This window comes from Pseudomonas sp. W4I3 (assembly GCF_030816195.1).
Classification (GTDB): domain Bacteria; phylum Pseudomonadota; class Gammaproteobacteria; order Pseudomonadales; family Pseudomonadaceae; genus Aquipseudomonas.
On sequence record NZ_JAUSXS010000001.1, the window covers coordinates 4,656,152 to 5,117,524 of the forward strand.

Consider the following 461,373-nt stretch of genomic DNA (forward strand, 5'->3'; position numbering starts at 1 on the left):
AACGGATGATTCGCCTGCAGCGCTGGCTCGGCCTGCCTTTCGCGCAGTTGGACACGTTGCTGGTCAGTGCCATGCGCTGCGAAGGCGCCAGCAACCCCACGCTGCTGATCACCCATAACACCCTTAGGGCGCTGGGGGTCTTTTGCTATCTGAGCAAGCGCTACAGCGTACAAGCCGAAGAGTTTGCCGCCTGGCTCCATCAGTTGCCCGTTCACGCCTCGGGTGAGCGCGTGTCATTGTTCGATCAGGTCTTCAACCGCGCAGGTTCCGCCCTGCCTCCCCTGTATCTGGACGGCCGCGAATTCGACGCAACAACCGGGCAACAAGTGTGCGCCGGGCTGGGCCTGCAAGACACCCACGATTCGCTGCAGTTGCTGATCGCCGATAAGCCTGCAACCCGTACGATCAAGACCGTCAGCGCACTTTATCGGCAAGCGCGAATCGCTCGCCTGTTCGGTTTGTCAGTCATGCATTGCCAGCAGCTGGCGCAATTGCTCGGCAAGAAAAACTTTCTTGAGCAACTGCGTCACCCAACGCTGCGCAGCGCGCCGCACGGCGCGACTGACTTTCTCGATATGCTGATGCACTTGGAGTGGGGCAGCCGTTGGCTCAAGGAGAATGGCAACAGCCTGCCACTGTTCAGGCGCCAACTGTTACTCGATCAGCAGGTCCAGGACCCGACCATCAACCAGCTGTTGAAACAGTTCGTGGGCTATGACCAGGCTTCTCTCTCCAAACAGTTGCACGCGCTCGAACTTCCCCAACAACTCGATGATGAAACAACTCGCTTGCCCGCGGTGAACTGGGAACTCCTGGCCCAGCAAGTACTGCAACGGATGCGCCTGGGCATGCGTATCGACGAGGCGCTCGATGAGCTGCTGCCGTCCGTTGCAATCAGCACGGATCTCAGACGCGGAGCCAGCATCATCAAACAAGAGAGACCCAAGCTCGAGACACTGATGACCGCGGTGAGTACAGAGTTATGGCTGCTGTATAAGCGCCTCAGACAGATCATCAGCGACGTACCCCAGCCGCCAGGCAATGCCATCGATCATAAAAAATATGATGGTTACGGCCATTACCTGCGTTTATACGCGCCCGCTGCCCCACCCCTGCAAACCCTCGGCTACTTGATATTACTGCTGCCTCACGCCGTCGATGTTCTGCAATTGCCGCTCAGCCGCCAGGCGCTTGATCAGTTTCTGATAAACCCGCACTGGCTGGACAGTGACTATCAAACCTCTTCGTTACTTGAATTGAACCCGCACACCCTCTACCTCATGCAGCAGTTCAACCATTGCATTGACCGCTTTGGCCTGACGGAAGGACAAATTCTCGATGTCTTCAGGCAGGCCAACACACCGCCCAGTAACGCTGCACGAAACAACAGTGACGAAGTCAACGAGCATCTGGCCCGTCTTTGTGGCTGGAGTGCCAGCGAAATAGACGTCTTCAGCAGCCAACTGAACCCGCCACGCATTACCTCCATGGATCGCCTGGACTGGCTGCTGCGCTGCCGCCAAGCCAGCACCGCAACCGGCCTGTCGGCCACCCTGCTGATCGCCGCCAGCGAACTTAAAACCGACTCCACATTCGCTCAGTGGAAAGCCGTCGGTGAAGCGCTCACAAGCGTGCATGCCTCCCCGGCCAACGAACCTTCCACGCCCGACCTGCTCAAGGATTGATCATGTCTCACTCGCTTGACCAACAGCTTAATGAAAGCCTGCGCGACGCCATGCTCGCGTACTACCTCACCCATAAAGTGCCTGCGACCCTGAAGACAACAATCAGCACGGCCGATGACCTTTACGCGTATTGGTTACTTGACGTGCAAGTCAGCCAAGCCGTGCCAACCAGCCCGTTAGCCTGCGCCGTTTCCAGCCTGCAGCAATACATCAGCCGTATTGAATTGGGCCTGGAGCCGGGCTATGAGCACCAGGGCATGACCGCGCAACAGGGCAAGCTCTGGCGCGAACAGTTGCACACCTACCCGCTGTGGCATGCCAGCCAGCAACTGCGCTATCACCCGGCCAACTATCTGGACCCGACGTTACGACGTGACAAGACTGACAGTTTTCAACAGTTGGAAAACGACCTCAGCCAATACCGGATTCAAGCGGACACCGTCGCCACGGCGGTTCAGCATTATCTGGCCAGGTTCGAGGAAACCGCCAACATACGCACGATCAACGGCTATATCGACGCAGACTTGAGCAACCTGCATAACGGCACCTATTACTTCGTCGGTAAGTCGAGCTCCGAGAACACCTATCACTGGCGCACTCTGGACCTGTCCAGGCGCTCCGGCGCGGTGCTTTTACCGGGCGCCTGGTCAGACTGGAAAAAAATCAACCTGTCGGTCTCCGACGCCACCGCCGAGCAGAGTATCCGCCCGGTGTATTTCAATGGCCGGCTGTTTTTCATCTGGGCCGAATGCATCAAACCCACCCCGTCGAGTTCGCTTAAGGCGGCGCAACGCAATTCAAGGAAAAAGGAAAATCAGGCCGATTGGATCAACACCCATTACGTCAAATTCCGGCTCAATTTCTCGTATAAAAAGCACGACGGCAGTTGGAGCGTGCCCCAAGCGTGCATTGAGCAGCACTGTGCGACCGAAGACGTTAACGCATCGACCTCCGAGCTGCTCAAAAGCATTACGCAAACGGTGGCAATCGTCGACAGCAGCAGCACGCCTGTGCTTTTTTTAAGCGTGCTCGCCACCAGCCGTAAAGATCCTAAACAGCAGGATCATTTTATCGGCAAATTTTTCCAGGCGGTTCATCTCGACCAGTCCTTCAATATCACCACTGTCGCTGATGGCGGCAGCCCGGAGCGCTATAGCGTGCTGCCTGGTTCAAAGGTGGCCGAAGAAATAAACCGTCTGCTGCAACCCTTCGATCCCTCCCAGAAAACCAAAGTACAGGCTCAACTCAAGGGTGAGGCGCGAAGCACGAACGGGTATTACAGCGAGTTGCTGCCCGACAGCGCCCGACAATTCCTTACGCTCTTTGCTCACAAAAACCAGGGCAACTTGCAGTTCAAAATAGCGCCGGCAGCCGAGCAAACAATTAGCATAACGTCGGAAAAGGTTTTCGAAAGCGAAGAGCACTGGAATTTTGAACAAAAACAAGCAAACATAAAAGACACAGACGACACTAACGTTTTCTTCGATTCAAGCACCCAAGAACTTGTGTTCTCTTCTACCCTCAGTGACAGCTTCAGCCATCCGTACACCGTCACATTATCCAGACCGCTGAGTATGCTTATCACGTTGACGACTAATGACGCGCTGGATGACCCGAAAACGACACGAATGAAACTGAGCCAGGGTTCTATCATCGAACGTGCCGAAACAGGCCTGAAAACTAATCTTTACTCAATATATCTAAGAAATTCTAACACGTTGGAGGAATTCCCTAACGCTGTACATCATGCTGACGGTCCACTCTTTTCCCATAAATTAGAGCAGGGCGACGCAGGCAAGCTCTCGTTGGAAGGTAACTTCATCGAGAAGAACGCTTTCGTGGATTTATACACAAGCAAACATTTCCATTTCGCTCTTGCCCGTTACGGCATTACCAAGCAACCGGGTGAAAAAGACAGGCTACATGCACAAAATTATACGTTTACCCAAAGGGCAGACGTGACCACGCCTAACTTACGCGCCTACAAACACGTCATCATGAGCGCGAACTTCGAAGACTACCCATTTACCAACGAGGTCAATGCCAACACTCATCGGATCATCAACTTTCAGGACACAGCTCACGAGAGCCTCACCGGCTCAAGTCCCGAATTACCTAAAGGGCACCGCGTCACGGCGCGCCTTCCGGTAACACAGGAGCAACTAATGTCCGGCATTACCCTGATACATGGGGTGGTGGTCCTTGAGCCTGGGGAAGATGGCACGAACATCCTTGGCTATGCATTGAATACGGCAACCCTGAAGCTGACGGCAACTGTTTCTGACCCCTCCCCCACCCAGCAATTGGCGCCGACAATCAAGAGACTCGTATCGGACACAATCGGCACCGCCGAATTCATTGACTTTTCCAACAGCTCGGCAAGGTTGCCTGGGGACATGTCCACCGCCCTGCGCATGAATACCTGTTTTGCCGCAAAGCTGGTCCAGGCGGCCAATGTCAGTCTTGACCGTTTATTCTCGTTGATGCCAGAAACATGGCAAGAGCCTCCACTCACAGCTGGCGGCACAACAGAAGGCATCGACTTCAAGGGTGCCAATGGCAAGTACTTCTGGGAACTGTTCCTGTACTTGCCCTGGCTGATAGCCCATCGCCTCAATCAAGAGCAACAGTATGCCGAAGCGCAAACCTGGCTCGGCTATCTGTTCGACCCTGGACGAGCCGCCGACGCTTCCAGCAAGCGGCCTGCCTTTTGGGGATTACGCGAACTTGTCCGTGAAGAACGGCTGCCCGGTTACACCAACCACGATCCCCACGAACTGGCGATACGCGCCCCTGTGTATTTTCGCAAGGCGATCTACCTGTTTTATCTGGACCTCCTGCTCAATCGCGGCGATGCGTACTATCGCCAGCTGACCCCGGACAGCCTGACCCAAGCCAAACTCTGGTACACCCGGGTCCAGCATTTTCTTGGCGCTCGGCCCAAGGTCACCACCACCGAACCGTGGGCGCAAATCACCCTTGCCGCGTTGGCAATGGAGGGTTCTCAAGCCCTGGCGAACTTTGAGCAAACAAACCCGACAATCGACGTCAACCTGCCGGTCGACGTCGATGCACGGTCTTGGCTCACCCACTCCGATAATCTGCGCCTGCCCTTCAACGCCGAGCTGGTGACGCGCTGGGACAAGCTTGAAAGCCGTCTGCATAATCTGCGGCACAATCTCGACATCACCGGTAAACCCTTGCGCCTGCCGCTCTACGCGGCCCCGCTGTCGCCTCTCAAGCTGATGGCCAGCCAAGGCAAAGGGGCGTTCGGCGAAAACCCTCCAGCGGATCACATCAACACGCAGGTTGGCCATTATCGCTTCCAGTCGATGTTGAGCCACGCGCTCACGGCCACCGAAGCGGTGATTCAGTTCGGCAATACGGTACTGACCCTGATTGAACGCAAGGAACAGGCGCAATACCTGGAGTTACAGCAACAACAAGCGTGGGACCTGGCCAATATCATCGTGACCCAGCAAACGCAGGCGTTGAAGGTTGACAGGAAGAACCGCCAGGCACTCGACGCCAGTCGGCGCATGATCGAGTCGCGGATGCATTACTACACACACCAGCTCACCGAAAGCATCAGCCCCGGCGAACTCCAGGCAGGCGTGCTCTACCTGATCAGTACCGGGTTCGACACCGCCGCTTGCGCCGCCGCCTCAGGGGCCGGCATCGCGATGGTGGCACCGAATATCTTCGGTACAAGTGTCGGCGGCTCGCGCTGGGAAGGGCCGTTCTACGCCGCCCAAGCCATCGCGCAAGGCGTTGCCACGGCGCTGCGCGGCACCGCCGCAGACCTGGATCGTTCCGAGCAATTCAACCGCCGGGCGCAAGAGTGGGCCCATGCCCAGGACCAGGCCAGACTCGAACTGGCCCAGGTCGATGCCCAATTGGAAGCCTATGCCGAGCAGGAAAAAGCCACGCGCCTGCAATTGCGCCTGGCCGAGACCTCCCTTGCCCAGGCCTGGTCCAACTATCAGTTGCTGGCCAAGCGCTATTCCAAGGCACAGCTGTATGGCTGGCTCAATGCTCAATTGAGCACGTTCTATTATCAGGTCTATGACCTTAGCCTCTCGCTGTGCCGCACTGCCCAGGCATGCTGGCACTACGAAATAGCGGACGATTCGCGCACGTTTATCCAGCCCGGCGCCTGGAACAACAACTACCGTGGCTATCTGGCGGGTGAAGCCCTGAAGCTCGCGCTGTTGAACATGAACCAAGCCTATCTGAACCATAACGTGAGGGATCTGGAGATCGTCAAGACCATTTCCCTGCGTCATCGCCTGAACGAGTGCGAGATATCCTCCCGCTCAACCGACACCTCCCAGACGCCGCCCTCCTCTAACGAAGAGAAGTGGGCCGATCATAAACGGCAACTGGTGAATAAAGGCACGCTGTGCTTCAAGTTACCCGCGGCACTGTTTGAAGAGGATTACCCCGGGCACATCCTGCGGCGGATCAAAGGCATCAGCGTATCGTTGCCCGCGACCCTGGGCCCCTATGAAGACATCAAGGCGATACTGACCCAGACCCACAACGAAATCAGACTGCCCACGGGCGGGGTGCACACGGACAGGCGCGCTCATCAGCAAATCGCACTGTCCACCGGGCTGGATGACAATGGCCTGTTCACCCTCACGTTCGACAGCAACGAGCGTTATTTGCCGTTCGAATACACCGGGGCTATCTCCGACTGGACGCTGGAGTTTCCCAACCCGGACCGGCAAAAAGCCGTCCTGGAATCGATCAACGATATCGTCATCCACCTGCGCTACACCGCAAGGGCAGCCGCTGTCAGTGGGGGCCAGGCATGAGTGACGACACCCTCAAGCTTCAGATCAATACGCCGACATTGCCCAAAAGCGGTGCGGCCATCCAAGGTACCGGCAAGGGCTGGGGCGACATTGGTTCCAGTGGTACGGCAAGCTTTGAAATTCCGTTGCCCGTCTCTCCCGGGCGCGGCTACGCGCCGGCCCTGTCACTGACCTACCAAAGCGGCGCGGGTAACGGCCCCTTCGGCCTGGGCTGGGGTATGCCCCAGCCTGCCGTCAGCCGACGCACCTCCCATGGCGTGCCTGGCTACACGATGCACGATGTGCTGGTGGGCCCCGACGCGCAAATCTGGCTACCGGAACGCGACGCCGAGGGCGCAATCAGCAGTCGCCGCCTCGCCTCGTTCAATGGCTTGCCGCTGCCCATTACGTATACGGTTACCCGCCACTTCCCCAGGGTCGAGAGCCGTTTCGACCGTATCGAACATTGGCAATCGGCAACCGACACGGCCGGCTTCTGGTTGATACACAGCGCCGATGGTAGCCAGCACTTTTACGGAAAAACCTCGCTGGCGCGGATTGCCGATCCGGACCAGACGCACCATGTGGCCCAGTGGTTGTTGCAGGAAAGCCTGAATGCCCGCGGCGAGCACATTTATTATCACTACAAAAAAGAGACCGACACCACGCGCTACCCCAGGGACTGCCGCGCCCGGCACTACCTGGAAAGCGTCTGCTATGGCAACTTCATCGCCACAGAGCAGGAGCAGCTCTACCTCTGGCAGACCGACGATAAACCGGACGTGGGTTGGCACTTTCAACTGGTCTTTGATTACGGCGAACGCGCCCTTGAACTGGACCAGCACCCGACGTATCGGAAAACCCGGGAATGGCCGGAACGGCCCGACCCCTGCTCGGACTTTGCCTTTGGCTTCGAGTTACGCACCCTGCGCCGTTGCAGCCAGGTCCTGATGTTTCACCACTTTCCCAAAGAAACGCAAATGGGCACCGACCCGGTGCTGGTCAAGCGCCTGCTGCTGGAATACCGCACATCCAGGGATGTCAGCTTGTTGGGCGCAGTTCATGAGCAGGCCTTCGATAACCTGGGCAATAGCGTGAGCCGCCCGCCGCTGGAGTGCTTCTACCATTCGAGGCAACTCAAGATTGACCAAAGCCACTACCAGCCATTCAGCGCATTGCCCAGGCTGTATGACGGCGCTCGTTATCAACTGGTGGATCTCTATGGCGAAGGCCTGCCCGGTGTGTTGTACCGCACAGACAAAAGTTGGTATTACCGTGAACCGCTCAGGCCGCCACACTCGCCCACCAGCGACGAGGTGAGCTACGCCGCGCCAGTGGAGTTGACGCGGGTGCCGGTGGCCGACAGCACCCGGCCCTTCCACCAGGCGCTGGCCGATGTGAGCGGCGACGGGCGTCTGGACTGGCTGGTGGCCGGGCCCGGGATGAGCGGTTTTTTCAGCCTGGATGAACAGCGCAACTGGTCAGCCTATACGCCGTTCGATGCATTCCCGTCGGAGTTCTTCCACCCCCAGGGCATGCTCGCAGACTTGATGGGAACAGGCCGTCATGACCTTGCGATGATCGGCCCGCGTAGCGTGCGCCTGTATGAAAATCGCCGAACATCCGGCTTCGCACCCGCCACCGAGGTACCGCATAGGCCCGACGATGAGTTGCCGATCATTTCCTCCTCATCCCACGAACTGGTGGCGTTCAGCGATGTACTCGCCACGGGCCAACAGCATCTGGTGCGTGTCCGGCATAACGAAGTCAAATGCTGGCCGAACCTGGGTCGCGGCCGTTTTGGCCAGGGCTTTGTATTGGCCACACTGGCGTTGCGTTATCAAACGTTCAACGCGGCGCATGTACGGCTCGTCGACCTCGATGGCGGTGGCGCCGCGGACTTGCTGTATTTGAGCACCACCCACCTGATGATTTTCCTCAACAAAGGCGGCAACGGCTTCGAGACACAGGCGATCAACGTGCCGTGGCCAGAGGGTATGCAGTACGACGACCACTGCCAGGTCAGCATTATCGACGTGCTCGGCCTGGGCTATCCGAGCCTGATCCTGACCGCTGCCCACCAGACCCCCATCCATTGGCGTTACGACTTCTTCAGCCACAAGCCCTGGCTGCTCGCGCGCACCGACAACAACCTGGGCGCCCAGGCGTTGATCAAATACCGCAGCAGTGCCCAGGAGTGGCTGGATGAAAAACGCGAGCTGCATGCCACGGGCCAGCCTGCGATCAGCCAGTTACCCTTTGCGCTGCTGCTGGTCAGCCAACAAACCCAACGGGACGAGATTACCGGCAACCAACTGACCCAGCGTGTGAGCTATCGCCAGGCTTACTACGATCGTCTGGACCGTGAGTTCCGTGGCTTCGGGCTGTTGCTGCAAACCGACACCGACAGCCGCAAGGGCTCCCCGCCCACGCCCGGTTCCAGCGCCCCCGTGCTCAGCAAGACCTGGTTTCACACCGGGCGATCCCTGGACATGCCCACCCTCGGCCACAGCCCTCACGACCCGCACGCCAAGGCTTGCGGGCCCACCCTGGTCAGCCGCCACAGGGCGGCGGCTCAGGCACAGCCGCTGGATCATCATGACGACGTGATCAGCGATCCTGCGCCAGCGCTGGCACGCGAAGTGGCGCGTGCACTCAGTGGCGTGGTGCTGCGGGTTGAGGTGATGCCGGCGGACCCGGCGCACGGCGTCGTGCCCTACTCGGTCACCCACCATCGGTATCGGGTCCGCGAACTGGCGCCAGCCAGTGCTCATACGCCCTACGCCCGGTTACTGCCATTAGCGCTGGAGTCGATCAGCTATCAATATGAAGGTGTAGCGGACGATCCCGTCTGCCAACACCAGATCAACCTGCGCTGGGATGCCTATGGTTGCCTGGTGCACGGCGTGACCCTGCATTATGCCCGCCGTACCACCGCCGACGACACGCCACCCGCCGTGCTGGCGGATGAGCACCCGCAGCGCTGGTGGCGCGATACCCATGACAGCGCGCAACAGTTCTATTACCTGAGCGAAACGCTGGCGCAGCCGATTCACCTGGACACTGCACAGCAGTGGTGCCTGGCCTTGCCCTACCGTCAACGAAACAACGCCCTGGTGCTCGGCAAGGCGCCGGCCCCTGGCGGACTGGACCCTGCACGTATCGCCTATGAGCTGTTCATCGACACCCGCGACGGGCCGTTGGCCGCAGGGGCCAGGCGCACACTGAGCGGCTTGTCGGTGCAGCGCTACCGGCAGGCCGGCGGCCGCGGTCTAACCTTGGAGCCCGGCGTCGCCACGGCCCAGGCATTGACCGATTACCTGGAAACCGCCGAGCTGGATGACCAGGCCCTAAATGCTTATAACGACATTCCGGCCATGCCCAACCAACCCACAGTGGATCTGGTGCAAAAGCTCACCGACAGCGGCTATCGCACCATGGCGATGTTTTTTCTGTTCGACGGCGAGGCGCCGCCCGGGGAAAACCGCCTATGGTCGATTCGCCGCCACTTTCCCCGCTATGACAAGGCCGACCGGTTTTGTCGGTTGAGGGCGTTGCGGGCCACCGAGGCCCACGGCGAAACGAACATCCAATACGACCCCTACTTGCTGCAAACCGTGCAGGTAAAAACGCCCGACGGCTGCGTGACCAAAGCCGACTACGACTATCGATTGCTGCTGCCGACAAAAATCGTCGACCCAAACGGCACGGTGCAAGAGGCGCGTTATGACGGTTTTGGGCAGTTGCTTGCCAGCAGTTTTCATGGCCATGAACAAGGCCTCAGGGTGGGCTTCACCGCGCTGGACAGCTACCGCCCGCTCACCAATGTGACGCCCGCGTTTGCCATTGAGCAGGCGCAAAGCGTGTTGCAAGACATGGCCAGCGCGCACTGCTACGCCCCGTTCAGTTGGATGGGCAGCATCGACGTGGCCCAGGTCAAGCCCGAATGGATTACCGAAGGCTATCTGCTCCCCGGCGGGCATATCCGCATGAGCGCGCGAGCGCGCCTGAGTGGCGTTCGCCAAGCGCTCAGCGACAGCGAAAAACAACTCAAGGCTTTGATCGATACGGCCAGCCGGACGCCGGTACATGGGCTCATGCTGCAAGCCGACCGCTACCCCGGCGATGCCGAACGACAGGTGCGCATGACCTTGACCTGCTGGGATGGCTTTGGCCGTTCATTGCAGACCAAGCAGAAGACCGAACCCGGCCTGGCCCACGCGGTCGACGAGAAGGGCAACCTGTTGGTCGACAAGCTGCCGGACGCATCCGGCATCCTGAAGCGGCAGCTGCGTCAAGTGCATGCCGACCCCCGCTGGCGCGTCAGCGAGCGTGTTGAATACAACAACAAGGGCTTGGTGATACGCCTCTACCGCGCTTACTTCGCCAACAGCCACGCCTACGTCAATGATCACTCCATGCGCAAGCTGGGCCACAGCGATCGGCAATTGTATGACCCTCTCGGACGCCCGACCCAGACATTCACCGCAGGGGGATTCATGCGGCGTACCACCTATTGGGCCTGGTATACCGTCAATGAGGACGAAAACGACACCTATGGAGAACTGACCCCCGCCCCAATACTGGCTGACGAATCCTGAGGGCTTAGGGATCGACGCGAAACGGGTACGAATGAGCCGCGACGGCGGCCCATTCATGTGCTCGTCAGCGTCGCCGGGCTGTGCCCCAGTTCGAGGCAAGGGTGGTGTACCCGCGCCTGGCGAACGCGACGAAAAAGCCGCGCCATTCGGTCAGTGATGCAATCAGGCCGCGGGCCGCCATGACCATCGTGCGGGTGCCCCGGCTTTGCGCGGCCTGGGGCAGGCCGGTCAGCGCAACGGCCAATGCTTCGACCCCAGTCGCGGCCCAGTACGTCCACACCTGATTGAACATTCTGCTCAGCCCGCCGTGCATCATCGCCGCAGGGTCCGGCGCCTGCACGGTCAGGCCATGGGGATCGTGAACGGCCATGGGGTGGCCGCTGCGAATCATCGTTCCCATCGCCCCGCCGTAGGCTTCAACTGCGGGTGACACATTGGGTTGCATCAGCGCAGGCACTTCCCCGCCGTACACCGCACTGGCGACGGTTGCAACCGCGTACGCCGCCGTCGAGCCGGCGGTGCGGCCGACCCTGGCCCGCAGGGAAGTGTTGCCCCAGGACACGCCGGTGCCGTGTCCACGCATGATCTGCTGCACCAGTTCCCTGGAGAGCGAGCGGACATGCCCGCCCAACCGCTGCACCGCAATGGGGTCCCAGCGTTCCTCGCCTTGAACGCTCAACACGTCGACCTGGAGGGCATAAGCACTTCCCACGAGGCCTGCCGAAATAGCACCGATCTGTGGCGCAAGGCGGGTCCAGTTACCGACGATACCGGTGCTCATATGCATCGTGGCCAGGGCATCAAGCGCCGCGACGCTATAGCGCAAGGCCTGATTGCGTTGCGGCGTGGGCTCGATGCTGCTGAATAGCGCCAGATCGATGCCCGTCGCGACCGCATTGGCAATATAGGTGGATAAACCATCGCGAATCGCGGCCGACGCGGCCGCTTGTACCCTCGGGCGCATGATCCACCCGATATTCGCAAGACGGCGGGTAATGGAAAGCCGGCGCATTGGGTTGCCCCGAGGCGCCTCCAGAGCCGGTGTTGCGGCCAACCCTTGCGCATCGACCTGGGTGACCGGGTTACCGCCCACCATGGCGTACAGATTCAAGCCATCGGCATCGTCGGTCGGGTCGGGGCTGATCCAGCGGCACAACCACGGTGCGTAATACCTGAAGCCGTAGTAGGACAGCCCGCTGGCATCGCGCTCCTTGCCCGAATAACGGATGAACCTGTAACTCGCCTCGCTGGCGTTTTTCGCCGCCCACCACGCGGTCCCGCCATAGGGGTAATAACTTTCCTGGCTGAGCCGTTGCGCCTGCTCGCCCAGTTCCAGGCTGCTGCTGCCCAAGTGGTCCGACAAGCCGTAACGGATCTGCGCGTCCTGGCGCACGCCCGAAGGGTGGCGATCCCAAAGCAGGACGCGGACGGTGGTCGTACCGGCATCGAGGTTGAGTACATTGAGCTGCTCACCCGTTGCGCTGTCATGGCGAATTTCCAATCCAGGCAGGTAGCGCACCTCGGCCGTATGCGCCACGCCCCGGGCCTGGGAGACCCGGCGTTTGAGGATACGCTGGCCCGTGGCATCGTAGGCGTAGCGTTCTTCATCGTCGTTGCCCCCCTCGCGCCGCACCTGCGTGAGGCGCACCAGTTGATTGCGCACATCCCAACCCATCGTGTGGTCGCCTGCCAACGCTTGCAGATTGCCGTTGCGGTCAAAGCCCTGGCCCAACCCCGGCACGGCCTGGCCATCGGCCTGCGGCAGAAAATGATTGCTGCCTGCGGCCACGTTCATCTGCCGCGTGTAGCCCGTGCCGCTGCTGGGCACGTGTTGCAACGCGAGTAAATTGCCGGCGGCGTCATAGCTGAACCGCTGGGTGTAGCGACGCCATACGCTGTCGTCAGTCGAGCCAAACGCTACGCTCGCCGGTAACGCCGGGCCTGCAGTGTTGCCGGCGGTTTCGCGGCCGGTGGCCTTGGTCAGTTGCGATAACGTGTCGTACTCATAGACGCTGGCCGAACCGATTTGGGTATTGCTGGACCACTGCGTCGGCTGGGCAAGGTCGTCGATCCGCACGACGTTGCCAACGCCGTCATAGTCGTAGCGCAGGTCTTGCAGTGCTGCGCCCGATTGCCCGGGCAGGTGCGCAGTCATTTGCCGCAAGCGGCCATCGAACGTGCGGTATTGCATCGCGCGCACAACGCCATTGCCAGCGCGTTCGCTGAGCACCTGGCCTGCGGCGTTGTAACGGCGCTCGCCCAGCACCTGCTGACGGGCGCCGCCTCTGGGCGTCACACCGATACTCGCCGGTTGGCCGTCAATGCCGTAGGCGTAGTCGAAGCGATTGCCCTTGGCGTCAGTGTGATGCAGGCGCTCACCCAACGCGTTAAAGCCAACGGATGTCTGGAACGCCTCGGGTTCCAGACGCAGCTCGCGTTGTGCATCGGGCTGCGGCCAATCCAGCGCGGCACCTGCGCGCCTGAAACGTCGGGTCTGTTGCACAACCTGCGTGTGCAGCCCATACACCTCGTGGAACAACGAGCCGCCGCCGTCATCGTGGCGAATCACCCGGCCACATCGGTTGCGTGCAGCTTCTGCATCGGAGGATGAAGCATAGGCAAGACGCTCGACGCACAGCGCTTGGGCGTCACCGGCCGCCTGCTCGAAGACCGCCACCGGCCGCAGGTATTGATCGTAGTGATGAACCTGGTGAGCGCCCCGCCCATCCCATTCTTCCAGCAAATGCCCGGCTTGCCCCATCAGCGTCAGCCGCCAGCCGGCATCCACGCTGTTGGTGCGCAACGCGTGTCCGCCAAGGCCATAAACCGTGCGGAGATTGGGCGCAGTGTCGGGCTGTGAGCGTGACAACTGCAACAAACGTGGGTCCCATTGTTCAATCATCAAGCCGGTACTGCCAAACACCTGGCGATGAATGCGCACCTGCGGTTCAACTTCTGCACTCACGCGGTGGTAGCCGATGTTACGAACAATTAACCCACGCGGGTCGACCGCGGCCAGGGACGGCGTGTTTCGATGGACGGAATCAGGCATGAGCTCAAGACCTTATTGCTGAATAAGTAGTCTTGAAAGCCTAGGGAAGTGGGGGTGGAACACGGTGGTGCTGGGGGATGTTTTGTGTATCCGGGTACTGGCATCGCCTCGACCCGCTCGCGCGGGTCGAGGCTGCGCTCAATGCCCGCCGGCGCAGGTCGGCGAGGCCGGCGCTGCGTCGATGTTCGCCCATTCTTCAGGCGTGTAGGTATGCAGCGCCAGCGCATGAAACTCGCTCATCAGGTCACCCAGGGTGGCGTAGACCTTCTGGTGGCGCTTGACGCGGTTGAGCCCCTCGAACTGCTGGCTGACCAGCACGGCCTTGAAGTGGGTCTGCAACCCACGGCTGTGCATATGACTCTCATCCAGCACGCTCAAGTGTTGCGGGCTCAGGGCGGCGAGTGCCGTTTCAATACGCTGTTGCATGGTCATTCCTGTTTACTTCTTCTTGGCCGGTGCGGCTGCCTTGGGCGCCAGCTCATTGGTCATGTCTTCCAGCAGCTTGTTCACTACCGGCACGGCGCTTTCCAGTTTGGCCTGGGTCATCTGGGCCGATTGCTGGGTCAGTTGCGGCATTTTCTCCAGGACTTTCTTGCCCAGTGGCGACTGGTAGAAGGCAACCAGGTCCTTGAGCTCCGATTCGCTGAAGTTGGTGGTGTAGAGCTTGACCATGTCCGGCTTCAGCTTCGGCCAGCCGATAGCCTGGTCCAGGGCAGCATTGGCCTTGGCCTGGTAGCTGTCGAGGACCGACTGCTTGGCGGCGGGCGCCTTGGTCTGTTCGAAACGCTGGGCGAACATTTGTTGCACTTGCATGTACACCGGGGTACCCAGCTTGTCAGCGTGGGCCAGGGTAAGGAAGGCTTCGGCACTGGCGTTGTGGCTGGCGGTATCGGCAAAAACCTGGCCGCTGGCGCAAACCAGAGCAACCGCGGTACAGATGGCACGAAGACGAGTCATCGAGTTTCCTTTTCTAGCAGGCGAGGTAAGACCCCAAGGGCGACCATTCTGCGCCTAAAAAACCTCGCGGCTCAACCCCAGGCCTTGTCGGGCCTGGTTTTGCGCGCTGCAAATCCGATGAAGCGTGTTTTTTGGAACCCGCTGGGCCGATCAGAGCCTAAACTGCGCAAACGAACCTGAAGGAGTGTGCCCGATGAGCCGTATCGAAACCGACAGCCTGGGAGACGTCCACGTCCCGGATGACGCTTACTGGGGCGCCCAGACCCAACGTTCGCTGGTGAACTTCGCCATCGGCGAACAGCGCATGCCCCTGGCGGTGCTGCATGCCCTGGCCCTGATCAAGAAGGCCGCCGCACGGGTCAACGACCGCAACGGCGACTTGCCCGCCGATATCGCCCGCCTGATCGAACAGGCCGCCGACGAGGTGCTGGACGGCCAGCACGACGACCAGTTTCCACTGGTCGTGTGGCAGACCGGCAGCGGCACCCAGAGCAACATGAACGCCAACGAAGTGATCGCCGGCCGCGCCAATGAACTGGCCGGCAATAACCGCGGCGGCAAAAGCCCGGTACACCCCAACGACCATGTGAACCGCTCGCAGAGCTCCAATGACTGCTTCCCCACGGCCATGAGCATTGCCACCGTCAAGGCGGTCTACGAGCAGTTGCTGCCGGCCATCACCGTGCTGTCCGGTGGGCTGGCGGAGCTGGCGGCGCGGCATATGAAGCTGGTCAAGACCGGCCGCACGCACATGATGGATGCCACGCCGATCACCTTCGGCCAGGAACTCTCGGCGTTTATCGCCCAGCTGGACTATGCCGAACGCGCCATCCGCAGCGCCCTGCCCCCCGTGTGCGAGCTGGCCCAGGGCGGCACCGCCGTCGGTACCGGGCTGAACTCCCCCCATGGCTTTGGCGAGGCGATTGCGGCCGAGCTGGCGGCGTTGTCGGGCTTGCCGTTCGTGACCGCGCCGAACAAGTTCGCCGCCCTCTCCGGCCATGAGCCGCTGGTGACCTTGCACGGCGCGCTGAAAACCCTCGCCGTGGCCCTGATGAAACTCGCCAACGACCTGCGCCTGCTGGGCTCCGGCCCGCGCGCCGGGCTGGCCGAAGTCAAGCTGCCAGCCAACGAACCGGGCAGCTCGATCATGCCCGGCAAGGTCAACCCCACCCAGTGCGAAGCGCTGTCGATGCTGGCCTGCCAGGTAATGGGCAACGACGTGACCATCGGCATCGCGGCCAGCCAGGGGCACCTGCAGCTGAACGTGTACAAGCCGGTGATCATCCACAACCTGCTGGAATCGATCCGCCTGCTGGCCGATGGCTGCAACAACTTCCAGGAACACTGCATCGCCGGCCTCGAACCGGACGCCGAACAGATGGCCGAACACTTGGAGCGCGGGTTGATGCTGGTGACCGCGCTAAACCCGCATATCGGCTATGACAAGTCCGCGCAGATCGCCAAGAAGGCCTATGCCGAAGGGCTGACCCTGCGTGAAGCGGCACTGGCGCTGGGTTATCTCACCGATGAGCAGTTCGACCAGTGGGTACGCCCGGAGAATATGCTGGAGGCCGGGCACTAACAGCTCAAGGCACGTGTAAATGTGGGAGGGCAAGCCCTGATGCCAGTCAGCTAAGGCTTTTTGTAGGAGCGAGCTTGCTCGCGAAGAATTCAGAGCAATCGCGTTTATCCTGAATGAACGCGTTGCCTGGACGTTTTTCGCGAGCAAGCTCGCTCCTACAGACGGGCATAGAGCAAGCCCCCTCCCACATTTAATCATGAAGCCATGCGCAATCGCCGGGCCCTGAGCCCGGCCATCAATGACGGCGCCAGCGCCACCATCGCCGAGCCGGTCACCACCACCAACGCACCGAAATACCCCAGGGCATTGATCTCCTCGGCCCGCACAAATTCCGGCCACAGCCACGCCGCCAAGGCCACCGCGACAAAGGTCACCAACGGCGTCAGGGCCAGGGTCGCACTGACCCGCGATGCCTCCCAATGGGCCAGCGCCTCGGCGAAGGCGCCGTACGCCACCAGGGTATTCATGCAGCACGCCAGCAGCAGCCAGCCTTGCAGCGGGCTCAGTTGCAGCGCCTCCAGCGGGTGCGCCCAAGGCATCAGTAACACGGCGCACGACAGGTAGATCACCATCATCACCTGCAGCGAATTCCATACCGTCAGCAACTGTTTCTGGCCCAGGGCGTAGAACACCCAGATAGTGGTCGCCAGTAGCACCGTCAGTACGCCTGCGGTGTAGCTACCCATCGATGTGAGCAGTTCCACCAGGCGCTGGTTGAAGAACAGCCCGAAGCCAACGATCAATATCATCAGCCCTACACCCTGCCCCAGGCTGAAACGCTCCTTGAACACAAACACACTGGCAACCATCAGAAAAATCGGCCCCATCTGCACCACCAATTGCGCCGTGCCGGGGCTGAGCATTTTCAGGCCCACCAGGTACAACACGTAGTTACCGACCAGCCCGCACACGGCCATCGCCACCAGCCAACCGCCCTTGGGGCCGAGCACCTTGCGACTGGGCAAGCGCCTGGTCGCCGCGAGATAGATAAACAGGCAACTGCCGGCCACCACCAGGCGAAACCAGGTGACGGTAATCGGGTCCATCACCTGCAGTACTTGTTTGAGCTTGATCGGCAGAATGCCCCAGAGCAGCGCGGTCAATAGGGTCAGGAAAAAACCGTAGACCCAGCGGCCGGAAGAAATGTGCATGAGTGCCCCAGATGCCAGAGGAAGTGGAACCGGCATTCTAGGGGCATGCACTGGGCTTTGGGTACAACGGTGTTCAAGGCACGCCCATCACCAATACCCCGCTGCCGCTGATGGGGCCGGCGGCCGGCAACGAGCCCGCCCGACGTACCAGGGAAAACGTCACATCGTCCGCGCCCGTGCTGTTGGTGATACGGGTCAGGAACGAACCGTTGACCGGTACAGCCGACCCGGCGTGCACCAGGGACGTGCCCACGTCGGCATTGGTCATCATCAACAACCGTGAATCGAACGCCGAGCGGGTGCCTTTGTAGGTAATGGTGATCGGTGTATTGATGCCGCCATCCGGGCACGAATAGGCCAGCCTGCGGTGGCTGACAATGGCGGATGTCAGTGGGTCAGTACCTATGGCCCGCTGGTGCACGTTGCCGAAGTTGATCTCGATCGGATTGTTGTTATTGATCGTGCAGGTTGACGGGGAGACGGTGAAATTGTTGGCGGCGGTATACGTGACGGTCAGTCGCGGTCGGGTGCCGTCGTAGTTGTTCGAACTGGTCAGACGCAACAGACCGAGGTTGTCGCCGATGCGCACATCGAACGGGTTGGATGGATAGTTACGCAGCAGAATGTAGGGCGTGACATTGATCGGATAAAAGGTCCCGTTGTTGGGGATGGTGACTATCCGTATGCCCGACGGTACCGGCGTGTTGTGAAAGGCGCCATTGATGCGTAATCCGGTTCCTTCGTTTACGAATTTCGGGCCGGGCGTCCAAGCGGTTCCCGCCGCACTCCCACTGGCCCAATAGTCAGCGTGCCAAGCGGGACCTCCGCTGTAGGTGAATCGACACTCCAGTCTTGCGCCTTCCAGCATGATCCTGCTGCGGTCTGCACTCAGGGTGACGGTAACGGGAACCTGTAGGTTCGGGTTGCCATTTTGCCAGGGGCCCCCGTTGACACGGCAATCGACCGCGTGCGCGGTCGTGGTCATACCCGTCAAAACGAGAAGCGCCAGGGCTCCAAATAGTCGTTGCATCTTGAACTCCATCAAACCTCTAAAATAGAGCACGTCCCTTCAAGGGCGGGCTTGCTCGCGAATGCGGTGGGTCAGTTAGAGGGTTATCAACTGATACACCGTATTCGCGAACAAGCTCGCGCCTGCCTGTGGATCTGCATCCGCACCAGGCCAGCTTGGCTTACGCATCAGGGCACCCCCATAACAAGCACACCGCTCCCGCTCAGGGCCCCGGCGGACGGTAGGGACCCGGTGCGCCGAACGAGCGAAAACGTCACATCGTCCCCGCCCACGCTGTTGGTGATATGGGTCTGGAACAAGCCGTTCACAGGCACCGCTGAGCCCGCGCGAATCAGCGCCGTGCCCACGTCCGGATTGGTCATCAGCAGCAGACGTGCGTCGAACGACGATGGGCTGCCTTTGTACGTAATGGTGATCGGTGTAGTGATACCGCCGTCCGGGCACGAATAGATGAGCCTGCGGTTGATGACGATGGACGATGTCAGCGGGTCCGTGCCGATGGCCCGCTGATTCACGGTGCCGAAGTCGATCTCGATGGGGTTGTTGTTGTTGATCGTGCAGGTTGAGGGCGAAACGGAGAAGTTATTGGCCGCAAGGTACGTGAGCGCAAGCACCGTGCTGGTGGCGTCGTAGTTGTTTGTCTGACGCAGGCGCAACACGCCCAGATTATCCCCAATCCGCACGTCGATAGGGTTCGTCGGGTTGTTGCGTATCAGAATGTAGGGCGTGACATCGATGGGGACGCCCACACCGTTATTGGGCATGACCGCCAGCTGGATCCCATACGGGACCGGGGTATTGAGGTAAGCACCGTTTATTCGCAAGCCGGTGCCTTGGTCAGTGAATTTAGGGCCGGGCGTCCACGGAGGGCCGGCCTGTATCGCGGTCCACCATATGTCCCGGTACGTGGGAAAAACCTGACCCGGCGTAAATCGGCATTCCAACCGAGCCCCTTCGAGGTAAATACGCGAGCTGTCCGAACCCGTTTGCACCATGACGGGCACCTGCAGGTTCAGCGTGCCGCCTGCCCCCACATGCACCCACCCGCCGCCATTCACACGGCAATCGGCTGCTGACACAGCGGTACTGACACCGGTCGATACAAGAAGCACGGTGGCTCCAAATAATCGTTTCATCTTGGTCTCACTCCTCTGTTCTACCCAGAAACAGCGTTATGGATAGTCCAGCGTAAAAGTTGAGGTCACCGTGTACCCACCGTGCCCGATGGTCTGGTTCTGCAGGGCTTTCGGCTCGCCCCGCACATACGCCTTGAGCTCAATGACATTGCTGCCGTCGCTTAACACCTGCTTGTCGCTGACGGTATTGAGGGGCAAGGGTTTATCGCTCAACGTCTCGATGCCGACGCCAATGCCAGAGGCGCCGCTGCCACTGTCCAGCGCGAGCAAACCGGGAAGCTCTCTGTTCTGCGCGCCGCCGAAGGTGATGGTCACCGAGTTGCCAATCGTGGTGTCGCAGTCTTCCAGGTGCAGTTTGAAACGCTTACCCACCGAGCGCGTGTTGAGATAGAGGTACTTGCTGGTGAGGTCCCAGAGTTCCAGCGCGATGGCTTCGTCGCCGGGTCGAAGGGTGCAAGCCTCTTCAACCAGGTTGCCTTTGAAACTCAGATTGTCTGCCGCGTGCGCCATGGGTATCAGGCCGAAGATGAACAGCAGCGCCAGGCCGTGCTTTTGAATCCTTTGATATCGCATCGATCAGCTCCCTACTGGTATTCGGCCAATAACGTGGCCACCGCCGTGAACCTGGCAGGAGGCAGCGTTGCACCGGGCTGTTGCACCGGCACTACCTCCAATGTCGGCGGTGACGACAGGCTGATATCCAGGGCCGTATTGAGTGGAAACGGCACATTATTCTGAAAGACTCGAATGCCCAGCGCAGGCACGCTGGTCTGCACCGCTGAGCCGTCAAACGCCGTGGGTGTGCCGTTGACGCTCAATTTCAGCTCCCACGGCAGCGTGTTGGCACCGCAATTGATCGCGTAGCCGACCCCTCGGCGGTACCTCACGCCATCGACGCGTTTCACCCCGACATCGCCAAAGTCGACTTCAATGGTATTGCCTGCGTCGATCGTGCACGGTGGCGGCTCATTCAACGTCCCGCTGAACGTCAAGTTGGCCGACGCGCCACTGCACAGGCCAATGGCCCATAGGGCGAGCAACGCTCGCGGCTGCCAAGCTGTCATGGGTGGTTCCTCTTGTTATCAGTAGCCGTTCTGTCGCTGGCGCTCATTGGTAATCGACCACCAGCGTCGCGGTGGCATCGAAGGCCCCGCCGGTCAGCTTGCTGCCCGCACGCTTGACGGGCGCAGCCTGCACCACGGGAAAATTGGGGTAGGTAAAATTCACCATCGTGTTCACCGGCCAGTCAGCGCCATTCACAAACAGCCTGACCCCAAGGTCCGCCTTGCGGGTGGAGAGCGCACGACTATCAAACGACGCCGCGGTGCCCTTGAGTTCGAGGGTCAACGCATTGCTGAACGGAGCGTCGCAGGTGACGGTGTACGGCACATCGCGACGGTAATTGACCCCATCGACCCGTGACGTCAGCAGGTCATTGCCAAACGGCACATCGAGGGTGCTGCCACCGTTGATGACGCACGGCGGGGGCGCAATGATCACCGCGCGAATGGTCAAACTGGTCGCGGCCTGTACGCCCTGGCTGAGCGCCAGCAACACGCCGGCGGCGATCACGCCGATTGATTTAGCCATCGTTGCACCCTTAGTCATAATTGAGCCTGACATCCACCACGGCCCTGAATGCCCCGCTGGTCAACGGCGCGACAGTGCGCGTGGGACGTACATTCCAGGTCTGGGTATTGCGGCCCACGGGCAAAAACAGCGGCTGACCCCGTGAGCCCAGTTGCACGTCTCGGCCGAGGGCATCGGTCAACTGCAGGCCCATGCCGGTGATGCCCTGTACCTTGACCAGACGCGAATCATCGGCGTCGGCCGGCGCGCTGAACGTGACCGACAGCACCGGTTGGTAGGCACTCCAGGTCAAGTTCCCCGTACGTTCATTGCGCATACGGCCGGCGGTGCGCAGACAATCGGTAAACCGCAACTGAAAGGCCTTGGCGGTCGCCTGGTCGCCGGGGCGTTGCAACTGGCTGGTCGACACGGCGTCCAGGTCGACGGTCTGGTGCAGAGACGTCATGTCCAGACTGCAAGGCGACTCGTGCATGGAACCAAGCACATTCAGCATGCCGCTCATGCCTTCGATATCTTCCTCGTCCGCGGCATGTGCGCTCACCGCCAAGACCCACAACAGGCCGCCCAGGGCCTTCACTTTTTGCGATTTCATGGCGTTCTCCAGCAGCATTACTCATTCGCCGGCGCGGCCTGGGGGTTTACTTGGCATGTGTCACCGGTGCAACTGAAGGCCAGCACCGGGCGCCCGCCATAATCGTTGACATAGGCCAGATAAGGGCTAGTACCCAACGCCTTGGCCGTGGCCCCCAGCGTCAGCGCGCCCTTGGGCGGCACCATCAGCGGCGTAAAGCCGGGCACGGTCTTACCGTCCTTGCTGCTGCGCGCATCCACCAGGGTCACGTAGTAGGGCGTCGGGTTATTCACCCGGTATTGATCGCCTTCACGGGTCAGGGTCAGCTTCTCCTGCCAGGGGTTGGACAAGTCCTGCTGGCTCGGCGTGATGGCTTGCGGTCGGTAGAACAACTTGATGCGGGTTTGCAGGGCAATCTGCAGGGTGTTGGACTTATCGCTGCGCGGCGGGATCTCCCTCAAGTTGAAGTAGTACACCGTTTCCCGATCCTGCGGCAGCGCCTTGGCCGCCGGCAACGCCTGGACTTTCACCTGGCTTTGTTTGCCCGGCTCCAGTCGTTGCACCGGTGGCAGCACGATCAACGGTGTGGTGATTTTTTTACCGGCTTCATCCTCGATCCAACCCTGGGCCAGATACGGCAGCTGGGTATTGTTGTTGGTGATGTTCACACTGGTGGCGTCTTTGCCGCCGTCGAAAATCACCCGGGTACGGTCCAGACCCACCGCCGCATTGGCACTCTGGCTCAAGCCCAGGGCCAACAGCGCAAAGGCCGGGAATGTGGAACCTGTGGTCGATCTCATGATGCTGTGTTCTCCGTATCGGTAGGCTTGCCGGTCAGCCCGGCGGGCTCGGGCAAGGATGGGTCAGCGACTACCGTCTGGCAGCGCAATTGCAGGGCGTCGGTCAAGCCATCGGCGGGCAAGGTGGCCGGCAACGTGAGCAGGCATCGCTCGCCGCCACCCCAACTGACGGACATCTGCTCGCCGGCCTGGATGCCGCTCAGGTAGACATGGCCGCCGTCATTCACGATGCCGGTGTCCTGTTGCTTGAGGTTTTTCACCGTCGCGCCGAAGGGCGGCGAACCGCCATCGGCCAGGCGTAACACCGCCATGGCCTTTTCACCGGCGATCACGTCCAGCGAGCGATAACCGATCGCGCCTTCGGTGAGTGTCAATTGGGTGACGGATTGAGTGGCTTCGATGTTGCTCGGCAAGCGCTCCAGATCAACACTGGCGGCAGTGCGCTGGTAGCTGCTGATGTCCGAGATGACGGCCTTGCCGAAGGCATTACTGCGGGTCGGCGCGCCGTAACCGCGTACGGGCACATCGGGCACACCCGCGGTATCGACCATCAGGCGGGTGCCGCCGGTGCTGGTGGTTCGATGCAGCGCGGCGCCGTAGGCGGTGAGCGTGGCACCGCCGCGCGCCGAGACACCGAGGCTGCTGGAGCCGCCCTGCTGCCGACTGGCGCTCACATCGATGTCGGCGTAGTCGCCCATATGGCTCAGGTAACCGCTGGCAGACGTGTCGCTCGCGCTGAGCTGGTAGCTGTTACGCTCATCGAGGCGATCGCTGTAGCGCGTTGCAACGTTGTTTTTGCCGGCGGCTCGACTGGCATCCAGCGAGAGTGTGCCGGTACGCCCCAACGGCAGGCTGACGGTCAGCGCCATGCCGTTATCCTTATAGTTATATTCCTGGGTGCGGTACGTGTTCAGGGACAGGCTCATGTTCTTGACCGTGCCCACATTGAAGTAGCGCGACAGCGACAGGTTCCAGCGATGGGTGTCCGGCCGATCCCAGTAGGTTTGCTTGTTGTAACTGGCGTAGACGGTGGCGCCCAGGTCACGAAACTGCTTGTTGACCGTCACCGTGTACAGCGCCTTGCTGCCGCCGATAGGCTTCCAGCCCTCATCGGGGTCGCGATAGTCCCCACGCCCGCCGAGTTCGCCGTTCAGCCCGTAATACCGGGCATCCAGGTATTCGCTCATGCTCAGGAAGTTCTTCTCGGAAAAACGGTAACCGGCGAACGTCACCTGGCTGTCGTACTGTTCGAAGTTCTTGGAGTATTGAAGGCGGTAGGATTTACCCGAGAGCGTCTCGTTCCACACGCTGGCATGGGACTGCGTGACATCCAGCGAGACGGCGCCAAACGCCAGCAAATCCCGACCGGCCCCCACGGATAAGGCCCGGTAGTTGTTATCGGTGATGCCGCCACCGAACAACGACCAGCCATTGCTCACGCCCCAGGAAAACTCTCCGGTACCGAAGACATTGCCATCGGAGCCGTTCTGAAGGTTGGACGGTCGCCCAGTCGCCAGCTTGTAACGGACCTGGCCTGGGCGCGTCAGGTACGGCACACCGGCCGTGTTGAGCTGGAAGGTATGGACCGAACCGTCCTGTTCTTCCACGCGCACATCGAGCTTGCCGGTCACCGCATCATTGAGGTCCTGAATGCGAAAAGGGCCCGCCGCGACCAGCGTCTCGTAAAGCACACGCCCCTGCTGGCTGATGATCACTTTTGCATTGGTCTTGGCCACGCCGACCACTTCCGGCGCGTAACCACGCAAGTTCGGTGGCAGCTGGCTTTGATCCGAATTGAGCGAAGCACCGGTGAAACGGAAGCTGTCGAACAGGTCCGAATACAGGTAACTCTCCCCCACCACCAGGCGCGCCTTCAACGCCGCAATAGCGCGGTACGCGTAGTAACGGCTCCATTCCAGCTTTTGCGGCCCGGCCGCTTCCTGCCGGCCATCTTCCACGCGTCCTTGCCAATCAGCCCGCAGGCGCCACGCGCCGGCATTCGCGCCGACGGTGCCGTTGCCACTGAGGTTTTTGCGCTGGCCGTCGTTCTTCTGGTAGTTGGACTGCGCCGTCAGGCTGTAGTCCACCAGTAACCCCGGCACCCCTTCGTCCCAACGGGAAGGCGGGTCCCAATTGATGGCGTTGTACTCAAGGTACGCCTGGGGCAGATTGATGCTCAGGGTCGAGGTGGCCAGGTCGCCACTGACTTCCATGCCCGGCAAGCTGGCGATATCCAGGCATTCGCCGTCCCTCCACCAGGCAAGTTTGCCGGCTTCGGAGACTTTCAGGCCCAATTGCTCGACAAGACTGTGCGACAAACAGGCCTGGCTGCCTTTGGGATCGTTTTCGGGGGGATAGAACGCCACCGCTTGTTCAGGAATAGGCTGGGCGTTCAGTTGCACAGCCATCGAGTAAGTGCCTGGCAGAATGAATCCGCTGCGCGCAAATTGAGACAAGTCAATATTGGTGCGATCACTCAGATCGAGAACGTCGGTATTGAACTCGATATCGCCGGCGCCCATTGCAGTGCCCGCCAGTGACATCAAGCCGCCTAACAGTCCGGGGCGAAGCGTATTTTTGATCTTCGACGTATTCAACATGCAAGCCTGTCCATCACTGTTCAAAAGTATTCCAACTTGAACCGCACCGCGGCACTGTGAGCCCCAACCACCAATGGCAAGCCGTTGCCGACCAGGTAAAACCGGTAGTTGAGTGTCATGTCGCCCTCGGCCAGCGGCACCGGGGCCATGCGTTGCCCCGGCAGACTTTCTTCGCCGGCGGCATCCACGATGTGCAGGGCAACCCCCTGCGAAGCGCCAAAGACCGCGAAGGAAAGCCCGGCCCTGTCGGTGGGGCCATCGAACGTCACGCGCATGTGCTCCCAGTCAGGCAGGGTTGCACCCGGGCGCGACGGGTCCGGGCGGGTCAACGAGCAATTGACCAGACGCAACTGGAACGGGTGGTCTTCGCCCCGCGTGTTGCGCAAGAGCCGGCCAACCGGTTCGGGCGGCATTTCAATGGTTTGATCGATACTGCCCAGTTCCAGCCCGCAGGCGGAATCAATCACTTCGCCTCCCAGCAGCACGACCCCATCGCCTTGCGTTGACGCCTGGGCGACCACGCAAGGGCTGATGAACGTCGTCAATGAAGAGGCGAAAGCCAAACGTATGAATGTTTTCACCTGGATCTCCTGTCAGCGTTCCCCCGCCACACCAGGTGGCGGGGGAAAAACTTACTGATAAGCCAAGGTGAAATTGGTGACCGCGCTGAAGTCGCCAGGAACGATGGTGCCGGTGGCGGCGCCTTGTACATAGGCACCGAACTCCAGGGTGTTATCGCCGACGGCAATGATTTGCGGTGCGGTAGGGACACCCAACTGAACCTGGTCGCCGCCGTGGGTCATCATGATGCCCACGCCGCCGGCACCGCCGACCGTACCGATCGCGCCCGGTACAACGGTGGATGGCGCGCCGGTGAAGGTCGTGGTGACCGTATTGTCAGTGAGGCCCGTCAGATCGCAACCTTCCAGCTCGATCAGCACGCGCCGGGCTTCGGATTTGCCCCCCGATTGCAGCTGATGCTTGGCTATCGCCCCCAGGCGAACGGTTTGATCAACGGAGTCAGGCTTGATGGAGCAAGCCCCCGAATGGACCGACCCCAAAAACGTCACCGTTCCGTCCGCCGCGTGCGCCATCGACATCGAACCCGCCAGCAGACCGACAGACAACAGCACAGTTTTCATTTTGGTTTTCATCTACAGATTCCCACTTAACAAGTGTCATTAAGAAGCCTTGCTACCAATAGGCACAGGGCTGATTAAAAGAGCGGTATGACCAATGCTTCGAGGGGTTGCTCCTGCCGTGCTTTCCAACTTTTTGTATTGCATTTCAGGACCACGCTCAACGCCGGGCAAGTGTCCGCTTCACACTTGAAGAAGTAAGCCAGCTGTTTCTTCTAACGATGTAGCCTTTGCATATCAAGGCTTGCAGGAAAATTATGGCCATTTGCCAAAACTAATAAATTGGCTGAAGGAATTGGACTACATGCACGTTAATGCTAATAATTCAGAGCCAGATATAACCGTAAGAATATGACTACACACCCGTTTAAAACAATAAACCTTACTGGGGTTTTGCAACTAAGAAATTCAACCGACAGGGCAAGTTGCATTCACGAATGGCCGATACAAACAGGGGGAGCTAAGCTCCCCCTGTGACACGCGCTGCAACCGTCAATCCCTCTAGCGCACCGCTTCAAACAACCCGGTTGCGCCCATCCCGCCACCCACGCACATGGTGACGATGCCGTAGCGTAAACCCCGCCGTTGCAGCTCACGCACCAGGTGCCCCACCTGCCGCGACCCGGTCATGCCGAACGGATGGCCGATGGCGATCGAACCGCCGTTGACGTTGTACCGGGCATTGTCGATGCCCAGGCGATTACGCGCATACAGGCACTGCGAGGCAAACGCTTCGTTGAGCTCCCACAGGTCGATGTCCGCCACCTGCAAGCCTTTGGCCTTGAGCAACTTGGGCACCGAGAACACCGGGCCAATGCCCATTTCGTCCGGCTCGCAGCCGGCCACGGTAAAACCACGGAAGAACGCCTTGGGCTTGAGCCCCAGCGCCAGGGCTTTTTCCAGGCTCATCACCAGGGTCATCGACGCGCCGTCGGACAGCTGCGACGAGTTACCCGCGGTCACCGAACCGTCTTCGGCAAACACCGGCTTCAAGCCACTGAGGCTGGCCAAGGTGGTGTCGGGGCGATTGCAGTCGTCGCGGTCGACCACGCCGTCGAGCACTTGCACCTGGCCGGTGGCTTTATCTTCGACGCGGTACTTGACCGCCATCGGCACGATTTCATCATCAAACAAGCCATCGGCCTGGGCCTGGGCCGTGCGCTGCTGGCTTTGCAGCGCGTACAGGTCCTGGTCTTCGCGGCTGACGTTGTAGCGCCGCGCAACGATTTCGGCGGTCTGGCCCATGGGGAAGTAGATGCCCGGTACCTGCTCTTTAAGCAGCGGATTGATCAGGTGATCGGTGTTGACGCTTTTCATGGTCAGGCTGATGGACTCAACGCCGCCGGCGACGATGATGTCGCTGCACCCCGAGGCAATCTGGTTGGCGGCAATGGCAATCGCCTGCAAGCCCGACGAACAGAAACGGTTGAGCGTCATGCCCGCCGTACCGGTGCCCAGTTGGGACAGCACCGCCACATTGCGCCCGATGTTGTAGCCCTGGGCGCCTTCGTTGGAGCCAGCGCCGACGATGCAATCCTCCACCGTTGTCGGGTCGATACCATTGCGGCTCAACAGCGCGTTGACGCAATGGGCCGCCATGTCATCAGGGCGGGTCTGGTTGAACTTGCCCCGAAAGGATTTGGCCAGGCCGGTTCGCACGCTGTCGACGATCACTACTTCACGCATGGGGCTACCTCGATCTTGTGGTTGTGGACCGAGGATAGAGCGGGCCCTGGGCGACCGCGATGATCATTCACTGCATGGATGCAAAAGCATGAGGCCGGTATGCGGTCTATCGGATGCATGGGAATCCAATGTGGGAGGGGGGCTTGCCCCCGATGGCGGTGTATCAGTCAGCACATTCGCAGCTGACCCACCGCTATCGGGGGCAAGCCCCCTTCCACCTTTGATTTGCGGGGGCAGGTATCACGCGCCAGGCAATGCCAGCTGCAGGTTGGCGAAGTACGGCCACTGGCCTGACTGAGTGAATGAGCCAACCTGTGGGAGGGGGCTTGCTCCCGATGGCGGCCTGACAGCCGACCAGGATGTTGGATCAGAGCGCGTACATATCCGTTGCTGCGGTAACGGCGGCTTAGGGTTCCGCCCTTACGGCGGGTCACTTTTGGAAAAGAGCCCCAAAAGTAACCAAAAGGGCTCCTGCCCCACCACTCGGCACCTCGCTCACGCTCGGTGTGCCCGTAATCCGACAGTGATTTGGAGGGCCGCCGCCACGCGCCATCCATGGCGCGGGGCGGCTAAACCGGCATCCCTGCCGGTTTACCCCCCAAATCACTGTCGAATTGCGGCCAGCGTGGTTTAACGGGGCGCCTAAGATCAAGATCAAGAGCGGCTCGCTTCGCATCGTGGTTACCGTAGGCTGCTACAAAGTTGTGTAGCTACCTATGCCCCGATGGCGGTGTATCAGTCAGCAAATTCGCAGCTGACCCACAGCTATCGGGGGCAAGCCCCCTCCCACATTGGACGGTGGTTGACCAGCAATTCGCGATCAACCTTCAAAGGTCATTTCTTTTTCTTCTTGTCGTGCTTGTCGCTCTTGGCAAACGCGTCCTCCAGCGCCCGGTTGAGGGTACGCAGTACCTTGACCCGCGCCCAGCGCTTGTCATTGGCTTCGATGAGGGTCCACGGCGCAATTTCGGTGCTGGTACGGTCGACCATGTCGCCGACGGCGGCACGGTAGTCGTCCCACTTGTCGCGGTTGCGCCAGTCGTCTTCGGTAATCTTGAAGCGCTTGAAAGGGATTTCTTCGCGCGCCTGGAAACGCTCCAACTGAGTGTCCTTGTCGATAGCCAGCCAGAACTTGACCACGATCACCCCGGCATCGCGCAGTTGCTCTTCGAAGTCATTGATCTCGCCATAGGCGCGCATCCAGTCGGCCGGGGTGCAAAAGCCTTCGATGCGCTCCACCAGCACACGGCCGTACCAGGAGCGGTCGAACACGGTGAACATGCCGCGGGCCGGGATCTTTTGCCAGAACCGCCACAGGTACGGCTGGGCGCGCTCGTCTTCGCTGGGCGCGGCAATCGGCACGATGTGGTACTGGCGCGGGTCCAGCGCGGCCGCCACGCGTCGAATCGCCCCGCCCTTGCCGGCCGCGTCGTTGCCTTCGAAGACACTCACCAACGCGTGCTTGCGCATGCGTTTGTCGCGCATCAGGCCGGAGAAGCGCGCTTGTTCGGTAATCAGTTGTTCTTCGTAATCGTCCTTGTCCAGGCGCAGGGACAGGTCGAGACTGTCGAGCAGGCTTTTCTCGTCCACCGACGCAATCAAGGGCGCCGGGTTCATGCCGCTGGCCTTGCCCTTGGGCAGCTTCAAGGCATTCTGCAAGCCCTCGAGCAAAATCTTGCCCACGGTGAGCCCACGGTAATGGGGGTCGACACCTTCGATCACATGCCACGGCGCGTAGTCGCGGCTGGTGCGGCGCAGCACGCGTTCGCCGAAATGCACAAACTTGTCGTAGGTCGCCGACTGCTGCCAATCCAGCGGGCTGATGCGCCAACTGTGCAGCGGGTCATCGGCCAGCGCCTTGAGCCGCGCTTTCATCTGCTTCTTGGACAGGTGGAACCAGAACTTGAAGATCAGCGCCCCTTCATCGCACAGCATCTTTTCCAGGCGCTCGGCCCCGGCAATGGCCTGGTCCAGACGCGCGTCCTTGATGCGCCCGTGGACCCGGCTCTGCAGCATCTGGCTGTACCAGTTGCCGAAGAAAATCCCCATGCGCCCCTTGGCCGGCAGATGCCGCCAGTAGCGCCAGGCCGGTGGGCGCGCCAGTTCCTCGTCGGTCTGCTGGTCGAAGGTACGCACTTCGATCAGGCGCGGGTCCATCCACTCGTTGAGCAGCTTGACCGTCTCGCCCTTGCCCGCGCCCTCGATGCCGTTGATCAGGATGATCACCGGGAAGCGCTTCTGCTGTTGCAGCTCGTACTGCACTTCCAGCAAGGCTTCGCGCAGGGCGGGCACTTCGGCCTCAAAGGTGTCTTTGTCAATGGCGTGACCGATTTCGGCGGATTCGAACATGGGCTGCTCCGTTTCAAGATGCTCAAGACTAGCGGATTGGGCAGCAACGCGCGGAGGGAAATTCCACCGATGCTTGCCATGGGTCAATTCCAGGCCTGTCGATCGGCTAGAATGGCCGCCTAGTGTTTGCCCGCTGTCTATTTATGAGCCGCCCATGACCCCCATCGCCCACGCCCAGCTCGACTGGGACGACCACGGTCGCCCGCATTCGCGGATGTTCGACGACGTGTATTTCTCCGACCAGTCGGGCCTTGAAGAAACCCGCTATGTGTTCCTGCAACAGAACCGTTTGCAGGAGCGCTTCGCCGCCTTGCCAGCGGGTGGGCGGCTGGTCATCGGCGAAACCGGCTTCGGCACCGGCTTGAATTTTTTATGCGCCTGGCAGCTGTTCGATCAACACGCGGTGGCCGGGGCACGCCTGCATTTTGTCAGCGTGGAGAAATACCCGCTGAGCCACGACGACCTGCAACGCGCCCTCGCCCTCTGGCCCGAACTCCAAACCTACGCCGAAGCGCTGCTGGCCCAGTACGTCGCCATTCACCAAGGCTTCCAGCAGCTCGTGCTGGACCATGGCCGCGTGACCCTGACGCTGTTGATCGGCGATGCCCTGGAGCAATTGCCGCAACTGGATGCACAGGTTGACGCCTGGTTTCTCGACGGCTTCGCCCCGGCGAAAAACCCGGACATGTGGACCTCCGAGCTGTTCGCCGAACTGGCGCGCCTGGCGGCACCGGGCTCGACCATCAGCACCTTCACCAGCACCGGTTGGGTACGGCGCTTGATCAATGCCGCCGGCTTCAAGATGAAACGCACGCCGGGCATCGGCCACAAATGGGAGATCCTGCGCGGCGAGTTTCTCGGCTGGCCCGAACACACGCCACCGCCCGCCGTGACCGCGCCGTGGTTTGCGCGGCCAGCCCCTGCGACCGGTGAACGCCGAGCCCTGGTGATCGGCGGTGGGCTGGCCGGTTGCTGCACCGCAGCCAGCCTCGCGGCGCGAGGCTGGCAGGTGTGCCTGCTGGAACGCCACGACGCCCTGGCCCAGGAAGCCTCCGGCAACCCCCAGGGCGTGCTGTACCTGAAGCTCTCGGCCCATGGCACGGCGCTGTCGCAATTGATTGTCAGCGGGTTTGGCTACACGCGCCGGCTGCTTGAACATTTGCAGCGTGGGGTGGATTGGGACGCCTGCGGCGTGCTGCAACTGGCGTTCAATGCCAAGGAGACCGAACGCCAGGCGCAACTGGCCGAGGCGTTCACGCCGGACCTGCTGCACCGCGTGGATGCCGCCCAGGCGCAGGCCCACGCCCAGATACCACTGGACACGGGCGGGCTGTTTTTCCCCGAAGGCGGTTGGGTCCATCCGCCTGCGTTGTGCCAGTGGCAGGCCCGCCATCCCGGCGTGCAAGTGCGCCTGCATGAGGAGGCGCTGACGTTGCAACGCATTGACGGCCAATGGCAGGCCTACAACGGCGAGACGCTGGTGGCCAGCGCGCCGGTGGTGGTTCTCGCCGGCGCCGCCGAGATCAAGCGCTTTGCCTTCAGCGCCGCGCTGCCGCTCAAGCGTATTCGCGGGCAAATCACCTGCCTGGCGCAAACCGCTGCCAGCCAAGCGTTGAGCACGGTGGTCTGCGGCCAAGGCTACGTCGCGCCGGCACGGCTGGGCGAACACACCCTGGGCGCCAGTTTCGATTTCAAAAGCGACGATCTCACGCCCACCCTCGCCGAACATGCCGATAACCTGGCCATGCTGCGGGAAATTTCCCCGGCCTTGCTGAACGCCTTGCATCCGGAAGGCGAGTCGCTCGACACCCTGCAGGGCCGCGCTGCATTTCGCTGCACCAGCCCCGACTACCTGCCCATCGTCGGCCCGCTGGCCGATGCCACCGCGTTTGCCCAGGCGTACGCCGTATTGGCCAGGGATGCACGCCAGGTACCCGCTACGCCGTGCCCGTGGCTCGACGGTGTGTACATCAACAGCGGCCACGGTTCTCGCGGGTTGATCACCGCGCCGTTATCGGCGCAACTGCTGGCGGCATGGCTGGATAACGAGCCCTTGCCCGTGCCCCTGAGCGTCGCCCAGGCCTGTCATCCGAACCGCTTCGCCTTGCGCGAATTGATACGCGGCAAACCGCGCACGGCATCCTGAGCGCCAAGCGACGAATGCGGCGTGCGCCATTAATAAAAGTCCACTTATAACTTATCGTTCTAAAACTCCGGCGTTGTGCCTGGGGTCAGTTTCTGAGTAAGCGCCCTTTTGGTGCGTATTGAGTATTGACCCCTCCCCAACGGAAAAACCGGTAAGGAACTTATGTGTGGATTAGCTGGCGAGTTACGCTTTGATCATCAACCTGCCGACCTGGCAGCTGTGGAACGCATCACGCATCACCTCGCCCCTCGTGGCCCCGACGCCTGGGGCTTCCATGCCCAAGGGCCGATTGCCCTGGGCCATCGCCGCCTGAAAATCATGGACCTGTCGGATGGCTCTGCCCAACCGATGGTTGACGCCCAACTGGGCCTGTCCCTGGCGTTCAACGGCGCGATCTATAACTTCCCGGAACTGCGCCAAGAGCTCGAAGCCTTGGGCTATGCCTTCTATTCCGGCGGCGACACCGAAGTGCTGCTCAAGGGCTATCACGCCTGGGGCGAAGCGCTGCTGCCCAAGCTCAACGGCATGTTTGCCTTTGCCATCTGGGAACGCGATGCCCAGCGTCTGTTCATCGCCCGCGACCGTCTCGGCGTCAAGCCGTTGTACCTGTCGCGTACCGGCCAGCGCCTGCGCTTTGCTTCGGCGTTGCCCGCGTTGCTCAAGGGCGGCGATATCAACCCGATTCTCGACCCGGTCGCGCTCAACCACTACCTCAATTTCCATGCGGTGGTGCCGGCTCCGCGCACGCTGCTGGCGGGCATCGAAAAGCTGCCGCCAGCCACCTGGATGCGCATCGAGGCCGACGGCAAGACCGAACAGAACACCTGGTGGACCCTGCGCTATGGTCCCCATGAGGACGAGAAAAACCTGACCCTGGAAGACTGGACCGACCGCGTGCTCGACAGCACCCGCGAAGCCGTGGCCATCCGTCAACGTGCGGCCGTGGACGTCGGCGTGCTGCTCTCCGGCGGCGTCGACTCGAGCATGCTGGTGGGCCTGTTGCGCGAAGTGGGCGTCGAAGGCCTGTCGACCTTCTCCATCGGCTTTGAAGACGCTGGCGGCGAGCGCGGCGATGAATTTCAGTATTCGGACCTGATCGCCAAGCACTACGGCACCCATCACCACCAGTTGCGCATCGCCGAGAGCGAAATCATCGAGCAACTGCCGGCGGCCTTTCGCGCCATGAGCGAGCCGATGGTCAGCCATGACTGCATCGCCTTCTACCTGCTGTCGCGGGAAGTGGCCAAGCATTGCAAAGTGGTGCAAAGCGGCCAGGGCGCCGACGAATTGTTCGCCGGTTACCACTGGTACCCGCAGGTGGATGGCGCCAGCGACCCGTATGCGGCGTACCGCGAAGCGTTCTTCGACCGCAGCTACGACGACTACGCCGCCACCGTTGCGCCGAAATGGCTGACCGCCAACGACGCCGCCGGTGACTTCGTGCGTGAGCATTTTGCAATGCCCGGTGCGGACGCCGCGGTGGACAAGGCCCTGCGCCTGGACAGCACGGTGATGCTGGTGGACGACCCAGTCAAACGCGTCGACAACATGACCATGGCCTGGGGCCTGGAAGCGCGTACGCCGTTTCTCGACTACCGCCTGGTGGAGCTGTCGGCCCGCGTGCCGGGCAAGTTCAAGCTGCCCGACGGCGGCAAACAGGTGCTCAAGGAGGCCGCGCGCCGCGTGATCCCCAGCGAAGTCATCGACCGCAAGAAAGGCTACTTCCCGGTGCCCGGTCTCAAGCATTTGCAGGGCAACACCTTGAACTGGGTGCGCGAACTGCTGCTGGACCCCAGCCAGGACCGTGGCTTGTTCAACCCCGCCATGCTCGATCGCTTGCTGACGGACCCACAAGGCCAACTGACCCCATTGCGCGGCTCCAAGCTGTGGCAACTGGCAGCGCTGAACCTGTGGCTCAGCGAACAAGGAATCTGATCCATGAAACCTAACGCCGCGGCGTACAGCCAACGCTTACTCAAGGGCCAGGCGCCGACCTACGAGCGCCTGCAGGCGCGGCTTGCCGAAGACGGCAGCGCCCAGGGCCCGGAACCGATTGCCGTGCATTGCGGCTGGGGCCGCCTGCTGATCGGGCATACCTTTGCAGACCCTGCCAGCCTCGCCCAGGAGCTGCTCAAGGAGCAGTCCGGTGAGCGTGATATTGCGCTGTATGTGGCCGCGCCCCAGCAGATCCTCGGCATTGATCCGCAAAAACTGTTCCTCGACCCTTCCGATACGCTGCGCCTGTGGTTCAGCGACTATCGCCCCGCTACACGGGTGTTTCGCGGCTTCCGGATCCGTCGGGTGCAGAGCGAAGCCGACTGGCACGCGGTGAACCTGCTGTATCAGGGGCGCGGCATGTTGCCGGTCGACCCCGAGCGCCTGACACCGCGCCATCAAGGCGGCCCGGTGTATTGGCTGGCGGAGGACGAGGACAGCGGCGCGGTCATCGGCAGCGTGATGGGCCTGAACCACCAGAAAGCCTTTCACGACCCGGAAAACGGTTGCAGCCTGTGGTGCCTGGCGGTGGATCCGCAGTGCACACGGCCGGGCGTGGGTGAAGTGCTGGTGCGCCACTTGGTGGAACACTTCATGAGCCGTGGCCTGAGCTATCTGGACCTGTCGGTGCTGCACGACAACCGCCAGGCCAAAAGCCTGTACGCCAAGCTGGGCTTCCGTGCATTGACCACTTTTGCGATCAAGCACAAGAACGGCATCAACCAGTCGCTGTTTCTGGGCCCTGGCCCACAGGCCGGGCTCAACCCTTATGCGCGGATCATCGTTGAAGAAGCCCACCGACGTGGCATCGATGTGCAGGTGGACGATGCCGATGCCGGCCTGTTCACCCTCTGCCTCGGCGGGCGTCGCATACGCTGCCGAGAGTCATTGAGCGACCTGACCAGCGCCGTCAGCATGACCCTGTGTCAGGACAAGAGCCTGACCCACAAGACGCTCAAGGCCGCCGGCTTGAATTTGCCTTCGCAGCAATTGGCGGGCAGTGCCGACGACAACCTTGAGTTTCTCGACGAGCATCAGCGCATCGTGGTCAAGCCGCTTGACGGCGAGCAAGGCCAAGGCGTGGCGGTAGACCTGCAGACCATCGAGGAGGTCCAGCAGGCGATTGATACGGCGCGCCAGTTCGACAGCCGGGTGTTGCTCGAAAGCTTCCACGAAGGCCTGGACCTGCGCATTCTGGTGATCGGTTTTGAAGTGGTCGCCGCTGCGATTCGTCGCCCCGCCGAAGTGACAGGCGACGGTCAGCATTCAATCCGCGCCCTGATCGAGGCTCAAAGTCGGCGTCGCCAGGCCGCTACCCATGGCGAAAGCAAGATTCCCCTGGACGCCGAAACCGAGCGCACCCTCAAAGCCGCCGGGTATGACTACGACAGCGTGCTGCAACGCGGCGTGCACTTGGCCGTGCGCCGCACCGCCAACCTGCACACCGGTGGCTGCCTGGAAGATGTCACCGCGATCCTCCACCCGACCCTGGTCGATGCCGCCGTGCGTGCCGCCCGCGCCTTGGACATTCCCATGGTCGGCCTGGACTTGCTGGTGCCTGCGGCCGATCAGCCCGAATACGTCTTCATTGAAGCCAATGAACGGGCAGGCCTTGCCAACCATGAACCGCAACCGACCGCTGAGAAGTTTGTGGACTTGTTGTTTCCGCACAGTCAGCCGGCCGCTTGAGGAATGTGTTGAATGTGAAACCGCTATCGGGGGCAAGCCCCCTCCCACATTTGACGGTGTTCACCTATCAAAGGTGGGAGGGGGCTTGCCGCCGATGAGGCCGGTGAAGGCAACTACATTCCCCCTTAACTCATCGAAACCATCGATGCCCTCCACTCATCAGGAGTTTCCATGACCCGAACCATTCCCGAACCGGATCTCGCCTACCTGCAAAAAGTCCTGCTGGAAATGCTCGCCATTCCCAGCCCCACCGGGTTTACCGACACCATCGTGCGCTACGTCGCCGAACGTCTGGAAGAGCTCGGCATCCCGTTTGAAATGACCCGGCGCGGTACCATTCGCGCCACCCTCAAGGGCCAGAAAAGCAGCCCTGACCGCGCCGTCTCCGCGCACCTGGACACCATCGGTGCCGCCGTCCGCGCCATCAAGGACAACGGCCGCCTGACGCTGGCACCGGTCGGCTGCTGGTCCAGCCGCTTTGCCGAAGGCAGCCGCGTCAGCGTGTTCACCGACAGCGGCGTGATTCGCGGCAGCGTGTTGCCATTGATGGCCTCCGGGCACGCATTCAACACCGCCGTGGATGAAATGCCGGTGAGCTGGGACCATGTTGAATTGCGTCTGGACGCCTACTGCGCGACCCGCGCCGATTGCGATTCCCTGGGGATCGGCATCGGCGACTACGTGGCATTCGACCCCTTGCCGGAGTTCACCGAAAGCGGGCACATCAGCGCGCGTCACCTGGATGACAAAGCCGGCGTCGCCGCCCTGCTCGCCGCGCTCAAGGCGATCATCGACAGCGGCGAACCGTTGCTGATCGACTGCCACCCGCTGTTCACCATCACCGAGGAAACCGGCAGTGGCGCGGCTGCGGCCCTGCCCTGGGATGTGAGTGAGTTTGTCGGTATCGATATCGCCCCGGTCGCCCCCGGCCAGCACTCAAGCGAGCACGCAGTGAGCGTGGCCATGCAGGATTCCGGCGGGCCGTATGACTATCACTTGTCACGCCACTTGCTGGGCCTGGCGGCGGATAACGAACTGCCGGTGCGCCGCGACTTGTTCCGCTATTACTTCAGCGATGCGCATTCGGCGGTGACCGCCGGGCATGACATCCGTACCGCCCTGCTGGCGTTCGGTTGCGACGCCACCCACGGCTACGAGCGCACCCATATCGACAGCCTGGCGGCCCTCAGCCGCCTGCTGGGTGCGTACATCCTCAGCCCACCGGTATTTGCCAGCGACGCGCAACCTGCCCAAGGCTCCCTGGACCGTTTCAGCCATCAGATCGAACATGAGACGCACATGGAGAACGATACCCGCGTGCCATCGGTAGACAGCCTGGTCGGCCATAAGTCTGATGCCGGCAACAGCTGATACTGGCAACCAAGGTCCCGGCACAGTAGCATCGCCGGGACCTGACACCCGAGGCTTGTATGCTGATTCCCTACGACGCGCTTGAAGTCGACACCCTGACCCGCCTCATCGAAGATTTCGTCACCCGCGACGGCACCGACAATGGCGACGACACTCCGTTGGAAACCCGCGTATTGCGCGTGCGCCAGGCACTGACCAAGGGCCAGGCCCTGATCGTGTTCGACCCAGAAAGCGAGCAATGCCAATTGATGCTCAAGCACGATGTGCCCAAGCATCTGTTTGACTGACGGCAATATTAAGGGTTGGGGACCGGCACCGGATAAGTCGCGCTGGCCTCGCGTTCGCGGATTTTGCGGTAGACCTCGGCGCGGTGCACGCTCACCCCGGCCGGCGCTTCGATGCCGAACTTCACGTGGTGTGCGCTGACTTCAAGAATGTGCACAGCGATGTCATCGCCGATGGAGATGCTTTCGCCTACAGCGCGACTTAAGACCAGCATGATGGTTGTCCTTTTCCAATATCAGGACCCCGACCATCCTTGTTTGCCGCGCAACTCACAATAACCCGCGGCCAAATCAGGCACTACCTACACAGATAGGTAATTTACCTGACAGACCGCACCCGATCAGCCTTTGTTGGCCTGCGCCTTGGCGCGCATCTTGTCGGCCATCAGGGTCATCTCGTCATACAGCAACTGCGGGTTTTTCTGTTTCAAAGCCCAGGCCATCCGCCCTTGTTCATGGGGCAGAATCATGAACTCGCCTTCGGCCACGCGCTGGTAAATATAGTCGGCGATATCGGTCGCCGAGATCGGTGAACTCTCGAGCAACTTGCCCACCTGCGCCTTCATCGCCGGGGTCGGCCCACGGAATGAGTCGAGCAGATTGGTCTGGAAAAACGACGGGCATACCACATGCACGCCGATTTCCTGCTGCTTGAGTTCCACCAGCAGGCTTTCCGATAACGCCACCACACCGGCCTTGGCCACGTTGTAGTTGCTCATGGCCGGCCCCTGCATCAGCGCAGCCATCGAGGCGATGTTGATAATGCGGCCCTTGCTCTTTTCCAACAGCGGCAGGAACGCCTTGCAGCCCTTGACCACGCCCATCAGGTTGATTGCGATCTGCCAGTCCCAGTCCTCGAGCGACAGCTCGGCAAAGAAGCCACCGGACGCCACACCGGCGTTATTGACGATCACATCAATGCCACCCAGCTTCACTTCGCACGCTTGCGCAAACGCGGTGAGCTGGCTGTAGTCGCGCACGTCACAGCGCTGGGTGAACCCCTCGCCACCGACTTCGCGCACCAACCTGAGGGTTTCCTGCAAGCCGGGCTCGCTGACATCCGACAAGGCCAACTGCCAACCCTCACGGGCCCAGCGCAGAGCAATTTCACGACCCAGGCCGGACCCGGCGCCAGTGATCATCATGCGGTTTTGCATAGAGAGTAGCCTTGTGGTTCACCAGAGGAGTGACCGGCAGTGTAGCGAAGGTTTTTGCCACACCCACGCACCATCAGAGTGATGAATGCCCCAGGCAAACCGCGGGATCGGTCGGATGCGCACACATAAACTAAGTTCAATCTTTTTCAACTAAGTGGTTGCACTTGCGTAGCGGTTAAAAGAAATAAGCAAGCGAGCAAATTGCTTTAAAAAAATACGGAATTTTTTGTGAAGGCGCAGAGTCGGAGTTAGTAAGCCGTCCATCATCAAGTGGACGAGACTCCCGCTGAATAACCGGTCTTTACAGAAGGCCTATAAGGAATAAAACCATGAGCCTGATTCTGATCATTATCCTGATCCTGTTGCTGGTCGGTGGCCTGCCAGTGTTCCCGCACTCGCGTAACTGGGGCTATGGCCCGTCGGGTATTCTGGGTGTGGTGCTGGTCGTTCTGCTGGTGCTATTGTTACTCGGCAAGATATAAACCCGCTTTTACGAACAAAAAAAAGAGGCCTCGATGAGGCCTCTTTTTTATTGCCGATCGGTTAATCCGGCTTGCCGTCTACAACGCCTGCGGTGTTATCCAGCAGGCTCTTGGTGGCGGTCTGCAGGAACGACTCGAGTTTCTGCTTCAGCGCTGCTTCGTCAGGCGACTCCGCAATCACCTTGCCGGTCGGGTTGGCGCCCAGTTCGTATTGCCACAACTTGGGTGGCATTTCCTTGGGCAGGACCAGCACGCGGTCAGCGGTGAGCAAGGCGACGGTCTGGTCGCTGCCCGACGGTTTGATCACGCCGAAGCCCTTGTCGCCTTCCGGCAGGTTGAGCAAGTCACGGCCCCAGCACTGGTGCAGGGTGTCACCGCCCAGGCGGCCCATGATGGTCGGGACGATATCGATCTGAGTGCCCACGGTGTGGTCACGCTCGCCGAACTTCTCCTGCACGCCCGGCGCGATCATCAGCATTGGCACGTTGAAGCGGCCCAGGTCCATTTCGGTGATCTGCTGCTCGTTACCGAAGCCGTGGTCACCCACCACCACGAACAGGGTTTCCTTGAAATAGGGCTCCTTGCGGGCCTTTTCGAAGAACTGACCCAACGCCCAGTCGGAGTAACGCATGGCGGTCAAATGCTCGTTGAGGCTGCCACGGTCGGTGACTTTCTCAACCGGCAATGGCGTCGGCAATGCGTATGGGGTGTGGTTGGACAAGGTCTGCAGCAGCGCGTAGAACGGCTTGCCGCCCTCGCGGGCCTTCAGTTCTTCCAGGCCACGGTTGAACATGTCCTGGTCGGACACGCCCCAGGTCGGGTCGGAGAACACCGGGTTGACGAAGTCATTGCGGCCAATGAAGTTGGTCATGCCCTGGTTGCTGAAAAAGCCCGACTGGTTGTCCCAGGCGAAGTCGCCGTTGTAGACATACACATCGTCGAAATCACGCGCGCTGAGCAACTGCGGCAGGCCCGATAGTTTGTGGCTGCCTTCCGGGGTCTGCATCAGGTATTCGAAGCCCGGCAGGTTCGGGAAGCAGGCCATGGTGGCGAACATACCCTGGTGGGTGTGGGTGCCGTTGGAGAAGAAGCGATCGAACAGCAGGCCTTCCTTGGACAACTTGTCGAAGTACGGCGTGATATTGCCGGGACGGCCCAGGGCGCCTACCGAGTGACCGGCAAAGCTTTCCATCAGGATCACGACCACGTTCTTGATCGGCAGGGTCTTCTCGGCCGGCGGCGTGTAGTCACGGCGCACGGCAGCGGTGTCGGTATCCACCAGCTTCTCGCTCGGCAGTACCAGCATGTCACGCACGGTCTGGGTGGCCAGCGGTTGCTCCAGGGTGGCTTTCCAGATGTTGGAACGCTCTTCGGAGAAGCGCGACTTGGCGGCGGCGATCAGCGACAGCGTGCCATTGAGGCCCAACTGGTTGGCGAAGTTCGAATCGGTGGTGTACACATCACCCCAACGCAGCGGCGGGCCCTGGCGCAGGGTGCCGCGGATGGCGACCACGGCGACCAGCAGGCACACCACGAACACCGCGATGCGGCTGTACCACGGCGCCACCTGACGCGTGCCGATGCTGCCGCCACTGAACGGGCCACGCGGGCGCGTTGCGCGGTCGGCGCCCTTGAAGGCCATGCTCAGGATCAGCGTGCCCACGGCCCAGGCCAACAGGTAGCGCACTACCGGGAAACCGTACCAGAGCATGCTCATCACGGTTTTCGGGTCTTCCTTCACATACTGGAAGACCAGGCCGTTGAGGCGCTGGTGGAACTCGCGGTAGAAGTCCATCTCCATCAGGCCCAGGAACAGCGCGATGCTGGACGCGACGGTCAGCCACAACCGGAAGAACCCGCGCGCCGCCATGGCCCGTACGCTGAACAAGGCCAGCAGCAGCGGGATCAGCAGGTACATCACCAGGCGAATATCCAGGCGCAGGCCGTTGGCGAACGCTTCGAGGAAGGTCGAGGCCGGCGTGTCGAGGATCATCTCGCGGTTGTAGACCAGCAACGCCAGGCGCAGCAGGGAGAACATCACCATCATGACCAGTGCGCAGAGCAGCGTGTACGCCAGATGGGATTTGACGGTCGGTTGCAGCAGGCGATTTGAAGCTCGCTGCTGATTCAGGGCGTCCGGGTTTGCCATGTCGTTTTAGGACCCATTGGAAGTTGAAGTTGCGAAATAATGCGGTGGCGTGCGCCCCTCGCCCAGGCTGGCCGGGGTGGGCGGTTAACGCGGTGGGGCAAATGGTGCCCGATCAACGGCATCAACGCTATAGATTACTGAACGTGCGCCGCCGCCCTGCCTTCATAAGCGCCAGGGGATAGAGCCTCGGCAGGGGAACAAAGCGGGGGGAATTGTCTTGGATGGGATGTGAAAAATTCGTGCAGCGAATCGTTTCGACACACAAATCCAGACGTATTGAAAGCAAATGTGGGAGGGGGACGAACCCTGATGCCAGTCAGTTAAGGCTTTTTGTAGGAGCGAGCTTGCTCGCGAAGAACTCAAGGCCCGTGCGTCTATTCAGAATGAACGCGTTGCCTGGATGTTTTTCGCGAGCAAGCTCGCTCCTACAGGATTTAAAGTGAGCGAACGATCAGATCCGCACGTTACCGCGCGGCCCGGCGATCGCCCAGATGATCAGGCCCAGTACCGGCAGCAGCAGGATCAACAAAATCCACAGCACTTTGGCGCCCGTGCTCGCGCCGCTTTTGAACACGTTGATGATCGCCCAGATATCCAGCGCGAGGATGATCAGGCCAATCAGGCCATTGAAAGTGGAACCCATGGTGTCGCTCCTAAGTGAGGGCTTGCCCTTGTAGGATAGTCAGCCCTGGCAGGGGTTCCGTATTATTTCAGACGTGAACGGCAATCTTCAGCGCTTCCAGCGACGGCTCGGCCCGGATGCCGACTTCGGCGCACAGTTGCAGCACGCGCGGCAGGTCATTGCCGAACACCAACACGGCCTGGATTTCGTCGTCGAGCAATTGGCTGAAGTTGAGCAGTACATAACCGCCGTCTTCCGGGCTCAGGGCGCTCATCTGGATCTGGATGCGATTGAGCGCGGTCAGGTCTTCGGTCTTGGCCAATTGCTTGGGCTTGAGGTTGAAGGCCACACCCGTGCCGAACGAGGCGACGATCTGGGCAAACAGGTCGGCGTAGGTATCGGCCTGGAACAGCACCGTGTCCGGCAGGCTGCCGACCACCACCCACTCCCCCAATGGAATCGGGAACGTGTCGTCGTAGTTGATATCCGGATTGGCCGCCAGGAACGCCGCAGGGTCTGCGTAGGCCTGGGCCGCCTCGTCGGCGATACGCGCCACTTCGTCCGCGCCCATGACGCCGGCGCTGATTTTACTGATGAGTTCGACGAGAGCGGTTTTCATGGGCAGTCCTGTGGCGGGCGGGTTTTCGAGGGCGCGTAGCCTACACCAGTTTTTGCAACAACGCCGCCGTATCCACGGCCCCCATGGTCTGCGCCGCCGCCAGCGCCGTCGCGCCCTGGGCATCGGTGGCCTTGGGGTTGGCACCCTGGCCGAGCAGGTAGTCCACCATGTCGACCCGGTTGAACATGGCCGCCATCATCAAGGCCGTGCGCCCATCCGAGGAAGCCGCTTCAACCGGGGTTGCGCCTTCGATCAGTGCCTTGACCACGGCCAGGTGGCCCTTGAACGCCGCACCGGCAATCGGCAGTTGGTTCTTGTCATTGGCAATCAAGGGATCAGCCTTGAACTCCAGCAGCACTTTTACCGCCTCGGCATGACCGTGGTAAGCCGCCAGCATCAGCAGCGTGTCGCCATTGTGATTGCGAAAGTTGGCCGGCAAGCCTTTGGTCAGTAAGGCTGCGAGCATGGCAGCGTCGCCCTTGCGGGCGACGTCGAAGACTTGCTCGGCAAATTCGGCGGCTTCGTCTTCTGTCATTTGTTTGGGCTGGGTCGACATGGAGGGGCTCCTTTGTGATGCTGTATATGGCGCCCAGTGTCGCGATGGAGTTCCCCGCTGTCATGGCTTTTTTGCCAAAAGCGTCCATAGGCACAATCAATAGCGAAAATGTCCGCCTTGTATCTGCGCAAGCAGTTGCGCGGTTACCGGCACGTAGCTGTCTGAGCCCGGCAACCAGGCAAACAGCGGATCATGCCCGACCTTATCCGGGTCGAACGCCTCTTCCTTGAGCCGCACCTTCTGATACTTGAAGGTGCCGGTGGTTTCCATCTTCACTTTGATCCGCAGGAATAACGGTACCGCATAAGATGGCAACTTGCCGTGGGCGAACTGCAGCAACTCGCGCATATCCAGCGCGGCCAGGGACTCGCGGGGTGTGATCGCGACCATCCCCGCACGCCCGTTGGTGTTGTCGATCTCAACCCCATAGGCCACCACTTCGGCAATTTGCGGGTGCTGCAGCAGGATGTTCTCGACCTCGGTGGTGGACACGTTTTCGCCCTTCCAGCGGAAGGTGTCGCCCAGTCGGTCGACGAATTGCGCATGGCCGAAGCCGATACTGCGCAGCAGGTCGCCGGTATTGAAATAGCGGTCGCCCTTTTCGAACACGTCGGTCAGCACCACCTTGCGATTCTTTTGCGGGTCGGTGTAGCCGTCGAACGGTGACTTGTCATCAATTCTCGCCAGCAACACACCCTGCCCGCCCGTGGGCACCTTGTGCATGTACCCGTCGCTGCCCCGCAGCGGCTCACCGCTGTCGTGGGTGTAATCCACCAGCGCCCAGTGCTGCAGGCAAAAGCCGATGGTGTTGTCGAAATTCAACACGTTGGTAAAGCCGATATTGCCGTCGCTGGCCGCGTAGAGTTCGCAGATATGCTCGACCCCATAGCGCTGCTTGAACTGCGTCCACACGCCTGGGCGCAGGCCATTGCCAACCATTTTGGTCACGCTGTTATGGCGATCCTGCTCGCTGGGCGGCTGCTCGAGCAGGTAGCGACACAGCTCGCCGACATAACCCAGGGTGGTCGCGTTGAACGTGCGCACGTCGTCCCAGAACTGGCTGGCGCTGAACTTGCGGCGGATGGCGAAGCCGGACGCGCCAATGATTGCCGAGCCCCAGCACACACACAGCCCGGTGGCGTGGTACAGCGGCAGCGTGCAATACACAACGTCCTGCGGGCCCATGTCCAGGGCGATGCTGCCGAAACTCACGGCGGTCTTGGTCCAGCGCCCGTGTTTCATGATGCCGGCCTTGGGCAAGCCGGTGGTACCGGAGGTGTAGATATAAAAGCAGGGGTCATCGAAGAACACCTGGGCGGAGCTGGCGGGGTTGTTCACGGGGCACTGCGCGCTGGCGGCCATCAAGTCGATAAACGCCTCGGGCCGCCCACTCACGTGCTGATCGGCAACGAACCAGGTGCGTTCAGCCGCAATCTCCACCTGGTTGCGCACTACCGCGTAGGTGCCTGCCAATTCCTCGCCCACCACAATCGCCACCGGGTTGACCAGGCTCAGGCTGTGCACCAGCGCCGCCTGGGTCTGCGCGGTATTGAGCATGGCGCAGATCCCTCCGAGCTTGGCCACGGCGAGTACGGTCAGCAGCAACTCCGGGCGATTTTCGATGAACAGTGCCACCACTTCACCCTTGCCGATGCCCTGATCCTGCAGGTAATGGGCGATGCGATTGGCACGCCGGTTGGCGTCGTGGTAGCTGATCACGCTGTCGCCATAGAGCAAGGCGGCCCCGTGCGGGTTGCGCAGCGTGGCTTGCTCGAAGTGCCAGCCAAGGCCACAGGGTTGTGTGGGGTCGGTAACGTTGGCAGCGCGCATGCCGCGCAACACCCGCGGCAGCGCCCGCACGATAGTGGGCACCTTTCGCAGCAGCATGCGCCAGGTGATCATGTCGTTTGGATGATGAGCCATGGCGGGACGTCCTGTTCTTATTGTTTATCGGGTGCGGAACCATCGACGGTGACCGAGTGAATTCGCCTTACCCCTCAAAGGAAAATACGTCAGCCCTTCTCAGGCTGTACACGCACGATTTGAAATGTTTTGTATCCCGAGGCTCGGATGGGATTTATCGGTCAAACACGCGGTCAGAATCGTTAGGAAAGGAACATTGTGTGTAGGAAATAGCCGCGCAGATAACGCAAAATGCAGGATGCACGATGGCCTTTCATGCAATTTGCACGAAAAAGAAAAATCCTTAAATTTATAACTAGCTGTTTTATAAGGGTTTTTTACAAGACTCAATACTGGCACAAACGCTGCACCTATCACTCCATGCTTGCCAACTTGAGCCAATGGAGCTGATAGACATGAGCCTGATCCAAGATAAATTCGCTTCGGTATTTTCCAACTACGACGTCACCACCCAACCGCGTCCAGACGGCGGCATCCTGTTGACCCTGCGTAACAGCGAAGGCAAGCAGGTCAAACGCTCGATCTCGTATCAGCAACTGCACACCGCCGACCAACTCACTTGGGTGATCAGTGCAATTCGCCGTGACCTGGCCGAACAAGCCAGTGAGCTGCCGCAGATTTCGATGCTGCAAAGCCAGAATCGCTTTGCCCTGCCGACTTACCATTCGGCATAAGCAGTACCCAATAAAAAGGGCCGCAACGCCGTTGAGCGTCGCGGCCCTTTTTTATGCCGTCAGCAAAGCCCCCGCCGCCCCGCTTCATTCATCGCCTGCACGCGGTTGGTTACATCAAGCTTGCTGTAGATATTGCGCAGGTGGAATTTGACCGTGGCCTCGGAGGTGCATCGGATCTTGCTCATCTCCCAGATGGTCTTGCCTTCGGAGGCCCACCGCAGGATCTCCAGCTCCGTCCTGGTCAGGGGCTTACCGAGTAAACTCAAACGTCTTCTGATAGCCGTCGGCACACTGTCCAACGGCTGAGACAACTCCTCGGGGCGACTCATTGATTTCTCCTTTTTATATGCCGATGCGCTGCCCACCTTCGGATTGCTCCTATTGACAGGCAACATAAACATCGAATTAAGGAGAGAGTTACATAATGTGCACAACGAGAGGACAAGGCCGAGAATAAACAGCCAAGCCTTACAGGTGATTAGGCTTCTTCCCACAGCACATTCCAACGTGCCGGGGTTGAACATTTAAGAAACTTGCCTTAGTCGTCCAACTTGCCAAAGTCACGAGCAATGTCATTACCCGTCAAGGTGGGCGCCGAACCCTCCTGCGTGTTGAACAGATGCAGCACTACCATATGCGGGTTCTCGCCAATGTCGAACCAATGGGGCACGCCGGCGGGTACGATCAGCAGATCGTACTTCTCACACCGCACGCCGTAGACGTGATCGCCTATGTGCAACGAGAACAACCCCTGACCCGCGATGAAGAATCGCGCCTGGTCTTCACTGCAGATTCGCTCCTGGAGCCCTTCAGCGCGCAACGTGTCGTGTGGGGGATGCTCACCGGTCACGCTGATCACCTTCACTCCGGCATAGCCCAGCGCGTCAATCTGCGGCTGATACGCGGCAATCATCTGTGCCTCGCTGGCACCCTTTTCGAGAGGGCTGGGCTGCCAGCGCTCAAAGCGCACGCCGTTTTCGGCCAGGGTCGACTGGATGTCGTCGAAGTGGGTCAGCACTTTGTTCGGGGTGTCCGGTGTAGTGATGTGATAGACAGCGACGTAACTCATTGCACGGCTCCTTGGTTCGGCTCTTGCAATCGAAAGCCAATGATAACGGCGGCAGCCAGGGCCGCGATGCTGGCGATACTGAATGTGAGGGTCGGGCCCAGCAGGTTCCAGCTGTAACCGGCATACAGCGCACCCAGCGCGCCGCCGGTACCGGCCAATGCCGCGTACAGCGCCTGGCCCTGGCCTTGCTGGTGATCACCGAAACTGCGCTGCACGAAGGCGATGGCCGCTGCATGGAAGCTGCCGAACGTGGCGGCATGCATCACCTGCGCCAGCAACAGCACCCAGAAAAATTCGGCAAAGCCGCCGAGCAGCAGCCAGCGCAGCGCCGCCAGCAGGAAACTGGCCAGCAGCACCCGGCGCACCGAAAAGCGCGCCAGGATGCGACTCATGCCCAGGAACATCAAGACTTCCGCCACCACCCCGAGGGCCCAGAGCAGGCCGATCACGCCTCGGCTGTAGCCCAGGTGTTCAAGGTGCAACGTAAGGAAGGTGTAATACGGGCCATGACTCATCTGCATCAGCGCCACACAGGCATAGAAAGCGAGCACGCCGGGGCTGCGTAATTGCCGGATGAAACCGTCGCCGACCCGGCGTTGGCCGTGGCTGGCGGGCTGGGCATTCGGCACCCACAGGCTGGCGCCGATGATGCCGGCCATGATCACCACGACCACCACCGGGTAGATCGCCACGCTCAGCCAGTCAAACAGCCGGCCCATGATCACCACGGTGAGGATAAAACCGATGGAGCCCCACAACCGTATCTGGCTGTAGCGCGACGTCTGCTGGTGCAGGTGGGCCAGGGTGATCACTTCGAACTGGGGCAGCACCGCATGCCAGAAGAATGCGTGCAAGGCCATGACCAACGCCAGCCAGGCATAGGTCTTGCTGACGAATATCAGCGAAAAACTCAACAGCGTGCACACCGCCCCGAACCGCACGATGGCCAGGCGCCGGCCGGTGTAGTCGCCCAACCAACCCCAGAGGTTGGGCGCCACGCAACGCATCAGCATCGGAATGGCCACCAACTCGCCGATACGCGCACTGGAAAAGCCCAGGTGATCGAAGTACAGCGCCAGAAATGGCGCCGTCGCCCCGAGCAGGGCGAAGTAGAACAGGTAAAAGCTGGAGAGGCGCCAGTAAGGGAGAGCTGTCACCTTCAGCGCGTCACAGCTGGCCCAGCACAGGCGTACTCACCTGCACATCCGCATTCTGCCCACGGTTGCGCAGCAGGTGGTCCATCAGCACGATGGCCATCATCGCCTCGGCAATCGGCGTGGCGCGGATGCCGACGCATGGGTCGTGGCGACCCTTGGTGATCACGTCAACCGCGTTGCCGTGCACATCGATCGAACGGCCCGGGGTGGTAATGCTCGACGTGGCCTTGAGCGCCAGGTGCGCCACGATCGGCTGGCCCGACGAGATGCCGCCGAGGATGCCGCCGGCGTTGTTGCTGAGGAAACCCTGCGGGGTCATCTCGTCGCGATGCTCGGTACCGCGCTGGGACACACAGGCGAAACCGGCGCCGATTTCCACGCCTTTGACCGCGTTGATGCTCATCAGCGCGTGGGCCAGTTCGGCGTCGAGGCGGTCGAAGATCGGCTCGCCCAGGCCCGGCTTCACGCCTTCGGCCACCACGGTGATCTTCGCGCCGACCGAGTCCTGGTCGCGGCGCAACTGGTCCATGTAGGCTTCCAGTTCCGGGACTTTATCCGGGTCGGGGCAAAAGAAGGCGTTGTCTTCGACGCTGTCCCAGGTCTTGAACGGGATTTCAATCGGGCCGAGCTGGCTCATGTAGCCACGAATGACGATGCCCTGGGTCGCCAGGAACTTCTTGGCAATGGCACCGGCCGCCACGCGCATCGCGGTTTCGCGGGCCGAGCTGCGGCCGCCGCCGCGGTAGTCGCGTTCGCCGTATTTGTGGTGGTAGGTGTAGTCGGCGTGGGCCGGGCGGAACAGGTCCTTGATCGCCGAGTAGTCCTTGGACTTCTGGTCGGTATTGCGAATCAGCAGGCCGATGGCGCAGCCGGTGGTGCGGCCTTCGAACACGCCGGAAAGGATCTCGACTTCGTCGGGCTCCTGGCGCTGGGTGGTGTGACGGCTGGTGCCGGGCTTGCGGCGGTCCAGATCGCGCTGCAGGTCTTCCAGAGACAGCTCGAGGCCGGGCGGGCAGCCATCGACAATGGCGACCAACGCCGGGCCATGGCTTTCGCCCGCGGTGGTGACAGTGAACAGCTTGCCGAAGGTATTGCCGGACATGCAGGGCGCTCCGTGAAGTCAGTTGAAACACGTCAACCGTAATAACTTAAGGCGGCCAGTATACGCAGGCTAACCGACTAGTTCATCCTCGAAACCTTACCGGTAGACGTTGGTCCAACCGGCACCTCTCCAATGATGGCGCTATGATGCTGCGAGTTCTGCTGTTCACCCTCACCCTCTTCACCTTCGTGGCCCAGGCCGCCTCCCCTGTCGTGCTGCAACGGCCCATCAGCCTGGACACCGGCAGCGGTGAGCTGTTTGGCTCGCTGCTGTTGCCGCAGTCCGACCAGCCCGTGCCAGTGGTGCTGATCATCGCCGGCTCAGGCCCCACCGACCGCAACGGCAACAGCGCCGACGGCGCGCGCAACGACAGCCTCAAGCGCCTGGCCTGGGTGCTGGCCCGGCACAATATCGCCAGCGTGCGCTATGACAAACGCGGCGTGGCGGCCAGCCTGGCCGCGACCCCGGACGAACGCAACCTGACCCTCGACGCCTATGTGTCCGACGCCGTGGCCTGGGGCAAATTGCTCAAGGCCGACGCGCGCATGGGCCCGCTGATCGTGCTGGGCCACAGCGAAGGCGCGCTGGTAGCGGCCCTCGCCGCGCCGCAGTTGAATCCGGCCGGGGTGATTTCCTTGTCCGGGAGTGCCCGCCCGGTCGACCAGGTCATTCGCCAGCAACTGGCCGATCACCTGCCCCCGGCCCTGCTCCTGCGCAGCAACGAAATGCTCGACCACCTTAAGTCCGGCCAGGTGGATGCCGATGTACCGCGCCCGCTGGAAGGTATTTTCCGACCCAGCGTACAGCCTTATCTGATCAGCCTGTTCCGCGCCGATCCGTCGGCGGCCTTTGCACGGCTGACCATGCCGGCCCTGATCATTCAGGGCACCAACGACATACAGGTCGGCATCGGCGATGCCCAGCAACTGAAGAAAGCCAAGCCCGACGCGCAGTTGACCGTGATCGAAGGCATGAACCATGTGATGCGCATCGTGCCCAACAACGTCGAGCAGCAACTGGCGTCCTATAACGACCCGAAATTGCCCCTCGCCGCCGAACTGGGTGAGCGGATAGTGGGTTTTATCGACGGACTTAAACCCCGTTAAGCGGCAATTTGCCTCCAGTCCTGAAGAAAACGGCCGATAAGCCCAGAATCGACAGTAAAAAGACTGTCGGCTCGCAGGGCCTGGACAGGATCGCGCCGCATGACAACCACTGAAGCAACCCCAGAATCCACCGCCGACATCCCGGCTGACACCGAGGCGGCCGCCGCAGCGGCCCTGCCGTGGGCGGACGTACACGCCGAACATTTCAAGATGCTGCGCCTCGCCCCGCTGGCCATAGACCGCGCAACCGGCGCGCGACCCTTGCGGTTTGTGCAGTTTGGTTATGCCGAGCGCCATGACCCGCACCACAGCCTGTTGCGCCTGGTGATCCAACTGCCCGGCCAGCGCGTACGGCGCGAGCAGAACCAGCTGGATGTCTGGGTGGATCACGATAAACATCGCGTGCATTTCGGCCCGGGCAACAGCCTGGAAATCGAACCGGCCAACCGTGGTATTGGACGTTTCCTGGTGGCCCAGGCAGCCGCATGGGCCAAGAAAAAGTGGTCGCACTACCGCGTCGATGGCGTGGACCTGGCCAACAAGGACGCGCTCAACGAAGCCACGCGCCTGCGCCGCGATCACTTCCTGCGCATCCAGGGTTTCGATGTGGCCTACGCCGACGTACAACACCTCAAGGGCAACGTGCAGCCGGGCAAGGTCAGCGATGTGCTGGACAGCTGGAACACCGAGAAGGTGCAATTCGTGGAAATCCTCGAAGCCGCGCAAATGCTGCAGCAGGCCGAGAAGAACTTGGCCGAGCAGGAAGTGAAACTGCGCAAGGAAGAGGAAAAAGTCACCAAGTTCAAGCGCGAGGACAGTGGGTTGCGCTTTACCATCACCTGCCTGGTGGCGTTTACCGTGTTTCAGGCGGGGTTGTTGATCTGGATTGCCACCCATCGCTAGCAGATTGAAATGCGATCAAACGGTGGGAGGGGGCTTGCTCCCGATGAGGGTGTGTCAGTACTGCATCTGTAGCTGACACACCGCTATCGGGGGCAAGCCCCCTCCCACATTGACCCCACCGCTCCCGTTATACCCGGGCGGCGAACACCGCCTGATGTTCCCGGCACTGCTGCGCCGTGAGCATGAACACGCCGTGCCCACCGCGCTGGAAGTCCAGCCAGGCAAAGTCCACTTCCGGGTACAGCGCTTCGACGTGTACCTGGCTGTTGCCCACTTCGACAATCAGCAAGCCTTTATCGGTCAGGTGGCTTGCCGCCTCGGCCAACATGCGTCGTACCAGGTTCAGGCCGTCATCGCCGCAGGCCAGGCCCAGCTCCGGTTCATGCTGGTATTCATCCGGCATGTCGGCAAAATCTTCGGCATCCACATACGGTGGGTTGGACACGATCAGGTCGAAGCGCTGACCCGGCAGGCCTTCAAAGCCGTCGCCCTGCACGGTATACACGCGCTCATCCACGCCGTGACGCTCAATGTTCTGGTTGGCCACTTCCAGGGCTTCGAAGGACAAGTCGCCCAGCACCACCTCGGCGTCCGGGAACTCGTAGGCACAGGCAATGCCGATGCAGCCGGAGCCCGTGCACAAGTCGAGAATGCGCGCCGGCGGTTGGGCCAGCCAAGGCTCGAAGCGGTTCATGATCAATTCGCCAATCGGCGAACGCGGGATCAGCACGCGTTCGTCAACGATGAACGACATGTCGCAGAACCAGGCTTCTTTGAGCAAGTAGGCGGTGGGCACGCGCTCATGGATGCGACGGTGCAACAAACGCTGCACATGGGAGATTTCCTCTTCTTCCAGATTGCAGTCCAGGTAGCTGTCGGCAATTTCCCACGGAAGGTGCAGCGCGCCGAGCACCAGTTGCCGGGCTTCGTCCCAGGCATTGTCGGTGCCGTGGCCAAAAAACAGGTCTTCCCCATGGAAACGGCTGACAGCCCAACGGATATGGTCGCGCAAGGTGCGCAGGCGGGAAGTGATCACGGGGGGCAGACTCCTGGAAAAAACGACTGGCGATTCTAACAGCGTTCGCCTGTACCGACGATGTACGAAACGCCTTTGCCATCCGTCGGATTTCATCCAATTTGCCACTATTGGGTTAAACAAGCGGCCCACTTGACATGGCTGCACGTCAACAACGGCGTACCTTACGATGGTAGCGATTCACAGAACCGCTCAGCCAGTGGACAATGTCGCAAAAGCCCCCCTGACAGGAGCCCCAGAATGTCCGTTCCAAAGACGATGTTTCAACTCAGCGGTCGTGGTTACGCAGCTGCCAACCTTGCCCATGCGACGCTCGTGATCATCGACGCCCAGAAGGAATACCTCAGCGGCCCACTCGCCCTCTCGGGCATGGACGCGGCGGTCGGCAACATCAAGCAGCTGGTGAGCGCTGCGCGCAGCGCCGGACGCCCGATCGTGCATGTGCGCCACTTGGGTACCGTTGGCGGCCTGTTCGATCCGCAAGGCGAGCGCGGCGAGTTCATCCCCGGCCTGGAACCCGAAGGTGACGAAACCATCATCGGCAAGCTGCTGCCCAGCGCCTTCCACGGCACCGGCCTGGAAAAACACCTGCAGGACCTGGGTTCGCTGGACCTGATCGTCTGCGGTTTCATGAGCCACTCCAGCGTCAGCACCACCGTGCGCGCCGCCAAGAACCTCGGCTTTCGCTGCACTCTGGTGGAAGACGCCTGCGCCACGCGCGACCTGCCGTACAAAGGCGGCGTGCTGAGCGCCGAGCACGTGCAGCAGACTGAAATGGCCATCATGGCTGACAACTTCGCCACCCTGGCGCTGACCAAAGACCTGATCTGATCGCCTCCCAGATGAGCGGTGCGCCAATGTTGATCGCCCCGCTCATCCGCAAAGCACGCTCATTTCACGCATTTACCTGGGGCACAGGAACAACCTGTGTATCTTCCGGTCGAAGGGCCGATACCCTGGAGGAAAGGTCGGAATGAAGATATCCGATGGTTTTGATGCTCGTCGCTTGCGCCCCAAGGGCCCGAGCAATTGGCGTCTGCGCCTGGTAGCGGGCATTGCCGCGCTGCTGGCGATTGTAGGTCTGCTGTTGGCGGGCGCTGGTGGCGCCGGTCTGTTTGGGCACTCGCCGGCACTCGGCGAACTGAATGCCAGCCCTGGCGGCTCGGCTATCCTGCTGGGCATCGGCCTGCTGGTGGTGTGGCTGGGCGTGTGGTTATGGCGCCGCAGCCGGCGCAAAATGCGCCAGCCGCTGTCGTTGAATATCGCCTCGCACCTGATGAAAAAGCACGACTGATGGCGCTTGGATAGCATTTGCTGCGCCGCGGCCGCCGCGATTTAGGTAAACTGCCCGCCCTTCGCGGAGGCTGACATGCAAGACGACGACTTTTCCCTGTTCAAGAACGAGCTGCGCGGCGTCAAGCCGATCAAGCACGACCGCGCCGACACCGGCAAACCCAAGGCTGATCGGGCGCAGATCGCCAAGCTGCGCCAGGCCGCGACCGTGCGCACCGATGCCACCACCGTCGATGGGCTGTCTGACCAGTTCGTGATCGACGTCGGGCCCCGAAGATGAGTTGATGTGGGCTCGCGACGGCGTGCAGGAAAGCCAGATACGCAAGCTCAAGGCCGGCCAGATCCCGTTCGAAGGCAGCCTCGACCTGCATGGCATGACCGTGGAAAAAGCCCGGGAAACCCTCTGGGCCTTTCTTGCCGAAGCGACCAAATTCGAAATCCGCTGCGTGCGCGTCACCCACGGCAAGGCCGTGCGGTTGGACGGCAAGCGGCCGATGATCAAGAGCCACGTCAATACCTGGCTGCGCCAGCATGCCCAGGTGCTCGGCTTTACGTCTTGCCAGGCCCGCCACGGCGGCGCCGGCGCGGTGTATGTGATGCTCAAGCGCACCATGATGGAAGGCCGCGACGAGTAACAAGTGCCATCGTCAGGCTTGCAGCGATGTGTCCGCCCCCGTAACCTTGCGCTTTGCGAAAATCCCACAGGTAGTTTCATGTCCCTGGAACAGAATTACACAGAGATTCTCGGCCAACTCGGCGAGGACGTCTCCCGCGAGGGCCTGCTCGACACGCCAAAACGTGCCGCCAAGGCGATGCAGTACCTCTGCCGCGGTTACGAACAGACGTTGGAAGAAGTCACCAACGGCGCCCTGTTCAGCTCCGACAACAGCGAAATGGTGCTGGTCAAGGACATCGAGTTGTACTCGCTGTGCGAACACCACCTGCTGCCTTTTATTGGCAAGGCCCATGTAGCGTATATCCCGAGCGGCAAAGTGCTGGGCCTGTCGAAGGTCGCACGGATCGTCGACATGTATGCGCGTCGCCTGCAGATTCAGGAAAACCTCAGCCGCCAGATCGCTGATGCGGTGCTGGAAGTGACCGGCGCCCTGGGTGTGGCAGTGGTCATCGAGGCCAAGCACATGTGCATGATGATGCGCGGCGTGGAAAAACAGAATTCGTCGATGATCACTTCGGTGATGCTCGGTGAGTTCCGCGAAAACGCGGCCACCCGCAGCGAATTTCTCAGCCTGATCAAGTAAATGGCTGCGTAGGAAAAGACCGGCGTTCATCGTCGGTTTTTTTTCGCCTGCAAAATTCAGGTAAGCTGCGACCCCTTCTTCATGGGCAAGAGGTTTTCAGCCATGTTCGTCAAAGCACTTCGAGTGGGCCTCGGCCAGATCATTATCGCCGGCGACTTCCTGACCCGTCCGCGCAAAAAGCAGCGCCCCGCCGAACACCAGGCCCAGGTCAACGCAGCGGCCAAGAACCTGACCCTGTATCAGTTCCACGCCTGCCCGTTCTGCGTGAAGACCCGGCGCACCCTGCATCGCCTGAATGTACCGGTAGCCCTCAAGGACGCGAAAAACAACGCGCAAGACCGCCAGACCCTGCTGGAGCAAGGCGGCAAGATCAAGGTGCCGTGCCTGCGCATCGAAGAAAACGGCCAGACCACCTGGATGTACGACTCCAAGGTCATCATCGATTACCTGGACAAGCGCTTCGCCGCGATCTGATCAACACGAAAGTACTCTGTAGGAGCGAGCTTGCTCGCGAAAAACGTCCAGACAACACGTTCATTCTGGATACACGCGGGGCCTTTGAGTGCTTCGCGAGCAAGCTCGCTCCTACAATCAGGGCAAGCCCACCACATTCAGTCTTGCAGTGTTGCTATCACGTTAAGATCGAGCAGCGCCGAACCCAGGCACTTGCCATGGGCATCCAGCGCCAGCGAACGGGTCACGCCGCCGCGCAGGACGCCTGGCAACACAAAATTGAGCGCCTGCACGTTGGGCAATGCGTAACGTCGCACCGGTGCCGCGCCGGGTTCCAGCAGGCCTGCGAAACATTCGGCGACGCGCTCGGCGGTGAGCTGTTCACACAGCAACGGGAAATCCTCGGCGCGGTAGGCAATGATCGAAATGTTTGAGGTATCGCCCTTATCCCCGGTGCGGGAGTGGGCCAGTAAGTGCAACTTCATCCTTCTATCCTCGGTTTGGCCTTGTCGCGGGGCAGCAGCAGCGACGCCACCGCCACCACTTGCCGGACACTTTTACTGGCCCCACCGCCGCCAGACGGACCGTTGGTGTAGAGCGTTTCCACTTCATTGCCGACGCGTACGGCGTCGCTGCGTTCTTCACAGCGAGCGGCAACGCGCAAGCGCACTTCCCAGGGCTCGACGCTGCTGCGAGGGCCGTGCAATGAATCCATGCCGATCAACTCGGCGCGCACGTCCTGCATCTTCACGCCGATCAGTTCCAGACGCTTGAGCACCACCTCCCGCGCCAGCTGCGCCCGTGCGACAGCGCCGGGACCGCCGTAGGACATCTGCCCTTCACCGATCCAGCCATCAAGGTATCCAACGCTGACTTTCAGCTGTTCGGGCCGCGCCCGCCCCTCGGCGCCATGGGCACGCACCCGGTCAACGCCCTCTTCGACAAACCCCACCGCTGAAAAATCGGCCGTGACGTCCGGGGTCAAATACGCTTGGGGGTCGTGCACTTCATAGATCAACTGTTCGCTGCAGGTGGCGCGGCTGACCTGCCCCCCAGAGCCTGACACTTTGGTGATCAAGGCATTGCCGTCGGCATCGACCTCGGCCAACGGAAAGCCCAGGCGGGCCAGGTCATCCACATCCTTGAAACCAGGATCGGCAAAATAACCACCGCTGACCTGCCCCGCGCATTCGAGCAAATGCCCCACCAGCGTGCCCCTGCCCAGGCGCTGCCAATCGTCGGCGGCCCAGCCGAACTCAAACATCTGCGGCGCGAGAAACAACGACGGGTCGGCTACCCGACCCGTAATCACCACATCGGCGTCAGCGCGCAGCGCCTCAAGGATGCCGTCGACGCCCAGGTAGGCGTTCGCCGAAATCAGCCGTTCACCCAAGGCCTCAACCGACTGGCCGTTATCCAACAGTTGCTGGGGATTCAACACGCTGAGCACGTCATCCCCAACCACAGCGACAACCTTGAGGCTCAAGCCCAACTCAGCGGCAATCCGCCGTACTTCAACAGCCGCCGCCATCGGGTTGGCTGCGCCCATATTAGTGATCACGCGCAGGCGACGACGACCTGCATGCCGCCCGACAAAGGGCAGCACGCGGCGCATGCGCTCACTTAACAGCGGATCGTAGCCACCGCTCGGTTCACTGATCCGCGCCTGTTGGGCCAGGGCAATCGTACGTTCGGCCAGGCATTCGAACACCAGATAATCCAGGTCGCCCTGTTCGGCCAGCTCCACGGCGGGTTCGATGCGGTCACCGGAGTAGCCGGCACCGGCGCCGATGCGCAAGGTTTTCATCTTAGATAACTCCCAGAAGCAGCGCGGTCAGGGTCATCAGCACCGACGCGGCAAACAGAAAAGGAATGGTAAAGCGCTGGTGATCGGCCAATTCGATCTTGCACAAACCCACCAGCAGAAAGGTCGCGGGGGTCAGCGGACTGACCGGGAAACCCGTGGTGTGCACGCCCAGCAGCGAGGCCTGGGCCACTTGCAGCGGGTCGACGCCCAGGGCCTTGCCGACTTCGGCGATCACCGGCATCACGCCGAAATAGTAGGAGTCGGGGTCAAACAGCATGCTCAACGGCATGGAAATAAAACCCACCACCGCCGGGATCAGCTTGCCGTGGCCCGCTGGAATCTGCGCCACCGCCACTTCGGCGATGGCCTTGAGCATGCCGGTGCCTTGCATGATGCCGGTGAACACGCCGGCGGCGAGCAGGATGCTGGCCATGGTCAGGGCGGTTTTGGCATGGGCATCGATGCGCGCACGCTGGGCGTCGACGTTGGGATAGTTGATACACAGCGCGACCACGGTGCCGAGCATGAACATCACCACCGGGTCGACCCAGCCGGCGATCATCACCACCATCACCAGCACGGTGAGGATCAGGTTGACCCAGAACAGCCGTGGACGGCGCAGCTTGATGTCATCGTCACTGAGCACCCGCTGCGGCACCGCGTCCACGCTGGAACCAGCGCCCAGGCCCAGGCGTTTTTCTTCACGATGGCCCAGCCACCAGGCGCAGGCGAACACAAAGATCAGCCCGACAATCTGCACCGGGATCAGCGGCTGGAACAGGTCCGCCACCGGCACGTGCAGCGCTGCCGACGAGCGCAGCACCGGGCCGGTCCAGGGCAGGAAGTTGACCCCGGCGGCCATCGCGCAGACACAGGCGAGGATGCGCTTGTCGATGCCCAGCCGGGTGTACAGCGGCAACATCGCCGGCACCGTCACCAGGAAGGTCACCGCGCCGGAACCGTCCAGGTGCACCAGCAGCGCCAGGGTCGCTGTGCCGACGACAATGCGTGTAGGACGCGTGCCGACCGTGCGCAGGATGCGATCAATGATCGGGTCGAGCATGCCGGCGTCGGTCATGATCCCGAAGAACAGGATCGCAAACACAAACATGCCCACCACGGGGGCGACGTTCTTGATGCCGGTGATGATGAATGCACTGGTTTGCAGACCGAAACCGCCGAGCAGCGCGGCGATGATCGGCAGGGCAATCAGCGCGACCAGAGGCGAGAGGCGCTTGCTCATGACGGCGGCAAGCAGGCAGAGGATGGTGATGACACCCAGGGTTGCGAGCATGGGGACTCCAGGGCGGCCTTGTGGCCGGTTATTGTTTTCCCTGGAGTATTGGAATCGGGTTAGGCTTTGTAAATTGGAATATTCAGGCACCCGCATTCGGAAAAACAAAATGAAGCTGCCGTTATGAAAAACAGCATCCAACACATTCAGGCGTTCCTCGCCGTCGCTCGCACGGGCAGCTTCACCAAGGCCGCCAACGAGCTGAACCTGTCCCCCTCGGCGCTGACCGTGCAGGTTCAACAATTGGAAGACTGGCTGGGCGTTGCCCTGCTCGACCGCAGCCCTCGTCATGTGACCATCACCGCCGCCGGCCAGGATGCCCGTGGCCCCATGGAAAAACTGCTGCTGGACCTGGACAACATCGTCACCGGCTCGCGTGACCTCGCGGCCCTGCGCCGTGGCGTCGTGACCATTGCCGCCCTGCCCTCGGTATGCGCCGGCAGCCTGCCGCCGGTGTTGCGTCTGTTCCGTGAACGCTTCGCCGGAATCGAAGTGCGCTTGCACGACCTGGTGGCCCACCGCATCCATGCCCAGGTGCGGTCCGGCGAGGTGGACTTCGGCATCGGCGTACGTGCGCGCCTGAGCCACGGCCTGGATTTTGTGCCGGTGCTCAATGATCGCCTGTGTGCGTTCGTGCCGCTGGATCACCCCCTCGCCCACCATCGGCAGCTGAGCCTGGCCCAACTGGCCGACCAGCCGATCATCCTCACCGGGCGCGACAGCAGCGTGCGCGAGCAAGTGGATACGCTGTTTGATGAGACGCGGTTGACGCTGAATGCGGGCATGGAGGCCAACTACATGTCCACGGTGCTGGCACTGGTGCGCCAGGGGTTGGGGATCAGCGTGCTGCCGGAATCGGCGGCGGACAGCCTCCAGGGGTTGAAGCGGATCAACATCGATCATCCCGGGGTGAACAGGGAAATTGGCTTGATCAGTCGCAGCGCGATGGCATTGAGCCCGGCAGCGCAGCGCTGTTTCGACCTCCTGAGTGAGCGGCTGGCCAGTGCTTAGTTGCGTGTAGTGCAGGAAAAAACTCGAGGCTACACCGCCCGCACACGCCTTAGTTGAATAAAGAGCAAGCGGCGAGTGCCGTTGCAATTTGAAGCAAATCCGGCCAAATGCCATGTATATGATCACGCCTACGACGTTTAAAGGGTTATCACATTCATGAGCAACTCACCTACAACAGCTCGGGCTTTTATTCTCGCATCGCTCAAAGACATAGGCATTGCCCAGGACAAGTTGACGTCTATCAACGACGGTGCAGAAATGTATGGTCCGCAGGGGCTACTGGATTCTGTGCATTTAGTTGGGCTTATTTCAGCCATTGGTGAGCGGATCGACAACACAGCCGGCGACGCCGAGAGTTTTTTCGACGTTCTCGATGACGACCTGTTCGACAACTTCAAAGACATCAATCGCATCGAGTCGTTATTGAACGGGAAATTCAGCCATGTCAGCTTTTGCTCCTGATAGTCACTACATCCACACCGACAAGATTGAAGACATTCCTTATCACTTGCTGGCCGATAAAGTACCCACGCCTTTCTATGCGTACAGCGCCACACAAATAAGAACCGATTTTGCAGAACTTAAACGCAGGCTCCCCCAAGACATTGATTACTTCTACTCGCTGAAGGCCAACCCGAATAAGGCACTGGTGGGGTTATTGCATCAGGCCGGCACGGGCTGCGAAGTATGCTCTCTGGCGGAACTTGAAATTGCACTGCGCCAAGGTGTGCCACCGAACGAAATCATCTTTGTCGGGCCGGGAAAGCATATCAACGAGTTAACGCAATGTTGCATCGCCGGCATTAAAGCCGTGGTGGTGGAATCCATTGAAGAAATGCTTCTGCTCAATGATATTGCCGCAGGCCTGGAAGTCACTCAGCGTATCGCCCTGCGCATCAACCCCGATTTCACCGGCGAAAAAGCCAAGCTGGTAATGAGCGGCAAACCCCGGCAGTTCGGTATCGATGAACAGCTGCTGCCGCAGGCATTCGGCGTACTTGCACAACTGGGGCACCTGCGACTGGCAGGTATCCATATTTATCTGGGCACGCGCATTCTTGACTGGCAGGCCCTGGCCAACAACACGCAGAACATCCTGGCATTGGCCGCCACGCTGCAGCAGACCCATGGCGTGAACTTCGAGTTTGTCGATGTGGGTGGCGGCTTCGGCGTGCGCTACTTCGACAAGGAAAAAGCACTCGACCTGGCCGCCCTGGGTGAAGCGTTGATGCCGGTAGTCGACGATTACCGCCGACGTTTTCCACAATGCAAAATCGTGATCGAACTGGGCCGCTTCCTGATTGCGCGCGCGGGTATCTTCGTCACGCGGATCAACTACCTCAAACCGTCCCGAGACGAGTGGTTTGCCGTGTGCGATGGCGGTGCCAACTGTCACGGCAGTGCGGCCGGCATCAACTCCCTGATCCGCCGTAACTTCCCGATGGCGCGTCTTGGCCCATCCCGGCAGAACGCCCAGCGTCGTTATCAAGTGACCGGTCCCCTGTGCACGCCCACCGACTTGCTGGGCGAGAACGTGATGCTCGACGAGCTTCGCTCGGGCGATCTGATCGGTATCGGGCATTCCGGTGCCTATGGGGCCAGTGCGTCGCCGGTGGGTTTCTTGAGCTTCGGTCACCCGGCGGAAGTGCTTGTCGAGCGCGATCAGGCTTTCCTGATCCGCACCGCAGACAGCGTGGACACTCTGTTGGCGCCGCAGGTGTGCCAGCGTTTGCCTCTGCCCAACGCCTGAAGGAGTCGCCATGTCGCTGGAATTCACGACTTCTCACATCCGCTGGCGCCAGTTCGAGCGGCAAGACGATGCGCCTGCCCCGGACGGCGCTCAAATGAAACTGGTGACGGACTTCGTCAACGGCTTTTTCGATTCGCATGGGCGTGAGGAACGGGCACAGGAACAGCATGCACGGCGCTGGTATGCCTCACAAAACCAGGCGTTCAGGGTTATGCTCAAGCAGGTGGTCGCAGCGCTGCAAAACCAGGTTCGACTCGATGACCTGGACCTGCTGGTGCTCACCCACTGGACGCCGGACGTTGAGGTCGGTTGTTCGGTGACCAATGCCATCATCCATGAGACGGGCTGCCACGACGCCTTTGGTATTGCCATCAGCGATCACGGCTTGAGCAGCCCGTTTCTGGCATTGCAAGTCATTGAGGATTACCTCGATGGCGGGATCCATAGCGACCGCGAAAAAAAGGCCCTGCTGCTGATCGCAGACCAGGACGCCATCCTGTATGACAGCCCTGCCCTCGCCCGCCTGAACCCGGAGCCCAGCGCCTGTGTGGTGATGTTGCGCAGCCTGCCGAGCGGCCCCGCCGCCGAACCCCGCGCGGGCATCGCGTTCAAGCACTATCGCAAAGTGGCCTTCCCTCAGGCATTGGATACCCTGCTGCCCATTCTGGATATGTTTACCTCCACGGAAGACTTGTTGCCCCTGCTGATCCTGACCACGCCGGGCTTTGCCGAACAATTGCGCCAGCACGCGCCGTTGGCTGCTCATCGCATCGAGAGCTGGGACGAGTCATTACTGTCCTGCGCGCCCTGGGCGCGGCTGGCCCAACTGGCACCGACCCACCTGCGTATCCTGCTGATGCTGCCGGAGGGTGAGTCCCTGGCCTGCGCGGGCTTTGTGGCGGGGGCCTGACGTGTATATCCACACGATAACCAGCCTGGTCGCCGAGCACCTTACTGCGCTTCCCGCCATGGCACAAAAGTATGCCTGGGGTGAGCGAAACACCAAGATTTTTGGACGCTTCCATCGCATGGAGTCGGCCAGCCTGTTTGCGCACGAGACCTTGCCTGAGTTGATCATGAAGCTGCTGCAGCGACTGCGCGCCGAGTGCGACCCGGTGCTGTTCGGGCGCATTGGCTATGTGGCCTGGGCACACTCGCTCAATTGCCCCAGCCCGTTTGACCTTGGCTGCGACCTGGCCGATGAGATACGTCGGTTCATGGATCGACCGCAGGTTGAGTTTTTCTCTGTCTCCCAGGCTTCATGTGCCTCGGCACTGGTGGGGCTGAAGTTTCTCGACGCTAAGCTTTCTGCGGCCCAGGCCAGGCAGGAAGACGTCTGCGGCCTGTTGATCACCGGAGAAAAGTGCTTCCACGACACCGTGCAGTACGTTGATCAGAATGGCTATTTCGGCGAAGCCTTCTGCGCCACATTGGTCAGCGCGCAGCCGATCCCTGGCGCCGTGCGCGTGGGTGCCCTGCATGTTCAGCAACTGGCCGCCTACGCGACGCGCACCCACTCGACGGATCGTGCCAGTGAAAACGCCTATGACCACGCGTTTATCCCGACGATGCTCGAGACCGTGCAAACCGTATTGCAACAAGCGGGGCGTCGTCCTGACGAACTGCGCACGCTGATCCCCTACCACATCAGCCCACCCACCTTCGACAGGATTGCCGACGGCGCCGCTTTCGCCCGCGACATCATTTACCGCCGCCATCTCTACCAATTGGGACACTGCTTTTGCAGCGACGCGTTCCTCAACCTGCAAAGCCTGCTGGCGCAGCGCGACAAGGCTGTCGCCGTTCACCCTATTCTGGCCGTAGCGTCCGGCATTGCGGGCACGTTTGCCGCCATCGTTCTTGAAATGAATCCAGAGGAGCAGACATGAGCACGAACCATTTGACCCAGTGGCTGGTGCAGGCTGCAGAGCGGTTCCCCGAAAAAGTCGCGCTGATCGAGGGTGAGCAGGCCGTGACGTGGGCCGCCCTTTATCAGCGCGTAATCAACACCGCCACATACTTGGCCCAGCAGCAGGTCGATCGCGGCGATCGCGTACTGGTGTGGCTGCCGAACGGGGTGGATTTCGTCGTCTGCTTCTGGGCCGTGCAATACCTGCAGGCGGTGTTCGTGCCGGTCAATCCGGATACGCCGTTGGCACGGGTCGGCTGGTTACTCGATAACGCAGAGTCACACCTGCTGATCGCGCAGGCCGGGCAAGCCACGGCGCTGGCTGAAACGCTTGGCGAGCGTGACGTACACGTCCTGTTCGATCAGCCACTCAGCGCGCCAGCGTGCGGCTCTTCACCCCTGTCCCTGCAGCAGATAGCGCTGTTCCCGCCGGCGCAGCCTTCGCATTGGCAAGGTGCGTTGGACATTGACCTGGCTTGCCTGATCTACACCTCGGGTTCGACGGGCGATCCCAAGGGCGTGATGCTGACCCAGCGCAATATGCTCAGCGCGGCGGACTCCGTTGCCACTTACCTGCAGTTGAGCGCCGCTGACCGGATCTTTTGCACGATTCCCATGAGCTTCGACTATGGGCTGTACCAAGCGATCATGACGGCCAAAGTCGGCGCAACGCTGATTATCGAAAAGGATTTCAGCCGCCCGCTGTTTGCGCTCAAACAACTGGTGAAGCACAAAGCGACTGTGCTGCCGATTGTTCCCACGCTGCTGGCGATCATCGCGCCCCTGGCCAAGCGCTACGATTTTTCCAGCCTGCGCAAAATCACCAATACGGCCGCGGCCCTGCACCCCAGCGATATCGATCTGCTGATCTCGCTGTTCCCGCAAGCCCAGATCTACTCCATGTACGGGCTGACCGAGTGCCATCGCTGCACCTGGCTGCCTCCGGCGTTGTTGTCACAACACAAGGACAGCGTGGGCTACGCCATCCCCAATACCGAGCTGTGGGTGGTGGATGATGACGGTGTTGCACACCGCAGCAATGCCACTGGCGAGCTGGTCATTCGTGGCGCGACCGTGATGCGCGGCTACTGGCGCAACCCGGAGCAAACCGCGAAAAAGCTGCGCCCCGGACCGTTGCACGGTGAGTCGCTTCTCTACACCGGCGACATTTGCCGGCTGGATGAACAAGGCTTGCTTTACTTCCTTTCGCGCAGCGATGACATCCTCAAGACCAACGGCGAAAAGGTCGCGCCCCGGGAAGTCGAAGGCGTGCTCAAGCGTATGCCTGGCGTACTCCAGGTCGCGGTGATTGGCATTGCCCATCCGGTCCATGGCGACGAAATAGTCGCGTGTATCGAATGCGTCGCGCCCCTCGATGAAGCGTCGCTCAAAGCGTTCTGCCAAACCCACCTGGAAGCCTACAAGCGGCCCCATCGCTATTACTTCAGCCAAGCATTACCCAGGAACAACAACGGCAAAGTTGACCGTGGCCAGCTATCCACCCTTATGCCGCGCCGCGAAAACAACCTTAACGTCGGCTGCACACAACAAACGGGGAGCCACCATGTATACGCCAACCATCATTGAAGCCATCGGACTGGTCCTGGAAACCTCAAACCTCTCGGAACTCAATGCCGCAACCCATCTGGAGCGCGACCTGGGGTTTGAGAGCGGCTTGTACATCGAACTGATCATGTACCTTGAGGAAAGTATCGAGGACCTGGTCCTCGACCCGGCCACGCTGGAATTCCAGCACTTCGAAACCGTGGGCAGTCTGTCCAATTTCATTGAGCTGCAACTCGCCAGCCGGGCGGCATGAATGGACGCCTGGTCTGCGCTCATAAGCGTGTTCATGCGCTTTGGGGTTCAACCCGCTGCCGCCTGGCACCACCAGTCAGTGACGCACAGCTACGCGGCGCTGAGCCAGCGGGCGCAGGATATCGCGCATGAAATAATGCGCCAGCATGCCCATGGCGAACTCCCCATGGCGCCGGTTCTGGTGTATGGCCATAAGTCTTTCGATTTTCTAGCCGCCTGGTGGGCCTGCCTGCTGTGCGGCTGTCCCATCGTGCCGGTGGAGTCGGACAACGCACCTGAGCGCCTGGAACGAATTGCCCGCACTGTCGGCGCAAGCCTGATCCTGAACACGGACGGCCCTGCGCTGTTCGCGGCCGATGCCCGGGTGGTCGCCCTCGCTGACCTGCCCTGGCTGCACCATGATCAAGCGGCACTGCGGCAGTTGCTCGACGCCACCCGCCGACGGCTCGACGACGCGGTCATCGCCCCGCTGGCCTACATCATGTTTTCCTCAGGCACCACCGGGGAGCCCAAGGGCATTCAGATCAGCCTGTCCAACCTGGCTGATTTCGTGTCCTGGGTGCGCAACGATTTTGCCCTGGAGGGGGCTGTCACCGGCAATGTGCGGTATTGCTTCGATGTCTGCCTGTTTGAAATCTGGCTCGCCTGGACATTTGTGCAACCGCTGTCGGTACTCGACCATCGAGAGTTGATCAACACCCGCAAGATGATTGCCCAGCACGCGCACATGGCGCTGACCTGCTGGGTCTCCACGCCGTCGATGGTGCGTCTCTACCTGCTGGATCCGACCTTCAACGCCGGAACGCTTGCACAGCTGCGCCGGTTTATCTTCTGCGGTGAAACGCTGCCTAAAGAGATCGTCACGCAGTTATGGGCACGCTTCCCAGGTTGCGAGGTGATCAATACGTATGGCCCCACTGAATGCACCGTGGCGGCCTCGCAGGTGCTGATCACTGTGGAGATGGTGGCGTCGTCATTGCCGCTGCCGATTGGGCGCGCCCGCCCGGGCGCGGCATTGCGCCTGGCCCATCCGCTGGACGCTTCGGGTCGCGGACAGATATTGATCAGCGGCGCGTGCGTCGGCCTCGGTTACCTCAATGCGACGCCCGCGCGCCAGGCCAATTTCAGTCGACAGGCGGGGCACGCCACTTACGCCACCGGGGATATCGGACTGTTTGATGGCCACTGGTTTTACTTCCTTGGGCGCGAAGACGCCGAGGTCAAGGTTCAGGGCCACCGTATTGACCTGCACGAAATCGAGCATTTCCTGCGTGACCGTAACCTGGTCGCCGATGTGGTGGTCGAGCCGTATTGGCGCAAGGGCAACGCTGAGGCGATCCAGGCCTGCGTCATCCTCAATGCGGGCGGTGATCTGTCGCAACTGGGCACTGCCATGCAAGCCCATTTCCCCCCGTGGGCCATTCCACGTTACTGGTACAGCACCCCGCGCACCGTACTGAATCACAACGGCAAACTGGATCGCTCGGTTGCCTGGCAATTGGCGAAGGACCATGGAGAGAGATATGTTTTCATCGCAAATCAAACCGCTGTTTGAGCGCCTCAAAAATCAGCACCCGACTGTCGCGCTGATCAACCAGGAGGGCAGCTACAGCTTCGCGGAACTGGGCCTGCGCACGGCCGCGATTGCCCGTGCACTCGCCCCCTGGGCAGGCCGCAACGTGCTGGTCCATGGGCATAAGCAACAAGATGCGGTAGCGGCCATGCTGGCGTGTATCAGCCAGGGAAGCTGCTTCACCTTCGTCGACCAGTCCAACCCGGTTGCGCGGGTTGAAAAAATTGCCGACCTGATCCGCGCCGAGGTGATCGTCACTGCGACGCCGCAACGGCTGGAAGGCCTGGATCGCTGGCCACAATGGGTCACGTCATCCCTGGACAATGGCGACCCGGCGACACTGCCGCTCGAGCCTGAACTGACCCAGCCGGCCTTTTATATTCTTCCCACCTCCGGCAGTACCGGTGAACCCAAAGGCGTGGTGGTCAGCTATGAGAACTTCGCCGCATTCTCCACGTGGTACAGCCCGATGATCAGCGACGGGATTGCACAGGGGTGCCATGTGAGCCACGCCTGTTTCTCCTTCGACATGGGCTTGCTCGATCTCTTCCCGGTGCTGTGCGCGGGCCGAGCGCTGCTGATGCTCGATCACCGCCACAATATGCTGCCCAGGCAGAATATTCGTTTGATGTCGCGTTACCCGCAATGCCCTGTCACCAGTTGGTTTTCCACGCCGAGCTTTGTCGATCTGATGTTGAAGGACCCGTTGTTCGGGCGCGAACAGTTTCCTGACCTCAAGCGGTTCTTCATGGCCGGCGAGCGCGCCGCACTGGGCCTGGTGACGCAGTTGCAGGCCCGCTTTCCAGGCCTTGAAGTGATGCACGGATATGGCCCTACCGAAACCACCGGCATGACGCATACGTTCGCGCTGGGCCAGCCGCCCGAACACAATGCAGGCCTGCTGTCGCTTGGCAGACCCTGCGGGTTGACCCAGGTCAGGATCGTGGACGCCGATGGCCGCAGCCTGCCGCCTGGAGAAATGGGTGAAGTGCGTTTGTACGGCCCGCAAGTTGCACTGGGCTACCAGCCGGAGGACGACCCGCGTAACAACGCCTTCAGCCATGACACATTCGGACGTTACTACGCCACGGGCGACCGCGGTTTTGTGGATGACGATCAGTCGCTGTTTATCCACGGCAGGGATGACAACCAACTGAAGCTGAACGGCAATCGGGTGGAACTGGGCGAAATCGAAAGCAGCGTGTGTCGCTACCCGCAGGTGATCCAGTGTTGCGCCGTTCCGATCAGAGAAGAAGGCAAGGTCATCGACCTGCAACTGTTCATACAGCTGCATGACGACAGTGCGCCTCACCGCGAAGCCCTGCGCCAGTTCCTGGCGGAGCAATTGCCGGGCTACATGATCCCCAAGTCCCTGTTCTTTTGTCAGACCTTCCCCGTCACGTTGCACGGCAAGATCGATCGCCAGCAACTGGTACAGGCGCACAAGGCAGCGCCGGGGGTTACGGGATGATGGGCTGCAAGCACATATAAAAAACTTTGCGCCATGCCGGCGAAAATGCTCGCCACGCTGTAAGCCGGTACCGCACAGGTGCCGGCGTCAAACACTCTCTTCAAGGATAAAGGGCGGCGCGATGCGTTTCAGTCATATCGGTTATGTGGTGTGCGACAGCGATGCAACGGCTGCTGCGGTCAAACCGTTTTTCCCGGTGGTCGTCCGATTCAGAGAATACATGGCCGCACAAAAAGTCTTCATCACGCTGATGGCGACGGCTGAAGGGAACAGCCAGATCGAGTTGGTAGAACCTTCGCAAAACAACCGGCCGTTATGCGAGCTACTGGACAAATCCGGCAAGTCGTCACTGCCCTACCACATCTGTTTTGAGGTCAGTGACTTCGATCAGCAACTGCAGACCATGAAAGCGGCTGGCTGGATGGTGTTGACGCGCCCATTCAACGCGTTCGATGACCACCATCGCTCCAGCCACCTCTATCACCGGGATGCCGGGATTATTGAAATCATGTCGGGCCCGCTATGAATCGAATCTACGATGAACTGTTCGCTCGCTCATCCAGCCCGCTGGGCGCAGACGCCGAGCAGGTGGCGGACCAGTTGCGTCATATGGGCGATACGCGACAGGTCCTGGGGCAGTGGTCGTTCGCGGCGACATTGAATCAGCTCGGCGTGCCGCAACGCTATCTGGCCTGTGCCAATGACCAGGCAGTCAGCCTGGCGGCGCGCTTTGAACTCTACGAGCAAATTGGCTTCGTTTCACCGGCACTCATCTTCAGTGCGCCAGGCCCCAGCATGGCGGCCTATGTGGTGGCCGGGCTGGGCAGCGAACAGCAGCAGGATGCATTCTTCGGCCAGTTTCAACGGGCGTTGTGCTGGTCGTGTTTTGCCATGACCGAACCCACCCAGGGCAGTGATGCCGGGGCCATGCAAACCACCGCAACGGCGGTTGACGGTGGCTACCTGATCCGCGGCAGCAAGATGTTCATCGGCAACGGCGTGGTCGCCGACACCGGCGTCGTGTTTGCGCGCACCGCACCGGGACAATTGGGCATCAACGCCTTTGTGTTTTCGCCACAAAACCCGGCGGTGACTCGCCAGCGCCTGTCGCTGACCGGGCTTGACGGCACCAACCTGGCGTTGATGCATTTCGACGATCTGTTTATCCCGACTGCGGATCTGCTTGGGCAGCACTTGAAACCTACTCAGCGGTTTGCGCAATCAGCGATGGCCACCTTCGATGCACTGCGTCCCTGTGTCGGCGCCCTGGCCCTGGGTGTGGCGCGACGCGCCTTGCAGGAGTGGCACGCCTGCGTCACACCGACCCCGGACCAGTCGCAACGGCTGGCGGTGCTGAAGCGGCGCTGGAGTACCGCTTACCGTGACGCGTTGACGGTCTGCCAGCGGGCGGACGCGCAACAGGCGTCAGGCAAAAGCCCCGGCATGGTCAAAACCGCGTGCGTCGTCCTTGCCGATGAGATTGTCAGCCATCTGATCCACGCGTTCCCCAAAGGCGCACAGCCTGTTCCGACAGCCCTCTGGCAGGCTTTTCGCGATGTAAAAGCCTTTGAGTACACCGAGGGCACACGGCAAGTCCACCAACTGGGCATGAGCTTCTCCCCTCCACCCTCCAGCCTGGAATGCCGATGACCCTCGCCCCTCTGCTGCAGGGTCAACTGGACATCGTCAGTACCTGCGAACCCATTACACTGGACAGCCGACACTTTATTGCCGGCATTGTGCAAACTGCCCAGGCCCGCTGGTATCAGCACTGGCCCCAGGTCGACTGCGGCGAGCGCTTGCACGCCATGGACGCTGTGCAGCTGTGTCGTCGCATCGTCAGCGAGCCTTTTCCCACACAGTTGGTGTATCACAGCGTTCACCCAGCCGCGCGTGGCGCCACGCCACTGCTGCAAAGCCTGATATCCCAATGCCCAGGCTTTGTCGAAACCTGGGGCATCAGCACCGGGCAATTCGAGCCGCAACGCGTCGGCACGCTGGCAAGCACGCTGCTTGAACCCGGACAGCGCCTGCTTTACCTGTATGACCCGCTGCAGCGCCTGAGTGCCGATGCCACGCCCCAACGGGCAACGCTGCACTACCTGCTGTTTTGCGCACAAGCCTAGGGGGCGCTATGGACACCCAGCTTGTTTCATTGATTCAGCGCCTGGCCAACCCGGCCGTGATGCCGATGCGTTCAGCCGAACTGCAACAACTGGCCCGCATGAAAACCGAGGTTGTCACCTGCGGTGCCTACCGCAGCCGGGTGCTGATCAACGACACCGCCAGCCCCCAGGCCAAAAGCGTGCTGTTGCTGCACGGTTGGGGCGGTCATCCGATGATGCTGTGTGCGCTGCAAAGCGTATTGCACGCCTGCGGCTATCGGGTGTACACACCCTTCCTCCTGGGCCATGACCCCGAAACACCCGCCGGTTGCGAATTACCTGCCCAACCGCCGTTATTGCTGATGATGCAGGCCAGATACGGCGCGTTCGACAGTGTTGTAGCCCATTCGGCCGGCGGGATCATCACGGCAATGGCCCATAGCCAGGGGTTTATCCTCAACCAGGTAGCGTTGCTCAATGCCCCCGCCTCATTGGCAAACCTGTTGCAGCGTTACCTCGTACTGCATCGTGCGGCCGAGCACTACCTGCCATTGCTTGGCGCCGACTTCCAACGCCGCTACCCCATGTTTGCCGACTTGCAAACCTGCAGCCCCTACGCGTTCAGCGAGGCACGGGTGCTGATTATGCAAGGCCTGCGGGACCAGCGAATCAGTCCGGCCAACGCCAGGCAAATCCAGTCTCAGTTGCCCGGCAGCCAATTGCACATGATCGAGGACACAGGGCACTTGGGCATTCTTTCGCATCAACCGGCGCTGCAAACACTGGCCCGGTTTCTGTGCGCGAACCAGGCTGACACTGCAAAAGGGAACACCCATGCTTGGGCACATTGAATCCATTACCCTGCACATTCCCGAGCAGCGCAAATCACTGGCCGAGGTTGCCCACCCCCTTGGGCTGAGCGCGCTGGACGTGCGGATGTTTTCGCGGTTCTACGGCCTTGAGCATTTCCCGCGCCAGCCCGGTACGGTGGATGATCTGATACGCCCGTTGCTGGAGCAGTTCGTCGCCGCTCATTCCCACCTTGTCTCGCGCATCCGCCATGTGGTGCATGCGCATACGGTGCCCAGCCTGCGCCCGTTTCACGAAACCGGCAGGGCCTTGCTCGACGGCTGCGGATTCGCCGAAGACACCCAGTACTGCAGCCTCACGATGGGCCACTGTGCGACCTCGCTGGCTGGCGTGGAATACCTCTGCAGCCGTCTCAGGGACGGGGAATACGCCTTGATGCTGATCGGAGAAAAAGCCTTCCATCCCAAAGTCGAGCTGCTGGACGACACCACCATCATGGGTGAAGCCGGCTGCGCCGTGCTGCTCAGCCGGTCCGGCGATCGCGCCAGGGTCATCGCGCGGTACAGCGAGCAAGCCGGCGAATTCAGCCAGCACAAGGGCAACGAGCCACGCACCAACCCGGCCTTCGCCGAGGCCTATTTCGCATTCGTCAGCAATGCGATGCGTAACGCCGCCGAGCATTTTGATTGCGCCCTTGACACCGTGGACTGGATAGCCCCGCACAACGTCAACCTGTCCTCCTGGCAGAAAGTGGCCGACGCGCTGCAGATCCCTCGCAACAGGGTTTTCCTGCGTAACGTTGCGCGCTTCGGGCACTGTTTCGGTGCCGATCCCTATCTGAACCTGGCGGCACTTATCCGTGGGCAACAGCTTTCCCGTGGCGCCAAGGTGATGCTGGCCAGCGTGGGAATGGGAGCGACCTTTTCCTCGCTGTTGCTGGAGGTGCCGGCGGGCAACGAAATCCCGGTGTTTTGCAACCTCAAGCAATACCCGGACGTTGGGGCCCACTAAGTTAACGCTCAGTTCTTTCTCTACGCGAATGCACATTTATGAGCGATATCACCCGCCGCTATCCACAACTCTATGCGCTGTCAGAACGACTCCTTGCTGCCGGACAGCTCGCGGAAACCGACGTTCATCAGGCGATTACCCATCTGGACCACGCGGACCTCAAAAGCGTCGCCTGTATTGGCATACCCTCGCGGTTCAACTGCTGGGAGACACCGGCCTTTTCGACGGTGAGTTATTCCCAACACCTGCAAATCATCGAATACCTGAGCCGCACGGACGCCAGCGCCATGATGTTAATGCCGGGCGCTTCGCTCACGACGCGTGCCATCCTGACCCTGGGCGACGAACAGCAGCAGGCACGTTTTTTTGCCTGTTTTACTGAACGCCCGGCATGGACATTCTTCGCCGTCACCGAACCCCAGACCGGCTCGGATGCCGGAGCCGCCAGTACTGAACTCACGCACAACGAGAAGGGCTGGCGCCTCAACGGCACCAAAACGCTGATCGGCGGTGCGCTGCGGGCCAGCGCAGGCCTGGTGTTCGCGCGCTATCGAGAAAGCCAGCGGCTGGTGATGGTGTTCCCTGACCAAGCCGTACCAAGCTTGCAACGTGAGTCGCTGGACACCCTGGGCCTGGCCGGTGCGGGCTTGACGCGCCTGACGTTCACCGACCACCGCGTCGCGCAGGAAGATATTCTGGGGCACGAGCGCCGCGAGCTCCTGCAGGGGCTCAACGCCCTGAGCCTGGTGTTCGAACGTCATCGGCCCATGGTGGCGGCCATGGCCCTGGGCACCACGTTCGGCCTGCTCACCGCGCTTGATGTGCGCCCGGTGTCGGCTGCGGTAAAACGTTGGTCGGCAAGGCAGTGGCGCACCTATCGCGCCGTCTACCAACAGATGCTGAACGTCGCCCAGGGCTATGGCGACGGTCAGCACCAGCATGCACTTACCAGCCAGCTCAAACGCAACGCCACGCGCCTGCTCGAGGAGACCGCGTGCCACCTGCCCCATTGGCTGGACCGCGATGACTGGCTGGAAGATCACATGCTGCGCAGGCGCTATCGCGACAGTTTTGCGTTTGAGTACATGGAAGGCACCAGCAATATCCATCTGCTCAACAGCTTCCGTCCACCCGCCGCTCAGGGGCAAAGCCTGTGACACTCTGCCTGGATCCCGCCGATATTGTTTTCCAGTCGTTTCATCAAACCGAAGCGGCCATGCCCGCAGACGACCTGGACATCCCTCACTGGCGCTCGTACGTACAGCATTTTTTCCGCGCCAACGGTCAGACGCTCAGCCCACAGGATGATCAGGTAGACGCCTGGGTCACCAGCGCGGGACGCGCATCCTTCAGCGACATGATCGCCGTCCTGCTGCCAAGGCTGGCCACGGTGATCGACCCGGCCCGGGTGAAAACCGTGCTGATGGCGCACTGGACGCCCGACCTGCATATGGGCAGCTCGGTGGTCAATGCCGCCATCCATCAACTGGGTCTTAGCGCCTGCCTGGCATTGGCGATCAGTGACCGCGGACCGGACGCCGGCCTATTCGCGCTGGACGGTATCAATGATTGCCTGGCCGGAAAAGACGAGGACGGCCTTTTGCTGATCGCCGAGCAGAAAAGCCTGATGTACGCGTCGCCGTTGATGACGGCGCTGCAACCGCAAAACAATGCCTGCGTCTGCCTGCTGAACAAACAGCAACGCGGCCTGCGCTACCGAGGGTTCAGGCGCACGACGCTGACACACTGGTCCGCCGAGTGGCTGTTGCACGCCGTTGAGCAATTGGGGCTGACCAGCGAGCGCCTGAGCCTGATCGGCCCCGCACCGTTGCTGGAAGCCGCGCATGCGAGCACCCATTCGTATGCCGTGAACCCCCAGTTACTGTGCGCGGCGCCCTTCGTGGCACTGCGCACCCTGTGGGAGCCACAACGAGACTACCTGCTGATCAGCGAATCCGCGAACGGGATCAGCCTGTGCGGCTTCGCGGCCGAGGAGGGTCCACGATGAACATCGCTTCGCTGGCCACTTACATTCCGCCCGCCAGAGTGCAGCTGGACCAAGTCGTTGCACATCGCGGGGGGCCTCCATCGGAGGCGCGTACGTTCAGTCAACTGTTCGGCATGCGCCAAGCGGCTACGCTGGCCGATGGAGAAAGCGCCGAAGGCTGTTTCCACACGTTGTTGCAGCAACTGGGCGAGAGCCTGGAGCAAGGCGAGAAGGTTGATGCGGTTATCCTGGTGCAGGGCTTGCCCTCGCCCTCCCCGCGCCAAAGCGTCAACCTGCCCTCCTTGCGAAAACGGTCAAGCTTCATCAATGCGGATGCACCGCTGCTGACCCTCAACCAGCAAAACTGCGCCACGGTGTTCTGGGGGCTGCGCCTGGCTGAACGCTTGCTGGCAAGCGGTAAGCATCGTTGCGTGGCGCTGCTGGCGGGCGACACGCTGGCCGACTTCGACCTTGCCGAGCGCTATATCCCCGGTTGCACGATGATTGCCGACGGTTTCGTGGCCGCCCTGCTCAAACCCGGCGGTGGCCAACGCAGGGTGTCGGGCATCCAGTGCTTCTATCATCCCGGATTCTGGCAAGGCCTGGATGGCACACGCGAAGATATCAAGCGCTTCTACCAGTCCCATAACCAGCTGGTGGATCACGCACTGGCAGGCTACTGCGACACCCTGCGCAAGCAGGCCTGGCTGCTGCCGCACAATATCAACCGCCTCAGTTGGCAGACCTGGCTGCGTCACCGGCAAAACCGTGATCGCGCAGTCGCCACCGACCTGCTGGGCGAGTGCGGGCACTGTTACACCGCAGACCCCCTGCTGCTGCTGGATCGTTACGCCCCCGAGCAAACCGGGCGCCCTGCCCTGCTGCTGTCGGTGGGCCTGGGCGGCTGGGTCGGTAGCGCCGCCGTTACCTCGGACGCCTTATCGGAGACTGCCCATGCTCGATAATCCTGCTGGCATCGCAACCGTCAAACCGTCAGCCATCAAGTTCGCGCAACTGGGCTTCCTCAAAGTTGCGGAAAGCGCTTGTCGCCAGCACGGCGACAAAGTCTGGATCGGCGAAGGGCAGGAAGCCGTGCTGCTGCTCGCTGGCGCCCGCCATATTCGGTTTTTTCTCGAGAACGAAAGCAGCTTTCACAAAGAGCTCGAAAATGACCACACCGCCCGGCGGTTGGTACTGGGGCAATCACTGATCACCGCCCGGGAAGGTGAAGAATGGCACCTGGCCAGAAAACTCACCGCGCCGTTGGTCAATCCCAAATCAGCATTGCTCAAACAGGGCACTCAAGGCGCCGCACAGTGGTTAGTGGACCGGCTCCAGATCGGAGGAAACCACTCGATACAGGAAATGTGTCTGCAGTGGGCCCTGCGCTGCGTTGCCGACGGATTTGTCGGTTCCGCGCTCAGCCCTCTGCAGCTTGAAAGCCTGATCGATCACTTTCGCAGGATCTACCTGCAACTGATTGTGGCCGCGCCGGCCGCCGACTATGCCGTGCTGTGCCAACATCCGGCCCTGGTCGCATTCCGTGAAGAGCTTGAGTCAATGGTCGGGCCATTGATCAAGGGGGGCGCAGGCGGCGCGGATATGCTGCAACGCTTTTGCCAGGCCCTTGATGTCGACGCCCACCCGCATGAGCGGGAACGGGCAATCAGCATGTTGCTGGGTAACCTGGTGGCCAGCGTGGACAACACCGGGGTCGCACTGCTGTGGTGCCTGACTCACCTTTCCCAGCACGCCCACTACCAGCACCAGGTCCGTGACGAGTCCCGTCTGGGTACACACGAGCTGGCCAGTGCCATCGTCAAGGAATCGTTGCGCATCACACCGGTTACGGCGTTCTTCGAGCGCTTCACTCAGGGCCCGCTGGAGATCGACGGAGTGAGGATCCCGCCCGGTACCAAAGTGCTGTTTTCCCCCTGGCTGGTCCAGCGCAATGCCGCTTACTGGCCCGAGCCCCTGAGCTTCAGGCCAGAACGTTTTCTGCAGGGGAGAAAGATTCCACGGGAACACTTTGTGCCGTTCAGCATCGGTAAGCGCAACTGCGTAGGCATGGCACTGGCCATGGACCAACTCACCACGGCCATTGAAACGCTGTGCAGCCATTATCTTTTCGCATTGGCACCCTCGACGACGCCCGCCGCACTCACGCCGCTTTATGGGTTGAATGTGCTGCCCAGGGGGCCTATCTGCTTCACCATTGAATCGGCAGCCGAGGCCAATGCGCATGAATGCATTGCCTGATTCGACGCCGGATGCCATCCCGCAACTCAGCGTGTTTTGCTTCGCTGACGTAGCCCGGGACAGCTTCGCTGAGAAGTACGAACAGCTGATGAGCACCGCCAGGCTGGCGGATGAACTCAACTTTCATGCTATCTGGACGCCTGAACGCCATTTCCACACGTTCGGTGGGATGTTTCCCAACCCCTCGGTGATCAGTGCCGCACTCGCCGTCGTCACGCGACGTATCCGGATTTGTGCCGGCAGCGTGGTGCTGCCCTTGCATGATCCGTTGCGCGTCGCCGAAGAATGGGCGCTGGTGGATAACCTCTCACGCGGCCGAGTGGGTGTGGCGTTTTCCGCCGGCTGGCAACGTAACGATTTCGTCCTGCAAGCACACAACTACCGTGAGCGTCATGAGGTGCTCTTTCGCGCGCTGGAGCAGGTTCAAGCGCTGTGGCGCGGTGAGCCGGTGACGCGTCACGAACTGTCCAGGCCCGATCAACCGGAACCGCTGAAGGTGCAAACCTGGCCGCCGGCCTACCAAAGCACCCTACCTGCCTGGGTCACCACGGGAAGCAATCCGTTGTTATTCAACGAGGCCGGAAAACGCGGCCTGAATGTGCTGACGCACTTGGTCTCACAGACTCGCGAACAGCTGCAGGAGAACTGCGCCAGCTACCGCCTTGCACGCCAGGAGGCGGGGCTGGACCCAGCGGGCGGCAAAGTGACGCTGATGATGCATGCCCAGGCGGGAGAAGAGCGCCAGGCGCTGCTGCCGCACCTGCGGCCAGCCCTCACCGGCTATCTGCGTGCGTTTATGCAGTTGTCCGAAAACCTCAACGCACCCTCTGCGAACGATCACCAGACCGCGGACAAGAAGCACGACTACGCGCTTAAGTGGGGCGTGGAAAAGTACCTCAACCACTACGGTTTGTTCGGCTCTGCTGCAGAGTGCCGCAAACAGCTGGAACAGCTCAAGCGTGAAGGCGTTGATGAAGTGGCGGGGCTTGTGGACTTTGGCATGCCCCAGGAAAGTGTGGAAACAACGCTGCGTACACTCGCGACATTACTGTGAAAAACGGAGGCTCTATGAACAAGATGAAACTGATGCTGGCGCTGCTGGCCGGCACGACTGCCTGTTCTGCGCTGGCGGCAGAGAAAACCGTGGCATTGAGCGCGTTCAACAGCGTCGAGGTCCGACAAGGTATCAACCTGACGATCAAATGCGCTGCAACCTCATCGATGGTAGTCACAGGCTCTGCCGATACGCTGAAAAAGCTCCAGGTGACGACCAACGGCAACGCCCTGTTGCTCGTCAACGATGCAGGGCAGACCGATCGGCTGTTCTCCAACGCGCTGGATATCACGCTTTACACCAGTGGGCCGCTGACAGCGCTGACGGGCACGGCGGGAGTCGAAATCCAGGCGCCTGCCTGTGCGATCGATGAGCACAAACTGGCGGTTACCGGCAGCATGGGCGCCAACATTGAGGTCCAGGGCAAGACGGCTGAGCTGGTGCTCGATTTGGCAATGGGCGGCACCTTCAACAAGAAACCGTTGCCTTTTACGGCGCAGGTGGCGACCGTGCGCATGAGCATGGGTGCGCAATCCTCCCTGTGTCAGGTTCCGCGGATCAACGGCAGTCTGTCGGCCGGCGCGCGCATGTCTGTCAGCCCATCGGCTCAGGTCGATACCGGGGCGGCGGCCGCTTTCGGCAGCGATATCTCGACCTCCGATTGTTCGTGATCCACGGGCGCCAACCCATCGATCGGCGTTTCATCACAGACCAACTGCCAGTGCAATGATGGTTGATGCGGGGCAAGGATCGCCCCGTAGGCCAGGCAAAAAAGCTGCGCGGCCTGAACCTGACCATAGTGAACCTGCCCAACGCTCACGGGCGGGTTCACCATGATCTCGGCCACCCCGCTTGCGCTGCTTTGCGGTACCGCACAAAAACCTGCGAGCGATTGGGTCAGCCCGGTGCCCCGGGCCTTGAGCCAGGTTTCCTTGATGCTCCACAGTTGCGTAAAGCGCGACAGGTAGTTGGCTTCATCAAGCGCCAGCCAACACTGCTCGTGCGGATGGAAAAAACGCCGGGCGATGGCTTTTTTCACCGCCACTTTCCCGCTGATTGCTTCCAGGTCAACGCCCACCTCGTGGCCCCGGCACAGAGCGATGGCAGCCGAACGACCGCTATGGCTCACGTTGAAACGCAACCAGGTGTGCTCAGGCAGCCAAGGCTTACCCGCGGCGGTTCGCGCGATACGCACTTGATCGACCGGGATGCCAAGGTAGACGGCCAGCACGTGGCACAGCCAACGGTGTGCCAGTTGACGAACCGGCATGTGCCCCGGTTCATCGTCAAAGTGGCGCAGCAGGCAGAGGCCGTGGCCTTCGATCAACTCAGGCAGAGCGTTGCAACGGTAAATTGATGGTGACCTTGCAACCGGTCTGCTCATGACGATTTTCCAGAGACAAGTAGCCGCCGTGGCTTTCGACAATCTGTCGGCAAAAGATCAGGCCAATGCCGGTGCCATTGGGTTTGGTGGTGTAGAACGGCACGAACAGGTTCTTCGGGTTGGTCAGCCCCACTCCGCTGTCGAGGATGGTGATCCGCAAGCGCCCCTTCTCTTCGGCCCATTCGATGTCGATGCCCTCAGCGCTGCTTTCCATCGACTCATCGGCATTCTTGATCAGGTTGATCATTAACTGATGGATCTGGGCCCGATCAAGGCTGGCCATCAGCGGGCGCGGTCCGTGCAAGCTCATCACGCGGTGAGCGAACAGCAGTGGCAACTCGGCCATCACGGCGGCCAAATCCAGAGGCTCCTTGCGTGCCGGCGCCAGTTTGCTCAGTTGCCTGTAACTGCTGATGAACTCGATCAGCTCGCGCGCCCGTCGGCTGATCAGGTCGATACCCTCGGCAAAACCTGGCGGTAAGTTTTCAGCGTTATGCCGGTAATGCTGCTGCAGCATCTGGCTGATGGAGGCAATGGGGCTCAGGGAGTTGTTGATTTCATGACTGATCACGCGCAGCAGATCCTGCCAGGCTTTCTGCTCCTCCTGACGCAACATGTCGTCGACGTCGCTGACAAACAACAGCACGTTCTGCACGCCATCCACCATGTAGGTGTCACTGGAAACCTTATAGCGCCCTGGTCGCCCTTCATGCTCGGAGACCACCGGCTGCTGCGTATTGGCGTTGAGCAGCAGGGTATCCAGCTGCCAGCGACTGGCGGGATCGCCAATCAACTTCTCCAGCGAGGTGCCCAGCATTCGTGACGCTGCCGCATTGCACCAGATCAGGCGATGGTTGGCGTCCAACGCATAGATCGCGACCGTGATGTTGGAAATCACCTTTTGCAGCAGAAAGTCCATCTCTCGCTGCTGTTGACGGTGGCGTGACAATTGGCTGGAAATATCATTGATCTGTGCGATAACGCCTTCAAAAGCCCCCGCCCCGGTCGACACCCCGCGCAGGCTGAAATCCTCCTGTTCCACGGCTTCGAGCAAATTGGATATGACGTTGATTTTGTAGATCAACTGCTGAAAAAAGTGATAGCAGAAATAAACCATCGTCACGCACAAGACGAACAGCGTGAAAAGCTTCAGGTAAATGGACTGGTGCGGAAAAAACCATAGCAGCAGATAGGCAATGATGGCGCCCATTGGCGCCAGGCTGCACAACAGCAAGTGACGTCTTTCAAATGCGTAAAAAAATTTACTCATGGCAAATTTTTAGTTTTTCAAGCCGGCGATAAAACGCGCTGCGGCTCAGGCCCAGCGATTCGGCAGCCTTGACCGCGTTGCCGTCGTACTGACGCAGGCGTCGCAGCAGCAAGGTTTCTTCGACCTCGGCCAGGGTGCACGCATCGCTTATCCCTGCCGACGCGTCGGTGACCGGACGCGCCGTGCTCTGCGACAACACCGAAGGCGGCAGGCAAAGGTCTTCCAGGTCAATCACACTGGCGCGACACAGCAACACGGCACGTTCCAGCAGGTGACTGAGCTCACGGATATTGCCGGGCCAGGAATACTCAAGCAGGCCCTGTCGCGCTTGCGGCAATAACACGGGCCGGGGCTTGTTGTACTTGCGCGCAAAACGCTTGAGGAAACGCTCGGTCAACGGCTCGATGTCTTCCAACCGCTCTCGAAGCGGCGGCAGCTGAATCTGAATCAGGTTCATGCGATACAGCAGGTCCTGACGAAAACGCCCCTCGAGCACGGCCTTTTCCAGGTCTGAATTGGTGGCGGCGATAATTCGGCACTGCGTGGTCTGCGTACGTGAAGATCCGACGCGCTCAAACTGCCGCTCCTCCAGCACCCGCAGCAACTTCACCTGCTGGGTCAGGGGCAAGTTACCGATTTCATCGAGAAACAGCGTGCCTTTGTCGGCCAATTCGAATCGACCGATTCGATTTTCCCGCGCATCGGTAAAGGCGCCCTTGATGTGGCCGAACATCTCGCTTTCAAAGAGCTGCTCGTTGATGCAGCCCATGTTCACTTCGACAATGCTGTGTTCGCAGCGTGACGAAATCTGGTGGATGTAGCGCGCGAGCAGGCTTTTACCGGTACCGTTTTCGCCCAGGATCAGCACGCTGGTATCCGTGACCGCCACCTTTTCCACCAGGCTGATCAGACGTTGCATCGCCGGCGATCGGACAACCCATTCGCTGTCCATGTCATCTTCGAGCGCCAGCTTGAGCAGCTTGTTTTCTTCACGCAGGCAATTGCCCGAACGACGCGCCTGGCTCAGCGTGATCTGCTGTTGGACGATGCTCAGCAAACGCTCGTTATCCCAGGGCTTCTGAATAAAGTCGGCCGCCCCCGCACGCATGGCGTTGACGATGATGTCGACGCTTCCCCACCCGGTCATCGCCACAGCCGGCAAGCAATCATCGAATTTCTTCATTTCGGCCAGCAGTTGCAGCCCTTCCACGCCTGACGTCGTGTCCTTGCGAAAATTCATGTCCATCAACACCAGATCAACGGGCCTCGCATACAAATGCGCAAGCAGGCGATCAGCGTGGGTTTCCATCGTCACGTCGTAGCCGTGCATGCGTAGCAGGATATCGAGGCTGGTCAGGATGCCGGCGTCGTCGTCTATAACCAGGATGTGTTTCTTATCGTTCATGTTAAGCATCCAGCTTGTACTACCGTGCGTGGAAGCACGGCAGTCGTTTATTCATAACGAATCGCATCGGCGGGCGACATATTGGTCGCCCGGCGGGAAGGAAGCCAGACCGCCAAGGCCACAACCAGCGTAATCATCAGTGCCACCATCCAGAAGAGCAGCACAAACGGGGTGTTTCCATTACCCAGGATACGCGTCAACTTGGGCGCCACGAAGAACGCCAACGGCAAGCCAATCACAAGTCCAGCCAACAATTGCTTGCCACCCTGGAGCATCAACATACGTAACAAATTGCTTTCAGTGGCGCCCATGGCCATGCGCAGGCCTATTTCCTGGGTACGCTGATTGATCAGATTGCACATCACTGCGTAAATACCCGTTGCGGCCAATATCATCGCCACCAGGCCGAACAACATGAAAAGGTTGGCGATAAAATGCAAGCCTGCAGTGTTGCGGGCCAGGCGTTCATCCAGCGTCTGGATCTGATTGACCGAAAGATTGTTATCCACCTGACGGACCGCATCGATCAGCGCCGGGCCCACGCCTTCCGGCTGTTGGGTGCGCAGCACCAGCATCAATGAGGAAGAGGGTTGCTGTTCCAGGGAACGATACACCGTGGCGCGATGGCGAAATGCACTGAAAGGCCGCCCATGAATAACGCTGGGCACTACGCCTACGACTGAGTACCAGCGCTGGTCATCGTTATCACGAAACCGCAGACGCTTGCCGATCACATCCCGTTGCCCGGGCCAGAACTGTTCGGCAAAGGACTGACTGACGACAACGACCGGTTCTGAGCCCTGGGTATCACCATGGGAGAACTCCCTGCCCGACGTCGGCGTGATTCCCATCGCGGACAGGCTGCCGGGCATGACCTGTACATCGTTGACTATCGGGTAAGACCAGCGCTCATTGGTGTTGTTGGTCGACGAGTCGACATCCACCTGACGCGGCAGGGTGAATTGCCCGACGGCACTGGTGGTCAATGCGGCACGTTCGACCCCTGGGATCGTGGCGACGCCGTCATGCAAGCGCTGATAAAACAGGATACGGCTGGCATCGTCGGGGTAACTGTTGGGGTTGAGGTGGATCTGTGCGGTCAGGTAGCCATCAGTATCGACACCGTAGTCCGCGCGTGTCGCCTGGTAGACCAGGACTGCGAATAGCGCGCTGATACACAGAATCGAGCAGGAAAGCCCGACTTCGAAGATCACCAGAATCCGTGACATCCGGCCCGCACCACGACTTTGCGCGCCACGGGTACCGTCGCGCAGCACGTCATTGAAGTTGCCATGCACGATTTTCCAGGCCGGTAAGGCGCTGGTGAGCAACGCCGTGATGGCTACCAGCGCCAGTGCATTGAAGATCAGCACATTGTCGAGGGACAGTTGCCACCAGAAAGGGATCTTGTTGGGTACGAAACCAGGCAGTATCTGGTTGGTGACTTCCAGCCCCCATGCAGCCAGCAAGACCGCCACGACACCGGACAGACAACAGATGAATAAGCTTTCGAGCATCATTTGAAGCACCAGACGGCCCGCGGGAGAGCCCAGCGCCACGCGAATCGCGATTTCCTTGGAACGCTCGGTGGTCCGTGCCAGCAGCAGATTCCCGACATTGCAGCACGCCAACAGCAGCACAAAACTGACCGCGAACAACATGACGATAAAGATCGGCCGGGTCTCCTCGCCCATGAAATTTTCCTGGAAGGTCAATGCTTGCGCAGAGAGCCCCTTGTTACTTTCCGGGTGCTCAAGCGCGACGGCCTGCATCACCCTGTTGAGGTCGCGATTGGCATCCTCAACGCTCGTGCCGGGCTTCAAACGCGCGTACACCGACACTTCCGGAGCGCCCTTGCGCACCAGGTACCGCGAAGGTTCAAGCTGCGACGGCAGCCATAAGTCATGGAAGAAAGGAAAGGCGAAATTTTGCGGCATGATGCCGACAATGCGCGTAGGGACGCCGTTGATCCTGATATCGCGACCGATGACCTGCGTGTCCTGAGCAAAGTAGTTTTGCCACATGGCATAGCTGATCACCGCGACGGGCTCGGCACCTGCCTGTACATCTTCCTGATTCAGGACTCTTCCTTGAAATGGCTGAACGCCTGCATACGAAAACATCTGTGGGGTGTTTCTGATGGCCATATAGGAAACTGCCTTGCTGCCATCACTGATATCCGCGCGCTCGGCATAGAAATACCCCACCTCTTCAAGCTCGGTAACGCGCGCCTTGATGTCGCTGTAATCCATGAAGTTCAAGCCCGAGTCACTCAGGCTGACGCCATTCACGGTCGGATTGATCAGGACCATGTTCTTCCCGTCCGGATAAGGGAGCGGCGCGAACATAATGGTGTTGATCACCGAGAACATATACAGGGTCAACGCCAGTCCACAGGACATGATCAACACGGTAATAAAGGTAAAACCAGGACTCTTCAGGAGTAGACGCAAGGCGTAGCGAATGTCAAAAAGCATCTTATGCTTCCTTCACCAGAGTCAGTTGCCGCACCTGTTCTCCATCACCGACAACCTTTCCGTCAGACAGGACAATGCTGCGCTGTGCACGCTCTGCCGAGCGTGGATCGTGAGTGACGATGCAGATAGTGGCTCCCTCACCATGCAATTTGTCGAGGATGTTGAGTACCGCCTCGGCATTGTGCGAATCCAGGTTGCCGGTGGGTTCGTCCGCGAGAATAATCGAGGGGTTGCCGACAATCGCCCGGGCAACCGCGACGCGTTGCTGCTGGCCGCCTGAGAGTTGTGACGGGTAGTGGCGACTGCGATGAGACATATTGACCTTGGCCAGGGCTTCGACGACCCGCTGATGCCGCTCGGCTTTGGAAATGTCTGCGCGATACGTCAGTGGCAGCGCGACATTTTCTTCGATGGTCAGGTCGCTGATAAGGTTGAACGACTGAAAGATGAAGCCGATGTCTCGGTTACGCACCTGGGCACGCTGTTTTTTGGAAATACTGTCGACGTTGTGGCCGGCCAACTGATAAGTGCCGCTCGAAGGCGTATCCAGCAGCCCCAGCACCGAGAGGAGCGTCGATTTCCCACAGCCAGATGGCCCGGAGATGGCTACATACTCACCTTTTGAAAGGGTGAAGGTGATCTTGCTGAGCGCATGAGTCTCGATTTCGTCGGTCAGGAAGATTTTGTTTACGTCAGTCAGTTTTACCAGCGGTTCCATGGTTGCTGTCTCCTGGGCATTGTTGCGAAGGCCGGCGCGAGCGGTATCAGTTGACGATTTCAATCTGGTCGGCCCCCTGCCACGCGGTGCTGTCACTTAGAATTATCTTGTCGCCAGCCTTGAGCCCGGCGGTGATCTGGATGTAATCAGCAGACCCTTGCCCGAAATTGACTTTCATTTTGGTAGCCGAGCGGTCCTTCTCATCCAAGCGGTAGAGCATAGAGGGTAGGTTATTCTGCGCGAACGGAGGACGCTCGACATACAGCGAATTATTGATTTTCGTCACGGCGATCAAGCCGTCGACACTCAGGTCAGGACGTGCCTCCTGAGGCAACGGCTGATTGAACGTGACATCCACTTTGACCGTCCCGTTCGTCACTGCCGGGTCCACCCTGGACAACACGCCGGTAAAACGACTGCGCCCTGTGTTGATCGTGACAGCCTGCCCCACCGCAAGATCGCGTGACTGCAACTCGGGGACCTTAAGCTCGGCGTACAGCTCTTTTTCCTTGGCGAGGCGGGCAATATCACTGCCCACCGTCACCCGCTGGCCGACCTGCACCTTGACGTCCTGCAGGATGCCATCAATGGGGGATTTGACCTTGAGCGAATCAACTTCCTGCTGACTCAATGCCACCTGCGACTCCATCTTGTTGAGGCGCATCAAGTTCGCCTTCACATCCGCCTGCACGCTGAGTTTGAGTGTCTTTAACCGCCGCTCTTCAAAGCCGACCTGCTGCGTGTACTGTTCAGTCAGAATGCGCGTCGTTTCATATTCCAGCCTGGGCACCGCAGCAATATATTTTTTCTGGGCCGCCAGGCGCAGGGTCGAACCAAGCAGTCGACTCTTTGCATCCAGCATCAACGCTTCCTGGTTCAGAATCTTGTTCTGCAGCTCGGCATTCTTTGCCTCCGTCTCCGCGCGACGCGCATCCAACTCCAGCCGATTTTCCTGAAGCCGCTGTTCAAGTGTCGGATTGCTCATGACCACCAGCAATTGACCTTTGCTGACTTTCATTCCCGCTTTATAAATGACTTCCTCTACCCGAGCGTCAACGTTCGCGGCCACCCAGTTGATGTCCCAAGGAAGAAGCACGCCATTGCCCCTTACTTCAACAGAAAAATCACCGTATTTGACTTCCGCAATGGCCACGCTGCTGCGAACTACCTGGTAGGGCGAAAATCGGTAGTTATAGATAAGCAACAGCAGCACGAGTAGAAAAACACCACCGGCAATAATATTACGGTGCTTTTTCCATTGACTCTTGTTTCCCTCGTTTGAAATCGAGATATCCATAACCGTACCAATTCAAAAAAGCTCAAGCAGGCTTTAGCACGCATCGTGCCAATTTAAGCTAAAACTCATAACGTGCTGATAATAAAATGATTTATCCGCCTCGTCGTCTTTCAAAGCCAAACAGCAATGGCCGACAGTCTCACTTCCGGAACCACCGTATAAGTATTTTCGAGACACTGATTGCGCTGCCTTCCCCACACGCCGCTCAGCAATCCCATTAGCGGGACGAACAACAACGTGGTTTTCAAAAATATTTCGATAATGGGACTGAGCGTTTCTGGTAGTGCGAAACATCTAAAAAAACATTGAACAAACAGCCACTTAAATTCGTTAAATAGTGGCATAGCATTTGCCTGTTCATTCGCGAGTCAACGCCAACACCATAATAATGCTACGCCATCGAGCGCTGCAGAACGGAGTCTGTATGTGGGAACGTAAAATTACTTACGCGGGACAGTCATTATTTACACAACAGATAATGGACGACCTGAATAAGCGTCACTTCGAGATCTATGGGAAATATGCACACACCGATAAAACGCTGTGCATTGTCAGAGTGATTAACCACATGGTGGAAAATATTTCAGAGGAGATCACCCTGGAAGACCTGGAGAAAGTCTGTGGCAAGTCCCGCTTCGACATCTGTCGAATGTTCAACCTGTTTTACAACGTCACACCGATCAAGTGGATGTGGAAAGTCCGACTGGCACTGGCGAAGGAATTTATCCTGCTGGCGCCAGAATGGTCATTGACCGATATCAGCTATGCCTGCGGCTTTTCCTCACTGCCACACTTCTCACGAAGTTTCAGCAAAACCTACAATGAAACCCCGCTTAAACTCAAACAATGCATCATGAAGTCAACACGACAGGACCCCAGAAAAGAAGCTTGCGAGTATGACTTTATTTTTGGGATACAGCGTAATGACTTCTCGCGCAACATGCTGATCAACAACATCAACTCCTTATAACAAGTCACCCAACCAACGACGCACTAACCTCAGGCCACTCGCACGCTGTGTATAGCACGGACTTTTCCCATTAGTGCCAGGCTGTCGTCTTCCTGTTGCCGGGTAACAGCAACAATGGCAGTAACGGTATTATTTCGGTCGGGCTGTATGTCAGGTGAGTGGGGCCTGAGGGGAAGGCCATGACGCGGGATGCAACGCATTAACGCTTGAAACGTACATCAATAGTTGGGCGCAGGCGCAATACGGGATTGGCCATGCGGGTAGCGTCTTCCTGCGCGGTAGGCTCCAGAAAAGCAGAGATACGCTTGAATACACTGGCATCACGCAAAGCGCCATTGTGGCCCTGGCCCGCTGTGACGATCAGTTTGCTTTTTTCCAGTACGTGGGTAAGCACCATCGCATCTTCCAGGTCGATGCTGATATCCCCCTTGTCATGCACAATCAAGACCGGCTGTTTTATCTGTGCAATCCATTCAGGCCCAATCTTGTCGGGATGAACACCGTAACGCAGCTGATAAAGTTTTTTCATCGCGCTGGCGATATGACGAGGCAGTTTATGGCTGAGTACATAATTATCCACTACCTCGCCGAAGCAGCACGGACTGCTGATCAGGATCATGCGCTTGAAGTGCAGCCCTTGCATGGCGGCCATACAGCCCACTAACCCTCCGGACGAGTGGCCGATCACTACCGAAAACGGACCATACTGTCGCTCGATATCAATCACAGCGCTGGAGAGGTCGTAAAAAGACACGCCCCTGCCCGGGGACGCTCCATGTGCAGGCAGATCAGGCGCATGCACACTGTACCCTGTTGCCTGCAGGCGCTGGGCAAGGTGCCTGAGCATGATGCTTCGACCGTCCCAGCCGTGCAGCAGCAAAACTTTCTCTGCTTGCTGATCTGATTGCGGGTAGATGAACATGTTGACGAGAGCATGTCGCCACGTGAAGTTTTCCTGCCGGCACTGCTTGAGCAACATCATCTCTGCGGGCTTGTAGGGCAATGGCCGGGTCTTTTCAAACAAGTACATGGCATACAGTGCGGACAGGTAGGACGACATCATGTCCAACGAATACAAATCAAATAATCTGATTGAACGACACACTCGAACGTAGTGCGTCGTCGGCCTGACTTTAGCTTTCATCAGCAATGTGGGCCGCCGGTGCATCACCACCAATATACGAAGGTAATTCTGGTGGACCAGCGACACGATCAGCAGCAGCGGATAAATAACACTAAAGAACATGCTCGCGCCCTAGCTTGTTCGCGAGCCGCCAGTATTCATTGGCAAACGCCAGAAAATTGATGGCGCTGAATACAATAATGGTCGCCATGATTGGCTTCACGCTGGAGAAGTGCTCCCAACCCGCCCATAAAACTATCGCCATCGTCAACTCGATGATGACCGTCAGTATCAACACACGTCGCGCCTGATCCAGTTGCTCGAGCAGCGCCTGCAACGACGCTACAAACGCTGTCAGAAAGAACGTCGGCAATAAAACCAGCATCATCTGGCTACTCGCCTCCCTGATCGCGCCGTCGCCGGAAAGTAGACCGATCAACGTACGCTCGCTGAAATAGACCCCGGCAGTGAGCACCAGATAGAGCCCAGCGATAAACATTAACCCGCGGTGCAAAAGCCACTTCAGCCCTTCACCGCTGGTGACTGTCAATCGCTGGTTTATCAGGATCGCCAACGCGGAGCCGCAGGCCACGGCAGGAATGACAATGAACATCCTGATCTTGGTAATGATCAGGAACGCGGCCACATACTGTTCGCCGGCCTTTGCTATCAGGGGAAATACCAGCAGTGAACTGAGAAACACCACGATGAACGATATGAAAATCGGCAAGCCAACCTGCTGAAGCAAACCTTTCAAGCGCGCAGTGAATGCGTGGGGGCGATCATCCTGTGCCTGGCGACCGACATGCCACACCAGCCATGTGGCAACGGGAATCAACAAACAGGACGCCAGCGCGTTAGCCACGATAATGGAATAAAAACCCAAGCCGTACACGTGGTAGCTGGTATAGCAAATCACGCCGTTCAAGAGGATGAAGGCAATCACCAGTAGCATGCTCGACGCGCTTCTGCCCTGCCCGCGCAAGGCGCTGTTGCACATTTCCAGCTGAATGAACGGCACCATCGAAAGGAAATACAGGGGAAGCGCCTCTTGATAAAAATGTTCCCCCGCGACAGGAAGCACTCTTTCCAGCCACGGCGCAGATAAGGCCACCGCCGCACTTAGCAAGGCAATGACCACAACCCCCAACACGGCTAAAAGAAGGGTGGCGCGCAACACTTTCTGTTTTGACCAGAGGTTCACTGACCTGGCGCTGAACACTTGATTGCTGATAGCCAGACATTCCAGAATCGCCAGGAACAGAAAACTGAACGGTTGAATCATCGACAACCAATAAATCGAGGTGGTCTCGGCGCCGTGTCCCAGAATGGCGGTCTGCATGTTTTGTGAAAAAGACACCGCAACGGCAACCACAATCATGGGCCAGGCGAGCTTCAACAGGTCTGCGATGTCCCGTCCAGCCCCGCGGCGTTGCGACAGAACCAAGCTGGGTGATGTGTTCACACACCCTCCCCCAGGCTATCGCGCTGTGGCAGGCCGTGATGACGGGTAGTCTTGCCATACAGGCTGTAAATCATCATCGAGAGATAAGACAGCGTGTGGGTCGCGCCAAGCAGATAGCCATGGCCTCCCATCAATTTTTCCGCTCTGTTGGTCAATTGGGTGATGTGCCAATGGTCCTCTTCAGCGTCCTGGAAATCCTGCGCCTCGATCCGCATGCCCCACTGCAACGACAACAGGCTGCAGTGGCTGCTCAGATCCGCGAACTCGGCTTTGATCAGCTGATGCCGGGTGGCTTTCACGCCAAAGCTTCTGCGAGCGGACAAGTGTGTCCAGCTCATGCCCAGCATGCGGGTCAACAGGCCCAGGCGGGCAGCGACAGAGACCATGAGCGGGGTGTCGTCGGCAGCGATCACTTGCTCTTCTCCCAGCCAGCGCAGGTCCAGGCCAAGGGAGGCAAGCACCCGGTCTACCTGCGCTGATGGGTCGGCCAGTGCCACATGCTGCTGGGGCACCAGTTGATAGCCCTGACTGAACGTGCGCCGGGTCTGGGGCGGCAATTCCAGGCGCAACTGCCGCACTGCCTCGGCAGGCTCATTGCCCGCAAACAGCTGATAAATCCTGTTGAACGGACGGTCAGGCATATGCACGCTCCGCCTGCAGGTGCTGCTCGATCCAGGCAATCAACTTACCGACCGAGGTGAACGCGTCCTGACTGATTTGATCAGGCTCAAACATTAATCCAGGCACTTTCTCTTCAAGCGTCAGCAAGAACTGCACAAACAACACCGAATCTAGATCGAGGTCTTCGTTAAAGTCCGTTTCCAGGCTGACCGTCACCGCCGAAGCCATGACTTCGTTAAGTGCTTTATTAATCGCCACAAGAAGATCTGACATGTAAAACCTCACTGGATTGGTGTCTTTCGATTAGCACGCATGAAAGCGTAACGCCCATGCCCATGGTCAGGCAGAGTATTCTTTGCCCTGTAAACTTCTTCAGCAGCGCGGACAGATTAAATAGAATATCGGCGCAGTAAGCGTGCCCATACTCGGCAATATGCTCGGTAAACAGAATGCCTTTGAACTGGAGTTTCTCCACCACGCGTTTAAGCATCGGCAGGTCCAGATTACACGGGACGATCGCGTCGATACTCTCTAGCGGAACATTGAACTGGCGCACGGCATAAAGATAAAAGTCGTGGTAATCATGTTCCAGCGACGCATATAACTCGCGTCGGCGCGCGGGTGTCTGCTTGCGGTGATTATCATAGAAGCCGGCCATGTGCCGGACGGCGGTATGTGTCACATTCCACTGGGCAGGCCCCGCGTTGAGCAGCATCACCGCGGGCACTTCGGCCAGCACGCTGTTATCGAGCCGATTGATAGCGCTGTGAAAGGCTTTTTCTCCCGTCAACAGCAACATCGGCTCGCCACGTTTGATTAATCTGTTTTTCAGCAAGTGAACGGCCGACAAGGCGGACGAACAATGATTCAAGCTGACGCTAAGCACTTCCCAATGACCAAGCCCGCACACGTCGGCGACTTCGTGCAGCCAATCATTATCAAAAAACGTGTTATGCGTCTGGGTCTTGGCATACACCAGACAACCTTTGCGCGCTTTCAAGTGCGGGTTGGCAACGATCAGCGATTCCAGTGTTTCCACAAGCATATGTGCGTGTGTGCGGGAAGACAGCGCGACGGCATTCAGAAAATAATAACGTTGCAATACCTTGCACGCGCCCGACTTGAGGTCGTGCGACTGTTCAAGGGTATCCAAGGGGTTTAATGAAATACGATCCGGCAACCAACATAAATAATTAAGTGGCAGCATAACGTTCCCGCGTGGCGTAATTTTTAGTTCATCTAATTACCCACATCGTCCCAGAAACGGTTCGTGCTTTTTGCCTCAAATTGCTTAAAACCAAGAATTTCCCATTTGCAGGTCCCACAAACGGAATTTTCCAACCACTTGATCGACTCGTCGTCTGCCGACGCGGGCATTTCAGGAACGCCAACGCCAGCAGAGAGGCTGCTTGTTGTCAGTCCATCATCGGGACATGTCCTGGATGGCCGGCCACCCGAGCCAGCCATGCCTGTACACCCGGATAGCCCGCCAGATCAAACCCACCTTCGTGGGCCACATGGGTGTAGGCATACAACGCGATATCGGCAATCGAATACTGCTCGCCCACCAGATACGGCGTGGCTTGCAGCTGCCGCTCCATAACCTTCAGCGCCTTGTAACCGCCCTTGTGGGTGGTCTTGTATTCGTCCAGCCGGTCTGGCGGCATGTTCAGGTAAAACTGAATGAACCGCGCCACCGCGATGTACGGTTCGTGGCTGTATTGCTCGAAGAACTGCCACTGCAACACCTGCGTACGCAACCGCGGCTCGCTCGGCAGAAACTCGCTGCCATCGGCGAGGAAGTTGAGGATCGCGTTGGACTCCCACAGGCAGGTACCGTCTTCCAGTTCCAGCACCGGGATCTTGCCGTTGGGGTTCTTGGCAAGGAATTCAGCAGTTTGGGTGTCACCCTTGAGGATATCGATATCGATCCACTGATACGGGATGCCCAGTAGGTTGAGCATCAGTTTGACCTTGTAGCAGTTGCCCGACCTGTAATCGCCATAAACCTTGTACATGGGCTCCCCTTATGCCGCTGTGTGCGCTCTGACCGAACGCTTGCGCCAACAAAGTGAGGGTAGCGGCGCATTGTTTCAAGGCGTATTGCGCAATAAACACGCTCTCCGGTCGTGGAAGCGGCCTTTCATCCCCTTGCGCCAAGATAATCGAAAACATTATTTGCTTTATTTGTATACAAAAGCATAATTCGCTTCGTGCGAGTTCCTGACCTACTGGTCAACAAACCCGCCAGTACCTCAAAGCGCTGTTGCCCACTCTGTGACCGGCGCTGGAAATAACAATAAAACGATTGAGGAGTACTCGCTGTGGATAGCCGCAAAACCGAAGCCCCAACCCTGGACCTCAGCCCGCCGCAGCACGGCTGGCTGGAACGCCTGTTCAAACTGCGCTTGCATGGCACCACAGTGAAGACTGAGCTGATCGCCGGCCTGACCACCTTCATCACCATGGCCTACATCATTTTCGTCAACCCCAACATCATGGCCGACGCTGGCATCGATCATGGCGCGGCCTTCGTCGCCACGTGCATCGCCGCCGCCTTGGGCTGCCTGTTGATGGGCCTGTACGCCAACTGGCCGGTGGGCCTGGCGCCGGGCATGGGCCTGAACGCCTTTTTCACCTACACCGTGGTCGGCACCATGGGCTACCACTGGGAGACCGCGCTGGGCGCGGTGTTTATCTCGGGTGTGCTGTTCATGGGCCTTACCTTGTCTCGCGTTCGCGAATGGCTGCTCAACAGTATTCCGGTGAGCCTGCGCCACGCCATGGGCGCGGGCGTCGGGTTGTTTCTCGGGGTGATCGGCCTGAAGACCGCCGGCATCATCGTCGACAGCCCCGCCACGCTGATCAAGCTCGGTTCGCTGCACGAACCCGCACCGCTGCTGGCGGCGGTGTGCTTCTTGCTGATTGCGATCCTCAGCTACCACCGGGTATTCGGCGCGATCCTGATCAGCATTATCGCTGTGACCCTGGCCGGCTGGGGCCTTGGCCTGGTGCACTACAACGGCATTCTTTCCACCCCGCCAAGCCTGGCGCCGACCTGGATGGCCATGGACGTCAAGGGTGTATTCAATGTCAGCATGATCAGCGTGGTATTTGCCTTTCTTTTTGTACACATGTTCGATACAGCCGGTACACTGATGGGCGTTGCGCAACGCGCCGGGCTGGTCAATGCCGAGGGCAAGATCGATAACCTGTCCCGCGCATTGAAAGCCGACAGCGCGTCCAGCGTGTTCGGGGCCATGGTCGGCGTGCCGCCCGTGACCAGCTACGTGGAAAGCGCCGCCGGGGTTGCCGCTGGCGGGCGTACCGGGCTGACGGCCGTGACGGTGGGTGTCCTGTTTGTGGCGGCGATGTTTTTTGCTCCATTGGCGGGCATGATTCCGGCCTATGCCACGGCGGGCGCGTTGATTTACGTGGCGATGCTGATGATGGCGAGCATGGCTCATATCAATTGGGACGAGGCCACCGACAGCATTCCGGCCATCGTCACCGCGATCATGATGCCGCTGACCTTCTCGGTGGCCGACGGCATTGCGCTGGGCTTTATCACCTATGTTGCGTTGAAGGCTGGCACCGGTAAGTACAAGGAAATTTCCGCCAGCCTGTGGGTACTGTGTGTGATTTTTATCGCCAAATTTGTATTTCTATGAAATAGCAGCAAGTTTTCAGCGGCAAGCTACAAGCTTTTAACTTGCGCCTTGAAGCTTGCCGCTGACTACTGGAGCAATGAAATGACGATTGAAACCTGGCTGCTGTTCAGCGGCGCGGCGCTGGTGGTGATCCTGATCCCAGGCCCCCTGTCCCTGCTGATGATCAGCAACAGCTTGAACTACGGCCTGCGCCGTTCCTACCCGGCGTTCCTGGGCGGCGTGTTTGCCTCGATCTGCCTGCTGAGCGCCTCGGCCCTGGGCCTGGGCGCGTTGTTGCTGGCTTCCGAACAAGTGTTCAGCGCACTGAAGATCGTCGGCGCGCTGTACCTGTTCTACCTGGCCTGGCAGAGCTGGCAGCAATCACGCCAGCCGGCCGAGGGCGCCAGTGTGCCGCAGGTGGCATCCACCCCGCGTTTTCGCGTGCTGTTCGGCCGCGCCTTTGTACTGGGTGCCAGCAACCCCAAGGACATCCTGTTCTTTGCCGCCTTCCTGCCGCAATTTCTCAGCGCCGAGCAGGCATTCCTCCCGCAGTTGCTGACCATGATCGCCACCTGGACCGTGCTCGACCTGCTCTGCAAGCTGGGTTACGGCCTGGGGGCACAGGGCGCCGCGCGGTATTTGCGCAGCGGCTCGGGCCAGAGCTGGTTCAACCGCATCAGTGCCGCCTTGTTCGGCTGTGCCGGCGTGGCGTCGCTGATCAAGGTTCGAGTGACAATTTGACGAAGTAAATAGAAGGAGGGAGTTGCCCCGCAGTAGGCCATTGGATGCCTCCAATAATCCGAACCAGGCGATTATTCCTAAGTGCACGGTTGATATCGTCTGTCATCTCCGTGTCTATGGGAGCCCGGAATGCACGAATCCAGCTTTGCTTAGTCTTGGACCCTCTTCTGATGGACGCCTTTTCAACCCACTCGCATGTCAAATAGTAGAGTTGGCCAGGAGAGTTGGGATGAGTGGCGATAAATTCATGGGCGGGCTTGGAGTAGCGTGTCCCGCTACGCTCCACGACAGTGAAACCCTGCTGCTCAAGCACCGTCCTGACGGCCGTACGCTGCGCGGTCTCTCTCTGTGCCATCACCGCTTTGCCGCCGTGCTGGAGCTGCACGTCCAACGTGGGCGGCGTGTAGTCGACACGCGTGAAACCAGGCGCCTTACCATCGTAGCCGATGTATATCGACCTGGTGGAGATTTCAGTGGGCCGCAACATTCTCAACAGATCGTCCGTTTGCCCAGGCCTTGCGGGTAACGGTGGTATCCAATCATCCAGGGTTGCACGGATATTGAGCAGATGAGTGGCCGTTGCAGGGCGGTCTGGACCGCTCAATTCGATCATCCTTGACACGGCAAATTCCCGGCTATGGCTTGTCAGGTTGGGAAAGGCCGTCCTTGTATAGTCCACCAAAGGCCTATCAAACAAGCGGTCATGGACCATCCATCCGCCTGCCGGATTGCGAGAGACAGGGATAGGTTGTTGGTCCATCGCCGTGCTTGTCCAACGCCTGATGTCGAGCCAGGCTGCTGATCCCGACACGTTATCCGGTTGGATAAAAATGATCCCGTCCAAAGGCGCTCGGTCCCCCGCAGGAAGCAACCTGTAATAAGCGAGCGTATCCGGTGTGGTTATAAGCAGGACATTATGGGGCGTCCCGGCGGCGTCCGCCGGAACATAAAACACGTCTGGCGCTACAGCACTCATTCGCGGGTCCATCTGACGTTGAATGTTCCACTCCAGCCATTGGTTAGACGTCGAGGATGAATGGGTGATCCGGCTCTCCGTCATGGCCCGTACAGTGGGCGGTTGCCAGCCCGGCGGCTCTGGCGTGGGCGTACGCCACGGTCGAAGCGTCCCCGAACTCGTTCCCGCCACCGGCTGAGGCGCGTCCGCGCCGAGCAACCATTCCCTGGGCTGATAAATGTCCAAAATCAACTCATCCTGCCCCGGCGTCTCCGGATTTTTCATGCGATACGCCGATTCACCTTCGCGCCGGTAAAGCGGGTAATGGTCTGCGCCGTCCGTCACAAACGGCTCGCCATTTTTCACGTAGATCCCCTTCTCATCCGGCGCTTTCAATGCCACCGCCCCTTCAGGCACGTCGTTGATTTTGAAACGACTCAAAGCGTCGAGTTGAGGCGCGGGTGAGGGTGAGGGTGCCGAGCGCGAAGTCCCGCGAGTCGTCATACGCAACCGATGCATGCGCGCCAATGCGGCCTTCTGGGCGGGACGTGCAACACTCGTGGCGACCTTGCCCGCCTTCTTGGGGCCAGGTAAAAAGTTCAGCAACAGGTCTATCGCCATGAAGGCGCTCATAAAGCCCACATCGACCGCATTGTTGGGATCGCCATACCGGTGATATTGCCGCGCGACCAGCAGCAATTCATAGAAGTCATTGAGCATCCCTAACAACGGGGATATAAGCCCCACCAACCGCCTTGGAATGGACGAGTGATGCTCTGCCAGACGGCGGGTTCGAAAGGCTTTAAGCGCCTTGCCGGAATGACTGGCAGCTTGGGTCTGGCGTTGCAACTCAAGTACGTTGGCGTGGTACAACAATGCCTGGGCGTCAGAGTGGGAAGTGGCCACCACCGCCAGCCAGCCCCGCGCGTCACTGGCAATCTGCTCCAGGGTTTGTCTTTCGATTTCATCAGGCGCCGGTGTCGGCTCCAGATGCGTGATCTTGAATGAGCGAATGAACTCAATCCCCCGCCATACCCCGTTCACCAGGACAAAGGAAGGCATGAGTTCAAGCAAATTGGAAAGCTCGTCGAGCTTATCCGGATGGTGGGTGATTGCCTCGAATGCCCAGCCGGGTGCGACTTGGCTCGCGAGCACTTTGACGTTTCCTGGCAATGCGCCAATACGGTTCAGGGCATCCTGGGCCTCTGGCAAACTGCTGTACGCGGTAAGGACCAAGGCAGGCGCAGCCTGCGGCCAATACACCACGCAAAGCCCGGAGGGTTTGTCCTGCACCACCACTATCCCGGCGATATAGCGATCATGCTGCATCGTATGGCCCACCAGATGCACCACATGCAATTGCAAATCGTGGTGGTTTTTCAGAAGGTCCTGGGGCGTGCGTGCCGCCATCGCCGTGCTGAATATACTCTGCGCATTTGCCGTCAGGCCGCGCTGTATTGCCAGAAACAGATGATGGTTGACGCCTGCGCTTAACGCGCGTTTCAGTAACGCGGGAATCCGTCCTTCGCTGAGCCTGCGGTCAGGCGTCATCGGCGGATAAAACACTTTATTGATCAAGGCGTCGTAATGTCCGCCTATATCCAGCGACGACACCAGTTGGGTCAGAACATCGGCACTGAGCTGTTGCTTCCACGCAGGTTGCAGGAAAACCGCGTAATGGAATCGCCACGCCGTCCAAGGCGCCAAGGGGTCCAGGTTATGCAGCGACAGTTGCAGCAAGCTGAAGGTTGTACGCGTGGTCGTCGGAGTAAATATGACGTTGCGACCGCCTACGGGGCAGCGACTTTCCCAGCCGCAATAGCTGGCATCGACATTATCGGGCATATCAATCAAGGGCTGATCAATGTCCAGCGCAGCGAAGACACCGTCCTGGCGCAAACGCGCGGTCAAGGTGCTGCGGGCGAAGGCGTGCAGGTCGGGCAGGAAGTCATCAAGGCGGGCTTTATAAGCGAACGCGCCACTCAGATAAAGGCGTTGCGAGCGTCTGAACTGTTTGCGCCGGACACGTGTGGCAGACGCCAACCATACCGGCATTTTTTTCGCTTCAGACGTGGCCTTGCGCAAAAACTCGATATTGGCCTGAGCATGGCTCAGGGCGCTATTGACGGGGACTTTCAGCTGCTCCTCCAGCTCAATCGCCAGCAACGCGCGGCTCAACTCTGCACTCTTCACCTCAGTGAAAATCTGGGTGATGCCCTCGGTACTTTTGTCCAGGCGATCGTGGTAACCAAGCAGGTTCTTGAGTGTGACCAGTGCAGGCTTCCGGTCGACGGGCAAGTAGCGCACGGCCAGTGTGTCCCGCACAGCATGCGCGCGCAGGTCGTTGCGTTTATCGCGTTCGACACAACCCCATAGCACGGAATCATCCCGACCGCCCAAGCTTGCCTTGATGCCCAGGGTCAAGGCATCCAGCCCCGCGAAGGCCTGCAGTCCGCCCTCCGTCCCGAACATGTACAGCACCACCGCAAGCTGACGTACCGGAACCCTCACCGCCGCCGCTGTGGTGACCACCCACGCATTATGGAGTGGGTAGAAGGCGTTTGGCTCGCTGCCCACGGCGATCGACAGTACACGGGTTTGGCTATCGGGACGTCGGGCTGGCCAGTGGGTGCTCCAGCACCTCGATCATCAGGTCACGATGAACCGTACTCAGCAGCTTGAGCCGGTACTGCAACTGAACCTCGTCGCGCAGCGCCTCAGCTTGAGTGTTCAAAAACAAGGAAAGACGCCTGGGCGTTCCGATGCCGCCGGGCCGTTCGCGCCAGAAATCCAGATTGCGCAAGCGTGGCCGCGCGCCGCACACCAATGCACTCAACGCTTGCGCATGGTCTTTCAGGCCAGTGGCCAGTGACATGAACTCCCCATATGCAGGCGTTTGAGCGGTGAGATCCTGCGGATCCAGCAGCGCAAGCACGCCTTTTTCATAACGCTTGATCTGGTGCGTAGCGGTCTGCAAGGCCAAGCCGGGCGAGGTGCTGGCGAAGATTATTTCCGTGCGTCGTCGTTGCCGGTCCCATTTGAGCAACGGCTCACGAAGCTCGCCGAGCCGAGCGCTGCCGATCAGTTGCTTTCTGGTCCCCTCTATATAGGAGAGAAACGCGGCGGCATTTCGTGGTGGAGGTCGAGGTCGTTCTTCAGAGAACACGTGGGAGGAATTGATCATCACCGCGCAGGCCAATTCGTTTCCCCATTGCTCACTCAGCAATGCCTGTGCGCCGAAGGCCAGTGCGTCGCCCATGACCTGCGCGCCCCGAGTCGCACCGGACGCAGGGGACAACTCCGCTGGTCGGCATAACTGACTGCGACGACTCAATGGCAAGCAGTGCCAGAGGTCGTGAAACAGGGAGCGGTTCAACTCCATCAAACCGCAGTGAAGAACGGCAAAGGATGGATACTCGTAGAAATTGCGGGTTACGCCAGGCAGGTAAACAATGTGAGGCACATCGATGGGGTCATCCTTACGATAAATATGCAATGCGCCGGGGATGGCGATCGAAGGCGTACCGGGCCACATCAACCGGGCCACTTGCACAGTGGCCCACTCACCACCCGCACGTTCGCGTGTTTCGGCGTCGGGAGCATCGATCACGGCCTTGATCATGGTCATTCCCGCACTCGATAGCTCGTCCAGTTGCCGCGCCATGAACGCCCGCTCCGCGAAGAGATCCTTATGTAATTCGACCCAACGTTCCCGACGCGAACGCCAGGAGCCCTGCGCCAGGGAGTCCCAGTATCGGTTTGTCGCCTGAGCCAGCCGTTCAAACAGCCTCAACTCGATAACGCGCCGGAGGGCTTCCAACGGTGTGTAGGGCAAGCGCCGGTCCGGATCGCCCTTGATACTCAAGGCCGTAAATTGATTGATGTTGATTGACACACTCGGCAGCACCAGCAGGGCCAGCGCGCGGTCAGTCAAACTGTTGACCTTTTCGGCCACGCGGGGTGGCTTGGGCTCGGTAAACAGCAGGCTGTCCGGGTCGATATCGAACGCTTTGCGCAGCTCGGTGCGGATCACCGAGAGAATCTTTGGCGAGCGGCCTGTCAGGCGTAACAGTGCCTTTACCGACTCACTGCACCGCAGGTCAGCCAGGCAGATCTGATTGACCAGGCGGCTTGGATGGGTGGCGGCGTTGATCCGCGCTTCCAACTGGTCGCGAATCTCTCGGAGCTGTGCCTCGGCCACAACGTCCGGCGCCTCGGCCTCGGCGGGTTCGAAGGTGGGACTGGAGGCGGGAGGCGTATCCGGCTGATCGGGCGACGAAGTCATAGGGCTTCTTCTCTATGGGGAAAAAGCCCAGCCTAGGCACCGGCGCTGTTTAAAAGGGGCTAGATAGTTGAATGCGCAGCCGAAAAAAAGCCCGCAGTGTGGGCGGGCGAAAAACCAACGAAGAGCTTTGGGGGTATGAAGCGAGGTGACGCTCAGCTACCGCGATAGGTGGAGTAGCTGTAAGGCGAAATCAGTAGGGGGACGTGGTAATGATCCTGCTCGGCGCTGATGCCGAAACGCAGCACGACGACGTCGAGAAACGCCGGTTCCGGCAATTGCACGCCACGGGCGCGGTAATAGTCGCCGGCGCTGAACTGCAATTGGTAGACACCGCTGCGGTAGTCGTCGCCCTGCAACAATGGCGCGTCGCAGCGGCCATCGTCGTTGGTCACGGCCGTGGCGACCAAGGCCAACTGCGCGCCTTCGACGCGGAACAGTTCAACCTTGATTGCGCTGCCGGGGCAGCCGTGTGCAGCGTCCAAAACATGTGTAGTCAAGCGTCCCATGGCGTCTTCGCGCCTCCCGAAGTCAGTAGTAGAGAACCCGCACTCTTTCAGGGCATCAAAAAAGCCGGCGATGGCTGATTAAGACATTTTCCAAAAAAATTGTACACAATAAAAATCACAAAACTTCGGATTTACCCGTGCGTGTTGCTTGACGGGCCAATTCCTGAGTAATCCTTGCTTTTAAACGACCTTTTGTCCATTAGCTGACCAGTCAGGCAAGTTTCTTGCTACACCCCTTATGACGAGCCCCAGCGAAAAAATGCAGAAATCCGGGCTTACAAAGTTCGCGATAAGTTGTATACAATCACTCATCGCTGTGACGCCACCCCAGTCTTTCCACTGCCCGGCCGCCACACACACTTGCTACCACGAACAAGAAGGAAGACTGCAGTGAGCGCTGACTACCCACGCGACCTGATCGGTTACGGCAGTAACCCTCCTCACCCCCACTGGCCGGGCAAGGCACGCATTGCGCTGTCGTTCGTACTCAACTACGAAGAAGGCGGCGAGCGCAATATCCTGCACGGCGACAAAGAGTCCGAAGCCTTCCTCTCGGAAATGGTCTCGGCGCAACCGCTGCAGGGCGCGCGCAACATGAGCATGGAGTCGCTGTATGAATATGGCAGCCGTGCCGGGGTGTGGCGCATCCTCAAGCTGTTCAAGGAATTCGACATCCCGCTGACGATTTTCGCCGTGGCCATGGCCGCCCAGCGCCATCCGGATGTGATCCGCGCCATGGTTGCCGCCGGCCACGAGATCTGCAGCCACGGCTACCGCTGGATCGACTACCAGTACATGGACGAGGCCCAGGAACGCGAGCATATGCTCGAAGCGATCCGCATCCTCACCGAACTGACCGGTGAACGCCCGCTGGGCTGGTACACCGGCCGCACCGGCCCCAACACGCGGCGCCTGGTGATGGAGGAAGGCGGCTTCCTGTATGACTGCGACACCTACGACGACGACCTGCCCTACTGGGAACCGAACACGCCCACCGGCAAGCCGCACCTGGTCATCCCTTACACCCTGGACACCAACGACATGCGCTTCACCCAGGTGCAGGGTTTCAACAAGGGCGATGACTTTTTCGAGTACCTCAAGGACGCCTTCGACGTGCTGTATGCCGAAGGGGCCGAGGCGCCGAAGATGCTTTCCATCGGCCTGCACTGCCGCCTGATCGGCCGCCCGGCGCGCCTGGCCTCGTTGAAGCGCTTTATCGAATACGCCAAGAGCCACGAACAGGTGTGGTTCACCCGCCGCGTCGACATCGCCCGGCACTGGCAGCACACCCACCCCTATACGGGAGCGGCGAAATGACTGCGTTCCAAACCCTGACACCGTCGAGCCTGAGCCGCGATGAATTCGTCGCCGCGTTTGCCGATATCTACGAACACTCGCCATGGGTGGCCGAAAAGGCCTTCGACCTGGGCCAGGACGCGTCGATCGACCAGATCGAAACCCTGCACCAGCGCATGAGCGATATCCTGTTGAGCGCTGATCACGCCAGTCAACTGGCACTGATCAATGCTCACCCGGACCTGGCCGGCAAAGCCGCCGTCCAGGGCCAACTGACCCAAGCCAGCACCGATGAACAAGCGGGCGCGGGTATCCACCAATGCACGGCCGAAGAGTTCTCGCGCTTCACCGAGCTGAACGAGGCCTATAAAGCCAAGTTCAAGTTTCCCTTCATCATGGCGGTAAAAGGCAGCAACCGGCACCAGATCCTCGCCGCGTTCGAAACGCGCATCCACAACGACACCGACGTCGAGTTCAAGTGCGCGCTGGACGAGATCAACAAGATCGCGTTGTTCCGATTACTGACCCTCTAAAACGACCATCCCCAGCCACTCCATCTAAGGCAGACAAGAAGAATGAAAGCTTACGCCGTACCTTTCGAAAAGTTCGTCAACCTGGCCGATGCCCGCCTGGGCACCAAGATCATCGAAGTCACCGATGACTGGTTCGCCGACGCCAACCGCCTGTTCCAGCCGACCCCGGCCGTGTGGAAGGAGGGCGTTTTCGATGACAACGGCAAGTGGATGGACGGCTGGGAGTCGCGTCGCAAGCGCTTCGAAGGCTACGACAGCGCGGTGATCCGCCTGGGCGTACCGGGTTCGATCAAAGGCGTGGACATCGACACTTCATTCTTCACCGGCAACTTCCCGCCATCGGCCTCCCTGGAAGCCTGTTTCCTCGCCTCGGGCGAACCGGATGCCAACACCCAGTGGGTGGAAGTGCTGTCGGCCGTGGAGCTGCAAGGCAACAGCCACCATTACCACGAGATCAACAACGCGCAGGCGTTCAGCCACCTGCGGTTCAACATCTACCCGGATGGCGGCGTGGCCCGTCTGCGTGTGTACGGCGTGCCGTTCCGCGACTGGTCCGCAGTGGGCGACAACGAACAAGTCGACCTGGCAGCAGCCTTGAACGGCGGGCGTGCCCTGGCCTGCTCCGATGAACACTTCGGGCGCATGAGCAACATCCTCAACCCGGGCCGTGGCATCAACATGGGCGATGGCTGGGAAACCGCGCGTCGCCGTACGCCGGGCAATGACTGGGTAATCGTCGCGCTGGGCCACCCTGGCGAGATCGAGAAAATCGTCGTCGACACCCTGCACTTCAAAGGCAACTACCCGGACACATGCTCGATTCAGGGCGCCTTCGTCAAGGGCGGTACCGACAGCCAGATCGAGACCCAATCGCTGTTCTGGCGTGAACTGCTGCCGGCACAGAAACTGGAGATGCACGCCGAACACACCTTCGCCGAGCAGATCAAGGCGCTGGGGCCGATTACCCACATCCGCCTGAATGTGTTCCCGGATGGCGGTGTGAGTCGCCTGCGCGTATTGGGCAAAGTATCGAAGTAATGCTGAGGCTGTAGGAGCGAGCTTGCTCGCGAAGATCGTCAACGATAACGCGCCCATCCTGGATAAACGCGGTGTACTTGAGCTTTTCGCGAGCAAGCTCGCTCCTACAAAGATTCAATAACAACTCCAGATTAAGAAGACAGCCATGCGCACATTGATGATCGAACCCCTGACCAAAGAAGCCTTCGCCCCCTTCGGAGACGTTATCGAAACCGATGGCAGCGATCACTTCATGATCAACAACGGGTCGACCATGCGCTTTCACAAACTGGCGACGGTCGAAACAGCACAGCCTGAAGACCACGCCATCATCAGCATCTTCCGCGCCGACGCGCAGGACATGCCGCTGACCGTGTGCATGCTGGAGCGACACCCGCTGGGCAGCCAGGCCTTCATTCCGCTGCTCGGCAACCCCTTTCTGATCGTGGTCGCGCCACTTGGCGATGTACCTGTATCAGGCTTGGTCCGCGCCTTCGTCACCAACGGCAGGCAGGGCATCAATTACCATCGCGGCGTCTGGCACCACCCGGTGCTGACGATCGAAAAGCGGGATGACTTCCTGGTGGTTGATCGCAGTGGCACAGGCAATAACTGCGATGAGCATTTTTTCAAAGAGGATGAGCGGTTGATCCTCGCCCCCCACCAATAAGAGAAGGTCTGATCACCCGACAACAAGGGTGACAGGCGAGAGGTAAAGACTGTGGAAGCACATTTGATGGAATGGCTGAACCTGAGCGTGCGCTGGGTTCACATGATCACCGGCGTCGCCTGGATCGGCGCTTCTTTCTACTTCGTCTGGCTGGAAAACAACCTCAATCGCGTCAACCCCAAGAGCGGCCTGGCCGGTGACTTGTGGGCGATTCACGGTGGCGGCATCTACCACCTGGAAAAGTACAAACTGGCCCCGCCGACCATGCCGGACAACCTGCACTGGTTCAAATGGGAAGCCTATTTCACCTGGATGTCGGGCATTGCGCTGCTGTGCGTGGTGTTCTACTGGAATCCGACCCTGTACCTGCTCGCCCCTGGCAGCAGCCTGAGCGGCACTGAAGGCGTACTGCTGGGCATCGGCTCACTGTTTGCCGGCTGGTTCATCTACTCCTTTCTCTGCGACTCGGCCCTGGGCAAGCGCCCTGCCCTGCTCGGTTTGATCCTGTTCGTGCTGTTGATTGCGGCGGCCTACGGCTTCAGCAAGGTATTCAGCGGCCGTGGCGCCTACCTGCATGTGGGGGCGGTGATCGGTACGATCATGGTCGGCAACGTGTTCCGCATCATCATGCCCGCGCAGCGCGCACTGGTGGCGGCCATCGCCGAGAACCGCACACCCGACCCGGCGCTGCCGGCCAAGGGTTTGCTGCGCTCGCGGCACAACAACTACTTCACCCTGCCGGTGCTGTTCATCATGATCAGCAACCACTTCCCGAGCACCTATGGCAGCCACTACAACTGGCTGATCCTGGCCGGGATCGCCGTGGCGGCGGTGTTGGTGCGGCACTACTTCAACACCCGGCATAACAGCCAGAAGTATGCATGGACCTTACCGGTGGGCGCGCTGGCAATGATCAGCCTGGCGTACGTGACCGGGCCAAAACCCGCCGAGCCGATCGCCAAGGCACCGGCGGCCATCGAGTACCAGCCGTTGCCGGAAACCGCGCTGGGTGGTGGTTTGAAAAAACCGGCCGAGCCTGCCGCTCCTGCGGCCGAACCGGCACCGGCCCAGGCCAGCACCGATTTTGGCCAGGTGCACAACGTGATCGAACAGCGCTGTACCGTGTGCCATTCGGCCAAGCCCACCAGCCCGTTGTTCAGCACCGCACCAGCGGGGGTGATGTTCGACACGCCGGAGCAGATCCAGCAACAAGCGGCGCGCATCCAGGCGCAAGCCGTGGCCAGCCAGATCATGCCGCTGGGCAACATCACCCAGATGACCCAGCAGGAGCGGGATCTGATTGGCACCTGGATCAACCAGGGGGCGCGTACCAATTAACTGATTCACAGAGATCCAATGTGGGAGGGGGCTTGCTCCCGATGGCGGTGGTTCAGTCACAGATACGTTGAATGACACACCGCTATCGGGAGCAAGCCCCCTCCCACAGGGGATCGGCAGTGTTTTGAACATTGCGCTCCACACAACACAAAAATAAAAAAGATTCGAGGTGTTGCATGTCCCAGTTAGAAACGCAGAACCCTGCCGCGCCCGCCATGGTGCGGCTGCCCCTCTTGCAACTGATTCTGGTAGGCCTGCAACACGTCTTGCTGATGTACGGCGGTGCCGTCGCCGTGCCCCTGATCATTGGCCAGGCCGCCGGGCTGAGCCGTGAAGAAATCGCCTTCCTGATCAACGCCGACCTGTTGGTCGCCGGCATCGCCACCATGGTGCAGTCGTTCGGCATCGGCCCGGTGGGTATTCGCATGCCGGTGATGATGGGCGCCAGCTTCGCCGCCGTCGGCAGCATGGTCGCCATGGCCGGCATGCCCGGTATCGGCTTGCAGGGGATCTTCGGCGCAACCATCGCCGCCGGGTTCTTCGGCATGCTCATCGCGCCGTTCATGTCCAAGGTCGTGCGTTTTTTCCCGCCGCTGGTGACCGGTACCGTGATTACCGCCATCGGCCTTTCGCTGTTTCCCGTGGCCGTGAACTGGGCCGGTGGCGGCAGCGCCGCCGCTACGTTCGGCTCGCCGGTGTACCTGGCGATTGCCGCGCTGGTGCTGGGCACCATCCTGCTGATCAACCGCTTCATGCGTGGCTTCTGGGTGAATATCTCGGTGCTGATCGGCATGGGCCTGGGCTACGCACTGTGTGGCACCCTCGGCATGGTCGACCTCAGCGGCCTGGCCCAGGCGCCGTGGGTGCAGGTGGTGACGCCGCTGCACTTCGGCATGCCCACGTTCGAGTTGGCGCCGATCCTGTCGATGTGCCTGGTGGTGGTGATCATTTTTGTCGAATCCACCGGGATGTTCCTCGCCTTGGGCAAGATCACCGGCCAAGACGTCACGCCGAAGATGCTGCGCCGTGGTTTGCTGTGTGACGCCGGCGCGTCATTCTTTGCCGGTTTCTTCAATACCTTCACCCACTCCTCGTTCGCGCAGAACATCGGCCTGGTACAGATGACCGGCGTGCGCTGCCGCTCGGTCACGATCATGGCCGGGGCATTCCTGATTGTACTGAGCCTGTTGCCCAAGGCCGCCTACCTGGTGGCCTCGATTCCACCGGCGGTACTGGGCGGTGCGGCGATTGCGATGTTCGGTATGGTCGCGGCGACCGGCATCAAGATCCTGCAGGAAGCCGACATCGCCGACCGGCGCAACCAGTTGCTGGTGGCGGTGAGCATCGGCATGGGCCTGATCCCGGTGGTGCGTCCGGAGTTCTTCGCACAATTGCCGTTATGGATGAGCCCGATCACCCACAGCGGCATCGCCATGGCCACCCTCAGCGCCTTGTCCCTGAACATCCTGTTCAACATTCTCGGCGGTGCAGAACGCCCTGCCGTTGAGCACGCCCACAGCTGAAGCTGTGCCCCATCGTCGCCTGGTGCGCGCTGTAACGGCGCACTTGAGCCCAGACGTGGGAGCCAGTATTCTCCGCGCCCGCTTGAATCGACGGTTTTTTATCGCCTTGGCGCGGCTTTTGCTACAGGCATAAAGTTGACCAGTCAGACGAGTTCTTCAGCAAATCCAAAGGCGCCACACCAGAGCGCCAGATTACAAAAAACATAAAACTTTAACTCGGGAGCACCGAATGAAACCTATGTTCAAAGGCCTGATGCTGGCGGGATCCCTGCAGGCCGGTGGCCAAGCCGTGGCCGGCGATTTGTTGCAGTGGCAGAACAACAGCCTGACGTATCTGTGGGGCAAGAGCTTTACCGTCAACCCGCAGATCCAGCAGACCGTCACGTTCGAACATGCCGACGCGTGGAAATACGGCGACAACTTCTTCTTCCTCGACCGCATCTTTTACAACGGCAAGGAAGACGGCAACGTCGGCCCGAATACCTACTATGGCGAGTTCAGCCCACGGTTGTCGTTCGGCAAGATTCTCGACAAGGATTTGTCATTCGGCCCGATCAAGGATGTATTGCTGGCCTTCACTTACGAGTTCGGCGAAGGCGACAACGAGTCGTACCTGCTGGGCCCGGCGTTTGATTTGAATATTCCGGGCTTCGACTACTTCCAGTTGAACTTCTACCAGCGCCAGACCGAGGGCAACCGCCCGGGTGACGGCGTGTGGCAGATCACGCCGGTATGGTCGTACACCATTCCCGTGGGCAACTCCGATGTGCTGATCGACGGCTTCATGGACTGGGTGGTGGACAACGACAAGAACGCCCGCGGCACTTACCACGCCAACCTGCACTTCAACCCTCAGGTTAAATACGACCTGGGCAAGGCGCTGCATTGGGGCGACAAACAGTTGTATGTGGGCTTTGAATACGACTACTGGAAAAACAAGTACGGGATTGAGGATTCGGGTGCGTTCAAGACGACTCAGGATACGGCGAGCTTCCTGGTCAAGTATCACTTCTGATTGAACACCGCAGGTCAAAATGTGGGAGGGGGCTTGCCCCCGATAGCAGTGTGTCAGTCAACATATCAGTGACTGAACCACCGCAATCGGGGGCAAGCCCCCTCCCACATTCAGTTCAGCGTCAGGCCGAGGAATCGCGACAGTTCCTCGCGCTTGGCCAGCGCATCTTTGCGCCCCAGCTCGATCAGCTCGCTGCAGTACCCCGCCTCGAACAGCAAGTAACTCAACACCCCTGCCCCACTGGTCTTGGTCGCTCCAGGCCCCCGCAAGAACATGCGCAACGCCGCTGGCAGTTCCTGCCGGTGCCGCGCCGCGATTTCGTCGATCGGCTGGCTGGGCGCAATCACCAACACGTCAACTGCCGCCACGCCGGGCGAGGCATGGCTGAATTGATTCAAGCGTTCCAGCAATTCGATATCGCTTTCCAGGCTGTCGATGAATGTGCTGTTGAGCATGTGCCCACCGATTTGCGCGAGTGTCGGTTCCTGACCGGTGTAGGTGCGCGGTGCCGACGGTTCATTGCCGCGTGGGTTACCGCTGACGCCCACCACCAGCACGCGACTCGCGCCCAGGTGCAAGGCCGGGCTGATCGGCGCCGACTGGCGAACGGCGCCGTCACCGAAAAATTCCTGGTCGAGTTTCACCGGGGCAAACAGCAAGGGAATCGCCGAACTGGCCAGCAAGTGTTCGACCGTAAGTTGGGTCGGCACGCCGATCCGCCGATGGCGCAGCCAGGGGTCGATGGTTCCGCCGCCTTGGTAGAAGGTCACCGCCTGCCCGGATTCATAGCCGAACGCGGTGACCGCCACGGCCTGCAGATGCTTGAGCCGGATGGCTTCGTCGATGCCCGCCAGGTGCAGTTTGTCCTGCAGCAGCTCGCGCAGCGGTGAACTGTCGAGCAAGGCCACCGGCAACTGCCGGCCCAGGCCCAACAGGCTATGAATGAAGAAGCGGCTCGCCTGGCGGATCACGCCCGGCCAGTCGCTGCGCAGCACCCGATGGCTGCGAAAGCCTTGCCAGAATGCCGTAAGGCGTTCGATAGCGGCGGTGAAATCAGTCGCGCCACTGGCCAGGCTGACCGCATTGATCGCTCCGGCCGAGGTGCCGACGATCACCGCAAATGGATTCGGCGCCCCCGGCGGCAGCAACTCGGCAATCGCCGCCAACACCCCCACCTGATACGCCGCTCGCGCCCCGCCGCCGGAAAGAATCAAGCCTGTGACCGGTTCAGCTGGGCGCATTGCATCACTCCATGTGGGAAAAGGAAGTCTTACCGACGGCGTTTTTCGTACAGCTTGGGTTCACCCGGTGGCCGGCTCTTGAAGCGGCGGTGGGTCCACAGGTACTGCTCGGGGCACTCGCGAACCGAGGCTTCGACCCACTGGTTGATGCGCAGGCAGTCGATCTCGTCCGTCTCGCCGGGAAAATCGGTGAGCGGCGCATGGATCACCAGACGGTAGCCGCTGCCATCGGCCAGGCGCTCCTGGGTGAACGGCACCACCAGCGCCTTGCCCAGGCGCGCAAACTTGCTGGTGGCCGTGACGGTGGCGGCCTGGATGCCGAACAGCGGCACGAAGATACTTTGCTTGGCGCCGTAGTCCTGGTCCGGCGCGTACCAGATCGCGCGACCGGCGCGCAGCAGCTTGAGCATGCCGCGCACGTCATCGCGCTCGACAGCCAGGGAATCGAGGTTGTGGCGCTCCCGGCCACGGCGCTGGATGAAGTCGAACAGCGGGTTGCCGTGCTCGCGGTACATGCCGTCGATGGTGTGCTTTTGCCCGAGCAGGGCGGCGCCGATTTCCAGGGTGGTGAAGTGCAAGGCCATCAGGATCACACCCTTGCCTTCCAATTGCGCCTGGGTGAGATGCTCCAACCCTTGCACATGGGCCAGCCGCGCCAGGCGCGGCTTGGGCCACCACCAGCTCATGGCCATCTCGAAGAAGGCGATACCGGTGGAGGCAAAGTTTTCCTTGAGCAGGCGTTTGCGCTCCTTGGCGGACTTCTCCGGGAAGCACAACTCCAGGTTGCGCGCGGCGATGCGGCGCCGCTCGCCGGCCACGCGGTACATGCCCGCCCCCAGCAGGCGACCAATGGTCAGCAGTACGCGGTACGGCAGCTGGGTGACCAGCCACAGCAGGCCCAGCCCCAGCCATAATGGCCAAAAACGCGGGTGCAGAAATACAGCTCGAAAACGCGGGCGATCCATTACAGATTCCGGTAAAGACAAGGGCCGCGCATTCTACAACGGTTCGACTCGGCTTGCGGCGGGTGAGTGTTCTCGTTATAAGTCTCGACACTTTTCGTGACAAGCCGCTTTTGCCGACCATGAGCCAAACCGAACCGCTAGACCAAGATCCCGTGTTCCAGCTGAAGGGCAGCATGCTCGCCATTACTGTGCTGGAACTGGCCCGCAATGACCTCGACGCCCTCGACCGCCAACTGGCCGCCAAGGTCGCCCTGGCACCGAACTTTTTCAATAATGCCCCGCTGGTGCTGGCCCTGGACAAACTCCCGGCCGGCCAAGGCGTCATCGACCTGCCCGGGCTGATGCGCGTGTGCCGCTCCCACGGTCTGCGCACCCTGGCGATTCGCGCCAGCCGGATCGAAGACATCGCCGCCGCCATCGCCATTGAACTGCCAGTACTGCCGCCGTCCGGTGCACGCGAGCGTCCACTCGAACCGCCGGTCGGTGAAGAGAAGAAAAAACCGGAAAAACCACCTGAGCCGACGATCAGGCCGACCCGGATCATCACCTCGCCCGTGCGCGGCGGGCAGCAGATTTACGCCCAGGGCGGCGACCTTGTGGTGGTCTCCTCGGTCAGCCCGGGCGCGGAACTTCTCGCCGACGGTAATATCCATGTATACGGCCCGATGCGCGGCCGTGCACTGGCCGGCATCAAGGGTGATACCAAGGCGCGTATTTTCTGCCAGCAGTTGACCGCTGAGCTGGTTTCCATCGCGGGTCAGTACAAGGTTTCCGAAGATTTGCGCCGTGATCCGCTGTGGGGGGCTTCGGTGCAGGTCAACCTGTCGGGCGATGTGTTGAACATCATCCGTCTTTAACGGATACTGCCGCATTTTCCAAGCATCTCTAGACTCTGATAGCAAAGCGAAACTGGCAATACTTGCGTAGGACTATTTGAAAGTAGGGTGTTTCCCCTGGGGAAAACCTGGCTTTCCCCTACACAGGCTGTCCGCCTGCAGCGAGTTTCAAGAGATGTTTTTCAGGGACCGAAAGTCCTTTTTCCTTAGGGGTGAAACACCTTGGCCAAGATTCTCGTGGTTACATCCGGCAAGGGTGGTGTGGGTAAGACCACCACCAGCGCCGCTATCGGTACCGGCCTCGCTCTGCGCGGCCACAAGACAGTCATCGTCGACTTCGACGTGGGTTTGCGTAACCTCGACCTGATCATGGGCTGCGAACGCCGCGTGGTGTACGACTTCGTCAACGTGGTGAACGGCGAAGCCAACCTGCAACAGGCCCTGATCAAGGACAAGCGCCTTGAGAACCTGTACGTGCTGGCCGCCAGCCAGACCCGTGACAAAGATGCGCTGACCAAAGAAGGCGTAGGCAAAGTCCTCGCCGAGCTGAAAGAAACCTTCGAATACGTGGTGTGCGACTCCCCGGCCGGCATCGAAACCGGTGCTCACCTGGCGATGTACTTCGCCGATGAAGCCATCGTCGTGACCAACCCGGAAGTGTCCTCGGTACGTGACTCCGACCGTATGCTCGGCCTGCTGGCCAGCAAGTCCAAGCGCGCCGAAGAAGGCCAGGACCCGATCAAGGAACACCTGCTGCTGACCCGCTACAACCCTGAGCGTGTCAACAACGGCGAAATGCTCGGCGTTGAAGACGTCAAGGAAATCCTCGCAGTGACCCTGCTGGGTGTGATTCCGGAGTCCCAGGCCGTCCTGAAAGCTTCCAACCAGGGCGTGCCGGTTATTCTCGACGACCAGAGCGACGCCGGCCAGGCGTACAGCGATGCCGTTGATCGCCTGCTGGGCAAGACCGTGGAACACCGCTTCCTCGATGTGAAGAAGAAGGGATTCTTCGAGCGTATCTTTGGAGGCAACTAAACAATGAAATTTCTCGACTTCTTTCGTGCCAACAAAAAGCCAAGCACCGCGTCGGTCGCGAAAGAGCGTCTACAGATCATCGTGGCGCACGAACGCGGCCAACGCAGCACACCGGACTACCTGCCAGCCTTGCAGAAGGAACTGGTCGAGGTGATCCGCAAGTACGTCAATATCGGCAACGATGACGTGCATGTCGCCCTGGAAAATGACGGCAGTTGCTCGATTCTGGAACTCAATATCACCCTGCCTGATCGTTAATCGAACAGGCGGCCGCCACGGCGGCTCGCTCACCTGATCCCTTTACGGGAACCAGGTGGGCGAGCCGCCGTTGGCGTTTGTTACGAGGCTGTTTAATGCCGCTGTCCAATATCCACATCCTGCATCAGGACGACGCTGTCCTGGTGGTGAACAAGCCGACCCTGTTGCTCTCGGTGCCCGGCCGGGCCGACGACAACAAGGACTGCCTGATTACCCGCCTGCAGGAAAATGGCTACCCCGAAGCCCGCATCGTTCATCGCCTGGACTGGGAAACCTCGGGCATCATCCTGCTGGCGCGTGACGCGGACACCCACCGCGAACTGTCCCGCCAGTTTCATGACCGTGAAACAGAAAAGGCCTACACCGCGTTGGCCTGGGGCCAGCCGGAACTGGACAGCGGCAGCATCGACCTGCCATTGCGCTATGACCCGCCGACCAAGCCACGTCATGTGGTGGACCACGAATTCGGCAAGCACGCGCTGACCTTCTGGAAGGTGCTGGAACGTTGCGGCGACTGGTGCCGCGTGGAACTGACGCCGATCACTGGGCGCTCGCACCAGCTGCGCGTACACATGCTGTCCATCGGCCATCCGCTGCTCGGTGATGGCTTGTATGCCCACGAACACGCCCTCGCCGCCTGGCCGCGCCTGTGCCTGCACGCGAGCATGCTGAGCTTTACTCATCCGCAAAGCGGCGAGCGCTTGCGTTTCGAGTGCCCCGCGCCCTTTTAAGCAGCGCACAGAACCAAATGTGGGAGGGGGCTTGCCCCCGATAGCAGTGGGTCAGCTAGACATTGGCTGACTGATCCGCAATCGGGAGCAAGCCCCCTCCCACATGAGTTCTGCATCAGTTCTCGCCACCGAGTTAAACCAATACGGTAAACTCCGCGCATTGCTGTCTGGAGCTAATTATGCGCGAAGCGTTGAATCAAGGCCTGATCGACTTCCTCAAGGCCTCCCCTACTCCCTTTCATGCCACCGCTGCCCTGGCCCAGCGCCTGGAAGCAGCCGGTTACCAGCGTCTCGACGAGCGCGACACCTGGGCCACCGAAGCCAACGGTCGCTATTACGTGACCCGTAACGACTCCTCGATCATCGCATTCAAGCTGGGCCGCCACTCGCCGCTGCAAGACGGTATCCGCATGGTCGGCGCCCACACCGACAGCCCGTGCCTGCGGGTCAAGCCTCAGCCCGAGCTGCAACGCCAGGGGTTCTGGCAGTTGGGCGTGGAAGTCTACGGCGGCGCATTGCTGGCCCCGTGGTTCGACCGCGACCTGTCCCTGGCTGGCCGCGTCACGTTCCGTCGCGATGGCAAGGTCGAAAGCCAACTGATCGACTTCAAGCTGCCGATCGCCATCATTCCCAACCTGGCCATCCACCTCAACCGTGAGGCCAACCAGGGCTGGGCGATCAATGCCCAGACCGAACTGCCGCCGATCCTCGCGCAATTTGCCGGTGACGAGCGCGTGGACTTTCGCGCTGTACTCACCGAGCAACTGGCTCGCGAGCACGGGCTGAACGCCGATGTGGTGCTCGACTACGAGCTGAGCTTCTACGACACCCAGAGCGCTGCGGTGATTGGCCTCAATGGCGACTTCATCGCCGGTGCGCGCCTGGACAACCTGCTGTCGTGCTACGCCGGGTTGCAAGCCCTGCTCACCAGCGACACCGATGAAACCTGCTTGCTGGTGTGCAACGACCACGAAGAAGTCGGCTCCTCCTCGGCCTGCGGCGCCGATGGCCCGATGCTGGAACAGACCTTGCGCCGCCTGCTGCCGGAAGGTGAAGAGTTCGTGCGCACCATTCAGAAATCGCTGATGGTGTCTGCAGACAACGCCCATGGCGTGCACCCCAACTACGCCGAGAAACACGACGCCAACCATGGCCCCAAGCTCAACGCCGGCCCGGTGATCAAGGTCAACAGCAACCAGCGCTACGCCACCAACAGCGAAACCGCCGGATTCTTCCGTCACCTGTGCATGGCTCAGGAAGTGCCGGTGCAGAGCTTTGTGGTGCGCAGCGACATGGGCTGTGGCTCGACAATCGGGCCGATCACCGCCAGCAACCTGGGTGTGCGCACCGTGGACATCGGCCTGCCGACGTTCGCCATGCATTCGATTCGTGAACTGTGCGGCAGTCATGACTTGGCGCATCTGGTCAAGGTACTGGGCGCGTTCTACGCCAGCCGCGACCTGCCCTGATCTCAGGGCTGAATGCGATCAAAACATGTGGGAGGGGGCTTGCTCCCGATGGCGGTGGACCAGCCAATACATCTGTTGACTGACCCGCCGCAATCAGGAGCAAGCCCCCTCCCACATTGGTTATGCGTCCAGCTGACCTGCATCACCTGCATTTCCCATAATCCGACCTAGACTTGTCAGTATTCCCACTCTGACAAGGCCGTCACACCATGATCTCCATGTCCTCCTTCCACGCCATGCTGATCCCCATCCTGATCGGCATGATCATGCTTGCCGTCGGCTTCAACTTTCGCGACAAACCCGTTGGCGTGTTCGGCATGTGGGTCGGCATGCTGCTGATCCTCGGCACCGTGGTGTACAAGATCCTCGCTAAATTGGCGGAATGACAAATGCGCTCGCATCTGGCATAGCGGCCTCGTACACTCGATCAATTCGTCGTTTTCAAGGTTGACCGCCTCGTGCTTTCCCGTCTGCTTGCCCTGCCCTGCTACCTGCTCATCGCCCTGCTCACCCTGCTGCCGCTGACGTCCGCCCAAGCCGTGGGTCTGCCCGGACTGCTGGGCAGTTCCACCAAGGCGCAACCCCAGGCCGAGGTACCATTGGGGCAGTCGCTGGACGAGGTGATCAAGACCCTGGAGAACGACCAGCAGCGCACCCAACTGCTGAGCGACTTGAAGAAACTGCGCGCGGCCACGCAAAAGGCCCAACCGGCTGCAGAGCTTGGTGTGCTGGGCCTGATCGGCAGCACGCTGTCGGGCTTTGAACAGCAGTTCTCCGGCGCCGACAGCCCGCTGGGGCGCTGGTCCAATGAGGTCGACCTGGCCAAGGATGAACTCAGCGCGCTGATGCTGCCGGCCAGCGAATGGCTGCCGATCATCTTTGGTTTTGCCGTGATCCTGGCGGTGTGGAGCCTGTTGGCCGCGGCGCTGATCTGGCTCAGCCATCGCGTGCGCGAACGCTTCGGCCTGCCCGAGGAGCTGCCGCAACACCCACGCACCTGGGACATGCTGCGCTTCGCCCTGCGCAAGCTCGGCCCATGGTTGATCGCCTTGGTCATCACTGTTTACCTGAGCTACGCCCTGCCTTCGTCCCTGGGCAAGTCGCTGGCGATGGTGCTGGCTTACGCGCTGGTTGTCGGCACCTGTTTCTCGGCAATCTGCGTGATTGCTTTTTCTCTGCTGGACGGCCCGCACCGCCACCGCGCCCTGTATATCCTGCGCCACCAGGCCTTCCGCCCGCTGTGGTGGATCGGCAGTTTCGCCGCCTTTGGCGAAGCCTTGAGCGACCCGCGGCTGGTCGCGGCGCTCGGCCAGCACCTGGCCCACACGGCCGCAACCGTGGCCAATGTGATGGCGGCGCTGTCCACTGGCGTATTCATCCTGCGGTTCCGTCGACCGATTGCCCACCTGATCCGCAACCAGCCGCTGTCGCGTCGCCTCACCCGCCGCGCCCTCACCGATACCCTGTCGATCATCGGCACCTTCTGGTACTTGCCCGCACTGTTGCTGGTGGGCATCTCGCTGTTTGCCACCTTCCTGTCCGCCGGCGACACCAGCACTGCCCTGCGCCAGTCGCTGCTGTGCACGGTGCTGCTGGTGTTGTGCACGGTGATCAATGGGCTGGTGCGGCGCCACGCGCTCAAACCGCAGCGCGGACACAAGCGCCATGCGTTGTACTCCGACCGCCTGAAAAGCTTCGTCTACACCCTGGCGCACCTGCTGGTATGGCTAGTGTTCATTGAACTGGGCCTGCGCGTGTGGGGCCTGTCACTGATTCGCTTTACCGAAGGCGACGGCCATGAAATCAGCGTCAAGCTGTTCAGCCTCGGCGGCACCTTGCTGTTTGCCTGGCTGATCTGGATTCTCAGCGACACCGCGATCCACCACGCCCTGACCCGCTCGCGCAAAGGCCTGGCCAACGCACGTGCGCAAACCATGATGCCGCTGATCCGCAACGTGCTGTTCGTGACCATCTTCATCATCGCCGCCATCGTCGCCCTGGCGAACATGGGCATGAACGTCACGCCATTGCTGGCCGGTGCCGGTGTGATCGGCCTGGCGATCGGTTTCGGTGCGCAGTCGCTGGTGGCCGACCTGATCACCGGCCTGTTCATCATTATCGAAGACTCCCTGGCCATCGATGACTACGTCGATGTCGGTGGCCACCTCGGCACCGTCGAAGGGCTGACCATCCGCACCGTGCGCCTGCGCGATATCGATGGCATCGTGCACACCATTCCCTTCAGCGAGATCAAGAGCATCAAGAACTACTCGCGCGAATTCGGCTACGCGATCTTCCGCGTGGCAATCCCCTACAACATGGAGATCGACAACGCGATCAAGCTGATACGCGATGTTGGCCATGCCATGCGCAATGATCCACTGCAACGCCGCAATATCTGGTCGCCACTGGAGATTCAGGGCGTGGAGAGTTTCGAATCGGGCAGTGCCATCCTGCGCGCGCGGTTCAAGACGGCGCCGATCAAGCAGTGGGAAGTGTCGCGGGCGTTCAACCTGTCACTCAAGCGGCACCTGGACGAAGCCGGGCTTGACCTGGCGACACCGCGCTTGAGCGTGCAGGTGGTGACGGGGGGACTGGAGAAAGACAAACCGCAAGCTAACGCAGATTAACGGTGGGAGGGGGCTTGCTCCCGATGGCGGTGTGTCAGCCAGTTCATCTGATACTGACACACCTATATCGGGAGCAAGCCCCCTCCCACATTGGATCCGTGGTGTTTAAGCGAGTGCCGCGCCATCCATCTTCTGCCGCAGACTCAGCGGACGCATGTCCGTCCAGGTCTCTTCGATATAGGCCAGGCACTCTTTCTTGAAGCCGCTCTTGCCCACGGTGCGCCAGCCCTCCGGCACAGCCTTGTAGTCGGGCCAGATCGAGTATTGCTCTTCGTGGTTGACCACTACCTGAAACAGGATGTCGTCGCGGTCAAATACTGAGGTCATTGCTGTTCTCCGTCGTTCAAAGGCTGGCTGTGCACCATGCACAGCGCTGATATCTGTAGAAACGTACCAAGGGCCACGAAAATTAGAGGCCGGCGAGCGCTGCCGCCAAGGCGCGCCCGAAGATTTCGGCGACCTGGTCGACCTCAGCGGCAGTGATCACCAACGGCGGCAAGAAACGCACCACGCTGCCATGCCGCCCGCCCAGCTCGAGGATCAAGCCACGCTTGAGGCACTCACGTTGAAGCAGCGGTGCGAGCAGACGATGCACGGGCGGGTGGCCCTGGATGTCGCGCTTGCCATCCGGGTCCACCAGCTCCACGCCAAGCATCAGCCCACGCCCGCGAATATCCCCCAGTTGCGGGAAGTCGCGCTGCAGCAGGCGCAGGTGTTCGCCCAGGCGCTCGCCCATGGCCGCCGCATGACCGGCCAGATCGTGCTCCTTGAGGTAGCGCATCACCGCAGAACCTGCCGCCATCGCCATCTGATTGCCTCGGAACGTCCCCGCATGGGCCCCCGGCAACCAGGTGTCGAGCCAGTCGCGATACACCACCACCGCCAGCGGCAAGCTGCCGCCAATCGCTTTGGACATCACCACCACGTCCGGGATGATACCCGCGTGCTCGAAGGCAAACATTTTGCCGGTACGGCCAAAACCACTCTGGATTTCATCGACGATCAGCGCGACGCCCGCCTGCTCGGTGATACGCCGCAGGCCGCGCAGCCAGTCGAGGTCTGCCGGGACTACGCCGCCCTCGCCCTGCACCACTTCAACGATCACCGCCGCCGGCGGCAACACGCCCGCTTCGGGATCGTTGAGCAGGTTTTCCAGGTAATGCAGGTTAACCCGCACCCCCTCAGCGCCACCCAGGCCGAACGGGCAGCGGTAGTCGTAGGGGTATGGCAGAAATTGCACGCCACTGCCGAGCAATGCGCCCAGCGGTTTCTTCGGCCCGAGGCTGCCCATCAGGCTCAACGCACCCTGGCTCATGCCGTGATAACCGCCCTGGAAGGACAGCACCGTACTGCGCCCGGTTGCGGTGCGTGCCAGCTTCAAGGCGGCTTCCACCGCGTCGGTCCCCGTGGGACCGCAGAACTGGATTTTCGCCTCTCGCGCCAGCTCCGGCGGCAACAGGCCGAACAGATCTTGCACGAACTGGTCCTTGACCGGCGTGGTCAGGTCCAGGGTGTGCAACGGCAGCTCATCGCTCAGGACCTGTTGAATGGCCTGGATCACCACCGGGTGGTTATGGCCGAGCGCGAGGGTTCCCGCACCGGCCAGGCAGTCAATGAAACGGCGACCCTCCACGTCTTCCACATAGATCCCCTTGGCACGCTTGAGTGCCAGGGGAATGCGCCGAGGATAGCTGCGGGCATTCGACTCCTGCTGGCGCTGGCGGGCCAGCAGCGGGCTGTCGTCGAACTGGTAAAGCGTTTCGCTGACGTGCACAGGCGCGGCTTCGATGGGGCTGGTGGCGACTGACATCTCTCGATCCCTCAATACGCGGGTGATGGTGGTCATCCGTGGGGGTGGAGAATGCGCACGGACTTCATGTTCTGAAGACGCATCTGGACCGAGGCGATTTAGGGGCCTGGTCGGATTTAATGTGGGAGGGGGCTTGCTCCCGATAGCGGTGTGTCAGCTAAACATTGGCTGGCTGATACACCTGTATCGGGGGCAAGCCCCCTCCCACATTTGACCGGTGTTCGGCTTAAAGCCCGCGGTATTTTTCATTCAGCGCGTACAGGATCGCGCAGGTCTCGGCGTCCAGAAGCCCACTGTAATCGCGCGCCCGAAAGTGCATTTGAAATGCCCGGGTGCGCTGTTCAAAGGCCTGGCGACTCCATGCCGGCTTGTACCCATACCGCTGAAACGCCCGTTCGACCTCCACCTCCGGCGGCAAGCCCATGTAAAACCTGCGTTGGTACATCGCTCGGGTCGCTTCGTCGAACCAGGCTCCTACCCCGGCTTCATGCAGGTATCGCCAGGGCAGCCGAGGCCCAGGATCGCTTTTGCGCCAGTACGCCACATCCGAGTGCCCGAGAATACCGACCGGGCCGATGTGGGCGTAGCGCTCAAGAATGTCGCGCATAAGCGTAATCAAGACTTCCACCTGTGCCTCGCGATACGCCGGGAAGGTAAACACCCCTTTGTCATCACGCGCCAGGTTGACGATTTCGATGCCAATCGCACGGCTGTTGAGGTTATCCCGCCCGTCCCAATGGCTGGCCCCGGCATGCCAGGCGCGCAGGTCCTCGCTCACCAGGCGAAACACGCGCAGTTCGTCATAACCGGCGGCGCGGTAGCCGGGCTCATCGGGATCGGGCAGCAGATAATGAGCGCTGACCCCGTTCTGCGTCAGGGTGCGCAAGGACGATGTAAAGGGCGCCGCGGTGTAATGCAGGATCACCTGCCCGACGGGCTCGCCGTTACGTTCGTTGAAATCCCTGGCAGGGAAACTGGTATCGATGACCAACATAAGATCCGTCCTTTCAGTACGGGCCGAATCATTCGGCCCTTTCAAGCGCAAAAAAATTACCGCCATCCTGAAGTCTTGAGCCTCAGGGGGGCGGTAACTATTTGGCACGTGCAGAAAAGCGATCAGCGTCGCAACGGCATACCCAATTCAACCCGCAGGCCATCCACCTGGCTGTCGAACGTTAACGAGCATGAGCAGCGCTGGACGATCGCTTGAACGATCGCCAGGCCCAGGCCACAGCCTTCACTGCTGCCATTGCGCCAGAAGCGCTGGGTCAGGTATTGCAGGTCATCACTGGAGATCTGCGGGCCATGATCCCGCACGCGAAATACCACGTTGTCAGCGCTGGAAAATACCTTCAGCTCCACGCGGGTGTCGGCCGGGGTGTGGCGCAAGGCGTTGTCCAGCAGGTTGCGCAAGGCCGCGACGGCCAGGCCCACGGGCATGTCCACCGGTGTGTCGGCCAGGCTGTCCGCCAGGATCAGGTCGATGCGCGAGTTGTCCCCGGCGTTGGCATCCTGGATCGCCAGCCTGGCGACTTCCTCGGCGCTGGACTGCAAACCATCGTCAAACGACAGACTGCCCTCCACCCGCGCCAGCAGCAACAGTTGCTCCAGGGTGCGATGCAGGCGGTCGGCGCCTTCCTCGGCGTGAGCCAGGGACTGGTCACGGGCTGCGCCCTCGGTCATGCGGGCCACCTGCAAGTGGGTCTTGATTGCCGTCAACGGGCTGCGCAGCTCATGGGCGGCGTCGCCGGTCAGGCGGCGTTCGCGCTCGATGGCCTTGGCGATGCGTTGCAACAGTTGGTTCTGGGTGTCGAGCAACGGCTTGAGTTCGCTGGGCAGCGGGTGGATCTGCAACGGCTCAAGGGAGTCGGCGCTGCGGCGCATCAAGGCGTCACGCATGCGATTGAGCGGCACCAGGCTCTGGCCGATGCCCAGCCACAACAGGCACAGGCAACCCAGCAAGGCGACGCCGACCGGCACCGACGCCGCGAGCAGGATCGACAGGTTCAACGCCTCGCGCTCCACCTGACGGTCGGCCGTGGTGATCAGCAGGTCACCACGGGACAGGGTGAAACTGCGCCACCCCACGCCATCGATCACCTGGTCGCGAAAACCGCTCTTGCGCGACTCCAGCCCCTCATCCGGCGTGGTATGGCTGCGCGCGAGGATTTCGCCGTGCAAGGAACTGACCTGGCAGGCCATGCCCCCCGGCACGTTGAGTTGTTCGGTGCGTAAACGGGTGCCAGCGCCGACGCTGGCCAGGCCCGGCATCTGTTCGGTCAGACCCGCCACCATGCGCGCCGACGCCACCAAGCGCTGGTCGAGGGAGAACATCATCTGATTGCGCAGGTCGTTGAGCATCCAGGCCGCCGCCAGGGCCCAGATCAACACAAAAGCGGCGCCGAGCTTGAACGTCAGGCGCAGGCGCAGGCTCATCACGAAGCGTCCTCTCCCGCATCGGCCGGGCCCAGGCGATAACCGAGGCCGCGTACGGTCTCGACGATGCCATTGCCCAATTTGCGCCGCAGATGGTGGATGTGCACGTTCAGCGCGTTGCTCTCGAGCTCGTCGTTGAACCCGTAGACGCTGTCCTTGAGCTGTTCACTGGACAATACGCGGCCCTTGTTGTGCAACAAGGCCTGCAACAGCGCTTGTTCACGGCGCGACAGGTCCACCGGCTGGCCACCCAGGAAAGTCTCGCGGCTGCTGGGGTCATAGGCCAGGCGGCCATGCTCGATCAGGTTGACGCTGCGCCCCGCCACCCGGCGCAACAGGGTTTGCAGACGGGCGGCGAGTTCGCGCAGGTCGAAGGGTTTGAGCAGGTAATCATCGGCGCCCGCCTGCAGGCCGTCGACACGGTTGGTCACCGAATCGCGCGCGGTGAGGATCAGCACCGGAATCTCCAGGCCCTGGCTGCGTTGTTGTTGCAGCAGTTTCAGGCCGTCTTCGTCGGGCAGGCCGAGGTCGAGCACCATGATGTCGAAGGTCGCCGCCCTGAGCATCGCCCTGGCCGCCGCGGCCGTGCCCACGCGCTCGACCGTGAAACCCTGGGCGGTGAGGCCGGCCACGATGCCGCTGGCGATCAGTTCGTCGTCTTCACAGACCAGTACGTGCATGCTGAACCCTTCATGAAAGATGCGGGTGATTAGAAAAGGCACGGATTAAGCGCGCATTATGCCGCTAACTTCGCAACACCAGATAATCCCTACGCTCTAGAATAGCTCCCGGTTAATCATCGGTTAATCAACGCCACACATTGTGTGCCTCACTTGCATCGAACTAAGGCTGGACCATGCGGCATCTATTGACCTTTCTGCTGGTGTTGTTCGCGGGGTTGGCCCAGGCCGCGCCGGGCAACCCTTTCGAGACCAAACCCGATTTTCTGCCGGTGGGCAAAGCCTTTACGTTTACCTCCGAGCGTCTTGAAAGTGGCGAGACCCAGCTGTATTGGCAGATTGCCGATGGTTATTACCTGTACCAGCAGCGCATGAAATTCGACGGCCTGGCCGAGAAGCCCGTGTTGCCCCAGGGGGAAGCCCACAGCGATGAATTCTTCGGCGAACAGCAGGTGTATCGCCAGGGCCTGGAAGTGAAGATCCCGGCCGGCGCCACCGGCCAGGTCAAGCTGGGCTGGCAGGGCTGCGCCGATGCCGGCCTGTGCTACCCGCCGCAATCGATCACCGTGGACCTGGGCGGTAACCCGGCGGTCGCCGCCACCGCCCAGGCCCAGGACCAGAGCCTGGCCAGCGACCTGCAACAGCGCAGCCTGGGCTGGAGCCTGCTGATCTTTTTTGGCCTGGGCCTGTTGCTGGCATTTGCCCCCTGCTCGCTGCCGATGCTGCCGATCCTTGCCGGATTGGTGGTGGGCAGCGGCGCCAGCCCGCGTCGCGGCTTTGCCCTGGCCAGCAGCTACGTGGTGTGCATGGCGCTGGTGTATGCCGCGCTGGGCGTAATGGCCGCGTTGCTCGGCGGCAACCTCGCCGCGCTGCTGCAAACCCCGTGGATCCTCGGCAGTTTCGCCGCCTTGTTCGTGATTCTCGCCCTGCCGATGTTCGGCTTCTTTGAACTGCAACTGCCGGCCTTCCTGCGTGACCGCCTCGACAACGTCAGCCGCAAGCAAAGCGGTGGCAGCCTGATCGGCGCCGGCGTTCTCGGCGCGTTGTCCGGTCTGCTGGTGGGCCCCTGCATGACTGCGCCCCTGGCCGGCGCGCTGCTGTATATCGCCCAGAGCGGCAACGCGCTGCACGGTGGCCTGATCCTGTTCGCCATGGGCATCGGCATCGGCATCCCACTGTTGCTGCTGGTCACCGTGGGCAACCGTTTCCTGCCCAAGCCGGGCACCTGGATGAACATACTCAAGGGCGTCTTCGGCTTCCTGTTCCTCGGTACCGCCGTGCTGATGATTCGCCCGGTGGTCGGCGAAAGCCTGTGGATCGGCCTGTGGGGCGCGCTGGCACTGGTCATGGCCTATTGCGGCTGGACGCTGGCCCGTGAACACGGCCTGGCCGCCAGGGTGTTTGGCGCAGGCTCGGTGGTGCTGGGCCTGTGGGGCGCGGTACTGGTGGTGGGCGCGGCGGGTGGCAGCGATGAGCTATGGCAACCGCTGAAGGTCTACAGCGGCTCGCGGGTTGCTGCGGCAACCAGCACGCATGATGCATTCATGACCATCAATGACCCCGCCGCACTGCAAGGCCAACTCGACAGCGCCAAGGCACAGGGCCAATGGGTACTGGTGGATTACTACGCCGACTGGTGCGTGTCGTGCAAGATCATGGAAAAACAGGTGTTCGGCCAACCTGAAGTGATGGACGCCTTGAAAGAGGTGCGCCTGCTGCGCCTGGACGTTACCGCCGACAACGCCGCCAGCCGCGAGCTGCTCGGCCGCTATAAAGTGCCTGGGCCCCCGAGCTTCGTCTGGATCGGCCCGGACGGTGAAGAGCGTCGCGCCCATCGCATCACTGGCGAAGTGGATGCCGCCGCCTTCCTGCAACGCTGGACGCAAACCCGAGACGCGCGCTGATGCTGACCCTCACCATCGGCACCTTCGCCATCGCCCTGAATCACATCCTGCTGATCAGCGCGCTGATCCTCGCCACCCTGGTGGGCTGGCGCGTGGCCAAACGCGGCGGCGAAAACCCGGAGTCGGTGCTGTTCAGCCTGTTCCTGCTGGGCATGCTGACCGCCCGCGTCAGCTTTGTGCTGATGTACTGGAGCGAGTACAGCAACGACTGGCTGCAGATGGTCGACCTGCGCGATGGCGGCTTTCTCGCCTGGCCCGGGATTATCGCCTTGGTGCTGGGTGCGCTGGCCTACGGTTGGCGACGCCCGGCCCTGCGCAAGCCGCTGAGCGCCGGGGTGATCAGCGGCCTGCTGTTCTGGGGCATGGCCAGCCTCTCCCTGAACCTTTACGACAAGGGCTCGCAACTGCCGGATATCACCTTGCGCGACGCCAACGGCAACGTGGTGCAACTGGCCGACTACAAAGGCGGCCCGCTGGTGATCAACCTCTGGGCCACCTGGTGCCCGCCGTGCCGTCGAGAAATGCCGGTGCTGGAACGCTCCCAGCACCAACGCCCGGACGTCACCTTCCTGTTCGTCAACCAGGCCGAGAGCATGCAAAGCGTCAGCACTTACCTGGCCACTCAGGGCCTGAACCTCGACAACGTGCTATTCGACGCCAGCGGTCGCCTCGGCCAGGCCGTCGGCTCCATGGCTTTACCCACCACGCTGTTCTATACCGCCGACGGACGCCTGATCAACAGCCACCTTGGCGAGTTGTCCCAAGCCAGCCTGGCCCGTGCCATGGAACCCTTCGACACCGCCCCACAAAGGAAACCCACATGCCTCGCCTCCGCCACCTGCTGACCCTGCTGCCTTTGACCCTGGCCGCCACGCTGGCCCAGGCCGAAGACTGGCCGGCCCCGATCAAACAGATCGAAGCCAAGGGCGCCAAGATCCTCGGTAAGTTCGACGCCCCCAGCGGCCTCACCGGTTACGCGGCGCAATACCAGAACCGCGGCATGGCGCTGTACCTGACCGCCGACGGCAACAGCGTGCTCGCCGGCAACCTGTACGACGCCCAGGGCAATGACCTGAGCAGCGCGCCCCTGGAAAAACTGGTGTACGCGCCGATGGCCAAGGAAGTCTGGGCCAAGATGGAGAAGAGCAGCTGGATCCAGGACGGCGACAAAAACGCCCCGCGCACCGTCTACCTGTTCAGCGACCCCAACTGCCCGTACTGCAACATGTTCTGGGAACAGGCGCGGCCATGGGTCAAGGCCGGCAAGGTGCAACTGCGCCACATCATGGTCGGCATCATTCGCGAAGACAGCCCCGGCAAATCCGCCGCGCTGTTCGCCGCCAAGGACCCGCAAAAGGCCCTGGAAGCACATGAAGCCGCCGGCAAGGGCAGCAAGTTGCAGGCACTGGCCAAGATCCCGGCGGATATCGAAGCCAAGCTCGATGCCAATATGAAGTTGATGGAGGAGCTGGAGTTGTCGGCGACGCCGGCGATTTTCTATCTGGATGACAAGGGTGGTTTGCAGCAACAGCAGGGGGCGCCGTCGCCGGAGAAGTTGGTGAAGATTCTGGGGCCGAAATAGAACGCCCTAATATCTAACGAAAGAGGCCTCCATTACTGGAGGCCTTGTTTTTGATACGCCTCAACAGCGCCAGATCAAATGTTCTCCTTCACCGTGAGCTGAGTCACTTCAAAATCATTAATCGGGTCTATCCCCATCACCGCATTGTGGAAAGCGAGCCTCATGGTACTTGAGGAGGCGACGAAACCGCCCTCTAGTAACTGCCAGGCTTACCGACAACATTGCCCACCGGGTCACGATCCAGGCGCTGAATGTATAGCGGCGCCCTGCTTACACCCGGTAGCACATGCTGAAGTTATCGATAAACGAATAGTCCTCTACAAGTATCGTCATCCACGCCACCGTGGTCCCAGGCGACGTGACCAACTCGACCCAAAAACCGCCTCGCCAATCATCGGGATAAGTCTCTTGCCGGACCATATTTCCGGCTGGGTCATAAAAGGTGACTGTCGCTGGGCGTTGTTTCCAGGCCCAACTGAACCTGACAGATTCCAGTTCACGACTGAAATCAAATCGATGCAGTTGCGGTGGAATTTGATGATCAGAATTTTGGCACATGACAAAGTGCTTACCCGAGTAGTAGCTGTCATTACCATAGGTACCTATACCCGCCAAACCCGCCCCCGAGGTAAAGGTTATTTTCATCAAATCCGTCTGAATACTGCCGCCTGCGGCAAACATCCCCAACGCCAGCCCTTCAAAGCGCTCCACCTGGCAGATCAGTTGCCGCTTCACTATCAGGTTCAATACTGGGAAAGTGATGGAACTCCTTTCTGGTTCATTGCTATCTGGCGCTGCCATACAGGTGACCGTCAGGGGAGAATCATGTTTTAGCAGCAAAAGATCTGATCGACTCAGCGTTTGAGAGAGCCCCGCTTGGGCCTCCTCCGGGGTAAGCGGGCGGCCCTTCACCACGTAGAAAGTATGCTCAGTTCCATCCTTTTTAATACCCGTGCATTTGAGCCAGACACATTGTCCGGCCAACGCAAACCACCAGGGTTCAACTGTGATTAAAGCATCTGCGGGGAAGGTAGCCAGATCGAGAATGCCGTATTGAGTAGCACGTGGCGTAGCCTGCTCCACCACTGGCGTCGGCAGGCGCACCGGCACGCTGATGTGCAGGTTGAGATCCTTTGACGTCTGCACCTTGCACGCACTGGTGACGGTGTAGTTGATCTTCACCGTTTTGCCGATGCTTTCGATCACCGCCTCTCGAGGGACCAGAAAAGTAGTGGTTCCACTGGCGCTGCCCGGCTGGGACTCCAACGGCCAGCACGTTCCGTTTGGCTGCGTCCAACACAGACTGAGGGTGTGGGTGGGATGGTTGCCGAGGTAACTCGCCTCGACATGCACGCCATCTCGTCCATTCCACACGGTCAGCTCGTTGCCCACGGCTTCTGTGACTGTTGGGGCCAGTAACTCAAGAGGCTCCTGCTCAATGGTGAATGTCTGTACGGGAAACGCGTGTGCACTCTCGAACGTGTCCTTCTCACAGAAACTCAACGCAAAATGCAGTTCGAACGTACTGCAATCAGCCAGTTCCTGCAGCGCGGCCCTGGGGATAGGTGCGATCACACCCTGCGCTTTCCAGGCATCCGTCATCGTTGCCCTTTCCAGGATATCGAAGCGGTAAGCACGGCCATCTTCATACTTGCCCACGAACCACATCCAGCAATAACTCGAACACACGCTGTAGGCCGGTACCGGCACCCTCGCCGTGGCATCCCCTTTGAACGTAGTAAGGCTAAGGATTGTTTTAGTCGCTTCCTCTATCTGCGCAGGGGGGAATGTTGGGGTAAGGACGTTGATGACGCGTACAGGTGAAGATTGTTCATTGTCGTTGAAGCCAAGGGTATAGCTAAGCGTCATAGCCTGGGTGAAAAAGCACGCCACCACGCAGGCCGACAATTTGATACACGGCAGGTCCCCGTCCTGCTCAAGCGTTACATGGCCTAGCAGCTTCTTCGCGTAACCGGGCCCGCTTACATAAAACTTCACCTCGTCGCCTTTATAAGCATCAAGGCCGGGAATGATGACCTCCCCTCCCTCTCGGGTGTTCTCAGGGTTAAGGCACCACTCATCGTTGTATTGCACAGACTGCCTCAGGTGCGGAGGCGGCAGGTCTAAGCCTGGTGCCACGATCAACGCAGCAGTACGGCGCCGCTGAACTTCGAGCGCATTTCGCGGTAGGCGCGTTTCAAGATGCGGATCAATGTCAGCAGGGGGTTCAGCCGGTAAGCCGCTGGTGATCCAGGCAGACTGAAGTGTGATGGACCTCCATGGTTTGCGCCGTGACAGCCAGCCCCGTGCAATCTCGGGTCGCAGCGCATCACCGCTGGCGACCTCTTCTTCAGTCAACCTATGGTCGTAAATCACGGTGTAGAACTCATGCGGAGGAACGTCTTGCTCAGTGACCGCTGTGCAGTACACCTTATCGCCCGCCTTCGCCAGCGGGTGGAGCGGCACAATAACCGTCTCGTTCCCTTCATGGTCCTTCATGTCATAGGTAGGCGTGTTATGCAGGATTTTTTCGTGAAGCAGTCGAGGCGCAAGCGCTTCACTTTCACTTGCCGGGTAGAACGATATGCCCACTTCCTTGACCAGAGAAGCGGCGAGCTGACCTTGCGATCTGCCTGTATATGAAAAAAGGGCAGTGAACCCCATAAGCCTCGTCAAGTAGCTCAAGGGAATTTCAATCTCCCTGGCCCCTGTCTCACCGCTCGAATCCACCAGATTCTCAAGTACAAGTTCAGGCGCCTCCTTTGCGCTGAACGTGACGGTGATGTCTGATCCGTCCATACGTGGATCGACAGTCAGGTATGAGCCTTTCATTGCGGACGGAACAACAATCCCGTGGACCTCGCTGGAAATCAATGGGGCGTTGACTTCCATCGCACTGGGCTGAGCCGCTTTCGATTCAGGGTTCTGTGGCTTTGGCGCGCCGTCGGCGCTCGCTGAGATCTTGGGGGTTGCAGGGGGTGTTTGCTTAGCCATGATAAAAACTCCGTGTTCAGGGTGCTTTTATATTTGGCCAATCCAAACGGCCAAGTCGTGCCCTGTAGTAGGTCTTTTTTTCTGGCCTGCATCTACTGTCAGAATCGACAGTTCTCACTGAAAAAGAGGCGCTACCCGACCAACGGACAGCGCCCTCCCTCCTGCATTGGCTGTGTACTTGAACAGTCCGTCAGGAGAATACCCGCACTCGGCGGGCACTCTTCTAGAACAACGACTCATGGGATTCGCTGACTGTGTATCAGCGAACACCGCTTACTCCCGGTAGCACATGCTGAAGTTATCGATAAACGAATAGTCCTCTACAAGTATCGTCATCCACGCCACCGTGGTCCCAGGCGACGTGACCAACTCGACCCAAAAACCGCCTCGCCAATCATCGGGATAAGTCTCTTGCCGGACCATATTTCCGGCTGGGTCATAAAAGGTGACTGTCGCTGGGCGTTGTTTCCAGGCCCAACTGAACCTGACAGATTCCAGTTCACGGCTGAAATCAAATCGATGCAGTTGCGGTGGAATTTGATGATCGGAATTTTGGCACATGACAAAGTGCTTACCCGAGTAGTAGCTGTCATTACCATAGGTACCTATACCCGCCAAACCCGCCCCCGAGGTAAAGGTTATTTTCATCAAATCCGTCTGAATACTGCCGCCTGCGGCAAACATCCCCAACGCCAGCCCTTCAAAGCGCTCTACATGGCAGATCAGTTGCCGCTTCACTATCAGGTTCAATACTGGGAAGGTGATGGAACTCCTTTCTGGTTCATTGCTATCTGGCGCTGCCATACAGGTGACCGTCAGGGGAGAATCATGTTTTAGCAGCAAAAGATCTGATCGACTCAGCGTTTGAGAGAGCCCCGCTTGGGCCTCCTCCGGGGTAAGCGGGCGGCCCTTCACCACGTAGAAAGTATGCTCAGTTCCATCCTTTTTAATACCCGTGCATTTGAGCCAGACACATTGTCCGGCCAACGCAAACCACCAGGGTTCAACTGTGATTAAAGCATCTGCGGGGAAGGTAGTCAGATCGAGAATGCCGTATTGAGTAGCACGTGGCGTAGCCTGTTCCACCACCGGCGTCGGCAACCGCGTCGGCCTGCTGATCTTCAACGCAAAGGTTTTGGACGGTGCAAATTTACAGTCGCTGGTAACGGTGTAATCGATAAGGACTGTTTTCCCCGCGCCATGAATCACCGCTTCACGAGGGACCGTAAACTCGACATAGCCACGATCGCTGTCGCCGCCTTTGGAGCCAAGCGGCAGGACTGTACCGTTCGGGTTGATCCAACGTGCTGTAATCGTATGATGGTGACTCATGCGCGCGTAGGCTACCTGTACAGTCACACCATAGCGACCGTTCCAAATCGTCAGGTCTGAGCCATCGGCCTCAAGCACGGTCGCGGCTTTGAGATCCAAGTCTTTCTGGGTGACGTGCAGCTCCAATCGCCGGAAGTGCGTCGCGCTGTCCTTATCGGACCGGCCATTGAAATTCACGGCAAAATGCACCTCAAGGTCGCTGCAATCCGCCAGTTTTTCCAACTCGAGCCGCGGCAACGGCGTATTGACGCCATTGGTTAGCCACTCACCCGTCACGGGCACGCCTTCCAGCACCTCAAAGCGATAGAGCGTGTCATCCTCTAACTTCCCAGTCACCCAAAGCCAGCACGGTTGACCCAACGCAATGTAGGGCCAGCGGTCCACGGTGGCGGTGGCGTCACCTGTAAAATGATTGAGGTTCAGCGTACCGTTGGTGGCCTCCATGACGACCGGCTTTGGCAGCCCGCTGATCTCCAGCACTTTGACTGTCCGCGGCGACGGCGAGAACCACTCACTGCCATCGCACCGAATGACGCGGTACTTCAGCGTAATGTCTTGCTCAAAGTTCGCGCTGATCGCCGATGGCGGTACCGTAAACACCAGACTGCTTTCACCTTCGGCCGGTTGTCGACATTCCAGCAACGGCGAGCCCGGCCCAGGGGTGCCGGAAAATGTCGGGCACACCGTGTCCCCGCAGCACATGCCCTCGTAAGTCACGACTATATGTGCACCGTCAACCGTGTTCACCGGGTTGACGACCCAAGCTTGGCCCGTGTGTACCGCCTCCCTCAATTCAGGCTCTGGGAGATCCAGATGGGGTTGCGTCAACAACTTGATTGATTTACCAGGAAACAGCCTGTAAGCCTGGTCGCCAGGGCCGTTAAACGCGACGAAAAAAGAAAAGAACAGTTTGCTGCCATGGGGAAAATCCATTAACTCACTCAGCAGCAAAGGTCTCTTCCAGCCACCGAGCGCTTCTGCTTCAGTCACCCGCTCCCCGTCAACCAACCATCTGTAGACGTTAGAGCCATCCGGCAGGGTGGCCGTGAGGCGTAACTGAACGATCTGAATGGGATCAATAAATACCCAAGCTGGCACAACAACTTCGGGGTCTTTGCAGCACAACCTTGAGAGATCCAGCTCGTCGCCAACAGCCTGGGGTATATAGGGGGCGTGCAGGTCGTTGAACGGCAGCGTGACACGGATAAGCGCATCTGCGCTTTTGACTTCCTCACCCCCTCGCTTTATCAGGCAGTGAAACTCTGCGAAACGGTTGATACGCAACCCAAGGAAATAGGGCGAAATGTGAAAGTCGACGAACCCCTCCTCCACTCCGTGTTTCGGCCCAAAAGGCTCATATACCCCGAACGGTCTGCTGGCCCAGAACATCCAGATCTCATCGCCTTCGTCCATGCCTTCGTACGCGACGCGAACGGTAGCACCCGTTTCGTGCAACCCCGTAGGGTCAAGACGCCCGTCCCGCGCTTCGAGCAGTGTCAGCTCGGGCACGATCGCAGCAGATTTTTCATTCATAGCCATAACTCCCTTACGTGGACTCATCGGCACCGAGACATCCGGTCACCGTCGAGTCTCACTCGCAAAGGAAGTGATTTCCTACTGTCAGAATTCACAGTTCGGACCCGAAAAATGGCGCTACCGGACCAACGGATAGCGCCTCTTTCTCCCTAAAACCCCTCCAACTGCGCCATCAAATCACTCAACCGATCCACCTTCTCTACGCTGATCTCATTAGCCGCCAACCCCTCGATATACCCGGCCAACTGCGCCACCGTGCTGCACTCGAACATCGCCCGTAGCGGCACGTCCCGTTGCAGGGTTTTCTGCACCCGCGAGGCGATCTGCGTGGCCAGCAGCGAGTGCCCGCCCAGTTCGAAGAAGTTGTCCTGCACCCCTACCCGCTCGACCTTCAGCACCTCGGCCCAAATATCGGCCAGGGTGGCTTCCAGCGCGTTGCGCGGCGCCAGGTAATCCTGGCTGTGCAACTGGCCAATCTCCAGGGCCGGCAGGGCCTTGCGGTCGAGTTTGCCGTTGGCGTTGAGCGGCAGGCGCTCGAGCCATAGCCAGTGCAGCGGCACCATGTATTCCGGCAGCTCGCTGCGCAGGCGTTGTTTGATGCGGTCCAGGCGCTCGCTGGCATTCAACGCCTGGTCCGCGGCGACGAGATAGCCGACCAGGTGCTTGCCATTGATCCCTTCTTGCACGCCGACCGCCGCATCGCGCAGCTCCGGCTGTTCGTGCAGGCGCGCTTCGATTTCACCCAATTCGATGCGGTAGCCACGAATCTTCACTTGATGGTCGATGCGCCCGACGTACTCCAGCACGCCGTCGCAGCGCCGCCGTGCCAGATCGCCGGTGCGGTACAGCCGCTCGCCCGGTGCGCCGAACGGGTTGGGCACAAACACCGGCGCGGTGCGCAACGGATCGCTGACGTAGCCGCGCCCGACACCGGTGCCGGCCACGCACAGTTCACCGACAGCGCCTTGCGGCACCAGCTCCAGTGCGCCGTCGAGCAGGTACAGACGGTTGTTGTCGGTCGGTGTGCCAATCGGCAGGTAAGTACCGCGCGTCGAGGCCAGGTCGACCCGGTAGAACGCCACATCGTCCGAGCACTCCGCCGGCCCGTAGGCGTTCACCAAGCCAATCTGCGGGTAGCGCAACAGCCATTGGTGCGCCAACTCCGGCGGCATCGCCTCGCCGGTCGGCAGCATCCAGCGCAAGCCATCGAGGCTGATACGGTCCTGGGCGAGCATGCCCTGAATCAATGACGGCACGCTTTCCAGCACCGTAATGCCTTGTGCCTGGACGTGTGCCAACAAGCCCTGGGGATCATGGGCAATGGTATTGGGCACGATGTCCACACGCGCGCCGAACAGCGGCGCCGCGAGGAACTGCCACACGGAAATATCGAAGCTTTGCGAAGCGGTCTGCGCGATCACGTCCGCCTCGCTCAGGTGCAGGTACGGCACCTTGCTCAACTGGTTGTTGAGCATGCCGCGCTGTTCGACCATCACGCCTTTGGGCAGGCCGGTGGAACCCGAGGTGTAGATCACATAAGCGAGGTTGTCCGGGGCACTGTAGACGCCTGGGTTCTCGCCACGGGCGGGGACTTCTTCCCACACCAGCAACTGGCAGTCGACACCGTCGAGCAGTTCGATCGCCTGCTCGCGACAGGCTTCGGTGCACACCAGCAACGGCGTACGGCTCAGTTCGATGATGCGGCTCAGGCGCGGGCCCGGCAGGCCCGGGTCCAGCGGCAAGTAACCGGCACCGGCCTTGAAGCTGCCGATGATCATGCCGAGCAGTTCCAGGTTACGCTCGGCCAGCAACGCCACCGGTTGGTCCGGGCCGACACCGGCCGCGATCAGCGCATGCCCCAGGCCGTTACTGCGCCGGTTCAACTCCTCATAGCTCCATTGCCGGTCGAGGCAGCTCGCGGCGATACGTTGCGGCTGCTGCGCCACCTGCTCCTCGAACAGCTCGACATAGCTGCGCTGCAGCGGGTAGTCATGGTCGCTCTGGTTGCAACCGTCCACCAGGAATTCACGTTCCTGCGCGCCAATCAGCGGCAAGTCGGCCATGTCGCCATGGAAGCCCTGCACCAGGGCCAATAACAGGCGCTTGAACTCGCCGAGCATGCCTTGAACGGTGGTTTCATCGAAATAGCGCTGGTCGTAGGACAGGTGCAAACCCAGGTCATCGCCCGGATAGCACACGGCGGTCAGCGGGAAGTTGGTGTGGGTACGGCCGGAATCCGAGGTGGCATTCAGGCTTTGCGCATGGCTCAGCACCGAGGTTTCCACCGGGGCGTTCTCGAACACGAACAGGCTGTCGAACAGCGGCTGGCCCTTGGGCAGTTCGCTGTGCTCCTGAATGGTCACCAAGGGCAGGTATTCGTACTCGCGCAGTTGCATGTTGCTGTCGAGCAGGCCGCTCAGCCAGTCGCGCACGCTGCAAGGCTGGTGGTCTTCGGGCAGTTTTACCCGCAGGGCGATGCTGTTGATGAACAGGCCCACGGTGCGTTGCATCTGCGGCATGTCGACCGGGCGGCCGGCCACGGTGACGCCGAACAGCACGTCGCGATCACCGCTCAAGCGCCGCAGCACCAGCGCCCATGCCGCCTGGGCAAAGGTGTTGACCGTCAATTGGTGGGCCTGGGCCAGCTCGCGCAATTGCGCGCCATCGCGGGCATCCAGGCGGGTGTAGCAGTCGCCCACCAGCATGCCGCCGCTGTGGCCGGCGTGTTCGCGCAGAAACGGCCGGTCGCTGGGGATCGGTGTGGTGCGTTCAAAACCTTGCAGGTTGCGCTGCCACCACTGGCGCGCTTCGTTCAGGTCTTGGCGTTGCAGCCAGGCGATGTAGTCGCGGTAACGCGGTGGCGTGGCCAGTTGCGCCTCGCGCCCTTCGCCCAGGGCCAGGTAGATTTCGAAGAAGTCATTCATCAACAGCGAACGGCACCAGGCATCGATGAGGATGTGGTGGTTGCTCATCATGAACCAGTAACGCGCCTCGCCCACGCGGATCAGGCGCAGGTGGAACGGCGCCTGGTTGAGCAGATCGAAACCGGCCTCACGTTCGCGCTTGAGCAAGGCTTGCAGACGCGGTTCCTGCTCGCTCTCGGGGTCGGCGCTCCAGTCCAGGTACTCGATCGGCGTGCTGCCCGGCGTGTGGATCACTTGCAGCATGTCTTCGCCGACGTTCCAGCAGAACGAGGCGCGCAAGGCTTCGTGGCGGGCAATCACCGCCTGCCAGGCCTGGGCGAAACGCTGCGGGTCCAGGGCGCTGTTGATGCGGTAGCGGTCCTGCATGTAATACAGGCCGGTGCCCGGTTCCAGCAGGGTGTGCAGCAACAGGCCCTCTTGCATCGGCGTCAGCGGGTAGACGTCTTCGATGACGCTGGCCGGTACCGGCAGGCTGTCCAGTTGCGCCTGGCTCAACTGCGCCAGCGGGAAGTCGGACGGCGTGAGGCCGCCGGCATCGTCCTTGAGGCAATGGGCGATCAGGCTGTGCAACTCAGCCAGGTACGCCTCGGCCAGATCGCGAATGGTCTGCTGGTCGTGGCGCTCGCGGCTGAAGGTCCAGCGCAGCACCAGTTCGCCGCCGTATACCTGGCTGTCGACACTCAATTCGTTGGGCAGCGGTGCGTCGGGGTCGTGGGCGAGACCGGCGGATTCATCCAGTGGATGGAACAGCGCATCGGCGCCGAAACTCTGGTCGAACTGACCGAGGTAGTTGAAGGTGATATCGGCGCTGGGCAGCGCCGCCAGGGTGCGTTGACACAGGTCGTCCGCCAGGTAGCGCAGCACGCCATAGCCCAAGCCTTTGTGCGGTACGCCGCGCAGTTGCTCCTTGATGGCCTTGATCGAATCGCCCTGCTCTGCCTGCGGGGTCAGGCGCAACGGATAAGCGCTGGTGAACCAGCCGACGCTGCGGGTCAGGTCGATGTCATCGAACAGGTTTTCACGGCCGTGGCCTTCCAGTTGGATCAACGCCGCGTCGTGGCCGCTCCAGCGGCACAGCACGCGGGCCAGAGCGGTCAGCAGCAGGTCGTTGACCTGGGTGCGGTAGGCGCTCGGCGCCTGTTGCAGCAACTGCCGAGTGCGCTCGGCATCCAGGCGCACGCTGACTGTCTCGGCGTCCCGATTGCGCCCTGCACCGTGCACACGATCTACCGGCAATGCCAGCGCCGGCCCCGCCAGTTGCGCTTGCCACAGGCTCAGTTCTTCGCGCAGCGATTCGCTGTGCGCATAGGCCTGCAAACGCGCCGCCCAGTCGCGCAACGCGCTGGTCTTGGCCGGCAAGCTGACGGCCTGGCCTTCGCTGAGTTGGCGATACACATTCTGCAAATCTTCCAGCACCACCCGCCACGACACGCCGTCCACCACCAAGTGATGGATGGCGATCAGCAGGCGCTGCTGGCCTTGGGGGCCGTCCACCAGCAACGCGCGCAGCAGCGGGCCGTGTTGCAGGTCGAGGCTGCGCTGGGTGTCGGTGAACAGCGCGGTGCAGTCGGCCATGTCGCGCACTTGCGCCTGCATCAACACGCCACCTTCGGGCACCGCCAGGTGTTCGGCATGCCACTGTGCATCGCGCTGGGTAAAGCTCAGGCGCAGCGCGTCATGATGCTCCAGCACCGCCAACAGGGCCTGCTCCAGGCGATGCGGGTCCAGCAGTTGCAGCGGTTTGAGCAGCAGCGCCTGGTTCCAGTGCTGGCGCGCCGGAATGTCGCTGTCGAAGAACCAATGCTGGATCGGCGTAAGGCCCGAAGCGCCAGTCAGTAAACCCTGCTCGGCGCTGACCTGCTCGGCGCGCGTGGCGACGGCGGCCAGGCTCTGCACGGTCTGATGCTGGAACAGGTCACGCGGGCTGAAGTGAATGCCCGCCTGGCGCGCACGGCTGACCACCTGGATCGACAGGATCGAGTCGCCGCCCAGCTCGAAGAAGTTATCGTCCAGGCCGACTTGCTGCACGTTCAGCACCGCGCACCAGATCGCTGCCAGGCTTTGCTCCAGCGCGTTGCGCGGCGCCACGTACTCTTGGCGATTGGCCTCGGGGTCCGGCTCGGGCAAGGCGCGGCGGTCGAGCTTGCCGTTGGCGGTCAGCGGCATGCTGTCGAGCACGACGATCTGGGCCGGCACCATGTAGTCCGGCAAGTGCGCTTTGAGGTAAGCCTTCAGCGCGTCACGCAAGGCGCCGTGCTCAGCGTCGCTGACCAGGTACGCCACCAGCTGTTTGCCGCTCGGCGACTCCAGCGCCAGCACCACCGCTTCACGCACGGCTGGATGCTCCAGCAGGCGGGTTTCGATTTCGCCCAACTCGATGCGGAAACCACGAATCTTCACTTGATGGTCGATACGCCCCAGGTACTCCACCTGCCCATCGGCGCGTTGGCGCACCAGGTCGCCGGTGCGGTACAGGCGACCGCCATTCGCTGCAAAGGGGTCGGCGACAAACCGCTCCGCGGTCATCCCCGGACGCTGGTGATAACCCTGGGCCAGGCCCGCACCGCCCACGTACAACTCGCCGGTCGCGCCTTGCGGCACCAGCGCCAGGTCGGCGTCGAGAATATACGCCACGCGCGCGCCGATGATGCTGCCGATCGGTACGCTGGCGGCGCCCTCCTCCAGTTGGTCGGGCGCCAGGCTGGCCAGCGGCATGACCACGGTTTCGGTCGGGCCATAGGCATTGAAAAACACCTGGGGCTGAAACGCGGCGCGGATGCGTTGCAGGTGCTCGCCGGTCAAGGCTTCGCCGCCGGTGATGCACATGCGCACCGCCAAGGTCCGGTGTTGCGTGGCCAGCCACTGCGCCAATTGGCTGCCGTAGCTGGGGGTGAACCCGAGGATGGTGATGCGATGGGTGCGGATCAGCGCGCAGATTTCCTGCGCGTCCCACTGGCCCTGGGCGCGCAATACGACGTGGGCGCCGCTGAGCAACGGCACCAGCAAGCGCTCGGTGGCGGCGTCAAAATTGATCGAATAGAAATGCAGTTCGCAGTCGTCCGGGCGCATGCCGAAACGCTCGATCACCGCCTGGCAGTGCATGGCGATTTCGCCATGGGACACCACCACGCCTTTAGGCTTGCCGGTGGAACCGGAGGTGTAGATCAGGTACGCCTGGTGTTGCGCCAGGCTGATCAACGGCAGCGCGCTGGCCGGATAAGTGTCCAGCAGCGGCAGGTCGTGTTCCAGGCACCAGGTCGCGACGGTTGCCGGCAGCGGGCCGAGGGCTTCGAACATCGCGGCATCGCTGAGCAGCAGGCCGATGCCGCTGTCTTCGATCATGTAATGCAGGCGGTCCAGCGGGTATTCCGGGTCGAGCGGCACGTAGGCGCCGCCGGCCTTGAGGATCGCCAGCAGGCCGATGACCATTTCCAGCGAACGCGGCAGCGCCAGGCCGACGCGCACCTGCGGGCCCACACCACGCTCGCGCAGCATCCAGGCCAGGCGATTGGCGCGGGCGTCGAGCTCGGCATAGGTGAGCGTGACGCCGGCAAAGGTCAGCGCCGGCGCATCGGCACGCGTGCGCGCCTGCTGGCTGAACAGGGGGTGAATGCACTGGTCGAGCCGATGCTCACCGGCTTCGATACCGAGGCTGTCCTGCACGGCGCGCTGCTCGGCGGCGCTCAGCAACGGCAGCTCGCTGAGGCGTTGCTGCGGATGCTCGATCAACCCTTCGAGCAGGTTGCGCCAATGCGCGGCCATGCGGGCAATGCGCGGCTCGTCGAACAAGTCGGTGCTGTAGGTCAGGCAGCAGCCCAGGCGATGGTCGAGGTCGGTGACTTCCAGGTTGAGGTCGAACTTGGTGGCACGGGCGTCGTTGGCCAGGTACTCGACCGTCATGCCAGCCAGTTGGCGGCGCTGCTGGAACTCCCAGCGCTGCACGTTGCACATCACCTGGAACAGCGGGTTATACGCCGCACTGCGCGGCGGCTGCAGCGCCTCCACCAGATGGTCGAACGGCAGGTCCTGATGGGACTGACCTTCGATCACGGTGTGACGCACCTGCTCGAACAGCTGCGCGACCGTCATCTGCCCATCGAGCTGGCAACGCAGCACCTGGGTATTGAGGAACGCCCCGATCAGCCCTTCGCTTTCCGGACGAATGCGATTGGCCACCGGTGCGCCGATGCGCAGGTCGGTCTGGCCGCTGTAGCGGTAGAGCAACACGGCCAGGGTGGCGGTCATGGTCATGAACAGGGTCAGGCCATGCTCGGCGTTGAACGCGCGTACGCGGGCGGCCAATGCGTCGCTCAGGTCGAAACGGTACAGCTCGCCCCGGTGGCTTTGCACTGCTGGGCGCGGACGGTCGGCAGGCAGTTCCAGCAGCGGATGTTCATTGCCCAGCTGCGCGGTCCAGTAATCCAGCTGGCGTTGACGTTCGCCGGATTCGAGCCACTGGCGCTGCCACACGCTGTAGTCCAGGTATTGCACCGGCAGCGGCGCCAGCGGTGAGTCGCGCTCGTCGATGAACGCTTCGTACAGCGCGCTGAGTTCACGGGCAAAGATGTCCATGGCCCAGCCTTCGGTGACGATATGGTGCAGGGTCAGCACCAGATAATGGTCCTGCTCGCCAGCCTTGACCAGGCAGGCGCGCAACAGCGGCCCGGTCTCCAGATTGAACGGCGTATGCGCGTGCTGATCGGCCAGTTGCTGCACGCGCTGCTGGCGCTCGGTTTCATGCAGTGCCGAAAAGTCCTGCCAGTCCATGCGCAGGCCGGTCTGTGGCGAGACGTGCTGGCAGGCCACGCCATCGACGCTCGGGAAGGTGGTGCGCAGGGTTTCGTGACGCATGATCAAGGCTTGCAACGCCGCCTCGAAACGCCCCACGTCCAGCACCCCGCGCAAGCGCGCCATGCCACCGACGTTGTAGGCCGGGCTGTCCGGTTCCAGCTGCCAGAGGAACCACATGCGCTGCTGGGAATAGGACAGCGGCACCTTTTGGCTGCGGTCGACCTTGGCGATGGCCGTCTGTTGATTGCGTTGGCCCGACGCCTGGATCAACCCGACCTGCTCGGCAAACGCACCCAGCTCACTGGCGTCGAACAAGGTGCGCAGTGGCAGTTCGACGTCGCAGGCCTGGCGGGTGCGGGAGATGATTTGCGTGGCCAGCAATGAATGGCCACCGAGGGCGAAAAAGTCATCGCGCAGGCCGATACGTGGCAGGCCGAGCACTTCGCGCCAGATCGCCGCAATCTGCTGCTGCAACGGCGTCTGCGGTTCGACGTGTTCGCGGGTTTGCCACACAGGTTCGGGCAGCGCACGGCGGTCGACCTTGCCGCTTGGGCTCAAGGGCATGGCGTCCAGGCGCATCAGGTAGGCGGGCACCATGTACTCGGGTAATACCAGGGTCAGCGCGGCTTTCACCGCCTGTGTGTCGAGTTGGGCAGTGGCGGTGTAGTAACCGATCAACTGGTGGTCACGCACCAGCACCACGGCGTGGGCGACGCCTTGCAGGGCCAGCATGCGCGCTTCGATTTCCTCGGGTTCCACCCGGAAGCCGCGCAGCTTGACCTGCTGATCGAGACGACCCAGGTATTCCAGAACCCCCTCGGCGCTCCAGCGCGCACGGTCACCGGTGCGATACAGACGCGCCCCGGCACTGCCCAGCGGGTCGGCGACAAAGTGCTCAGCGGTGAGCCCCGCCCGCCCAAGATAACCGCGCGCCAGGCCGATGCCGCCGATGCACAATTCACCCGGCACACCGGCCGGCAGCGGATTGAGGTGTTCGTCCAGCACCCGACAGATCACGTTACCCAAGGGCCGGCCAATCGGCGAGCGTTCACCATCCTCCACGGCGCAGTGCCAGTGGGTGACGTTGATCGCGGTTTCAGTCGGGCCATAACGGTTGTGCAGTTGCACCGCCGGCAGCCGCGCCAATACGCGGTTGCGCAGTTCGGCGGGCAAGGCTTCGCCGCCGGAGAACAGACGCCGCAGGCTGGTGCATTCGGCGACCAGAGGTTCGTCAATAAACAACTGCAACAGCGGCGGCACGAAGTGCAACGTGGTCACGCCATGGGCCTGCACCAACTGGGCGATGCGATGAGGATCACGGTGCTCACCCGGCCCCGCCAGCACCAGCCGGCAACCGCTGATCAGCGGCCAGAAGCACTCCCACACCGACACATCGAAACTGATCGGCGCCTTTTGCATCAGCACATCGGTGGCGTCAAGACGGTAGGTGGCTTGCATCCACTGCAAGCGCTCGGCCAGCGCCGCATGGGTAATGCCGACGCCCTTGGGCTGGCCGGTGGAACCGGAGGTGTAGATCACGTAGGCGAGGTGGTCACCGTGCAGGTGCAGGCCCGGTGGCTGGGTCGGCCAACTCTCAAGGTGCAGGCTGTCCATGGCGATCACGCACACGCCCGCGCTCGTCGGCAACCGATCCAGCAGCGAGGTCTGGGTCAGCAGCAGGTGCACGCCGCTGTCTTCCAGCATGTAGGCCAGGCGTTCGCTGGGGTAGTCCGGGTCCAGCGGCACATAGGCGCCGCCGGCCTTGATGATCGCCAGCAGGCCGATCAGCAACTGTGGCGAACGCTCGGCGGCGATGCCCACGCACACGTCCGGGCCGACGCCCTTGTCGCGCAGGTAATGCGCCAGGCGGTTGGCCTGGGTGTGCAACTGGGCGAAGCTCAGGCTGGCGTCGGCCCAGACCAGCGCGGTGGCGTCCGACGTCTGCTGCTGGTTGAGCAACTCGGGCAACCACTGCCGGGCCGGCGTGCACGGCGCCTGGCTCCACGCCTGCTGCTCGTCCACTGCGGTTAATTCCAGCTCGGCCAAGGCTTGCTGCGGTCGCGCGCAGACCGCGTGCAGCAGGTTGACGTAATGCTCGGCCAGGCGCTGCAGGGTTGCCGTGTCGAACAGCTCATCGGCGTAGTCGAAGGCCAGGCTCAAGCGCCCGTTGCGATCCTCTTCGCTGTGCAACTGCAGGTCGAACTTGGCTTCACGGCTGTGCCACGGCAGTTCATCGGCGAGCATGCCCGGCAGGCGGCGCAAGGCGCTGAGGTCACGTTGCTGATGGTTGAACATGACCTGGAACAGGCCCTGCTCACGCGCCTCGGGGAAAGCCTCCAGCAGTTGTTCGAACGGCAGGTCCTGATGCGCCTGGGCGTCCATCGAAGCCTGGCGTGTGGCGGCCAGCAGTTGGTTGAAAGGCTGGCGGCCGTCGAGCTCGGCACGCAGCACCAGGGTGTTGATAAAGAACCCGACCAGCCCTTGGGTTTCCTGGCGCGGACGGTTGGCATTGGGCACGCCGATGCGGATATCGCGCTGGCCGCTGTAGCGATACAACAGCGTCTGGAACGCGGCCAGCAGCAGCATGAACGGGGTGGATTCATGGGCCTGTGCGGTCTGGCGAATCGCCTCGCTGAGCTTGGCGCTCAGGCGTACGGTGTGCCGCGAGGCGCTGTTGAGCAGCTGCGCCGAACGCGGGTGGTCGGTGGCCAGGTCGAGGGTCGGGTGGTCGCCGCCCAGCGTTGCTTTCCAGTAGGCCAACTGGCGCTGGCCTTCACCGGCGGCCAGCCATTGGCGCTGCCAGCTGGCGTAGTCGGCGTAGTGCAGGTGCAGGGGCGGCAACTCCAGGGCCTGGCCCTGGGAGGCTGCGGCGTAGAGACGCGAGAACTCGTCGATCAGAATGTTCAGCGACCAGCCATCGGCGATGATGTGGTGCAGGGGCACCAGCAACTGGTGGTCTTCGTCATCGAGGCGCACCAGGGTCACCCGCAGCAGCGGGCCTTTTTCCAGGTCGAAGCCGGTGCGTGCCTGGTCTTCGCGGATCTGCTGTGCACGGGCTTCGCGCTCGGCGCCGGGTAAGTCACTGAGGTCGATGACCTGCAGGTCGAACGCCACATGGGGCTCGATGCGCTGGAACCCCTGGCCGTCACGTTCATAGAAGCGCGTGCGCAGGGCTTCGTGGCGCTGGATCAGGTGCTGGAAGCTTGCGCGCACCGCGTCTTCGTCCAGCTCGCCACGCAGGCGCAGGCCACCGGGGATGGTGTAGGCGCTGCTGTGGGGGTCTAACTGCCAAGTGATCCACAAGCGGTTCTGGGCCAGGGATTGCGGCAGCTCGTCCTGGCGCGACAGCGCGGGAATCGTGCCTTGCGCAACGCCACCGTCCTGCTGCAACTGCGCGACGCTGGCGGCGAAGCCTTGCAGCGTCGGCGCCTCGAACAACAGCCGCAGGTTCAGCTCCAGGCCCAGGGTTTCGCGCAGGCGCGCGACCACTTGAGTGGCGCTGATGGAGTTACCGCCCAGCAGGAAAAAGTGATCGTCGGCGGCAACCGCTGCCACTTGCAGCTGCTCACACCAGATCGCGGCGATCTGGTTGTGCAGGGCCGACGCCAGCACTGCCCCGCTCGGCTGCGTGTGCAGGTCGGGGAACTGCGCGTAGTGGTCGAGGCTGCCATCGGCATGGCGCAGCGCACACGCCGCGCGTTGCAGCTTGCCGCTGGAGGTTTTCGGCAGCGCGCCCGGATTGAGCAGCAGCACCACGCACGGCGCCTCCTGGTAAGCCTCGGCCACCGCTTGGCGAATCGCCTTGATCAGCGCTTCGGGCGGCAGGATTTTCTGCACGCTGCGGCTGATTTCCGCGGCAATGCCGATGCCCTCCAGGCCCTGATCATTCACCGCAAAAGCCGCCACCCGGCCCTTGCGCACCACTTCGACTTCGCGCTCGATGGTGTGCTCGATGTCTTGCGGGTACAGGTTGTGCCCGCGGACGATCAGCAGGTCCTTCAGGCGCCCGGTGATGTACACCTCGCCGTCACGGACGAACCCCAGGTCGCCCGTGCGCAGCCAAGTGCGGCCGGCATGCTGAACGAAGGTCTTGGCGCTGGCTTCGGGGTTGCGCCAGTAACCGTGGGCGATGCTCGGGCCGCTCGCCCAGAGCTCGCCTACGCAGTTGTCGGCCAACTCGCTCAGCGTGTGCGGGTCGGCGATCAGCACGGCGTGGTCCGGCTGGGCGGTGCCGCAGCTCATGATCGCACTGCCCTGCCCCGGCTCGGCGCGGTTGGCGGCCAGCGCCTGCTCATCCACGCGCAGCGCCGGGATGCCCTGACCACGGCTGCCACCCGCGACGAACAGTGTGGCTTCGGCCAGCCCGTAGGAAGCGAAGAAGTTGTTCGAGGTGAAACCGCAGGCGGCGAATTTGTCGGCGAAGCGTTCCAGGGTGTCCAGGCGGATCGGTTCGGAACCGGAATAGGCCACGCGCCATTGGCTCAGGTCCAGGCGGTTCAGGGCCGACTCGCTGATCCGTTCGCTGCACAGGCGATAGGCGAAATCCGGGCCACCGCTGATGGTGCCGCCGTATTCGCTGATCGCTTCCAGCCAGCGCAACGGGCGCGCCAGAAAGTAGGCCGGTGACATCAATACGCACGGCACGCCGCTGAAGATGGGTTGCAGCAGGCCGCCGATCAGGCCCATGTCGTGATACAGCGGCAGCCAGCTGACGATTACATCGTCCGGGTTGAGGTCGATGCCAAAGCCGCGACGAATCAACACTTCGTTGGCTACCAAATTGCCATGGCTGACTTGCACGCCCTTGGGCAGCGCGGTGGAGCCGGAGGTGTATTGCAGGAAGGCGATGTCGTCGGGTTGCAGCTCGGGCGCGACCCAGTGGTCGGCCAACTGTGCGTCGAGGGTATCCACGCTCAACACCGGTGGTGCGTTTTCAATCTGCGCCAGGCCATCGGCAAGGCTAGCGATGGTCAGCAACCGGCGCGGCTCGGCGTCGCTGATGATCGACAGCAAGCGCTCCTGGTGATGACGCTTGGTGGATTCCGGCGGGTAGGCCGGCACCGCGATCACCCCGGCGTACAGGCAACCAAAGAACGCCGCGACATAGTCCGGGCCGCTGGGGAACAACAGCACCGCGCGCTCGCCCAACGCGACATCGGCTTGCAAGGCGGCGGCGATGGTGCGGGCGCGCAGGTCCAGGTCTCGGTAGCTGAGCACCACGCTGTGCTCGGCGGACTCGGCCAGAAAGCGCAGGGCTACCTGGTCCGGCGTTTGCGCGGCACGCTGTTGAAGGGACTGGACCAGAGTGCGGGGAAGTTCGAAGGCGTCCATGATGGGTTCCTGCCTGAAATCGGCTTACGGGAAATACGGAAAGTCGGTGAGGGTCAGCCGGCGACGCGTTGCCGCGCCGCGCCACTGCGCCAGCGCGTCAGGTGCTCGTCGGCATAGCGGCGCAGGCAGCGCAGCACGGTGCTTTCGTGCTGCACGAGGAAGAAGTGGTGACCGTCGAACATGTCGAGGGAAAAACCGCTGGCGGCATCGAGCTGCCAGTCAAGCAATTGGTCGGCACGCACGCTGTCCTGCTTGCCGCCGAACACATGGATGGGTAGGCCCAGCGGCTCGCGCTCGCCATAGGTGAAACTGCCGCACAGCAGGAAATCGGCGCGCAGGATCGGCAGCATCAACTGCATCAATTCAGCATTGGCCAATGCGGCGTCGCAGGTGCCCTTAAGTTCGCGCAGGCGGGCGATCAGTTGTGCGTCGGTCTTTTCGATCGCGTATTCGCTGACATCGCGCCGCGCCGGACCGGCGGTACCGGAGGCAAACAAGGCCAGCGGGGCCGGCGCGTTGCGCGCTTTCAACGCGTGCGCCAGTTCGAACGCCAGCAGGCCGCCGAGGCTGTGGCCGAACAACGCATAAGGGCCATCGAGGTCGCGGCTGATTTCAGCGGCGAGTTGGGCCGCCAAGGCCTTGATATCGCGCTGCAGCGGCTCGCCCATGCGCATGCCGCGCCCCGGCAGTTCCAGCGGGCAGACCTGCAACCAATCCGGCAGCACTCGGCGCCAGCGTGCATAGACCGAGGCGCTGGCGCCTGAATGGGGCAGGCAGAACAGGCGCAGCGGCGCAGGCGGACTCATTGAGCGAGGCCCCCAAGCTGAAACACGCTGCGTGCACGATAAAAACCCATTTCGCCCTCCTGCGGGTGCTGATCCTTGGCCGCTTGCTAACGGACCTGTCACCCAAAAGAACGGACGGCTGCGGTAAATAATTAGTCGCCGGGGTGGAGCGCGACGTGCTTCACACCTTCCTGAAAGGCATAAGATTAGTTCGCCTTCTCATTTGACAATCATTATCATTAAGCATAATTTGTTGCCCGATGTGTAGGAGGCCTCAGCAAGGACGCCCTCCCCTAACCTCTTTTGCAACAAGGTGATTTCCATGACGGAACAAGTATCCACAGGCAGGTGCGACTCACCACTTCTCCAGGCGTTCGTCGACAATCGACTGATTCTGGTGAAGATCGCGGCACGTATTACCGGCTGTCGTTCCCGTGCCGAGGATGTGGTGCAGGACGCCTACTTCCGGCTGCAGTCGGCACCGACCATCACCTCCTCGTTCAAGGCCCAGCTGAGTTATCTGTTCCAGATCGTGCGCAACCTGGCGATCGATCACTACCGCAAGCAGGCTCTGGAGCTCAAGTATTCCGGGACCGAAGAGGAAGGCTTGAATGTGGTGATCCACGGCGCTTCACCGGAAACGTCCCACATCAATTTCAACACCCTGGAAAACATCGCCGACGCCCTGACGGAGCTGCCGCAGCGCACCCGCTACGCGTTCGAGATGTATCGCCTGCACGGCGTACCGCAGAAGGATATCGCCAAGGAACTGGGGGTTTCACCGACGCTGGTGAACTTCATGATTCGCGACGCGCTGGTGCACTGCCGCAAGGTGTCGGGCAACCATAGCGACACCTTTGCACGCAGGGTCTGAAAACAGCAGAAATAGATGTGGGGGGAGCAAGCTCTAATGCCAGTCAGTTAACTGTAGGAGCGAGCTTGCTCGCGAAAAACGTCCAGGCAACGCGTTCATTCTGGATAAACGCGGGGGCCCTGAGTTCTTCGCGAGCAAGCTCGCTCCTACAAAATGGCATTAGGGCAAGCCCCCTCCCACATTTGACCTTCTGCAACCTCAGGGGACAGGTGTTACATCAATTCGATACGGCTCGAAAATCTTCAGCATCTGGCCATTGTCCCGCAGTTGCTTGAGCATCCCCGCGAACACCGGCCCGCTGATCGGGGCCTTGGGCCGTAGCAACGCGTAATGGTGATAGACCTGGTCGGTGCGCTCCGACACCAGGAATTTATCCGCCATGTCGGCGTTGCGCACCATGAAATCACTCAGGTACGAACGCGTCACCAAGGCGATGTCGGCACGCCCGCGCGCCACCATCAGCAAGTTGCTGTCGTGGGAATAGGTCAAGGTGGCGTGGAAGTGCTCGGCCAGGTACTTGGGGTCGGGGTTGAAGTTGGCGAAGGCGTAGTGATAACCGCTGAACACCGCCAGGCGTTTGCCGGCCAGGTCGTTGAAAAAGCTCTGGTCGCGACCGGGCTCACGCTCGGCGACGAAGATTTCAGCGTCTTCCAGGCCCATGTCGACGCTGGTGTGGGCAACCTCTTTCCAACCCCAGGACGGGTTTTCGAAGATCGCCATGTCGACGCGGCCTTGCTCGAAATCGCGGAACCGCCGGGGGATCGAGGTAGGCACCAGCACAAACTGATAGTCGCTTTGCACGGCGTTCAGCGCTTCAACCAATTGCGGCAGTAAACCGGTATCGGCGCCTTGTTCAGGGCGTACGGTATACGGCGGAAAATGCGCGGCGCCGACCCTCACCAACTGCGCGGCGCCGGCCTGGGTCCAGACTGCGGTACCCAGTGCCAAACATGTAAGTCCTGCAGCCAGCCGCCATGGCGAAAACATCTAGGCACACACCGTCGAATTCTATGATGGCGATAAGCTAGGCGTTTTTCCCGGCAGAGACAACTTTCGCCAGCAAATTAATAGCTTGCGCCTCAGTCCGCCTTGAGCACCATCAGCAGGGCCTCTTCGGCCAGTTGCTCGAGTGTGAGGCTGCCTTGGGTGCGGAACCAGGTGGTGGTCCAGGACAACGCGCCGGTCAGGAAGCGTCGGGTGATAAACACGTCGCCCCTGATGTAGCCGGCGGACTTGGCTTCAGCCAACACCTGCAGCCAGAGATCTTCATACACGTCACGCAAGGCCAGTACCTGGGCCTGACCTTCAGCGGACAGCGAACGCCATTCGTACACCAGCACCGCCATCGCCTCCCCGCTGCCCCCCATGATCGACTGCAATTCGCAGCGGATCAGCGCCAGCACGCGCTCGCGCACCGTGCTCGCCTCTTCCAGCGCAGCCCGCATCATCGCGGTGTTGTAGAGGATGGTTTCTTCCATCACCGCACGCAGGATCTCGTCCTTGCTCTTGAAGTGATGAAAGATGCTGCCCGACTGGATGCCCACCGCGCCGGCCAGGTCGCGCACGGTGGTGCGCTCGAAGCCCTTGTTGCGAAACAAGTGCGCCGCGGTTTGCAGCAACTTGCCCCGGGCACTCTCGGGGTCGGTCAATTGTCCACCGTCGACCATGGTGCGCATTACCCGCAGGGCCTGGGGGTCATCCATGCTGCTTTCCCTCATGTCTACTATCGTCTTGGGCGGCAATTTAGGCCGTGGTCGCCAACCAAGCAAGCGCTCGGGCAAAACTTGTGCACGGGGTTTACAAACCAAGCGCTTGCTTGGTAGCCTCGCCACCAGCCATTCGAGGAAGGATTTCTCATGAGCAAGACCGTTCGCATCGGCTGTGCCAGCGCCTTCTGGGGCGACACCTGCACCGCCGCCGCCCAATTGGTGCACGGCGGCGCCCTGGATTACCTGGTGTTCGACTACCTGGCCGAGGTCACGATGTCGATCCTGGCCGGGGCGCGCATCAAAGACCCCAAGGCCGGTTACGCCACCGATTTTGTCGAGGTGCTCACGCCGCTGCTGGCCGATATCCAGCGCCAGGGCATCCGGGTGATCAGCAATGCCGGCGGCATCAACCCCGAGGCGTGCGCGGCGGCCCTGCAGGCGGCCTGCGATAGCGCCGGGGTTGCCCTGAAAATCGCCGTCCTGCTCGGCGATGACCTGCATTCGCAACTCCAGCACCTGCCGGACGTCACCGACATGTTCAGCGGCGCTCCGCTGCCATCTGCGTGCGTGTCGGCCAATGCCTACCTCGGCGCGCCAGGCATCACCGCGGCGCTCGAGCTCGGCGCCGATATCGTCATCACCGGCCGGGTGGTCGACAGCGCCGTGGTCAGCGCGGCGCTGGTGCATGAGTTCGGCTGGTCGTGGCAAGACTATGACCACCTCGCCCAGGCCGCCCTGGCCGGGCACATCATCGAATGCGGCGCACAATGCACCGGCGGCAACTTCACCGATTGGCGCGACGTGCCGGACTATGAGCACATCGGTTTCCCCATCGTCGAAGTCAGCGCCGACGGCCAGTTCACCGTGAACAAGGTCGAAGGCAGCGGCGGGTTGATCAGTGAACTGAGCGTGGCCGAACAGCTGTTGTATGAGATTGGCGATCCCCGCGCCTACCGGTTGCCTGACGTGATCTGCGACTTCAGCCAGGTCAAGGTGCAGCAGCAAGGCAAACATTGCGTGCGCTTGCACGGCGCCAAGGGGCTGCCGCCGACCGATCAATACAAGGTCAGCGCCACTTACCTTGACGGTTTCCGCTGCACCGCCACGTGTCTGCTGGCCGGCATCGATGCGGTGGCCAAGGCCGACCGGGTCAGCCAGGCCATCATCCACAAGACCTCGGAACTGTTCAGCCAACATGGCTGGGCACCCTACACCGAGGTGAACATCGAATTGCTCGGCAGCGAAGCCACCTATGGTGGTCATGCCCAACGCCAAGACTGCCGGGAGGTGGTGATCAAGCTGGCGGTGCGCCACCCCAACAAGCAGGCACTCGTGCTGTTCGCCCGCGAAATCGCCCAGGCCGCCACCGGCATGGCGCCGGGGCTGACCGGGATCGTCGGCGGCAGGCCCACGGTGTATCCCCTGATCCGACTGTTTTCGTTCCTGATCGATAAACCTGCCTGCGCCGTGACCCTCGACTACCAGGGCGCACACCACGCCGTGGAACTCCCCACCCCACGGCCGCCGCTCACCCCTGCCGCGCCCCTCGAACCGCCCAAGCCCCAGGGCCGCGCCGACGCCAGCGTGCCCCTGGTGAAACTCGCGGTGGCGCGCTCTGGCGACAAGGGCAACCACAGCAATATCGGCGTGATTGCCCGCGCGCCCGAGTACCTGCCGTGGATCGCCGAAGTGCTCACCCCCGAAGTGATCGTCGACTGGATGAGCCATGTGCTCGACCCAGTGTACGGGCGTGTCGAGCGCTGGTATTTGCCCGGCAGCCACAGCCTTAACTTCCTGCTGGAAAACGCCCTGGGCGGCGGCGGCATCGCCAGCCTGCGCATCGACCCCCAAGGCAAGGCCTTCGCCCAGCAACTGCTGGAAATTCCCATCGCCGTGCCGCAACACATCGCCGATCAACTCACTTAAAGGACCGTCGCCGTGGCCTTCGACTCGATCTTCAAAGCCGACCTGTTCCAGGGGCAAAGCGTTATCGTTACCGGAGGCGGCAGCGGGATTGGCCGTTGCACCGCCCATGAGCTGGCGGCGCTGGGTGCGCACGTGATCCTGGTGGGGCGCAAGCCGGACAAGCTGGAAAAGGTCGCGGCGGAAATCGCCGAAGACGCTGGCAACGCCGATTGGCACGCCTGCGATATCCGTGATGAAGACGCGGTGAAGCAACTGGTCGCACAGATCGTTGCCGACCACGGCCCGATCCATGGCCTGGTCAATAACGCCGGTGGCCAGTACCCATCACCGCTGGCATCGATCAATCAGAAAGGCTTCGAAACCGTGCTGCGCACCAACCTGGTCGGCGGCTTCGTGATGGCGCGTGAAGTGTTCAACCAGTCGATGAGCACCCACGGTGGCGCCATCGTCAACATGCTCGCCGATATGTGGGGCGGCATGCCCGGCATGGGCCATTCGGGCGCGGCGCGTGCGGGGATGGACAACTTCACCAAGACTGCAGCGTTTGAATGGGGCTATGCCGGCGTGCGCGTCAACGCGGTGGCGCCGGGCTGGATCGCTTCCAGCGGCATGGACACCTACGAAGGCGCGTTCAAGGCGGTGATCCCCACCCTGCGCGAGCACGTGCCGCTCAAGCGGATCGGCACCGAGTCGGAAGTCAGCGCGGCCATCGTGTTCCTGCTCAGCCCCGCCGCCGCGTTTATCAGCGGCAGCACCTTGCGCATCGACGGCGCCGCCAGCCTGGGCAGCCGCGCCTGGCCGCTGCACAAAGCGCAAGCACCAAACGAAGGGTTCAACGGTTTTCACCGCGCCTACCTGCCCGATGTGCTCAAGGCGGAGCACTAGGCCATGCCCGTGATCGAGAGTCTGATCGACCCCCACAGCCCGCAATTCGCGCAAAACCGCGAAGCCATGCTGCACAGCCTTCAGCACGTGCGCCAGCTGGAACACACCCTGCTCGCCAAGGCCGAGCAAGCCCGGCCCAAGTTCGAGCAACGCGGCCAACTGCTGCCACGCGAACGCCTCAACCTGCTGCTCGACCCCGGCGCGCCGTTTCTGGAACTGGCCAGCCTGGCCGGCTACAAACTGCATGACGACAAGGACGGCAGCGCCGCCGGCGGCGGGCTGATCGCCGGCATCGGTTATGTCAGCGGCGTGCGCATGCTGGTGGTGGCCAATAACAGCGCGATCAAGGGCGGGACCATCTCCCCCTCCGGCCTGAAAAAATCCCTGCGCCTGCAACAGATCGCCATGGACAATAAACTGCCGGTGGTGACCCTCGCCGAAAGCGGCGGCGCCAACCTCAATTACGCTGCCGATATTTTCGTCGAAGGCGCGCGCAGTTTTGCCAACCAGGCGCGCATGTCGGCCATGGGCCTGCCGCAGATCACCGTGGTGCACGGCTCGGCCACCGCCGGTGGCGCGTATCAGCCGGGGCTTTCGGATTACGTGGTGGTGGTGCGCGGCAAGGCCAAGCTGTTCCTTGCCGGGCCGCCGCTGCTCAAGGCGGCCACCGGCGAAGTCGCCACCGATGAAGAACTGGGCGGCGCCCAGATGCACGCGCAAACCGCTGGCACCGCTGAATACCTGGCGCAGGACGATGCCGACGGCGTGCGCATCGTGCGTGAGATTGTCAGCCTGTTGCCCTGGAATGATCACCTGCCGCCAGCGCCGCAACGGGCCTACAGCGAGCCGCTGTATGCCGCTGAAGAGCTGCTGGGGCTGATCCCGGACGACCCGAAAAAACCCTACGACGTGCGTGAAATCCTCGCGCGCCTGGCCGACGGCTCGCGCTTTCTTGAGTTCAAGGGCGAGTTCGATGCGCACACGGTCTGCGGCCACCTGCATATTCACGGTTACGCCGTCGGCGTGATCGGCAATAACGGCCCGATCACCCCGAAAGGCGCGAGCAAGGCCGCGCAGTTCATCCAGCTGTGCGACCAGAGCCGCACGCCGCTGCTGTTCCTGCACAACACCACCGGTTTCATGGTGGGCACTGAGTCGGAGCAGCAAGGCGTGATCAAGCACGGCGCCAAGATGATCCAGGCGGTGGCCAATGCCCGCGTGGCCAAACTCACGATGGTGGTCGGCGGCTCCTACGGTGCCGGTAACTACGCGATGTGTGGTCGTGGCCTGGACCCGCGCTTCATCTTCGCCTGGCCCAACAGCCGCACGGCGGTGATGGGCGGCGCGCAGGCGGGCAAGGTGCTGCGCATCGTCACCGAGGCCAAGCAGTTGAAGGAGGGCCTGGTACCCGATCCCAAGGTGCTGGACATGCTGGAGCAGGTCACCGCGCAGAAGCTCGACAGCCAGTCCACCGCCCTCTACGGCACAGCCAACCTGTGGGATGACGGGTTGATCGATCCACGCGATACGCGAACTTTGCTCGGGTTTCTACTGGATATCTGTCATGAGGCCCAGGTGCGCTCATTGCAGCCCAACAGTTTTGGTGTGGCGCGGTTCTAACAGGAGAACGACAACCATGATCTTCACCCAGGAACATCAGGAACTGCGGCGCACCGTGCACGCCTTCGTCGAGCGCGAGATCAACCCCTATGTGGACGAGTGGGAAAAAGCCGGGCGCTTTCCCATCCATGAGATTTTCCGCAAGGCCGGCGACCTCGGCCTGCTGGGCATTTCCAAGCCGCAGCAGTTCGGCGGCATGGGCCTGGACTACAGCTACTCGATCGTCGCCGCCGAAGCGTTCGGCAGCATTCGCTGCGGCGGCATCCCCATGTCCATCGGTGTACAGACCGATATGTGCACCCCCGCCCTCGCCCGCTTCGGCTCGGATGAACTGCGCGAGGAGTTCCTGCGCCCGGCCATCAGCGGCGAGCAGGTCGGTTGCATCGGCGTGTCGGAAACCGGCGCCGGTTCCGACGTGGCCGGGCTCACGACCCATGCGCGCAAGGACGGCGACGACTACGTGATCAACGGCAGCAAAATGTGGATCACCAACTCGCCCAGCGCCGACTTTATCTGCCTGCTGGCCAACACCTCCGACGACAAGCCGCACATCAACAAATCGCTGATCATGGTGCCGATGAACACCCAGGGCATCAGCGTCAGCCCGCCCCTGGAAAAGCTCGGCATGCACAGTTCCGAAACCGCCCAGGTGTTCTTTGACGACGTGCGCGTGCCGCAGCGCAACCGCATCGGTCAGGAAGGCGCGGGCTTCATGATGCAGATGCTGCAGTTTCAGGAAGAACGCCTGTTCGGCGCGGCCAATATGATCAAGGGCCTGGAATACTGCATCGACAGCACCATCGACTATTGCCGGCAACGCCACACCTTTGGCAAGGCGCTGATCGACAACCAGGTGATTCACTTTCGCCTGGCCGAGTTGGCGACCGAAATCGAATGCCTGCGCGCGCTGGTGTACCAGGCCACCGAGCAATACATCAAAGGCCAGGACGTGACCCGCCTGGCGTCCATGGCCAAGCTCAAGGCCGGGCGCCTGGGCCGCGAGGTCAGCGACAGCTGCCTGCAATATTGGGGCGGCATGGGCTTCATGTGGGACAACCCGGTGGCCCGTGCCTATCGCGACGTACGCCTGGTGTCGATCGGCGGCGGCGCCGATGAAATCATGCTGGGCATCATCTGCAAACTGATGGGCACCCTGCCCGGGAAAAAGCCATGAACACCTTGCTGCTGGAGGCGCATAACGGTGTGCTGCACATCACCCTCAACCGCCCGCATTGCCGTAACGCAATGAGCCTTGAGATGGTCAACGAATTGCGCGCCGTGCTGGCGCAACTGGACAGCCAAGTGCGCGCCATCGTGATCAGCGGCGCGGGTGGGCACTTTTGCGCGGGGGCGGATGTGAAGGACCTGGTCACCGCCGGTGATCAACTGGCCGCGTTGAATCGGGCGTTTGGCAGCTTGCTGCAAGAAGTGGAGGCGGTTTCGCCGGTGGTGATCGTGGTGCTGCAAGGCGCCGTGCTGGGCGGCGGGTTTGGCCTGGCCTGTGTGAGTGACATTGCGATTGCACAAGGCACAGCGCAGTTCGGCTTGCCGGAGACCAGCCTGGGGTTGCTGCCCGCGCAGATTGCGCCGTTTGTGGTCAAGCGCATCGGCTTGACCCAGGCGCGTCGGCTGGCGCTGACGGCGGCGCGGTTTGATGGGGTTGAAGCGGGCCGGTTGGGGGTGGTGCATTTTGTCGAGCACGACGGGCAGGCGTTGGCCGAGCGCCTGGATGAGGTGCTGGGGCAAGTGCTGCGCTGCGCGCCCGGCGCCAATGCGCGCACCAAGGCGCTGTTATTGGCCAGTGTGGAGCAGCCACTGGAGCCGCTGCTGGACCAGGCCGCGCAGTGGTTTGCCGAAGCGGTGGTGAGTGAAGAAGGGATTGAGGGGACGCAGGCTTTTGTGCAGAAGCGCAAGCCTGGGTGGTGCAAATGACGCCATCGGGAGCAAGTTCCCTCCCACAGGTGGGACGCATTTCAAAATGTGGGAGGGGGCTTGCCCCCGATGAAGCCAGCCCAGACACCCCATCAGCCAAGGGATAAACCAATGCCCGCCTTCACCAAGATCCTGATCGCCAACCGCGGCGAAATTGCCTGCCGTATCCAACGCACGGCCCAGGCATTGGGCTACCGCACCGTGGCCATCTACAGCGACGCCGACGCCCATTCCCTGCACGTCGCAATGGCCGACGAAGCCGTCAATATCGGCCCCGCCCCCGTTCACGCGTCCTACCTTGATAGCCAGGCGATCCTCGATGCCGCTCACCGCACGGGGGCCGACGCGATTCACCCCGGTTACGGTTTCCTCTCGGAAAACCCTGCGTTCGCCACGGCCTGCCTGAAGGCGGGCATTACCTTCATCGGCCCCAGCCCCGAGGCCATCGAACTGATGGGCAGCAAGCGCCTGTCCAAACTCGCCATGCTCCAGGCTGGCGTTCCCTGCATCGCGGGCTATCAAGGCAGCGCCCAGGACGACGCGACCCTGCACCACGAAGCCCAGCGCATCGGTTACCCGCTGATGATCAAGGCCAGCGCGGGGGGCGGCGGCCGCGGCATGCGCCTGGTGCAGCACCAGGACCAACTGCTGGAGCACCTGCGCGCGGCGCGCTCCGAAGCGCTGAACGCTTTCGGCAGCGACGAACTGATCCTCGAACAGGCGCTGATCAATCCACGCCATGTGGAAATCCAGCTGTTCGGCGACCAGCATGGCCAGCTGATTTACCTGGGCGAACGCGATTGTTCGCTGCAGCGCCGCCATCAGAAAGTCATCGAGGAAGCGCCCTGCCCGGTCATGACCGACGCACTGCGCCACGCCATGGGCGACGCCGCGCTCAAGGCGGGTCGCGCGGTGAATTACGTCGGCGCTGGCACGGTGGAATTCCTGCTCGACGGCAATGGCCAGTTCTACTTCCTGGAAATGAACACACGCCTGCAAGTCGAACACCCGGTGACCGAACTGATCACCGGCGTAGACCTGGTCGACTGGCAACTGCAGATCGCCGCCGGCCAGCCATTGCCGTTGACCCAAGCCGAGGTGACGCTCAGCGGCCACGCCATGGAAGTGCGTCTGTACGCCGAAGACCCGGCCAACGACTTTCTGCCGCAAACCGGCGCGGTGCTGCGCTGGGAGCCGGCGCCGGGTATTCGCATCGACCATGGCCTGCGCGAGGGCGACACCATCAGCCCGTTCTACGACGCGATGCAGGGCAAGCTCATCGCCCATGGTGCCACCCGCGAAGAGGCTCGGCGCAAGTTGCTGCGGGCAGTGCAAGATACGGTGTTGTTCGGTGTTGCCACCAATCAACGCTTGTTGGCCGACCTGCTCAGGCACCCGGGCTTCGTCAGCGGTGATTTCGGTACCGGTTTTATCGCCGAGCACTTCAACCACATTCCCCGCCCGCCGGCATCCGCTGAGGAACTCGCCGTGGCCGCCGCGCTGTTCTACCAGCACAGCGCCAACGCCCATCGCCACGGCCTCGCAGGTTGGCGCAACAACGCCACGGTGCCCTGGGCCTGCCGCCTGGAGGTCAACGATGTGGTTCACTCGGCCAGCGTCGGCGTGATTGCCCACGACCACTTGCACGTCAACGGGATCGACATTCAGCACCTCGGCAGCGACGGGCGCTGGGCGACTCTGGTGCTCAACGGTATCCGCCGGCGCGTCGCCTATCACCTCGACGGCAACCAGTTGTGGCTACCGGGCCTGCGGGTCATCAACGGCACCCAGCCCATCGCCAACCACCAGGCTGATGCCGGCAGCGGCACGCTGAAGGCGCCGATGGCGGGGGCGGTTGTCGAGGTGCGGGTGCGCGTCGGCGAAAACGTCAGCAAAGGCCAACTGCTGGTGGTGCTCGAAGCGATGAAAATGGAGCACCCGCTGAAGGCCGGTATCGACGGCATTATCAAAGGTGTGCAGGTGGTGGCCGGCGATCAGGTGCGCAATCGTCAGGTTTTGCTGGAGATCGAATAAGCCCCTGGGCGGAACTACAAGGCCCGGCTACGCTCTATCCCCATCAGGACAGGAACAGTACGGGAACCTGCGCATGCCTCATTGGCTGATTATTGACCTTGAAGCCACAACGGATGACGGCGGCTGGCCCGTGACGGAGATGGAAGTCATCGAAATCGGTGCGAGCCTGGTCAACCGCCAGGGCCGCGAGCTGGATCACTTCCAGCGCTTCGTGCGACCGCTGCGGCGGCCACTGCTGACGCCGTTTTGCCGCAAATTGACCCACATCACCCAGGCCAATATTGACGCGGCAGCGCCCATCACCGAGGTGTGGCCGCTGTTCGAGCGCTGGCTGGGCCAGCATCAACCACGCCTGGAAGGCTGGGCCAGCTGGGGAGATTACGATCGCGTGCAGCTCGAGCTGGAATGGCAACGCCATGGCCTGGCCAGTGCGCTCGGCCAGACGCCCCATGTCAACCTCAAGCAACGTTTCGCCAAGGCCCGACGCCTGGACAAGCCGCTGGGGCTCAATAGCGCGCTGCAATTGGCGGGGATGCAGTTCAATGGCCAGCAGCATCGAGCCCTGGAGGATGCGCGCAACACGGCACGCCTGCTGCCACTGACTTTGCCGGTCTAGGCAGCTCCCCTGCCCTTGGGCATACTGGCTGACCTTTCCAGACCCTTTTCCGAGGATTCACCCATGTTCAAAGTCAATGAATACTTCGACGGCACCGTCAAGTCGATCGCTTTCGGCACCGCGGAAGGTCCGGCGACCATCGGCGTGATGGCCCCGGGTGAATACGAGTTCGGCACCGACCAGCGTGAAATCATGCACGTGGTCTCCGGCGCGCTGGTCGTCAAGCTGCCAGACAGCAGCGGCTGGGAAACCTTCGCCGCCGGCAGCCAGTTCAACGTACCGGCCAACAGCAAGTTCCAGTTGAAGGTCGCCGTAGACACCGCTTACCTGTGCGAATACCGCGGCTAAGCGTCACGTGGCAGAAAAAATGCCCGTCTCTTGCGAGACGGGCATTTTTCATTCCAGCACGGTCACCGGCATGCCGACTTCCAATCGCCCTACCCCATCGTTGACCAGGTTCTGGCCGAACATCGCGCCCTTTTCGGTGCCGCGGTAGGCCTGCAAGGTCGCGAACGGCTCGCGGTCCGGGCTGCGCTCGCCGGTCTGCGGGTCGACGGTGGTGAGGACGCAACGTGAACAGGGCTTGACCACCCGGAACTCCACATCGCCGATGCGCAGGCGTTTCCAGCCATCCTCAGCGAAGGCCTCGCCGCCTTCGATCACCAGGTTGGGACGAAAGCGCAACATCTCCATCGGCCGGCCGATCTGCGCGCACAGATCCTCCAGGGAAGCCTGGCCGATCAGCAGCAGGGGGTAACCGTCGGCGAACCCGACCTTGTCGTCATCCAGGCCATAGCCGGCTTCGGTTGTGCGCGCGCGGTCGATCGGCATGTGCACCAGGCGGGTGGGCTTGCCGATAAAGGCGCTGACCCAGGCCGCTGCGGCATCGCCCGCGTCCGGCACGCGCAGGCTGTCGTGCCAGAGGGTGACACCGCGCAACGCGTCGGTGCCGGGCAAGGCCACGTCCAACGTCGGATAACCGGGCGAGCTGAGGGTCAGGCCGCCCGCCGTATTCCACAGTGCCGTCAGCTGGCTCATTTTGGCCACGGCGCGTTGCGTCAGGAAACGCCCGCTGGCTTCGTCCACCAGCATCCAGCGTCGATCCCCCTCCAGCCCGAGCTTATCCAGGCCAATCTGCTGCAAGGCTTGAGCCTTGCCGGATTTCAAGGGGTAACGGTACAGCGCGCTGAGACGGAGCATGAGCCTGCGTTCCTAGGAAACAAAGTGTCATAGACTAAAGTCAGGCGGACACTTCGTCCAGCATCAGTCGTTGACGCACCACATCCACCAGCTTGTCCGGCTGGAATTTGGAGAGGAAATTATCGCAGCCGACCTTCTTCACCATCGACTCGTTGAAGCTGCCCGACAGCGAGGTGTGCAGCACCACGTAGAGACCACGCAGACGCGGGTCGTTGCGAATTTCGGTGGTGAGGCGGTAGCCGTCCATCTCGGGCATTTCGGCGTCGGTGAAAATCATCAGCAGCTTGTCGGTCATCACCTGGCCGCTGTCGGCCCAGGCCTTGAGCATATTCAGCGCCTTGAGGCCGTCACTGGCGATGTGCATTTTCACGCCCAACTGGCCCAGGGTGTCACGCAACTGCGACAGCGCCACGTTGGAGTCGTCCACCAGCAGCACTTCGCGGCCACGGGCGCGTTCCAGCACTGGGTCTTCGAGTTTTTCACGGGAAACCTTGGCGTTATAGGGCACGATTTCAGCGAGGACTTTTTCCACATCGATGATTTCCACCAACTGGTCCTCGACCTTGCTGATGGCGGTGAGGTAGTGCTGGCGCCCGGCGCTGGCCGGCGGCGGCAGGATGGCTTCCCAATTCATGTTGACGATGCGGTCGACGCCGCCCACCAGGAACGCCTGTACCGAGCGGTTGTACTCGGTGACGATAATCGTGCTGTTAGGCCCCGGCACCAGCGGGCGCATGCCGATGGCCTGGGACAAGTCGATCACCGGCAAGGTCTGGCCGCGCAGGTTGACCACGCCGCAGACAAAGGGATGGCGCTGGGGCATCAGGGTCAACTTGGGCAATTGCAGTACTTCCTGCACCTTGAACACGTTGATCGCAAACAGCTGCCGCCCAAACAGACGGAACATGAGGATCTCCAGGCGATTCTCACCCACCAATTGCGTGCGTTGATCTACCGTGTCGAGAATGCCGGCCATTAAAAGCTCCTGATGTGCACGTTGGTTTCGCGCTGAGAGGGTGTGCAGTTCATATAGGCAAGTTATCGGCGGCAAGCGCCAGACCTTGACCCCAGTAAAATGCCATGTAAAACCATTGATGTCACACTGACATCATGCTTTACTGATTCAGCGCTCTCACAGCGCTTGAAACGACTTCGCCCGACACTCCAATCGTCGCGCGGTTCCCCCGCATAGGGGATTCCCCTATACGCAATCAGGCCCGACCTGATATTCGCGATATCTAATAGCCATTAATGTGACGCCATTCTCATTGCATGAATGGAGTCAGGCTTTTGTTTGCCATCCCAAGCCCTAGGTCCGCAGGCCTTCCAGGCACTCTCGTATCGGCAACTGAAGTCGTGTCATCCCACTCAACTGGGGCTACACGCGACTTTCGTGGGCATTTCAATAAACGTCCTACAGGAATATCGGAAGCAGCCTACAAGCCTCAATTATATTTCAGCGCTAGTTTTAAGCCTCTCACCCGGTGCGACAACTCATCACCCGAGCTTAAGTTGTGGAGACTTGCATGATGAACAGCGCGAAAGAATGGCAAACGGCACTTCCCGAATTTCTGATGGAAGCCGAAATGCTACTGATCAAGTCGCAAGAATGCTTGAGTCATCTGCATTTGATCCGTAATGACAGCGACGCCATCGACTGCATGAAGAGCAGCCTCGCCAAACTGGCTGAAAAGGCCGACAGCCTGGCGCTGCAGGCAATCAGCGAATTCTCGAGGCACCTTCAACACCTGATCGCCAATGCCCAGAGCCCCATGCAATTGCATGACGACGCGCTGGATGCCTTGCATAACTGCCTGACACTGCTGGCCTGGCAATTGGAACTGATTGACGCACGCACCGGCGAACTGGGCCTGGATGAAACTGAGCAAACTTCGCTGATTGCGACGGTCACCCTGCAAATTCCGCAAAAGGACTTCGGGCATAAGCCGCAGCAGCGTTTGCATCATGCGTCCTGAGTTAGTCGTAGTTAATCGCCGAGCTTTTTGAAAACGACCTGCTCGCTAATAACGTTACAAACCTACCCTGACGGTACAACTTTTCCTTTTAAAACTCTGGGGTTACCCACCCAGAGTATTTACGTGGGCCGTAACCAATCAGGCGACCAGCGGTAACAGGGGTGGTACTATGCCTCCCCTCGAAGTGACACAACTTCATCATGTCCAGAAACGATTCGGCAGTGCATTCCAAACAGAGCCCGGCCAACCGGTCTCCTCGCAGCGAACCCTCAGTGGCTCCATCCGCTATGTACGCCAACCTCAAGCCACTGTTCACAAGGTCTGTGTCGCGCGGCAGCGCACGCCGCATCGTCCTCGTGCTGTGCCTGTGTTCGTTGTCTGCCAGCGTGTGGGCCTACATGCACGCGTCTCCCTGGTCACTGCTGATGCTGCTGCTCAACCTGGCCACGCTGGCGGTGGTGTGCCTGCACCAATGGCGTTCGCGCAAAGCCATCAAGCTGCAGCCCCAGGAATTGGCCGATCGCCTGTTGCAGGTCCAGGAAAACGAACGCCATCGCCTCAGTCGCGAGCTGCATGACGACATCGGCCAACTGCTGACTGCCGCCAAGCTGCAAAGCGAATGGCTGCAGCGTCGCCTGCCGCCTGAGCTGCAAGCCCCCTGCACGGCGCTGTGCAACACCCTCAACGAAACCCTGGCCAAAGTGCGCGACGTGTCCGCCATTCTCCACCCGCGCCAGCTGGCCAGCCTGGGCCTGGAGGCCAGCTTGCGCGCGCACCTGCTCAAGACCCTGGAAAACACCCCGGTGCGCTGGAGCCTGGAGTGCCAGCAACGCCTGGCCGCCCTTCCGGAAGAAATGGCCGTGGCGGCATTTCGCATCACTCAGGAAGCGGTGACCAACATGCTTCGTCACGCCCAGGCTCGCAACCTGCTGGTGCGCCTGCAGCGCCTGCCCGAAGGTTTGTCGCTGATGATCTGCGACGACGGCCTGGGCTTTTCGCCCGCCCTCGATCCGGGCCTTGCAGGCCAACGCGGCATGGCCGGCATGGCTGAGCGGATAGACCAATTGGGCGGCACGCTGTCCGTCAGCAGCCAGCCAGGTGAGGGCACGCGGATCGAGGCACTTTTCCCCTGGGCGCCCCGTGCCCTCGAACGGGCCCGAGCGCCTAAGGGTGTCGCGTGACCTGCAGTTTACTTCTGGTGGATGACCACGCGCTGATTCGCGCCGGCGTAAGGGCGTTGATCCTGGATATCCCCGGCTACGACGTCATCGGCGAAGCCAGCGATGGTGCGCAACTGCTGGAGCAATTTCGCGCCCTGCAGCCGGATATCGTGCTGTTGGACCTGTCGATGAAGCACACCGGTGGCCTGGATGCCTTGCAACAACTCAAGGGGGCCTACCCCAAGAGTAAAGTGCTGATCTTGTCCATGCACACCGACCCCGAGCTGATCATGCGCGCGCTGGAATCGGGGGCCCATGGCTACCTGCTCAAGGACATGACCGCCAGCGAGTTGGAACACGCCCTGCGGGCCTTGCGCAACAACGAGCGCTACCTGAGCCCGGCCATCGCCCATACCGTGATCAACCAGGCGCTGATCCGTGCTCACGGCCCTGCCTCGTCCGCTCCCCACAGCCACAACCTGACGGCGCGCCAGTTGGAAATCCTGCGCTTGATCGTGCGTGGCAAGTCCACCCGGGAAATCGCCCACGGCCTGGGCTTGAGCATCAAGACCGTGGAAGCGCATCGCTCGCAAATCATGAAGCGCCTGCAGATTTTCGACGTGGCAGGCCTGGTGCTATTCGCGGTGCGCGAGCAGATCATCAGCCTGGACGACTAGGGGCGAACCCAGCGGCAGGTGCACGCGCAGGGCCTTGGGCAAGGCTTCGAAATGCAGGTCGTCACCTTCCAGCGGCTCGCCATCGAGATTGATGTACAAGCCTTGCGCGACCTTGATATTGACCCACGGCAGGCGCGCGCGGACGAACATGGTGTCCAGGCCCCAGCCGTTGCTCATCAATTCGCGCAAGGTGCCGACCACTTCCTGAGGTGCTGGCAGGATGCTGATGTCCAGCAGCCCGTCATCGGCCAGCGCGCCAGGGCACAGCACATGCCCGCCCCCGGCCTGGCGCCCGTTGCCGATACCCAAGGCGAGCAGCTCGCCTTTCCAATGGAAATCCGGGCCTTCGAGCTCACCGTAGGCGGCCTTCAACTCACTGAAACGCGACAAACCGGTGAACAGGTAGGCGGCGCCGCCGAGGATTTTCTTCAAGTCTTCGGAGGTGTTGGCGGTAACCTGGCTGCCGAAACCGCCGGTGGCCATGTTCAAGAAGATCTGCCCGCCGACCTGACCAAGGTCGATTGCGCGTGGCTCGACGTCGAGCAACGCCAGGGCACCGGCCGGTTCCAACGGCACGCCGGCAGCCTTGGCGAAGTCATTGGCGGTGCCCAGGGGCATCAGCACCAGGCTGGCGTCGGTGCTGGCCTGGGCCATGGCTTCGGCCACATCGCGCAAGGTGCCATCGCCGCCACCGGCAATGATGTGGGTGTAACCGTCGGCCAGGGCTTCATTGACCAGACGCTGGGCATCACCGCCTTCCCAGGTGACCCGTACCGCCAACTCCCACCCCTGCTCACGCCGCGCCGTCACGGCAGCACGCACGTCCTCGTTGAGGGCTTGTTTGCCGTGGAGGATCAACAGGGCTTTGGGGCTGGTCATCGGGAAATCTCCTGGGTCGAAGGTGCTTGCAGGATGTGGACCTTAGGGCAAGGAGAAAAGTCTGTGACGGGCGAAAATTGACTGATGTACGCAAATCAAAATGTGGGAGGGGGCTTGCCCCCGATAGCGGTGGGTCAGCTATAAACAAGCTGACTGATACACCGTCATCGGGAGCAAGCCCCCTCCCACATTGCGCCAGGCGCTAATCAGCTCTTGTGCAACTTACTCATCAACTGCGCTTCAGCCTGGGTCAAGCCGCAGGACTGGGTCAGCTCATCCACCGTCGCGCCCATGCCCACCAGCCTCGCGGCCTGAGCGAACGACAGATTCGAAGGATCACGCTGTTCCAACTGCACCAGCTTGTCCGGCAACGGCGCAAGAATGGCGCGCAGTTCATGCACTTCATCCCCGACCCGCACGGCGCTTTGCTGGAAATGGTCGACCCGCTTGACCAGCTCAAGCAGGCGCCGATCACGCACCGCATCGCGCTCGGCCTGTTGCAAGAGCAACTCCCGCTGCTGGCGCATATAGCGCAGCACGAACGCCAAAGTCCCAGCCCACAACAGGGCCAGGACAATCACCGCCGCCTCAAGGAACAAATCAGATGCTCTCCAGTTCCGACCACTCTTCTTCGCTCATCATTTTGTCCAGCTCAACCAGAATCAACAACTCCGCTGTTCTTGTTGCACACGCCCTGGATAAACTTGGCGGATTCCTCGTTGCCCACGTTCGGCGCGGTTTCCACTTCCGACTGACGCAGGTAGACCACTTCCGCCACGCTGTCGACCATGATCCCGACCACTTGCTTGTCGGCTTCGATGATGACGATGCGCGTGTTGTCGCTGACTTCGACCGCGCTCAGGCCAAAGCGCTGGCGGGTGTCGATCACCGTCACCACGTTGCCGCGCAGGTTGATGATGCCCAGCACGTAGCTTGGCGCCCCCGGCACTGGCGCAATTTCGGTATAACGCAGTACTTCCTGCACACGCATCACATTGATGCCATAGGTTTCGTTGTCCAGTTTGAAGGTAACCCATTGCAGGATCGGATCATCCAAACCTTGTGCGGACGCTGACTTGTTCATGCTTGTGACCCCTTCAAATGCCGCTAATCGACGGCGTGTGTGCTAGTGGGCCGCGCAACCGCACGACCTTTATTGTTCAATCAACTGCGTTTGTTTTGCGCCATCGTCTTGACTGCGCCACTGGCGATCAACTCGGCCAGCTCGGCGACGTCGAGCAATGCGCACATGTGTTCAATCACGGTGCCCGCCAGCCACGGCCGTTGGCCGCGCTGGCTGCGCCATTTGATTTCGTTCGGGTCCAGACGCAACGAGCGGCTGACTTGATGCACCGCCAGACCCCACTCGTAGCCCTGCACGGAAATGACGTACTGCAGGCCCTGGCGGAAGTCGTCGCGGTAGCGGTCGGGCATTACCCAGCGCGCAGTGTCCAGCACCTTGAGGTTGCCAGCCTGGCTGGGCAGGATGCCGAGGAACCATTCCGGTTGCCCGAACAGCGGCGTCAACTCCTGGCCTTCCAGGGAATAGATCGAGCCCAGGCACACCAGCGGCACCGCCAGGGTCAACCCGGCGACGTCGAACAACAGGCACTCGAACGGCTCGGCGGCCCACGACGGGCGACCATCGCCGCTCACCGGCGGCGGCGTGATACTCGGCGGCAGGTGCACTTGCACAATCGGCTCAATCACCCTCGGCACCGGCACCACGACGTCAGGCGTTATCGGCACGACTACGGGCACCACCACGGGCGCCGCCTCGACATGCGCATCGCGGGCCTGCTCTTCGAGCACCGCCAGCTGGAACTCATCCAGCGAAGTTTGGGGCTCGACGACGGGCTCCAATAGCAGGATCGGTTCAGGCAACTCTTCGGCAGTCGCATCCTGCAGCAAGGCATCCAGGTAGGATTCCAGCGCCAGTTGCGTCCGGGTCTTGAATTCCAGGGGACGGTTCATCACGCCACCTGCGCCACGAGCTGCTGGGACAGCAGGTGTTTGAGCAATGCCCGATACGCCAGCACCCCGCGGCTCTTGCCGTCGAATTGCGACGGCGTGAGCCCGGCGCGGCTGGCGTCACGCAGGCGCGTGTCCACCGGGATGTAGCCATTCCAGATGGTGTCCGGGTAGGCATCGCGCAGTACGCGCAGGGTGCCCAGGGACGCCTGGGTACGGCGGTCGAACAAGGTCGGCACGATGCTGAACGGCAGCGCCTGCTTGCGCGAACGGTTGATCATCGCCAGGGTGCTGACCATGCGCTCCAGGCCTTTGACGGCCAGGTGCTCGGTCTGTACCGGGATCACCAACTGCTGGCTGGCCGCCAACGCGTTGACCATCAGCACGCCCAGCAACGGCGGGCTGTCGATGATTGCGTAGTCGAAGTCCTGCCACAGTTGCGCCAGGGTCTTGGCGATCACCAGGCCCAGGCCGCTCTGGCCCGGCGACTGGCGCTCCAGGGTGGCCAGCGCGGTGCTGGACGGCAACAGCGAAATACTTTCGCTGCTGGTGGGCAGCAGCAGTTGCCCAGGCAAATCGCTCGGCACGCTGCCCTGATGCAGGAACAGGTCGTAGCAACTGTGTTCCAGCGCATCCGGGTCGTAGCCGAAATAGCTGGTCATGGAGCCGTGGGGGTCCAGGTCGACCACAACCACGCGCTTGCCCGCCTCGGCCAGCAAGCCGGCTAAAGCGATGGACGTGGTGGTCTTGCCGACTCCACCCTTTTGATTGGCTACTGCCCAGACTCTCATTCGGTTGATTCCTCCCGGTGGGCACAAACGCGACCGAGACATTGCATAGGTTATTGAGCCGGTGACGGAGAATTGACGGAGCTTGCCCGCACCGACGGCTTTGCAGGGGCCGGTGCAGTTTGTGTGCCAGCGCGCCTCAACGCCGCATCCGGTGTTGCATTCGCCGTGCCGGTGCCGGTCAAGCTGCGGCGTACATCCAGGTTGCGCGACACCACCAGCACCACCCGCCGGTTGCGCGCACGGCCTTCGACCGTGGCGTTATTGGCCACCGGCTGGAACTCACCGTAGCCCACCGACGCCAGGCGCTGGGGGTTCACGCCCTGCATCGCGAGCATGCGCACGATGCTTGACGCACGGGCCGAGGACAGTTCCCAGTTGGTCGGGTACTGCGCGGTGGCGATCGGAAAATTGTCGGTAAAGCCTTCGACATGGACAGGGTTCTCAAACGGTTTGAGAATCGCCGCCACCTTGTCGATGATGGTGAACGCCTGGTCGCTGGGCAGCGCATCGGCGCTGGCGAACAACAGGCTGGAGTTAAGCTCGATCTCCACCCACAACTCATTGCCACGCACGGTCATCTGGTTGGAACGGATCAGGTCGCCAAACGCGGCGCTGATATCGTCGGCGATGCTTTTGAGCGGGTCGCTGGTGCCACCGACGCCGGCAGCGGTTTCATCGCTGTCGTTGACCAGCGGCTTGGCTGGGGTCACGGTCTTGGGCCGTTCTTCGCCAATAGGGATCGGCTTGAGCGCGCGCTCGGTATCGTTGAACACGCCCACCAACGCCTGGGAAATGATCTTGTACTTGCCTTCGTTGACCGACGAGATCGAGTACATCACCACGAAAAACGCAAACAGCAAGGTGATGAAGTCCGCGTAGGACACCAGCCAGCGTTCATGGTTGACGTGTTCTTCAGGCTCGCGACGGCGACGACTCACAGGCACTCCCCTCCACAAACCAACCCCACTGTAGGAGCGAGCTTGCTCGCGAAAAACGCGAGGCCGACGCACTCATCCAGGATGCACGCGTTATCGTTGACGATTCTCGCGAGCAAGCTCGCTCCTACAGGGTTCATGCCCATCAATCCATGAAGCCCTGGAGCTTCAGTTCGATGGAGCGCGGGTTTTCGCCCTCGGCAATCGACAGCAGGCCTTCGAGCAGCATTTCGCGGTAACGGGACTGGCGCATGGCAATCGACTTGAGCTTGCTCGCCACCGGCAGCAACACCAGGTTGGCGCTCGCCACACCATAGATGGTGGCGACAAACGCCACGGCAATGCCGCTGCCCAGCTGCGAAGGGTCGGCCAGGTTACCCATCACGTGGATCAGGCCCATCACCGCACCGATGATGCCAATGGTCGGTGCGTAGCCGCCCATGCTTTCAAACACTTTGGCGGCGTTGATATCACGGCTTTCCTGGGTGTAGAAATCCACCTCCAGAATGCTGCGGATCGCTTCCGGCTCGGCGCCATCCACCAGCAGCTGCAAGCCCTTGCGGGCGTAGCTGTCGGGCTCGGCATCGGCCACGCCTTCCAGGCCCAGCAAGCCTTCCTTGCGCGCAGTCAGACTCCAGTTGACCACGCGGTCGATGCCACCTGGCAAGTCGACCCGTGGCGGAAAAATGATCCAGACCAGAATCTGCATGGCGCGCTTGAACGAACTCATCGGCGACTGCAACAACGCCGCGCCCACGGTGCCACCGATCACGATCAGCGCCGCCGGGCCGTTGGCCAAGGCGCCCAGGTGGCCGCCTTCGAGGTAGTTGCCGCCGATGATGGCGACAAACGCCAGGGTGATGCCGATCAGGCTCAAGACATCCATCAGAGACAGGCCTCCACCAGATGCTTGCCAATGTCGTCCAGGCTGTAGACCGCATCGGCCAGGTCAGCCTTGACGATGGCCATCGGCATGCCATAGATCACGCAACTGGCTTCGTCCTGGGCCCAGACGGCGCTGCCGCCCTGCTTGAGCAGGCGCGCGCCTTCACGGCCGTCGGCGCCCATGCCGGTGAGCACCACCGCCAGAACTTTGTCGCCGTAGGACTTGGCCGCCGAACCGAAGGTGATGTCCACGCACGGCTTGTAGTTGAGACGCTCGTCACCCGGCAGGATTTTGATCGCGCCACGCCCGTCCACCATCATCTGCTTGCCACCCGGAGCCAGCAGCGCCAGGCCAGGGCGCAGGATGTCGCCGTCCTCGGCTTCCTTGACGCTGATGCGACACAGCTTGTCCAGGCGCTCGGCGAAAGCCTTGGTGAAGGCGGCGGGCATGTGTTGCACCAGCACGATCGGCGCCGGGAAGTTGGCTGGCAACTGGGTCAATACACGCTGCAAGGCCACCGGCCCGCCCGTGGACGTACCGATTGCCACCAGCTTGTAGGCCTTACGCTTGGGCGCGGGCGAGTGGGCGCTCGGGGCAGCTGCGCGGGTGGGCGCAGCGGGCGCAGGCCGTGTGACCGGCGCGGGTGCGGGGCGGCTGAACGACGAGGTCGGCGCAGCGGCGGGCGCGGGCACGGGTGCAGGTGTCGGCGCGGGGGCGCTGAACAGGCTGCGCCGGTTACTGCGCGAAATGCTGTGCACCTTCTCGCACAGCATCTGCTTGACCTTCTCGGGGTTGCGCGAGATGTCTTCGAAATTCTTCGGCAAAAAATCCACCGCGCCGGCATCCAGCGCATCCAGGGTGACCCGGGCGCCTTCGTGGGTCAGCGAGGAGAACATCAACACCGGTGTGGGGCAGCGCTGCATGATATGACGCACGGCCGTGATGCCATCCATCATCGGCATTTCGTAGTCCATGGTGATCACGTCCGGCTTCAACGCAATGGCTTGATCGATCGCCTCTTTGCCGTTGGTGGCCGTGCCGACTACCTGGATCGTTGGATCGGCGGAAAGAATCTCCGAGACGCGGCGGCGGAAGAAACCCGAATCGTCCACCACCAGGACCTTGACTGCCATAAACACTCCGTTAGACGGGGCGGGCGCTACCGCCCTGCCCCGCCAGAATCAAATACGCCGTGCGGCGTAACGCTTGAGCATGCTCGGAACATCAAGAATCAGCGCGATGCGGCCGTCACCGGTGATGGTGGCGCCCGACATGCCCGGGGTTCCCTGCAGCATTTTGCCCAGCGGCTTGATGACCACTTCTTCCTGGCCCACCAATTGGTCGACCACAAAGCCGATGCGCTGGGTGCCCACCGACAGAATCACCACATGGCCTTCGCGCTGCTCTTCATGCTTGGCCGATGCCACCAGCCAGCGCTTGAGGTAGAACAGCGGCAAGGCCTTGTCGCGCACGATCACCACTTCCTGGCCGTCCACCACATTGGTGCGCGACAGGTCGAGGTGGAAAATCTCGTTGACGTTGACCAGCGGGAAAGCGAAGGCCTGGTTGCCCAGCATCACCATCAGGGTCGGCATGATCGCCAGGGTCAACGGCACCTTGATGACGATCTTCGAGCCTTGGCCCTTGGTCGAGTAGATGTTGATCGAGCCGTTGAGCTGGCTGATCTTGGTCTTCACCACGTCCATGCCGACGCCACGGCCGGACACGTCGGAAATCTCGGTCTTGGTCGAGAAGCCGGGGGCGAAGATCAGGTTGTAGCACTCGGTGTCGGTGAGGCGGTCGGCGGCGTCCTTGTCCATCACGCCGCGCTTGACCGCGATATTGCGCAAGATGGTCGGGTCCATGCCTTTGCCGTCATCGGTGATCGACAGCAGGATATGGTCGCCCTCTTGCTCGGCCGCCAGGATCACCTTGCCACCCCGTGACTTGCCCGAGGCTTCGCGTTCTTCCGGGGTTTCCACGCCATGGTCGACGGCGTTGCGCACCAAGTGGACCAGCGGGTCGGCCAGGGCCTCGACGAGGTTCTTGTCGAGGTCGGTTTCTTCGCCGACCAGTTCCAGATTGATTTCTTTCTTGAGCTGACGCGCCAGGTCGCGCACCAGACGCGGGAAACGGCCGAAGACCTTCTTGATCGGCTGCATGCGCGTTTTCATCACGGCGGTCTGCAGGTCGGCGGTGACCACGTCCAGGTTCGACACGGCCTTCTGCATGGCCTCGTCGCCACTGTTCAGGCCCAGGCGCACCAGGCGGTTACGCACCAGTACCAGTTCGCCGACCATGTTCATGATGTCGTCCAGGCGCGCAGTGTCCACGCGCACGGTGGTTTCGGCTTCACTGGCAGGTTTGTCGGCAACCGGCGCAGCGGCGGCACGCGCCGGGGCGGGGGCGGCGGCCGGAGCCGGAGCAGGCTTGGCGACTGGCGCGGCGGCTTTGGCGGCAACCGGTGCGGGCGTAGCCACCGCTGCGGCGGCAGTGGCAGCGGCAGGGGCCACTTCGGTGAACTTGCCTTTGCCGTGCAGCTCGTCGAGCAACGCTTCGAACTCGTTGTCGGAGATCAGTCCATCAGCGGCCGGTTCAGACTTGGCGGCTGGAGCGGCTGCGGTGGCCGCAACGTTCGGCAGGGCTTCGGCGACGAACGTCCCTTTGCCATGCAGTTGGTCAAGCAGCGCCTCGAATTCGTCGTCGGTGATATCGGTGCTGGCGCTGGCGGCTGGCGCCGGCGGTGCAGCGGCCGGTGCCACGGCGTCGGCCGCGAACTGGCCCTTGCCATGCAGCTGATCGAGCAGGGATTCGAATTCCGCGTCGGTAATGTCTTCGCTGGTCGGCGCGGCAACAGGCGCGGCTGCAGCCGGAGCCTCAGCTTGAGCCTTGACTGCATTGAGCGAATCGAGCAGCTGTTCGAACTCGCTGTCGGTCACGTCCGGCTCGGCTTCTACCACCGGCTCGGGCTCGGCTTGCGCAACCGGTGCTTCGGCGGCGGGTTCCGCCAGGCGCGCCAGGGCGGCCAGCAGTTCCGGAGTGGCGGCGGTAACCGGTGCACGTTCACGCACCTGGCTGAACATGCCGTTGACCGCATCGAGTGCTTCGAGAATCACGTCCATCAATTCCGAGTCAACCTGACGCTCACCCTTGCGCAGGATGTCGAAGACGTTCTCGGCGATGTGGCAGCACTCCACCAGCTCATGGAGCTGGAGGAAGCCGGCGCCCCCTTTTACAGTGTGAAAACCGCGAAAAATTGCATTGAGCAGGTTCGCATCATCCGGACGGCTTTCCAGCTCGACCAGTTGTTCGGACAGTTGCTCTAAAATTTCGCCGGCCTCTACAAGGAAATCCTGAAGGATTTCTTCATCGGCGCCGAAGCTCATGTGGGTGCTCCTTAGAAGCCTAAACTGGACAGCAAATCGTCTACGTCATCTTGACCGGATACGACGTCTTCACGTTTATCGGCATGAATCTGCGGACCTTCACCCTTGGCGAGATGTTTTTGTGGATCTTTTTCAGAGAGGATCGCTTCGCGGTCATGTTCGATGCCGGCAAAACGGTCGACCTGGCCGGCCATGAGCACCAGTTTGAGCAGGTTGCTTTCCACTTCGGTGACCAGTTGGGTCACGCGCTTGATCACCTGACCGGTGAGGTCCTGGTAATCCTGGGCGAGCAGAATGTCGTTGAGATTGCTGGCCACCGTGCGGTTTTCCTGTTCGCTGCGCGACAGAAAACCGTCAACCCGGCGGGCCAGCTCACGGAACTCTTCAGCCCCCACTTCACGGCGCATGAAGCGGCCCCAGTCAACGCTCAAGGCTTGGGCTTCGCTGGCCATGCCGTTGACCAGAGGCGTGGCGTTTTCCACCAGGTCCATGGTGCGGTTGGCGGCCGCCTCGGTCAGCCTGACCACATAGGACAGGCGTTCGGTGGCATCGGTGATCTGCGAAATTTCTTCGGCCTGGGGCATGCGCGGGTCAATCTGGAAATTGACGATCGCACTGTGCAGCTCACGCGTGAGCTTGCCCACTTCCTGGTACAGGCCGCGGTCACGGGTCTGGTTAAGCTCATGGATCAACTGCACCGCATCGCCGAACTGGCCTTTTTCAAGGCTGTCGACCAACTGGTGAGCATGTTTTTTCAGGGTCGACTCAAAATCGCCCTGTGACGTTTCGTTATTCTCCATAGCTCCCCCGCGATGGCTTTAGCCGTGGATGCGTTCGAAGATTTTTTCGATCTTCTCTTTCAAGGCCAACGCTGTGAATGGCTTGACCACGTAACCGTTGACCCCGGCCTGGGCGGCTTCAATGATCTGTTCACGCTTGGCTTCGGCGGTCACCATCAACACCGGAAGGCTGCGCAGTTTTTCATCGGCACGCACGTGGCGCAGCAAGTCGATACCGGTCATGCCAGGCATGTTCCAGTCGGTTACCAGAAAGTCGATGCTGCCGCTGTTGAGGATCGGAATGGCGGTAATGCCGTCGTCCGCCTCGACCGTGTTTGTGAACCCAAGGTCACGCAACAGGTTTTTTATGATCCGCCGCATCGTTGAGAAGTCATCAACGATGAGGATTTTCATGTTCTTGTCCAAATTCGACCTCCAAGCAGTCTTAAACGCGCCCAGCACCTGGACGCGCCACTTCAATCAACAGGCGTTACACAAAAAGGACTGCCCAGGGCACCACGCAACGAAACCGCGAAGGCTCATACCCCCGCGGTAGCGTCTGCAGTGTCCCCACACTGCCTGTCAGCGCGCGCGCCACTCTCCCAACCGCCCCCGCAAGCGGGCCGCGCACTGGCTATGCAACTGGCTGACACGCGATTCGCTGACCCCCAGGACCTCACCGATTTCCTTGAGGTTCAGCTCTTCGTCGTAGTACAGCGCCAACACCAGGCGCTCGCGCTCCGGCAAATTGGCAATGGCCTCCGCCAGCGCTCCCTGGAAGCGTTCATCTTCCAGATCGCGCGACGGTTCCATATGCGCGCTCGCGCCGTCCTCGTGCAGCCCTTCGTGTTCGCCGTCCTGCAACAGGTCGTCGAAACTGAACAGGCGGCTGCCCAAGGTATCGTTCAAAATCCCGTAGTAATCATCGAGACTCAATTGGAGTTCGGCCGCAACTTCATGATCTTTAGCGTCACGACCGGTTTTTGCTTCAATTGCGCGAATTGCGTCACTGACCATTCGCGTATTGCGGTGTACCGAACGCGGCGCCCAATCCCCTTTACGCACCTCATCGAGCATCGCACCACGGATACGAATACCCGCATACGTCTCGAAACTCGCGCCCTTGCTCGCATCGTATTTGGTCGACACTTCGAGCAGGCCGATCATGCCGGCCTGGATCAGGTCTTCCACCTGCACGCTGGCGGGCAGGCGAGCCAACAGGTGATAGGCAATACGCTTGACCAACGGCGCATAGCGCTCGATCAACTCGCCCTGGCTGTCACGTGCCGACTTTTTGTAAAGGTTGTAGCCGCTGGATGTCATAGCACCGGTCCTGCGCTCGTCTGATGCACCAATCGTTCGACAAAAAACTCCAGATGCCCCCGAGGGTTGGCAGGCAACGGCCAGGTATCGACCTTCTGGGCAATGGCCTTGAACGCCAGTGCGCACTTCGAACGAGGAAACGCTTCGTAGACCGCACGCTGCTTTTGCACGGCCTTGCGCACACACTCGTCGTAGGGAACCGCACCGACGTATTGTAAGGCGACGTCGAGGAAGCGATCCGTGACCTTGGTCAACTTGGCGAACAGGTTGCGTCCTTCCTGCGGGCTCTGGGCCATGTTGGCCAGCACGCGGAAGCGGTTCATGCCGTAGTCACGGTTAAGCAATTTGATCAGGGCGTAGGCGTCGGTGATCGAGGTAGGCTCGTCGCAGACCACCAGCAGCACTTCCTGGGCGGCGCGCACAAAGCTGACCACCGACTCGCCGATCCCGGCGGCGGTGTCGATCACCAGCACGTCGAGGTTGTCGCCGATATCGCTGAAGGCCTGGATCAGGCCGGCATGCTGCGCCGGGCTCAGGTGCACCATGCTCTGGGTGCCCGAGGCGGCCGGCACGATGCGGATGCCACCGGGGCCCTGGAGCAGCACATCGCGCAGCTCACAGCGGCCTTCGATTACATCGGCAAGCGTGTGTTTGGGTGTCAGCCCCAGCAGAACGTCCACGTTCGCCAGGCCCAGGTCAGCATCCAGCAGCATGACGCGACGGCCAAGCTCTGCCAGGGCCAGGGACAAATTCACTGACACGTTAGTTTTGCCGACGCCACCTTTGCCGCCGGTCACCGCGATCACCTGTACGGGATGCATGCTGCCCATTTTATTTCTTTACCTTGTCTTGCTTAGACGCAGGCTACATGGCTTGGCCGCGTGTATCGCTTGCAGACCATCGATGTAGGTACATTTCACGGTGTTCATCCTGCCTTACCCCACCCGCTTTGCCGGGTTGTGGTAAAGGTCGGCGAACATGTCGGCCATCGCTTCCTCGCTAGGCTCGTCTTGCATTTGCACACTGACAGCACGGCTGACCAGCTGATGACGGCGCGGCAGATGCAAATCATCCGGAATCCGCGGCCCGTCGGTCAGGTAGGCGACCGGTAGTTCATGACTGATTGCCAGGCTCAGCACTTCGCCCAGGCTGGCGGTTTCATCCAGTTTAGTCAGGATGCAACCGGCCAGGCCACAGCGTTTGTAGCTGTGATAGGCAGCGGTAAGAACCTGTTTTTGGCTGGTGGTTGCGAGCACCAGGTAATTTTTTGACTTGATGCCGCGTCCGGCCAGGCTTTCGAGCTGCATGCGCAGGGCCGGGTCGCTGGCTTGCAGGCCGGCGGTATCGATCAACACCACGCGCTTGCGCAGCAATGGGTCGAGGGCGTTGGCCAGGGACTGGCCCGGGTCGACGTGGGTCACCGGCACATTGAGGATGCGGCCCAGGGTCTTGAGTTGCTCCTGGGCGCCAATGCGGTAGCTGTCCATGCTCACCAGCGCGATATTCGCAGCGCCGTACTTGAGCACATAACGCGCGGCCAGCTTGGCCAGAGTGGTGGTTTTGCCCATGCCGGCTGGGCCGACCATGGCGATCACACCGCCTTCTTCCAGGGGTTCGATTTCCGGAGTGGCGATCATCCGCGCCAAGTGCGCCAGCAGCATGCGCCAGGCTTGGCGCGGCTCCTGCACTTCGGCGGTCAGCGCCAGCAGGTCGCGGGACAACGGACCGGACAGGCCGATGCGTTGCAGGCGACGCCACAGGTTGGCTTGTTGCGGCTTGCTGCCTTGCAGTTGAGTCCAGGCCAGCGAGCCGAGCTGCACTTCGAGCAGCTCGCGCAGGCCGTTGAGTTCAAAGCGCATCGAATCGAACACGCGCTGGTCGACCGTGGCGGCCGGGGCTGGCGCGGCGGGACGTGGCGGTTCGACAAAGGTAGGTTCAACCAGCGGCTCGGCGGCGGTCAGGGGCAGGCCGGCGAACAGCTGGCGATTGGTGGTGGCATCGCTGTCGCCACGCATGCTCAGTTCGGCCTGGGCCGAGACGATGCGCGAAGCGGTCTTGCGCAGCTCGTCCTCGAGTTCCATGTTCGGCACGCGCGGAGCCAGAGCCTGTGGCGTGTAATCCAGGGCAGCCGTCAGCTCGACACCGCCGGCAATACGACGGTTACCGATAATCGCGGCATCGGCGCCCAGCTCATCGCGGACCAACTTCATGGCCTGACGCATATCGGCGGCGAAAAAACGCTTCACTTGCATAACCCACTACCCTCAGCCGTTGGGCCCTACTGTCGCGACGATAGTCACTTGCTTATTGTCAGGAATTTCCTGGTAAGCCAACACGTGCAAATTCGGTACTGCCAGGCGTCCAAAGCGCGACAACATCGCGCGGACCGGACCGGCCACCAGCAGAATCACTGGCTGGCCCTGCATTTCCTGGCGCTGCGCGGCTTCGATCAACGAACGCTGCAGCTTTTCAGCCATGCTTGGCTCCAGCAGAACGCCCTCTTCCTGGCCTTGTCCTGCCTTCTGAATACTATTGAGCAATATCTGTTCCAACCTTGGCTCCAAGGTGATAACAGGCAGCTCAGACTCAACGCCTACAATGCTTTGCACGATTGCGCGGGACAAACCGACGCGCACCGCGGCCACCAGCGCGGCAGTATCTTGACTCTTGGCGGCATTGTTGGCGATGGCCTCGGCAATGCTGCGAATGTCCCGGACCGGCACCTGTTCGGCGAGCAAGGCTTGCAGCACCTTGAGCAACTGCGACAGCGAGAGCACGCCCGGCACCAGTTCTTCGGCCAGTTTCGGCGAGGCTTTGGCCAGCAAACCCATCAATTGCTGGACTTCCTCGTGGCCGATCAGCTCGTGGGAGTGCTTGTAGAGAATCTGGTTGAGGTGGGTGGCGACCACGGTACTGGCGTCGACCACGGTATAACCGAGCGACTGCGCCTGGCTGCGCTGGCTGACTTCGATCCACACCGCTTCCAGGCCAAAAGCCGGATCTTTGGCGGTGATGCCGTTGAGCGTGCCGAACACCTGGCCTGGGTTGATCGCCAGTTCGCGGTCCGGGTAGATCTCCGCTTCGGCCAGGATCACCCCCATCAGGGTCAGGCGGTAGGCGCTGGGGGCCAGGTCGAGGTTGTCGCGGATATGCACGGTGGGCATCAGAAAGCCCAGGTCCTGGGACAGCTTCTTGCGCACCCCCTTGATCCGTGCGAGCAACTGGCCGCCCTGGTTGCGGTCCACCAGCGGAATCAGGCGGTAGCCGACTTCCAGGCCAATCATGTCGATTGGGGTCACGTCATCCCAGCCCAGCTCCTTGGTTTCCTGGGCGCGGGCCGGGGACGGCAGCAGCTCCTGCTGGCGGGCGATTTCCTGCTGGGCCTGGACCTTGACCGCATTCTGCTTTTTCCAGAACAGGTAGGCCGCGCCGCCAGCCATGGCCGCCATGCTCAGAAACGAGACGTGGGGCATGCCCGGCACGAGGCCCATGATCGCCATGATGCCCGCCGCCACCGCCAATGCTTTGGGGGAAGCGAACATCTGCCGGCTGATCTGCTTGCCCATGTCTTCGGAGCCCGAAGCACGGGTCACCATGATGGCTGCAGCTGTGGATAACAACAGTGATGGCAATTGCGCCACTAAACCGTCACCAATGGTCAGCAGGGCGTATACCTTGCCCGCATCGCCGAAGGTCATGCCGTGCTGAAAGATACCCACGGCCATGCCGCCGATCAGGTTGATGAACAGAATCAGCAGGCCAGCGATGGCGTCACCGCGCACGAATTTGCTCGCACCGTCCATGGAGCCGTAGAACTCGGCTTCCTGGGCGACTTCGGCACGGCGCGACTTGGCCTGGTTCTGGTCGATCAGGCCGGCATTGAGGTCGGCGTCGATGGCCATCTGCTTACCGGGCATCGCGTCCAGGGTAAAGCGCGCGCTCACCTCGGAGATACGCCCGGCACCCTTGGTCACCACCACGAAGTTGATGATCATCAGGATCGCGAACACCACGATACCGACCACGTAGTTACCGCCGATCACCACTTCACCGAAGGCCTGGATCACCTTACCGGCGGCGGCGTGACCGTCCTGGCCGTGCAGCATCACCACGCGGGTGGACGCCACGTTCAGCGCCAGGCGCAGCAGGGTCGCCACCAGCAGAATGGTCGGGAATACCGCGAAATCCAGCGGCCGCAGGGCATACACACACACCAGCAGCACCACCACCGACAGCGCGATGTTGAAGGTGAAAAACACGTCGAGCAGGAACGGCGGCATTGGCAACATCATCATTGCCAACATCACCAGCAACAACAATGGCACACCCAGATTGCCCCGCGACAAGTCAGTCAGGGTGCCACGGGCCGTGCTGAGCATTTGAGAGCGATCTACCACCGGTATTCCTCGTGTCCTTGAAGCAAAGTTTTGACGCTGAGAAGCGTCCTGAAGGCGGTGTTGCAAGAAGCCTTCCAACTTTGCTCTGGAGCCCGTACGACGCCATGCAGGACCCAATGTGGGAGGGGGCTTGCCCCCTCCCACATTTGGATTGGTGTGCGATCAGAACTCTCGAAGAAATTTCCAACAAGTAGGGTGATGTCCCACGCGGAGCGTGTGAACGATCAGAATGCTCAACAACCACCATCGTTGCGCGCCTTGATCGGCAACGCATACACACCCTGAGGCCTGTGGACCAATTGGAACCTCATGTGCTTGCCCACCCAAAGCTCAGTACAACACCAATCATGGCAATTGATAAACACCTCCTCTGCCCCGTAATCCAGCTGGATCAACCACTCTCCCCGGGTCCAGAGATAGGCGCTGACAGTCCCCGTAATCACCTTCAATACCGCTCTCCCTGCATCTCGTCTACTACATGCGCGCAGTGTCTGCAGGGTGATCAAATCGTGATAAGCGCCGCTTGGCTACTGTCAAAGTTGACAGGTAGACGCCCGCCGCCATGAGTGGTAGGCGGCAGGCACGATGGCGAGGCTGATCGCTGGATCAAGCATCCGGTGATTTTTTTCGCTTGCGGGGTTTGGGCGGTGGTTGCGGCGCTGCGGCGTCACTGCGTTCAGTGCTTGCCGACTGAATGAAAACCGGCGTTGCCGTCGCGATCCAGAGCCCTGAAGCCAATGCCCTTGACCGCATCGCACCACTTGACCGTGCCCCTGCCCATCACCGCCTCCCGAGCTGCGCATGGCTGCGCGCCTCATCGCTCTATCAGACAGTGAAGGCGGCATATTGACTACTGTCAAAGTTGACAGGTCAGCGCAGATTTTAAGTGTCGCGACGCAGATCCGGCGGAATCGGCAGGTCCTTGAGCGGATCCGGCCGCTTGCCCTTGCCCGCTCGGTACTGGCGGATCTGGTAGACGTAGGCCAACACCTGCGCCACGGCCAGGTACAGCCCAGCCGGGATTTCCTGGTCAAGGTCGGTGGAATAGAAAATCGACCGCGCCAGCGCCGGCGATTCCAACAGCAGAATGTCGTTGGCCACAGCGATTTCGCGAATTTTCAGCGCGGTAAAGTCGCTGCCCTTGGCCAGCAACATGGGCGCGCCGCCCTTCTCCGGGTCGTACTTGAGGGCGACGGCGTAGTGGGTCGGGTTGGTGATGATTACATCGGCGTCGGGCACCGAGGCCATCATCTTGCGCTGGGACATTTCGCGCTGCAGTTGGCGGATGCGTTGCTTGACCTCCGGGCGCCCTTCCTGATCCTTGTGTTCGTCGCGCACTTCCTGCTTGGTCATCAGCAGTTTTTTGTGGCTTTCCCACAGCTGGATCGGCGCATCCACCGCCGCAATGATGATCAGCCCGGCAGACATCCACAACGCACTCCACCCCACCACTTGCAGGCTATGGATGATCGCCGACTCGAGCGGTTCATGGGCGATGCGCAATAAATCGTCGATGTCGGACGACAGCACCGACAACGCCACAACCAGAATCAGGATGAATTTGGCCAAGGCCTTGAGCAGTTCCACCAGGGCCTTGGTGGAAAACATGCGTTTGAGCCCGGCCGCCGGGTTCATGCGGCTGAACTTGGGCGCCATGCTGCCGGCGGCAAACAACCAGCCGCCGAGGGCCACCGGGCCGATCAGCGCGGCCAGCAGTAACGTGATCAGAATCGGCTGCACCGCCAGGATGGCGATCTTGCCCGAGTGCAGCAGGTATTGCCCCATGGAATCGGGGTTGAGCAGTACCTCGCGAGGCAAACTGAAGTTGTGCTTCATCAGTTCCAGCAAGTCCAGCGCCAGGCCACCGCCGTAAATCAGCAGCGCGCCGGCACCCGCCATCATGGTCGCAACGGTATTGAGCTCTTTGGAGCGTGCGATCTCGCCCTTTTCCCTGGAGTCCTTTTTACGTTTCTCCGTGGGGTCTTCTGTTTTGTCCTGACCACTCTCGCTCTCAGCCATGGCTCAGCGCGCCCGTGCCAGATCACGTAAAAACTGCAAGGCGTCGGTCGCCAGCGGTTGATACTGATTGAGAATGTCAGCCAGGCCGATCCAGAAAATCCCCATGCCCAACACCAGGGTCAACGGAAAACCAATCGAGAAGATGTTCAGTTGCGGCGCCGCGCGGGTCATCACGCCAAACGCGATGTTGACCACCAGCAGCGCGGTGATCGCCGGCAGCACCAGCAACAGCGAAGCGCCCAGCACCCAACCGAGGCGCCCCACCACTTCCCAGAAATGGTTGACCACCAGCCCCGAGCCCACCGGCAAGGTGGTGAAGCTTTCGGTCAACACCTCGAACGCCACCAGATGGCCGTTCATGGCCAGGAACAGCAGAGTCACGAGCATGGTCAGGAATTGCCCGATCACCGCCGCCGACACCCCGTTGGTGGGGTCGACCATGGACGCAAAGCCCATGCCCATCTGCACCGAGATGATTTGCCCGGCGACCACAAACGCCTGGAAGAACAGGCTCAGGGAAAAGCCCAGCATGGCGCCGATCAGGACCTGTTCGGCGATCAGCATCAGCGCACTGAGGTCAAGCGCGTTGACCGGAGGCATCGGCGGCAGCCCCGGCACGATGACCACGGTGATCGCCACCGCGAAATACAGCCGCACACGCCGCGGTACCAGGGTGGTGCCGAACACCGGCATGGCCATCAACATCGCCGTGACGCGAAACAGCGGCAGGATGAACGAGGCCACCCAGGTACTGATCTGGGTGTCGGTCAAGGCCAGCAAGGATTGCATCGGCTCAGCCGATCAACTGCGGAATACTGCCGTACAACTGCAGGATGTATTCCATGAAGGTTTGCACCAGCCACGGGCCGGCGACGATCAACGTGATCAGCATCACCAGCAGGCGCGGCAGGAAGCTCAGGGTCTGTTCGTTGATCTGGGTGGCCGCCTGGAACATCGCCACCAGCAGGCCGACCAGCAGGCTCGGCACCACTAGCACGGCGACCATCACGGTGGTCAGCCACAGCGCTTCACGGAACAGGTCGACGGCAACTTCTGGGGTCATGGCGCTATACCCCTCCGAAACTGCCGGCCAGGGTGCCGATAATCAGCGCCCAGCCGTCCACCAGCACAAACAGCATGATCTTGAACGGCAACGAGATGATCAGCGGCGACAGCATCATCATGCCCATTGCCATCAACACGCTCGCCACCACCAGGTCGATGATCAGGAACGGGATGAAAATCATGAAGCCGATCTGGAACGCGGTCTTCAATTCCGAGGTGACGAACGCCGGGACCAGGATGGTCAACGGTGCCTGGTCGGGGGTGGCGATGTCGGTGCGCTTGGACAGGCGCATGAACAGCTCGAGGTCGCTGGAGCGGGTCTGCGACAGCATGAAGTCCTTGATCGGACCCTGGGCCTTGTCGATCGCGTCCTGGGCGGTCATTTTCTCAGCAAGATAAGGCTGCAGGGCTTGCTGGTTCACCTTGTCGAACACTGGCGCCATGATGAACAGCGTCAGGAACAACGCCATCCCGGTAAGGATCTGGTTCGACGGCGTTTGTTGCAGGCCCAGGGCCTGGCGCAGGATCGAGAACACAATGATGATCCGCGTAAAGCTGGTCATCAGCATGACGAACGCCGGGATAAAACTCAGCGCAGTCATGATCAACAGGATCTGCAGGCTGACCGAATACTCCTGCGCCCCCGCCGCGTTGGTGCCCAGGGTGATCGCCGGGATCGACAACGGGTCGGCGCCCAGCGCCATCGGCGCGGCCAGCAACAGCATGAGCGTCAGGAACACGCGCATTACTTCTTATCCTTCTGATCCTTGCCCAGCAACTCCATCAGGCGCTGAGCGAATTCTGGCGTGGCGGCCTCGGTCTTGGCCGCGTCCACCGGTGTCTTGAGTACGTGCAACGGGGTGATGCGTCCAGGTGTGATGCCGAGCAGAATCTGCTCCTCACCCACCTGCACCAGCACCAGGCGATCGCGCGGGCCCAGGGCGCGCGAGCCGATCATTTCGATGACCTGGGCGTTGCCCGGGCCAATACGCTGCACGCGGCGCATCAGCCAGGCCAGCACGAAAATCAACCCGACCACCAGCAACAGGCCGAGCATCAGCTGCGTCAATTGCCCGCCGACGCTGCCGACCGCAGGCGTGGCAGTCGCAGCCGCTTGCGCGACCGGTTCAGCCGCCAGCGCGCTCAATGGCAGCGCCAGTAACAGTCCCGCCATCGAATACTTCATTTCAGCGCAACTTCTTGATGCGTTCGCTCGGGCTGATCACGTCCGTCAGGCGAATGCCGAACTTCTCGTTGACCACCACCACCTCGCCATGGGCGATCAGCGTGCCGTTGACCAGCACGTCCAATGGCTCGCCGGCCAGGCGGTCAAGCTCGATCACCGAGCCCTGGTTGAGCTGCAGCAGGTTGCGGATGTTGATTTCGGTGCTGCCCACTTCCATGGAAATCGACACCGGAATGTCCAGAATCACATCCAGGTTGGGGCCGTCGAGGGTCACCGGGTCGTTGTTTTTCGGCACGCTGCCGAATTCTTCCATCGGCAGGCGCTTGCCGGCCGGCGCAGAGGCGGCGTCGGCGGCCAGCAGCGCGTCGATGTCGTCCTGGCCGACATCGCCGGTTTCTTCCAGGGCAGCAGCCCACTCGTCAGCCAGGGCCTGGTCTTCGGCGGATGTGTTTTCGTGTTCGGTAGCCATTACATGTCCTCGGCGCAGCAAACAATCAGAAATAGGGGATGCAGCTTGGGGTCGGGTCAGCGTCGGTTGATCGGCTCAACCACTTGCAGCGCCAGGTTGCCCTTGTGGGAACCGAGCTTGACCTTGAACGACGGCACACCGTTGGCGCGCATAATTAATTCTTCCGGCAACTCGACGGGGATCACGTCCCCCGGCTGCATGTGCAGGATGTCGCGCAGGCGCAGCTGGCGACGGGCCACGGTGGCGCTCAGGGGCACGTCGACGTCCAGCAGGTCTTCGCGCAGGGCCTTGACCCAGCGTTCGTCCTGGTCGTCGAGGTCGGACTGGAAGCCCGCGTCGAGCATTTCGCGCACCGGCTCGATCATCGAGTACGGCATGGTCACGTGCAGGTCGCCGCCGCCGCCATCGAGTTCGATGTGGAAGGTCGATACCACAATGGCTTCGCTCGGCCCGACGATGTTGGCCATGGGCCGGGTTCACTTCCGAGTTGATGTACTCGAAATTGACTTCCATGATCGCCTGCCAGGCTTCCTTCAAATCGATGAAGGCCTGCTCCAGCACCATGCGCACCACGCGCAGTTCGGTGGGCGTGAATTCACGGCCTTCGATCTTGGCGTGACGACCGTCGCCGCCGAAGAAGTTGTCCACCAGTTTGAACACCAGCTTGGCGTCGAGGATGAACAGCGCGGTGCCGCGCAACGGCTTGATCTTGACCAGGTTGAGGCTGGTGGGTACGTACAGCGAGTGCACGTATTCACCGAACTTCATCACCTGTACGCCGCCCACCGCCACATCCGCCGAACGGCGCAGCATGTTGAACATGCTGATGCGGGTATAGCGGGCGAAACGCTCGTTGATCATTTCCAGGGTCGGCATGCGTCCACGGACGATGCGATCCTGGCTGGTCAGGTCGTAACTTTTGACGCTGCCGGGTTCGGCAGCCATTTCGGTCTGTACCAGACCATCGTCGACGCCATGCAACAGCGCGTCGATTTCATCCTGGGACAGCAGGTCTTGCACGGCCATGTCGTGGTCCTACTGCAATACGAAGTTAGTGAAGAGCGCCTGCTCGACCACGACTTTGCCGAGCTCTTTCTGGGCCACTTCCTGCACGCTGGCAGTGACCTTCTGGCGCAGCATTTCCTGGCCCACCGGAGTGGCCAGGCTGTCGAAGCTCTGCCCGGAGAACAGCATGACCAGGTTGTTGCGGATTACCGGCATGTGCACCTTGAGCGCGTCCAGGTCCGCCTGGTTGCGCGCCAGCAAGGTGATGCTCACCTGCAAGTAGCGTTGGCGACCGTTCTGGTTGTAGTTGGCGACAAACGCCGGAAGCATCGGCTCGAAGATTGCCGGTTGCTTGACGTTAGTGGCGGTCTCGGCGGCGGGGGCCGGCTTGCTGGCGCTGCTGTGCATGATGTACCAAGTGCCACCTACCGAGGCGCCAATGGCCAGGAGCAGGCCCAGCACAATCAGCAGGATCAGCTTGAGCTTGCCTTTGCCTGCGGGGGGAGTTGCTGCGTCGTCGCTCTTCGCCATGCCAATAATCCGTCACTATTCTGGGATTCATAGATCTACGCAAAGGCAAGAGCAAGTGTTATGCCAGAGTTGTCTGGCATCAGGGCAACATTAATCAAATGTGGGGGGGGGCTTGCCCCCGATTGCAGTGTGTCAGTCAACCAATCGGCTGCTGATACATCGTCATCGGGGCATAGGTATCTACACAACTTTGTAGCAGCCTACAGTAACCCAGTAACCACGATGCGAAGCGACCGCTCTTGATCTTGCTCTTGATCTTTGGCGCCCCGTTAAACCACGCTGGCCGGAATTCGATATTGATTTGGAGGGTAAACCGGCAGGGATGCCGGTTTAGCCGCCCCGCGCCATGGATGGCGCGTGGCGGCGGCCCTCCAAATCAATGTCGGATTACGGGCACACCGAGCGTGAGCGAGGTGCCGAGTGGTGGGGCAGGAGCCCTTTTGGTTACTTTTGGGGCTCTTTTCCAAAAGTGACCCGCCGTAAGGGCGGAACCCTAAGCCGCCGTTACCGCAGCAACGGATATGTACTCGCTCTGATCCAACACCATGGTCGGCTGTAAGGCCGCCATCGGGAGCAAGCCCCCTCCCACATGTTGAGCGCTGATCGGCTTGGATCAGGCGTAGTAGTCGACTGCGCTGGAGCCGATCACACTGCTCACCACGGGCGCGACGGCGGCTGCCACGTCGACGGGGTCGGCGACGTCGCCACCGTTACCCCTACCGCCACTGCCACTCACGCCCCGTGCCTGGTTCTGCTGCTGTTGCTGCTCCTGCCCCCGAGATTGGTCGGACACATTCACGTCCACCTGGCCCATGCCCTGCTGAGCGAACATCTCGCGCAAGCGGCCGGACTGGCTTTCCAGCGCTTCACGCACCACCGCATGCCCGCTCATGAAACTCACCTGGGCCTGCTGATCGGGCGTCATGTTGACCTTGATGTCCAGACGCCCCAGCTCCGCCGGCTGCAGCTGGATTTCGGCCGACTTGAGGTTGGCGCTGGAGAGGTACATGACGCGGTTGACCACTTCTTCGGTCCAGCCGCTCTGGTGCATGGCCAGCGGCGCATTGATCACCGGCGGCAAGGCGTTGGCGGTTTTCGGCGTGGCGGCCTGAGTCAGCGCGGCCAGGCGGTTGGCGAAGTCATCCACACGGGTGTCGCTGCTGGCGTCCTTCAAATCCTTGAGGCCGTCATCGATCAGCGCGCCGAAGGCTTTGTCGCCGCCCTGGTCAGTGCTGTCCTTGGTGGCTTGCTGATCGACCATGGTCGCGAGGCCCGTCGCGAAGTTCTGCGCGGCGGTCGGCTGATCCTGCGCGGTAGTTGGCGCGGTTTTCTGTGGCGCCTGGCTGCTGGCAGACACATGACCGCCCTGCTCCATCGCCAAACGTACGGCGGGCATCGCATCCAGGGGGTCGGCTTCAGGGTCGAAGGCCGGTTGCTTGGCCTCATCGATCACCGCGACGGGGGCGGCGGCGACCGGCGCAGGCTTGTCATCTTCCACCGCTGCGGCGGGCGCTGGGGTTTCTACCGGTACGGCAGCGGGCGTGACCGCAGCGATCAACGCGGGGTCGACCGGCGCATCTACTGGCGGCTGTTGCGCCAGGGATGGATCGGCGGGCGCGTCGTCAGCCGCGTCGTCGGCCTTGGCCGGCGTGGCAGGCAAGGGATTGCCGCTATCGGCAACCGCTGGCGTGCTGGCGGCAGACTTCTCGTCGCCCGCTGTCGGCGTCGACTTACCTGGGGTGTCGTTGGTTTTCGACGCCGGCTTGGCGCCTTGGTTGGCGAACACTTGAGCGAAGCCAGGGCCCTTGTCCCGTGGTTCCGCAGCCGCTACCGCAGGGGTGGCGGCAGGCGCTTGAGGCTTGGCCGCGGGGGCAGCCTGAAGGAGCGAATTGGGGGCGACTGGCATAGATAAAGGTCTCCACTGCATGGGGGATCGGGGATGCAGTATGCAGAGGTACAGCAAGAGTCGGGCCAAGTTGCCCAGCGCTGGTACATTACGCTTCAGCGGAACTCAGAGACTGAAGCGCTCACGCTCGGACTCATACAACGGCCGAACCAGCGCAAACTCGTGATCAATCTGATCGACCAGGGCACCGAGGCCTGCCTGCGCCCCTACGGATTCCGCTTCCAGCCGCTCACACAACTGCGCCAACCGAACCGCCCCAAGGTTGCCACTGCTGCCCTTGAAGCTATGCGCGATGCGCCCCAGCGCCTTGGCATCATCGCGCGCCTTGCGCAGCGCGGTGACGCGTTCTTCAGAATCATGCAGAAAAGTCTCCAGCAGCCGCGGGTACTCGGCCTCCATCACCTCTTGCAAGCCCGACAGCACATTGGGGTCCAGATGAATCTCAGCCACTTGCTCGCTCCTTGATCAAGAATCGGCGGATTATGCCAGAGCCTTCCAGCAAAACTCCACGCAGACACTGCGCCCGCCGTCGGACCAGCGTACATCGCTGCTCAGTTGACGCACCAGGCTCAAGCCGCGACCGGACAGACGGTCGATGTCCAGCGGCTGCGCGAGCACTTGCTCAACATCGAATCCAGGCCCGCTGTCGTCAATACGCAAGGTCATCGTGCCGCCCGTCGCGGTCGGCACCACCTGTACCTGCACGCGGATGTACCCGTGATCCAGGCGCGCCAGCCGTTCGTTGCGCTGTTGATAATACTGCGCGAAGCCCTGGGCATCGCGTTTGATCCGCGAGTCCAGGCCCAGCACGCCATGCTCCAGCGCATTGGAATACAACTCCGCCATGACGCTGTACAGCGCCCCGCTCTGCTCACGCAGGCCATGGACTTCCAGCAGCAGTTGCAGCAGGTAGGGCAACGGGTTGTAGCGCTTGAGCGTCTGCGCGCGAAATTCGAAACTCACCGACCAATCCAGCGGGCAGGACTGCCCGCTGTCGGTATACACGGGCTGGACCGTAGGCAACGGCGGGTCGGCCTGCAAGGTGATCTCCACCAGGCTGACGTCATCCCTGGCCCGACCACGGAAGGCCGCCAGCGCCTGCTCGATCTCTTCGAATAAACGGCCGGGCTCGCGGTTGGCGTAAAAGACCTGCTGCAAGCGCTCGACACCGAATAGCTGATCGTTGGCGTCGGCTGTTTCCAGCACCCCATCGGAAAGCAGGAAGACCCGGTCGCCCAGGGCCATCGGCCAGACCTCGGTACTGTCATCGAACGCCTGCGCCGACAGCACGCCCAGCGGCAGATGTCGCGATATCAGCGCGGTGCGCTTGCCCGTGGCGATGGCATGCACATACCCCTCGGGCATGCCGCCGTTCCACACTTCCACCACCCGCCGCTGGGAACTCAGGCACAACAGCGTCGCGCAGCAGAACATGTCCACCGGCAGGATGCGCTTGAGCTTGGCATTCATTTCCCGCAGGGTCTGCGCCAGGCCGTAGCCCTTGGCGGTCATGCCGTAGAACACCTCGGCCAGGGGCATCGCACCGATAGCGGCCGGCAAACCATGGCCGGTGAAATCGCCGAGCAGCACGTGCATGTCGCCGGACGGCGTGTAGGCGGCCAGCAGCAGGTCGCCGTTGAACAGCGCATAGGGCGATTGCAGGTAGCGAATATTCGGCGCTGCATTGATGCAGCCCGAATGCGCGACTTTGTCGAACACCGCCTTGGCCGCGCGCTGCTCGTGCAACAGGTAGTCGTGGTGCCGGGCGATCTGGTCGCGCTGCTGCAGCACCGTGGCCTGCAGCCGGCGCAGACGGTCCATCGCGTTGATCTTGGCCGCCAGGATCAACGGGTTGTAGGGTTTGGGCAGGAAGTCATCGCCACCGGCATCCAGGCATTCGGCCAGGTCGGCGCTTTCGCTCAAGGAAGTCAGAAAGATAACCGGGACCAGTTCTTCCCCCGCCAGTTGCTTGATCCACCGCGCAGCGAAAAAACCGTCCATCACCGGCATCAGCGCGTCCATCAGCACCAGTTGCGGACGCTCGCGCGCAAATACCTCCACCGCTTCCTCGCCGTTGGTCGCGGTGAGTACGTGGTGCCCCTGGCGCCGCACGATGGTCGTCAGCAACAGCAGATCGGCGGCGCTGTCTTCGGCGATCAGAATCGTCAGCGGTTCAAAAGCGGCGGTCATGGCGCTCAACTGATGTCGAACAATTTGTCGAAGTTGGAGATGGCGAGGATCTTGCGTATGTCTGAGTTGCTGTTGACCACGCGCACGTCTGAATTATCGCTACCGGCATGGTCCCGCAGCAGCAAAAGCATGCCCAGGGCGGAGCTGTCCATATACGTGGTTTCTTTAAGGTCCACGATGTACGACTCAGGCACCTTATAGAACCGCTCGTAGGCATCACGAAATGCCTGGTGGCTGCCGAAATCGAATCGGCCCTTGATCGTGATCGTCAACTTCTTCCCATCCAGGGATACATCTGGCTCGATCGACATGTGACTGGTTCCTTGTCATTGGCACTAGTCACAAGGTGTAGCAGCTGAACTGGATGTGAGCAACACAGCAATTAAATGTGGGAGGGGGCTAACCTCCTCTCACATTGGTTAGAACTGCTCTTGGCGGGGAAGACGCTGCGACAGCTCATCGAGCAGTTTCTGCTCACGCTTGTCTTCGATGGCCCGTGCTTCGTCGATGTAGCGCTGCACCAGCTTGCGCAACCCTTCGACGCGGGCGAACGCCGCTTGCCAGCTTTCGCGGGCCTTATCGAGGTTGTTCTGGTGCCAGGCCAGGCTCTGGCGCTGTTGGCCGACGGCGGTTTCCAGTTGATTGAGAAAGCCCTGGTACCCCATCAGCCACTGCCCCGACACGCCCTTGCTGCCGCGTTCGATCCACTGCTGTTGGTATTCGCTGCGAAAGCGTTCGAGGTCACCCAGCTTGCTTTCCGCCAGGCGCACCTGGCCCTGGAAATACCCCAGGCGCTGAACGGCGGCTTTTTCGGCCTTTTCGGCCATGTCCACCACCGGGGCCAGGCGCGCGGCGCGGCTGTTGGCCATGGCTTAGCCGCCTGGCGCCGGGGCGAAGATGGACTGCAGATGCGCTTCGCTCTCGCCCATGCTGATCTTGTCGTTGAGCCCCTGGCGCAGGTAGGTGACCAATTGCGGTTGCAGGGCAATCGCCAGATCGGTCTCGCGATCGCCACCGGCCACGTAGGCGCCCACGCTGATCAGGTCGCGGCTCTGCTGATAACGTGACCACAGCTGCTTGAAGTACTGCGCGCGGGCCATGTGCTCCGGCGTGACCACCGCTGGCATCACCCGGCTGATGGATGCCTCGATGTCGATGGCCGGGTAGTGACCTTCTTCGGCCAGGCGGCGCGACAGCACGATGTGCCCATCGAGCACGCCCCGCGCCGAGTCGGCAATCGGGTCCTGCTGGTCGTCGCCTTCGGACAACACCGTATAGAACGCGGTGATCGAGCCGCCGCCGGCCTCGGCATTACCGGCCCGCTCCACCAGCTTGGGCAGCTTGGCGAACACCGACGGCGGATAACCCTTGGTCGCCGGCGGCTCGCCGATGGCCAGGGCGATCTCGCGCTGGGCCTGGGCGAAACGGGTGAGCGAGTCCATCAGCAACAGGACATTCTTGCCCTTGTCGCGAAAATATTCGGCGATGCGCGTGCAGTACATCGCCGCGCGCAAGCGCATCAGCGGGGCGTCATCCGCTGGGGAGGCGACCACCACCGAACGCTTGAGCCCTTCTTCACCGAGGCTGTGCTCGATGAACTCCTTGACCTCACGGCCCCGCTCGCCGATCAGCCCCACCACAATGATGTCGGCCTCGGTAAAGCGCGTCATCATGCCCAGCAACACCGATTTACCCACACCGGTACCGGCGAACAGGCCCAGGCGCTGGCCGCGACCGACCGTCAATAAACCGTTGATGCTGCGAATGCCCACGTCCAGCGGCACGCTGATGGGGTTACGGTTGAGCGGGTTGATGGTGGGGCCGTCCATCGGCACCCAGTCCTCGGCCTTCATGCCGCCCTTGCCGTCCAGCGCGCGACCGGCGCCGTCGAGCACGCGGCCGAGCATGCTCATGCCCATCGGCAAGCGCCCGGTGTCGGCCAATGGCACCACGCGGGCACCGGGGGCGATACCGGCGAGGCTGCCCACCGGCATCAGGAATATCTTGCTGCCGGAAAAGCCCATCACTTCGGCTTCGACCTGCACCGGGTGATAGCTGTCGTCGTTGATCACCATGCAGCGGCTGCCCATGGCGGCACGCAAGCCCTCGGCTTCGAGGGTCAGGCCGACCATGCGCAACAGGCGCCCTTCCAGGATCGGTTGGCCGGGCAACTCAGTGGCCTCGGCGTAGCTGTCCAGGCGCTTGGCGAAGCTGGTGCGATCAAGGCGCATCGCTGGCGTCCAGGTCAACACTGATATCGGCTTGGGACGGATTCAGCGCCTGTTCGTGCTGTTGGTCCAGCAACTTGGCCATGATCTGGCTGATGCGGGTTTCCACCGTGGCATCGATGCGGCTGTGCTCGGTCTCGACGCGGCAGCCGCCCGGCTGCAGCGACGCGTCCTCGACGATGCGCCAGGTTTCTTCATGGCGCTCGCGCAAGGCTTTGACCTGCTCGAAATCCTGCGGGTTGATGTACAGCCGCACATTACCGACACCCAGGGGCAGCAGCTTGAGGGCTTCGCGCATCACGCTTTCGATCTGGCTCGAATCAAGCACCAGTTCGCGCTGGATCACCTGGCGCGCGATGTGCTGCACCAGGCCGACCATGGACTTCTCCAGTTGCGAATCCTGTTCGGCAATCGGGTCGAACAGGGTACCCATCAAGCGCTCGAGGCTGGCCAGCTTGCCGCTGAGGGCTTCTTCGGCTTCCTGGCGGACCTTGAGGGTGGTGCTGCGAAAGCCGTCTTTTTCACCGGCCGCAAAGCCTTCGTTGTAAGCCTCCTGGCGGATCGCTTCCAACTCTTCAAGGGTCAGCGGCTGGACTTCTTCCAGCGGCACTTCTTCCATCTGCGCTGGAGGCTCTTCCACCGGCTCAGGCTCAGGTTCCGGCACGTGGGGGTCGAAGCTGGGCAACGACCAGATGTCGAACCCGCCGACATCCCGCGCGCGAATCAGATCGCTGGGCGTCTCATCTTTGTTCGACATGCAGGGCGCCTTAGATCATTTCTTCGCCGCCCTTCCCGCCGAGAACGATTTCTCCGGCTTCGGCCATACGGCGGGCAATGGTGAGGATTTCTTTCTGCGCGGTTTCCACGTCGCTGACGCGCACCGGGCCCTTGGCTTCCAGGTCGTCGCGCAACAGTTCGGAGGCACGCTTGGACATGTTCTTGAAGATCTTTTCCTTGACGCCCTCGTCCGAGCCCTTGAGGGCCAGCACCAGCACGTCGGACGACACTTCGCGCAGCAACGCCTGGATGCCGCGGTCGTCGACATCGGCGAGGTTGTTGAACACGAACATCAGGTCTTCGATCTGGCCGGACAGGGTGTCGTCGATCTCGCGGATCGAGTCCATCAACTGGCCTTCGACCGAGCTGTCGAGGAAGTTCATGATGTCGGCGGCACGCTTGATCCCGCCCAGGGTGGTGCGCGAGGCATTCGAGTTGCCCGAGAACTGTTTCTCGAGAATCGTGTTGAGTTCTTTCAGGGCGGCCGGCTGCACGGTGTTCAACGACGACACACGCAGGATGATGTCCAGGCGCACTTTATGGTCGAAGTGGCCAAGCACTTCGCCGGCCTGGTCCGGGTCCAGGTAGGCCACGACGATGGCCTGGATCTGCGGGTGCTCGTAGCGGATCACGTCAGCGACCGCGCGCGGTTCCATCCATTTGAGGCTGTCCAGGCCACTGGTGTTGCCGCCCAGCAGGATGCGGTCGATCAGGCCGTTGGCCTTGTCTTCGCCCAGGGCCGAGGTCAGCATCTTGCGGATATAGCTGTCGGAGCCGACGCCCAGGCTGGTCTGGTCGCCGACGATCTCGACGAACTCGCTCATCACCTGCTCGACTTGCTCGCGGTGCACATTGCGCATCTGCGCCATGGCCACGCCTACGCGCTGGACCTCTTTGGGGCCCATGTGGCGCAGCACTTGGGCAGCGTCGGTTTCGCCCAACGACAGCAGCAGCACGGCGGCCTTGTCGACCCGGGAGAGCTTGGCAACAGCGGCTCGATCATTCATCAGCGTTAATCCACTCTTTCACGACCTGGGCCACACGGCCCGGGTCTTCTGCCACCAGACTCTTGATTGCGTTCAACTGAGCGTCATAGCCTTCGCTCGGGCTTGGCAACAGGATACTTTGCGGGCCGCCCAGGCTGACGCGGTCGTTGGCCAGCTCGCCGTCCAGACCACCCATGCCGCCCAGTTCCACGTCGCCACCGGCCAGGGCCAGTTGTTTCTTGCCGTTACCGGTGATGTTGTTGAGCACCGGACGCAGCACGCCGAACACCAGCACCAGAATGAACAGCACACCCAGCACTTGCTTGACGATGTCCCAGAACCACGGCTGGGTGTAGAACGCCGGGTCGGCGATCACTTCGCCGCGCTCGGCGGAGAACGGCATGTTGATCACACTCACGCTGTCACCACGGCTGGCGTCGAAGCCGACGGCGTCCTGCACCAGGCGGGTGAAGCGCGCCAATTCATCGGCGGTCCATGGCGCGCGGGTGACGGCACCGTCAGCGGCGTTGACCTTGACCTGGTCATCGACCACCACCGACACCGACAGGCGATTGATCTTGCCCTGCTGCTGCTTGGTGTGGCTGATGGAACGGTCGAGCTCGAAGTTCTTGGTGGACTGGTTACGCTTGTCCGCCGGGTACGGCGCGAGCATTGGCTGGCCGGTGGCCGGGTCCATGATCTGCTGGCCGTTGGCATCCAGCAATGGCTGCCCAGGCTGGATCGCACCCGCGGTCGCCGCAGCGCCACCGGTGGTTTGCGGGGCCGAAGCCGGCGCCGGTGGCTGGTTGCTCAAAGCTCCCGGCACACCTTGCGGGCCGTTGCTGGCAGTGCGTTGTTCGCTGGTGGACTGTTCGCTGCGCAGGGCGGGCTGGTCCGGGTTGAATTGTTCGGACGTCGATTCGACAGCGCTGAAGTCTACGTCGGCGGACACTTCAGCCTTGTAGCGGTCATTGCCCAGCACCGGCTGCAGAATATTGTGCACGCGCTGGGTGAGCATGCTTTCCATGCGACGGCTGTAGTCGAACTGCTTGCCGGCCTGGGTCAGCGCGGAATTTTCGGCCATGTCCGACAGCAGGTTGCCCTTCTGGTCGACCACGGTGATTTGCGACTTGCTCAACTCCGGCACGCTGGTGGCCACCAGGTTGACGATTGCCAGTACCTGGCCAGGCTCCAGGGAGCGGCCGGAAAACAGCTCGACCAATACCGAGGCGCTTGGCTTGCGCTCGTCACGCACGAACACCGAGCTTTTCGGAATGGCCAAGTGCACGCGGGCACCCTTGACGTTGTTCAAGCTGGAAATGGTGCGCGCCAGTTCGCCTTCCAGGCCGCGACGGTAGCGGGTGGCTTCCATGAACTGGCTGGTGCCCAGGCCCTGGTCCTTGTCGAGGATTTCAAAGCCGATATTGCTGTCGGACGGCGTCACGCCGGCCGCGGCCAGTTTCATCCGCGCACGCGCCACATCATCGGCCTTAACCAGCAAGGCACCCGAGTTGGGCTCGACCGTGTAGGCAATGTCGGCGGCGGCGAGGGTTTCCATGATCTGCTTGGAATCCATGCCCGCCAGGCTGCCGTACAGCGGCCGGTAATCAGGTTGCTGCGACCACAGCACCACGGCAAAACCAATCGCCACGCTGGCCGCCAGGCCGACCATCAGGCCCACCTGACGCAGCATGGTCATTTCCGAGAGGTTTTCCAGGAACGACAGGCCAAACAGCGGCGGCTTGCCTTCTGTCTTGGCGGGTACGTTGTCCACGACTGCTTCTGCCATGAGTTAAATCTCGCCCTTAAACCGGCATCTGCATGATGTCTTGATAAGCCTGAACCAGCTTGTTACGCACTTGGGTCAAGGCCTGGAAGGAAACACTGGCCTTTTGCGAGGCGACCATCACATCGGTGAGGTCCACGCCGCTTTTACCGATCTCGAACGCGGTCGCCAACTGGCTGGAAGCCTGCTGGGTATCACTGACTTTATTGATTGCCTGACCGAGCATGTCGGCAAAATTGCTTTGGCCCAATTCCGGCGCTGGCGCGACGGATTTCGGCTGAGCCATGGCATCCATTTGCATGGAGCGCATATCCAACATCAACCGATTGAACTCAATACCCTGGCTCATTAACTTCTCTCTCCGACGACCCGCAATTTTTTGACACTACGCAGCGGTTACTAGGGGTGGTAGCAACAAGGGTGCCAGCTCCGTGGCGATTCGTAAGAAAAGGCGACAAACCTTGTCAGCCCAGGTTTTGCTCAGGTGGCGAAAAGATACGCTTCCACGTCCATCCCGGCGTCGCGCATCTGCGCCAGCTTGTAGCGCAGGGTGCGCGGGCTGATGCCAAGGCGTTCGGCCGCCTCTTTGCGGCGGCCGCGCTCGGCGCGCAGGGTGTCGATGATCATCTGGAATTCGCGGCGGCGCAGGTCATCGCCCAGGCCGCCAGCCGATTCGGCTTCGGCCAGCACCGGTGCCGGCGCCAGGCTCGGCAACGGCGCCACGCCATTGCCCATGGCCAGACAGAAATCCTGCGGCTGGATCAGGCCGCCCTGCTGCAGGATCAGCGCGCGCTGGATGGCGTTGTCCAGCTCGCGCACGTTACCCGGCCATGGATAACTGACCAGACAGGCCTGGGCCTCGGCCGACAGCCGTGCCTGGGCATGCTTCATTTTTTTGACGTGGTTGTTCAGCAGGCGCTCGGCCAGCGGAATGATATCGGCCGGACGCTCGCGCAACGGGCGCCAGGCCAGCGGGAATACCGATAGCCGGTAGAACAAGTCTTCGCGAAACCGCCCCGCCGCCACTTCGCCCGCCAGGTCGCGGTTGGTCGTGGCGACCACGCGGATGTCCAGCTGGATCGGCTTGCGTGCGCCCACCCGCTCCACTTCGCGCTCTTGCAACACGCGCAGCAGTTTGGCTTGCAGGCCCAGGGGCATTTCCGAGATTTCGTCGAGCAGAATGGTGCCGCCGTCGGCCTGTTCGAACTTGCCGGCCTGGGCCGCGATGGCGCCGGTGAACGAACCCTTCTCATGGCCGAACAGCGTGGCTTCGAGCATGTTGTCCGGGATCGCCGCGCAGTTGATCGCGATGAACGGTTGCCGGGCTCGGCTCGATTGTTGATGGATATAGCGCGCCAACACTTCCTTGCCGGTGCCGGACTCGCCGGAGATCAATACGGTGGAGTCACTGCGCGCCACGCGGGCCGCCAGTTCCAGCAATTGCGCGCTGGCCGGTTCGAAGGCAATCGGACCGTCACCCTCGCCCGCCGAAATCACCCCCAGGGCATGCCGGGCGACCAACTCGATCAGCGCCTTGGGCTCGAACGGCTTGACCAGATAATCCGCCGCCCCCTGACGCATGGCGTCCACAGCCCGCTCCACGGCGCCATGGGCGGTCATCAGCAGCACCGGCAATTGCGGCTGGCGCGCGCGCAGCAGGCCGAGCAACTGGTGGCCGTCCATGCCGGGCATGTTCACATCGCTGACCACCAGGCTGAAGGCTTCCTGCTCCACCGCCTCCAAGGCCTCCTCGGCTGAGCCGACCGCACGGTAGTCATGGCCCGCCAACAGCAGCGTGTCAGCCAATGCCTCACGCAGGGCGCGATCGTCTTCAACCAATAAAACCTTGATAGTCATGATCCTTCTACTCCGCGCTTGCCGCGCTGGAAAACAGCGGCAAGGTCATCAATGCACAGGTGCCGCGCCCCAACCGGGAGCGCAACTGCAATTCTCCCTGATGCGCACGCGCCACGGCCTTGACCACGGTCAGGCCCAGGCCAGTGCCGTTGGTCTTGGTGGTGAAAAAAGGTTCGCCCAGGCGCTCCAGCACGGCCGGGGCTATACCGCTGCCGCTGTCGCTGATGCACAGGCGCAGGGTTTGCTCGCGGCTATACAGATGCACCTTGAGCCGCGCACCGGGGCCGCTGGCCTGGGTGGCGTTTTCGATCAGATTGAGCAGCGCACCGACCAGCGTGTCGCGGTTGCACAGCAACTCGCCGTGGTGGCTGTCGCATTGCCAGCGCAGGTTCGCGCCCTGAATATGCGTGGCCGCCGCCGCTTGCAGGGCCTGCATCAAGCCGGCCGGGGTCAGGCGGTCAGTCAACGGTAATTCGCCACGGGCAAACACCAGCATGTCGCGCACTTGGTGTTCCAACTCATGCAGGCGCTCCTTGAGACGCCCGGCAAAGCGCTGGTGGGTGGCCGTGGGCAATTGCTCATCAGTCAAATGACTGGCGTAGATCAACGCTGCCGACAGCGGCGTGCGGATCTGATGCGCCAGCGAAGCGACCATGCGCCCCAACGACGACAAACGCTCGTGGCGGGCCAGTTGGTCTTGCAAGTGACGGGTTTCCGTCAGGTCGTTGAGCAGCACCAACTGGCCTGGCTCAGCGTCCAGGGACCGGGTGGCAATGGACAGGCGGCGCCCATCCTTAAGGGACACTTCGTGGCCGTCATCCTCACGCGGCGCGAAGCAGCGGGTGATGACATGGCGCCACAGCTCGCCTTCCAGCGGCAGGCCAAGCAGGTCGCAGGCGGCCGGGTTGGCTTCGCGCACACGGCCCTGGTCATCGATGACGATCACGCCACCGGGCAACAGTGAGAGCAGATTCTGCAGGCGGTTGGCCAAGCGTTCTTTTTCGGCCAGCTCCTGCATGCGCTGAGCGCTGACCACTGCGAGCTCGCCTTTAAGCTCGGACACCCGGGCTTCAAGCAGGCTGTAGGAATCGGTCAGCTGGCTCGACATCTGGTTGAAGTGCGAGAACGCCTGCTCAAGACCCTGGCGGGTCGGCGGCTCTACAGGCGGAACCAGCCCCTGGATCACAGGGGCCGTAGATAGTTGGGCGGCGTGGGGCATCATGCTCTCTCGCTTGGCTGACCGTCAGTTAAACGGAACGTTGCGAGGGCTGTAGCAATACCCGTGCCGAAAAAAATCTACCTAAAAATCAATCAGTTGAAAAACAGGCGTCAATCATCCGCCTGTTCGTCACCTTCTTTGCGGCTCATACCGTACTTGCGCATCTTCTCCACCAGGGTGGTGCGACGAATGCGCAGGCGCTCGGCGGCGCGGGCAACGATGCCATTGGCGTCGTCCAGGGCCTGTTGGATCAGGCCTTGCTCCAGGTTGCCGAGGTAGTCCTTGAGGTCCAGGCCTTCGGGCGGCAGCATGGCCGATGCACCGAAGTCCGGCGTATGGCCGTTGATCGCCACGCGCTCTTCCATGTCACTGCGCAGGCTGTCGACCATCTGTTCGTCTTCGTCATCGACGTAACGGAATTTCTTCGGCAACTCGACCACGCCGATCACCCCATAGGGGTGCATGATCGCCATGCGCTCCACCAGGTTGGCCAGCTCGCGCACGTTGCCCGGCCAGCCGTGGCGGCACAGCGACATGATCGCGGCGGAGTTGAAACGGATGGAGCCGCGCTTTTCGTGCTCCATGCGCGAGATCAGTTCGTTCATCAGCAACGGGATGTCTTCCACGCGCTCACGCAGCGGGGCCATCTCGATCGGGAAGACGTTGAGGCGGTAGTACAGGTCTTCGCGGAAGCTGCCGACCTCGATCATGCTTTCGAGGTTCTTGTGGGTGGCGGCAATGATGCGCACGTCCACGCTCTGGGTCTTGTTGCTGCCCACGCGCTCGAAGGTGCGTTCCTGCAACACGCGCAGCAACTTGACCTGCATCGGCAGCGGCATATCGCCGATTTCGTCGAGAAACAGCGTGCCGCCGTTGGCCAGCTCGAAGCGCCCGGCACGGCTGGTGATCGCCCCGGTAAAGGCGCCCTTCTCGTGGCCGAACAATTCGCTTTCCAGCAGCTCTGCCGGGATCGCCCCGCAGTTGACCGGCACGAATGGTCCGTCGCGGCGCTTGGAGTGATAGTGCAGGTTGCGCGCGACCACTTCCTTGCCGGTGCCGGACTCGCCGAGGATCAGCACGCTGGCGTCGGTGTCGGCCACTTGCTGCATCATCTGGCGTACGTGCTGGATCGCCCGGCTGGTGCCGACGAGGCTGCGGAACAGGTTGGGTTCACGGTGACGGCCGCGCTCGCGGGCCTGGTCGTACATCTCGCGATAGACCTGGGCGCGGTGCAGGGAATCAAGCAATTTGCTATAGCTGGGCGGCATTTCCAGAGTGGAAAGCACGCGGCGGCGCTGGTCTTCAGGCAGGTCGACAGAAGAAATATCGCCCATCAGCAACACCGGAAGGAACTCATCCCAGGTTGACAGTGTCTTTAACAAGCCCAAAACAGCGCCTGGAGCGTTTACCGTCCCGATCAGCACACAAATGACTTCACGGCTCGACGCCAACGAGCTGACCACCTGCTGCCAATCATGGCTACCGCAGGGCAAATTTTCTTCACCAAGAAAATTTAAAATCACCGCTAAATCGCGGCGGCGGACGCTATCGTCATCGATCAGCAGAATTTTGGTTTCACGCCACATGCAATAGCAACTTCCCTAGTAAAACTTCCTGCCCCGGAATGAGGGCAATCAAGACGTCAGTAAGACTTATCCTCTACTAGACGTCTGAAATCTGAAAACAGCACTAGTTAAGTCAAAAATGCTGGCACAGTCAAATATATGACGCACCGTTCGGACTAACCGAGCCCTTATCAGCCGAAAAGATGGTAAACCTTTGACGCATTTTTCGCTTGGTTGATCTGCGCCATCTCTTCGAAAATCGCCTGGCGCTCGCCGGTCGTCACCTCAAGCAACTGCTGATACACCCCCAACAGAGCCTCGAGCTTTTCGCGCAACGCATCCTCGTCCACCGGCGCTTCGCTGAGCACGTTATCGATCACGTTGCGGCAACCCAGGTCCAGCTCGCCAATGGCGTCCCAGTTGCGCGCAGCCAGTGCATCGACCAGGGCTTCGCGGGTTTCATCAATGCGTTGCAGTGCGTGGCTCATGACGATTTCCTCAGGGCCCAGTGGCCTTATTGTGCGGCGCCTTGTGGCACGGCAATGGCATCCCAGCCTTCTTTCACGGTAATCAGCAGACGAGCGACTTCGTCGATCATGTCGGCATCATTGTGCAGATTGGCTTCCATCAGGCGATTGGTCATGTACACGTACAGACCTTCCAATTGCTGGACGTATTCCTTGTTGTCGCTTTTCTCGGCATTGAGGCCGTCACGCAAACCTATGAGGATGTCGGCAGCCTTACCCAGCATCAGGCCCTTCTGAGCGATATCACCGCGCGCCAGGGCACCTTTGGCTTGTGCCATACGGTCCAGGCCGCCTTCCATCAGCATCTGCACCAGGCGATGCGGGCTGGCTTCGGAGATCTGCGCATGGGAATTGACCTTCTGATATTGGCGAAGGGCTCTCATGGGATTCATGTTTCTACCTCGTGACAGGCAACAGCGATAAGGGTTGCAGTAACCATTATGTCGACTGGATCGCAAAAAACTTTAACCCGCCGACGCTAGAAAGAACAAAGCCCAGGTCAACGGACCTGGGCTTTTTCATGTGTATTCAATCAGCTATCGCTGCTTTGAGATTTACTGATCGCACTGAGCGTACCGAGGATGCTGCTGCTCTGCTGGCGCAACTGCGCCACCAGCGTATCCATGGCGGTGTATTTGCGGGTCAGCGCGTCTTGCATGGTGGTCAGACGTTCATCCAGGGAAGTCTGTTGCTTGGTGAGGTCCTTCAGGCTGTCGGCCAAGGAACTGGTGCGCGTCGCCAGTATCCCGGTGGTTGGCTTGGCATAGGCGTCGGTCGCAGCGGTAAGGCGCGCCAGCAGACCAGTCTTGCCACTGAAGATACTGTTGATATCGGCGGGATTGCTCAGCACCGCCTTGTCCCACTGCTTGCTGTCGATGCTCAGTGCGCCGGTGTCCTGATCGGTCGTGACGCCGAACTGCGCCAGGGACTTCAAGGTACCGTTACCGGACAGCGCGTTGAACTCGTTGCGGATCGCCGACTGCAAAGTGCGCATGGTCGAGTCGCCGGTCAGGGTCGCCGATACGGAGTTACCGGCAGCATCCTTGGTCACCTTGGTTTCGGCGTTCATCGCCTTGAGCAGGGCGTTGTAAGTATCGACGAAACCCTTGACCCCGGACTTCAGCGAAGTGCTGCTGGTGGTCACGGAAATGGTCAAGGCCGTACGCACCGGGTTTTCAGTCTGATCGTTGGCAACGGCGGTAGGCGATACAGTGAGCAGCTTGATGCTCACCCCACTCACAGCATCGGAGATGCTGTTGGACTTGGATTCCGCAGCGATGCCATCAATGGTGTATTTGGCGTTCTGAGGTACGTCGACGACCTTGTAACCGGTATCGATCCCGGAGTTACCCGACATTGTCAGATCCGAGCCCACACCGCCGGTGGTAGACGTCAGAATCAGACGCGAACCGTTGGAGTCGGTGAGAATGTTGGCGCTCAAGCCCGCAGTGCCGAACTGGCTGTTGATCGAGTCGCGCACCTGTTGCAGGGTGGCGCCCGGTGGCACGCTCAGGTCGAAGTTCTTGCCCGACTGGCTGATGGTGAGTGTCGTGGCCTTGTTCGTCGCGTTGACAATCGTCGACTGCCCACCGGCGAAACTGGTGGTCGACAGCTTGGAAGGCTTGGCCAGCTGATTGACGACCAGAGAGAAACTACCATTCGCAGCGCCAGGGTTGGCCGTCATGGTGGCAACCTTTTCATCCGAAGACGTACCAGTCAACCCCGTGAAGCTGTTGTCCGTCCCCATGCTGGTCAAGGCACCGCGAAAGGCGTCCAGGGCAGCCTGGATCTTGCCGATCGACGACAGCTGAGTGGTTGCCTTCTGCGACTGAACGTTGATCTGCGCCTGCTTCGGCGCTCGTTCGGCATCCACCAGGGACTTTACAATTGCCTGAGTGTCGAAGCCCGACCCCACGCCAGTAATCGTTGTACCCGCCATCATCTTTCTCCTAGTGCGGTGGCTGCCGTTATCTTGACGACTATCGCTTCAAGCCGAAACGGCAACAAGTTTCATGCCAGCTCAGACCTTGTCGTCAAACAACACGTGGCTGGCGCTGGACAAGCTCTGCGCCAGCTTCAAGGCCGTTTCCGAAGGGATCTGGCGGATTACTTCACCGGTGTCGGTGGCAATAACCTTGACCACAACCCTGTGGGTGGAATCGTCAATGGAAAAATCCAGATTGCGCTGGGCCGCTTGTACGAATTCTTTAATATCAGTGACCGCTTTTTCCAGATCGCCCTTCTGGGACTGATCTGCGGCTGGCGCGGCCAGCTCAACCTTGCTCTTGTCTTTGTCGGCCACAGGCGCCATGGAGGCTTGAACGGCCTGCGGCGGATAAGACGAGTTCAGTTTTACACTCATGTCCATGTCCAATCTCCTCTAACGGGAAAAGACGAAAGGGCACGTAAACGCGCCCTTCCGTCAATTACCAAGCGCTGTGATTACTGAAGCAGTTTCAGTACAGCGGATGGCAGCTGGTTAGCCTGCGACAGGATCGCAGTGGAAGCCGACTGCAGGGTTTGCTGCTTGGTCAGTTCAGCGGCTTCGGAAGCGAAGTCGACGTCCTGGATGGTGGAACGAGCAGCGGTGGTGTTCTTCTGGATGTTGGACAGGTTGTCTACAGTGCTGGTCAGACGGTTCTGTACAGCGCCCAGGCCCGAACGGGAGCTGGAGATAGTAGCGATAGCCTGGTCGATTACCGAAACAGCGTTCTGAGCCTTGGTGGCGTCAGTCACGTCAGTTTGCGATACCGAAGTCTTGGTCGAAGCAGCCGAGGTAGCGGCGCCGAAGATACCGGTCACACCAGCGCCTTCCAGGGAGTAGCCCTTCGAGGAGTTCATGTTCACAGCACCCGTAGCGATCAGGCCGTCAGCCAGAGCCACGCCTGCACCGTAAGCGCCTGCGCCATCTTTGGTAGCGACGGAGATGGTGCCAGCAGCGGTCGAAGCGCTGAACGCCAGGTTCTCACCGGTATCGGATTTAACCGACAGGGTGCCTTTGGATTCGTCGTAGTTAACGCTGATACCCAGTTTGGCAGAGTTCGACTTCAGCTGGTCAGCCAGGCTGGCGGTATCCTTTACACCAACGAAGGTGGTGGCTTGGCCGCCAACAGTCATGGTGAACGAGGCCGGAGCAGTAGCTGCGCCTGCTGCTACAGTGAACTCAGCTTCGGTGCTGGCGGTAGCGCCCAGGCCACCGATGGCGCCGTTAAGCTGTGCAGCGATGGTTTTAGCCGAGGCAGCAGCTGCAACGGTTACGGTGTTGGTTTGGCCGTTGCCGGTAACCGCGATTGCGCCGCCAGCGACGCCGGTGGTGCTTGGAGCGATCGCCAGGCTGTTGATCTGCTGCGAACCAATGTTGTTGGCTGCAACGTTGTCCAGGCTCAGGTTGATGGTTTCGTTAGCGTTGGCGCCAACCTGGATGGACTTGGTGCCGTACGAACCGTCCAGCAGCTTCTGGCCACCGAAAGTAGTGGTTTGCGAAATACGGGTCAGTTCCGAAGTCAGAGCCTGGTATTCGTCGTTGTTCGACTTACGGTCGTCGGTGCTCAGGGAGCCGGTAGCCGAGGACAGAGCCAGGGTACGCATTTTTTGCAGAATGTCGGTCGAAGCCTGCATTGCGCCTTCAGCGGTTTGCGCGATGGAGATACCATCGTTGGCGTTCTTCACTGCTTGACCCAGGCCGTTGATCTGGCTGGTCATACGGTTGGAGATACCCAGGCCGGCTGCGTCGTCTTTAGCGCTGTTGATACGCAGGCCGGAAGACAGGCGCTGCATGGAAGTGGCCAGGGCGCCGCCAGCTTTGTTCAGGTTGCCCTGAGTAGTGATCGAAGCAATGTTGGTGTTTACTGTTAAAGCCATGACGAAATCCTCGATGGATGAATACTGCGGCTTCCGGCCCTGGCAACCGCCGGGTGTGGCCTGAGAACCTACGTAATAGTTATCGTCGTGGTAGCCGGTTGCTTGAGGGTTTTTTTGATTTTTTTTACTAGCCCTGTGCCAGCCCTTGCAATTCAAGGGGTTACCACTGCCGAAAACCCAGCGTTTGTTGGCTTTTCTGGCGCCAAATAAAAAACGCCGATGATCTTTCGATCATCGGCGTTTTTTATGCAGCCACTAAAGCATCACGGGCGATAGAGAATCGCCGACCCCCAGGACAGGCCCACACCGAAGCCACTGATCGCCACACGCTTCCAGGTGGCGTCCATCACATGCTTTTCCAGCAGCAACGGAATGCTCGATGACACGGTGTTGCCGGTCTCGACCATGTCCTTGATGAACTTGTCCACCGGCGCCTCTTCAAAACGTCGCGCCACGGCGTCGACAATCGCCGCACTGCCCTGGTGAATGCAGAACGCATCGATGTCATCGGCCTTGAGGTCCGACTCATCGAGCAGCTCGTGCAAATGCGCCGGCACCTTGAGCAAGGCGAAGTTGAAGACCTGGCGACCGTTCATGAAGAACACGCCATCACTGACCTTCAGGTGCGGTGCGCCCGAACCGTCTGTGCCAAACTTGGATTTGCCCAGCAACCACGGCGCGTCTTCGCCCATCCAGGTGGCGGTGGCGGCGTCGCCAAACAGCATGGTGGTGTTGCGGTCTTCCGGGTCGACGATTTTCGAGTATGGGTCGGCGGTGATCAGCAGGCCGTTTTTCAGGCCGGTGGCTTCCATGAAGCCCTTCATGGCGTAGATGCCATATACGTAACCGGAACAACCCAGGGAAATATCGAAGGCGGCCACGTGGGTGGGCAGGCCCAGTTTGTCCTGCACGATGGCTGCGGTGTGGGGCAGCCCTTCTTCATCGCCGTTCTGGGTGACCACGATTACGGCGTCGATGGACTCGCGCTTCAAGTCCGGGTTGTTGGCAAACAACGCGTTGACCGCCTCGACACACAGATCGGAGGTTTCCTGCGCGGCTTCCTTGCGCGGCAGGAACGCCGAACCGATCTTGCCGATGATGAATTCTTCATCCTTGGCGAATTTGGCACCCTGGGCGTAGTTATCGATACCGTCCGCCGGCACGTAACTGGCGATGCTTTTTATGCCAATCATTGTGGCTTCCCAATACTAAATAGCTGGAGAACACCCCAGGGCCTGCGCCCGAAGTGCTGACAATAAAGGGGATAACCCCATAAAAATTTCGCTGAAAGCCGCGCAATAACAACGGCAACGCGACTTATCCTTTTCACACGATACAGTGAAGATGCGCTTTATGACTCACAGGTCACTCAATTTTCAATGGATCTGTGCAAAATCTGCAAACAAATCAGCCGCAAAAACGACAACGGCCCACCCCGTTTCCGGGATGAGCCGCTGGTCTACCGCCAGAATTTACATTTTATTGAACAGGCTCAACTGGGAGATTTTCACAAAGGCCAACTGCGACGCCTGCAACATGGTCTGCTGCAGCGTCAGGTTGATTGCCGCCTCGCCCATGTCGATATTGGCCAGGTCGCTCATGGTGCTGGTATTGGCGATACCTACACTGGTGTTCTCACTGGACTGGATATCCAGTGCGTTCTCCCGCGCACCGATGGAACCGCGCACATTGGTGATCTGGGAACTCGAATTGGCGAGGTTGCTGATGGACGCATCCAGCACGTCCTTGAGCTTGATCGTCGCCGCAGGATTGCCGTCCGCCGGCAGCTCCAGGGCTTTGCGCAGTTGACCAAGGGTGTCCAGCGCGTTCTGGGTTTTCTGGGTGTTGGCCCCTACGGAAAACTGATCACCCGGCTGCGGTGGCCCGGCGCTGACATCAAACGTCACGCCAGCGGCCGTTACCGTGGTACCGCCGCCAGTATCGCCGGTGGCGATGGCCTTGCTGTCGGTCGTATACGGCTGGGCGTACACCTCATAGGCGGTCGCACTGCTGAACTTGATCAGCGCCCCGCTGTTGGTGGGAAACGTGCTGGCGTAGTCCGCCTGGCTGGATACGCGAGCGCCGGTCAGTTGCGCGGTGGACGCATTGCTCGGCGTACGCGAAACGCTGAAGGTATCCGGCTTGGCTTCAAGGCTGAAGGAGCGATCCTTGACCAGCGCATCGGAGTTGGCGCCTGGGGCGACATCCCCCAGATTGAGGGTGATGTCGAACTTCACCCCGCGCAATGCCACGCTGGAACTGCCTTCCTTGGTCGGATCGAACGTGCCGTTGCCCGGAATCTCCGAGGTCACGTCATTGCCGTTCTTGTCGGCCACCTTGTATTGGGTGCTGCTGGTAAACGTCAGCTTGTACGGCTGGCCATCAGCAAACTTGTTCGAATAATCGGAGCTCGACGTCACCAACCCGGCCGACAGGGCAACTTTGTTGTCGTTGACCGTCGGCGGCACCGTTTGCGGCACCGGCGCTTGCCACGTGGCCTGCGTACGACTGGAATTGGCTGCGCCTTCCAGGATGGTTTTACCGGTATCACCGGCGCTGACCGTCAGCGTATTGGAAACCTGCAGGCTCAGCGGGGTCTCGTCGCCCTGATAGCTGTAGGTGCCGTCATTGTTGCGCGCGTACGGCGGCGTCTGGGTCTTGGAACCGGAAAACAGGTAATTGCCGGAAGAGTCCTTGCTGTTAAGCAAGCCCAGCACCTGGTCTTCAATGGCACCGACTTCGCTGGCAATCGACCGCCGGTCCGCGTCGCTTACCGAACCACCGGCACGCAGGGCCAATTGAGTGGCGCGCTGCATGGCGTCGCTGATCGCGTCCAGCACGCTCTCCTCGTTGGTCAGCGAGTTCTTCAAACTGGTGATGTTGCCGTTGAACTGCCCCAGCATGTCTTTCTGCTGCTGCAGCAACAACAACCGCGCCGCCGCCACCGGATCATCCGCTGCGGTCTGCACGCGCACGCCGGAGCTGGCCTGTTCCTGCGCCTTGACCACGCTGGAGTAGTTATCCGAATACTTGGCGGAACTGGTTTCGAAATATTGAGCGGTAGAAATACGCATCGTCCCAGGCTCCCTTAAAGACTATTGATCAGCGTGCTGAAGGTTTCTTGCGCAGCCTTGATGATCTGCGACGACGCGGTGTAGTACTGCTGGAACTTGATCATGTTGCCCGCTTCTTCATCCAGGTTGACCTGGGACACCGAGTTGCGCGCATCCTGGTTGGCCTTGAGCAAGGCGCCGGTGGCGGTAGTGTCGGTATTGGCTGAAGCGGCCTTGGCCCCCACGGTCGAGACCAGACGGCTGTTGGCCGTCACCAGGCTCACACCGCCGCCACTGCCATCGGACAGCCCGACCGTGGCCTTGGTCTGCAGGTCGAGCAGGGCCAGGGCGTTGCGGTTATCCGACTTGCCCGAGGCGTTGAAGGAAAACGTGGTGCTGTCACCGTCAGCTGGCGAACCGCCGACCGTGGTATCGAATTTAAAGCTCTTGGCCGGAACCAGCAGTGCGCCGTTGGCGTCACGCATCGGCACATCGACGGTGATCTTGTTGCCCTGGCCCGGAACGATGGTGCCGGTGCCGATCGAGTTGCCCTGGGCGTCGTTGAGCGTGTAGCCCTGAGTGCCATCAGCCGCAGGCTTGCCGAACACCATCTTCACCGGCATCGAGTGTTCAATCCCGGTACGCAGTTGCGCGGTATCGGCGCCGCCATGGATATCGATGGGCAGGGTCAGGGTCGGCGGAGTAAAGGTGCCGGTACCCTGGTTGGTCTTACTGCCCTCGCCCAGCAATGGCCCGGCGAACGCGATTTTATTGGCATCGGTCAACGCGGTGCCGATGTTCGTCGCGCCAGTGGCCGTTGGGCTGACCTTGAAACTGTCGCCTGCGGCTATCGGGCCCTTGCCATCCAGGGCCAGGGTGAAGCCGTCGATCACCGGTGGTGGCGCGGTGTTGGTATCGAACGCGCCCATGGCTTTGCCGTCGGAACGCACAACCGTGTAGTTGTTGGCGCTGCTGAAGGTCACTTTGTAGTCGTAGGCCGACAACTTGCTGGTGTCGCTGATGCTCACGTTCAAGTTGCCGGAGCCGGTGCTGTTGCCCATCGCGCCCTGACTGCGCTGGGCAATGGCGGCGGCACTGTTGATGTCCTTGAACAGCGACGAGCCGAAGTCACCGTTCAGGTCCAGGCCTTGGCCCAGTTGGCTGTTGACGGTGTCGGCGGTCGCCAGGGCAATTCGCCCCAGATCGTTGATAGCCGGCATCAGCGCATCGCTGCGATAACGCAACAGACCGCCAATGCTGCCGCCACTGAGCACGTTGCCCAGGTCGATCGCGGTACCGCCGCCGGCATTGAGCTGAATGGTGTACTGGCTTGGGTCGCTGTTGCTCGGTACCGCCGAAATGGTGTTCGACTGATCGCCCAACACCAGGGATTGACCGGTGCCGGTGCTGACGCTGAACACACCGTTCTTTTCGCTGGTGGTCACGCCGACCAGCTCATTGAGCGAACGCACCGCTTCGTTACGTGCATCCAGCAGGTTGGCCGGGGCGCTGCTGCTGGAGCCTTGAGCCAGAGTGATCTGCTTGTTGAGCGAGGCAATCGAGGAGGTCAACTGGTTGACCTGATCGCTCATGGTGCCCAACTGGCCGTTGATCGACTGTTTTTGCTCGTTCAACTGGCTGGAAATCGAGTTGAAACGGTTGCTCAGGGTCTGGGCGCCGGTCAGCAGCACTTGCCGGGCCGACACGTCGCTGGGGTTGGCCGCCGCAGTCTGCACAGCGGAGAAGAACGCACTGAGTACCGACGACATGCCGGTGGTCTTGTCCGACAGGGTCTTGTCGATGGCGCTGGCCTGGCTGGCATAAGCCTTGGCATCGTTACTCAGCGCCGTGCTGTTCTGATACGCCGCATCGAGGAACTCGTTATACACCCGGCGCACGTCGGCCAGGGTCGTGCCGCTGCCGATGTACACACCGCCGTACGGGTTGTTGGCGTTGGCATTCTGCGTGGTCTGCTGACGCGAATAACCCGAGGTGTTGGCGTTGGCGATGTTATTACTCAAGACCGACAACGATCCTTGAGCGGCATTGAGCCCTGACATCCCGATACTGAGCAAACTCATGGTTCAGACCTTATAAATGTGTGGTTGCGCCAGCGGCAGCGTAGTTCTGGTAACTGTTCATGTTTTTGGCGATCTGCGAAATCTTGCTGGCGTAATCCGGGTCGGTGGCGTAACCGGCTTTTTGCAACTCGCGCACAAAGCGTTCCGGGTTGTCGGCTGATTTCACGACTTCTTTATAGCGATCATTGCTTTGCAGCAGGGTCACGAGGTCATGGAAGCTGTCTTGATAGGAGCTGTAGGAGCGGAACTGCGCCGTCTCCTTGACCATCGCGCCGTCGCGAAACTCGCTGGTGATCGCGCGCGCCTGGCCGCCCTGCCAGCTCTGGCCGGCCTTGATGCCGAACAGGTTGTGGCTGCTGCTGCCGTCTTCGGCGCGCATCACCGATTTACCCCACCCGGTTTCCAGGGCGGCCTGGGCCACCAGGTACTTCGGATCGATACCGATACGCTCGGCCGCAGCCTTGGCCATCGGCAACATGGTGGCGACGAACTCATCCTGCGAGCTGAAAGCCTTTTTCGCTGGTGCCAACGGTGGTTGGGCGATGGCGCGGCCGTAGACCTGCATGCGCCCGCTCGGCACCGCAACGCTGCGCGCGGTGCTGTTGACCACGTTGTCGTCGGCGGCACTGTTGCGCAGCGGCGCGCTTTGGGTTTGGGCGGCGACCGGCGTGCTTGGCACAATGCCGGCCAGCAGGCGGTCGGTCAGTTTGCTTGGCAAGGCGATACGGCGCTGGTTCATCAGCTCCATATCGTTGGCATGCGCACTGGCGCCTTGGGGCACTTCCACGCGGTAGGCCCACAACGGGCGCTGGCCATTGGTGCGACCCAACGGACCTTGCGCCTGGGTGCCGGCGGCAATTTCCGTCGGCACATCGGCTTTCTTCACTGGCGCCTCGGCTGCCGGCCCCTGCAAGGTGGCCGCCTGGGCGTCCACCGGTTTGTTCTTCTGCATCTGGCGCATCAGCACGTCGGCCAGGCCGATACCACCGCCTTCGCGGGACATCGACACCGCCAGTTGCTGGTCGTACATTTCCTGATATTGCTTGGCCGCCGGGGTGTTCATCGGGTTGTCCTTGCCCAGCGCTTCGGTGGCCGAACGCATGGACTTGAGCATCTCGCTGAGGAACAACGACTCGAACTCCTGCGCCACCTTGCGCATGTTGCCATCGCTGTTCTTGTCGGCGCCGACCTTGAGCTGATTAAGCCGATTCAGGTCCGAGTAAGACCCCGAATCCGCCGTGCTGCTGATCCCGCTCTTGCGCATGTCCATGACCATGGCCTCAGATCACAATCAGGTCGGCTTGCAAGGCGCCGGCCTGTTTCAGGGCTTCGAGGATCGCCATCAAGTCGCCGGGGGCCGCGCCCACCTGGTTCACCGCGCGGACAATCTCGTCCAGGGTGGTACCGGGGCCGAACTTGAACATTGGCTTGGCTTCCTGCTGGGCATTGACCCGCGAACGCGGCACCACCGCCGTCTGGCCGTTGGACAGTGGCCCAGGCTGGCTGACAATCGGGTCTTCGGTGATGGTCACCGTCAAGCTGCCGTGGGTTACCGCCGCCGGCGAAACCTTGACGTTCTGGCCGATCACGATGGTGCCGGTGCGCGAATTGATGATGACTTTGGCCACGGCCTGACCGGGGTCCACCTCAAGGTTTTCCAGGATCGACAGATAGTCCACACGCTGGCTTGGGTCCAACGGCGCGGTCACCCGCACCGAACCGCCATCGATGGCCTGGGCCACACCAGGGCCGAGCATGTCGTTGATCTTGTCGACCACGCGCTTGGCGGTGGTGAAGTCGGAACGGTTGAGGTTCAGGGTCAGGCTGTTGCCCTGGTTGAACCCGCTCGGCACGGTGCGTTCAACCGAGGCGCCACCGGGAATGCGGCCGGCCGACGGTACGTTGACGGTGATTTTCGAACCGTCGCGGCCCTCGGCGTCGAACCCGCCCACCACCAGGTTACCCTGGGCGATGGCGTAGACGTTGCCGTCGATACCTTTGAGCGGCGTCATCAGCAACGTACCGCCACGCAGGCTCTTGGAGTTACCCATGGACGACACGGTGATGTCCACCACCTGCCCCGGCTTGGCGAACGCCGGCAAATCGGCGCTGATCGACACCGCTGCAACGTTCTTCAACTGCACGTTGCCCGAGCCTGGCGGTACCTTGATGCCGAACTGCGACAGCATGTTGTTGAAGGTTTGCAGAGTGAACGGGGTCTGGGTGGTCTGGTCACCCGTGCCATTGAGCCCCACCACCAGGCCATAGCCGATCAACTGGTTGGTGCGCACGCCGGAAATGCTGGCGATGTCTTTCAGACGCTCGGCCTGGGCGACGGCGCTCAGGCACAGCAACAATGCCGCCGCCATCAGCTGCTTGAAGTTCAAAGTGGCCACCTAGAAAGGGAACAGCGGGCTAAGGAAGAAACGGTCGAACCAGCCCGGCTGGCTTGCATCAGCAAACGAACCCGTACCCGAGTAGGTAATCCGCGCATCGGCAATCCGCGTCGACGGCACGGTGTTGTCGGTGGAAATATCATCGGCACGCACCATGCCGGCAATGCGCACCAGCTCGTCGCCCGTGTTGAGGGTCATCCACTTTTCACCGCGCACGGCGATGATGCCGTTAGGCAGCACGTCGGCCACGGTCACGGTGATCGAACCGGTCAGGCTGTTGCCCTGCCCTGCCGCACTCTTGCCGTTGGTGGCGCGATCGCCGCTGTAGCCGGCATTGAGACTCAGGTCACCATCACCCAACGGGTTATTGGTGGTCAGGCCACCGCCAAACAGCGAGGTCAGGCCGATGCCAGTCTTGCTGGTCTTGCCGATCTGCGAGTTGGCGTTCTTGCTGGCCTGGGTCTTCTCGTTCAGGGTGATGGTGATGATGTCACCGACCCGGAACGCCTTGCGGTCGCTGTACAGGTTCTGCTCGAAACCGGCCTGGTAGATCGAGCCATTGTTAGCCGCCGCCGGCAACGGCGTGCGTGGCAACACCGGCGCGTAGTACGGGTCATTGGGCTTCGGCGTCGGGGCGACACAGCCCGCAAGTACGGCGATCCCACTCAATGCCAAAACAGAAACAAAGCGATTCATGACCCTTACCTCACGGTGTTGCAGGCGCTTTCAAGGGCGCCCCATAGACTGATTACAGATTCTGCGTTACGAACGAAAGCATCTGGTCGGCGGTGGAGATCACCTTGGAGTTCATCTCGTAGGCGCGCTGAGTGGTGATCATGTTGACCATCTCCTCAACCGTGCTGACGTTCGACGTTTCCAGGGTGCTTTGCAGCGTGGTACCGAAACCGTTCAGGCCAGGGGTGCCGATTTGCGGCGCGCCGCTGGAGGCGGTTTCCAGGAACAGGTTGTTGCCCATGGCCTGCAGGCCGGCCGGGTTGATGAAGTCGGCGGTTTGCAGGTTGCCGATCACTTGCGACGCGGGGTTGCCGGCCACGGTGATCGACACGGTGCCGTCGTTGCCGACGGTGAAGGTCTTGGCGTCTGCCGGAACCACGACAGCCGGCTCCAGGGCGAAACCGTTGGCGGTCACGATCTGGCCGTTGGAATCCAAGTGGAAGGTGCCGTCACGGGTGTAGGACGTGGTGCCATCCGGTTGCAGGATCTGGAAGAAGCCACGGCCGTTGATCGCCATGTCCAGCGGCTGGCCGGTCTGTTGCAGGTTACCGGCGCTGAAGTTTTTCTGAGTGCCGACGATCTGCACACCGGTACCCAGTTGCAGGCCCGACGGCAGTTCGCTGTCCTGGGTCGACTGGGCGCCTGGCTGGCGCTTGATCTGATAGAGCAAGTCCTGAAACTCGGCGCGATCACGTTTGAAACCCGTGGTCGACACGTTCGCCAGGTTGTTGGAAATGGTCGTCAGGTTGGTGTCCTGGGCGGACAGGCCTGTCTTGGCAACCCATAGAGCCGGAAGCATGCTGTTCTCCTTCGTGCGCCTGTTTGTTGGCGCCGTGCTGCGCTGTTTATTTAAAAGCCAACTAAGGCAATTAGCTCATCTGCATGACGCGAGTCATGGCCTGATCGTCTTCTTTAGCGCTGTTCATCATCTTGACGTGCAGCTCGAACTGCTTGGAAAGCGCCAGTACCGCCGTCATTTCTTCCACGGCATTAACGTTGCTCGCCTGCAGGAAGCCCGAGGTCAGCTTGACGTTCGCGTCGGCCTGGGCCGGCTGGCCATCCTTGGTGTGGATGGTGCCGTCCAAGCCTTTGGTCATGTTCTTGAGGTCGGGTTGGACCATCTTGATGCGGTCCACTTCCGCCATCACCCGTGGGCCTTCGCCCATGGCACGGATGCTGATGGTGCCGTCGGCGCCCACTTCGATTTTCTGCTGGGGCGGCACGGCGATCGGACCGCCGTTGCCCATGATCGGCATACCGTTGCCGGCCCGCAGCACGCCCAGTGCATCCACGTTCATGCTGGCGCTGCGCACGTAGGCTTCGCTGCCGTCTGGGGTTTGCACCGCCATCCAGCCGTCGCCGCTGACGGCCACGTCCAGGTCACGACCGGTTTCAATCATCGCGCCCGGCGTGAAGTCGGTGGCCGGCCGTTCGGTCAGGGCAAAGGCCCGCGCCGGAAAGCTGTCACCGAACACTGGCATCGACCGCGCCTGCTCCAGGTCGCGCTGGAAACCGTTGGTGGAAATGTTCGCCAGATTGTTGGCATGGGCCTTCTGCGCCAGAGCATTCTGGCTGGCGCCGGTCATTGCCACATAAAGGTACTTGTCCACGCTCTATCCTCTTTCTGACGGACGCTTGCCGCCCACCGCTGTACTGAGGAGGCTTAAGCAATTTGCGAACCAACTTTTCAGAAACGGGCGAAGTCCAGGCGTGGCGGGGGTTTGTGGGGGCGATGCAAGATTGCGAGCGCGGGTGAGAGTCGAAAAAACGGCGGACTACTGCCGCTAACGGCAAGCCTCGGTCTTGTTGGCGACGCAAATCAAATGTGGAAAGGGGGCAAGCTTGATTGATCGTTCCTACGCTCCGTGAACGATCAGCTGGAAGTGACGCAAATCAAATGTGGGAGGGGGCTTGCCCCCGATGGCGGTGGGTCAGTTAATAAGTCTGTGGCTGATACACCGCTATCGGGGCATAGGTATCTACACAACTTTGTAGCAGCCTACAGTAACTCAGTAACCGCGATGCGAAGCGAGCCGCTCTTGATCTTGCTCTTGATCTTTGGCGCCCCGTTAAACCACGCTGGCCGGAGTTCGACAGTGATTTGGGGGGTGAACCGGCAGGGATGCCGGTTTAGCCGCCCCGCGCCATGGATGGCGCGTGACGGCGGCCCCCCAAATCACTGTCGGATTACGGGCACACCGAGCGTGAGCGAGGTGCCGAGTGGTGGGGCAAGCGCCCTTTGGTTACTTTGGGGCTTTTCCAAAGTGACCCGCCGTAAGGGCGGAACCCTAAGCCGCCGTTACCGCAGCAACGGATATGTACTCGCCCTGATCCAACATCATGGTCGGCTTTTAGGCCGCCATCGGGGGCAAGCCCCCTCCCACATTGGAACGCGGAGCGTCAGTTAGAGATGCTTCGGCTGCTGAGCCGTCACAGGTTTAGGGCCGCGCGAAGTTGTGTAGATACCTATGGCTATCGGGGGCAAGCCCCCTCCCACAGTTTTGACCAAGTTGCGCCGGTTGTTATTTGGCGGTCTTGAGGATTTCGTAGTCGCGCAGTTTGTTAGCAATGGTGGTGTGGGATACATCCAGGCGCTTGCCCAATTGCCGACTGCTGGGGTGCTCGGCGTACAAGGCTTCCAGGACGGCCTTCTCGAACCGCCCGACAATGGCTTCCAGCCCGCCTTCCAGCGAGAAATCCCCAAGGGGCTGGCGCACGCCGTAATCCGGCAAGCGAATATGCTCAAGCTTGACCGTCCCGCCTTCGCACAGCGAAACCGCCTGGAACAGCACATTCTCCAACTGCCGCACATTACCCGGCCAGTGATAGTGGCTGAGCTTGTCCATCGCGGCAGGCGCCAACTTGGGCAGGGGGCAACCGATCTGCCGGCTGGCCTGGTCGAGGAAGTGCTCGACCAGGGGCGCCAGGCCGTCAAGGCATTCGCGCAGCGGCGGGATGTGCAGCGACAGCACGTTCAAGCGGTGATACAGGTCCTGGCGAAATTCGCCGCGGGCGCACAGCTCGGACAAATCCACCTGGGTCGCACAGATCACCCGCACGTCGAGGTACACCTCCTCATCGCTGCCCACACGACGAAAGCAGCCATCCTGCAAAAAGCGCAGCAGTTTTACCTGCAGGCGCGCACTCATTTCCCCAACGCCATCGAGAAACAACGTACCGCCGGCGGTCAGTTCCAGCAGCCCGAGCTTGCCTTCGGCCCGTGCGCCTTCGAACGCGCCGGGGCCGTAGCCAAACAGCTCGGTCTCGGCCATTGACTCAGGCAATCCCGCGCAGTTGAGCGCCATCAGAGGCGACTGGCCACGCGGGCTGGCGAGGTGGCAGGCACGGGCCAGCAGTTCTTTGCCGGTACCGGTTTCGCCTTCTATTAATAAAGGCGCATCCAGCGGCGCCATGCGTCGGGCTTCGCGCACCACGGCAGCCATCACCTTGGAACTCTGGAAAATGCTGTCGAAGCCGCGCAGTTCCTGCTTGCGCACGTTGTAGATGCGCTCGCCCACCCGGTCGGCGCGGTGCAGGGTCAGCACCGCGCCGGCCATGGCTTCGCTGTCATCATGTTCGGAAGATTGCAGCGGCGCGATATCCGCCAGGAACACATCGCCCTTGACCTTGACCCGCAGGCCATTGATCCGCGACTTGCTGGCGCGCACCAGCTCCGGCAAGTCGAAGTCTTCGGCGTAGCGCGACAACGGGATTCCCGGCACTTCATCCACCCGCACGCCGAGCAACTGCGCCGCCGCACGGTTGGCCGCAACGATGGAGCCACCCATATCGATGGACAGCACGGGAAACTCCAGCGCGCCGAGCAGCGCATTGAGTTCCATATGCCGACGCTCGCTGGGCATCAGCCCTACCCTTTTCACGCCAAATACCCCGGCTATCGCCTCGAACTGCGGGCGCAACGCCTGGAACTGCATGTTCACAAGGTTCGGGCAGAACAGGTAGATGGCATTGCCATGCTCCCCGCCGACCTCGCCCTTGGCGACGTTCACGCCGTACTCCACCAGCAGGTTGAGGATGTCCCGCAAGATGCCGATGCGGTTTTGGCAATGCACTTTGATACGCATGAAAAGGCTCGAAAAGTGGAGTGGCGCTGCGGCTTTTTGCCGCTGGGCGCAGATAGTCGTCAAGATTATGTGACAGCCCGTGAGCTTTTCCCAGCCCAATGCAGCGCAGGGCGCCACATCCGTAACGAATAGTTTACAAAATCCAGTAACTTTTCCTACCTAAAAGCCTTTGAAGCCGGTGGAAACCGGCCCTGCACGGGTTATCAATAGAGACATCGCAGGACATAACAAGAACGAATGCCTAGCAGGAGAGCCGTATGAAGCAGACGCACTACGTGGCCCGCGAGCCCGATGCGCAAGGTTTTATTCACTACCCACCGGAAGAACACGCGGTGTGGAACACCCTGATCACGCGCCAGTTGAAAGTGATCGAGGGCCGTGCCTGCCAGGAATACCTGGACGGCATCGACAAGCTTGGCCTGCCGCTGGATCGCATCCCACAGCTGGCCGAGATCAACAACGTGTTGGCCGAGACCACTGGCTGGCAAGTCGCCCGCGTGCCGGCGCTGATTCCCTTCCAAACCTTCTTCGAATTGCTCGCCAGCAAGCAGTTTCCAGTGGCTACCTTTATTCGTACCCGTGAAGAACTGGACTACCTGCAAGAGCCGGATATCTTTCACGAAATCTTTGGTCACTGCCCGCTGTTGACCAACCCCTGGTTCGCCGAATTCACCCACACCTACGGCAAGCTCGGCCTGGCGGCCAGCAAGGAACAAAGGGTGTACCTGGCGCGCCTGTACTGGATGACCATCGAATTTGGCCTGGTGGACACGCCCGAAGGTCGGCGCATCTACGGTGGCGGTATTCTGTCGTCGCCCAAGGAAAGCGTGTATTGCCTGTCGGACGAGCCCGAACACCAGGCCTTCGATCCGCTTGAAGCGATGCGCACCCCCTATCGCATCGACATCCTGCAGCCGTTGTACTTCGTGCTGCCCGAGCTCAAGCGCCTGTTCGATGTGGCACAGGAAGACATCATGGGCATGGTGGAGCGCGGCATGCAGTTGGGCCTGCATGCGCCGCTCTTTACCCCAAAAGCAGCCTCCCATACCCAAAGCCGCGTGAACCTTGCGTTTTAACGCCAGGTGAGTCTGTTCCCTGGCCGCGCGTTGCTTTAGGGTGACGCCACTGACCTTCAATCATTCGAATTCAGGACACCTTCATGACCACCTTGAACCAAGCCCACTGCGAAGCCTGCCGCGCCGATGCGCCGCAAGTCAGCGATGAAGAACTGCCGGTGCTGATCAAACAGATTCCGGACTGGAACATCGAAGTCCGCGACGGCGTGATGCAGTTGGAAAAGGTTTTTCTGTTCAAGAATTTCAAGTTCGCCCTGGCCTTCACCAACGCCGTGGGTGAGATCTCCGAAGCCGAAGGCCATCACCCGGGCCTGCTCACCGAATGGGGCAAAGTCACCGTGACCTGGTGGAGCCACTCCATCAAGGGCCTGCACCGCAACGACTTCATCATGGCCGCGCGCACCGATGAAGTGGCCAAGAGCGCTGAGGGTCGCAAGTAATGCACTTCGATGCGATTGGCCGCGTGCCCGGCGACCCGATCCTCGGGTTGATGGACCTGTACGCTCAGGATGCCAACCCGAACAAATTCGACCTGGGTGTGGGCGTCTACAAGGACGACCAGGGCCTGACGCCGATTCCGCACTCGGTCAAGCTCGCCGAGCAGCGTCTGGTCGACAGCCAGACCACCAAGACCTACATCGGCGGTCACGGCGACGCAGCGTTTGGCGCACTGATCAGCGAACTGGTGCTTGGCGCCGATTCGGCCTTGCTCGGCAAGCACCGCGCCGGTGCCACCCAGACGCCGGGCGGCACCGGTGCCCTGCGCCTGACAGCCGACTTCATCGCTCACAGCCTGCCCGGCCGTGGCGTGTGGCTGAGTGACCCGACCTGGCCGATCCACGAAACCATATTTGCCAAAGCCGGGCTCAAGGTCAGTCACTACCCTTACGTGGGCAGCGACAATCGCCTGGATGTGGCGGCGATGCTGGCCACGCTGTCCAGCGTACCCAAGGGCGACGTGGTCCTACTTCACGCTTGCTGCCACAACCCCACCGGGTTCGACCTGTCCCAGGATGACTGGCGCCAGGTGCTGCAGATCGTGCGCGAACGCCAATTGCTGCCGCTGATCGACTTTGCCTACCAGGGCTTTGGCGACGGCCTGGAGCAGGATGCCTGGGCGGTACGCCTGTTCGCCGCCGAACTGCCGGAAGTGTTGATCACCAGTTCGTGCTCGAAGAATTTCGGTTTGTACCGCGACCGCGTTGGCGCCTTGATCGTCTGCGCGGCGGATGCGCAAAAGCTTGTGGATGTGCGCAGCCAACTGGCCAATATCGCACGCAATTTGTGGTCCACACCGCCGGATCATGGCGCCGCCGTGGTCGCGACCATCCTGGGCGATGCCGAGCTGAAACAGCAATGGAGCGACGAAGTCGAAGCCATGCGTTCGCGCATCGCCCAGTTGCGTGCCGGGCTAGTGGAAGCACTGACGCCCCACGGCTTGGCTGAGCGGTTTGCGCACATCGGGACGCAGCGTGGGATGTTTTCCTATACCGGCTTGAGTGTCGAGCAGGTCAAGCAACTGCGTGAGAAACACAGTGTGTACATGGTCAGTTCGGGACGGGCCAACGTGGCGGGGGTCGATGCCACGCGCCTGACCCTGCTGGCCCAGGCCATCGCCGACGTCTCCAACTGAATAAAACCGGAACAAAATGTGGGAGGGGTTAAGGCTTTGTGTAGGAGCGAGCTTGCCCGCGAAAAACGTCAACGATAACGCGTGCTTTCTGAACGAACGCGGTGCCTGTGAGTTTTTCGCGAGCAAGCTCGCTCCTACAGAGGACGGTGTACACTTAACTGAATGGCATTAGGGCTTGCCCCCCTCCTATATTTTGACCGAGTCAGGACCTTCAGGTTACGGCCACCTCGGCCCTCAGCTGCGCTTCTCTGGCCTGCGCATCCGCCAACCGATACAACTCGATATGCCCATCCCAGTGCTCGATCAAGGCCGTGCAGGACTCCACCCAATCGCCGCAGTTGAGGTAATCCACCGCCCCCACCTTGCGGATCTCGGCATGGTGAATATGCCCGCATACCACTCCATGCAACTCACGCTTGGTTACCTCATGGGCGATGGCTTCTTCGAAATCGCTGATAAAACTCACGGCGGTTTTCACCTTGTGTTTCAAATACGCCGACAGCGACCAATAACCATAGCCATAGCGCGCTCGCCAGTGATTGAGCCAGCGGTTCAAGGTGAGGGTAAATTCGTAGGCCGAGTCGCCCAGGAAGGCGAGCCAGCGGTGATAACGGGTGATAACGTCGAACTGATCGCCATGAATCACCAGCAGGTGTCGGCCGTCGGCGGTGACATGCACGGCCTCGTCCACCAACTGGATATTGCCCAGGATCAGCTTGGAATAGCGCCTTAGAAACTCGTCATGGTTACCGGTGACATAGATCACCTCGGTGCCACGCTTGGCCATGGTCAGCAGGCGACGGATGACGTTGGTGTGGGCTTGCGGCCAATACATGCCGCCGCGCATTTTCCAGCCATCGATAATGTCGCCGACCAGATACACCTTGTCGGCGTGGTAGCCCTTGAGAAAGTGCGACAAGTGCTCGGCCTGACAGTCCCGGGTGCCCAGGTGCACGTCGGAAATCCACAGGGTACGCACGCGTTGCTTGCGGCTGGGTTTGGCGAATTCGGCACGGGTCATGGGTGTCCCTCGACGCTGTTTTCGCGAGCTTGCGCCCTGGGGGTTAATAGCCCGTGACAGCCGTGCGTCAGTCTGATGACAGCGCGTTCGCCGCCAAGCGTTGTAGACTGCGCCCCTGTTACCCCTTGGCTCAAGGATCGCCATGACTCCCCGCTCAGCCCTCGGCGCCCTGCATATCGGCGCATTGATGTTTGGTCTCACTGGCGTATTCGGCAAGCTGGCGGCCGCCTCCCCCGCCATCATCGTCTTTGGGCGCGCGGCATTTGCCGTGATTGCCCTGGCGGTGTTTGCCCGCTTTGCCAGCCATGCGCCATGGAAGCGACTCGAGTGGCGTGACTGGCGCCGCTTGCTCGTCAGCGGTGTGCTGCTGGCGGCGCATTGGGTGACGTTCTTTATTGCCGTAAAAGTGGCCGGCGTGGCGGTTGCGACTTTGGGGTTTACCGCCTTTCCAGCGTTTACGGTGATCCTCGAAGGGCTGATTTTTCGCGAGCGCATTCGCGCCAATGAAGTGCTGCTGGTGGCGTTGGTCACCGTCGGGCTGGTGTTGGTCACCCCGGACTTCAACCTGGCCAGCGAAGCCACCGGCGGACTGCTATGGGGAATTGCCTCCGGGCTGCTGTTCTCCTTGCTGTCGCTGAATAACCGCGCCAGCTCCGGGCGAATTCCCGCCGTACAGGCCGCGCTGTGCCAGAACGTGGTGGTTGCGGCCTGCCTGTTGCCCGTGGCGGCGCCGGGCCTGGCCGATGTGCGCGCGCTGGACTGGCTGTGGATCGGCTTGCTTGGCGTGTTCTGTACCGGCCTGGCCCATAGCCTGTTTGTCGCCAGCCTCGCAGTGATCAAGGCGCGCACCGCGTCAGTGGTGTTCGCCATGGAACCGGTCTATGGCATCACGGTGGCCTGGCTGCTGTTTGCCGAAACCCCGACCTTGCGCATGCTGCTGGGCGGCGCGCTGATCATCGTCGCCATCGTGCTGTCCGGTCTGATGGGCGGCGCCAGCCAGGCCAAGCAGCCGGCGGCGGCCTGACTTCACTGGGTGCGGTCGTTGTGCCCCAGGTCGCGCTGCGGGTCGATCTGATCGCGCACGCGCTGCTTGAGCACCTTGGCCTCCGGGAAGCCACCATCGGCCTTGCGCTCCCAGATCTGCACATCGTCGCAGGTGATGCGAAACGCGCCGCCGGTTGATGGCGCCAGGGACACTTTGCCCAGATCGTCGGCAAACGTACTCAACAACTCCTGCGCCAGCCACGCGGCACGCAACAGCCACTGACACTGGGTGCAATAGGTGATCACGATCTCGGGTTTACGTGCGGACATAAGGTGAAAGGCTCCTGCGTGACGGCTTCGGTGGATCGAGTGGCTATAATACCGGCCTTTATCGACCAGCCTCGAGACTTATGATGCGCCGCCTGTTGTCCTGCCTGTTCCTGTGCCTGCTGCCCCTGCTCGCCAATGCCGCCGAAAGCCCACGGCCTAAAATCGGCCTGGTGTTGTCTGGGGGCGCTGCACGTGGCCTGGCGCATATCGGTGTGCTCAAGGCGCTGGAAGAACAAGGCATCCAGGTCGACGCGATTGCGGGCACCAGCATGGGCGCGGTGATCGGCGGGTTGTACGCCTCGGGCTACAAGATCGACGAGCTGGAAAAACTCGCGCTCAATATCGACTGGCAACAGGCCTTGTCCGACGCCCCGCCTCGGGAAGACGTGCCGTTCAGGCGCAAGCAGGATGACCGCGACTTCCTGGTCAAACAGAAACTGAGCTTTCGCGACGACGGCAGCCTCGGCCTGCCGCTGGGCGTGATTCAGGGCCAGAACCTGGCGTTGCTGCTGGAAAGCATGTTCGCCCACAGCAGCAATACACGTAATTTCGACAAGCTGCCGATTCCATTCCGGGCCGTGGCCACCGACATCACCACCGGCGAAAAAGTCGTGTTCAGCAAGGGCCACCTGCCCCAGGTGATACGCGCCAGCATGTCGATCCCGGCGGTGTTCGCTCCGGTGGAGCTGGACGGGCGCCTGCTGGTGGACGGCGGCATGACCGACAACATCCCCCTGGATGTGGCGCGGGAAATGGGCGTGGACATCGCCATCGTGGTGGACATCGGCACGCCGCTACGCTCGCGCAAGCAATTGGCGACCGTGGTTGATGTGCTTAACCAGTCCATCACTTTGATGACGCGGCGTAACTCCGAGGAGCAACTCAAGGCCTTGCACCCCAAGGACGTGTTGATCCAACCGCCCCTCGCGGCCTACGGCGTGACGGATTTCGGACGCGCCAAGGACATGATCGATGCCGGCTACCGCGCCACGCGTGCCCTCGACCTGCGCCTGGCGCACCTGCGCCCCGCCGAACCGCTAGACCCGCAACTGACCGCCGCCCGCACGCCAGGCGAGCGCACCCCGGTCATTACCGCCATCGAGGTGGAAAACGACTCCAAAGTCAGCGACGACGTGATCCGCTACTACATCGGCCAGGAGTTGGGCGAACCGCTCAACCTCGGCCGTCTGCAATCGGACATGGGCACGCTGTACGGCCTCGACTATTTCGAGCAGGTGCAATACCGCGTGGTGAAAAAGGCCAAGAACAACACCCTGGTCATCAGTGCGCGAGGCAAACGCAGCGGCACCGACTACCTACGCCTGGGCTTGAACCTGTCGGATGACATGCGCGGCGACAGCGCCTTCAACCTGGGCGCCAGCTATCGGGTGAACGGTATCAACCGCCTCGGCGCCGAATGGCTGACGCGGGTACAGATCGGCGATCGCCAGGAGCTGTACAGCGAGTTCTACCAACCCATGGATACGGGCTCGCGCTACTTTGTCGCGCCTTATATCAGCGCTCAGGCGCAGAACGTCGAGCTGATCCTGGACAACGACCCCATCTCGGAATATCGGCTGGAGCGCTACGGTTTCGGCTTGAACGTCGGACGGCAAATCGGCAACAGCGGCGAAATCCGCTTCGGCGTGGGTGAAGCCTGGGGCAAGGCGGACGTGCGCATCGGCGACCGCGACCTGCCGAGCGTGAGCTTCAGCGAGGGCTTCTATGAGCTGAAATACTCGTTCGATTCTTTCGACAACGTGTACTTCCCGCACACCGGCGAAGACATCGCCCTGGCCTTCCGTGAGTTCGAACCGGGACTGGGTTCGGACCAGCGCTACCGCCAATGGGAGTTCAAGCTGGACAAAGCCATGAGCCACGGCCCCGACACCCTGATCCTGGGCGGGCGCTACGGCCGCACCCTGGATAAATCCGATGTGGTGATCTCCAGCTTCCTGCTGGGTGGCGCGCGACAATTGTCGGGCTTTCGCGAAGATGCGATCTCGGGCCAGAACGTCAGCCTGATGCGCGCCGTGTACTACCGCCGCCTCACACCGCGCTCCTACCTGCCGCTGGATTTCCCCTTATACCTGGGCGCCTCGGTGGAGCGCGGTCGGGCATGGAACAACGACAACCAGTTCGACAGTGGGTATATCAACGCGGCGAGTATTTTCCTCGGCTTTGATACGCCACTGGGCCCGCTGAATTTCAGCTATGGATTCAATGATGACAACCAGAAGGCGGTGTACCTGAACCTGGGCCAGACTTTCTGACACAACGCAGAGTAAATGTGGGAGGGGGCTTGCCCCCGATAGCGGTGAATCAGTCAAAAATGCTCCAACTGAACCACCGCTATCGGGGCATAGGTATCTACACAACTTTGGCGTAGCCCTGAACCTGTGGCGAGGGAGCTTGCTCCCGTGGCGACCTGGCGGCCTATAGCTATCTGATTGATGCCGCGCGATCCAAATGTGGGAGGGGGCTTGCTCCCGATGGCGGCCTGACAGCCGACCAGGATGTTGGATCAGAGCGCGTACATATCCGTTGCTGCGGTAACGGCGGCTTGGGGTTCCGCCCTTACGGCGGGTCACTTTGGAAAAGCCCCAAAGTAACCAAAGGGCGTTTGCCCCACCACTCGGCACCTCGCTCACGCTCGGTGTGCCCGTAATCCGACAGTGATGTGGGGGGCCGCCGCCACGCGCCATCCATGGCGCGGGGCGGCTAAACCGGCATCCCTGCCGGTTTACCCCCCAAATCACTGTCGAATTGCGGCCAGCGTGGTTTAACGGGGCGCCTAAAATCAAGATCAAGAGCGGCTCGCTTCGCATCGTGGTTACCGTAGGCTGCTACAAAGTTGTGTAGATACCTATGGCTATCGGGGGCAAGCCCCCTCCCACCTTTTGATCTCCAATGGACTTGAAATCAGGACTTTTCCAGATTCGCCAGGATGTGCCCGTGCACGCGCATGCACACGCGCAGATCCTCTTCATCCACGCCAACGAACAGTTCATGACGCAACGCCGTGGCGATGGTCTCGATCTGGTCGATGAGCGGCCTGGCGGTGTCACACAGCAGGATACGTTTGGCGCGGCGGTCTTCCACTACCGCCTGGCGTTGCACCAGGCCCTGACCTTCCAGGCTGTCGAGCAGACGCGCCAGGGTCGGCCCTTCTACCCCGACACTTTGTGCCAGTTCACGCTGCGTAGGTGCTTCGGTAAAACGGGCCAGGTGCAACAGCACCAGCCACCGCGCCTGGGACAAACCCAGCCCCGCCAAACGGCGGTCCAGCTCGGCGCGCCAACCACGGGACATCTGCGCCAACTGCATGCCAAAGCGGTGTTGATCGGTTAACGGCATAAAAAACTCATGTTTTAGACTGAAAATAAAGTGTGGCCAATTATTAGTCAGCTAAGCATGAGCCCTGTCAGTAGGCAAGGCCCGGCGTGGACTGATTCGTTACATTGTCGTAATTGGTACACTAAATCTCGAATTCAGACTGCAAAGCGGCACGAACGCAGTACAAGACGCCCTCGGGAACACGCCCGGTAAACAGTGGCGCGATCTCCGCGACAGGCGGCAATTCGCCTTCCCCGTCGAGAAACGCATCCTGGATTTCGCCGAGCAAATCCTCAGGCAAATCAAGGGCCTGTTCCAACGACAGCTGCTGCTTGCCGATGGCTTCGGCGAGCAACGTATACACGTTCTTTTCCGAGCACTGCAGTTGGCCGGCGATCTGCAGCGGGGTCATGCCGGCACGGGCCAGGCTGATCAGTTCGTGGCGAATATCGGCGACTTCCCTGGGTGCTTCGGCCTGGCCACCGAGCACTTCGAGGAAGGCCTGGCCATAACGCTCCAGCTTGCGCGCGCCCACACCGCTGACCCTGGCCATCTCGGCCAGGGTGGTGGGTTGCTCGCGAAGCATCTCCAACAAGGTCGAGTCGGGGAAGATGACGTAGGGCGGCACACTGTGTTCCTGCGCCAGGTTGCGGCGCAGGGTACGCAAGGCTTCCCACTGTTCGCGCTCTTCGCCACGCACCAGTTGGCTGGCCTGGCTGGTGCTGCTCTTGGCGGTGGTTTGCGGTTTGAGGTCACGGCGCAGTTCCAGGCTGACTTCGCCCTTGAGCAAGGGCCGGCAGCTGTCGTTCAGGCGCAGGCCGCCGAAGCCTTCGATATCGATGTCCACCAGCCCGCGCGCGACCATCTGGCGGAACAGTGATCGCCATTCGCCTTCGGCGCGGGCCTTGCCGACGCCGTAGACCGAGAGTTTTTCGTGGCCGAAACTGCGGATTTTTTCGTTATCCTTGCCCAGCAGTACATCCACCAGATGGCCCACGCCATAGCGCTGACCGGTGCGGTAGATCGTCGACAACGCCTGACGCGCCGGCTCGGTAGCGTCCCAGGTCTGCACGCCGTCGGTGCAGTTATCGCAATGGCCGCACGGTTGCGGCATGTCTTCGTCGAAGTACGCCAGCAGCGTCTGGCGCCGGCAGCGGGTCTCTTCACACAGCGAGAGCATGGCGTCGAGTTTGTGCTGTTCCAGACGTTTATGGCGCTCGTCGCCTTCGGAGTTCTGCAGCATCTGCTTGAGCATCACCACGTCTTGCAGGCCGTAGACCATCCAGGCATCCGCCGGCAGACCATCACGGCCGGCGCGGCCGGTTTCCTGGTAATAGGCCTCGAGGGACTTGGGCAGGTCCATGTGCGCCACGAAACGCACGTTGGATTTGTCGATGCCCATGCCGAAGGCGATGGTCGCCACCATGATCAGGCCTTCCTCGTTGAGGAAGCGCTTCTGATGGGCCGAGCGTGTTTCGTTGGGCAAGCCGGCGTGATAAGGCAGCGCCGGGTAGCCTTGCTCACAGAGGAACGCGGCGACTTCATCGACCTTCTTGCGTGACAGGCAATAGACGATACCCGCATCGCTGCGGCGCTCGGACAGGAACGCCAACAACTGCTTGCGCGGCTGTTCCTTGGGCACGATGCGGTAGAAGATATTCGGTCGGTCAAAGCTCGACAGGAAGCGCTCGGCATTCTGCAAGTGCAGACGCTCGACGATCTCTTCGCGGGTCCGCTTGTCGGCGGTGGCGGTCAGGGCAATACGCGGCACGTCGGGAAACAGCTCCGCCAGTTGGCCGAGCTGCAGGTATTCGCGGCGGAAATCGTGGCCCCACTGCGACACACAGTGAGCTTCGTCGATGGCGAACAGGGCAATTTCCAGGCTCTGCAGGAACGCCAGCATGCGCGGCTGCACCAGCCGTTCCGGCGCCAGGTAGAGCATCTTCACTTCGCCGCGCTTGATCCGCGCCGCCAGGTCGCGCTGCTGCTCGGCGCTGAGGGTGGAATTCAGGGAAGCGGCGGCGACGCCGAGTTCTTCCAGGGTGGCGACCTGATCGTCCATCAATGCGATCAATGGCGACACCACCACGGCCAGGCCATTGCGCAACAGCGCGGGCACCTGGAAGCACAACGACTTGCCGCCACCGGTAGGCATCAGGACCAGGGCATCGCCGCCACTGGCCACGCGCTCAATGATCGCACCCTGGCGGCCACGAAAACTGTCGTAGCCGAAGATGTCCTTGAGGACGCGTTGAGCCTGCTCGAGCATGTAAAACTCCAAAATGGTGCCGAAATCCCTCTGTACAGGCTGGCCAAAAAAAACCGCTTTCATGGAAAATAATCCGTAAGCGAAGTTTTCCCGGACTGCTGCGTGGCCTGCAGGGGCATCACAAAACGCGGCAGTATACCCGAGCGTTCACCGGCAAAGGGCGCGACTGACGAATAGACCGCAGCCGTCTAAAACCTTGCAAAAATGCACTGCGGCTGGCCTGGGCGCTCAAGAAAGCCTAGAATTCAGCATCGTTTATTCCCAAGGTAGTCCTTCAATGTCCTTCGCTGAGCAACTAACCCGCCTGCAAGCCTTCCTCGACGCCGATGAGCTGCATGACGAGGCGCTGGACTACGTGGCCGCCCACGGCTACCTGACCGCGCTGTCGATCTGCTCCGAAGAAGTACCCGAGCGTGAATGGATCGACGCGCTGTTCGCCGAAGAGCCTCACTACGCCGACGACGCCCAGCGCGAAGAAATCGAAGCCACCCTGCTGGCCCTCAAGGCCCACATCGGTCGCCAACTGGCCTCCGACGAGGAATTCGAGCTGCCTTGCGAGCTGGACCTGGGCGAAGATCCGGACGATTCCGACCTGCGCGGCTGGTGCATCGGCTTCATGGAAGGCGTGTTCCTGCGCGAAGCCGCCTGGTTCGAAACCGCCGAAGAAGAAGTCAGCGAAATGCTGCTGCCGATCATGGTCGGTTCGGGCCTGTTCGACGACCAGCCGGAGTTTTCCGATATCGCCGCCGACGCCAACCTGATGGACGATATGATCGTGCAGATCCCCGAAGCCCTCACCGCGCTGTACCTGCTGTGCAACGCGCCTGACGAAAAACCGGCGATCCTCAAGCCACGCCACCACTGAGTCGCTTGCCCGTGGACCCCATGGGCACCCGCTCGCCGCTCCTGCGTTACGCGCTGCTGGCCATCGGCTGGCTGAGCGTAGCGTTGGGGGTGATCGGCATTTTCCTGCCGGTATTGCCCACTACACCCTTTCTGCTGCTGGCGGCCGCCTGCTTCGCGCGAAGCTCCCCGCGCTTCTACCACTGGCTGGTGGAACATCCGCGCCTGGGCCCCTGGATCCGCGACTACCTGGACGGTAATGGCATCCCGCTCAAAGGCAAGGTCTACGCCATCGGCTTGATGTGGCTGAGCATCGCACTCTCCTGCTACCTGGTGCCCCTGCCCTGGGCACGAGGCTTCATGCTGACCAGCGCCATACTGGTGACGATCTACATCCTGCGCCAGAAAACCCTGCCGCCTCGCTGAGCACGCCTGCGACATTCGCCCTCACGCGACCTTGGTCGACACTGACTAACCCCAAGCATTCTGCGAGACTGTCCAACCGGGCCTGGAATGCCCGGTGTTCCTATGCTCGGAGTTACCATGACGCTGTCCAGCGGGCTGATCGCCGCCGTTGCCCTGGCCTATATGGCCATTATGTTTGCCATCGCCTTTTACGGTGACCGTCGCCATGCGCCGCTGCCACCACGCGTGCGTGCGTGGGTGTATAGCTTGTCGCTGGCCGTGTATTGCACCAGTTGGACTTTCTTCGGCGCGGTAGGCCAGGCGGCCGAACAGCTGTGGGCATTTTTACCGATCTACCTGGGGCCGGTACTGTTACTGGTGCTGGCGCCCTGGGTGCTGCAGAAGATGATTCTGATCAGCAAGCAGGAAAACATCACCTCCATCGCCGACTTCATCGCCGCCCGCTACGGCAAATCCCAAACCCTGGCCGTGGTGGTGGCGTTGATCTGCCTGGTTGGCGTATTGCCTTATATCGCCTTGCAGCTCAAAGGCATCGTGCTGGGCGTTAACCTGTTGATCGGCTCCGGCCCCGAGACCACGGGCACCCGGGCCCAGGACACAGCGCTGATCGTGTCGCTGGTGCTGGCGCTGTTCACCATCGTGTTCGGTACCCGCAACCTCGACGCCACCGAACACCACCGGGGCATGGTGCTGGCGATTGCCTTCGAATCCCTGGTCAAGCTGTTCGCATTTCTGGCGGTCGGGGCGTTTGTGACCTACGGGCTGTACGACGGTTTCGGCGATCTGTTCAGCCAGGCGATGCTCGCGCCACGCCTGGAGGAATACTGGAAAGAGACCGTCAACTGGCCGTCGATGGTGGTGCAGACCGGCGTTGCGATGATGGCGATCATCTGCCTGCCCCGGCAATTTCATGTGACGGTGGTGGAGAATATCGACCCGCAGGACTTGCGTGTGGCCAAGTGGGTATTCCCGGCTTATCTGATCCTGGCCGCACTGTTCGTGATCCCCATCGCCTTGGGCGGCAAGATGCTGTTGCCCGGCTCGGTGCTGCCGGACTCCTACGTGATCAGCCTGCCGATGGCCGAAGCCCACCCGGCCCTCGCCGTACTGGCCTTCATTGGCGGCGCTTCGGCGGCCACCGGCATGGTGATCGTGGCGAGCATAGCCTTGTCGACCATGGTTTCCAACGACATGCTGCTGCCCTGGCTGCTGCGCCGCTCCAGCGCCGAACGCCCCTTTGAAGTGTTCCGCCACTGGATGCTGTCGGTGCGCCGGGTCAGCATCGTGATCATCCTGCTGCTGGCCTATGTGAGCTACCGACTGCTGGGCTCCACCGCGAGCCTGGCAACCATCGGCCAGATCGCCTTTGCCGCCGTGACCCAGCTCGCACCGGCGATGCTCGGTGCGCTCTACTGGAAACAGGCCAACCGGCGCGGCGTGTTTGCGGGCCTGGCGGCCGGCACATTCCTGTGGTTCTACACGCTGGTCCTACCGGTTACCGCGAAAAGCCTGGGGTGGTCGCTGAGCCTTTTCCCCGGCCTGACCTGGATGCATTCCCACCCATTCGGGTTCTCCGTGACCTCACTGACGTTGGGCACCGTGTTCTCACTGGCCGGGAATTTCACGCTGTTCGTGTGGGTGTCGATGCTGTCGCGTACACGGGTGTCCGAACATTGGCAGGCCGGCCGCTTCATCGGCCAGGAAATCAGCCAGCGCGCCAGCGCCCGTTCCATGTTGTCGGTACAGATCAGCGACCTGCTCAGCCTGTCTGCACGCTTTGTGGGTGAGGAACGCGCCCAGCAAAGCTTTATCCGCTTCGCTTATCGCCAAGGAAAGGGCTTCAACCCCAACCAGAATGCCGACAACGACTGGATCGCCCACACCGAGCGATTACTGGCGGGCGTACTCGGCGCATCCTCGACACGCGCCGTGGTGAAAGCGGCGATCGAAGGACGCGACATGCAGCTCGAGGATGTGGTCCGGATCGCCGATGAGGCGTCCGAGGTGTTGCAGTTCAACCGCGCCCTGCTGCAAGGGGCGATCGAGAACATCACCCAGGGCATCAGCGTGGTGGATCAATCGCTCAAGCTGGTGGCGTGGAACCGGCGCTATCTGGAGCTGTTCAACTACCCCGACGGGCTGATCAGCGTTGGCCGGCCGATTGCCGACATCATCCGCTACAACGCCGAGCGCGGGTTGTGCGGTCCCGGTGAGGCGCAAGTGCATGTGGCGCGACGCCTGCACTGGATGCGTCAGGGCCGCGCGCACACCTCCGAGCGCTTGTTCCCCAACGGACGCGTGATCGAGTTGATCGGCAACCCAATGCCCGGTGGCGGCTTTGTCATGAGCTTCACCGACATCACCGCGTTCCGCGAAGCCGAACAAGCGCTCACCGAGGCCAACGAAGGCCTGGAGCAACGGGTGACCGAGCGCACCCATGAACTGTCGCAGCTCAACGTCGCGCTGACTGAGGCCAAGGGCGTGGCCGAAACCGCCAGCCAGTCGAAAACCCGCTTTCTGGCAGCCGTCAGCCACGACCTGATGCAACCGCTGAACGCTGCACGCCTGTTCTCCGCCGCCCTTTCCCACCAGCACGAAGACCTGTCGAACGAAGCCCGGCAACTGGTGCAGCATTTGGACAGTTCGCTGCGCTCTGCCGAGGACTTGATCAGCGACCTGCTGGATATCTCGCGCCTGGAAAACGGCAAGATCAATCCACAACCCCAGCCTTTTGTACTCAACGAGCTCTTCGACACCTTGGGTGCTGAATTCAAGGCCCTGGCCCATGAGCAAGGCTTGCGCTTCCGTTTGCGCGGCAGTCGCCTGCGGGTGGACAGCGACATCAAGTTGTTACGGCGCATCCTGCAGAATTTCCTCACCAACGCCTTCCGCTATGCCGACGGCCCGGTGCTGCTCGGCGTGCGTCGCCGCAAGGGCGAACTGTGCCTGGAAGTCTGGGACCGTGGCCCTGGCATCCCGCTGGATAAACAGAAAGTGATTTTCGAAGAGTTCAAGCGCCTGGACAGCCACCAGACCCGCGCCGAAAAGGGCTTGGGCCTGGGCCTGGCGATTGCCGACGGCCTGTGTCGCGTACTCGGCCATCGCCTGAGCGTGCGCTCGTGGCCGGGCAAGGGCAGCGTGTTCAGCGTGCGCGTGCCGTTGGCGCGCAACCAGGCAAGTGCGCAGCATCAGGCACCCCAGGAAAGCGGCCTGCCGCTGAGCGGCGCGCAGGTGTTATGCGTGGATAACGAAGAAAGTATCCTCATCGGCATGCGCAGCCTGCTCACACGCTGGGGCTGCCAGGTGTGGACCGCTACCGGCCAGGCCCAATGCGCGGCACTGTTGGCTGAAGGCATGCGTCCGCAGGTGGCACTGGTGGATTACCACCTTGACCATGGAGAGACCGGTACTGAGTTGATGGGCTGGCTGCGGGCGCAATTGGCCGAGCCGATTCCCGGCGTGGTGATCAGCGCAGACGGGCGCCCGGAGATGGTGGCGCAGGTGCATGGCGCGGGGCTGGATTACCTGGCAAAGCCCGTGAAACCGGCGGCATTGAGGGCGTTGTTAAGCAGGCACTTGCCTCTGTAAACGGGATGTACTCGGTAAAAAATGCGGGAGGGGGCAAGCCCCCTCCCGCATTTTGGTCGCATTCTATTCGGAAGAATGCGCTACACCATCAGCGTCCGTCATCGCGCGCTCCAGCAAATCCGCCGGCAGGCTTTTGCTGGCACGCGCGCCAAGCAGGCGCAGTTGTTCAGTGCGACTGACCAGATTGCCGCGTCCATCCGTAAGCTTGTTACGCGCTGCGCTGTAAGCCTTGTCCAACTGCTGCAGGCGGTTACCCACTTCGTCCAGATCCTGGATAAACAGCACGAACTTGTCGTACAGCCATCCGGCGCGCTCGGCGATCTCCCGGGCGTTCTGGCTTTGGCGTTCCTGCTTCCACAGGCTGTCGATGACCCGCAGGGTAGCCAGCAAGGTGGTGGGGCTGACAATCACGATATGACGATCAAAGGCTTCCTGGAAAAGGTTTGGTTCGGCTTGCAGCGCCGCGGAAAACGCCGCTTCAATCGGCACGAACAGCAGCACGAAATCCAGGCTGTGCAAACCTTCCAGGCGCTTGTAATCCTTGCTGGCCAAGCCTTTGACGTGATTGCGCAGGGACAGTACATGCTGCTTCAACGCTGCCTGGCCAATCACCTCGTCATCCGCCGCGACGTACTGCTGATAAGCGGTCAAGCTGACCTTGGAGTCCACCACCACCTGCTTGTCACCCGGCAACATGATCAGCACGTCCGGCTGGAAGCGTTCGCCATCCGGGCCTTTGAGGCTGACCTGGGTCTGGTACTCGCGCCCCTTCTCAAGGCCCGCATGTTCCAATACCCGCTCGAGGATCAGTTCGCCCCAGTTGCCCTGGGTTTTCTGGCCTTTGAGGGCACGGGTCAGGTTGGTGGCTTCGTCCGACAGGCGCAGGTTCAATTGCTGTAGGCGCTCAAGCTCCTTGGCCAGGGAAAAGCGTTCGCGGGCTTCGTTCTGGTAACTTTCTTCAACGCGCTTTTCGAAGGACTGGATGCGCTCCTTGAGTGGGTCCAGTAGCTGGCCCAGGCGCTCCTGGCTGGTTTCGGCAAAGCGTTGCTCGCGCTCATCGAATATCTTCCCGGCCAGTTCGGCAAACTGTGCGCGCAGTTCATCGCGGGAACCTTGCAGGTCGGCGAGGCGCTGCTGATGGCTGTCCTGCTGTTCGCGCAGCTCGGCGCGCAAGGCCGCGGCCAGGGCGTCAAGCCGGCGCAGCTCGGTTTCCTTGGCGCTGCGATCCAGGTTCCAGGCGTGGGCGGCGTCGCGGGCGTTGTCGCGGTCGATCTGCAACAGCTCGACTTCACGGCGCACGGCGGCCAGGTCGGCCTGCTTGGCGGCGTTGGCCTGGCTCAGATCGCTGATCTCGTCGCGGCTGGCGTCCAGTTGGGCGCCAAGCCCTTCCTGGGCCAGTTGCGCGATCGCCAGGCGCTCTTCCAGCAACTCCCAGCCGATGGTGCGCGCGGTCAGCCGCTGTTGAATCTGCCAGCACAACGCCAATAACGGCAGCGCTGCGCCAGCAAGCCCCAGGGCGACGCTGGTCCAGTCGAAAACCATAGCCATCTCTGCCATCACCAAAAAAGAGCAAGGTTAACCAAGCAACGCACGGGAGGACAGCTCAGTCTTCGACCTGGCCCAGTTCACGCTGAGCGCGACGGTCGCCGGCGCGGGCCGCTGAACGCAGCAGGTCGTGGCCGATACGCCGATCGCGGGCACTTCCGCATTCACGGCACATCAATTGGCCCAGGCGGCTCTGCGCAGCCACCACACCTTCGCGCGCAGGCTGCTTGAGCAGACGACCAGCCAGGTGCTTGATGTTGGTACTCTGCCCCAGGCGCGGGCTGTCCAGGAGCCACAAGGCGACTTTCAAAGAGAAACGCTTGGGCGCGGTAACAGATCGGAGAGTGTCGGTAACAGAAGGTGATACTGAGCGAAACTTCATAAAGCACTGTGGGGTAGAACCGAAGGCGCGCCACTCTACTCTTTTTTTCGTACAGGTAAAGCTGAAAAAACGCTGCACGCCCGTTCTAGAGCAAGCGCTTGGGACAATCCACAGAAGCTGTGGATAACTCAGTGGACAACCCTGCTTTAACTCGCGCAAAGGCCCATGGAACGGGGGCCGCAGTCAAACTGACGATTTTTTCACCAATAAAAAAAAGCGAGATTTTTCATTGACTTAAATTTTGATTACAGGCAAATGGGCAGGCTCCAGCACTGTCACCGGCGAAGTTACGCGCGCTGCGACAAATGTGCACAAGTACACAGCCAATGGTTATATCCACGGCTTTTTTTGGTCCGACACGCTCGGAAAATGTTACTGCCAGCCAACCGGGGACCTTTTCAAACCGGTCGCGGCTCGCCACACTTCCCCACCGACAACGCAACCGTGCAGGGCCGATGAAAGGAATTCTGTTATTCGCCGCTTTGCTGCTGGCCATCTGCGCGACATCCCTGGGCATCAATGCGCTGTTACCGTCCCCGGATGGCGCCCTGTTCGCCATCGCGATCCTGCTGTCAGCCGCCCTGACCGCTGTGAGCCTGTGCATCGAGCTGAGTGATGGCGGGATCAATGACATGCGTGATGTGATGCGGGTCATCGAAACCGGCCAGTCCTTGCGCCTGACGCTCGCCGCGTACGGGCTGGGTTGCACCCTGGCGGCGGCCATAACTGTGTTGATCTATCGTGGGTTGCTGGGTGGCTGAAAGTTTTTTTGCCTGGTCGCTTCCTTTCCTTGTTTCGATCCGTTACTATCCGCGGCGTTAGTACCAAGCTGAAAGTCAATTCTGGCCGAACACATCCCTTGAACAACATCGGACCGGCCACCTCGATGGTTTCCAGGTATCACTTGCGACGACACTGCCTTTGAATAAGCAAAGGGTGCCGCGAAGTCTGCATACTCTGACCGAACCAACCTGCAAATTGATCAGGATCTTCACCCCGGGCCCAGAACCTTTGCCCTTGTTGTGTTGCCTGCCCTCCTAAGTACCTACCTGCCAGCCCAAGCGCGCCTAATTGAATAGCGCTTCAAACTGGCTGCTTTGTTCCAGACTAGGTTCTTTCGCTTGATCAATGGTGATCAGCGTTTCTGGAACGTTTTAACGTTGCACGGTTCTTATCCGTGTCATTTGTAGGAACACCAATAATATGAACGCTCAAATCCACACTCAGGATGCCATCCGCACCCTCACCAACGCTTTTGCCCCAATGAACTGCCTGATCATGGCCGCTCGCAAAGGCTGCTTCAGCTTCACCTTGGTCAACGAACACGGCATCGCACGTCACAGCGAACGCCTGTACCCCGATCAATACTCCAGCGCAGAGCCGCTGCAGGCCGTGATCGAGCGTACCCGTCAGGCACTGACTGCCTGATCGACCCGAGTCGCTGAAACACAAAAACCCTGCCTGAAAAGCAGGGTTTTTTATTGCCTGGAATTTGACCCAGGTACTTTTTACTAAGCACGAATAGATATAAACGTTATAACCGGATAAAGAAGATGTTTTAAAAACAGTCCTTTACAAGACGAATATGACACTACACTTCAACTCAAGCGGCATGATCCGCTTGCGACGGGCCTGAGATCCGATCCACCGCTGCCAAGCCCCCCTTCTCAGGCCCGTCAATCATTCCGACGGACTGAGGCTCTTATGGGTATTGCCGCCAGCGAATTGTGTCGCTATGTGATCAGACCGACCTTGATGTACCTCGGCTGTCATAACCCGACCGCCGAATCCCTGTTGCTGGGCATCGCCGCCAGCCAGTCGGAGCTTGGCTCAGCCTTGCATGACCGCCGCGGCCATGGCCTCTACAGCATCACCGAACCGCGCCACCGCGCCCTTTGGGACACCTACCTGGCGCTCGACCCGGAACGGGCGAGCCTGGTGCGAGGATTAGCCAGCCAACATGCATTCCTCAGTGCGCCCCAGTTGGAGTTGACGGTGAACCTGCGTTACGCCACGGCGATTGCCTGGTTGCTGGTGGAACAGCATCGCCCTGCCTTGCCCGCCGCTGGCGATGTACTGGCGATGGCACGTATCTGGAAAGAAATATTTCACCCTCAAGGCCGGCTGCGGGATTTCTCCCAGGCCTGGCAAACCTGTGTCTCCCCAATGAAACAGGTGACCTGCTGACCGGGCAAATTGCAAGATTCGCCAAAACCCGGTGAATCTGGTCGGATTGTCCTACAAAACCGCTCTATCTCCTGCGTTACAGCCTATAGCGCGATGACAAATTTATTGATACTTTCCGCAGCGGTGATCACACGGAGTTCTAATAATGAAAAAAGTAATGCTCAAGACCACACTTAGCCTCGCCGTTGCCATGGCCTCCTCCCAACTGTTCGCCAGCGGCTTCGCTCTGAACGAACAGAGCGTCAGCGGAATGGGTACCGGTTTCGCAGGTCGTTCTTCATCTGCCGATGATGCAAGCACTGTCTATGGTAACCCTGCCGGTATGGCTCGCCTGAATGGCCAGCAGATCACCGGTGGTGTCGCAGCCATTGATGCTTCCACTGATATCAGCGACGTCAGCGGCCGCTCCCGCGGCAGCAACAAAGGCGATATGGTGCCTTTCACCGCCGTGCCGTTCGGTTTCTACACCAACAAACTCAACGACCAGTGGGCAGTCGGTTTCGGCGTCTATGCACCGTTTGGCCTGATCACTGACTACGAAAGCGGCTTCCAGGGCCGTGGCTTTGGCAGCAAGAGCGAAGTAAAAGTCATGACCTTCCAGCCGACGGTCAGCTACGCGTTCAACGATCGCGTTTCCGTCGGTTTTGGCCCGACCATCAACCGCATTTCCGGTACGCTGGAATCGGACATCACGCTCAACCCTGCCGCGCCAGATACCAATATCAAGATCAAGGGTGACGACACCGCGCTGGGCTTCAACATCGGCGTGCTGGTACAAGCTACCGATACCACCCGCGTCGGCCTGACCTATCACTCCAAGGTCAGCTACAAGCTGGACGGCCACACCGAAGTGACCGCGCCAACCGCGACCTCGCCGTTCCTGCGCAGCAACCGCTACGACGCTTCGCTGAAGATCGACACGCCTGAGTCCTACGACCTGTCGGTGACCCAGGACCTGACCGACGCCTGGAAGCTCTATGCCGGTGCCACCTGGACCCGCTGGAGCCGCCTCAAAGACATCACCGTCAACAACGACGGCGTCAGCGGCGCAACCGGTGGCGCACTGGCCCCTGCGCTGGTAGGCACCATCAAGGAAGACCAGAACTGGCACGACACCTGGGCTTACGCCTTGGGTACTTCGTACCAGCTGACCAAGCAAGTGGTGCTGCGTACCGGCCTGACGTTCGACCAGTCGCCGACCAACAACACCGATCGCTCGCCACGCATTCCTACCGGCGACCGCACCATCTTCAGTCTGGGCCTGGGCTACGAGGTCATGCCGAACATGACCATCGACGTGGCCTATTCCTACCTGAAGGAAGAGGACGTCAAGGTGGCACGCTCCAACCAGTTGGCCAGCTACAACGCCAAGTATGAAAACAGTGCCAACGGTTTCGGCCTGGGCATGACCTACCGCTTCTGATTCGCTGCGGTATAAAAAAAGCCCCGCTCTCCTGCAAAGGAGGCGGGGCTTTTCAATGGCCGGCGATCAGGGTTTGGACGCCAGCGCTTTTTCTACCGCCTCGATCAACTCCGGACTGTCAGGCTTGGTCAGGCTGGAAAAATTGGCGATGACCTTGCCCTGGCGATCCACCACGTACTTGTAGAAGTTCCACTTCGGCGGCGCGTCGGTCTGCTGCGCCAGGACCTTGAACAAATTGACCGCATCCGGCCCCTTGACCTTCTGCGGCTCGGTCATGGTGAACGTCACGCCGTAGTTCACGTAGCAGACCTTGGCGGTTTCTTCGCCGGTCTTGGCTTCCTGCTTGAAGTCATCGGAAGGCACGCCGATCACTTCCAGGCCTTCGCCCTTGTAGCGTTGATACAAGGCCTCAAGCCCTTTGAATTGCGGGGCGAAGCCGCAGAAGCTTGCGGTGTTGACGATGACCAGCGGTTTGCCTGCGAAACGCTGGCACAGGTCAATGGATTCCTTGGCCCGCAGCTTGGGCAATTGACCCTCCAGCAACGGCGGACAACTGGTCGCCAGGGCCACGCTGCCAATGGCCATCAGGACGGGTAAAGCGAGCCAGCGCATGCGCATATCGAAAGTCCTTGAGTCGGTTCAGGCCAACAACTTAACAGATCGACATGCCCAACTGCATCAACGCCAGGCCTCCTTGCTGCCAGCCCCACCAGGCCAGCAGCAACAGTATCAGCCCTGCCGCCAGGGCCATGCACCGCAGTGCTGCACTCATGCCGCCTCCATTTGCGCCTGCACCCGCGCCACCGGCCGTTCACGCACCGGCCAGTTCAGGGCCGCAGCGAGCAGGCTGAGCAGAATTGCCACGTGCCAGATCAAGTCGTAGTTACCGGTTCGATCATAGACCACCCCGCCCAACCAGCCACCCAGAAACGAGCCGAGTTGATGGAACAGGAACACAATCCCACCCAGCATCGAGAGGTTGCGTACGCCGAACAAGGTCGCAACGGTGCCGTTGGTCAGCGGTACGGTGGACAGCCACAAAAAACCCATCGCCATGCCAAACAGGTAGGCCGTGACTTCGGTGACCGGCGCCCACAGGAACAACACGATCACCACCGCACGCAACAGGTACAAGCCGGTGAGCAAGCGCGGCTTGGACATGCGCCCACCCAGCCAGCCGGCGGTGTAAGTCCCGAACACATTGAACAGGCCGATCAGGGCCAGCACGGTGGTGCCTACCGTGGCCGGCAAATGCTGGTCCACCAGGTAGGCCGGCAGATGCACACCGATGAACACCACCTGGAAACCGCAGACAAAAAAACCGAAGGCCAGCAGCCAGAACCCGGAGTGCGAGCATGCCTCCTTCAACGCTTCGCCCAGGGTTTGCTGGCCGACCGTCACCGGCAGTGGCCGATCCTTGAGCATGGCCACCAGCGGCAGGATCAACGCTACCATCAGGCCCAACGCCAGCAGTGCCGCGGACCAGCCCAGCCAACCGATCAAGCCGAGGGTGCCGGGGACCATGGCGAACTGGCCAAAGGAGCCCGCGGCGCTGGCGATGCCCATGGCCATGCTGCGTTTTTCCGGGGGTACGGCGCGGCCGACCACACCCAGAATCACCGAAAACGAGGTGCCGGACAGGCCGATACCAATCAGCAATCCAGCGCTCAACGACAAGGACCACGCCGAGTCCGACATACCCATCAACACCAGACCCACGGCGTATAACACGCCGCCGACGAATACCGCCTTGGTCGCACCGAAACGGTCGGCCAAGGCCCCGGTGAAGGGCTGTGCCAGGCCCCAGATCAGGTTCTGCAAGGCAATGGCGAAGGCGAACGTCTCACGCCCCCAGCCAAATTCGCTGCTCATCGGCGCCAGGAACAGGCCAAAGCCGTGCCGCACGCCCAGAGACAACGCCAGGATCAGCGCACTCCCCAACAGAACCCAGCCACTGGTGCGCCACATCGAGGTCATTTCTTATTCTCCGATCGCGGGTATGTACCCGCTTATAGTCGAACAAACCGCCGTTCAGGCGAGTTCATCCAGCAAGGCCAACAAGGTTTCGCGCTTTTCGGCGCCAAGCTTATCAATCAGTTTCTGTTGCGCCGCTTCCCATGCCGGCAAAGCGGCGGTCAAGCGCTGCTCACCTGCCTCGGTCATGACCACCAGGCGGTTGCGCAGGTCATCGCCTTCGACCAATTGCACCAGACCCTCACCTTCGAGTACGCGCAGGTTGCGCCCCAGGGTGCTGCGGTCCAGGCCCATAGCTTCCGCCAGGCTGGAAATGCTCGGCTGATCCAGACGCTGCAGGTTGCAAAGCAAAGAATACTGCGCAACGTTGATCCCGAAGCCGTCGAGGGCGCCGTCGTAATGCCTGCTGACGCCACGGGCGGCACGTCGCAGGTTGGTGCATAAACATTGGGAGGCAAGCATGGAGCGTGTATATACCCGGAGTTGAGGAAATGCAAGAAGGTGTTACAGCGCGAGCCCAATCAATACGGCCGCTTCAAGCAGCTCCAGCAGGGCGCCGGCGGTATCGCCCGTGGTGCCACCGAGGCGGTTGACCATCAGCTGGCGCAATCCGATAAAACACACGGCTGCGAGCAGGACCGCGAGGCCACCACTGAAGCCTGCGATGAGGATGCAGGCCAACCCACTGAGAATCAGCACCTGCTGGCCGACAATCCTGGGTAAATGATCCGACAGCGCCTGGCCTAATCCACCCGCACGCACATAGCGCGTGGTGAGAAACAGCGCCAACATCGAAGCGCGACCGATCAACGGCGCAAGAATCAGCGCAGCGCCATTGTGCTGCTCGATCAGGGCCACCAGCGCGGTGAACTTGAGCAACAACACCAGGCCCAGGGTGACCACGGCGATGGGCCCGCTGCGGGGGTCCTTCATGATGGTGAGGGTGCGTTCCCGGTCGCCAAAGCCACCCAGCCAGGCGTCGGCGCTGTCCGCCAGCCCGTCTAGGTGCAGGCCACCGCTGAGCAGCACCCAGGCGGTCAATAGCAGCGCGGCGTGCAGCAACAATGGCGTGCCAGTTAACAGGGCGTTCAGGCCCCACAGGAGCAGGCCAAACAGCAAGCCCACCACGGGGTAAAACAGCAGCGAACGCCCCAGCTCTCTGCGGTTGCGGCATATCAGGCAGGCGAATCGGCAGGCTGCTTAGAAACTGCAGGGCGATCCAGAATGGCAGCATGTTCAAGCCCCTTCCTTCAGGGTGCCATCACTCGCCACCTGCAGGCTGAACAGCCCACCGTGGCCGACTTCGACATTCAGCAAATGTTCACGAGGCAAACCCCGCGCGCGCGCCAACAGCAGCCGCATCACGCCACCGTGGCTGATCAACAGCACGCGCTCGCCGGCATGGGCCTGCTGCAGGCGTGCGATTGCGCCAAACACCCGTTCGGAAAATGCGCTCACCGGCTCGCCTTCTGGCGGCGTAAAACCGTAGGGGTCGGCCCAGAACAAGCCCAGGGCTTCGGCGTCGGTTTCCATCAGCGCCGCCGCGCTCTGCCCTTCCCAGGCGCCGAAGTGCAGCTCTTGCAGGTCTTTTTCCAGGCTGACAGGAAGGTTGAGACGTTCGCCCAATTCCTGGGCAAAACGCGCACAGCGTTGCAAGGGTGAACTGATCAGCCGGTCCCACGGCCCCTGCCCCAATACGGCGGCGCGCATCTGCTCCCAGCCCTTGGCCGTCAACGCATCGTCCAGGCTGCCGCGCAGCCCGCCGCCCAGTTCGGTTTCACCGTGGCGCAGCAGGTCCAGGTGCAAGGTCATGCGGGGCGATCCGCCACGGCGGCTTCGGCAAACGTCGCCATCTGCCCGTGCAACGCGCAGGCCAGGCGCAACAACGGCACCGCCAACGCCGCGCCACTGCCTTCGCCCAGACGCAGGCCCAGGTCCAGCAGCGGCTGTACATCGAGACTGTGTAGCACGTGGCGATGGCCCGGCTCGGCGCCCCGGTGGCCGAACACCAGCCAGTCGCGGCATGCCGGGTTCAAGCGCGTGGCAACCAGCGCGGCGACGCTACAGATAAACCCGTCCACCAGCACCACGATGCCTTCCTGGGCGCAGGCCAGGTAGGCGCCGACCAGCGCGGCAATTTCAAAGCCACCCAGGTTGAACAGCGTCTGCAACGCATCGCCGCGCTGGGCCGCGTGCAAGGCCAGGGCGCGCTCGATGACCGCTACCTTGTGACTGACGCCCTGGGCATTCAACCCGGTGCCGGGGCCGGTCATCTCACTCACCGGGCAATCGAGCAGCGCACACGCCAGCGCACTGGCGGCGGTGGTGTTGCCGATGCCCATTTCGCCACCAATCAACAGCTGGGCGCCGCCTTGCTGAGCGCGACGTACGCTGTCTCGCCCGGCGTGCAGGGCCTGGCGACCCTGAGCCTGGGTCATCGCCGGGCCGTCGACAAAATTGGCGGTGCCCGCGCCGATATTCAGGTGGCGCACGCCGGGCAAGTCCAGGGAGGGCGTCACCGTGCCGAGGTCGACCACTTCCAACTGCGCACCCAGTTGCCGCGCCAATACGCTGATGGCCGCGCCGCCGGTGACAAAGTTGTGCAGCATCTGCCCGGTCACGGCCTGGGGAAACGCCGACACGCCTTCGGCGACCACGCCATGGTCGCCGGCAAAAATCGCGATCCACACCTGTTCCACCGACGGCTTGACCTGCCCCTGTAAACCGGCCAGCTGCACCGCCAGCGCTTCCAACTGGCCGAGCGAACCGGCCGGCTTGGTCAACTGCTGCTGACGCATCAGCGCCTGTTCTCGCGCAGCGCCGTCGACGGCCTTGCAGGGGTCGAGCCACCAGGAATCCGTCATAACGCAGTACCTTTCAAAGTCAGGGGCAGGCCGGCGACCGTCAGCACCACACGCTGACACCGCTCGGCCAAGGCTTGATGCAGCCAACCGGCTTCATCCACATAACGGCGAGTCAATTCGCCCAGCGGCACGACACCGAGTCCGGTCTCGTTGCTGACAAAAATGATCTGCCCCGGCAATGCCGCCAGGGTTTCCAGCAATTGGTCGCGCTCGAAGGCAAGGCGCTCGGGGTCTTCCAGCATCAGCAAGTTGGTCAGCCACAGGGTCAGGCAGTCCACCAGCAGGCAACGCTCGGCGGCGGCGTTTTCGCGCAACACCCGCGCCAGCTCGATGGGCTCTTCGATCAGGCCCCAGTGCTCGGGACGACGCTCCCGATGCAGGGCAACGCGCTGGTTCATCTCACCGTCCAGCGGCTGGCTGGTGGCGATATACATCACCGGCAGCCCGCTGTTGCCAGCGAGTTTTTCAGCGAGGCGACTTTTGCCCGAACGAGCGCCGCCAAGAATCAATTGATGCATGAGCCACTACCTTTTTCATTCAGCCGAAAGCGTGCGCCTGGGACCGTCCATTGTGGGAGGGGGCTTCAGACAGTGATGCATCGGCTGATACGCCGTCATCGGGGGCAAGCCCCCTTCCACATGTGTATCGTTTACAGGCCGTCAGATCCCGCACAAACGACGCAACAAGTCCGTGTCCAGATGGTTTTCCACCATGTCCGCCAAGCGCTCGATATCGCGTTCACGCAGAGCGTGATAATCGACTTCCTGCACGTTCTGCAAACCCGCCCAGCGCAGCAAGGCACTGCACGCCGCCGGGGTTTCGAACAGCCCGTGCAGGTAGGTGCCGAGGATTTGCCCGTCGGCACTCTGCGCCCCATCACTGCGCCCATCATCGAGCAGCACGGCGGCCTTCGACAGCGCTTGGCCGGTTGTCACCCCGGCATGAATCTCATACCCGCTGACCTCGGCGTTCTCCAGCAACAAACGTCCGCGTACGTTACGCAACTGCTTCTCTTGCTCAAGCGTCGTACTGAACGCCAGCAGCCCCAAGCCGTCGCTGGAGCCAACAGGCCCTTCCAGACCGAGCGGGTCGTGCACCTGCTCGCCGAGCATCTGCAAGCCGCCACAGATCCCCAGCACCTTGCCGCCGTAACGCAAATGCCGCGCCACGGCGCTATCCCAGCCATTGGCGCGCAAATAGGTCAGATCGCTGCGCACGCTTTTCGAGCCGGGCAGGATGATCAGGTCGGCGGCAGGGATCGGCTGACCGGGTCCGACGAATTGCAGATCCACCTGCGGATGCAGGCGCAGCGGGTCGAAATCCGTGTGATTGCTGATGCGCGGCAGCACCGGCACCACCACTTTGAGCACCTGGGCAGCCTTGTCGATCTGGCGCTGGTCGATACCGTCTTCGGCCTCCAAGTGCAGGTCCATCACATAGGGCAATACCCCCACCACCGGCTTGCCGGTGCGCGCTTGCAGCCAATCCAGCCCCGGCTGCAGCAGCGCGATATCACCGCGAAACCGGTTGATGATAAAACCCTGGACCCGTGCCTGTTCGCTGGGGGACAACAATTCCAGCGTGCCGACCAGATGGGCGAACACCCCGCCGCGATTGATATCGGCGATCAACAGCACCGGGCAATCCACCGCTTCGGCGAAGCCCATGTTGGCGATGTCATTGGCACGCAGGTTGATTTCGGCCGGCGAGCCCGCGCCTTCGACCATGACCACTCCATAGGCCTGGCTCAAACGTGCGTGGGAAGCCAGCACCGCCTGCATGGCGATGGCTTTGTAATCGTGATAGGCCACCGCGTTCATGCTGGTTACGGCGCGGCCATGGATAATCACTTGGGAGCCGGTGTCACTGTTGGGCTTGAGCAACACCGGGTTCATGTCGGTGTGCGGCGCCAGGTTGGCGGCCTGCGCCTGCACCGCCTGGGCGCGGCCGATTTCGCCGCCTTCGGCGGTCACCGCGCTATTGAGCGCCATGTTCTGTGGTTTGAACGGCGCCACCGCGACGCCCTGGCGCACCAACCAGCGACACAGCGCGGTCACCAACGTACTTTTGCCGGCATCGGAGGTGGTGCCCTGCACCATCAGCGTACTCATGTGGCTTCCTTGTAAGCGGCCAGCGCCGTCTCCAGACGTTGCCAGTCGGCCTCGCTGTCGGGCAGGCCGAAACGCACGCTGCTGTCATGCACGAACAGGCGCAGCAGAATGCCGCGCTGGGCCATGAACTCGTGCAGGCGTTCGGCGTGGGGAGTGATCAACCACTGGAACAAGGCGCAGCCACCCTGGGGTTGAAAGCCCTGGCGCTCAAGCAGGTCGAACAGGCGCTGGCCGGCGTCGATGCACCGCGTGCGCTGGCGGGTGTGCCCGGCGCTGTCGCGCAGGCATTGCTGGCCAATTACCCGTGTCGGCCCGCTGACCGCCCATGGCCCGACCTGGTCGGCGAGCAATTTGAGCAGCTTGCGTTCGGCCAGCACGAAACCCAGGCGCACGCCGGCCAGCCCGAAAAACTTGCCGAACGAACGCAATACGATCAAGCCGACATGATGAGTGTGGCCGGCCAGGCTCAGGTGCGGGGTGACGTCCATGAAGGCTTCGTCCACCACCAGCCAGCCGCCGCGCTGGGCCAACCGCGCGTGCCAGTCGAGCAGGCGCTCCGGGGCCAGGCTCAAGCCGGTGGGGTTGTTGGGGTTGACCACCACTAGCACGTCGAGGGCGTCGAGAAAGAAGTCGACCTCCTGCTCCTGCACCTCGCGCACCACATAACCGGCGCGGCGCCAGGCTTCGGCGTGTTCGGCATAGCACGGCGACAGCACGCCGACCTTGCCGGAACGGCGCAGGCGCGGCAGCAACTGGATGGCGGCCTGGGAACCCGGCACCGGCAACACCTGAGCGGCGCCGTAGTAGTCGGCGGCGGCTTTTTCCAGGCCGTCATCGGCTTCGGGCAAGCGGGCCCAGGCGCGCAAGGGAATGTCAGGGATCGGCCACGGCCATGGCGCCAGGCCAGTGGACAAATCCAGCCAATCGGCTTCGGCGATCCCGTATTCAATCGCGGCCTTGCGCAAGCGTCCACCGTGTTCAAGCATAAAATTGCGCCCCCGCGCACAGGATCAGCAGCCACAGCCAGACGCCGCGTTGCACCAGTTGCCAGCCTCGGTCGATGGCGTCAGCGTCGGCCGGCGGACCTTCGCCCAGCTGTGGACGCTGATGCAGCTCGCCGTGATAAATCGCCGCGCCGCCCAGCTCGACACCCAACGCACCGGCGCCAGCGGCCATTACCGGGCCAGCGTTGGGGCTGTCCCAGGTCGGGCCCTGGCTGCGCCAGCATTTGAGCGCCAGGCGCGTCTTGCCCAGCAACGCGTAGGTCAAAGCCACCAGGCGTGCGGGAATATAGTTCAGCCCATCGTCGATCTTCGCCGCCGCCCAGCCGAAGCGTTCAAAGCGCTCGTTGCGATAGCCCCACATGGCGTCCAGGGTGTTGCTCAGGCGATAGAGCACCACGCCCGGCACGCCGGCGACCACGAACCAGAACAGCGCGGCGAACACGGCGTCGCTGCCGTTTTCCAGCACCGACTCGGTGGCAGCGCGGGCCACTTCGGTGCGGTCCAGTTCGCTGGTCTGGCGGCTGACCAGATAGCTCACGCGTTTGCGCGCTTCGTCCAGGTCATCACTGCGCAAGGCCTGGGCGACCGGAATCACATGCTCTCCCAGGCTGCGCATGCCCAGGGCGCAGTACAACGCCAGGATCTCCAGTACCCAGCCGATGTAAGGGGCCCAGGACAGTGCGGTCGCCAACAGGGTCAGCGGCACCACCGCGATAAACCACGCGGTCACGCCATGGCTGCGCCAGCCACGGCCTCCGGTATTGAAACGTTGCTCGATGCGCCCGGCAAAATTGCCGAACGCCACCAGCGGATGCCAGCGCCTGGGTTCGCCCAGCAGCGCATCCAGCGCGACTGCGGCGACACACAGCAAGGCCACACTCATTGACTCACTCCCCACAGGTTTTCATACAACATGTCACTTAATGGCCGAGGCTCGGTCCAGCCTTCGAGTTGCAACATCGGTGCCGGATAGAACTCGGCAACCGGCCCCAGGCACAGCACCGCCAGCGGTTTGGCACCCGCCGGCAAACCCAGCAGGTTGGCCAGGGCCTGGGGTTCGAACAGCGAAACCCAGCCCATGCCCAACCCCTCGACGCGGGCCGCCAGCCACAGGTTCTGAATCGCGCAGGACAAGGAAGCCATGTCCATTTCCGGCAACGTACGACGGCCGAAGATATGCCGCTCGCGATCATCCATCAGGGCTGCTACCAGCACTTCAGCGCAATCGTGGATGCCTTCGACCTTGAGCTTCATGAACTCATCGGAGCGCTCGCCCAGGGCTTGCGCGGTACGTATGCGCTCTTCTTCCACCAGTTGTTGAATCCGGCCCCTTAATTGACGGTCGCTGATGCGGATAAAACGCCACGGCTGCATCAAGCCGACGCTCGGCGCCTGGTGGGCGGCCTGGAGCAGGCGCTGCAATAATTCAGGCGCGACGGTGCCGCCGGTGAAGTGGCGCATGTCGCGGCGTTCGGCGATGGCGCGGTAGACGGCCTGGCGGTCGGCCTCGGGGAAGGCGTTGTCGGTCATGGCGTCATCGGGGGCAAGCCCCTTCCCACAGGGGAATGCATTCCAAGGGTGGGAGGGGGCTTGCTCCCGACAGCGGTGTCGGGGCCTGGCGCGAACAGTGCAGCTACCGCAACCGGATTGGACGGAAAGTAAAAGTGCACGTAGGAAGCCGTCATCCGCCCTTGTCGATAGACCGCCTCTGCGCCGCGTCCGCCATTGGGGCTCAGGCCACGGGCAATCGGCTGGCATTCGGTGCTGGTCAGGGAATGGTGATAGGTGTGGCCACGCAATGTGCCTTCGGGCAACTCGACACTTTGCAGCGCCAGCGCCGCCAGTTTCTTCTGCATCACCGCATCGCCCTGCAACAGGCCGAGCAGTTCGGCGCGGTTGCCGTCGACGTCGGTGAGCGAGTCCAGCAGGTACAGCATGCCGCCGCATTCGGCGAGCAAGGGCTTGCCGGTCGCATGATGAGCGCGGATGGCGTCGAGCATCGGTGTGTTTGCCGACAGGGCCTGGTGATGCAGCTCCGGGTAACCGCCAGGCAGGTAGAGGCTGTCGGTTTCCGGCAACGCACCGTCATGGATCGGCGAAAAGAAGCTCAGCTCGGCGCCCATCGCCCGCAGCAGGTCGAGACTGGCGCCGTAGGTAAACGCAAAGGCTTCGTCACGGGCCACCGCAATGCGTACCCCGGCGAGCAACGGCTCGGCGGCGATCACCTGCGGCGCGGCGAACGTCACCGGCGGTGGCAGGGCGACTTCGCAACTGCTGCCCAACGCCTGGGCGGCAGCGTCCAGGCGCACGTCAAGGTCATTGAGTTCGCTGGCTTGCACCAGGCCCAAGTGACGGCTGGGCAATTCGATGCCGGTTTCACGCGAAAGCGCGCCGTACCAGCGCAACCCTTCGGTCAGGCTGCCCTCCAGCAACTGCGCATGGCGCAAAGTGCCGACACGGTTGGCGAGCACGCCGGCGAATGGCAGGTCCGGCTGGTAGCGCGCCAGCCCCAGCGCGAGCGCGCCAAAGGTTTGCGCCATGGCCGTGCCGTCGATCACACCCAGCACCGGCACACCGAAGTGCCGTGCCAGGTCGGCGCTGGACGGCGTGCCGTCGAACAGCCCCATCACGCCCTCGATCAGGATAAGGTCGGCCTCCCCCGCTGCTTCCCACAACAGACGTCGGCTTTCCTGCTCGCCGACCATCCACATGTCCAATTGATACACCGGCGCGCCGCTGGCGCGTTCGTGAATCATCGGGTCGAGGAAGTCCGGCCCGCATTTGAATACGCGCACCTTGCGCCCCAGGTTGCGGTGCAAACGCGCCAACGCCGCAGTGACGGTGGTTTTGCCCTGGCCGGACGCCGGTGCGGCGATCAATACGGCTGGGCAATGACGGGGCTGATTCAAAGTTCGACGCCCTTCTGAGCCTTGATACCGGCCTGGAACGCATGCTTGAGCATGCCCATTTCGGTGACGGTATCGCCCATTTCGATCAGCTCAGGCTTGGCGCCACGGCCGGTGACCACCACGTGCTGCATCGGCGGCCGCGCTTGCAGGTCGCTGAGCACCTGGTCCAGGTCGAGGTAACCGTGCTTGAGGGCGATGTTCAGTTCGTCCAGCACCACCAGGCCGATGGCAGGGTCATTGAGCATCGCCCGGGATACGGCCCAGGCCGCTTCGGCGGCGGCGATATCGCGCTGGCGATCCTGGGTCTCCCAGGTGAATCCTTCGCCCATCACGTGAAAGCGCACCTGCCCGGGAAAACGGCGGAAAAACAACTCCTCCCCAGTGCTGTTACGGCCTTTGATGAACTGCACCACGCCGCACTGCATGCCATGCCCCATCGCCCGGGCCAACATGCCAAAGGCCGAACTGCTTTTGCCTTTGCCGTTACCGGTCAGCACCAGCAGCAAACCGCACTCATTGGGCGAATTGGCAATGCGTTCGTCAATCACGGTTTTTTTGCGCAGCATGCGCGCCAGGTGGCGCTCGTCGCGGTCGGGGGTATCGGTCATGGCAGCTCTCCGTTGGGGCTGGACAAAAACGGCGGGCAGGAAAAAAGAAAAACAGACAGCCAAGCATCGCCCACCGTGATGCTGTTGAATGTTTCAGGCCGGTCTCCGGGCTCATGAGTGGCGTTAAGGCCGGCGCTGCGCCTTCCCATATCGTGTGGATACAGTGGCAGAAGGCAGCGTCTTGACTCATTTACCGTTGCGGGGGCAGCGCCGGAATTGCGGCGGCACTGTGTACAAGTGCGCTCACTCACCGGCTTCCCTGTTTCACTCTGTTGACGCATACGCCACAGAGCACCTGGAACAAGCCGCGAAGGTTAGTGGGTTGGGGGTGGAGCGTCAATTAAAGCTGGCTCTGTACTTGAACCATCAAGGCGATGTGCTTCTCTACCCTTACAGGTATTCAGGAGAACACCATGCATAAAACCAGACTCGCCCTACTGATCACGCTGGCCGGCACCCTCGCCGCCTGTGGCGAAAGTTCGACCTTGCAGGTGGTCGATGGCACCGGGCCCTCGCCGACGTTGCCGGAACCGAACAAGACGCTGATCCCCACCGTGAACATCGCCCCGGCTGTCGGCTGGCCCGACGGCGCCAAACCAACGGCCGCTGCTGGCACCCAAGTGGCTGCGTTCGCAGAAGGTCTGGACCATCCGCGCTGGCTGTATGTGCTGCCCAACGGCGACATCCTGGTGGCCGAGACCAACGCACCGCCCAAGCCGGATGACAGCAAGGGCGTGCGCGGCTGGGTGATGGAGAAGGTCATGGGCCGTGCGGGGGCCGGGGTGCCAAGCCCGAACCGCATCACCCTGCTGCGCGACGCGGACCACGACGGCGTCGCCGAAACACGCACGGTGTTCCTGGAAAACCTCAACTCGCCGTTCGGCATGGCCCTGGTCGGCAACGACCTGTACGTGGCGGACTCGGACAAGTTGCTGCGCTTCCCCTATCAGCCTGGCGAAACCGCGATCAAGGCGACGGGCACCAAGGTCGTCGATTTGCCCGGTGGCAGCCTCAACCATCATTGGACCAAAAACGTGATTGCCAGCCGGGATGGCAGCAAGCTGTACGTCAGCGTCGGCTCCAACAGCAACGTCGGCGAGAACGGCCTTAAAGCCGAAGAAGGCCGGGCGGCGATCTGGGAAGTCGACCGCGCCACGGGCCAGCATCGGATTTTCGCCTCAGGCCTGCGCAACCCCAACGGCATGGCGTGGGAACCGCAAAGTGGCAAATTGTGGACGGCGGTGAACGAGCGCGATGAAATCGGCAGCGACCTGGTGCCGGACTACATCACCTCGGTCAAAGATGGCGCGTTCTACGGTTGGCCTTTCAGCTACTACGGGCAACATGTGGATGTGCGCGTCAACCCGCAGAACGCGGAACTGGTCGCCAAAGCCATTGCGCCGGATTATGCGGTGGGTCCTCATACCGCGTCGCTGGGGCTGACATTCGCCCAAGGCAACAAACTCCCGGCGCAGTTCGGCAACGGCGCGTTCATCGGCCAGCATGGTTCATGGAATCGCAAGCCGCACAGTGGTTATAAAGTGATCTTCGTGCCATTCGAAGGTGGGCAACCCAAAGGCCAGCCGGTGGATGTGCTGACCGGGTTCCTCGACAAGGATGAGAACGCCATGGGCCGGCCGGTGGGCGTGGTGGTCGATCAGCAAGGCGCTTTGCTGGTGGCTGATGACGTGGGGAATAAGGTGTGGCGGGTGTCTGCTGCCAAATAACCGCACGAGAGCCAGCACAAAACCAATGTGGGAGGGGGCTTGCCCCCGATAGCAGTGTGTCAGGCACAGATACTGTGACTGATACTGCGCTATCGGGGGCAAGCCCCCTCCCACATTTGGTTGGGTGTTTAGTTCAGGGATTGCGCGCCAGGTTTGCCGGCAACACCCGCTTGGCGCTCAGGTAGGCATTCTGCCAATACGCCTTTGACAGGGTATCCAGCTTCACCGTACCGCCGGTCTGCGGAGCATGCACAAAACGCCCCTCCCCGACATAGATCCCTGCATGGCTCACCCGCGAGCCACCGCCGGTGGCAAAGAACAACAGGTCACCGGTTTGCAGGTTTTGCTCGCTCACGTCCTGGGCGCGCATCACGATCAGCTCGCGGGTGGTACGTGGCAGAGAGATACCGGCCGCGTCGCGGTAGACAAAGCCAATCAGGCCACTGCAATCAAACCCCGAGTCCGGCGTATTGCCGCCCCAACGGTAAGGCGTGCCGACCAGGCCCAGCGCACGGAAGAGCACATCTTCAGCCGCAGGCGAGAAATTCTGGTTGGAATAGTTGAACACCGGCTTAGGCTTGGCTGCGACGGGCGCGGGCGGCGGCGGACGGCTTGCGCAGGCGCTGAGCAGCGCGGCGCAAACAAGCAGAATGAGGCGGGCCGAGGTCGACATGGGCAGAACAATCCTGATCTGGATGCGGCTTTCGCTGCCGAACGCTGAAAACCAGAACGCGCAAGCAAAGCTCGCGCGAACGGATTACAACAATGTCCAGGGATTCTAGCGCTTACACGTCAAACTTCAAGTATCACTTTAACTTTACTTACTGGCGGTAACCGTAGACGGAGCCATGGCGAGTGCACGCTTGGCTTCGATAAAGGTTTTGCTCCAGTAGCTGTCGCCCAGGTTATCGACCCGAACACCACCACTGCGACGGCTGCTGGAGTGGATAAACTGGTTATCACCCAAGTAGATACCGGCGTGGCTGACACGACCGCGACCGGCCGTACTAAAGAAAAGCAGATCACCGGGCTTGAGGTTGTTGCGCGCGACCAACGGTGCTTTCACGTTGATCATTTCGCGGGTGGAGCGCGGCAGATTCATGCCGGCCTCTTCACGAAACAGGTAGCCGATAAAACCGCTGCAGTCGAAACCGGCTTCAGAAGTGCCGCCGAAACGGTAACGGGTACCGATCAAGGACATGCCGCGTTCGAGAATGCTGTCGGCCAGAACAGGCAGCTGGTAAGGCTTGCTGCCGGAGAAATCGGTGAGTTCTTTTTCGGTTGCCAGCTCTTCTTCATAAACAGAAGCAGACTGTGCAACAACGAATTTAGCCTGATTTTGAACCTGTGGTTTTTGCTGTTCTGCCACCTGCTGAGGGTGGGAGGCGCAACCAAACAACAGGGTAACGAGTGCGAGAGGCACGAGGGGTGCGAAGCGATTTAGCATGGGCACGACCGTGGCTGATGTGTAAAGAAGGCGAGACTATGCCCTCTATCACATCGATTTGCAAATTCAATCGAGCTCTTTGTGACTTCTCGTTTGGACTATGCCATCTAAGCCCTCAATCCCCGATACCTGCCTGACGCGTGGCCAAACCGGCTAGAACGCAGGTTTTCTGGCGCCTGGAATTTGCCAGAAGCCTGGAAACACAAGGCCTGTCTACCAGCCGAGGGTTTCCTTGAGGAAGGGAATGGTGAGCTTGCGCTGGGCCTGCAACGAGGCCTGGTCGAGCTGTTCGAGCAAATCGAACAGTGCGCTCATGCTGCGCGTGCCACGGGTGAGGATGAAGTGGCCGACTTCGTCGGTCAGGTGCAGGCCGCGACGCGAGGCGCGCAGTTGCAGGGCACGTAACTTGTCCTCATCGGACAACGGGCGCATCTGGAAAATCAGCGCCAGCGTGAGGCGCGACTTGAGGTCGGCCAGCTTCACCGGCAGCTCGCGCGGCGACGTCGACGCGGCGATCAGCAGGCGCCGACCACTGTCGCGCAGGCGGTTGAACAGATGAAACAGCGCCTCTTCCCAATCGGCCTTGCCTGCAATGGCTTGCAGATCGTCCAGACACACCAGTTCGTACTGTTCGAGGTTGTCGAAGATGCCGACACCATGGTCCATCAGCTCAGCCAGGGGCAGGTAGACCGCCGGTTCGCCCATTTGCTCGAAGCGCAGGCACGCGGCCTGCAGCAAGTGGGTACGCCCTACGCCATGCTTGCCCCACAGATAGATCAGGCTTTCAGTCCACCCGGCGTCGGCTTCGCAGAGGCGCTCGACATAGCCGAGTGCAGCGGCATTGGCGCCTGGGTAGTAATTGATAAAGGTAGCGTCGTCACGCAGACGCACACCTAGGGGCAGCTGAATCGGTTTCATGCTGACTGAACGGCTCCCATCGAACCGTGAGTGGCCTCTGTGTAAAGTTTGCAAAGTTTATACTCGTGGCGCTGGGTGCACAATGCAGCAGACCATAAGCAAAATCAAAGGTTTGCGTTAACTTGCAGGTTTACGTGGATTGTTTGACGCCCTCCTCCCCTTAAACAACAAACCCGGCCATGAGCCGGGTTTGTGTTATCGCGCTTACAGGTCGGGGTCTTCAACCCCCGTGTACACGTCCGAATCCTTGTACAAATCGTGGACATGCCGCACCAGCACCATGATCACTGCAGCCACCGGCAGCGCCAGCAGGATGCCGGTGAAGCCGAACAACTCACCGCCCGCCAGGATCGCAAAAATCACCGCCACGGGATGCAGGCCGATACGGTCTCCCACCAGCAGCGGCGTCAGCACCATGCCTTCCAGCGCCTGGCCGACCATGAACACCGCGACAATCCCCAGCATCGGGTACAGGTCACCGCCGAACTGGAACAGCCCCGCCACCAGCGCCGCACCGATGCCGATCACGAAACCCATGTACGGCACGATCGCAGCCAGGCCGGCGATCAGGCCGATCAACAGGCCCAGCTCCAGGCCGATCGCCATCAAGCCGGCGGCGTAGATAATGCCCAGCGCCAGCATCACCAGCAATTGCCCGCGCACGAACGCGCCCAGCACCTCATGACACTCGCCCGCCAGGGACACGATGCGCTCCTCGCGGTCGCGCGGCAGCAGGCTGCGGATCTTGGCCACCATGATGTCCCAGTCACGCAGCAAGTAGAACGCCACCACCGGGATCAGCACCAGGTTGGTCAGCCAGCCGATCAGCGCCAGGCTCGAAGCGGTGGCCTGGCTGAGCACCACACCGACGATATCGGTGGTCTTGTCCATGTGCTCGCTGATCGCCGCCTTGACCTTGTCGAACTTCCAGAACCCGTCCGACAGCCCCAGCTTGGCCTGGGCCCACGGCATGGCCGTGTGCTGCAACCAATCGAGCATTTGTGGCGCCAGTTCGTACAGCCGATACAGCTGCTTGGCCAGCATCGGCACCAGCACCAACACCAGGCCGGTGATGATCAGCGTGAACAAGGCAAACACCGCGACCACACCCAAGGTTCGCGACAGGCCAGCTTTCTCCAGGCGATCCACCACGGGATCGAACAGATAGGCGAGCAGCAACGCAACCAGAAACGGCGTCAGGATCGAATGCAGCAAGAACACAAAAACGCACAGCAGGACAATCCCGCCAAGCCACACCCAACGACGCGTATCCGCCATAAACCACTTCCTCTGTTATTGACTTGCCGCTTCTATATAGAAGGAAGGCCACTTACCAACGAAAACGTAACTGCGCCTGAGGCTCAGGCGCGGCGACCGGTTGGGCGCCATCGGCCGCTGGCTGCTGGGCGGGGGATTCACCGGCCGGCACTTCCTGCAACTTGGCCAGGCTCAACTGGATACGCAACTGATCGGCGCTGCCATTGACGCGATACACAATGCGACTGCCATCGACCCGCTGCGGCTGACCACCAAAGGGCTCCAGCAGACGACCCAGCACGGCGTAACGCTCCAGGGTCATGCCTTGCACCTCAAGCAACTGTTCGGCGCTGACCCCCGGCTTGACCGCAAAACGCGGCGCGAGCTTTTGGCTGACCGCGAGCAATACGGCATCGGCAACCGCGCCAGTGTCAGCGCCCTGGACGCTGCCCTGCTCGGTTTTATCGCCCAGCCACAGGCGCCATTTGGCTTGCCACTGGTTGCCTTCCTGGCGCGCATGAACCGCCAGCAACGCATCGGCGCCGTAGCGCTCGGAGGCGGCGCGCAGCGGCGTGGCGTCAGCACTTTCCAGGTTCGGCGCAGTGGCGACCACCTGCTCGTCCAGATCACCCAGCGGCAGGCGCAGCGGCAAGCCTCGGTGCTGGGCCGCCCGGCGCAGTGTTTGAGCCACCGCCTGGCCGTCGCCGACCAGGCTGCTGCCTTCGGTAGAGTCGTTCAGCCACCAGCCGAGGATTGAGGGTCGATTGCTGCCCCAGATCGCCAGCCCGGCGTCACGCAACGCACGATCGGTGCTGACCGGGTCGAAATCCACTTGCAGGCTTTCCGGCGGCCCGGCGTCGTAGCCGTATTGGCTGATGATTTGTTGCGGATCCTTGCGGATCGCCGCCAGGCCTGGGCCCTCGGCGGCCTTGGCATCACCGGTCAAGCGGATGACCAGGGTCTGCACGGCGCGCTGCGTGGCCTGGTCGCGCTCTTGGGGCGACTGGCTGCTGACCGGTTCGAGGACTTGATAGAGGCCATTGAGGGTTTCGGCATGACTCGCCAGGCTGACCAATGACAAGCAGCCTACAAAAAAGAATTTACACAGACGCATGGAAGATTCCCGAACGACAAATTTAGCGGCTGGAACAGACCGCGTGAACTCGGTTTGGCAAGGCTGTGACACAGCGACCGGTAAAACATTCACAGGTCTGGGTAAGTTTAATGCTGTCACAACGATAGCGGGTTCAAGGCTATACCTTAATACGCGCCATTACCGGCCCGATTCGGTTTTTTTTAAGCTCATATGCCCTGCCCGTCGGCCCGAGGATGGCCGCTGCCCCTCAAGCCTGATAAAATCGCGCGCCTTCGCAGACCGTCAACGGCTGGGCCTTTTACAAAAAGTGCCTGCCGGCTCGGTCGTTACCCAGAAATCCCCCCTAAAGGCCTGGATCATGAGCAAGCAACCCTCCCTGAGCTACAAGGACGCCGGTGTAGACATCGACGCCGGTGAAGCATTGGTCGAACGCATCAAGAGCGTCGCCAAGCGCACTGCGCGCCCTGAAGTCATGGGCGGCCTGGGCGGTTTTGGCGCCCTCTGCGAAATCCCGGCCGGCTACAAGCAACCTGTACTGGTTTCCGGCACCGACGGCGTGGGCACCAAGCTGCGCCTGGCCTTGAACCTGAACAAGCACGACAGCATCGGCATCGACCTGGTTGCCATGTGCGTCAACGACCTGGTGGTCTGCGGCGCCGAGCCGTTGTTCTTCCTCGACTATTACGCCACCGGCAAGCTCAATGTCGAGACCGCAACCCAAGTGGTTACCGGCATCGGCGCCGGCTGCGAACTGTCGGGTTGCTCCCTGGTCGGCGGCGAAACCGCTGAAATGCCAGGCATGTACGAAGGCGAAGACTACGACCTGGCCGGCTTCTGCGTGGGTGTTGTTGAAAAAGCCGAGATCATCGACGGCTCCAAAGTGGCGGCCGGCGACGCCCTGCTCGCCCTGCCATCCTCCGGCCCGCACTCCAACGGCTACTCGCTGATCCGCAAGATCATCGAAGTGTCCGGCGCCGATATCGAAAACATCCAGCTCGACGGCAAGCCCCTGACCGACCTGCTGATGGCCCCGACGCGCATCTACGTCAAGCCATTGCTCAAGCTGATCAAGGACACTGGCGCTGTCAAAGCCATGGCCCACATCACTGGCGGCGGCCTGCTGGACAACATCCCGCGCGTTCTGCCAAAAGGCGCCCAGGCGATTGTCGACGTGGCCAGCTGGCAGCGCCCTGCGGTCTTCGACTGGCTGCAGGAAAAAGGCAACGTCAACGAAACAGAAATGCACCGCGTACTGAACTGCGGCGTGGGCATGGTCATCTGCGTGGCGCAAGAGCACGTTGAAACCGCGCTGAACGTGTTGCGTGAAGCCGGCGAGCAGCCTTGGGTGATTGGCCAGATCGCCACCGCTGCCGAAGGCGCGGCCCAGGTTGAACTGAAGAACCTTAAGGCGCATTGATGCCTGTTACCTGTGATGTGGTGGTGCTGCTCTCCGGCACCGGCAGTAACTTGCAGGCCCTGATCGACAGCACGCGTACCGGCGACAGCCCGGTGCGCATCGCTGCGGTGATTTCCAACCGCAGCGACGCCTACGGCCTGCAGCGCGCCAGGGACGCGGGTATCGAAACCCGCTCGCTGGACCACAAGGCATTCGATGGTCGCGAGGCCTTCGACCGCGCGTTGATCGAACTGATCGACGCCTTCAACCCCAAGCTCGTCGTCCTGGCCGGCTTCATGCGCATCCTCAGCGCTGATTTCGTGCGGCATTACGAAGGACGCCTGCTCAATATCCACCCGTCCCTGCTGCCCAAGTACAAGGGCATGCACACCCACCAACGCGCCCTCGACGCCGGCGACAGCGAGCATGGCTGCAGCGTGCACTTTGTCACCGAGGAACTCGATGGCGGGCCTCTGGTCGTACAGGCAGTGGTTCCGGTAGAGTCACAAGACTCGGCGCAGACACTTGCGCAACGGGTTCATACCCAGGAACACAGGATTTACCCGTTGGCTGTTCGCTGGTTTGCCGAGGGTCGGTTGATTCTTGGTGAACAGGGTGCATTATTGGACGGTCAGTTACTCGCGGCCAGCGGCCACTTGATTCGAACCTAGGAGATTTTATGCGTCGCGCCCTGCTTTTCGCTTTTGCGCTGTTCGCTCTGCCTGCCGTGCAAGCGGCAGACCTTCACCCCTTCTCCGTCAGCTACACCGCCGACTGGAAGCAGCTTCCCATGAGTGGTTCGGCTGAACGCAGCCTGACCAAAAACGGCGACGGCACCTGGACCTTGAACTTCAAGGCCTCGATGATGATTGCCAGCCTGACCGAAACCAGCGTGATCCTGTTTGACAAGGACACCCTGCAGCCCAAGAGCTACAGCTTCGAACGCGGTGGCCTGGGCAAGGCGAAGAAGATCAACCTGGACTTCGACCAGGCGACCAAGAAAATCACCGGCTTTGAAAACAAGGACCCGGTTAACGTCACCCTCGAAAGCGGCATGCTCGACAAGTCCACGTACCAACTCGCCCTTCAGCGTGACGTGGCTGCCGGCAAGAAAAGCATGAGCTACCGCGTAGCCGAAGGTACTGATGTCGACACCTATGACTTCCGCGTGATTGGCCCGGAAAAGGTCCAGACCAAGGTAGGCTCCATCGACGCGATCAAGGTTGAGCGCGTGCGTGATCCCTCGCAGAGCAAGCGCATTACCCAGATGTGGTTTGCCAAGGACCAAGGCGGCATTCTGGTTGCCTTGCGCCAGGTTGAGACCGATGGCAAGGAATACAACATCATGCTGCAGGATGGCACCGTTGACGGCCAGGCTGTCAAAGGTAGCTGATGCGCTGATGATTCGAAGAAAAGCCTCGCTGAATGCGGGGCTTTTTTTTGCCTGCAGGTTTTGTTGTGAGCCGCCACCGCTATCGGGAGCAAGCCCCCTCCCACACTTGGAATGCGTTCCAAAATGTGGGAGGGGGCTTGCTCCCGATGGCGTCAGTAGCCTGCCCCCAACATGAAACTTTTGTCATCCAACCTCAGCCATTGCGGCCAAACGCCGCGATTTACGTGGCCTGCGCCACTGTTGCGTTTCCCGCAATAAATTGTTGCGTGCAAAAGCAGTTTACTTAGCAAGCTAACAAATCATATAACAAAGGCCTGCGACGACTTGCCGCAGGCCCACCAGAGATTGGAGCAAGCAGATGACTGTAAAAGTAACTGAACGCGACGATGAACATATGTCCCATGAAGCGATAGGCCACGGGATTCACATCTGGGATGTCCATCAGCAAGACGTATTGGTCGGCATGTTCCACAACGAGAGCGACGCCCACAATTATAAAAACGAGCTGGAAACTCTCGAACTGCAACGCCAGGCAAAAAGCTCCTGAAACACTGAACTCACGTAGACACTCGGCCCACGCAGCCGAGCCGCCTACACACAAAAACCCCGCCTTTGAGCGGGGTTTTTCGTTTATTGCAAACACGCACTGAACCCGCTTGATCCTGCGGCTCCCGCCCTTCCCCACTTGAAAAATCATGTATGCAAAAAGCGTAACAACAAATAGACATTTGGTAATGATTCTCGATAGTATCGCTGCGCTTTCACTCGGCCCCACGGAAACGGAGTTTGACTTGATGCACGGATACATCATCACACCGGAACAATCGCTGCTTGGCCGCTGGGGTGAAGCTCTCGCCACCCGTCAATTCCAGGCCAGGCACCTTTCCATGGATTCGCTGGTGGCGACCTTGGCGCCCGCTTGCGAACGCAGTTTTCAACGCCTGATCCAAGCGCTGTTTCGTGAAGGCCTGCTCGACCCCGACACCCTCAGCCACGATGAACATGACCACTGCTGGTTGGTGCTACCCGACCAGAGCCGCCTGTGCTTCGAACACTTGCAGCCCGGCCGTATGGCTAGCTGGGACTTGCGAGGCAAGGTCAGCCTGCTGCGGGCCGGGCAGCCCGAACAGCGCATCCAGTTTCCGTCGCAGTTGCTGACGCTGCTCAACACCAGCCTGCAATCGCCTGCCGACCCTGAGGTCTTGAACCGTCTCAATGCAGAGATCGACGACAGCTTCATCAACGATACGCTGTGCCTCGCCTTTCACGAGCAATGGACGCAGAACCTGCACGCCTCAATGGGCGCTGAGCATCAGGACAACCTGCTCAGCTACCTCAAGAACGACGCCGAGGTTTGCAACCCGACATCAGTGCTTGAGCAATGGGGCACGCTCGGTCACCCCTGGCACCCCAACTACAAGACGAAGCTGGGTTTGGGAACAGACCAGGTGATTGATTTCTCGCCAGAGTTCGAGGCGCGTTTCCCTGTGTTGCTGTGTGCGTTGCACCGCCAGTACGCCCATGTCGAAAGCCTGGCCGGAACTACGGATTACTGGCAGTGGTGGCAAAGCCACTTCCCGCAGGCCGCCCGCCAATTGACCGCACAACTGACCGCTCAGGGTCTGGAGGCCAGCGATTATCTGCCGCTGCCTGCCCACCCCTGGCAAGCTCGCCAGGAATTACCGCAGCTGTTCGCCAATGAAATCGGTGACCGCTTGCTGGTGCTGACCGACATCGTTGCATTCACTGCCCACCCCACCATGTCGTTCCGCACCGTTCTGCCTGAAGGCCGGAGCGATGCGCCGATGGTCAAGCTGCCGGTGTCGCTGCGACTGACCAGCGTACAGCGCACCGTTTCGCCACGCTCGGCGCGCATGGGCCCGCGGATCAGCCACCTGCTGCTGGCAGTCCTGGAACGCGAGCCTGCGATTAAGAACATCCTCAGCATCGTCCCCGAGCGCATCGGTGTGCATTTCAAGCCACAGCCGGTCAATGATGAACACTCTCGCCACTTGGCGGTGCTCTACCGCGACAATCCGCAGAGGCAGCTCCAGCCGGGAGAAATGGCGGTGCCGGTGGGCAGCCTGTTTGCCACCGACCAGCACGGCCAGCCGCTGCTCAAGCAATGGGTGCGGCTGAGCAAAGGCAAGGATGACGCGGACGCCATGTTCGCCTTCTTCCACGACTACGCCGCGATTAGCGTGCCGGCACTGCTGGGCATGTATTTGCGCTACGGCATTGCCTTCGAGGCCCATCAGCAGAACTCCTTCATGGTCATGGCTGCTGACGGGCAATTGAGCCGCCTGTTGTTGCGCGATTTCGGCGATATCCGTATCGACCGCAAAACCTTGCACGCCCGTGGCCTGGACATTGAACTGCACGACCCGAAGATGACGCTGTACGACGATGCCGGTTTCGTCCGCGACAAGCTGCTGCACACGGTGTTCATGTGTCACCTGGGCGAATTGGTACTGCTCGCCTCGCGCCACTTCGACCTGCCCCAGGCACGGCTCTGGAAGGCGCTGTCGGCACAGGTCAGCCAATGCTTTGACGCCTTGCGCGGCCAGGTTGAGCCGCAACGCTGGGAAACCGAGCGCGAGGCACTGCTGGAGCTGGACTGGCCAGCGAAGTCGTTCATGCGCATGCGCCTGATGGAAAGCCACGCCGATATCGTCGGACGCCTGCCCAACCCGTTGAGCGCCATTGCCAATGCCGAATAACGGCACGGCGCTGCGGCTGCTGGTGGTGATTCAGTTGGTGTCGATGGGGGCCATGGAGATGAGCGGCCCCTTCTGGCCGCTGCAGATTCAGAAGCTGTTGGGTGTTGCCAATGCCCAGTACACCGGCCTGTTGTCTTCGCTGGTGTACGCCGGGCCCATGATGGCGGCGATGATCCTGACGCCCCTGTGGGGCCGACTGGGCGACCGCACCCGGGCACAAGCCGATGATCATCCGTGCGTTGCTGGCGTTGGCGGTGTGCCAGGCGCTGGCGGCGCTTACCCTCGACCCTTGGGTGCTGGTGGCCATTCGCGTGGCGCAAGGGGCCCTGGCCGGTTTCATCGCGGCAGCCCAAGCCTATGCGCTGGCCTGCTGCGGCGACGGTGGACGCGGGCATATTCTGGCCCGGCTGCAATCGGCCACCGCCGTCGGTTCCCTGGCCGGACCGGTGTTGGGCGGCTGGCTGATGGATATATCCGGTTTCGCATTGCTGTGCTACAGCGCCACCGCCGTCTGCGTGTTGTGCGCAATAATCAGTCTGTTTTTACCCAACGACTCACCCCGATCGAGACCTGCACGCACCTCGAAGCCCGCCGCACTTCCCAAAGGCTGGATTGGCGGGATGCTGGGAATCATCGTATTGATTCAAGCAGCCAAGATGATGCCGCAACCGTTCTACGCGTTATATGTTGCCGATATCCTGCACGCCCCCGCGTGGCTGATCGGCGCCAGCTATGCCGCCAGCGCATTGACCCTGGCGCTGTCCGCGCCGTTATGGGGCCGCCTGTTCGATCGACATCAACCCGCACACACGCTGCGCATTATCGAGTGGGTCACCTGGGCCTGCGCCTTGACGCTGGCCTTCACGGCGCTGGCCAGTGAATGGCTGGGATTCATCGCCAGTCGACTGCTATGGGGCGTGTGGCAAGGCGCCTTGTTGCCCGTTGCCTACACGCTGATCGCCAACACCGTAGCGCCGAGCCAGCAAGGTTTCGCCCTGGGGATGGGCAACAGCGCCGCGAAAGCAGGTGCGTTGGGCGGCGCGCTGATCGGGGGCATCGGCATGGGCTTGGTGGGTTTGGCGCACAGCTTCTGGCTGGTGGCACTCACCTATGCATTGGCCGCCGTCGGCATCCGCGCAATCCGCTCGTTGACGTGCATGCCTGAAACATCGGCTCTTTCTGTCAATACTTCTAATAACTGAGACAAGCTCATGAACACATCGCAATGGGCAGTGCTGCTGCCGCTTTTCGGGTCGATAAGTGCCCCTGCCTGGGCCGACCAGACAGAGCAGACCCAGGCCGCGCCGACCACCCTGCAGTTACAGGAGACCGTGGTCTCGGCCACGCGCAATGAAACCAGCATCGCGCAGATTCCAGGCTCGGTGCAGGTGATCAACGAAGAGCAGATCCGCCAGCAGACCGGGGCCGGACGCCGCGTCGCCGATATCCTCGGCCAACTGGTGCCGGGTATCGCCCCTTCCAGCGGCGGCATGAGCAACTTCGGTCAGACGCTTCGGGGGCGCAATACCCTGATCCTGATCGATGGGGTTTCCCAGAACGCCACACGGGATAACTTCCGCCAGCTCAACAGCGTAGCGCCGGAAAGCATCGAACGCATCGAAGTGATCTCCGGCGCCAGCAGTGTCTACGGCGCAGGCGCATCAGGCGGCATCATCAACATCATCACCAAGCGCAACAAGGGTGAAGACCTGGCCTTCAGCAGCAAGGTCGGCATGACCGCCGGCAATAACTTCAGCCACAAGGGCTTTTCCTACGAGGCGTTTCAAAGTGCCACAGGGCGCAAGGGCCCGGTGGACTGGTACCTCTCAGGCAACACCGTGCAGCGCAACGACCAGTTCGACGGCAACGGCAAACGCATCCCTCAGGACACGTCCCAGGGCAGCAACATGGACACCGACACCTACGACCTGCAAGGGCGCTTCGGCTACGAGCTCGATGACGACAAGAAGCTCAGCCTGTCGCTGCAGGACTACAAGGACGAGCAAGACACCCGCTACACCAAGAACCCACGCATCACCAGCTCTGCGGTCGCGGTAAAGGGCCTGGACCTGGGCGACCAGCCTTACACCCACAACCAGGCGGTCAACCTTAACTACACCGACAAGGATTTCTACGGCCAGGGCCTGCAGGTGGAAAGTTACTGGCGCCGCGCGGATGCGTTGTTCTTCCCGGACCTGTCCAGGGGCCGAGCAGGCGTATCGGACAACAACAGCGTGCAAGATGTGTATGGCTTGCGCGCAGCGATCGACACACAGATGCCGGACATCGGCCCGGCGACCGGCAACCTGGTCTGGGGTGCCGACTATGACCATGAAACCTCGCGTCAACGCGGCGACCAGTACCGCGTCAACGGCCTGAGCTACACCAAGACCGGCACCACCTTCGAGCTGGGCCCGGACATCCAGACCACCACCAAGGCCATCTTCGGCCAACTGTCCTATGACATCGGTGACTGGACCTTGCGCGGTGGCGTGCGCCGCGAGTGGATCGAGAGCGATGTCGACGACAGCATCGCTTACGGCGAAATCGTTCAGACCGGCAACCGCGCGACGCTGCCGGGCGGCACCCTCAAGTATGACGACACCCTCTACAACCTCGGCGCGGTGTACCACCTGACCGAAAACCAGGATGTATTCGCCAACTTCAGCCAGGGCTTTTCCCTGCCGGATATCCAGCGTTTCCTGCGTGACGTCAACAGCACGTACAACATTCAGGACCTCAATGCCCAGGCGCTGAAGGTCAACAGCTATGAACTGGGCTGGCGTGGCAACTGGGACAAATGGCTGGCCAATGTCACGGCGTATGAAAACACGTCGGATGTGACGCAGTTCTATGACGCCAATGACCGCGTACTGCGCCTGATCAATCAGAAAGAACGCGTGCGTGGCATCGAAACCAGCCTGACCTACAACGTCAACGACCAATGGTCAGTAGGCGGCACGTACGCCTACGCCAAAGGCGAGACCCAGCAGAACGGCAAGTGGATCGACCTGCCCGCCACCCGTATCTCGCCCGCCAAGACCACAGCTTTTGTCGGCTATGACCGTGGCGACTACAGCCTGCGCCTGCAGGGCATGCGCCTGGCCAATTACGACGCCGCGTTCAAGGACAACAACGGGCGCGATATCCAGGGCTACACCCTGGTCGACCTGCTCGGCTCGGTAAGCCTGCCGGTAGGTCGCCTCGAAGGTGCGGTGTACAACCTCAGCAACCGCAACTACCAGAACATGTTCGCCCAGGCCAACGCCCGCGCGCCGTACCCGAATGCCGAAGGTCGCACCTTCAGCCTCAGCTATGCGGTGGATTGGTAAGCTGCACGCAGCTGGTTAAAACACAAACCCCGCCTTTTGGCGGGGTTTGTTGTTTCAGCGGCTTACCACATCAGATCGTCAGGGATCTGGTAGGCAGCGTACGGATCGTCCTCATCCGGCACCTGGCTTTCCGTCAGGATATTGAGTTGCACGATACGCTCCGGCGCGCGCTCCTGGATCTTAAGCGCGGCTTCGCGCGGGATCACCTCATAACTGCCGCCGTGGTGCACGATGGCCAGGGAGCCGTTGCTCAGTTTGTTGCGCATCAGCGTGTTGACCGACAGGCGCTTGACCTTCTTGTCATCCACGAAGTTGTAGTAATCCTCGGTGGTCAACTTAGGCAGGCGCGAGGTTTCGATCAACTGCTTGACCTGGGCCGTACGCGCCTTGGCCTCGGCTTTTTCCTGCTGCTGACGGTTCAGCTCCTGGTCACGCTTGACCTTCTCGGCGTGCGCCTCGGCCGCCAGGCGCGCCTGGGTGTCATCGACTTCAGCCTGACCCTTGTGGACCAGCCGCTGCTGTTTCTGCTTCTCTTTGCCGACCTGCTTGGCCTGCTTTTGGTTGACCAGACCTGCTTTGAGCAACTGGTCGCGAAGGGAAAGGCTCATGGTGCTTACTCACTTGGGCAACTGCTCAACCGCAGCTGGATACATTCTTTTCCTGGCGTTTGGCTTCGCCCCACAGGGCGTCCAACGTTTCGAGGGTGCAATCTTCTATGGGTTGGTGCGTGTCGCGCAATGCCTGTTCGATAAATCGGAAACGACGCTCGAACTTGGCGTTGGCACCGCGCAGCGCGGTTTCCGGGTCGACCTTGAGGTGACGGGCCAGGTTGACCGCCGCGAACAACAGGTCACCGACTTCATCGGCAATGGCCGCCGAGTCGTTATCGGCCATGGCTTCGAGCACTTCATCGAGCTCTTCACGCACGTTATCCACCACCGGCAACGCCGACGGCCAGTCGAAACCTACCTGGCTGGCGCGCTTTTGCAACTTGGCGGCACGCGAGAGAGACGGCAAGGCGGTGGGCACATCATCGAGCAGGGACAATTGCTCGGGGGCGTCGGATTTTTCCGCGCGCTCCTCAGCCTTGATCTGCTCCCAGCGCTGCTTGACCTGCTCTTCGCTCAACTGCGGGATATCCAGCGGTGCATACAGGTCGCCGGTCGGAAACACGTGGGGGTGACGCCGGATCAGCTTGCGGGTGATGCTGTCGATGACCCCGGCAAATTCGAAGCGCCCTTCTTCGCGCGCCAATTGGCTGTAATACACCACCTGGAACAGCAGATCGCCCAATTCACCTTGCAGATGATCGAAGTCGCCGCGCTCGATGGCGTCGGCCACTTCGTAGGCTTCTTCGAGGGTATGCGGCACGATGCTGGCGTAGGTTTGCTTGATGTCCCACGGGCAACCGAATTGCGGGTCGCGCAAGCGGTTCATCAGGTGTAGCAGGTCTTCGAGTGAATACATCAGTCTCTTTCCGATCAGTTCAGAACGCCGCCGATCAACTGTGGGAGGGGGCTTGCCCCCGATAGCGGTAGATCAGCAATATAGGTGCTGACTGATCGGCCCTCATCGGGAGCAAGCCCCCTCCCACCTTTCAGGCTGCGTTAATCCAGATATTCATGGGGTGCGATTACGCCGCGTCTCGATGATGTTCGGCAACTGGGAAATCCGCCCCAGCAACCGCCCCAGCGCATCCAACCCCGGAATCTCGATGGTCAGGGACATCAACGCGGTGTTGTCCTCCTTGTTGGAGCGGGTGTTGACCGCAAGCACGTTGATCCGCTCATTGAGCAGCACTTGTGACACATCGCGCAGCAGGCCGGAGCGGTCGTAGGCACGGATGATGATGTCCACCGGGTACGTGAGCACCGGCACCGGGCCCCAGCTGACCTGGATGATCCGCTCTGGCTCGCGCCCGCCCAGTTGCAGCACCGAGGCGCAGTCCTGGCGGTGAATGCTCACCCCGCGGCCCTGGGTGATGTAACCGACAATGGCATCGCCCGGCAACGGCTGGCAGCAACCGGCCATCTGCGTCATCAGGTTGCCCACGCCCTGGATCTGGATATCGCCGCGCTTGCCAGGCTTGTAGCCGGTGGCCTTGCGCGGGATCAGTTCCAGCTGTTCGTTGCCGCGCTCCGGCTCCACCAGTTGCTGGGCCAGGTTGACCAATTGGGCCAGACGCAAATCACCGGCACCGAGGGCGGCGAACATGTCTTCGGCGATCTTCATGTTGGCCTTTTCGGCCAGCTTGTCGAAGTCCACCTGGGGCAGGCCCAGGCGCGCCAGTTCGCGTTCGAGCAGGGTCTTGCCGGCGGCGACGTTCTGGTCGCGGGCCTGCAGCTTGAACCAGTGGACGATCTTCGCCCGCGCGCGCGAGGTGGTGATATAGCCCAGGTTCGGGTTCAGCCAGTCGCGGCTCGGCGTGCCGTGCTTGCTGGTGATGATCTCGACCTGTTCACCGGTTTGCAGGCTGTAGTTGAGCGGCACGATGCGCCCGTTGATCTTGGCGCCCCGGCAGTTGTGGCCGATTTCGGTGTGCACGCGGTAAGCGAAGTCCAGTGGCGTGGCGCCCTTGGGCAGGTCGATCGCGTGGCCGTCGGGGGTGAAGATGTAGACCCGGTCCGGTTCGATATCCACGCGCAGCTGTTCGGCCAGGCCACCGATGTCGCCCAGCTCTTCGTGCCACTCCAGCACTTGGCGCAACCAGGAGATTTTTTCTTCGTACTGATTGGAACCGGCCTTGACGTCGGTGCCCTTGTAGCGCCAGTGCGCGCAAACCCCCAGCTCCGCCTCTTCGTGCATGGCGTGGGTGCGAATCTGCACTTCCAGCACCTTGCCTTCAGGGCCGATCACCGCCGTGTGCAGCGAGCGATAGCCGTTTTCCTTGGGGTTGGCGATGTAGTCGTCGAATTCCTTGGGAATATGCCGCCACAGGGTGTGCACGATCCCCAGCGCGGTGTAGCAGTCGCGCATTTCCGGCACCAGCACACGCACAGCGCGTACGTCGTAAATCTGGCTGAACGCCAGGCCCTTGCGCTGCATTTTGCGCCAGATGGAATAGATATGCTTGGCGCGGCCGCTGATGTCGGCATCCACGCCGGTGGCCTGCAACTCGGAGCGCAACTGGCCCATCACGTCGCTGATAAAGCGCTCGCGGTCGAGCCGCCGCTCATGCAGCAGCGTGGCGATCTGTTTGTATTGATCGGGTTCGAGGTAGCGGAAGGACAGGTCCTCCAGCTCCCATTTGATATGGCCGATACCCAGGCGGTGCGCCAGCGGCGCGTAGATATCGAAGACCTCGCGGGCCACGCGGTTGCGCTTTTCGTCGTCGGCGGTTTTCACCGCACGGATCGCGCAGGTGCGTTCGGCCAGCTTGATCAGCGCGACGCGCACATCGTCGACCATCGCCACCAGCATCTTGCGCAGGTTTTCCACTTGGCCCTGAGTACCCAGCACCATGGACTGACGCGGACTGAGGCTGGCACTGATGGCCGCCATGCGCAGCACGCCGTCGATCAGCTTGGCCACCACGGCGCCAAATCGCTGACTGACGGTCGGCAACGGAATGTGCCCTTCACGCACGCCGCGATAGAGCACGGCGGCGATCAGCGAATCCTGGTCCAGCTTGAGATCGGCAAGGATCTCGGCGATTTCCAACCCGGTACGAAAGCTTGAGGTGCCTTCCGCCCACAGGTTCTTGGCCGCATTGTCTTGCTGTTCAGACTCACGAGCGAACTCGCAGGCTGCTTTCAAGGCTTCACGGTCCAGTGCCGGGTCGACACTGACGGCATGATCCAGCCATGCCTCGAGATTGATACTGCCGTCGGTGTTGATCGGCTGGTGTGCTCTCACCTGTACCATCTTGCTTACCTTCCCTACGACGCACCTTGGATGCGCCAAAAATCATCGCCGACCTTGCTGCAGGCTCCCTGGCAGTTCACGGCCCTGGAGACTGCAGGCCAGTCGGATTAAACGGGCATCCTAGCCCGCTTCAAATAACGCCATGGCCTCGACATGCGCTGTCTGCGGAAACATGTCGAGGATCCCGGCACGCTTTAGCCGGTAACCTTGCTTGATCAATTCAACGGTGTCCCGCGCCAGCGTGGCCGGGTTGCAGGACACATACACCAGACGCCTGGCACCCAGGTTGGCAAGTTTACGCACAACCTCCTGGGCACCATCGCGGGGTGGGTCCAAGAGTACCGCAGAAAAGCCTTGTTTGGCCCATTGCGCATCCATCAGAGGCTGGGACAAATCGGCTTGAAAAAACTCGGCGTTATGCAAATTGTTGCTTAAGGCATTCTGCGCAGCGCGCTCGACCATCGCCTGCACACCTTCCACGGCAATCACTTCGCGTACCTGCCTGGCCAGTGGCGAGGGCGAAGTTGCCCAGCCCGCAAAACAGGTCCAGCACCCGCTCATCGGGTTGCGGCGCCAGCCATTCCAGGGCCTGGGCCACCATCGCCTCGTTGACCGCGGCGTTGACCTGCACAAAGTCCCCCGGCCGGTAAGCCAGCTCCAGGTCCCATGCCTCCAGTCGAAAACCAAGCGCCGTGGCTGGCTCGACCGGTTCCGGTTGACCTTCGCCATGCAGCCACAATTGCGCGTCATGGAACGCGCAGAATTCCTTCAGTACCCGCATGTCCGCGTCTGACAGCGGTGCCATGTGCCGAAGCAACACGGCGATGGACGACCCGCTGAACAGCTCCACGTGCCCCAACGCCTGCGGTTTGCTCAAGCGGCGCAGCATGCCCGGCAGACGCTGCATGATCGGCTGCAAGGTCTGTACCAGCACCGGGCAATCATCGATGGCGACGATGTCCTGGCTGGCCACGGCGCGCAAACCCACCTCGAGGTGCTTGGCCTTGGCATCCCAACGCACCGCCACGCGGGCACGGCGGCGGTAGCCGAATTCCGGCCCGCTCAAGGGCGCGGCCCATTCTTGCGGTTCGACGCCGGCCACACGGGATAATTGCTCGGCGAGCATGCGCTGTTTCAGCGCAAGTTGTTCGTGATGAGGCAGGTGCTGCACGCTGCAGCCGCCACAGCGGCCAACGTGGGCACAGGGTGCGGGGCGGCGCAGTTCGCTGGCGGTGAATACACGCTCAGTGCGCGCCTCAACCACCTTGCCGTGGGTGCCGAGCACCCGTGCTTCCACCTCTTCGCCGGCCAACGCGCCGTTGACGAACCAGGTACGGCCTTCGAAGAACACGATGCCGCGACCGTCATTGGCCAGGCGTTCGATGGTCAGGCGTTGCTTTTTGCCTACGGGGATCTGCGGGGCCCGGCTGCCGCCCGTCGGTTGGAAGCGCAGGCCTCTCTCGTGCTTGGCCATCAGTTGGGTTCGTCGAAGATGCCGGTCGACAGGTAACGGTCGCCTCGGTCACAGATGATCGCGACGATCACCGCGTTTTCGACTTCCCTGGACAAGCGCAACATACCGGCCACAGCGCCGCCGGACGACACGCCGCAGAAGATGCCTTCTTCACGGGCCAGGCGGCGGGTGGTGTCTTCGGCTTCACGCTGAGCCATGTCGATGATGCGATCCACCCGCGTGGCGTTGTAGATCTTCGGCAGGTACTCCTCAGGCCAGCGCCGGATACCGGGGATGGCTGCGCCTTCCATCGGTTGCAGGCCGACGATCTGAATCGCCGGGTTCTGCTCCTTGAGGTAGCGCGAGTTGCCCATGATAGTGCCGGTGGTGCCCATGGAGCTGACGAAATGGGTGACGGTGCCCTGGGTCTGGCGCCAGATTTCCGGGCCGGTGCTGGTGTAGTGCGCTTCCGGGTTGTCCCCATTGGCGAACTGGTCCAGCACCACGCCACGGCCTTCGGCGGCCATGCGTTCAGCCAGGTCACGCGCGCCTTCCATGCCCTCTTCCTGGGTGACCAAGACAAGCTCAGCGCCATAGGCGGTCATTGCCGCCTTGCGCTCGGCGCTGCCGTTGTCGGGCATGATCAGCACCATCTTGTAACCCTTGATCGCGGCGGCCATGGCCAGGGCGATCCCGGTATTACCCGAGGTGGCTTCGATCAGCGTGTCGCCCGGCTTGATCTGCCCGCGCAGTTCGGCGCGGGTGATCATCGACAGCGCCGGACGGTCCTTGACGGAACCAGCGGGGTTGTTGCCCTCAAGCTTGAGCAACAGGGTATTGCTGGTTTCACCCGCCATGCGTTGCAAGCGGACCAGGGGTGTGTTGCCGACGCAATCGGCGATTGTGGGGTACTGCAAGGTCATGGCGTATTCGCAATCCAGACTGCGGGGGCGGACATCATACCGGGAAAGGTCGGCGGGCCATATCACGCAAAGTGCGGTGCTTATGGCTTATAGGAATAAGGCAGAGGTGTGGTGCCTATGAGGGCGCCATCGGGGGCAAGCCCCCTCCCACAGTTGATCGCGTTCCAACATGAGCATGCGGTCGAATGTGGGAGGGGGCTTGCCCCCGATGGCCGCACCGGGAAAAACAATCTAGCCCAAATGCCCGTCGCCATGATTTCTCTGAAAAACCTCTTCACCCATTGCAGCGATCTGCCCCTCGATAAGTGCTTCAAAGGGTTTGAGCAACGGCTCGAACGATGCCGGCGCTTCCAATAACTGCAGCGCCTGCGCAATCGCTTCGACCGTCGACAACGCCCCTGGGCCCGGCGCCTTGCGCAGCCGATACCGGGAAACGCCGCCGCCGGCCAAGGTCACCCGGGGCAAGGCTGCCAGCAGCGGGTTCAGGTACAGCAGCTTGCGCGCCTTGCGCCACGTACCATCGGGTACCACCAGTAGTAGTGGCTGATCGTCAGGCGCATAGGCGCACAAAGGCTGCGCATCATCGGCCGGAAACAACAACCGCGCCTGATACCCCGGCGAGTTCAATAACGTCGCCAAGTCCTCGAACACCTCCCCCACCACCAACTGCGCGTTGTTGAGCCCCAACGCCGCCAACCGCGCCGTATTGAGCGCATGGTTGACCTCGCTGGGGTGCTGCAACAGCAGCACGCGCGTGCGGCTTTCGAGGCTGGGGATCAGCGCGCACAGGCAATGAGTGGTCGGCCTGAGGCAGCGCGGGCATTGGGGTCTGGACATGGTTTTTCAGGCCTGGTTGAGCTGGGCTTTAAGTAAATCGCGAAAGGTCTGGATCAGCGGCTCGCGGCTTCGCCCCCGGCGCATGATCATTGAAAACGGTGCCTGGTAGCCAAAAGTCGCCGGTAGCAAGACGCGCAGGTCACCCTTGTCGGCCCAGGCCTGGGCGTAGTGTTCGGGCAAATAGCCGATGTAGGCGCCCGACAGCACCAGAATCAGCTGCGCCTCCATGCTTTCCACCGTCGCGGCGCTGTGCTTGAAGCCGTGGCGCGCCAGTTCGGCCTGGCTCCAGTAACCGCGCCCGACCATACGTTGTTGGGTGATGACCTGCTCGGGGATGCGTCGCTCATTGAACAAAGGATGCCGAGTGCTGCAATACAGCCAGTGCTGCTCGCGGTACAGCGGCATATAAACCAGCCCGCTCATGCGGTTGGAGAACGCGCCGATGGCCAAGTCCAGACGGTTGTCCTGCACACCCAGTTGCAACTCATACGGGCTCATGACCGATAAATGCAGGTGCACAGCCGGGTGTTCCTGGCTGTAGGCGCCAATCACTTCGGCGAACGGCAAGGCTTTATCGCTGACGGTTGAGTCGAGCACGCCAAGCTTGAGCGTGCCGCGCAGCTCGCCCTTCAACGCGGCGGCATATTGTTCGAAGCCTTCCAGCTCACCCAGTAACCGCAAGGTTTCCTGATGAAACAGCTCGCCCTTGCTGGTCAGGCTGAAGCCGCCCCGCCCGCGATGGCACAGCACCAGGCCCAAGGCCGATTCCAGCTGGCTCATGTAGGTGCTGATGGCTGACGTGGACAGGTTGAGTTCGTGCTGGGCATTGGCGAACCCCTGGTGCCGCACGACGCTGACGAAGATGCGCAGGAGTTTGAGGTCGGGCAAGGCGTTGGCCATGGATTCTCCAGAGGCGCTCCCACATTTGCCGCCGAGTTTACCTCAGGCGTTAGTTTAGAAAAATCTGAACTAAGTATTTGCCTCTGCCGATTCTTCCCTTCCTGCGCTTTTCGCAGAATCGGCCCCTGATAAACAAAACAATGATGAGGCAATCCCGTGGACAAGATTTTCCACCAACCACTGGGCGGCAATGAAATGCCGCGTTTCGCCGGCATCGCCACCATGATGCGCCTGCCGCACCTGCAGTCGGCCAAGGGCCTGGACGCCGCCTTTATCGGCGTGCCCCTGGACATCGGCACCTCGCTGCGCGCCGGCACCCGCTTCGGCCCCCGTGAAATCCGCGCCGAATCGGTGATGATCCGCCCCTACAACATGGCCACCGGTGCGGCGCCGTTCGATTCGCTATCGGTCGCCGATATTGGCGACGTAGCGATCAACACCTTCAACCTTCTGGACGCCGTGCGCATCATCGAAGAAGCCTACGATGAAATCCTCGAGCACAACGTGATCCCCATGACCCTGGGCGGCGATCACACCATCACCCTGCCGATCCTGCGGGCCATCCACAAAAAACACGGCAAGGTCGGGCTGGTGCACATCGACGCCCACGCCGACGTCAACGACCATATGTTCGGCGAGAAAATCGCCCACGGCACCACCTTCCGCCGCGCCGTGGAAGAAGGCTTGCTCGATTGCGACCGCGTGGTGCAGATCGGCCTGCGCGCCCAGGGCTACACCGCCGAAGACTTCAACTGGAGCCGCAAGCAGGGCTTTCGTGTGGTTCAGGCCGAAGAATGCTGGCATCACTCGCTCGCGCCATTGATGGCCGAAGTGCGCGAAAAAGTCGGCGGCGGCCCGGTCTACCTGAGCTTCGACATCGATGGCATCGACCCGGCCTGGGCGCCTGGCACCGGCACCCCGGAAATCGGCGGGCTGACCACTATCCAGGCAATCGAGATCATCCGTGGTTGCCAGGGCCTGGATTTGATTGGTTGCGACTTGGTGGAAGTTTCACCGCCCTACGACACCACCGGCAATACCTCGCTGCTGGGCGCCAACCTGCTGTACGAGATGCTCTGCGTACTGCCCGGTGTGGTACATCGCTGATGAGCGTGCCAGCGGTGCTCAAGGCTGCGGCGGCGCTGGTCCGGGCCTTCGCTCGCAACGACCGCGCCGCTTACTTCGGCGCGTTCACCTGCGATGCGAGTTTTGTGTTCCACACCCTCCCCCAGCCGCTGCTTAGCCGCGATGCCTACCAAGCGTTGTGGGACAGCTGGCGCCGGGACGAGGGGTTCGAGGTGCTGTCGTGCACCTCGAGCAACGCCTTTGTCAGCCTGCAGGGTGACGTGGCGATTTTCATGCATGACGTGGCCACCGAGCTGCGCATGAACGGGGAACATTACTTCAGCCAGGAACGCGAGACCATCGTCTTCACACGACAAGGGTCGCGCACAGAACAACAACAAGGCCTGTGGCTGGCCTGTCACGAACATTTGTCCGCTATGCCGGAAGGGCTGCCGCCCCCTTAGCCAATGTGATCGGAGCTGATCATGAATAATAAAAACAACCAAAACAGTATTCGCACCATAGAAACCAACGGGGTCGAACAGATCCCCGACCACGAACGCACCGCCGCCCCCAAGGACCTGTTCCGGCTGATCTTCGGCGGTGCCAATACCTTTGCCACTGCGGTGCTGGGCGCGTTTCCGGTGCTGTTCGGGCTGTCGTTCCAGGCCGGGGTCTGGGCGATTGTGCTGGGCGTGCTGGTGGGCGCGGTGATCCTGGCGCCCATGGGCCTGTTCGGACCGATCAACGGCACCAACAACGCCGTGTCTTCCGGCGCGCACTTCGGCGTGCATGGGCGGATCGTCGGCTCGTTTCTGTCGTTGTTGACCGCGATTGCCTTCTTCTCACTGTCGGTGTGGAGTTCAGGCGATGCGCTGGTGGGCGGTGCGAAACGTCTGATCGGCCTGCCGGAATCCGACCTGACCCTGGGCCTGGCCTACGGCGTCTTCGCCCTGCTGGTGCTGACGGTATGCATCTACGGTTTTCGCTTCATGCTGTGGGTCAACCGGATTGCGGTGTGGGCCGCGAGCCTGTTGTTCCTGCTCGGGATCTTCGCCTTTGCGCCAGCCTTCGACAGCCACTTCTCCGGCAGCGTCGCCCTCGGCCAGAGCGGTTTCTGGGCGGCGTTTATCGGCGCCGCGCTGGTAGCGATGAGCAACCCGATTTCCTTCGGCGCGTTCCTCGGCGACTGGTCGCGCTACATCCCGCGACACACCCCGAAGCGCCGGATCATGCTGGCGGTGATCCTGGCCCAGCTCGCCACCTTGATTCCCTTTCTGTTCGGCCTGGCTACCGCGACCATCGTGGCCGTCAAGGCACCGGACTACATCGCCAGCAACAACTATGTGGGTGGCTTGCTGGCGGTGGCGCCGAGCTGGTTCTTCCTGCCGGTGTGCCTGATTGCGGTGATCGGCGGTATGTCCACCGGCACCACCTCGCTGTATGGCACCGGGCTGGACATGTCCAGCGTGTTTCCGCGCCTGCTGTCGCGGGTCAAGGCCACACTGCTGATCGGGGTAATGTCGATTGCCTTCATCTTTATCGGACGTTTCGCCGCCAATCTGGTGCAGAGCGTGTCGACCTTTGCCGTGCTGATCATTACCTGCACCACGCCATGGATGGTGATGATGATTATCGGCCTGATCGTACGTAGAGGTTTTTATTGCCCGGATGACCTGCAGGTGTTCACCCGTGGCGAAACCGGCGGCCGCTACTGGTTCAGCCATGGCTGGAACTGGCGCGGGCTGGGGGCCTGGATCCCGAGCGCGCTGGTGGGCCTGTGCTTCGTCAACTTGCCGGGGCAGTTTGTCGGGCCATTGGGCAACCTGGCCGAGGGCATCGACATCAGCTTGCCGGTGACGCTGGGCCTGGCCTCGGTGGCGTACCTGAGCCTGCTGCGGCTGTTTCCGGAACCGGCCGCCGTCTATGGCCCGACGTTTGTGGCGAGGGAGCTTGCTCCCGCTGGACTGCGAAGCGGTCCTGAAAAAGCCGGCGCCAGCTCCGCTGTCGAACGGGAGCAAGCTCCCTCGCCACAGCAAGCGCCTTCTGCACAATAAAAAATAATCGGAGACTCGCCGTCATGGCTTTGGATTTATTCGTCGTACTCATCTACGCCGCCGGCATGCTTGTGCTTGGCTACTACGGCATGCGCCGTGCCAAGACCCATGAAGACTACCTGGTGGCGGGACGTAACCTGGGGCCATCGCTGTATATGGGCACCATGGCCGCCACCGTATTGGGCGGCGCCTCCACGGTCGGCACCGTGCGCCTGGGTTATGTGCACGGTATTTCCGGTTTCTGGCTGTGTGCTGCGCTGGGTGCGGGGATCATCGCGCTGAACCTGTTCCTGGCCAGGCCGCTGTTGAAACTGAAAATCTTCACGGTCACCCAGGTCCTGGAAAAACGCTATAACTCCACGGCCCGCCAGGCCAGCGCGGTGATCATGCTGGCCTATGCGCTGATGATCACGGTGACCTCGATCCTGGCCATCGGCACCGTATTGCAAGTGCTGTTCGGCCTGCCGTTCTGGGTCTCGGTGCTGCTCGGCGGTGGCGTGGTCGTGGTGTATTCGACCATCGGCGGCATGTGGTCGCTGACCCTGACCGATATCGTGCAGTTCGTAATCAAGACCGTCGGGCTGATGTTTATCCTGCTGCCAATCTGCCTGTACCGCGTCGGTGGCTGGGATGAACTGGTGGCCAAGCTGCCGGCGTCGAGTTTCAGCTTTACCGCGATCGGCTGGGACACCATCATCACCTACTTCATGATCTACTTTTTCGGCATCCTGATCGGCCAGGACATCTGGCAGCGCGTATTCACCGCCCGCGACGAAAAAGTCGCCAAGTACGCAGGCACTTTCGCCGGGTTCTATTGCATTCTTTACGGCCTGGCGTGCGCATTGATCGGCATGGCGGCGCATGTGCTGATCCCGGACCTGGACAACGTCAACAACGCATTCGCGGCCATCGTCAAAGCGTCGTTGCCGGACGGTATTCGCGGCCTGGTGATTGCTGCTGCCCTGGCGGCGATGATGTCGACGGCCAGCGCCGGACTACTCGCCGCCTCCACCGTGCTGACCGAAGACCTGCTGCCACGCTTGCGCGGCGGCAAGCAGTCGAGCCTGGGCGTCAATCGCTTGTTCACCCTGCTGACCGGCATAGCCGTGCTGGGTATCGCACTGGTGGTGAACGACGTGATCAGCGCCTTGACCCTGGCCTACAACCTGTTGGTAGGCGGCATGCTGATCCCGCTGATCGGCGCGATCTTCTGGAAGCGTGCGACTGTCTCTGGGGCGATTACATCCATGACCCTGGGCTTCGTGACCGCGCTGGTCTTCATGTTCAAGGATGGGCTGGATGCGAACACCCCGATCTATTACAGCCTTGCGGTGGCTTTGGTGAGTTTTGTAATGGTGAGTGTGTTGTCGCGTAAACCGGGGGCGGTGGTGGCTGGGGCGATTTGAAACATATCAACCGTTAGAGCGGTTTCTTCAGCGGGTGCGACGTCAGATGTCGCATCCGCCTTTTAATACTCAACTGTCGCGCACTCGGGCCTGGACGGTTTCCTGAACCAGAGAAGCCCACACCAGTCCTTGAGTGGTGCCCCCGGCATACGTTCCTCCGGCGGCGATTTGATGGTAGGCAGACCAATACACGATGGAAAGTCCATCCGACGTGCCTGGCCTGGCACATTCGATTATGTGCAGCTCTGCTTCTTCAACCGCACTGAGGTACGACTGCGGAAAGTGCCGCGAAACAGCGGCAAGGCAGGCAGCCAAAACCTGCTCCTTGTACTCAGGCGTCGACCCACTCGGCACCTGCCCGCCAGAAACGAGAATGTAGTTCCCATCCAGGCGACAATTCATGACCCCGATGGGCAGATCGTACTGCAGCTTGAGTCCGCACATCTGCGCACCTTCATCATCCACTGCGTACAGTTTGAAGAACCAGCCCGTGACCGCGACGACGTTGGCCTCCTCCACGCCCATGGCAGTAACAACGAAGTGATCTTTGCTCAACTCGGCAATTTGGTCCGGAGTCAGATGCTGGGGCCGAAAGTGAACCCCGGACCGCTGCAAAAGCCTCTCTAACTCAAGCATCAGATCGTTAAACGCTACCTCGTAGCCCGACACTTCAATCGCCCGGCCGACGCCCGGAATTCCATAATGTGCCTGGAACTGCTGCTGGCTGATCTCCGTGACCTCACCGCCCGGTTTGCCGCTCGGCCAAGGCCGGCTTTCGATATCGCGTTGCTCGCTGATCGCCGCGTCTACGTCGCTTGCGTCCGCCCTATAGGCGCGTACAACTGGCGAGCGTGCAAATCGCGCCAGTGATGGGTTATCAGCCAGAAGCTTTTCAAACAGCTCAATGCCGGCCCGATTGCACTCGACGGCAAAAAGCTTATTTGCGCACAACAGATAGGGGTTGTGCAGCGGCTTTGCCGTCGTCTCCGTCGCCGACAGATGGCGCATGTTCACCTGCTTGTGGCTGGCGCCATCGCTCTGCCGGTTTCCACCGTATACGTCGACCTGATAGTTCGCCAGGCGAAACATCAAGGCTTGAAGCAAGCCGTTGATCCCTCTGCCGATGATCGACACCCGCGGCGCATCGCTTTCTATGTGCAGGAAGGGGATCGTCAATGACTGCGCAACTTTGCGCCTGACAAGGCCGTGTAAAGCGGTCATGCTCAGTTGAATCGAGACGGCATAGTCGAGATCGCATTGGCAGGCCTCGGTAGTTGCCGCCTGCGCAGTCAGCGTCGCCGGCGTGCGCCATGTGGAGACGCTACAACCCAGCTTTTCTGTGCGCGATCCAAACGCATCCAATGTTGCAGGCCCGTAGTCCAATACAAGCTGGATGTCGGCCACGGCCAGGGTCTGCAAAGCGTCATCGCTGAACACGTCCGGCTTGGCGACGCAGACCAGGCGGGCCTGCCTGTGCATACATTGGATAAGGGTGCGATCAATGAAATGAGCCGAGTCATCAGTCAGAGATAAGCATAGGGCGACCGCGCAGGCCCCCCTCATCGCCTCGAACCGATCCACCACGAATGAAACCCTGCTGTCCTGGAACGCGTTGCCGTCCGGCACTTGGTGATCTCGGCACAACACCTTGATTCGCACATCCTGATCTCGATCAAGTAGTAACCTGACCAGTTCCTTACCGACATTTCCATATCCCAATACGCGGATATCTCGGGGTACCGAGCCATCGCCCAGTGCCAGCCAGTGCAGGATATAAGCAGCGACATGCGGCGCGTTGACTCCAGGCGTGTTGTGCACTTGAATTGCGCTGGATGCGCACAGATCCAGTCGAACCCTATCCAGACTCGTACCTCTGCGAAGTAGATGCAGGTTTCCAAATGGGTGGGCGATACGCCATAAGTTGATGACGTCTGCATCTATGGTCTGGTCCCCGACAACGATCGTTGATGGACGCAGGAGCCCGATCTGTGTGAGCAACGTCTGCTGGGTTATTGTCGGCGGGAGAAACACGACATTGCCAGGAGCGTCAGCCTTCCAGGCTTTGGACACAGGCGCGATATGTAAAATGCATTCGGTTGTGGCGATCAGGGATGCGGCAACTGGCGGAACGGAAGAGCACGTCATAGCGTTGTCTCCAATAACTCGGACTCACTGACGCCCCAAAGAGAGGACGTATAAAGTGTTGAGTTACGGAAGCAACTGCCCTTCTATTCGATCTTTCTGTTGTCGCCCGCTAAGAGAATGCGACACGCCATGAAAAGAGTCCCGTAACGGAACTCAACCTACGCTCATCCTGAAAACTGGATAAGCCAGCTAATTCTGACGAGCACGTAGTCCAACTCCGACGCTTGAAAGCGAAAGATATTGGGTGGTCATACCCCGAGTTTCGTGCCTGACACAAACAAATAAGGGAGCGGGCTTGCTCGCGAATGCAGTGAACCAGTCAATTATTTATCGACTGAATCACCGCATTCGCGGGCAAGCCCGCTCCCACTTGAGTCCTCAGTTGGCTTGGGATCAGCGCCGACGAGGGCGACGTTGCTCGTCATCGGTACGGATCGGTACCGGCTGCAACGGCGGCTCGATCAAGCCCAGCGCAACGCCAAGGTCATGGAGCCAGGTTTGGATTTTCTCTTTCATGATGTGCCCCCTTTGAGGGTAATGCTGGCAGGCGCCTGTTCTATCGCCCTTTCCTACACTGATAGTAGCCCTAAGTCCTACGTATTGCTTGTGCGAAACCACAACGAACTATTACTGAATGGATCTGAATCCTGACGGATCGTTCAAGCAATCTCGTGCGTGTCCTTCAAGCATTCTGCCCCGCTTGCCTGCTGCAGCTCGATCCATGCGTTGAGGTTAGCGCCGAGCATACCCTTTCGCCACATCAACCAGGTGGTGGCAGTGGCAAAACGCCCGTTCAACGGATGAACGGACACACTGTCCTTGCCTGGCAAGCTGTCGAGCATGGATTCAGACATCAACGCCACCCCGGAACCGGCGATCACGCACGCGAGCATGCCTTGGTAGGACTCGATCTCGATAGCGCGGCCCATGGCCACCCGCTCGTGGGAAAACCAGGTTTCCAGGCGCGTGCGATAGGCGCAACTGCGGCGGAAAGTGAATACCGAGCGGCCGGCGACGTCCTGGGGGCCATTCACCGGCGGGTGGTCGGCCTCGCAAATGATCACCAGGCGCTCTTCGCACAGCGGGATACCGTCCAGCGTGGCAAGGGTCAGCGGGCCATCCACCAGCGCCGCATCCAGCCGTCCGGTGATCAAACCTTCGAGCAGTTCGCCGCTCGGCGCGGATTGAACCTGCAGGTTCACCTTCGGGTAGGCCTTGTGATAACGCGCCAACAGCGCCGGCAAGTGAATCGCTGCCGTGCTGTACATGCTGCCGAGCACAAAATCACCGGCCGGTTGCCCGCCCTGCACGGCGCCGTGTGCTTCGTCGTGCAGCGCCAGTAGGCGCGTGCTGTAGTCCAACAGCACTTTACCGGCGGGAGAAAGCTGCAAACGCTGGCGTTCACGCACAAACAGCTCAACGCCGAGTTGTTCTTCCATTTGCTTGAGCCGGGTCGACAGGTTCGACGGCACACGGTGCAGGCGCTCGGCGGCGCGCGTGATGGAGCCCTCCTCCGCCACCGCCTGGAAGATGCGCAGTTGACTGAATTCCACACCTTTCTCCAAAACTGAACAAGTACGTCACTATTATTCATTTTTACAGAAAGTCAATCCGCTTTAGCCTGACGGTCTCCGGTTTATTGCAGGACTCTTGAATATGTCACCGCTGATTCGCTTAACCGCCAGCTTCGTCGCCCTGATGATGGCCATGGGCATTGGCCGCTTTGCCCTTACCCCGCAGATGCCGCACCTGCTCAGCGAAGGCCAAATCGACTTGACCGGCGCTGGGCTGATCGCGGCCGCCAATTACCTGGGTTACTTCGTCGGTGCTGTGGACTCGATATTCGCCCGCAGCCATCACCACATTAAAGGCCGCTTGTACGGCGGGCTGTGGCTGTGCGTGCTGCTGACGCTCACGTCGTACTGGGCACACGGCTTCTGGCCGCACCTGTTGCTGCGTTTCGGCATCGGTGTGGCCAGCGCCTGGGCGTTGGTGATGATCACCAGCCTGAGCCAGCCACTGGCGATTGCCGCCGGCAAGCCGCGCCTGGGAGCAGTGGTGTTTGCGGGGCCGGGCTTGGGGATTCTGCTGACCGGCTTACTGGCACTGGGCTCCAACCTGCTGGGACAAAGCTCCGCGACGCTGTGGTTGGTGTATGGCGCCGTGGCGCTGGTGATGCTACTGGCCATCCTGCCCTTCTTGCCGAAGCCGACCCTCTCGATTGCAACCGAGTCCAGCGCTGGCAATAACAGCAGCATCGCGCACTTATGCTGGATTTACTTCCTGTACGGCCTGGGCTACATCATTCCTGCGACCTTCCTGTCGCAAATGGCCAGCGCGCAGTTCAGGGGGGCCTGGCAAGCCGATTTGTTCTGGCCTTGCTTCGGCCTGGCGGCGGCCACAGGCGTGGTGATTGCCAGCCTGCGCCGCAAGGATCCGAACACCACCCGGCGCTGGTTGATGACAACCCTGTGGCTGCAAGCGGCGGGTGTGTTCACTTGCTTGCTGGGCAATGGCTGGGGCCTGGCATTCGGGGTGCTGCTATGCGGCGCACCGTTTCTGGCCTGCATGCAGTTGGTCATGGCGCGCCTGCGCGAAGTAGCGCCAAACGGCTACCAGCGCAGCACCGGACTGCTGACGGCCAGCTTTGCCATTGGCCAATTGAGCGGGCCGCTGCTGGCCGCTGTGAGCAGCCACTTGAGCGGCGGCTTGCAACCGGCGCTGGTGATTGCCGGTTGCGGCCTGCTGGTGGCCGGTGGTGTATCGATCAGCTGGCGACCAGAGGCGTCGGCGCGTGGGCCTGCTCGCGCCGCGCCAGCACCAGAAAAAACAGCCCGCCCAGCAAACATCCGGTAAACCAGGCGAAATTGGCCATGCCCTGCAACGCTGGGGTGAAGGTGATCGCGACGCCCACCAGCGTGGCCGGCACCAGCGCCTTGATCGCCGTCCAGTTCACCCCGCCATCGAAGTAATAGCGCCCGCTCGGGCTGTCATCGAACAGCGCATCCACGTCGATCTGCTGCTTTTTGATCAGGTAAAAATCCACCAGCAGGATGCCAAACAGCGGCCCGATAAACGCGGCGAGAATATCCAGGGTGTAATGGATCATCAGCGGGTTATTGAACAGGTTCCACGGCGTGATAAAGATCGAGGCCACCGCCGCGATCATTCCACCCGCGCGCCAGCTGATCTTGCTCGGCGCAATATTGGCGAAGTCGAATGCGGGCGAGACAAAGTTGGCGACGATATTGATGCCGATGGTGGCGGTGACGAACGCAAATGCGCCCAGCAGCACGGCCATGCTGTTATCGATACGCGCCACGGTGGCGATCGGGTCGTGCAGCATTTGGCCAAACACCGGCAGAGTGCCCGAGACGATCACCACGGTTACCAGGGAAAACGCCAGGAAATTCACTGGCAGCCCCCAGAAATTGCCGCGCCGCACGTCCTGCATGCTGCGGCAGTAGCGGCTGAAGTCACCAAAATTCAAGGTCGGCCCAGAGAAGTACGACACCACCAGCGCGGTCGCCACGATCACCTGACCAAACGCCTGCCAGCCCGACAGCGATTTTTCCGCCAGGGTAAAGCTGATGTTCGCCCAGCCGGCCTTCCAGACGATCCAGCCGGCCAGGGCAAACATCACCGCGTACACCACCGGGCCGGCCCAGTCGATAAAGCGGCGGATGGACTCCATGCCCGCCCAGAACACGGCGGCCTGCAACACCCATAAGGTAAGAAAACCGAACCAACCCAAGTAGGACAACCCCGCAAAATGCGGCTCGGCATACACGGCCATCGACGGGAAGAAGCGCAGCACCACGATGATCAGGGCACTCGACGCCAAGTACGTCTGAATGCCGTACCACGCGACCGCAATCAGGCCCCGGATCACCGCAGGAATATTCGCGCCGAACACGCCAAATGCCAGCCGGCAGATCACCGGGTAAGGCACGGCCGCTTGCTGACTCGGCTTGGCCACCAGGTTGGCGATCAGTTGCACGATGCAGATACCCGCGAGCAAGGCGATCAACACCTGCCAACTCGCCAGACCCAGGGCGAACAGGCTGGCGGCGAAGACGTAGCCGCCGACGCTGTGCACGTCGCTCATCCAGAAGGCGAAGATGTTGTACCAGGTCCACTTTTGCGGCAGTGGGCCCAAGTCCTGATTGTAGAGTCTTGGGCTGTAGCCTTTGGGCAATTGTTCAGTCATCGCGGGAGTCCTCGGAATACCCGCCGTGCGCTGCCGTGGCGGTATGCATACGGAAGGCGACATGGGTTGTATACGAGGCATTCAGCAGAATGCGTGCCAAAAGCACACAATCCCAGCGGAGCAGCGCTCCAAAGGGACTCAGGGAAGTTCAGATACGAGATCTACGCGCAGCAACGGTGCACAGCAATCCTGTACACAATCAACGGTGCACCCGTTGTGCACACAGGTAGCCAACCGTGCAACAAACCGCTGTCAGCACAGTGCCCCACGCCATGTCCATCACCGCCAGACCCGCCGACCAACCTTGCAGTGTGGCCCAATTACTCAGGTCGTAAGTGCCATAGGCGACCAGCCCGAGCAACGCCCCCAAACGCGCGGCGCGCTGCCAGCTGGCACTGGGTAACACAACGAACACGACGCAACCTAGGACGTACAGCAGGTAAAACACCACTGCGGGAAAAAGGCGGGGTTGATCGAGCATCAGCGAGCCGAGCAGGCTTTTATAGGTAGGCCCCATGAGGACACCCAGCCACAGGCCGTCGAGCACCAGGAAGGCGAACAACGTGCCCAGATAGGCAAACAACGTTTTCTTCGACATTTGACCCATCCACTGTAGGAGCGAGCGTGCTCCTACAGCAGAGCGAACCGCACTCAGCTTAGTTCAATGCGGTCCGCATGAATCACAATCTGGCCCTGTTTGTAGAGCGCGCCAATGGCCTTTTTAAAGTTACCTTTGCTCACGCCAAACAAGTTGCTGATCACTGCCGGGTCGCTTTTATCACTGACCGGCAAGGTGCCGTTGTTATCACGCAACTTGGCAAGAATCTTCGAGTTGAGGCTGGACGCGGCCTCCTGGCCAACCGGCTGCAAGCTCAGGCTGATGTTGCCATCGGCACGGATCTCCTTGATGAAGCCTTTCTCTTCCTTGCCCGGGCGCAGGAACTTGAACACCTCGTTCTTGTGGATCAGGCCCCAGTGCTTGTTGTTGATGATCGCCTTGAAGCCCATGTCCGTGGCTTCGGCCACCAACAGGTCGACTTCCTGGCCCACCTGGTAATTGGCCGGGGTCTTGTCCAGGTAGCGGTCAAGGCGCGCGGTGGCGGTGATGCGCTTGGTGTGCTTGTCGAGGTAGACGTGCACAACGCAATACTCACCGGCGCTCAATTGACGCTTTTCTTCCGAATAAGGCAGCAACAGATCCTTGGGCAGACCCCAATCGAGGAAAACGCCAATACTGTTGACTTCCACCACTTTCAAGCTGGCAAACTCGCCCACTTGAACTTTGGGCTTTTCAGTGGTGGCGATAAGTTTGTCATCGCTGTCCAGATAAATGAAAACGTTTAGCCAGTCTTCATCTTCACTGGGAATGTCTTTGGGGATATACCGATTAGGCAAGAGGATTTCCCCGTCTTGCGCACCATCCAGGTACAAACCAAAGTTAGTGTGTTTAACCACTTGCAAGCTGTTGTAGCGCCCGACTAAAGCCATTTCCAAATACCCTCGTTACGTGGGCGGTATTCTACCCGAGTTGGGCCAGGCACGCGCGCGCGGCTGAAAAATCCGCTGGCTGACCTGGCCCTCCAATGGCACTGCCCCGCTCGTCTGATCAATCCGGCGAATTTCGCCGCTCACCAGCACTGGCTCATCGTGTACTTTCGAGTTAAAACAGTAAGTTAGCGAATTAATTCAGCGAGAAAGTTCGGCCGTTTTTCAGACGCGACATTCATTCTTTGGGGATATTTGCCAAGCAATTGTCAAGTATTTCCTGTACGATGCCTGGCCAAGTTAATTTTCTACAGGTTAGTGGCCGCCATGCGTGTAAAAGCATCCAACAGCAAAGCAAAGCCAGCTCCAGCCGTTGAAACCAGCGAATCGATCAACAGCCAGATTGCTGCGTTCCTCAAGTCCGGTGGCGAAATCCAGCAAATTGCCAAGGGCGTGAGCGGCCAGACTTTCGGCCCGTCCAAGCAGATCAGCCTGGGCAAGAAGTAATACCTGCGCAACGCACCTGGTCCCTAAGCGCTTTGCCTTCAAGGCGCTAGGACTAGAGCCTCGAAACACCCCTCTCGCTTCATTTTTAATTGCGCAAAAACGACGAACGGACCTCATCTTCTCGCGTTCGCCGGTATCCTTGCACACGTCTAGCACGGGCATCTGCCTGTTTTTCCCGTTACTGCTCCTCGCTTTTCACGGAGTGAAGCATGTTCAAAGCCTGCACTTTAATAATCGCTGCGTTAATCGCAAGTCCCCTCGCCCACGCGCAGATCTTCCAGCGCGAACTGGGCGATTTCGACCTTAAACTGGGCACCACGCCCAGCCGCAGCATGGCCCAGGGCTTGGTCAAGCCCACCGCGCCCGGCAGCGATTCGTTTCACGGCGGCCTGGATTTGAGCCATGACAGCGGCGTGTATTTCGGGCAGTTCTCGCCGAATATGGACCTGTCCTCCAAGAGCACGCTCGAAGTCGATTCCTACATGGGTTTCAAACACCCTTTCGACCAGACCCTGGGCTACGAAGTCGGCCTGATCCACTACAGCTACCCCAAACTCAGCCCGCTGGACAGCCAGGAGTTCTATGGTGGCCTGAACCTGTTAGGCAACCGCTTCGGCGCTTCCTTCAGCAACGATCCCGACCGCCAGGACAGCACCCTGTTTGCCGACCTCGGCGGTACCCAGCCTTTCGGCATCGGGGTCAGCATGAAATACACCACCCACCAACTGGGCACCCCGGTCTCGGTGGAAAACGGCTCCATCCGCACCTTCAGCGATTGGTCCGTACAGTTCTCTCGAGAATGGAAAGGCATCGACCTGGACTTGATCTACAGCGATTCCAGCCTCAGCGGCGGTGACTGTTCGGCCTACTCCGGACACAATTCGCAATGTGATGGGCTGTTGACCTTGAAGGCCGTGCGATCGTTTTATTGATGGGCTGAACTGTCGCCCCCGCCGCAGGTTCACATGCATTAACCCTCTCCGTGCAAGGACCTGCCCATGTTGCGTCGGCTCAAATTTCTGGCGTTATTGCTGACCCTGAGCTTGGTGCTCGCTGGCTGCAACCGCGTAGGCCTGGCCTACCGTAATCTCGACGTGATCATTCCCTGGACCCTCAACGACTACCTGGACATGAACGCCGGGCAAAAGAGCTGGTTCAACGACAGCCTCAAGCAGCATTTGGCATGGCACTGCACGACGCAATTGCCCGGCTACCTGGATTGGCTGGACCGCCTGCAGGTGATGGTAGACAGCAATCAGGTCACGGACGCTGCCTTGCAAACCCGTACCGTGGAAGCCAAGCAGGCCATCGCCGAGATCGCGCGCGAGATCACGCCCACGGCGGTTCAGCTGCTCCAAGGTCTGGATGATCAACAGGTCAAGGAAATGAACGACGCCTTGGCCAAAGACTTGCGCAAGCGTCAGGACGAATACCTTAAACCGCCACTGGCTCAACAGATCAAAGAGCGTGCCGAGCGCATGAGCAAACGCCTGGACGCCTGGATCGGCCCACTGAGCCCCAGCCAGCAGAACCGGGTGACGGCTTGGTCCGTCGCATTGGGTGATCAGAACACCGAATGGATCGGCAACCGCGCCCGCTGGCAGGCTCAGTTCATCGACGCCGTGCAGCAGCGCCATAGCGCCGACTTCCCACGCAGAATGCAGCAACTGCTGGTCGACCGCGAAAGCCTGTGGACCCCGGAGTACCGCACGGCCTACGCACAGACCGAAGCCGCAGCGCGCGGCTTGATCGTTGACCTGATGGCTGAAAGCACCGTTCAGCAGCGTCTCAAGCTGACTCAGAAAATCGACGGTGTGCGCAACGACTTCAAGGCGCTGAAGTGCCTGAAGGCCGCATCGGCGCAATGAAAAGCGGGAGCGCTTGCACGCTCCCGACTTTGGTGTGGCGCGTGACCGCTAAATCGCGCCCCCGGCAATGGCCGCCTCGGAAGCGACACGATCAAAGGTGTCTTCATCCAGCGCGTCTTCCTGCTGGTCCATCACATGACGCGGATGATCATTACCCGGAATCGAGCTGTCGATCAGCGAGAGCAGGCTCGCGCCTCGCGGGGTCAGAATGAAATTCTCGCCATTGCCGCCCTCTTCCTCAGGGCGCGACTCGATAAACCCACGCTTGAACAGTAACGCCTCGTAATCGGCAGCGGTCTTTTTCAACGCATCCAGATTGCCGGTGGACTCGCCCGCCGTGGCCTTCTCGGCGGCTTCCTGCTCGGCGTATTTGCGAGGAGCAAAGCTGCCCTCGCCGTTTTGTACTTCGTGCAACAGCCGCTCGATCAGATCCCAGTTGTAAGTCGTCATCCTGATTCCTCCTGCAGGCCTGGATAAATTAGCCCGTCAAAGCTAGTGACCCGTCCACGCGCTGGCCGTTCCGCTGGATGAACGGGCGGTCGTTTCGCTGAACTTTCCAGACGTTTACCCCCTCAACCGAGCATCATCACGCCAAGGAGGTCGAACCATGAGCACCCTGAAAAACCTGGCCATCGCCGCCACGCTGTTGTGCGCCCTGCCCACCTGGGCCTGCACGCCAGACGAGGCCACGGCCAAGCGCGAGGAGCTGGCCAAGGAAGTGACCAGGCTCACCGAGCAGAATCCTACCAAAGCCAAGGAAATGAACGACGAGTTGCAGAGAATGGATCTGGACACCGAAAGCGCGCAATTTCCCGACAAGTGCCAGTTGATCAATGCTCGGCTCAAGGAGTTGAAGGAAGCGGCTGCCAAGTCCAACTGAACGAAGCGTGGCGCGGAGCGCTCCTGGCTGCGCTCCCACGCCGAGCATGGGCGCGATCAACGATCAGATCAGGCGCATAAAAAAACCGGACAACGTCCGGTTTTTTTTATACCGCCAAGGCCTTATTCGGCAGCAGGCGCTTCCGGCTTGCGGCGCTTGAGCGGGGCCATGCCGTCCTTGCTGACGAGCGACAGGTTGTCGGTCTTAGGACGGTTGGCGATCTTGCGCTTGGTTGGCGACTTGGCGCCGGCTTTTTTCTTGTCGCCCTTGGCGTCGGTCTTTTTCTTCTTCACGCCAACGGCCTTGCCCGAAGCCTTGACCTTCTTCGGCCCGGTGTAGGTGCCTTTGACTTCCTTGATGGTGCGGCGCTCGAACGATTGCTTCAAATAGCGCTCGATGCTCGACATCAGGTTCCAGTCGCCGTGGCAGATCAGCGAGATGGCCAGGCCATCATTGCCGGCACGCCCGGTACGGCCGATACGGTGCACGTATTCATCGCCGCTGCGCGGCATGTCGAAGTTGATCACCAGGTCCAGGCCATCCACGTCGAGGCCGCGAGCGGCGACGTCGGTGGCAACCAGGATCTTCACGCCGCCGGCCTTGAGGCGATCGATGGCCAGCTTGCGATCCTTCTGGTCCTTCTCGCCGTGCAGCACGAATGCCTTGTACTCCTGCGCCACGAGGCGGCCGTAGATGCGGTCGGCGGCAGCCCGGGTGTTGGTGAACACGATGGCCTTCTGGTAGGTCTCGTTGGCCAGCAACCAGTTGAGGATCTGTTCCTTGTGCACGTTGTGGTCAGCGGTGACGATCTGCTGACGCGTGGTCGCGTTCAGATCGCTGACGTTGTTGACCTGCAGGTGCTCGGGATTGTTCAGGACCTTGGCGACCATGTCGCGCAGGGTCGAGCCGCCGGTGGTGGCCGAGAACAGCATGGTCTGCTGACGGTTGACGCACTCTGCGACCAGACGCTGCACGTCATCGGCAAAGCCCATGTCGAGCATGCGGTCGGCTTCGTCAAGCACCAGCACTTCGACTTCCTTGAGGTCGAGGTTGCCGGCATTGAGTTGCTCGATCATGCGGCCCGGAGTACCGATCAGGATATCCGGGACCTTGCGCAGCATGGCGGCCTGGACCTTGAAGTCTTCACCGCCGGTGATCAGGCCGGACTTGATGAAGGTGAACTGCGAGAAGCGCTCGACTTCCTTCAGGGTCTGCTGGGCCAGCTCGCGGGTCGGCAGCAGGATCAGGGTCTTGATGCTGACGCGGACTTTGGCCGGGCCGATCAGGCGGTTGAGAATCGGCAGGACGAAAGCAGCGGTCTTGCCGCTACCGGTTTGCGCCGTCACCCGCAGGTCACGCCCTTGGAGCGCGAGCGGGATGGCCGCTGCTTGCACAGGCGTAGGCTCGACAAATTTAAGCTCGGCCACGGCTTTGAGCAGGCGTTCGTGCAGGGCGAATTGGGAAAACACGGGTGCTACCTCGAAGAAATACAAAATATCAGCTGCATAGGTTACCGGTTTCGGGCGTCCAAACCGAGTTTCTTTACGCGAACGGTGCTAATCAGCTGCTTTTTTGTCAGCGATTTTGTCCATGGCGTCAACTTTGTTGCACTTAAATGCTCTAATCGCCCCCGTGTTGTCTTACAGAAGAATCGGTTCACTCATGGATATCAAACAGCTCTGGCTCAAGGTCCAAGACCTTTGGGGCGCCCTCGACGAACACCCGGTCCTGCATTCCAGCCTCGGCTTGCTGGTGTTGCTGGCGCTGGCACTGTTGGTGGGACGCGTGGCGCGTTACCTCATCCTGCACGCCGTCAAATTGCTCGGCCGGCAACCGGCCCTGCACTGGCTGAACGACCTGCGGCATAACAAGGTCTTTCATCGCCTGGCGCAAATGACGCCGTCCCTGGTGATCCAGTTTGGCCTGTACCTGGTGCCGGACCTGAGCAAGACCGCCATCCTGTTCATCGGCAACGTGGCGCTGGCAATCACCATTCTGTTCATGGTGCTGGCGATGAGTGCCCTGCTCAACGCGCTGCTGGACATCTACGCGCGCACCGAACACGCACGCACCCGCTCCATCAAGGGGTATGTGCAACTGGCGAAGATGGTGCTGTTCGTGTTTGGCGCGATCATCATTGTCGCCACCCTGATCGACCGCTCGCCACTGTTGCTGCTTTCGGGCCTGGGTGCGATGTCGGCGGTGATCCTGTTGGTGTACAAGGACACCCTGCTGTCGTTCGTCGCCAGCGTGCAGTTGACCAGCAACGACATGCTGCGGGTCGGTGACTGGATCGAAATGCCCCAGGTCGGTGCCGACGGCGATGTGGTGGATATCACCCTGCACACGGTCAAGGTGCAGAACTTCGACAAGACCATCGTCTCCATTCCCACCTGGCGCCTGATGTCCGAGTCGTTCAAGAACTGGCGCGGCATGCAGGCCTCTGGCGGGCGGCGGATCAAGCGCAGCCTGTTCATCGATGCCAGCGGCGTGCGCTTTTTGCGCGATGACGAAGAAGTACGCATGACCCAGGTGCACCTGCTCACCGGCTACATCAGTCGCAAGCAGGCCGAACTCAAGGCCTGGAACGAAGCCCAGGGCCACAGTGCGCAATTGTCGGCCAACCGCCGCCGCATGACCAACCTGGGGACCTTTCGTGCCTATGCGCTGGCGTACCTGCAAAGCCACCCGGATATCCAGCCGAACATGACCTGCATGGTGCGCCAGATGCAAACCACCGCTCAGGGTGTGCCGCTGGAGATCTACTGCTTCACCCGCACCACGGCGTGGGCGGATTACGAGCGGATCCAAGGGGATATTTTCGATTATCTGTTGGCGGTGTTGCCGGAGTTTGGCTTGAGCCTGTATCAGCAGCCAAGCGGCACAGACCTGCGCGGCGGCTTGTTTGCGATGCAGCAAAATACCAGGGCCGTGGAAAGCCTGGAGCACTGACCAGGTAGGTTGCGAGGGGCTGAATGGCCCTTCGAAGTGGCTATTCAAGCTGGAATTGCGGATCACCGGTCTGTTGGTAAAGGTACTCAACGCCCTTCGGCCAAGGACAGGCCGTGAATTTTCAGGCAAATTCCTTTTCCGTCATCGGCTGAAGCGCGCCATGAGCACGCCTGAAAAAAGCCGACGATCATGTGTAGTCGTCGCCCCGGGCTAAAGCAACTCAGCCAACTAACAAAGAAGACTCCACCTACGCGTTTAGTGAAATTCACTATCCACGCGCCCGATTTTCAAACTGTTTTTAAAAAAACCATATCTATAGCATCTGGCCATCGAACAAATCAGCCAGAAGGCACTTCTTATGTTATGGACAACTAAGCTGTCAGATGATGCGCCACACTTCGTACTCAGCTCGGATGTCGAGGCACTTACCCACTACTGTAGCGCCAGCGCTTTTGCTCAGCCGCGCAGCTTTTATGCCAACACCCCCTACCAGCGTCCGTCCCGGCCGCAGGACATCTGTGATTCAATTATCAGCACCCGCCTGACCAGCGATCAACTTTCAAACAGTCTGCACCTATTGGCGCAACGGCTGCTGTTGAATATCTACGAGCAGGACCTGGTATTTCTACCCAAGCCGCCGATGGAGCTTGATCTCAAGGAATTCAAACAGTTCTACGACCCCCAGCACGCGGCCAGCGGCAAGCAGATTCGCCCATTGCTGGAGCAGTACCTGTATGACTGGCTCAAGGAAGAGGTGCATATCAACGGTTCGTGGTGCATCGATTCGTTTATCGCTCACACCGACAAAGTCCTGGAGGAGGTTTCACAGTCCGAGTCCAAGCTGCACAAGGTGTTGACCACCAGCCGCAACCCTGAACGTGCCGCGCGATTTTTCATGACGCAATGCGCTGGCGACTTCCTCAGTGAAGCCTCGGCGATGGCGCGTAATGTACTGGGCAACTGCGGCGTGTACACCAGCGAGTTGTTCAAGATCCTGATCGACGAATATGGTTATGGCGTCGATAAGAAGAAGCACAGCACCATCTTTGAAGACATGCTCAAAGACATGGGGATGTCTCATCACGTGCACCATTACTGGCAGTTTTACACCGCTGCTTCGCTGTCGCTGACCAACTACTTCCATTATGTGTCAGCCAACCATGGGGAACTGTTCCGCTACATAGGCGCGATGTATTACACCGAGGCCACCCTGGCCCTCACCACCAAACACCAGTCGAGCGCCATCAAGACCATTTTCAATGGCAGCGTCTCCACCGACTATTTCGACGAGCATTCACACATCGATGTCCATCACGGAAGAATGGCGTTGCAGCGCCTCATTCTGCCCATGATCAAACAATTCGGCAGCAAGATCATTCCCGACCTCATCCGCGGTTTCGAGGAATTCAGGTTACTGCAGGACATCGCCGACGAAGAACTCTATGCCCATATCCAATGGCACGACGAGCTGGATGAACACCGCGCACAGGCTGCGGCCCAGCAAGGCCTGAAGCCGGTGGACCTGCGGATCACCGAGACCGAACACGAACTGTCGGTTCCGCACACCCACCCCAACGACGAGCTGTTCTGGGTTGAAACCGGCGAGCTGGAATTTGTCGCCAGCCCGGAACTCAGCGTACGCATGAAGGCCGGGGAAGGCGTGGTGATTCCCAAGGGGATGCTGCATGGCACCCGCGTCGTCAGCCCATCCTACACCTATACCGTCACGGCCCTTTGAGTAGGCAACCCAAATGAAAGCCATCCGTTTGAACCTGACCGATGCCAACTACGTGGCGGTAGAAGACAAGACCTACTTTCTCAAGCGCCACACGTATTCGACTCAGTTGTTGCCCACCACCTGCCCCCATCGCGGCGGCCCCTTGCATATGGGTGAAACCTCGGGCGATGGGCAAAGCGTGATCTGCCCGTGGCACGACAACGCTTACAAAGTGTGCAACCTGGAAAAGAAATCGCCACCCACCGTTCGCGTCAGAAACCAATTCAGCACCGTCGTGGGCGACACCGAACGGTGCGTGCCCTTACTCAAACTTTCTCGTTACGACTGAAGACCCCATGACTCATAAATCAACACTCACAGCGTTTTACTCGATCGTGACCCTTTTTACCGGCCTGGACATGGCGATTGTCATTGCCATGGTCTGGTTTGGCCTGGAGACCACTGGTTCGACATTCCTGGTGGGGGCCACCCTCTGCGTGGCGACCGTGGTGCCGTATGTGTGCGAGCAATACATCGGCAGATTCTTCACCATTGAGCTGAGCATGAAACGGCTGCTGTACATCCGCCTGACCGCGTTCGCCGCCGTGCTTGGACTGTCCTTCACGGACGCTGCCGTGCTGCCCATCGGCTTCCTGGCTATCGCTTTCGTGGTAGGTGTCACCGACTATTTCACCATCAGCACCCTGGAGTCGAAAAACACCAAACTGGTACTGGCCGGCGCGACCAACAGCGACACCTCGGCGCGACTGATGCAAACGTCCATCCAGATCGGGGCCTTTGGTGGCGCACTGCTGGGCGGAGTGATCGTGGACGTGTTTTCGGTCAGCCAGACGCTTCAAATCATCAGTCTGGCGGCAATCGTGTCGCTGGCGGCGATTCTTTTCGTGCAGGCAACACCCGGCGCCGAGGCTGCCGAACACGCAACGGATGCGCCGGTCGCTCAAGTCTTGAACCTGCCACGAAACCTGTACGTGCTGATCATGGTGTTAAGCATGATCGGGTTCCACATCGGCGCCTTCAACAGCCTGGTGCCGATCGTGTTCCAAAAACTCAATGAGTGGAATGCCACCCTGTTCGGCGTGGCCAGCGGCCTGGCGGGGCTGGGTGCCTTCAGCGCGGCGGTATTGCCGCGCATCAAGCTCAACAGCTACAGCGCGATTTTGCTGGTGTTGCTGGCCGATGTGGCCATCGTCTACTTCCAGAACCTCTACGTGATGATGGCGGCCGCTTTCCTGCTGGGCTTTTGCATCAACAGCCTGCGGATCCAATTGCGTAAAAACCTGATCGAGTCGGCGCCCAACGCGCGAGTTGCCGACGTGATCGCAGCAAAAAGCTCGCTCTACTATCTGCTCGTCAGCGGTTCGGCGCCGATGATCCTCACGTTCTTTACCACTGCAGGATTGCTTGGGCTGGAAGGTGCGCGCCTGTTGATGATCATTTCCGCCGGCCTGCTGGCCGCTGCCGTGCTGGCGTGGAATCTCACGTCGGCGGCCCCGGCCACCGCGACCCTTGAATAAGGAATGCCTGAATTGAATACCGTACTGATCGTCGACCCATTTTCTACGGGCAGACTCTATGCGCCTTTGCTCAAGGCTCAGGGCGTGAAGTGTATCGCGGTGATTTCCACCGACACCCTGCCCAAACATTTCACTGATGACCTGGTCAGGGAAGATTTCGAACAGGTTTACCACTGGGAAGAGAGCCTGTTGGAAACCCTCGAAACGCTGGGATTGAGCGCAGTGATCGCAGGCTGCGAAACCGCCATCTACCTCACCGATTACCTCACCGAAGTGCTGCGTATTTCTGGCAACAGCCGCATCACCAGCGACCTGCGGCGCAACAAGTTTTCCATGCAGCAAGCGCTCAAGAAACACGGCCTGGCGAACATTGCTTCACAGCTGCTGAGTTCGCCAACCCGCATCCGGGAAGTGGTCGATTCGCTGGAGGAAACCGCTACCTACGTGGTCAAGCCACTGAATTCAGCCGCCACCGAAGGCGTGGTGTTCGCCCAAGGCAGGCAGGAAGTGGAAACCGCCTTGAACAATGCGGCCTGGCGGCAGGTAAACGACCTGGGGGAATACAACCTCGGCCTTTATCGTGCAGCCGTTCGTGTCGGGCCCGGAGTACGTAGTGGACATGGTCGCCTTTGATGGCGAATACACCATCGCCACGGTGTGCAAGTACACCAAGGTTCACCGAAACGGCAGCAAGTTCGTCTACGAAAGCCTGGACACGCTCGATCCCCAGGCAGACGAGCTGCAACCGCTGATCAACTATGCCCGTTTGGCAGCGGCGGCCTTGAGCATCGAGATTGGGCCGATTCATATGGAAATCATCTGGTCCGACACCGGCCCGGTAATGATTGAAGCGGGTGGCCGCTTGCATGGCGGCATCGCCCCACTGCTGTTTCAGCAGGTGTACCAGCCGGACTTGTTGTCATTGGCCATCGACAGCTACCTCGGTCGGCCTCGCCCACCGGCTGGCGCTGCGCGTCAGGTCAGCCATGGCCGTATTGGCTTTTTCTGTTCAGACGAACGCCGCACCTTCAACGCCCCCTCCCCACAGGAACTGCAGAGCGCGATGCTGGACGAAGCCTATTGCGGCCATCGCTTCTTCATCAGTCCGGGGGATACCACGCCGGTCACGATCGACTTCGCCACCTGCCCTGGGCTTTTCTGGCTGCAACACCCAAGCCCCCACCAGTTGGACGCCAGCACCGCCATTCTGCGTAAAAAGCTTTGGAGCTAAGGGTATGAAAAGTCGTTTGATCATCCGAAAGTCAGCCCTTGACCTGGGCCTGCGCAATGCGTGCGCCGCTGTTGTCGATAACATCAGCGTGTCTGACGACCAGAGTTTCGTCAGCCTTCTGCAAAGCAACCTGAATCACGTGGCCTCACACCTCAATGAACTGGACTCCAACCTGGTTTATGAAGGGTTTGCCCGCCAGCTTGAAAAGCTCGGCTACACGAACACGGTCAGTGCCAACGAGAAACTGCTGCGGCGCTTCATCGCTAACGGCGTACGCCCCATCAATAACGTGGTGGATGCCTATAACGCCGTGGCGATCCGACACGGCGTCAGCATCGGCGTGCACACCTATCATCAAAGGGACGATATCTACGTCATGCGCTCGCCGGCACCGAGGGCCTTCCGCCCGCTGTTTGCCAAGAAGGACGTCATGATTCCGGCGGGCGACATCGTCTATACCTGCGGCGACGTGCCCTTGGCGAGCATCGGCAAAGTCGACGCCGATGCCCATGATTTCAGGCTGACGGACGCATCCTCCAGTCTGCTGGTGGTCGTACTGGGGCATGACGACACGACGTTGGAATTCAACCAGACGGTCATCGCGGAATTCGTGGACACCCTTCGCCAGACGATGCCTGCCTTGAATCACTACTTTCTCGAAACCCTCCACGACCACGCAGGCGCGTGATACCGCGCAGCCGCTGCCGTCCCAGGCGGCACCGGCTACCGCCAGGCCTTGAGCACCGGGTTGACCACCACTTCATTCACGTGCTCGATCTTCAGCAGGTCTTCCTTGAGCACCATCAACTCTTCAAAATTGCGGTATCGCACGTCGAGCATCATGTCCAGGTCGCCGAACAGTGAATAGGCATGCACCACTTCGCGATACTGGTAGATTTTCGGGAACACCAAATGGCAAGTGCTACCGTTGAGCTTGAGCATCAAAAATGCCGATTGCCGGGCTTCATCATCTTCGGCCACGTTAATGGTAAAGCCCAGGATGATGCCCTTTTCGATGAGTTTTTGAACCCTCGACTCCACCGCAGTCCGAGACTTGTGAACCTGACGCGCCAGTTCCGCCAGGCTGACTCGGGAGTCGTCCTTCAAGGCGGCAATTATCAGTTCATCAACCTTGTCCACCCGGCCACCCCCGCACTGTTCTTTTCGATAACACACTTTCATTACCGCTCACACATCGCTGGAACCCTCAGGTCGCAGACTCTACGCCAGACGCTCGCTTAATACCCAACCGACTGATCCACACTGCGCCCAGGATCACCAGGCCGCCCAGGGCCAGCCGTCCCAGCGGCTCATGCTGGTTCCAGATGAGCAGGTTCAACAGCAGCCCCACCGGTACATGCAGGTTATTCACCACTGCCAGGGTGCCACCAGTGACCAGGCAGGCGCCCTTGTTCCACCAGTACATGCCCAGTGCGGTGCTGACCAGCCCCAGGAACACCAGCACACCCCATTGCAGCGGCGCCTGGGGCAGGAAGTCCGCCTTGCCGAATAGCAGAAATGCAGGCAACACCACCAGCAAGGCGCCCAGGTAGAAATAACCGAAACGCCGGTAGTGCGGCTGATCACTCGGGTAGCGCGCCACCAGGTGCTTGTACATGACCTGCCCGGCAGCGTAGGTGAAGTTGGCCAATTGCAGCAGCAAAAAGCCCATCAGGAAGTTCGGGGTGATCTGGTCGAAGCGAATCACCGCTGCGCCCGCCACCGCCACCAGTGCGGCGACCAGCGCCCAGGGATTGAACCGTCGGTTGAGCGCGTCTTCGATCAAGGTCACGTGCAACGGCGTGAGGACAGTGAACAGCAAGACCTCGGGCACTGTGAGTACGCGAAAGCTCAGATAGAGGCACACGTAGGTCACGCCAAATTGCAGCGCACCGATGATCAGCATGCTGCGCATGAACGCCGGCTCCACCGCGCGCCAGCGGGTCAGCGGGATAAAGATCAGCCCGGCCAGCACCACGCGCACCAGCACCGCAAAGTAACTGTCGACGTGACCGGCGAGGTATTCGCCGATCAAGCTGAAGGAAAATGCCTGAATCAGAGTGACAACCAGTAGATAGCCCATGTGCGCCTCGCTTCGAATGGGCGCGACATTAAAGCTTTTCGATGTTTGAAGAAACTCGAGGCAAAAAAAACCCGACCTCGCTAAAGCGGCAGTCGGGCAGGAGCACTCAGGAGCAACAAGTGCAAAGGGAGGTTCGATACGCGTACTTGAAGGGATTGCGTGGGGCTAGATAAACACCGGCGGATTATCTGGCGATTAAAGCATCAAGCCACCTGTGCGAGCAGGGCTTTGGCGTGGTTGATGCCTTTTTCCTGAAAGTCACCGCTCAGGTTCACCCCTTCGGCATGAATGAAGGTGACGTCGTGAATCCCGATGAACGCCATGACCTGGCGCAGGTACGGTTCCTGATGGTCCGACGTAGCACCGGTGTGAATGCCGCCACGGGCAGTGAGCACGATGGCGCGCTTGCCGGTGAGCAAACCTTGCGGCCCGGTAGCGGTGTACTTGAAGGTCACCCCGGCGCGCAACACGTGGTCCAGCCAGGCCTTGAGGGTGCTGGGGATAGCAAAGTTGTACATCGGTGCAGCCATCACCAGGACGTCGGCGGCGAGTAGTTCGTCGGTCAATTCATTGGAGCGGTTCAGGGACGCCTGTTCGATCGGGCTGCGCTGCTCGGCAGGTTTCATCCAGCCGCCGAGCAGGTTGGCGTCCAGATGGGGCACCGGGTTGAGCGCCACGTCGCGCACCGTGATCTGATCGCCTGGGTGGGAAGCCTGCCATTGGCTGATGAACTGCTGGGTCAGTTGGCGGGAAATCGAATCCTGCTGGCGAGCGCTGCTTTCGATGATCAGAACGTTGGACATGGCTATGTAGGCTCCATCGGTAAATGCTGTAAGTCGATGGAGAAAAGATTAACCACGGCCTGTTCGATTAAAAAGCGCAAAAAACTGCTATAACCCATCTAGAAATTTGTTCATAAGCGGAGTATTCCTAGAGGCATGCTCCGCTTTCGCTTTATTTCGGCGCGCAGCTCAGGGCGATTCGCATCTTGATAATCGCGCGGTTGAACTTGACCGTGGTGTTGGTGCTTTTGCCCGCGGGTACGCTGACGGTACGCCGGCGCGGCGATTCAGGGCCGTTGGTGAAGACTACCGAACACACAGCATCTTGAGTGCCATAGTTGTTCAGTTGAATCGAACTGATATCGCCGTCTACATCGGACGCCGTGTAATCGATGCTTACACCCTCGATTTTTTTAGTCACGTCGATGGGATAGGCAAACGCGCTCATCGGCAGCAGCGCCAGCAACACACAACACAATTTTCTCATTCGGCAGTCTCCAATAAGGACTGTCAGCTTAGGACAAGAGGAGCTCATCTTGAAAGCGCCCCGCGTTACCCTCGATCAATGGCGCACGCTGCAAGCCGTGGTCGACCATGGCGGCTTCGCCCAGGCGGCCGAAGCGCTGCACCGTTCGCAGTCCTCGGTGAGCTACACCGTGGCGCGCATGCAGGACCAGCTCGGCGTGCCGCTGCTGCGCATCGACGGGCGCAAGGCGGTCCTCACCGATGCAGGTGAAGTGCTGCTGCGCCGCTCTCGGCAACTGGTGAAAAACGCCAGCCAACTGGAAGACCTTGCTCATCATATGGAGCAAGGGTGGGAGGCCGAAGTGCGCCTGGTCGTGGACGCGGCCTATCCCAACGCGCGCCTGGTGCGCGCCCTCACCGCCTTCATGCCGCAGAGCCGAGGGTGCCGGGTACGTTTGCGCGAGGAGGTGTTGTCCGGCGTCGAGGAGCTGTTGATTGAAGGCGTGGCCGACCTGGCGATTTGCGGCTTCAGTATCCCTGGTTACCTGGGTACCGAAATGAGCGATGTGGAATTTGTCGCCGTGGCCCACCCCGAGCATGCGTTGCATCGCATGAGCCGTGAGTTGAGCTTCCAGGACCTGGAGAGCCAGATGCAGGTGGTCATCCGTGACTCCGGCCGCCAGCAACCACGGGATGTGGGATGGCTCGGCGCCGAGCAGCGCTGGACCGTCGGCAGCCTGGCCACCGCCGCCGCGTTCGTGGGCAGCGGCCTGGGGTTTGCCTGGTTGCCCCGGCACATGATCGAGCGCGAACTCGCCGAGGGGGTGCTCAAGCAATTGCCGTTGGAACAGGGCGCCAGCCGCCACCCCACGTTCTATCTCTATTCGAACAAGGACAAACCCCTGGGGCCGGCGACGCAAATCCTCGTCGAATTGTTGCGTACCTTTGATACCGCTCCGCTGGACGCGCCCTTCGCGGCGCCACGGCAAGCCTGAAACGGAGTCCACCGATGGCTTGGTTCGGCGCAATTGTAGGCTGGGGCGTGCAGGAACATCTTTCCCCGATCACCTGTCCAACCCTGGTCATCAGCGCCGACCACGATTACACCCCGTTGCGCAGGAAGAAATCTATGTAAAACTGCTGCCCAACGCGCGACTGGTGGTGATTGAAGATTCCCGCCATGCCACGCCCCTGGATCAACCCGAAGTCTTTAACGCTAGCCTGCTCGACTTTCTACAGACCGTCGACGCCACTACCCAGGATCACTGACCCATGCTGAAAAAAATCGCCTTCTTTGCCGGTTCCGTTTTGTTCGCTGCCAACCTGATGGCGGCCGAACCCGCCAAGGCGCCCCACGTATTGATCTCCACCACCAATGGCGACATTGAAATCGAACTGGACCCGGTCAAGGCGCCGATCAGTAGCAAGAATTTCCTCGCCTATGTCGACAAAGGCTTCTACACCAACACGATTTTTCACCGCGTGATCCCGGGCTTCATGGTTCAGGGCGGCGGGTTCACCCAGCAGATGTCGCAAAAGCCGACCGAAGCGCCGATCAAGAACGAAGCCAGCAATGGCCTGCATAACGTGCGCGGCACACTGTCGATGGCGCGCACCTCGAACCCGGATTCGGCCACCAGCCAATTCTTCATCAACGTGGCCGACAATGCCTTTCTCGACCCGGGTCGCGATGCCGGCTATGCCGTATTCGCCAAAGTGGTCAAGGGCATGGACGTGGTCGACATCATCGTCAATTCCCAGACCACCACCAAGCAAGGCATGCAGAACGTGCCAATCGATCCTGTCCTGATCAAGTCGGCCAAGCGCATCGACTGAGGTCTGCAGGAAACTTCGCACGTTGCTCACGAGGCGACGTGCGCATTTGAAAGGAGAGCCCGCACGGCGGGCGTCAAGCCTAATGCTCTATCGTCGTTTTGAACAACTGATCGACATCTTCCGCGACGCTCCCAGCGCGGCCCCTCCCGACCAAGTCCTGCCCTTCTATCTCTACTACCTGCGTCAGGTGTGGCCGCATTTCGCCGCCCTGCTGGTGGTGGGCCTGATCGGCGCGCTGATCGAAGTGGCCCTGTTCAGCTACCTGAGCCGCATCATCGACCTGGCGCAGGGCACGCCGCCCGCCAATTTCTTCCAGGTCCACAGCACCGAGCTGATCTGGATGGCAGTGGTCGCGCTATTGCTGCGCCCGATCTTCGGCGCCCTGCATGACCTGTTGGTGCACCAGACCATCAGCCCCGGCATGACCAGCCTGATCCGCTGGCAGAACCACAGCTACGTGCTCAAGCAGAGCCTGAATTTCTTCCAGAACGACTTCGCCGGGCGTATTGCCCAGCGCATCATGCAAACCGGCAACTCCCTGCGCGACTCCGCCGTGGCTGCGGTGGATGCGATCTGGCACGTGGCGATCTACGCCATCAGTTCGCTGGTGTTGTTCGCCGAGGCCGACTGGCGCCTGATGATCCCGCTGGTGACCTGGATCATCTGTTACAGCCTGACGTTGCGTTACTTCGTGCCTCGCGTGAAGGAACGCTCGGTGATTTCCTCCGAAGCGCGCTCCAAGCTGATGGGCCGCATCGTCGACGGCTATACCAATATCACCACCTTGAAGCTGTTCGCCCATACCCAGTACGAGCAGCAGTACGCCAAGGAAGCGATCGTCGAGCAAACCGAAAAAACCCAGCTGGCCAGCCGTGTAGTGACCAGCATGGACGTGGTGATCACCACCATGAACGGCCTGTTGATCGTCACCACCACGGGCCTGGCCCTGTGGTTGTGGACCCAGTCGCTGATTTCCGTGGGCGCGATTGCCCTGGCCACCGGCCTGGTGATTCGTATCGTCAACATGTCCGGCTGGATCATGTGGGTGGTCAACGGCATCTTCGAAAATATCGGCATGGTGCAGGACGGCCTGAAAACCATCGCCCAGCCGCTGGCCGTGATCGACCGCGACAACGCCCCGCCCCTGCGCGTGCCCCATGGCGAAGTGCGCTTCGAGCAGGTGGACTTCCACTACGGCAAGAAGAGCGGGATCATTGGCGGCCTCGACCTTGAGATCAAGGCCGGGGAAAAAATCGGCCTGATCGGCCCCTCCGGCGCGGGCAAATCGACCTTGGTCAATCTGCTGCTGCGCCTGTACGACCTGCAAGGCGGGCGCATCCTGATCGACGGCCAGAACATTGCCGAAGTCGCCCAGGAAAGCCTGCGCGCGCAGATTGGCATGATCACCCAGGACACTTCGCTGCTGCACCGCTCGATCCGCGACAACCTGCTGTATGGCAAGCCGGACGCAACCGATGAAGAACTCTGGGCCGCCGTGCACAAAGCGCGCGCCGACGAGTTTATCCCGCTGCTGTCGGATTCCGAGGGCCGTACCGGGCTGGATGCCCACGTCGGCGAACGCGGGGTGAAACTCTCCGGCGGGCAACGCCAACGAATCGCCATTGCCCGCGTGCTGCTCAAGGACGCGCCGATCCTGATCATGGACGAAGCCACCTCAGCGCTGGACTCCGAGGTGGAAGCCGCGATCCAGGAGAGCCTGGAAACCCTGATGCAGGGCAAAACCGTGATCGCGATTGCGCACCGATTGTCGACCATTGCGCGGATGGACCGTCTGGTCGTGCTGGAGAAAGGCCAGATTGCCGAGACGGGCAGCCACGCCGAGTTGCTGGCCCATGGTGGGCTGTATGCCAGGTTGTGGCAGCATCAGACCGGTGGATTTGTCGGCATCGACTGAATCAAACACCCAAACGGCAGGAGCAGGCTTGTTGTGGCGAGCAAGCTTGCTTGCGCTGGGGTGCGAAGCGCCCCCAAAAAAGCCGGCTCCCGCTGCGCTGTCGGACGGGAGCAAGCTCCCTCGCCACAACCAGCCCCCTCTCATATTTGATCGTTATGAGTTAATACAATTTGCACCGTGCGCCAGTGCCCAAAGGGCCCTGGCGCTTTTTCATACCCTGGATTTGTGTCAAAACCGTGCTGTAATCAGTGCAGTGCCCAGAGGGGTGCTGAAGTAAATCGGCAGGAAGCGTCATTGATTTACTGATCCGGTAGAGCGATCTATCAAGGATGTGTCGCATGTCTTTGTTCAAACGTTCAGTCACAGAGGGCTTGGGTACGTTTTGGCTGGTGTTGGGCGGCTGCGGGAGTGCGGTGTTGGCCGCAGCGTTTCCCGCGGTCGGGATTGGTCTGTTGGGCGTTGCGCTGGCATTCGGTTTGACGGTGCTGACCATGGCCGTTGCAATCGGCCATATCAGCGGTTGTCACCTTAACCCGGCGGTATCGGTAGGGCTGGTGGTCGGCGGAAGATTTCCCGCCAGGGAGCTGCCAGCGTATATCGCGGCGCAAGTCATCGGTGGTGTGATTGCCGCCGCGTTGCTGTACTTCATCGCCAGCGGTAAACCCGGCTTCGAGCTGGCGGGTGGCCTGGCTTCCAACGGCTACGGCGACCATTCTCCCGGCGGCTACTCGATGGCGGCGGGGTTTGTCTGTGAGCTGGTGATGACCACGATGTTCGTATTGATCATCCTCGGCGCCACCGACAGCCGCGCCCCGAAGGGCCTCGCGCCCATTGCCATCGGCCTGGCTTTGACCCTGATCCACTTGATCTCCATTCCTGTCACCAACACATCGGTCAACCCGGCCCGCAGTACCGGCCCGGCATTGATCGTCGGTGGGTGGGCGATCCAGCAGTTATGGATGTTCTGGCTCGCGCCAATTCTGGGTGCGGTGATCGCAGGTGTGGCCTATCGATGGCTGGGCAAGGAGCAGCCGGCCTGAGGTAAACAAGCTCAGCCCTGCCGATAAGGCAGGGCTGAGCTTAAGAGCGTGCTGATCAGCCTTGATGAGCCTGCATGTATTGGCGCAAAAGCTGGTTGATACGCGTCTGGTATCCAGTACCTTGACCTTTGAACCACTCTAAAACGTCCGCATCAAGTCGAATGGTAACCGCCTGCTTCACCGGAACACGCAACTCAGCACGCCGAAAAAACTCAGCATCCAGTTCAGGAATTTCACCGGTATCGATGTCTTTATCATTCATCTTGGCCAAGCGCTCCCAATCAGTTTTCGATGTTTGCGTCATAATATTTGGCCTCCTTCTTGGTTGCTTTTCGGGCGGAGATGATACGGATCACATCGCCACGCCGTTCGGTGTATACGACCACACCTATCAATAATTTTATCCAGCCAATACCAATCCAGCGCTCTTCGCCATAATCCCCTCGATCATCGCGCAAGGCCAGCATTGGATGCCGGAAGATATCCGGAACGTCATTGAAATCGATGCCGTGCTTAGAAATGTTGGCGTTGTTCTTTGACTCATCCCACTCAAAATGCATGGCACGCCCTGTATGTACTTTTGTACATACAGGCTAGCGTGTTTGGGCCTTGTCAGGCAGCACCGCCAGACAAGTGGCTCAGCCCTGCCGATAAGGCAGGGCTGACCTCGCCTCTTCGGCATACGCCAGAACACCCATCCGTTCACGTTCGAGGAAATCTTCCACGGCGCTTTTCAACCCCGGGTGCCGCAGATAATGCCATGACCGGGTAATCACCGGCTCAAAGCCGCGAATCAGTTTGTGCTCGCCTTGAGCGCCGGCGTCGAAACGTTGCAGGCCGTGCGCGATGGCGTAGTCCATGCCCTGGTAGAAACAGGTCTCGAAATGCAGCCGGTCGAACTCCGCCAGGCAGCCCCAATAGCGGCCGTAGAAGCTGTCACCGCCGATCAGGCTGAAGGCCATGGCCACCGGACGTGAGCCCTGCTTGGCCAGTACCACGCGAATCGCCTCGGGCATGCGCTCGGCCAGCAGGCTGAAAAACGCCCGGGTCAGGTAGGGCGACTGCCGACGCACCACATAAGTATTGGCGTAGCAGGCGTAGACAAAATCCCACTGGGCTTCGCTCAGCTCATGGCCCTGCAGCCACTCGAACTCGATGCCCTGCCCCGCCACTTGCTCACGCTCCTTGCGCATCTGCTTGCGCTTGCGTGAACTCAGGGCGTCGAGAAAGTCCTGGAAGTCGCGGTAGCCACGGTTCTGCCAGTGAAATTGGCAGCCCAGGCGCTGCAACCAGCCGGGTTGCCGAGCCAGTGCGTCGTCGGCCAATGGGTCGGTGAAGTTGATATGGGCGCTGGAGAGCCCTTCGATTTCCAGGTAGCCGGGCAGGCTGTTCAGCAGCTCGAAGCCGTCCTCGGCACTGGCGGCCAGCAGCCGTGGGCCGCTGACGGGGCTGAAAGGCACGGCCGTCAGCAACTTGGGGTAATAGTCGATGCCGGCCCGCGCGCAGGCATCGGCCCAACCGTGATCGAACACGTACTCGCCATAGGAATGAAACTTGCGATAACCGGGCAATGCCGCCACCAGACGATCGCCTTCCCAATGCAGCAAATGCTCCGGCTGCCAGCCCGAATGAGGGCCCAGGCTGGCACTGTCTTCCAGCGCGCTCAGGAACGCATGCCGCACGAACGGCTGGGCCTGCGGCGCCAGGGCATCCCAGACCTGAGGTGTGATTTCGGACAGGCTGTCCAGGCGTTGCAGCGGCATCGGCATCCTCACTGTTTCCGGGCGTGAAAGCCTGGCGAGTATCGCCTATCACAGCCGCGTACACACCTCGAAAAAGCCGGACAGACCTCCCGGACAATAGTTCCATCGGCAAGCAACATGTCATGCAGATGAAATCACTTAGCCACTACTTCGTCATAAACCGCCGCGATACTGGCGCCTGTTTTTAGAGCATCTGGGCATTGCCAGGTGACATTTTTTCCGCCCGTGATCGGTCGGTTGTGTCCCGGAGGGTTTGCTAGCCCTCCCCACTTTCGGAGATTGATATGCGTCTTGCTTCCACTAAAACTGCGGCGGCCCTGTGTGGCGGCCTGTTGCTCGCCCTGAGCGTTCCGGCCAGCGCTGCAGTCGACGCCAAGTTGCTCGACATGCTCAAGGCCAACGGCCAGATCACCGCCTCGCAGTACACCGAATTGCAAAACGAGTTGGCCAAAGATCAGAAAGAACAGCAGATCGCACGGCAGGCTCAACAGGAAACCAACGAACAGATCGCGGCCACCGCGAAAAAGACCAACGAGCTGAGCAGCTTCGACCAGAAGCTGGCCTGGGCCGCCAAGACTCAGTTCAAGGGCGATGTGCGCTTTCGCCAGGAAACCATCAAGATCGACGGCGAGCCCAACAATGGCGGGCGTGACAAGGACCGACAACGCATCCGCGCCCGCCTGGGCGCCTACACCGAAATCAATCCGCAAGTGGACACCGGTATCCGTATCGCCACGGGCGGCGGAGACGATGCGCGTTCCACCAACCAGGACCAGGATGGCTACTTCGATAAAAAATCGATCTGGCTGGACCTCGGCTACATCGACTACCACCCGGACCAGATCAAGAACCTGCACGTGATCGGCGGCAAGATGCTGCAGCCGTGGGTGAACATGGGCGATGTGATCTGGGATAGCGACATCAACCCAGAAGGCCTGGCGGTCACGTACAAATACCCACTGGGTGGCAGTGCCGAACTGTTCGGCAGCCTGGGCAACTACAACCTCAAGGACAACGTCGACGGCGACGGTGTGCAATTTCGCCACGACCTGCGCCTGACTTCCGGCCAGCTGGGCACACGCTTCTCGCTCACCGACAACCTGAAAATGACCGTGGGCGGCAGTGTCTACGCTTACCAGAACGACAAGGACAGCCGCTGCACGACCACCACCACGCCTTGCGCATTGGCGGTCAACGGCAACTCGGCCAACGGTGAGTTCCGTCTGTATGAAGGTTTTGCCCAAGCGGACATCGGCGGCCTGGCCGTGCCTTTGGCGTTCTACGGCCAGTACGTGAAGAACAACGACGCCGTGACCGATCAGGACACCGCGTGGTTGCTGGGGGCCAAGTCCAAGGTGTTCGGGTTCAACCTGGACTACAACTACCGCGATACCCAACGTGATGCGGTGGTGGGCGCCTTCACCGACTCGGACTTCGCCAACGGCACCACCGGTTCACGTGGCCACAAGCTGAAGGTCAGCTACGACATCGACAAGAACTTCGCCCTGGGCGCCACGTACTTCCTGACCAAGGCTGACTACGCCAGCCGTACCCAGCGAGATGCCAACGCCAACACCCTGCAGCTGGATGCTGAAGCCAAGTTCTAACCTCACCATTGTAGGAGCGAGGGGGACGCCTAGTTCTTGCTCGCGAAGAACGAACAGGCAGCGCGTTTATCCAGGATACCCGCGTTATCGTTGACGTTTTTCGCGAGCAAGCTTGCTCCTACACGTCTTTACGCCGTTCGGCCGCGAGCCTTTCGGCCAGTGCGTCCGCACCCTCCACTGGCGCCTGCGGCATGATCCGCAACGTCGCCTGCATCAAGCGCATCTGCCGAATGAATCGCCGGCAATTCGCGCAGAACATCAAGTGATGTCGCACCAGTAAACGCTCTCGAAAGGTCAATTGCCCATCGAGGTAGTCGCTGGAACGTGCCACTTGCTCTTTACAGGTCAGCATTCGCCCGTTTCCTCAAAATGCTCCACGGTTGCAAAGACTTTCAGCCGTGCTCGATGCAACAGCACCCGCACATTGGAGAGAGAGAGCGTCAGAAGATTACAGATCTCCTCCAACTCCAGGCCCTGGCGCTCGCGCAGCACCAGCACACTGCTTTGCAATTGGGACAGGCTCAGAATCGTATGCTCCAGGCATTTGCGCAATTCCTCCTCGGTCAGCAGGGCTTCCGGCGTGTCTTGGTGCCAGGCATACGGGGCGACGGCCCAGTGACCGTCGTCAGGCGCGAAGCGGTCATCGCCGATGGTCCCATGAGGAGAAGGCAGGTCGTCGAGTAACACCTCGCGACGATTTTGCTTGTAGCGGCCTTTGGCGGAATTCGCCGTGATCGTCAGCAACCAGGTCTTCAGGCTTGAACGCCCTTCGAACTTGGCAAGGTTGCGGACCACCGACAACCAGGCATCCTGCACCACCTCATCGGCGTGACGCTGACCGACGATGGCATAGGCCACCGCCCGCATCGCGCTCTGGTAAGTGGTGACCAACTCTTTGTAGGCCTGCTGCTCGCCCTTGAGCAGGCGTTCGAGCAGGTGCGCGTCGTTCGCTGCAGCCATTCAATACCTCGATGTAAAAGTACCGGCCAGCGCCCACATCAACGTTTGCGCAAGATCACACTGCCGATGGAATAGCCCGCGCCGAACGAGCTGAGCACCGCCACGGAGCCCTTGGGCAAGTCATCCTGATAGGTGTGAAACGCAATCACCGAACCCGCCGAGCTGGTATTGGCGTAGGTATCGAGGATCACCGGTGCTTCTTCCACCGACGCCTCCCGGCCCAGCAGTTTCTTCACGATCAGGTGGTTCATGCTCAGGTTAGCCTGATGCAGCCAGAAGCGCTTTACATCGTTGACGCCCAGCTGGTTTTCCGCCAGGTGCGTACCGATCAGCTCGGCCACCATCGGGCAGACATCGCGGAACACCTTGCGGCCTTCCTGCACGAACAGTTTGTCCGGTGCGCCGATGCCCTCTTCTGCTGTGCGGTTGAGAAAGCCAAAGTTATTGCGGATGTTATTGGAGAACTTGGTCAGCAGCTTGGTGCTCACTACATCGAACTGGTGCTCGGACGTTGCCAGGTCGGCACGCTCGAGAATCACCGCCGTGGCGGCGTCACCAAAGATGAAGTGGCTGTCGCGATCGCGGAAATTCAAATGGCCGGTGCAGACTTCCGGATTGACCATCAGGATCGCCCGGGCCTGGCCCAACTGGATGCTATTGGCGGCATTCTGGATACCAAAGGTGGCCGAGGAGCACGCCACGTTCATGTCGAAACCGAACCCCTGGATACCCAGGGCTTCCTGAACCTCGATGGCGATAGCGGGGTAGGCACGCTGCAGGTTGGAGCAGGCGACGATCACGCCATCGATATCAGCAGCCGTCTTGCCTGCGCGTTGCAGCGCCTGTTCGGCGGCACCGACGGCCATCTGGCAGAGCACCGACCATTCGTCGTTGCTGCGCTCGGCCAAGCGCGGAGCCATGCGCCGTGGGTCAAGAATGCCGTCCTTGTCCATCACGAAACGGCTTTTGATACCCGAGGCCTTTTCGATGAACGCCGCGCTGGACTCCGTCAGCGCCTGCACGTCACCGCGCTCGATCGCAGCGGCATTTTCGCTGTTGAACTGTTGCACATAGGCATTGAAAGACTGCACCAGCTCTTCGTTGGAGATGCTGTTGGCCGGCGTGTACAGGCCAGTGCCGCTGATGACGACGTTATGCACGGTCGTTCCTCTAAATCTGTCAGGCAGAAGATATTGGTACCGTCGTACCAAACTGTAAGTCGTTCGATTCCGTCCAGCGGGCATCAAACTGGCAATGCTTTATTCCATCGCGTCGCTGCTACGACGATCCCGGCATTTATGGGCGCGAAGTTTGCCACAAACACTGGGGTTTGGCGCCACTTCCCGGACAAACACCGTTTAAATGTGGGAGGGGGCAAGCCCCCTTCCACATTCGACCCCTGCTCACTTGGGTAACCGGGAAGACCTCAAGGCTCGACCTGGCTCCACTGCTTGCTCAAACGCTTATCGGAGATCGGCACCTTGGTCCCCAGTTGCTGGGCAAACAACGACACCCGATATTCTTCCAGCCACCAGCGATAGAGTTCCAGCTGCGGGTCGCGCTTGCCTTCCTGGGTGTGTTTATTCAAGCGATTCTGGTACTGCGCCCACAGGCCACTCAGCTCGGTGCTCCACACACGGTCCTTCTGCACCTGACTCGGCAGTTTTTCCAGGCGCAGCTCAATGGCCTTGAGGAAACGCGGCAGCTCCTTGAACCATTGGGCCGGAGTTTCGCGCACGAACCCTGGGTACACCAGGTTGCTCAACTGCTGCTTGATATCGTTCAACGCCACCGCTTGGGCCAGGTCGATCTTGCCCTTGAAACGTTTTTGCAGGCCGTGCCAGAGCTTGAGTACTTCCAGGGTCAGGCGCGCCAGACGCTCGGCGTGTTCGGTCCAACCGCCACGTTTGCGCTCGGCCAGCGCGGCCAGCCCTGCGCCGTCGCGGGGCAGATTGGCTTCGCCTTCCAGGACGCAGCTATCGAGACTCGCCAGCAGGATGTCTTCCACCAACGCATCGACGCGTCCCAGCTCGCGATACATCAGGCCCAACTCGGTCAGCCCCGGCAATTTGCCACGCAGAAACTTCGCCGGCTCCGCCAGTTGTTGCATCAGCAGGCGCTGCAAGGCACGACGGTGCTGAAATTCGGCCTCGGCGGCCGTCGAAAAACGCCCTTCCTTGACCGTGCCGTTTTCTTCCACCAGCGCCGGGTACACCGTCATCGACAGGCCGGCGATGTTTTGCTGGGTTTTTTCGGCCACCGGCGCAAACACCTTGGCTTGCACCGGCTGCTGGCTTTTTGCGGTTTGCGGCACCGCCAGGGCCGCCTGGCTGGCTTCGGCGAAACGCGCGGTCAGCTCCGCCAGGTCACGGCCCTCGCCGAGGAATTTGCCCTGGCCGTCGACCACTTCCAGGTTCATTTTCAAGTGGTTTTCCACCTGCTGCGCGGCCTCCGCCCAGGCTTCATCGCTGACCCGCGCGCCGGTCATGCGCAATAACTCGCGGCCCAACGCCTGGGGCAGCGAGCCCTGGCCAAACTCGATGCGTTGCAGCGCCGCCTTGACGAAATCCGGCACCGGCACGAAGTTTTTACGCAGCGCCTTGGGCAAGTTGCGCACCAAGGCAATGCACTTGGCTTCGATCAACCCCGGCACCAGCCAGTCCAGGCGTTCGGCGGGCAAGGCCGGCAACAGCGGTGCCGGCACGCGCAGGGTCACGCCGTCGCGCGGGTGGTTGGGTTCGAAGTGGTAACTCAAGGCCAGGGCCAGGTCGCCCAGGTGCCAGGTGTCCGGGTAATGCGCCGCGGTGACTTCACTGGCTTCGCGGGCCAGCACGTCTTCCTCACGCATGATCAACAGTTGCGGGTCTTTCTGGCTGTTGACCTTGTACCAGCTGTCGAACGTCGCCGTCTGGTGGATCTCGGCAGGCAAACGCGCATCGTAGAAGGCGTAGAGGGTTTCCTCGTCGGCCAGGATATCGCGCCGGCGCGCCTTGGCCTCCAGTTCATCGAGCTGCTCCAGCAGTTGCTGGTTGGCCGCAAGGCACTTGGCGCGAGACTGGATTTCCCCACGCACCAGGCCTTCGCGAATAAACAGCTCACGGGACACTACCGGGTCGATCGGCCCGTAATGCACCGGCCGGCGTCCGACCACGATCAGGCCGAACAAGGTGATCTGCTCAAAGGCCACGACTTGGCCGCGCTTCTTCTCCCAATGCGGTTCGAAGTGGTTTTTCTTGATCAGGTGCCCGGCCAGCGGTTCGATCCAGTCAGCATCGATCTTGGCCACCATGCGCGCATACAGCTTGGTGGTTTCCACCAGCTCAGCAGTCATCAGCCATTGCGGGCGCTTCTTGCCGATGCCCGAAGAGGGATGAATCCAGAAGCGCCGCTGGCGGGCACCGAGGTAGTCGCCGTCCTCGGTCTTCTGGCCGATCTGGCTGAGCAAGCCGGACAGCACCGCCTTGTGCAATTTCGGGAAATCCGCCGGTTCCTTGTTGATCGTCAGCTGCATGTCGCGGCAGATCAGGCTCAACTGGCGGTGGGAATCGCGCCACTCGCGCAGGCGCAGGTAGTTCAGGAAGTTCTTGCGACACCAATTGCGCAGCGGGCTGGCGGTCAGTTCCTGGCGCTGTTCTTCAAAGCCGCGCCACAGGTTGACCAGCCCGGCGAAGTCCGAGTCCGGGTCTTTCCATTGGGCATGGGCCTGGTCGGCCGCCTGCTGGCGTTCCGGCGGACGCTCGCGCGGGTCCTGGATCGACATGGCGCTGGCCACGATCAGCACTTCCTGCAGACTGCCCAGCTTGGCGGCTTCGAGCAGCATGCGGCCCATGCGTGGGTCCACCGGCAGGCGCGCGAGTTGGCGGCCCAACGGTGTGAGCTGGCTGTTACGGTCGACCGCCGACAGCTCTTGCAACAGGTTGAAACCGTCGCTGATGGCCTTGCCATCCGGCGGTTCGATGAACGGGAAGTCAGTGATTTCACCCAGGCGCAGGTGCAGCATCTGCAGGATCACCGCCGCGAGGTTGGTGCGCAGAATCTCGGGGTCGGTAAATTCCGGGCGCCCGATAAAGTCTTCTTCGCTGTACAACCGAATACAGATGCCCGGCTCGACTCGGCCGCAACGGCCTTTACGCTGGTTGGCGCTGGCCTGGGAAATCGCCTCGATCGGCAGGCGCTGCACCTTGGCGCGGTAGCTGTAACGGCTGATGCGCGCGGTACCGCTGTCGATCACATAGCGAATGCCTGGCACCGTCAGCGAGGTTTCCGCGACGTTGGTCGCCAGCACCACGCGACGGCCGGGGTGCGACTGGAAAATGCGCTGTTGCTCGGCCGGTGACAGGCGCGCATACAGCGGCAGGATTTCCGTGTGCTTGAGCTGCGCCTTGCGCAGCATTTCGGCGGCGTCGCGAATCTCGCGCTCGCCAGGCAGGAACACCAGCACATCGCCGGGGCTGCGCCGCTCGCTGCGCTCATAGGCGGCGATTTCGTCGAGGGTGGCGAGGATTGCCTGATCAACCGTCAGATCGTCCTCGACGCGGTTGCCCTCCTCGTCCTGTTCCAGGGTCAGCGGGCGGTACCACGTGTCCACCGGGAACGTGCGGCCCGAGACCTCGACAATCGGGGCGTCGTCGAAGTGCTTGGAAAAGCGCTCCAGGTCGATGGTCGCCGAGGTGATGATGACTTTCAGGTCCGGGCGGCGCGGCAACAGGGTCTTGAGGTAGCCCAGCAGGAAATCGATGTTCAGGCTGCGCTCGTGGGCTTCGTCGACGATGATCGTGTCGTAGCGTTCCAGGTAGCGGTCGTTCTGGGTTTCCGCCAGCAGGATACCGTCGGTCATCAGTTTGATCAGGGTGTTGGAATCGCTCTGGTCTTCGAAGCGCACTTGATAACCGACCAGCGCGCCAAGCGGCGTGGCCAGCTCTTCGGCGACGCGGCTGGCAACGCTGCGCGCAGCGATCCGGCGCGGCTGGGTATGGCCGATCAGGCCGAACTGGCCGCGACCGATTTCCAGGCAGATCTTCGGTAACTGGGTGGTTTTACCCGAGCCGGTTTCGCCAGCAATGATCAGCACCTGATGCTTGTTCAACGCCTCTTTGATCTCGTCGCGCTTGGCTGCGATCGGCAGGCTGTCGTCGTAGCGAATCACCGGCAGGCTGGCCCGCCGCGCCGTGACCTGGGCACAGGACGCCTGCATGCGCGCCACCCATTGCGCGAGTTTTTCCTCGTCGGGCTTCTTGCGCAGCTCGAGCAATTGGCGCCGCAAGCGATGGCGGTCGGCGAGCATGGCGTGATCGAGGTTTTTCAGCAGTTGGTCAATCGTGGGCGCTTGGTCAGTCATCAGGGCGGCAAAGGTCTTTTGGGTGAGGCAGGTGAGGCCTGCGCAGCATCAGTCGATGGATTGGAAGCGATTGTCGCAGATTTCGACAGGGCTCTGGAGATGTTGCGGTGTCGAGTGACGAGACTGACAGCCGCATCATAACGACCGGTCCTACAAAAAATCGGGCACCGTTCCGACTCTTTTAAAGCTGAAGTCCGATGTTTCAGCCAGGCATGCGGGGTTCAAATACAGCCTCCAGACACCTCTGGAAAGACGGAGTATTCCACCTTCACCGCGGAGCGTTATATGCCTATCGATTCCCCTGCTTCTACCCCGAGGCTTCCAAGCTACTCTGATGCCATGCGGGACCAACCACGCTCAAGCGGGTCAATGCCGCCGCCCTCATATGAGTATCCTCCGGCGTACACAGACAAGCCCTCGTCGGCAACAACCCGCCTCGCCTCGGAGCCTGCAACGAGTCTGACGGCCGCTAGGATTTCGAACCCTCACATTACGAGCCAGGCGTATCGGGGAATGAGCTTCATGAGCGGTCTGTGACCCTACCCAGTCATTCGCGTAATCAATAAGTGCGCGGACGCGAAGGGGCAGTCCCCAAAACGGACTTCGCTGTTCAAGACACACCGCTCTACTTGCGCCGGTAAGGAAACACATCAATCACCTTGCCGGCGCGAATCGCTTCCTGCAGGCCCTTCCAGTAATCGGCGTTATACAACTCGCCATGCAACTCATTGAACAGCCTGCGCTGGCCGGCATCGGCAAACAGGAACGGCGGAAACTCTTCCGGGAATACATCCAGCGGACCGATGGAATACCAGGGTTCGGAGGCCATCTCGTCCTCGGGCGTGCGCGGTGCGGGGATGTGCCGGAAGTTGGCTTCGGTCAGAAAGCAGATTTCATCGTAGTCATAGAACACCACGCGACCGTGACGGGTGACGCCAAAGTTCTTGAGCAACATGTCACCGGGGAAGATATTCGCCGCCGCCAACTGCTTGATCGCCAGACCATAGTCTTCCAGGGCTTCGCGCACCTGGGCGGGGTTGGCGTTGTCCAGGTAGAGGTTGAGCGGGGTCATGCGCCGCTCGGTCCAGCAATGGCGGATCAGCACCGTGTCCCCTTCCACTTCGACGGTGCCTGCGGCCACTTCCAGCAACTCGGCGAGGCAGTCGGGCTCGAACTTGCTCAAGGGGAAGCGGAAGTCGGCGAACTCCTGGGTGTCGGCCATGCGCCCTACCCGGTCGACGCTTTTGACCAGGCGGTACTTCTCGATCACCGTGGCGCGGTTGACGTTTTTCGACGGAGAGAAACGGTCCTTGATGATTTTGAACACCGTGTTGAAGCCCGGCAGGGTAAACACGCTCATGACCATGCCACGCACGCCCGGGGCCATGATGAATTGGTCATCGGTGGTGGCCAGGTGATTGATCAGGGCGCGGTAAAATTCCGACTTGCCGTGCTTATAGAAACCGATGGACGTGTACAGTTCGGCGATGTGCTTGCCGGGCAGGATGCGCTTGAGAAAGCCGATGAACTCCGCCGGCACGGGCACGTCGACCATGAAATAGGAGCGTGTAAAGGAAAAGATGATCGATACATCCGCTTCATCAGTGATCAGCGCATCAATCTGAATACCCCGCCCTTCGCGGTGCAGCAACGGGATCACCAACGGCCATTGTTCGTCGCGGGTGTAGATACGTCCTACGAGGTAAGCGCCTTTATTGCGATAAAGCACCGAGGAAAACAGCTCGACGTTCAAATCAGGGTCTTTGCACACCCAATCCGGCAGGTTTTCCCGCAGTTGGGCTTCCAGGCGTCGTAGGTCGGCCGGCAAGTCGGCGTAGGGCTCGCTGAAGCTGTAGTCGGCGAACATCTGCGCGAGCATGTCGGCGATCTTGCCGGCAGGCGTGTAGGTGCGGGTTTGCGCCGCCCGCGTCCGACGCACGCTGGGGCGCGTGGTGTGGATAAACATGCAGCCGTCGCTGATCAGGTCATGGCTGAACAGGCTGCAGAACACCGAGTTGTACCAGGTTTCCGACAGCTCATCGTCAAAACGTAAATCGATCAGGCCGATGTAGGCACTTTTCACCAACGGCCACAGGTCGATGTCTTGCAGCACGCCCGCCTCGAAAGCAGCGCGCAGACGCGCCGTGACCTCGCCCACCTTCTCTTCATACAGGTTAATGCGCGCCGCCGACGCGGCCTGCCCCTGCTGCCACTGGGCCTTTTCGAAACGCTCGCGAGCGCCATCGGTGATCTGGCGGAAGTGTTCACGGTAGTCGTCGAAACCGTCGAGGATCATCCGGGCGATAGCGAAGGCGGGCTGCGACATGCGGAAAACCTCAAACGGGTATCTGGGAGCCCTGAGCTTAGCCAGACAACCGAGACAGGAGAAGGAGGATTTTTTACCGGCTGCGGTACTTAGCGATTGTGTCGACCGGAACGCTGGGCAACACTCCGCCGCCTGATTGCGTAGGAGTTTTCCGTGAGACCTGTCGACACCCTGTACTTGCTGGGACTGGCCGCCATCTGGGGCGCGAGTTTTCTGTTCATGCGCATCATTGCGCCGGAAATCGGCACCGTGCCGACCGCGTTTTTCCGCGTATCGATCGCTGCCGCCGGCTTGCTGGTGATCCTGGCGCTGATGAGGGTGAGCTGGGATTTTCAGGGCAAGTTCAAGACCGTCCTGCTGCTGGGCGTGATCAACTCCGGGGTTCCGGCCACGATGTATTCGGTGGCGGCGCAGGTACTGCCAGCGGGTTACTCGGCGATTTTCAACGCCACCACGCCGCTGATGGGCGTGCTGATTGGCGGCCTGTTTTTCAGCGAGCGCCTGACCCCGTCGAAGATCGCCGGGGTGTGCCTGGGCCTGTTCGGCGTGGGCGTGCTGACCCGTGCGGGGCCGGTGGCCTTTGACCAGCAATTGTTGATGGGCGCACTGGCGTGCCTGCTGGCCACCACGTGCTACGGTTTTGCAGGCTTTCTCGCACGGCGCTGGCTGGATCAGCGCGGCGGATTGGACAGCCGCCTGTCGGCCCTGGGCAGCATGCTGGGCGCGACGTTGTTTCTGCTGCCGTTGTTCGCCTACAGCGCCATCAGCCAGCCGCCGGCGAGCTGGGGTGGATGGCCGGTGTGGCTGTCGTTGCTCGGTTTGGGCCTGGTGTGCACGGCCTTTGCCTACATCTTGTACTTTCGCCTGCTGTCATCGATCGGCCCGGTCAAGTCGATGTCCGTGACCTTTCTGATCCCGCCGTTCGGCGTGTTGTGGGGCGCGTTGCTGCTGGATGAGCCGCTGTCGATGGCGCATTTGTACGGCGGGGTGCTGATTGCCGGGGCGTTGTGGCTGGTGTTGCGGCCGCACAAACCGTAGCGAGCGCCTTACCGTAACGCAGCTTTCATGCCATCGAACCAGACCGCTCGCTATAATAACGCCCGGTTTTTTTCGAAGGATTTCACATGACTGCCCTGCCCTGGCTGTACCTTGCGCTGCTTTCCATTGGCTACGTCGTGGCCTTGATCCACGGGCAACTGGGTGTGCTGGCGGCGGTCTCCGTGGCGCTGTTGCTGATCGCCGGGTATGCCGTGCGCCAGCAACGCAACCCATGGGCACGCTACCTCGGCCACGGCCTGTTCATCGTGCTGGCGTTGGGCCTGGCGATGCATTGGCTGCCGGGTTTCTACAATGGCCAGGGCATCGCGCCACAGCGTTTTAGCGCCGATGCCGTGCCGTTCTCGATGTACCTGAACCAGGACAAACCGCTGATCGGCTTCTGGTTGCTGCTGGCCTGCCCCTGGATCGTGGCGCGGCGCTCACTGCGCCTGTCGATGTGCATCACCGCCCTGGCTTTGACCCTGACGGCCATCGCAGCCCTGGGTGGCGCAGCGCTGCTGGGGATGATCAGTTGGGCACCGAAATGGCCGGACTCGGCGTGGCTGTGGGTCTTGAACAACCTGCTGCTGGTGACGCTGGTGGAAGAGGCGTTGTTTCGTGGCTATATCCAGGGCGGTCTGAGCCAGCGCTTCAAACACCTGTCCTACGGCGACAACCTCGCGCTGCTGCTGGCCTCGCTGCTGTTCGGCCTGGTGCATCTGGGCGCCGGCTGGCAGTGGGTGCTGCTGGCGAGCATTGCCGGCGCAGGTTATGGCCTGGCGTATCGATTCGGCGGTCTGGGCGCGGCGATTGCCACGCATTTTGGCTTGAACCTGCTTCACTTCGGTTTGTTTACCTACCCGATGCTGGCCGGCTGATGCGCGCAACGTTCGCCACTGGATTGTTGCAAAAATTAAGTTAAATAAATGCCCGGCATGGTCGATAACCCCTGAAAGCCTTGCGGATTGAACAACCATGCGTAATAACCAACCCGTTACCCAGCGCGAACGTACCTTCCCCGCTCAGCAACGGTTGATCTCCACCACAGACGCCAAAGGCGTGATTACCTACTGCAACGACGCTTTCGTCGAAATCAGTGGGTTCACCCGCGACGAACTGATTCGTGCCCCGCACAACCTGGTGCGTCACCCGGACGTTCCAGCGGCGGTGTTCGCGCACATGTGGTCCACGCTCAAACAAGGCTTGCCATGGATGGGCATTGTCAAGAATCGCTGCAAGACCGGTGATCACTACTGGGTTAACGCCTATGTAACACCGGTGTTCGACGGCAACCAGGTGATCGGCTACGAATCGGTGCGCATCAAGCCCACCGCCGAGCAGATCCGCCGGGCCGAAGCGCTCTATCAACGCATCAATCAGGGCAAGTCGGCTATTCCCCAGCGCGACAAGTGGCTGCCCGTCCTGCAGGACTGGCTGCCGTTTATCCTGGTCAGCCAGTTGAGCTTCATGATCGGCGCCACCCTGACTTCTCAGTGGGGTTTTGCCCTGGCGGCAGGGCTGTCGGTGCCGTTGGGCCTGTTGGGCCTGAGCTGGCAGCAGCGCGGCCTCAAGCGTCTGCTGCGCCTGGCCGAGCAAACCACCTCCGACCCGTTGATCGCGCAGATGTACACCGACAGCCGTGGCGCCCAGGCGCGCCTGGAAATGTCGATCCTCAGCCAGGAAGCCCGTCTGAAGACCTGCCTCACCCGCCTGCAGGACACCGCCGAGCACCTCAACGACCAGGCAGCGCAGTCCAACACCCTGGCGCACAACAGCTCCAGCGGCCTGGAACGCCAGCGCGTGGAGACTGAGCAGGTGGCCACCGCGGTCAACCAGATGGCCGCGACCACCCAGGAAGTCGCCAGCCACGTGCAGCGCACAGCGGATGCCACCCAGGAAGCCAATCGCCTGACCGGGCGCGGCCGCGATATCGCCGGGGAAACCCGCGAGGCGATTCAGCGCCTGTCGGTGGCTGTGGGCGAAACCGGTGTCACCGTCACGCAATTGGCCAAGGACAGCGATGAAATCGGCGGCGTGGTCGATGTGATCAAAGGCATTGCCGACCAGACCAACCTGCTGGCCTTGAACGCCGCCATCGAAGCCGCGCGCGCCGGTGAGATGGGCCGTGGGTTTGCGGTGGTGGCTGACGAAGTCCGCCAGCTGGCGCAACGCACCGCTGAATCGACCGGGCAGATCCATGCCTTGATCGCCAAGCTGCAGCAAACCGCCAGCGCGGCCGTGCAAACCATGGACGCCGGGCACCGCCAGGCTGAAGAAGGTGTGGCACGGGTGATGGAAGCGGATCAGGCGCTGGTGGGGATCAGTGAGGCGGTGGCGAATATTACCGACATGACCACTCAGATTGCCGCCGCGACTGAAGAGCAAAGCGCGGTTGCTGAAGAGATCAGCCGCAATATCAGCACGATTGCGCTGTTGGCGGACCAGACCTCGGAGCAGGCGATGAACTCGGCGCAGTTGAGTGAAGAGTTGACGCATACGGCCAATACCCAGTACTCGCTGGTAGAGCGGTTTAACCGGTAGACCGCTATCGGGGGCAAGCCCCCTCCCACATTCGACCGAGTTCCAAATGTGGAATGCGGTCAAAAATGTGGGAGGGGGCTTGCCCCCGATAGGGCCCTAACAGCCACCCAGAAACCCAGCCACTTTCACTGCAGCAGCCTCCAGATGCTGCTCATGGGTAAACCCGCTGGCCTTCAGCGGCTTCAAATCATGATCCCCCGCCACCAGCCACATCACCTCGATGCTCGGTGACAACGCATACCCCTGCACCGCCGCTCGATTACCCAGCGCATCACGCTCGCCCTGCGCAATCAGCGTCGGCGTCTTCAGCTCGGCCAGATGCTCCACCCGAGGTTTTTCCGGCTTGCCCACCGCATAGAACGGATAACCCAGGCACACCAAGCCATCAGCGCCCAGCTCATCGGCCACTAGACTGGCCATCCGCCCGCCCATGGATTTGCCGCCAATCGCCACTTTCCCAGCGACATGGCGTCGCACCTGGGCGTACACCTCACGCCACGCCTCCAGCAGTTTCGGCGCCGGGTTCGGTGGGCGCTTGCCCCCGTCCAATCGGCGCTGGGCCATGTAGGGAAACTCGAAGCGCACCACGTTGACGCCCTGCCCGGCAAGGCGCGCAGCCATGTCGCTCATGAACGCCGAGTCCATCGGCGCACCGGCGCCGTGGGCCAGGATCAACGTGACGGGATCGCCGGACTTCGTATCCGCCGTGACATCCCACAGCCAGCCGCGTTCGCGCACACACTGCGCCCATTGATCCCCGTCAATACTGGCCTTGTGCTCTTTGCCCATGCTTGCCTCGCTTTTTAGTCTGCCTATAACTCCAGCCCAAGCGCCGCACTGGCTTGGGTTGAACCGTGGATGGGGAACCATGAACACTACTTTAAGTACCGCCTATAACTACAAGGTGGTCCGCCAATTCGCCATTATGACGGTGGTGTGGGGCATCGTCGGCATGGGCCTCGGGGTTTTTCTCGCGGCCCAATTGGTTTGGCCTGCGCTCAACTTCGATTTGCCCTGGACCAGCTTCGGTCGCCTGCGCCCGCTGCACACCAACGCGGTGATTTTTGCCTTCGGCGGCTGCGCACTGTTCGCCAGCTCGTTCTATTCGGTGCAGCGCACCTGCCAGACGCAGCTGTTCGCGCCGAAAATCGCCGCGTTCTGCTTCTGGGGCTGGCAGCTTGTGATTCTGTTGGCTGCGATCAGCCTACCGCTGGGCTACACCAGTTCCAAGGAATACGCCGAGCTGGAATGGCCGATCGACATCCTGATCACCATCGTCTGGGTGGCCTACGCCATCGTGTTCTTCGGCACGATCATGAAGCGCAACACCAAGCATATTTATGTGGGCAACTGGTTTTTCGGTGCGTTCATCATCACCGTGGCAATCCTGCATATCGTCAACAACCTGGAAATCCCGGTCAGCCTGACCAAGTCCTACTCCCTCTACGGCGGTGCGACGGATGCCATGGTGCAGTGGTGGTACGGGCACAACGCGGTAGGCTTTTTCCTCACCGCGGGTTTCCTGGGGATGATGTACTACTTCGTGCCCAAGCAAGCCGAACGCCCGGTGTATTCGTATCGCTTGTCCATCGTGCACTTCTGGGCGCTGATCACCCTGTATATCTGGGCCGGCCCGCACCACTTGCACTACACCGCGCTGCCGGATTGGGCGCAGTCGTTGGGCATGGTGATGTCACTGGTGCTGCTGGCACCGAGCTGGGGCGGCATGATCAACGGCATGATGACGTTGTCGGGCGCCTGGCATAAGTTGCGCAGCGACCCGATCCTGCGTTTCCTCGTGGTGTCCCTGGCGTTCTACGGCATGTCGACGTTCGAAGGCCCGATGATGGCGATCAAGACCGTCAACGCCCTCTCCCACTACACCGACTGGACCATCGGCCACGTACACGCCGGCGCGCTCGGTTGGGTGGCGATGATTTCCATCGGCGCGCTGTACCACATGATCCCCAAAATCTTTGGCCGCGAGCAGATGTACAGCCTGGGCCTGATCAACGCGCACTTCTGGCTGGCCACCATCGGCACCGTGCTCTACATCGCCTCGATGTGGGTCAACGGCATCGCCCAGGGCCTGATGTGGCGTGCAGTCAACGAAGACGGCACCTTGACCTACTCCTTCGTCGAGACCCTGGTGGCCAGTCACCCGGGCTTCATCGTGCGGCTGGTGGGCGGTGCGGTGTTCCTCAGCGGCATGTTGCTGATGGCTTACAACACCTGGCGCACCGTGCGTTCGGCACAACCGGCCGTGGCCGTCGCTTCTGTGCAGATGGCCTGAGGAGTCCGTAATGAAACACGAAACGATTGAAAAGAACGTCGGCCTGTTGATGCTGCTGATGGTGCTCGCCGTGAGCATCGGCGGCCTGACCCAGATCGTCCCGCTGTTCTTCCAGGACGTGACCAACAAGCCGGTCGAAGGCATGAAGCCTTACACCGCGCTGCAACTGGAAGGCCGCGACATTTACATCCGCGAGGGCTGTGTGCAGTGCCACTCGCAAATGATCCGCCCGTTCCGCGCCGAGACCGAACGCTACGGCCACTACTCGGTGGCTGGCGAAAGCGTGTGGGACCACCCGTTCCTGTGGGGCTCAAAGCGCACCGGGCCGGACTTGGCCCGGGTTGGCGCACGCTACTCCGACGACTGGCATCGCGCGCACCTGTACAACCCGCGCAACGTGGTGCCGGAGTCGAAAATGCCGGCCTACCCGTGGCTGGTCACCGCCCAGGTCGACAGCAGCCACACCGAGACCAAGTTGAAGGTGATGCGCACCCTCGGCGTGCCGTACACCGACGACGACATCAGTGGCGCGGTGGCCAGCCTCAAGGGCAAGACCGAAATGGACGCGCTGGTTTCCTACCTGCAAGTGCTCGGCACTGCCATCAAGAGCAAGAGGTGAGCCATGGGATTTGAATTCGATGCGGGCACCATCCGCGGCCTTGGCACGCTGGTAGTCGCCATTGCTTTTATCGGCTTGTCGCTGTGGGTGTTCAACAACCGGCGCAATGCGGAATTCGAGCAGGCGCGCCTGCTGCCGTTCGCCGATGAACCTTCTCCACCCGACGCTCAAGAAGAGCCTGCAACAAGGAGCACTCGGCCATGACCACCTTTTGGAGTACATGGATCTGCGTACTGACCCTGGGCAGCCTGGTCGGCCTGACCTGGCTGTTGGTCGGCACCCGCAAGGGCGAAACCAAAGGCAGCGTCGACCAGACCATGGGGCACGCCTTTGACGGGATCGAGGAATACGACAACCCGCTGCCCCAGTGGTGGTTCATGCTGTTCGCCGGCACCCTGGTGTTTGCCGTCGGCTACCTGATCCTCTATCCGGGCCTGGGCAATTGGAAAGGCATCTTGCCAGGCTATGAAGGCGGCTGGACCCAGGCCAAGGAATGGGACAAGGAAATGGCCAAGGCCGACGCCCGGTTCGGGCCGATCTTCGCCAAATTCGCGGCGATGCCGGTGGAAGAAGTGGCCAAGGACCCGCAAGCCTTGAAAATGGGCGGTCGCCTGTTCGCCTCCAACTGCGCGGTGTGCCACGGCTCGGATGCCAAGGGCGCGTATGGCTTTCCCAACCTGGCGGACAACAACTGGCGCTGGGGCGGTTCGGCCGAAGCGATCAAGGCCACGATCATGGGCGGTCGCCACGCGGCGATGCCGGCCTGGGGTGAAGTGCTGGGCGAGGACGGGGTGAAGAACGTCGCCGCGTATGTACGCCACGACCTGGCCAAGCTGCCGTTGCCGGCCGACAGCACGGCCGACCTGGCGGCGGGCCAGGCTGCCTTCAACACCACCTGCGTCGCCTGCCACGGCCCGCAGGGCCACGGTGTGCAAGCCATGGGCGCGCCAAACCTGACCGAGCCAGCCGGGTTTATCTACGGCACCAGCCTGGCGCAGCTGCAACAGACCATTCGCCATGGTCGCCAAGGCCAGATGCCCGCGCAGGAAGTGCTGCAGGGCAATGACAAAGTGCATTTGCTGGCGGCCTATGTCTACAGCCTTTCCCATAACGCTGACGGCGCAACGCCTGAAGGCCAACCTCAATAACCATTGACTGCCGCCCCTCATCGGGCGCGGCAACCGGTTTTTGTGTAGGAGCGAGCTTGCTCGCGAAAAACCTGAGAGCGCCGCGCTCATCCTGAATGAACGCGGCGCTTTTGAGTTTTTCGCGAGCGAGCTCGCTCCTACCCGTGATCCGATGTCATTTTAATTTGCGCGACCAAGTGTCGCACCCTTCCCAGATCCAACTTTCCCCACCCCAGATTCGGGTCTACGCTTGCTTTCAAGCGAAGCGATTGCGGCGTACGCGACAAGCGCTGTCGAGGCCTCGAAATTTTCTTGTCCACTCGATCAGCTTTCGATTTCGGATTTTATCCTTACACCAAACATGGAAAGGGCGCAGAATCTGGCGTGGAACGCATTGATACAGGTCAGCCATTGCGTTGCAATGGCCTCTCGCTTTCTACATACTTGCGGCCGATTTTACCTATAAAAAAACCTAAACCGTGGAACCTTAGAATGAGCACAGCAATCAGTCCGACTGCTTATAACTATAAGGTAGTCCGCCAGTTCGCCATCATGACGGTGGTCTGGGGGATCCTTGGCATGGGGCTCGGGGTGTTCATCGCCTCGCAACTGGTTTGGCCGCAATTGAATTTCGACCTGCCCTGGACGACCTTCGGCCGCCTGCGCCCGCTGCACACCAACCTGGTGATCTTCGCCTTCGGTGGATGTGCCTTGTTTGCCACCTCCTACTACGTCGTGCAACGCACCTGCCAGACGCGACTGATTTCCGATGGCCTCGCCGCCTTTACCTTCTGGGGCTGGCAGGCGGTCATCGTCGGCGCCATCATCAGCCTGCCCCTGGGCTATACCACCACCAAGGAATACGCCGAGCTCGAATGGCCGATCGCCATTTTGCTCGCCATTGTGTGGGTGACGTACGCCGTGGTGTTCTTCGGCACCATCGTCAAGCGCAAGACCAAGCACATTTATGTCGGCAACTGGTTCTACGGCGCGTTCATCCTGGTCACGGCGATGCTGCACATCGTCAACCACGCATCGCTGCCGGTCAGCCTGTTCAAGTCCTATTCGGCCTATTCCGGCGCGACGGATGCGATGATTCAGTGGTGGTACGGGCATAACGCCGTGGGCTTTTTCCTGACCACCGGTTTCCTCGGGATGATGTACTACTTCGTGCCCAAGCAGGCCGAGCGTCCGATCTACTCTTATCGCTTGTCCATCGTGCACTTCTGGGCGCTGATCACCCTGTACATCTGGGCCGGCCCGCACCACCTGCACTACACCGCGCTGCCGGACTGGGCACAATCGCTAGGCATGGCGATGTCGATCATCCTGCTGGCGCCAAGCTGGGGCGGCATGATCAACGGCATGATGACCCTCTCGGGGGCCTGGCATAAGCTGCGCACCGACCCGATCCTGCGCTTTCTGGTGGTGTCGCTGGCGTTCTACGGCATGTCGACCTTCGAAGGGCCGATGATGGCGATCAAGACCGTCAACTCGCTGTCCCACTACACCGACTGGACCATCGGCCACGTACACGCCGGGGCCCTGGGCTGGGTGGCGATGATCTCCATCGGCGCGCTGTACCACATGATCCCCAAGCTGTTCGGCCGCGCGCAGATGCACAGCGTCGGGCTGATCAACACTCACTTCTGGCTGGCCACCATCGGCACCGTGCTCTACATCGCCTCGATGTGGGTCAACGGCATTACCCAGGGCCTGATGTGGCGTGCGATCAACGATGACGGCACCCTCACCTACTCCTTCGTCGAAGCGCTGCAAGCCAGCCATCCGGGCTACATCGTCCGCGCGCTGGGTGGTGCGTTCTTCGCCGCCGGCATGCTGTTCATGGCGTACAACGTCTGGCGCACCGTGCGTGCGTCAGACCCAGAGCAAGCTGAAGCCGCCGCCAAGATCGCCGTCGTGGGAGCCCACTGATGAAGCATGAAGTAGTCGAGAAGAATATCGGCCTGCTGGCCTTCTTCATGGTCATCGCCGTGAGCATCGGCGGCCTGACCCAGATCGTTCCGCTGTTTTTCCAGGACGTGACCAACAAGCCGGTCGAAGGCATGAAACCGCGCACCGCCCTTGAACTAGAAGGCCGCGACGTCTACATCGCCAACGGCTGCGTGGGCTGCCATTCGCAGATGATCCGCCCGTTCCGCGCCGAAACCGAACGCTATGGCCACTACTCGGTCGCCGGTGAAAGCGTGTGGGACCACCCGTTCCTGTGGGGCTCCAAGCGCACCGGCCCGGACCTGGCGCGCGTGGGCGGGCGTTACTCCGATGACTGGCAACGTGCGCACTTGTACAACCCGCGCAACGTGGTGCCTGAATCGAAAATGCCGGCGTATCCGTTCCTCGTGGAAAACAAGCTCGACGGCAAGGACACCGCGAAAAAAATGGAAGTCCTGCGCACCCTGGGCGTGCCCTACACCGACGAAGACATCGCCGGTGCGGCCGCCGCAGTCAAGGGCAAGACCGAAATGGACGCACTGGTGGCCTACCTGCAGGGCCTTGGCACCCTCATCAAAAGCAAACGGTGACCGGCATGGATATCGGAATGATTCGTGGCCTGGGTACCGTTGTGGTGATGGTGGCCTTTATCGGCCTGGCGCTGTGGGTGTTCAGCCCACGGCGCAAATCGGAATTTGACGACGCGACCATGCTGCCTTTTGCGGATGACCCGGAAGCCATCAAGCACGTCGAGCAAGCGTCTAGGAGTAACAAAGAATGACTACGTTCTGGAGTCTGTACGTCACAGTCCTCAGTCTGGGTACCATCTTCGCCCTGACCTGGCTGCTGCTGTCGACCCGCAAGGGCCAGCGCGCCGAGCAGACGGACGAGACCGTCGGCCACTCGTTCGATGGCATCGAGGAATACGACAACCCGCTGCCAAAATGGTGGTTCATGCTGTTTGTCGGCACCATCATCTTCGCCCTCGGCTACCTGGTGCTGTACCCGGGCCTGGGCAACTGGAAAGGCCTGTTGCCGGGCTACAACTACCTCGACAACGACAAGCAAACCGCGTTTGCCAACGGCCAGACCGGCTGGACCGGCGTGCATGAATGGGAAAAGGAAATGGCCAGATCGGAGGCCAAGTTCGGGCCGATCTTCGCCAAGTTCGCCTCGATGCCGATCGAAGAAGTGGCCAAGGACCCCCAAGCGCTGAAGATGGGCGGCCGCCTGTTCGCCTCCAACTGCTCGGTGTGCCACGGTTCCGACGCCAAGGGCGCCTACGGCTTTCCCAACCTGACCGACGCCGACTGGCGCTGGGGCGGCGACCCGGCGACGATCAAGCAAACCATCATGCAAGGCCGCCATGCGGTGATGCCAGGCTGGGCTGAAGTGATCGGCGAGCAAGGCGTGGCCGACGTCGCCGCCTTCGTGGTGACCAACCTCGACGGCCGCAAGCTGCCGGAAGGCGCCAAGGCCGACGTTGCCAACGGCGAAAAACTCTTCGCCGCCAACTGCGTGGCCTGCCACGGGCCACAGGGTAAAGGCACCCCAGCCATGGGCGCGCCGGACCTGACCCATCCGGGTGCGTTCATCTACGGTTCGAGCTTCGCCCAACTGCAGCAGACCATCCGCTATGGCCGTCAGGGCCAGATGCCGGCGCAGGAACAACTGCAGGGCAATGACAAGGTGCACTTGCTGGCGGCGTATGTTTACAGCTTGTCCCATGGGGACAAGAAGGCTGAAGAGCAGTAAGGCCAATCGGAATATGGAGGGGGCTTGCCCCCGATTGTGTAGTACCAGTCGGTACAGGTATGACTGGACCATCGCTATCGGGGGCAAGCCCCCTCCCACTTTGGAGCTTCGGCAATCCAAAACCATCCAAACTTCACAAGTCAATTGATCCAGATCACTTACACCATCATTTGATCAGCCCCAATGCGACCAAAGGTCGCACTCTTTGCGCAGCACTGGGGGCGTATCATTGGGCCACTGCACTACCCTTATTTTGACCCCGGTTGGCACGTACTGACCGAGGCAAATCTCCACCGCCGTGGGATGCAATGATGAGCGACCAGATACCGGTACACGACGTTACCCCGCCTGCCAAAACCGTCGACCTCTACGCCGCACGCGAGAAAATCTACACCCGCGCCTTCACCGGGCTGTTTCGCAATCTGCGCATGCTCGGCGGTGCCGGTCTGTTCCTGCTGTACTTCGGCACGGTGTGGCTGAATTGGGGCGGTCACCAGGCAGTGTGGTGGAACCTGCCGGAGCGTAAATTCTTCATTTTTGGCGCAACCTTCTGGCCGCAGGATTTCATTCTGCTGTCGGGCATCCTCATCGTCGCGGCGTTTGGCCTGTTCTTTATCACGGTGTACGCCGGTCGCGTCTGGTGCGGCTATACCTGCCCACAAAGCGTGTGGACGTGGATTTTCATGTGGTGCGAAAAGGTCACCGAAGGCGACCGCAACCAGCGCATCAAGCTGGACAAGGCGCCGATGGGCGCCAACAAATTCCTGCGCAAGTTCAGCAAGCACACGCTGTGGCTGCTGATCGGTTTTGTCACCGGCATCACCTTCGTCGGCTACTTTTCACCGATCCGCGAACTGGTTTTCGACTTCTTCACCGGTCAGGCCGACGGCTGGTCGTATTTCTGGGTGGGTTTCTTCACCCTCGCCACCTACGGCAACGCCGGTTGGCTGCGCGAACAGGTGTGCATCTACATGTGCCCCTATGCGCGTTTCCAGAGCGTGATGTTCGACAAGGACACGCTGATCGTTTCCTACGACCCACGCCGTGGCGAATTGCGCGGCCCGCGCAAGAAGGGGGCCGACTACAAGGCCCAAGGCCTGGGCGATTGCATTGACTGCACGATGTGCGTGCAGGTGTGCCCCACCGGCATCGACATCCGCGACGGCCTGCAAATCGAGTGCATCGGCTGCGCCGCCTGCATCGACGCCTGCGACAACATCATGGACAAGATGGAGTACCCGCGCGGCCTGATCAGCTATACCACCGAACACAATCTGTCCGGGCAGAAAACCCACAAGCTGCGCCCGCGCCTGATCGGTTACGCCCTGGTGTTGCTGGCAATGATCAGCCTGCTGGTGACCGCGTTCTTCATGCGCTCGCTGGTGGGCTTCGATGTGAGCAAGGACCGCGTGCTGTACCGCGAAAACGCCGAAGGGCGCATCGAAAACGTCTACAGCCTGAAGATCATGAACAAGGACCAGCGCGACCACACCTACGTGCTCGACGCCGCCGGCTTGCCGGACCTCAAGCTGCAAGGCCGACGCGAAATCAAGGTGGCCGCCGGCGATATCGTCAGCCTGCCGGTCGAGTTGTCGAGTGCGCCCGAACAGCTGCCGTCCAGCACCAACGAGGTGAGGTTCATCCTCGAAGACGCCGACGACACCAGCGTTCACATTGAAGCCAAGAGCCGATTCATCGGCCCCCAAGTTCGTTAAACAGGGAACACAAGAATGCCCGCAACCACTGCCGCAAGCCCCTGGTACAAGCACCTCTGGCCCTGGATCATCATCGGGATCCTGGCCTGCTCGGTGACGCTGACCTTGTCCATGGTGACCATCGCGGTGAACCACCCGGACAACCTGGTCAACGACAACTATTACGAAGCCGGCAAAGGCATCAACCGCTCCCTGGACCGCGAGCGCCTGGCCCAGACCCTGCAGCTGCGCGGCAAGCTGCACCTGGACGAGCTAACCGGCGAAGTCGAGCTGCAGCTCACCGGCTACAGCAACCCGAACACGTTGGAGTTGAACCTGATCTCGCCGACCCAGCCAGAGAAGGATCGCAAGATCAACCTGACCCGCAGCGACAGCGAGCCCGGCCGCTACATCGGCCAGGTCACCGACAAGGTCGAAGGCCGCCGCTTCGTGGAATTGCTTGGCGTGGAAGGCGACAAGACCTGGCGCCTGTTCGAAGAAGAAGAGGTCAGCCACGACACGGATTTGCTGCTGGGCGATGAGCCGTTGCAAGGCGCCGAAGACCTGAAGAAGTAAAAGATCGCGCTTCGCGCATCGCCGGCACGCCCACTCCTACATTGGAACGCGATCCCTGTGGGAGTGGGCTTGCCCGCGATGAGGCCCTTCCAGCCACCAAAGATCCCGACCATGACCACCCCCTGCTACCACTGCGCCCTGCCCGTCCCCTCCGGCAGCCGCTTCACCAGCGAAATCCTCGGCGAGCGCCGCGAGCTCTGCTGCCCGGGCTGCCAGGCGGTGGCCGAGGCGATTGTGGCGGGCGGGCTGGAAAGCTATTACCAACACCGCAGCGAAGCCTCGGCCAATCCCGAGGCACTGCCGGTGCAACTGGTCGATGAACTGGCGCTGTACGACCGCGCCGATGTGCAAAAACCGTTTGTGCGTCACACGGGCGAACTCGCTGAAGCCACTCTGCTCATGGAAGGCATCAGTTGCGCGGCCTGTGGCTGGCTGATCGAGAAACACCTGCGCAAGCTGCCAGCGGTAGCCGAGGCGCGGCTGAACCTGTCCAACCACCGCCTGCATGTGCGCTGGGCCGACGGCCAGTTGCCGTTGAGCCAACTGCTCAGTGAACTGCGCCATATCGGCTATGCCGCCCACCCCTATCAAGCCGACCGAGCCGCCGAACAACTGGCCAGCGAAAATCGCCTGGCCCTGCGCCAGCTGGGCGTTGCCGGGTTGCTGTGGTTCCAGGCCATGATGGCAACCATGGCAACCTGGCCTGAATTCAGTATCGACCTCAGCCCCGAGTTGCATGTGATCCTGCGTTGGGTCGCGATGTTTCTTACAACCCCCATCGTGTTCTACAGCTGTGCGCCGTTTTTCAAAGGGGCGCTGCGCGACCTGCGCACGCGCCACCTGACCATGGACGTGTCGGTGTCCCTGGCCATTGGCGGGGCTTATCTGGCGGGGATCTGGACCGCGATCACCGGCGTTGGCGAGTTGTACTTCGATGCCGTCGGCATGTTCGCGTTGTTCCTGCTGGCCGGGCGCTACCTGGAGCGGCGTGCCCGCGAACGCACCGCCGCCGCCACTGCGCAGTTGGTCAACCTGCTGCCCGCTTCGTGCCTGCGCCTCACAGCGGACGGGCAGAGCGAACGCATCCTGCTCGGCGAGTTGGCCCTGGGTGATCGGGTGCTGGTGCATCCTGGCGCGGTGCTGCCAGCGGATGGCGTGATTCTCGAAGGCCAATCCAGCGTCGACGAATCCCTGCTCACCGGCGAATACCTGCCGCAGCCCCGGCATGTCGGCGATGCAGTGACTGCTGGCACGCTCAACGTCGAAGGCGCACTGACTGTCCAGGTGCGCGCCCTGGGCCATGACACGCGCCTGTCCGCCATCGTGCGCCTGCTGGAGCGTGCCCAGGCCGAGAAACCGCGCCTGGCGCAGATCGCCGACCGTGCCGCGCAGTGGTTTTTGCTGGGCTCGCTGCTGGCGGCGGCCGTGATCGGCCTGGTGTGGTGGGAGATTGATGCATCCCGGGCGTTCTGGATTGTATTGGCAATGCTGGTAGCGACCTGCCCGTGCGCCTTGTCCCTGGCGACCCCCACCGCCCTCACCGCCGCCACCGGCACCTTGCACACCCTTGGCCTGCTGCTGACCCGCGGCCATGTGCTTGAAGGCCTGAACCAGATCGACACGGTGATTTTCGACAAGACCGGCACGCTCACCGAAGGGCGCCTGGCGTTGCGCGCCATCCGGCCCTTGAGCGAACTGGACAGCGACCAGTGCCTGGGCCTCGCCGCGGCGCTGGAAAACCGTTCCGAACACCCGATTGCCCGCGCTTTTGGGCGTGCGCCCCTGGCCGCCGATGACGTCTTGAGTCGCCCCGGCCTGGGCCTGGAGGGACGTGTGGGCGAGCGCCTGCTGCGCATCGGCCAACCCCGTTTTGTCTGTGAACTCAGCGCCAGCCCGGTCCCGGCATCCCCGGACGACGCCGGGCAATGGCTGCTGCTGGGCGATCAGCGCGGCGCGCTCGCCTGGTTCGTGCTCGACGACCGCCTGCGCAGCGATGCGCCGGCGCTGCTCGCCGCCTGCAAGGCGCGTGGCTGGCGCACGCTGCTGCTGTCGGGAGACAGCTCGCCGATGGTCGCCAGTGTCGCTGCGCAGTTGGGCATTGATGAAGCGCACGGCGGCCTGCGTCCCGACGACAAGCTGCACGTGCTGCAACGTCTGCACAAAGAGGGCCGCAAGGTGCTGATGCTCGGTGACGGTGTCAACGATGTACCGGTACTGGCCGCCGCCGATATCAGCGTGGCGATGGGCTCGGCCACGGACCTGGCTAAAACCTGCGCCGATGCGGTACTGCTCTCCAACCGTCTCGACGCGCTGGTACAGGCTTTTGCCTTGGCGCGCCGCACGCGCCGGGTCATCATTGAAAACCTGCTGTGGGCCGGGTTGTACAATGGCCTGATGTTGCCGTTCGCGGCCCTGGGGTGGATCACCCCGATCTGGGCGGCCATCGGCATGTCCCTCAGTTCGTTGACGGTGGTGCTCAACGCCCTGCGCCTGACTCGCCTGCCGAGCGCGCCGGCCACCAGTGCCCCCTTGATCAATCGCCCGCTGCCGGCCTGAGCCGCGCGGGCATGGAGTGCAGATGCCAGCTCTATACGTGATGATTCCGGCGGCGCTGCTGTTAGTCGGTGTAGCCATTTACATATTCTTCTGGGCCGTGGACAGCGGCCAGTACGAAGACCTCGACGGCCCGGCCCACAGCGTGCTGTTCGACGATCAGGACCCCAATCACCTGGCCGCCATCGACGAAGCCAACCGCGCCGAGCAGCCGCCCAAAGAGCCGCCGCATGCTTGATTTGGCGCCTTTGCTGGTCTCTGCGCTGATCCTCGGCCTGCTCGGCGGTGGCCATTGCCTGGGCATGTGCGGCGGGTTGATGGGCGCGCTGACCCTGGCGATTCCCAAGGAACAGCGCAGCCGACGGTTTCGCCTGCTGCTGGCGTACAACCTGGGGCGCATCGTCAGTTACGCCATTGCCGGACTGCTGATCGGCCTGGCCGGGTGGGCAGTAGCAAATAGTCCCGCGGCGATGTTCCTGCGGGTACTGGCCGGGTTGCTGCTGATCAGCATGGGCCTGTACCTGGCCGGCTGGTGGAGTGGCCTGACCCGAATCGAAAGCCTCGGGCGCGGCCTGTGGCGGCACATCCAGCCGGTTGCAAACCGCCTGCTGCCGGTCTCAAGCCTGCCCCGCGCTTTGCTGCTGGGCGCGCTGTGGGGCTGGTTGCCGTGCGGGTTGGTCTACAGCACGCTGCTGTGGGCCGCGAGCCAGGGCAATGCGCTGGACAGCGCACTTCTGATGCTGGCGTTCGGCCTAGGCACCTGGCCGGTGTTGCTGGCGACCGGGCTGGCCGCCGAACGCGTCACTGCGCTGTTGCGCAAGCGCAGCGTGCGCAGGGCCGGTGGTGTGCTGGTGGTGCTGTTTGGCATCTGGACCTTGCCGGGTCCGCACCAGCACTGGCTGATGGGCCACTAACCGCCTGTGGCATAGCGCCGCTCCCCGTTGATGCAAATCAACATGCCCTGCCCACCCTGCCCCTAGACTCGGCCCACTAGCCAATCCGGGGGACCGCCCGCATGCTCGACGCCATTCGTTGGGACACAGATCTGATTCACCGCTACGACTTGGCGGGGCCGCGCTATACGTCCTACCCCACCGCCGTACAATTCGACAGCCAGGTCGGCACCTTCGACCTGCTCCACGCGTTGCGTGACAGTCGCAAAGCCACACGGCCATTGTCGCTGTACGTGCACGTGCCGTTCTGCGCCAACATCTGCTACTACTGCGCCTGCAACAAGGTGATCACCAAGGACCGCGGTCGCGCCCAGGCTTACCTGCAACGCCTGATGCAGGAAATCCAGCAGGTGGCCTGCCACCTCGACCCCAAACAGCCGGTGGAGCAACTGCATTTCGGCGGCGGCACGCCGACCTTTCTCAGCCACGACGAATTGCGCCAGGTGATGACGCACCTGCGCCAGCACTTCAATGTGCTGGACGACGATTCGGGCGACTACGGCATCGAGATAGACCCTCGCGAAGCGGACTGGGCGACCATGGGCCTGCTGCGCGAATTGGGCTTCAACCGCGTGAGCATTGGTGTGCAGGACCTCGACCCCGAGGTACAACGGGCGGTCAACCGTTTGCAAAGCCTGGAAGAAACCCGCGCGGTGATCGACGCGGCGCGCACCCTGCAATTTCGCTCGATCAATATCGACCTGATCTACGGCCTGCCCAAGCAGTCACCGATCAATTTTGCGCGCACCGTGGAAGAAGTCATCAGCCTGCAGCCAGACCGTCTGTCGGTGTTCAACTACGCCCATCTGCCGGAACGTTTCATGCCCCAGCGGCGCATCCATACCGACGACCTGCCCTCGCCGGCAGAAAAACTGCTGATGCTGCAAACCACTATCGAGCAGTTGACCCAAGCGGGTTATCGCTACATCGGCATGGACCATTTCGCGCTGCCGGACGACGAACTGGCCATCGCCCAGGAAGAAGGCACCCTGCAACGCAACTTTCAGGGCTACACCACCCATGGGCATTGCGATTTGATCGGCTTGGGGGTTTCAGCGATCAGCCAGATCGGCGACCTGTACTGTCAGAACAGCAGCGACCTCAACCAGTACCAGAACGCCCTGGCCGGCGCGCAACTGGCCACCAGTCGCGGCCTGATCTGCACCACCGACGACCGCTTGCGGCGGGAAGTGATTCAGCAGTTGATCTGCAATTTCAGCCTGGGATTCGAGGCCATCGAGCGGGCGTACAACATCGATTTTCGCGGCTATTTCGACGAGCTGTGGCCGCAACTGCAGACGATGGCCGCCGACGGTTTGATCGAGCTGGACGCCCAAGGCATCCGCGTGCTGCCGGCCGGGCGCCTGCTGGTGCGCTCGGTGTGCATGGTGTTCGATGCATACCTTGAGCACCAGAACCGGCAGCGTTTCTCGCGGGTGATCTGATTACATCGACAGCGAGGCCGCTTTCATTGCATCGTCGCCGCTCAGCCCCTTCATGGCCTTGGTCAACGAAGTCTGCGCCGTGACGAGGGCTGCGTTCAGCGAGGCGAGTGCGCCCTGCAGATTGCTCACCTTGACCCGGGTCTGTTCGGCGGACAGCGTTTTGTCTGCCATGACGGCAGCCAGCTCGGCTTGTTTTTCTTCGATCTGTTTCTTGATCTCGCGGATCATCTTCAGAACCTGCTGGACGTTGTCCGGCAATCCGCTGTCCTCGATAGCGCTGCTGGATTTCTTCGCTTCGCTGATAGCCTTTAAAGCGGCTCCGGAGAACGTCACTTTCACGCCTTCCTCCGTCTTGGTGCTCAGAGGCGCGGAAGTAGCGTCCTTCAGTTCCTTGGCGGCCGCGGCCGACTTGGCTTCAGCCACGCGGTCTTTCGGCTCCGGCAAAGGCAGCGCGCTGACGCTTGCCGGGGTGTTTCCTCCAATGGAAAGCATGTGTCGAGCTCCAGATTCAAAGAGTTACGTGACCTTGTATCGGCCTCGATACAGGAACCTTTATACCGTTGGCGGTTTTTTGTACACGCTGGCCTCATCGCCCCCCAGTGCGTTACCCTTACGTCTTATGTGTGATTTCCCACAAGGATTTAAGAAATGTCCGAGCCAGTTAAACTGCGCGCTCACAGCCAGGCCCATTGCAAGGATTGCAGCCTGGCACCCCTCTGCCTGCCACTTTCGCTGAATCTGGAAGACATGGATGCGCTGGACGACATCGTTAAACGCGGCCGCCCATTGAAAAAAGGTGAGTTTCTGTTTCGCCAGGGCGACAAGTTCGATTCCGTTTATGCAGTGCGTTCAGGGGCGCTGAAGACCTTCAGCCTCAGCGACGGCGGCGAAGAACAAATCACCGGTTTCCACTTGCCCAGCGAACTGGTTGGGCTGTCCGGCATGGACACCGAGATTCACCCTGTGTCGGCTCAGGCGCTGGAGACCACCTCGGTGTGCGAAATCCCCTTCGAGCGTCTGGATGAATTAGCCTTGCAGCTGCCGCAATTGCGCCGTCAATTGATGCGCGTGATGAGCCGCGAGATTCGTGACGATCAACAGATGATGCTGCTGTTGTCGAAAAAAACCGCCGACGAGCGCATTGCGACCTTCCTGGTCAACCTGTCGGCGCGTTTCCGCGCCCGTGGGTTTTCGGCCAACCAGTTCCGCCTGAGCATGTCGCGCAATGAAATCGGCAATTACCTGGGCCTCGCGGTGGAAACCGTGTCCCGCGTATTTACCCGCTTCCAACAGAACGCGCTGATTGCCGCCGAGGGCAAGGAAGTGCATATCCTCGACCCCATCCAGCTCTGCGCGCTGGCCGGCGGTTCCCTGGAGGTCTGATCCAGGACCTGCGGCCAAGCGCACCCGCGAGGCCGCAGGTATACTCCGAGTCCGTTTTCCGCCCAGGACTCTTCGACGATGACCTTCGATTCGTTCGACATCAAATCCCTGATCCGCCCTGTCATCGATTTCCCCAAGCCTGGGGTGATCTTCCGTGACATCACGCCGTTGTTCCAATCGCCCCGCGCCCTGCGCCTGGTGGCCGACAGCTTTGCCCAGCGCTATGTCGAGGCAGACTTCACCCACATAGGCGCAATGGACGCCCGTGGCTTCCTGATCGGCTCGATCATCGCCTACCAGCTCAACAAGCCGCTGATCCTGTTTCGCAAGCAAGGCAAACTGCCGGCTGACGTGCTGGCCGAGGGTTACCAGACCGAATATGGCGAAGCCTTCCTTGAAGTCCACGCCGACAGCCTGTGCGAAGGTGACTCGGTGCTGATGTTCGATGACTTGATCGCCACCGGCGGCACCCTGATTGCCGCGGCGAACCTGGTGCGACGCATGGGCGCGAACATCTTTGAAGCGGCGGCGATTATCGATCTGCCGGAGCTGGGTGGGTCGCAGCGGCTGGAGGATATGGGGATTCCTACTTTCTGCCTGACTCAGTTTGCGCTGACCGAACGATAAATATTGCCTTGGCTGGCCTCATCGGGAGCAAGCCCCCTCCCACAGTTTGATTGTGAACACAGTCAAACGTGTGGGAGGGGCTTGCTCCCGATGAGGCCCGAAAGCGCACTGCCCATCACAACCCCATCTGCTTACTGATGATTTCGTTCATCACTTCCCGAGTCCCGCCACCAATCGACAGGATGCGATTGTCGCGATACAGCCGCTCCACCAGGTTGCCGCGCATATAGCCCTGGCCGCCCAGGATCTGCACCGCGTCATAGGTCACCCGGTCAGCGGTGTCGGTGGCCAGGTTCTTGGCCATGGAAATCTCCTTGATCACACTCTTGCCCGCCGCCATCTTCGCCGCCTGGCGATAGGTGAATTCCCGCGACACTTCAACCGCCGTGGCCATCTCCGCCAGGCGATGCTTGAGCACCTGGAACTTGCCGATGGGTTTGCCGAAGGCTTCGCGCTGGGCCGCCCAGTTGAGACTTTCTTCCAGTGCCAATTGCGCCGTCATATTGGCCATCAACGCCAGGGCCAGGCGCTCGCTCTGAAAATTACCCATGATGCAGGCGAAGCCCATGTTCTCGGCGCCTATCAGGTTGGCCACAGGCACCTGGCAGTCGTCAAAGAACAATTCAGCCGTATCCGACGCCCACCAGCCCATTTTCTTGAGCGGTTGGCCGACCGTGAAGCCGGGGGTGCCTTTTTCAATCAGCAACAGGCTGATGCCGGCAAAGCCAGGGCCGCCGGTACGTACGGCAACCGTATAGAAGTCGGCACGGCTACCACTGGTGATAAAGGTCTTACTGCCGCTGACGCGGTAATAATCACCCTCGCGAACGGCGCGGGTCTGCAGATTGGCCACATCGGAACCGCCGCCCGGTTCGGTCACGGCCAGGGCGATGATTTTTTCGCCCGTCAGCACGTACGGGACTACACGCTCACGCACCTCGGGCCGCGCCCATTTGACGACGGGAGGCAGGCCGATATCCAACGAACCAAGCCCCGCCACCACGCCGCCCGAGCCACAGCGCATCAGCTCTTCACTGGCCGCCACCTTGGCGAACACATCGTCCTCGTGGCTGCCACCCAGACCTTCGGGATAACCGATGCCGAGGATCCCCGCCGCGCCGGCCTTGAGGTACAACTCGCGGGGGAAACTGTGCGCTTCCTCCCATTGCTCGACACCGGGCAGTATTTCGCGCTCGACGAAACGGCGCACGCTGTCGCGAACCAACTGGTGGCTGGGGTCGAAGTAGTCCTGATAGGCAGACATCGGCAAGCTCCATGGCGAGATGGAGCGAACTTACCAAGCGCTTGCTTGGTTATCAATGCTTAAGGCACACAAAACCAATGTGGGAGGGGCAAGCCCCCTCCCACATTGAATGTTGCAGTGGCTTTTAGAGCGCGATCGGCTTGCGGCCAGCGAACGAGTGCGCCAGGGTGCCGCCGTCGACCAGCTCCAACTCGCCGCCCAGCGGCACACCGTGGGCAATGCGCGAGGTGATCAGCCCCTTGTTGGTCAGCAACTGGGCGATGTAATGCGCCGTCGCTTCGCCTTCTACCGTCGGGTTGGTCGCCAGAATCACTTCGCTGAAGGTGCCCTGTTCTTCGATTCGCGCCACCAGTTGTGGAATACCGATAGCTTCCGGCCCCAGGCCATCGAGCGGCGACAAATGACCTTTGAGCACAAAGTAACGCCCGCGGTAGCCGGTTTGCTCCACCGCGTACACATCCATTGGCCCTTCCACCACGCACAGCAGCGTGTCATCGCGACGTGGGTCGGCGCATTGCGGGCAGAGTTCTTCTTCGGTGAGGGTGCGGCACTGGCGACAGTGGCCGACGCCTTCCATGGCCTGGCTCAGGGCCTGGGCCAAGCGGGTGCCGCCGCTGCGATCACGCTCCAGCAGTTGCAGCGCCATGCGCTGGGCAGTTTTCTGGCCAACGCCTGGCAAGGTACGCAGCGCGTCGATCAGTTGGCGAATCAGGGGGCTGAAGCTCATGGGCGAAGGGTCCGACAAAACAACGAGACGCGGTTTATACCCGCGCCCCGGATTAGCGTCAAATGCTCAATCCTGTGCGACGCGCACCACCAACTTGCCGAAGTTGCGTCCTTCGAGCAAACCGATAAAGGCTTCAGGTGCCTGCTCCAGGCCGTCGACCACGTCTTCGCGGAACTTGATCTTGCCATCGCGCACCCAGGGCGCCATGGCGCTCAGGAACTCAGGCTGGCGATCACCGTAGTCATCGAACACGATAAAGCCCTGAATGCGCACGCGCTTGGTCAGCAAAGTACGTTGCAGCGCCGGCAGACGGTCGGGGCCGCTTGGCGCTTCATGGGCGTTATACCCGGCGATCAGCCCGCACAGCGGAACCCGCGCCTTGGGGTTGAGCAGCGGCATCACCGCATCGAACACCTTGCCACCGACGTTTTCGTAATAAATATCGACGCCGTTGAAGCAGGCCAGCGCCAGCTCGTTGGCAAAATCAGCGCTCTTGTGGTCGATACAGGCATCAAAACCCAGTTCATCCACCACATAGCGGCATTTGTCGGCACCGCCGGCAATCCCCACCACACGCAAGCCCTTGAGCTTGGCGACCTGGCCCACCACCGAACCCACCGCACCGGAGGCGGCCGCGACGACCAGCGTCTCACCAGCCTTGGGCTGGCCGATGTCCATCAGGCCCATGTAGGCGGTCATGCCCGGCATGCCCAACACGCCGAGCGCCATCGATGGACTCGTCAAGCCGTTGGGCACTGGCATCAAGTTGCGGCCATCGCAAATGCTGTGGCTTTGCCAGCCGGTGGAACCCACGACCAGGTCGCCCACCTCGAATTTCGGATTGCGCGATTGCTCGACGCGGCTGACAGCGCCCCCGGTCATCACCTCGTCGATTTCCACCGGCGCGGCGTAGGACGGCGCGTCGCTCATGCGTCCGCGCATGTAGGGATCCAGCGAGAGGTAGAGCGTCTTGAGCAGCACCTGGCCGTCCGCCAGCTCTGGCAGGTTGACGCGTTCGAGGCGGAAATTTTCCGGGGTCGGCGCGCCTTGCGGGCGTGAGACCAGGACGATGCGTTGGTTGAGCGTCGGTTCTTGAGGCATCAGGGGCTCCCTTAGCGAATTCATGAGTATAGGGTGCAGACCCCGATTGCAGCGCCAGGGTTCAGATCCGATAGGCACAAACAAAAATGCCAGGCACGAGGCCTGGCATTGGAGTGCAGCTGAAAACCAGCCGATTAGAACGGCAGCTTCATACCGGGTGGCAGTTGCATGCCAGCGGTCACGCCGCCCATTTTTTCCTGGCTGTTGGCTTCGATCTTGCGCACGGCGTCGTTGACGGCCGCGGCGAACAGGTCTTCCAGCACTTCACGGTCGTCATCGCTGACGCCTTCGAGCAGGCTTGGGTCGATGCTGACGCGCTTGATGTCGTGACGACCGGTCATCACCACGCTGACCATATCGCCACCGGCTTTACCGGTGACTTCGGCGTTGGCCAGCTCTTCCTGCATCTTGGCCATTTTTTCCTGCATCTGCTGCGCCTGCTTCATCAGGCCGGCCATGCCACCTTTCATCATGGGAATCACCTCAAAAGTACGTGGATCAAATTAGTCGCCCGGTTCATGACGCCTGGGGCGCCGGGGCTTCGACAGGTTCAATAGTATCGTGACGGACGACCGCACCGAACTGTTGCATCATTTGTTGGATAAGCGGATCAGCGTGAATCGACTCCTCGGCATCGCGCTGGCGGTTCAGGCGCCGGCGCGTCGCAGCCTGGGCCGGGGTTTCCTGCTCGGGCTTGATCAGCTCGATGGCGATGGTCAGCGTGCGGCCATGGTACTGGTTGAGCGCATCGTTGAGCCGGCGCTGCTGGGTGGCATTGAACAAGGCGCTGTGGGCCGGATCCAGGTGCAGCAGCCAGTGGTCGCCTTCGATGGCAATCAGCGTGCAGTTGGCGGCGATACTGCCGGTCATGCCGGAGATCGGCAATTTTGGAAACAATTCCAGCCATTGCAGGGCCAGGCCGGTGGCCGGGGCGGCGGCGGGCTCTACCTCCGGCTCGGGGGCCGGCTCGGCGGTGTGCTCACTGGCCAGTTCGTCCAGGTAGCTGTAGGCCGAATCCATGTCCGGCTCGATGTAGTCCTCGTCCAGCGGCGGTTCGTCGTCGAGGTCGATGCCGGGGGTGGCGGCTTCAACCTGGGCCACGGTCGGCTCCGGCACAGGCGCGGATACCCACTCAGGCGCATCCGGCACTACGCTGTCCGGGGTCGGCGTGGGCATTGGCGTCAATTCCGGCTGTTCGCCGGTGGTCTCCAGTACCGGCTCCACGGCGGGCTGTTGCTCGGGCTCGACGGGCGCTTCAACCGGGTCATTCCAAGGCAGATCGACCACGGGCTCAGGCTCGACAACCGTCTGCGGCTCAACCACCGGCGCAGCCACTACTGGCTCAGGCTCAGGTGCTTGGGCAATCGGCGCGGGCGCAGCCACCACTGGCGCGACCACTGCCGCGCCAGCCACTGTTTTGGCGGAATCAACTGTGGCCTGGCTGATCCCCACTGGCTTTAGTGGCTGTCTCGGCGCATCCGTCGAGTCGGCGGGCCGGAACGCCAGCATTCGCAGCAACACCATCTCGAAGCCACCGCGCGGGTCCGGCGCCAAAGGCAGGTCGCGACGACCGATCAGGCCCATCTGGTAGTAGAACTGCACGTCTTCGGCCGGCAGCGCCTGGGCCAGCGCCAATACGCGGTCGCGGTCGCCATGGCCGTTGTCGACGCCCTCAGGCAACGCCTGGGCGATGGCGACGCGGTGCAGCACATTGAGGATTTCCGAGAGCACGCCATTCCAATCCGGGCCTTGCTCCGACAAATGGCGCACGGCTTCGAGCAACGCTTTGGCGTCGCCCTCGATCAAGGCGTGCAGCACGTCGAACACCTGACCGTGGTCCAGCGTGCCGAGCATGGCGCGCACATCGGCGGCCATCACCTTGCCTTCACCGAAGGCGATGGCCTGGTCGGTGAGGCTCATGGCATCCCGCATCGAGCCATCGGCGGCGCGGCCCAGCAGCCACAGCGCGTCGTCTTCGAACGGTACGTTCTCGACGCCCAGCACGTGGGTCAGATGCTCCACCACCCGCTCAGGGGTCATGTTCTTCAGGGAGAATTGCAGGCAGCGCGACAGAATGGTCGCAGGGAGTTTCTGCGGGTCGGTGGTAGCCAGGATGAATTTGACGTACGGCGGCGGCTCTTCCAGGGTTTTCAACAACGCGTTGAAGGAGTGGCTGGAGAGCATGTGCACTTCGTCGATCAGGTAGACCTTGAAGCGGCCACGGCTCGGCGCGTATTGCACGTTGTCGAGCAACTCGCGGGTGTCTTCGACCTTGGTGCGGCTCGCGGCGTCGATTTCGATCAGGTCGACGAAGCGCCCTTCATCGATCTCGCGGCAGACCGAACAAGTGCCGCAAGGCGTCGATGTGATACCGGTCTCACAGTTCAGGCACTTGGCAATGATGCGCGCAATCGTGGTCTTGCCCACCCCGCGGGTACCGGTGAACAGGTAGGCGTGGTGCAGCCGTTGGCTGTCCAAGGCATTGATCAGAGCCTTGAGCACATGGGTCTGGCCGACCATTTCGCGGAACGAGCGCGGGCGCCATTTACGTGCAAGAACCTGATAACTCATCGAAAACCGTCGCAACTGGGAAGCGGAAGCCGGTAATGCTAGCGGAGCAAGGGGGAAATTGCATCCGGCACGCTCGTCTAATCTGACTAAGCTGTCCTCAAAGGCTGCGCCAAGGCCTGAACCCGGAGAGCATATGCGCGTAGTCCTGGGCGCTTTATGGATGATAGCCACGACCCTTCTGGCGGCGCCCGCACCGTTGCGTTTCTCGATTTCCGACAGCTGGGCGATGCCCATGGTGCACCTTGAGGAAGGCCGCCCGACCCAGGGCATCCTGTATGACGTGATGGTGAGCCTGGCCACCCAGGTCGGCCGCCCTGCCCAGTTCCAGCTGCTGGCCCGGGCGCGCCTGGCCAATGCCATGGCCCATGGGGAAATCGATGTGCGTTGTTACGTCGCCCAGGCGTGGCTCGGCGACGTTCCCGATGACTACACCTGGAGCGTACCGCTGATGGTGCAGCGCACTGTATTGATCAGCGCCAACCCTCTGCCAGTCCAGGTGGCCGGGCTGGTGCCGCAAGCGGTCGGTACGGTGCTCAACTACCGCTACCCCCTGCTCGACCCACTCTTTGCCGATGGCCGGTTGAGCCGCGACGACGCACGCAGCGAAGAGCAGGTGCTGCAAAAGCTGGTGGCCGGGCGTTACGCCTATGCGGTGAGCAACGAATGGATACTGGATCGCTTCAATCAGCAATTACCGATCACCCGCCGCTTGCACAACGTCGCCGTGATCGAAGAACAGCACCTGGGCTGCATCGTGCGCAACGATCCCAGCGTGCCGGTGCAACAGATCCTGCGCACGCTGTTGCGGATGAAGCAGTCCGGCGAGATCGACGCCATCATCCAGCTGTACACCGGGGAGACCGCACCCAGCGTGTCTCCAGACCGATAGCGGCCACGCTGGCCAACACCATCAGCCCGCCCAGCACCACCTGCAGGGCGATGTGTTCGCCCAGCAACAGCGCCGCCATCGCCATCGCAACCGGTGGCACCAAGTACATCGCCACCGAAGCGCGGCTGACCTCGACATGCTTGAGCACGTAGCCCCAGGCCAGATACGCCAAGGCACTGGGAAAAATACCGAGCACCAGTATCGCCAGGTTTACCGACATCGGCGCCCGTGTGACCGCAGCAGGCAACCCCGGCAAGTTTACGCACAGCATCAAGGTGCCGGACCACACCATATAGCAGGCCAGGGTCAGCGGACTGTAGTGGTGCGCGTAATGCCTCTGTACTGCGAAATACACGCTCCAGGACAGTGCGGCCACCAGAATCAGCAAGCCGCGTGGATCCAGATCAGCCAGGCCTTGGTCGCCCCGGATCACCACCAGCACACCGCACAACCCCAGCAGCACACACCCCCAGCGCCAGGCACTGACCCGCTCCTTCAAGCAGAAAAATGCAATCAACACGCTGAACAGCGGCGCCGACTGCGCCAGTACGCTGGATGCCGACGCCGTCACCCATTGCTGGCCGCTGTTAAGGCTGGTGTGGTGCAGAAACACGCCGAAAAAACCCAGTACCAGCAGCCACGGCAGATCCCGCAGGCGTGGCCGACCGATGCCCGCCACCAGCGCCACCGCGCCCATGAACACCGACGCAATCAAAAATCGCAGCAGCGCCAGTTGGCCGGGGCTGTAGCTGCGCAACCCCACGTGCACGCCAATCGGCGAATACGCCCAACAGAGGATGACGGCGGCGACCACTAGCGTTAGCTTTACGGGGGTTGGGGTATTCATCGACGACATCCGGACACTGAAGGAATGCCGTCAGTCTTGGCCCGCGCCAGGCGCAGCACAATTAAGCGTTTCTGACTTCTGAGATCACGGGAACTGAGCAATGGAACTGGCCCAACTGAAAATGGTGCGAGCCGTGGCGCAAACCGGCAGCGTGGCGCAGGCCGCCCTGCAATTGCACTGTGTGCCGTCCAACATCACCACGCGCATCAAGCAGCTGGAAAGCGAGCTGGGCACGCCGTTGTTCATTCGCGCCGGACGTGGCCTGGCGATCAGCGCTGCCGGGGAAATTTTCCTGGATTATTGCGAGCGCATCCTGGCGTTGGTGGATGAATCCAAACGCGCAGTAGATGCCAACGCGGTGCCGCGCGGCAGCTTGCGCATCGGCGCGGTGGAGTCCAGCGCCAGCGGCCGCCTGCCGCCGCTGCTGGCCGAATATCACCGGCGCTATCCCGACGTCAGCCTGGAACTGGTCACCGGCGCCTGGGCGCAGTTACTGGACGACCTGCAGCACCATCGGCTCGACGTGGCGCTGGTGGCGTCAGCCAACCCGCGCACGAAGCTGGAACATAGCGTGGTGTACCGCGAACGCCTGGTGCTGATCGCCAGTGCAACCAGCGCGCCGATCCAGGGCGCCGCCGACCTGGCGGGCCGCACCTTGCTGGTCTGGCCAGTGGGTTGCCCGTATCGCGCCGCCCTGGAAAATTGGCTCAAGCCCCATGACGTCACGCCCGCCGTCGCCAGCTACGCGAGTTGGGGCACGATCATTGGCTGCGTCAGCGCCGGGATCGGCGTGGCCCTCGCGCCGGAGGGCATTCTGGCTCGGTATGAACAGGCCGATCAGTTGGCGTCGTATCGCTTCGAGGAACTGGTGCCGGTTGATAACCTGCTGTTCTGGAACCCAGACAGCCAGCGGCACCTGGCGCGGGATGCGTTCGCCCAGCTGTTGCGCGAGACCTTCGGCTGATCTTCGCGCCCCACAGGGTCAGCGCTTCGGCGCAGCCAACCGTGCGTATTGCCCCTGGCTGATCCAGCCCGTGAACGAACGGTCATCGGCATTGATGAACTCGACCTGTGCCCAGCCGTCCTTGAAGGCCAGCACCCCCACCACATCATTCTTGACGACGTAGGGACGCTTGGCCGCTTTCGCCGTTGGGGTTTTCAGCAGGTAAGCCTTGTCGGCCGAAACCGTCACCAGGCCGATCCATTGCTTCCTGGCGGTCTGGCTCAGGTCCAGACCCGTGGCGATTTCCGGCATCAACACATTGATGCAGCCGGGATGCTGACGCCCTTGCGCCACCGTCAGGGTCACGCCGTCGGACGATGCAGCCACGCTGCCGGGATAAGCCACATCGCGCCAGGTGGTCAGCGCTTCAGGCGTGCCCTGCAGAAAGAAGCGGCACCCGCGCGTCACGCCCTCGCCCATGTCTTCGGCGTAGAAACCTTCGACCTGATGCTGCGGCGTCACCGCCAGCATCAGCCCTTCGTACTTGCCCGACTGCAACGTGGCCGAACCTGCAAAGGCAGGCACCACGGCACACAGCGACAACACACCTGCCACCAGCAAACGAATCATCTTATTTCTTCCCTTCATAGGCGTCGTAGGCTTGTTTCATGAGGACATCATAGTTGCCGAAGTCATCGCCGTTGTACGCGCGGGCCATGGCCGTGAAATCCTTGCTTTTCATGGCACTCATCAACGCAGTGCTATTGCTGCAAAAATTGAGGTAAGCCTTGAGCTGGTTGCCGGTATTGACCTTCAAGGCGGCAACCAGCTCAAACACGGTCTTGAAGCCGGCCGAGGCAAAGTTGAACCCCATGATCTGGAACATGCCCCACGAGGCGGACATCAACGCGGCTTCCTGATCGAGGGCAAACGCGGTCTCCATGGTTTCCCATGCCTTGACCTGATCTTTGTTGTTGGTCTGCCACTGCGGTCCGGCCTTTCGCTTGTAGGGGTAGGACAACAGTGGGTGCGCTTGGTCGTAGATGTGCTTGGTGTACTTGCGAAACTGGTGGCCTTCGAAGGCAATGATTGGCAACTTCGCCGGGCCGAAACCAGAGCGACCGCCAGACTCCACGGTGGCAAAGGCTTTGACGACATTGACGGAGATACCGTTGCCCAACTGCTTGGCTGCGTTCTGGAAGTCGGCATCGTTGAGGGTCATGCCGCCATCACAGGTGGACTGCATCATCAACTGCCGGTTGCGCCGCTCGGCCTCGATCACCGCACGCACCTGGTTCAGGTACACATTGACCGTGGCCTGCACCGCATCGGCATTGTTATTGCCGAAGGCGTTCAGAAACGTGGGAATACGCGTCGTCGGGAAGGCCTGCACCGGCACCTTCAGCGCCTCTTCGATCAAGCTGTTGAAAGTGCGACCGGTGGGGTCGATCACGCCATCGGGATGGGCATACTTGAGATGACGAAACTGGTACTGGCTGATGCATTGCACCAACTGGCCATCGCATCTGCCATTTTCAGGCAGCGGGAACCCCAGCTTGGGAATGATCAAGTTGAATAAATACTGGATGCACTGCACATCGGCGGGCAGGTTGCGGGCTTTACCGGGGGTGCCGACCGAGGCACTGATAAGACGAGGCAACCCTTGCAGGCTTTTCATGACAGACATCCTTGTTAGTTAAAGAAGTGATTGCACTTCAATATCAAATCGCGCCCTTGTCATACTCTGAAACAAGTGGCCGGCGCACGCTAACAAGGCGGTTTGGGGTTGTCCAGCAGGCACTTCAAAAGTTGTGAATCAGCCGGACTAAATCATTCAGTAGCCATGCACTTGGCGAGTCTTCTGATAGTGGTGGTAGTCGATCCACTCGACCACGTCGTACGGCAGATAAAGCTGCATCCTGGCGCGGGAAATGGCGATATACACCGCACACAGCCGCTGATCGAACGCGTAGGCGTCCTTGAACTGCACATTGGTCAGCAACTCAGGCGTGAGCAAGACCCGATCGAATTCCATGCCGCCAGCGTCCTGGGCCAGCATCAATAAACAGCGTTCGGCCGGGTCGCCGCTCAGCCTGTTCAAACGCGTTACATCGGCCACGTTGAACCCTTTTTCCAGCCTGGCCTCGACCCACAGAAACGCCTCGTCGAACCGGCACGCGTCACGCACCTGTTGCCAGTCGGTCATATCGCTGAAAAACGGATGAGGCCCACGGTCACTGTACTCGCTGCCATAAAACTCTGGCTTGAACAGGGCGATGACGGTGTCCATGAAGTATTTGAGGTCCTGCTGCGCTTCATTACTGGCAAAGGCACAGGCACAACGCGCCTCGTTCAGTTCAATGAGCCATTTCATGCTGTCCCAGTAAGACGCAGTCAGCACCACGCAGCCTGGCGGCGGCACAAAACCCTGGGGATACAGCTCGATGCCGACATCAGCATCCCGTGCACCTTCGAACAGTACCTTGCTTTTTTCGGAGTGCCGGCTGATCAGCGGATTGACCAGGCGCTCGACATTGCGCCCGGAACGCACGGAGTAGCTCACATCGGTGTGGCGAACTTCGCGGGCGCGTTTGACCATGACCCCGCTGGCCTGCTGATATTCATCACCCAGGGTGATCAGCACCTGGCGGCCGCGCTCGATGATTTGCAGCAGCGGCGCCGGAATATCCTGGCTCTCGTCGATCAACACATGGGTATAGCGTTCAGGCACTACGCTGCCTGCAAGGGCTGCGCGCTTGATCATCAACAAGGCTTCGAAGCCAGTGTGGCTGCTCCAGGCCGGATTCGCCTCAAGGTAACCCCACAACCGGCTGGAGTATTCGAGCAGCGCCTGGGCGTCAACCGTCGACAACGGTTGCTTGAAATGCGGCAGGTGCTTGGCCGACAGGCTGTAATCCCAGGAGCGGCAGTAGCTATCCAGCACCTTGAGGCAAACCTCCAGCACCGCCTGCCCTTCCAGGCGACGAAAACCAAAGATGTTCAGCTCCTGGGCCAGTGCCTGCTTGCTTGGCACACGCACTTGCGTACGCACCGGCTGCGGCCTGGGGCCATGCAACAACGCGTGCGCGAACGCCTGAAAGGTCTGCCCGGCCTTTCTTTCCCGCGTGCCCACCATGCGTGCGCGCAAGGTTTCCAGCTTGGCAGGCGTACGCGCCAGCAACAACGTCTTTTCGGGGCGCAGATGCTCCATCAGCGCCACCAGCAGGTGACTTTTGCCGATGCCAGCGTACCCCTGGACATGCAGGTCTTCGTTCAGGTTGGCGCGAAAGGTTCGGACCAGCTTGTCCTGCTCGGCACTCAACCAGCGCTCGCGGTGCCGGGGCGTGACCATTTGCTGGCGGAACGGATTGTTGGCCTTGAGGTGACGGACTTTGTACTCGACGTCCCATTTGCCGTCGGGCAAGAGATAGTCGCGGGCCGACACTTCATCGGCCAGCAGAAAACGCAATCCAAGGCTCTTGACCACATTGAGGCCGAAGTACAGCTTGCGCGTGTCAAACAGCCGCTGCGCTTCCGACAGCAGGCTCACGGCCGCAGAATGCTTGGCCTCTGCCGCCCAGCCAATGAGCTTGGCCAACACCCGTTCAGCGCCCACTGCACTCAGTTCGTTTTCCGGCATTTGCGCCAGATTCTGGATAACCAGCACCGCTGCAAGCTCCGGCTCACTCAGCGCAACGAGCGCAGCCGCACCGTCGGCGCTCAACAACCCGGCGCAGGTTTCGTCGGTGATCGGCAGGAATACCGGGCTGGATAACGCAAAATGTTCCGAGTGCATACAGCCTCATAGCCAGGGGAAGCGACGCTTGGGAGTATGCCACTAGTCGTGAAATGGCCGTCATGCACTGTGCAACAAACGTCACAGATGACTGGCTGGGTATTGGGATTTTGATTTGGATGGGTGTTACAGGAGGGAGCGTTATGGAGGCAACCCCACCAGCCACACCCCGGCACACAATGTTCCCGCTGTGGCTGCTGCCTTCCGGCTCTGACCAGGTTCACGGGTAATCGTTGCGGGGGGACCGATGGGGTCACCATAACGACGCTGGCCTCTCGGCAAGCGGGGCCATTGTACCGATCTCATCGGAAGTTACAACCGTAAAAAATGAGAAGCTTCAAGTACTTGCCATGGCCTTCGACAATGACGCTATCCAATGTGGGAGGGGGCTTGCCCCCGATGGCGGTGGACCAGCCAATAAATGGGTTGGCTGACACCCTGCTATCAGGGGCAAGCTCCCTCCCACATTTTTCATCATTGTGCCTGCAGGACCTCATCCGCCTTGCCGCCCTCTTCCTGGATCACCAAGTGAATAAAGTGCAACTTGGCAATCACCGCTGGCGGCAATACGAAGGGGTAAAAATCCGGCTGGCCCATGCTGCGCGACAACTCGTTGAGCATGCCGGCCAGTTCGATCCAGGCGTTGACGAAGGAGAGAAACGCCGCACCGCCAGGGTGGTCGGGGTCGTACAGGGTGGTCAGGGGAAACGGCTGGTAATCCAGGTCCATCTCCCGCGCACTCATGCCGAAGCCCAGGGCCGTGTCGACGGCGTCCATCATGTGCAGGTAGTGAGCCCAGGTTTCGGCCCAGTCTTCCCAGGGGTGCATGGTGGCATAGGCGCTGACGCAGGTTTGCTGCCAGTCCGGGCGTGGCCCGTTCTGGTAGTGCTGGTCGAGCGCGTCAGCGTAGCTTGCGCGCTCGTCGCCGAACAGGTTGCGAAAGGGCTCAAGCCAGTGGCTGTTGGCGATCAGGCGATCCCAGTAGTAGTGGCCGACCTCATGGCGAAAGTGGCCGAGCAACGTACGGTAGGGCTCGCGCATCTGCACGCGAACCTTTTCACGGTGGGCGTCGTCGGCCTCCTTGATGTCGAGGGTGATCAGGCCGTTGGCGTGACCGGTGGTGGGCGCATTGCCTGCCAGGTCGATGCCGACGAAATCGAATGCCAGGCCGGTCTCTTCGTCGACGCGCTTGGGCACCACCTGCAGGCCCAGACTGATCAGCTGCGCCACCAGTCGGCGCTTGGCGGTTTCCACCTTGCGCCAGCGCTCGGGGTTTTCCGGGACCGATAAGTCGGGAATGGTGCGGTTCAGGCTGCAGGCCACGCACAAGGGAAAGGTGCTGTGCGCCGGGATCAGCCAGTTGCAGGCAGCCGGTGTGTCCAGGTTGGCGCAGCGGCGGAAGGCGCCGGCGTCGAGGTTGTCATCCATCAGCCAAGTGTCGACCACCGGACCGGGTTGCAGCGAGGACAAGCGACTTTGCTGCGGGTGGTAGCCCAGCAGCGCAGAGCAGGCCAGGCACTGGCTGTTGCGAAAGAACAAGGACTGGCCGCAGCGGCATTGCCAGACCTTGCTGTTACGCGAAGAGCCGGCCATGAACGGTGCCGCGATACGCGAGCTGAGTTGGTCGAAGTAGCGGAACATGGCGATCTCTCCCAGGGGGTGACTGAGACTAGATCATTTCCTTTGCAGGATCGTTCCACTCGGATGGATCAGCACCTCTGCCCCCTGTAGGAGCGAGCTTGTAGCGGTCCAGTTTTTTTGGACCATTCTGTAGGAGTATTAGGCCGCCAGCTTTTCAAAAATGGCTGGCGGCAGGTTGTTCGAGGCAGAGTGACAGCGTCGATGGTTGTAATAAGCAATGAAGTCCATCACGTCCCGCTCTGCTTCGAAGTGAGTTGAGTAACCATTTTCAGGTGACCAATCGTGTTTTTGCGATCTGAAATAGCGCTCCACAACCGCATTGTCCCAACAGTTCCCGCGCCGACTCATGCTCTGCACGATCTGCTTTTCAGCCAAGTAGCTGACGAAGCGCTCAGCTGTGTATTGGCATCCCTGGTCCGAGTGAAACACCAGCTCGGGGGAAGGTCGACGCAGCCCCACAGCAAGTCGTAAAGCCTGCAATGAAAGCTCGGTATCAGCCGTCCTTGAAAATGCCCAACCAACGATTCTGCGCGAAAAAAGATCCATCACAATGGCTAGATACAACCAACTGCCACCGACACGGATATAGGTAATATCTCCCGCCCAGAACGTGTTGGGTTGTTCCGGATTAAAGCGTCGCTCCAGTACATTGGGCGCGATGTTGGACACTTTGGTGGCTCGCCGATAGTGCGCATACTGGGCCCGACGTCTCACCAGGCCCAAACTCTTCATCAAGCTGCGCATACGATGGCGCCCGACCACTACGCCCTGTGTTTTCAGGGCTTTTGTAAACCCACGACTGCCCAGCGCTCCGCGATGCTCTCGGTGTAAAAGCCGGATTTTCTTTTCCAGTTGGGGCTCAATTCTGCGCTCAGGTTTGGGCTGGCGCATCGCGTAATAGCTACTGCGAGGCACGCCCAGCAAGCGGCATAGACGTCGCACCGACAGCTTTTTTGTGGCGCCCTCAATCATTTTCTTCGGCCAAACAGCACCTTTAGATGAGAGGGCAACTGCTTTTTTAGGACATCGTTCTCGGCTTCCAGCAACGCCAACCTGGCCTGCAGCGAATCAATCAGATCCTGATCCTGAGGACGCGTCGTTTGCGCTGCTCCTACCTGCTCCTTGCGCCATCGCGAAACCCAGCGTCGCAGCGCCGTCGGCCCCACACCCGTTTGCTCGCACGCCTTAGGCACTGAGTAGTTCAACTCAACGACCAGACGAATCGCTTCGGCTTTTTCTTCGGCTGTAACGATCCGAAATCCCATGACGCTTCCTTAGGTTGATACTCCTACATCATGGTCCATAAATATTGAGCCACAACAGCTTGCTCGCGAAGGTCATCAACGATAACGCGGGGTGCCTGATTCAACGCGGCGCACTCCGGCTCTTCGCGAGCAAACTCGCTCCTACAATGTTTCACACGCTGATGTTGTGCTTGGCCAGGAAGGCGACGAACGCTTCCTCGTCCAGCACCTTTACCCTCAGTTCGCTGGCTTTAGCCAGCTTGGAACCGGCGCCAGGCCCGGCCACCACGCAGTGGGTCTTGGCCGAAACGGAACCGGCTACCTTGGCGCCAAGGCTTTCCAGCTTGTCCTTGGCCACATCGCGGCTCATCAGCTCCAGGGAGCCGGTGAGCACCCAGGTGTGCCCCGCTTCCGGTAAGCCTTCGACAACTTTTTTCTCGCTTTGCCAGTGCATGCCGAAGTCCTTGAGCTGCTGCTCGATGGCCAGGGCATGGCGGGCGTTGTCGGGGTTGTCGAAAAACTCGCGCACGGCCTTGGCCTGCTTCTCGGGCAGGGCCTGGCGCATGTCCAGCCAGTCGGCCTGGATCACGCCTTCGAGGCTGCCAAACTTGTCTGCCAGTTTTTGCGCCGCGCCCGGCCCCACCGTGGGCACGTGCAGCTTGTCGAGCAGGCCGACCAGGGTGGTGCTGGCGGCGAACTCAGCACTCAAGTCGCCCTGCTCCTGCAATTGCAGGCCGCATTGCTGCGGCGAGAGCAGCGCGCCAATCACGTCCTGGTTATGGCGGTCTTCAAAGAAACTATGGATTTCGTGTGCCACTTCCAGGCCCACATCGGGCAAGTAGGTGAGCACTTCCGGCAACGCCTTCTGCACACGCTCAAGAGAGGCCAGGGAGCGCGCCAGCACCTTGGCGGTTTCCTCGCCCACATCGGGGATACCCAGGGCATAGATGAACCGCGCCAGGGTGGGCGTCTTGCTGTTTTCGATGGCGGCGATCAGCTTCTTGCTGGAAATGTCGGCGAAGCCTTCCAGGTCGATGATCTGCTCGTACTTGAGCTTGTAGAGGTCGGCTGGCGAACCGATGAGTTTTTCATCCACCAGTTGCTCGATGGTCTTGTCGCCCAGGCCATCGATGTCCATGGCGCGGCGCGAGACGAAATGAATGATCGCCTGCTTGAGCTGCGCGCCACAGGCCAGCCGCCCGACACAACGGTACACCGCGCCCTCGCTGACGGTTTCCTTGCCCTTGCTGCGCTTGACCAGCTGCGTGCGCTCCACATGGGAGCCGCATACCGGGCAGCTCTCGGGGATCTGCACCGCGCGGGCGTGTTCCGGGCGACGCTCGGTGACCACCGACACCACCTGCGGGATCACATCCCCGGCGCGGCGGATCACCACCGTGTCACCGATCATCAGGCCCAGGCGCGCGACTTCGTCCATGTTGTGCAGGGTAGCGTTGGACACGGTCACGCCAGCGACCTTGACCGGCTTCAAACGCGCCACGGGGGTGACGGCACCGGTGCGGCCGACCTGGAATTCCACGTCAAGCAACTCGGTCAGCTCTTCCATGGCCGGGAATTTATGCGCAATGGCCCAGCGCGGCTCGCGGGCGCGGAACCCCAGTTCACGCTGGTAGGCGATGTTGTTGACCTTGAACACCACACCGTCGATTTCATACCCGAGGCTGTTACGCCGCTCGCCGATATCGCGGTAATAGTCCAGGCATTCCTGGATACCCTTGGCCAGCTTGAGCTCATGACTGATGGGCATGCCCCACTTCTGCAACTGCTTGAGATTGCCGATATGGGTGTCACTGATATCCGCCGTCACCTGGCCGATGCCATAGCAGCAGAATTCCAGCGGACGACTGGCGGTGATCTTCGAATCCAGTTGACGCAGGCTGCCGGCCGCCGCATTGCGCGGGTTGGCGAAGGTCTTGCCGCCGACTTCCAGTTGCGAAGCGTTCAAGCGCTCGAAACCGGCCTTGGACATGAACACTTCACCGCGCACCTCCAGGGTGGCCGGCCAGCCGCTGCCGTGCAGCTTCAACGGAATGTTGCGCACAGTGCGCACATTGACGCTGATGTCTTCGCCAGTGGTGCCGTCGCCACGGGTCGCGCCGCGCACCAACTCGCCGTCCTGATACAGCAGGCTGACCGCCAGGCCGTCCAGCTTCGGCTCGCAACTGTATTCGACGCTGCCGAACAGGTCACCGGCCGGCAGGTCCAGGCCCTCGGTTACGCGCCGGTCGAATTCGAGCATGGTCGCCTCATCGAAGGCGTTGCCCAGGCTGAGCATCGGAATTTCATGCCTGACTTGCGTAAACGCCGACAGCGCCGCACTGCCGACCCGCTGCGTCGGCGAATCACGCGTCACCAGCTCCGGATGCTCGGCCTCCAGGGCCTTGAGCTCATGGAACAGCCGGTCGTACTCGGCGTCCGGAATACTCGGCTCGTCGAGGACGTGGTAGCGGTAGTTGTGCTGATCCAGTTCAGCGCGCAGTTCGAGGATGCGGGTAGGGGCGGCGGTCATGGGTGTTCTCTCATAAAGCAAAAGAGCAGCCGAAGCTGCTCAATATGTTAGTGCGCTTATTCTACTGACAACGCCGAAGCGCAATCCTCAGCGTTTCTGTGTCAGGGCGCGACGCTCGAACTCGACGATGCGCTGACGGTAATGCTCGATGGTCTGGGCAGTGAGGACGCTGCGTTGGTCGTCCTTGAGTTCGCCGTTCAATTCCTGGGACAGCTTGCGGGCTGCGGCCACCATCACGTCGAACGCTTGTTTCGGGTGACGCGGGCCTGGCAGGCCGAGGAAGAAACTGACCGCCGGGGTGCTGAACAGGTCGATATCGTCCAGGTCGAAGGTGCCCGGCTTGACCGCGTTGGCCATGGAGAACAGTACTTCGCCGTTACCGGCCATGCTTTCGTGACGGTGAAAAATGTCCATCTCGCCAAAACGCAGGCCGCTTTCAAGAATATTCTGCAACAGCGCCGGGCCTTTGAAGCCACCCGCGTCGCGGCAGATCACACTGATCACCAGCACTTCTTCGGCGGCCGGCTGATCGTTGACCGATTGGCGTGGTGCGTTCTTGCCGGCGTTTTCATCCGGGAAATCATCGTCGCGGCTGCTGAAGCTCGGGCCTTCATCGACATCAAGGTTCAGGTCGCCCTGATGCGGCTCAGCCGATGCAGCGCTGCCGCGTTTGCCACGCTTGGACGAGGGTTCACGGGCTTCACGCACTGGCGCGCTCATCGACGGCAAGTCGTGTTCGTCCAGTTGCGGTTCCTTGTGGGTGTCCAGCACACGGGGCGGCCCCAGCAGCTCGGCGCTGCCGTCATCGTCCGGCAAATTGGACAGATTTCGGTCCAGGCGGAATTTAAGCTTGCCCTTGCCACCGCGCATGCGGCGCCAGCCATCAAAAAGAATACCGGCAATGACAATAATGCCGATGACGATCAGCCACTCGCGCAGACCGATTTCCATGTAATCCCGTGCCTCTATAAAAAATGCTGAAAAATAAGGGGTTTAGCACCGTGCAAACCGCTTTAAAACGTGGCGCCAACTCTATGTTCTGACTGGCGTTTTGCCCACGCATACGAAAAATTGACATTAAACTAGCACGACCAAAGATAACTTTACACCGTCTGTCAAAATGCCTTGAACAAATATGTCCATTTGCCACTTTTGCCAGACAGGTAAATCGCCCTACGCCGTGCTGTAAAAATTCCTTCCTGATTGATCTCAGGATTCAACCATCGCCATGGCCTCTTCCACATCCACCGCCACCAAACGCGAACAGCCCGGCTCGTGCATCGTCACGCCCATCAGCTGATCGGCCATTTCCATGGCGATCTTGTTGTGGGTGATATAGATGAACTGCACGGTCTGGGACATCTCCTTGACCAGCCGAGCGTAGCGTCCAACGTTAGCGTCATCCAGCGGTGCGTCAACCTCATCGAGCATGCAGAACGGCGCCGGGTTCAGCTTGAAAATGGCAAATACCAGTGCCAGAGCCGTCAGGGCCTTTTCGCCGCCGGACAACAAATGGATGGTGCTGTTTTTCTTGCCCGGTGGCCGCGCCATGATCGTTACCCCTGTATCGAGTAGATCTTCGCCCGTCAGTTCCAAGTAGGCGCTGCCGCCACCGAAAACTTTCGGGAATAAGGCCTGTAAACCGCCATTAATCTGATCAAAGGTATCCTTGAAGCGATTGCGGGTTTCCTTGTCGATCTTGCGGATCACGTTTTCCAGGGTGTCCAGGGCTTCGACCAGGTCGGCGTTCTGGGCATCCAGATAACGTTTGCGCTCGGACTGCTGCTGGTACTCATCGATGGCCGCGAGGTTGATCGCGCCGAGTCGCTGGATACGTGCGGCAATTCGCTCAAGTTCTTCCTCGGCGTCTTTTTCGTTGGCCTGGGCGGTCAGTGTGTTGAGCACGCCGTGCAGGTCGTAACCGTCTTCCAGCAACTGGTCCTGCAAGGTTTTGCGGCGCACGGTCAGGGCCTGCCACTCCATGCGTTGCTGTTCGAGCTGGCCGCGAATCAGCTGGGATTGCTGCTCGGCCATGGTGCGGCGCTTTTCGGCGTCGCGCAGTTCGCGGTCGGCGTCTTCCAGGGCGATCTGCGCGGTCTTGAGTTCTTCGTCAACGCTCATGCGCTTGTCGAGCAGTTCTTCAAGCTTGAGGCGCAGCTCTTCAAGGGGCGCTTCGCCCTCCTCCAGGTTGAGGCTCAACTGCTCGCGCTTCTCGGTGAGGCGTTCCGATTGCATTTCCAGGCGCTCGAGCGCCTGGGCCGTGGAAGTGTGCTGGGCGCGCAGCGAGCCCAGGCGTACCGCCAACTGGTGGGCGTGGTCCTTGTGCTGGCGGGCTTCCTGGCGCACGCGGTCGAGCCGTTCGCGCAGGCTGTCGCGCTGGGCCAGCAGCAGTTCGCGTTGCTCGGTGTCCAGGGCCATGCTGTCGAGGGCTTCCTGCAATTGCAGGCGCGCTTCGCCGATCTGTTCGTGCTCCAGGGCGCGCTGCTCGCCCATCTCGGTCACTTCTTCGTCGAGACGGGTGCGGCGCAGGGTCAGTTGTTCGACCTTGGCCTTGCTCGCCGACAGCTGGGCCTTGAGTTCGCCTTGCTGACGCGCTTCGTCCTGCAACAGGCGGCGCAGGTGTTCACGGCCGGTCTCTTGCTGGCGCTGGGTGGCGCGCAGGGTTTGCAGCTCGGTTTCCAGGCTTTCCAGGGTGGCTTCGCGCTCTTCACGCTCGGCGCTCAGGTTGACGATTTCCTGGCCACGGGCCAGTACTCCGCTTTCGGCTTCGCTGGCACGCCGCACGCGCAGGAAATGGCGACCGACCCAGTAACCGTCACGGCTGATCAGGCTTTCACCGCCACCCAACTGACCGCGTTGAGCCAGGGCCTGCTCAAGCGATTCAACTGGTTTGACCTGGCCCAGCCACGGCGACAGGTCTATCGCCGCCTCGACCTTGTCCAGCAGGCTGCCCGGCACGCGCGTGCCGTCGGCGGCCGGGCTGAGCAGGCGCAAGTCACCCTGGGCAAAACCGGCCAGGTCGAATCCGCCAAAATCATCCACCAGCACCGCTTGCAGGTCGGCGCCCAACACGGTTTCCACCGCCAGTTCCCACCCGGCCTCCACTTTCAGCCCTTCGGCCAGGCGTGGGCGCTCGGCCAGGTGCTGGTCGCGCAGCCATTCGGCGGTGCCGGTGCCGGGGTCCAAAGCGGCTTGCTGCAAGGCTTCAAGCGACGCCAGCCGCCCGTTGAGCCGCTGCAGATCGCCCTGGGCCTGCTGCTGCGCCTGGGTCGCGGTGTGCAGTTGCTGACGCAATTGCTCCAGGCGCTCCACTTGCTGCTCTTCGCTGGCTTCGAGTTCTTCCAGGGTCATTTCGCTTTCGGCCAGTTGCTCGCTCAACTGCAGGATCGCGGCGTCTTCCGGGTCGGCGGCGAGCAATACGCGCTCGTCCTGCAGGCGGCGCTGACGCTCGGCCAATCGCTCCATGCTGGTTTCCAGCTGCTGGATGCGCGACTGCTGCACCTCGGCCTGGCGCCGCGGTTCGGCGGAGGTGAGGTTGAAGTTGTCCCACTGCTCCTGCCAGCCGTGCATGCTGGTTTCGGCTTCTTCCAGGGCTGCCGCCGCTTCTTCGGCGGCGGCGCTGGTGATTTCCTGCTCGGGGGTGAGCATGTCCAGCTCTTCGCCCAGGGTCAGCAGCAGCGTGCGGTCGTGGCCCAGGTGCGACTCGGTTTCCAGGCGCGCGCGCTCGGCTTCCTTCAGGTCGTCCTGCAACTGGCGCAGACGCTGCTGGCCGTGCTGGATGCTCTGTTCGACCCGGGCGATGTCGCCGCCCACCGAATAGAAGCGCCCCTGCACCAGATTGAAGCGCTCGGACAGCTCATGGTGCCCGTCCCGCAGGCGTTCGATACTGGCGTCGGCGTTGCGCTGCTCGGCCACCAGCGCTTCAAAGCTGACTTCCTGGGTGCCGATGATCGCCTCGCGCTGGCCGACCTGATCGTTCAACGCCTGCCAGCGCAGGGCCGACAGCTGTGCCTTGAGCTGGCGCTCTTCGCCCTTGTACTCCTGATACTTCTCGGCGGCCTGGGCCTGGCGGTGCAGGCGCTCCAACTGGCGCTCCAGCTCTTCGCGCAGGTCGGTCAGGCGGGCGAGGTTTTCATGGGTGCGGCGGATGCGGTTTTCGGTCTCGCGGCGGCGCTCCTTGTACTTGGAGATGCCGGCCGCTTCTTCGATGAAGTTACGCAGGTCTTCAGGCTTGGCTTCGATCAGCTTGGAGATCATGCCCTGCTCGATGATCGAGTAGCTGCGCGGGCCCAGGCCTGTGCCGAGGAAAATATCGGTGATGTCGCGTCGACGGCATTTGGTGCCGTTGAGGAAGTAACTGTTCTGGCTGTCGCGCGTGACTTTACGGCGAATGGAGATTTCCGCGTAGGCCGCGTATTCGCCGATCAGGGTGCCGTCGGAGTTATCGAACACCAGTTCGATGCTGGCCTGGCTCACCGGTTTGCGGCTGGTGGAGCCATTGAAGATGACGTCGGTCATCGACTCGCCACGTAGGTTTTTCGCCGAGCTCTCGCCCATCACCCAGCGGACGGCGTCGATGATGTTCGACTTGCCGCAACCATTGGGCCCGACCACCGCCGCCATGTTACTGGGGAAGTTCACCGTGGTCGGGTCGACGAAGGATTTGAACCCCGCCAACTTGATGCACTTGAGCCGCACGCTTAGGCGTCCGCCAACGCTGCGATCACCAGCGAGCTGCTGCGCTGGCAGTAGGCCGACAACACCAGGCGGATCTGCGCCAGGTCACGGGCCAGCACGGCGGCGAGCAACTGTTCGAACAGCGTGATGTACTCGCTCATTTCCGCCTTGCGCTGCTCGAGGGCCAGGTAATAGGCGCGGTTCATCGCCGGCTGCAGGTTCTCTACGGTTTCCTGCAGATACGGGTTGTTGGCGAAGGGGTACGCGGCGCGCATCACGTTGAAGCTTTCTTCGACGAAGGCACGGATGTCCTGGCGCTCATAGCTGCCCATCAGGCGCTGCTGGATTTGCAGGAAAGGCGCCATGTCGGCCTGGGTCTGCCAGCCTTCGGCCACCGCATTGCCGAGCAGGATGTACATCTCGCCCATCAAGGTACACAGGCTCTGCACCTTGTGCGCGGTGAGTTCGGTGACGTGGGCGCCACGGCGCGGCAGGATCGCGATCAGGTGCCGGCGCTCGAGGATCAGCAAGGCTTCGCGCACGGAGCCACGGCTGACATTCAGTGCCAGCGTGACCTTCTGTTCCTGGATCCGCTCCCCAGGCTTGAGATCGCCGCGAATGATACGTTCGGCGAGGTGGTGAGCGATTTGCTCGGCGAGACTGTCCGGCGCCTTGAACGTCATGTTTTCCCTTCAAAATCTTCTATCGGTACAAGCGCGGCAGTGTAGCGCATTGGCCCGCTGATGGCGCTACGCCCACCGTGGCCAATTTGGCATGAAACACGCAAGCCTGAATAGCGATAAGCCCCTGAAAACAACAGTTTCAGAAGACTGAACCATAATTGTCAGTGTTGTGATCGCATTTTCTTGACCCTTAGGTCAGAAAACCATTGACCGAAAAGTCAGACATGACTAGATTCGGCGCAAAGCGGTTAACAACAATAATGAGTCTGCGAGGCCTTCCGTGATCCAGTTTTTACTTAACCAGGAACTCCGTAGCGAGCACGCCCTGGACCCCAACCTCACCGTGCTCAACTATCTGCGTGAGCACGTGGGCAAACCCGGTACCAAGGAAGGCTGCGCCAGCGGCGACTGTGGTGCGTGCACCGTGGTGGTGGGCGAGTTGCACAGTGACGATCAAGGCGTTGAGCAGATTCGCTATCGCAGCCTCAATTCCTGCCTGACCTTTGTCTCGTCGCTGCACGGCAAGCAACTGATCAGCGTTGAAGACCTCAAGCACCAGGGCCAACTGCACAGCGTGCAACAGGCGATGGTCGAGTGCCACGGCTCGCAGTGCGGCTTCTGCACCCCAGGTTTCGTGATGTCGCTGTTTGCCTTGCAGAAGAACAGCGACGCGCCCGACAGCCAGAAGGCCCACGAAGCCCTGGCCGGCAACCTGTGCCGCTGCACGGGCTACCGTCCGATTCTGGCGGCCGCGGAACAAGCCTGCTGCAACAAGCCTCAGGACCAGTTCGACAGCCGCCAGGCCGAGACCATCGCCCGCCTCAAAGCCATCGCGCCGACCCAAACCGGTGAACTCAACAGCGGCGACAAACGCTGCCTGGTGCCGTTGACCGTCGCCGACTTGGCCGACCTCTACGACGCCTACCCGCAAGCCCGCCTGCTGGCCGGCGGCACGGACCTGGCGCTGGAAGTCACCCAGTTCCATCGCACCCTGCCGGTGATGATCTACGTCGGCAATATTGCCGAGATGAAGCGCATCGAAGCCTTCGACGACCGCCTGGAAATCGGCGCCGCCACCGCCCTCTCCGACTGCTACGCCGCGCTGCACCACGAATACCCCGACTTCGGCGAACTGCTGCATCGCTTTGCCTCGTTGCAGATCCGCAACCAGGGCACCCTGGGCGGCAATATCGGCAACGCCTCGCCGATCGGTGATTCGCCGCCGCTGCTGATTGCCCTCGGCGCGCAAATTGTGCTGTGCAAGGGCGATACCCGCCGTACCCTGGCGCTGGAAGACTACTTCATCGATTACCGCGTCACTGCCCGCCAGGACAGTGAGTTCATCGAGAAGATCATCGTGCCCAAGGGCCACTCGCTGTTTCGCGCGTACAAGGTTTCCAAGCGCCTGGACGACGATATTTCCGCGGTGTGCGCCGCCTTCAACCTGACACTCGACAACGGCGTAATCCGCGAGGCCCGCGTTGCTTTCGGCGGCATGGCCGCCACTCCCAAGCGCGCCAAGCATTGCGAGACGCAACTGATTGGCGCCACCTGGAACGCCGCCACCGTGGAGAAAGCCTGTGCCGCCCTGGCCGAGGATTTCACCCCGCTCTCGGACTTCCGCGCCAGCAAGGAATACCGCCTGCTCAGTGCGCAAAACCTGCTGCGCAAATACTTCATCGAACTGCAAACGCCGCACATCGAGACTCGGGTGACCGCTTATGTCTAACCATCACGCCGTGGAAAAAACCCAGGCCGAACTGGCCGAACTGTTTGCCCGCGACCTCACGTCCGGGGTCGGGCGCAGCGTCAAGCATGACAGCGCCGCCAAGCACGTCAGTGGTGAGGCGCAGTACATCGACGACCGCCTCGAATTTCCCAACCAGCTGCACCTGTACGCGCGCATGTCCGACCGCGCCCACGCGAAAATCCTCAGCATCGATACCGCCCCCTGCTATGCCTTCGATGGCGTGCGCATCGTGATCACCCACGAAGACGTACCGGGCCTCAAGGACATCGGCCCATTGATGCCGGGCGATCCGCTGTTGGCTATCGACACCGTGCAGTTCGTCGGTCAGGTGGTATTGGCCGTGGCCGCCCGCGACCTTGAAACAGCACGCAAGGCCGCCATGGCGGCGGTGATCGAATACGAAGACCTGGAGCCGGTACTGGATGTGGTCGAGGCGTTTCGCAACAAACACTTCGTGCTCGACAGCCACAGCCATCAACGCGGTGATTCGGCCGGCGCGCTGGCCACGGCGAAAAACCGTATCCAGGGCACGCTGCATATCGGCGGCCAGGAACACTTCTACCTGGAAACCCAGATCTCCTCGGTGATGCCCACCGAAGACGGCGGCATGATCGTCTACTGCTCCACGCAAAACCCCACCGAAGTGCAGAAACTGGTGGCGGAAGTGCTTGATGTGTCGATGAACAAAATTGTCGTGGATATGCGCCGCATGGGCGGCGGGTTCGGCGGCAAGGAAACCCAGGCCGCCAGCCCCGCCTGCCTGTGCGCGGTCGTGGCGCGCCTCACCGGCCAGCCTACGAAGATGCGCCTGCCGCGGGTCGAAGACATGCTGATGACCGGCAAGCGCCACCCGTTCTATATCGAATATGACGTGGGCTTTGACGACAACGGCCGTTTGCACGGCATCAACCTGGAACTGGCGGGCAACTGCGGCTGCTCGCCGGACTTGTCCAACTCGATTGTCGACCGCGCGATGTTCCACGCCGATAACGCCTATTACCTGGGCGATGCCACGGTCAATGGCCATCGCTGCAAGACCAACACCGCGTCCAACACCGCTTATCGTGGCTTCGGTGGCCCGCAAGGAATGGTCGCTATTGAGGAAGTGATGGACGCCATCGCTCGCCACCTGGCGCTGGACCCGTTGGCCGTGCGCAAGGCCAACTACTACGGGAAGACCGAGCGCAACGTTACCCACTACTACCAGACGGTCGAGCACAACATGCTCGAAGAAATGACCGCCGAACTTGAAGCCAGCAGCCAATACGCCGAGCGCCGCGAAGCGGTGCGTCTGTACAACGCCCACAGCCCGATCCTGAAAAAAGGCCTGGCGCTGACCCCGGTCAAATTCGGTATCTCGTTCACCGCGAGCTTTCTTAACCAGGCCGGCGCCCTGATCCACATCTACACCGACGGCAGCATCCACCTCAACCACGGGGGCACCGAGATGGGCCAAGGCCTGAACACCAAGGTCGCCCAGGTGGTGGCCGAAGTGTTTCAGGTCGATATCGACCGCGTGCAGATCACCGCCACCAACACCGACAAGGTGCCCAACACCTCGCCGACAGCCGCCTCCAGTGGCGCCGACCTGAACGGCAAGGCCGCGCAGAACGCCGCCGAAACCATCAAGCAGCGCCTGGTGGAATTCGCTGCGCGCAAGTACGACGTCAGCGAGGCGGACGTGGAATTTCGCAACGGCCATGTGCGCGTGCGCGAACAGATTTTGAGCTTCGAGGCGCTGATCCAGCAGGCGTATTTCGCCCAGGTGTCGCTGTCGAGCACCGGCTTCTACAAGACCCCGAAAATCTTCTACGACCGCAGCCAGTCACGCGGGCGGCCGTTCTACTACTTCGCCTTCGGCGCGGCGTGCTGCGAAGTGATCGTCGACACCCTGACCGGCGAATACAAGATGCTGCGCACCGACATCCTTCACGATGTGGGCGCCTCGCTGAACCCGGCCATCGACATCGGCCAGGTCGAAGGCGGCTTTATCCAGGGCATGGGCTGGCTGACCATGGAAGAGTTGGTGTGGAACAACAAAGGCAAGCTGATGACCAACGGCCCGGCCAGCTACAAGATCCCGGCCGTGGCGGACATGCCGCTGGACCTGCGGGTCAAGCTGGTGGAAAACCGCAAGAACCCGGAGGACACGGTGTTCCATTCCAAGGCCGTAGGGGAGCCGCCGTTCATGCTCGGAATTGCCTCGTGGTGCGCGATCAAGGATGCGGTGGCGAGCCTGGGTGACTATCGTCATCAGCCCAGGATCGATGCGCCGGCCACGCCGGAGCGGGTGTTGTGGGGGTGTGAGCAGATGCGGCGGTTACAGGTGGCGCCAGCCGTTGAGATTGAAACCGAGACAGCTTCGCTCTAGACCGAGGCGCTGCCATCGGGGGCAAGCCCCCTCCCACATTTGGAATGCGTTCCCATGTGGGAGGGGGCTTGCCCCCGATGACGGCCTGACAGACACCACAAGAGGTGACCATGAACAACTGGATCAGCGCCCTCGCCGACCTGCAAAACCAAGGCGAACCCTGCGTGCTCGTCACCATTATCGAAGAACTCGGTTCCACCCCACGCAATGCCGGTTCCAAGATGGTAATCAGCGCCGCCCACACCTTCGACACCATCGGCGGCGGGCACCTGGAATACAAGGCGACGCACATCGCCCGCGAGATGCTTGCTAGTGGCCAGCAGAACACCCATCTCGAACGCTTCAGCCTCGGCGCAAGCCTGGGGCAGTGCTGCGGCGGTGTGACAGTGCTGCTGTTTGAGCCCATGGGCCAGGTGCAGGCGCAGATTGCCGTATTCGGCGCCGGCCACGTGGGGCGTGCGTTGGTGCCGTTGCTGGCGAGCCTGCCGTGCCGGGTGCGCTGGATCGATTCGCGCGAGCAGGAGTTTCCGCAGCAGATCCCCCAGGGCGTGCGTAAAATCGTCAGCGAAGAGCCGGTCGACGAAATTGCCGACTTGCCGGCGGGCAGTTACTGCATCGTCATGACCCATAACCACGCCCTGGATCTGGAGCTGACCGCTGCCCTGCTCAAGCGCAATGATTTTGCCTACTTCGGCCTGATCGGCTCCAGGACCAAACGCGTCAAGTTCGAACATCGCCTGCGTGATCGCGGCTTCGACCCCGCGCAACTGCAACGCATGCGCTGCCCGATGGGCCTCACCGAGGTGAAGGGCAAATTGCCGGTGGAGATCGCCATTTCCATCGCCGGCGAAATCATCGCCACCTATAACGCCCAGTTCGGCCAGCACACCGCCAGCGCCGAACCCATTGCCAAATTGCTGCCGGTCTCACGCCGCAGCCAAGCCAAGAATTGAGATAACCATGCCTTTGACTCGCAAAGCCTACCGTGCCGCCATCCTGCACAGCATCGCCGACCCCGCCGAGGTCGGCATCGACGCGTCCTACGAGTATTTCGAAGACGGCCTGCTGGTGATCGACAACGGTCGGATCAGCGCGGTTGGCCACGCCGGCGACTTGCTGCCGACCCTGCCCGCCGACATCGACGTCACGCATTATCAGGACGCGCTGATCACCCCCGGCCTGATCGACACCCACATCCACCTGCCGCAGACCGGCATGGTCGGCGCCTATGGCGAGCAACTGCTGGACTGGCTCAACACCTACACCTTCCCGTGTGAAAGCCAGTTCGCCGACAAGGCGCACGCTGACGAAGTGGCGGATATCTTCATCAAGGAACTGCTGCGCAACGGCACCACCACTGCGCTGGTATTCGGCAGCGTGCACCCGCAATCGGTGAACTCGTTCTTCGAAGCCGCCGAAAAACTCGACCTGCGCATGATCGCCGGCAAAGTGATGATGGACCGCAACGCGCCGGACTACCTGACCGACACTCCACAATCGGGCTACGAGCAAAGCAAGGCGCTGATCGAGCGCTGGCACGGCAAGGGCCGCCTGCATTACGCCGTCACGCCGCGATTCGCCCCCACCAGCACGCCGGAGCAACTGGCCCTGGCCGGGCAATTGCTGGGGGAATACCCAGACTTGTACATGCAGACCCACATCAGTGAGAACAAGCAGGAAGTCGAGTGGGTGAAGGCGCTGTTTCCGGAGCGCAACGGCTATCTGGACGTGTACGACCACTACAAGCTGCTCGGCGAACGCTCGGTGTTTGCCCATGGCGTGCACCTGTGCGACGAGGAATGCGCACGGCTGGCCCAGACCGGCTCGGCCGTGGCGTTCTGCCCGACGTCGAACTTCTTCCTCGGCAGTGGACTTTTCAACCTGCCGATGGCCGAAAAGCACAAACTGCATGTAGGTCTGGGCACCGACGTAGGCGGCGGCACCAGTTTCTCGCTGCTGCAGACGCTGAATGAAGCCTACAAGGTCATGCAACTGCAAGGCGCGCGGTTGAGCCCTTTCAAGTCGCTGTACCTGACCACCTTGGGCGGTGCACGGGCGCTGCGCCTGGAAGACAAGATCGGCACCCTGCAGCCGGGCACGGATGCGGACTTTCTGGTGCTGGACTACAACGCCACGCCGCTGCTCAGCTATCGCTTGAAGCAGGCCAATAACATTGCCGAGACGCTGTTCGTGCTGATGACGCTGGGGGATGATCGGACGGTGTTGCAGACCTATGCAGCCGGGCAACTGGTTCACCAGCGCTGATCTCAGCGACACCACAAAACCAATGTGGGAGGGGGCTTGCCCCCTCCCACATTTTTTGTCCCAGGTGAGTCAGGAAATTACAGTTTTACCGAAGAGCGCCCTGGCTTCTTGGTCTGCAGCAAATGCGAGAACACCGCATGCAAGTCATCCGATGCACTTTCCTCATCGAGGTTGAGCTTGCTGTCGATGTGGTCCATGTGATGCATCATCAAGTCCACCGCCAGCACCGCATCGCGGGCTTCGATCGCGTCGATCAACTGGGTGTGTTCATCGTAGGAACAGTGCGAGCGGTTGCCGCTTTCGTACTGGGCGATGATCAGTGAAGTCTGGGACACCAGGCTACGCTGGAAGCTGATCAACGGCGCGTTCTTCGCCGCTTCAGCCAGCTTCAAGTGAAACTCGCCGGAGAGGCGGATGCCGGCACCCCGGTCGCCACGGGAAAAGCTGTCGCGTTCGTCGTTGACCATCTGGCGCAACTCGGCCAATTGCTCAGCGGTGGCGTGCTGTACCGCCAATTCGGTGATCGCCCGCTCCACCAGGCGCCGGGCCATGAACACCTGGCGCGCCTCTTCAACACTCGGGCTGGCGACGACCGCGCCACGATTGGGCCGCAGCAACACCACGCCTTCATGGGCCAGGCGCGATAGCGCGCGGCGAATGATGGTGCGGCTTACGCCAAAGATTTCGCCCAGTGCCTCTTCGCTCAATTTGGTGCCGGGTGCCAGGCGTTGTTCGAGGATCGCCTCGAAGATATGCGCGTAGACGATATCGTCCTGGGTTCCGCTGCGACCAGCCTTGCCGGCTCGCGGTTGTTTCTTGAGAGGTTGCAACTGTTCGTTCATGGGCACTCGGGTTTGGAGAACGGCGGCGAATTAACGGTAATACGGCAACAGCGGGTCGCTGGCAAGTATCACCTAAAAACAGGGCACATTGTACACAACCCCATGCGCCAACACACTGTACGGCTGTTTGCGGCATCGGCTGTATTGCAATGGGACGTTACGTTTGAGTTTAGGCTTGATTCCACGATTTCCCACGCCCTCTTTGTAGGAGCGAGCTTGCTCGCGAAAAACGTCAACGATAAAGCGAGCTTCCTGAATAACCGTCGCGTTCTCGGGTTTTTCGCGAGCAAGCTCGCTCCTACAAAAGAAAGCCTGACACAAGGATCATTTTCCCATGACCGACGCCACCCAAGCGCCCTTGCGCCCGCTGGCCGACACTTCGCCGTCGGCCCTCGTCGCCGGTTTCATCGCCATGATGACCGGCTACACCAGCTCGCTGGTGCTGATGTTCCAGGCCGGCCAGGCCGCCGGTTTGACCACGGCGCAGATTTCCTCATGGATCTGGGCGATCTCCATCGGCATGGCGGTGTGCAGCATCGGCCTGTCCCTGCGTTACCGCACGCCGATCACCATTGCCTGGTCGACACCCGGCGCGGCGCTGCTGATCACCAGCCTGGGCGGGGTCAGTTACGGCGAGGCCATCGGCGCCTACATCACCTGCGCGGTGCTGGTAACGATCTGCGGGTTGACCGGCAGTTTTGAAAAACTGGTCAAGCGCATCCCCGCGTCACTGGCGGCGGCGTTGCTGGCGGGGATTCTGTTCAAGATCGGCAGCGAAATCTTCGTCGCCGCGCAGCATCGCACCGGCCTGGTGCTGGGGATGTTTTTCACTTACCTGATCATCAAACGCCTGTCGCCGCGTTATGCCGTGCTGGCCGCGCTGGTGATAGGCACCTTGTTGTCGGGCTTGATGGGACTGCTGGACTTCAGCGGTTTTCACCTGGAAGTCGCGACACCGGTATGGACCACACCGCATTTCTCACTGGCGGCGACCATCAGCATTGGCATCCCGCTGTTCGTGGTGGCGATGACCTCGCAAAACATGCCGGGCGTCGCCGTGCTGCGCGCCGACGGCTACACCGTGCCAGCCTCGCCACTGATCACCACCACCGGCCTCGCCTCGCTGGTGCTGGCGCCCTTTGGCTCGCACGGTATCAACCTGGCGGCGATCAGCGCGGCGATCTGCACCGGGCCGCATGCCCATGAAGACCGCAACAAGCGCTACACCGCAGCCGTATGGTGCGGGGTGTTCTACGGGATTGCCGGGGTGTTCGGCGCGACCCTGGCGGCACTGTTCGCAGCGTTGCCCAAGGAACTGGTGCTGTCGATAGCGGCCCTGGCGTTGTTTGGCTCGATCATCAATGGCCTGAGCATCGCCATGAATGAGCCGAAGGAACGGGAAGCGGCGCTGATCACCTTTATGGTCACCGCGTCAGGCCTGACGCTGTTTTCCATCGGTTCGGCGTTCTGGGGGATTGTGGCGGGGGTGTTGACGCTGCTGATTCTGAACGGACGCAAGGCATAAAAAAACGGCGACCCTCAGGTCGCCGTTTTGTTTAGTATCACTTGGCCGCGTTGATCGGCTTTTCCGGATACCACACGTCCAGCAACGGGCTGACTTCAGCCTTGGTCAGCTCGGAACGGGTTTTCAGCCAGGCTTCAACAGCAGCACGCTGCTCTTCGGAGACCGAGCCGCGCTTTTGCAGGCAAACCAGACCGTAGTCATCGCCGCCGACATAGCCCAGACCGTTGGCTTCCATGGCTTCTTTGATGAATGCTTCGAGGAAAGCGTCGATAGCTTCTTCACTCAGGCCTTCTTTGAAGTCCAGGTTCAGTTCGAAACCCAGCTCTTGAAATTCATCAACGCACAGTTTTTTGCGCAGACGCTGGGAACGGTTAGTCGCCATTGGAACAATCCTCATAAGTAATAACGGGCGGCACTTTAGCAGTTTAAGACGGCAATTGCCCGACTCTCTGGGACGGGCGGCGCTTTGCCGATAAAAAAACCCGGATTCCCCGCTATCGTTCAGCTACAAGTAAGCTTGGGTTGGGGCATAATGCCGACACTTTCGTGACCAATGAGGGATTTTTCTTCCATACCCCTCGCCTTTTTCACCCTTCCCAGCAGTAGGGTCTTATTTCTTATGATCAAATCTTTACGTTCTGTTTTGCTCGCCGGCGTTCTCCTGCCACTGGCCGTTTGCGCCACCGCCGCCCCCGTCAATAACGCCCTGCCCCCCAGCGTCGCCCAAGCCCTTCAGAAGGCCAAACTGCAGAACACTGCGTTGTCCCTGGTGATGTTGCCATTGAACGGCCCCGGAACACCGACCGTATTCAATGCCGATGTTTCGGTAAACCCGGCCTCGACCATGAAACTGGTGACGACCTACGCGGCCCTGGAAATGCTCGGCCCCAACCATCAGTGGAAAACCGAGTTCTACACCGACGGCGTACTCAGCGGCGGCGTGTTGCGCGGCAACCTGTACCTCAAGGGCGGCGGCGATCCCAAGCTGAACATGGAAAAACTCTGGCTGCTGATGCGCGACCTGCGCGCCAACGGCGTACAGCAAGTCACCGGCGACCTGGTGCTGGATCGCAACTTCTTCCAGCAGCCGCAACTGCCGGAGTTCAATGACGATGGCAACGACGAGAACAAGCCGTTCCTGGTCAAGCCCGACGCCTTGCTGGTCAACCTCAAGGCCCTGCGTTTCGTGACGCGCAATGATGCGGGCCGGGTGATCGTGTCGGTCGAGCCGCCGATTGCGAGCATTCGCATCGACAACCAGGTGAAAGTGTCCAGCGCCAAACAGTGCACTGGCGACGTGCGCTACAGTCCGATGACCGCGGCCGATGGCAGTGTGACCGTGACCGTCAGCGGCCAACTGGCCGACGGTTGCAGTTCGCAGACCTACTTGTCGCTGCTCGACCATGCCACCTACACCGCTGGCGCCGTGCGCGCGATCTGGAAGGAGCTGGGCGGCACCATCCAGGGCCGCGACATCCAGGCGCCAGTGCCCAAGGATGCCAAGGTCCTGGCCCGTGCGTTCTCGCCGGACCTGGCGGAAATCATCCGCGACATCAACAAATACAGTAACAACACCATGGCCCAGCAGCTGTTCCTGAGCCTGGGTGCGCAGTTTCGCAACGATGCCGATGGCGACGATGCCAAGGCTGCGCAACGCGTAGTGCGTCAGTGGCTGGCGAAAAAAGGCATTACCGCGCCACACCTGGTGATGGAAAACGGTTCCGGCCTGTCCCGCGCCGAGCGGATCAGCGCCCGCGAGATGGCGGCGATGCTGCAAGCGGCCTGGAAAAGCCCTTACGCCGCCGAGTACATCAGCTCGCTGCCGATCGCCGGCACCGACGGCACCATGCGTAAACGCCTGAAAACTACCGCCATGCGCGGCGAAGCCCATGTGAAGACCGGCACCTTGAACACCGTGCGCGCCATCGCCGGGTTCAGCCGCGACAACAACGGCAACACCTGGGCAGTGGTGGCGATTCTCAACGATTCCAAACCGTGGGGCGCGTCGTCGGTGCTGGACCAGGTGCTGCTGGACCTGTATCGCCAGCCGAAGGCGGTTGCAGCCGCGCCGGTGCTCTAACGCTATTGAGCACCGCTGCTACAAGGCTGCACCCGGTCCCTGCCCGTCTGCTTGGCGGCATACACCGCCGAGTCGGCGCGCAGCAGCAAGCCATCGATGCCTTCATCGACACGCCAGCTGGCAACTCCGAAGCTGGCGGTGACAATGCCCACCGGCGCCATCGGCACACTGCGCAACGACTGCCACAGTTCCATCGCCAGGCGGTAAGCCTGGGCGCCATCAGTGTGCGGGCATAGCACCACGAACTCTTCCCCACCCAACCGACAGAACACGTCGGTGCGACGCAGGCGCTGGCTGATTCGCCTGCACAGCTCCTGCAACACGCCGTCGCCGACACCATGCCCGTGCTGGTCGTTGATCCGCTTGAAGTGGTCGATATCCAGCATGATCACCGACAGTGCGCCGGCCGTGCGGTTGAAGCGCAGCAGTTCGGCCTTCATGCGGTCCTGGAAATAGCGGCGATTGTGGATGCCCGTCAGGGAGTCGGTGATGGACAGCGTGCGCAGCTCTTCTTCGACGCGCTTGAGATCGGAAATATCCGACACATAGCCGTGCCACAACGTACCGCCGCCGGGGAGTTCTTCCGGTGTAGCCTCGCCACGAATCCAGCGCAGGCCGCGCTGGGGCAACTGCACGCGATACTCTTCGCGCCAATGGCTCAATTGCAGCGCCGACAAGCGTATCGAGGCGCGTACCCGCTCAACGTCCAGAGGGTGAATGCGCTCCAGTACCTTGCCCCCGTCCTGCTGCAACACGCCAAGCTCGATCTCATAGATATCGCGCATGCCTTCGCTGGCGTATATGAAACGCCAGGTGTCTTGGGGCTCCAGGGTGAACTGAAAGATGCCGCCAGGCACATGGGCACTGAGCTTTTTCAGCAAGCGATCCCGTGCGGCCAAAGCCTCATAGGCGCGTTTCTGCTCAGTGATGTCCAGGTAAATGGCCAAGTGCCCGACCCACAGGCCATGGTCATCCAGCAACACCGTGGCCAGCATGTTGACAGTCAAGGGGCTGCCATTCTCACGCACCAGCGTCCACTCGCGGGCGTCATGCTGGCTGTCCGGGCTTTCCACCAGCATCGCCTGGCTCGGTGCGATGCGCTTACCCAGCGCCACACTCAAACGCGCGGCGCGGGCTTCGAGTTCCGAGGCCAGGTGCAGGCTCTCCAGTGTCAGGCGGCCTACAACGTGCTCGCTCTTGAACCCCAGCATCCGCTCGGCGCCAGCGTTGAACGTGTTGATGACCCCGCGCAAGTCGGTGGCAATGATTGCCACGTGCGTCGCGGCGTTCAGCACGCTGCGCAATTGACCATGGGCGCCGCGCAGTTCCTGCTCACGCAGGCGCAACTGAGCAGTACGCTGCTCGACCAGCATCAGCGCCCGCTGGCGCTGGCTGACCAGCACGTAGAGCAAGGCACTGAACAGCGCACTCAACAGTACGCCCATGGCCAGTATGGTGTTGGTCGAAGAATGGTTGGCCTTGTCGAAAGTCTCGCTGGCACGCAGGCTCAACGCGTAGACATGATCACCAAGGGTCAGGCGGCGGGTGGCAACGTGCTCGTTGCCGCCTGGCGCATTACCGGACGCGTACAGCACGCGCTGCTGAGTGTCGGAGGTGTCGACGATCTGCATCACCAGGTTATCCCGGGTCGACTTGGGCAAACCATCGGCCACCAGTTGGCGCATGCTGATCACCGCCATCACATAGCCGTACGGCTGGGCATCCACCGCTTTACTGACCGGCGCCACCAGCAGCACCCCCGCGGCATAAGCCGGTTCCACGCCCACCAATTGCATGGGCTGGGACACCGCCGCCTTGCCGGTTTTTTGCGCACGCTCAAGCACAGCGCGCCGCAGGGGTTGGGCCAGCAGATCAAAACCCAAGGGCGAGCCCAACAGACTTTGGGTCTGGCTGTACAGCACCGGTATATATTCATCGCGCTCGGAAGCCGGCGCCAACTCACCTGCCGAATTCAGCTCGCGGATGTTGAAAGGTGCGCCGCGCTGGCGCGAGATCTCCTGTTCGAACTGGCTGCGCTGCTCCCGAGACACCCGCGGCGCCCAGGCATAGGCACGCGCGTGCAACAACAAGGGCTGGGCGAAACCGTCGAATTCGCTGCGGGATACTTCGCCGGAGTTGACGAAAAAGCGGCGCAGGCTGTCCAGGCGCAGTTCCTGGTCTTCGAAACGCTCCTGGATCCTGCTGTAGCGCTCGCTGACCAGCAACTGGAAGCGCTGGCGCACCTGTTGCTGATAGAGGTCGGCAGCGGCCCACGCGATGACCAGGGTCAATGCGCTACCGGTTGCCAACACCACCACTGCCACCAGCCAAGCCGATGCCTGTTCACTGATAAAACCAAGGATTTTCGGGCGTACGGCTTGCATCGGCATAGGCAACACTCACAACGCCAGCGTGCGGGGTGTCACTTTGGCTGGACGTTAAGTTATAGCCATCGGTCGAGTGTTTGACCAGCGTAAATACTGCGAGCGCTTGCTGCGGGAGGGAGCAAGCTCCCTCCCACCGGAGCTCGCCCCTGCGGACAATCAGCGTGCGGTGATTTTCCAAGCGCGATGGATCTTCGCGTTGCGCGCAAAATCCGGGTCGATGGTCTTGTCGCTGATCTCCTCGACCGCATAGCGTTCGCTGAGGTTGTCTTCCAGCTGGAACTTGCGAAAGTTGTTCGAAAAGTACAGCACGCCGCCCGGCGCCAGGCGCGCCATGGCCAGGTCGAGCAATTGCACGTGGTCACGCTGCACGTCGAAAATGCCTTCCATGCGCTTGGAGTTGGAGAAGGTCGGCGGGTCGATGAAAATCATGTCGAATTCATCGCGACTGGCCTCCAGCCACGCCATCACGTCGCCTTGTTCCAGGCGGTTCTTGTCGGAAAAACCGTTGAGGGAAAAGTTGCGGCGCGCCCAGTCCAGGTAGGTTTTGGACAAATCGACACTGGTGGTGCTGCGCGCGCCCCCCTTGGCCGCGTGCACGCTGGCGGTGGCGGTGTAGCAATACAGGTTGAGGAAGCGCTTGCCCGCCGCTTCCTTCTGAATGCGCATGCGCATCGGACGGTGGTCAAGGAACAGCCCGGTGTCCAGGTAGTCGGTCAGGTTGACCAGCAGCTTCACGCCACCTTCGCTGACCTCAGTGAACTTGCCCTGGGCGCTCTGGCGCTCGTATTGCTTGGTGCCGCTCTGACGCTCGCGACGTTTGACCACCACGCGGCTCTTGTCGACGTTCAATGCCTGGGGAATCGCTGCGAGCGCGTCGAACATGCGCGCCGAGGCCTTTTCCGGGTCGATGGATTTGGGCGCGGCGTATTCCTGCACGTGCACCCAATCGTGATACAGGTCGATGGCCATGGAGTACTCCGGCATGTCGGCGTCGTACACGCGGTAGCAATCCACGCCCTCGCGCTTGGCCCATTTGCCCAGCAGCTTGAGGTTCTTCTGCAGGCGGTTGGCAAACATCTGCCCGCCTTCGCTCAAGCGCGCCTGCTCGACCACCGGGGCCGGTGCTGGCTTGATCGGGTTGCCGTTCTTGTTGTACTGACGCTCGGCCGGCTCGGTCGGGGCCTGGTCGTAAGCCGCTTGCTCACGTTCAGCCTGGCGTTGTTCCGGGGTACGGCGCTCGCCAGTGACGAACTGATCCGGGTTGACCTTGATCAGCAGCAATTTGCACGGCAACGCGCCGTTCCAGAACGAATACTGCTTGTGGCTGCGGATGCCCATGCGCTTGCCCAGGTCCGGCGCGCCGGTGAACACGGCCGCTTCCCAACCCATGCAGGCCTGGCGCAGACGCTCGCCGAGGTTCTGGTAGAGGTACAACAAGCTGGCCTCGTCACCCAAACGCTCGCCGTACGGCGGGTTGCAGATGACCAGGCCTTTCTGGTTCTGGTCCGGGCGCGGCTCGAACGTGCCGACCTCGCCCTGGTACACCTTGATCCAGTGGCTCAGGCCTGCGCGCTCAATGTTATTGCGGGCTGGCTGGATCAGGCGCGGATCGGCTTCGTAGCCACGCACCCACAGCGGCGTTTTGTTCATGCCGATGGCGGCACGTTCAGTGGCCTCGGCGTGCAGTTTCTTCCACAGCGCCGGGACGTGGCCCAGCCAGGTGGTGAAACCCCACAGTTCGCGATTGAGGTTGGGCGCCATGTCGGCGGCAATCATCGCGCCTTCGACCAAAAAGGTGCCCACGCCACACATCGGGTCGGTCAACGCCCCGCCTTCGGCAGCAATGCGCGGCCAGCCGGCACGGATCAGAATCGCGGCCGCCAGGTTTTCCTTCAACGGCGCGGCGCCCTGCTGCAGGCGATAGCCGCGCTGGTGCAGGCTATGGCCGGACAGGTCCAGGGAGAGAATGGCTTCGCCACGGTCCAGGCGCAGGTGGATGCGCAGGTCCGGGTTGATCTTGTCGATGGACGGGCGTTCGCCGGCCGGGGTGCGCAGTTTGTCGACGATCGCATCCTTGACCTTCAGCGCGCCGAAGTGGGTGTTGTCGATGCCCGAGCCGTGACCGCTGAATTCCACCGCCAGCGTACCGTCGCAGACCATGTGGTCGGCCCATTCGATGTCCAGCACGCCGTGGTAGAGGTCCTCGGCGTCCTTCATCGGGAAGCGCTTGAGCACCAGCAGCACGCGGTTGGCCAGGCGTGACCAGAGGCACAGGCGGTAGGCGGTTTCCATGTCGGCCATGCCGCGTACGGCCGAGGTATGCTCACGGGCTTCCTCAAGGCCAAGCCCGACGGCTTCCTCGATCAGCAGGCCTTCGAGGCCCTTGGGGCAAGTGAGAAAGAGTTCAAAACGGTCCGACATGGGGCATTCCAGGCTTTTCAGCAATAAATGAACGGGCGACGCATCACCGGTTCGGTTTTCAATCAAGCACTTTTCTTGAAGAGTGCTCGCGTGGCACGAATGTGCCGTTCCACTCCGTCTGACGGGCCCTCGGGCCTTTATTGACGGGGCAGAAGAAGAAATTGAAGCAACAAAAGGAAATATTCCGACCCTTCGTCGAATAATAACCGACTGCAACAGGCGGACATTCTCACTAAAGGATTAAACCGTTGCGCTTCGCAGGGCACATCATAGCTGGCTTTGCTCTATAAAAGGGGCGAAAAGCCGCCCCAGCTTATGGCTATAGCATCGCTCCGGTTACGTGCTTATGACAAAACGATCATTGAATCCATGTGACCTATTGGTTAGAACTCAACACAGGTTGGCGCCGTAACGGCGTCGACACATCGGCTCGCCACGCCGGCAGCGAGCCCACCAACGGCAGAAAAACTCTGCCCGGCCTCACACGAGGCCGAAGGATATCTAGACAGTCAACAAGTGAGGGAAACACCCTATGAGAAGACTTAAGCGTGATCCGTTGGAAAGAGCATTTTTACGCGGATATCAATATGGCGTTCATGGAAAATCCCGTGAGCTTTGCCCATTTACTCTACCGTCGGTACGCCAAGCCTGGATCAATGGCTGGCGAGAAGGACGCGGCGACAACTGGGACGGTATGACTGGCACTGCGGGTATCCACAGACTCAACGAACTTCACGCCGTCGGCTAATCAGGGCATTTAATTCCGACACATCAACTTGAATAGCTAAAGACTTAACCACGCACGTCCTATCCGGACGGCGGGCTTCGGCCCAGGGGCTCCTTTATGGAGCCCTTTTTATTGACCAGTAGTTTCAGCTGAGCATCAGCGCAGCGCAGCGATTGCGTCCACCGATTCGCGAATAAGCGCGGGGCCTTTGTAGATGAAGCCGGAGTACAACTGCACCAGGCTCGCGCCCGCCGCGATTTTTTCAGCGGCGTGCTTGCCTTCGGTGATCCCGCCTACGGCGATGATCGGCAGGCGCCCCGCCAGTTCGGCCGCCAGCACCTTGACGATATGGGTGCTCTTGTCGCGCACCGGTGCGCCGGACAGACCGCCCGCTTCATCACCGTGAGCCAGGCCTTCGACGCCCACACGGCTGAGGGTGGTGTTGGTCGCGATGACCGCATCCATGCCCGAGTCCATCAGGGCCTGGGCCACCAGCACGGTTTCTTCATCGCTCATATCGGGTGCGATCTTGATTGCCAGCGGCACTCGTTTGCCGTGGCGCACCGCCAGGTCTTCCTGGCGCTGGCGCAACGCTTCGAGCAATTGCTTGAGCGAGTCACCGAACTGCAGGCTGCGCAAGCCCGGGGTGTTGGGCGAGCTGACGTTGACGGTGACATAGCTGGCGTGGGCATAGACCTTATCCAGGCAGATCAGGTAATCGTCCACCGCACGCTCCACCGGCGTGTCGAAATTCTTGCCGATGTTGATACCCAGGATGCCCTTGTACTTCGCCGCTTCAACCCGCGAGAGCAGATGGTCCACCCCCAGGTTGTTGAAGCCCATGCGGTTGATGATCGCCTCGGCGTCCGGCAGGCGGAAGATCCGGGGCTTGGGGTTGCCCGGTTGCGGCCGAGGGGTCACGGTGCCGATTTCGACGAAACCGAAACCCAACTGTGCAAACCCGTCGATGGCCGCACCGTTCTTGTCCAGCCCGGCAGCCAACCCGACCGGGTTGGGGAAGTTCAGCCCCATCACCGAGACCGGCATTTTCGCCGGCGCTTTGCACACCAGGCCATTGAGCCCCAGGCGGCCACCGGCACCGATCAGGTCCAGGGACAGATCGTGGGAGGTTTCCGGAGAGAGTTTGAACAACAGCTGGCGGGCCAGGGTATACATGGGCGGGCTAGACTCGGATGGCGGCGAAAGGTGGCGCGATTATAGCCGGGGAGTCGGGCTGCATGCGAGGCGCGCCGCCCAATCGTCAATTACGATGTGCCATTAATGCCTCATAACGCGCCCAGACTTTTTCGGCGTAGCGCATGCGCAATGCCTCACGCTGCGCGCCGTCGCCCGGCCCTGCATTGTAGGAGCCCACCGCCGTCCAGTTGTAGCCGAAACGCTGGACAAACTCGGCAAGAATCGAGGCGCCGACTTCCACCGACAAGCACGGCTCGTTCAACAGCCGTTCTTCCGTAATGCCCAGCTTGAGCAGGCGGGGCAAGTGACTGCTGTTGATTTGCATCAAACCGATATCACGCGTGCCATTGCCGTTGGCATGGTTGATCGCCTCCGCACGGTACCCCGACTCTACCGCGGCGATGGCCTGCAGTAACTCGGGTTCGAAGTCGTAGCGACGCGCCACTTCATCCCAACAGTAGGCCAGGGCGTGGTTGCTGTTCATCAGCGCGCTCAGTATCAGGGCCTTGTCCCACCCCTTAAACATTGCTGATCTGCCCGCACGCCGAACACACGTGCCTGACTTGCTTTGACGCCGGGTCTTCGACCCGCACGGGGCAGGTAAATCGATAGCCCTTGCCATACACGGTCTTGATAAAGCCTTTGTCGGCTCTCAAGTGTTTGCGCAACGCGTAGATACATCGCGTCAATGATTCATCGGCCACCTCGCCCCTGGGCCAGGCGAGCGCCAACAGGCGGTCCTTGGTCATCAACGAACCACCGGAAGCCAGCAACAGTCGAAGCACCCGCCCTTCTTTAGGCGGCAGTTGAATATCGGTTTCCCGCCCCGTCAGCCGACCATCGCCATGCAAGGTCCAGTGAGCGAAGACGAAGGAGTTTGTCGATTCTTCAATCACCACGGCCATCGCGCACCTGCATATTCGACTGCTGACATCCAAATCCCTTCTTCCAGTGACGGCCCACTGGCCCGATGCCGTGACTATAAAAACCTGTGTTGCCTTTAACGCTAGGAAAAGCCCTATTCAGTCAGCGCTTTTCAGCCTTCTCCTGTAAGACAATTCAGGACTCAACTGGAATGAGATACCCACTCCTGATACACCTCATGCAGCTCAACCCCTAGCCGGTCCTCCAGCTGCACCAACTCACCCACCGCCATCAATTGCCCATTGACCCGCACTTCCACGCAATGGATGACGTCAGGCGCCAAAGGCAACACTTTCCCCGGCGCAAATGCAGCCAAACGCTTGGGGCTGATCAGTTGCTCCTGCAACAGTATTTCCAGGTACATGGACAAACGCCTTTAGTCAGGGGGAACGCTCGCGACCCGGCGTTACGAACGCACGTTGCACACGTTCGTATTGCGCAGCCGTCAACGGCGGCGGCCCAGCCGGGGGCTTCGATTCGTCATGAGCCACTTCCACCCGCCATGACGAGATTTCATTCGGTTGCTTGGGTACATCCAATTGCTCCACCAGTTGTTCGATCAGGCTGACCTGGGCAGGCTTACCTTTGATCAAGAGGCTGTTGGTATCCGGATAGGCGATCAGCGTGAGGTTCTTGTCCGCCAGAACGCCTTTGTGCTCACTGGCCAGCAGGCTTTGAACGATGGATACCATCCCCGGCACGTTGACCTTGGCTACGCCGGCGCCATATTGCCGATCCTCGACATGGGTATTGAACACCTGCACCACGCCAAAGGCCTGCGCGCCCACACGCAGCTCACTGCGTTGCCGGTCCGTCAACTGCGCCAGCCGCAGTACCTGGTTGACATAGCTGGGTGGCCCGGACACATAGAACGTGCGCGCCCCGTTGTCGCGCAGCGGATAGCGGGACTCATCCAGCCCCGTGCGACGCATGATGCCGCGCAGCCGGTTGACCGAAATGTAGCGCAGGGCCACTGCAGAGGTTCTCGCCTCGGCCGCGTTGTAGAGGTGCACTGCTTGCCCGTCGCTGTGCCAGATCAGGTCTTCCTGCCGGGCCAGCGCTTCGAGCACTTGCTGGGGCGCCTCGAAGTCGAATGTGCCGCTGATTCGCTTGTGCGCCGCCTCCCGACTGACAACCACAGGCATCCCCAACGGCACCGAGAGCGCAGTGAAAAACCTTTCCAGGCTTTCATCTCTGGCCTGATACGGCTCGCCCCAGGCAACGCGGCCGACCAGCAACAGCACGACCCATAACAGCAGGCTACCGACGCCAGTGGCGGTGGGTCGTAATGAGAAAATCAGCAGGCACCTTGGGTTTCCTGGGGGAGTAGGACGCAAAAGAGCGGCCATACTGAAAGGCGGGCGAGGTTCAATCATGATGAAAAGCTGACGGCCGCCCCGTGGCATGTGCCTTGCTACGCACTCTTTATCAGGGCGCGCGCCAGCGACGGAGCGGGCCTACGGACAAAGGCGTCGTTTCCCTGCAATGGCTGGTATCGCCATCCGAGGGCACGGCGTTTTTTTTTGAGCGAAAAGGTAGGTGTTGATGAACGATTCGGTCGGCAACAGCCCGGTGAACGCCGCGCTGGCCTGGGTAAACGGCAGTGACGCCCCGGAAAAGAGCAGCCTCGACCTGGGATTCATGGCCTTGACTGACTGCGCCTCACTGGTGGTAGCGGCTACCCAGGGATTCGCGCAACCCTATGGCCTTACGCTGAACCTCAAGCGCCAATCGTCCTGGGCCAACTTGCGCGACAAACTGGTCAGCGGCGAGCTGGACGCCGCCCACAGTCTCTACGGGCTGATTTATGCGGTGCATTTGGGCATCGGTGGCGTTGCTGCGAGCCCGATGGCGGTGCTGATGGGGCTGAACCAGAACGGGCAGAGCATCAACCTGTCCCGTGGGCTGCAACAGCAAGGCGTGACCACTCCTGAAGCATTGGACCGTCACGTGCACCAAAGCCGCACAAAACTCACCTTCGCCCAGACCTTTCCTACGGGTACCCACGCCATGTGGCTGTATTACTGGCTGGCGAGCCAGGGCATCCACCCGCTGCGGGACGTGGACAGTGTGGTGGTGCCCCCGCCGCAAATGGTTGCGCACCTGCAAGCGGGTCGTATCGACGGGCTGTGTGTCGGCGAACCCTGGTGCGCCAGCGCAGTGAAGCAGAACCAAGGGTTCACCCTGGCGACCAGCCAGTCGATCTGGCCGAATCATCCGGAAAAAGTGTTGGGCTGCACCCAGGCCTTCGTCGACCAATACCCCAACACCGCCCGTGTATTGGTGATGGCGATTCTCGAAGCCAGTCGTTTTATCGAGGCCAGCGCGCAAAACCGTCGTTCCACCGCCCAATTGCTCAGCGCCGGTGAGTACCTTGACGCACCGCTGGACTGCATCGAACCGCGCCTGCTGGGCAGCTACGAAGATGGCCTGGGCAATCAATGGCAAGACCCGCACGCGCTACGTTTTTTCGCCAATGGCGCGGTCAACCTGCCCTACCTCTGTGACGGCATGTGGTTCATGACCCAATTTCGCCGCTGGGGCCTGCTGCGCGAAGACCCGGACTACCTTGACGTTGCCCGCCAGGTGCAACAACTGGACTTATATCGTCAAGCCGCCACGGCCATCGGCGTCCCGACCAACGCTCAGGACATGCGCAGCAGCCAGTTGATCGACGGCAAGATCTGGGACGGCTCAGACCCCGCCGGCTATGCGCGCAGCTTCCGCCTGCACGCCATGGCGGACGACATCAGCCGCCAAGCGCTGCGCTGACAGGAGCACGAGCATGCTGCGAATCCTGCTGATCAACGACACCCCGCGCAAAGTCGGCCGGCTCAAGGCCGCGCTGACCGAGGCCGGCTTTGAAGTGATCGATGAGTCCGGCCTGACCATCGACTTGCCCGCGCGCGTCGAAACGGTGCGCCCCGACGTGATCCTGATCGATACCGAGTCACCCGGCCGCGATGTGATGGAGCAGGTGGTGCTGGTCAGCCGCGACCAGCCCCGCCCTATCGTGATGTTTACCGATGAACACGACCCGAATGTCATGCGCCAGGCGATCAAGTCCGGGGTCAGTGCCTACATCGTCGAAGGCATCCAGGCCCAGCGCTTGCAGCCAATCCTTGATGTGGCCATGGCTCGCTTCGAAAGCGACCAGGCCCTGCGCGCCCAGCTCCACGCACGCGATCAGCAGTTGGCGGAGCGCAAGCGCATCGAGCTGGCCAAAGGTCTGCTGATGAAAATGAAGGACTGCAATGAGGAAGAGGCCTACACCCTGATGCGCCGCCAGGCCATGAGTCGCCAGCAGAAACTGATTCAGGTAGCCGAACAGATTATTGCCATGAGCGAATTGCTCGGCTGATCTGGCGCGGCTCTTGCTAAACAACCTTCACAGGTAGCCAACGGCGGTTGCCCCACCCACGACAAAGACGTCGCACACCCGGTTTGCCCTCGCGAACCCGGTGGCGGCGTTTTTTCGTTTTAGACCCCCAACCGTTGAGGTGCGTGATGAAATCAAGCTTCTGGAAATCCGGGCACACCCCGACCCTGTTTGCCGCGTTCCTGTATTTTGACCTGAGCTTCATGGTCTGGTACCTGCTGGGCCCACTGGCGGTACAGATTGCCGCCGACCTGCACCTGACCACTCAACAGCGCGGCCTGGTGGTGGCGACGCCAATCCTGGCGGGCGCGGTGTTGCGCTTTCTGATGGGCATGCTGGCCGACAAGCTGTCGCCCAAGACTGCCGGGCTGATCGGCCAGGTGATCGTGATCGTCGCGTTGTTCTGCGCCTGGAAACTGGGGATTCACAGCTACGAGCAAGCCCTGCTGCTGGGCATGTTCCTCGGCATGGCCGGTGCGTCTTTTGCCGTTGCGCTGCCGTTGGCTTCGCAGTGGTACCCGGCCGAGCACCAGGGCAAAGCCATGGGCATCGCCGGCGCCGGCAACTCCGGCACCGTGTTTGCCGCCTTGCTGGCGCCGGTACTGGCGGCGGCCTTTGGCTGGAGCAATGTGTTCGGCTTCGCCTTGATTCCGCTGATCCTCACCCTGTTCGTGTTCGCCTGGCTCGCCCGCAATGCCCCGCAACGCCCGAAAGCCAAGTCGATGGCCGACTACTTCAAGGCCCTGGGCGATCGCGACAGCTGGTGGTTCATGTTCTTCTACAGCGTGACCTTCGGCGGCTTCATCGGCCTGGCCAGCGCCCTGCCCGGCTACTTCAACGACCAGTACGGCCTGAGCCCGGTGACCGCCGGCTATTACACCGCGGCCTGCGTCTTCGGCGGCAGCCTGATGCGCCCGTTGGGCGGCGCCCTGGCGGACCGCTTCGGTGGGATCAAGACCCTGCTCGGCATGTACAGCGTGGCGGTGATCTGCATTGCAGCGGTGGGTTTCAACTTGCCCAGTTCCTACGCTGCGCTGGCGCTTTTCGTGTGCACCATGCTCGGCCTCGGCGCCGGCAACGGCGCGGTATTCCAGTTAGTGCCGCAGCGTTTTCGCAGTGAGATCGGCGTCATGACCGGCCTGATCGGCATGGCCGGCGGGATCGGCGGCTTTGCCCTGGCCGCCGGCATGGGCGCGATCAAACAGAGTACCGGCAGTTACCAGTTGGCCCTGTGGTTGTTCGCCAGTCTCGGCGTGTTGGCCTGGTTTGGCCTGCACGGCGTCAAGCGGCGCTGGAGAACCACTTGGGGTTCGGCTGCCGTGACCGCCGCGCGCGTCTGATGAGCCTGCAACTGAGCGTCGCTCAGGCCAGTGCGATCGGCCCACGGGCAGAAAATCAGGATGCCTTGCGGGTGGTCACGCCCGTGGCGGAACTGGCCGCGAGCAAAGGCTACCTGTGCGCCCTGGCCGACGGTGTCAGCCAATGCGCCGATGGCGGCCTGGCCGCGCGCTCGACCTTGCAGGCCCTGGCCCTGGACTACTACGCCACGCCGCAGACCTGGGGCGTGGCCCAAGCGCTGGAACGCTTGTTGGTCGCACAGAATCGCTGGTTGCAAGCCAATGGCGGCGGCCAGCCTTTGCTGACCACCCTCAGTGCCCTGGTGTTTCGCGGCCAGCGTTTCACCCTGGCCCATGTCGGTGACTGCCGGGCCTATCGCTGGCTGGACGGCGAGTTGCAGCGCATCAGCGAGGACCATGTGTGGGAGCAGCCGGGCATGCAGCATGTGCTCAAGCGCGCCCTCGGCTTGGACCAACACTTGGTGCTGGATTTTCTCGACGGTGAACTGCGCGCAGGCGAGTGTTTCCTGCTGCTCAGTGACGGGGTCTGGGCCACGCTGGGCGACCACAGCATCAGCGCGATCCTGCGCGAGCAAAGCGACTTGGACATGGCGGTCAATACGCTGGTCGCTGCCGCCCACCTGGCAGGCAGCCAGGACAATGCCAGCGCCTTGCTGGTACGTATCGATGCCCTCGGCGCCGCCACGCTCGGTGATGCACTGGCGCAGTTGCAGCAGTGGCCGCTGCCACCATTGCTCAAAGCAGGACAACGTTTCGAAGGTTGGCACGTGCAAAGCCTGTTGGCGCAGAGCCGGCAGTCATTGCTGTATCGGGTACAGGATGATCAACAGCGGCCCTGGTTGTTGAAAACCTTGCCGTTGAATCGTGACGAAGATGCTGACGCCGCCCAGGCCTTGCTCTCGGAAGAATGGTTTCTGCGCCGGGTCGCCGGTCGCGCGTTTCCCGAAGTGCATGCCGCCAGTGGGCGCCAGCATCTGTATTACGTGATGCGTGAATACCCGGGGCAGACCCTTGCCGAACTGTTCAAGCGCCAGGGCCCATTGCCCCTGGCGCAATGGCAGTCCATCGCCGAACGATTGCTGCGTGCGGTCGGCCTGCTGCACCGGCGACAGATCCTGCACCGTGACATCAAGCCGGAAAACCTGTTGCTGGGGGACGACGGCGAACTGCGCGTGCTGGATTTCGGCCTGGCCTACTGCCCAGGGCTCTCCGAAGACCGCGCCAGTGTGCTGCCCGGCACGCCGAGTTTTATCGCGCCAGAGTCGTTCAACGGCGAACGTCCTACGCCGCAACAGGATTTGTACAGCGTCGGCGTCACGCTTTATTACCTACTGACCGGCCATTATCCCTACGGCGAAATCGAAGCCTTCCAACGCCCGCGTTTCACTCATGCGGTCAGCGCCAGCCGCTACCGCCCCGATTTGCCGGACTGGCTGCCCGCAAGCCTCGAACGGGCCGTGGCTGCGCAACCGGAACAACGTTATGAAACCGCAGAGGAATGGTTGCTGGTGCTCGAACAGGCCGACCGCCGCGAGCTGAGCGTGCGGCCGCGACCCTTGCTGGAGCGTGAACCGCTCAAGGTGTGGCAAACCCTGGCGGTGGTTTCACTGCTGATCAATCTGGTGCTGCTGTTCTGGCTATTGCACCACTAACGGGCAGAATTTTCCGGCATCACCATTGAATCCCGAATAAAACAGCGGATATCAACACTTGGCACAGCTGCTGCATTAGCTATCCCAACAACCCACATACAGCCGCGCCTTCAACGTCGAAGGATCGAGCTTCCCGAGAGAACGGGACCAGGACAAAGGCGTCCTCGCTAGGTAACTAGCGGGGACGCCTTTTTTTGTTTGCGCGTGATTGGTCGGAGAGCGACATGAAAAAACTCAAACTGGTGATGATCGGCAACGGCATGGCCGGGGTTCGCACCCTTGAAGAATTGCTCAAGCTCAGCAGCGAGCTCTATGACATCACGGTGTTCGGCGCCGAGCCCCACACCAACTACAACCGCATCCTGCTGTCGCCGGTACTGGCCGGCGAGCAGACCTTTGAAGAGATCGTGCTCAACGACCTGGACTGGTACCTGGATAACAACGTCAAGCTGCTGCTCAACCGCAAGGTGGTGCAGATCGACCGGGTCAAGCGCCGCGTCATCGCCGAGGACGGTACCGAAGCCGAGTACGACCGCCTGCTGATCGCCACCGGTTCCACGCCGTTTATCCTGCCCATTCCCGGCAACACCTTGCAGGGCGTGATCGGCTATCGCGACATCGCCGACACCCAGGCCATGATCGACACCGCCAAGACCCACACCCACGCCGTGGTCATCGGTGGCGGCCTGCTCGGGCTGGAGGCCGCCAACGGCTTGATGCTGCGCGGCATGCACGTGACCGTGGTGCATATCGGTGAATGGCTGCTGGAACGACAACTGGACAAGACCAGCGGCCAACTGCTGCAAACCGAACTGGAAAGCCGTGGCCTGGTGTTCCGTCTGTGCGAACAGACCCAGGCCCTGCACGATGCCGGCAATGGTCGGGTCGGCTCGGTGCAGTTCAAAAATGGCGACATCATCCCTGCCGACCTGGTGGTGATGGCCGCCGGTATTCGCCCCAACACCGAACTGGCGGAAAAGTCCGGCATCCCCTGCAACCGTGGGATTCTTGTCAACGATACGATGCAAACCTACGACCCGCGCATCTACGCCATCGGTGAATGCGCCAGCCACCGTGGGATCGCCTACGGCCTGGTGGCACCGCTGTTCGAACAGGCCAAGGTCTGCGCCAACCACCTCGCCCAGTTGGGTTTCGCCACCTATAAAGGCTCCGTGACCTCCACCAAGCTGAAAGTCACCGGCATCGACCTGTTCTCCGCCGGCGATTTCATGGGCGGCGAAGGCACAGAGACCATCACCCTCTCCGACCCCATCGGCGGCGTGTACAAGAAACTGGTGATCAAGGACGACATCCTGGTCGGCGCCTGCCTGTACGGCGATACCGCCGATGGCGGTTGGTATTTCCGTCAAATCCGTGAGAACCACGCGATTGGCGAGATCCGTGACCATTTGATGTTTGGCGAAAATGCGCTGGGCGACGTCGGCCATCAAGGCCAGGACAAAGCCATGAGCATGGCCGACAACGCCGAGGTCTGCGGCTGCAATGGCGTGTGCAAGGGCACCATCGTCAAGGCGATCCAGGAACAGGGGTTGTTCAGCGTCGATGAGGTGAAAAAGCACACCAAGGCCGCCAGCTCGTGCGGCTCCTGCGCGGGGTTGGTGGAGCAGATCCTGATCAACACCGTGGGCGGTGCCGCCGACGTCAAACCCAAGAGCGAGAAAGCTATCTGCGGTTGCAGCGACCTCAACCACGGGCAAATCCGTCAGGCCATTCGCGACCAGCACCTGCTGACCATCGCCGGCACCATGAGCTACCTGAACTGGCGCACGCCCAACGGTTGCGCCACCTGCCGCCCGGCGCTGAACTACTACCTGATTTCCACCTGGCCTGGCGAAGCCAAGGACGACCCGCAATCGCGCCTGATCAACGAGCGTGCCCACGCCAACATTCAGAAAGACGGTACCTACTCAGTAGTCCCACGGATGTGGGGCGGCGTGACCAATCCGTCGGAGCTGCGCCGTATCGCCGACGTGGCCGACAAGTACAACGTACCGATGGTCAAGGTAACCGGCGGCCAGCGCATCGACTTGCTCGGCATCAAGAAGCAGGATTTGCCTGGGGTTTGGAAAGACCTCGATATGCCGTCCGGGCATGCCTACGGCAAATCCATCCGTACCGTGAAGACCTGCGTGGGCAGCGAGTTCTGCCGCTTCGGTACGCAGAACTCCACGCAACTGGGCATCGAACTGGAGCACGACCTGTTCAATATGTGGTCGCCGCACAAGGTGAAGCTGGCGGTGTCCGGTTGCCCACGCAATTGCTCGGAAGCGGGCATCAAGGACGTGGGAATTATCGGCGTGGACTCAGGCTGGGAGATGTATATCGGCGGCAACGGCGGGATCAAGACCGAAGTCGCGGAGTTCTTCGTCAAGCTCAAGACCGCCGAAGAGGTTCGCGAATACAACGGCGCCTTCCTGCAGCTGTACCGCGAAGAAGCCTTCTACCTGGAGCGCACCGTGCATTACCTGCAGCGCGTGGGCATGGACCATATCAAGAAAGCCGTGCTGGAAGACCCGGCCAGGCGCGCGTCCCTCAACGAACGCCTGCAGTTTTCGCTGTCGTTCGAGCAAGACCCTTGGAAAGAACGCTTGGAACAGCCGCTGCTGAAAAAAGAATTCGACGTCATCCCGGTCAAGCAACTGGAGGTGCCAGCATGAACTGGCTGGATATCTGCGCCCTCGAAGAGATCAACACATTGGGCTCGCGCATCATCAACGGACCCAAGGGCGACATTGCGATTTTTCGTACCAGCGACGATGAAGTCTTCGCACTCGATGACCGCTGTCCGCACAAAGGCGGGCCGCTGTCCCAAGGCTTGATCTATGGCAAGCGCGTGGCGTGCCCGCTGCACAATTGGCAGATCGATCTGGCATCCGGCGAAGCCCAGGCGCCGGATATCGGTTGCGCCCATCATCACCTCGCCCGCGTGGAAAACGGCCGAGTGATGCTGGCTCTGCGGGACGCAGGGTGATGAACCGCCAGGTCACGGCGTCCACCTGCTGTTATTGCGGGGTGGGCTGCGGCGTGCTGATTGAGCATGACGGCACCCGGATTCTCGGCGTGCAAGGCGATCCGGACCACCCGGCCAACTTCGGCAAGCTGTGCAGCAAGGGCGCCAGCCTGCACCTGACCGGTGACCTCGACGCCCGCGCCCTCTACCCGCAATTGCGTTTGGGCAAAGGCATGGCCCGCAGTCGCACGGACTGGGATACGGCGCTGGAACATGCCGCCAATGTGTTCGCCGCCACCATCGCCGAACACGGTCCCGACAGCGTGGCGTTCTACATTTCCGGGCAACTGCTGACCGAGGACTACTACAGCTTCAACAAACTGGCACGGGCGCTGGTGGGCACCAACAATATCGACAGCAACTCACGGCTGTGCATGTCATCGGCCGTGGTGGGCTATAAACGTAGCCTGGGCGCCGATGCGCCGCCGTGCAGCTATGAAGATCTGGAAACCAGCGACTGCGTGATGATCGTCGGCAGCAACATGGCCTACGCGCACCCGGTACTGTTCCGACGCCTGGAGGAAGCCAAGGCGCGACGGCCACACATGAAAGTGGTGGTGATCGACCCTCGGCGCACAGACACCTGCGATGTGGCCGACCTGCACCTGGCGATCTTGCCGGGGACGGACGTCGCGCTGTTCCATGGGATTTTGCATCTGCTGCTGTGGGAAGACTGGATCGACCGCGATTTTATCCAGGCGCACACCGACGGCCTGGCCGAATTGAAGCGCCTGGTGCATGACTACACACCTCAGATGGTCACGCAGCTGTGCGGCATCAGCGTCGAGCAATTGCGCCTGTGCGCGCAATGGGTGGGCACCTCCAGCAGTTTTCTGTCGCTGTGGTGCATGGGGCTTAATCAATCCACCGCCGGCAGCGCAAAAAACAGCGCACTGATCAACCTGCACCTGGCCACCGGAACCATTGGCCGGCCAGGCTGCGGGCCGTTTTCCCTGACCGGCCAACCCAATGCCATGGGCGGGCGCGAGACCGGCAGCTTGTCGAATTTGCTGCCTGGGCATCGCGACGCCGCCAACCCCGAACACCGCGCAGAAGTCGCCGCTTATTGGGGCGTCGATCAACTGCCCGCCACCACCGGCCTCACGGCGATCGAACTGTTCGAACATGTGCAGGCGGGCAAGATCAAAGCGCTGTGGATCGCCTGCACCAACCCTGCCCAATCATTGCCGGACCAGAATGCCGTGCGTGCCGCCTTGGCGACATGCCCTTTTGTGGTGCTGCAGGAAGCTTTTCGAACCACCGAGACCGCCGCCTACGCCGACCTGCTGTTGCCCGCCGCCAGTTGGGGTGAAAAGGAAGGCACCGTGACCAACTCCGAACGGCGTATTTCCCACGTGCGGCGCGCCATCAGCGCACCGGGAGAAGCGCGGCCGGACTGGGCGATTACGGTGGATTTCGCTCAACGCCTGGAGCGTCGCCTGCGACCAGGGCTGGGCAGCCTGTTTGCGTTTGAGCACCCTGCGCAGATTTTTGACGAATTCAAGCTGCTGACGCGCGACCGCGATTTGGATATGTCAGGCATCAGCCACGCCCTGCTCGACCGACTCGGCCCGCAGCAGTGGCCGTTCCCCATGGGCGCGCAAGCCGGGACGCCGCGGCTCTACGTCGACGGTATTTTCCCCACCGAAAATGGCCGCGCGCAGTTTGTCGCCGACCCCTATCGCGCCGCCAAGGAACAGCGTGACGCACGCTTTCCGCTAACCCTGATCACCGGCCGCCTGCGCGACCAATGGCACGGCATGAGCCGCACCGGCACGGCGGCGCAGTTGTTCGGACATGTCAGCGAGGCGCTGTTGAGCCTGCATCCTGACGAGTTGCGCCGTCACCGCTTCAAGGAAGGCGATCTGGTCAGCCTGAAAAGTCGTCGAGGCCATGTGGTGGTGGCGGTCACCAGCGATGACAGCGTGCGTCCTGGCCAAGCGTTTCTGCCGATGCATTGGGGCGACCGTTTTCTCAAAGGCGGCGTCAACGTACTCACCCAGCCCGCGTTCGATCCGTTGTCCAAACAGCCGGAACTCAAACACAGCGGTGTACGCCTGGAAGCGGTGCAACTGCCGTGGCAGCTGTTCGCGCTGATCGAGGGCGACGTGCAGCGGCATTTCGAAGCCCTGCGTCCGCTCTGTGAGGGGTTTGCCTATGTCAGCCTGAGCCTGTGCGGCCGTGAGCGACCCGCGCTGCTGGTACGCGCAGCCCATACCGAAGCACCCGACCTGACGTTATTGAACCGCATCGACGAGTTGCTGGGGCTCAATGATGGCCCGGTGATGGCTTATGACGACCCGCGCCGCTCCATCGGTAAACGCGTGAAAATCGAGAAAGGCCGCATCACCGCGTTACGCCTGGCCGGCGAAACCCTTGCCCGTCATTGGCTGCAAAGCCTCTGGCTGGAAGGCCGTGCCGACGATCAACTGCGCCGCTGGCTGTTGGCGCCTTTGAGCGCGCCACCCGGAGGCGCGGCAGCCGGCACCAAGGTGCTGTGCAATTGCAAAAACGTCAGCGAAAGCGCGGTGTGCGCCGGGATTGCCCGCGGCCTGGACCTGAATGGACTCAAACAGGAATTGGAATGCGGTACGCAATGCGGTTCCTGCGTGCCAGAAATCAAACGTCTTTTGGCCGCCAGCACGCAGCCAATCGCAATCAGTGTGTGAGGCAAAAACATGAGCGCAAAAGTTTGGCTGGTAGGCGCAGGGCCTGGTGATCCGGAGTTGCTCACCCTCAAGGCGGTAAGGGCGCTGCATGAAGCGGATGTGGTGCTGATCGACGACCTAGTCAACCCGGCAGTGCTGGAACACTGTGGCGATGCGCGAGTGATCACCGTGGGCAAACGCGGCGGCTGTCGCTCAACGCCGCAGGACTTCATTCACCGCCTGATGCTGCGCTATGCACGCCAGGGCAAATGCGTGGTGCGGCTTAAAGGGGGTGACCCGTGCATTTTCGGCCGGGGCGGCGAGGAAGCAACGTGGCTGCGCGAGCATGGGATCGAGGTGGAGTTGGTCAATGGGATCACTTCAGGGCTGGCCGGGGCGACCAATTGCGATATCCCGTTGACGTTGCGCGGTGTGAGCCGGGGCGTGACGCTGGTCACGGCGCATACCCAGGATGACAGCAGCCTGAACTGGCGCGCACTGGCTGAAGGGGGAACGACGCTGGTGGTGTATATGGGCGTGGCCAAGCTGGAAGAGATTCGCCAACAGTTGCTGGAAGGCGGCATGGCTGCGGATATGCCGGTCGCGATGATCGAAAATGCGTCGTTGCCCGAGCAGCGCGAATGCCGCAGCGACCTCGCCTCGATGCATGAAGACGCACGGGCTTTTGCACTGAAGAGCCCGGCAATCCTGGTGATCGGCCGTGTTGCCAGCGCGACTCAGATGGCTTGCGTCACGGCGGCGGCCAGCGCCTGAGGCAAATCGCAGGCGAAAAAAAGCCCGGCCTAAGCCGGGCTTTTTTGTGAAGCTCGGCTAATTACTTAGCTTGAGCTTCAACCGCTGCTTCTACGCGACGGTTAACAGCGCGACCAGCTTCAGTTGCGTTGTCAGCAACTGGGCGGGATTCGCCGTAACCTACGGAAGTGATGCGGCTAGGAGCTACGCCATCTTTAACCAGGACTTGCTTAACAGCGTCAGCACGACGCTGGGACAGCTTCTGGTTGTAAGCGTCTGGACCTACGGAGTCAGTGTGACCAGCAACTTCTACGTTGGTGTCTGGGTACTGAGCCATGAAGTCGGCCAGGTTTTTAACGTCGCCGTAGCTGTTAGGCTTAACAACGGACTTGTCGAAGTCGAACTTAACGTCCAGCTCAACACGAACAACCTGAGCAACCGGAGCTTCTGGCTCTGGAACTGGCTCTGGAGCTGGTGCTGGGGTAGGAGCTGGAGCAGCTGCGCCAGCGTTACCGCCGAAGTTCACACCCAGGCCGACCAGTGCGGAGTAGTCCCACTTGCCGTTGTCCAGACCGTAGTCAGCTTCAACACCGGCACGAGCGTACAGGTTATTGGTGAAGTAGTACTTCACGCCGGTACCGATGGTAGCGAAAGTAGTCTGATCGCGACCGCTGTGACCGTCAGCTTGCACGTTGGTACGGCTCTGGTGGCCGAAACCGCCTTCAACGTATGGACGCAGGCTGTCAACGCCAGCTTGACCGAAGTGATATTGGGCAACCAGGCTGCCGGTATCACCTTTGATTTTCTGGCTACCAGTACCGTCGTTCGAACGGGTGTGGTTAGTCTTGTCGTAGGACAGGTTCAAGGACAGGTCGTCGGTCAAGAAGTAACCGATGCGAGCGCCAGGATTGAAGCCGTCTTCGATGTGCTTGACGCTATCGTTGTACTGCTTCTTGTAGAACAGCTCGCCTTCAACTGCGCCTTGGCCTTGTGCCAGAACGCCGAAAGAAGTAGCGGCAATAAGAGAACCAATGGCCAAGCCCAAGGTGTTTTTCAGTTTCATCCGTTAAATCCCCATCTGGTGATTGTAAAGCAGTCCCACAAACCGGGGGACAACTCGGCGACAAGTCTAACAGAACTTGCCTACACGTAAGAGATATTTGCTACGCACTAAGTTTCAGTCTCGCCCGCAAATTTCTCACGTAATTTATCAAGAGCACGTTTGTAACGCATCTTTGTAGCACTCAAGCCCATATGCATGATGTCAGCGATCTCCTGAAATTCCAATTCTGCGACGAAACGTAGCACCAGAATTTCACGGTCAATCGGGTTCACATGCACCAGCCAGCGATCGAGTCCGCCCTTTTCCTCGGGTGCCGGCGCCTTTTCTTCAGACGCTTCCTCAAGGGGGTCCAGACTCAAGGCGTCCATCAAGCGACGCTTTCGCCGTTCCTTCCGATACTGCGTGATGCACTCGTTGTACGTGATGCTGTAGAGCCAGGTCTTGAACTTCGATTTGCCCTCGAAGTTCTTGAGGCCATACAGCACCTTGAGCATCACTTCCTGACAGACATCGTCCGCATCTCTATCGTTCCCTAAATACCTTGAACAAACGTTGAACAGAGTGCGTTGATATCTGCGCATTAATTCTTCGTACGCGCGTGTTACGTGAAACAGCTCCGTGTGCGAACGCGCGACCAGCTCCTCATCAGAGAGCTCACGGGGGTCATAGCGCGTGGACAGCGTTTGGGCTTTATTCAAAACAAGTCGTGCCGGCAGTCGGGTCAATGTCCGCTGCAACCCGGTAAGCCGGGTTTGCGGCGGCGTACATTAGCAGGGTTTGCCGGATTAGCGGCTACTGACCTGCTGCTCCAGGAGAATCCGGTTCGACAGCGACACCAGCTCTCCCTCATCGGTCAGCACCGTCGTCTTGACTGTGCCGATCTCCTCGATTTGCCCTTCGACCTCGCCCACACGCACCTGTTGCCCAACCTGATACAACTCACGCACATAGATTCCCGCAAGAATCTGACCGGCAATTTCCCGGCTTCCGAGGCCCATGGCCAATGCAACGGCCAGACCAACGGTAATCAAAACGATCACGATAACGTGGTTCAGCAGGTCAGTCTTGACCTCCAACTGGCTGATCGCGACCGAAATACTGATGATGATCACCAGTCCCTGGGCAATTCGCCCCAGGCCTGCCGCATAGTCCAGCCCGACGCCTTCGGCGGCTCCGCGCACCAGGCCATTGGCCAATTGCGCGAGCAAAACACCTACCAGCAACACCAGCGCGCCGCCGAAAACCTTCGGCAAATACAGTGCCAGCATGTCGAGCGTAGCTGAAACTCGCTCAAGTCCAAGGGACTGAGCCGCAGAAACCAGAAAAATAAGTAGAACGAACCAATAGACGATCTTGCCGACCAGCGTAGAAATCGGCACTTGCAAACCCTGCGCGCCCCAGCAGCTTGGTCAGGCCGGTGCCGGCCATCAGGCGATCGAGCCCGAGTTTGGCGAGCAATTTGGACAGCAGGGTGTCGAGCAGCTTGGCCACGACAAAGCCGAGCAATACCAGGACCAGGGCACCAAACAGGTTGGGAATGAAATTCGCCACCTTGGTCCACAATGCGGTCATTGCGGTGACCAGGCTCTGGGTCCAGAGATCAAGTTCCATATTCAATCAGCCTTATCAGCAGTGCGAGCAAGAGGTTTTCTACGGGAAACCGGCGATACATGGGCCGAACCGTTGTTCAGGGCCATCATCAACGCCGGGACCCAGCGCCCGAGCAGGCCGAACAGGTCACCCGCCCCAACCTGACGGTTGGCGGTTTTCAGTACGCGGCCCAGGCAAGCGTCGTCATCACGGTTGGATGGCGAAGCATTGAGCATGTCACGCAAAGACTGTTCGAACGGATCGTGCATAGAGACCTCTCGCAAGTGATTTAAAAGACGAGGGTAAATTTCATCGGGTCACATCGACCCTTTCCTACGTTCAGCTCATATTCAGTTCAAACCCAGCGTAATCGCCGAAATAGCCACCATTGCCCCAGGGCTACCGAGACCATCAGCAGGCAGGCAATCACGAATCCGTAGGGGCTGTTGGAAAACGGTATTCCCCCCACGTTGATGCCCAGCAAGCCAGTCAGAAAACTCATCGGCAAGAAGATGCCGGTGATGATCCCGAAGCGGTACATCGTGCGGTTCATGCGTAGGCTCAGGCGCCGGTCTTCGGCCTCAAGCACAAGCCCCACGCGCTCCCGAGCCAATTCGAGTTCTTCCAGGTAACGGGTCAGGCTGTTGTGCAACTCGTTCCAATAGTCAGCGTCGTCATCACAGAACCACGCCAACTTGATGCGCGTCAGCTGCGCAAAAATATCCCGTTGCGGTGCCAGAAAACGCTTGAGCCCAGCCGCTCGACGACGGATCTGCAAGACACTGCCATGCTCAGGGGTATACCGTTCGTCGGCGTCGAGTTTTTCTTCTTCGGAATCGACGATTTCAGACAGCCCGGTGACCAGATCCTGCACTTTGTTGGTCAGGTACTGCGCCATATAAAGGATGAGTTCAGACGCGGTTCTGGGGCCTTTACCCTCAGCCAACTGCACCAGCAGCTCATCGGTGGCACGTAACGGGCGCAAACGCAGGGAGATCACACGATTGGCCGCTGCGAATATGCGTACCGAAACCATGTCTTCCGGTTCCGCGCCGGGATTGAGATTGATCCCGCGCAGAAACAGCAGCAGTTCGGCATCCGGCAACGGCAACAGCCGCGGGCGGGTATTTTCTTCCAGCAGCAGGTCGCAGGCAAATTCGCTCAAACCGCTGGATGTGCGCAGCCAGGTCTGGGTTTGCGGATGGCTGCGGTCCCAATGCAGCCACAGGCTTTCCTGGGGTTGCATCTGCAACTCGTCAAGCTCAGTCCGGGCAATCGAACGCGCACCGCCTTTACCGTCCAGCACCAGGGCATGCACCAGCCCCCATTGCGCGTTCTCTTCCTCGAACATCCTCACCCCTTTCGGCTACCGCGGTTTATTCAGGCATTTTCAATGGGCTGGGCGAGACGATTACACCGTTGTTATCGGCATACACGTACTCGCCCGGGCGGAACGTCACACCTGCAAAAGTGACCACCACGTTCAGGTCACCCAGACCGCGCTTGTCGGTTTTCATCGGGTGGGAAGCCAGGGCCTGCACACCCAGGTCGGTCTGAGCAATGACATCGACATCGCGGATGCAACCGTAGATCACCATGCCTTCCCAGCCGTTCTTCGCGGCTTTCTCGGCGATCAGGTCGCCCAGCAGCGCACGCCGCAGCGAACCCCCGCCATCGACCACTAATACCTTGCCCGCGCCCGGCTGTTCGGCTTGCTGCTTGACCAGCGAGTTATCCTCGAAGCATTTGATGGTGACGATTTCGCCGCCGAAGGAGTCTCGGCCACCGAAGTTGCTGAACATCGGCTCAACCACCTGTACCAGTTCCGGGTACGCATCGCACAGGTCGGGGGTCACGTAATGGTTCATCGAGAAACTCCTGTCGTCAAAGAAGAGGTCGAACATCCCACGGTGTACATCAGAAAACGTCTTGCTACCGGCATTGTTTAAAGGCTGGGCCAGTGGCGGCGGCCATGATCAGACTCACACCAGCGTAACGCAACAGCCGTTAAGCGACTGAATATGACCAGAAGCGCCCGAGGCGTCATATCTTAGCCGCAACCACTTCAGAGTGAAACGCCCTCTGCAGAGCGCCTCGCTAAACTTCAGCGACCGCCTCAGGCCGAGTGCCGAACAAAGGTGTCAGCGGGTCTTTCAACCAACGTTCCACCAATGGCCACACTTGAGCCTGTGCGGCTTTGCTGACCAGCATTTGTACATGTCCGAAGTCATCGGTAAACCCCTGCCGACGCCCCAGGCACAGGTACTGGCGGTGCTCGCTGCCGACTTGCTCGAACAACTTGCGACACGCCCAGTCCGGGTCTTGCTGATCGCCCGCCGCGCTGACCGCCAATAATGGCACGTCGACTTCTGCCAGACCTTTCCACCAATCGCACTCGGCATCGCCAAAGCGGCCGAACAGGCCATTCCAACGCATCGCTTCGATCATCACACCGGCCGGCTCGTCCTCGGGGCCACGCTTGAAGCGTGGGCCGGACAGCTGACCTAGGCGCTTGAGAATAAATCGACCGCCCCACTCCACCGGTGGCAGTTTCAACGGCCAATGGGTGCGGCTGACCTGACATCCGAACAGCGCCACCGACGCCACTGACTGCGCGTTCAGATGTCGCCCACCCAGCGCTGCAGCCAGCGTCGTGGCGCCAAGGGAATGGCCGATCCAATGCGCAACCTGTCCGCTTTGCTCACGGACAAACGCGCCAATGGCTGGTAAATCGTAGCGTGCGTAATGGGCGACACGGTTGCGGGCGTAGTCATGGTTGCGCTTGGACAAGCCATGACCGCGCATTTCCGGGATCCAGACATCAAATCCCCGGCGTGCCAGGTGAGCCCCCAGCCCGATGCCCTTGGGCGAATACCAAAAGCGTCGATTGGAAAAACTGCCGTGCAGGAAAATAACCGGCGTGCCCCGGTTTTCCGGGCCATCGGCCAGGCCCAGCCGGGTAACCGCCAACTCGACGGTGCCGTCGGGGCTGTTACCGGGTTTGAGGCGGTACACATCTTCACTCAGGTCGCCACGACGTTCAGCGCTGATCAGGGCGACAGGAAACAGGTTGCTGCTGCTTTGCATAAGGTTCTTGCACAAAAAAGGGCGGCGTCCGGTAGGAGTTCCGCCCTGTACAGATAAGAATGCCGGTCACCCTCAAGGAGTGACCGGCACTTTTGACGTAGCGACGTTAAGCCGACGCTTGGCCTTCGGCGAGGAAGAACCAGGTTTCAAGCACGGAATCGGGGTTCAGCGAAACGCTTTCGATACCCTGCTCCATCAGCCATTTAGCCAGGTCCGGGTGATCGGAAGGGCCTTGGCCACAGATACCGATGTACTTGCCGGCCTTGTTGCAGGCCTGGATGGCGTTGGCCAGCAGTTTCTTGACCGCAGGATTTCGCTCGTCGAACAGGTGGGCAATGATCCCGGAGTCGCGGTCCAGGCCCAAGGTCAACTGGGTCAGGTCGTTGGAGCCGATGGAGAAACCATCGAAGAATTCCAGGAACTCTTCGGCCAGGATGGCGTTGGACGGCAATTCACACATCATGATGACCCGCAGGCCGTTCTCGCCGCGCGTCAAACCGTTTTCAGCGAGCAGGTCGACGACCTGGCTCGCCTCACCCAGGGTACGCACGAACGGCACCATGATTTCGACGTTGGTCAGCCCCATCTCGTTGCGCACGCGCTTGAGGGCGCGGCATTCGAGTTCGAAGCAATCACGGAACGCTTCGCTGATGTAACGCGAGGCGCCACGGAAACCCAGCATCGGGTTCTCTTCTTCCGGCTCGTAGAGCTTGCCGCCGATCAGGTTGGCGTATTCATTGGACTTGAAGTCCGACAGCCGCACGATGACCTTTTTCGGGTAGAACGCTGCCGCCAGGGTGCTGATGCCTTCCACCAGCTTCTCGACATAGAAGCCCACCGGGTCGTTGTAGCCGGCGATGCGCTTGTCGACGCTTTCCTTGATGTCCAGCGGCAGGCCGTCGTAATTCAACAGGGCCTTGGGGTGCACGCCGATCATGCGATTGATGATGAATTCCAGGCGGGCCAGGCCCACACCAGCGTTCGGCAACTGCGCGAAGTCGAACGCGCGGTCCGGGTTGCCGACGTTCATCATGATCTTGAACGGCAGGTCCGGCATGGCGTCGATGGAGTTCTGCTTGATGTCGAAGCCCAGCTCGCCTTCGAAGATGAACCCGGTGTCGCCTTCGGCGCAGGAAACGGTCACACCCTGGCCGTCTTTCAACAACTGCGTGGCGTTGCCGCAACCGACGACCGCCGGAATCCCCAGCTCACGGGCGATGATCGCCGCGTGGCACGTACGCCCGCCACGGTTGGTAACGATGGCGCTGGCGCGCTTCATCACCGGTTCCCAGTCCGGGTCGGTCATGTCGGAAACCAGCACGTCACCTGGCTGGACTTTGTCCATTTCGGACACGTCCTTGATGATGCGTACCTTGCCCGCGCCGATGCGCTGGCCGATGGCCCGGCCTTCCACCAGCACAGTGCCGGTTTCCTTGAGCAGGTAACGCTCCATGACGTTGGCCGAGGTGCGGCTCTTCACGGTTTCGGGGCGGGCCTGCACGATGTACAGCTTGCCGTCGTCACCGTCCTTGGCCCACTCGATGTCCATCGGGCACTTGTAGTGCTTCTCGATGATCATCGCTTGTTTGGCCAATTCGCTGACTTCAGCGTCGGTCAGGCAGAAACGCGCGCGTTCGGCCTTGTCGACCTCAACGGTCTTGACGGAACGACCGGCCTTGGCCTCGTCACCGTAGATCATCTTGATTGCCTTGCTGCCCAGGTTACGGCGCAGGATGGCCGGGCGGCCGGCTTCAAGGGTGTGCTTGTGCACGTAGAACTCATCCGGGTTCACCGCGCCTTGTACGACGGTTTCGCCCAGGCCGTAGGCGCCAGTGATAAACACCACGTCACGAAAGCCCGATTCGGTATCGAGGGTGAACATCACGCCGGCGGTGCCGGTTTCCGAACGCACCATGCGCTGCACACCGGCAGACAAGGCCACCAGCTTGTGGTCGAAACCCTGGTGCACACGGTAGGAAATGGCGCGATCGTTGAACAGCGAGGCAAACACTTCCTTGGCCGCGCGGATCACGTTTTCCACGCCGCGGATATTAAGGAAGGTCTCTTGTTGGCCGGCGAAAGAGGCATCCGGCAAGTCTTCGGCGGTGGCCGAGGAGCGCACGGCGACGGCCATATCCGGGTTACCGGCGGACAACGTGGCGAAGGCGGTGCGGATTTCTTCGTTGAGCTTCTCGGGGAACTCGGCTTCCATGATCCATTGACGGATCTGGGCACCGGTCCGGGCCAGGGCATTGACGTCATCGACGTCCAGGGCGTCCAGCGCGGCGTGGATCTGGGCGTTGAGGCCGCTCAGCTCGAGGAAGTCGCGGTAAGCCTGGGCCGTGGTGGCAAAACCACCCGGCACCGAAACACCAGCGCCTGCAAGATTACTGATCATCTCGCCGAGGGATGCGTTCTTGCCCCCCACATGCTCTACATCATGGACGCCGAGCTTATCGAGGGAAACTACGTACTCTACCAAGGTGATCTCTCCACTTTCTGTGTTGGAAAAGCTCAGGACGCGGGTTGCTCAGTAGGAGCAAACGCCAGCGCTTGTGGCCTGGACCTGGAAAATAAGTGAGAATGCGGCCCACTGCGGGACGGCAAAATCGCGCCTATCATATCCAAGATTCGCCATCAGCTTAAGGCCCAGGGCTCAAATGAAACGATCTGCTTTCTTTATTTCCGATGGCACCGGCATCACGGCCGAAACACTGGGCCAGAGCCTGCTCGCGCAGTTCGAAAACATTACCTTCGCCAAATTCACGCGGCCTTATATAGACAGCGTGGATAAAGCGCGGGCCATGGTACAACAAATCAATCTGGCGGCTGAAAAAGACGGTTTTCGGCCGATCATTTTCGACACCATCGTCAATCAGGATATCCGTGAGATTCTCGCGACGTCGAATGGTTTCATGATCGACATTTTCTCGACCTTCCTGGCGCCATTGGAACAGGAGCTGAGCGAACATTCCTCTTACTCCGTCGGAAAGTCCCACTCCATTGGTCATAACTCCAACTACATGGAGCGTATCGAGGCGGTGAACTTCGCCCTCGACAACGATGACGGCGCCCGCACGCACTACTACGACAAGGCCGACCTGATCCTGGTCGGCGTGTCGCGCTGCGGCAAGACGCCGACCTGTCTGTACATGGCCATGCAATTCGGTATCCGCGCGGCCAACTACCCGTTGACCGAAGACGACATGGAACACCTGACGCTGCCAGCCGCCCTGCGCGCGCATTCGCACAAGCTGTTCGGCCTGACCATTGACCCGGACCGGCTCACTGCGATCCGCAATGAACGCAAGCCCAACAGCCGTTATTCCAGTTACGCCCAGTGCGAGTTCGAAGTGCGCGAAGTGGAAAACCTGTTCCGTCGCGAGAATATTGCGCACATCAATTCCACGCATTTTTCGGTGGAAGAGATTTCGGCGAAGATTCTGGTGGAGAAAGGCGTGGAACGGCGTTTCAAATAGCCTGTGGGAGGCGTGTGCCAGCCAGCTAAGGCTCTTTGTAGGAGCGAGCTTGCTCGCGAAAAACTCAGGGGCCCTGCGTTTATTCAGAAAATGAACGCGTTGCCTGGACGTTTTTCGCGAGCAAGCTAGCTCCTACAGTGGGCCACTTTTCCCACAGGATGGCCGGTATACGTCCAGGCCTACAGCTGGAACCTGCCGCCACCCTGCCCCAACGCCGTCGCCAGCGCATCGAAGCCTTCACGCAACAGTTGGTCATCCCCCGAGGTATTGCAGATACTCGCCCGGATAAACTGCGGCACCGCCGTCTGCCCCACGGCAAACGCCTCGGCGGTGGCGATCAGGTAATTGTTCTGCTTGAGTTCCGCCTCGATTTCCGACGCGCGCCAGGGTTCAGGCACCTCGATCCAGAAGTGTGGGCTATTGAGGTGGGTACGGTAGGCTAGGCCTGTCAGTAAGCCTTGGACCAATGCCTTGCGCCGGCTGATCTCGTTGATCTGCTGGCGCAGCAGGTATTCCGCGGTGCCGTTCTCGATCCACTGGGTCGCCAACTCAAGGGTCACCGGGGTGGCCATCCAGCAGGTCGAGCGCAGCGCCGCCGAGATCCGACTGACCAGCGCCGGCGGTGCATGCACATAACCGACCCGCAGCCCAGCCGACACCGCTTTGCTCAGGCTGCTGATCAAAATCGTGCGCTCGGGCGCAAAGGCGCTCAGCGGTGGCGGGCGGTCTTCTACCAACACGCCGTGGGCTTCATCCTCAAGGATCAGCAGATTGTGCTCGCGACAGACTTTGACCAAGGCCTCCCGACGCGCCACCGATAACACCGCCGTCGTAGGGTTCTGGATAGTCGGCGTGCAGTACAGCGCCGAAATCCGGTGATTTCGACAGACTTCATCCAGCGCGCCCGGCAGCACACCTTCTTCATCCATCTCCAAACCGATCAACCGCACACCCAGCATGCGCGCGGCGGTGATCAGCCCTGGGTAAGTCAACTGTTCGGTGACCACCGTGTCGCCGGCGCGCAGCAACGCCATCATCGCGCAGAGCAAGCCGTGCTGGCCGCCATTGACGCAGATGACCTGCTCGGGAATCGGATGGAAGTCGCGCTGCACCAGCCATTGCGCACCGGCCTCACGGTAGCGCGGCAGACCGGCATCCGGGGTGTAGGCGCTGATGTCCTGAAGGAATTTGCTATTGGTCGACAGGGTCTGGAAGCTTTGGGCAAGGAACACCGTTTCCTGCCCCGGGATATGCATATTGCGGCTCATATCGAAGTACTGGCGTGGCTCCTCGCTGAAATTGCGAAAGCCTTCATCACGCTGGCGCTCCATCCCACGCTTGCGCACGAAGGTGCCGTCACCCACACGCGCCACCACCAACCCTAGCCGCTCCAGCTCACCGTAGGCGCGGCTGATGGTGCCGATAGTGACACCCAGATTGTCGGAAAGCACCCGATGGGGCGGCAGTTTTCTTCCCGGTTCAATCGTGCCTTCGAGGATGCCCCTTTCCATGACATCGGACAGACGCTTGTACTTCACGCCCTGACCGTTGGACAACCCCTCACGCATAATTGACACCATGTCAATATTTGTTTTGACAGTCATCATTCGCCCTAATAGTGTGCTTTTGCGGGTTCAATCACCGGATTGAATCACTTATAACAAGTTCAATATAGAGTTCAATTCCGGCTCAGGGAAGCAATAAACGATGCCAATGTCCGCCGTTCTTGAAAACAGCGCAAAAACCAAAACCCAGAAACAGTGGCTGGCCGGTTTGATCACCAGCCTCATGTTCCTGATCGTGTGCCTGAGCTGGGGCACGACCTGGCTGGGTATCAAGATCGCAGTGGAAAGCGTGCCGCCATTGACCTCCGCCGGCCTGCGCTTTCTGATCGCGTTCCCCTTGTTTCTGTGTTTTGCCCTGGTGCGCCGCGAGCCGATCCTGTTTCCACGGGAAAGCCGCTGGTTCTTCGTGTTCGTGACCCTGTCCTATTTCAGCGTTCCCTACTACTTGCTCAATTACGGCGAAATGCACGTCTCGTCAGGCCTGACCGCCCTGCTCTTCAGTTGCATGCCGGTGTTCATCCTGATCTTCTCCGCGCTGTTTCTGCGCGAGCGCATCTACTTCTCCCAGGTGGTCGGCATCGGTATCGGGTTCGGCAGCCTCTACATGATCATCAAGAGCCAGGGACTGCACCTGGACCACGCCGAGTTCTTCGGCGTATTGGCGATTCTGACCGCTGCGATCATGCACGCGCTGTGCTACGTGATTACCAAGCAAAAAGGCAGCGCCATCAGTGTTATCACCTACAACACCCTGCCCATCGGCATTGCCGGGCTGATGCTGTTCGTGGCCGGCCTGTGGTTTGAGACCCCGACGTTCGACGACATCACCCTGCGCTCCTGGAGCGCGCTGTTCTACCTCGGGCTGGTGGCCTCGGTGGGCGGTTTCATCGTGTATTTCATGCTGCTCAAGCGCCTGAGCCCGATCATTCTCTCCTTCGTGTTCATCATCTTTCCGGTGTTCGCGGTCATCATCGGTGCCTGGTACGAAGGCGTGGAAATCTCTCGCGACCTGATGCTGTACTCGGCAATCCTGCTGGCCGGTTTTGCAATCACCAAGTTGCCGATCGAAAAACTGCTGGCCAAGAAAAATTGACCCTCAACCGACGCGAGAGAAACATGGAAGTGCTCCGCCCCCAAGCACTGGAACAGATCTATGCCCACGCCAGCCGCAGCTATCCCGAAGAATGCTGTGGCTTCGTCTTCGCCGACGGCAGTGTGTACCTGGGCTGCAATATCCAGAACGAGTTGCACCGCAAGAACCCGGACATGTACCCGCGCAGCGCGGCCAGCGGCTACACCTTTTCCGTCGCTGATACCTTGCTGATGAACAAAGCCTTTCGCAGCGACAACCCGGTGGTGGTGATCTACCACTCCCACCCGGATGTCGGTGCCTATTTCAGTGATGAAGACCAGGACAAGGCGCTGTTCCTGGGCGAGCCGATCCACCCCGTCAGCTACCTGGTGGTCGATGTTCGCCAAGGCCAGGCCTTGGGGTCAAAGCTGTTTGCCTGGGATGGCAAGCATTTTGCCCTTCAACCTTTCAACGACCTGCACACGGAGTTGTCCATGAACGCTGTCTCTTTCCCCGACATTCTGGTTCGCGTGGCCAAGCTACCGGAATCGACCCTCGAGGGCGCCGGATCGACATTGCGCGAAGTCATTGAAAACCTCTGCGACAGTCACCCACAGTTGCGCCCGCATCTGTTTCACGAGAAGAACAACCAGCTCAAGGAACACTTCCTCTTCACCGCCGAGGAAGAGCTGATTGACCCCGATGACTCACTGCCCAAAGAAGCCAGGATCGAAGTGCTGCTGGCCACCTCCGGCGGCATCGACGTCGATACCCTGAGCAACGAAGAAGTGCAACGCTACGTCCGCCATATCACCCTGCCCGGCGTCGGCCGTGAAGGCCAATTGAACCTGAAAAAAGCCAAGGTGCTGATCATCGGCACGGGTGGCTTGGGCTCGCCCATCAGTCTATACCTGGCGGCGGCCGGTATCGGCACCCTGGGGCTGGTGGATTTCGACGTGGTGGAGAGCAGCAACCTGCAACGTCAGATCGTCCACGGCAACAGCACCCTGGGCATGCCCAAGGTGGAGTCGGCCAAGCAGCGCCTGCAGGACCTCAACCGCCACATCCAGATCAACGCACACGACACCGCGCTCAATGCCGACAACGCCTTGGAACTGGTGGGCGCCTATGACCTGGTGATCGACGGCACGGACAATTTCGATACCCGCTACCTGGTCAACGACGCCTGCGTGCAATTGGGCAAACCGCTGGTGTACGGCGCCATCTACCGCTTCGACGGGCAGATCAGCGTGCTCAACTATAAAGGTGGGCCGTGCTATCGCTGCCTGTTCCCCAAGGCCCCACCCGCAGAGCTGGCACCCAACTGCAGCGCCGGCGGGGTCATCGGCGTGTTACCGGGCGTGGTCGGGATGATCCAGGCGACCGAGGCGATCAAGTTGCTCATCGGCATCGGCGAACCCTTGTCCGGCCGCTTGATGCGCTTCGATGCACTGGCCATGAAATTCAGCGAGATCCGCTTCAAGCGCCGCGCCGACTGCCCGTGCTGCTCGGAACAGCGCCGCAGCGAACCCGCAGCGCCGACGGTATGCGCCGATGCCGTGCCGAGCCAGCCATCCCTGGGCGAAGAGCGCTACATCAAGCCGCGCGTGCTCAAGCAAGTGATCGACAGCCACCGCAGCGCCGACGTGTTGCTCGATGTGCGCGACGCCAGTGAACTGGAAGTGTGCAAATTGCCGGGCGTGGTGCACATCCCCCTGGCCGAGCTGGATGAGCAGCTCGACAGACTGAGCCGCGACAACACCCATTACCTGATCTGCTATGCCGGCACGCGTGCCGAGCAGGCTGCCAGCACCCTGCTGGCGGCGGGCTTTGCCAACACCAAAGTCCTGCAGGGCGGCATGAAACACTGGGTGCGCGACGTCGAACCCGACATGCCGCTGTACTGAGCGGGGGCCGACTGATGCTGCATAACTCCATTCTTGACGTGATCGGCCAGACCCCGATCGTACGGCTGGCGCAGTTTTCCGAAGACCTCGGCATCGAGGTCTACGCCAAGCTGGAATCCCTCAACCCGGGCGGCAGCCACAAGGCGCGCATCGCCCTGGGCATGATCCTCGACGCCGAGCGCCGTGGCGTGCTGATGCGCGACTCCGGGCAAACCATCATCGAGCCCAGCGGTGGCAATACCGGCATCGGCCTGGTGATGGCTGGCAACGTGCTCGGCTACAAGGTGGTGCTGGTGATTCCGGACAACTACAGCCCCGAAAAACAGAAGCTGCTGCGCCTGTACGGCGCCAGGGTTGTACTGTCGGACAGCCGCCTCGGTAACAATTCCCACGGCGAAAAATGCATGGAGCTGCAGTTGGAAAACCCCAACTACGTGATGCTCAACCAGCAACGCAATGGCGCCAACCCGCAAACCCACCGCGACACCACCGCACCGGAAATCATCCGCGCCTTTGGTGAGCGGCGGGTGGACTACTTTGTCAGCGGCATCGGCACCGGTGGGCATATCACCGGTATCGGCGAAACCCTCAAGACCGCCTGGCCGGCGATCCGTGTGATGGGCGTGGAGCCGGAGGAATGCGACCTGCTCAAGGACCAGCACGCCTCGCACGCCATCCAGGGCCTGTCGATCGGCCTGATCCCGAGCATTCTCAACGTGGACGTACTGGACGGCATGCTCAAGGTGTCGCACTCGGCGTGCCTGGACATGATCAAACGCATCATGCGCACCGACGCCATCAGCCTGGGGCTGTCCTCGGCCGCCAATATGGTCGCGATCGCCCAACTCGCCCCGCAACTGCCGCCCGAAACGGTGGTGTTGACCATGGTCTACGACAATGCCGACAGCTACCTGCCCAGTTTCGAATAACCGGTTACCCAACCAACCAGAATGCGGGGGTGCCTCCATGGGAGGCTTTATCGACATGCAACAGTTGCACGATGAGTTGCTGACCCACCTCATCCAAACCCTGACACCTGCGCAGATGAAGCAGCTGGAACCGCACCTGGCGCCGCTGATCCAGAACACTGCTCAAGCGGTGGCCGAGGACTTGATCGCCTACGCCTATCGCGACCCGGCGTCGCGCGGGCGCGGCGAGTTGATCCTGGAGTCCTACGCGTCGTTCAAGGCGGTGTTGTTCTACCGGCTGGCGCACCAGGTGTGGAATTTCCCGGAGCCCGCCCACGGGGTATTTACCCGCATGGCCTTGCAGCTCAGCAACCAGGGCAAGATCCTTTCCGGCGCCGAGATTCACCCGGCGGCGCGCATCGGCCGCCGCTTTGTGCTGGACCATGGCTACGGCACGGTCATCGGCGAAACCTGCGAGATCGGCAACGATTGCTACATTCTCTGCGGCGTGACCCTCGGCGCTCGCGGCATCGCCAACAACCCGGACGGCAAGCGCCATCCACGCCTGGGCAACAATGTCGAAGTCGGCTCCGGCGCGCGGGTGCTGGGTTATGTGCAGATCGGTGACAACGTGTTTATCAGCCCCTCCTGCGTGATTACCCAGGACGTGCCGGCCGGCACCAAGGTCAAGGTGGTCAACCAGATCCAGCTGCAGAAAAACAATGAGTCGGATCACAGCAACTACCTCGGCGCGTTCGCCCTGGATGAGCGCCTGCATGTGGTCGGCGAGGTCGATGCCGGCCATAAGGTCACGGTGCTGGACGCCGATTTTCATCCGTTGCCAGGGCTGTTGCTCGAACCCACGGTGAAAGAGCGTCATCACCTGCAATTTCGCCTGCGCCGCCTCGACGTCGGCGAACAACTTCCGCGCCTGCCGCTGAACCTGAAAGTCTGCGGGCCGGAGTTCGAAATCACCCTGCTCTCTCCCCCTGGCTTGAGTGCAATGGTGCGTCACCTGTTGCAAGCCAGCCCACTGATCGTTGGAGGTTGAACATGTCCGTGCATACCATGGAAACCCTGGCGCTGTTCGACAGCGCGCCTTATCAAAACGCCTTCAGCGCCCGGGTGATTGCCGTCAGCGAGCACGGCGTGGCCCTGGAGCACACGCTGTTCTACCCCACCGGCGGCGGGCAACCGGGTGACACCGGCCACCTCACCCTGGCCGATGGAACCCGCGTGGCGGTCACCGGCACCGTGCGCGACCCGGCGCTGCGCTCGATCATTTGGCACCAGGTGGAACATTGCCCGGCGCAACTGACTGCCGGTGTCCAGGTAGACGCCGGCCTGGACTGGGAGCGCCGCTACCAGCACATGAAGATGCACACCTGCCTGCATTTGCTGTGTTCTATCATCGACGCGCCCGTCACAGGCTGCAGCATCAGCGCGGACAAGGGCCGCCTGGACTTCGACCTGCCGGAAATGACCCTGGACAAAGACAGCATCACCCGCGACCTCAACGCCCTGATCGAACAGGCTCACGTCGTGCAGACGCTGTCGATGCCGGCCACGGAATACTCGACCCTGCTGCAGATCACCCGCACCCAGGCCGTTGCGCCGCCGATCATCCAGGGTTCGGTACGGGTGATCGACATTCCGGGCATCGACATCCAGCCGTGCGGGGGTACCCACGTGCTCAATACCGAGGAAATCGGCCGGGTGTTCTGCGAGAAGATCGAAAAGAAGAGCAAACACAACCGCAGGGTAATCCTCAGGTTCGAGTCATAACTGAGCCTGACTCGACAGTTGCAACAATGCAAAACCAATGTGGGAGGGGGCTTGCTCCCGATAGCGGTGGATCAGCCAATGAACCTGTTGACTGTCATTCTGCTATCGGGAGCAAGCCCCCTCCCACATTGGGTTGTGTGGTGTTTTTCAGATCATGAACAGGTCCATGAACCGGTTGACTGGCGTCGCTTCCAGCCGTGCCTGATCCTTGCACAGCGCGAAAATCTCGGCGCAGCGCTGTGCGGGGAAGCGTGTCGCCAGGTGCGCCTTGAACTTGTCTTCTAGCAGGGGAATCCCGTCCGCCCGGCGACGACGATGACCAATCGGGTACTCCACCGCGACCTGCTCGGTGCAGGTGCCGTCAGTGAAGAACACCTGCACCGCATTGGCGATGGAGCGCTTGTCGGCCTCCAGGTATTCACGGCTGTACCGCGGGTCTTCAACGATGACCATTTTTTCGCGCAGCTCATCGATGATCGGATGGGCCGCGTGGAATTCGTCTTCATAGTGCTCAGCCACCAAGTCGCCGAACGCCAACGGCACGGCGGTCATGTATTGCAGGCAATGGTCACGGTCGGCGGCGTTGGCCAATGGGCCGACCTTGGAAATGATGCGAATCGCCGACTCGTGGGTGGTGATCACGATGCGCTCGATGGCATGCAGGCGTTGCTTGACCAGCGGGTGCAAGGTGACCGCCGCTTCACAGGCAGTCTGCGCGTGGAATTCGGCGGGGAAGCTGATCTTGAACAGCACGTTTTCCATCACGTAGGTGCCGTAGGGCTGGGACAGGCTGAACCTGCGTTGCTCTTCTGACTTGAGCGCCAGGTCCTTGTTGGTGTGGCTGAACAACACGTCGTAGAAGCCCCACTGTGGCGCGCTCAGCACGCCGGGGATGCCCATCTCGCCGCGCAATGCAATATCCGCCAGGCGCACCCCGCGACTCGATGCATCGCCCGCCGCCCAGGATTTACGCGAACCGGCGTTCGGCGCGTGGCGGTAAGTGCGCAATGCCTGCCCGTCGACAAACGCATGGGATAACGCCGCGAGCAGTTGCTCACGGTTGGCGCCCATCAGCTTGGCGGTGACCGCCGTGGAGGCGACTTTCACCAGCAGCACATGGTCGAGGCCGACGCGGTTGAAGGCGTTTTCCAGGGCAATCACGCCCTGGATCTCGTGGGCCATGATCATGGCTTCCAGCACCGCACGTACCGTCAGCGGTGCGTCGCCATTGGCCACGCGCTTTTGCGACAGGTGATCGGCCACCGCGAGGATGCCACCCAGGTTGTCCGAGGGATGGCCCCACTCAGCCGCGAGCCAGGTGTCGTTGTAGTCGAGCCAACGCACGATGCAGCCGATGTCCCAGGCGGACTTGACCGGGTCCAGCCGCAACGCAGTGCCCGGCACCCTCGCCCCGAACGGCACCACGGTGCCTTCGACGAGCGGCCCCAGGTGCTTGGTGCACTCGGGAAAGCGCAAAGCCAGCAGACCGCACCCAAGCGTGTCCATCAGGCAATTGCGGGCGGTATCCAGGGCGGCCTCGGATTCGATCCGGTAGGTGAGGACGTAATCGGCAATGTCCTGCAGGACCTGATCGTAGTCGGGGCGGTTGTTCTGGTCGACGTTGGCGCTCATGGCAGTTCTCCACAGATAGGTTGGGGTCAGTCCTCGGGCTTACGGTTATTGAAGGCAGATCTTGGATGCCTGCCTTGAAAGGGATCCCTTGTGAGAGGGGGCAAGCCCCCTCCCAGATTAGATTGGGGTTGGCTTTAGAAGGCGTCGCCGGGAACGCGTACGTAGCCTTCCATCAACACCCGCGCACTGCGGCTCATGATGGCTTTTTTCACCACCCACTCACCGTTCACTTGAGTCGCTTCGGCGCCGACGCGCAAGGTGCCCGACGGGTGCCCGAAGCGCACGGCACTGCGCTCCACACCGCCTGCCGCCAGGTTGACCAGCGTTCCGGAAATCGCCGCCGCCGTGCCAATCGCCACCGCCGCCGTGCCCATCATTGCGTGGTGCAGTTTGCCCATGGACAACGCCCGCACCAGCAAATCCACATCGCCGGCCTTGATCGCCTTGCCGCTGGACGCCACGTAGTCCGCAGGCTTGGCCACAAACGCCAGCTTCGGCGTGTGCTGGCGCTGGGCTGCTTCGTCCAGGTGCTTGATCAGGCCCATGCGCAACGCGCCATAGGCACGCACGGTCTCGAACATCGCCAGGGCCTTTGGGTCGCTGTTGATCGCGCCCTGCAGTTCGGTGCCGGTGTAGCCCAGGTCCTGGGCATTGATGAAAATCGTCGGAATACCGGCATTGATCAGGGTGGCCTGAAAGGTGCCGACACCCGGCACGTCCAGCTCGTCGATCAGGTTGCCAGTGGGAAACATCGAACCCCCACCGCCCTCTTCTTCCGCCGCCGGGTCGATGAATTCAAGCTGCACTTCGGCGGCGGGAAAGGTCACGCCATCCAGTTCGAAATCACCGGTTTCCTGCACCGCCCCGTCAGTGATGGGCACATGGGCGATGATGGTCTTGCCGATATTGGCTTGCCATATGCGCACCACGGCCACGCCGTTGTGAGGCACGCGGCCTGGGTCGACCAGGCCGGCGCTGATGGCGAACGAACCGACCGCCGCCGAGAGGTTGCCGCAGTTGCCGCTCCAGTCGACAAAGGGTTGGTCGATGGAGACTTGCCCAAACAGATAGTCCACGTCGTGGTCGGCGCGCGTGCTCTTGGCCAGGATCACGGTTTTGCTGGTGCTGGAGGTGGCACCGCCCATGCCGTCGATTTGCTTGTCATACGGGTCGGGGCTGCCGATCACCCGCAGCAGCAGGGCATCGCGGGCGGCGCCCGGCACCTGCGCCGACAGCGGCAGGTCCTGGAGGCTGAAGAAAACACCCTTGCTGGTACCGCCACGCATATAGGTGGCGGGGATCTTGATTTGCGCTACGTGTGCCATGGTTGTCCCTCAGGCGGTTGCCGCCGATTCCAGGAAGTCTTGGGCAAAGCGCTGCAACACGCCGCCCGCCTCGTAGATCGACACTTCTTCAGCGGTGTCCAGGCGGCAGGTCACTGGCACTTCGACACGCTCGCCATTCTTGCGGTTGATCACCAGGGTCAATTGCGCGCGCGGCGTGCGTTCGCCGACCACGTCGTAGGTTTCGCTGCCGTCGATCTTGAGCGTATGGCGGTCAGTGCCGGGCAAGAACTCCAGCGGCAGCACGCCCATGCCGACCAAATTGGTGCGGTGGATACGCTCGAAGCCTTCGGCGGCAATCGCTTCCACCCCGGCCAGGCGTACGCCCTTGGCCGCCCAGTCGCGGGACGAGCCTTGGCCGTAGTCGGCGCCGGCGATGATGATCAGCGGCTGCTTGCGTTCCATATAGGTTTCGATGGCTTCCCACATCCGCATGACCTTGCCTTCCGGCTCGATACGCGCCAGGGAGCCCTGCTTGACCTTGCCGTTTTCCTGGACCATTTCATTGAACAGTTTCGGGTTGGCGAAGGTGGCGCGCTGCGCGGTCAGATGGTCGCCCCGGTGAGTTGCGTAGGAGTTGAAGTCGACTTCCGGCAGGCCCATTTTCGCCAGGTACTCGCCGGCGGCGCTATCGAGCATGATCGCGTTGGACGGCGACAGGTGGTCGGTGGTGATGTTGTCCGGCAGCACCGCGAGCGGGCGCATGCCCTTGAGCGGACGTGCACCGGCCAATGCGCCTTCCCAATACGGCGGGCGGCGAATATAGGTGCTTTGCGGGCGCCAGTCGTACAGCGGGGTGACTTTGGGGCCGGTGTCTTCGTGAATCGCGAACATCGGAATATAGACAGCGCGGAACTGCTCAGGCTTGACCGAGGCCTTGACCACTGCGTCGATCTCTTCGTCGCTCGGCCAGATGTCCTGCAGGCGAATTTCCTTGCCGTCGGCGTCGAGCCCGAGCACGTCTTTCTCGATATCGAAACGAATGGTGCCCGCGATCGCATAGGCCACGACCAGCGGCGGCGAGGCGAGGAAGGCCTGCTTGGCATACGGATGGATACGCCCGTCAAAGTTGCGGTTGCCCGACAGCACGGCGGTCGCGTATAGGTCGCGGTCGATGATTTCCTGCTGGATCACCGGGTCGAGCGCGCCGGACATGCCGTTGCAGGTGGTGCAGGCGAAAGCCACCACGCCGAAACCGAGTTGTTCCAGCTCATGCCCCAGGCCCGCTTCTTCAAGGTACATGGCCACGGTTTTCGAACCCGGCGCCAGGGACGACTTGACCCACGGCTTGCGCGTCAGCCCCAGCCTGTTGGCGTTACGCGCCAGCAGGCCTGCGGCGATCACGTTGCGTGGGTTGCTGGTGTTGGTGCAACTGGTGATGGCCGCGATGATCACCGCGCCGTCGGGCATTTGCCCCGGTACGTCATCCCACTGGCCGCTGATGCCTTTGGCTGCCAGGTCACGGGTGGCGACACGGGCGTGCGGGTTGCTCGGGCCCGCCATGTTGCGCACCACGCTGGACAGGTCGAACCTGAGGCCGCGCTCGTACTGCGCACCCTTAAGGTCATCCGCCCACAGACCGGTGTGGCGTGCGTATTGCTCCACCAGCGCAACCTGCTCTTCTTCGCGACCGGTGAGTTTCAGGTAGGCAATTGTCTGTTGGTCGATGTAGAACATCGCTGCGGTGGCGCCGTATTCCGGGGCCATGTTCGAGATGGTGGCACGGTCGCCCAGGGTCAGTGCCGAAGCACCTTCACCGAAGAACTCCAGCCACGCGCCGACGACTTTCTGTTGGCGCAGGAACTCGGTCAGCGCCAGCACCATATCGGTGGCGGTGATGCCCGGCTGCAGCTTGCCGGTCAGCTCCACGCCGACGCTTTCCGGCAGGCGCATCCACGAGGCACGGCCGAGCATCACGCTTTCGGCTTCAAGGCCACCGACGCCGATGGCGATCACCCCCAGGGCATCCACATGCGGGGTGTGGCTGTCGGTGCCGACGCAGGTATCCGGGAAGGCCACACCGTCGCGCACCTGGATCACCGGCGACATTTTCTCAAGGTTGATCTGGTGCATGATGCCGTTGCCGGGCGGGATCACGTCGACGTTCTTGAAAGCTTTTTTGGTCCATTCGATAAAGTGGAAGCGATCTTCGTTGCGGCGGTCTTCAATGGCGCGGTTCTTCTCGAACGCATCCGGGTCGAAACCACCGGCTTCGACGGCCAGGGAGTGGTCGACGATCAACTGGGTCGGCACCACCGGGTTGACCTGCGCCGGGTCACCGCCTTGCAGGGCGATGGCATCGCGCAGACCGGCGAGGTCCACCAGGGCGGTCTGGCCGAGAATGTCATGGCATACCACGCGGGCCGGGAACCAGGGGAAATCGAGGTCACGCTTGCGTTCGATCAGCTGGCTCAGGGACGCGTTGAGAGTGGCCGGGTCGCAGCGACGCACCAGGTTCTCCGCGAGTACGCGGGAGGTATACGGCAAGGTGGCGTAGGCACCGGGGGTGATTGCCTCGACAGCCGCGCGGGCGTCGAAGTAATCCAGGCGGCTGCCGGGCAGCGGTTTGCGAAATTCAGTGTTCATCGTCAGGACTCGGTCACGGTGGTTACAAAAGGAAGGCCTGCGCCGGTCGGAAAATTGAAATGCAATCCAAAATGTGGGAGGGGGCTTGCCCCCGATGGCGGTGTATCAGTCGACACATGTGTTGCATGACACACTGCCATCGGGGGCAAGCCCCCTCCCACACTTTGATCGCATTCCAATCCCGGGTCCGTGGGCCCTCTCATTCAGCGACGTTCGATTGGCACGAACTTGCGCTGCTCTACGCCGACGTACTCGGCACTTGGACGGATGATGCGGTTGTTGGCGCGCTGCTCGAACACGTGCGCGGCCCAGCCGGTGAGCCGCGAACAGACGAAGATCGGCGTGAACAGCTTGGTCGGGATGCCCATGAAGTGGTACGCCGAGGCATGGTAGAAGTCGGCGTTGGGGAACAGCTTCTTCTGCTCCCACATGGTCTTGTCGATGGCTTCGGAAACCGCGAACAACACGGTGTCGCCCACTTCGTCGGCGAGTTGTTTCGACCAGCCCTTGATCACTTCATTACGAGGATCGCTGTCTTTGTAGATCGCGTGACCGAAGCCCATGATCTTGTCCTTGCGCGCCAGCATGCCGAGGGTGCCTTCGACGGCTTCTTCGGCCGAACCGAAACGTTCGATCATCTCCATCGCCGCCTCATTCGCGCCACCGTGCAGCGGCCCGCGCAGGGAACCGATGGCTGCGGTGACGCAGGAATACAGGTCGGACAGGGTCGAAGCGCAAACCCGTGCGGTAAAGGTCGAGGCGTTGAATTCGTGCTCGGCGTAGAGAATCAGCGACACGTTCATCACTTTGACGTGCAGCTCGCTCGGCTTCTTGCCGTGCAGCAGGTGCAGAAAGTGTCCGCCGATGCTGGGCTCGTCGGTGACGCAGTCGATGCGTTTGCCCTCGTGGCTGAAGCGGTACCAGTAGCACATGATCGCCGGGAAGGCGGCAAGCAGGCGGTCGGTGACGTCACGCTGCACGCTGAAGTTTTTTTCCGGCTCGATATTGCCCAGGAACGAGCAACCGGTGCGCATCACGTCCATCGGGTGGGCGTCGGCGGGGATGCGCTCGAGCACTTCTTTCAAGGCTTGCGGCAAGTCGCGCAGCTTGCTCAGCCTGGCGCTATAGGCAGCCAGTTCGGCCTGGGTCGGCAGTTCGCCGTACAGCAGCAGGTAAGCGACTTCTTCAAAGTGCGCATCGGCGGCCAGTTCACGTACGTCGTAGCCACGATAGGTCAAGCCGGCACCGGCCTGGCCCACGGTCGACAGTGCGGTCTGCCCGGCTACCTGGCCACGCAGGCCGGCACCACTCAATACTTTTGCTTCAGCCATGGTTCTTCTCCAATTTTGTAGTTATTCAGGGAGGCGCGCTTGTCACTTCTTCGCGGCAAACAGCGCGTCGAGCTTCTGCTCGAAGGTGTGGTAGTCGATGCGATCGTAAAGCTCCATGCGGGTTTGCATGGTGTCGATCACGTTCTGTTGCGTACCGTCGCGACGGATCGCGGTGTAGACGTTCTCGGCGGCCTTGTTCATGGCGCGGAAGGCCGAGAGCGGGTACAGCACGATGGAAACATCGGCAGATTTCAACTGTTCGGTGGTGTACAGCGGGGTCGCGCCGAATTCGGTGATATTGGCCAGGATCGGCGCCTTCACCCGCGAAGCGAACAGCTTGTACATCTCAAGTTCGGTAATGGCTTCCGGGAACACCATGTCGGCGCCGGCCTCGATGCACGCGGCGGCACGCTCCAGGGCGGACTCCAGACCTTCCACGGCCAGGGCGTCGGTGCGCGCCATGATCACGAAGCTGTCATCGGTGCGCGCATCGACGGCAGCCTTGATGCGGTCGACCATTTCCTGCTGGGACACGATCTCTTTGTTGGGACGGTGGCCGCAGCGCTTGGCGCCGACCTGGTCTTCGATGTGGATGGCCGCCGCGCCGAACTTGATCATCGACTTGACGGTGCGCGCCACGTTGAACGCCGACGAGCCGAAACCGGTGTCCACGTCCACCAGCAGCGGCAGGTCGCACACGTCAGTGATGCGGCGTACATCGGTCAGCACATCATCCAGGCCGGTGATGCCCAGGTCCGGAACGCCCAGGGAACCCGCGGCCACGCCGCCACCGGACAGATAGATCGCCTTGAAGCCGGCGCGCTTGGCCAGCAAGGCGTGGTTGGCGTTGATGGCGCCGACGACCTGCAACGGCTGTTCACTGGCGACCGCGTCACGGAAACGCTGGCCTGGGGTGCTGTTGTTCGTGGAACTCATGACTCACCTCTATTTATTGGGGAGCGCCGTCCGGGAAGTGACGGGCGATGTTGCGTTTGGACGCGCCGATATGGCGGCGCATCAACAGTTCGGCCAGTTCACCATCGCGATCGGCAATCGCGTCCAGAATGCGGTGATGCTCGGCAAAGGCCTGGCGTGGACGGTTGGGTGTGGCAGAGAACTGGATGCGGTACATGCGCACCAATTGGTACAGCTCGCCGCAGAGCATCTGGGTCAGGGTGCGGTTGCCGGCACCCTGGATAATCCGGTAATGGAAGTCGAAATCGCCCTCCTGCTGGTAATAGCCGACACCGGCCTGGAACGCGGCGTCCCGTTCGTGGGTGTGCAAGACCTGGCGCAGTTCTTCGATTTCCGCGTCGGTCATGCGCTCGGCGGCCAGCCGGCACGCCATGCCTTCCAATGACTCGCGAATCTCATACAGTTCGATCAGCTCGGCGTGGCTCAACGACACCACCCGCGCGCCGACGTGGGGCACTCGCACCAGCAGGCGCTGGCCTTCGAGGCGGTGAATCGCCTCGCGCAGCGGGCCACGGCTGATGCCATAGGTGCGTGCCAGCTCCGGCTCGGAGATCTTTGTACCGGGGGCGATCTCGCCCTTGACGATGGCGGCCTGGATTCGTCGGAAGACGTTTTCCGACATAGTTTGGGATTCGTCCGACAGCGCCGGCGGTGCTTCCGATTGTTCCAGCATATTGTCGACACCTTGGAAAGCAATACGGCAAAAACTAGCCAATCCCTACTGCTTAGTCAAAGAATAAATCAATATTGTCGACAATCGTCTAATAACCTCCACCGGGCTCTGGAAAGCATGGCCGCCTGCCAGCGCTGGCGCCAAAAAAGCATCATGTTAGAATGCCCGCCGCATTTGCCTGACATCGCCAGATGAAACGGCGCACGAGGGAGCTTGCGCAGTAATGCCAGTCGCCTTGAATTTCGCACTGCATCGCCTCAGGAATTATGAGACTCAAGCCCTTCCCCCTACTGTTGTGCCTACTGTCACTCCCGAGCCTTGGCGTTGCCGCCGAGAAAACGGTGTATGGCCTGAATGAATACGCCAAGCTGGCGGGCATCGACCTTGAAGTCGCGGCCAAACTCGACACGGGCGCCAAGACTGCCTCGCTGAGTGCGCGCGATATCAAACGCTTCAAGCGCAACGGCGAATCCTGGGTACGCTTTTACCTGGCCATCGATGCCGCCCACTCCCATCCTATCGAACGTCCCCTGGCCCGCGTCAGCAAGATCAAGCGCCGCGCCGGTGATTACGACCCCGAGGAGGACAAGCAGTACACCGCCCGTCCGGTGATTGCCCTGGATATCTGCATGGGCAACGCTTTACGCAGCATCGAGGTGAACTTGACTGACCGAAGCACCTTCCAATACCCGCTGCTGATCGGCTCCGAAGCGCTGAAGCGTTTTGATGCGCTGATCGACCCCAGCCTTAAATATGCTGCAGGCAAACCTGCCTGCGCCGCCGACGCTCATACCGCCGAGTAAACCGAATGCGCTCTTTGACCCTGCACCTGAAAATCCTGATCACCATTTTGGTGGTGTTGGGTATTTCGGTCACCGCCTACCAGATCTTCGTGCTGGGCATCCCCGTCACCGAGGACGCCACCGACGACTTGTGGAACATCGACGCGAAGGTCGAGTTCGTCGCCAACCCCAAGGATCCGGTGAAGATTTCGATGTTCGTGCCGCCGCTGAGCCGCGACTTCGTCAGCCTCAATGAGAGTTTTATTTCAAACAACTACGGGGTGAGCGTCAACCGTGCGGACGGCAACCGCAAGGTCACCTGGTCGGCGCGCCGCGCCAAGGGCAACCAGACCTTGTATTACCGCCTGGTGCTGACCAAGCGCTACAGCGGTGAAAAGGTCAAGATCAAGGGCCCGACCTTCCGCGACAGCATCGCCGTGGAAGGCCCGGAAAAAATCGCCGCCGAAGCCTTGCTCGCGCCGATTCGCCAGCACTCGGCGGACGTCGAGACTTTCATCACCGAAGCCATCAAGCGCACCAACAACCTCAACGATGACAACGTAAAACTGCTGCTGGCGGGCGACGCGTCGACGTCGCACAAGGCCAAGATCGTTGAGCTGCTGCTGTCCATCGCCCACGTGCCGGTGGAAAAAGTCCATACCATCCGCCTCGTCGCGGACCAGCCGCAATCTCCGGAACTGTGGCTGCGCAGCTTCAACGGTAATGACTGGCTGTACTTCAACCCGGAAACCGGTGAACAAGGCCTGCCCGCCGACCGCCTGCTGTGGTGGACCGGCGATGAAGGCCTGATCACGGTCGATGGCGGCAAGAAAGCCATGGTGACCTTCAGCCTGAACAACAGCGAGATGAACGCCATCCGCCTGGCCAAGCTGACCGACGAAAACACTGACGCCAACTTCCTCGAATACTCGCTGTACGGCCTGCCGCTGCAGACCCAGCAGACCTTCATGATCATGGTGATGATCCCGATTGGCGTGCTGGTGATCCTGATCCTGCGCAACCTGATCGGCCTGCAGACCCTCGGCACCTTTACCCCGGTGCTGATTGCCCTGGCGTTCCGCGAGACGCAGCTGGGTTTCGGGATTGTGCTGTTCACCATTATTACCGCACTGGGGCTGTCGCTCAGGTCCTACCTGGAACACCTGAAGCTGCAGATGCTGCCCAGACTGTCGGTGGTGCTGACCTTCGTGGTGGTGCTGATTGCCGCCATCAGCCTGTTCAGCCACAAGCTGGGCCTAGAACGCGGCCTGTCGGTGGCGCTGTTCCCGATGGTGATCCTGACCATGACCATCGAACGCCTGTCGATCACCTGGGAAGAGCGCGGCGCCAACCATGCGCTGAAAGTGGCGATCGGCACGCTGTTCGCGGCGTCCCTGGCGCACATCATCATGAGCGTGCCAGAGCTGATCTACTTCGTATTCACCTTCCCGGCGATCCTGTTGATCCTGGTGGGTTTCATGCTGGCCATGGGACGTTATCGCGGCTACCGCCTGACCGAGCTGGTACGTTTCAAGGCCTTCCTGAAGGCTGACTCGTAATGTTCGGCCTCTGGAAAACCTGGAAGGCCCTGGAAGCGCGGGGGATCATGGGCATCAACCGGCGTAACGCCGACTACGTGCTCAAGTACAACAAGCGCAGCCTGTACCCCATTGTGGATGACAAGATCATCACCAAGGAGCGGGCCATGGCGGCCGGCATTCATGTGCCGCAAATGTATGGCGTGATTTCCACCGAGAAGGAAATCGACAAGCTCGACGAAATCATCGGCGGGCGCAGCGACTTCGTGATCAAGCCCGCCCAGGGCGCTGGCGGAGACGGAATCCTGGTGGTTGCGGATCGCTTTGAGGGGCGCTATCGCACGGTGTCCGGCAAGATCATCAGCCATGAAGAAATCGAGCACCAGATTTCCAGCATTCTGACCGGCCTGTACTCCCTGGGTGGCCACCGCGATCGCGCCTTGATCGAATACCGCGTGGTACCCGACCAGATCTTCAAGAGCATCAGCTACGAGGGCGTGCCGGATATCCGCATCATCGTGCTGATGGGCTACCCGGTGATGGCCATGCTGCGCTTGCCGACCCGCCAGTCCGGTGGCAAGGCCAACCTGCACCAGGGCGCGATTGGCGTGGGCGTCGACCTCGCCACCGGCCTGACCCTGCGTGGCACCTGGCTGAACAACATCATCACCAAGCACCCCGACACCACCAATGCGGTGGATGGCGTACAACTGCCCAACTGGGACGGTTTCATGAAGCTGGCGGCCGGTTGCTACGAGCTGTGCGGCCTGGGCTATATCGGTGTGGACATGGTGCTGGACCAGGAAAAAGGCCCGCTGATCCTGGAGCTGAACGCGCGGCCGGGGCTCAATATCCAGATTGCCAACGACTGCGGCCTGACCTTGCGCACCCATGCGGTGGAAGCACGACTGGAAGAGCTGAAGGCCGCTGGCGTGAGCGAAACCCCGGAAGAGCGGGTGAAGTTCGTGCAGGAAATGTTCGGGCATATACCGCCCGTGGAAGGCTGACCCGACCTTCAAACTGTCTAACCCCGACATCCCCTCTAGGAGCAAATCCTATGGGGGACTACAATCCCCTCCCTTCGCGCCACTGGCTGATTCACCCCCGCATGTCGACTTGTTCCGTTTACCCGTTGCCCTATCGGGCCAACCCTACCGAGTATTTTGCGGCGATTCGCCATGCCCCTGGCGCGGTGCTGCTCGACAGCGGCCGTCCGGCTGCCGAGCGCGGCCGTTATGACCTGCTCAGCGCCTGGCCTGAGGCGACCTTGGCGGTTGAGCCTGACGAAAGCGGCGGCGATTTCCTGCAACGCTTGCGCAAAAGCCTGACGCAATTGGGCGAAGCGGATTTACCCGCAGGGTACGAGCTACCGTTTGCCGGCGGCCTCATCGGCTATCTGAGCTATGACTTCGGCCGCCACCTGGAGCAGATGCCGCAACTGGCCGTAGATGACCTGAACCTGCCGGACGCACGCTTTGGGCTCTACGCCTGGGCGTTGATCAGCGACCACCAGGCACAGTCCAGTCAGTTGGTGTTTCACCCGACATTGGCCCAGAGCGAGCGGCAGCGATTGGCCGCCTTGTTCAGCCAGGAAAGCGTCGAGCTGTCGGCACCGTTCAAACTTCATGGCCCCATGGCCCCTGACCTGACCGCCGAGGTCTATCGTCAGGCCATTGGGCGAATTCAGGACTACATTCAGGCTGGCGACTGCTACCAAGTCAATTTCGCCCAGCGCTTTCGTGCGCCCTGCAGTGGCGATCCCTGGTTGGCTTACTGCGCACTGCGCGAAGCCTGCCCGACGCCGTTTTCCGGCTTCCAGAGCCTGCCGGACGACGGCGCGGTGCTGAGCCTGTCGCCCGAGCGTTTCGTGCATGTCAGCCAGCGCCGCGTGGAAACCCGCCCCATCAAAGGCACCCGCCCACGTGGTCTGACGCCCGAAGAAGATGCCGCCAACGCCGCCGAACTGCTGGCCAGCGCGAAGGATCGCGCCGAGAACCTGATGATCGTCGACCTGCTGCGCAACGACCTCGGCCGCAGTTGCCGTATCGGCTCGGTAAACGTCCCGGAGTTGTTCAGCCTTGAAAGCTACCCCAACGTGCACCATCTGGTGAGCAGCGTCACCGGCACATTGGCCGACGACAAAGATGCCCTCGACCTCATCGCCGGCAGCTTCCCCGGCGGCTCCATCACCGGTGCGCCGAAGATCCGCGCCATGCAGATCATCGACGAACTGGAGCCGACCCGACGCGGCTTGTACTGCGGCTCGCTGATGTACCTGGACGTGCGCGGCGAAATGGACAGCTCCATCGCCATCCGCAGCTTGCTGGTCAAGGACGCACAGGTGTGCTGCTGGGGCGGCGGCGGGATCGTCGCGGACTCGCAGTGGGAGGCGGAATACCAGGAGTCGCTGACGAAAGTGCGGGTGTTGTTACGCACCCTGGAAAGCCTCTGATCCACAAGCCATTCCCGCCGCAACCTCGATGCGAAAAACCCTGAATCAGAACGGTGGTGGACCGACGGTGAACTGGACGATAGCGTCCTACTTCCGCCGCCACCGGCCATCTGTGAAGGACCACATATGCGATTGCTCAACCGTCAGAACTTGTTTCAGAGATTGCATCTCCGCTCACTTGAGCCTAGCATCTCCCAAAACGGGAGGTTGTGACGATGCGAATCATTGCGCTCTCAACCTTACGAATATTCTGGGAAAGCCAGCCAGCATTTGCCGATGCAAAAACGCCCCTGGTCGAGTTATATCGCTATCTGGAGAAGGCCACTTTTCCGACGCCGCAGGCGCTCAAGACAGCGCTGCGGACTGCGAGCATCCTCAAAGGCGGGCGGGTTGTATTCAACGTGGGTGGCAACAAGTACCGGGTGATTATGTCCATCGATTATGAGAGGCAGCTTGGGTTAGTACGCTTCGTCGGCACCCACGCGCAGTACGACCCAATCAATGCGGAGACCGTGTGATGAGCATCAAACCTATTCATTCTCAGGAAGACCTGGCCGCTGCGCTCGCCCGCGTTGAGCAGTTGTGGGGAGCCACCATCGGCAGCCCCGAAGGTGACGAACTGGAAATTCTCGCTGTTCTTATCGAGAAGTACGAGGCGGAACATTTCCCGATGCCGCCTTCGGACCCGGTGGAGGCGATCCGATTCCGTATGGAGCAGATGGGTCTGACTGCCCGCGACCTTGAGCCATTTATCGGCCCCAGCGGGCGGGTTTCGGAGGTTTTGAACGGCAAGCGCAAGCTGAGCCTGGCCATGATCAAGCGCCTGCATGACGGCCTTTGTATACCTTACGAGCGGTTGCTGGCAGATGTTTAAGCGAGGCCGGATGGCCGCCTTCGCGAGCAAGCTCGCTCCTACATTCGACCGCATTCCCACTTGAGAACCCCGAAATAGTGTAGGAGCGGGCTTGCCCGCGAAGAGGCCCTCAGCTTCACTAAATTATCAAAGGCTCAACGGCCGGTTCGACGCCGTGATGAAAGCCTTCTTCAAATCCTCAAACGTATGCACCGCTGGAAACTGCGGGAATTCGCGAATCACATTCTCCGGGGCATGGAACAGAATTCCCTGGTCCGCCTCACCCAGCATGGTGGTGTCGTTATAGGAATCACCCACCGCAATCACTCGGTAATAGAGCGTCTTGAACGCCAACACCGACTGGCGCTTGGGATCTTTCTGGCGCAGCTGGTAGCTGACCACCCGGTCGTTTTCATCGGTGATCAGGCGGTGGCAGAGCAAGGTCGGAAAGCCCAGCTGGCGCATCAGCGGCTGGGAGAATTCGTAGAAGGTGTCAGAGAGAATCACCACCTGGAAGCGCTCGCGCAGCCAGTTGACGAACTCGATGGCGCCGTCCAGTGGCTTGAGGGTGGCAATCACTTCCTGGATATCGCCGAGCTTGAGCCCGTGCTCGTCGAGGATGCGCAGGCGCTGCTTCATCAGCACGTCGTAGTCGGGAATGTCACGGGTGGTGGCGCGCAAGGATTCAATACCGGTTTTTTCGGCGAAGGCGATCCAGATTTCCGGAACCAGCACCCCTTCCAGGTCGAGACAGGCAATTTCCACAAGACACTCCGTTCGTATTATTCAAGTTGAGCGAGCAAAAGGACTGCCGAACTCTAGCGACTCGAGCACGCCGCCGCAACGCAGGGCGGATTTTGATACCATCGCCCCCCATAGAGCGCTCAGCGCCACTGACCTGTAGGAACCGTCCTGATGAACCAAGCCTTCGACGTCGTTGAACTCGCCACGACCTATGCCAACAAGTCCGCCCAGGACATTCTCAAGCTGGCGTTCAGCCATTTCGGTGATGACCTGTGGATTTCCTTCAGCGGCGCCGAGGATGTGGTGCTGGTGGACATGGCTTGGAAGCTGAACAAGAACGTCAAGGTGTTCAGCCTCGACACCGGTCGCCTGCACCCGGAAACCTACCGGTTTATCGAACAGGTGCGTGAGTTCTACAAGATCGACATCGAGCTGATCTCGCCGGACCAGAGCAAGCTGGAACCCTTCGTCAAGGAAAAGGGCCTGTTCAGCTTTTATAAAGACGGTCATGGCGAATGCTGCGGCATACGCAAGATCGAGCCGCTGCGCCGCAAACTCGCCGGCGTGAGTGCCTGGGCAACCGGCCAGCGTCGCGACCAGAGCCCGGGCACCCGCAGCCAGGTAGCCGCGCTGGAAATCGATACGGCGTTTTCTACCCCGGAACGCACCCTGTACAAATTCAACCCCCTGGCGCAAATGACCAGCGAGGAGATCTGGGGCTATATCCGTATGCTGGAGCTGCCCTATAACAGCCTGCATGAACGCGGCTTTATCAGCATCGGCTGCGAGCCCTGCACCCGCCCGGTCCTGCCCAACCAGCATGAGCGTGAAGGCCGCTGGTGGTGGGAAGAAGCCACGCAGAAGGAATGCGGGCTGCATGCAGGGAATATCATCAGCAAGACAAAAGGCTGACGCAATTAACATGTGGGAGGGGGCTTGCCCCCGATGGCGGCGTGTCAGGCACTATACGGGTGACTGATCCGGCGCTATCGGGAGCAAGCCCCTCCCACATTTGTTTTGTGTTGGCAATAAACATGTACACATAGATGTAACTATCGGTGCCATTTATGTGTGCAATCCAGGTCGGACCGCACCAAAACGTAACACTTCCCGTCTTTCGGTTTTCGCCCTCCTAAGTCTCCCGCCTTCGTCTTAAAATTATATAGCTGTTCGAACGGTCAATTTATATCGCTTTCAATTCAGGCAGTTATTTCGATCAGCGATAAAAACGAAATTAGCCTTCGTTTTCATAGATCGAAAGCTGGCACGCATGTGGCTTAAGGTGAAATGCTCTTTGTATACAATAAATACAAAACCTACATACACTTTGCCATCTGCCGTCTCGCTGCGGATGCGCTGGAGCCTGCCGGAATGCGTACAAGTCTCTCGAATAACGTCGCACTGGATCTACCCTCCTCCGCCCTGAATCCCGAGGCGGCAAGCCCCGGCCCGCTGGTACTCAGCCCACGCCTGCACAACAAGGACCTCGCGCCGACCAAGGCCGAAGGTCGTCGCTGGGGGCGCTATAGCATCTTCGCGTTGTGGACCAATGACGTGCACAACATCGCCAACTATTCATTCGCCATCGGCCTGTATGCATTGGGCCTGGGCGGTTGGCAGATCCTGCTGTCCCTGGGGATCGGTGCGGCACTGGTGTACTTTTTCATGAACCTTTCGGGGTATATGGGCCAGAAGACCGGCGTGCCGTTTCCGGTGATCAGCCGCATCAGCTTCGGTATTCATGGCGCACAGATCCCAGCATTGATCCGCGCGGTGATTGCGATTGCCTGGTTCGGCATCCAGACCTACCTGGCATCGGTGGTTTTCCGCGTGTTGCTGACGGCGATTCATCCAGGATTTGCCGACTATGATCACAACTCGATTCTCGGCCTGTCGTCGTTAGGCTGGGCGTGTTTCGTGGCGATCTGGCTGGTGCAACTGGTGATCCTGGCCTATGGCATGGAAATGGTTCGTCGCTATGAGGGCTTTGCCGGACCGGTGATTTTACTCACCGTGGCTTCGCTGGCCGGCTGGATGTACTTCCAGGCAGGCGGCAACATTGCCTGGTCGATTCGCGAGCCGCTGAGCGGCGGTGAGATGTGGCGCAATATCTTTGCCGGTGGCGCGTTGTGGCTGGCGATCTACGGCACGCTGATCCTCAACTTTTGCGACTTCGCGCGCTCCTCGCCCTGCCGCAAGACTATTCAGGTGGGCAATTTCTGGGGCCTGCCGGTGAATATCCTGGTGTTCGCCGCCATCACCGTGCTGCTGTGCGGCGGACAGTTCCAGCTCAATGGCCGGGTGATCGAAAGCCCGACCGAAATCATCGCCGCCATTCCGAATACCTTCTTCCTCGTGCTCGGCTGCCTGGCTTTCCTGATCGTCACCGTGGCGGTGAACATCATGGCCAACTTCGTCGCCCCGGCTTTTGTACTGAGCAACCTGGCGCCCAAGTACCTGAACTTCCGTCGCGCCGGGCTGATCAGCGCCACCGTGGCGGTGCTGATCCTGCCGTGGAACCTCTACAACAGCCCGCTGGTGATCGTGTATTTCCTGTCCGGCCTGGGCGCACTGCTGGGGCCACTCTACGGCGTGATCATGGTCGACTACTGGCTGATCCGCAAAAGCCAGGTAGATGTGCCGCAACTGTATAGCGAAGACGCACTCGGGGTTTATTACTACAGCCGGGGCGTGAACCTGCGCGCGGTGGCGGCGTTCGTGCCGGCAGCGGTGATCGCCATCCTGCTGGCACTGCTGCCCGGGTTCGCCAGCGTCTCGCCGTTCTCCTGGCTGTTTGGCGCCGGTATTGCAGGGTTGCTGTACCTGCTGATTGCCAAGCGCCAGCCGTTCTACGCCGATGTCAGCGGCGAAAGTATTGCAGTCGACAACGTCAGTCATTAAACAAGGACATTTCATGCGCATCCTCGTGGTTAACGTCAACACCACCGAATCCATCACTGAAACCATCGCTCAGCAGGCACGCAGCGTGGCCTCGCCGGGCACCGAGATTGTCGGCCTTACCCCCTACTTCGGCGCCGAGTCGGTGGAGGGCAACTTTGAAAGCTACCTGGCGGCCATCGCGGTAATGGATCGCGTGATGGCCTATGACCAGCCGTTTGATGCGGTGATCCAGGCCGGTTACGGTGAGCATGGTCGCGAAGGCCTGCAGGAATTGCTCAACGTGCCGGTGGTGGATATCACCGAAGCCGCAGCCAGCACGGCGATGTTTTTGGGTCACGCCTATTCGGTCGTGACCACGCTGGACCGCACGGTGCCACTGATCGAAGACCGGCTGAAGCTGGCCGGCCTATACCAGCGCTGCGCCTCGGTGCGCGCCAGTGGCATGGCGGTGCTGGAACTCGAGGAAGACCCGCTGGCTGCGATGGAGGCCATCGTGCGCCAGGCGGAACTGGCGATCCGTGAGGACAAGGCAGAAGTGATCTGCCTGGGCTGCGGCGGCATGGCCGGACTGGATGAGCAGATCCGCCAGCGCACCGGGGTGCCGGTGGTGGACGGGGTGACGGCGGCGGTGACGATCGCTGAATCGCTGGTGCGGTTGGGGTTGTCCACGTCGAAGATCAGGACCTATGCCACGCCCAGGCCAAAGAAAGTGCTGGGTTGGCCCGGCAAGTTTGGGCACTGCAAATAAAATGTGGGAGGGGGCTTGCTCCCGATAGCGGTATGTCAGCCAGCTTATCTATAGCTGACCCAGCGCTATCGGGAGCAAGCCCCCTCCCACATTTTGCTCACTGCGAGGCTTTAGATTGCACTGAATCTGCGGCCCAATTGCTGCTCAGCAAACTGCTCGATCACAAAATCCACAAACGCCCGCGTCTTGCCGGGCAACAGTTTGTGCTCGGCGTAATAGATGGAAATATTGCCGTCGTCCACATACCAGTCCGGCAGCACCCGCACCACCGCGCCACTGTCGAGGAACGGCACCGCCATCGGCATGCTGACCAGCGCAATGCCCAGGCCCTGGGCGCTGGCGCAGCAGGCGGCTTCGGAATCGCTCATGGTCATGGCGGCCTTGAGCACCAGCGGGCTGTGCTCGCGCTCGCGATGAGTCAGTTGCCATGAACGCACCCGGCCGGTTTGCGGTGAACGAATCAGGATGCCTTGGCAGCGCGACAAATCCTCGGGCACACGCACCGCTGGGCGTTGCGCCAGATAGGCCGGCGACGCCACCAGCACCCGGTGCGCCGGCGTCAACTTGCGCGCCACCACGCCTTGGGGCAGTTCAAAGCCACCGCCAATGGCAGCGTCAAAGCCCTGGCCAATCAAGTCGACCTGACGATTGTCGAAATGCCAGTCCGGGCTGATAGACGGGAAGCGCTGCATGAACTCCCCCAGCAGCGGCACCACATACCGATTGCCGAACACGGTACCCATGCTGACCTTCAGCGTGCCCACCGGCCGCCCTTCGGCGCTGGCCAGGTTGGCCACGGCGTTTTGAATCGTGGTCAGGCTACCGCTGACCTCGTCAAGAAACAGCTTGCCGGCTTCGGTCAGGGTCAGGCGACGGGTACTGCGCTGAAACAGCCTGACGCCCAGGCGCACTTCCAGCTTGGCCACGCTTTTGCCGACCGCTGCCGGCGTCAGGCTAAGGTGCCGCGCCGCCTCGGCGAAGCTACCGCCCTCGGCGCTGCGCACAAAGCATTCGATACTGCCAAAGCTTTCCATACCGCCCCATTCTAAACTTTTGGTTTACACAGACTATAGCAATCACGCTCTACCGGTGCCGACGAGCGAGGTCGATACTCACCCCATCAACTACTTGGAGTTCGACATGACCACACCTACCCTCACTGGCAAAGTCGCCTTGGTTCAAGGCGGTTCCCGCGGCATCGGCGCTGCCATCGTCAAGCGCCTCGCCGCACAAGGCGCCGCCGTAGCCTTTACCTACGTCAGCTCGGCCGCCAAGGCTGAGGCGCTGCAGAACAGCGTGATCAGCGAAGGCGGCAAAGCCCTGGCGATTCACGCCGACAGCGCCGATGCCACGGCGATCCGCAACGCGGTCAACCTGACGGTCGACACCTTCGGGCGCCTGGATATTCTGGTGAACAACGCGGGCGTGCTGGCCATCGCGCCGCTGGAAGCGTTCACGCTGGAAGACTTCGACCAGACCCTGGCGATCAACGTGCGCAGTGTCTTTATCGCCACCCAGGAAGCCGCCAGGCACATGGGTGAAGGGGGCCGGGTGATCAATATCGGCAGCACCAACGCCGAGCGCATGCCGTTTGGCGGCGGTGGGCCATACGCGATGAGCAAGGCGGCGCTGGTAGGCCTGACCAAAGGCCTGGCCCGCGACCTGGGGCCACGGGGTATCACTATCAATAACGTGCAGCCAGGGCCGGTGGATACTGACATGAACCCGGCAGACAGTGATTTTGCCGAGAGTCTGATGGGGCTGATGGCGGTGGGACGCTATGGGCATGTCGAGGAAATCGCCAGCTTCGTCGCGTATCTCGCCGGGCCGGAAGCCGGGTACATCACAGGCGCCAGCTTGACCATTGACGGTGGCTTCAGCGCCTGAGGTTTAGGCAACACTGCACAACCCATGTGGGAGGGGGCTTGCCCCCGATAGCGGTGAGTCAGCTATAGATAAGCTGGCTGATACACCGCCATCGGGAGCAAGCCCCCTCCCACATTTTCCCGGGTTGAATCAGGCCATGGGCGGCAGGCCATACGCAGCCAGGTCGAAATCCGCGAGTTTGCGGATGATCTGATCAGCATGCTGATACTTGCTGTCGGCCATGGCTTCATCGGGCACGGCGATAGCGATCATGTGCGCCGCTTTCGCCGCCGTCACGCCAAACGGCGAGTCCTCGAATACCAGGCAATCCTCGGGCGCCACGCCCAGGCGACGCGCGGCGGTGAGGAAGATGTCCGGCGCAGGCTTGGCGGCGCCGACTTCCGGGTCGTCGGCGGTCACGATGGTGTCGAACAGGCCAAACCATTCACGGTGCAAAGTGGTCTTGTGGCCGAAGGAATTGCGCGACGAACTGGTGCCCACGGCAATCGGAATATTGTGCGCTTTCAAATGCCGCACCAACGCCTCGGCGCCGGGCATGCCCAAGGCCTTTGGGAAAGCGTTCGCTCATCAGCGGTTCGCGAATCTCTAGAAACTCGGCCGGCGTGATCGGCAAGTCCAGCGCCTTGACGACGTAGTCTGCCAGGTCCTGGGCGCCACGCCCGATGATGTGCTGCTTGATGCTCCAGTCATAGGTGCGACCATAGCGTTCAGCAATGATTTGCGTGACTTCGGTGTAGATGCCTTCAGTGTCCAGCAACAACCCGTCCATATCGAAAATCACGGCCTTGATCTGGACAGCGGTATGCGGTGCATTCATCACAACAGAACCCTGGAGAAAGACTAAAAGGATTCAGCACAATAACGGCCAGACTTGCTTGCGAGCAACCCTTTACACTGCCCGCTTTCCCGTAGAAGTGCCTGCAATGCTCTTTCGTATAGCCGCCGACAGCCTGGTGCTGTTCCATTTGTGCTTTATCCTGTTCGTGTTATTTGGCGGGCTGCTTGCGCTCAAATGGCGATCGCTCATCTGGCTGCACGTGCCTGCGGCCGCCTGGGGCGTTGCCGTCGAAGTATTTCACCTGCCTTGCCCACTCACTCGCTGGGAAAACCTGTTGCGCCACCTGGCCGGGCAGGATGGTTATGGCGCGGGCTTCATCGAGCACTACATCCTCACGCTGATCTATCCGGCCGGGCTGACGCCGCAGATCCAACTGGGCCTGGGCGCGCTGGTGCTGTTGGTCAATATCGCGGTGTATGTACGACTGATCCGGCGTTATCGACAGGTTTGAGACAGCCGCACTGGTGAAGAATCAGGGTTCCCCTGCCCCTGCATAGACGCCGCCATGTCCGAAGCTTTCGAAGTTCCCAGCCCCCACGAAAAACACCTCGAACACACCACCGAACATGCTCACGGCCGTGGCGACAGCTTCGCCAGCCGCATCGCGGTGATGACCGCCATCATGGCCACCGTTGGCGCCATGCTCAGCTACCAGGCCGGCTCCAGTGAAAGCGAGGCGGCGATGGACAAAAACAACGCCGCCATCATCAAGACCGAAGCCGCGAACCAATGGAATTACTACCAGGCCAAATCCAGCCGTCAGAACCTGGCGGAACTGGCCGCGCATATCCCTGGCGTGGATGCCGCCCACTACAACGACGAAATCCAGCGCTATAAAAGCCAGAAGGAAGAGGTGCGCAAACAGGCAGAGACGCTTGAAGCCAGCTCGCGGGAATGGGACCACAAATCCGAACAAGTGCTGCACCAGCACCATCGCTGGGCCCAGGCCATGACCGCGATTCAGATCGCGATTTCGCTGGCTGCGATCACCTTGCTCACACGCAAAGAGTGGCTCAAGCGCATGTCGTATACCGCTGGCGGCGTGGCGGTGGTGCTCGGCAGCCTGGCTTGGCTGCATCTCTAATGCTGACCATGGAGGCAAGCGAGGTGATTTCAATCTGCTGACCGAGCGATTAGAGTGTCGCGCCTCGAGAATTGAATCTCGATATTCAGCCCATGGAGTTACTTGTGAAGTACGTCAGTAAAGCAGTTGCAGCAGCCGTTCTCGGTTTCACCCTGGCAGGTTGCACCGGCACCGCCATGAAGACCCAGCAATACGACGCCAGCCAATACACCGTGCTCGGCCACAGCGAAGCCAGCGCCACCGGCATCATGCTGCTGGGCATTATCCCGATTGGCCAGAACAGCCGCTTCGTGCGCGCCCAGGATGCAGCCATCAAGGCCAAAGGCGGCGACGCGATGATCAACACCCAAGTGCAGGAAAAATGGTTCTGGGCCTGGGTACTCAATGGCTACACCACCAAGATCTCCGGTGATGTGGTCAAGTTGAAAACCGCGCAGTAAGTATCAAGCTGCCCCGGCGCAGCCCGGGCGAGCGAGGGATCGTGGGCCTGCCTTCAGGGGCTGGCCCATGAACCTCCGTCTTTTTACGCAATCGCCGCCGCTGCCCTGTAGAGCGTCAGCACAACGCTCACCCAAATCGGTCGCGTCCGAGCCAGGCAAACAGATCCTCTAAATGAAGCTATCGTTCATCGTCTCGCTGGCGGTTCTGTCGCTGGCTCAACCGTCACTCTCCTTGGCAGACAATGCCAACGGAAAAAACCTCTACTCGCAGCGATGCGCCATGTGCCACGGAGCCGATATCCGAGGAACAGGACCGCTGGCCCGTAAAAGCAGCCCACCTACACCTGACCTCACGACTTCCGCGTTCAAAAAGCGCCTGCATGATTATCCGGGCGTCATCGTGTCATCAATCATCCTGCGGCCAAATGGAGATTTGATCCCGAACACGTTACGAGAAAATGGCGTGAAGCTACCGCCGCACGCCTGGAGCGTTAAGGACTTTCGCGACTTGAATAACTATATGGGTGATGTCATCGCCAAAAGTCGCTGAGTTGGCTGAGCGCCGCTCTTCATCTGGATCTACCTCGAAATCGGGCTCAGCGACCGATTCATTGCCACGATATCGGCATGGCTGGGGTTGCTTCCGAGCTTCGCGAAACTCTCCAGCATACGGTCTCGGATCTTCGCTGCCTCACCTTGTACGGCAGCATCAAGGGCGCGGCGCATCTCACTGGCAGCGTAATCGCAGCAATAGGCCGGCGTGGACGGTTGCTGGCGCCAGGACTCTTCCAGCGAGCCTGAGTAGATTGGGTCAAAACCGGCCTCACTCACCAACTCCATGACCTTTTCCACAGCACGCTCATCATCCCCCGCGACGGCAGCCGCCAGCCTGCCTGGGCTGCCTTCCGGCTGACCCAATTCAGCCAGGGTGTAGGCCAACAAATTGTTGAACGCTTTAATCACCGGTCTTCCGATCTGCCTGGATACCCACACACTTTCGGGCATCCCTTGATCGATGGCTGAGATGTGGTCATCGCGCAGCCCTGGATAATAGTTGCCGGTATCGATAACCGGCACTTCGGCTGGGACTGATGCGAATAAATCATGGGGCAGCTCAGCGACCGCGGGCAGCGGGATAGACAGCACAATCGCTTGCACACCTTGGACAGCGCCAGACACATCGGCAGGCGTTGCGCCAATCTCGTTGGCAAAGGACCGAACACCCTCAATGCCTTTGGAGTTAGCGACCACGACTTCGTGGCCTGCTGCGATCATTTTTCGAGCAAGCGTGCCACCGATATTGCCTGTACCAATAATTCCAATTTTCATGAAATCTCACCTGTTATTTCAGTTCAGGCGCTCACCTTAGGAGATTGGTGACAGAATGGTAAGTACACACCAAAAGGTAAGTAACGAACCAAATCGTATGAATAATGAACGAGAGTGGAACTGCAGTGACCCGCAAAATCGAGTGAAATGGGCGGAGGCGACGATGGAGACCCTGCGCGTTCTGGAGGGCAAATGGAAAATCATCATTCTTTGCCAACTGTTCGCAGCCAAGGGCCCGCTGCGCTTTTCCGACCTGGAAAAGCTGATTGAAGGCATCAACCAGAAAATGTTGATCCAGCAGCTCAAGCAACTGGAGAAAGACGAGATTGTTCGCCGTACGGTATACCCTCAAGTGCCACCGAAGGTTGAATACGAATTGACCGTCGAAGGCTATGCGCTGGGGCCATCAATGCAGGCATTGATTGAATGGGCCGAGAATCGGCGCGCAACGCCTAAGGTGTGAGTTTCAGCCGGAAAAACCTTTGCGGGTCGCAGCAAGCGCCATGATCGAAGGCGTGCGCCGGGTTTGTAGACGAGGAGCAACCCATTGAACAAGGTACTGCAACCCATGCTTGAAGAAGACCTGTCGAGGCCGCAAGCGATCAGTTTGCGTGAGGCGTTCGGGTTCTGGTTGAAGCTCGGCTTCATCAGCTTCGGCGGGCCAGCCGGGCAGATCTCGATCATGCACCAGGAGTTGGTAGAGCGCCGGCGCTGGATATCCGAGCGCAGATTCCTGCACGCACTGAACTACTGCATGCTGCTCCCGGGGCCAGAAGCTCAACAGTTGGCGACCTACATCGGCTGGCTGATGCATCGAACCTGGGGCGGGGTAATTGCCGGGGCACTCTTCATATTGCCCTCCCTATTCATACTGATTGCGTTGTCATGGATGTATATCGCCTTTGGCGACGTGCCTGTGGTGGCGGGACTGTTCTATGGCATCAAGCCCGCCGTAACCGCCATCGTGGTGCAGGCCGCCCATCGAATCGGCTCGCGGGCTTTGAAGAACAACGCGTTATGGGCGATAGCGGCGGCGTCATTCGTTGCCATCTTTGCGTTTAATGTTCCATTCCCGTTGATCGTGCTCTGCGCTGCGCTGATCGGTTATGCCGGCGGTCGTCTGGCACCCGAGAAATTCAGAGCGGGCGGCCATCGCGCCGCCGAAAAAACCTTCGGCCCGGCCTTGATCGATGACGACACCCCGCCGCCGGAGCATGCCCGATTCAGCTGGTTCAAGCTGGCACTGCTCGCGCTGATTGGCGCCGCGCTATGGGCCCTGCCGATGGGTGTACTGACCGTTCTTTTTGGCTGGGAAGGCACGTTGACCCAAATGAGCTGGCTCTTCACCAAGGCCGCGTTGCTGACCTTTGGTGGGGCCTACGCGGTGCTCCCGTATGTCTACCAGGGCGCGGTGGGCCACTATGGCTGGCTGACGCCGACGCAGATGATCGACGGGTTGGCACTAGGGGAAACCACACCTGGGCCGCTGATCATGGTGGTGGCCTTTGTCGGCTTTGTCGGCGCCTATGTCTCGCAGGTGTTCGGTGCGGATCAACTGTTTCTGGCGGGAGCCGTCGCTGCCTGCTTGGTGACCTGGTTTACCTTCCTGCCTTCATTCCTGTTCATCCTCGCGGGCGGCCCACTGGTGGAGTCGACCCACAACCAACTCAAATTCACCGCCCCCCTCACCGCCATCACCGCCTCGGTGGTTGGCGTGATCCTCAATCTGGCGTGCTTCTTCGGCTATCACGTGCTTTGGCCGCAGGGTTTGAGTGGCAACCTGGACTGGCCCTCAGCGCTGATTGCCATGGCGGCGGCAGTGGCCTTGTTTCGCTTCAAACGGGGCGTTATCCAGGTACTGACGGGTTGCGCATTCGTGGGCTTGGCAGTGCATCTGCTGCGCTGAAGCATTAATTGGATTGCATAACAAGCCATCCAACAAAAGCCACCAGCAATCAGTACCTCATGGACTTATGGACCTGAAAAAACACAAAACCCCTGAAAACTTTAACGTTTTCAGGGGTTTTGTCATTTCGAATATGGCGGTGAAGGAGAGATTCGAATTAACCACACCCCGGCCCTTTAAACCCCTATCTACGGGGCTTACAGCTTGGATAGTAGTACAAACCAGTAGTACAATTTGCTGTATCACTCCCCCTCCCAGCGTGACCCCATGGCCGATAACCTGATCCAGAAGAAAGGCGAATCCACATGGTATTGCAGACTTGCTGTGCCTGCTGATGTCCGCGCCGCGATAGGAGGCAAGACCGTTCTCATTCGCTCACTACAGACCGGCCTACGATCCGAAGCCATGGAACGTCGCTTGGCGGTGCTGGCGGAATGGAAGGCGCAGATTGCGCAGGCCAGAGGGAAACGAGCAGCGCGGGGTGATGCTTGGAAAGAGCCGGTAGCAAACGTGGCTCACGGCTTCGCACAGGCCACACGCAAGCTCAAAACAGATGTTGCTCTTGGGGAAGCAGAGGAACCTTCTACTTTCGACACTGAGGAGGTAGCAGTACTATACCGAGGGCTGTTTGACGACTCACCAGAGGGTAAACAACGGCGGGAGAAGGCAGACCAGGTTTACATCATGACAGGGGTGGACGGCGAACTGGCTAACATCGACTTCGCTACAGAGATGGCGCCACAGCTCATGGCGAAGGTATTCGGTGTAACGCAACAACTATCGCCAATCGAGGAGGCAGAGGCACGGCAGATATTCGCGAAGCCGGACGCTCACAAACCGAGGTCACCAATTACACCCGCCAGACTCAAAGCATATCGAGAATTCCGGGAGAGCCGTGGGGGCGCTCCGAAACACGTGGACCAGCAGGTCGGCAAGATGGACAGACTCTCGACCTTTCTAAAAGAAGAGGAGCTACCGCTTACCTTTGACACGGTGGATAAGTGGCTCAAGTCTTTGGATCGAGCGCCCGCGACATTAGCCCAGTACCTCATGGCAGGTACATCCTTTTGGAAGTGGGCAACAAAATACGATGCCGGGTGGCGCAGAGAGTTTCAGGATAAAGCTAACCCGTTCATGGCTCACGAGCTACCCCAGGGAGGAGGCTCTGAAATAGCAGGTTTGGACAGAGAGATATATACCCCTGAGGACGCCTGCAAGCTCCACCGGGCCGCATTGGAAAACGATGACAAGCCTCTCGCCGATCTGATCGCAATGGGCTGGTACACAGGCGCCAGGATCGAAGAGCTTTGCAGGTTGACCAAGGAAAGCGTAATCACCGTCGAGGGTATCCGGTGCTTTGACTTCCCTAAAAGCAAATCGAAGGCGAGCAAACGCGTCGTTCCCATCCATCCAAACTTACTACCGATCATAGACCGCCTCAGCGCCGCTAGCCTGGACGGGTTCCTGATTCCCACTGACTCACAAGACCGTTACGGCAAACGTTCGCACGCAATCTCAAAAGCGTTCGGCAGACTCCGTACTACTGCTGGATTCTCGCGCCTGTATGTTTTTCATGGCTTCCGCCACACAGTAGTTACCGCACTGATAAGAGCGGATGTATCGGACGCGCTGGCTAAGGAATTGGTTGGGCACGAGGTGGGGAATGTCACCCACGATACATATTCAAAGGGTGCAAGCACGGCTCAGAAATTTGTAGCTATCAAGAAACTGCCCACCATCCCAAGCCATTAGCAGCTACGTCACTCGACGCAATTTCCTTTGCGGAAAGCTGTATGTACATACAGCAAAAGAGATAGAAATCCGACGCGAAACTGATCGCCCCCCCCCCGCCCGTCAAAAAAATAGCTTTAGGCGAAAATTTTAGAAATTCAGTGATAAGTGGCTGAATGTAGTAAACATGCGGGTTCCAAGGGTGTTTCACGTGTTATACACATTCCACCCACAGAGTTACCCACATGCAGCGCGTTGCTAAGCCCCCAAGAACGCACTATCTTGTGTTCAGACGCAAAAAAAACCCTATATGTAGGGATTTGCGTTAGCCGTGTCCTAGCATGGACAGGTAAGAAGGAAGCGGGTGATTACGCTTCGTTTTTGCGGACAGAACGTAATCACTCGCCCCTCAAGCCAACGGTTTGTTGTAACCCGACCTGAGAATCGGCATTAGAGCGAATGCGTATCCCATCGTCAAATGATGGATTATGAAAACTGCTCAACGGTGCCTGTTCTCAGGCGGGCAACCCCACTGAAAATAGGTACTACGATCATGAGCAAAAACCCCAAGCAATCATCGCCGAAGGTCGCCACCCTGGCGTCTGAAACCCTTCGCGATCCTAACACCTCAGCCATTGCGAAAAGCTTTGCAGCGTCTGTGCTCTCCCAATCCTCTTCTGCAAAGGAGACAGGGAAAGCAATGGAGACGAAGGCCTCGCAGGTTCTGCAATCCGAGAAGTACAGCGATACCACGAAGACGCTCGCTGCGTCTGTCCTATCTCAATCTGAAAAATCGCGATAAGGAGAGACGATATGGCTCTGTACTTTTTGGAATATGACCTACGAAAGCAACGAAATTATAAGCCCGTCTATGACGTGCTAGCGACATTTGGTGCTGTGCGCATCCTTGAGTCTCTGTGGTGCTTTAATCGCGAAAAAACTAATGCAGCTGGCTTACGTGACTACTTCATGACACTTATAGATAACGATGACGGACTTATCGTTTCACAGGTGTCTGAGTGGGCGTCCTTCAACGTGAGAGGTTCGCCCAGTCAGCTGAAATGAAGCTGTGGAGTGGGCCCCTATGTAGGGGGCTCCTTTCCTCATAACCTTCCCCCGCCGCTCCAACAGGATCGCAACTCGATAAGCGATCAGGTGCTATGGCTGGAAAAATAATCAATAGGGCACGGCGACTTGCCCGAGTTGCTAAACAGACCTCAACAGGTCAAATGCAAACGGTTCTTGATTCAAAAATAAGTATGGTGCTGGGTGCCCTTAGGCTCGCTTCTGGCAGACGTTGAGCCGGGTGCCGCCCTAGGTATCAAGTGCAACGAAGCCCGCTCAAAGCGGGCTCTGTGGGGCGCTACACGTCTACATCAAACCTTGTTCCAATGTCTCTTGATGGTTGGCAAGCTCATCTTGAGTTCCACTGCTGCCTGAGCCTGTGTCAGCCCTTTAGCCTTGAGCTTCTGCACTGCCTCCGTAGTGTCTACAGCCACTGGACGACCACCTTTCTTGGAAGAGCGTGCAAGCCCTTCCCGTGTCCGCTCCCTGATGCGGTCACGCTCAAAGGCTGCAACCGCTGCTAACACGGTTAGCTGTAGCTTCCCGGCTGCACTGGTGAGGTCTACGCCATCTAGGTCCATGCTGCGAACGTGGATGCCCACAGTGGCGAGGTGGGACACAGTAGCCAGCACATCCTGTACGTCCCGCCCTAGTCGATCCAACTTCAACACCACGAGCGTATCGCCTGCCTCCATGCGTTCGGCCATCTTACTGAACTGAGGACGCTGTAGAGCTGGAACGCCCCCGCTAATCTGCTCAGAAAACCAGCGAGCAGGCTTGATATCAAAACCGTTGGAGGTGAGAGCCACCAATTGGTTGTCGGTGTTTTGCTCTGTCGTACTGACACGACCATATCCAAACAGACGGCTCATTTGCTCCCCTCCTAGGGATCAACAATGGAGGGATCATAATGATAAGGTATCATAAACCTGTAAACCCATATTTGATGATACCAGTGTAACCACCCGATGGGCGGTATCGTTTAACGGTCGTTTGATGATCCCATCCACATCCCACTCCGCCGCCCTTCTTGACTTATGGCAGATTGCCGCTACTTATGTCAGGCGGGTGGGACTTCTCATCCGCGTGGTCAATGGGACGGCTTACTGCATCCATTGAATAGCCCGCATCGCCAACGAAAAGGACAGCACATGTTTACCGACATCAAGCCAGGCCCCAAACCAGCACGAGAAGATGGCAAGGACGACAGAAGGCACCACGTAAACCCTGAAACCAAGCCTAAGCACCCGACGCTTCCAGTACACAAGCCTACCAAGTAGTACGTTAGAACCTGCTGTACACAGTGGAGCTACCAGACTCGTTGCCGTCGACGAACTTGGCCTGCTCCACTGTTCGAGGTGAGGGCCATCCTCGGTAGCGATGCCGAAATCCTAGACCATTGGCGAGCTATCCGGGGCTGGGTGTTGCCGTCCGGTGGAAAACCGGTGATTCCGGCCCAGAATCGGCATTCTCGTGCTAAAACCTCGATCTGATCGCAGCCACGGGAAAAAGCTTAACCACTCCCCTCACAAGCCACGGAAACACTGGACTCCAGCCCGACCGTCGTAGAACTCCGTTCTGGGGAGAGCGCTTCAAGTGGAAGGTTTCCATGGGGTTTCAGTGAGGCTTTCCGAGGAGTAGAAGCTTACTCCCCGGACTACCACCAAACTCAGCTACAGTGCAAAAACACCGTAGGTACCGTGCTTCTTCTTGACGATTCGGGCAATCGCGCCAGCGTTGCCAATCTGAGCAACGTAAGTTATCTCATCTGGCTTGTAGCCTTCGGCACCCGCCAACAGTATGTCACTGATGTTGCTAGCCACCTCGGAAAACCCAAGCTGATCCTTGTGCTCGTAGGTTATGGTCCAGACCGTATCCACGCCAGCCTGCTTTTTCCAATACTTACCTTCGAGGTATTTATAGAAATCAGCCCGTTGGTCTTCTGCGTTTACGAAATCAAGAGACAGCAGCACATGGAGCATTCGGTAATTCCCTTTATAGACTGCCCACAACGCGTGGAATCAGTTCGCCACTAGCATGGCAGGAAGGTTAGGCTGAGGGCAATGCCGTAATGACGAATGAACGTGTCTCGGCTTGCATGGCCCCATAGACCAAGGAGAGTAAACAATGGAAAGGATAGACAAAGAGTTCTTAAGGCGATTGGATGACGAGTTGATGAATGAGGGCCTGAGCCTGCATCAACGCCCCTTTCATGTTGTTGCAGAGTGGATGAAGAAAAACAACATAAAAAGTAACTTTCTAGATGAGCGAATTTGGATGCCGCTCATGGAAGACTATCGGGCCCTATACCCCAGCGGGGATTTTTCAATACCGGGTCTTGTAGATGCCGGGGTTGCAATCCGTGACACAATGTATCCAGCCAGGGTGAATGTTGGATTTGGAACATTTGGCGTAACTCCTCTAGACTTAATTGAAATCTCCAAAGCTGAGCTGGATAACACTTTCAAACACTACCCCGAACTAGGCTGGAAGGCACTTTACAGCGCCTGCGACCTTTGGGATCTAGCTTATGGAGTAGATGATTTACGATTTGAAGATAGTGCAGCAGTTCAACACCTGAACAATGCGAAGTCAGCTATTTCATCAACCGCACGCACGCTTTTTCAAGCTACAGACACAGACTCTGCAATACAGACTTGTTGCTTGGCTGCCGAACTGGCTATGAAAGGTGCACTGCTGCGACTTGGAGTAGATGAAAAAGAAGTGAGGAAGCTAAATCACAATCTGGTAGCGCTCTCAGAGAGCCTAGTGAAATACTACTCAAACAGCAACGATGATCGTTTACTTGAAGCAAGCAAGGGCTTCCCGAATTACGTAAACAGTCGGTATTCTGACCATGGACTGACTAGAGTGCAACTCATGTCATTGGCAATGAGAGCGCTATTCATCGCCGCTGAAGCAGTCCGCAGGATCACTGACAGAAATCTAGCAGGACAAGTTGAAGCGAGCGAGAGAGTACCTCGACCACTATTATAGAACGCCAATACACCATCTTTACCACATTGGTCTTTTCAACTCTCTGCCGCTGTTACCAGGGCAGAGGGTTGTCACACTCGACAACAGCCCGCCGCTTGATTACAGGGGCAGCAATATCTGGTACTTCACCCAACAACTGTATGCGCTTATGCACGACTACAGGAGCTTGTGGCGGAGTATCTGTATACGCCTCAAGTGGCACATCTTCAAATACGTGGACCAGCTCGCTTGTAAGCTCCTGAGAGGCGATTACAGGAGTATCTAGCCCACCGCCCAAGATAGGAGTAGCAACGTCGTCACTCACCCTGATAGAGCTTGTAGGGGCCTTGCCGACACACACTTGAAGTGGAGCTAGGATCTTGTATCTATTACTGCGAATAAACCCTCTTCCTTTCTGGCATTCAACTTCGATGTAACCATGCTGTGCCAGCTTGGCGATAAAGCGCTTCACTGTACTTGGATCACATCCAGTTGCTGCTGCAATATCATGTTGGTTATCGAACCAGTCATTGCCAAGTGAGCGAAAGAAGCGATAGCGGCTTTCCATCCATACCCACATGTTCTTTTGATCGCCTGTAAGCATGAAGGATTCACCAGTTGTCTTACTTACCCAATGTGTAGCACGTAGCATTTCATGTGTGATTTGGAAAAATTGTTCGGTCATCGCATTCCTCGTATGTATTTTCAAAGGCTCTTGATATGTTCTAGGAACTTGGATTCTTCCAATGCTCCTGTTCGATACAGCGCTATCATTTCGATCATGTGAGCAACGCGAGCTGCTGCACTTGGGAATCCGGTGACCAGGTTCTGCACCATCGACCTCAAGATAAGGATCATTCACAAGTACCTGCGCAGCCTGGGGCTTTCTACCGAGGAAGCGCCGGTCGACATGATGACTGGCATCCGTGCAGATGAGCCTCACCGGGTGGCAAAGATTCGAACTCGAAAAAGCATCAGCGAAAGCAAATGGGCGTCAATGGTGATGCCTTTGGCTGATGCCGGTGTTGGCGTGCAGGACGTGACGGATTTTTGGGCAAACCAGCCGTTTGACCTGATGTTGACCACCATCAACGGCCGCACTCTTGAAGGCAACTGCGACCTTTGTTTCCTCAAAGGTGCCCAACAGGTCTATTTGATCATCGCCAGCGACCTTGGGCACGCCTGTGCGCAAAGGCGAATGATGGGCCAAGCAGGAACGGGAAGTGGTATCCACGGGGGAATTTACCGGCGACGGCGCCCGCTTCCGCTTCGACCGCCCCAGCTACCAACAAATGCTTGAGTACTCCGACACTCAATTCGACATGTTTGCCGACCACGACGAGGCTATTGCCTGTTTCTGCGGCGATTGAGGACATCCCATGAACAACGATAAATGCTTCCCCTGGAACCTCGACCTGACGGGCGTCTGTGACCAATGCAACAGATCCCGTGCCCACGGCAACCACCAGAAGTGCAGCAAGGCACGCCAGGCGGCCAACGCCAAGCGTCGGGCGGAGGAGGCCCAAGCCGGGGTCACACCGGCACCTAGAAAAAGTGCCAGCCTGTTCTGGTTACTTCGCCAGCAGTGATCGGCAACACTAAACCCGCAATACATCAGGCACGGCGACGGGCCTTTTTTCTTCCTGTTGGAAGAATCTTCAATACATCGCGTGGGGACGCATATGGCAGATGGCGTAGAGGCCCGTGGCAATTCGGTGCGGGTCTATTTTCGTTTCAATGGCGAGCTGTGCAGGGAGCTGGTGCCCGGTGGGAACACACCGGAAAACCGGGAGCATGCGAAGCGCCTGGTCACAGTGATCGAGTACGAGATACAGGCCGGTACCTTCGACTACCGCCGGCATTTTCCAGAGTCGGCCAAGCTGGCCGAGAACACGTTCGGGCATTACCTGGACCTTTGGCTCACGATCAAGAGCAACAGCGTGGCTGCGACCTCTTTCCGTGGATACAAGAACAAGGCCGAGGTCCATGTGCGGCCGCGCTGGGGTGACGTTCAGATCGATCAGATTGACCACCTGGACCTGCAGGAGTGGATCCAGGGGCCGCTGTCGAAGCGGCTGAAGAACAAGACCATCCGCGACATCATCAGCAACGTGCGGCAGGTTTTCCGGCTGTACCGCACACGGAAAAAGGTCGCACACGATCCAACCGAAGGGTTATTCGTGCGTCTGCCCGATCCCGAGGCGCCAGACCCTTTCACCAGGGCGGAAATCAAGCAGATCCTCAACACTCATACCAGCCGCACTCAGGAGCTGTTGATGGTGCAGTTCATGATTTGGGCTGGCCCTCGGGTGTCGGAGACCATTGCACTGGCCTGGGAGGACGTCGACTTGAAACAGGGCACAGTAACCTTTCGCCGGTCCAAGGTCCGGGGCGCCTATCGAGTGACCAAAACCAGGCGTTCGACGCGCAAAGTACGCCTGCTTGAGCCCGCATGGGACGCCCTGCGAAAACTGGACGCCATCAACCAGCCCAAGACTGTGGACACGGTCGACGTCGTCGAGCGCGACAACAAGACCGTCCGCAAGCACAAGCTGCACTTTGTATTCCTGAACACCAAGAGCGGTCTACCGCACGTCAGAGACTTCGTCGTGAGGGACAGGTTTTTCAAAGCACATTTGAAAGCGGCCGGCGTTCGTTACCGGGGTCCTGGGCAGTGTCGCCCACACCTATGCCAGTCAGTTGTTGACGACTGGCGTGGCCTCGGTGGACTGGATCGCAGAGCAGATGGGGCACACCAGCGCAAACATGATCCGACAGCACTACGGAATGTGGATAAACGAAGACGGTCCAGACGTGGTAGGCATGCTACAAATAGCATTGAACCTTCAACCCATTGATAGGACGGTTTTTAACGAGGGCAAATATAAATGGAAGGGACCCTATCATAATAGGGTCTAACCAAATACTCTTTATACCGAGTCGAAATCATGCTTACGATTAAACTGCCGATGCAATATATCTATAACAAACATACGCTGACGAATTAACTCATCAGACATTCCTTGCCACGCAATCTTATTAGCGTCCATTTCTGTCTGAAAGAAATCCAACCACTCATCTGCCTTCTTATTAAGCGCTGGGTTTCCGCTACTTTTCCCAACCAATTTCTCTTGAACCATATGATCCATTGTAAAACGTTTCCCTTCAGGTGTCTGGAGGGCTTGAGCACACTCTCCAATAAAGGTATCCAATTGAGCCTCGCCATTTGAGACAGCTTGTAGAATATTTTCAACCGCATCGATTGTCACAAACAATACATTCTCAAACGGAACCGGCACGCGGCCATATTTAGCAATAATTTTCGGCTGAAGCTCTGGATCAATTGCTCTAACAACATCCTCCGCCGAAGCAAACCAAAAATCCTCATGGGTAACTACAATGCAAGCAAACTCTGCTTCATCGTACTCTTTGGTCATCTTTAGTCTGTAAACACTCTCCTGGCACTGCTCTATGCCTTTTATAAAGCTGCTAGCCAAACTCCTTTTCAAGATTGCCGGATCAAACACAGATGACACTATATCGCCAGGCTCAATAGCTTTAGATTCAAAAATGAAGTTCACTTTTCCAGAAACCATGAAATCTGCCATTTTTCCTCCGACTACGCTGCTGTCTCGACAACACTGATTGAGCTGCTCCTCCGTATAATAACTTAGGCCTGACGAAGAAAGCAGGGTCTCTATATAGCGTTCAAGGGTTGGGCCAAAGAAGTCTTTATACCCCCACCCTTTAACTTGCTTAAATAAGTCCGGAACCAGTGTACCAACCGACCTAGAGAACAACTTAGAATTATAAATAAAGAGATTATCACCATCCAACAGGACCGGCTTTTTTCTCAGTGGAGTGGTTTGAAAATACTCACTCTGCTGGTGCAACTCACCGTTAACAATGTGACCTTTGAAGAAACTCGGAAGATCCTGACTTCGGATAGCAACCAACAAAAAATAATTAACAATGCTTTTCAATGAAATACTAGGCGTAAGAAAAAATATCATTTGATATAGATTAACATCAATGATTCCCTTAGCACCGTCAGCAACGCAAATATCTAAATATAGACTAATCAGGTAAAACTCCCTGAGAGACAGCCCATACAACTCTAGAAATTTTTCAGCGAAGGGAGCATCTTCATCTGAATACCAGATCATTTGTCGCGTCATTGCCTTAATATCTGGAAAGGTTGGGCCTTGATACCAAGCTTGCTGTAGGACCATGGGCCGCATCATTAGATGCACATCACCCAACCCAATAGGACACGCTAAGTGTTGAATTCGGAACAACCTATTCGATAGTGAACCGAACTCTTTCTTTGCCATATCTCGATAACCGTTACCGCACTCTTGCATGGCGATTTTCAGTAAAAAGAGGCAAATCCATGGCATACCGCTGGCGGGACGCTCAAGAGATTGAGACCAGTGGAGATGATCAATGACACATTGGAGAACAGAGTCTGCCTTATAGACGCTTAGCTCACGTCTGATTTTCTTTATCTGCGCATCATATTTTTCGGCGTTCATTGTCATAGTCCTTTAAGAAACAAATGCGAGGAGGCAGGGAGTCTCGTGCGCCTTCTCGGCCTCCGAAAACCGACATTCACTTCTCAGTGTTCTGGATGCGGGAGCCTGCCCCAATGCTTACGGATGATTCGAACCGCCGAGGGTATTCCCATGAACGTTCCCATATAGCCGTTTTTTAGACGCCAAAAAACACAAACCCCCGACTTTCTCTTGGAAAATCAGGGGTTTGCGTTTACTAAATATGGCGGTGAAGGAGAGATTCGAAACTACCCGCCTAGGCACTGTCAAAACGAAAGTATGCGGATTTAAAGGGCTGCAGAGGAGCTGACTCTTCAAAAAATCATCGTTTTTAGTCCCATGGTAGTCCCATGGGTTTTGCACCAAAAGAGTGCGCTAGAGCCAAGAGGGGCGAATCGGTAGCCTTCCCATCGATTTATACTGAGGGCTGGGAAAAAGGTAATAATGGTAATATCCACTTTTAAACCATAAAAAACCATTTAAATTCAATGACTTAAGAGGATTGAAGAAAGGTAATAATTTGGTAATTTATAGGTTAGGTCATTACCTTTTTACTTGGTAATTTCCGCCCCCCTCAATCCCCAGCAAAACCGGGCATTTGCCCGAATATTACCTTTGCCATTACCTAATATTACCTCTCAAGGTAATACGCCAAACCCTTGTAATACATGGCCTACAGCACAGTTGGCGCCCTTCCTAACCGAAATTACCTTTTTCCCAGCCCTGGTTCCAAAATAGCCACCAGATTCGCGCCTTCTGGATTTGGGGCTAGTCTGTGAACTCACTCAAGGAGCAACGTATGGCGCATGAATATTCCCTCTCAGATGTGCTTGAGCGGATGTATGAAAACCAACTGGCACTTGAAGCAGCTGTGATGGAGCTGACACTACGTCTAGAACAACAAGGTTCAGTAGAAACGGGAGGAAACGTACGCGGCGCCTTAGACACGCTCGGCGAGAACGCAGGGCATATCAAGCAAGGCTTGGCACGCCTAAGACGGTTAGGGACTGATTAGCTTCGTGAAAGATTAGGAAATGCTTAGAGACCGCTGAGTTCCGCATGTTTCCTGCCCTGTGGCAGATTATCCGTTCCATACGAGACGACGAGCGGCTATCAGAAAAAGATGAGTCTAGTTTTGTAAAATTGCAGCTTTTTAAGATTTTGCATCCTCCAACGCAATGAATCCGGGGGCGCAGCTCAGACGTCCCCCTAGCCATCAGTTCGCATTGCTTTGCAAGCAGGCTGCATTTCTTCGCGCATCTTTGCACTTTGTGAAATCGGCATATTTCCTGGGGCCCCCACAGCGGGCCTGGCCTGCAGTACCGATTTCATTACCTTAGGCCTTGCAAAAAAAATCTATGCAAACCCCGTCGGCGGGAGGGGGATAAGTGCTTTTTTGTTAGTTTTTTTCATTCTGCCGCCCTTTCATTTTCTTTAGCCCTTTGCTTGTCGAGGCTTTATACTCAAAGCACAACTCAACCTTAATTTATGAAGTTTAAATACATGGAATTTAAAAAAGCACTAACGGAACACTTTAGAAAATTCGATGCATCTCCGATGCTATTCATCGGTTCCGGAATCTCGAGGCGCTATTTAGGAACCGAGAACTGGGAGCAACTCTTACTACGATTTTGCAATATGATTGGGGAAAATCCGCTAAAGCTAAAAACGAGCTCAAACGGAGACTTAACTAAATACGCGCAACTTCTCGCAAAAAGCTACGAAAACTCATGGTGGGAACGACCGGATTCGAAAGAAATATCGGAGGAGGTTTCCGAACACTTTTTAAACGATAGTTCAATATTAAAGATTGAAATATCTAGATATTTGAAAAACGCCCACGAGAACATTATAGCTGAAGTTAGAGAAGAGCTAAGCCTATTAGAAAAGGCCAATATTGACGGAGTAATAACGACCAACTGGGACTGCCTTATAGAGAACACATTCCCTAAATTTACGACATTCATAGGGCAAGATGGACTAATAGCGGAAAGAAGCCACGGAATTGCCGAAATATATAAGATTCACGGCTGCTCAACGGCCCCTAACTCACTAGTTCTAACAGAAACAGATTATGCTGAATACAGAAGAAAAAACCCTTATCTTTCTTCCAAACTTCTGACAATATTCATCGAACGGCCTGTTATCTTTTTAGGTTACTCGCTCGCCGACCCTCACATTGCTGACATACTCGAAGACATCATTGGCTGCTTTCCTGAAAAAAGCTTAGATTTTTTGAGAGACAAGTTAATTTTTGTAGAGTGGCATCAAGAGCTTGAAGAGCCTACTATTACCGATTCAGTCATCCATAAAAGGATACCTGTAAAGCTCTTAAGAGTACGAAATTTTATAGAACTATACGAAGTTCTTTCGGAAACCAAAAAACGAATACCCGCCCATATTTTCCGAAGAATCAAAGACGAATTATATGAACTTGTAATTACAGATGACCCCAAAGGCCAGTTATATGTAAGAAATGAGAGCGACCTTGCGAATGGCGACTCACTTACCGAATTTGTCGTAGGGTACGGAGCGATTTCAACTACAAAAAAAGGCGAGGCAATTTCAAAACAAGGACTAATTGGTTTAGAACGCTCCGACCTTATCCGCGACATTATTTTTGAAACAGAAAAATATGATGCCGCGGATTTGGTTTCAACAGTATTTCCAAAACTCGCAAAGGGCAACATCAAACTTCCAATTTATTACTATCTTAACAAAGCTGGATGTCTCAACGATGACGGCACATTGAAAGCCGATATCCCAAAACTCTGCGCCGGCGCACAGGTACGTTTCGAAGGCAACCTTTTCACCGAGACGAATCGAGGAACTGAGCTTAGAAGGTCAAAAACGGTACCCGAAGTCACAATCGGAGTTAATGAGTTATATCACAAGCAGGGCTTCGAACTCTTTAACAGAATGCTGCCCTATATGGAGCCAGCTTTGATCAAAGAAGGACTCTCTGACCTAGCAGAGATATTGAGAAAACATATTGACACATCAAACGCTAGCGGCCTCGCTAGGCTCGCATGCTTTTACGACCTAGTAAAATATAGCAACCGTTACTGACACCATCGAACAATCCGACCCCATAACAAGCGAATATAAGGATTAATTAGAGCGATGCGAACATGCCCCAAACTGGGCGCACTTTAGACTAAGGCGGGAGTAGGTATGGACGCACTGAAAGAACTACTAAGCAGAATTGGTAAAGCTGACATACCAAGTATGTCAGATAGCGAAGCCTTGAATTTATTGATGTCGATTACATCATTAGCGATCGCAGCTTTGTCTCTAGCAATAGCAGTGATTGTGTTATTTTATGCAGCCTACCAGTTTTTTTCAAAAAGAGGATCTAGATTTTGCGGAATATTCTCGATAGCTGGCAGTGTATGGAGTAGCCAAAGATATGTCGGCGAAGTCATATTGGAAAATACCAAGGATAAATCGGTAGCGATAAATACCATATATTTGGTAGTAGGACAAAACATATACGTGGAGCTTATTGATTATTCAGATTCCCCCAGAATAATTGCGCCTTTTGAAACCATTAAACTAAGCTTCATGGAAGGAGTTTCCGGTTATATCACCTCAACTTTCAAGGTGAATTTGGATTCAATGCTGGCGAACAATAAAATTCGTAAGAAGTTAGTCATATCTACTCCGCAAGGACTTTCAAAGGTTAAGAGTTATAAAAGATTTTGGAACATCTACATTGAATCACTAAAAAATTATTTTATAGTTCCCGTTCGCCCTGTGAAAAAATATCACAATGGAAAATACTATAGTGATGCGCTGCAATTCATTGTGACTAGCACTCGGGACGGGCAACAAATAGAGGAGCACCGTTTATACCGTGGAACCACTTATGAAATAGCAGGTATTTCTGTAATTGTGGACCAATTTGCCAGCGCTTCTGAACTCAAATCATTTTTCTCTCAGTCAGACAAGTCAAGCAATATTTTAAGCGTAGAGCCTGCCGAACATAATTTTAATGATTACGAAAAGTATGAAAACACGGAAATTGAGCATTGTGGTTTTTTTGGTACTTATGTATTAGGTCCAATCTTCACTAAAATAGACAAAATAAGCTTCCGTTTAAAAAACAAAAAAAATTGGTAGCACTAAATATGCGTACATACTATTGGGCAAATATCCTCAGATGCGACCTATCCAGTGATAGGCTTTAATTTCGCCGCCATCTCCAGCGCTCGCACTCCCTTCGCATTGAACGCCGCTACGTCTGCGGTGCTCAGGGCTGGGCCAGGCAGATGAGTATGGTTGGCCAGTTGAAGATTCATCTGCCGCACTAGCTCAAGCAAATCACACACGACCTGGAAGATGTTCACGTCCTCAGACCCGATGTGGTTCTTCGGTGCCACCAAACGCTGGCTGACCGATGCCACGCTTTTACGCAGCCCCTCAATCCTTTCTTCCATATCGCCACCCACCGTGGCGTTATGCTTTTGCCCCACCACCAAGTTCAAATCCCGCCCGGTCGCCTGATGCAAATCATCCACCGCCGCCAGGCTCGCAGATCCGCCTGACAGCAGTTTGAGTGCGCCCAGCGCCTCGATTTTCTTTATGCCTCCCACTGATTCGGTGGAATGGTCATCCACCGTCCTGGTGTGATTCTGGAACGTCTCCTTATTTCCCATCGCCTCCACTTCCCGCTCGATCGCCTTATCGCGGATCTTGCCGTCAGTCTGGCGCAGCCAGTTACCGTCAGCGTCGACACGCTGTTGGCAAGCCTCGCTGTGCTGCCACACCTGGTCGCCCTTCGGCACGCTGGGCATACTCAGGCCGTGGGGCAGAATGGTTTGGATATAGGGCTTATGTGGCAGGCCGTAGGCAAAGCACACCACGACTTGGGTGCCTTCCTCAGGGAAAGCATAGATCCCCATTTCATCGCCACCAGTGGGCAGGGGCAGAGGCACGCCGGCCAGGATCGGCAGCTTGGTGTCCGGTTCGCCGTCGGGCCCCATGACCTCGATGTCGACCGCATAGCGCGGCCGGAAGTCGTCACAGATCCCGGCGCCGGCCGGGGCATCGGCCACGGCGACAACCCGGGCAAAGCGTGGCAGGTGATAGCCACCGGTGAGTTCAGGAAATTGTCGTTCTACGCTGCGGCGGATTGCGTCGTCCATCGGATGGCCATCTGGTTGTCGATGAGCGCCACACTGGTGATGCGCTCGCCGTGGTTGATCGTTGCACCTGGTCGCAACCCGGGAAGGGCTGCGATCATCGCGCTTTGGTTGCCCTGGTAGTCATCGAACAGCTCCACCGGCAGCTGCAGCGGCGAGCGAACGCCAAAGAAGCTGTCGGCCCAACTGCCCACGAACACCTCCCCATCACCCTGCTGTTGCCAGATGAAGTCGGGGATATTGAAAACCCGGGCCAGGCTGTCCATGGCTTGGTAACCAGCGGCCAGGCTGTAGAAGAAAGGCGCCTTGACGCCGGCATACGGCCGTTCCGGAACGCGAAAGCGCAACCCGGTGTGCTGGCTGATGTCGACCAGGACTGCGCGCAGGTCGACGTGACGCAAGTTCAGCGGCAGCGGGTTGGCCAGGATCGCGGCCAGCTCGCGGCAGAACAGCACCTGCTGGGAGCTGCTGGCCGTGGTGGAGCGTTCGACGTAGCCAATGAAGTGTCGCTGCAGCGTGTTGCCGTTGTAGCCGATATCGAGCGTCACCAGCCCCTTGACCGAGCCTTTGGCTTGAATGGTAAATGTCGCCCGGCCGGGGCTTTTCGCGTCCAGCCGGACTTCGTTTTTGATCAGGACGTAAGGCACGCCGTTGATGGCCAACTCCTTGTGCAGCTTCATGTGTTAGCCCCGCCCAGCCAGCCATCCACTTTTTTCAACGTGGCTTCAAAACCGGTCAGTTCCTCCGGTCCGTTGCTGGAGTCGCCACCGGTGCCACCGGTGCCGCCGGCGCCACCCACTGCCCCGCCCGGGCCGGACTGCGCTGTGACCGCGTTGCCCGATCGCCGGCCTTCGACCTTTTCCGGGTTCGACAGTTTTTCAGTCAGGGTGAACTGGATCAGCCAGGCGCGCAGGTTGTCGTCTTCCCGGGCGCTCACGCCTTCGGTGAAGGTCACCTGACGCATGCCAAACGCAGCGGCGGTATCGTTGACGATGCGGTAGGTCTTGAGCTGGCCACCACCTTCGGTCGCTTCCACCAGGCGCATCAGGTCACGCAGTTGCACCTGGTCAACAAAAGGAATCATCAGGCTGACGGTCAGGGTCTTGGGCTTGAACCCCTTGTGGCCCTTGTCGGTGTTGCTGGTCTGGCCTGACAGATCGTCGCTTTCGATGCGCAGGTTGCCCGTGACCTTGAGGTTTTTCCCGCGCACCTCTTGCCCATCCAGTAGCAGCGTCATAGGCCCACCAACTCGCGAACGAAGCTCAAACCCTTCTCAGAGCCCACCAGCAAGACACCGGCGCACAGCACCCACTCATGCCCTGGGGCGTCGCCCGCCAACAGTGCCTGGCGCAGCTCGGTGGCATTGCCTGGGCCGATCAGGCGGGCGCGCATGCTGCTGTCAGGGTTACCACCGGCGAGCATGGCTTTCAGATCGGCCAGTTGCTGGTCACGGCCCTGCTGTTGAGCCGCCTTGCGGCTGGCCAACGCGGCAAGGTCGCCCATGGGCGAGCTGTCGGCCGCGTAGCTCTCCAGGACGGCGAGCTGGCCAGACATAGATTGCTGCGCGGCCTTGACCACGGTGCAACGCTCCAGAGGCAACGACTGCCAACGCGGCAAGGTGCCGGCGGCGGGAATCTCCCACTTTTCCGTCTCCAGCTTGGACAGGTGTCGTGCGCGGCGTTCGGTTCGCACCAGGTCGGGCATCGGCAATAAGGCATTGAAGCGCGCCAGGCTGTTGGCCAACTGATCAAAGCGCGTGGCCAGGAACATCAGGCACAGGGCGAACTGGGGGCCATCCGGACGGCCGGTGTCGCTCACGTCCACCAGTTTGCTGGCCAACTGCTGCAGCAAGTTCGGCGCTGACAGAAAACGCTGATAACCGCGGCCCTGGCCAATGCCACTTTGAAAAGGCGTCACCACCAGGCACGCCGGGGCGTCTCCCATCTGATCAGCGAGTGCCCCACGGCCTGCGGCGATCGCACCCTGGGCGGCACCACCCACTGGCCCCGGGCTGGTAGTAGTCTTGCCGTCGAGGTCAGCCAGGCGCTTGGCCGTGTTGGCCAGCTCGCCGCCGGCCAAGCCCTGGGCGGCCGACAGCTGCCCCATCCATTTGGTGGCTTGGGCAGGCCAGCGCATCGTCACTGGCGACCAGCTCACGTCAGGCATTTGGCAGCACCAGGGCAGGCAGTTCAGCCACCAGCTCGGCGCCGGTCGGGGTCTTGCGCTTGCCCTGCTCGATGGCCGCCAACTGGTCGTAGCAGTAGGCCCAGCACAACGAGCGCCAGGTACGAAACGCCACGCCGTCGGCTTGGAACTTGAGCACCGCCGGTTCATCCGCGTAACTGATCGCGTCCTTCAAGTCGGTATATCCGGCCGTCTTGGCAGTTTGATCCAGGAACAGTTGTACGCTTGTCACAAGCCCCGCTTTTACCTGTTCCCAGGTCAATGGTGGCGGGTCCAGTGCGACGGGGCGGCCTTTGGCGGCCTGAATTACTTTACCTTGCGCCTGGGCGGCGAACAGGGCCTGGTATTCCGCCTGGGTAATCTCTAGCAACTGTTCCGCTGGCGGAAGATTGCAGTCGGGGTTCGGTATTTTTATCAAGGGCGGCTTGGCTTTTGGATCTTTGACCTTAATAACCGGCGCGCTTCCCGTTGAGCCTTCCGGCGCCATCCAGTCAGGGTCCGGGATGCTGATCACGGGGTGCTTCCACTTCGGATCAGCGATAAGAACAGTGCGCTCCCCGTGGGCGCGGGTATCGTAAAAACCGGCTGTTGCAGCGTGAAAATAGATGCTCATGATTAGTAGCCTGTGGCCTCCCAGTAGATGTCATCGGGCGAATTGAAAGGTCCGGAAATCACCGAGAACTGAGAATTGCTGACGATCAGGGTGTTGGTACCGGTGGAAGTATCGGAATAAAAGACGCTGGTCCTGGATGCGACCAAAGACGTGCAGCGGTTTGGGAACGCGATTGGGAAACTACGGTGGGTCACCGTGTCCGAAGCGCCGAGCGTGAGACCCCATTGCTTGATGAGACCGGTTTGCGCACATTTCCACCAGCCGCTTGGTCCCAGTGACGCTGTGTTTTTCAATACCGCGCCGGGTACATCAGGTGTCGCCTGCGGCAAGTTAGTGAGCCCCGCTGCGCTACCGAAATAGGCACCGGCCACGGACAGGTTGCCGCCCTCAGTCAGGGTCATGGCGTTGTTGGTTAAACCAACATGGGTCACCACTTGTGCAGGTGTACTGGCCCCGCCGCCGGCGTAGGCTTCCATCGAAGCCAAATGCCGCTCATTCCACTTAGTGGCTCGCCAAACCATGTAGGCATAGCTATTAACGGGACAGTCCAACTGCATTGCAGGCCACCTGCTGCGCCAATCAACAAACCCACCACCCAGTTGAGGAAAATCAAACCGTGCAGTGCCCGTCAGCGTGCCGCCTGCCAGCGGCAATTTAGAACCGTCGGCGATCGCAATGTTTTGGCTGCCATCAAACTCCACGCCATTGATCAGTCGAGGGGTGGCCAGTTTGGAAGCGCTGCCCGCGTTCCCAGACACTGCAATGTTATAGGTGCCTGACAGACGCGCAGCGGGAACAGTGCCCAGGGCAAGCGCACCGGCGTTTAAGCCGCCCAGCGATCCACCGTCGCCGATGTACGAGCCCTTGATGGTGAGAGAGCCAGAACCATCGAAGGTAAATGCATTGTTGGCCCAACCTACGTGCATCACCACGGTGGGCTGAGATGTCGAAGAACCACCGGCGTAGACCTCCATGGCCGCCAGGTGGCGGTCCCCCCAGCACGTGCCCCGCCATACTTGGTAGGCCGCAGTGTTGGTGGGGCAAGTGATCTGCAAAGCCGCGCTGCGCTCCTTCCAATCCACAAAGGAACCCGCCATGGCTGGGAAGTCAGCATAGAGCGAGCCGCTCAGTGTCCCGCCAGTCAGCGGAAGCTTTCCGTCGTCGGTGATTTGAATATCTTTTGAGCCGTCGAACAGCGTGTTGTTGATGCGCCGAGCAGATTCAAACCGGCTTGCCGTCTTGGCATTACCGGTCACGCTGATGTCATATGTGCCAGTTAGGCGGCCCTTGGGTACCGTCCCGGTCGTAATCTCGCTCGCATTCAAACTCTGCAGCAACGCCCCGCTGCCCTTGTAGCGGCCGAGTATCGCCAGATCACCGCTACCTTCGAACGTGAAAGCATTAAGTTTTGGATGGACATGTAGCACCACCGAGGGGATGGAATCTTTGGAGCCTCCGGAGTAAACATCCATCGCGGCTAGATCACGTTCCTCCCAGTTGGTACCTTTCCATATGGAATAGGCATATTGATTGACTGGGCAATCAATCTGCAGGGCCGGGGTTCTTTTCCACCAATCAACAAAGCCGCCACCCATTGCAGGGAAGTCAGCGCGGATGCCCCCAGCCATCGTGCCACCGGTGAGGGGCAACTTTGTGCTGTCCTCTACCGTCACGTCCGTCGAACCATCAAATGCCACGCCGTTGATCTTGCGAGGATTGCTCAACTTGTCTGCATTGCCCGAGCGCAGTTGCGGGTAATGACCGACCTGAGCGGCGAAATGGTCAACCAGCGGCCCATCTATTTCGGCAACTTTGCGCAGATCCGTGACCAGCCCAGAGCTTGCAATATGCCCCAACTGAATGCAGTAATTGCGCGTTCCAGCGGCGTCCGTGTAGTCGACCTGGTTAGGATCAAAAACCACTTTCCAGCTTGCCACTACATCGTTAAGTTCCCGGCGCAACGAAACGTGCAGCCACACCGGCGCTGGAGCGCTGGCAGGTGCGATCTGATAAGCACTCGTCAGCTCTAAGCGGATGCCTTCGATGTAGGCCAGTCCTGGTCTGAGCTGATACCAGGTCCCGACCTTCTCCACCTGCCAGCCGCTGCGGTAGAAGCACGCACGGCCAAACACGTCACGATTGCTCAACCGCTCGCGTTCATCAATTCCCTTGAGGCGCACGGTGAAGTCGTGCTGCCAGGTGCTGGCATCGATCGTGATACCGGTCAGCGCCTGGGCACCGTCGAACACCACCAGGATGTTGCGGGTGACGTTGTTGCCGATCTGCTGCGGCGGAATATTCTTGCGCTTCTGCTGCAGCGGGACATAGGCCACGGCCAGGAGGACATTCTCGGCGGTTTCCAGGCCGATCCAGTTCCAGTCAAAATCCCCGATCTCGCTGCCCAGCATCGAGCTGTAGACCACCTGATTCGGGTTTACAAAGCCGATGTTCTGTTGCGGAATCGTGTAAGTGTGGACGATCTGCGCCGCCGGCGGCTTTGGCGCGGCACGATTGACTGGGCCGTTCGGGTCCAGTCCGGGCACGTTGGCGAAGACAAAGCGTACGACCTCGAGGCGCTGTTGTGCGCCCAGTTTTTGGGCGATCAGGCTTTCGCCTGCAAGGGTAATACTGGCTCCCATAAGAGGCTCCTACAGGCTGGCAATCAGCGTTTGCTGATCGTCGTTAAAGTCAGCCGCGACGATGCGCAGCGATACGGGGGTGAGGGTCACGAAGTCATAGCGCCGGCAGGTTCGGCCGTACTGCTGTATCAGCACGCGCAGCAGCTCCGGGTTCTGCGACAACTGGGAATCGGAAAGGCGCAGCATCACCACGTCCCAGTCCCGATCGGGCATGCGTTCGTCAATCTCGACATAACCCACGCCCAGGCGCTGCAGGATGCGTTTGAGCCCGGCCGTGCTGCCGGCGTCGACGGCATTGATGAAGGCGAACTTGACGCGAAGTCGGTACAGGCTTTCGGGTTCGTCCTTGAAACGGCTGATATCCCGTTGCCAGGCCAGCAGGTCCAGCACGGTCAAGTGGCAGGTGTCAGCATCCATCTGCATCAACGGCCATTGCAGCCAACCTTCGACTTTCTCCCACCAGGACTGGGCGGCTGCTTTCAGCTTGGCCAACTGCGGGCCATCGAGCCAGAAGGGCAAATTGAGCTTGATCATGCCGGCACCACCTGCAGGCTTTTGATCCTGGGAATGCTCAGCTCTGACACGATGTCGGCATTGTCGAAATGCAGCGACTCAATTCCGGGGAACTGCTGGTGGAGTTCTTCGCCCAGGCGGCTGAATGAAAACCGCGACTGGGGGTAGGTCAGCGTTGGCTGATAGTCACCGGTGCCGCTCTCGCGGAACGCCGCACGGATGAACTGCTCCACCTCGGCCTGCAGCTTGGTGCGTTGCTCGACAGTCAGTAACGGCCGCGACCACAGGGTGAGGCTCAAGGCGTGCTGGGTTTCTGGCATGACCATCACCAGTAGATCATCACCGTGGCCATGGTTGCCCTGGTCGCGGATATGCGCATTGATTTGCTCCAGGTAAGTCGCCGCCGGAACGTCTGCATCGAACAGCACGTAGGCATTGGCGCTGCCCGGGCCACGCGGCGCGCCGTGCAGGAAATAAACGCCATCCGGCCGAACGCCCGGGAAAGCCGAAATCATGGCGCGGTACACCGAGTCGGTGTGCCACTGGTTGACCGCCGAGAACTGGTTGCGCACGCGCAAACGCAGCTGTTCGTCCGGCTCAGAATCTGCACCTGGTGCAATCAGCCAGCCGTCCGCGTTCACCACCTGGACGATGCCGGCGATGGGCACCGGCATGATTGCGTAGTAACCCGGGGCCAGGTTGTAACCGCTGCCCACGTCCTCGGCTTCTACCGGGACTTCCAGCTGCAGCACGCCGTCCGCAAAGGTCACGGCCTGGGTAGTGATCAACTGGTAGATATGCCCGTTGATCGCTGCGGACTGCACCCGCACACCGGCCGGCAGTTCCAGCGCGCCACCTGGTACATCGCGGGTAAACAACAGAGTCCCTTTAGCCTTGGTCGCACCCTTGCGCTCGACGTTGACCGCCCAGGCCAGCATGTCCAGCCACTTGTCGCGTGCGGTTTTGACAAAGAAATTCGGCAGGATCGTGCCGCTGACGAAGTTGATCAGCCACAGCACCGGCTTAGTCACCAGGGCGGTAATCACCCGCCAGAACGGCGAATAAGCGCTGGTGTTGCTCATCTTGCTGCCCTGGGCCGCGACTTCCTTTTCCCACGCCTGGCGCAAGCCTTCCTCAGTGACGGGGATGCCGCCATCCGCCAGAGCCTGCTTAAAATCTACGTTGCTCACAGGGTCACCTCGATGTCGCCAAATTTCAGCGTTTTCGCCGTGACCAGGTACTGGCCAGACTCCACTTGTTTAATCAGAGCCGTGCCCGGTACCAGGCGCTCGTCGGCCTCCACCAGCAGTTCCAATTGCTGGATGCAGTCGCGCTGACGCAGCTTGCTGCGCTCGGCCACCAGCGTGACCAGCAACCCGCTCTCGCGGATCATGTGCGCAATGTCCTGGGCGATGCTGGCCCGGTCATCAATCAGCAGCGGCTGACGCGACGGGTCCAGCACCAGATCGTTGTCGGCGATCAGCAGGTCGATGTACTCGCTCATCCGCCCACCGCCATGGCCAACATGCCTTCCAGCTCCAGCGGATTCATCGGTTTGCCGGTGTGAATGTTGACGTTCTCCACATGGGTGCCCTTATTTTGGGTTTGGTTGTTGTTCTGGATGCTGGCCAACAAGCCGCCCCGAGGCACGGCGTCAGGCCGTTTCGGTGACAGGCTGGTCACAGCGCTATTAATCCGCTGTTGGCTTTGCTCGGCCTTCTCGGTCGGCTTGGACGCTGTGACCAGAGCCGGCGGTTGTGTTGGCTGCGGAACGTGTAATTGCGGCCCGATCGGCGCCGACCTTTTTAATGCCGGCGCTGCCACCAGGGCCGGCACCGTACGCGGGGCCTCGGGTGCGGCCAGAGGCTGGGTGATCGGCGCAGGTGTTTTCGGCAGAGGTGCCAGCACCAGAGCCGGCGCTTGGGTCTGCGGCTGCAGAGCATTGAGCGTGGGCATTGCCGGCGCCGCCGCTGCTTTCGGAGTAGCAGCCATCACCAGGGGCTGCGCCTGGATGGATTGCTGGGGAGCGCTCACCAATTGCGGCAGCAATGGTGCCTCTACCTGTGGCGCGCTGATGGTGGGCAAGTCCGGCGCGGCCGGCATGTCGCCGAACGCCGCATCAATCTGCACCCCCGGGATCTTGTTCAACATCTCGATCAGGCCGTTGATCGCACTCTTGAAGATGTTGACGATGCCGTCCCAGGCCGCGCTGGCCATGGCTGACCAGCCGCCCATCGAGTCGAACCACTCGGACAGCGCGGTCAGTTGGCCGCTGACCCACTGGAACGCTTCACTGTTGAGTAGCGCGCTGGTCCATTCGTCCCAGTAGATGATCGCTGCCGCCACGGCCGCGACCAGGGCAACAATGCCGATCACCACCCAAGTCACTGGGTTGGCCAGCAACGCGGTATTGACCAGCCAGATCGCGCCCTGCCACAGCAACATCGCGCCCTTGACCAGGCCCATCCAGGCGACCATCAACACCAGGCCCGCCACAAACCCGATCACCATGACCGTGTGGTACAGGAACATGGCGATACTGCGTAGGCCGGCCATGGTCAGGACTTTCCACACCGTGACCATGCCCAGCCAGACCATTTTCGACATGCCCACAGTCAAGGTCAGCAAGGACATGGCGGCGATGATCCCGAACACCACCAACGTAGCGATGCCGATCACGCGGGTGATATTGGGGAACAACTGGGTCCAGCGGGTCAGAGTGCTGGCGATGCCTACCAGGCGATCCATCAGCGGCGCCAGGATAGGGATCAGTGACTGGCCGAAAGCGATACGCAGGGCCTGCACAGCGGCACCGAACTGTTGCCACGGATCCACCATCGCCTTGGCCATGCGTTCGGCGTTCTCCAGGCCGCGCACATTGCCCAGCTGCTCCATGCCGTTCTTCAAGCGGCCGGTGTCGCCCATCAGCGTGGTGATCAGGCGCGCCGCTTCGCCGCCGAAGGCATCGCGCAGCTTCTTGCCGTTGGCCTCGATTGTCAGGTCACCAAACTTGCCCTTGAGCTTGTCCAGGATGTCCATCATCGGCAGCAACTTGCCCTGCTGGTCGACAAAGGACATGCCGAGCTTTTCCGATGCGGCGCTGACGTTCTCAAAGAACGACTTGTAGAGGCCACCGGCCTCCCCGCCGTCCATGGTGCTGCCCAACGTGCCCAGCACTGCCATTTGCTCGGCCAGGCTCACGCCTGCGGTGCTGGCCAGGCCGCCGGCAGCTTTAAATGCCTCGCCGATCTGCTCGCCGCTCGTGCGAAACAGCTGTACCGCCGTGGCGGTTTGGCCAGCAAGGGTTTCAACCCACTGCCCCTTGCCCATGGCGTCGGCCTGGCCCTTAAACAGGTTGTACATAGTGCCGACGTAGGTGCCCATGGTGTCGGCGTCGGACTTGGTGGCCTTGGCCAACACGTCGCTCGCGTTGGTGAACGTCGCCAGTTGATTACCCACCAACCCTTTGATGGCCCCCTCAATGTGATACGCCGAGGCAACAAAATCCCGGGCGTTCTCGCCGTAGGCCACGGAAAATTCCAGGGACTTACGATTCAGCGCGTTCAACGCATCCTCGGCCACGTTCAACGATCGGACTTCGCCCAGGGCGCGGTTCATCTCCAGGGCGGGTTCCAGCGACTGGGTAATGGCCACGCCGGCGCCCACCATCCCAGCCAGGCCGAGGCCCATTTGGGTGATGTTCTTCTGGCCTTGTTCAGCCAGGTCAGAGAAGCCCATTTTGACCTTGCCCAGCGGGGCGGTGACCTTGTCGGTCAGGCTCAAAATGAAGGCCAGGCGGGCGCTTTTGTCAGCCATCAGTGTTTATCCGTTGAGTGCGTAGGCGATGCCGTTGGCAATGGCGATTTCCATCCGGCGCCAGTGCTCGTCCTCCAGCCACTTGGCCGTCCCCATCACCTCGGCGGTGGGTTCGGCACCAGGTAGCCAGCGGCTGGCCAAGGCCACCAGTTGGCCAAGGCCGTTTTCGGTCAGTCGTTCGGCGTGATCGAGGGCTTTTTTACGGTGATTTCAACGTCCGGGCCGTACTCCTCGAGGAGCGCGCCGGCCAACTGCATGACCAATACCGGGTTGCCCAACTGGGCCTTGAGACTGGCGCGCTGTTCCTGCTTAACGGTGGTTACCAGCAAGTTGTTGGCTGGCGAGACCTTGTTGGTCTGGGTCACGGCGTTGAAGTACTTGGTCACGTCCTGCGGCGTCAGGGCGAAGGTGAATTCTTTGTCGCCGACTTCCAGGGTGATATCGCGTGTATCGGTCATGGTGTTGCTCCGTTCATGTTTAAAAAGTGGTGAATCAGCGCAGGCAAACCCGGCGCACGTGGTCCTGCAAGCCCAGGATCATTTGCCGACTGAGGGCAAGCTGATCTCTGAGGGTGAAATAATCCTGTCGAGCGTCTGCAGTGAGTTCGGGGGTGCCTGCATCAGCCACGCCGCCGGCGCCGGTCGTTGGTGGGGCGGCTGGGGCACTGCAGGTGGCGTTGAGGTGCAACCGGTTAAGGCCAGCGTCAACAGCGCGGCGTAAGCCGTCGTTTTCGATGCGTTCATCGTTGAGTTCCTGGGTACGTTGAAGGTCGATGGCGTCACGCTCAGCCAGCATCTCGCCGCTGATACGCGCCGCTTCGCGGAAGCCGCTGGCTTCGACCAGCGCGGCGTCACGCTCGGTACGGGCTGTGTCGCGCTGGCCTTCCAGCAGGTCGAAGCCGAACCAGGCCACCAGGCACACCGCCAGGATGAAAATGCCTTCGCGCATCACAAGCCCGCCTCACACAACGCGGCTTCTGCCAGGCGGCGAGCATGTAGCCCCGGGACAAACACCTTCTTGCCCTGGGCGGTGGTGACGAAGGCCCACACCGGGGTTTTGCCGTCCGGCGCCCAGGCCAGGGCCTGGCAGCCGTCTTTGATGCGACCAGCGTTGATCAGGCCTACGGCGCGACTGGCGCAGGTGCTGGGGTTGCCGAAGTTGTGGCCATGGCTGCTCAAGGCGTCGAAGGTGTTCTGCCCCACGTCCTGGTTGGTAATGCAGTCGGCCAACTGCAGCTGCCCTTTGCTGATCACCAGGTGCTCTACCTCGTTGCACCGGGCGTCCGACCAGTAATCACCCACAACCACCGGATACGGACTGGTATAACGGGTGATGCCCTTGCACACGGTGGGCAGGCCACGCGCTAGCTTGTCGGCGTAGACCGTGTTTTGGCCGTTGCCTTCCCAGGTGCCCAGGAACAGCACCAACGTAGAGCTGCAGAGTGCAATGGCGCCGGCGGCGATCTTGCCGCGCAGGCTCACGGCTTCACCTTCCAGTCGCGCAACATCTGGCGATACTTGGGGACCAACAGCAGGATCTGCAGCACCATGTAAACGGCTGTCAGCATGTAGGCGACAGCCGACCAGTCGACGGCCCCAGTCGCTCCGGTGGCTGCCACACCGATCGCAGGTGACGCCTTCGCCAGTGCGATGGCGGTGTCCTGGGCCGCCTGATTCGTGCTCATCGCTGCACTCCTTTTTCGAAAAAAGACTGGCACGGGACACAGCGGGTCTTGCCGCCGAGCGCCTGGCGCGCTGCAGGAATCTCGTTATCACAGTCCTGGCAGTGGGTAAGGCTTGGGCCCGCTGACTCACGCCGGGCCTGGGCCAACTGGGCGTTGATAGCCTGGTCCCGCTGACGCTGTTCCAGGGCTTGGGCGCGATCGAACGGGCAGACCATCAGCTAATGCCCTCGATCTCGGTGGCATCCAGATACGGCACGCCGTTGATACGGATAAAGTCCGGGCTGGTGACCTCAAAAGGCACCTTGTGCTTGGTCTTCTCGCCGCCCTTGGGATCGATGCTCAGCAGGCTGGAGACCTTCAACTTGCAACCGAAGGCCTCAATGCGCAGCTCGTCGTCGCCTGCCTTGGCGAAAAACACCGTGTCGAAGGCATCGAGCTTGCGAAAACTGCCGGCAGTGCGCGCCGCTTCGATCAGCAGGTTGAAGTTGGTGGAGTCCAGCTCCAGTTCGCCGGCCGCTGCCACATCGCCGTCGACGTAGCCGTCAGGCACGCCCCGGGTTTGTGCGGTCTTGCTGTTGTCGGTGATATCCAGGGTGCAGCTTTCGACATGGACCAGCAGATCGCCCAGGTTCACGTCAAAGTTCTTGCCGCCAATACGTGACATGGGGGGTTACTCCGAATCGTCGTTAGAAAGGTCCAGGGCGATGTTCGCCGTGAGGTCTTTCGGGCAGTTGTGGGGCTTGAGCTTGATGAACGCCTCAACGGCGGTTTTGCTCTTCCAAACCAGCACGATGTCGCCGTCTTTGGGCGATTCGATCTCGCCGGGAAACACCTCGCCGGCGAACTTGACCGACTTGGCCATGCGGCGCAGAGGGGCCATCAGCGCGTTGATGTTCACGGCCATGCTGTTGGGGGTGCTATTCAAACGGCGATCGGCCACGCGGCGGATCAACAGCGGCCGCACCTGGCGTGCAGCCTTGTCAGCCAGGCGCAGATATTCCACGACCTGGTAGTCGCTGCCTGGTGCATCAAGCATGTTGCCGTCGCCCCAGTACACGCCCGGGTAATCGGAATACGTCTGGGAGACGGAGAAACGCGCCTTATCCAATTCCGCGCGGATCGAGGACGGCAATGGCACGCCTTCGGAATCGACAGGTACGGCGCCAAGCCCCAGCACTGCGCCGGTGGCCACGCGCATTGGGCTGTCAGCAATGCTGACGGCCGCGTTGGCCAGCCGGCCGGCCAACACGCCCAGGTCGTTACCGTGCAACTGCGGCACTACCAGGACACGCGGTGCGGATAAGCCGGCGGTGATCGCTTTTTGGGCCACCAGGTACTCGGCCCAGCTCTGGAACGGGCTCAGCGACAGGCCGGCCGTGGCCGCCATAACGAAAGCACGACGGCCGTAGGTGTCATTCATCGACACGGCCGCGTCGTGCATGGCCGACAGTTCGACCCCCGTGGCCACTGGTTTGGTGATTACCACCGCCTCGACGGAAAAGCCCTGTTGCTGGGACATTTCCAGGGCTTTGATCCAGTCGCCGTCCGGCGCGATCGGTGCTGCCAGGCATGCCCAGCGATCGCCACCATTCAGGCGTGCAGCAGTGACCTGGGTTTTCAGGTCACTGGCCGGTAGGCCCAGTTGCGTGTCCAGATCGCTGTCGGTGTTGAGGGCGATCAATTTGCCGGTGTTTTTCGGGCCGGGACCGATGAAGAGAAAATAGCGCTCGATCTCAGTCACGGCGCCTTGGCCCAGATTGAGATTGTTAACGCTGACTTTGCCAAGTGCCATGCTGTGCCTCGTTAGCGGGGTGAATTAAGGATTTGTTGGAACACCTGGTTAACCAGGTCGCGGGTTTCGCTTCCGCTCTCCACACCGAGGAACTGGCGCTTGGGCAGGGTGATATCCCAGCTTTGCGCGCCGGTGGACTCGGTTCGTTCGTCGTTCAAAATGCGGATCAGCAAGCCGGCCTTGGCGTAGTTCACGTGTTCTTGAATCCACGGCACTGACGGCCTGGCCAGCGCCTTTTTGCCCTTCTGGCGAACACGAAAGCCCAACCGGCGCAGGCGCTTGGCCTGTTTGTCGGTGCAGGCGATGCCTGGGGGGACTTTGTTCCAGCGGCGCATCTGTGCAGCGGTACGCCGCTCGCTGACGCCGTTGTGCTGCTGCGCGGCGACCCAACGGGTCAAGGCGTTTTTCCAGCCCAGCTCAGCTTCATCCGAACTGACGCGGGTGACCTGCAGCAGCTTGGCCAGGCCGGCTTCCATCTTCTTTTTCCCCTTGGCAGTGCCCTTGCGCTCAGCAAACGGGGTGCCGTCGGTGTTCTTCTGCTCACGCACCCGCTTACGGCTCATCGTCCGCACACGTGTGGTCACTCTGTTCAGCAATCGCCGGCGCAGTTGGGGCGGCAGCTCAAGCAACGCCAACTGGGCGTCGACATCGAGCAAGCCCCTGACATCAAGGTCGAGTGGGTTAGCGGCCATCGCTTCCCACCTCGGCTTGCTCGGCTACCCACAGATCGAATGGCACGAACGCCCAGGTCTTGCCGAACGCCTCGATCTCGCCGTCAGGGTCTTCGGCCAGGTACTGCGGCTCGACGAACTCCAGGGACAGGTCCACGTCGAAGCTGTCAGGGTCCAGCGGCTCAATCGCAAACAGCGGCGCCGGCAGTTCGTGGCGGTCCCGATCAGGATCGTGGGTTTCAAGCCAACTGCCGACCAGCGCCATCAGCCTGGCCGGGTTGCCGGTGAAGCTCTCCAAGGAAAAGACGGCGCGATAGCGCATGTCAGCCATGTGTAGGCCGTCGCGATCGGGCTTCCATATCAGCTCAAGACTGACCTGTTCGGTCCAGCTGTCGAACAGCTCAGGCGCCACGAGGTTGCGAGCCATTAGGTAGGCGGTCAGCGCCTGCAGCTGGATCACAGCAGTGCCGCCGTGATGCGGCCACGGCCCTGGAGGGCACGCACGGCCTGCTGGCTGAAAGCCAAGAAGGTTTCCGCACGCTCGGGCGCTTCCTTGCCGGTGTTTTCAGCGCTCTCTCGCGCCGGGTGACGGTGGCGAACTGCGGCAGTGAATGTCCCTTGGCACGGCAATACACAGCCCGCTTGTAGAGCGCGACCTTATTGGCGTAAGCCCATTCTGCGGGGGTTGCCAGACCTGCCGCTGCGGTAAGGTTCGAAACGCCGGCGTCCTGCAGCGTCGCTTTCACGCGGGCCAGGTCGGTGTTCACCTCGACCATGGCGCTTTTCAGTGTGTCGACCAGCAGCTCTACCAGGTACTCCGCCGGCAGGCGTTGTTCCTTTTGGAACTCGGACACAGAGAGGTCTGGCCAGAAACCGTCATTCTCGATCGCGTGTTCCACCAGGGCGGTAGGTTTCCCGGAAAAGCTCATTGCTGGCCGCTCAAATAGGGCGGGGAGCCTGTTTTCAGTGGGACGGTCCATAAATGGACGGCTCACTTCCACAAGTCCCCGCTGGGGGGGTAGTCGGTTATTCGGAGGCCGGGATAGCGGCCGCTTGTTTTTCCAAGGCCTTGCGGACCTTTTTGATGCGGGTGTCGTTGCCGGCTTTCGGGTACAGCT

The 461,373-nt window shown here is 60.6% G+C and carries 400 protein-coding genes, 1 other RNA gene, 14 pseudogenes and 1 riboswitch (2 of these 416 only partly in view); of the genes and pseudogenes, 181 read left to right on the plus strand and 234 right to left on the minus strand.

What is annotated here, in order from left to right; genetic code table 11:
* The 3 genes in view from QF045_RS21125 to QF045_RS21135 are tightly spaced (at most 2 nt apart) and all read left to right on the plus strand, a layout consistent with a single transcriptional unit that may run on beyond the window.
* Nucleotides 1–1,685: the 3' portion of a Tc toxin subunit A gene (locus tag QF045_RS21125; protein ID WP_306493860.1), read on the plus strand. The gene continues 1,150 nt to the left of window position 1, outside the view; the window shows 1,685 of its 2,835 coding nt (coding positions 1,151–2,835); its start codon lies beyond the left edge, outside the window; its stop codon occupies nt 1,683–1,685.
* A 2-nt stretch (nt 1,686–1,687) separates the two neighbouring features.
* Entirely contained in the window at nt 1,688–6,505 is a 4,818-nt protein-coding gene (locus QF045_RS21130) for a neuraminidase-like domain-containing protein (protein WP_306493861.1), read from the plus strand.
* The gene (locus tag QF045_RS21135) at nt 6,502–11,085 is read left to right on the plus strand and encodes a SpvB/TcaC N-terminal domain-containing protein (RefSeq protein ID WP_306493862.1); all 4,584 of its coding nucleotides are present in this window, start codon (nt 6,502–6,504) and stop codon (nt 11,083–11,085) included. The genes QF045_RS21130 and QF045_RS21135 overlap by 4 nt, the downstream gene beginning before the upstream one ends.
* 64 nt (nt 11,086–11,149) lie before the next feature.
* Here QF045_RS21135 and QF045_RS21140 read toward each other — a convergent pair whose 3' ends face one another.
* The 3 genes from QF045_RS21140 to QF045_RS21150 all read right to left on the minus strand — a co-directional run bounded on the left by QF045_RS21140 (nt 11,150) and on the right by QF045_RS21150 (nt 15,094).
* Entirely contained in the window at nt 11,150–14,137 is a 2,988-nt protein-coding gene (locus QF045_RS21140) for an RHS repeat-associated core domain-containing protein (RefSeq protein WP_306493863.1), read from the minus strand.
* A gap of 138 nt (nt 14,138–14,275) precedes the next feature.
* Nucleotides 14,276–14,569, minus strand: a complete 294-nt coding sequence (locus tag QF045_RS21145) for a BolA family transcriptional regulator (RefSeq protein WP_306493864.1) — start codon at nt 14,567–14,569, stop codon at nt 14,276–14,278.
* Nucleotides 14,570–14,575: 6 nt separating this feature from the next.
* Entirely contained in the window at nt 14,576–15,094 is a 519-nt protein-coding gene (locus tag QF045_RS21150; protein WP_003175221.1) for a DUF2059 domain-containing protein, read from the minus strand.
* Nucleotides 15,095–15,287: 193 nt separating this feature from the next.
* Here QF045_RS21150 and QF045_RS21155 point away from each other — a divergent pair, with 193 nt between their 5' ends.
* Complete coding sequence (locus QF045_RS21155; RefSeq protein ID WP_306493865.1) at nt 15,288–16,676, plus strand: class II fumarate hydratase; 1,389 nt, start codon at nt 15,288–15,290, stop codon at nt 16,674–16,676.
* Nucleotides 16,677–16,870: 194 nt separating this feature from the next.
* Here the strand turns inward: QF045_RS21155 and QF045_RS21160 are convergent, their stop codons facing one another.
* The 13 genes from QF045_RS21160 to pap form a co-directional block, all read right to left on the minus strand.
* Complete coding sequence (locus QF045_RS21160; RefSeq protein WP_306493866.1) at nt 16,871–17,827, minus strand: DMT family transporter; 957 nt, start codon at nt 17,825–17,827, stop codon at nt 16,871–16,873.
* Between the two features lie 73 nt (nt 17,828–17,900).
* Nucleotides 17,901–18,857: a fimbrial protein gene (locus QF045_RS21165; protein ID WP_306493867.1), complete on the minus strand. Its 957-nt coding sequence runs from the start codon at nt 18,855–18,857 to the stop codon at nt 17,901–17,903.
* 167 nt (nt 18,858–19,024) lie between these two features.
* On the minus strand, nt 19,025–19,993 hold the full coding sequence (locus tag QF045_RS21170) for a fimbrial protein (protein ID WP_306493868.1): 969 nt from the start codon (nt 19,991–19,993) through the stop codon (nt 19,025–19,027).
* Nucleotides 19,994–20,029: 36 nt separating this feature from the next.
* On the minus strand, nt 20,030–20,566 hold the full coding sequence (locus QF045_RS21175; RefSeq protein WP_306493870.1) for a fimbrial protein: 537 nt from the start codon (nt 20,564–20,566) through the stop codon (nt 20,030–20,032).
* A gap of 11 nt (nt 20,567–20,577) precedes the next feature.
* The gene (locus tag QF045_RS21180) at nt 20,578–21,057 is read right to left on the minus strand and encodes a fimbrial protein (protein ID WP_306493871.1); all 480 of its coding nucleotides are present in this window, start codon (nt 21,055–21,057) and stop codon (nt 20,578–20,580) included.
* A gap of 43 nt (nt 21,058–21,100) precedes the next feature.
* Nucleotides 21,101–21,583, minus strand: coding sequence for a fimbrial protein (locus QF045_RS21185; protein ID WP_306493872.1), 483 nt, complete (start codon nt 21,581–21,583; stop codon nt 21,101–21,103).
* A gap of 10 nt (nt 21,584–21,593) precedes the next feature.
* Nucleotides 21,594–22,175 (minus strand): fimbrial protein, encoded by a 582-nt coding sequence (locus QF045_RS21190; RefSeq protein ID WP_306493873.1) that lies wholly within the window; start codon nt 22,173–22,175, stop codon nt 21,594–21,596.
* A 17-nt stretch (nt 22,176–22,192) separates the two neighbouring features.
* On the minus strand, nt 22,193–22,954 hold the full coding sequence (locus QF045_RS21195) for a fimbria/pilus periplasmic chaperone (protein WP_306493874.1): 762 nt from the start codon (nt 22,952–22,954) through the stop codon (nt 22,193–22,195).
* Nucleotides 22,951–25,554, minus strand: coding sequence for an outer membrane usher protein (locus tag QF045_RS21200; protein ID WP_306493875.1), 2,604 nt, complete (start codon nt 25,552–25,554; stop codon nt 22,951–22,953). The genes QF045_RS21195 and QF045_RS21200 overlap by 4 nt, the downstream gene beginning before the upstream one ends.
* Nucleotides 25,555–25,574: 20 nt before the next feature.
* A complete protein-coding gene (locus QF045_RS21205) occupies nt 25,575–26,135 on the minus strand; it encodes a fimbrial protein (protein ID WP_306493876.1) in 561 nt (186 codons plus the stop codon).
* Between the two features lie 51 nt (nt 26,136–26,186).
* Nucleotides 26,187–26,696, minus strand: a complete 510-nt coding sequence (locus QF045_RS21210; protein WP_306493877.1) for a fimbrial protein — start codon at nt 26,694–26,696, stop codon at nt 26,187–26,189.
* A 498-nt stretch (nt 26,697–27,194) separates the two neighbouring features.
* Nucleotides 27,195–28,379, minus strand: a complete 1,185-nt coding sequence (locus QF045_RS21215; protein ID WP_306493878.1) for a thiolase family protein — start codon at nt 28,377–28,379, stop codon at nt 27,195–27,197.
* Between the two features lie 834 nt (nt 28,380–29,213).
* Entirely contained in the window at nt 29,214–30,728 is a 1,515-nt protein-coding gene (gene pap / locus QF045_RS21220; protein WP_306493879.1) for a polyphosphate:AMP phosphotransferase, read from the minus strand.
* Between the two features lie 154 nt (nt 30,729–30,882).
* Between pap and mnmC the strand changes: the two genes are divergently transcribed.
* The 5 genes from mnmC (at nt 30,883) to QF045_RS21245 (ending at nt 38,216) form a co-directional block, all read left to right on the plus strand.
* Nucleotides 30,883–32,874 (plus strand): bifunctional tRNA (5-methylaminomethyl-2-thiouridine)(34)-methyltransferase MnmD/FAD-dependent 5-carboxymethylaminomethyl-2-thiouridine(34) oxidoreductase MnmC, encoded by a 1,992-nt coding sequence (gene mnmC, locus QF045_RS21225; protein ID WP_306493880.1) that lies wholly within the window; start codon nt 30,883–30,885, stop codon nt 32,872–32,874.
* Nucleotides 32,875–33,036: 162 nt separating this feature from the next.
* A complete protein-coding gene (locus QF045_RS21230; RefSeq protein WP_306493881.1) occupies nt 33,037–34,809 on the plus strand; it encodes an N-acetylglutaminylglutamine amidotransferase in 1,773 nt (590 codons plus the stop codon).
* 3 nt (nt 34,810–34,812) lie between these two features.
* On the plus strand, nt 34,813–36,558 hold the full coding sequence (gene ngg, locus QF045_RS21235) for an N-acetylglutaminylglutamine synthetase (protein WP_306493882.1): 1,746 nt from the start codon (nt 34,813–34,815) through the stop codon (nt 36,556–36,558).
* 171 nt (nt 36,559–36,729) lie between these two features.
* Nucleotides 36,730–37,929 (plus strand): osmoprotectant NAGGN system M42 family peptidase, encoded by a 1,200-nt coding sequence (locus QF045_RS21240; RefSeq protein ID WP_306493884.1) that lies wholly within the window; start codon nt 36,730–36,732, stop codon nt 37,927–37,929.
* A gap of 59 nt (nt 37,930–37,988) precedes the next feature.
* Nucleotides 37,989–38,216, plus strand: a complete 228-nt coding sequence (locus tag QF045_RS21245) for a YheU family protein (protein WP_003192759.1) — start codon at nt 37,989–37,991, stop codon at nt 38,214–38,216.
* 8 nt (nt 38,217–38,224) lie between these two features.
* On the opposite strand, the gene csrA is transcribed toward QF045_RS21245, so the two are convergent.
* Together csrA and QF045_RS21255 are read right to left on the minus strand one after the other, a co-directional pair.
* Entirely contained in the window at nt 38,225–38,428 is a 204-nt protein-coding gene (gene csrA, locus QF045_RS21250; RefSeq protein ID WP_306493885.1) for a carbon storage regulator CsrA, read from the minus strand.
* 126 nt (nt 38,429–38,554) lie between these two features.
* Entirely contained in the window at nt 38,555–39,370 is an 816-nt protein-coding gene (locus tag QF045_RS21255; protein WP_306493887.1) for an SDR family oxidoreductase, read from the minus strand.
* Nucleotides 39,371–39,699: 329 nt separating this feature from the next.
* On the opposite strand from QF045_RS21255, the gene QF045_RS21260 reads away from it, so the two are divergent.
* The gene (locus tag QF045_RS21260) at nt 39,700–39,852 is read left to right on the plus strand and encodes a DUF3309 family protein (RefSeq protein ID WP_003192767.1); all 153 of its coding nucleotides are present in this window, start codon (nt 39,700–39,702) and stop codon (nt 39,850–39,852) included.
* 61 nt (nt 39,853–39,913) lie between these two features.
* Here QF045_RS21260 and QF045_RS21265 read toward each other — a convergent pair whose 3' ends face one another.
* The 5 genes from QF045_RS21265 to QF045_RS21285 form a co-directional block, all read right to left on the minus strand.
* A complete protein-coding gene (locus tag QF045_RS21265) occupies nt 39,914–42,001 on the minus strand; it encodes an LTA synthase family protein (RefSeq protein ID WP_306493888.1) in 2,088 nt (695 codons plus the stop codon).
* 451 nt (nt 42,002–42,452) lie between these two features.
* Nucleotides 42,453–42,644, minus strand: a complete 192-nt coding sequence (locus tag QF045_RS21270; protein WP_003172956.1) for a PLDc N-terminal domain-containing protein — start codon at nt 42,642–42,644, stop codon at nt 42,453–42,455.
* A gap of 67 nt (nt 42,645–42,711) precedes the next feature.
* On the minus strand, nt 42,712–43,242 hold the full coding sequence (locus tag QF045_RS21275) for a hypothetical protein (RefSeq protein WP_306493889.1): 531 nt from the start codon (nt 43,240–43,242) through the stop codon (nt 42,712–42,714).
* 40 nt (nt 43,243–43,282) lie between these two features.
* Nucleotides 43,283–43,798, minus strand: coding sequence for an ankyrin repeat domain-containing protein (locus QF045_RS21280; RefSeq protein WP_306493890.1), 516 nt, complete (start codon nt 43,796–43,798; stop codon nt 43,283–43,285).
* Nucleotides 43,799–43,894: 96 nt separating this feature from the next.
* Entirely contained in the window at nt 43,895–45,721 is a 1,827-nt protein-coding gene (locus QF045_RS21285; RefSeq protein ID WP_306493891.1) for a long-chain-acyl-CoA synthetase, read from the minus strand.
* 395 nt (nt 45,722–46,116) lie between these two features.
* Between QF045_RS21285 and QF045_RS21290 the strand changes: the two genes are divergently transcribed.
* Nucleotides 46,117–46,395: a DUF3509 domain-containing protein gene (locus QF045_RS21290; RefSeq protein WP_003172952.1), complete on the plus strand. Its 279-nt coding sequence runs from the start codon at nt 46,117–46,119 to the stop codon at nt 46,393–46,395.
* 59 nt (nt 46,396–46,454) lie between these two features.
* Here the strand turns inward: QF045_RS21290 and QF045_RS21295 are convergent, their stop codons facing one another.
* The 4 genes from QF045_RS21295 to aroC form a co-directional block, all read right to left on the minus strand.
* On the minus strand, nt 46,455–46,724 hold the full coding sequence (locus tag QF045_RS21295; RefSeq protein ID WP_306493892.1) for a response regulator transcription factor: 270 nt from the start codon (nt 46,722–46,724) through the stop codon (nt 46,455–46,457).
* 209 nt (nt 46,725–46,933) lie between these two features.
* Nucleotides 46,934–47,464 (minus strand): acireductone dioxygenase, encoded by a 531-nt coding sequence (locus QF045_RS21300; RefSeq protein WP_306493893.1) that lies wholly within the window; start codon nt 47,462–47,464, stop codon nt 46,934–46,936.
* A complete protein-coding gene (locus QF045_RS21305) occupies nt 47,461–48,621 on the minus strand; it encodes an MFS transporter (RefSeq protein WP_306493894.1) in 1,161 nt (386 codons plus the stop codon). The genes QF045_RS21300 and QF045_RS21305 overlap by 4 nt, the downstream gene beginning before the upstream one ends.
* Nucleotides 48,622–48,631: 10 nt before the next feature.
* Nucleotides 48,632–49,723, minus strand: a complete 1,092-nt coding sequence (gene aroC / locus QF045_RS21310; RefSeq protein WP_306493895.1) for a chorismate synthase — start codon at nt 49,721–49,723, stop codon at nt 48,632–48,634.
* A gap of 143 nt (nt 49,724–49,866) precedes the next feature.
* Between aroC and QF045_RS21315 the strand changes: the two genes are divergently transcribed.
* Together QF045_RS21315 and QF045_RS21320 are read left to right on the plus strand one after the other, a co-directional pair.
* Nucleotides 49,867–50,829 (plus strand): alpha/beta hydrolase, encoded by a 963-nt coding sequence (locus tag QF045_RS21315; RefSeq protein WP_306493896.1) that lies wholly within the window; start codon nt 49,867–49,869, stop codon nt 50,827–50,829.
* Between the two features lie 99 nt (nt 50,830–50,928).
* Entirely contained in the window at nt 50,929–51,732 is an 804-nt protein-coding gene (locus tag QF045_RS21320) for a hypothetical protein (protein ID WP_306493897.1), read from the plus strand.
* Between the two features lie 127 nt (nt 51,733–51,859).
* On the opposite strand, the gene prmB is transcribed toward QF045_RS21320, so the two are convergent.
* Entirely contained in the window at nt 51,860–52,768 is a 909-nt protein-coding gene (gene prmB / locus QF045_RS21325; protein WP_306493898.1) for a 50S ribosomal protein L3 N(5)-glutamine methyltransferase, read from the minus strand.
* Between the two features lie 240 nt (nt 52,769–53,008).
* Between prmB and QF045_RS21330 the strand changes: the two genes are divergently transcribed.
* The 5 genes and pseudogenes from QF045_RS21330 to QF045_RS21350 all read left to right on the plus strand — a co-directional run bounded on the left by QF045_RS21330 (nt 53,009) and on the right by QF045_RS21350 (nt 55,794).
* On the plus strand, nt 53,009–53,599 hold the full coding sequence (locus QF045_RS21330; protein ID WP_306493899.1) for a cysteine hydrolase family protein: 591 nt from the start codon (nt 53,009–53,011) through the stop codon (nt 53,597–53,599).
* A gap of 142 nt (nt 53,600–53,741) precedes the next feature.
* Nucleotides 53,742–54,062: a hypothetical protein gene (locus QF045_RS21335; RefSeq protein ID WP_300628290.1), complete on the plus strand. Its 321-nt coding sequence runs from the start codon at nt 53,742–53,744 to the stop codon at nt 54,060–54,062.
* Between the two features lie 75 nt (nt 54,063–54,137).
* A pseudogene (locus tag QF045_RS21340) lies at nt 54,138–54,696 on the plus strand (Smr/MutS family protein).
* Nucleotides 54,697–54,774: 78 nt separating this feature from the next.
* Nucleotides 54,775–55,320: a GTP cyclohydrolase I FolE gene (folE, locus tag QF045_RS21345; protein ID WP_003192797.1), complete on the plus strand. Its 546-nt coding sequence runs from the start codon at nt 54,775–54,777 to the stop codon at nt 55,318–55,320.
* A 102-nt stretch (nt 55,321–55,422) separates the two neighbouring features.
* A complete protein-coding gene (locus QF045_RS21350; RefSeq protein ID WP_306493900.1) occupies nt 55,423–55,794 on the plus strand; it encodes a glutathione S-transferase N-terminal domain-containing protein in 372 nt (123 codons plus the stop codon).
* A 137-nt stretch (nt 55,795–55,931) separates the two neighbouring features.
* Here the strand turns inward: QF045_RS21350 and QF045_RS21355 are convergent, their stop codons facing one another.
* Genes QF045_RS21355 through QF045_RS21365 form a run of 3 tightly spaced genes read right to left on the minus strand, consistent with a single transcriptional unit; the run spans nt 55,932 to nt 58,874 of the window.
* Complete coding sequence (locus QF045_RS21355; RefSeq protein ID WP_306493901.1) at nt 55,932–56,258, minus strand: hypothetical protein; 327 nt, start codon at nt 56,256–56,258, stop codon at nt 55,932–55,934.
* Nucleotides 56,255–57,580: an acyclic terpene utilization AtuA family protein gene (locus QF045_RS21360; protein WP_306493902.1), complete on the minus strand. Its 1,326-nt coding sequence runs from the start codon at nt 57,578–57,580 to the stop codon at nt 56,255–56,257. The genes QF045_RS21355 and QF045_RS21360 overlap by 4 nt, the downstream gene beginning before the upstream one ends.
* A 1-nt stretch (nt 57,581) precedes the next feature.
* Nucleotides 57,582–58,874, minus strand: coding sequence for a CitMHS family transporter (locus tag QF045_RS21365; RefSeq protein ID WP_306493903.1), 1,293 nt, complete (start codon nt 58,872–58,874; stop codon nt 57,582–57,584).
* A 123-nt stretch (nt 58,875–58,997) separates the two neighbouring features.
* On the opposite strand from QF045_RS21365, the gene QF045_RS21370 reads away from it, so the two are divergent.
* The 20 genes from QF045_RS21370 to QF045_RS21465 all read left to right on the plus strand — a co-directional run bounded on the left by QF045_RS21370 (nt 58,998) and on the right by QF045_RS21465 (nt 78,303).
* Nucleotides 58,998–59,885 (plus strand): LysR family transcriptional regulator, encoded by an 888-nt coding sequence (locus QF045_RS21370; RefSeq protein ID WP_306493904.1) that lies wholly within the window; start codon nt 58,998–59,000, stop codon nt 59,883–59,885.
* Between the two features lie 156 nt (nt 59,886–60,041).
* The gene (locus tag QF045_RS21375) at nt 60,042–60,347 is read left to right on the plus strand and encodes a hypothetical protein (protein WP_306493905.1); all 306 of its coding nucleotides are present in this window, start codon (nt 60,042–60,044) and stop codon (nt 60,345–60,347) included.
* Nucleotides 60,328–61,635 (plus strand): type III PLP-dependent enzyme, encoded by a 1,308-nt coding sequence (locus tag QF045_RS21380; protein WP_306493906.1) that lies wholly within the window; start codon nt 60,328–60,330, stop codon nt 61,633–61,635. Before QF045_RS21375 ends, QF045_RS21380 begins: the two co-directional genes overlap by 20 nt.
* 10 nt (nt 61,636–61,645) lie before the next feature.
* The gene (locus tag QF045_RS21385) at nt 61,646–62,545 is read left to right on the plus strand and encodes a hypothetical protein (RefSeq protein ID WP_306493907.1); all 900 of its coding nucleotides are present in this window, start codon (nt 61,646–61,648) and stop codon (nt 62,543–62,545) included.
* Between the two features lie 58 nt (nt 62,546–62,603).
* On the plus strand, nt 62,604–63,524 hold the full coding sequence (locus tag QF045_RS21390; RefSeq protein ID WP_306493908.1) for a 3-oxoacyl-ACP synthase: 921 nt from the start codon (nt 62,604–62,606) through the stop codon (nt 63,522–63,524).
* Entirely contained in the window at nt 63,521–65,131 is a 1,611-nt protein-coding gene (locus tag QF045_RS21395) for a class I adenylate-forming enzyme family protein (RefSeq protein WP_306493909.1), read from the plus strand. The genes QF045_RS21390 and QF045_RS21395 overlap by 4 nt, the downstream gene beginning before the upstream one ends.
* Complete coding sequence (locus QF045_RS21400; RefSeq protein WP_306493910.1) at nt 65,109–65,363, plus strand: phosphopantetheine-binding protein; 255 nt, start codon at nt 65,109–65,111, stop codon at nt 65,361–65,363. The genes QF045_RS21395 and QF045_RS21400 overlap by 23 nt, the downstream gene beginning before the upstream one ends.
* The gene (locus QF045_RS21405; RefSeq protein WP_306493911.1) at nt 65,364–66,917 is read left to right on the plus strand and encodes an AMP-binding protein; all 1,554 of its coding nucleotides are present in this window, start codon (nt 65,364–65,366) and stop codon (nt 66,915–66,917) included.
* Nucleotides 66,886–68,406: an AMP-binding protein gene (locus QF045_RS21410; protein ID WP_306493912.1), complete on the plus strand. Its 1,521-nt coding sequence runs from the start codon at nt 66,886–66,888 to the stop codon at nt 68,404–68,406. Before QF045_RS21405 ends, QF045_RS21410 begins: the two co-directional genes overlap by 32 nt.
* 121 nt (nt 68,407–68,527) lie before the next feature.
* Nucleotides 68,528–68,932 (plus strand): VOC family protein, encoded by a 405-nt coding sequence (locus QF045_RS21415; protein WP_306493913.1) that lies wholly within the window; start codon nt 68,528–68,530, stop codon nt 68,930–68,932.
* Nucleotides 68,929–70,056, plus strand: coding sequence for an acyl-CoA dehydrogenase family protein (locus tag QF045_RS21420; protein WP_306493914.1), 1,128 nt, complete (start codon nt 68,929–68,931; stop codon nt 70,054–70,056). The genes QF045_RS21415 and QF045_RS21420 overlap by 4 nt, the downstream gene beginning before the upstream one ends.
* Nucleotides 70,053–70,532, plus strand: coding sequence for a hypothetical protein (locus tag QF045_RS21425; RefSeq protein WP_306493915.1), 480 nt, complete (start codon nt 70,053–70,055; stop codon nt 70,530–70,532). Before QF045_RS21420 ends, QF045_RS21425 begins: the two co-directional genes overlap by 4 nt.
* An 8-nt stretch (nt 70,533–70,540) precedes the next feature.
* Nucleotides 70,541–71,362 (plus strand): alpha/beta fold hydrolase, encoded by an 822-nt coding sequence (locus QF045_RS21430; RefSeq protein ID WP_306493916.1) that lies wholly within the window; start codon nt 70,541–70,543, stop codon nt 71,360–71,362.
* Complete coding sequence (locus tag QF045_RS21435) at nt 71,346–72,332, plus strand: 3-oxoacyl-[acyl-carrier-protein] synthase III C-terminal domain-containing protein (RefSeq protein WP_306493917.1); 987 nt, start codon at nt 71,346–71,348, stop codon at nt 72,330–72,332. Before QF045_RS21430 ends, QF045_RS21435 begins: the two co-directional genes overlap by 17 nt.
* Nucleotides 72,333–72,370: 38 nt before the next feature.
* Entirely contained in the window at nt 72,371–73,489 is a 1,119-nt protein-coding gene (locus QF045_RS21440) for an acyl-CoA dehydrogenase family protein (RefSeq protein ID WP_306493918.1), read from the plus strand.
* 59 nt (nt 73,490–73,548) lie between these two features.
* Nucleotides 73,549–74,340: a hypothetical protein gene (locus QF045_RS21445; protein ID WP_306493919.1), complete on the plus strand. Its 792-nt coding sequence runs from the start codon at nt 73,549–73,551 to the stop codon at nt 74,338–74,340.
* Entirely contained in the window at nt 74,337–75,284 is a 948-nt protein-coding gene (locus tag QF045_RS21450; protein ID WP_306493920.1) for a 3-oxoacyl-ACP synthase, read from the plus strand. Before QF045_RS21445 ends, QF045_RS21450 begins: the two co-directional genes overlap by 4 nt.
* Nucleotides 75,274–76,578, plus strand: a complete 1,305-nt coding sequence (locus tag QF045_RS21455; protein WP_306493921.1) for a cytochrome P450 — start codon at nt 75,274–75,276, stop codon at nt 76,576–76,578. The genes QF045_RS21450 and QF045_RS21455 overlap by 11 nt, the downstream gene beginning before the upstream one ends.
* Nucleotides 76,562–77,632 carry a MupA/Atu3671 family FMN-dependent luciferase-like monooxygenase gene (locus QF045_RS21460; RefSeq protein ID WP_306493922.1) on the plus strand — a complete coding sequence of 357 codons (1,071 nt, stop codon included), beginning with the start codon at nt 76,562–76,564 and terminating at the stop codon, nt 77,630–77,632. Before QF045_RS21455 ends, QF045_RS21460 begins: the two co-directional genes overlap by 17 nt.
* 14 nt (nt 77,633–77,646) lie before the next feature.
* The gene (locus QF045_RS21465; protein WP_306493923.1) at nt 77,647–78,303 is read left to right on the plus strand and encodes a GIN domain-containing protein; all 657 of its coding nucleotides are present in this window, start codon (nt 77,647–77,649) and stop codon (nt 78,301–78,303) included.
* On the opposite strand, the gene QF045_RS21470 is transcribed toward QF045_RS21465, so the two are convergent.
* Genes QF045_RS21470 through QF045_RS21495 form a run of 6 tightly spaced genes read right to left on the minus strand, consistent with a single transcriptional unit; the run spans nt 78,240 to nt 86,183 of the window.
* Nucleotides 78,240–79,016, minus strand: a complete 777-nt coding sequence (locus QF045_RS21470) for a 4'-phosphopantetheinyl transferase superfamily protein (RefSeq protein ID WP_306493924.1) — start codon at nt 79,014–79,016, stop codon at nt 78,240–78,242. The two genes, QF045_RS21465 and QF045_RS21470, sit on opposite strands and share 64 nt — an antisense overlap.
* Nucleotides 78,961–80,286 carry a PAS domain-containing sensor histidine kinase gene (locus QF045_RS21475; RefSeq protein ID WP_306493925.1) on the minus strand — a complete coding sequence of 442 codons (1,326 nt, stop codon included), beginning with the start codon at nt 80,284–80,286 and terminating at the stop codon, nt 78,961–78,963. The genes QF045_RS21470 and QF045_RS21475 overlap by 56 nt, the downstream gene beginning before the upstream one ends.
* On the minus strand, nt 80,279–81,691 hold the full coding sequence (locus QF045_RS21480) for a sigma-54 dependent transcriptional regulator (RefSeq protein WP_306493926.1): 1,413 nt from the start codon (nt 81,689–81,691) through the stop codon (nt 80,279–80,281). The genes QF045_RS21475 and QF045_RS21480 overlap by 8 nt, the downstream gene beginning before the upstream one ends.
* A 47-nt stretch (nt 81,692–81,738) precedes the next feature.
* Complete coding sequence (locus QF045_RS21485) at nt 81,739–84,168, minus strand: ABC transporter permease (RefSeq protein WP_306493927.1); 2,430 nt, start codon at nt 84,166–84,168, stop codon at nt 81,739–81,741.
* 1 nt (nt 84,169) lies between these two features.
* Entirely contained in the window at nt 84,170–84,886 is a 717-nt protein-coding gene (locus QF045_RS21490) for an ABC transporter ATP-binding protein (RefSeq protein ID WP_306493928.1), read from the minus strand.
* 46 nt (nt 84,887–84,932) lie between these two features.
* Nucleotides 84,933–86,183, minus strand: coding sequence for an efflux RND transporter periplasmic adaptor subunit (locus tag QF045_RS21495; RefSeq protein WP_306493929.1), 1,251 nt, complete (start codon nt 86,181–86,183; stop codon nt 84,933–84,935).
* A 424-nt stretch (nt 86,184–86,607) separates the two neighbouring features.
* Here QF045_RS21495 and QF045_RS21500 point away from each other — a divergent pair, with 424 nt between their 5' ends.
* Nucleotides 86,608–87,153 carry a helix-turn-helix transcriptional regulator gene (locus tag QF045_RS21500; protein WP_306493930.1) on the plus strand — a complete coding sequence of 182 codons (546 nt, stop codon included), beginning with the start codon at nt 86,608–86,610 and terminating at the stop codon, nt 87,151–87,153.
* Between the two features lie 199 nt (nt 87,154–87,352).
* On the opposite strand, the gene QF045_RS21505 is transcribed toward QF045_RS21500, so the two are convergent.
* The 6 genes from QF045_RS21505 to QF045_RS21530 all read right to left on the minus strand — a co-directional run bounded on the left by QF045_RS21505 (nt 87,353) and on the right by QF045_RS21530 (nt 92,380).
* Nucleotides 87,353–88,399, minus strand: a complete 1,047-nt coding sequence (locus QF045_RS21505; protein WP_306493931.1) for an alpha/beta fold hydrolase — start codon at nt 88,397–88,399, stop codon at nt 87,353–87,355.
* Entirely contained in the window at nt 88,389–89,741 is a 1,353-nt protein-coding gene (locus QF045_RS21510; protein WP_306493932.1) for an MATE family efflux transporter, read from the minus strand. The genes QF045_RS21505 and QF045_RS21510 overlap by 11 nt, the downstream gene beginning before the upstream one ends.
* Nucleotides 89,738–90,382 (minus strand): hypothetical protein, encoded by a 645-nt coding sequence (locus QF045_RS21515; protein WP_306493933.1) that lies wholly within the window; start codon nt 90,380–90,382, stop codon nt 89,738–89,740. The genes QF045_RS21510 and QF045_RS21515 overlap by 4 nt, the downstream gene beginning before the upstream one ends.
* Nucleotides 90,375–90,635: an acyl carrier protein gene (locus tag QF045_RS21520; RefSeq protein ID WP_306493934.1), complete on the minus strand. Its 261-nt coding sequence runs from the start codon at nt 90,633–90,635 to the stop codon at nt 90,375–90,377. The genes QF045_RS21515 and QF045_RS21520 overlap by 8 nt, the downstream gene beginning before the upstream one ends.
* Complete coding sequence (locus QF045_RS21525; RefSeq protein WP_306493935.1) at nt 90,610–91,569, minus strand: 3-oxoacyl-[acyl-carrier-protein] synthase III C-terminal domain-containing protein; 960 nt, start codon at nt 91,567–91,569, stop codon at nt 90,610–90,612. The genes QF045_RS21520 and QF045_RS21525 overlap by 26 nt, the downstream gene beginning before the upstream one ends.
* 208 nt (nt 91,570–91,777) lie before the next feature.
* A complete protein-coding gene (locus tag QF045_RS21530) occupies nt 91,778–92,380 on the minus strand; it encodes a glutathione S-transferase family protein (protein ID WP_306493936.1) in 603 nt (200 codons plus the stop codon).
* A 306-nt stretch (nt 92,381–92,686) separates the two neighbouring features.
* On the opposite strand from QF045_RS21530, the gene QF045_RS21535 reads away from it, so the two are divergent.
* Nucleotides 92,687–94,033: an NCS2 family permease gene (locus tag QF045_RS21535; protein WP_306493937.1), complete on the plus strand. Its 1,347-nt coding sequence runs from the start codon at nt 92,687–92,689 to the stop codon at nt 94,031–94,033.
* An 81-nt stretch (nt 94,034–94,114) separates the two neighbouring features.
* Complete coding sequence (locus QF045_RS21540) at nt 94,115–94,753, plus strand: LysE family translocator (protein WP_306493938.1); 639 nt, start codon at nt 94,115–94,117, stop codon at nt 94,751–94,753.
* Here QF045_RS21540 and QF045_RS21545 read toward each other — a convergent pair.
* The 3 genes from QF045_RS21545 to uraH form a co-directional block, all read right to left on the minus strand.
* Nucleotides 94,731–98,285: a dermonecrotic toxin domain-containing protein gene (locus QF045_RS21545; protein WP_306493940.1), complete on the minus strand. Its 3,555-nt coding sequence runs from the start codon at nt 98,283–98,285 to the stop codon at nt 94,731–94,733. The two genes, QF045_RS21540 and QF045_RS21545, sit on opposite strands and share 23 nt — an antisense overlap.
* Nucleotides 98,286–98,310: 25 nt before the next feature.
* Nucleotides 98,311–99,993 carry a dermonecrotic toxin domain-containing protein gene (locus tag QF045_RS21550; protein WP_306493941.1) on the minus strand — a complete coding sequence of 561 codons (1,683 nt, stop codon included), beginning with the start codon at nt 99,991–99,993 and terminating at the stop codon, nt 98,311–98,313.
* 152 nt (nt 99,994–100,145) lie between these two features.
* The gene (gene uraH / locus QF045_RS21555; RefSeq protein ID WP_306493942.1) at nt 100,146–100,499 is read right to left on the minus strand and encodes a hydroxyisourate hydrolase; all 354 of its coding nucleotides are present in this window, start codon (nt 100,497–100,499) and stop codon (nt 100,146–100,148) included.
* A 390-nt stretch (nt 100,500–100,889) separates the two neighbouring features.
* On the opposite strand from uraH, the gene puuE reads away from it, so the two are divergent.
* The 7 genes from puuE (at nt 100,890) to QF045_RS21590 (ending at nt 107,891) form a co-directional block, all read left to right on the plus strand.
* On the plus strand, nt 100,890–101,816 hold the full coding sequence (gene puuE, locus QF045_RS21560; protein WP_306493943.1) for an allantoinase PuuE: 927 nt from the start codon (nt 100,890–100,892) through the stop codon (nt 101,814–101,816).
* Complete coding sequence (uraD, locus tag QF045_RS21565) at nt 101,813–102,328, plus strand: 2-oxo-4-hydroxy-4-carboxy-5-ureidoimidazoline decarboxylase (protein ID WP_306493944.1); 516 nt, start codon at nt 101,813–101,815, stop codon at nt 102,326–102,328. The genes puuE and uraD overlap by 4 nt, the downstream gene beginning before the upstream one ends.
* Nucleotides 102,329–102,370: 42 nt before the next feature.
* On the plus strand, nt 102,371–103,366 hold the full coding sequence (alc, locus tag QF045_RS21570) for an allantoicase (RefSeq protein ID WP_306493945.1): 996 nt from the start codon (nt 102,371–102,373) through the stop codon (nt 103,364–103,366).
* A 145-nt stretch (nt 103,367–103,511) separates the two neighbouring features.
* A complete protein-coding gene (locus QF045_RS21575; protein ID WP_124387530.1) occupies nt 103,512–104,015 on the plus strand; it encodes an ureidoglycolate lyase in 504 nt (167 codons plus the stop codon).
* 51 nt (nt 104,016–104,066) lie between these two features.
* Nucleotides 104,067–105,353: a urate hydroxylase PuuD gene (locus QF045_RS21580; RefSeq protein WP_306493946.1), complete on the plus strand. Its 1,287-nt coding sequence runs from the start codon at nt 104,067–104,069 to the stop codon at nt 105,351–105,353.
* Between the two features lie 176 nt (nt 105,354–105,529).
* Nucleotides 105,530–106,876: a nucleobase:cation symporter-2 family protein gene (locus QF045_RS21585; RefSeq protein WP_306493947.1), complete on the plus strand. Its 1,347-nt coding sequence runs from the start codon at nt 105,530–105,532 to the stop codon at nt 106,874–106,876.
* Between the two features lie 229 nt (nt 106,877–107,105).
* A complete protein-coding gene (locus QF045_RS21590) occupies nt 107,106–107,891 on the plus strand; it encodes an outer membrane protein OmpK (protein ID WP_306493948.1) in 786 nt (261 codons plus the stop codon).
* Between the two features lie 110 nt (nt 107,892–108,001).
* Here the strand turns inward: QF045_RS21590 and QF045_RS21595 are convergent, their stop codons facing one another.
* On the minus strand, nt 108,002–109,132 hold the full coding sequence (locus QF045_RS21595; RefSeq protein WP_306493949.1) for a patatin-like phospholipase family protein: 1,131 nt from the start codon (nt 109,130–109,132) through the stop codon (nt 108,002–108,004).
* Nucleotides 109,133–109,161: 29 nt separating this feature from the next.
* Nucleotides 109,162–110,097 carry a lipid A biosynthesis lauroyl acyltransferase gene (locus QF045_RS21600; protein WP_306493950.1) on the minus strand — a complete coding sequence of 312 codons (936 nt, stop codon included), beginning with the start codon at nt 110,095–110,097 and terminating at the stop codon, nt 109,162–109,164.
* A 119-nt stretch (nt 110,098–110,216) separates the two neighbouring features.
* Here QF045_RS21600 and minC point away from each other — a divergent pair, with 119 nt between their 5' ends.
* From minC to QF045_RS21635, 7 genes are all read left to right on the plus strand, one after another.
* A complete protein-coding gene (gene minC / locus QF045_RS21605) occupies nt 110,217–110,954 on the plus strand; it encodes a septum site-determining protein MinC (RefSeq protein WP_306493951.1) in 738 nt (245 codons plus the stop codon).
* Nucleotides 110,955–111,155: 201 nt separating this feature from the next.
* Nucleotides 111,156–111,968 (plus strand): septum site-determining protein MinD, encoded by an 813-nt coding sequence (gene minD, locus QF045_RS21610; protein WP_003192835.1) that lies wholly within the window; start codon nt 111,156–111,158, stop codon nt 111,966–111,968.
* A 3-nt stretch (nt 111,969–111,971) separates the two neighbouring features.
* Nucleotides 111,972–112,226, plus strand: coding sequence for a cell division topological specificity factor MinE (minE, locus tag QF045_RS21615; protein WP_003175252.1), 255 nt, complete (start codon nt 111,972–111,974; stop codon nt 112,224–112,226).
* A gap of 95 nt (nt 112,227–112,321) precedes the next feature.
* Nucleotides 112,322–112,957: an RluA family pseudouridine synthase gene (locus QF045_RS21620; RefSeq protein ID WP_124401415.1), complete on the plus strand. Its 636-nt coding sequence runs from the start codon at nt 112,322–112,324 to the stop codon at nt 112,955–112,957.
* A 179-nt stretch (nt 112,958–113,136) separates the two neighbouring features.
* On the plus strand, nt 113,137–114,426 hold the full coding sequence (locus QF045_RS21625; protein ID WP_306493953.1) for a M18 family aminopeptidase: 1,290 nt from the start codon (nt 113,137–113,139) through the stop codon (nt 114,424–114,426).
* 209 nt (nt 114,427–114,635) lie between these two features.
* Nucleotides 114,636–114,812, plus strand: a complete 177-nt coding sequence (locus tag QF045_RS21630; protein ID WP_194937676.1) for a hypothetical protein — start codon at nt 114,636–114,638, stop codon at nt 114,810–114,812.
* A 72-nt stretch (nt 114,813–114,884) separates the two neighbouring features.
* Nucleotides 114,885–117,056 carry a mechanosensitive ion channel family protein gene (locus tag QF045_RS21635; protein ID WP_306493954.1) on the plus strand — a complete coding sequence of 724 codons (2,172 nt, stop codon included), beginning with the start codon at nt 114,885–114,887 and terminating at the stop codon, nt 117,054–117,056.
* 105 nt (nt 117,057–117,161) lie between these two features.
* Here QF045_RS21635 and QF045_RS21640 read toward each other — a convergent pair whose 3' ends face one another.
* The 5 genes from QF045_RS21640 to QF045_RS21660 form a co-directional block, all read right to left on the minus strand.
* Complete coding sequence (locus tag QF045_RS21640) at nt 117,162–117,383, minus strand: MbtH family protein (RefSeq protein ID WP_057008136.1); 222 nt, start codon at nt 117,381–117,383, stop codon at nt 117,162–117,164.
* Nucleotides 117,384–117,465: 82 nt separating this feature from the next.
* A complete protein-coding gene (locus QF045_RS21645) occupies nt 117,466–118,866 on the minus strand; it encodes an aspartate aminotransferase family protein (protein ID WP_306493955.1) in 1,401 nt (466 codons plus the stop codon).
* 226 nt (nt 118,867–119,092) lie between these two features.
* Nucleotides 119,093–119,860 carry an N-acetylmuramoyl-L-alanine amidase gene (locus QF045_RS21650; RefSeq protein WP_306493956.1) on the minus strand — a complete coding sequence of 256 codons (768 nt, stop codon included), beginning with the start codon at nt 119,858–119,860 and terminating at the stop codon, nt 119,093–119,095.
* A 122-nt stretch (nt 119,861–119,982) separates the two neighbouring features.
* Nucleotides 119,983–121,302, minus strand: a complete 1,320-nt coding sequence (locus tag QF045_RS21655) for an ATP-binding protein (protein ID WP_306493957.1) — start codon at nt 121,300–121,302, stop codon at nt 119,983–119,985.
* Nucleotides 121,302–121,982, minus strand: coding sequence for a response regulator (locus QF045_RS21660; protein ID WP_124363741.1), 681 nt, complete (start codon nt 121,980–121,982; stop codon nt 121,302–121,304). The genes QF045_RS21655 and QF045_RS21660 overlap by 1 nt, the downstream gene beginning before the upstream one ends.
* 176 nt (nt 121,983–122,158) lie before the next feature.
* Here QF045_RS21660 and dsbD point away from each other — a divergent pair, with 176 nt between their 5' ends.
* Genes dsbD through dsbG form a run of 3 tightly spaced genes read left to right on the plus strand, consistent with a single transcriptional unit; the run spans nt 122,159 to nt 125,468 of the window.
* Nucleotides 122,159–123,886, plus strand: coding sequence for a protein-disulfide reductase DsbD (dsbD, locus tag QF045_RS21665; RefSeq protein ID WP_306493958.1), 1,728 nt, complete (start codon nt 122,159–122,161; stop codon nt 123,884–123,886).
* A complete protein-coding gene (locus QF045_RS21670; protein WP_306493959.1) occupies nt 123,886–124,731 on the plus strand; it encodes a TlpA disulfide reductase family protein in 846 nt (281 codons plus the stop codon). The genes dsbD and QF045_RS21670 overlap by 1 nt, the downstream gene beginning before the upstream one ends.
* Entirely contained in the window at nt 124,707–125,468 is a 762-nt protein-coding gene (gene dsbG, locus QF045_RS21675) for a thiol:disulfide interchange protein DsbG (protein WP_306493960.1), read from the plus strand. Before QF045_RS21670 ends, dsbG begins: the two co-directional genes overlap by 25 nt.
* 270 nt (nt 125,469–125,738) lie before the next feature.
* Here dsbG and QF045_RS21680 read toward each other — a convergent pair whose 3' ends face one another.
* From QF045_RS21680 to QF045_RS21695, 4 genes are all read right to left on the minus strand, one after another.
* On the minus strand, nt 125,739–128,462 hold the full coding sequence (locus QF045_RS21680; protein WP_306493961.1) for a hypothetical protein: 2,724 nt from the start codon (nt 128,460–128,462) through the stop codon (nt 125,739–125,741).
* A 273-nt stretch (nt 128,463–128,735) separates the two neighbouring features.
* Nucleotides 128,736–131,327 (minus strand): hypothetical protein, encoded by a 2,592-nt coding sequence (locus QF045_RS21685; RefSeq protein WP_306493962.1) that lies wholly within the window; start codon nt 131,325–131,327, stop codon nt 128,736–128,738.
* 152 nt (nt 131,328–131,479) lie between these two features.
* Nucleotides 131,480–144,379, minus strand: coding sequence for a non-ribosomal peptide synthetase (locus tag QF045_RS21690; protein WP_306494936.1), 12,900 nt, complete (start codon nt 144,377–144,379; stop codon nt 131,480–131,482).
* 50 nt (nt 144,380–144,429) lie between these two features.
* Nucleotides 144,430–145,182, minus strand: a complete 753-nt coding sequence (locus tag QF045_RS21695; RefSeq protein WP_306493963.1) for a thioesterase II family protein — start codon at nt 145,180–145,182, stop codon at nt 144,430–144,432.
* 301 nt (nt 145,183–145,483) lie between these two features.
* Between QF045_RS21695 and QF045_RS21700 the strand changes: the two genes are divergently transcribed.
* A complete protein-coding gene (locus QF045_RS21700) occupies nt 145,484–146,035 on the plus strand; it encodes an RNA polymerase factor sigma-70 (RefSeq protein ID WP_027603895.1) in 552 nt (183 codons plus the stop codon).
* Between the two features lie 198 nt (nt 146,036–146,233).
* Here QF045_RS21700 and QF045_RS21705 read toward each other — a convergent pair whose 3' ends face one another.
* Both QF045_RS21705 and QF045_RS21710 read right to left on the minus strand, forming a co-directional pair.
* A complete protein-coding gene (locus QF045_RS21705) occupies nt 146,234–147,022 on the minus strand; it encodes an ABC transporter substrate-binding protein (RefSeq protein ID WP_306493964.1) in 789 nt (262 codons plus the stop codon).
* A gap of 92 nt (nt 147,023–147,114) precedes the next feature.
* Nucleotides 147,115–147,738, minus strand: coding sequence for a TetR/AcrR family transcriptional regulator (locus QF045_RS21710; RefSeq protein WP_306493965.1), 624 nt, complete (start codon nt 147,736–147,738; stop codon nt 147,115–147,117).
* Between the two features lie 153 nt (nt 147,739–147,891).
* On the opposite strand from QF045_RS21710, the gene QF045_RS21715 reads away from it, so the two are divergent.
* The 8 genes from QF045_RS21715 to QF045_RS21750 all read left to right on the plus strand — a co-directional run bounded on the left by QF045_RS21715 (nt 147,892) and on the right by QF045_RS21750 (nt 157,105).
* The gene (locus QF045_RS21715; RefSeq protein ID WP_306493966.1) at nt 147,892–149,670 is read left to right on the plus strand and encodes an acyclic terpene utilization AtuA family protein; all 1,779 of its coding nucleotides are present in this window, start codon (nt 147,892–147,894) and stop codon (nt 149,668–149,670) included.
* Between the two features lie 12 nt (nt 149,671–149,682).
* Nucleotides 149,683–150,555: an SDR family oxidoreductase gene (locus tag QF045_RS21720; RefSeq protein WP_306493967.1), complete on the plus strand. Its 873-nt coding sequence runs from the start codon at nt 149,683–149,685 to the stop codon at nt 150,553–150,555.
* 3 nt (nt 150,556–150,558) lie between these two features.
* Complete coding sequence (locus QF045_RS21725; RefSeq protein WP_306493968.1) at nt 150,559–152,175, plus strand: acyl-CoA carboxylase subunit beta; 1,617 nt, start codon at nt 150,559–150,561, stop codon at nt 152,173–152,175.
* Nucleotides 152,176–152,191: 16 nt separating this feature from the next.
* Complete coding sequence (gene atuD / locus QF045_RS21730; protein ID WP_306493969.1) at nt 152,192–153,349, plus strand: citronellyl-CoA dehydrogenase; 1,158 nt, start codon at nt 152,192–152,194, stop codon at nt 153,347–153,349.
* Complete coding sequence (locus tag QF045_RS21735) at nt 153,346–154,107, plus strand: enoyl-CoA hydratase/isomerase family protein (RefSeq protein WP_306493970.1); 762 nt, start codon at nt 153,346–153,348, stop codon at nt 154,105–154,107. Before atuD ends, QF045_RS21735 begins: the two co-directional genes overlap by 4 nt.
* Nucleotides 154,108–154,218: 111 nt before the next feature.
* Entirely contained in the window at nt 154,219–156,141 is a 1,923-nt protein-coding gene (locus QF045_RS21740) for an acetyl/propionyl/methylcrotonyl-CoA carboxylase subunit alpha (RefSeq protein WP_306493971.1), read from the plus strand.
* Nucleotides 156,142–156,214: 73 nt separating this feature from the next.
* On the plus strand, nt 156,215–156,757 hold the full coding sequence (locus QF045_RS21745) for an exonuclease domain-containing protein (RefSeq protein WP_306493972.1): 543 nt from the start codon (nt 156,215–156,217) through the stop codon (nt 156,755–156,757).
* Nucleotides 156,758–156,820: 63 nt separating this feature from the next.
* Nucleotides 156,821–157,105: a pyrimidine/purine nucleoside phosphorylase gene (locus QF045_RS21750; protein ID WP_306493973.1), complete on the plus strand. Its 285-nt coding sequence runs from the start codon at nt 156,821–156,823 to the stop codon at nt 157,103–157,105.
* A 48-nt stretch (nt 157,106–157,153) separates the two neighbouring features.
* Here QF045_RS21750 and QF045_RS21755 read toward each other — a convergent pair whose 3' ends face one another.
* Complete coding sequence (locus QF045_RS21755) at nt 157,154–157,957, minus strand: MOSC domain-containing protein (protein WP_306493974.1); 804 nt, start codon at nt 157,955–157,957, stop codon at nt 157,154–157,156.
* A gap of 40 nt (nt 157,958–157,997) precedes the next feature.
* A complete protein-coding gene (locus QF045_RS21760; protein ID WP_306493975.1) occupies nt 157,998–158,933 on the minus strand; it encodes a chemotaxis protein CheV in 936 nt (311 codons plus the stop codon).
* Between the two features lie 550 nt (nt 158,934–159,483).
* Between QF045_RS21760 and QF045_RS21765 the strand changes: the two genes are divergently transcribed.
* The 3 genes from QF045_RS21765 (at nt 159,484) to QF045_RS21775 (ending at nt 161,770) form a co-directional block, all read left to right on the plus strand.
* On the plus strand, nt 159,484–159,933 hold the full coding sequence (locus QF045_RS21765) for a hypothetical protein (protein WP_306493976.1): 450 nt from the start codon (nt 159,484–159,486) through the stop codon (nt 159,931–159,933).
* 287 nt (nt 159,934–160,220) lie between these two features.
* A complete protein-coding gene (locus QF045_RS21770) occupies nt 160,221–161,114 on the plus strand; it encodes a sensor histidine kinase (protein WP_306494937.1) in 894 nt (297 codons plus the stop codon).
* A complete protein-coding gene (locus QF045_RS21775; protein ID WP_306493977.1) occupies nt 161,111–161,770 on the plus strand; it encodes a response regulator transcription factor in 660 nt (219 codons plus the stop codon). Before QF045_RS21770 ends, QF045_RS21775 begins: the two co-directional genes overlap by 4 nt.
* Here QF045_RS21775 and yegS read toward each other — a convergent pair.
* From yegS to QF045_RS22025, 50 genes and pseudogenes are all read right to left on the minus strand, one after another.
* The gene (gene yegS / locus QF045_RS21780; protein ID WP_306493978.1) at nt 161,729–162,649 is read right to left on the minus strand and encodes a lipid kinase YegS; all 921 of its coding nucleotides are present in this window, start codon (nt 162,647–162,649) and stop codon (nt 161,729–161,731) included. The genes QF045_RS21775 and yegS overlap by 42 nt on opposite strands.
* A 206-nt stretch (nt 162,650–162,855) precedes the next feature.
* Entirely contained in the window at nt 162,856–163,248 is a 393-nt protein-coding gene (locus QF045_RS21785; protein ID WP_306493979.1) for a DUF2802 domain-containing protein, read from the minus strand.
* A gap of 1 nt (nt 163,249) precedes the next feature.
* Nucleotides 163,250–163,733, minus strand: a pseudogene (locus QF045_RS21790) (chemotaxis protein CheW).
* A gap of 80 nt (nt 163,734–163,813) precedes the next feature.
* Nucleotides 163,814–164,623, minus strand: a complete 810-nt coding sequence (locus tag QF045_RS21795) for a CheW domain-containing protein (protein WP_306493980.1) — start codon at nt 164,621–164,623, stop codon at nt 163,814–163,816.
* The gene (locus tag QF045_RS21800) at nt 164,623–165,411 is read right to left on the minus strand and encodes a ParA family protein (protein ID WP_306493981.1); all 789 of its coding nucleotides are present in this window, start codon (nt 165,409–165,411) and stop codon (nt 164,623–164,625) included. Before QF045_RS21800 ends, QF045_RS21795 begins: the two co-directional genes overlap by 1 nt.
* 50 nt (nt 165,412–165,461) lie before the next feature.
* Nucleotides 165,462–166,349 carry a flagellar motor protein MotD gene (gene motD, locus QF045_RS21805; protein WP_306493982.1) on the minus strand — a complete coding sequence of 296 codons (888 nt, stop codon included), beginning with the start codon at nt 166,347–166,349 and terminating at the stop codon, nt 165,462–165,464.
* Between the two features lie 142 nt (nt 166,350–166,491).
* Nucleotides 166,492–167,232 carry a flagellar motor protein gene (locus QF045_RS21810; protein WP_306493983.1) on the minus strand — a complete coding sequence of 247 codons (741 nt, stop codon included), beginning with the start codon at nt 167,230–167,232 and terminating at the stop codon, nt 166,492–166,494.
* The gene (locus QF045_RS21815) at nt 167,232–168,365 is read right to left on the minus strand and encodes a chemotaxis response regulator protein-glutamate methylesterase (protein ID WP_306493984.1); all 1,134 of its coding nucleotides are present in this window, start codon (nt 168,363–168,365) and stop codon (nt 167,232–167,234) included. The genes QF045_RS21810 and QF045_RS21815 overlap by 1 nt, the downstream gene beginning before the upstream one ends.
* Nucleotides 168,366–168,413: 48 nt before the next feature.
* On the minus strand, nt 168,414–170,618 hold the full coding sequence (locus tag QF045_RS21820; RefSeq protein ID WP_306493985.1) for a chemotaxis protein CheA: 2,205 nt from the start codon (nt 170,616–170,618) through the stop codon (nt 168,414–168,416).
* Between the two features lie 11 nt (nt 170,619–170,629).
* Nucleotides 170,630–171,418 (minus strand): protein phosphatase CheZ, encoded by a 789-nt coding sequence (locus QF045_RS21825; RefSeq protein WP_306493986.1) that lies wholly within the window; start codon nt 171,416–171,418, stop codon nt 170,630–170,632.
* An 18-nt stretch (nt 171,419–171,436) separates the two neighbouring features.
* Entirely contained in the window at nt 171,437–171,811 is a 375-nt protein-coding gene (locus tag QF045_RS21830) for a chemotaxis response regulator CheY (RefSeq protein WP_015885173.1), read from the minus strand.
* A gap of 168 nt (nt 171,812–171,979) precedes the next feature.
* Nucleotides 171,980–172,720, minus strand: coding sequence for an RNA polymerase sigma factor FliA (fliA, locus tag QF045_RS21835; protein ID WP_124359259.1), 741 nt, complete (start codon nt 172,718–172,720; stop codon nt 171,980–171,982).
* Entirely contained in the window at nt 172,717–173,550 is an 834-nt protein-coding gene (gene fleN / locus QF045_RS21840; RefSeq protein WP_003192912.1) for a flagellar synthesis regulator FleN, read from the minus strand. The genes fliA and fleN overlap by 4 nt, the downstream gene beginning before the upstream one ends.
* A 105-nt stretch (nt 173,551–173,655) precedes the next feature.
* Complete coding sequence (gene flhF, locus QF045_RS21845) at nt 173,656–174,972, minus strand: flagellar biosynthesis protein FlhF (protein WP_306493987.1); 1,317 nt, start codon at nt 174,970–174,972, stop codon at nt 173,656–173,658.
* 12 nt (nt 174,973–174,984) lie between these two features.
* Nucleotides 174,985–177,099: a flagellar biosynthesis protein FlhA gene (flhA, locus tag QF045_RS21850; RefSeq protein WP_306494938.1), complete on the minus strand. Its 2,115-nt coding sequence runs from the start codon at nt 177,097–177,099 to the stop codon at nt 174,985–174,987.
* Between the two features lie 900 nt (nt 177,100–177,999).
* Entirely contained in the window at nt 178,000–179,136 is a 1,137-nt protein-coding gene (gene flhB, locus QF045_RS21855; protein WP_306493988.1) for a flagellar biosynthesis protein FlhB, read from the minus strand.
* A gap of 3 nt (nt 179,137–179,139) precedes the next feature.
* On the minus strand, nt 179,140–179,925 hold the full coding sequence (gene fliR / locus QF045_RS21860) for a flagellar biosynthetic protein FliR (protein WP_306493989.1): 786 nt from the start codon (nt 179,923–179,925) through the stop codon (nt 179,140–179,142).
* A gap of 4 nt (nt 179,926–179,929) precedes the next feature.
* Nucleotides 179,930–180,199: a flagellar biosynthesis protein FliQ gene (gene fliQ / locus QF045_RS21865; RefSeq protein WP_027603863.1), complete on the minus strand. Its 270-nt coding sequence runs from the start codon at nt 180,197–180,199 to the stop codon at nt 179,930–179,932.
* 4 nt (nt 180,200–180,203) lie between these two features.
* Nucleotides 180,204–180,947: a flagellar type III secretion system pore protein FliP gene (gene fliP, locus QF045_RS21870; RefSeq protein WP_124363771.1), complete on the minus strand. Its 744-nt coding sequence runs from the start codon at nt 180,945–180,947 to the stop codon at nt 180,204–180,206.
* Nucleotides 180,947–181,387 (minus strand): flagellar biosynthetic protein FliO, encoded by a 441-nt coding sequence (gene fliO / locus QF045_RS21875; protein WP_306493990.1) that lies wholly within the window; start codon nt 181,385–181,387, stop codon nt 180,947–180,949. The genes fliP and fliO overlap by 1 nt, the downstream gene beginning before the upstream one ends.
* Nucleotide 181,388: 1 nt before the next feature.
* Nucleotides 181,389–181,856 (minus strand): flagellar motor switch protein FliN, encoded by a 468-nt coding sequence (fliN, locus tag QF045_RS21880; protein WP_053257298.1) that lies wholly within the window; start codon nt 181,854–181,856, stop codon nt 181,389–181,391.
* Between the two features lie 56 nt (nt 181,857–181,912).
* Nucleotides 181,913–182,882: pseudogene (fliM, locus tag QF045_RS21885) on the minus strand (flagellar motor switch protein FliM).
* 9 nt (nt 182,883–182,891) lie between these two features.
* Entirely contained in the window at nt 182,892–183,392 is a 501-nt protein-coding gene (gene fliL, locus QF045_RS21890) for a flagellar basal body-associated protein FliL (protein ID WP_124387578.1), read from the minus strand.
* 613 nt (nt 183,393–184,005) lie between these two features.
* Complete coding sequence (locus QF045_RS21895; RefSeq protein WP_306493991.1) at nt 184,006–185,298, minus strand: flagellar hook-length control protein FliK; 1,293 nt, start codon at nt 185,296–185,298, stop codon at nt 184,006–184,008.
* Nucleotides 185,299–185,403: 105 nt separating this feature from the next.
* Complete coding sequence (locus QF045_RS21900) at nt 185,404–185,748, minus strand: Hpt domain-containing protein (protein WP_306493992.1); 345 nt, start codon at nt 185,746–185,748, stop codon at nt 185,404–185,406.
* 30 nt (nt 185,749–185,778) lie between these two features.
* The gene (locus QF045_RS21905) at nt 185,779–187,488 is read right to left on the minus strand and encodes a SpoIIE family protein phosphatase (protein WP_373424460.1); all 1,710 of its coding nucleotides are present in this window, start codon (nt 187,486–187,488) and stop codon (nt 185,779–185,781) included.
* A 5-nt stretch (nt 187,489–187,493) separates the two neighbouring features.
* Complete coding sequence (locus tag QF045_RS21910; RefSeq protein ID WP_306493994.1) at nt 187,494–187,799, minus strand: STAS domain-containing protein; 306 nt, start codon at nt 187,797–187,799, stop codon at nt 187,494–187,496.
* Nucleotides 187,800–187,907: 108 nt separating this feature from the next.
* Complete coding sequence (gene fliJ / locus QF045_RS21915; protein WP_306493995.1) at nt 187,908–188,357, minus strand: flagellar export protein FliJ; 450 nt, start codon at nt 188,355–188,357, stop codon at nt 187,908–187,910.
* A gap of 3 nt (nt 188,358–188,360) precedes the next feature.
* Nucleotides 188,361–189,719, minus strand: coding sequence for a flagellar protein export ATPase FliI (fliI, locus tag QF045_RS21920; protein ID WP_306493996.1), 1,359 nt, complete (start codon nt 189,717–189,719; stop codon nt 188,361–188,363).
* A complete protein-coding gene (gene fliH / locus QF045_RS21925; protein ID WP_306493997.1) occupies nt 189,709–190,473 on the minus strand; it encodes a flagellar assembly protein FliH in 765 nt (254 codons plus the stop codon). Before fliH ends, fliI begins: the two co-directional genes overlap by 11 nt.
* Nucleotides 190,474–190,483: 10 nt before the next feature.
* Nucleotides 190,484–191,500, minus strand: coding sequence for a flagellar motor switch protein FliG (gene fliG, locus QF045_RS21930; protein ID WP_306493998.1), 1,017 nt, complete (start codon nt 191,498–191,500; stop codon nt 190,484–190,486).
* On the minus strand, nt 191,493–193,268 hold the full coding sequence (fliF, locus tag QF045_RS21935; RefSeq protein ID WP_306493999.1) for a flagellar basal-body MS-ring/collar protein FliF: 1,776 nt from the start codon (nt 193,266–193,268) through the stop codon (nt 191,493–191,495). Before fliF ends, fliG begins: the two co-directional genes overlap by 8 nt.
* 16 nt (nt 193,269–193,284) lie before the next feature.
* On the minus strand, nt 193,285–193,614 hold the full coding sequence (gene fliE / locus QF045_RS21940) for a flagellar hook-basal body complex protein FliE (protein ID WP_124387586.1): 330 nt from the start codon (nt 193,612–193,614) through the stop codon (nt 193,285–193,287).
* A gap of 131 nt (nt 193,615–193,745) precedes the next feature.
* Nucleotides 193,746–195,122, minus strand: coding sequence for a sigma-54 dependent transcriptional regulator (locus QF045_RS21945; protein ID WP_306494000.1), 1,377 nt, complete (start codon nt 195,120–195,122; stop codon nt 193,746–193,748).
* 7 nt (nt 195,123–195,129) lie between these two features.
* The gene (locus QF045_RS21950) at nt 195,130–196,341 is read right to left on the minus strand and encodes a PAS domain-containing sensor histidine kinase (RefSeq protein WP_306494939.1); all 1,212 of its coding nucleotides are present in this window, start codon (nt 196,339–196,341) and stop codon (nt 195,130–195,132) included.
* Nucleotides 196,342–196,451: 110 nt separating this feature from the next.
* A complete protein-coding gene (locus QF045_RS21955) occupies nt 196,452–197,927 on the minus strand; it encodes a sigma-54 dependent transcriptional regulator (RefSeq protein ID WP_306494001.1) in 1,476 nt (491 codons plus the stop codon).
* Nucleotides 197,928–198,097: 170 nt separating this feature from the next.
* Nucleotides 198,098–198,394, minus strand: a complete 297-nt coding sequence (locus tag QF045_RS21960; RefSeq protein WP_306494002.1) for a flagellar protein FliT — start codon at nt 198,392–198,394, stop codon at nt 198,098–198,100.
* Nucleotides 198,395–198,420: 26 nt separating this feature from the next.
* Nucleotides 198,421–198,825 carry a flagellar export chaperone FliS gene (fliS, locus tag QF045_RS21965; RefSeq protein ID WP_306494003.1) on the minus strand — a complete coding sequence of 135 codons (405 nt, stop codon included), beginning with the start codon at nt 198,823–198,825 and terminating at the stop codon, nt 198,421–198,423.
* Between the two features lie 140 nt (nt 198,826–198,965).
* The gene (fliD, locus tag QF045_RS21970; RefSeq protein ID WP_306494004.1) at nt 198,966–200,372 is read right to left on the minus strand and encodes a flagellar filament capping protein FliD; all 1,407 of its coding nucleotides are present in this window, start codon (nt 200,370–200,372) and stop codon (nt 198,966–198,968) included.
* 81 nt (nt 200,373–200,453) lie between these two features.
* Entirely contained in the window at nt 200,454–200,801 is a 348-nt protein-coding gene (locus tag QF045_RS21975) for a flagellar protein FlaG (RefSeq protein ID WP_306494005.1), read from the minus strand.
* Nucleotides 200,802–200,875: 74 nt separating this feature from the next.
* On the minus strand, nt 200,876–202,294 hold the full coding sequence (locus QF045_RS21980) for a flagellin (protein WP_306494006.1): 1,419 nt from the start codon (nt 202,292–202,294) through the stop codon (nt 200,876–200,878).
* Between the two features lie 263 nt (nt 202,295–202,557).
* Nucleotides 202,558–203,487, minus strand: coding sequence for a ketoacyl-ACP synthase III (locus tag QF045_RS21985; protein WP_306494007.1), 930 nt, complete (start codon nt 203,485–203,487; stop codon nt 202,558–202,560).
* A 279-nt stretch (nt 203,488–203,766) separates the two neighbouring features.
* Nucleotides 203,767–205,368 (minus strand): flagellar hook-associated protein 3, encoded by a 1,602-nt coding sequence (locus QF045_RS21990; protein ID WP_306494008.1) that lies wholly within the window; start codon nt 205,366–205,368, stop codon nt 203,767–203,769.
* A gap of 14 nt (nt 205,369–205,382) precedes the next feature.
* A complete protein-coding gene (flgK, locus tag QF045_RS21995) occupies nt 205,383–207,428 on the minus strand; it encodes a flagellar hook-associated protein FlgK (RefSeq protein ID WP_306494009.1) in 2,046 nt (681 codons plus the stop codon).
* 10 nt (nt 207,429–207,438) lie between these two features.
* On the minus strand, nt 207,439–208,698 hold the full coding sequence (flgJ, locus tag QF045_RS22000; RefSeq protein WP_373424461.1) for a flagellar assembly peptidoglycan hydrolase FlgJ: 1,260 nt from the start codon (nt 208,696–208,698) through the stop codon (nt 207,439–207,441).
* Between the two features lie 10 nt (nt 208,699–208,708).
* The gene (locus tag QF045_RS22005) at nt 208,709–209,797 is read right to left on the minus strand and encodes a flagellar basal body P-ring protein FlgI (protein ID WP_306494940.1); all 1,089 of its coding nucleotides are present in this window, start codon (nt 209,795–209,797) and stop codon (nt 208,709–208,711) included.
* 27 nt (nt 209,798–209,824) lie between these two features.
* The gene (gene flgH / locus QF045_RS22010; protein WP_124387598.1) at nt 209,825–210,520 is read right to left on the minus strand and encodes a flagellar basal body L-ring protein FlgH; all 696 of its coding nucleotides are present in this window, start codon (nt 210,518–210,520) and stop codon (nt 209,825–209,827) included.
* Nucleotides 210,521–210,572: 52 nt separating this feature from the next.
* Nucleotides 210,573–211,358, minus strand: a complete 786-nt coding sequence (gene flgG, locus QF045_RS22015; RefSeq protein WP_057721328.1) for a flagellar basal-body rod protein FlgG — start codon at nt 211,356–211,358, stop codon at nt 210,573–210,575.
* Between the two features lie 70 nt (nt 211,359–211,428).
* Nucleotides 211,429–212,169 (minus strand): flagellar basal body rod protein FlgF, encoded by a 741-nt coding sequence (locus QF045_RS22020; protein WP_306494011.1) that lies wholly within the window; start codon nt 212,167–212,169, stop codon nt 211,429–211,431.
* A gap of 912 nt (nt 212,170–213,081) precedes the next feature.
* Nucleotides 213,082–214,644, minus strand: coding sequence for a sigma-54-dependent transcriptional regulator (locus QF045_RS22025; protein ID WP_306494012.1), 1,563 nt, complete (start codon nt 214,642–214,644; stop codon nt 213,082–213,084).
* Between the two features lie 257 nt (nt 214,645–214,901).
* On the opposite strand from QF045_RS22025, the gene phhA reads away from it, so the two are divergent.
* From phhA to QF045_RS22040, 3 genes are all read left to right on the plus strand, one after another.
* A complete protein-coding gene (gene phhA, locus QF045_RS22030; RefSeq protein ID WP_306494013.1) occupies nt 214,902–215,720 on the plus strand; it encodes a phenylalanine 4-monooxygenase in 819 nt (272 codons plus the stop codon).
* Nucleotides 215,721–215,803: 83 nt separating this feature from the next.
* Nucleotides 215,804–216,160 carry a 4a-hydroxytetrahydrobiopterin dehydratase gene (locus QF045_RS22035; RefSeq protein WP_213547755.1) on the plus strand — a complete coding sequence of 119 codons (357 nt, stop codon included), beginning with the start codon at nt 215,804–215,806 and terminating at the stop codon, nt 216,158–216,160.
* Nucleotides 216,160–217,353 carry an amino acid aminotransferase gene (locus QF045_RS22040; RefSeq protein ID WP_306494014.1) on the plus strand — a complete coding sequence of 398 codons (1,194 nt, stop codon included), beginning with the start codon at nt 216,160–216,162 and terminating at the stop codon, nt 217,351–217,353. Before QF045_RS22035 ends, QF045_RS22040 begins: the two co-directional genes overlap by 1 nt.
* Nucleotides 217,354–217,564: 211 nt before the next feature.
* Here the strand turns inward: QF045_RS22040 and QF045_RS22045 are convergent, their stop codons facing one another.
* Entirely contained in the window at nt 217,565–218,374 is an 810-nt protein-coding gene (locus QF045_RS22045) for a UDP-2,3-diacylglucosamine diphosphatase (RefSeq protein ID WP_306494015.1), read from the minus strand.
* Between the two features lie 142 nt (nt 218,375–218,516).
* On the opposite strand from QF045_RS22045, the gene QF045_RS22050 reads away from it, so the two are divergent.
* Nucleotides 218,517–219,398, plus strand: coding sequence for a DMT family transporter (locus tag QF045_RS22050; RefSeq protein WP_306494016.1), 882 nt, complete (start codon nt 218,517–218,519; stop codon nt 219,396–219,398).
* A 2-nt stretch (nt 219,399–219,400) separates the two neighbouring features.
* Here the strand turns inward: QF045_RS22050 and QF045_RS22055 are convergent, their stop codons facing one another.
* A complete protein-coding gene (locus QF045_RS22055) occupies nt 219,401–219,688 on the minus strand; it encodes a SelT/SelW/SelH family protein (RefSeq protein WP_306494017.1) in 288 nt (95 codons plus the stop codon).
* A gap of 83 nt (nt 219,689–219,771) precedes the next feature.
* On the opposite strand from QF045_RS22055, the gene QF045_RS22060 reads away from it, so the two are divergent.
* Nucleotides 219,772–221,961 (plus strand): patatin-like phospholipase family protein, encoded by a 2,190-nt coding sequence (locus tag QF045_RS22060; RefSeq protein ID WP_306494018.1) that lies wholly within the window; start codon nt 219,772–219,774, stop codon nt 221,959–221,961.
* Nucleotides 221,962–222,610: 649 nt separating this feature from the next.
* On the opposite strand, the gene QF045_RS22065 is transcribed toward QF045_RS22060, so the two are convergent.
* Both QF045_RS22065 and recQ read right to left on the minus strand, forming a co-directional pair.
* Nucleotides 222,611–223,045 carry a MarR family transcriptional regulator gene (locus QF045_RS22065; protein WP_065884521.1) on the minus strand — a complete coding sequence of 145 codons (435 nt, stop codon included), beginning with the start codon at nt 223,043–223,045 and terminating at the stop codon, nt 222,611–222,613.
* A gap of 121 nt (nt 223,046–223,166) precedes the next feature.
* The gene (gene recQ / locus QF045_RS22070; RefSeq protein WP_306494019.1) at nt 223,167–225,293 is read right to left on the minus strand and encodes a DNA helicase RecQ; all 2,127 of its coding nucleotides are present in this window, start codon (nt 225,291–225,293) and stop codon (nt 223,167–223,169) included.
* Between the two features lie 277 nt (nt 225,294–225,570).
* Here recQ and QF045_RS22075 point away from each other — a divergent pair, with 277 nt between their 5' ends.
* The 3 genes from QF045_RS22075 to QF045_RS22085 all read left to right on the plus strand — a co-directional run bounded on the left by QF045_RS22075 (nt 225,571) and on the right by QF045_RS22085 (nt 230,150).
* On the plus strand, nt 225,571–226,158 hold the full coding sequence (locus QF045_RS22075; RefSeq protein WP_306494020.1) for a YecA family protein: 588 nt from the start codon (nt 225,571–225,573) through the stop codon (nt 226,156–226,158).
* Nucleotides 226,159–226,178: 20 nt separating this feature from the next.
* Nucleotides 226,179–226,562 carry a YbaN family protein gene (locus QF045_RS22080; protein WP_306494021.1) on the plus strand — a complete coding sequence of 128 codons (384 nt, stop codon included), beginning with the start codon at nt 226,179–226,181 and terminating at the stop codon, nt 226,560–226,562.
* A 117-nt stretch (nt 226,563–226,679) separates the two neighbouring features.
* Nucleotides 226,680–230,150, plus strand: a complete 3,471-nt coding sequence (locus QF045_RS22085; protein WP_306494022.1) for a PAS domain-containing hybrid sensor histidine kinase/response regulator — start codon at nt 226,680–226,682, stop codon at nt 230,148–230,150.
* 63 nt (nt 230,151–230,213) lie between these two features.
* On the opposite strand, the gene rmuC is transcribed toward QF045_RS22085, so the two are convergent.
* Nucleotides 230,214–231,578 (minus strand): DNA recombination protein RmuC, encoded by a 1,365-nt coding sequence (rmuC, locus tag QF045_RS22090; protein ID WP_306494941.1) that lies wholly within the window; start codon nt 231,576–231,578, stop codon nt 230,214–230,216.
* 175 nt (nt 231,579–231,753) lie between these two features.
* Nucleotides 231,754–232,077 (minus strand): sel1 repeat family protein, encoded by a 324-nt coding sequence (locus QF045_RS22095; protein ID WP_306494023.1) that lies wholly within the window; start codon nt 232,075–232,077, stop codon nt 231,754–231,756.
* Between the two features lie 455 nt (nt 232,078–232,532).
* Here QF045_RS22095 and QF045_RS22100 point away from each other — a divergent pair, with 455 nt between their 5' ends.
* From QF045_RS22100 to QF045_RS22115, 4 genes are all read left to right on the plus strand, one after another.
* Nucleotides 232,533–232,838 carry a hypothetical protein gene (locus tag QF045_RS22100; RefSeq protein ID WP_306494024.1) on the plus strand — a complete coding sequence of 102 codons (306 nt, stop codon included), beginning with the start codon at nt 232,533–232,535 and terminating at the stop codon, nt 232,836–232,838.
* 442 nt (nt 232,839–233,280) lie between these two features.
* Nucleotides 233,281–233,505, plus strand: a complete 225-nt coding sequence (locus QF045_RS22105) for a hypothetical protein (RefSeq protein WP_005790139.1) — start codon at nt 233,281–233,283, stop codon at nt 233,503–233,505.
* 276 nt (nt 233,506–233,781) lie between these two features.
* Entirely contained in the window at nt 233,782–234,264 is a 483-nt protein-coding gene (locus tag QF045_RS22110) for a hypothetical protein (RefSeq protein ID WP_306494025.1), read from the plus strand.
* Nucleotides 234,265–234,409: 145 nt separating this feature from the next.
* Entirely contained in the window at nt 234,410–235,687 is a 1,278-nt protein-coding gene (locus QF045_RS22115) for an OmpP1/FadL family transporter (protein ID WP_306494026.1), read from the plus strand.
* 66 nt (nt 235,688–235,753) lie between these two features.
* Here the strand turns inward: QF045_RS22115 and QF045_RS22120 are convergent, their stop codons facing one another.
* From QF045_RS22120 to cobO, 13 genes and pseudogenes are all read right to left on the minus strand, one after another.
* Nucleotides 235,754–236,305 (minus strand): glutathione peroxidase, encoded by a 552-nt coding sequence (locus tag QF045_RS22120; RefSeq protein ID WP_306494027.1) that lies wholly within the window; start codon nt 236,303–236,305, stop codon nt 235,754–235,756.
* Nucleotides 236,306–236,455: 150 nt separating this feature from the next.
* Nucleotides 236,456–237,664 carry an MFS transporter gene (locus tag QF045_RS22125; RefSeq protein WP_373424462.1) on the minus strand — a complete coding sequence of 403 codons (1,209 nt, stop codon included), beginning with the start codon at nt 237,662–237,664 and terminating at the stop codon, nt 236,456–236,458.
* Between the two features lie 54 nt (nt 237,665–237,718).
* Nucleotides 237,719–238,123 (minus strand): MarR family winged helix-turn-helix transcriptional regulator, encoded by a 405-nt coding sequence (locus tag QF045_RS22130; protein ID WP_306494028.1) that lies wholly within the window; start codon nt 238,121–238,123, stop codon nt 237,719–237,721.
* A gap of 42 nt (nt 238,124–238,165) precedes the next feature.
* Nucleotides 238,166–238,895 (minus strand): annotated as a pseudogene (locus QF045_RS22135) (adenosylcobinamide-GDP ribazoletransferase).
* Nucleotides 238,896–238,897: 2 nt separating this feature from the next.
* The gene (gene cobC / locus QF045_RS22140) at nt 238,898–239,473 is read right to left on the minus strand and encodes an alpha-ribazole phosphatase family protein (RefSeq protein ID WP_306494029.1); all 576 of its coding nucleotides are present in this window, start codon (nt 239,471–239,473) and stop codon (nt 238,898–238,900) included.
* Nucleotides 239,470–240,525: a nicotinate-nucleotide--dimethylbenzimidazole phosphoribosyltransferase gene (cobT, locus tag QF045_RS22145; RefSeq protein ID WP_306494030.1), complete on the minus strand. Its 1,056-nt coding sequence runs from the start codon at nt 240,523–240,525 to the stop codon at nt 239,470–239,472. Before cobT ends, cobC begins: the two co-directional genes overlap by 4 nt.
* Complete coding sequence (cobU, locus tag QF045_RS22150) at nt 240,522–241,043, minus strand: bifunctional adenosylcobinamide kinase/adenosylcobinamide-phosphate guanylyltransferase (protein ID WP_306494031.1); 522 nt, start codon at nt 241,041–241,043, stop codon at nt 240,522–240,524. Before cobU ends, cobT begins: the two co-directional genes overlap by 4 nt.
* A 141-nt stretch (nt 241,044–241,184) precedes the next feature.
* Nucleotides 241,185–242,636, minus strand: a complete 1,452-nt coding sequence (locus QF045_RS22155) for a cobyric acid synthase (RefSeq protein WP_306494032.1) — start codon at nt 242,634–242,636, stop codon at nt 241,185–241,187.
* A complete protein-coding gene (cobD, locus tag QF045_RS22160) occupies nt 242,633–243,622 on the minus strand; it encodes a threonine-phosphate decarboxylase CobD (protein ID WP_306494033.1) in 990 nt (329 codons plus the stop codon). The genes QF045_RS22155 and cobD overlap by 4 nt, the downstream gene beginning before the upstream one ends.
* Nucleotides 243,615–244,523 (minus strand): adenosylcobinamide-phosphate synthase CbiB, encoded by a 909-nt coding sequence (cbiB, locus tag QF045_RS22165; RefSeq protein ID WP_306494035.1) that lies wholly within the window; start codon nt 244,521–244,523, stop codon nt 243,615–243,617. The genes cobD and cbiB overlap by 8 nt, the downstream gene beginning before the upstream one ends.
* A complete protein-coding gene (gene bluB / locus QF045_RS22170) occupies nt 244,520–245,170 on the minus strand; it encodes a 5,6-dimethylbenzimidazole synthase (protein ID WP_306494036.1) in 651 nt (216 codons plus the stop codon). Before bluB ends, cbiB begins: the two co-directional genes overlap by 4 nt.
* Entirely contained in the window at nt 245,167–246,549 is a 1,383-nt protein-coding gene (locus QF045_RS22175) for a cobyrinate a,c-diamide synthase (RefSeq protein WP_306494038.1), read from the minus strand. The genes bluB and QF045_RS22175 overlap by 4 nt, the downstream gene beginning before the upstream one ends.
* The gene (gene cobO / locus QF045_RS22180; RefSeq protein WP_306494039.1) at nt 246,546–247,157 is read right to left on the minus strand and encodes a cob(I)yrinic acid a,c-diamide adenosyltransferase; all 612 of its coding nucleotides are present in this window, start codon (nt 247,155–247,157) and stop codon (nt 246,546–246,548) included. The genes QF045_RS22175 and cobO overlap by 4 nt, the downstream gene beginning before the upstream one ends.
* 78 nt (nt 247,158–247,235) lie before the next feature.
* Nucleotides 247,236–247,471, minus strand: a riboswitch (cobalamin riboswitch).
* Between the two features lie 99 nt (nt 247,472–247,570).
* Here cobO and QF045_RS22185 point away from each other — a divergent pair.
* Nucleotides 247,571–248,884, plus strand: coding sequence for a sorbosone dehydrogenase family protein (locus QF045_RS22185; protein WP_306494040.1), 1,314 nt, complete (start codon nt 247,571–247,573; stop codon nt 248,882–248,884).
* A gap of 133 nt (nt 248,885–249,017) precedes the next feature.
* Here the strand turns inward: QF045_RS22185 and QF045_RS22190 are convergent, their stop codons facing one another.
* The 5 genes from QF045_RS22190 to QF045_RS22210 all read right to left on the minus strand — a co-directional run bounded on the left by QF045_RS22190 (nt 249,018) and on the right by QF045_RS22210 (nt 253,620).
* A complete protein-coding gene (locus tag QF045_RS22190) occupies nt 249,018–249,557 on the minus strand; it encodes a C40 family peptidase (RefSeq protein WP_306494041.1) in 540 nt (179 codons plus the stop codon).
* Nucleotides 249,558–249,701: 144 nt separating this feature from the next.
* Nucleotides 249,702–250,331 (minus strand): C40 family peptidase, encoded by a 630-nt coding sequence (locus QF045_RS22195; protein WP_306494042.1) that lies wholly within the window; start codon nt 250,329–250,331, stop codon nt 249,702–249,704.
* A gap of 213 nt (nt 250,332–250,544) precedes the next feature.
* A complete protein-coding gene (hda, locus tag QF045_RS22200) occupies nt 250,545–251,249 on the minus strand; it encodes a DnaA regulatory inactivator Hda (RefSeq protein WP_065884498.1) in 705 nt (234 codons plus the stop codon).
* Nucleotides 251,250–251,453: 204 nt separating this feature from the next.
* Entirely contained in the window at nt 251,454–252,527 is a 1,074-nt protein-coding gene (locus QF045_RS22205) for an AI-2E family transporter (protein WP_306494043.1), read from the minus strand.
* 52 nt (nt 252,528–252,579) lie between these two features.
* Nucleotides 252,580–253,620, minus strand: coding sequence for a DUF2066 domain-containing protein (locus tag QF045_RS22210; protein ID WP_306494044.1), 1,041 nt, complete (start codon nt 253,618–253,620; stop codon nt 252,580–252,582).
* Between the two features lie 340 nt (nt 253,621–253,960).
* On the opposite strand from QF045_RS22210, the gene purM reads away from it, so the two are divergent.
* The 7 genes and pseudogenes from purM to QF045_RS22245 all read left to right on the plus strand — a co-directional run bounded on the left by purM (nt 253,961) and on the right by QF045_RS22245 (nt 262,443).
* The gene (gene purM, locus QF045_RS22215) at nt 253,961–255,019 is read left to right on the plus strand and encodes a phosphoribosylformylglycinamidine cyclo-ligase (protein WP_014719398.1); all 1,059 of its coding nucleotides are present in this window, start codon (nt 253,961–253,963) and stop codon (nt 255,017–255,019) included.
* Nucleotides 255,019–255,669, plus strand: coding sequence for a phosphoribosylglycinamide formyltransferase (gene purN / locus QF045_RS22220; protein WP_306494045.1), 651 nt, complete (start codon nt 255,019–255,021; stop codon nt 255,667–255,669). The genes purM and purN overlap by 1 nt, the downstream gene beginning before the upstream one ends.
* A gap of 8 nt (nt 255,670–255,677) precedes the next feature.
* Entirely contained in the window at nt 255,678–256,391 is a 714-nt protein-coding gene (locus QF045_RS22225; RefSeq protein WP_306494046.1) for a DUF3108 domain-containing protein, read from the plus strand.
* A 358-nt stretch (nt 256,392–256,749) separates the two neighbouring features.
* Entirely contained in the window at nt 256,750–256,938 is a 189-nt protein-coding gene (locus QF045_RS22230; protein WP_124387636.1) for a hypothetical protein, read from the plus strand.
* Nucleotides 256,939–257,185: 247 nt separating this feature from the next.
* Nucleotides 257,186–259,111, plus strand: a complete 1,926-nt coding sequence (locus QF045_RS22235) for an IucA/IucC family siderophore biosynthesis protein (protein WP_306494047.1) — start codon at nt 257,186–257,188, stop codon at nt 259,109–259,111.
* Nucleotides 259,101–260,313 (plus strand): annotated as a pseudogene (locus QF045_RS22240) (MFS transporter). The gene QF045_RS22235 and the pseudogene QF045_RS22240 overlap by 11 nt, the downstream one beginning before the upstream one ends.
* Before the next feature lie 9 nt (nt 260,314–260,322).
* Entirely contained in the window at nt 260,323–262,443 is a 2,121-nt protein-coding gene (locus QF045_RS22245; protein WP_306494048.1) for a TonB-dependent receptor, read from the plus strand.
* 62 nt (nt 262,444–262,505) lie between these two features.
* Here the strand turns inward: QF045_RS22245 and QF045_RS22250 are convergent, their stop codons facing one another.
* From QF045_RS22250 to QF045_RS22280, 7 genes and pseudogenes are all read right to left on the minus strand, one after another.
* The gene (locus QF045_RS22250) at nt 262,506–263,051 is read right to left on the minus strand and encodes a DUF2058 domain-containing protein (RefSeq protein ID WP_003230516.1); all 546 of its coding nucleotides are present in this window, start codon (nt 263,049–263,051) and stop codon (nt 262,506–262,508) included.
* 25 nt (nt 263,052–263,076) lie between these two features.
* Complete coding sequence (gene mazG / locus QF045_RS22255) at nt 263,077–263,910, minus strand: nucleoside triphosphate pyrophosphohydrolase (protein ID WP_306494049.1); 834 nt, start codon at nt 263,908–263,910, stop codon at nt 263,077–263,079.
* A gap of 153 nt (nt 263,911–264,063) precedes the next feature.
* Nucleotides 264,064–266,307: a GTP diphosphokinase gene (gene relA, locus QF045_RS22260; RefSeq protein WP_124359318.1), complete on the minus strand. Its 2,244-nt coding sequence runs from the start codon at nt 266,305–266,307 to the stop codon at nt 264,064–264,066.
* Between the two features lie 120 nt (nt 266,308–266,427).
* Nucleotides 266,428–267,781 (minus strand): annotated as a pseudogene (gene rlmD / locus QF045_RS22265) (23S rRNA (uracil(1939)-C(5))-methyltransferase RlmD).
* The gene (gene cysM / locus QF045_RS22270) at nt 267,781–268,683 is read right to left on the minus strand and encodes a cysteine synthase CysM (protein ID WP_306494050.1); all 903 of its coding nucleotides are present in this window, start codon (nt 268,681–268,683) and stop codon (nt 267,781–267,783) included. Before cysM ends, rlmD begins: the two are co-directional and overlap by 1 nt.
* A gap of 231 nt (nt 268,684–268,914) precedes the next feature.
* Nucleotides 268,915–269,520, minus strand: a complete 606-nt coding sequence (locus QF045_RS22275) for a tRNA-uridine aminocarboxypropyltransferase (protein WP_306494051.1) — start codon at nt 269,518–269,520, stop codon at nt 268,915–268,917.
* Nucleotides 269,521–269,526: 6 nt separating this feature from the next.
* Nucleotides 269,527–270,420 (minus strand): LysR family transcriptional regulator, encoded by an 894-nt coding sequence (locus QF045_RS22280; RefSeq protein WP_306494052.1) that lies wholly within the window; start codon nt 270,418–270,420, stop codon nt 269,527–269,529.
* Nucleotides 270,421–270,576: 156 nt separating this feature from the next.
* Between QF045_RS22280 and speB the strand changes: the two genes are divergently transcribed.
* From speB to QF045_RS22300, 4 genes are read left to right on the plus strand one after another with little or no spacing between them, the layout of a single operon-like run.
* Nucleotides 270,577–271,527, plus strand: a complete 951-nt coding sequence (speB, locus tag QF045_RS22285; RefSeq protein ID WP_253397789.1) for an agmatinase — start codon at nt 270,577–270,579, stop codon at nt 271,525–271,527.
* Nucleotides 271,527–271,949, plus strand: a complete 423-nt coding sequence (locus QF045_RS22290) for a nuclear transport factor 2 family protein (protein ID WP_306494053.1) — start codon at nt 271,527–271,529, stop codon at nt 271,947–271,949. The genes speB and QF045_RS22290 overlap by 1 nt, the downstream gene beginning before the upstream one ends.
* Nucleotides 271,950–271,970: 21 nt before the next feature.
* On the plus strand, nt 271,971–273,542 hold the full coding sequence (locus QF045_RS22295) for a cytosine permease (RefSeq protein WP_306494054.1): 1,572 nt from the start codon (nt 271,971–271,973) through the stop codon (nt 273,540–273,542).
* Nucleotides 273,543–273,565: 23 nt separating this feature from the next.
* Nucleotides 273,566–274,948, plus strand: coding sequence for a sodium:solute symporter (locus tag QF045_RS22300; protein ID WP_306494055.1), 1,383 nt, complete (start codon nt 273,566–273,568; stop codon nt 274,946–274,948).
* A gap of 69 nt (nt 274,949–275,017) precedes the next feature.
* On the opposite strand, the gene QF045_RS22305 is transcribed toward QF045_RS22300, so the two are convergent.
* The 3 genes from QF045_RS22305 to QF045_RS22315 all read right to left on the minus strand — a co-directional run bounded on the left by QF045_RS22305 (nt 275,018) and on the right by QF045_RS22315 (nt 278,646).
* A complete protein-coding gene (locus QF045_RS22305) occupies nt 275,018–277,093 on the minus strand; it encodes an FAD-dependent oxidoreductase (RefSeq protein ID WP_306494056.1) in 2,076 nt (691 codons plus the stop codon).
* Nucleotides 277,094–277,486: 393 nt separating this feature from the next.
* The gene (locus QF045_RS22310; protein ID WP_017737772.1) at nt 277,487–277,609 is read right to left on the minus strand and encodes a PA1414 family protein; all 123 of its coding nucleotides are present in this window, start codon (nt 277,607–277,609) and stop codon (nt 277,487–277,489) included.
* A gap of 143 nt (nt 277,610–277,752) precedes the next feature.
* Nucleotides 277,753–278,646: a LysR family transcriptional regulator gene (locus QF045_RS22315; protein WP_306494057.1), complete on the minus strand. Its 894-nt coding sequence runs from the start codon at nt 278,644–278,646 to the stop codon at nt 277,753–277,755.
* 103 nt (nt 278,647–278,749) lie between these two features.
* Here QF045_RS22315 and QF045_RS22320 point away from each other — a divergent pair, with 103 nt between their 5' ends.
* Complete coding sequence (locus tag QF045_RS22320) at nt 278,750–279,949, plus strand: YbfB/YjiJ family MFS transporter (protein ID WP_306494058.1); 1,200 nt, start codon at nt 278,750–278,752, stop codon at nt 279,947–279,949.
* On the opposite strand, the gene QF045_RS22325 is transcribed toward QF045_RS22320, so the two are convergent.
* The 3 genes from QF045_RS22325 to QF045_RS22335 form a co-directional block, all read right to left on the minus strand.
* A complete protein-coding gene (locus QF045_RS22325; protein ID WP_306494059.1) occupies nt 279,861–281,303 on the minus strand; it encodes an NCS1 family nucleobase:cation symporter-1 in 1,443 nt (480 codons plus the stop codon). The two genes, QF045_RS22320 and QF045_RS22325, sit on opposite strands and share 89 nt — an antisense overlap.
* A gap of 199 nt (nt 281,304–281,502) precedes the next feature.
* Nucleotides 281,503–281,901, minus strand: a complete 399-nt coding sequence (locus QF045_RS22330) for a DUF2177 family protein (protein WP_306494060.1) — start codon at nt 281,899–281,901, stop codon at nt 281,503–281,505.
* A gap of 53 nt (nt 281,902–281,954) precedes the next feature.
* Entirely contained in the window at nt 281,955–282,791 is an 837-nt protein-coding gene (locus QF045_RS22335; protein WP_057721276.1) for a S1 RNA-binding domain-containing protein, read from the minus strand.
* A 324-nt stretch (nt 282,792–283,115) separates the two neighbouring features.
* Here QF045_RS22335 and QF045_RS22340 point away from each other — a divergent pair, with 324 nt between their 5' ends.
* The 3 genes from QF045_RS22340 to QF045_RS22350 all read left to right on the plus strand — a co-directional run bounded on the left by QF045_RS22340 (nt 283,116) and on the right by QF045_RS22350 (nt 285,163).
* On the plus strand, nt 283,116–283,295 hold the full coding sequence (locus QF045_RS22340) for a hypothetical protein (RefSeq protein WP_003193095.1): 180 nt from the start codon (nt 283,116–283,118) through the stop codon (nt 283,293–283,295).
* A 209-nt stretch (nt 283,296–283,504) separates the two neighbouring features.
* Nucleotides 283,505–284,227, plus strand: a complete 723-nt coding sequence (locus QF045_RS22345; RefSeq protein WP_306494061.1) for a TorF family putative porin — start codon at nt 283,505–283,507, stop codon at nt 284,225–284,227.
* 66 nt (nt 284,228–284,293) lie between these two features.
* The gene (locus QF045_RS22350) at nt 284,294–285,163 is read left to right on the plus strand and encodes a DUF6279 family lipoprotein (RefSeq protein WP_306494062.1); all 870 of its coding nucleotides are present in this window, start codon (nt 284,294–284,296) and stop codon (nt 285,161–285,163) included.
* Between the two features lie 48 nt (nt 285,164–285,211).
* Here the strand turns inward: QF045_RS22350 and QF045_RS22355 are convergent, their stop codons facing one another.
* Nucleotides 285,212–285,613: a transcriptional regulator gene (locus QF045_RS22355; RefSeq protein ID WP_306494063.1), complete on the minus strand. Its 402-nt coding sequence runs from the start codon at nt 285,611–285,613 to the stop codon at nt 285,212–285,214.
* A gap of 157 nt (nt 285,614–285,770) precedes the next feature.
* Here QF045_RS22355 and QF045_RS22360 point away from each other — a divergent pair, with 157 nt between their 5' ends.
* Nucleotides 285,771–286,043, plus strand: a complete 273-nt coding sequence (locus QF045_RS22360; RefSeq protein WP_306494064.1) for a hypothetical protein — start codon at nt 285,771–285,773, stop codon at nt 286,041–286,043.
* Nucleotides 286,044–286,165: 122 nt separating this feature from the next.
* On the opposite strand, the gene QF045_RS22365 is transcribed toward QF045_RS22360, so the two are convergent.
* A complete protein-coding gene (locus QF045_RS22365; RefSeq protein ID WP_124387655.1) occupies nt 286,166–287,512 on the minus strand; it encodes a DEAD/DEAH box helicase in 1,347 nt (448 codons plus the stop codon).
* Nucleotides 287,513–287,705: 193 nt separating this feature from the next.
* On the opposite strand from QF045_RS22365, the gene QF045_RS22370 reads away from it, so the two are divergent.
* From QF045_RS22370 to QF045_RS22400, 7 genes are all read left to right on the plus strand, one after another.
* The gene (locus tag QF045_RS22370; protein ID WP_306494065.1) at nt 287,706–288,995 is read left to right on the plus strand and encodes a mechanosensitive ion channel family protein; all 1,290 of its coding nucleotides are present in this window, start codon (nt 287,706–287,708) and stop codon (nt 288,993–288,995) included.
* A gap of 358 nt (nt 288,996–289,353) precedes the next feature.
* Complete coding sequence (locus tag QF045_RS22375) at nt 289,354–290,733, plus strand: iron-containing redox enzyme family protein (RefSeq protein WP_306494066.1); 1,380 nt, start codon at nt 289,354–289,356, stop codon at nt 290,731–290,733.
* Nucleotides 290,734–290,746: 13 nt separating this feature from the next.
* Nucleotides 290,747–291,061, plus strand: coding sequence for a Rieske 2Fe-2S domain-containing protein (locus QF045_RS22380; RefSeq protein WP_306494067.1), 315 nt, complete (start codon nt 290,747–290,749; stop codon nt 291,059–291,061).
* 7 nt (nt 291,062–291,068) lie between these two features.
* Nucleotides 291,069–292,250: a hypothetical protein gene (locus tag QF045_RS22385; RefSeq protein WP_306494068.1), complete on the plus strand. Its 1,182-nt coding sequence runs from the start codon at nt 291,069–291,071 to the stop codon at nt 292,248–292,250.
* Between the two features lie 3 nt (nt 292,251–292,253).
* Nucleotides 292,254–292,883, plus strand: coding sequence for a hypothetical protein (locus tag QF045_RS22390; RefSeq protein ID WP_306494069.1), 630 nt, complete (start codon nt 292,254–292,256; stop codon nt 292,881–292,883).
* Nucleotides 292,870–293,481 (plus strand): hypothetical protein, encoded by a 612-nt coding sequence (locus QF045_RS22395; protein WP_306494943.1) that lies wholly within the window; start codon nt 292,870–292,872, stop codon nt 293,479–293,481. Before QF045_RS22390 ends, QF045_RS22395 begins: the two co-directional genes overlap by 14 nt.
* A 4-nt stretch (nt 293,482–293,485) precedes the next feature.
* Nucleotides 293,486–294,169, plus strand: a complete 684-nt coding sequence (locus QF045_RS22400) for a phenylalanine--tRNA ligase beta subunit-related protein (RefSeq protein WP_306494070.1) — start codon at nt 293,486–293,488, stop codon at nt 294,167–294,169.
* Nucleotides 294,170–294,204: 35 nt separating this feature from the next.
* On the opposite strand, the gene QF045_RS22405 is transcribed toward QF045_RS22400, so the two are convergent.
* The 4 genes from QF045_RS22405 to QF045_RS22420 all read right to left on the minus strand — a co-directional run bounded on the left by QF045_RS22405 (nt 294,205) and on the right by QF045_RS22420 (nt 296,833).
* Nucleotides 294,205–294,621, minus strand: a complete 417-nt coding sequence (locus tag QF045_RS22405) for an Lrp/AsnC family transcriptional regulator (RefSeq protein ID WP_306494071.1) — start codon at nt 294,619–294,621, stop codon at nt 294,205–294,207.
* 67 nt (nt 294,622–294,688) lie between these two features.
* Nucleotides 294,689–295,564 (minus strand): carboxylate/amino acid/amine transporter, encoded by an 876-nt coding sequence (locus tag QF045_RS22410; protein ID WP_306494072.1) that lies wholly within the window; start codon nt 295,562–295,564, stop codon nt 294,689–294,691.
* Nucleotides 295,565–295,767: 203 nt separating this feature from the next.
* Nucleotides 295,768–296,367 (minus strand): FMN-dependent NADH-azoreductase, encoded by a 600-nt coding sequence (locus QF045_RS22415; RefSeq protein ID WP_306494073.1) that lies wholly within the window; start codon nt 296,365–296,367, stop codon nt 295,768–295,770.
* Nucleotides 296,368–296,518: 151 nt separating this feature from the next.
* Nucleotides 296,519–296,833 carry a 3-phosphoglycerate kinase gene (locus tag QF045_RS22420; protein ID WP_306494074.1) on the minus strand — a complete coding sequence of 105 codons (315 nt, stop codon included), beginning with the start codon at nt 296,831–296,833 and terminating at the stop codon, nt 296,519–296,521.
* A 49-nt stretch (nt 296,834–296,882) separates the two neighbouring features.
* Here QF045_RS22420 and QF045_RS22425 point away from each other — a divergent pair, with 49 nt between their 5' ends.
* The 5 genes and pseudogenes from QF045_RS22425 to aqpZ all read left to right on the plus strand — a co-directional run bounded on the left by QF045_RS22425 (nt 296,883) and on the right by aqpZ (nt 301,602).
* Nucleotides 296,883–297,806, plus strand: a complete 924-nt coding sequence (locus QF045_RS22425) for a LysR family transcriptional regulator (RefSeq protein WP_306494075.1) — start codon at nt 296,883–296,885, stop codon at nt 297,804–297,806.
* A 14-nt stretch (nt 297,807–297,820) separates the two neighbouring features.
* A pseudogene (locus QF045_RS22430) lies at nt 297,821–298,080 on the plus strand (alpha/beta fold hydrolase); the annotation flags it as partial.
* Nucleotides 298,081–298,083: 3 nt separating this feature from the next.
* Nucleotides 298,084–298,647: a peptidylprolyl isomerase gene (locus QF045_RS22435; protein ID WP_306494076.1), complete on the plus strand. Its 564-nt coding sequence runs from the start codon at nt 298,084–298,086 to the stop codon at nt 298,645–298,647.
* An 82-nt stretch (nt 298,648–298,729) separates the two neighbouring features.
* The gene (locus tag QF045_RS22440) at nt 298,730–300,562 is read left to right on the plus strand and encodes an ABC transporter ATP-binding protein (RefSeq protein WP_306494077.1); all 1,833 of its coding nucleotides are present in this window, start codon (nt 298,730–298,732) and stop codon (nt 300,560–300,562) included.
* A 338-nt stretch (nt 300,563–300,900) separates the two neighbouring features.
* Nucleotides 300,901–301,602: an aquaporin Z gene (gene aqpZ / locus QF045_RS22445; protein WP_306494078.1), complete on the plus strand. Its 702-nt coding sequence runs from the start codon at nt 300,901–300,903 to the stop codon at nt 301,600–301,602.
* A gap of 55 nt (nt 301,603–301,657) precedes the next feature.
* Here the strand turns inward: aqpZ and QF045_RS22450 are convergent, their stop codons facing one another.
* The 3 genes from QF045_RS22450 to QF045_RS22460 form a co-directional block, all read right to left on the minus strand.
* Complete coding sequence (locus QF045_RS22450) at nt 301,658–301,906, minus strand: BrnA antitoxin family protein (RefSeq protein ID WP_306494079.1); 249 nt, start codon at nt 301,904–301,906, stop codon at nt 301,658–301,660.
* A complete protein-coding gene (locus tag QF045_RS22455) occupies nt 301,884–302,162 on the minus strand; it encodes a BrnT family toxin (RefSeq protein ID WP_306494080.1) in 279 nt (92 codons plus the stop codon). Before QF045_RS22455 ends, QF045_RS22450 begins: the two co-directional genes overlap by 23 nt.
* Before the next feature lie 78 nt (nt 302,163–302,240).
* Nucleotides 302,241–303,365: a GNAT family N-acetyltransferase gene (locus QF045_RS22460; RefSeq protein WP_306494082.1), complete on the minus strand. Its 1,125-nt coding sequence runs from the start codon at nt 303,363–303,365 to the stop codon at nt 302,241–302,243.
* Nucleotides 303,366–303,649: 284 nt separating this feature from the next.
* Between QF045_RS22460 and QF045_RS22465 the strand changes: the two genes are divergently transcribed.
* Entirely contained in the window at nt 303,650–304,972 is a 1,323-nt protein-coding gene (locus tag QF045_RS22465) for a putative porin (RefSeq protein WP_306494083.1), read from the plus strand.
* A 118-nt stretch (nt 304,973–305,090) separates the two neighbouring features.
* On the opposite strand, the gene QF045_RS22470 is transcribed toward QF045_RS22465, so the two are convergent.
* The 5 genes from QF045_RS22470 to aceK form a co-directional block, all read right to left on the minus strand.
* Nucleotides 305,091–305,324: an anti-sigma factor gene (locus QF045_RS22470; protein ID WP_306494084.1), complete on the minus strand. Its 234-nt coding sequence runs from the start codon at nt 305,322–305,324 to the stop codon at nt 305,091–305,093.
* The gene (locus QF045_RS22475) at nt 305,318–305,932 is read right to left on the minus strand and encodes an RNA polymerase sigma factor (RefSeq protein ID WP_306494085.1); all 615 of its coding nucleotides are present in this window, start codon (nt 305,930–305,932) and stop codon (nt 305,318–305,320) included. Before QF045_RS22475 ends, QF045_RS22470 begins: the two co-directional genes overlap by 7 nt.
* 38 nt (nt 305,933–305,970) lie before the next feature.
* Nucleotides 305,971–307,092 (minus strand): beta-ketoacyl-ACP synthase III, encoded by a 1,122-nt coding sequence (locus QF045_RS22480; protein ID WP_306494086.1) that lies wholly within the window; start codon nt 307,090–307,092, stop codon nt 305,971–305,973.
* 266 nt (nt 307,093–307,358) lie between these two features.
* A complete protein-coding gene (hrpA, locus tag QF045_RS22485; protein ID WP_306494087.1) occupies nt 307,359–311,270 on the minus strand; it encodes an ATP-dependent RNA helicase HrpA in 3,912 nt (1,303 codons plus the stop codon).
* A 625-nt stretch (nt 311,271–311,895) separates the two neighbouring features.
* Nucleotides 311,896–313,596, minus strand: a complete 1,701-nt coding sequence (aceK, locus tag QF045_RS22490) for a bifunctional isocitrate dehydrogenase kinase/phosphatase (protein WP_306494088.1) — start codon at nt 313,594–313,596, stop codon at nt 311,896–311,898.
* 153 nt (nt 313,597–313,749) lie between these two features.
* Here aceK and QF045_RS22495 point away from each other — a divergent pair, with 153 nt between their 5' ends.
* The 3 genes from QF045_RS22495 (at nt 313,750) to QF045_RS22505 (ending at nt 317,175) form a co-directional block, all read left to right on the plus strand.
* Nucleotides 313,750–314,634 (plus strand): DMT family transporter, encoded by an 885-nt coding sequence (locus QF045_RS22495; protein ID WP_306494089.1) that lies wholly within the window; start codon nt 313,750–313,752, stop codon nt 314,632–314,634.
* 86 nt (nt 314,635–314,720) lie between these two features.
* Nucleotides 314,721–315,512, plus strand: a complete 792-nt coding sequence (locus QF045_RS22500; RefSeq protein ID WP_306494091.1) for a CPBP family intramembrane glutamic endopeptidase — start codon at nt 314,721–314,723, stop codon at nt 315,510–315,512.
* Nucleotides 315,513–315,609: 97 nt separating this feature from the next.
* The gene (locus tag QF045_RS22505; protein ID WP_306494092.1) at nt 315,610–317,175 is read left to right on the plus strand and encodes a PAS domain-containing methyl-accepting chemotaxis protein; all 1,566 of its coding nucleotides are present in this window, start codon (nt 315,610–315,612) and stop codon (nt 317,173–317,175) included.
* Nucleotides 317,176–317,271: 96 nt separating this feature from the next.
* On the opposite strand, the gene QF045_RS22510 is transcribed toward QF045_RS22505, so the two are convergent.
* Entirely contained in the window at nt 317,272–317,964 is a 693-nt protein-coding gene (locus QF045_RS22510) for an alpha/beta family hydrolase (protein ID WP_306494093.1), read from the minus strand.
* A gap of 79 nt (nt 317,965–318,043) precedes the next feature.
* Here QF045_RS22510 and ccoN (QF045_RS22515) point away from each other — a divergent pair, with 79 nt between their 5' ends.
* From ccoN (QF045_RS22515) to hemN, 14 genes are all read left to right on the plus strand, one after another.
* The gene (ccoN, locus tag QF045_RS22515) at nt 318,044–319,468 is read left to right on the plus strand and encodes a cytochrome-c oxidase, cbb3-type subunit I (protein ID WP_306494094.1); all 1,425 of its coding nucleotides are present in this window, start codon (nt 318,044–318,046) and stop codon (nt 319,466–319,468) included.
* A 10-nt stretch (nt 319,469–319,478) separates the two neighbouring features.
* A complete protein-coding gene (ccoO, locus tag QF045_RS22520; RefSeq protein WP_034108140.1) occupies nt 319,479–320,087 on the plus strand; it encodes a cytochrome-c oxidase, cbb3-type subunit II in 609 nt (202 codons plus the stop codon).
* A 3-nt stretch (nt 320,088–320,090) separates the two neighbouring features.
* Nucleotides 320,091–320,291, plus strand: coding sequence for a cbb3-type cytochrome c oxidase subunit 3 (locus QF045_RS22525; RefSeq protein WP_124387684.1), 201 nt, complete (start codon nt 320,091–320,093; stop codon nt 320,289–320,291).
* Nucleotides 320,288–321,235, plus strand: a complete 948-nt coding sequence (gene ccoP / locus QF045_RS22530; protein WP_306494095.1) for a cytochrome-c oxidase, cbb3-type subunit III — start codon at nt 320,288–320,290, stop codon at nt 321,233–321,235. The genes QF045_RS22525 and ccoP (QF045_RS22530) overlap by 4 nt, the downstream gene beginning before the upstream one ends.
* Nucleotides 321,236–321,706: 471 nt before the next feature.
* Complete coding sequence (ccoN, locus tag QF045_RS22535; protein ID WP_124387686.1) at nt 321,707–323,149, plus strand: cytochrome-c oxidase, cbb3-type subunit I; 1,443 nt, start codon at nt 321,707–321,709, stop codon at nt 323,147–323,149.
* Nucleotides 323,149–323,757: a cytochrome-c oxidase, cbb3-type subunit II gene (gene ccoO, locus QF045_RS22540; RefSeq protein WP_025854274.1), complete on the plus strand. Its 609-nt coding sequence runs from the start codon at nt 323,149–323,151 to the stop codon at nt 323,755–323,757. Before ccoN (QF045_RS22535) ends, ccoO (QF045_RS22540) begins: the two co-directional genes overlap by 1 nt.
* Nucleotides 323,758–323,762: 5 nt before the next feature.
* The gene (locus QF045_RS22545; RefSeq protein ID WP_003193169.1) at nt 323,763–323,948 is read left to right on the plus strand and encodes a CcoQ/FixQ family Cbb3-type cytochrome c oxidase assembly chaperone; all 186 of its coding nucleotides are present in this window, start codon (nt 323,763–323,765) and stop codon (nt 323,946–323,948) included.
* Complete coding sequence (ccoP, locus tag QF045_RS22550) at nt 323,945–324,922, plus strand: cytochrome-c oxidase, cbb3-type subunit III (RefSeq protein WP_306494096.1); 978 nt, start codon at nt 323,945–323,947, stop codon at nt 324,920–324,922. Before QF045_RS22545 ends, ccoP (QF045_RS22550) begins: the two co-directional genes overlap by 4 nt.
* Nucleotides 324,923–325,233: 311 nt before the next feature.
* Complete coding sequence (gene ccoG / locus QF045_RS22555; RefSeq protein WP_306494097.1) at nt 325,234–326,637, plus strand: cytochrome c oxidase accessory protein CcoG; 1,404 nt, start codon at nt 325,234–325,236, stop codon at nt 326,635–326,637.
* A gap of 15 nt (nt 326,638–326,652) precedes the next feature.
* Entirely contained in the window at nt 326,653–327,192 is a 540-nt protein-coding gene (locus QF045_RS22560) for a FixH family protein (protein ID WP_306494098.1), read from the plus strand.
* A gap of 111 nt (nt 327,193–327,303) precedes the next feature.
* A complete protein-coding gene (locus tag QF045_RS22565) occupies nt 327,304–329,748 on the plus strand; it encodes a heavy metal translocating P-type ATPase (protein WP_306494099.1) in 2,445 nt (814 codons plus the stop codon).
* 22 nt (nt 329,749–329,770) lie between these two features.
* Nucleotides 329,771–329,983, plus strand: a complete 213-nt coding sequence (gene ccoS / locus QF045_RS22570; RefSeq protein WP_057721235.1) for a cbb3-type cytochrome oxidase assembly protein CcoS — start codon at nt 329,771–329,773, stop codon at nt 329,981–329,983.
* A complete protein-coding gene (locus QF045_RS22575; RefSeq protein ID WP_306494100.1) occupies nt 329,976–330,659 on the plus strand; it encodes a sulfite exporter TauE/SafE family protein in 684 nt (227 codons plus the stop codon). Before ccoS ends, QF045_RS22575 begins: the two co-directional genes overlap by 8 nt.
* A gap of 101 nt (nt 330,660–330,760) precedes the next feature.
* Nucleotides 330,761–332,143: an oxygen-independent coproporphyrinogen III oxidase gene (gene hemN / locus QF045_RS22580; RefSeq protein ID WP_306494101.1), complete on the plus strand. Its 1,383-nt coding sequence runs from the start codon at nt 330,761–330,763 to the stop codon at nt 332,141–332,143.
* Here hemN and QF045_RS22585 read toward each other — a convergent pair whose 3' ends face one another.
* Nucleotides 332,144–332,635 (minus strand): hypothetical protein, encoded by a 492-nt coding sequence (locus QF045_RS22585; protein WP_306494102.1) that lies wholly within the window; start codon nt 332,633–332,635, stop codon nt 332,144–332,146.
* A 156-nt stretch (nt 332,636–332,791) separates the two neighbouring features.
* Here QF045_RS22585 and fnr point away from each other — a divergent pair, with 156 nt between their 5' ends.
* Both fnr and QF045_RS22595 read left to right on the plus strand, forming a co-directional pair.
* On the plus strand, nt 332,792–333,526 hold the full coding sequence (fnr, locus tag QF045_RS22590) for a fumarate/nitrate reduction transcriptional regulator Fnr (protein ID WP_306494103.1): 735 nt from the start codon (nt 332,792–332,794) through the stop codon (nt 333,524–333,526).
* A gap of 78 nt (nt 333,527–333,604) precedes the next feature.
* Entirely contained in the window at nt 333,605–334,153 is a 549-nt protein-coding gene (locus QF045_RS22595) for an adenine phosphoribosyltransferase (protein WP_306494104.1), read from the plus strand.
* Nucleotides 334,154–334,268: 115 nt separating this feature from the next.
* On the opposite strand, the gene QF045_RS22600 is transcribed toward QF045_RS22595, so the two are convergent.
* The 5 genes from QF045_RS22600 to dnaX all read right to left on the minus strand — a co-directional run bounded on the left by QF045_RS22600 (nt 334,269) and on the right by dnaX (nt 339,816).
* Complete coding sequence (locus QF045_RS22600; protein WP_306494106.1) at nt 334,269–335,417, minus strand: acyl-CoA dehydrogenase family protein; 1,149 nt, start codon at nt 335,415–335,417, stop codon at nt 334,269–334,271.
* A 124-nt stretch (nt 335,418–335,541) separates the two neighbouring features.
* Complete coding sequence (gene recR, locus QF045_RS22605) at nt 335,542–336,144, minus strand: recombination mediator RecR (protein WP_005790294.1); 603 nt, start codon at nt 336,142–336,144, stop codon at nt 335,542–335,544.
* Nucleotides 336,145–336,210: 66 nt separating this feature from the next.
* Complete coding sequence (locus tag QF045_RS22610) at nt 336,211–337,245, minus strand: NADP-dependent oxidoreductase (RefSeq protein WP_306494107.1); 1,035 nt, start codon at nt 337,243–337,245, stop codon at nt 336,211–336,213.
* A gap of 134 nt (nt 337,246–337,379) precedes the next feature.
* A complete protein-coding gene (locus QF045_RS22615; RefSeq protein WP_124363899.1) occupies nt 337,380–337,718 on the minus strand; it encodes a YbaB/EbfC family nucleoid-associated protein in 339 nt (112 codons plus the stop codon).
* 43 nt (nt 337,719–337,761) lie between these two features.
* Complete coding sequence (dnaX, locus tag QF045_RS22620) at nt 337,762–339,816, minus strand: DNA polymerase III subunit gamma/tau (RefSeq protein ID WP_306494108.1); 2,055 nt, start codon at nt 339,814–339,816, stop codon at nt 337,762–337,764.
* A gap of 133 nt (nt 339,817–339,949) precedes the next feature.
* On the opposite strand from dnaX, the gene QF045_RS22625 reads away from it, so the two are divergent.
* Nucleotides 339,950–340,705, plus strand: a complete 756-nt coding sequence (locus tag QF045_RS22625; RefSeq protein WP_306494109.1) for an ABC transporter substrate-binding protein — start codon at nt 339,950–339,952, stop codon at nt 340,703–340,705.
* On the opposite strand, the gene QF045_RS22630 is transcribed toward QF045_RS22625, so the two are convergent.
* On the minus strand, nt 340,653–341,552 hold the full coding sequence (locus QF045_RS22630) for a DMT family transporter (protein WP_306494110.1): 900 nt from the start codon (nt 341,550–341,552) through the stop codon (nt 340,653–340,655). The genes QF045_RS22625 and QF045_RS22630 overlap by 53 nt on opposite strands.
* A 100-nt stretch (nt 341,553–341,652) precedes the next feature.
* On the opposite strand from QF045_RS22630, the gene QF045_RS22635 reads away from it, so the two are divergent.
* Nucleotides 341,653–342,516, plus strand: coding sequence for a LysR family transcriptional regulator (locus QF045_RS22635; RefSeq protein ID WP_306494111.1), 864 nt, complete (start codon nt 341,653–341,655; stop codon nt 342,514–342,516).
* A gap of 18 nt (nt 342,517–342,534) precedes the next feature.
* Here QF045_RS22635 and QF045_RS22640 read toward each other — a convergent pair whose 3' ends face one another.
* The 10 genes from QF045_RS22640 to QF045_RS22685 form a co-directional block, all read right to left on the minus strand.
* On the minus strand, nt 342,535–343,125 hold the full coding sequence (locus tag QF045_RS22640; protein ID WP_306494112.1) for a hypothetical protein: 591 nt from the start codon (nt 343,123–343,125) through the stop codon (nt 342,535–342,537).
* 1 nt (nt 343,126) lies between these two features.
* Nucleotides 343,127–344,173, minus strand: coding sequence for an N-acetylmuramidase family protein (locus QF045_RS22645; protein WP_306494113.1), 1,047 nt, complete (start codon nt 344,171–344,173; stop codon nt 343,127–343,129).
* A gap of 156 nt (nt 344,174–344,329) precedes the next feature.
* On the minus strand, nt 344,330–346,291 hold the full coding sequence (locus QF045_RS22650) for a hypothetical protein (RefSeq protein ID WP_306494114.1): 1,962 nt from the start codon (nt 346,289–346,291) through the stop codon (nt 344,330–344,332).
* A 153-nt stretch (nt 346,292–346,444) separates the two neighbouring features.
* Nucleotides 346,445–346,541: signal recognition particle sRNA small type (gene ffs / locus QF045_RS22655), an RNA gene on the minus strand.
* 224 nt (nt 346,542–346,765) lie between these two features.
* Nucleotides 346,766–347,932 carry a putative zinc-binding metallopeptidase gene (locus tag QF045_RS22660; RefSeq protein ID WP_306494115.1) on the minus strand — a complete coding sequence of 389 codons (1,167 nt, stop codon included), beginning with the start codon at nt 347,930–347,932 and terminating at the stop codon, nt 346,766–346,768.
* A 138-nt stretch (nt 347,933–348,070) separates the two neighbouring features.
* Nucleotides 348,071–349,197, minus strand: a protein-coding gene (locus QF045_RS22665; RefSeq protein WP_306494116.1) for an IS3 family transposase whose coding sequence is annotated in 2 segments (ribosomal slippage) — nt 348,071–348,945 and nt 348,945–349,197 — 1,128 coding nt in all. Because the reading frame shifts where the segments join, the coding sequence is not laid out codon by codon here.
* Between the two features lie 151 nt (nt 349,198–349,348).
* Nucleotides 349,349–351,706: an NAD-dependent DNA ligase LigA gene (gene ligA / locus QF045_RS22670; RefSeq protein ID WP_306494117.1), complete on the minus strand. Its 2,358-nt coding sequence runs from the start codon at nt 351,704–351,706 to the stop codon at nt 349,349–349,351.
* An 87-nt stretch (nt 351,707–351,793) separates the two neighbouring features.
* Entirely contained in the window at nt 351,794–352,657 is an 864-nt protein-coding gene (zipA, locus tag QF045_RS22675) for a cell division protein ZipA (protein WP_306494118.1), read from the minus strand.
* Nucleotides 352,658–352,915: 258 nt separating this feature from the next.
* Complete coding sequence (gene smc, locus QF045_RS22680; protein ID WP_306494119.1) at nt 352,916–356,404, minus strand: chromosome segregation protein SMC; 3,489 nt, start codon at nt 356,402–356,404, stop codon at nt 352,916–352,918.
* A 2-nt stretch (nt 356,405–356,406) separates the two neighbouring features.
* Nucleotides 356,407–357,066, minus strand: coding sequence for a GntR family transcriptional regulator (locus QF045_RS22685; protein WP_306494120.1), 660 nt, complete (start codon nt 357,064–357,066; stop codon nt 356,407–356,409).
* Between the two features lie 280 nt (nt 357,067–357,346).
* Here QF045_RS22685 and xdhA point away from each other — a divergent pair, with 280 nt between their 5' ends.
* The 4 genes from xdhA to guaD all read left to right on the plus strand — a co-directional run bounded on the left by xdhA (nt 357,347) and on the right by guaD (nt 363,452).
* Nucleotides 357,347–358,795 carry a xanthine dehydrogenase small subunit gene (gene xdhA / locus QF045_RS22690; RefSeq protein WP_306494121.1) on the plus strand — a complete coding sequence of 483 codons (1,449 nt, stop codon included), beginning with the start codon at nt 357,347–357,349 and terminating at the stop codon, nt 358,793–358,795.
* Nucleotides 358,788–361,187: a xanthine dehydrogenase molybdopterin binding subunit gene (gene xdhB, locus QF045_RS22695; protein WP_306494122.1), complete on the plus strand. Its 2,400-nt coding sequence runs from the start codon at nt 358,788–358,790 to the stop codon at nt 361,185–361,187. The genes xdhA and xdhB overlap by 8 nt, the downstream gene beginning before the upstream one ends.
* A 110-nt stretch (nt 361,188–361,297) precedes the next feature.
* Entirely contained in the window at nt 361,298–362,140 is an 843-nt protein-coding gene (gene xdhC / locus QF045_RS22700) for a xanthine dehydrogenase accessory protein XdhC (RefSeq protein ID WP_306494123.1), read from the plus strand.
* Between the two features lie 7 nt (nt 362,141–362,147).
* Nucleotides 362,148–363,452 carry a guanine deaminase gene (gene guaD, locus QF045_RS22705; protein WP_306494124.1) on the plus strand — a complete coding sequence of 435 codons (1,305 nt, stop codon included), beginning with the start codon at nt 362,148–362,150 and terminating at the stop codon, nt 363,450–363,452.
* A gap of 77 nt (nt 363,453–363,529) precedes the next feature.
* Here guaD and QF045_RS22710 read toward each other — a convergent pair whose 3' ends face one another.
* Nucleotides 363,530–364,294, minus strand: a complete 765-nt coding sequence (locus tag QF045_RS22710) for a GntR family transcriptional regulator (RefSeq protein ID WP_017739583.1) — start codon at nt 364,292–364,294, stop codon at nt 363,530–363,532.
* Nucleotides 364,295–364,628: 334 nt separating this feature from the next.
* Between QF045_RS22710 and QF045_RS22715 the strand changes: the two genes are divergently transcribed.
* Nucleotides 364,629–365,819, plus strand: a complete 1,191-nt coding sequence (locus tag QF045_RS22715) for a benzoate/H(+) symporter BenE family transporter (protein ID WP_306494125.1) — start codon at nt 364,629–364,631, stop codon at nt 365,817–365,819.
* Between the two features lie 37 nt (nt 365,820–365,856).
* On the opposite strand, the gene QF045_RS22720 is transcribed toward QF045_RS22715, so the two are convergent.
* Complete coding sequence (locus QF045_RS22720; RefSeq protein WP_010208515.1) at nt 365,857–366,201, minus strand: YggL family protein; 345 nt, start codon at nt 366,199–366,201, stop codon at nt 365,857–365,859.
* A 237-nt stretch (nt 366,202–366,438) separates the two neighbouring features.
* Here QF045_RS22720 and dacB point away from each other — a divergent pair, with 237 nt between their 5' ends.
* A complete protein-coding gene (gene dacB, locus QF045_RS22725; protein WP_306494127.1) occupies nt 366,439–367,899 on the plus strand; it encodes a D-alanyl-D-alanine carboxypeptidase/D-alanyl-D-alanine-endopeptidase in 1,461 nt (486 codons plus the stop codon).
* 2 nt (nt 367,900–367,901) lie between these two features.
* On the opposite strand, the gene QF045_RS22730 is transcribed toward dacB, so the two are convergent.
* A complete protein-coding gene (locus QF045_RS22730; RefSeq protein ID WP_306494129.1) occupies nt 367,902–370,289 on the minus strand; it encodes a diguanylate cyclase in 2,388 nt (795 codons plus the stop codon).
* A 153-nt stretch (nt 370,290–370,442) separates the two neighbouring features.
* On the minus strand, nt 370,443–372,707 hold the full coding sequence (gene rlmKL / locus QF045_RS22735) for a bifunctional 23S rRNA (guanine(2069)-N(7))-methyltransferase RlmK/23S rRNA (guanine(2445)-N(2))-methyltransferase RlmL (RefSeq protein ID WP_306494130.1): 2,265 nt from the start codon (nt 372,705–372,707) through the stop codon (nt 370,443–370,445).
* A 532-nt stretch (nt 372,708–373,239) separates the two neighbouring features.
* On the opposite strand from rlmKL, the gene rmf reads away from it, so the two are divergent.
* The gene (gene rmf, locus QF045_RS22740; protein ID WP_002553055.1) at nt 373,240–373,455 is read left to right on the plus strand and encodes a ribosome modulation factor; all 216 of its coding nucleotides are present in this window, start codon (nt 373,240–373,242) and stop codon (nt 373,453–373,455) included.
* 135 nt (nt 373,456–373,590) lie between these two features.
* Here the strand turns inward: rmf and QF045_RS22745 are convergent, their stop codons facing one another.
* The 5 genes and pseudogenes from QF045_RS22745 to QF045_RS22765 all read right to left on the minus strand — a co-directional run.
* A complete protein-coding gene (locus QF045_RS22745; protein ID WP_306494131.1) occupies nt 373,591–374,610 on the minus strand; it encodes a quinone-dependent dihydroorotate dehydrogenase in 1,020 nt (339 codons plus the stop codon).
* An 85-nt stretch (nt 374,611–374,695) separates the two neighbouring features.
* Nucleotides 374,696–375,157, minus strand: a complete 462-nt coding sequence (locus QF045_RS22750; protein ID WP_306494132.1) for a transglycosylase SLT domain-containing protein — start codon at nt 375,155–375,157, stop codon at nt 374,696–374,698.
* Nucleotides 375,150–375,536 (minus strand): winged helix-turn-helix domain-containing protein, encoded by a 387-nt coding sequence (locus tag QF045_RS22755; protein ID WP_306494133.1) that lies wholly within the window; start codon nt 375,534–375,536, stop codon nt 375,150–375,152. Before QF045_RS22755 ends, QF045_RS22750 begins: the two co-directional genes overlap by 8 nt.
* A 161-nt stretch (nt 375,537–375,697) precedes the next feature.
* Nucleotides 375,698–375,919 (minus strand): FliM/FliN family flagellar motor switch protein, encoded by a 222-nt coding sequence (locus QF045_RS22760; RefSeq protein ID WP_306494134.1) that lies wholly within the window; start codon nt 375,917–375,919, stop codon nt 375,698–375,700.
* 106 nt (nt 375,920–376,025) lie between these two features.
* A pseudogene (locus tag QF045_RS22765) lies at nt 376,026–376,853 on the minus strand (secretin N-terminal domain-containing protein); the annotation flags it as partial.
* A 247-nt stretch (nt 376,854–377,100) separates the two neighbouring features.
* Between QF045_RS22765 and QF045_RS22770 the strand changes: the two are divergent.
* The 8 genes from QF045_RS22770 (at nt 377,101) to cobA (ending at nt 388,397) form a co-directional block, all read left to right on the plus strand.
* On the plus strand, nt 377,101–378,327 hold the full coding sequence (locus tag QF045_RS22770; RefSeq protein WP_306494136.1) for a CmpA/NrtA family ABC transporter substrate-binding protein: 1,227 nt from the start codon (nt 377,101–377,103) through the stop codon (nt 378,325–378,327).
* Nucleotides 378,328–378,340: 13 nt separating this feature from the next.
* Entirely contained in the window at nt 378,341–378,916 is a 576-nt protein-coding gene (locus tag QF045_RS22775) for an ANTAR domain-containing response regulator (protein WP_057721200.1), read from the plus strand.
* A gap of 146 nt (nt 378,917–379,062) precedes the next feature.
* Complete coding sequence (locus tag QF045_RS22780; RefSeq protein WP_306494137.1) at nt 379,063–380,274, plus strand: NarK/NasA family nitrate transporter; 1,212 nt, start codon at nt 379,063–379,065, stop codon at nt 380,272–380,274.
* Entirely contained in the window at nt 380,274–381,944 is a 1,671-nt protein-coding gene (locus QF045_RS22785; protein WP_306494944.1) for a bifunctional protein-serine/threonine kinase/phosphatase, read from the plus strand. The genes QF045_RS22780 and QF045_RS22785 overlap by 1 nt, the downstream gene beginning before the upstream one ends.
* A 224-nt stretch (nt 381,945–382,168) precedes the next feature.
* Complete coding sequence (gene nirB / locus QF045_RS22790) at nt 382,169–384,622, plus strand: nitrite reductase large subunit NirB (protein ID WP_306494138.1); 2,454 nt, start codon at nt 382,169–382,171, stop codon at nt 384,620–384,622.
* Nucleotides 384,619–384,936 (plus strand): nitrite reductase small subunit NirD, encoded by a 318-nt coding sequence (gene nirD, locus QF045_RS22795; RefSeq protein ID WP_065887851.1) that lies wholly within the window; start codon nt 384,619–384,621, stop codon nt 384,934–384,936. The genes nirB and nirD overlap by 4 nt, the downstream gene beginning before the upstream one ends.
* Nucleotides 384,936–387,644 carry a nitrate reductase gene (locus tag QF045_RS22800; RefSeq protein ID WP_306494139.1) on the plus strand — a complete coding sequence of 903 codons (2,709 nt, stop codon included), beginning with the start codon at nt 384,936–384,938 and terminating at the stop codon, nt 387,642–387,644. Before nirD ends, QF045_RS22800 begins: the two co-directional genes overlap by 1 nt.
* Nucleotides 387,645–387,653: 9 nt before the next feature.
* Nucleotides 387,654–388,397: a uroporphyrinogen-III C-methyltransferase gene (gene cobA, locus QF045_RS22805; protein ID WP_306494140.1), complete on the plus strand. Its 744-nt coding sequence runs from the start codon at nt 387,654–387,656 to the stop codon at nt 388,395–388,397.
* Nucleotides 388,398–388,458: 61 nt separating this feature from the next.
* Here the strand turns inward: cobA and QF045_RS22810 are convergent, their stop codons facing one another.
* The 8 genes and pseudogenes from QF045_RS22810 to ppsA all read right to left on the minus strand — a co-directional run bounded on the left by QF045_RS22810 (nt 388,459) and on the right by ppsA (nt 396,598).
* Complete coding sequence (locus tag QF045_RS22810) at nt 388,459–389,439, minus strand: OmpA family protein (protein ID WP_065892340.1); 981 nt, start codon at nt 389,437–389,439, stop codon at nt 388,459–388,461.
* A gap of 107 nt (nt 389,440–389,546) precedes the next feature.
* Nucleotides 389,547–390,137: an RNA polymerase sigma factor SigX gene (gene sigX, locus QF045_RS22815; RefSeq protein WP_003193286.1), complete on the minus strand. Its 591-nt coding sequence runs from the start codon at nt 390,135–390,137 to the stop codon at nt 389,547–389,549.
* Between the two features lie 87 nt (nt 390,138–390,224).
* Nucleotides 390,225–391,050: pseudogene (locus tag QF045_RS22820) on the minus strand (mechanosensitive ion channel domain-containing protein).
* 2 nt (nt 391,051–391,052) lie between these two features.
* Nucleotides 391,053–391,298 (minus strand): hypothetical protein, encoded by a 246-nt coding sequence (locus QF045_RS22825; RefSeq protein ID WP_025854229.1) that lies wholly within the window; start codon nt 391,296–391,298, stop codon nt 391,053–391,055.
* An 86-nt stretch (nt 391,299–391,384) separates the two neighbouring features.
* Complete coding sequence (locus QF045_RS22830) at nt 391,385–392,380, minus strand: zinc transporter ZntB (RefSeq protein ID WP_306494141.1); 996 nt, start codon at nt 392,378–392,380, stop codon at nt 391,385–391,387.
* A 25-nt stretch (nt 392,381–392,405) separates the two neighbouring features.
* Complete coding sequence (gene rraA, locus QF045_RS22835) at nt 392,406–392,897, minus strand: ribonuclease E activity regulator RraA (protein WP_306494142.1); 492 nt, start codon at nt 392,895–392,897, stop codon at nt 392,406–392,408.
* A 229-nt stretch (nt 392,898–393,126) separates the two neighbouring features.
* Complete coding sequence (locus QF045_RS22840; RefSeq protein ID WP_306494143.1) at nt 393,127–394,116, minus strand: alpha/beta fold hydrolase; 990 nt, start codon at nt 394,114–394,116, stop codon at nt 393,127–393,129.
* A 106-nt stretch (nt 394,117–394,222) separates the two neighbouring features.
* Entirely contained in the window at nt 394,223–396,598 is a 2,376-nt protein-coding gene (gene ppsA / locus QF045_RS22845) for a phosphoenolpyruvate synthase (RefSeq protein ID WP_306494144.1), read from the minus strand.
* 178 nt (nt 396,599–396,776) lie between these two features.
* Between ppsA and QF045_RS22850 the strand changes: the two genes are divergently transcribed.
* Nucleotides 396,777–397,595, plus strand: coding sequence for a pyruvate, water dikinase regulatory protein (locus QF045_RS22850; protein ID WP_003193298.1), 819 nt, complete (start codon nt 396,777–396,779; stop codon nt 397,593–397,595).
* 179 nt (nt 397,596–397,774) lie between these two features.
* Here the strand turns inward: QF045_RS22850 and QF045_RS22855 are convergent, their stop codons facing one another.
* Nucleotides 397,775–399,199, minus strand: a complete 1,425-nt coding sequence (locus QF045_RS22855; protein WP_306494145.1) for a PLP-dependent aminotransferase family protein — start codon at nt 399,197–399,199, stop codon at nt 397,775–397,777.
* Between the two features lie 184 nt (nt 399,200–399,383).
* On the opposite strand from QF045_RS22855, the gene QF045_RS22860 reads away from it, so the two are divergent.
* The 5 genes from QF045_RS22860 to QF045_RS22880 are packed head-to-tail and all read left to right on the plus strand — an operon-like array spanning nt 399,384 to nt 404,832.
* Complete coding sequence (locus QF045_RS22860) at nt 399,384–400,253, plus strand: DMT family transporter (RefSeq protein ID WP_373424494.1); 870 nt, start codon at nt 399,384–399,386, stop codon at nt 400,251–400,253.
* Nucleotides 400,254–400,276: 23 nt separating this feature from the next.
* Nucleotides 400,277–402,139 carry a molybdopterin-synthase adenylyltransferase MoeB gene (gene moeB, locus QF045_RS22865; protein ID WP_306494147.1) on the plus strand — a complete coding sequence of 621 codons (1,863 nt, stop codon included), beginning with the start codon at nt 400,277–400,279 and terminating at the stop codon, nt 402,137–402,139.
* Between the two features lie 14 nt (nt 402,140–402,153).
* Nucleotides 402,154–403,068, plus strand: a complete 915-nt coding sequence (locus QF045_RS22870) for a PLP-dependent cysteine synthase family protein (RefSeq protein ID WP_306494149.1) — start codon at nt 402,154–402,156, stop codon at nt 403,066–403,068.
* Between the two features lie 37 nt (nt 403,069–403,105).
* Nucleotides 403,106–404,098 carry a serine O-acetyltransferase gene (locus QF045_RS22875; protein ID WP_306494151.1) on the plus strand — a complete coding sequence of 331 codons (993 nt, stop codon included), beginning with the start codon at nt 403,106–403,108 and terminating at the stop codon, nt 404,096–404,098.
* 2 nt (nt 404,099–404,100) lie between these two features.
* Nucleotides 404,101–404,832, plus strand: a complete 732-nt coding sequence (locus QF045_RS22880; RefSeq protein WP_306494152.1) for an alanyl-tRNA editing protein — start codon at nt 404,101–404,103, stop codon at nt 404,830–404,832.
* 147 nt (nt 404,833–404,979) lie between these two features.
* On the opposite strand, the gene prpD is transcribed toward QF045_RS22880, so the two are convergent.
* The 6 genes from prpD to QF045_RS22910 all read right to left on the minus strand — a co-directional run bounded on the left by prpD (nt 404,980) and on the right by QF045_RS22910 (nt 413,372).
* Nucleotides 404,980–406,464: a 2-methylcitrate dehydratase gene (gene prpD, locus QF045_RS22885; RefSeq protein WP_306494153.1), complete on the minus strand. Its 1,485-nt coding sequence runs from the start codon at nt 406,462–406,464 to the stop codon at nt 404,980–404,982.
* A 134-nt stretch (nt 406,465–406,598) separates the two neighbouring features.
* Complete coding sequence (gene prpF, locus QF045_RS22890) at nt 406,599–407,789, minus strand: 2-methylaconitate cis-trans isomerase PrpF (protein ID WP_306494154.1); 1,191 nt, start codon at nt 407,787–407,789, stop codon at nt 406,599–406,601.
* Between the two features lie 9 nt (nt 407,790–407,798).
* On the minus strand, nt 407,799–410,393 hold the full coding sequence (acnD, locus tag QF045_RS22895) for a Fe/S-dependent 2-methylisocitrate dehydratase AcnD (RefSeq protein WP_306494155.1): 2,595 nt from the start codon (nt 410,391–410,393) through the stop codon (nt 407,799–407,801).
* 203 nt (nt 410,394–410,596) lie between these two features.
* Nucleotides 410,597–411,724: a 2-methylcitrate synthase gene (gene prpC / locus QF045_RS22900; protein WP_306494156.1), complete on the minus strand. Its 1,128-nt coding sequence runs from the start codon at nt 411,722–411,724 to the stop codon at nt 410,597–410,599.
* 42 nt (nt 411,725–411,766) lie between these two features.
* Nucleotides 411,767–412,660, minus strand: a complete 894-nt coding sequence (prpB, locus tag QF045_RS22905; protein ID WP_060756239.1) for a methylisocitrate lyase — start codon at nt 412,658–412,660, stop codon at nt 411,767–411,769.
* A 13-nt stretch (nt 412,661–412,673) separates the two neighbouring features.
* Nucleotides 412,674–413,372 carry a GntR family transcriptional regulator gene (locus tag QF045_RS22910; protein WP_306494157.1) on the minus strand — a complete coding sequence of 233 codons (699 nt, stop codon included), beginning with the start codon at nt 413,370–413,372 and terminating at the stop codon, nt 412,674–412,676.
* A 266-nt stretch (nt 413,373–413,638) separates the two neighbouring features.
* Between QF045_RS22910 and QF045_RS22915 the strand changes: the two genes are divergently transcribed.
* From QF045_RS22915 to QF045_RS22940, 6 genes are all read left to right on the plus strand, one after another.
* Nucleotides 413,639–414,175 (plus strand): ATP-dependent zinc protease, encoded by a 537-nt coding sequence (locus QF045_RS22915; protein WP_306494159.1) that lies wholly within the window; start codon nt 413,639–413,641, stop codon nt 414,173–414,175.
* A 5-nt stretch (nt 414,176–414,180) separates the two neighbouring features.
* Nucleotides 414,181–415,713, plus strand: coding sequence for an inactive transglutaminase family protein (locus tag QF045_RS22920; RefSeq protein WP_306494160.1), 1,533 nt, complete (start codon nt 414,181–414,183; stop codon nt 415,711–415,713).
* Nucleotides 415,713–416,699, plus strand: a complete 987-nt coding sequence (locus tag QF045_RS22925) for an alpha-L-glutamate ligase-like protein (protein ID WP_306494161.1) — start codon at nt 415,713–415,715, stop codon at nt 416,697–416,699. The genes QF045_RS22920 and QF045_RS22925 overlap by 1 nt, the downstream gene beginning before the upstream one ends.
* A 101-nt stretch (nt 416,700–416,800) precedes the next feature.
* Entirely contained in the window at nt 416,801–418,144 is a 1,344-nt protein-coding gene (gene pabB / locus QF045_RS22930; RefSeq protein WP_306494946.1) for an aminodeoxychorismate synthase component I, read from the plus strand.
* Nucleotides 418,145–418,359: 215 nt separating this feature from the next.
* Nucleotides 418,360–418,662: a type II toxin-antitoxin system HigB family toxin gene (locus QF045_RS22935; protein WP_306494162.1), complete on the plus strand. Its 303-nt coding sequence runs from the start codon at nt 418,360–418,362 to the stop codon at nt 418,660–418,662.
* Nucleotides 418,662–419,018 carry a type II toxin-antitoxin system HigA family antitoxin gene (locus QF045_RS22940; protein ID WP_306494163.1) on the plus strand — a complete coding sequence of 119 codons (357 nt, stop codon included), beginning with the start codon at nt 418,662–418,664 and terminating at the stop codon, nt 419,016–419,018. Before QF045_RS22935 ends, QF045_RS22940 begins: the two co-directional genes overlap by 1 nt.
* 126 nt (nt 419,019–419,144) lie before the next feature.
* Here QF045_RS22940 and thrH read toward each other — a convergent pair whose 3' ends face one another.
* Nucleotides 419,145–419,762: a bifunctional phosphoserine phosphatase/homoserine phosphotransferase ThrH gene (gene thrH, locus QF045_RS22945; protein WP_306494164.1), complete on the minus strand. Its 618-nt coding sequence runs from the start codon at nt 419,760–419,762 to the stop codon at nt 419,145–419,147.
* Between the two features lie 150 nt (nt 419,763–419,912).
* Between thrH and QF045_RS22950 the strand changes: the two genes are divergently transcribed.
* The 3 genes from QF045_RS22950 to QF045_RS22960 all read left to right on the plus strand — a co-directional run bounded on the left by QF045_RS22950 (nt 419,913) and on the right by QF045_RS22960 (nt 423,390).
* Nucleotides 419,913–420,653 carry a phosphoadenylyl-sulfate reductase gene (locus tag QF045_RS22950; protein WP_306494165.1) on the plus strand — a complete coding sequence of 247 codons (741 nt, stop codon included), beginning with the start codon at nt 419,913–419,915 and terminating at the stop codon, nt 420,651–420,653.
* A 459-nt stretch (nt 420,654–421,112) separates the two neighbouring features.
* Nucleotides 421,113–422,642 (plus strand): NCS1 family nucleobase:cation symporter-1, encoded by a 1,530-nt coding sequence (locus QF045_RS22955; protein ID WP_306494166.1) that lies wholly within the window; start codon nt 421,113–421,115, stop codon nt 422,640–422,642.
* A gap of 13 nt (nt 422,643–422,655) precedes the next feature.
* Complete coding sequence (locus QF045_RS22960) at nt 422,656–423,390, plus strand: aspartate/glutamate racemase family protein (protein WP_306494167.1); 735 nt, start codon at nt 422,656–422,658, stop codon at nt 423,388–423,390.
* Nucleotides 423,391–423,500: 110 nt separating this feature from the next.
* On the opposite strand, the gene QF045_RS22965 is transcribed toward QF045_RS22960, so the two are convergent.
* Nucleotides 423,501–424,424, minus strand: coding sequence for a LysR family transcriptional regulator (locus QF045_RS22965; RefSeq protein ID WP_306494168.1), 924 nt, complete (start codon nt 424,422–424,424; stop codon nt 423,501–423,503).
* A 106-nt stretch (nt 424,425–424,530) separates the two neighbouring features.
* Between QF045_RS22965 and QF045_RS22970 the strand changes: the two genes are divergently transcribed.
* A complete protein-coding gene (locus QF045_RS22970) occupies nt 424,531–425,277 on the plus strand; it encodes a 3-oxoacyl-ACP reductase family protein (protein WP_306494169.1) in 747 nt (248 codons plus the stop codon).
* A gap of 129 nt (nt 425,278–425,406) precedes the next feature.
* Here QF045_RS22970 and QF045_RS22975 read toward each other — a convergent pair.
* Nucleotides 425,407–426,094, minus strand: a pseudogene (locus QF045_RS22975) (HAD-IA family hydrolase).
* Between the two features lie 106 nt (nt 426,095–426,200).
* Between QF045_RS22975 and QF045_RS22980 the strand changes: the two are divergent.
* The 4 genes from QF045_RS22980 to QF045_RS22995 all read left to right on the plus strand — a co-directional run bounded on the left by QF045_RS22980 (nt 426,201) and on the right by QF045_RS22995 (nt 428,189).
* Nucleotides 426,201–426,566 (plus strand): DUF2784 domain-containing protein, encoded by a 366-nt coding sequence (locus QF045_RS22980; protein WP_306494170.1) that lies wholly within the window; start codon nt 426,201–426,203, stop codon nt 426,564–426,566.
* A gap of 54 nt (nt 426,567–426,620) precedes the next feature.
* Nucleotides 426,621–427,199, plus strand: a complete 579-nt coding sequence (locus QF045_RS22985) for a DUF4337 domain-containing protein (protein ID WP_306494171.1) — start codon at nt 426,621–426,623, stop codon at nt 427,197–427,199.
* Nucleotides 427,200–427,303: 104 nt separating this feature from the next.
* Nucleotides 427,304–427,639: a hypothetical protein gene (locus QF045_RS22990; protein ID WP_306494172.1), complete on the plus strand. Its 336-nt coding sequence runs from the start codon at nt 427,304–427,306 to the stop codon at nt 427,637–427,639.
* 172 nt (nt 427,640–427,811) lie between these two features.
* Nucleotides 427,812–428,189, plus strand: coding sequence for a cytochrome c (locus tag QF045_RS22995; RefSeq protein ID WP_306494173.1), 378 nt, complete (start codon nt 427,812–427,814; stop codon nt 428,187–428,189).
* Between the two features lie 29 nt (nt 428,190–428,218).
* Here QF045_RS22995 and QF045_RS23000 read toward each other — a convergent pair whose 3' ends face one another.
* Nucleotides 428,219–428,968 carry an NADPH-dependent F420 reductase gene (locus QF045_RS23000; RefSeq protein WP_306494174.1) on the minus strand — a complete coding sequence of 250 codons (750 nt, stop codon included), beginning with the start codon at nt 428,966–428,968 and terminating at the stop codon, nt 428,219–428,221.
* Between the two features lie 97 nt (nt 428,969–429,065).
* On the opposite strand from QF045_RS23000, the gene QF045_RS23005 reads away from it, so the two are divergent.
* The 5 genes from QF045_RS23005 (at nt 429,066) to QF045_RS23025 (ending at nt 433,670) form a co-directional block, all read left to right on the plus strand.
* The gene (locus tag QF045_RS23005; RefSeq protein ID WP_306494175.1) at nt 429,066–429,431 is read left to right on the plus strand and encodes a helix-turn-helix domain-containing protein; all 366 of its coding nucleotides are present in this window, start codon (nt 429,066–429,068) and stop codon (nt 429,429–429,431) included.
* A 105-nt stretch (nt 429,432–429,536) separates the two neighbouring features.
* Nucleotides 429,537–430,874: a chromate efflux transporter gene (gene chrA, locus QF045_RS23010; protein WP_306494947.1), complete on the plus strand. Its 1,338-nt coding sequence runs from the start codon at nt 429,537–429,539 to the stop codon at nt 430,872–430,874.
* Nucleotides 430,875–431,141: 267 nt separating this feature from the next.
* Complete coding sequence (locus tag QF045_RS23015; RefSeq protein WP_306494176.1) at nt 431,142–432,626, plus strand: site-specific integrase; 1,485 nt, start codon at nt 431,142–431,144, stop codon at nt 432,624–432,626.
* Nucleotides 432,627–433,158: 532 nt separating this feature from the next.
* A complete protein-coding gene (locus tag QF045_RS23020; protein WP_306494177.1) occupies nt 433,159–433,407 on the plus strand; it encodes a hypothetical protein in 249 nt (82 codons plus the stop codon).
* A gap of 11 nt (nt 433,408–433,418) precedes the next feature.
* On the plus strand, nt 433,419–433,670 hold the full coding sequence (locus QF045_RS23025; RefSeq protein WP_306494178.1) for a hypothetical protein: 252 nt from the start codon (nt 433,419–433,421) through the stop codon (nt 433,668–433,670).
* Nucleotides 433,671–433,981: 311 nt separating this feature from the next.
* On the opposite strand, the gene QF045_RS23030 is transcribed toward QF045_RS23025, so the two are convergent.
* Together QF045_RS23030 and QF045_RS23035 are read right to left on the minus strand one after the other, a co-directional pair.
* A complete protein-coding gene (locus QF045_RS23030; RefSeq protein ID WP_306494179.1) occupies nt 433,982–434,542 on the minus strand; it encodes a recombinase family protein in 561 nt (186 codons plus the stop codon).
* An 801-nt stretch (nt 434,543–435,343) separates the two neighbouring features.
* Nucleotides 435,344–435,652 carry a hypothetical protein gene (locus QF045_RS23035; protein WP_306494180.1) on the minus strand — a complete coding sequence of 103 codons (309 nt, stop codon included), beginning with the start codon at nt 435,650–435,652 and terminating at the stop codon, nt 435,344–435,346.
* 145 nt (nt 435,653–435,797) lie between these two features.
* Between QF045_RS23035 and QF045_RS23040 the strand changes: the two genes are divergently transcribed.
* Nucleotides 435,798–436,667: a HEPN domain-containing protein gene (locus QF045_RS23040; RefSeq protein WP_306494181.1), complete on the plus strand. Its 870-nt coding sequence runs from the start codon at nt 435,798–435,800 to the stop codon at nt 436,665–436,667.
* A 52-nt stretch (nt 436,668–436,719) separates the two neighbouring features.
* Here the strand turns inward: QF045_RS23040 and QF045_RS23045 are convergent, their stop codons facing one another.
* The gene (locus tag QF045_RS23045) at nt 436,720–437,331 is read right to left on the minus strand and encodes a helix-turn-helix domain-containing protein (protein WP_306494182.1); all 612 of its coding nucleotides are present in this window, start codon (nt 437,329–437,331) and stop codon (nt 436,720–436,722) included.
* A gap of 120 nt (nt 437,332–437,451) precedes the next feature.
* On the opposite strand from QF045_RS23045, the pseudogene QF045_RS23050 reads away from it, so the two are divergent.
* From QF045_RS23050 to QF045_RS23060, 4 genes and pseudogenes are all read left to right on the plus strand, one after another.
* Nucleotides 437,452–437,824 (plus strand): annotated as a pseudogene (locus QF045_RS23050) (Nin-like protein); the annotation flags it as partial.
* A gap of 66 nt (nt 437,825–437,890) precedes the next feature.
* Nucleotides 437,891–438,016, plus strand: a pseudogene (locus QF045_RS27825) (Nin-like protein); the annotation flags it as partial.
* Nucleotides 438,017–438,025: 9 nt separating this feature from the next.
* The gene (locus tag QF045_RS23055; protein WP_306494183.1) at nt 438,026–438,235 is read left to right on the plus strand and encodes a hypothetical protein; all 210 of its coding nucleotides are present in this window, start codon (nt 438,026–438,028) and stop codon (nt 438,233–438,235) included.
* A gap of 93 nt (nt 438,236–438,328) precedes the next feature.
* Nucleotides 438,329–439,565, plus strand: a pseudogene (locus tag QF045_RS23060) (Arm DNA-binding domain-containing protein).
* 11 nt (nt 439,566–439,576) lie between these two features.
* Here QF045_RS23060 and QF045_RS23065 read toward each other — a convergent pair.
* A complete protein-coding gene (locus tag QF045_RS23065) occupies nt 439,577–441,181 on the minus strand; it encodes a hypothetical protein (RefSeq protein ID WP_306494184.1) in 1,605 nt (534 codons plus the stop codon).
* Between the two features lie 817 nt (nt 441,182–441,998).
* Between QF045_RS23065 and QF045_RS23070 the strand changes: the two genes are divergently transcribed.
* From QF045_RS23070 to QF045_RS23080, 3 genes are all read left to right on the plus strand, one after another.
* Nucleotides 441,999–442,214 carry a hypothetical protein gene (locus QF045_RS23070; RefSeq protein WP_306494185.1) on the plus strand — a complete coding sequence of 72 codons (216 nt, stop codon included), beginning with the start codon at nt 441,999–442,001 and terminating at the stop codon, nt 442,212–442,214.
* 488 nt (nt 442,215–442,702) lie between these two features.
* Nucleotides 442,703–444,268 carry an SIR2 family protein gene (locus QF045_RS23075; protein ID WP_306494186.1) on the plus strand — a complete coding sequence of 522 codons (1,566 nt, stop codon included), beginning with the start codon at nt 442,703–442,705 and terminating at the stop codon, nt 444,266–444,268.
* 105 nt (nt 444,269–444,373) lie between these two features.
* On the plus strand, nt 444,374–445,321 hold the full coding sequence (locus QF045_RS23080) for a hypothetical protein (protein WP_306494187.1): 948 nt from the start codon (nt 444,374–444,376) through the stop codon (nt 445,319–445,321).
* Nucleotides 445,322–445,368: 47 nt separating this feature from the next.
* On the opposite strand, the gene QF045_RS23085 is transcribed toward QF045_RS23080, so the two are convergent.
* The 22 genes and pseudogenes from QF045_RS23085 to gpM form a co-directional block, all read right to left on the minus strand.
* Nucleotides 445,369–446,346: a hypothetical protein gene (locus QF045_RS23085; RefSeq protein ID WP_306494188.1), complete on the minus strand. Its 978-nt coding sequence runs from the start codon at nt 446,344–446,346 to the stop codon at nt 445,369–445,371.
* Nucleotides 446,319–447,023, minus strand: coding sequence for a hypothetical protein (locus QF045_RS23090; RefSeq protein ID WP_306494190.1), 705 nt, complete (start codon nt 447,021–447,023; stop codon nt 446,319–446,321). Before QF045_RS23090 ends, QF045_RS23085 begins: the two co-directional genes overlap by 28 nt.
* Nucleotides 447,020–447,580 carry a DNA-binding protein gene (locus QF045_RS23095; RefSeq protein WP_306494192.1) on the minus strand — a complete coding sequence of 187 codons (561 nt, stop codon included), beginning with the start codon at nt 447,578–447,580 and terminating at the stop codon, nt 447,020–447,022. Before QF045_RS23095 ends, QF045_RS23090 begins: the two co-directional genes overlap by 4 nt.
* A complete protein-coding gene (locus QF045_RS23100) occupies nt 447,577–448,500 on the minus strand; it encodes a hypothetical protein (protein WP_306494948.1) in 924 nt (307 codons plus the stop codon). The genes QF045_RS23095 and QF045_RS23100 overlap by 4 nt, the downstream gene beginning before the upstream one ends.
* Nucleotide 448,501: 1 nt before the next feature.
* Entirely contained in the window at nt 448,502–449,140 is a 639-nt protein-coding gene (locus QF045_RS23105; RefSeq protein WP_306494193.1) for a hypothetical protein, read from the minus strand.
* 2 nt (nt 449,141–449,142) lie between these two features.
* Nucleotides 449,143–451,779, minus strand: a complete 2,637-nt coding sequence (locus QF045_RS23110) for a phage tail protein (protein ID WP_306494194.1) — start codon at nt 451,777–451,779, stop codon at nt 449,143–449,145.
* 9 nt (nt 451,780–451,788) lie between these two features.
* Nucleotides 451,789–452,313: a phage tail protein gene (locus QF045_RS23115; protein ID WP_306494195.1), complete on the minus strand. Its 525-nt coding sequence runs from the start codon at nt 452,311–452,313 to the stop codon at nt 451,789–451,791.
* Nucleotides 452,310–453,482: a baseplate J/gp47 family protein gene (locus QF045_RS23120; protein ID WP_306494196.1), complete on the minus strand. Its 1,173-nt coding sequence runs from the start codon at nt 453,480–453,482 to the stop codon at nt 452,310–452,312. The genes QF045_RS23115 and QF045_RS23120 overlap by 4 nt, the downstream gene beginning before the upstream one ends.
* Entirely contained in the window at nt 453,479–453,796 is a 318-nt protein-coding gene (locus QF045_RS23125; RefSeq protein ID WP_306494197.1) for a DUF2590 family protein, read from the minus strand. The genes QF045_RS23120 and QF045_RS23125 overlap by 4 nt, the downstream gene beginning before the upstream one ends.
* On the minus strand, nt 453,793–456,108 hold the full coding sequence (locus QF045_RS23130; protein WP_306494198.1) for a phage tail tape measure protein: 2,316 nt from the start codon (nt 456,106–456,108) through the stop codon (nt 453,793–453,795). The genes QF045_RS23125 and QF045_RS23130 overlap by 4 nt, the downstream gene beginning before the upstream one ends.
* 6 nt (nt 456,109–456,114) lie before the next feature.
* Nucleotides 456,115–456,258: a hypothetical protein gene (locus QF045_RS23135; protein ID WP_032862709.1), complete on the minus strand. Its 144-nt coding sequence runs from the start codon at nt 456,256–456,258 to the stop codon at nt 456,115–456,117.
* Between the two features lie 20 nt (nt 456,259–456,278).
* Complete coding sequence (locus tag QF045_RS23140) at nt 456,279–456,566, minus strand: putative phage tail assembly chaperone (RefSeq protein ID WP_124366062.1); 288 nt, start codon at nt 456,564–456,566, stop codon at nt 456,279–456,281.
* Nucleotides 456,567–456,600: 34 nt separating this feature from the next.
* A complete protein-coding gene (locus tag QF045_RS23145; RefSeq protein WP_306494199.1) occupies nt 456,601–457,056 on the minus strand; it encodes a lysis protein in 456 nt (151 codons plus the stop codon).
* The gene (locus QF045_RS23150; RefSeq protein WP_306494200.1) at nt 457,056–457,589 is read right to left on the minus strand and encodes a lysozyme; all 534 of its coding nucleotides are present in this window, start codon (nt 457,587–457,589) and stop codon (nt 457,056–457,058) included. The genes QF045_RS23145 and QF045_RS23150 overlap by 1 nt, the downstream gene beginning before the upstream one ends.
* A complete protein-coding gene (locus QF045_RS23155) occupies nt 457,586–457,792 on the minus strand; it encodes a hypothetical protein (protein ID WP_063033543.1) in 207 nt (68 codons plus the stop codon). Before QF045_RS23155 ends, QF045_RS23150 begins: the two co-directional genes overlap by 4 nt.
* Nucleotides 457,789–458,007 carry a TraR/DksA family transcriptional regulator gene (locus tag QF045_RS23160; RefSeq protein ID WP_003235240.1) on the minus strand — a complete coding sequence of 73 codons (219 nt, stop codon included), beginning with the start codon at nt 458,005–458,007 and terminating at the stop codon, nt 457,789–457,791. The genes QF045_RS23155 and QF045_RS23160 overlap by 4 nt, the downstream gene beginning before the upstream one ends.
* Entirely contained in the window at nt 458,007–458,456 is a 450-nt protein-coding gene (locus QF045_RS23165) for a phage protein (protein WP_032895736.1), read from the minus strand. The genes QF045_RS23160 and QF045_RS23165 overlap by 1 nt, the downstream gene beginning before the upstream one ends.
* A 6-nt stretch (nt 458,457–458,462) precedes the next feature.
* Complete coding sequence (locus QF045_RS23170) at nt 458,463–459,584, minus strand: DUF2586 domain-containing protein (RefSeq protein WP_306494201.1); 1,122 nt, start codon at nt 459,582–459,584, stop codon at nt 458,463–458,465.
* 11 nt (nt 459,585–459,595) lie between these two features.
* Nucleotides 459,596–460,276, minus strand: coding sequence for a virion morphogenesis protein (locus QF045_RS23175; protein WP_306494202.1), 681 nt, complete (start codon nt 460,274–460,276; stop codon nt 459,596–459,598).
* A complete protein-coding gene (locus QF045_RS23180) occupies nt 460,266–460,715 on the minus strand; it encodes a phage tail protein (RefSeq protein ID WP_306494204.1) in 450 nt (149 codons plus the stop codon). The genes QF045_RS23175 and QF045_RS23180 overlap by 11 nt, the downstream gene beginning before the upstream one ends.
* Nucleotides 460,712–461,184, minus strand: a pseudogene (locus QF045_RS23185) (head completion/stabilization protein). Before QF045_RS23185 ends, QF045_RS23180 begins: the two are co-directional and overlap by 4 nt.
* 97 nt (nt 461,185–461,281) lie before the next feature.
* Nucleotides 461,282–461,373: the end of a phage terminase small subunit gene (gene gpM, locus QF045_RS23190; protein ID WP_306494206.1), read on the minus strand. Its footprint extends 637 nt past the window's final position; the window shows 92 of its 729 coding nt (coding positions 638–729); its start codon lies beyond the right edge, outside the window; its stop codon occupies nt 461,282–461,284.

Excerpts from the sequence above, each read along its gene's own strand:
- QF045_RS21170 (WP_306493868.1), bottom strand. The coding sequence starts at position 19,993 with ATGAAACGATTATTTGGAGCCACCGTGCTTCTTGTATCGACCGGTGTC.
- QF045_RS22950 (WP_306494165.1), top strand. The coding sequence starts at position 419,913 with ATGAACCAAGCCTTCGACGTCGTTGAACTCGCCACGACCTATGCCAAC.
- QF045_RS21285 (WP_306493891.1), bottom strand. The coding sequence starts at position 45,721 with ATGGCTCATCATCCAAACGACATGATCACCTGGCGCATGCTGCTGCGA.
- QF045_RS21620 (WP_124401415.1), top strand. The coding sequence starts at position 112,322 with ATGCCGCTGTCCAATATCCACATCCTGCATCAGGACGACGCTGTCCTG.
- QF045_RS21990 (WP_306494008.1), bottom strand. The coding sequence starts at position 205,368 with ATGCGTATTTCTACCGCTCAATATTTCGAAACCAGTTCCGCCAAGTAT.
- QF045_RS22660 (WP_306494115.1), bottom strand. The coding sequence starts at position 347,932 with ATGTTCCGCTACTTCGACCAACTCAGCTCGCGTATCGCGGCACCGTTC.
- QF045_RS22230 (WP_124387636.1), top strand. The coding sequence starts at position 256,750 with ATGACTGTAAAAGTAACTGAACGCGACGATGAACATATGTCCCATGAA.
- QF045_RS21380 (WP_306493906.1), top strand. The coding sequence starts at position 60,328 with ATGTCAGCTTTTGCTCCTGATAGTCACTACATCCACACCGACAAGATT.
- flgH (WP_124387598.1), bottom strand. The coding sequence starts at position 210,520 with ATGAATCGCTTTGTTTCTGTTTTGGCATTGAGTGGGATCGCCGTACTT.
- QF045_RS22750 (WP_306494132.1), bottom strand. The coding sequence starts at position 375,157 with ATGTTTAAGGGGTGGGACAAGGCCCTGATACTGAGCGCGCTGATGAAC.
- QF045_RS21175 (WP_306493870.1), bottom strand. The coding sequence starts at position 20,566 with ATGCGATATCAAAGGATTCAAAAGCACGGCCTGGCGCTGCTGTTCATC.
- QF045_RS22925 (WP_306494161.1), top strand. The coding sequence starts at position 415,713 with ATGTTCGGCCTCTGGAAAACCTGGAAGGCCCTGGAAGCGCGGGGGATC.
- QF045_RS21905 (WP_373424460.1), bottom strand. The coding sequence starts at position 187,488 with ATGACCGCCGCTTTTGAACCGCTGACGATTCTGATCGCCGAAGACAGC.
- QF045_RS23030 (WP_306494179.1), bottom strand. The coding sequence starts at position 434,542 with ATGAGCCGTCTGTTTGGATATGGTCGTGTCAGTACGACAGAGCAAAAC.
- QF045_RS21350 (WP_306493900.1), top strand. The coding sequence starts at position 55,423 with ATGTTCGTCAAAGCACTTCGAGTGGGCCTCGGCCAGATCATTATCGCC.
- fliR (WP_306493989.1), bottom strand. The coding sequence starts at position 179,925 with ATGCAATCCTTGCTGGCCTTGACCGACACCCAGATCAGTACCTGGGTG.
- QF045_RS22335 (WP_057721276.1), bottom strand. The coding sequence starts at position 282,791 with ATGGCTTTAGTCGGGCGCTACAACAGCTTGCAAGTGGTTAAACACACT.
- QF045_RS23055 (WP_306494183.1), top strand. The coding sequence starts at position 438,026 with ATGAACAACGATAAATGCTTCCCCTGGAACCTCGACCTGACGGGCGTC.
- QF045_RS21495 (WP_306493929.1), bottom strand. The coding sequence starts at position 86,183 with ATGGATATCTCGATTTCAAACGAGGGAAACAAGAGTCAATGGAAAAAG.
- QF045_RS22830 (WP_306494141.1), bottom strand. The coding sequence starts at position 392,380 with ATGTTCGAGGAAGAGAACGCGCAATGGGGGCTGGTGCATGCCCTGGTG.
- QF045_RS21360 (WP_306493902.1), bottom strand. The coding sequence starts at position 57,580 with ATGAAAACCTTGCGCATCGGCGCCGGTGCCGGCTACTCCGGTGACCGC.
- QF045_RS21465 (WP_306493923.1), top strand. The coding sequence starts at position 77,647 with ATGAACAAGATGAAACTGATGCTGGCGCTGCTGGCCGGCACGACTGCC.
- QF045_RS21130 (WP_306493861.1), top strand. The coding sequence starts at position 1,688 with ATGTCTCACTCGCTTGACCAACAGCTTAATGAAAGCCTGCGCGACGCC.
- QF045_RS21810 (WP_306493983.1), bottom strand. The coding sequence starts at position 167,232 with ATGGATGTCTTGAGCCTGATCGGCATCACCCTGGCGTTTGTCGCCATC.
- QF045_RS21300 (WP_306493893.1), bottom strand. The coding sequence starts at position 47,464 with ATGAGTTACGTCGCTGTCTATCACATCACTACACCGGACACCCCGAAC.
- QF045_RS21195 (WP_306493874.1), bottom strand. The coding sequence starts at position 22,954 with ATGAGATCGACCACAGGTTCCACATTCCCGGCCTTTGCGCTGTTGGCC.
- moeB (WP_306494147.1), top strand. The coding sequence starts at position 400,277 with ATGGAAGTGCTCCGCCCCCAAGCACTGGAACAGATCTATGCCCACGCC.
- QF045_RS21480 (WP_306493926.1), bottom strand. The coding sequence starts at position 81,691 with ATGAACGATAAGAAACACATCCTGGTTATAGACGACGACGCCGGCATC.
- QF045_RS21460 (WP_306493922.1), top strand. The coding sequence starts at position 76,562 with ATGAATGCATTGCCTGATTCGACGCCGGATGCCATCCCGCAACTCAGC.
- QF045_RS23110 (WP_306494194.1), bottom strand. The coding sequence starts at position 451,779 with ATGGGAGCCAGTATTACCCTTGCAGGCGAAAGCCTGATCGCCCAAAAA.
- QF045_RS22565 (WP_306494099.1), top strand. The coding sequence starts at position 327,304 with ATGACCACCCCCTGCTACCACTGCGCCCTGCCCGTCCCCTCCGGCAGC.
- dsbD (WP_306493958.1), top strand. The coding sequence starts at position 122,159 with ATGCGGCATCTATTGACCTTTCTGCTGGTGTTGTTCGCGGGGTTGGCC.
- QF045_RS21355 (WP_306493901.1), bottom strand. The coding sequence starts at position 56,258 with ATGAAGTTGCACTTACTGGCCCACTCCCGCACCGGGGATAAGGGCGAT.
- QF045_RS21335 (WP_300628290.1), top strand. The coding sequence starts at position 53,742 with ATGAAGATATCCGATGGTTTTGATGCTCGTCGCTTGCGCCCCAAGGGC.
- QF045_RS22770 (WP_306494136.1), top strand. The coding sequence starts at position 377,101 with ATGAACGATTCGGTCGGCAACAGCCCGGTGAACGCCGCGCTGGCCTGG.
- QF045_RS21415 (WP_306493913.1), top strand. The coding sequence starts at position 68,528 with ATGCGTTTCAGTCATATCGGTTATGTGGTGTGCGACAGCGATGCAACG.
- ccoS (WP_057721235.1), top strand. The coding sequence starts at position 329,771 with ATGCCAGCTCTATACGTGATGATTCCGGCGGCGCTGCTGTTAGTCGGT.
- QF045_RS21240 (WP_306493884.1), top strand. The coding sequence starts at position 36,730 with ATGACCCGAACCATTCCCGAACCGGATCTCGCCTACCTGCAAAAAGTC.
- QF045_RS22635 (WP_306494111.1), top strand. The coding sequence starts at position 341,653 with ATGGAACTGGCCCAACTGAAAATGGTGCGAGCCGTGGCGCAAACCGGC.
- QF045_RS21210 (WP_306493877.1), bottom strand. The coding sequence starts at position 26,696 with ATGAAAACTGTGCTGTTGTCTGTCGGTCTGCTGGCGGGTTCGATGTCG.
- dnaX (WP_306494108.1), bottom strand. The coding sequence starts at position 339,816 with ATGAGTTATCAGGTTCTTGCACGTAAATGGCGCCCGCGCTCGTTCCGC.
- QF045_RS21395 (WP_306493909.1), top strand. The coding sequence starts at position 63,521 with ATGAGCACGAACCATTTGACCCAGTGGCTGGTGCAGGCTGCAGAGCGG.
- recR (WP_005790294.1), bottom strand. The coding sequence starts at position 336,144 with ATGAGCTTCAGCCCCCTGATTCGCCAACTGATCGACGCGCTGCGTACC.
- QF045_RS21390 (WP_306493908.1), top strand. The coding sequence starts at position 62,604 with ATGGCACAAAAGTATGCCTGGGGTGAGCGAAACACCAAGATTTTTGGA.
- QF045_RS21695 (WP_306493963.1), bottom strand. The coding sequence starts at position 145,182 with ATGAGTCCGCCTGCGCCGCTGCGCCTGTTCTGCCTGCCCCATTCAGGC.
- QF045_RS23020 (WP_306494177.1), top strand. The coding sequence starts at position 433,159 with ATGAGCAAAAACCCCAAGCAATCATCGCCGAAGGTCGCCACCCTGGCG.
- fliP (WP_124363771.1), bottom strand. The coding sequence starts at position 180,947 with ATGCGCGTGTTCCTGACGCTCATGCTGTTGCTGGCCGCGCCGATGGCG.
- rraA (WP_306494142.1), bottom strand. The coding sequence starts at position 392,897 with ATGAACCATTACGTGACCCCCGACCTGTGCGATGCGTACCCGGAACTG.
- QF045_RS22155 (WP_306494032.1), bottom strand. The coding sequence starts at position 242,636 with ATGAGTACGCTGATGGTGCAGGGCACCACCTCCGATGCCGGCAAAAGT.
- fliO (WP_306493990.1), bottom strand. The coding sequence starts at position 181,387 with ATGAAGTATTCGATGGCGGGACTGTTACTGGCGCTGCCATTGAGCGCG.
- prpF (WP_306494154.1), bottom strand. The coding sequence starts at position 407,789 with ATGGCACACGTAGCGCAAATCAAGATCCCCGCCACCTATATGCGTGGC.
- QF045_RS22645 (WP_306494113.1), bottom strand. The coding sequence starts at position 344,173 with ATGAAAAGCCTGCAAGGGTTGCCTCGTCTTATCAGTGCCTCGGTCGGC.
- acnD (WP_306494155.1), bottom strand. The coding sequence starts at position 410,393 with ATGAACACTGAATTTCGCAAACCGCTGCCCGGCAGCCGCCTGGATTAC.
- QF045_RS21660 (WP_124363741.1), bottom strand. The coding sequence starts at position 121,982 with ATGCACGTACTGGTCTGTGAAGACGACGAACTGATCGCCAGCGGCATC.
- xdhC (WP_306494123.1), top strand. The coding sequence starts at position 361,298 with ATGAACAACTGGATCAGCGCCCTCGCCGACCTGCAAAACCAAGGCGAA.
- QF045_RS21400 (WP_306493910.1), top strand. The coding sequence starts at position 65,109 with ATGTATACGCCAACCATCATTGAAGCCATCGGACTGGTCCTGGAAACC.
- pap (WP_306493879.1), bottom strand. The coding sequence starts at position 30,728 with ATGTTCGAATCCGCCGAAATCGGTCACGCCATTGACAAAGACACCTTT.
- QF045_RS21190 (WP_306493873.1), bottom strand. The coding sequence starts at position 22,175 with ATGAAATCGCAAAAAGTGAAGGCCCTGGGCGGCCTGTTGTGGGTCTTG.
- QF045_RS21140 (WP_306493863.1), bottom strand. The coding sequence starts at position 14,137 with ATGCCTGATTCCGTCCATCGAAACACGCCGTCCCTGGCCGCGGTCGAC.
- QF045_RS21765 (WP_306493976.1), top strand. The coding sequence starts at position 159,484 with ATGATGAACAGCGCGAAAGAATGGCAAACGGCACTTCCCGAATTTCTG.
- QF045_RS21425 (WP_306493915.1), top strand. The coding sequence starts at position 70,053 with ATGACCCTCGCCCCTCTGCTGCAGGGTCAACTGGACATCGTCAGTACC.
- QF045_RS21795 (WP_306493980.1), bottom strand. The coding sequence starts at position 164,623 with ATGAACCGTCCCCTGGAATTCAAGACCCGGACGCAACTGGCGCTGGAA.
- QF045_RS21670 (WP_306493959.1), top strand. The coding sequence starts at position 123,886 with ATGCTGACCCTCACCATCGGCACCTTCGCCATCGCCCTGAATCACATC.
- xdhB (WP_306494122.1), top strand. The coding sequence starts at position 358,788 with ATGTCTAACCATCACGCCGTGGAAAAAACCCAGGCCGAACTGGCCGAA.
- QF045_RS22190 (WP_306494041.1), bottom strand. The coding sequence starts at position 249,557 with ATGTCGACCTCGGCCCGCCTCATTCTGCTTGTTTGCGCCGCGCTGCTC.
- QF045_RS22125 (WP_373424462.1), bottom strand. The coding sequence starts at position 237,664 with ATGACCTCGATGTGGCGCACCAGTGGCTGGGTTCTGTTGGGGAGTGCG.
- QF045_RS23075 (WP_306494186.1), top strand. The coding sequence starts at position 442,703 with ATGGAATTTAAAAAAGCACTAACGGAACACTTTAGAAAATTCGATGCA.
- QF045_RS21815 (WP_306493984.1), bottom strand. The coding sequence starts at position 168,365 with ATGGCAGTCAAGGTCCTGGTGGTGGACGATTCGGGTTTCTTCCGCCGC.
- QF045_RS22525 (WP_124387684.1), top strand. The coding sequence starts at position 320,091 with ATGGGATTTGAATTCGATGCGGGCACCATCCGCGGCCTTGGCACGCTG.
- QF045_RS22860 (WP_373424494.1), top strand. The coding sequence starts at position 399,384 with ATGTTCCTGATCGTGTGCCTGAGCTGGGGCACGACCTGGCTGGGTATC.
- QF045_RS21405 (WP_306493911.1), top strand. The coding sequence starts at position 65,364 with ATGGACGCCTGGTCTGCGCTCATAAGCGTGTTCATGCGCTTTGGGGTT.
- QF045_RS21500 (WP_306493930.1), top strand. The coding sequence starts at position 86,608 with ATGTGGGAACGTAAAATTACTTACGCGGGACAGTCATTATTTACACAA.
- ccoO (WP_034108140.1), top strand. The coding sequence starts at position 319,479 with ATGAAACACGAAACGATTGAAAAGAACGTCGGCCTGTTGATGCTGCTG.
- QF045_RS22600 (WP_306494106.1), bottom strand. The coding sequence starts at position 335,417 with ATGTCTGCCTATCAGGACTACTTCGACCCCAGCCACCAGTTGGTTCGC.
- QF045_RS21590 (WP_306493948.1), top strand. The coding sequence starts at position 107,106 with ATGAAACCTATGTTCAAAGGCCTGATGCTGGCGGGATCCCTGCAGGCC.
- QF045_RS21435 (WP_306493917.1), top strand. The coding sequence starts at position 71,346 with ATGCTTGGGCACATTGAATCCATTACCCTGCACATTCCCGAGCAGCGC.
- QF045_RS22745 (WP_306494131.1), bottom strand. The coding sequence starts at position 374,610 with ATGTATACCCTGGCCCGCCAGCTGTTGTTCAAACTCTCTCCGGAAACC.
- QF045_RS22415 (WP_306494073.1), bottom strand. The coding sequence starts at position 296,367 with ATGTCCAACGTTCTGATCATCGAAAGCAGCGCTCGCCAGCAGGATTCG.
- QF045_RS22380 (WP_306494067.1), top strand. The coding sequence starts at position 290,747 with ATGAAAGCCATCCGTTTGAACCTGACCGATGCCAACTACGTGGCGGTA.
- fleN (WP_003192912.1), bottom strand. The coding sequence starts at position 173,550 with ATGGGCAGCATGCATCCCGTACAGGTGATCGCGGTGACCGGCGGCAAA.
- QF045_RS22275 (WP_306494051.1), bottom strand. The coding sequence starts at position 269,520 with ATGTCCAGACCCCAATGCCCGCGCTGCCTCAGGCCGACCACTCATTGC.
- QF045_RS22290 (WP_306494053.1), top strand. The coding sequence starts at position 271,527 with ATGAGCGTGCCAGCGGTGCTCAAGGCTGCGGCGGCGCTGGTCCGGGCC.
- QF045_RS21330 (WP_306493899.1), top strand. The coding sequence starts at position 53,009 with ATGTCCGTTCCAAAGACGATGTTTCAACTCAGCGGTCGTGGTTACGCA.
- cobT (WP_306494030.1), bottom strand. The coding sequence starts at position 240,525 with ATGACGGATTCCTGGTGGCTCGACCCCTGCAAGGCCGTCGACGGCGCT.
- QF045_RS21385 (WP_306493907.1), top strand. The coding sequence starts at position 61,646 with ATGTCGCTGGAATTCACGACTTCTCACATCCGCTGGCGCCAGTTCGAG.
- QF045_RS22940 (WP_306494163.1), top strand. The coding sequence starts at position 418,662 with ATGAGCATCAAACCTATTCATTCTCAGGAAGACCTGGCCGCTGCGCTC.
- QF045_RS21430 (WP_306493916.1), top strand. The coding sequence starts at position 70,541 with ATGGACACCCAGCTTGTTTCATTGATTCAGCGCCTGGCCAACCCGGCC.
- QF045_RS21715 (WP_306493966.1), top strand. The coding sequence starts at position 147,892 with ATGAGCAAGACCGTTCGCATCGGCTGTGCCAGCGCCTTCTGGGGCGAC.
- flhB (WP_306493988.1), bottom strand. The coding sequence starts at position 179,136 with ATGGCTGAGAGCGAGAGTGGTCAGGACAAAACAGAAGACCCCACGGAG.
- QF045_RS21830 (WP_015885173.1), bottom strand. The coding sequence starts at position 171,811 with ATGAAAATCCTCATCGTTGATGACTTCTCAACGATGCGGCGGATCATA.
- QF045_RS21410 (WP_306493912.1), top strand. The coding sequence starts at position 66,886 with ATGTTTTCATCGCAAATCAAACCGCTGTTTGAGCGCCTCAAAAATCAG.
- QF045_RS22980 (WP_306494170.1), top strand. The coding sequence starts at position 426,201 with ATGCTCTTTCGTATAGCCGCCGACAGCCTGGTGCTGTTCCATTTGTGC.
- minE (WP_003175252.1), top strand. The coding sequence starts at position 111,972 with ATGAAATTTCTCGACTTCTTTCGTGCCAACAAAAAGCCAAGCACCGCG.
- QF045_RS22385 (WP_306494068.1), top strand. The coding sequence starts at position 291,069 with ATGACTCATAAATCAACACTCACAGCGTTTTACTCGATCGTGACCCTT.
- QF045_RS23155 (WP_063033543.1), bottom strand. The coding sequence starts at position 457,792 with ATGAGCACGAATCAGGCGGCCCAGGACACCGCCATCGCACTGGCGAAG.
- QF045_RS22880 (WP_306494152.1), top strand. The coding sequence starts at position 404,101 with ATGTCCGTGCATACCATGGAAACCCTGGCGCTGTTCGACAGCGCGCCT.
- QF045_RS21700 (WP_027603895.1), top strand. The coding sequence starts at position 145,484 with ATGACGGAACAAGTATCCACAGGCAGGTGCGACTCACCACTTCTCCAG.
- QF045_RS22775 (WP_057721200.1), top strand. The coding sequence starts at position 378,341 with ATGCTGCGAATCCTGCTGATCAACGACACCCCGCGCAAAGTCGGCCGG.
- QF045_RS21550 (WP_306493941.1), bottom strand. The coding sequence starts at position 99,993 with ATGACTTCGTCGCCCGATCAGCCGGATACGCCTCCCGCCTCCAGTCCC.
- QF045_RS21165 (WP_306493867.1), bottom strand. The coding sequence starts at position 18,857 with ATGCAACGACTATTTGGAGCCCTGGCGCTTCTCGTTTTGACGGGTATG.
- QF045_RS22640 (WP_306494112.1), bottom strand. The coding sequence starts at position 343,125 with ATGATTCGTTTGCTGGTGGCAGGTGTGTTGTCGCTGTGTGCCGTGGTG.
- QF045_RS22720 (WP_010208515.1), bottom strand. The coding sequence starts at position 366,201 with ATGGCGACTAACCGTTCCCAGCGTCTGCGCAAAAAACTGTGCGTTGAT.
- QF045_RS22055 (WP_306494017.1), bottom strand. The coding sequence starts at position 219,688 with ATGTCCGCACGTAAACCCGAGATCGTGATCACCTATTGCACCCAGTGT.
- QF045_RS21895 (WP_306493991.1), bottom strand. The coding sequence starts at position 185,298 with ATGCCAGTCGCCCCCAATTCGCTCCTTCAGGCTGCCCCCGCGGCCAAG.
- ccoG (WP_306494097.1), top strand. The coding sequence starts at position 325,234 with ATGAGCGACCAGATACCGGTACACGACGTTACCCCGCCTGCCAAAACC.
- QF045_RS21650 (WP_306493956.1), bottom strand. The coding sequence starts at position 119,860 with ATGTTGGTCATCGATACCAGTTTCCCTGCCAGGGATTTCAACGAACGT.
- QF045_RS22915 (WP_306494159.1), top strand. The coding sequence starts at position 413,639 with ATGAGACTCAAGCCCTTCCCCCTACTGTTGTGCCTACTGTCACTCCCG.
- QF045_RS22355 (WP_306494063.1), bottom strand. The coding sequence starts at position 285,613 with ATGACGACTTACAACTGGGATCTGATCGAGCGGCTGTTGCACGAAGTA.
- QF045_RS22280 (WP_306494052.1), bottom strand. The coding sequence starts at position 270,420 with ATGGCCAACGCCTTGCCCGACCTCAAACTCCTGCGCATCTTCGTCAGC.
- fliI (WP_306493996.1), bottom strand. The coding sequence starts at position 189,719 with ATGCGCCTTGATCGCACCAGCTTCGCCAAGCGCCTGGACAGCTACGCC.
- QF045_RS22050 (WP_306494016.1), top strand. The coding sequence starts at position 218,517 with ATGACTCCCCGCTCAGCCCTCGGCGCCCTGCATATCGGCGCATTGATG.
- QF045_RS22800 (WP_306494139.1), top strand. The coding sequence starts at position 384,936 with ATGAACCGCCAGGTCACGGCGTCCACCTGCTGTTATTGCGGGGTGGGC.
- QF045_RS22080 (WP_306494021.1), top strand. The coding sequence starts at position 226,179 with ATGGGCACCCGCTCGCCGCTCCTGCGTTACGCGCTGCTGGCCATCGGC.
- QF045_RS22185 (WP_306494040.1), top strand. The coding sequence starts at position 247,571 with ATGCATAAAACCAGACTCGCCCTACTGATCACGCTGGCCGGCACCCTC.
- QF045_RS22360 (WP_306494064.1), top strand. The coding sequence starts at position 285,771 with ATGAGCACCCTGAAAAACCTGGCCATCGCCGCCACGCTGTTGTGCGCC.
- QF045_RS22410 (WP_306494072.1), bottom strand. The coding sequence starts at position 295,564 with ATGGGCTATCTACTGGTTGTCACTCTGATTCAGGCATTTTCCTTCAGC.
- rmf (WP_002553055.1), top strand. The coding sequence starts at position 373,240 with ATGAGAAGACTTAAGCGTGATCCGTTGGAAAGAGCATTTTTACGCGGA.
- QF045_RS22595 (WP_306494104.1), top strand. The coding sequence starts at position 333,605 with ATGACCTTCGATTCGTTCGACATCAAATCCCTGATCCGCCCTGTCATC.
- QF045_RS22510 (WP_306494093.1), bottom strand. The coding sequence starts at position 317,964 with ATGGGCAAAGAGCACAAGGCCAGTATTGACGGGGATCAATGGGCGCAG.
- mazG (WP_306494049.1), bottom strand. The coding sequence starts at position 263,910 with ATGTATTCACTCGAAGACCTGCTACACCTGATGAACCGCTTGCGCGAC.
- QF045_RS21455 (WP_306493921.1), top strand. The coding sequence starts at position 75,274 with ATGCTCGATAATCCTGCTGGCATCGCAACCGTCAAACCGTCAGCCATC.
- QF045_RS23095 (WP_306494192.1), bottom strand. The coding sequence starts at position 447,580 with ATGACGCTGCTACTGGATGGGCAAGAGGTGCGCGGGAAAAACCTCAAG.
- hda (WP_065884498.1), bottom strand. The coding sequence starts at position 251,249 with ATGAAACCGATTCAGCTGCCCCTAGGTGTGCGTCTGCGTGACGACGCT.
- QF045_RS22685 (WP_306494120.1), bottom strand. The coding sequence starts at position 357,066 with ATGACGTTCAAGGCGCCGGACAGTCTCGCCGAGCAAATCGCTCACCAC.
- QF045_RS22045 (WP_306494015.1), bottom strand. The coding sequence starts at position 218,374 with ATGACCCGTGCCGAATTCGCCAAACCCAGCCGCAAGCAACGCGTGCGT.
- QF045_RS23000 (WP_306494174.1), bottom strand. The coding sequence starts at position 428,968 with ATGAAAATTGGAATTATTGGTACAGGCAATATCGGTGGCACGCTTGCT.
- nirD (WP_065887851.1), top strand. The coding sequence starts at position 384,619 with ATGAACTGGCTGGATATCTGCGCCCTCGAAGAGATCAACACATTGGGC.
- QF045_RS23005 (WP_306494175.1), top strand. The coding sequence starts at position 429,066 with ATGAATAATGAACGAGAGTGGAACTGCAGTGACCCGCAAAATCGAGTG.
- QF045_RS21770 (WP_306494937.1), top strand. The coding sequence starts at position 160,221 with ATGTACGCCAACCTCAAGCCACTGTTCACAAGGTCTGTGTCGCGCGGC.
- QF045_RS21255 (WP_306493887.1), bottom strand. The coding sequence starts at position 39,370 with ATGCAAAACCGCATGATGATCACTGGCGCCGGGTCCGGCCTGGGTCGT.
- QF045_RS22375 (WP_306494066.1), top strand. The coding sequence starts at position 289,354 with ATGTTATGGACAACTAAGCTGTCAGATGATGCGCCACACTTCGTACTC.
- QF045_RS23070 (WP_306494185.1), top strand. The coding sequence starts at position 441,999 with ATGGCGCATGAATATTCCCTCTCAGATGTGCTTGAGCGGATGTATGAA.
- QF045_RS21290 (WP_003172952.1), top strand. The coding sequence starts at position 46,117 with ATGAGCCTGATCCAAGATAAATTCGCTTCGGTATTTTCCAACTACGAC.
- QF045_RS21955 (WP_306494001.1), bottom strand. The coding sequence starts at position 197,927 with ATGTGGCGTGAAACCAAAATTCTGCTGATCGATGACGATAGCGTCCGC.
- minC (WP_306493951.1), top strand. The coding sequence starts at position 110,217 with ATGAGCCAAACCGAACCGCTAGACCAAGATCCCGTGTTCCAGCTGAAG.
- QF045_RS21445 (WP_306493919.1), top strand. The coding sequence starts at position 73,549 with ATGCCCGCAGACGACCTGGACATCCCTCACTGGCGCTCGTACGTACAG.
- ccoP (WP_306494095.1), top strand. The coding sequence starts at position 320,288 with ATGACCACCTTTTGGAGTACATGGATCTGCGTACTGACCCTGGGCAGC.
- QF045_RS22395 (WP_306494943.1), top strand. The coding sequence starts at position 292,870 with ATGGTCGCCTTTGATGGCGAATACACCATCGCCACGGTGTGCAAGTAC.
- QF045_RS21760 (WP_306493975.1), bottom strand. The coding sequence starts at position 158,933 with ATGGCCGGCATTCTCGACACGGTAGATCAACGCACGCAATTGGTGGGT.
- QF045_RS21750 (WP_306493973.1), top strand. The coding sequence starts at position 156,821 with ATGTTCAAAGTCAATGAATACTTCGACGGCACCGTCAAGTCGATCGCT.
- QF045_RS23080 (WP_306494187.1), top strand. The coding sequence starts at position 444,374 with ATGGACGCACTGAAAGAACTACTAAGCAGAATTGGTAAAGCTGACATA.
- fliF (WP_306493999.1), bottom strand. The coding sequence starts at position 193,268 with ATGGCAGAAGCAGTCGTGGACAACGTACCCGCCAAGACAGAAGGCAAG.
- QF045_RS22630 (WP_306494110.1), bottom strand. The coding sequence starts at position 341,552 with ATGAATACCCCAACCCCCGTAAAGCTAACGCTAGTGGTCGCCGCCGTC.
- QF045_RS22475 (WP_306494085.1), bottom strand. The coding sequence starts at position 305,932 with ATGGCTGCAGCGAACGACGCGCACCTGCTCGAACGCCTGCTCAAGGGC.
- QF045_RS21645 (WP_306493955.1), bottom strand. The coding sequence starts at position 118,866 with ATGTCAGTCGCCACCAGCCCCATCGAAGCCGCGCCTGTGCACGTCAGC.
- QF045_RS21575 (WP_124387530.1), top strand. The coding sequence starts at position 103,512 with ATGCGCACATTGATGATCGAACCCCTGACCAAAGAAGCCTTCGCCCCC.
- QF045_RS22310 (WP_017737772.1), bottom strand. The coding sequence starts at position 277,609 with ATGAAAGAGAAAATCCAAACCTGGCTCCATGACCTTGGCGTTGCGCTG.
- QF045_RS21440 (WP_306493918.1), top strand. The coding sequence starts at position 72,371 with ATGAGCGATATCACCCGCCGCTATCCACAACTCTATGCGCTGTCAGAA.
- flhF (WP_306493987.1), bottom strand. The coding sequence starts at position 174,972 with ATGCAAGTGAAGCGTTTTTTCGCCGCCGATATGCGTCAGGCCATGAAG.
- QF045_RS21515 (WP_306493933.1), bottom strand. The coding sequence starts at position 90,382 with ATGCCTGACCGTCCGTTCAACAGGATTTATCAGCTGTTTGCGGGCAAT.
- prpD (WP_306494153.1), bottom strand. The coding sequence starts at position 406,464 with ATGAGCGCCAACGTCGACCAGAACAACCGCCCCGACTACGATCAGGTC.
- QF045_RS21600 (WP_306493950.1), bottom strand. The coding sequence starts at position 110,097 with ATGGATCGCCCGCGTTTTCGAGCTGTATTTCTGCACCCGCGTTTTTGG.
- QF045_RS22585 (WP_306494102.1), bottom strand. The coding sequence starts at position 332,635 with ATGCTTTCCATTGGAGGAAACACCCCGGCAAGCGTCAGCGCGCTGCCT.
- nirB (WP_306494138.1), top strand. The coding sequence starts at position 382,169 with ATGAAAAAACTCAAACTGGTGATGATCGGCAACGGCATGGCCGGGGTT.
- QF045_RS22330 (WP_306494060.1), bottom strand. The coding sequence starts at position 281,901 with ATGTCGAAGAAAACGTTGTTTGCCTATCTGGGCACGTTGTTCGCCTTC.
- cobO (WP_306494039.1), bottom strand. The coding sequence starts at position 247,157 with ATGACCGATACCCCCGACCGCGACGAGCGCCACCTGGCGCGCATGCTG.
- guaD (WP_306494124.1), top strand. The coding sequence starts at position 362,148 with ATGCCTTTGACTCGCAAAGCCTACCGTGCCGCCATCCTGCACAGCATC.
- fliQ (WP_027603863.1), bottom strand. The coding sequence starts at position 180,199 with ATGACCCCAGAAGTTGCCGTCGACCTGTTCCGTGAAGCGCTGTGGCTG.
- prpC (WP_306494156.1), bottom strand. The coding sequence starts at position 411,724 with ATGGCTGAAGCAAAAGTATTGAGTGGTGCCGGCCTGCGTGGCCAGGTA.
- QF045_RS21710 (WP_306493965.1), bottom strand. The coding sequence starts at position 147,738 with ATGGATGACCCCCAGGCCCTGCGGGTAATGCGCACCATGGTCGACGGT.
- ngg (WP_306493882.1), top strand. The coding sequence starts at position 34,813 with ATGAAACCTAACGCCGCGGCGTACAGCCAACGCTTACTCAAGGGCCAG.
- zipA (WP_306494118.1), bottom strand. The coding sequence starts at position 352,657 with ATGGAAATCGGTCTGCGCGAGTGGCTGATCGTCATCGGCATTATTGTC.
- relA (WP_124359318.1), bottom strand. The coding sequence starts at position 266,307 with ATGGTACAGGTGAGAGCACACCAGCCGATCAACACCGACGGCAGTATC.
- QF045_RS22455 (WP_306494080.1), bottom strand. The coding sequence starts at position 302,162 with ATGCATTTTGAGTGGGATGAGTCAAAGAACAACGCCAACATTTCTAAG.
- QF045_RS22985 (WP_306494171.1), top strand. The coding sequence starts at position 426,621 with ATGTCCGAAGCTTTCGAAGTTCCCAGCCCCCACGAAAAACACCTCGAA.
- QF045_RS22920 (WP_306494160.1), top strand. The coding sequence starts at position 414,181 with ATGCGCTCTTTGACCCTGCACCTGAAAATCCTGATCACCATTTTGGTG.
- QF045_RS22005 (WP_306494940.1), bottom strand. The coding sequence starts at position 209,797 with ATGGCGGCGGCATTGTTGCTGTGCCTGAGCGCCGTCGCCCAGGCCGAG.
- QF045_RS22025 (WP_306494012.1), bottom strand. The coding sequence starts at position 214,644 with ATGCGTATCAAAGTGCATTGCCAAAACCGCATCGGCATCTTGCGGGAC.
- QF045_RS21490 (WP_306493928.1), bottom strand. The coding sequence starts at position 84,886 with ATGGAACCGCTGGTAAAACTGACTGACGTAAACAAAATCTTCCTGACC.
- QF045_RS21540 (WP_306493938.1), top strand. The coding sequence starts at position 94,115 with ATGACGATTGAAACCTGGCTGCTGTTCAGCGGCGCGGCGCTGGTGGTG.
- QF045_RS23025 (WP_306494178.1), top strand. The coding sequence starts at position 433,419 with ATGGCTCTGTACTTTTTGGAATATGACCTACGAAAGCAACGAAATTAT.
- QF045_RS22245 (WP_306494048.1), top strand. The coding sequence starts at position 260,323 with ATGAACACATCGCAATGGGCAGTGCTGCTGCCGCTTTTCGGGTCGATA.
- QF045_RS22035 (WP_213547755.1), top strand. The coding sequence starts at position 215,804 with ATGACCACCTTGAACCAAGCCCACTGCGAAGCCTGCCGCGCCGATGCG.
- QF045_RS22730 (WP_306494129.1), bottom strand. The coding sequence starts at position 370,289 with ATGCCGATGCAAGCCGTACGCCCGAAAATCCTTGGTTTTATCAGTGAA.
- QF045_RS21640 (WP_057008136.1), bottom strand. The coding sequence starts at position 117,383 with ATGACCTCAGTATTTGACCGCGACGACATCCTGTTTCAGGTAGTGGTC.
- QF045_RS21655 (WP_306493957.1), bottom strand. The coding sequence starts at position 121,302 with ATGAGCCTGCGCCTGCGCCTGACGTTCAAGCTCGGCGCCGCTTTTGTG.
- aqpZ (WP_306494078.1), top strand. The coding sequence starts at position 300,901 with ATGTCTTTGTTCAAACGTTCAGTCACAGAGGGCTTGGGTACGTTTTGG.
- QF045_RS22075 (WP_306494020.1), top strand. The coding sequence starts at position 225,571 with ATGTCCTTCGCTGAGCAACTAACCCGCCTGCAAGCCTTCCTCGACGCC.
- QF045_RS21820 (WP_306493985.1), bottom strand. The coding sequence starts at position 170,618 with ATGAGCTTCGGCGCCGATGAAGAAATCCTTCAGGATTTCCTTGTAGAG.
- QF045_RS22350 (WP_306494062.1), top strand. The coding sequence starts at position 284,294 with ATGTTGCGTCGGCTCAAATTTCTGGCGTTATTGCTGACCCTGAGCTTG.
- QF045_RS21680 (WP_306493961.1), bottom strand. The coding sequence starts at position 128,462 with ATGGCTAAGCAAACACCCCCTGCAACCCCCAAGATCTCAGCGAGCGCC.
- QF045_RS22320 (WP_306494058.1), top strand. The coding sequence starts at position 278,750 with ATGTCACCGCTGATTCGCTTAACCGCCAGCTTCGTCGCCCTGATGATG.
- QF045_RS22960 (WP_306494167.1), top strand. The coding sequence starts at position 422,656 with ATGCGCATCCTCGTGGTTAACGTCAACACCACCGAATCCATCACTGAA.
- QF045_RS22040 (WP_306494014.1), top strand. The coding sequence starts at position 216,160 with ATGCACTTCGATGCGATTGGCCGCGTGCCCGGCGACCCGATCCTCGGG.
- QF045_RS21985 (WP_306494007.1), bottom strand. The coding sequence starts at position 203,487 with ATGATTGGCATAAAAAGCATCGCCAGTTACGTGCCGGCGGACGGTATC.
- QF045_RS21755 (WP_306493974.1), bottom strand. The coding sequence starts at position 157,957 with ATGCTCCGTCTCAGCGCGCTGTACCGTTACCCCTTGAAATCCGGCAAG.
- QF045_RS23085 (WP_306494188.1), bottom strand. The coding sequence starts at position 446,346 with ATGGACGACGCAATCCGCCGCAGCGTAGAACGACAATTTCCTGAACTC.
- QF045_RS22420 (WP_306494074.1), bottom strand. The coding sequence starts at position 296,833 with ATGAGAAAATTGTGTTGTGTGTTGCTGGCGCTGCTGCCGATGAGCGCG.
- fliS (WP_306494003.1), bottom strand. The coding sequence starts at position 198,825 with ATGAATCCCATGAGAGCCCTTCGCCAATATCAGAAGGTCAATTCCCAT.
- QF045_RS23045 (WP_306494182.1), bottom strand. The coding sequence starts at position 437,331 with ATGACCGAACAATTTTTCCAAATCACACATGAAATGCTACGTGCTACA.
- QF045_RS21365 (WP_306493903.1), bottom strand. The coding sequence starts at position 58,874 with ATGCTCGCAACCCTGGGTGTCATCACCATCCTCTGCCTGCTTGCCGCC.
- flgG (WP_057721328.1), bottom strand. The coding sequence starts at position 211,358 with ATGCTTCCGGCTCTATGGGTTGCCAAGACAGGCCTGTCCGCCCAGGAC.
- flgK (WP_306494009.1), bottom strand. The coding sequence starts at position 207,428 with ATGAGTTTGCTCAGTATCGGGATGTCAGGGCTCAATGCCGCTCAAGGA.
- QF045_RS23015 (WP_306494176.1), top strand. The coding sequence starts at position 431,142 with ATGGCCGATAACCTGATCCAGAAGAAAGGCGAATCCACATGGTATTGC.
- aceK (WP_306494088.1), bottom strand. The coding sequence starts at position 313,596 with ATGTCGCAGCCCGCCTTCGCTATCGCCCGGATGATCCTCGACGGTTTC.
- QF045_RS23170 (WP_306494201.1), bottom strand. The coding sequence starts at position 459,584 with ATGGCACTTGGCAAAGTCAGCGTTAACAATCTCAATCTGGGCCAAGGC.
- prpB (WP_060756239.1), bottom strand. The coding sequence starts at position 412,660 with ATGAGTTCCACGAACAACAGCACCCCAGGCCAGCGTTTCCGTGACGCG.
- folE (WP_003192797.1), top strand. The coding sequence starts at position 54,775 with ATGTCCCTGGAACAGAATTACACAGAGATTCTCGGCCAACTCGGCGAG.
- QF045_RS21975 (WP_306494005.1), bottom strand. The coding sequence starts at position 200,801 with ATGGACATGAGTGTAAAACTGAACTCGTCTTATCCGCCGCAGGCCGTT.
- QF045_RS21320 (WP_306493897.1), top strand. The coding sequence starts at position 50,929 with ATGACAACCACTGAAGCAACCCCAGAATCCACCGCCGACATCCCGGCT.
- QF045_RS23040 (WP_306494181.1), top strand. The coding sequence starts at position 435,798 with ATGGAAAGGATAGACAAAGAGTTCTTAAGGCGATTGGATGACGAGTTG.
- QF045_RS21800 (WP_306493981.1), bottom strand. The coding sequence starts at position 165,411 with ATGAGAGTCTGGGCAGTAGCCAATCAAAAGGGTGGAGTCGGCAAGACC.
- ccoN (WP_306494094.1), top strand. The coding sequence starts at position 318,044 with ATGAACACTACTTTAAGTACCGCCTATAACTACAAGGTGGTCCGCCAA.
- QF045_RS23125 (WP_306494197.1), bottom strand. The coding sequence starts at position 453,796 with ATGAGCGAGTACATCGACCTGCTGATCGCCGACAACGATCTGGTGCTG.
- purN (WP_306494045.1), top strand. The coding sequence starts at position 255,019 with ATGCCTGTTACCTGTGATGTGGTGGTGCTGCTCTCCGGCACCGGCAGT.
- QF045_RS22235 (WP_306494047.1), top strand. The coding sequence starts at position 257,186 with ATGCACGGATACATCATCACACCGGAACAATCGCTGCTTGGCCGCTGG.
- fliE (WP_124387586.1), bottom strand. The coding sequence starts at position 193,614 with ATGAGCCAGGGTATTGAGTTCAATCGGTTGATGTTGGATATGCGCTCC.
- QF045_RS21420 (WP_306493914.1), top strand. The coding sequence starts at position 68,929 with ATGAATCGAATCTACGATGAACTGTTCGCTCGCTCATCCAGCCCGCTG.
- ligA (WP_306494117.1), bottom strand. The coding sequence starts at position 351,706 with ATGACCGCCGCCCCTACCCGCATCCTCGAACTGCGCGCTGAACTGGAT.
- QF045_RS22850 (WP_003193298.1), top strand. The coding sequence starts at position 396,777 with ATGAAACGATCTGCTTTCTTTATTTCCGATGGCACCGGCATCACGGCC.
- purM (WP_014719398.1), top strand. The coding sequence starts at position 253,961 with ATGAGCAAGCAACCCTCCCTGAGCTACAAGGACGCCGGTGTAGACATC.
- QF045_RS21980 (WP_306494006.1), bottom strand. The coding sequence starts at position 202,294 with ATGGCTTTAACAGTAAACACCAACATTGCTTCGATCACTACTCAGGGC.
- QF045_RS23035 (WP_306494180.1), bottom strand. The coding sequence starts at position 435,652 with ATGCTCCATGTGCTGCTGTCTCTTGATTTCGTAAACGCAGAAGACCAA.
- QF045_RS21725 (WP_306493968.1), top strand. The coding sequence starts at position 150,559 with ATGCCCGTGATCGAGAGTCTGATCGACCCCCACAGCCCGCAATTCGCG.
- fliA (WP_124359259.1), bottom strand. The coding sequence starts at position 172,720 with ATGACATCCAGCGGCTACAACCTTTACAAAAAGTCGGCACGTGACAGC.
- QF045_RS22935 (WP_306494162.1), top strand. The coding sequence starts at position 418,360 with ATGCGAATCATTGCGCTCTCAACCTTACGAATATTCTGGGAAAGCCAG.
- QF045_RS22840 (WP_306494143.1), bottom strand. The coding sequence starts at position 394,116 with ATGCAAAGCAGCAGCAACCTGTTTCCTGTCGCCCTGATCAGCGCTGAA.
- QF045_RS22910 (WP_306494157.1), bottom strand. The coding sequence starts at position 413,372 with ATGCTGGAACAATCGGAAGCACCGCCGGCGCTGTCGGACGAATCCCAA.
- hrpA (WP_306494087.1), bottom strand. The coding sequence starts at position 311,270 with ATGACTGACCAAGCGCCCACGATTGACCAACTGCTGAAAAACCTCGAT.
- QF045_RS22710 (WP_017739583.1), bottom strand. The coding sequence starts at position 364,294 with ATGAACGAACAGTTGCAACCTCTCAAGAAACAACCGCGAGCCGGCAAG.
- QF045_RS21745 (WP_306493972.1), top strand. The coding sequence starts at position 156,215 with ATGCCTCATTGGCTGATTATTGACCTTGAAGCCACAACGGATGACGGC.
- QF045_RS22250 (WP_003230516.1), bottom strand. The coding sequence starts at position 263,051 with ATGAGCCTTTCCCTTCGCGACCAGTTGCTCAAAGCAGGTCTGGTCAAC.
- QF045_RS22875 (WP_306494151.1), top strand. The coding sequence starts at position 403,106 with ATGGGAGGCTTTATCGACATGCAACAGTTGCACGATGAGTTGCTGACC.
- QF045_RS23065 (WP_306494184.1), bottom strand. The coding sequence starts at position 441,181 with ATGAACGCCGAAAAATATGATGCGCAGATAAAGAAAATCAGACGTGAG.
- QF045_RS21625 (WP_306493953.1), top strand. The coding sequence starts at position 113,137 with ATGCGCGAAGCGTTGAATCAAGGCCTGATCGACTTCCTCAAGGCCTCC.
- QF045_RS22305 (WP_306494056.1), bottom strand. The coding sequence starts at position 277,093 with ATGACGTGCTCTTCCGTTCCGCCAGTTGCCGCATCCCTGATCGCCACA.
- QF045_RS21135 (WP_306493862.1), top strand. The coding sequence starts at position 6,502 with ATGAGTGACGACACCCTCAAGCTTCAGATCAATACGCCGACATTGCCC.
- QF045_RS22440 (WP_306494077.1), top strand. The coding sequence starts at position 298,730 with ATGCTCTATCGTCGTTTTGAACAACTGATCGACATCTTCCGCGACGCT.
- QF045_RS21950 (WP_306494939.1), bottom strand. The coding sequence starts at position 196,341 with ATGCCCCACGCCGCCCAACTATCTACGGCCCCTGTGATCCAGGGGCTG.
- QF045_RS22195 (WP_306494042.1), bottom strand. The coding sequence starts at position 250,331 with ATGCTAAATCGCTTCGCACCCCTCGTGCCTCTCGCACTCGTTACCCTG.
- QF045_RS21280 (WP_306493890.1), bottom strand. The coding sequence starts at position 43,798 with ATGTCGACCCAGCCCAAACAAATGACAGAAGACGAAGCCGCCGAATTT.
- QF045_RS22085 (WP_306494022.1), top strand. The coding sequence starts at position 226,680 with ATGACGCTGTCCAGCGGGCTGATCGCCGCCGTTGCCCTGGCCTATATG.
- hemN (WP_306494101.1), top strand. The coding sequence starts at position 330,761 with ATGCTCGACGCCATTCGTTGGGACACAGATCTGATTCACCGCTACGAC.
- QF045_RS22965 (WP_306494168.1), bottom strand. The coding sequence starts at position 424,424 with ATGGAAAGCTTTGGCAGTATCGAATGCTTTGTGCGCAGCGCCGAGGGC.
- chrA (WP_306494947.1), top strand. The coding sequence starts at position 429,537 with ATGCTTGAAGAAGACCTGTCGAGGCCGCAAGCGATCAGTTTGCGTGAG.
- QF045_RS21505 (WP_306493931.1), bottom strand. The coding sequence starts at position 88,399 with ATGTTCTTTAGTGTTATTTATCCGCTGCTGCTGATCGTGTCGCTGGTC.
- QF045_RS22435 (WP_306494076.1), top strand. The coding sequence starts at position 298,084 with ATGCTGAAAAAAATCGCCTTCTTTGCCGGTTCCGTTTTGTTCGCTGCC.
- QF045_RS21470 (WP_306493924.1), bottom strand. The coding sequence starts at position 79,016 with ATGAGCAGACCGGTTGCAAGGTCACCATCAATTTACCGTTGCAACGCT.
- QF045_RS21145 (WP_306493864.1), bottom strand. The coding sequence starts at position 14,569 with ATGACCATGCAACAGCGTATTGAAACGGCACTCGCCGCCCTGAGCCCG.
- QF045_RS22450 (WP_306494079.1), bottom strand. The coding sequence starts at position 301,906 with ATGACGCAAACATCGAAAACTGATTGGGAGCGCTTGGCCAAGATGAAT.
- fliL (WP_124387578.1), bottom strand. The coding sequence starts at position 183,392 with ATGGCGAAGAGCGACGACGCAGCAACTCCCCCCGCAGGCAAAGGCAAG.
- QF045_RS22095 (WP_306494023.1), bottom strand. The coding sequence starts at position 232,077 with ATGAAGTTTCGCTCAGTATCACCTTCTGTTACCGACACTCTCCGATCT.
- QF045_RS22545 (WP_003193169.1), top strand. The coding sequence starts at position 323,763 with ATGGATATCGGAATGATTCGTGGCCTGGGTACCGTTGTGGTGATGGTG.
- mnmC (WP_306493880.1), top strand. The coding sequence starts at position 30,883 with ATGACCCCCATCGCCCACGCCCAGCTCGACTGGGACGACCACGGTCGC.
- QF045_RS21740 (WP_306493971.1), top strand. The coding sequence starts at position 154,219 with ATGCCCGCCTTCACCAAGATCCTGATCGCCAACCGCGGCGAAATTGCC.
- QF045_RS21960 (WP_306494002.1), bottom strand. The coding sequence starts at position 198,394 with ATGAGCCACGCACTGCAACGCATTGATGAAACCCGCGAAGCCCTGGTC.
- QF045_RS21450 (WP_306493920.1), top strand. The coding sequence starts at position 74,337 with ATGAACATCGCTTCGCTGGCCACTTACATTCCGCCCGCCAGAGTGCAG.
- ccoP (WP_306494096.1), top strand. The coding sequence starts at position 323,945 with ATGACTACGTTCTGGAGTCTGTACGTCACAGTCCTCAGTCTGGGTACC.
- QF045_RS21475 (WP_306493925.1), bottom strand. The coding sequence starts at position 80,286 with ATGAGTAAATTTTTTTACGCATTTGAAAGACGTCACTTGCTGTTGTGC.
- QF045_RS22855 (WP_306494145.1), bottom strand. The coding sequence starts at position 399,199 with ATGACTGTCAAAACAAATATTGACATGGTGTCAATTATGCGTGAGGGG.
- ccoN (WP_124387686.1), top strand. The coding sequence starts at position 321,707 with ATGAGCACAGCAATCAGTCCGACTGCTTATAACTATAAGGTAGTCCGC.
- QF045_RS23160 (WP_003235240.1), bottom strand. The coding sequence starts at position 458,007 with ATGGTCTGCCCGTTCGATCGCGCCCAAGCCCTGGAACAGCGTCAGCGG.
- QF045_RS22560 (WP_306494098.1), top strand. The coding sequence starts at position 326,653 with ATGCCCGCAACCACTGCCGCAAGCCCCTGGTACAAGCACCTCTGGCCC.
- QF045_RS21630 (WP_194937676.1), top strand. The coding sequence starts at position 114,636 with ATGATCTCCATGTCCTCCTTCCACGCCATGCTGATCCCCATCCTGATC.
- uraD (WP_306493944.1), top strand. The coding sequence starts at position 101,813 with ATGACTGCGTTCCAAACCCTGACACCGTCGAGCCTGAGCCGCGATGAA.
- cobD (WP_306494033.1), bottom strand. The coding sequence starts at position 243,622 with ATGCTTGAACACGGTGGACGCTTGCGCAAGGCCGCGATTGAATACGGG.
- QF045_RS22110 (WP_306494025.1), top strand. The coding sequence starts at position 233,782 with ATGGGTATTGCCGCCAGCGAATTGTGTCGCTATGTGATCAGACCGACC.
- QF045_RS22500 (WP_306494091.1), top strand. The coding sequence starts at position 314,721 with ATGACTGCCCTGCCCTGGCTGTACCTTGCGCTGCTTTCCATTGGCTAC.
- flgJ (WP_373424461.1), bottom strand. The coding sequence starts at position 208,698 with ATGGACATGCGCAAGAGCGGGATCAGCAGCACGGCGGATTCGGGGTCT.
- QF045_RS22400 (WP_306494070.1), top strand. The coding sequence starts at position 293,486 with ATGAAAAGTCGTTTGATCATCCGAAAGTCAGCCCTTGACCTGGGCCTG.
- QF045_RS21185 (WP_306493872.1), bottom strand. The coding sequence starts at position 21,583 with ATGGCTAAATCAATCGGCGTGATCGCCGCCGGCGTGTTGCTGGCGCTC.
- QF045_RS23145 (WP_306494199.1), bottom strand. The coding sequence starts at position 457,056 with ATGCGCGAAGGCATTTTCATCCTGGCGGTGTGCCTGGTGGCCTGGTTC.
- aroC (WP_306493895.1), bottom strand. The coding sequence starts at position 49,723 with ATGTCCGGCAATACCTTCGGCAAGCTGTTCACTGTCACCACCGCGGGC.
- cbiB (WP_306494035.1), bottom strand. The coding sequence starts at position 244,523 with ATGAGTGTGGCCTTGCTGTGTGTCGCCGCAGTCGCGCTGGATGCGCTG.
- QF045_RS22615 (WP_124363899.1), bottom strand. The coding sequence starts at position 337,718 with ATGATGAAAGGTGGCATGGCCGGCCTGATGAAGCAGGCGCAGCAGATG.
- QF045_RS21585 (WP_306493947.1), top strand. The coding sequence starts at position 105,530 with ATGTCCCAGTTAGAAACGCAGAACCCTGCCGCGCCCGCCATGGTGCGG.
- QF045_RS22370 (WP_306494065.1), top strand. The coding sequence starts at position 287,706 with ATGGATATCAAACAGCTCTGGCTCAAGGTCCAAGACCTTTGGGGCGCC.
- QF045_RS21485 (WP_306493927.1), bottom strand. The coding sequence starts at position 84,168 with ATGCTTTTTGACATTCGCTACGCCTTGCGTCTACTCCTGAAGAGTCCT.
- QF045_RS22325 (WP_306494059.1), bottom strand. The coding sequence starts at position 281,303 with ATGACTGAACAATTGCCCAAAGGCTACAGCCCAAGACTCTACAATCAG.
- QF045_RS22465 (WP_306494083.1), top strand. The coding sequence starts at position 303,650 with ATGCGTCTTGCTTCCACTAAAACTGCGGCGGCCCTGTGTGGCGGCCTG.
- QF045_RS23115 (WP_306494195.1), bottom strand. The coding sequence starts at position 452,313 with ATGATCAAGCTCAATTTGCCCTTCTGGCTCGATGGCCCGCAGTTGGCC.
- QF045_RS21525 (WP_306493935.1), bottom strand. The coding sequence starts at position 91,569 with ATGCTGCCACTTAATTATTTATGTTGGTTGCCGGATCGTATTTCATTA.
- QF045_RS21260 (WP_003192767.1), top strand. The coding sequence starts at position 39,700 with ATGAGCCTGATTCTGATCATTATCCTGATCCTGTTGCTGGTCGGTGGC.
- QF045_RS21215 (WP_306493878.1), bottom strand. The coding sequence starts at position 28,379 with ATGCGTGAAGTAGTGATCGTCGACAGCGTGCGAACCGGCCTGGCCAAA.
- QF045_RS22065 (WP_065884521.1), bottom strand. The coding sequence starts at position 223,045 with ATGCCGTTAACCGATCAACACCGCTTTGGCATGCAGTTGGCGCAGATG.
- QF045_RS22060 (WP_306494018.1), top strand. The coding sequence starts at position 219,772 with ATGCGCCGCCTGTTGTCCTGCCTGTTCCTGTGCCTGCTGCCCCTGCTC.
- rlmKL (WP_306494130.1), bottom strand. The coding sequence starts at position 372,707 with ATGTCGGACCGTTTTGAACTCTTTCTCACTTGCCCCAAGGGCCTCGAA.
- QF045_RS21245 (WP_003192759.1), top strand. The coding sequence starts at position 37,989 with ATGCTGATTCCCTACGACGCGCTTGAAGTCGACACCCTGACCCGCCTC.
- QF045_RS22995 (WP_306494173.1), top strand. The coding sequence starts at position 427,812 with ATGAAGCTATCGTTCATCGTCTCGCTGGCGGTTCTGTCGCTGGCTCAA.
- QF045_RS22390 (WP_306494069.1), top strand. The coding sequence starts at position 292,254 with ATGCCTGAATTGAATACCGTACTGATCGTCGACCCATTTTCTACGGGC.
- QF045_RS21180 (WP_306493871.1), bottom strand. The coding sequence starts at position 21,057 with ATGACAGCTTGGCAGCCGCGAGCGTTGCTCGCCCTATGGGCCATTGGC.
- QF045_RS22575 (WP_306494100.1), top strand. The coding sequence starts at position 329,976 with ATGCTTGATTTGGCGCCTTTGCTGGTCTCTGCGCTGATCCTCGGCCTG.
- QF045_RS22295 (WP_306494054.1), top strand. The coding sequence starts at position 271,971 with ATGAATAATAAAAACAACCAAAACAGTATTCGCACCATAGAAACCAAC.
- QF045_RS22810 (WP_065892340.1), bottom strand. The coding sequence starts at position 389,439 with ATGAAACTGAAAAACACCTTGGGCTTGGCCATTGGTTCTCTTATTGCC.
- QF045_RS22715 (WP_306494125.1), top strand. The coding sequence starts at position 364,629 with ATGACCGACGCCACCCAAGCGCCCTTGCGCCCGCTGGCCGACACTTCG.
- cobA (WP_306494140.1), top strand. The coding sequence starts at position 387,654 with ATGAGCGCAAAAGTTTGGCTGGTAGGCGCAGGGCCTGGTGATCCGGAG.
- QF045_RS22755 (WP_306494133.1), bottom strand. The coding sequence starts at position 375,536 with ATGGCCGTGGTGATTGAAGAATCGACAAACTCCTTCGTCTTCGCTCAC.
- QF045_RS22780 (WP_306494137.1), top strand. The coding sequence starts at position 379,063 with ATGAAATCAAGCTTCTGGAAATCCGGGCACACCCCGACCCTGTTTGCC.
- fliD (WP_306494004.1), bottom strand. The coding sequence starts at position 200,372 with ATGGCGGGTACAACGATTACTGGCGTGGGGTCGGGCTTCGACACTCAG.
- QF045_RS22100 (WP_306494024.1), top strand. The coding sequence starts at position 232,533 with ATGAAAGGAATTCTGTTATTCGCCGCTTTGCTGCTGGCCATCTGCGCG.
- QF045_RS21530 (WP_306493936.1), bottom strand. The coding sequence starts at position 92,380 with ATGTACAAGGTTTATGGCGATTACAGGTCGGGCAACTGCTACAAGGTC.
- recQ (WP_306494019.1), bottom strand. The coding sequence starts at position 225,293 with ATGCTCGAGCAGGCTCAACGCGTCCTCAAGGACATCTTCGGCTACGAC.
- QF045_RS22825 (WP_025854229.1), bottom strand. The coding sequence starts at position 391,298 with ATGCACGATCCGTTCGAACAGTCTTTGCGTGACATGCTCAATGCTTCG.
- QF045_RS22115 (WP_306494026.1), top strand. The coding sequence starts at position 234,410 with ATGAAAAAAGTAATGCTCAAGACCACACTTAGCCTCGCCGTTGCCATG.
- QF045_RS22470 (WP_306494084.1), bottom strand. The coding sequence starts at position 305,324 with ATGCTGACCTGTAAAGAGCAAGTGGCACGTTCCAGCGACTACCTCGAT.
- QF045_RS23130 (WP_306494198.1), bottom strand. The coding sequence starts at position 456,108 with ATGGCTGACAAAAGCGCCCGCCTGGCCTTCATTTTGAGCCTGACCGAC.
- uraH (WP_306493942.1), bottom strand. The coding sequence starts at position 100,499 with ATGGGACGCTTGACTACACATGTTTTGGACGCTGCACACGGCTGCCCC.
- QF045_RS23165 (WP_032895736.1), bottom strand. The coding sequence starts at position 458,456 with ATGTCACGTATTGGCGGCAAGAACTTTGACGTGAACCTGGGCGATCTG.
- QF045_RS22105 (WP_005790139.1), top strand. The coding sequence starts at position 233,281 with ATGAACGCTCAAATCCACACTCAGGATGCCATCCGCACCCTCACCAAC.
- QF045_RS21150 (WP_003175221.1), bottom strand. The coding sequence starts at position 15,094 with ATGACTCGTCTTCGTGCCATCTGTACCGCGGTTGCTCTGGTTTGCGCC.
- QF045_RS22760 (WP_306494134.1), bottom strand. The coding sequence starts at position 375,919 with ATGTACCTGGAAATACTGTTGCAGGAGCAACTGATCAGCCCCAAGCGT.
- QF045_RS23090 (WP_306494190.1), bottom strand. The coding sequence starts at position 447,023 with ATGAAGCTGCACAAGGAGTTGGCCATCAACGGCGTGCCTTACGTCCTG.
- QF045_RS21200 (WP_306493875.1), bottom strand. The coding sequence starts at position 25,554 with ATGTTGAATACGTCGAAGATCAAAAATACGCTTCGCCCCGGACTGTTA.
- QF045_RS22205 (WP_306494043.1), bottom strand. The coding sequence starts at position 252,527 with ATGGCGGATACGCGTCGTTGGGTGTGGCTTGGCGGGATTGTCCTGCTG.
- QF045_RS21520 (WP_306493934.1), bottom strand. The coding sequence starts at position 90,635 with ATGTCAGATCTTCTTGTGGCGATTAATAAAGCACTTAACGAAGTCATG.
- QF045_RS21685 (WP_306493962.1), bottom strand. The coding sequence starts at position 131,327 with ATGAATGAAAAATCTGCTGCGATCGTGCCCGAGCTGACACTGCTCGAA.
- QF045_RS21155 (WP_306493865.1), top strand. The coding sequence starts at position 15,288 with ATGAGCCGTATCGAAACCGACAGCCTGGGAGACGTCCACGTCCCGGAT.
- csrA (WP_306493885.1), bottom strand. The coding sequence starts at position 38,428 with ATGCTGGTCTTAAGTCGCGCTGTAGGCGAAAGCATCTCCATCGGCGAT.
- QF045_RS22610 (WP_306494107.1), bottom strand. The coding sequence starts at position 337,245 with ATGCCTCAAGAACCGACGCTCAACCAACGCATCGTCCTGGTCTCACGC.
- fnr (WP_306494103.1), top strand. The coding sequence starts at position 332,792 with ATGTCCGAGCCAGTTAAACTGCGCGCTCACAGCCAGGCCCATTGCAAG.
- QF045_RS21265 (WP_306493888.1), bottom strand. The coding sequence starts at position 42,001 with ATGGCAAACCCGGACGCCCTGAATCAGCAGCGAGCTTCAAATCGCCTG.
- QF045_RS22345 (WP_306494061.1), top strand. The coding sequence starts at position 283,505 with ATGTTCAAAGCCTGCACTTTAATAATCGCTGCGTTAATCGCAAGTCCC.
- QF045_RS21275 (WP_306493889.1), bottom strand. The coding sequence starts at position 43,242 with ATGAAAACCGCTCTCGTCGAACTCATCAGTAAAATCAGCGCCGGCGTC.
- alc (WP_306493945.1), top strand. The coding sequence starts at position 102,371 with ATGAAAGCTTACGCCGTACCTTTCGAAAAGTTCGTCAACCTGGCCGAT.
- QF045_RS21370 (WP_306493904.1), top strand. The coding sequence starts at position 58,998 with ATGAAAAACAGCATCCAACACATTCAGGCGTTCCTCGCCGTCGCTCGC.
- QF045_RS21295 (WP_306493892.1), bottom strand. The coding sequence starts at position 46,724 with ATGAGTCGCCCCGAGGAGTTGTCTCAGCCGTTGGACAGTGTGCCGACG.
- dsbG (WP_306493960.1), top strand. The coding sequence starts at position 124,707 with ATGCCTCGCCTCCGCCACCTGCTGACCCTGCTGCCTTTGACCCTGGCC.
- QF045_RS21160 (WP_306493866.1), bottom strand. The coding sequence starts at position 17,827 with ATGCACATTTCTTCCGGCCGCTGGGTCTACGGTTTTTTCCTGACCCTA.
- QF045_RS21735 (WP_306493970.1), top strand. The coding sequence starts at position 153,346 with ATGAACACCTTGCTGCTGGAGGCGCATAACGGTGTGCTGCACATCACC.
- QF045_RS21595 (WP_306493949.1), bottom strand. The coding sequence starts at position 109,132 with ATGCGCCCAGCTGAACCGGTCACAGGCTTGATTCTTTCCGGCGGCGGG.
- QF045_RS21945 (WP_306494000.1), bottom strand. The coding sequence starts at position 195,122 with ATGACTATCAAGGTTTTATTGGTTGAAGACGATCGCGCCCTGCGTGAG.
- QF045_RS22650 (WP_306494114.1), bottom strand. The coding sequence starts at position 346,291 with ATGCACTCGGAACATTTTGCGTTATCCAGCCCGGTATTCCTGCCGATC.
- QF045_RS22340 (WP_003193095.1), top strand. The coding sequence starts at position 283,116 with ATGCGTGTAAAAGCATCCAACAGCAAAGCAAAGCCAGCTCCAGCCGTT.
- QF045_RS22225 (WP_306494046.1), top strand. The coding sequence starts at position 255,678 with ATGCGTCGCGCCCTGCTTTTCGCTTTTGCGCTGTTCGCTCTGCCTGCC.
- yegS (WP_306493978.1), bottom strand. The coding sequence starts at position 162,649 with ATGACCAGCCCCAAAGCCCTGTTGATCCTCCACGGCAAACAAGCCCTC.
- QF045_RS22870 (WP_306494149.1), top strand. The coding sequence starts at position 402,154 with ATGCTGCATAACTCCATTCTTGACGTGATCGGCCAGACCCCGATCGTA.
- QF045_RS22210 (WP_306494044.1), bottom strand. The coding sequence starts at position 253,620 with ATGCGTCTGTGTAAATTCTTTTTTGTAGGCTGCTTGTCATTGGTCAGC.
- fliJ (WP_306493995.1), bottom strand. The coding sequence starts at position 188,357 with ATGGCCAACAGCCGCGCCGCGCGCCTGGCCCCGGTGGTGGACATGGCC.
- QF045_RS21230 (WP_306493881.1), top strand. The coding sequence starts at position 33,037 with ATGTGTGGATTAGCTGGCGAGTTACGCTTTGATCATCAACCTGCCGAC.
- dacB (WP_306494127.1), top strand. The coding sequence starts at position 366,439 with ATGATCAAATCTTTACGTTCTGTTTTGCTCGCCGGCGTTCTCCTGCCA.
- QF045_RS21315 (WP_306493896.1), top strand. The coding sequence starts at position 49,867 with ATGATGCTGCGAGTTCTGCTGTTCACCCTCACCCTCTTCACCTTCGTG.
- QF045_RS22120 (WP_306494027.1), bottom strand. The coding sequence starts at position 236,305 with ATGCGCATGCGCTGGCTCGCTTTACCCGTCCTGATGGCCATTGGCAGC.
- fliG (WP_306493998.1), bottom strand. The coding sequence starts at position 191,500 with ATGAATGATCGAGCCGCTGTTGCCAAGCTCTCCCGGGTCGACAAGGCC.
- ccoO (WP_025854274.1), top strand. The coding sequence starts at position 323,149 with ATGAAGCATGAAGTAGTCGAGAAGAATATCGGCCTGCTGGCCTTCTTC.
- cysM (WP_306494050.1), bottom strand. The coding sequence starts at position 268,683 with ATGACCTTGCAGTACCCCACAATCGCCGATTGCGTCGGCAACACACCC.
- QF045_RS23105 (WP_306494193.1), bottom strand. The coding sequence starts at position 449,140 with ATGAGCATCTATTTTCACGCTGCAACAGCCGGTTTTTACGATACCCGC.
- bluB (WP_306494036.1), bottom strand. The coding sequence starts at position 245,170 with ATGACCGACAACGCCTTCCCCGAGGCCGACCGCCAGGCCGTCTACCGC.
- QF045_RS23140 (WP_124366062.1), bottom strand. The coding sequence starts at position 456,566 with ATGACCGATACACGCGATATCACCCTGGAAGTCGGCGACAAAGAATTC.
- phhA (WP_306494013.1), top strand. The coding sequence starts at position 214,902 with ATGAAGCAGACGCACTACGTGGCCCGCGAGCCCGATGCGCAAGGTTTT.
- QF045_RS21825 (WP_306493986.1), bottom strand. The coding sequence starts at position 171,418 with ATGGAGAATAACGAAACGTCACAGGGCGATTTTGAGTCGACCCTGAAA.
- QF045_RS21910 (WP_306493994.1), bottom strand. The coding sequence starts at position 187,799 with ATGTCGATCGAGCCAGATGTATCCCTGGATGGGAAGAAGTTGACGATC.
- QF045_RS22460 (WP_306494082.1), bottom strand. The coding sequence starts at position 303,365 with ATGCCGCTGCAACGCCTGGACAGCCTGTCCGAAATCACACCTCAGGTC.
- fliN (WP_053257298.1), bottom strand. The coding sequence starts at position 181,856 with ATGGCTACCGAACACGAAAACACATCCGCCGAAGACCAGGCCCTGGCT.
- cobU (WP_306494031.1), bottom strand. The coding sequence starts at position 241,043 with ATGCATCAATTGATTCTTGGCGGCGCTCGTTCGGGCAAAAGTCGCCTC.
- QF045_RS22130 (WP_306494028.1), bottom strand. The coding sequence starts at position 238,123 with ATGCTTGCCTCCCAATGTTTATGCACCAACCTGCGACGTGCCGCCCGT.
- QF045_RS22970 (WP_306494169.1), top strand. The coding sequence starts at position 424,531 with ATGACCACACCTACCCTCACTGGCAAAGTCGCCTTGGTTCAAGGCGGT.
- pabB (WP_306494946.1), top strand. The coding sequence starts at position 416,801 with ATGTCGACTTGTTCCGTTTACCCGTTGCCCTATCGGGCCAACCCTACC.
- QF045_RS21375 (WP_306493905.1), top strand. The coding sequence starts at position 60,042 with ATGAGCAACTCACCTACAACAGCTCGGGCTTTTATTCTCGCATCGCTC.
- QF045_RS23175 (WP_306494202.1), bottom strand. The coding sequence starts at position 460,276 with ATGGCCGCTAACCCACTCGACCTTGATGTCAGGGGCTTGCTCGATGTC.
- QF045_RS22625 (WP_306494109.1), top strand. The coding sequence starts at position 339,950 with ATGCGCGTAGTCCTGGGCGCTTTATGGATGATAGCCACGACCCTTCTG.
- QF045_RS22785 (WP_306494944.1), top strand. The coding sequence starts at position 380,274 with ATGAGCCTGCAACTGAGCGTCGCTCAGGCCAGTGCGATCGGCCCACGG.
- QF045_RS22505 (WP_306494092.1), top strand. The coding sequence starts at position 315,610 with ATGCGTAATAACCAACCCGTTACCCAGCGCGAACGTACCTTCCCCGCT.
- QF045_RS22300 (WP_306494055.1), top strand. The coding sequence starts at position 273,566 with ATGGCTTTGGATTTATTCGTCGTACTCATCTACGCCGCCGGCATGCTT.
- fliH (WP_306493997.1), bottom strand. The coding sequence starts at position 190,473 with ATGTCGAACAAAGATGAGACGCCCAGCGATCTGATTCGCGCGCGGGAT.
- cobC (WP_306494029.1), bottom strand. The coding sequence starts at position 239,473 with ATGACCTTGCACCTGGACCTGCTGCGCCACGGTGAAACCGAACTGGGC.
- flhA (WP_306494938.1), bottom strand. The coding sequence starts at position 177,099 with ATGCTCAGCACGGCCCGTGGCACCCTGACTGACTTGTCGCGGGGCAAT.
- QF045_RS21270 (WP_003172956.1), bottom strand. The coding sequence starts at position 42,644 with ATGGGTTCCACTTTCAATGGCCTGATTGGCCTGATCATCCTCGCGCTG.
- QF045_RS21705 (WP_306493964.1), bottom strand. The coding sequence starts at position 147,022 with ATGTTTTCGCCATGGCGGCTGGCTGCAGGACTTACATGTTTGGCACTG.
- atuD (WP_306493969.1), top strand. The coding sequence starts at position 152,192 with ATGATCTTCACCCAGGAACATCAGGAACTGCGGCGCACCGTGCACGCC.
- QF045_RS22955 (WP_306494166.1), top strand. The coding sequence starts at position 421,113 with ATGCGTACAAGTCTCTCGAATAACGTCGCACTGGATCTACCCTCCTCC.